Consider the following 461373-nt stretch of genomic DNA (forward strand, 5'->3'; position numbering starts at 1 on the left):
TATGGTCATACCCGCAAAACTAATCTTGGCAAGCTTATAGAATCCATCTACATCTGTAAAAAAGAAGTACGCAAAAACTACAGCTATAAAAACAAACCATAGTAAATAAGGTACAATGAAATATTCAATAAATGGTATCTTATCATCAATTGGTGAATATATAATATGATATCCGCTTGTCACATGTGTCTCTAAATAATAGAACCATGGTCCATAAAGCAGTGCATAGCTAAAAACCCAAGCATGTTTATATTTCTTGAAAAAATCCCCTATTTTTCTTTTTATGTTCATAACGAACGCCCCTTTTTTAATACACAAATGGATTAATCTGCTCTTTTACTGCTAAAGATTATAGCATGATTTTTGCCCAACAACAAGGCGATTCATAAAAGCTTAACAATTCTTTTATACTCTACTTATCATCTGGAATTATAATTTTTACCTGTTTGTCAAGCAGCCCCGCTTTCAACTCACTTCCAATTGCAATCGGCTCTCCGTCTGCATGTATCGGAAATTCTGCTCCCATGCTGATTTCAACATTTTTACAACGGAATATATCAATTCCTTTTATTCCTACATGCTTCCCTTTAAATGCCAGTGGAAGTAAGAAAACAACTTTCCATCTCGGTAGTCCTGATACAACAATAACATCTAAATATCCATCGTCAACCTTTGCTTCCGGACAAAAGAAAAATCCTCCGCCTTCATATGGATGATTCATAGCTGCTACAAAGTATGTATTTTCAAAACTCTTCGTTTCTCCTCCATCCAGACACACACAAGCTCTCGTATGTGCATCTCTGAACAATCTGCGAAGTGCTACTGCCAGATAACTCAACTGTCCCAGCTTTACTTTATTCAACATCACTTTCAATTTAGAGACTGCTACCTGATGACATACCGCTGCATCAAATCCAATTCCGCTGCTGACCGCAAACCGATGCGTCATCTCCTTACAAGACATTACACCAACATCCATCAACACTCTTTTTTTCGAATTCAAAATGTTATTCAATGCCTCCTTCGGATCCGTAGGCAGTTTCAACGCTCTCGTAAAATCATTTCCCGATCCGGTTGGGATATATCCAAGCGTAACCTTTGAACAATCTCGAATTCCATTGATTACTTCATCCATCGTCCCATCCCCGCCAAGGACTATAATCGTATATTCTTTCTCATCTTTCGTCAATTCCGAAGTAATCTTCGTTGCCTCTTTTTCATACTTTGTAAATCTCACCTGATACTGTATTCTTCGTTTTTTCAGTTCCGGCTCTACCTGATTCCAAATCAAACCCCCACGTCCTGATTTTGATTTTGGATTTACAATAAATGTATATTCCACCCTTTCACCTCCAGAGCTTATTTCATCGTACTATCCAGATATTTTCCAAGAGATCTTCTCATATTCCCCGCAAAATCTGCTTCTCCCTTTCGTAAACACCATTCAAATACATTTCCTATTACAATCATTCGAATATCTGTCGTAAACTCTTCCAGCTCTACATTTAAATGAACAATACCTGCTACAATTGCTTTCTCTATATAATTCCGTACCGTAACAATCGGATAAGGTCTTTCTGTACGGCTCACCGGATTCAATGCCTGGTTCTTCGGATCATAATATCCGCTCATAAATTCCACGCCCAGCTCCTCACAATACTCTACATAGTTCAGATAAACTCTGATAACCGCAATTTTCGCCTCTTCCACACTGTTTGGCATATCCAGTAAATCCGGATTGATACTTGGCTGTTCTTCTATGTAATAAGATAACAGATCATCTTTTGTTTTGAAATGATGATAAAAACTTCCATTCGATACACCTGCTTCTTCGCAAATGTTCTTAATCGATAATTCTTCGTATCCTTTTTTCTGTAATATATGCTTTGCCGCCCGAAAAATCCTCTCTTTTGTCTCTTTCGATTTCTGCTGTTGTTTTCCGAGTTCTATCTTTTCATCCATGTCTATAATTCCCTTCTGACGACCACTGCTTATTTCTTTATTATAGTAACACAAGCTGCACTTTTATTCAAGAAAACAGAGTGTACTCTACAACTTTCATTTCACCTAAAATGCCTGTTCATAAAGTCTTGACAATCGTCTTAGTTTTCCATGATTGAAAGTGCATATTGTGTGTATGCCGAAAATGCTGTCGGAATAGGATATTTCCCCATAACTTCTTTTTTATCAGCAAATATCATATTCGTACGACATGTTTTTTCCAATTCATCAACAATGATCTCATATCCTGTCATATGCCATTCTACATGGCTGAAAATGTGTTTTGCATTTTCCAGCTTTTTGATGCGGACCGGCATCATACCAATGGATTTTGCATATTCGATAAGCTGCTTTCTTGTCAAATGTCCCTCCAGATTTGGAAATTCATACAAACCTGCAAGAAGTCCTTTTTCCGGTCGTTTTTGAATCGCGATCTTTTCTTCGTCTTTAATGATCAATATCGTTCTCTTCTCAATCCTTCTGTCTTTTGCTTTCTTCTTCACCGGAAGCTCCATCTGTACTGACTTTTGATTTGCTTTACAAAGTTTTGCTATCGGACAGATATCACATTTTGGTTCTCCGTTTGGTACGCAGACGATAGCCCCAAGTTCAATCAGGCCTTGATTAAAATCACTGGCTGCATTTTCCGGGATAATGCCCTCTATCTCTTCTTCAATGTGTTTTCTTGTAGATGTTTTCATGATGTCTTCATAACTTGCATGAAATCTTGAAATAACACGCAAGACATTTCCATCTACTGCCGGTTTGGGAATCCCGAATGCAAATGAACTGATGGCTCCTGCCGTATAATTTCCAATCCCGGACAATCCTTTTATCTGTTCATAATCCTGTGGCATCTGTCCATTATACAGCTCAACGATCTGTACAGCTGCTTTTTGCATATTTCTTACTCTGTTATAATATCCAAGCCCCTCCCACAGTTTTAACAGACGTTCTTCCGGTGCGTTTGCCAGTTCTTCTATCGTTGGAAATGCTTTGAGAAATGCTTCGTAGTAAGACTTCACAGCTTCTACCCGTGTCTGCTGCAGCATAATCTCCGATACCCATATATGATAGGCGTTTGCCCCGTTTCTCCAAGGTAAATCTCTTTTATTATTCTGATACCATTCTACGATAAGCGGTACGGCTTTTTCTAAATTATTACTTTGAGAAAACTCTGCTTCTTTCACTTGATTTCGTTTCATTTTATTCTATGTCTCTTTCTATTTCGTTTATCTCCACATGCACACTGCAGTGAAACAAGAATGCCAAATGTTTGACTTTAATGCATCTTAACACAGTTCCCGGTAAAATAGCAACAAGACAGTTCCTTTACCAGAAACTGCCTTGCAATATTTTTAAAAATATTTTATTTGATTTATAAAATTTTGGATAAGAATTCTTTTAATCTCTCATCTTTCGGATTTCCAAAAAACTCTTCCGGTGTTCCCTGCTCTTTTATCTGTCCTGCATCCATAAATATGACACGAGTTGCAACTTCCTTCGCGAATCCCATCTCATGTGTAACAACAGCCATCGTCATCCCTTCATGTGCCAAAGCCTTCATCAATTCCAGAACTTCTCCAACCATCTCCGGGTCAAGTGCTGATGTAGGTTCATCAAACAGCATTACATCCGGCTTCATTGCCAATGCTCTTACGATGGCAATACGCTGCTTCTGTCCACCGGATAAATGTGATGGATATGCGTTTGCTTTCTGTTCCAATCCAACCCTTTTGAGCAGATCCATTGCCTCTTTTTCAGCTTCTTCCTTGCTCTTCTTTAATAATTTAATAGGAGCAAGTGTGATATTTTCAAGAATCGTTTTATGCGGAAACAAGTTAAAATGCTGGAATACCATTCCCATCTTCTGACGATGTTTATTAATATCTGTCGCTTTGCTTGTAATGTCTACTCCTTCAAAATAAATATGTCCGCTTGTCGGAACCTCAAGCAAGTTTAAAGAACGCAGAAAAGTAGATTTTCCCGAACCGGATGGTCCGACAATAACAACCACTTCCCCCTTGCTGATCGTCTCTGACACACCGTTCAAAGCATGAAGATTATTTGCATACACTTTATGCACATTATCAACTTTAATTAATACTTCCCCTTTAGTGGTCACTGTTTCTCAGTCTCCTTTCCAGCAAATTCACACATTTTGTAAATACCATTACCATAACAAGATAAATTAATGCTACAGCAATCAATGGCATAAATGCATCATAAGTACGGCTTCGAATGATATCGCCACCCTTTGTCAGATCCTGTAATGCAATATATCCTGACACTGAAGTTTCTTTTAATAATACAATGAACTCATTTCCCAATGCCGGCAAAACATTCTTAAATGCCTGTGGCATAATAATGTAAAACATGGTCTGTGCATAGTTGAAACCAAGACTGCGTCCTGCTTCCATCTGTCCATCGTCAATTGACATTATACCAGAACGGAAAATCTCAGCTACATAAGCTGCTGAGTTGATTCCGAATGCCATAATAGCAACCAGCACTTTACTAATCTGTGTACTTCCAAAAATTACAAAATAAATGATCAATAACTGTACAACAACCGGAGTTCCTCGAATCACTGTCAGATAAATCTTACATACTAAATTTAAAATTTTTAATTTACCTGTTTTATCATAAGTAGCTCTGACCATTGCAATTAAGAATCCAAATACAATTCCTATCAGCACCGCAAAAAAGGTAACTTTTAAAGTAACTACAAGACCATCTGCCAAGTATTTCCAACGGTCATCTGTTATAAAATTCATTATGAATCTTGTTTTCAAATCTGCCATAAGCCCCAACCTTCTCTTTTATCGCTGATTATTCAGCATCTGCGTTGATATATTTTTCAACGATTTTATCAAATGTTCCATCTTTCTTCAACTCTGCAATTGCATCATTTACTTTGTCTGTAAGGTCACTTCCCTTTTTGAAACAGAATGCATAAGCTTCCTCTACATACTCAGTATCCAGAATTTTAAGTCCTTCATTCTCTTTTACAAATGTCTGTGCCGGCTGATCATCGATGATAACTGCATCAATCTTACCCTGCTGAAGTGCCTGTACAGCCTCAACACCTTTGTTATAACGCTCTACATTTTCATCGCCATAATCATCTGATGAATAAAGATCTCCTGTTGTTCCAAGCTGAACACCAATCTTCTTTCCTTCTAAATCTTCAGGCTTTGTAATATCGTTATTATCTGCTGAAACAATGATCACCTGACGTCCTGTGTAATAGCTGTCTGAAAAATCAACCTGTGTTTTTCTCTCATCTGTAACTGTGATACCTGCTGCTGCAAAATCTGCTTTTCCACTTTGAACAGCTGGGATAATAGAATCAAATGCCATGTCTTCAATAGATAATTCTGCGCCAAGTTTATCTGCGATTGCTTTCGCAAATTCAGCGTCAATACCTACGATTTCGTCTCCTTCATAGTACTCATATGGTGGGAACTCTGCATTTGTTGCCATTACAAGTTTGTCCTTGCCTTCTCCCTCACTGCTGTCTGAACTTTTATTGCTTGAGCCACACGCTGCCATAGAAACCACACACATTGCTGCTAATACAACACTTAATACTTTTTTCTTCATTTTTAACTTCCTCCTAAAATCTATTTCTTTTGCATAACCATACATAATTTCTTACATATTCTATCATATTTATACAGAATTTCAAGTATATATGCAAAATTATTCTAATTTTTTTGCATAATCTCGAAAAAAACAAGAGACTATTGAAATTTTATATCCCAATAGCCCCTTATAAGTCATGTATTCACTTTTATGCAAGTAACCCTGAAACCGTAAAATATAAGAATACAATTACTCCAAGTACGATTCTATAATATCCAAATACTTTGAAATCATGTTTTTTAATATACTGCATCAAGAATTTAATTACAAAGATAGATACGACAAAAGAAACCACGCATCCTAACAATAGTAAAAGGAACTCCTGTCCTGTAAATGCAAAGCCAAACTTGAGCATCTTCAGAAGGCTCCATCCAAACATAACCGGAATCGCAAGGAAAAATGTAAATTCTGCTGCCACACTTCTGGATGCTCCAATAATCAATCCACCCAAAATTGTTGCACCGGATCTTGATGTTCCCGGAATCATCGCCAATACCTGAAACCCTCCGATTGCCAGAGCCATCGGAATCGTAAGCTGTGAAAGCTTTGTTGCCTGTGGTGTAACACCTTCATGCTTCTTCTCAATTATAATAAATAAAATACCATAAATGATCAGCATCGCTGCAACAACATACGCATTCATAAAATGCTTATCCACAAAATCATCAAACAACAATCCGATGACCATAGCCGGAAGCGTTGCAATAATTACCTTGATCCACAACTGAATTGTCATCATCTTCTGTTTTTCTGATTTCTTAGCCGAAAATGGATTCAATTTATTAAAATAAATCAATATAACTGCCAAAATCGCTCCAAACTGGATCACTACATTGAACATCTCAACAAATTCATGCCGTAAACTCAGCTTCACAAATTCTTCTACCAGAATCAAATGTCCCGTACTACTAATCGGAAGCCATTCTGTAATTCCCTCAACAATACCTAAAAATATAACCTTTAATGCTTCTAACATGCTTCTCCTCCCCCGAGAACATATTTCACAATCGCTCTGGCTGCACCATCTTCATCATTCGTTCCCGTCACATAATCTGCATTACACTTCACTGCTTCTTCCGCATTGCCCATCGCAACACCAACTCCAGCTTCTGTGATCATCTCTATATCATTATCGCCATCACCAATTGCCATAATCTCTTCCCGTTCGATTCCAAGCATCTTACCTAATGCAATCAAACCTTTTCCCTTATTTACACCGGCTGCGTTAATTTCTATATTGTATTTTAATGAACTGACGAGGTTCAAATCTTTACACTCGCTTAGTTCTTCCCAGGCCGCTTTCCTCTCTTCCATATCCGCAAACAATGCCTGTACTTTATCGAGATTCTCTTCTCTGGAATAAAATAATTCCCAAATATCAGGAACTGCAATTCTGGATGCACGTACATACTCCCACATGTTGCAATCTTTGTGATATCTTTCTACATGAGCCAGTTTTTCATCCTTCGCATATCCCTGTCCATCAAAATAGATCTCTTGTAGCGTATCATATTTCTCAGTGATTTCCAATGCTTTTTTTGCACTTTCTTTCGATAATAAATGTTCGATCAGTATTTCACCTGTCGCTGTATCCAGAATCCTTGCCCCATTCGCTGTAAGTGCATATCGCATCCCCGGAAATTCTCTCAATTCCAATGGTACACCTGTAAATGGCCGTCCTGTCGCTACCAGCACATGAACACCTTTGTTTATCGCCTTTGCGATTACTTCTTTTGTAAACGGAGTCAGTTCTTTTTTGGAATTTAATAATGTTCCGTCCAGATCCAGCCCCACCATCTTAATTTGCATCGTTCTATTTCCTTCCTTGTTCACTGCCCCTATTGTATCAAAATTTGCTTAATTCTGCAATTTATAGTATACTATACAGATGAAACTTTTTTGAACAAATTTTCATTGAACTTAGAAACAAAAACCAGAAAGGATTTTATTTATGAATTTGCATACAAAACGCAGGCTCAAGGCCGGTGTAGCTTTGCTTTGTTCCGCCACAATGACCTTCGCACTTGCAACTCCATATAGCTTTGCCGATGAGAAAGAAACTTTGGAAAATAAAACCTCTGATCTGCAATCACAGCTGGCAGGGATCAATCAAGACCTTCTCAAGATCAGCGATGAGATTTCTGATACCCAGATGCGCGTGACTATTGTAAACAGTGAAATTCTTCGAAGTGAAGATGAACTTACTATTTCTCAGCAGAACGAAGATCAGCAATATGAAAATATGAAATCACGTATAAAATATATGTATGAGAACGGGAACTCAAACATGCTAGAATTATTATTTTCTGCTGAAAGCATGAGTGACTTTCTGAACAAAGCTGATTTTATTCAAAATATCAGTCAGTATGATCGTGATATGTTAAGTGAACTTCAGAATATTCATGCAGACATTGAAAACCAGAAAATGGCTCTGCAGAACCAACAGGCTTCTTTAAATAACTTAGAAAATGAATTACAACAACAGCAGGCTGCGCTACAGCAAAAGGCTGATGAGACTTCTACCGACCTTGCGCAATTTCAGGCACAGCTCCAACAGATTCGTGAGCAGGAGGCTGCAAAAGCCGCTGCTGAAGCCGCAGCAAAAGCTCAGCAGGAAGCTGCTACAAAAGCTCAACAACAAGCACAGGCATCTGCTAATGCTTCATCATCCGGCAATACTACTTCCTCAAATACTACGAATAACAGTGGCAGTGCTAATTCCGGAAACTCTAACTCAGGAAGTTCTAACTCCGGTAACAATGCTTCCGGCGGCTCAACAAACAATAGTGGAAGCAGTGCCAATAAATCGGATCTGGATTTATTAGCTGCTATTATTCAGTGTGAAGCATACCAGAACTATGACTCACTTTTAGCAGTTGCTACAGTGATTATGAATCGTGTATACGATTCACGATTCCCTAACAGTATCAGCGGTGTTGTTTATGCTGCAGGACAATTTGAACCTGCATTCTCCGGCCGTCTTGAATACGTTTTAAATGCCGGTCCGACATCCCTTTCATATCAGGTTGCGCAGGATGCAATAAATGGTGCAAGGCTTGCAGAAGTTGCAGACTGCTATTACTTCTTATATGCCGGCACCGGTCATTCTGGAATTAATATCGGTGGAAATGTATTTTTCCCTAGCTGGTAATTTATACATAATCACAATTTAAATTAAATCTATTACTGACAAAAAAGGTTCCGCAGTTCATGTGAATTGCGGAACCTTTTTTAATCTCTATTCCTACTGATAATCTACAACATCAATCCATTTCATAAGGAATTCTTTTTCTAATTCATTCTCCTTCGCAAGCTGAGCTGCTGCAACGATTGGAAGCCACTGTTCTACATACTGTCTTGCAGTATCACTCTTCTTACAATAAATCTTCATATACAGATCAGCTTTTTTCTGGTCTTTCAATGCAAATAATAAATATGTCATAGCGGCATCTGCACCTGCGTTACCCTGTGTTGCGTGTGCCCAGTCAACAATTGTCATCTTACCATTCTTTCCATAAATCACGTTCGATGGATTGAAATCCCCATGACAAAGCTTATCATGTTTCGGCATACTTTCCAGTCTGGTCATCAGTTCGTATCTTGTCGTTGCATCCAAATCTTTCAGTCCATTGATCTGGCTTGCCAGCTTATCTTTTAATTTATTTAATCGAGGCGACTTTTTGCTATGAACTTCCAACTGCAGATTTACAAAATCTTCCATATATTTCTGCAAATTCTCTTTATCAGATTCCATCATCTCTTCAAGAGTTGTTCCATTCTTGTATTCAATAAGCAGAGCCCACTTTCCATCCACTTCAGATACTTCTTTAATCTTTGGGATATCAAGTCCTGTTGCTTCTACTCGCGCTGTATTCAAAGCCTCATTAAACACATCTGCTTTCGGATGATCCTTCTCAAATATCTTAACAATTCCTTCATCACATTTATAAACCTCTTTGTAGGAACGTTTTACGATTAATTTTTTGTTTTCAAGTTTCATAAGCCATGCCTCCTATTTATAAATTGATTTTCCATAACTGTTCTGTATCTTTGCAGTTATATTTTGTTTTTTCTTAACTTGGTTTTATTATACTACAACTTTTCTGAAAATAAAAGACTTTTTAAATATTTTTTAACAATCTTTTTTATCATTAAATAATTGTCTAATAATTAACAATATTTATGTTTTTGCTTTATTTTTAATTGAAACAAAGAATGTGCCTTAGCACATTCCTGCGCCTGCGGCGGTCGCTTGCGACACCTACATTGTACGCCACAGTGCGTATCCTAAGCGGAGCTTTTTTTTGTATATTAGGAAAATACTTTCCCAATATACAAAAAAGAAGTACAGCACTTATTGTGCTGTACTTCTCTTCGGAATATATAATCTGTCTAGGCAAAGATATTATTTACCATAATAGCATTTCAGATAGATTTCTTTCATCTCTTTCATCAATGGATATCTTGGGTTAGCTCCTGTACACTGGTCATTAAATGCCTGCTCTACCATGTCATCCAATGTATCAAGGAAGTATTTCTCATCAATACCATAATCTTTGATTGTTTTCTTAATACCAATCTTATCTTTGAGTGCTTCAAGTTTAGCAATGAAGTTTTCAAATACTTCTGCATCTGTATTTCCTGTACATCCTGCAAAACGTCCTAATTCAGCATATCTTGCAAGTGCGTGTGGATACTGATACTGTGAAAATGTTCCCATCTTAGTTGGTACTTCTGCTGCGTTGTATCTCATAACTTCTGTCAGGATTACAGCGTTAGCAACACCATGTGGTAAGTGGTGGAATGCTCCAAGTTTGTGAGCCATTGAGTGGTTCAGTCCAAGGAATGCATTTGCAAATGCCATACCTGCCATGCAAGAAGCGTTTGCCATTTCTTCACGAGCCTTAGGATCATTTGCTCCGTTATCGTATGCTGATGGGAGGTTTTCAAATACCATCTTAACAGCTTTCATAGCAAGACCATCTGTGTAATCTGTAGCCATGATAGAAACATAAGCCTCGATAGCATGTGTCATTACGTCGATACCTGATGCGCTTGTCAATCCCTTAGGCTGTGTCATCATATTATCAACATCTACGATTGCCATGTTAGGAAGCAATGCATAGTCTGCGATTGGCCATTTTACACCTGTTTCTGCATCTGTGATGATTGCAAATGGTGTAACCTCTGAACCTGTTCCTGAAGATGTAGGAATTGCTACAAAGTAAGCTTTCTCTCCCATCTTAGGGAATGTAAATACTCTCTTACGGATATCCATAAAGTCCATAGCCATATCTTCAAAGTTTGCTTCTGGATGCTCATACATTACCCACATAATTTTAGCTGCATCCATTGCTGATCCACCACCAAGAGCGATGATTGTGTCAGGCTCGAATGCTCTCATCTGGTCTACACCTTTCTGAGCACACTGTAATGTTGGGTCTGGAGCAACTTCAAAGAAGCATGTATGCTGAATTCCCATTTCGTCTAATTTTTCTTCGATTGGAGCTACATAACCATTTTTGTATAAGAATGAGTCTGTTACGATGAATGCTTTCTTCTTGTTCATTACTGTTCCAAGTTCATCAAGTGCCACTGGCATACATCCTTTCTTGAAGTATACCTTTTCAGGTGTTCTGAACCAAAGCATATTTTCTCTCCTCTCAGCAACTGTCTTGATATTGATCAAATGTTTTACTCCAACGTTCTCAGATACAGAGTTTCCTCCCCAAGAACCACATCCCAGTGTAAGTGATGGTGTCAGTTTGAAGTTATAAAGATCTCCAATTCCTCCCTGTGAAGAAGGTGTGTTGATCAATACACGACATGTCTTCATTGCAGCTGCATGTTTTGCAATTTTTTCTTTCTCTGCCGGATGAACATACAGTGATGATGTATGACCATATCCACCATCAGCTACAAGCTGTTCTGCCTTAGCAAGTGCTTCATCAAATGTTTTTGCTTTATACATAGCAAGTACTGGAGATAATTTTTCATGAGCGAACTCTTCTGAAATATCTACTGATTCAACTTCACCGATAAGGATCTTTGTACTTTCAGGAACTTTCACACCTGCAAGTTTTGCGATCTCGTATGCTGATTTTCCAGGAATCTTGCTGTTCAATGCTCCGTTAATAATGATTGTCTTACGAACTTTATCGAGTTCCTCACCTTTTTTAAGGAAGTAGCATCCACGATATTCAAATTCTTTCTTAGCTTCTTCGTAAACACTTTCAAGTACTGTTACTGACTGCTCTGAAGCACAGATCATACCATTATCAAATGTTTTTGAATGAATAATTGAGTTAACAGCCATTCTTACATCTGCTGTATCATCAATGATTACTGGTGTGTTACCAGCTCCAACACCAAGTGCAGGTTTTCCTGATGAATAAGCTGCTTTAACCATTCCAGGACCACCTGTTGCAAGGATGATATCTGCATCTTTCATAACTGTGTTTGTCAGTTCAAGTGATGGTGTATCGATCCATCCGATAATTCCTTCTGGAGCTCCAGCTTTTACAGCTGCCTCAAGAACAACTTTTGCTGCTGCAATTGTACATGCTTTTGCTGCTGGATGTGGGCTGATGATGATTGCGTTTCTTGTCTTCAAACAGATCAAAGTTTTGAAAATTGCTGTTGAAGTTGGGTTTGTTGTAGGAATTACTGCTGCTACCAATCCGATTGGTTCTGCAACTTTTTTAATTCCGAATGCTGGATCTTCTTCGATTACTCCGCATGTCTTTGTATTTTTATAAGCATTGTAAATATACTCTGCTGCATAATGATTCTTAATTACTTTATCTTCAACGATACCTCTCTGAGTCTCTTCTACTGCCATCTTAGCGAGTGGTATACGCTGTTTATTTGCTGCCATAGCAGCTTCATAAAAGATTTTATCTACCTGCTCCTGACTATAAGTTGCGAATACTTTCTGTGCTTCGCGCATTGCTTTCATTTTTGCTTCAAGTGTTTCTACACTATCTACGATCTCAGGTACTACAACTTCTTTTTTCTTTGCCATTTTGATTATTCCTCCGTAATTGAACGTCTCTTTCTTAATTACAAATACAGTATAACTTCTTGTTAAATATTTGTCAATGTATATTGTGTTAAATATTTAACGTTAATTTCTTAACTCTTTTTGTGCTAATTTCACAAATTTTCAAATTTAGAATAAAAAAGAGGATAGAGATTATCATCTCTATCCTCTGAAAAAATATTCTAATTAAACTAACTCAATTAAAACTTCCATAGCTGCATCACCTTTACGCTGGCCAATCTTAACGATTCTTGTATAACCACCGTTACGGTCTGCATACTTAGGAGCGATCTCTGTAAACAATTTGTCTACAACATCAACCTTCTTAGTATTTTTCTTCTTTCCTGCAGCTGCTGTAGGAACTTCTGTTACAGAATACAGAACTTTAGCCATCTGTCTTCTTGCATGAAGTCTGCTAGGCATATCTTTTTTGATTGTCTTTTCAACTTCATCATAAACAGTAACTTTCTTTCCGTCTACAACTTCTTTTACTCTCTTGCCATTCTCGTCTTTACGAGCAACTTTAGCTGTTACTGTAACTTCTTCGAAGTTATCTTTCTCTTTTACAGCCAGAGCGATCAGCTTCTCAGCTTCTTTACGAATCTCTTTAGCTTTTGCTTCTGTTGTAATGATTTTACCATTGTTTAACAATGCTGTTACCTGGTTTCTGATTAAGGCTTTTCTCTGAGCAGAAGTTCTGCCGAGTTTTCTATATTTTGCCATTGTACTTATCCTCCATAATTTACATTTGGTTATGCGTCTTCGGGCTTATTAATCAAATGCTCTGTCCGCACACATCGGTCTTACCGGACAGAAATTTAAATATTAAGCAAATCTAATTATTCCTCACCGGAATTAAGCTCAAGTCCAAGTTCCTTAAGCTTAGCAAGTACTTCTTCCAAAGACTTACGTCCAAGGTTACGTACTTTCATCATATCTTCTGATGTTTTATTTGTAAGTTCTTCAACTGTATTGATTCCTGCTCTCTTCAGACAGTTGTAGGAACGTACTGACAATTCAAGTTCGTCGATGCTCATCTCAAGAACTTTTTCTTTCTCATCATCCTCTTTTTCGATCATAACTTCTGCAGCCTGAGCTACTTCTGAAAGATCAATGAAGAGTTTCAAATGTTCGCTGAGTACTTTCGCAGCAAGGCTGACAGCCTCGTCTGGAAGCAATGTACCTTTTGTCCATACATCCAATGTCAGTTTATCATAATCTGTAACCTGACCTACACGTGTATTCTGAACAGTCATATTGACACGTTCAACCGGAGTATAAACAGAATCAATCGGAATTACACCAATTGGTAAATCATCGCTCTTGTTCTTGTCTGCGCTCACGTATCCTCTGCCTTTTGTAATGGTCATTTCCATATACAATTTGCTGTCTTTACCACCACTTAATGTAGCAATGACCTGCTCAGGATTCATAATCTCAATATCAGAGTCTGCCTGGATATCAGCACCTGTTACAACGCCTTCTCCTTCAAATTCGATATAAGCAGTTTTCACTTCATCAGATTCAGATGAATTTTTGATTGCAAGAGATTTCAAGTTCATGATAATCTCTGCTACATCTTCCTTTACACCTGGAATGGAACTGAATTCATGTAAAACACCATCAATCTTTACAGAACTGATAGCAGCTCCCGGAAGAGAAGAAAGCATAATTCTTCTCATGGAGTTACCTAATGTGATTCCATAACCTCTTTCAAGTGGTTCTACAACGAATCTTCCATATTTCTTATCTTCTGAAATATCAGTAATTTCAATATTCGGTTTATTAAAATCAAACACTACACAGACCCTCCTTATGGGTTTAAAAATGTTGAGGGATACGATATTAATTCCAATTATTATTTAGAATATAACTCGACGATCAACATCTCATCAACAGGAACATCGATTGCTTCTCTCTTAGGAAGTTCTTTTACTTCACCTTTGAGGTTTTCAGCATCAACTTCCAACCAATCAGGAACCATGTTTCCAGCTGTTACTTCAAGAATGTCTTTGTATCTCTGAGAACCTTTGTTTTTCTCTTTGATTTCGATAACATCTCCAGCTTTTACAAGGTAAGAAGGAATGTTCACCTGTTTACCATTAACAAGTACATGTTTGTGGTCAACAATCTGTCTAGCTTCTTTTCTTGTTCTAGCAAATCCCATACGGAACATTACGTTGTCCAGTCTGGATTCAAGAAGAACCATAAGGTTATCACCTGTCATTCCTTCCTGCTGTTTTGCTTTTGCATAGTAGTTTCTGAAAGGTTTTTCCAGAACACCATAGATAAATTTAGCTTTCTGTTTTTCACGTAACTGAAGACCATACTCGCTCATTTTTCTATTAGATCTTTTTAACTGTCTGTTAGATTTTTTATTAATTCCTAAATAGATTGGGTCCATACCTAATGAACGGCATCTTTTAAGAACTGGAACTCTATTTACTGCCATTTTCGCTTCCTCCTAATTAATCGCGTTTAATCACTAGACTCTTCTACGTTTCGGTGGACGGCATCCGTTATGTGGTACCGGAGTAACGTCTTTGATACTTACAACATCGATTCCGCAAGCCTGCAATGCACGGATTGCTGCTTCTCTACCTGATCCTGGTCCTTTAACGAAAACGTCTACTGTCTTCAATCCATGGATCAATGCTGCTTTAGCTGCTGTCTCAGCTGCCATCTGTGCTGCATATGGAGTAGATTTTCTTGAACCTTTAAATCCCAGACCGCCTGCACTTGCCCATGAAAGAGCATTTCCCTGTGCATCTGTTAATGTAACGATTGTATTGTTAAAAGATGCCTGAATATGAGCCTGTCCTCGTTCAACGTTTTTCTTGACACGTTTCTTTGTCACTTTTTTTGTAACTTTTTTAGCCATTATAAACTAACCTACTTTCTTCGAATCTTTAATTAATTATTTTTTCTTGTTTGCTACAGTTCTCTTAGGACCTTTACATGTTCTTGCATTAGTCTTAGTTTTCTGTCCACGTACTGGAAGTCCTTTTCTGTGACGGATTCCACGATAGCATCCGATTTCTTTTAATCTCTTGATGTTCAGCTGGATCTCTCTTCTAAGATCTCCTTCTACAACCTGAGTTGCATCGATTACTTCACTGATTTTCTTTACATCTTCACTTGTTAAATCTCTTACACGAGTGCTTGGATCAATTCCTGCCTCTGCTAAGATACGGTTTGAACTTGTTCTTCCAATTCCATAGATATAAGTTAAACCGATTTCTACACGTTTGTCTCTTGGTAAGTCTACACCTGCAATACGAGCCATGTGTCTTTCCTCCATTTTGAATCATTTTTAATATTGTCTTTAACTGGAACAATAATCCTGTCGGACTATCATTCAGGCCGATGATATTCATCTGCCCTTTCCCGGTACGTCAATCCTTACGCAATAGTCCGGGTATTAGAAGCAATATACAATCGCACTCTGACAGTTCTGTGATCGAACCGGACTTCCTGCTGTGAACGACATTCCATCCCTCGGCCAGATGCTTCGAACACCGCTCTATCGGTACCTGTATGATAGAGGACCGGTGTATCCTTACTGTATATTAAACAAGTTCACACACATCCTGGTGTGTCCCTCGTCAGCCGCCTAATTAATAAAACACTATTGAGAATTGGTATGAATTAACCCTGTCTCTGTTTGTGTTTCGGATTTTCGCAGATTACTCTGATATTCCCTTTTCTCTTAATAATCTTGCATTTTTCACAAATTGGTTTTACTGATGATCTAACCTTCATGTTAAATCCTCCTTCCATCCTTTGCTAAAACTTTGGTTACTTCATTTTTGGACATACATATCCAAAAACGACCATTTCATAGTATAGCACCAAGTCATCCTAAAAGTCAACACTTTTTTTATTTATCTCTCCAAACAATTCTTCCTTTGCTCAGATCATATGGTGACATCTCTAATGTAACCTTGTCACCCGGTAAAATCTTAATGAAATTCATACGAAGTTTTCCACTGATATGTGCAAGTACAATATGTCCATTTTCAAGCTCTACCTTAAACATTGCGTTTGGCAATTTTTCAACTACGACTCCTTCGATCTCGATTACGTCAGTTTTTGACATATTAAATCCTCCCGTGCTCATGCACTTTACAATTCCTGTTATATTTATTTCAATTATTCCTTACATTATATATACGTCAGCATCCGTATGCTTTTTGTATATAGCTTTGTATCGTTTCTCGGATTGCTGCATCATCTGTGCAGTCTTCACATTGCATCTTATATATAATCTGCACATGTCGTCTGTTTTTTTTCTTTAAATTACTGACAGAGCGTTTCACCCCGTCAGCCAGATATACATATTCATCATTGACAGAAATTATGACATATATACAATCTTTATCCCGCCCTGCCTTAGATCTGGCAAGCATTCCAGGTTCCATGAACATAAATTACTCTCCCAGAATCTTAACGATCGCAGCAAATACATCATTGATATCGATTGTTCCGTCTACTTCTTTCAAAGTTCCGGATTTTGTATAATAATCAATCAATGGCTGTGTCTGCTCATGATAAACACCAAGACGTTTTGTAACTGTCTCCGGCTTATCATCATCACGCAGAATTAATGTGCCGCCACATTTATCACAAATATTTTCTACCTTTGTAGGAGCATATACGATATGATATGTTGCTCCACAATCTACACACGCACGTCTTCCTGACATACGATTTACAATATTTTCATCCGGAACTTCCACATTGATAGCATAATCAACTTTCTGCCCCAGCTTAGCAAGAGCTGCATCTAAAGCTTCTGCCTGTGGAATTGTTCTCGGGAAACCATCAAGAACATAACCGTTTGCACAGTCATCCTGATTTACTCGGTCTACAACAAGATCTACAACCAATTCATCTGGTACAAGAAGTCCCTGGTCCATGTAAGTTTTTGCTTTTTTTCCAAGCTCTGTTCCATTTTTGATGTTTGCTCTGAAAATATCTCCTGTAGAAATGTGTGGAATCTGATATTTTTCAGAAATCTTCTTTGCCTGAGTTCCTTTTCCTGCACCCGGTGCACCTAACATAATAATTTTCATAATATGCCTCCTTTGTTTTTACCGAAAATTTTATAATTCTCTGAATAGCACATTAACCCGCCGCACTCCACCCTCTAAGGATAAAGTACAACGAGCTAAATATTATCATTAATATCCAAGAAAACTATTCTTCATAGAACCGCCCTTGGTATTCAAAAATCCTGTGTAGTTACGTACTAACATCTGGGATTCAATCTGCTTTAATGTCTCAAGAACAACACCAACAATAATGATGATTGATGTTCCACCAAAAGAAACATTTGCTCCAAATACACCATTAAAGAAGTACGGAATCACCTGAATGATCACAAGACCACATGCTCCAACAAAGATAATATAATTTAAAATCTTTGTCAAGTATTCTACGGTTGGCTTACCAGGACGGATTCCCGGGATAAAGCCTCCGCTCTTCTTCATATTATTTGCAATCTCTAATGGATTAAAAGTAATCGATGTATAGAAATATGCAAAGAAAATTGTAAGTACGATATAAACAACCAGACCGATTGAATATATTAAATTATCTGGATCACACCAGTTATTTGAGTTCATACACTTCAGAATCTGACTTCCGATTCCAGTGCCATTTCCTTTTCCAAGGAACTGAGCAATAACAATCGGGAACTGCATCAGTGATGATGCAAAAATTACCGGTATAACGCCTGCTGTATTTACCTTTAACGGAATATGTGAAGACTGACCACCATAAGTCTTTCTTCCCTGAACTTTCTGTGAATACTGTACTGCAATTCTTCTTTCTCCGTCCTGCAAAATCACTACAAGAAGGATAACAACGAGTATTACTGCGAGAATGATCACTGCTGAGAGTAAACCTTTTGCAAGAGTCTTGCCTTTGATAAACTGCTCAAACAGAGTCACAAAATCACTTGGTACACGTGAAATAATATTGATCAACAGCACAATGGAAATACCATTTCCAACACCTTTTTCCGTAATACGCTCACCAATCCACATTAAGAATGCAGAACCGGCAGTTAATGTACATACAACAATTGCAGCATTTACAAAATTATATTCAACAAGCAGTCCCTGACGACCGAATCCGACAGACATAGCTGTAGACTGGATCAATGCAAGTGCTACGGTTACATAACGTGTAATTGCTGCGAGCTTCTTTCTACCATCCGGACCATCTTTCTGCATTTCCTCCAGTTTTGGAATTGCAATTGTCAACAGCTGTATGATGATAGAAGATGTGATGTACGGTGTTATGCTCAATGCAAACACCGACATCTGTGTAAAGGAGCCTCCGGTAAATGCATCAAAGAAATTGAATGCATCTCCGGTCTGACTCGCGAAAAAATTCTGAATATAAGTTGGATCCACACCCGGTGTAGGCAGTTCGGAACCAAGTCTAACAACGATAAGCATCATAAATGTATAGAAAAGTCTCTTGCGTACATCTTCTATTTTAAATGCTCTTCGCACTGTATCTAGCATTAGATCACCTCTGCTTTTCCACCAAGGGACTCAATCTTCTCAGCTGCTTTTGCACTGAATGCATTAGCCTGAACTGTGAGTTTCTTAGTAAACTCTCCATTTCCAAGAATTTTTACACCATCTTTTGGATTTTTAACGATTCCGTTTTCGATTAATGTCTCAACGGATACTGTAGCGCCATCTTCAAAAATTTCTAATGCGCTCAGGTTGATGCCAACGATCTCTTTAGAGTTTCTGCATTTGAAACCTCTCTTTGGCAATCTTCTGTATAAAGGCATCTGACCACCTTCAAAACCTGGTCTTGTAGCTCCTGAACGAGCTTTCTGACCTTTGTGACCCTTACCAGCTGTCTTACCATTTCCAGAACCGTGTCCACGGCCTCTTCTGAAATTATCACTATGTTTAGAACCGTCTGCCGGTCTCAAGTTTGATAAGTCCATGATATTACCTCCTTATCGATTTATACTTTACGCTTCTTCTTCAACTTTCACTAAGTGTCTTACCTGCTGTACCATACCTCTTGTTGCTGCATTATCTGGTAATACAACTGTTTTGTTCAGCTTTTTCAGTCCCAAAGCTTCTACAGTTTTTCTATGCTTTGGTATAGCACCGATAGTAGACTTAACCAGTGTAACTTTTAAATTTGCCATTTAACCTTACCTCCTATTATGTGACAGAGCACAAGCCCTATCTCTTAGCCTACGATCTCTTCTACTGATTTACCACGAAGTCTAGCAACAGTCTCTGGAGTTTTAACTCCTCTAAGACCTTCGATAGTAGCAAGTACTACGTTCTGTTTATTGTTAGAACCTAATGATTTTGTACGGATATTTTTGATTCCTGCTAACTCGATAACCGCACGCGCTGGACCACCAGCGATTACTCCAGTACCTTCTGGAGCTTTCTTTAACAATACAGAAGCGCTTCCAAATTTTCCGATAACATCATGCTGTACACTGTCGTTCTCATCAAGTGAAACCTCAATCAGTTTCTTTGTTGCATCTTCTTTACCTTTACGGATAGCTTCCGGGATTTCAGTAGCTTTTCCTAAACCTGCACCAACATGGCCTTTTCCGTCGCCTACAACTACTAAAGCTGTGAATCTCATGTTACGACCACCTTTTACGACCTTGGTAACACGTTTAATTGATACCACTTTTTCTTCTAACTCTAACTGACTAGCATCAATACGTTCCTGTCTCATATGTGTTCTCCCTTCCTAGAAATTCAGTCCAGCTTCTCTAGCTGCGTCTGCTAATGCTTTAATTTTTCCCTGGTAGATAAAGCCGCCTCTATCAAAGACAACTTCTGTAATACCTTTTGCCATTGCTTTTTCAGCAATTACTTTTCCAAGATATGCTGCTGCATCAACGTTGTTAGTTTTCTCAAGTTCAGCTTTCACGTCTTTCTGAAGAGTGGAAGCGGATACCAGAGTATTTCCAACTGTATCGTCAATAATCTGTGCATACATGTGATTATTACTTCTAAACACTGCCAAACGTGGTCTCTCAGCTGTTCCGCTGAAACGGTTACGCAATTTCATGTGTTTTTTTCTACGAACTTCAACTCTTGATTTCTTACTAACCATTATTCACACCCTCCTTAATTATTTCTTACCAGTCTTACCAACTTTACGTCTGATAACTTCATCAGCATATTTAATACCTTTACCTTTGTAAGGTTCTGGTCTTCTCTTATCTCTGATTTCAGCTGCGTACTGGCCAACTTTTTCTTTGCTGATACCTTTTACAGTAATCTTATTCTGACCTTCCAGAACTGTTTCAATACCTTCTGGATCTGTCATTTCTACTGGATGTGAATATCCAAGATTCAATGTAAGTTTATTCCCAGACTTAGAAGCTCTGTATCCAACACCGTTTACTTCCAGAACCTTTTCGTATCCGTCAGTTACACCGATTACCATGTTGTTGATCAGTGTTCTTGTAAGACCGTGAAGGGATTTCATTCTCTTCAGATCGTTTGGTCTTGTAACGATTACTTCTTCGCCTTCCTGTTTGATTTCCATTTCTACTGGAAGCTCTTTTGTAAGAGTTCCTTTAGGACCTGTTACAGTCACTACATTATTCTCAGCAATTTCAACTTTTACTCCAGCTGGAATTGTGATTGGCAGTCTTCCTATACGTGACATACCTTTATCCTCCTATAACTTAAATTTTCGGAGCGGAGCCTTTGTCCGCTCTGTTTTCAGTTGCACCACGCACTTGGCGAGGTTTCCCTTGCCCGATGCGTTTTTTTACAAAGAAGTTCTTTTCGCTAAGCTCGATAAAACCTCGCTAAGCTCAAAGAACGCCTTCGCACTAAGTTCAGATTTCGTCTGCGACTCGTCTTCACTAAGTGCTTTCAGGCTACCAAACGAAGCAGAGTACTTCTCCACCAACGCCTAATTTTCTAGCTTCTTTATCTGTGATAACACCTTTGTTTGTAGAAACGATAGCTGTTCCAAGTCCGCCAAGTACTTTTGGCATCTCTTCGCTGTTAGCATACACACGAAGTCCTGGTTTAGAAATTCTCTTCAGACCAGAAATAACTTTTTCATTCTTGTCTGCGCCATATTTCAATGTGATATGCATTGTCTTGAAGTTTCCATCTTCTACGATATCATATTTTGCAATGTATCCTTCATCCAAAAGAATATCAGCAATCGCGATTTTCATCTTTGATGCAGGTACATCAACTGTATCATGTTTAGCAGTATTTGCATTACGGATTCTTGTAAGCATATCTGCGATTGGATCACTCATAGTCATGGTGTAAAATCCTCCTTCTTACCAACTTGCTTTCTTAACTCCCGGAATCTCACCTTTATATGCCAGTTCACGGAAGCAGATACGGCAGATACCATATTTTCTTAAATATGCATGTGGACGACCACAAATTCTGCAACGGCTATATTCTCTTGTCGAGAATTTTGGTTTGCGCTGCTGTTTAATTTTCATAGATGTCTTAGCCATGAAATTCTCCTCCTTATTTAGTAAATGGCATATTGAACTGAGTCAATAATTCACGTGCTTCTTCGTCAGTTTTAGCAGTTGTAACGAAAATTACATCCATACCTCTGACTTTATCAATTTTATCATACTCGATCTCTGGGAAAATTAACTGCTCTTTAATTCCAAGTGCATAGTTTCCTCTTCCATCAAATGCGTTAGGATTTACACCTCTGAAGTCACGTACACGAGGAAGTGCAAGGTTGATCAGACGATCAACGAACTCATACATCTTTTCTCCTCTTAATGTAACTTTACATCCGATTGGCATACCTTCTCTGATTTTGAAGTTAGCTACAGAATTTTTTGCTCTTGTCAGAACTGCTTTCTGTCCAGTGATTTTTTCCATATCAGCTACAGCAGATTCTAAAACTTTTGCATTGTCTTTTGCCTCGCCTACACCCATGTTAATAACAACTTTGTCAAGCTTAGGCACTTCCATAATATTTTTATATCCGAATTTTTTGATCATTGCATCAACGATCTCATTCTGATACTGATCTTTCAGTCTACTCAACGTTTAAGTCCTCCTTCCTTGAATTAGTCAATTACTTCGCCTGTTGATTTAGCAACACGAACTTTTTTGTCGCCATCCATTTTGAAACCAACTCTTGTAGCTTTTCCTTTGTGAACATACATCACGTTAGAAATGTCGATTGGTCCTTCCTGGTGGATGATTCCGCCATTCTGATTAGCAACGCTTGGTTTTGTGTGCTTTGTCAGCATGTTGACACCTTCAACCAGAACTTTTCCGTCTTTCTGATTAACGGCAATAACTTTGCCTTCTTTGTCTTTATCTTTACCAGCGATAACTTTAACTGTATCACCTTTTTTAATTTTCATAGTTGACATTCTCGGCACCTCCCTACAGTACTTCCGGAGCCAGAGAAACAATCTTCATGAAATGTTTCTCTCTAAGCTCTCTGGCTACTGGTCCAAAAATACGTGTTCCACGTGGGTTCATATCGTCTTTTATAATTACAGCAGCATTTTCATCGAATCTGATATAAGATCCGTCTTTACGACGAGCACCTTTTACAGTACGAACAACTACAGCTTTCACAACGTCACCTTTTTTAACAACGCCGCCTGGTGTTGCATCTTTAACAGTCGCAACGATAACATCTCCGATATTGGCATATCTTCTTGTAGAACCGCCAAGTACACGGATACACAGTAATTCTTTAGCACCTGTGTTGTCTGCTACTTTAAGTCTACTTTCCTGTTGTATCATGCAGGTAAACCTCCTTCAATATACATTCGTTGAACTTCTAGTTCAATTATACTCTTGTAATATGCGAAACCAATATTATTTTGCTTTCTCCATAATCTCAACAAGTCTCCATCTTTTGTTTTTAGACAGTGGTCTTGTTTCCATAACTTTTACTGTATCTCCAATGTTGCATTCGTTGTTCTCATCGTGAGCCTGCAGTTTATAAGTTCTCTTAACGATTTTCTTATAAAGTGGGTGTTTCACGTGGTCCTCAACTGCTACAACGATAGTTTTATCCATTTTGTCGCTGACAACTTTGCCAACACGAACTTTTCTCAAATTTCTCTCTTCCACAGTTGCTACTCCTTTCCTATCGGCCTGCCTCTGTAATCAGAGTCTGAATACGTGCGATATTCTTTCTTACTTCTTTGATTCTGCTTGTATTGTCAAGCTGATTTGTTGCGTTCTGGAATCTTAAGTTAAAAAGCTCTTTCTTAGCAGCTACTAATTCTTCATTCAATTCCTCTACGGATTTTCCTCTTAATTCGTTTACAAATGTATTAATTTTCACTGTTGTCACCGCCTTCTAATTCTGCGCGAGAAACGATTTTGCATTTGCAAGGTAATTTGTGCATTGCAAGACGAAGTGCCTCTCTTGCGATTTCTTCTGAAACACCTGCGATCTCGAACATTACACGACCTGGTTTAACTACTGCTACCCAGTACTCTAATGCACCTTTACCACTACCCATACGAGTTTCTGCTGGTTTTGCTGTTACCGGTTTATCTGGGAATATTTTGATCCAAACTTTACCACCACGTTTGATGTAACGAGTCATAGCGACACGGGCTGCTTCGATCTGGTTAGAACGAATCCAGCATGGTTCTGTTGCGACAATACCATATTCACCATATGAAATCGTGTTACCTCTGAGGGCTTTACCCTTCATAGTTCCACGGAACTGTTTACGACGTTTTACTCTTTTTGGCATTAACATTATTTATCGCTCCCTTCCTTTTCAGCCTTAGTTGGAAGAACTTCGCCTTTGTAAATCCAAACCTTTACACCGACTTTTCCGTAAGTTGTATCAGCTTCTGCGAATCCATAATCAATGTCAGCTCTTAATGTCTGAAGTGGAATAGTTCCTTCGCTGTAGAACTCTGTACGAGCCATATCAGCTCCACCAAGACGTCCTGATACAGATGTCTTAACACCAAGTGCTCCTGATTTCATTGTTCTTGACATGCAAGATTTCATAGCACGTCTGAATGAAATACGGTTCTCAAGCTGCTGTGCAATATTTTCAGCTACAAGCTGTGCGTCTTTATCTGGTCTCTTAACTTCTTTGATATCAACGATAAGCTTTTTGTCTGTGAACTGTGCAAGCTCTGCTTTCACTTTCTCAATTTCTGCTCCACCTTTACCGATTACTACACCAGGTTTTGCTGTATATACGATGATCTTAACACGATCAGATGCTCTTTCAATTTCAATTTTTGAAATTCCAGCGCTGTATAATCTCTTCTTTAAGAATGTTCTGATTTCATGGTCTTCTACCAGATTATCAGCGAAATCCTTTTCAGCATACCACTTGGAATCCCAGTCTTTAATAACTCCGACTCTTAAGCCATGAGGATTAACTTTCTGTCCCATTGTGTTCCTCCTTATCTTTCATTCAGCACGATAGTGATGTGGCTCATTCTCTTTTCGATTCTGTAAGCTCTACCCTGTGCTCTTGGTCTGATTCTCTTCATTGTTGGTCCTTTATTTGCGTAACACTCTTCAATATAAAGGTTCTCAACACTCATACCGTTGTTGTTCTCAGCATTAGCAATTGCTGATTTTAATAATTTTTCTATAACACTTGAAGCATATCTTGGATTGTAAGCTAAAATACCAAGTGCTGTCTGTACATCCTTACCTCTGATGGCATCTAATACGAAACATGCTTTCTGAACAGATACTCTAGCGTAAGAAATCTTAGCTGATGGTCTTGTATCTTTCTGTGCATTTCTTTCTCTCTTGATTTGGGATCTATGTCCTTTAGCCATGGATGAACCCTCCTTTCGAAATATGTTGATCTATTATCTAACTCTTGACTTCTTCTCGTCTTTTCCATGTCCTCTGTATGTTCTTGTTGCAACGAACTCTCCGAGTTTGTGTCCAACCATATCTTCTGTAACATATACAGGCACATGTTTTCTTCCATCATGTACGGCAAATGTATGCCCTACGAATGATGGGAAGATTGTAGAACGACGTGACCATGTCTTAATAACTGATTTATCACCTGCAGCGTTCATAGCGTCTACTTTTTTAAGTAAGCTTTCGTCTGCAAATGGTCCTTTTTTAAGTGAGCGAGCCATAGGTTCTAACCTCCTTGTAAACTAATTATTTGATACCTTTACCGTCTCTTCTTCTTACGATTAACTTGTTAGAAGATTTGTTTTTCTTACGTGTCTTAAGACCAAGTGCCGGTTTACCCCATGGAGTACATGGACCTGGACGACCGATGCTTGTCTTACCTTCACCACCACCGTGTGGATGGTCATTCGGGTTCATAACAGAACCACGAACTGTAGGTCTGATACCCATGTGACGTTTACGTCCTGCTTTACCGATGTTGATCAGGTTGTGCTCTCCATTTCCAACAACACCAACAGATGCTCTACAAATGATTGGCACCATTCTCATCTCTCCTGATGGAAGTCTGAGTGTAGCATATTTCCCTTCTTTAGCCATCAACTGAGCGCTGTTTCCTGCTGAACGAACAAGCTGTCCGCCTTTTCCTGGATAAAGCTCGATGTTGTGGATTTGTGTACCAACTGGGATGTTAGCAAGTGGTAAGCAGTTTCCTACTCTAACCTCTGCGTTCTCACCATTCATAACTGTCATTCCATCTTTTAATCCTTCTGGAGCAAGGATGTAAGCTTTCTCACCATCTGCGTAGCAGATTAAAGCGATATTAGCTGTTCTGTTTGGATCGTATTCGATACCAACAACTTTTGCTGGAATTCCGTCTTTATTTCTCTTAAAGTCGATAATTCTATATTTCTTTTTAGCTCCGCCTCCGCGGTGTCTTACTGTAATTTTACCCTGACTGTTACGACCAGCTGTTCTCTTCTTAGAATCTAATAAAGATTTTTCAGGAGTTGTTTTTGTGATTTCAGAGAAATCAGAGCCAGTCATCTGTCTTCTGGAAGGTGTATATGGGTTATATGTTTTGATTCCCATTACTTTTTCTCCTTTCGCAATACCTAATTATTCGTTTCACGGATTTGCACCGTCTATGCTGTTCACACTTGACGAGGTCTTCTCGAGTTTAGTGTGAACGTACACCTTGGCACTTGACGAGGTTTTCTCGAGCCTAGTGACAATGGTGATTCATCAGCGCGATTTACAGACCTTCGAAAATCTCAATATCTGCGCTTTCTTCTGTAAGCTGTACGATAGCTTTCTTTGTCTTAGCAGTTTTTCCGATTGTCATTCCACGTCTCTTGTTTTTTCCATCAAGATTCATTGTGTTAACGCTTTTAACTTTTGTTCCAGCGAACATTTTCTCAACTGCTTCTTTGATCTGAGATTTTGTAGCCTCTGTGTGTACAAGGAATGTATATTTCTTGTCAGCCATAAGCTCCATGCTCTTCTCTGTGATTACTGGTTTAAGGATTACATCATAATACTGAATGTTTGCCATTATGCGTACACCTCCTCAATAGTTGCAACAGCAGCTTTTGTAGCGATTACTGTGTTGTATTTTAAGATGTCGTATACATTGATTGTATTTGTTTTTGCTGTTTTTACTCCAGCAATGTTTCTAGCTGAAATCTCAACGTTTGTATTTCCATCTTCAAGAACTACCAATGCTTTGTTTACATTCAGGTTGTTCAGAACTTCCTGGAATTTCTTTGTTTTGATTTCATCAAAGTTTAACTCATCAACAACGATGAATTTGTTTTCTTCTACTCTTGAAGTAAGTGCTGACTGAAGTGCAGCTCTCTTCTCTTTCTTATTCATCTTAAATGAATAATCTCTCGGAACTGGTGCGAATACAACTCCGCCGCCTGTCCACTGTGGAGCTCTTGTAGAACCCTGTCTTGCATGACCTGTTCCTTTTTGTCTCCATGGTTTTCTTCCGCCTCCAGAAACTTCTGAGCGAGTTTTCGCTTTCTGTGTTCCCTGACGATTATTTGCAAGCTGGCTTACAACTGCCATGTGTACAAGATGTTCGTTAACCTCAACACCAAATACAGCATCGTTCAAATCGATTGTACCAACTTCTTTACCTTCGATATTATAAACAGATACGTTTGCCATCTGTGTGTTCCTCCTTTCCTGTTGTCAGACTAGTTTGCCTTTACTGTTTCTTTGATTGTTACCAGACTCTTCTTTGGTCCCGGTACAGAGCCTTTAACTAACAACAGGTTGTTATCAGCGTCAACTCTTACGATCTCAAGATTCTGAACAGTAATCTGTTTGTTACCCATCTGACCTGGCATCTTCTTTCCTTTGAATACTTTACTAGGATCGGATGCAGAACCATTAGAACCTGCGTGACGGTGGAATTTAGAACCATGAGTCATAGGTCCTCTGCTCTGTCCGTGACGCTTGATTGCTCCCTGGAAACCTTTACCTTTTGAAATTGCAGTAGCATCAATTTTGTCTCCTGCTTCAAAGATATCAGCTTTAATTTCCTGAGCTAATGTATATTCTTCAGCATTTTCAAATCTGAATTCTTTTACATATCTCTTACCAGAAACGCCGGCTTTATCGAAATGTCCTTTCTCAGCTCTTGTGATACCGTTTCTGTGTGCGATTTCTTTTTTGCCGTTTCCATCTTTTGTGACAATCTTTTCTTTCTTGTCTACAAAACCAACCTGGACTGCGCTGTAACCGTCGTTCTCAACTGTTTTAACCTGTGTTACTACACAAGGACCAGCCTGAAGTACAGTTACCGGAATCAATGTTCCATCTTCGTTGAAGATTTGAGTCATTCCGACTTTAGTAGCTAAAATAGCTTTCTTCATTATAATTACCTCCTGTGATTTACAGCGGAACACCACTTGGGTGCTCATCCTAAATTATAGGAATTACTGTTTCTTAATTCTTTGTGCTGTCAGCTTATTTGTTTTTCATCTTGATATCGATGAATACACCAGCTGGCATTTCCAATCTTGACAGTGCATCAACTGTTTTCTGTGTTGGTGCAGCAATGTCGATGAGTCTCTTATGAGTTCTCTGCTCGAACTGCTCTCTAGAGTCTTTATATTTGTGTACGGCTCTCAGAATTGTAACTACTTCCTTCTTGGTTGGAAGCGGTACCGGTCCGCTCACCTGTGCTCCGTTTTTCTTAACAGTTTCGATGATTTTTTTAGCAGATGCATCAACTAACTGATGATCATACGCTTTCAATGTGATTCTCATTACTTGACTTGCCATAAAAAAAGTCGCCTCCTTTTCGTACTTTTAAACCCAGTACGACAAGCGGTGACTGTACACTCTCCCGTGTGTGTCATGCAGACTTACACGTTGTTTCATACTTTTACCTTTAGTGGTAAGTTGTAATCAGTTATGATTCGTACAGTGACTTGTCGCCAGTTTCCTAACTTGACATTCGCTCCACGGAAAACCTGCCATCATGTATTTACATGTCAGCAGCAACCTCTCGCTTCACAGCTATCATGCCACAGCTCTCTTAGTATAACCAATCAGCGTCCATATTGCAAGTACTTTTTTATATTTTTTTGTATTTTTTTCTTTTTTATGATTTTTGTTATTTATCTCAATTTCCAACCAATTCTTCTGTGCTATTTGCACAACACCTGTCTATCATATACACTCAACATATTTTTATCTCAGTCGGAGATTGGACTCCCACCTCTTTCAGGTGGTGAGTAACAGCAAATTTGTCTCCGTGGGAGTCCAATCTCCGACTGAGATAAACGCTCCGCGAGGATGCGCAGTGATTCTGTAAAGAATGTGTCAGCTTACGCTGACCAGAATCACGCGCCAAGTCTCGCGGCTGCTCAACTTGAATATATAATAGGAAGAAACTCTTTTTTTCAAGCACATTAAATAATTCTTTTTTCACCTCTTGACATTACCGCACTAAAGTAGTATATTAGAAAAGACTTATAGATAAATGAAACCAAGGGCGGTTTTCCAAGAGGGGGAGACTGTCTTTTTTGTATTTGAGGCTCATCATTTATCGCAGAATTATTAAAAATACATTTTTCGTTGTTTATAAGTCAAGTCCTATCAACATAGGACCCCCAACCATTTTTGTTGCTCTTGCAGTTACATTGACGCCGTTCATTTCCCCCAAAGATGATCCTGCGCCGATGAACTCCAATTAATATATACGCCCTGTTTATCAGGGTTTTCCCCAGATTTGTATACATTATTGACTGCGGAGCAGCGAGAAGTTAACCTCTCAATGACATACCAAAAAAAGACAAAGGACACAGCGAAAACTGTGTCCTTTGTTTTTGCATTAAACCATAACCTGATGCAATGCTTCTTCTTCAATTCCAACTTTTTTCATTTCTTCTCTTATTGCGTCTTCTTCCCCCGGCAACGCACACCAGGAAAGTCCGCACCCTGCGGATATAGACCGTGGAACCGGTATCAGTCTTCCCGGTATCTGATCTGCTTTACAGGCTTTTTCCATCGCCATAGCATCTGCCGTTGTATGAAATGTTACAACGAGCTTTAATTCTTTCTTTCTCATAATCCAAATTCTTCTCTTTATCCGATCCGCTCAGTTGAATTTACTCAATTGTCACTTCAAATCCATCATCAGTCTGTACTGATGTTGCTTTCTTTCCATGATTCTGAGCATATTTTTCTACATTTGTCTTTTGATGTGGCTCTGTCACCAGCACCTTTACTGCTCCATCCATATTTTTCATAGCTTCGGCAGTTAACATTAATGGTTCCGGACAAGATAAACCTCTCGCATCTACTGTTTTCATATGAATCCCTCTTTTCTATTTTAAGCTGTTTTACGACGATTTGTAAATGCAATTACAAAACAAGCAACAATACATATAATAACTGCGATTTTACCATTTGCTGTCACTGCACCTGCAACCACTTCTTTTGTTTCTGGATTCAAAGCTGTTCCGCTTGATGCGAGTCCAAGATTATGGCTCAATGCTGCTCCAACAAACATTCCTACAACTGTAACGGCTGAATCAGATGATCCCTGTCCTGCAAGAACAAGCTGACGCAGCGGGCATCCTCCTGCAAGAACTGCTGCGAAACCAACCGCATACATACCAAGGATATTCCACAAATGTTCTGAATGTGCAATTACACCAGGTGTATTAAAGCTAAGTGCAAAGTTTCCTGTTACCAGATTGTAAATGAGCATAACTACAAAGAATCCACCGATCACTGATACTAACTCAAAATTTCTCATTAAAATAATATCACGGACACTTCCTGCGAAGCACATTCTTGATTTCTGTGCAAATGCTCCGAACAAAAGCCCTCCAATCAGAGAAATTGCAACGGGTGCATGCATACTTCCAGGACCTGCTTCACTGAATTTTAATAATGTTGTGAATAAAGCTAATAATAAAATTCCTACTGCAATCACAGAAATGATCATTCCTGAAGATTTCTTTGCCGGATAAGCTCTTCCAAGCGAATATCCCTGTTTTAAAACAATTACACCTGTTCCTACTCCAAGAACAAATCCAATCAGTGCAACCCATGCATTCAAGTCACCTGCTGACATACGAATTACCATACGCAGTGGGCATCCTAAAAATACAAGTGCTCCGATTGTAAGAATCATACCTAATATAAAACGTGTCATTGTAGCTGAACCGGCTGTCGCACAATATTCCTTTGTAGCCAGTGAAATTATCAATGATCCAAGTATAATTCCAACTATCTCCGGTCTCGCATACTGCACAACTGCTGCCTGATGCATTCCAAGCGCACCTGCTGTATCACGGATGAAACATGCAACACAGATTGCCATGTTTGCCGGATTTCCAAAATATGCCAGACATGCTGCAACTAATCCACAAAGCACTCCGGCTAATGCCATTTTCTTCTTTGAACCTGCAAAATTCATACTGAACCTCCCATTTCTCACTCCTCGGACAATTCACGTACTGCCCGAATCGCAATTTCTACTTCTTCCTTTGTGTTGAAATGAGAAAAACTAAAGCGAACCGCCCCCTGCTCTGCATTTTGTAGGGATTCATGCATCAGTGGAGCGCAGTGTCCTCCCGCTCTTGTAGAAATACCATACGACATCAAAAGTTCATCACTAACCTCTGCCGAATCATAATCATACAAATTAAATGAGACAATCGGACATCTCTCTCTTTTAGAAAAATCTCCATATATGGTCACTCCCGGGATTTCCTTGATACCATCATAAAACTGCCAGGCTCTCTGCAATGCAATCTCTCTAATTGCATCAATCCCTTTTTCTTCCACATACTTTAACGCTGCATTGAGTCCTGCGATCCCATGGCCATTTAAAGTTCCTGCCTCCAGTGCTGTCGGCATCTGTTCCGGATGATTGTGATTGTAAGTATCAATCCCGCTCCCACCTCGTTTCAGCGGTCTGATCTTTATGCCATCCCTCACATAGATTCCGCCCGTTCCTTGCGGACCATACAAACTCTTATGCCCGGTAAAACAAAGCACATCAATTCCCATCTTCTGTACATCTATCGGAAATACACCTGCTGTTTGAGATGCATCTACAATAAATAACAGCTTATGTGCTTTCGCAATCTTCCCGATTCGTTCAATATCATTGAGATTTCCCGTAAGATTCGAACCATGCGTGCAAATAATTGCTTTTGTCTCTTGTCTCACCGCCGCTTCCAGCATATCATATGAAATATTACCATCCTCGTCAGCCGGCAAAATCGTCAATGTTGCTCCCGCCTGCTGCCGCTCATATAATGGTCTGAGAACCGAATTATGTTCCATCACCGTTGTGATCACATGATCTCCGGGATTGATCAGCCCTTGGATCGCAATGTTCAGACTTTCCGTTGCATTGCTTGTAAAGGCAATCTGCTTTGGATTCTCTGCATGAAACATTCTTCCAAGGCGTTCCCTCGTATCATAAATAACTCTCGCTGCATCCAACGACGCCTCCGTACTTCCTCTTCCTGCATTACCAAGATGATTTATTGCCTGTACGATCGCTTCTGCCACTTCCGGTGGCTTAGGCAGTGTGGTTGCTGCATTGTCCATATAAATCGTATGTTTTTCCATTGTTTATCCTCTTGTTTTTCTCTAAAAAATATTATACTACCTAAAATTTTTTCAGTCTAATTGAAACCTATAATAAATGAAAGAACTTATAGATTTTTTCTATAAGTTCTTTCGCATTTTTCGATACTATTTTTTTAGATATATCCACTTTTCGTCTGCTTCCCTCACCGTACCGATTCGCGAAGCTCTCGTTTCCAGACCATGTGCTTCAAATGCATTCATAATATCATCTGCATACTCCGGTGCCACACTAATCAGCAGACCACCTGAAGTCTGCGGGTCATAGAGAAGATCAATATCTGTCTCCGTTGCATCACCTGTCTCTATCATATGGCCGGAATATTCCCTATTCTTATAGGAACCTGCCGGCACAAGTCCCATCTGTGCAAGCTCCACGGCTCCGTCAATATATGCTACATCATCCACATAAATGTCAAAGCTCACCTTACTTGCCGATGCCATCTCCGCACAATGTCCCAGTAAACCAAAACCGGTTATATCCGTACAAGCTGATATTGGATATTTTTCAATCACTTCTTTTGCCTTTTTATTTAAAGAAGACATCACTTTAATTGCTTCCTGCATCGAATTTTCCGAAGCCATCTCTGCTTTCACTGCTGTATTTACTACTCCGCTTCCGATTGGCTTGGTCAAAATCAATGCATCCCCCGGTCTGCAGCCATAATTTTTAAATATTTTTTTCGGATGCACAAAACCGGAAACACACAATCCATACTTCGGTTCATTATCCTGAACAGAATGTCCCCCTACAAGAACAGCTCCCGCTTCTTTTACCTTGTCTGCACCACCTCTTAATATATCTGCAAGGATAGACGGATCAAGGCAATTTGGAAATCCAACGACATTCAAAGCAATCTTTGGCTCTCCGCCCATTGCGTAGACATCACTAAGTGAGTTTGCTGCTGCGATCTGGCCAAACGTATACGGATCATCTACTACCGGTGTAAAAAAATCCACCGTCTGTATCATTGCGATTTCATCTGTAATTTTATAAATTGCGGCATCATCCGATGTCTCAATTCCTACCAGGAGATTCTCATCCTGGAATTTTGGCAGCTTACCCAGAACCTGGGCAAGGGTCTCAGGACCGATTTTAGCCGCTCATCCGGCGGTATTCGTCATCTGAGTGAGTCTGATCTCATCTCTCGTTTTCATTCCATTTCCTCCCCTCTGCTTATGGACGAAGAATTTTGTCTGCATTATTCATAGTTTCTACAATACTATACATATTTGTCACAGTTCCAACCTGGAGTTTTTCTTTCAGTCCATAGTAGTCAAGGCAAGTTCCACATGTCATAATCTCAACGCCCTGTGCTTCCAAGGTTTTCAAATCTTCCAACGATTCAGAACCCTCTGTTGTGATTTTTGCACCACCATTATAAAATAAAATTGTCTTTGGAAGTTCTTCTAGCTGTGTCAGTGCAAAAATAAATCCTTTAATTAAAACTTTGCCAAGATCTTCTTTCCCTTCACCCATATGATCTGCTGCAATCACAACAACTGTATTTCTTCTGCTGTCAGGTATGCATGTAACCGGTGCAGCTTCTGTATCCTTCGCAACTGCGCCGCTAAGCTGAATCGTAACCTTAAATTCTTTTTCAGCTAATTTTTCCGATGTTACTGTTCCCCCTGAACTCTGTGCCATCTTTGTCACATTCTGAACCGCAATCTCATTATCAACCAATACTTCAATTGTCTCTGCACCGGTTACTTTCTGTATTGCTTTTTTTGTTTTTATAACTGGAATCGGGCATGCATCGCCCATTGCATTTACTGTAATCATATCATTTTCTCCCTTCTTTTGGCGGATACGTGTGGGAATCGAACCCACCCAAGACGTTCCACACGCCTCACACTGGTTTTGAAGACCAGGGGACACACCAGCTGCCCAGCCGCACCCAGATTAAAGCAATTCGTTCAACTTGAATATATCGAATGCACTATCTCTTAGTATATACTGTTTTCTGTGAAAATTCTAGTTACTGTTCACAGTAAGTGTGACCATCAACACATTCTATTGAATGTTTCCGCTATTTTCATCATCTTTTTCACAGCCTTTGTGCGAGGATATTCTTTATTATATACGACATACAATTTTCGAACCCTCTTTTTTTCTCCCAGCGGATATGCCAGAACATTCTCCCATTTCAAATCCTCCGCTGCTGCAAGCTTTGAAATGATTGTTACACCAATTCCTTTTTTTACAGATTGTTTTATCACCTCCGTATTTTCCATATTTGCAACCACGTTTAGTTTTCGAATATCAATCCCTTCCCGCTTTAATTGCTTTTCTGCCTCTTTTCTTGTTCCGGAACCTTGCTCCCTCATTATAATTGGAACTCGTTCCAGCCACTCTATCCCGGTTTCTGTCTCCTTTATCTGACGATATTTCTCGTTGTTTGGCATGACAATAATCAATTCATCATCAAAAAACGGAACATATTCACAAGATTTCTTATCTAATATCGTTCCCGTAAATCCAATATCTACCGTACGCTCCGAAACAGCCCTTATCACCCCGGCACTATCCGACTCAACCAATTCAAACTGTTCCTTCGGATACATACTACTATAACGACTTAATATGTCCGGCAAGAGATACTGTGCCGGAATCGTGGAAGCAGCAATCTTAATACAAGAATTAGAAGCTACATCACTGTCAAAAGCCTCATATATCAATTGTTCCAGATTCAACATCTGTCTTGCATATTGATATAACTTTTCGCCTTCATCTGTAAGGCCTACTTCTCTTGTATTTCGCAAAAACAATTTGATATTCAATTCTTTCTCCAGTGCGGAAACATGTGCACTGACCGTTGGCTGTGTCAGATACAGCTCTCGCGCTGCTTTTGAGAAGCTGCGCTTTTCTGCCACATTCACAAACGCCTCTAACTGTTTTAAATTCATTTCTGCTTCTTATCCTTTTCCTTTATCTTTTTTCTGTCATTGATTCAAATCCTGCAACTGTTCAGCATATCTTGTATACTGCCTACAATATAAGGAATCTGTTCTTCCTCTATCGTCCGCATATCCATAGCCCAGATACCGTTTATCATTCTCCCGATAATCGGTGTCGGCAAAGCTCGCATTCTCTTTTCCATCTCTGATGCCGAACATATTTCCGAACGTATTGCAACTGCTGTACTGGAAATCTTTTCAAGTGGAAGCGCCCCTCCGCCAATCTGTGACTCACAAGCTTCTAACACGATCTGAGCAGGAAGTTTCTGCTGTTCTAACTGGGATTTCAACTTTTGTGCACGCTGCTTCACAGTATCCGGCATCTCAGATATCATCTTTAAGACAGGTATCCTCTGCATCGCTCTCTCTTCCGATAAATATTCCTCGAGTGTCATCTCCAATGCAGCTGTAGTAAATTTATCCACGCGCAATGCACGTGTCAGTGGAGCCTTCTTCATCTTATTGATATAACATTTTCTGCCGACTATGATTCCTGCCTGCGGACCACCCAACAACTTATCACCACTAAAACAGACAACATCTGCACCTCCGCAGATTGCCTCCTGTACCATCGGCTCATGAGAAATACCATACTTACTTAAATCAACCAATGCTCCACTTCCCAAATCTTCGATTATCGGAATCTCATGCTCTTTCGCAATTGCTTTCAGCTCTGGTACCGCAACAGATTCTGTAAAGCCGACAATCTGATAGTTGCTTGTATGGACCTTTAGAATAGCCTTTGTCTCTTCTGTGATCGCTTCCTCATAATCTGACAGATGTGTTTTATTCGTCGTCCCGACCTCAACTAAAACTGCACCGCTTTGCTCCATCACATCCGGTATGCGGAACTTTCCGCCAATCTCCACCAGTTCTCCTCGCGACACGATCACCTCGCCTGATTTTGCAAGCGTACTCAGGCACAAAAGAACTGCCGCCGCATTATTATTTACAACAAGGGCCGCCTCTGCACCTGTCAGACGGCAAAGCAAGGATTCAAAATGTGCATTCCTCTCTCCTCTCTCTCCTCGTTGCAGATCATACTCCAGATTGGAATATTCCGCTGCGATCACAGCCAGTCTTTCTGCATGTTCTCGATTAAGTGGCGCTCGCCCCAGGTTCGTGTGTAAAATAGTACCTGTTCCATTAATAACACTTCGTATATTCGGTGTATACAGCAGTTCCAGGCTTTTACTGATACTATCCGGCAACTGCTCAACCGCCTTTAACACGTCTGTCTCATCCACAGATTCTCCAATCAGGATACGAACTCGTTCCAGTTCATCCTGTACAACACGCTTGACACAGGATCTGCCATATCGTTCTTCTAATTTTCGAATCCCGTCCTCTTCTAACAAAACATCTACCTTCGGGATTCTGCGATACAGCTGATTCTTATCCATAATTCTCGAATATCCTCCTTGTGTCTTTTTATTTACCTTATATAGTATCAACTTTTCACATAAAAAGAAAGGACATATGGGAACATCTTACAGAAAATTTCCAAGGTTTCAATATGAACTAGTTCTTTTCTCTCGGTCATGCTATAATAAGTCCACGATAATATTTTAGATTTTATTTCAATAAATTCAGAAAGGATTATATTTATGTGGATTGCAGATAATTGGAAAGATTATGAAGTAATAGATTGTTCAAAAGGTGAAAAACTAGAGAGATGGGGCGACTATATTTTGGTTCGTCCAGACCCGCAGGTCATCTGGGACACTCCGAAAAATGATTACGGATGGAAGCACCGCAACGGACATTATCACCGCAGTAAAAAAGGTGGCGGAGAGTGGGAATTCTTTGATCTTCCACAGCAATGGCAGATTCATTACGGTTCTCTGACATTTAACCTGAAGCCATTCAACTTTAAACATACAGGACTTTTCCCTGAACAGGCAGCAAACTGGGACTGGTTCTCTGATATCATAAAAAAAGCAAACCGTCCTGTAAAGGTATTGAACCTTTTTGCATACACAGGAGGAGCTACACTTGCCGCTGCCGCTGCAGGAGCTCAGGTTACTCATGTTGACGCTTCAAAAGGTATGGTCGGATGGGCTAAAGAGAATGCTGTATCTTCAGGACTTGGCGATGCTCCTATCCGTTGGCTTGTAGACGACTGTGTCAAATTTGTAGAACGTGAGATCCGCCGTGGCAATACTTACGATGCCATCATTATGGACCCGCCTTCTTATGGACGTGGCCCAAAAGGCGAGATTTGGAAGATTGAAGACATGATTCATCCATTGATCAAGCTTTGTACTAAAATCTTATCAAAGGATGCCATTTTCTTCCTTGTGAATTCATATACAACCGGTCTTGCTCCTGCCGTATTAACTTACATGATCGCAACAGAACTCAAGGCATGGAACGGACACGTAGAATCTCAGGAAATCGGACTCCCGGTTAAAAACACCGGTCTGGTACTTCCTTGCGGAGCATCCGGACGCTGGCAGAGAGATTAAATACTATTTATTCAGGAGATTTACTCATGAGCAAACACTTAGTAATTGCAGAAAAACCTTCAGTAGCGCGGGATATTGCCCGCGTTCTTCACTGTAATAAGAAAACCAATAATTATATTGAAGGAAATGATTATGTTGTAACCTGGGCACTTGGCCATCTTGTCACATTGGCAGACCCGGAAGAATATGGAAAAGAATATCAAACATGGAGTATGGATACTTTACCGATGCTCCCAAAGCACTGGAAACTGGTAGTCATCAAGCAGACCGGAAAACAGTATCATGCAATCAAGGATCTCATTTACCGAAAAGATATCAGCGACATCATTATCGCTACAGATGCCGGACGTGAAGGCGAACTTGTTGCCCGCTGGATTCTTGAGAAAGCAAACAATAAAAAACCACTAAAGAGACTCTGGATTTCTTCCGTTACAGATAAGGCCATTCTGGATGGATTTGCCCACCTTAAACCAGGAAAAAGCTACGAGCCGCTTTATCACGCAGCTGTCGCACGTGCTGAATCCGACTGGATCGTTGGCATCAATGCCACACGTGCACTGACATGTAAATATAATGCCCAGCTCTCCTGCGGCCGCGTCCAGACACCTACACTTGCCATGATTGCTGCCAGAGAACAGGAAATCCACTCTTTCAAGCCAAAATCCTACTACGGATTAAAAGCCATTGCAGACGGAATCACATTTACATGGACGGATAAAAAGTCGCATTCTCCTCGCACTTTTGACAAGGAAAGATTACAGAAACTCCAATCTTCCGGGAAAAATGATTTCGTGATTACAGATATTCAGAAAAAGGAAAAACATTCTTTCTCACCGGCACTTTATGACCTGACTGCATTACAGCAAGAAGCGAATCAGCGCTATGGTTATTCCGCAAAGCAAACGCTAAATATCATGCAGCGGCTCTACGAGAATCACAAGGTTCTTACTTATCCAAGAACAGATTCCCGTTACCTGACCGAAGATATGGTTGGCACATTAAAAGAGCGTCTTCAGTCCTGTGCTGTCGGACCTTACAAACGCGTTGCTTTAAAGCTCGCAAACAAACCGATCAAGGCAAATAAATCTTTTGTAAATAATAAAAAAGTAAGTGACCATCATGCGATCATTCCAACTGAACAATTTGTACAGCTGGAAAATATGAGCAACGAAGAGCGTAAAATTTATGATATGGTCGTGCGTCGTTTCCTTGCCGTTCTTTGCCCGGCTTCCGAATACGAAGACACCACCGTCACCGCTTCATACAATAATGAAACATTTCTCGCAAAAGGAACTATTTACAAGACTCCTGGCTGGCGCGAGGTTTATGAAGACAGCAATTATTCTGATGTCGACTGTGACGAAGAAGAACTTCCTATGCAGGCTGCCTCAGATTCCTTAATGAAATTAAAATCCGGCATGCAGCTTTGTGTAAAAACATTTGCCATTACAGAAGGAAAAACAAAGCCACCTGCATATTTTACAGAAGGTACTTTAATTGCCGCAATGGAAAATCCGGTGAAATATCTCGCAAACCGAGATAAAACAATCGTAAAAACGCTCGGTGAGACCGGTGGACTTGGAACAGTTGCAACCAGAGCCGATATCATCGAAAAGCTATTTAACAGTTTTCTCATGGAGAAAAAGGGAAATGAAATCCACATCACTTCTAAAGGGAAACAGCTTTTGGAACTTGTACCTGAAGATTTGAAGAAACCTGAACTTACAGCATCCTGGGAATTACGCCTTCAGGCTATAGCCAAAGGAACTCAGTCTGACAAACAATTTATGGATGAAATACAGAATTATACAAAACAGTTGATTTCTGAGATCAAATCTGCCAACGGAACCTTCCGCCACGATAATATGACTCGTACAAAATGTCCTGAATGCGGAAAATTTATGCTGGAGGTAAATGGAAAACATGGTAAGATGCTCGTGTGTCAGGATCGTGAATGTGGCCACCGCGAAACCATTTCCCAGCATACAAACGCCCGATGTCCTGTATGCCATAAGAAAATGGATTTAATCGGAAAAGGAGATGGACAGCGATTTGTCTGTGTATGCGGTCACAAAGAAAAGCTAAGTGCCTTTGAAGAACGCAAAAAGAAAGAGGGAAAAGGTGCCAACAAACGAGATGTAAATCAGTATTTAAAAAAGCAGGCAAAAGAAGCAAAAGAGCCAATCAATAACGCATTTGCGGAAGCATTTGCAAAATTGAAGCTGTGATATTGACTACATTTTATCAATTGTTGACTTTGCCAAATTCAGTCCATATAATCAAATTTAAGAGACATTTTTACAATAACGTCGCGACTACTAAGGGGGCTATACTATGTATGACGTAAATTCAAAACATGCTGATGACTTTATCAATCACGAGGAGATTTTAGACACACTTGCCTATGCAGACGAGAACAAGCACAACGAGGCTCTGATTAACTCTTTGATTGAGAAGGCAAAGCTTAGAAAAGGACTGTCACACCGAGAAGCGTCTGTTCTTCTTGCTTGTGATATTGAAGAAAAAAATCAGGAGATTTATAAACTGGCTGAACAGATCAAGAAAGATTTTTATGGAAATCGTATCGTTATGTTTGCGCCGCTTTATTTATCAAATTATTGTGTCAATGGCTGCACCTACTGTCCGTATCATATGAAGAACAAGCATATTGCAAGAAAGAAGCTTACTCAGGATGAGATCCGCAAGGAAGTGATTGCTCTGCAGGATATGGGACACAAGCGTCTGGCTTTAGAAGCCGGAGAAGATCCGGTACATAACACAATGGATTATTATCTGGAATGTATTAAGACTATCTATAGCATTAAGCATAAGAATGGTGCTATCCGTCGTGTCAATATCAATATTGCGGCAACAACTGTTGACAATTACCGCTTGTTGAAAGAAGCCGGCATCGGAACTTATATCTTATTCCAGGAAACTTATCATAAAGAGAGCTATCTGGAATTGCATCCGACAGGACCAAAACATGATTATGACTACCACACAGAGGCTATGGATCGTGCTATGGAAGGTGGCATTGACGATGTCGGAATCGGTGTACTCTTTGGCCTGGACAAATATCGTTACGAATTTGCAGGTCTTTTAATGCATGCTGAACACCTTGAAGCAGCATTTGGGGTTGGACCTCATACGATCAGTGTTCCTCGACTCCGTCATGCAGATGATATTGATGCAGATTCTTTTGATAACGGAATTGATGACGATACATTTGCCAAGATCGTTGCCTGCATCCGAATTGCCGTACCTTACACAGGTATGATTATTTCTACAAGAGAAAGTCAGAAGACAAGAGAACGTGTTCTTCATCTCGGTGTCTCTCAGATCAGTGGCGGTTCTAAGACAAGTGTCGGCGGCTATGCTGAGCCGGAACCGGACGATGCCAAATCAGAACAGTTTGACGTCAGCGATACACGTACATTGGACGAAGTTGTCAAATGGCTGATGGAACTTGGCTATATTCCAAGCTTCTGTACTGCATGTTATCGCGAAGGACGTACCGGTGACCGTTTTATGTCACTGTGCAAGAGTGGACAGATTCAGAACTGCTGCCATCCGAATGCATTGATGACATTGAAAGAATATTTAATGGATTATGCAAGTCCTGCCACCAAAGCAATCGGTGATAAACTTATTGAAAGAGAAGTGTTCAATGTACCAAACGAAAAAGCTCGTGCAGTTGTGCGTGAAAATCTCCGATTGATTGAAGAAAATAATCGCCGCGATTTCCGTTTTTAGGAGAATTATTATGAGTTTAAATGCAACACCTTCTTCCAACCGTATCCATATTGGAATTTTTGGCAGACGCAACGCCGGAAAATCCAGCATTATCAATGCAATCACAGGACAGAATCTGGCCATCGTATCAGATGTAAAAGGTACTACTACAGATCCTGTCCTCAAGGCTATGGAACTGTTACCTCTCGGTCCTGTGGTTATTATCGATACTCCCGGACTTGATGATATCGGGGAACTCGGAGAACTTCGAATCCAAAAAGCATATCAGATGCTAAACAAAACCGATATCGCTGTTCTTGTTATCGACAGCACTCTCGGTGCCACGGTTGAAGATTTAAATATTCTTACTCGAATTATAGATAAACACATACCCTATATTGTTGTATGGAATAAGTGTGATATATCCAAAACTGATGTGCCATCCTCACTGCCAGATACCGTTTCTCCGAAACAATGTATCTCTGTCAGTGCGAAAACAAATACGAATATCCACGAACTAAAAGAATTAATTGCCGCACAGCTTCCTCAAACTATAAATGAGAAACACATCGTTGGTGATTTAATAAAACCTCTGGATACTGTGGTTCTGGTTATCCCGATTGATTCCTCTGCTCCTAAGGGAAGATTAATTCTCCCACAGCAGCAAACCATTCGCGATCTGCTAGAATCCAATGCAATTTCTATCGTAGTAAAAGAAACTGAATTAGAGGACACACTCAAAAAGTTGCCAGCTCCTCCACAGCTTGTCATCACAGATAGTCAGGCATTCAAAAAAGTAGCTGCAATCGTACCAAAAGATGTACCTCTCACTTCATTTTCAATTTTGTTTGCACGATATAAAGGCAATTTGAAAACAGTCGTAAACGGAGCACACACATTAGATTCTCTGCTAGATGAAGACATCCTTCTCATATCAGAAGGATGCACACATCACAGACAATGCGAAGATATCGGTACGGTCAAACTGCCAAACTGGATTCGAAGCTATACCGGCAAAGATATTCAATTTGAATTCACAAGTGGAACGGAATTTCCAACAGATTTAAGTAAATATCGTATGATCATTCATTGTGGTGGATGTACACTAAATGAAAGAGAAATGAAATACCGGCTGCAATGTGCCGAAGATCAGAATATTCCTATTACCAATTACGGAACAGCGATTGCACATATGAATGGGATATTAGAGCGAAGTATTGAATTTTTTTGAGGTCAGGGGTGCCGGTTGGGGACGGGGGTTAATGGCTCTTTTTGGCAAGCCAAAAAGAGCCATTAACCCCCGTCCCAATAACATTTAGTTAAGCTTTTTTCATCATAGTATGAACCTATTGAAGTTCTCTTCCCTAAGCTTTTAAAAAGTATTATTATCATAAAAGTAGATGATTTTTATAAGAAAATATTTTTTTGCACCATAATCAGGCAGAGCCTTGCTTCTGCCTGATTAATACAATATAATATATCTTGTGTTAAGCTCTATTGTTTAACGGCTTTACAGTTTGTGATCTGACCTGTCGAGCGGTCTGTTGTTTCACCCTAATAGCTGTTTGATGTCGTAGCATTAGAGCTTTTACTATATCATTCGTCATTCGATGTTTTATGAATCTTCGTGCAATAGGAAGAACATCTTCAAAGGATATTTTGTATTCATATTTCCTTTTTTTCTTTCCTTGCTCTTTCTTTTTTTCTTCTGTAGCAAAGGTGTGAAGAAGTGAGGCAAAGTTATACATAATAAGTTTTGCATATACTTCTTGAATAATCAGTTCCCGATTAACCGAATGTAAATACACTAGTGAAAGCGCATATTTTAAGCGTCGGAAAGAAGTTTCAATAGACCATCTTTTCCAGTAAAGTTCTCGTAGATCCAGTGCAGAAAAATTTTTTAATGGTAAATTAGAAATCAAATATTCGTAGTTTCCATTTTCAAGTTGTATACAGGTGCATCGAATTTTCATGGTATATACACTTTTCTTATCATCAATCGGAATCGGCTCGAAGGTTCTTTTATTTTTTACTATTTTCATTTTATCCCCATGACAAAGATGCTTGTTTTTTTTCGATCTTGTTACGTCCAAAACAATCTCTCTATCTGATTCTGTTTCAGCTGGCAAAATATCTTTCAGAAAAGCAGATGGTGCAGACGGAGATTTCCAGCGAATGAGAAAAAATTTCTTTTTTTCAATTAAATGAGCCATTGTGTTTAGCGAGGCATATCCTCTATCTGCGATAAGTATCGTATTTTCTGGCAGATTACAGTGATCGACCATATGACAGAAAGCCTGTGTTTCATTCATTTTAGGGCGTGGTTGGGTAACAGCAGTAATATACCTGTTTTCACAGATATCAAACAAAGTGTTCAAATGCATCTGAAAAAACACATTGTCACTTCGAGCCTGTTTTATACGATATTCAAAATCATTTTTATTAGTAGGAAGATTAATATCAGAACCATCTACTGCAACAAGATGAAACCCTTTATACGTTTTGGTAAAAGGAATTTTTTCATTAAAAGATTTTAAAAGATACGGGAAAAAATCAGCAATTAGTTTTTTTCGCTGTTGTGTGAAAGCTGATTTAGATGGAACTTTCTTGTTTTGGGACATAAAAAAGTTAAATAATTCTGTATTTGTCCTATTCATGGTGAGGCAGAGAGTAGATTTTACCGTGTCAGAAAAAGGACAGAGTCTGTGTCTGGTCATATCTGAACCTGGAGTATTAACATACAAATGAATATTTTTCTCTGCTGTTTCAAGAACAGAGAAGAAACGTTTTCGAATAGTTGCTGGTGTCATGTACATGTGTGGTACCTCCTTGAAGTAAAAATATATCTAACTTCAAAGGGCACCTTACTGATTATAATAATCAGTAAGGTGCCGCACATTTTTACGATTTTGTCAACTATTAATTGAAAAAAGCTTAACTAAATGTTATTGACCCCGTCCCCAATGGTCTCTAAACTCCGTCCCTATTTGGTCTCAGTAATCAATATATCCATCAATTGGTCTTGTATACATGCTATCATCTGTCACAAGCTTGAATCTGTCATCTGCATATTTATCACTCCACCCATTTGTAGCTTTATATATTTTATCTTTCTCCGTATCATAAATTCTCTCAAAACCAAGCGTTGCATCGCTCTGCTTCTGACGAATAATATCATCGCTTGTATTTCTTGTTTCCCAGGAAGACATAATCATATCAGATGTATCACTCAATGTCTGACTTAGCTGTCTGGAATTCGCCACTGTCTCATTGCTCTGTGCAATCGCATTACTGACAAAAGCATCTGTAAAGTCGATACTAGCAAGGCACTGACACAAAATACTTTCCCAGTCAATAAAACTGTTTTCTTCTGCAGTGACTGCCATGATATTGTACGCCATATAATAACCTGTATCAAATCCAAACATCCACGATGCATCCTGCAGATTTCCTGAAAAATCTACAACATCCGCCGTAAACATTCCTTCTCCTCTTCTTCCGCTTTCATCCGTGAAACTTGCACGTAGCAATGCAGGATTAATTGCAATAGATTTCATATCCGAATTACTTTCAAACGCCTCCATCACAGTAAAATCATGGAACCTTGGAAATGTATATCCATAATAAGATGGTTCATCTTTCTCCGCAAACGATGCATAGCTTGAGAAAATCTGATAGAAATTTTCTGTGGACGGATTCTCCAACGCCGGTGCGTCTGCCATAATATAATAGTTTCCGCCATACATTTGCTGGGATTGTTCATAATAACTTCTGCTATTCGGATCATGCATCAGTGGCATTGCTTTTAAAAGTACAAATACTTGATTGACCGGGTTCTGTGGATCGTATGCACAAAGACTAAAGGCCATCCCATCACCTCCGGAATTTACCACCCAGCCTGTTGGAAGTTTCATACTGAATTCTGAAGTCTGATGATCTTCCAATACGACCTGTTCTGCCGCTGTAGGAATAACTTTAATTTTCTCTTGCTGCGATTCTTCTTTCTTCTGATAATCTTCCATCTGACCTTTTACCTCTCCTTGTGCGTTCTCACTTGACGAGATTTCTTTTGCAATTTTCCATAGTTCCTCATCGCCTTGAACATAATAAGCATCATTTCCAATTACCAGATGGTGCTGATTGAACGCAAATGTAAATGCCTGCGCTGTTCGCAGAGTAAAAATAAAAATATCATCATAATCAGATGCTCTCTCTTCTGTCTTTTCCAATACTTCCACTTTACAAAGTGCCTGAAATAGTTTGTTGATCTGCTTTTTGTCTTCCAGAATAAATTTTTCCGACACCTCATGGTTCTTCTGATAAATCATTGTTACAATTTCTGATGCATCAAAGGACTCTGCAAAGTTCTGGACTTCCAGATCATAGCATGAAAAAATCTCTTTTCCCGCTGATTTTGTTTTTTCACTTCCACAAGCACATACAGAAACTACCATAATTGCTGCTAAACTCAATGCAATAAACTTTTTCATTTTGCTCGTCCTCCCTCTTTCATGATTGGGCCAATAACGTATTTCTTACACGGTCTTATCTCAACCTCTTTACCTTATAAATATCTACAATCATTAATTAAATATATATAAGGGAAGTCCGCCAAAATAAAAAAGAAACAAATTTCTTTCCTTCGAAGTTAAATAGGGACGGAGTTTTCTGGCTTTTTTGCTCGAAGGCCAGTTGGGGACGGGGTTTAATGGCTCTTTTGGGCAAGCCTAAAAGAGCCATTAAACCCCGTCCCCAACTGGCACTATGGTACTAAATATTTACACATACCTCAATTTCATCGTCCGTCCACAACCGAAGGACTGCAGGTTCTTTCGAATTTAAATCTTTCCATCTAACCACAGCTAATGCACTTCCTTCAAAAGTTGTTACTGTATCTGAAAAATAATCTTCTTCGCTTGAAGGATTGGCTGTACCAAATCCCTCTAGCACACCATTTCCCGTAACCTTAGCATGAATTATTCTCCTCTGTGTTTCTTGTGGATTACAAATACCATGTTCATCTTCTAACCACACTTTTACGTATGCTACATCACGTTCATTCTCGGTAACACGACAAGCCTTTAGCCTTTTTACCGAATCAGCAGTGACAAGTTCATACTTCCCTATCTCTTTCCCTGACTCATATGCTATTGCCTTTAAAGTTCCTGACTCATATGTCACTTCATATGTTGCTGTGTAATGAAATTTTTTTCCAGCTGGCTTTCTACCAAGAGATTTACCATTTAAAAACAATTCTACTTCATCTCCTGATGAATATACATCAACACTGGCCTTTTCTCCTTCATACCCTTTCCAAGTCCAGCTACTGATATTGTCTTTAAACATCCATGCAGTTTTGCTTGCTGTCTGTCCCCTATGCTCCATACGTTCTACCGCAATGTATGGCTGATTTGTCAATCCATATACAATCTCCCTGAAATAACTGATTGGTCTGCGATTTCCAATTAAATCTATATCTCCGATATAACCCAGTCTTTCCGGATAGATACTTGTAAAATTCTCTTTTCCATCATAATGGAAAATTCCTACTCCTGCTTCGCCGATATAGTCATAACCTGTCCAGGTAAAATCGCCAATAACATGTGGATATTTTGTAACTTTCTCCCACAGATTTTCAATATCCGCTGGATATGTTTCTGTCCCAAGTACCGTTTTTCCCGGATGCAGCTCATGCTCAAGTTCATATCTTCCACTCAAATAATTAAGTCCGGTGATATCACAACTCTGCGCACATTCTTCCAGGGCTTCTGTAACAAGTGGATGCTTTGCAAAAAACTCGCCCTTTTCTCCAGACATAAGACTCATAAAACTATTGAGAGCATTACTTCCCCCACCACTTCCGTTGCCTTGTGTATCCATTCCAAACTTTTCAATAACTTCCTTCATAATAACTTTGAGTCGTTTTCCAGCACAATTCAATCCATTTAAAGCATTTGTAGTAAATCTTGTGGCATCTAGTTCATGAAATCTATTGCACAAAGAACGATTAATCCATGATCCCTGTTTTGTTCCTGCTTCTTGTATCTCATTTCCTACAGAATAGATAACTACCGATGGATGATTATAATCCTTGTCTACCATGTGGTGAATCCATTTTGATGCTTCCTCTTTAAAAATATCCGAAAAATCATAGGTGTTTTTACCTCGATTCCACATATCGGTCAACTCATCCATCACAAGCATTCCTAAATGATCGCAAGCATCGAGCATTGCTCTGCTCATAGGATGATGCGAACTTCTTATCGCATTGAACCCTGCCTCTTTTAGTCTTTTACACCGGTACCATTCCGCTTCTGGGAATGTCTCTGCTCCTATCACCCCATTATCATGATGAATGCAGGTTCCTCTTAAATTCACTGTTTCCCCATTAATCTGAAACCCATTTACCGGATCAAGTGCAAGCGTCCTAATGCCGAAATCCACTGTATATTCATCACACATTTCGTCTCCTATATATGTTTTGACACAGCACTGATATAAATTCGGATGATCTGTACTCCATTTTTTCGGACATTTTACAGGAAGCTGTACTCTTATAGTTTCTGTTCTTTCAGAATAAAATACAATATTCTGTTTTTCTGTTACAACTGTTTTTCCTGCAAATATCAGTTCAAATTGACATTTTGCTTCCATGCCACATTCTTTCGTATTCTTTAATTTGGCACAAACTTCCACAACTGCTACATCATCATTTACAGATAACGTAGTTATTTTCATCTCATCATGTGGAATATAGACACCTTTCCCTGTCCATAAATTCACATCACGATAAATTCCAGAACCCGTATACCATCTGCTATTTGGCTGGTTACTGTTATCTACATCAATTTTTATCAAATTTTCCTGTCCATAACAAATCCATGGCTTTAAGTCTACAGAAAAACCCATATATCCATTTCTGTTTACAGATGCAAGAGCCCCATTTATCCAGACTCTTGCTGTTCCGTAAATTCCTTCAAACTCTAACACTACATCCTGGTTTTTCCATTCTTCTGGTGCTAAAAATGATTTTTCATAAGTATAAACTCCCCCAGGATAAAAGCCGCTCTGGGCACCTGCCGGACACTCTTTATCCCTTTTTTCCCGAATCATAGCATCATATGGGAGTGTAACAATTATTTTATTGTCATCACCATAAAAAGCCTTTAATCTATCATCCTGACCTACTTTTTCAAATGTCCAGCAATCATTAAATTTCTGACACTGCATACTTTGTTCCTCTTTCTATTTTAATTATTCGCTTCTCTTTTCATATCGATTCTCTTATTTTCTTTTTCTACTGTCATAAGTCCTAAAAGAACAGTGATTACAACTCCAAGGATTACAGGAATTGTAATATACATGCTAAATATCATATTAATTGCCCCACTCGTCTGAGTTGCTGCTGTTCCAACATAGCCGGAAGCATTTAACAGCCAGCCCACTGCTGCTGTTCCGATACCACCACCTACTTTTACTCCAAGTGATGAGCAGCTAAACATCATACCATCAATATGTACACCTTTTGTACGATATGTGTATCCACTGATTTCTGCAATCAATGCATTTAATGTACCTGACATTGTTCCTGCAAAAGTTCCTTTTAAGAACATAAACAGAAGCATCATTGGCAAATTCTTCTGCATTGCAAAAAAGATTAAGAAAATACCTAAAATATCACTAATGACATATCCCCAGAAGTTAACTTTCTGCATACTTCCGGTCTTCTTTACTAATATCGGTGTAAAAATCAATGCAATAATAACTGGGAACATCTTCATCATTGAGAATAAACCAAGTAATGAGCCATCACCAAGTACTTGTTTCATAAAGTAAACAGCTGAACCCGTTGTCAGGTTACTCATAAAATAATATACAATATAAATGGCTACTATTAAAATATAATATTTATTGCTAAAAAGAAGTTTTAAAGATTCTCCAAAACTAATCTTATCATCTTGTGTCTTTGACTCTGCTTCAACTACAATATTTTCATCCTCTGGTAATTCTTTTACACAAAGACAACTAATGGTATTTACTACAAGACCGATTGTTCCACAAATAATCGCAACCATTCTCCATCCGGCAGCTCCACCACCAAATGCCTCTACTCCATTTGTTACTGCAAATCCCATTACAATATTTGTTGCAACAGCAAACATAAAACGAATGGACCCGAGCTGAACACGCTCATTCTTATTTCTAGTGATGAGTGCTGATAATGCTGAATATGCAATTCCATTTGCTGTATAGAATATAGCATTCAATGCTGTATAAAAAGCAAAGAAATAGGCATATTGTGCTGTTGTTCCAAGCCCACCCGGAATAGAGAACAGCAATACCAGACATAATGATACACCGATTTGAGCGTATAACATCCACGGTCTTGCTTTTCCTAGTTTCGATTTCGTACGGTCGATTAAATTACCAAATATAACATCTGAAATTCCATCTAAGAATTTAGACACTAACATCAATGTTCCGATGATTCCTGTATTTAATCCCATTGTATCTGACAGATACAAAAGCACAAAACTGGATACTAATCCATAACTTGTGTTCGAAGCTAAATCGCCTGCTCCATAGGCTATTTTCTGATACCATTTCAAGTATTTCTTTTCTGTTTCACGCATTACTTTGTAACCTCCTTATTCCTCGGCACAATTATTTTTTATTTCATAAACGCTTATGTTTTTTATAATATTACTTTAATAAATTATGTCTTATAATACTACAACATATATGATAGAATATATTTAAATTCTTATCATATTCGTGAATGAAACGGAGGACTTGTTGAAATGGCTTCATCCTATACAGTTAATAATATTATCGAACAGGATAATTTAAATAGTGGTATTAACTCCTATATCAAGATACTGACACCTATTCAGTTCACTCTCGAAACATGCTGTCAGTCAGATGATAATGCTTATCTCAATTTCTTGATGACATCACCACGTGAAAATACTTTTTATCATTTTCAAACAAAAAAAGAAATACACCAATTTAATATCCGAGCTCCACATATCCACGACTTCTATGAATTATTAATTGTTTTAGACGGAGAAATCCACCAGCAGATAGAACAATCTGATCTTGTGTTTCATAGTGGGAATTGTTGCTTAATGAACCATAATATCGTCCATAAGGAGGTCTTTTCTTCAGACGCAACACTCTTATTTATAGGTATGTCAAAAGAACTTGTAAAACAACTGTCTGATGATGAACAAAAAGTATATTTTCCAGATATCGAAAAACCAGGGATAAATCCTATATTAAAGTTTCTTACAGACAATCTAGATAATCCTGACACAAAAGAATATTTAGATTTTCTTCCCGCACTTAATAATAAAGACTGGTACCACACTCTTCACGCAATTACCGACAATATTTTACGTGCAATTATGTTTCCAAAACTTGGTTCCACTTATATTATAAAGGGTATGCTTTTAGAATTGTTTGACTATCTGGCAGATTCTACACATTTTCACTTTACACCGGTTCACGTAGAAGCTGACAATGATTTTATATTATTTTCTCATATTTGCCATTTATTAGAAGATACAGATGGAAGAATCTCTCGCTCCGAATTGGAACAGATATTAAACTATAGTGGCAATTATCTGAACACGATTGTAAAAAAATATACCCACAAATGTCTGTTTGATTATGGTCAAACTTTCTGTATGAAAAAAGCTGCTACATTACTAAAAGAAACATCTTTCTCTATTTCAGAAATTATGGAAGAATTGCATTTTACTAATACAACTCATTTTTATAAATGCTTCAAAGAACACTATCATATGACTCCAAATCAATTTAGGGTTGCTAACAGAACCAAATAGGGACGTGGGAGGCCGGTTGGGGACGGAGTTAATGGCTCTTTGGGAGGCCGGTTGGGGACGGAGTTTAATGGCTCTTTTGGGCAAGCCCCAAAGAGCCATTAAACTCCGTCCCCAACCGGCCTCCCAAAGAGCCATTAACCCCGTCCCCAACCGGCCTCATTATGCTTTCATCCGTCCCACAAAATCCTCAATCGACTCATTCTGTCTTCCGTCCAGCCAGAATAATCCAACCGGTACTGCATCCAAAAACTCAAGTGGAATCATTTCTACCGAATCTTCTCTGCTCAACACATGTTGTTCATTTACCAATGCCGAACCGATTCCTGTCTGTACCATCGGTACGATCGAATCTACATTTTCCTCCATCACACCATTCCAAAAGTGAGACATTCTTTCCGCTACTGCTCCCAATTGACTCCTTGGAAATGAACTCGTCTTTGGAATCATAACAGGTCTTAATTTTGAAAATGGTTCTAATGATTCTCGCGTAAGTATTTCCGGAATCTGCGGTGCATAATCTCTATTCACCGCAAGACATAATGCCTCTTTGCGAATTTCCACACACGCACATCCTTGAAATGCGGTTGGGACCCATTTTATGGAAACAGCTACGTCTATATCCTGATTTCGCACTGCCCCCTCTAATGTTTCAAAGTCATATTCCTGTATTGTTACATAATAATTTTCATCGCGCATGCTTCTGAGTACATCGATCAATTTCGCACCCAATATTTGATTTCGCAATACCCCTAATTTTAATTTTCGTTTTTTTCCGATTCCCAATAAATGTACAGAAAAAAATAGTGCATCCAGTTCTTCTAATTTACCCGGAAGTTCCTCATATAATTGCATTCCTGCTGCCGTCAGCGTCAATGTATTATGCTCTCTTATAAAAAGTTTTGCCCCAATCTCCTCTTCAAGATTTGCAATCTGTCTGCTGACTGCAGGCTGGCTGATCATTAGCTCCGCTGCCGATGCCGTAAAACTTAATGTTCGCGCAACAGAACAAAATGTTTTCAATTGAAAAGAATTCATCTCTTCTGCACCTTCTTTCCACTTATCCAAAGTCTCCTTATTGCTATCTTTATTTTACAAATTCAGAATTTTCACGTCAAGCAATCAATAACAAAATCGAATTAGATTCTTTTGTTTTCCATGCGTTTTTGTTATAGGCATATACATTCTTTACGTTTGAATATACGATTACCAAATGGTACGCTTTTATTAACAAAAGTCACACAAAGTGTTCGTATTACATGGTCGAAATTCAAACTTACTATATATTCGAACGCCTATAGAAAGGAGTTTTATACATATGTCAAATACATCTGACTACAAACATTTATTAAGCCCAATCACAATCCGCGGAAAAGTCTATCGTAATCGTATGCTTGCCGCACCGACCGGTTATTTCAGTTTTGCGAAAAAAATCGGTGACCCTTATTATGCCATGTTGGAAGAACGCGCCGCCGGCGGTTTTGCCTCTGTCTGTTCCGGTGAAATCACTGTAAACAGTACAGATGCCGCACGTGGTTTTGAAGATGTTGATATTCCGGATGAATCCGGCGAATTTTTCCCACTTGCCCACAAGGCTGCCGCTCTTATCCAAAAACACGGGGCAATTGCTATGATGGAATTTTCTCACCTTGGTTCCATCGGTGATCCACATCCTAAGAATGCACATCCCTGGGGTCCTGTCAGCTTCACAAAAAAAGATGGGACAGAAGTCATTGGATATACAAAAGAAATGATGAAAAAAACAATTCATGATTTTGCCGACTGTGCACGTTATGCTAAAGATGCCGGTTTTGACGGAATATTGATCCACGGCGGACATGGCTGGTTGTTTAGCCAGTTCCTTTCCCCTCTGGAAAATACTCGTACGGATGAATATGGCGGATCACTGGAAAATCGCATGCGCTTCCCACTAGAAGTACTTCGTGCAGTCCGGGAATCTGTTGGTGATGATTTCATTATCGAACTTCGTGTATCCGGTTCTGACCGCTGGCCGGGTGGAACAACCGCAGAAGATATGGCAGAATTTTCTACACATCTATCAGGGCTTATCGATATTCTCCATGTATCTTCCGGTCATTACTATCGTTCCTATCGAACATTGGAATTTTCAAGCTTGTATACACGACACAACTGCAATGTAGATTCTGCTGAGATTATTCGTAAGAAATGTCCACGTGATGTAAAAATGGGTGTGATTGGCGGAATCAATTCTCCTGAAGATGCCGAACAACTAATTGCAAATGATATCGTAGACTTTATTATCGTTGGACGTCAGGCTTTTGCAGACCCGGACTTCATGAATAAGGTTGCCTCTGGTCATGCAGAAGACATCAATCGTTGCCTTCGTTGTATGCGCTGCTATTCCGGTTCTCATGAACACGAAAAAGAACTGGCTTACCTTGAAAAATATCATATTACAAAAGAAATGGAAGAAGCACGTGATGCCGAAAAAGCTTCTTGTCATAACTATCATGTTTATTGTACAGTCAATCCAAAGACATGGGGTATGGGATTCTGTGCACGACCTGAATTCCCTGTATTTGAAAGTAAAAAGAAGGTTCTTGTTGTCGGTGGTGGTATCGGAGGTCTTTCCGCTGCAAGATATGCCTGTGATAAAGGACATGATGTAACACTTGTTGAAAAAACAGATCGTTTAGGCGGAATCCTGTATTTCCTTGATCATGATAAAGCCAAATATGATCTCCGACATTTCCGTGATTTAATGATTAAACGTGTAGAAGAACGTCCAATCCGGATTCTTCTTAACACAAACGTAGATGAGGCATTTATCAAGAATTCTGATGCTGATGTCATTATGCTTGCAATCGGAAGCGAACCAAACCTGCCTCCAATTCCAGGAATCGAAAAGACACTGCCTGCTCAGGATGCTTATGGAAAAGGAAGCGAACTTGGTAAAAATGTTGTTGTTCTCGGTGGTGGAATGGTCGGCGCTGAAACTGCCATTGAACTCGCCGAAGAAGGCTGTAACGTTACAATCGTTGAAATGACAGAACGATTAATTCTTGAAGCAAGAAACATGGCGTTCACCTGCGTCATGGATAAACTCGATGAATTAGGTGTAGAATCTTATGTAAACACAAAATGTCTGTCAGTAACAGATAACGGAGTGGAAGTCCAGGATGCGAATCAGAACACATTTACACTTCCAGCAGATGGAGTTGTCTGTGCGCTTGGATTGAAGAGTCTTAGAAATGAAGTTGAAGCACTTAAAAGTGCTGCTAAAGAAGGAACTAAAGTTGTTGAAATCGGTGACTGTCATGTGATCGACCGCGTGGGTGATGCCAATCTGGACGGATATATTGAAGGAAATATGCTCTCGTAATCGGACTTGCTTTCGATAAGGTGCCGGTTGGGGACGGGGTTGAGGCCATTGGGGACGGGGTCAATAACATTTAGTTAAGCTTTTTTCAAATTAATAGTTGACAAAATCGTAAAAATGTGCGGCACCTTACTGATTATTATAATCAGTAAGGTGCCCTTTGAAGTTAGATATATTTTTACTTCAAGGAGGTACCACACATGTACATGACACCAGCAACTATTCGAAAACGTTTCTTCTCTGTTCTTGAAACAGCAGAGAAAAATATTCATTTGTATGTTAATACTCCAGGTTCAGATATGACCAGACACAGACTCTGTCCTTTTTCTGACACGGTAAAATCTACTCTCTGCCTCACCATGAATAGGACAAATACAGAATTATTTAACTTTTTTATGTCCCAAAACAAGAAAGTTCCATCTAAATCAGCTTTCACACAACAGCGAAAAAAACTAATTGCTGATTTTTTCCCGTATCTTTTAAAATCTTTTAATGAAAAAATTCCTTTTACCAAAACGTATAAAGGGTTTCATCTTGTTGCAGTAGATGGTTCTGATATTAATCTTCCTACTAATAAAAATGATTTTGAATATCGTATAAAACAGGCTCGAAGTGACAATGTGTTTTTTCAGATGCATTTGAACACTTTGTTTGATATCTGTGAAAACAGGTATATTACTGCTGTTACCCAACCACGCCCTAAAATGAATGAAACACAGGCTTTCTGTCATATGGTCGATCACTGTAATCTGCCAGAAAATACGATACTTATCGCAGATAGAGGATATGCCTCGCTAAACACAATGGCTCATTTAATTGAAAAAAAGAAATTTTTTCTCATTCGCTGGAAATCTCCGTCTGCACCATCTGCTTTTCTGAAAGATATTTTGCCAGCTGAAACAGAATCAGATAGAGAGATTGTTTTGGACGTAACAAGATCGAAAAAAAACAAGCATCTTTGTCATGGGGATAAAATGAAAATAGTAAAAAATAAAAGAACCTTCGAGCCGATTCCGATTGATGATAAGAAAAGTGTATATACCATGAAAATTCGATGCACCTGTATACAACTTGAAAATGGAAACTACGAATATTTGATTTCTAATTTACCATTAAAAAATTTTTCTGCACTGGATCTACGAGAACTTTACTGGAAAAGATGGTCTATTGAAACTTCTTTCCGACGCTTAAAATATGCGCTTTCACTAGTGTATTTACATTCGGTTAATCGGGAACTGATTATTCAAGAAGTATATGCAAAACTTATTATGTATAACTTTGCCTCACTTCTTCACACCTTTGCTACAGAAGAAAAAAAGAAAGAGCAAGGAAAGAAAAAAAGGAAATATGAATACAAAATATCCTTTGAAGATGTTCTTCCTATTGCACGAAGATTCATAAAACATCGAATGACGAATGATATAGTAAAAGCTCTAATGCTACGACATCAAACAGCTATTAGGGTGAAACAACAGACCGCTCGACAGGTCAGATCACAAACTGTAAAGCCGTTAAACAATAGAGCTTAACACAAGATATATTATATTGTATTAATCAGGCAGAAGCAAGGCTCTGCCTGATTATGGTGCAAAAAAATATTTTCTTATAAAAATCATCTACTTTTATGATAATAATACTTTTTAAAAGCTTAGGGAAGAGAACTTCAATAGGTTCATACTATGATGAAAAAAGCTTAACTAAATGTTATTGGGACGGGGTTATCCGGCTTTTTTGCAAGCAAAAAGCCGGATAACCCCGTCCCCAATGGCCTCAACCCCGTCCCCAACTGGCACCCCAACCGGCACTACCCGTGATATTCTCCGTTATATTGAATCAATGTAACGTCTTGCACGTTTTCAATATTTCGAATCTTTTCTGTAAAGTCGAGATCATTCTGGCGGCAGAATACTTCTACTGCCAATTCTGTTTTTTCTCCACGCATCGTTTTAGACTTGATGAAATATTTCATCTTTCCGAAACTGCGGATAATTTCATCTCCTGCATCATCCCCAAGATAATGGATCACAATAATATAGATTTTTCCTTTCTGCTGTTTATGATAAAACAGATAAATCATTATAATCATAACAACAGCTGCAATCAGTGCAAGTAAATACATTCCTGCACCGGTTGTGATACCTGTCGTAATCGCCCAGAAAAGATAGAGCAGATCCATTGGATCTTTTACCGCTGTACGGAAACGGACAATAGACAACGCACCGACCATACCGAGAGAAATAACAATATTCGTGCTGATTGCCAGTGTAACCATGCAAGTAAGAAGTGTCATACCGACCAATGTAACAGCAAAGCTTCTTGAAAAGATCACTCCGACATAAAATTTACTGTAAATCATATAGATAACTGCACCGAGAAGCAATGCTACAACCAATGAAATTGTCATCTGCGGTACATTAAAACTATCAAATACGCCAGACTCTAACACTGACTTTTTAATCATATCTTGTACACTCATAATATTTTCCTCTCTTGTGTTTCATTCCAATATTCAAACCCGTGTAAATATCGTGATTTTTCATAACAAAGTACATACTTTGACACTGCCGTAAATTCCTGTGCATTTGGCAAAAGCAAATTCCTCACTATCTGCGGAAGCATTTCTGTAAATTTCACTTCCATGACTGTCTTCCCCTGTTCAAGTACCGGTAATGTTGGAAGAGTACTATCAAAGATATCATATCCTCCAACTGCCGCTCTTACATCACTGTCAAATGTAATCCGGACCGTTCCTTCATCCATTATCCATGGAACTCTTTCGTAATCAACGATTGTTCTCGGGCGCATAACATTGCCAATGCATTCTACATAAAATTCTCTGCACAGAGGATATTTGCTAGTCAATAAGAATTCATACTCGCCATTTAAAATTTTATAAAATTCTTCCTTTGTAAGCGGTGCACTTTCTTTGTAAATATAGCTTCCAAACTTCTTTTTTCGCTCTAATTTGATAGAACGGTCACTATAATTGTAAATACGTATTCTGTATTTTTTACGCATCAGAATACCTGCTTCTTTCTCCTCATACGCACTGTTGAAATAATCCTCAAAATACAGGCTTCGAATTGTATAACCATTTTCTCCGGCATGCGGATCTTTTTTTAATATATGACGCATCCTCATTTCCAGTAATTCTTTCTCACTGGTACTGATTAGATATTTCCACTCATTACGAAAACGTTCCTTTGACTTTTTATTCCACATATATATCTTCCTCAATATTTGTTCCACCCGTAATGTAGAAGCATTTCATGCCATAATTTTTTCCATCATCCGTCACGTAATAATCAAATGCATCCTGCGTCTTTCCAGATGCATTTGTCGCACGGACACGCAGGAAATATTGCCCGTCTGCCGGCACTGTAGTCTGTGCTTCCGGAATCAACAGCTTATCTTGACGATAAATGATTTCTTTAAACTGATAATCCTTCGCCAGCTCAACAGTGTATGTAATATCTTCCGCATTAAAATCATATGATGCATCCCAGTTAAACTTCAAAGTGTTTCCTTCAATAGTCGGTACTCCGATATAAAATGGCATCGGCTTTTTCAGACTTTCCTTATACATTTCATAATTTTTCTCTACTTCAGACGGAATCGCCGATGCAACCATTTCATACTTCACATCCGTCAACGGTGCATACATCTGATCCGGCATTTTTTTCAAATATGTCTGAGTAACTGTGCGATACGCCTGTATCATACTGCTTATCCGCTCCTCACTCAGATATGACTTTACATCCAAAACTGCCGCATCCAATTCCTCACGAAAATCATCCGACTGCAGACATCTCTGGAAAAGAACATTTCCCCAGTAATTACTGACACCACATTCCCAACTTCCCTGATCCAAGCGATTTTGAATTGCATATTCTGTCCGCATAAAAGAACTATCATTATCCCATGGAATCAGATACCAGGTATTCGAATTCTGAGGACTATACAGATATGTGTTACGATTCTGCGTATCTACATTTCCGGTCAATATCTGATACGCCATCCAATATGTCAGATTTTCACTGTCAAAATATTTCTTCAAAATGCTATCAATCGGCTGTGAATTATCATTGAGTGCCGTCAACATATTAATCAGTTTCGTATGGTCCGAGTCGCCTTTAATCTCAAGCATTTTTTCAAATGCTTTCTGATCATAAGTCGGATCATCGGCTTTCTTTATCACATCTTCATGCCGGTAAAACTCAAACGAATTAATCTTATACAACTGTCCATTTGAATCCATTCCATGATTCTTCATTCCTGTTTTATTGAGCTGCTCTACCTGCGTATATAATCCATAATCCTGAAATTCTGCATTGTCCCCTTTGCTAAGATCCCTTACATACAAATGTACAAACTGTGTACGCAGAGACATCAGCTGCGGGATGCCCTTCAAAAGATCATACGAGAGTTTATTGCGGAAACGCATCCCCTCCGTCTGATGTTTATTCAGATTAATCGTGCGTTGTCCCCGCCAGGTCCCTTTATTTTTCTTCAACTCAATCTTATAGTTCTTCTGTGCATTGCGGCTTGAAGTCTGCCCTCTGATCTGCACGGTAGCATTCGGGACATCTTCTCCGTACCCCACTTCTCCGCTTTTTGGACCCGACTCGTCACCAACCTGAAGAAGCGCCGCACTTTGATAACGCGCAACGCCCATTTTGTCATAATCATACGCCGAATATGTGTTTATCTCCTCCCACGTATGGTTTGTACCTTCCGAAGAATTTCCCTTAGAAACCGTAAGGTACATCGTCACAACGCTTGTCTCGTCATCATTTGCATAAAGACTGTCCTTATCCCTCAAATGTACTTCATTAATATCCTGCACTTCTTCTTTTTTCACAGACTCTTCCGTCTGCTTCTTTTCACCCGATGCAGCCTTATCTTGTCCGGAAAATGTACATCCTGTAAGACAAGACGACACCGCAAAAAGCACAGCACAGCATATCGCAATTGATTTATAAAACTTCAATATTATCTCCCCTTTCTAACTTCTCTTCAAGGAAATGTCCCATTCGTGTGAAAAATCCGGTTTTATCTTCCGCAACAACCGGTTGCACACTCAAAATATAGTACGGAAGTTTTTTTATAAAATATCCAAGTCGAAGGGCACTGATCAAAAAGAACACTGCACTTCCCAAAAGAAATCCAAAACCATAATATACTTGTGGAAAGAATAATGATACACAGGTAAATGTGCATGTACATGCCGCAAACATCCCTGTCGCAAACAACGCACCTTTATAATCCGTAAAATACAAAAGTATCAGCATCATCGTATTTGCAACCGCATAAAGTCCATATCCGACACAAAGTGTTCTGAAATACCCTTCCATAAGGTCATTGAATCCAAGCGGAAGAAGCTCCAGAAGCGGCTGCCCTAATGAGATGACAAGTGCCGTTGTAAGGAGCTGCTTTAATGCCGTATATTTCAACTCCATATTTAATACCTTTCTCATCTCCTGTCCGGCCTGCAGAATATCCTTAATTTCTCCTTTGTCATTAAACAGACTATAATAATTTCGGTATTTCGGATAAAAATTCACTTCCACCGATACAACAAAATTCACTGTTGTAATGAGAATTGTCAAATATGCGATCATCGCCGGGACATCATGGTATGGCGCTCCATAAAACAATCCCTGCACATGTACATGAATCGGACTAAACCACATAATCACCAAATGTGTAAACAACCCGATATTTGTAAATAATCCGGTAAATGCAAGCGGCAGAAATTCATCTACCCAGCGCAGAAATGAAAATGCACTCATTTCACTCTGTGGAAAATACCGGTACAACAATGTCACATCCCACAGAAGCATAATTCCATATCCGATTGTTACTGCTATCATCATTGCCTCTACATGAGGAATCCCGATTATGATAAGTAAAAATCCAACAATGAGTGATACGAAAACTGCTGTCACAAACGATATTAAGATTCCTTTATAATCCTTGATCGCCGTCAGGTAACTCATCGCATTCCATGTGACGATCAACTCTCCGAAAAATTCCAGACATAAAAACTGATCGAGCAGATTTATACCTGAAAACATAAGAAAAATCCCATACATAATCCCGCCGACAACAAGCAATATCCCCGTCGAGCCCCAAAAGGAAGACAAAATTGCTTCATGCCGTTCTTCATAAAGCATATCCGCAATATATCTCGTCACTACCATGGAAAAGAAACTAGTTACAGTCAGTGACGCCAAAAGTGTATAAGTAATCATACAGATTAATAATTCTCTATTATGTCTTGTCGCACCGGTCTGATCACACAAAAATGAAACTCCGACCAACAGCACAATACCAAGAAGCATCGGTCCGGTACAGATTACTCCGGCATATCCGTATGCCCTTACAGTTGCTGCAAGTCCACGTTTCTGAAATAATTTCTTTAACTCAAATCCGATTCCAGCCATCTGCCTCTTCCACCTCCTGATAGAGTTTCCGGTATTTTTCACCCATCCCTTCCTTCCGGTAATATGCCTCTACACGTTTCTGTGCATTTTCGCCCATACGAAGCCTGCGAGTTCTCGACTCACACATCCGATCCATAGCCTGTGCAAGACCTTCTCTGTACATCGGCGGAACACAATACCCCGCAATTCCAAAAGAGTCTTCCTCATTTCCCGCCAAAAGCTCCCGGCAGCATCCTACATCTGTCGTAACACAAGGACGTCTTGCAGCAAATGATTCCAGTACGGACAGCGGCTGCCCCTCCGATATACTTGTCAAAATTGTAAAATCCAGTTTTTCCATATAAGAAACAATATCCACACGCCCGGTAAAAATCACATTTTCCAAATGAAGCTGCTCAACCAAATCATAACATTCCTTTGCATACTCCTCGTCATCAACGCCACCCATAATATGTAGCCGCACATTTTCCCTTCTTGTAGACAACTCATAAAACGCATAGATCATCGTCTTAATGTCTTTGATCGGTGCCATTCTAACAATTGCCCCGATATCAACCCAGCCATCATCCTCTTTCAGCGGAATAGAGGACAGTCTGTCATAATTAATTCCATTTTCAATCACACGGCACTTATCTTTATCGCAGCCCATCTGCACCTGCGTATGCATAGCATTCGTAAACAGACACGAAACCAGAAAAGCCCGCTTGTAAATAATATCCGACAACATATAGAAAAATGCAATCCACTGTTTCTTAAACGCCGGCTGTACCCATTTCGCACGTATAATTTCTTCCTCACGTTCTCTCGTATAAATTCCATGCTCCGTCAATAGCACTCTCTTCTTATAAACATAACCGCCCAGACACGCAAGCAGACCGCCATATCCTGTGCAAATTGCATGGTAGACATCTGCTTTTGGCACCTCGCTGCCCATCAGATACAATACCGGAAGCAGCATGGAACGCATCGTGTGAAATGCATCCGCAAACGGGGTATAAGGATACTCTGTCAGACAGCACTTCGTCAATATATTTAAAAATTCTTCACTTTTTAGAAATGACATCGGATTGATTTTCTGCTCATGATAAAGACGGAACAAAATTTCCCAATCCGGACGTTTACACAACATCAGCTCTTTTAGGCTTTCCACCTCTTCTTCAGTAAATACGTGATGCATTTTTCCCGACTCTTTTACACGCAGGGCATCATCCAAAAAAACCTCATGAACTTCCGTAACATTTGGCGGAAGCTCATAGACAAATTTTCCCTTATCCTTTGCGTTCGCACCGATTACCCAAAGAACAAACTCATGCTCCTTCATTTCATTTATATACTGATGCATCCACGTAGATACACCACCAAATATATAGGGATAGCATCCCTCTAATATGAGACAAATCCTCACCTTTTACTCCTTTTCTAATTGCCGCTCAATCGTTACTGTCGCTTCGTCAGCCTCAAGCAGATAAAGATTTCCTGTAAGGTGCGTAAGCGTTCCACCCGAAACATTACCCGGTGTACCTTCATTGATACGCACCATAAAATATGCTTTATCATAAAAATTTTCAAGCGTCAGCCGAATTTCTTCTTCTGTTACTTCCTTTGTAAATGTCACTGCTCCGTAACGCTGGATTGCCCCGGACAGCTCACTTCCCGTCATCTTTCTCAAAGATGGTGCCGACTCATCCAGCCATTCCATATTGTTATTCAGATTTGCTTTGAGCTTCTCCCATCCAAGCTTTGCACCGCGATCCTCATCCAGAAGGTCATCCGGGTGTAGGAAATGTGTATTCACAAAATGCATATTCAGCTCAGACAACGCCGCCATCTTCATATAATCATCTACAATCGCACCGGAAGTAATACGTGGCTGTTCCACAATTCCATCCTCTGCAACCTCAAATTCCTGCACATAGGCAAAATCGCCTTGAAAATAATTACTTGCAATCGTTTTAATCTCCGGAAAATCCTTTGCAAGCATCTTTCTTCCTTCTTCCGATAACACGTTGGAAGGAGGCACATAAACTGACATTGTAACCCCCGGAAACATCTCGTTTCCAAATCGGAGCAGCTCATTCACCGCATTCTTCATAGCATCTTCACTTTTCCATGTATTATATGGGAGTACATCACCATAATCCGTATTTGAAAGACTCAGCGGCTGATGATTGTATCCATGATATCCCAGTTCTCCTCCCTGATGAAGAAGCATGTTTCCAAAATACTGGAAACGAGAAGTATCTGTCTGTTTCTTTATCTTTCCATTCGTCTCATCCTCATAGTTCTCGATGATCACTCCGGTATAATGAATATTATGATCCGACGCAATTTCCAGCATATCCGGCCACCATACATTTGCATAAAAATCTTTGATACTCATATCGTAATCACGTTTTACATAAGTATCATCTCCACTTGGAACCGGTGACGGAAAATCATCCAGATAAAATACAAAACCATTAATCACAGGATAAACCCCAGCATCCGTAAGCAGACTGTATGATGCCGCATAGAATCCCCGTACTGCCTTCTCATATAAACCAAAATTATCTACTACAAATTTACCTTTTCCATAACTGTTTTCCCATATTAATGGTTGTCCATTTTTATTTTTTATTCTCGCATAGACCTTTGCCTTCTCACTCACCTGAACCGACCATGCTGACTCAAAAGCATCCGTAATCGCATAAGACTCTCCCCCGCCAAGCATAAAATCAGAATCAAAATAAATACTGTCCACAACAGAATTATCATACCCGGAAGAAATAATTCCGATTTTCTGCTCTATCATCGATGTATATGCCGTCTTTTGAAGTGTCATGGCAAAAAGAACATTTCCACCATCCGAAACCCATTCGCACAAATTCACCAGATTCTCTTTTAGCGGACTAATATCACTTAGCAAAACAACAACTGTTTCATAATTATGATAATCAGGAATACCAGAAGCCGTCTGCACATCAACCACATCGGTTCCGATTTTCATATCATTAAATATCTGCTGAAATTGTTCCCATGCCTGATTGCTTGATACATCCCCACTGTTTCGAAGCACCAGGCACGTTTTCTTCAATGTTTTTACAGCTGTTTTTTCTGTAACAACCTCATCCTTATCCAGATAATTAATCTGTCTGTTTTTTTCTGTATAGTGAATTCCACTCCGCTCTGCAAAAAGGACAACTGCGATCATCATAAAAACACTTAAGATCACAAGCATACTTTTAAATGGAAATGTTTTCAGTGAATGTATCAATCTAGCCAAAAAGCCAATGCCTCCTTACTCTTCGATGACAGATAAATGTGTTCTTCCTTCATCTGTCTTAAACTCTCATGCAGTTCGTTTCCTCTTTTCTGCTCTGCCAGATATTGTATCTTCAACAGCCAGAACTCCTCCCTTCGGTGCCATTTCTCATCTATCATATTCAGAACTTCTTCCGCCTGAACATAATCTCCATTTATCATCAGATTCTTAAACAGACAAATACACGTATGAAGCTCCGGCTTTAACGATAGTTTCTGTCTGAGCATACGGATATAACGCTCGCGCTGCATTTTCTCCATCTGTGCTTCCAGAATCCCCTGGTTCAAATATTCTTCCATAAAATCACAGTACTGCTTTAATATCTCCGGATCATTCGGAGACGCCGCATATAATTTTTCCAATTTCTGCATACGGAAATCATACTCTTTCGAAAGCTCAACCATCGCTGTAATTGCATAATGTACTACTTCTACATCTTCATTCATGCGGGCCTGCTTCAAAAGATCCATATATTCCTCCGGATTGTCATTTAACACATCCATGATTAATTCCCGCCGAAGCTCAGGCTCATTGATCAAAAGTGCCTCTTCCAGCGGAACGACTTTCTTATCCGTATCAGATGCTGCACGGATATTATTTTTATAAATTTCCTCATTTACACGGAGCTTCTCCACTCCGGCTTCAACCACATTGTCTGTTTTCGTCAAAACCTGCAAATGTAAAATAAGCACACAGAGTATCCCCCAGAAAGGAACAAATATCACAAGTGCTATCAAATATTTTTTTACTTTCAGTGCATGTTTTTTTATTCCAAACCAGACCAGTATGCAACAAATTATATGTAATAGGATTAAAAGTATGCCAAACACTGTCCGAATCATCGTGTTTCTCCTGTAAATCTCTTATTTTCCACCAGCCGGAGCGTCCATTTCATGACAGATAAATCCGTCGTTTTCCAGTCTTTCCAATACAATTGGCAATGCCGTTTGTTCTGTCTGTGAAAGGATAATGAACAGCTCTTCATTTTCCGAAATGCCCCAGACATCATTTTCACGTACTGAATTCTGCAGGACTTCATCTGCCTGTGCAAGCGACATATTCGGATACTCCAATTTGAGAAGAACATATGACCCTCGTCTTTCCTCTCTCATAGAATGGAACGAATCCAAACGTTCTTTAAAATATTCCGGCTTCAATATACGTGTACCCGCAACATATTTTTTATTCTCAATTGCCTCCTGATAATCCAGTGCCCGTAAAAGAGAAGTCTCAACCAGACCACACAGAATTTTAAATAAATTCAGATAATAGAGAGAAAGCTGTTCCCCATCTGCTTCCTTCACAACAATCAGCATCACAAGCTGTCCTTCTCTTCGAATTCCGTTTATATACATTGGATATCCATTTATCAAATCGCGGTTTGCCCATACTTCTCCGGCTTTTATCTTTTCCATTATCTCCGGATAATCACTTAACCTGACAGATTTTGGGAATACATCATTCATTCCGCTCGATGCAATCTCCAAACGTCCAAAATACTGATTCTTTCCGACAGAATAGAAAGCAAACGTATTATTTTCAAGGACATCTTCCATCACATGCATCGTTTCAAGAAACAATTCCTGTGGCATGATAACATCCAGCTTTCTTGTGATATCAAAAATCTTACCAAAGCTGTCCCGGCTTCCAAGAATCTGTTTCTTGTACTGGCGTTTGTCACGAAGTGCCTCCTGATACATTTCACGCATAAATAAAAATTTATCCAGAACCAGTTTATTTTCATCCTTCATAAATTTGATATTATCACTGTTCTTCATTCTGATATATCCGCAGATTGCACCGACCGCAAAATAAAAAATAAACGGAATCCAGTTCGAGGGTTCATAAAAAAGCGTTGTCCAGCTGACATTCTCTTTTACATATGCAGCCAAAAGCGACAAGGTTTCCAGCCCCGCCGCCGCAATTCCGTAATTAATCCCATACAAACTTCCGAATAAAACAATATAAACAAGACGCAAGTCAATCATTTTAAATTGGACCTGATTTCCTGCCGCCCGATTCAATAATTCAAAAAGCAAAAATGTAATTAAAAGCTCCGCTACTTTCAAAAGTGTTTTATGTTGATTTAAAAAGTCCTGCAATACATCTATTTTCCGTGCCTTATGATTTGTTTCCTCACAGTAAGCTTTATATACCTCCGGCAAATCCTCCAACAGAGAAATCTTTGGAAACCATCCGTACTCATTTCGCAAAACACGGTCGTTCGCCGCCACATTCTGAATCGCAGCATTCGCCAGATATTTCATATGTACTGCTGGTAACAATTCATTTAGCTTCTGTCCAAGCTGCTCGAAAGTAAAATGAAACACCTTCGGGACCTGAAGTGCTCCCTCCTGATCATTCCAGTTGTCAAAAATCTTATATAACAGATTGGATAAATCTGACAATGCAAGGAAATGTGCTTCCTGTGCCGGGGCTTCTTCAAACACAATCTCCTTTTTCTCAAACGCCTTTGAAAAGAGCTTGAAAAAGTAATCATTTTCATAAATTCCTGAATAAAGATATGGAGTACGAAGAATCTTAACAGAAAGCCCGTGCAGTTCACCATACTGTCTGCAAAACTCCTCTGCCGAACGAACCAACAAAGTCTTCCCTGTCGTTATATCATATGAACTCTCAGAATTGGTAACATATAAGAATCGGGAATTCGAATTTCCCTTATAATAATGTAATAAATGGCGCAAAGTCTCCATCTCACCTTCCTTGGTTCCATGGAAGCTAAGATAGTTAGAAAAATATATAACACCTTCAAAATCATACGTTTTGAAAATATCCCTAAACTCACTTTCCTGTTTCGGCATCGGATGCACCGATAATCCCTTCCTGCGATTTGACTTTAATTTCGTTTCCCCAAGCAGAAGAATCTGACACTCCGGGAACGCCTCCTCTATAAATTCCGCCGTAATATATCCAATATTTCCGGTTAATAACAATTTCATAAACGACCTGCCTTACATTCGTATATTTTCATTAGTATAACATCTGTTGGAAATGTAGACAAGGGGTGCCAGTGGGGACGCAGGGTTGTTTCATGAACTATCCATGGGCAGATCTAACTTATTGCATCCTTGCTATCACATCTCTCATATTGTTTCTGATTCATTGGTCATGTAAAAAAGCGCAAATTAACTCTATATCCCTTTACAGGACCTTTTTTCAGAGGTATTCTTTTTATATAGTCAATAGAGACTGGCTATGCCTTGAAACACATACCGTTCCCGCAAAGCGGCATTGTCACAAAAGCAGTCCATCATTTCTGTCATTATATTTGCCAGACCCGTCTCGTACATTGCCAGACGCAGGATGTTGTATGCGTATTTTCTGATGAGCGACAGGTTGTTCCGGGACTTTTTGGCTGGCGAGCGGTCTTCCCTAAATGTATCGTCCAGCACATGATGGAGCCGGTTCTCTATTGACCAGTGCATTCTTTTTATGCTTCCCAGCTCCTCTGCTGTAAGGATCAGGTCTGATATCAGTGCCGTACACTGGACATCTTTCCCGGCTCCCTCTCCAGCAGAAGGAGCTGGGATTCTTCTGGAGCCTTTTTCCAAAAACTCTTCCTTCGACGGCGTCACATCATTCCCCTGGCTGTCTTTTTCCTTGGGTATCCTCACCTGCTTGATCCGCCCAATACTTTGAACGTGCGGCCATTCTTTTTGGCTTTTGGTCAGATTTGAAGCGTCTTTACATATCTGGCAAGTCCTATACTCATTTCTGTCCCGGTTTTTTTCCATCTGGCTGATTTCTTCGTATTTCTCAAGGAACTCCTTCATCCCAGGATCCATAGCTTCGCCTTTTTTTCTTTTGAGATCTTCCGCCCCCAGTTTATCCATGAACGTATGAATCTCCTCATAGGCCTCCGGCTGATTTTTCTTTACTGTTAACACAAAATGTCCTCCCTGTTCATGAATCTGTTCCATGATTGCAGTCTGTGTCCCAACAGCATCAATCGTTACAATGCTCCCGCTGATATCCAGAAGCTTTAATAATTCAGGAATCGCCGTAATCTCATTCGTCTTTGAATCTACCGGAAGCTGTGCAAGTATCAATCCCCGGACCGTTTCCACTACATTCAGCAGCATCGGGGTTGTCTCACCTTTCGTTTTTTCCGTTGCACCGCACAATGCTTTCCCATCAATAGCTAGATGGGTATTTCTGGATTCCACGATCTCGCCAATCCACTCCATAAAAGCATACAAAGCTAATTCCTCATCAATGCCATTCAACATCCGGGTAATAGTGGAAGGCGAGGCGATCCCGTATTTTAAGTTCATATGCTTCCGCAGCTCTTCCAAGTGGGTTTTGCACCATTTCAGGCTCCTGCGGATCGTTGTCCGGCCACAAAGGAATCCGAGGGTGACGCATACCAGCATTTCTCCAAGATCGTGTCTTTTCTCTCTGCCGCACCGATAATCCGGAATCTGCCTGAAATAATGGATCAATTTTTCTGTCAGAACAGTCTTTTCAGCACATTTCCAATGCCACCTGTATTTTCTCCAGGAGTCTCCGTTGCCCCTCATTCACTTTCGAAATGATTTCCGTTTTATCCAGGCATACTAAATAGATGGTCTCTAACTGATGTAATTCTTCCAGGCCAATGCCCTGTTTTTTATAAATTCTGCGGGACAGGGACGCTGTCTGGGCTGCAAACTGATATCGGAAATCCGATTCTTTTTTCATCACTCGTGTTTTCTGGATATAAGAGGTTGGAGACTGTTTTAGAAGAATAATGGAAAGTACATCCTGCCAGTCATCCCCCAACGGTTTTTTCCAATCATCCGGACACAACTCCCAGACGGCTTTTGAAAATCCGTATTCCCATACTTCTGCATCTGTCAAAGATACTTTTCTTTTATTGCTTTGTATTACTCCTTCCGGAGTAATCACGCCGATATAGGTATCGACTGGCTGCGGATACTTTTTCCCTTTCACGCGCCGGGATGTTCTTTTATAGAGATAATACGAATCTCCTTTTTTCTTCACGGTAGTTCCTTTGATCCGATACTTCTGAACCCAATCCGGGTACTTTTTCTCAGTTACTGGCATAATATCCTCCTTTCTGTATAGGTGCAATACACCTATACCATATAGATATTATACCTCTACAGGCACAAAAAATCAAGAGTTACACATGTTTTGTATAACATGCATAACCCCCGATAAAATCTGATCTTTTTATGTTTTTAAAAATCCTTCATGAAACAACCCTGGTGGGGACGCAAGGGGTGCCAGTGGGGACGGGGTTAGTGGCTCTTTTTGGCTTGCCCAAAAGAGCCACTAACCCCGTCCCCAACTGGCATCTCGTGTCAAATCTGATTTTCCAAAAGCCAATCTATTACATTAATTACTTTTATACCATCATAATTTCCAAGCGAAAAATGATCCAGTGTTAAAACAATTTTTTCATAATTGTCTTTAATTTCCTTTAATGGTCTCATTTCTCTTTCAAAAGTTTCTTCTGCTGTCATATCTGCCGTCACCTGATAATAAACGATTACCCCTTGTTTTTGAGCAACAAAATCTACTTCTGTAGAGCCATATTTACCTATATTCACCTTATTCCCACGGCGCAATAATTCAAAAAACACAATATTTTCAATGGAAAATCCAAGATCATAACGCTTTCTTGGCAAAATGTGATTGCGAAGCCCCAAATCAACCATATACAACTTCTTATTAACTTTTAACAACTGTTTTCCTACTATATCAAATCTATCTACTGAATAAAATATAAATGATTCTGTCAACGCATCTACATAATCACTCACCGTATTCGCAGATACTTTTCTACCTGATGAAATCAAATAATTTGTAATACTTTTTATAGAGATTGGGCTTCCGATCACACTTGCCAGATATCGCGCAATTGTCTTCAACAATGTAATGTCTGTGATTTTTCGCTTGCCGCAATTCATCTCTTTTCTTGCCTGACGATCTTCAATATCTCTTACAATCACCGTATTATAAATACCTTCCAAATAGATCTCCACTTTTTCATCTGTTCTGTCCATCACTGCAATGTAGGGAAATCCACCTGTTTTCATATATTCTGAAAATGCCTGTTCTTTTGGAATTCCTGTAATTTCAACATATTCTTTAAAGGAGAGCGGTAACATAGAAATTTCAACATACCTTCCTGTTAATAGTGTAGCCAAATCCCCTGAAAGCATATATGCATTAGAACCTGTAATATAAATATCAATATTTTCTTTTACATGAAGACTATCTACCACTTTTTCAAAGGAAGTTACCTTCTGAATCTCATCTAGAAAAATATAAGTCATCTTGTCTTCGCAAAGTCGTTCTTTAATATATTGATATAATGACTTGTAGTCCAACAATGGCTCATTTTCTAATTCTTCAAAATTAATTGATATAATTTGTTCTTCTGTAACCCCGACTGATTTTAGTTTATTCTGATATTGTTTTAATAATGTTGATTTTCCACAGCGCCTGATTCCAGTTACAACCTTAATCACCTGTTCGTCTTTCCATGACCATAACTTTTGTAAATATTCCTTACGTTCGACCATACAGCATCCCTCCTTTTTTTCCAAGTATAGCATACTATATGCTCTTTTTTCAAAAAATATTCTTATTCTGGAGTTTATTTTTTATTTTCAAAAAAAGATTCCCGTTTGGGAATCTTTTTTCAGACCAGTTGGGGACGGGGATTAATGGGTGCCACTGGCACCAAAACATTTTTCAACACTTTCATTATCATCTCATATGAAATATCCTCCGCATAGGTAAATTTTTTTCGATATTTGTTCCACATACTCTTTAACTCATTACTTTGCGAAATCATTGTCAGAATACCTGCAGTATCCTCAATTTTTTCAGCTGTTCCTCTATGAATAGCAGTCGCATTTAATGCCTCTTTAAAAAGCACTTTATCATATTTCTGCGTAGTTACCAGAACATATACATCGTAATAATCTCTAGGCCTTGTAGTAAACACACCGCGACTAAGAATCGTTTCAACCTTTTCTGCTATTACCGTTTCAATATTATACCCCCATAATGTAATCTTCAATTCGTCATCAAATATGCCACTAAAGTCATATTTTACCGGTGAAGGTGTAATAACATCACCTGTAGATACATCAATAGAGAGTGGCGTGACAATCGTATCATAAACTGCATCAATTCTTACACAGTAGCCCCCATATACATCATCTTTTCTTATAGGGTTTACTGATTGTATCTCAAAAATAACATCGTCTTCTATATTGATGTCACATATTGTTCTAATCGCATTATATATCTGTTCTTCTGTAAGTGGCATATTTCGCAATGTAGTATCCAGATCCATTGTAGACCTGGTATCAAGTCCTACAATAGCAGCAATTAGCATTCCACCTTTTACAACAAACTTTTCTCTGTATTCTGACAAAGATAATCTTTCAAGGAAGCGCTCAAACATATAATTCTGCAAAATAACTTGTGCAGCTATGTTATTATTTTTTGCGTAATTTTTTATCTTCCCTTTCAAGCTCATTGCCTTAGAACTCATAAAAGTACCTCCATATATCTTTTTACTATCTTACTGACTCCCAATTGTGAAGCGTACTCTGATAATAAATTTAAATTTTTATCCGTAGATTCCGCATATCTTTTTACTGCCCCTATGACAGTTTCTTCGTCAAGTCTGCTACGAGAACGTAATAAATCGCAGATCGTTCTCTCTGCATTATACGTCCGGACAACATTTCCGAATGTTGTTTTTAAATTGATCTCACCTAATTTATACAATTCGGGTTTAATATAATAACATATACACTCCTCTTGCAGTTGTTGGGAAAGCTTTGTATTACTAGGAATAGTAACAGAATGTTCAAATGGGGTTCTATCTGACAGCTGATTTAAAAATAATGCTGTATCATGTGAAAAAATAATCTTTGCCGAACACAACATTAATGTATACATATCATCAGGTACTGCATCTGGTAACAAGTAAATTCCATGCCTTTCCCGTTCTAGGAGACCTTCTTTTTCATAAACAGATAAAAGTGAACGGGTAAAACCCAGTTTTTCCATTTGTGATGTGGTTATCATATTGTTATTTTTTTTAATAAATGTAAGCACCTTCGGATTAATATTCATATATTTCTTTCCTTTTTAGTTTGATTTTTTACTTTTATACCGATATTATATTCTATTTCGTGATTAAAGTCAAATAAAAGGTGCCGGTTGGGGGTGCCGGTTGGGGACGGAGTTAGTGGCTCTTTTGGCAAGCCAAAAGAGCCACTAAACTCCGTCCCCAACCGGCACCCCCAACCGGCACCTTTATTTTACATCAGTCTTAAACACGCCGATTCTTATTCCACTTATATACTACTATTATAAGCAGTGCACTCAAAATCAATACAATCAACGAAATAAAGGACTGATCGTCTCCTGATTTTGGGACACTTGCTGTATTTTTCACTGGTGTCTCATCTTCCGCCTTATGTTGGATTGTAAAACTTAATGTCGGCGATTTATTCCCATCTTTTCTTTTAATTGCAGTCTTAACTAAAAAATCTTCTGAGCCATTCTGCATTACATAATTCTCTATGGTATAAACCTGCCCATCATAATCCTTATCATCTTTCTCAACAACCTGTTTCAGCTGATATCGATAAGTAGCTGCCTCCTCATAAGAAAAAACCAATTCCTTACTTTCATTACCTTTAAGGCTAAATTTCAACCTGTCTCCATTGCTTCCTTCCGGCATTGGATTGCCAGAATCTAAACTTGTCAACTCATATTGAAACTCATCTGTAGTCCCGTTTGTTTTCCCTTTTACAGTCTGTTCCACCGTCAGAGCAGCTTCTTTATTTTTCCCCGCTGCATATACCTGATTTGGAATGACCACACATACCATCATCAAAAAAGCAAGGCATACCAGCTTTATTCTCTGTTTATATCTTTCACTTTTCACATACATACCTCTGTCAGTTTTCCAGTTTTCTACTGTTATTTTTCGTTTTCTTTCTCTTTCCGCTCCTCTCCACTGCCATCAGTAACAAAATACTGAACAACAGCAGAATCAGAACACCTAATCGCTTCATACTAGTTTTCCAGAAAATCCCCCAGTCGATTCGGTCAATCTGACTGTTCCTTTTCAAAGTTTTCTTATACGTATCTTTATACGTTTGTTTTGAAAGCTTTCCTATCAGAATATGCCTTCCGTTCGTGATATTTTCCGTACACGTAGACATCACTACCAGCCGGTCCTCTGTGGAAAGACTGATTTGACGATACCACAAAGCAGTATCTTCTATCTCTTGCAAATACTGTTCTTTCCGGGAAACTTCCTGCACCGGTGTTACATAAAGACCTGTATTATAAGCATCCAACTCCAAGAATGCAAATAACTCCAGTCCATAATCTTTTCCATTGGCAAAAACATTTCCATACAAATGACTGTCCGCAAAAGACGGATCCAGATATCGGTCAAAATCCCCGAACATCGCTCCGCCATCCATATGGTGACCATAAATAATGGTATTAAAATCTGAAAAATCCTTCTGATTCATATAATCCATGAAGATTGAGCCAGACAAGCTATATTCTCCACGCGGATTTCTCATTAAATATGTGCTGTTATCCTCCGACTGTACTACCGGATAATCCACATGTGTTCCATAAATCGTAATCCAGCCACATACATCACTGTTCTGCGCCTTCAATTCATCAAAATCCCCATAGTCTTCTTCCGTTGGACGATAGATTTCATATTGTTCCGGCATGGCATTTTCTTCCAACATGTAGCTGTCTCCAATGCCATAGGTTCCATAACAAAAAAGAACAACTAAAATAATCATCAAAATCCAATTCAATAACTCGTTACAAATATCCAGTATACGAAACGCCTTGTCAGTTTCTGCGTTCTGTCTCTTCATTTTGATGTTATTTCCGTCCTTTCCTTCTTCGTCTGCAAATCCACTGATCTGCGAAACAGATTAATATCAATAGGAGCAGTAATAAGAACAACGCAGCCTTCCATCCAGGCATAAAATCTCTCCATCCGCCTCGTCGGTCTACCGCTTCATGCCCGGCATGATCTTGATCTTTGGCACTGTATGTATCTTTGTATGTCTGTTCTGTAACTCTCGCTACAAGAATATCTCTTCCGTTAGTTGACTCTGATGAGCAAGTAGATAATAAAAGAATTCTATCATCTGCTTCTAACGTAATGTCATTCATATAAACTGCATGATTTCGAATCACTTCCATATAAGGGATACTGTCATTTCTTGTTACATTTATATTGAAAACAGAACTGTCATAAGCATCCGCTTCTATTAATGCAATGATTTCCAATCCAAAATTACGATTCTGAACAAATAGATTACCATACGGGTGTGCTTCGTAAAAGGCTTGTTCTTTAAATTCCTTGATACTTCCGAACATGACATTTGGAACCATGTTATGTCCATAGAGAATAGTATTAAAATCTCGAAAATCCGGATTATTTTCGGAATCCATAAAAATTGCACCGGTCAGGGAATATTCACCTTCTGCATTCTTGTTAACATATTCCCAATTATCTTTTCCCTGTACAACCGGATAATCAATCGGGGTATCATACACTGTGATCCAGGCAATCACATCTGAATTCATCGACTGTAATTCCTGGAATCCCAGCGTATCTTCTTGAGGTTTATAAATCGCATATTGTTCTGACGTTGCTTCCTCTGCCAGATTCTGCGAATCCCATAATGCATAGCATCCATATACCAGACCCAGAAGCAAAAGCAGAAGTAAACCATAATCCAGTATTCCATTCATTCCTCTTATTACTCTGCAAATACCTCTGTGTCTGCACATGCTAAATCATTCCTCTGTCTATATTCATTACCCTTATCTTCTGTTCATTCTCTTCTTGCTGTTCATTGCTACGATACCTGCAAATGCAACAACTGCGATAGCAATCATGATAATGAATGGGAAGTTATTTACGATGATACCTGTTACTGTGACATCTTTGTAAGTGTTTGTGTAATCAACCTTGTTTTCGTTCTGTCCAAGAGTTTTTCCTTCAACCTTAAGATTCTTACCTACTGCTGCTGTTAATGTACTAGAATCTTCTTTTCCATTGAACACTGTCTTTGCTGTTGCTGTCCAGTTTGCTACACCTTGCTGATCAACTGTTACTTTAGATCCAGCATAGCAGCTCTGAATCATCATGTTCTTACCTGCTGGCAGTGTAAATGTTACAACATCTCCATAATTTCCAGATTTCTTTTCTCCATTTACAAAATAAACATATGAACTATCAGCTGTTGTAATTCCTGCTGGCTTTGTTACTGTCATAGTATACTTAAAGTCTCCAACTTGATCTTTTGGGTTTACAACATTATTCGTTACTTTGAAGGCATAAGTTGATGGATCTTCCGGATCTGGTTTAGTCGGATCTGTTGGCTCTACTACGTTACCAGCTTTTGCAACATATTCGTTCACGAATTTCAGACCACTAAAGTTACTTTCTATACCATCTTCTTTTGATCCTGGCTTACCATCTACTTTTGCATTGTTACCAGTATCTGTTCCTGCATCATTCTTTGTATTAACAATTGAAAGACCTTTAATGTATAATTTACCATTTGGATCCTGTGCTACGAAAATATCAAGCTTATATTCAGCGCTTGATGCTGTAAATACATCTTTTTCTTTTGTCTTTGTTACATTACTAGTTGACTTTACTGTATACTCATATGTACCAGTTGTCATATTTGTACTAGAATTATCCATTGCTGTTTTGAAACTTGCAAGAAAGTTATCGCTCTGTTTTCTTAACACTTTAATGTCTGAAACAGTAGTATCTTTAATCTCATCTTTTCCTGCATCAAATTTAACATTTGTAACTGAAATAGCCGGCATATCGTCCTTAGTCATTCCTTCAGGTGCACTAATTTTATCAAAGATAAAGCTGACATCATTCTCAGGAGTCACTACATCATTTCCCATCTTGTACTCTACAGTAATTGCTGCACTTGGAGTATCTGTTGGTTTCCATGTAGCAGGAGTATCTGCTGCGTTTACATTTGCTACATTTCCGAGACACATTGTTCCGACTAATACTGCGGATGCAAAGAGTCTGCTCATTTTTTGTAAGGATTTTTTCTTCATCTTTCTTTCTCCTTTTCCTTAGTATATCTTTTTATTTAACACCCTCCGCCATTATGCGGAGAAATATTAACAAGTTCTTGCGGCTTATCAAAAGCCTCTTCTTCGTACTATCGTCATAACTTTTCCCTTCGTGTCTTTCACATCTACTGCTCCGTACACTCGACTGTCTGACGCATTCTCACGGCTGTCTCCCAGGACGAAAATCTGCCCTTCCTGTAGTTTGATTGGGAAGTCCACTCCCGTATCATACCGCTGTGTCTTTTCATAAATCTGATGTTCTTGTTGCGGTGCTCCGTTAATTGTAAGACCATCCTCTGTAATATCCACCACATCTCCTGCAGTAGCAATCACTCTCCGGACCTGTTCTTTTCCTTGATAGTTCAAAACAACCAGGTCCGAAGCTACATAACTCTTCCTTAACCGATAATAAAAGACCAAATCACCATCTTTCACTGCCGGAAGCATGGCATTGTCCGCATAACGGAACACTCCGAAGATAAATGTGAAGATAACCACAATTGCAGTTGCAATTGCTACAATCTTCAACAGAAGGTACAAAATCTCACGGAAAATCCCTCCTGCCACTGATTCCTCAGAAATTACTTTTTCCTCTGCAGTGTCCATCTAGGATCTCCTCCTCCCTCTCACTCGTAAGACAGAAACTCCTGTGATTAGAAGAACTCCCATCAGACCTACAAGTAACAGACTGTTATCTGTATTTCCTCCATCAACACCTGTAACTACGATATTCTTCGTATTGGTAAAAACAAAATTGGTACTGATCTCATCTACAGCTACATTCGCTACACTTGAAATAACTTTCGCATCTTTTTGAATCTCGCAATTTGTTCCGTTGCTTTCTTGAATGATGCTCTTAATCGTATATTTGTTATCCCCAGGTATCAGTTCTAAACTCTGTCCTGCTTTCAGCTTAAATGTAATCTCCTGATTCGCATCTACTGTCAGCGATGTAATATTTGGTGCATTTACTGCCGGTGATACATAACTTCCTTTACACGGAATCACTTTTCCTCTTGGATAACTTGTCTTAACCGTATAAGTAAATTCTTGATTATTCCAGATACCATCTCCCTTTATCATCTGTTTAATTATTACACCTGGTTTCTCATAATCTGCATTTAAGATTACCGATTTTGTCATCCGTGCTGTTTTCAGATCTACTTTTTTCTTGTTCGGATCTGTGCTATCTGACCACTGCGTAAATTTCTGGCTTGTATTATCATTATGGAAGCCTGGATTAGATGGAATCTGACTTGGCGAAAGTTTCTGTCCCTTTGCAACCAATTCTCTCTTTAGTCTTATGTTATTTTCAAAACTTGCTTTCTTGTACTGTGCATTTCCTGATGCATCAAATCCAACCAGTACATACTGCTGTGCTGTCGTATTACCATAATAGTCCTGAGCATATACATAGAGCATCTCTCCATTATTCATTGACTCCACAGCCGTATAAGTTCCATCTTCTTTTGTAGGAGTTTTGTAAGTATCTGAAAATTTTCCAGTTTTGTTGTTACGTACAAGTGAAACCTCCGTTCCCTTATATTTTGTTGCATTTGCAACATATGTAAAGTTCTCCTGCGACTCGTTTGTCAAATCGGACGTACCATTTGCTGCATCAATCATTTCATCCTTGACTTGAATCTTTGAAATTGTAAACTCCGTGTCATTATCTTTATCTTTTGATTTCGTGATAGTTCCTGTATTCTCTATTCTAGGACCCTTAGTATCTAGCAGATATTTTGTCCACTTTCCTGTAAGATCGCGCACATAAATGAAATAATTCTTATTCTGGTCGAACTTATAAGTATTAAGCATCTTAAATGTCCATACCGGTTTTTCTGAAGTTGCCGTCACTGTTTTACCTTCAATATCTGTAACACTTCCACTGGTAAGTTTCCTGCAACTGCACAAACTTTCCAATCTCTCAGATTCCGATGCATTATAACGGAATTTGAATCCTCTGTCTGCCTTTGGTGCATCATAGGTGCTGAGATATACCTGTGCATATGTACATCCTGGGAATTCTGCTCTCTCCGATGTTGAGAATGAACTTCCCTGTGTGTCAATTCCATCTCCATAAAGATCTCTGATATAAACTGTCAGTTTTCTTCCATAGTTATCTCCCTGGTCTTTTGTCCATTCACCTTCCATCTTTTGCTGATAGATTACCGGCTGACTGGAATCATTGCTATTAACAAATGCAAGTGAGCGATTCGTTGCATTCACACTGATTTCCCCTGTGTAATTTTGGTTATATTGTTTATTCTCCTCTGTTGTGTACACTGTCCAGTAAGGGGATTCCTTGTTCTGTCTTACAGATACGTAATCATAATAACCTGGCAGCTGAATCGTAACACTCTGTCCATGGGAAAGCTCAATTGTAAATTCTCCATTATAATCTCCCGTTTTCGTTCCATTAGCCGGTGCCGTAACCCCTGATATTCCTGCTATCGTTCCACCTGTATATGGAAAGTCCTGCCCATTATATCGATTACCTGGATCTGGTTGCGCATAAATGGTATAAGTAAATTTTTTGTTCTTATCTGCAACACTTCCTGTAACCTGGTTACTAATTGTTAAGGTCGGATACGTCCACTGCGGATAATAAGTAGTTGCACCACTTACCGTCACACTTGTTAGAAAAACTTGAGCTTTTCCACTGTTCGTAGAATTATACCAGTAGCGGAATGTCTGATTTCCAAGTACCGGACTTGATGGCACCTGTGCACTCTTCAAAGTACTTCCCACCAGTCCCAGTGTAGATGAAGTGGTAGACCCATCTCTGAACTTTCCAGTTGATGTAGCTCCACCGCTCTGTGCATCAAAAACAATTGGTACATAAGTAAATCTTGAGATATTTCCATAGCCATCCTTTACAAACACATATAATTTTTCCGTTACTGAAACAGATACATTACTGAGTGTACACGTCCCAGTACTTGTATTGAGACTTGCCGTACTATAACTAACTCCGGATTCCCATGGATTCTTTCCTGTTTTGTTATATCGTACTGTAGCATCTAGCTTCTTATCGTTATAACTATACTGTGTTGCATTCGCTTTGTAACTTACATCTGCAATATCTGATGTTCCATATGTTGCAGTTTGTATTGGATCTGTAAATTTTAGCCCCGTAAATGTATAACTGTAAGTTCCATCTGATACTTTCGTTGATGTAATATTTGTGTAAGTACTTGTCGGACCTTTCGTATCCAGAAGGAATTTACTCCAGTTTCCGGCAATATCTCTTGCGTAGATATAGTAATTTGTGTTTGTCTGATAAGTACGTGACTCTAATTTCAAATTCAATACTGGTGATTCTGTTGTAGCTGTCCTTGGCGTTCCATTGATATCTCTAAACGCCCCATTGCGCATCCAACTATAAGAATATACATTTGCTGGCTTCAACTGAAGATCTGTACTGGAATTATATGTATATCCATAAACTCCATCCTTTAACTGAACATCCTGCGTACTTAAATACACCTGAAAACCAGTTGGATACGCACCATCCGATGCATCATTAATGCTAATGCCACTCGTGTCAATTCCGTCACGATATAAATCCCTCAGATAAATCTCCAGTTGTCCACTCTGACTTCCATTCGAATTGAGAGACATATTCGTTGTCTTCGCCTGATATACCAGCGGCGCATATGTATCTGCACGAAGTACGATCTGGTTACTGTTTCTAGAACCTATTGCCAAATAATATTGTTTGTCTGCAATCCAGTTATACTGCTCCAGCTTCGCATCATTCGAATAATCGAACTGAATCAACGGATATTCCACCGCTCCCTTATGTGTTGGAGCAAACGTTGTTGATATGCGAAGCTCACGATTTGTTGGTACTCGCAACGTATTCTTAATAATTAATGGTCTTCCACTTGGAGAAGTCTCACCTTTATAGTCATATGTAACCGATACTTCTGTATTTGTACCATCTGTCGTAAGACTGTCAATTGTTCGAGGTATCCTTTCGGAAGGCAAATAATCTAACATCAGTTTTCCTGAATTCTTGAGTGAGATATCCGGCCTTTTTCCACCGTTTCCAAATCCACCTGTCACTGAATTGGACGCATCTCCAAGATGAAGTTCTCCTCCATCAATCTCTATCTGGTCAAAGTAGTCCAAATTTACACTTGTAGCATCTTTTGGTCTCACTTTCGCAATTACATACAGTCTAGACGATCCATCTGGTGCATTGAATGCTCCTTCGCAATCCCCTAATAAAACAACTTCATGATTTGAAGAATCCTTATTAAGGTAAACCTTTGCTGTATGCCCACTTGAAACAGTTGGGCTAGTGAACATCAGCTGTGTGTTCTCTGCTACCAGAATATAATCTTCCTTAACTTTTACGGTTTTATAAGTCGGATCAACTTTTGCAGCACAATCCTTCAAAAAAATGTACAGATTTTTAACACTATAGTATGCCGGATCAATTATTATAGTATCAGTGTGGCCTGTACAGGACTCCACATTAATCGTTGTATTTCCTAATCCATCTTGTTGCTTTGAAGCATAGATTTTATTTACATTCACGCAATTTTTTAATGTGAGCGTAGAGCCTGATGTTCCCTGCGTACTGTTTCCTCCTGCGTTTATTGTTACATCACCTGCGAATGTACAGTTTTCAAATGTCAGATTGTGCCCATTTCCATGCATCACATACGGATACTTATGAGTTAAGAGGAAATCTGAGCGAAATTTTGCATTTTTCCATGTCAGTGACTTAAATTGTGGATAAACAGTACCCCACAGGTTCACTCCTGTATTTGGAGAACCCTGCTCATGTGATCCCGACAATGCAGCATCAGCTATTATTGTCACGTTCTTATTTGTAAATCCTTCTGGATCATTAAATGCAGTAACATCCTCCTGAACCAGGCTATATCCCTTTGTAAACCATAACGTATAATAGGTTCCTGTCTGGCTTCGTAGATAGTCTAGCACCACTTTAAATGAATTTGCCGAATATATTGCATTTCCTGTATTGGACCTTCCACTGTATAGATAGATTATATTTTCTGCATTTGCTGTAGCATACAGCTTAATCAATCTATTCGTTGGATCTTGTGCCATTGTACAAGATACATTCGCATGTGTTTTTAATGTCCCTATCGCACTTACTGACGTTGGAAAATTATAATTTCCCCTTGTACGAATCATGGAAGTTGCATCACTTGCGGTTGCATTCGCCTTTGTTGCCATCAGTTCAATAGTAGCTTTATAAGAAGCTGAAATTCTATCCAGATAATACACATCTACAACATTTGTACTATTTCCCCCCATGGCATTGTATATCTGAAATGTGTTATAATTATCTTCTAATACAATTCTTCCAAAACGCTGGCGATTCCATGCTTCATAGCAATCTCCACCAGAACAAATGGTTGAACTTTTTGTTGCTACATATCCAATACAAGTCGGCAAGTCCGGTTTATAGTTCTTTGGAACATAGCGATCTCCACCTTTGGCATCCTGCTTTTTCTGTTCTGTCCAATAATGATAGAAACTGGAATCATACTGCATATGTCCGAAATTGTTCACAACCCCATCACATGTAGCAGAATTATTCAACCTCAGATATCCCCAGCCAAATACGTTAGCAACCTGCGTGTTATTGACTTCAATATAACCTTTCGATGTGCTTGCTTGATCATATCCAGCATGTTCATATGCTCCTACAAATCTCAGACTTTCCTTAATATCATTGAATATATACGATATAGATCCTGCTGTGCAGCCCTCCTTCGCTGTAAACCAGGTTCCACAGTCCGCCGAATAACTTCCAGATGCTCTTAGATAGAGGTCTCCACTTACAGTTCCATACAATCCCCAGAAAGATCCACCTACGTTATGGATTTCATCCGGTTTCAACATTGGATCTACTACAGTTGTGTTGAATTTGCGAATGGCTGTATCTTGCAGTGTTGCATAGACATTTCCTGTATGAATATAGGTGGTAGAAGTGCCAATTGGTCCACTTGATGCATATACATTTCCATAGATTGTACAATTTGTCATTGTTAGATTAATAGTTCCTGTTGAATTATCCTGTCCGCCTCCAAAGATCTGCTTTACAGGAGCATCCTTTGTCATCTCTACATCTTTAAATTTCAAATTATAGGATACATTGGTACTATTACTATAATATCTTCCACCATAAATTGCTATTACTGCTCCGCCTACAAATTTTACATCATCAAAAGTGGTATCGTTCTGATTACCATAGACTGTTGAACCACTCCAGTCCAGATTAACGTGTGTAAAATAAGCATTGAATCCATCAAAATAGATTTTTTGTTTTTGGGAAGTAAATGTTGTCCAACTGCTATAAGAAGTACCTGTGCTATAATTGGTTGCTCCTGTGAATACAATTGTTGGTTTATTCGTTGTTCTTTTCCCTAGTACTCCACTCGTACCGTATTTACTTCCCATCGCACTTAAATCAGCTGAGCTTGCCGTGTAATTATCTAGGAATGTAATTTTAAAACTGTTGGATGTTGTATCAGTATTGATTGCAGTCAACGCACTTTCCAGTGTTCCATACGCATGTCTTACAGTACCTGCTGAAGGCGTCTGGTTGGTTCCTCCCTGCACCAGAACCGACCACTTTCCATTCGTTCCTGCATCACCTACACGCTGTACTACTGTCATATCCTGTGTCAGGGCAATCAAGCTTGCTATCGACATATTCGCCTGTGTACTCAACAATGAAATTCCATCATCGGCTGCTGTCATCTGTACTTCGCTAATCTTATCGGCTGGAATGACATCTCCCATCTTAATCTCAGTCCCATCTGGATAGGACAACATAATACCTGCCGTCTTTGCTACTTGCCAGCCAATCAGTGGATTTGTGTTCTCCGCATCTGCATCCTCTTCCAACTGTACATCATCTGAAAGTGAAACCTCCGGTGCCTGAAGCCCTTCTCCTGTCACAGCCATCTGTGTGTAGCTGTCATATTCTTCTTCCGATACAGCAGATGCTGTCAGCTCCTGCGTATTACTTTCTATCCCTTTCTCTTTCTGCTGTTCAATCAGCTTTTGTGTTGTCTCATCTCCAAGTGCCTGTTCAATTACTGCACTTTTTGCTTCTTCCTGTGCTTCTCCTTCGGTATAGCTTTCCGGTGCATCTACCTGTAAATTCTGTGATTTCGGAAGATAATAGTTGACTGTTACGGGTACAACAGCATCTGCGATATTTACCGTCTCTTCCGCAGCCTCACCTGTTGTCTCTACTTCTGGTGACTGTTCTGCGTCGGCTGTATCTTCTGTCTGTTGTTCTCCCGACTGTATCGGTTCCGATGATTCGACGGTTGCATCTTCTGATACCTTATCTTCTGTCTGTTGTTCTTCCGATTGTATCGGTTCCGACGGTTCGGAGATTGCATCTTCCGACATTGGCAGTACTGTCTCTGCTCCATCCACCACAGTTTTCTCTTCTGTATTACTTTTCTGACTGTAATTCGTATCTGCGGCGAATACAGCCGGCATGATTTGGGAATGAATGAGCACAATTGCTAACAATAATGCTAAAACTCTTCGTAAGATAACACTCCTTCTTTTCTTCTGTCCTTTCTTCATAAGCTCTGCCCCTCACTTTTTCTCATGTTTCTTTAATATTCTGAATTCAAATAAAAAAAACCAAATTTTACAAACAACTGTCTCTTCAATGATGTTCATAAAATCCGGTTTTGCCTACTGAAAGTAACAATCCTACTTATATTAATTTATTAATTTGTTTTTCCATGTTATAATTTCTTGTCAATTTTTTATAACAACATCATACCCCCCCCCGTATTTTTTGTCAATACCTTATAAATAAGTTTTTTCACAACCCCTCATGTGGAAAAAATAAGCCAAACAGCCAAACAGGGACGGAGTTTTCCGGCTTTTTTCTACAAAAAAAGCCGGAAAACTCCGTCCCTGTTTGGCTGTTTGGCTCAGGATGATAGTTGTCTTTCCGATTTGTCTTGCTCCAATAATACAAAGTGCTTTCTTTTCCTCCTGTTTTTTCCACGAAATTAATTTATCTGAGATTTTCCTTTGTAACATTTTTCCGTGGTTATTCAATGTATTTTGTAACATTTTTCCGGGAAGAGGGGAAAGTTAGGGCAGGGGTTGCCAGTTGGGGACGGAGTTTGTGGCTTTTTCGCCTTGCGAAAAAGCCACAAACTCCGTCCCCAACTGGCAACCCCTGCCCTAACTGGCACCCCAACTGGTTCACTTCAACACTTCGGTTATTATTTTTTTCATTTTTTCTGCATCTATCGGCTTTGTGATATGCTCATTCATACCGATAACAATCGCTTTTCTTCTATCTTCTTCAAAGGCATTCGCTGTCATAGCTATGATTGGAATCTCTGCCTTTTCTTTATCTGACATCTTCCGGATGATCTCGGTTGCTTTATATCCATCCATATTAGGCATCTGAATATCCATCAGGATCAGGTCATAGGTTCCTGCCGGCATCTGTTTCACCTTGCTGACACACTGGACTCCGTCATTGACCCAGTCAATCTGCAGTCCCATTTCTTCAAGAATCGTGCTTGCAATTTCAGCATTTAGCTCATTATCTTCTGCCATCAGAATATGTTTGCCCTGCAATATATTTTCTGTTTCGTCGGATTCTACTCCTTCATCTGTTTGTCGGTAATATTGCTCGTCTGCTTTTCTGTGCATAAGATGAACGATAAATGTTGTTCCTTTCGCTAATTCGCTCTGCACTTCAATCGTACCGTCCATTAAATCGACAAAATCTTTGACGATTACCATGCCAAGGCCGGTTCCGGCTACCTTGCTTGTAGTCGTATTGCGTTCTCGTGAAAAGGAATCAAACAAAGTTGGAAGAAAGTCTTTACTCATTCCGATACCGTTATCACGGATTTCTGTCCGAAACGCTACAAAACCTTCCCTTTCACACGGAATCTCTTGAAGTTTTATCTCGATGCTCCCACCGGATGGTGTATATTTGACTGCATTGCTGATAAGATTCACAAAAATCTGTTTTATTTTTGTAATATCACACATAACGTGTGAATGTTGAACACAAACCTCAGATTTGAGATTGATCTTCTTCTCCTTTGTCTGTGGCTCAAATACACCCACTACTTCTTCGAACAGTTGGTCAACCTGGGCGTAGGACTCATTTAAGTACATCTTCCCGCTCTCTATTCTCGCAAGGTCGAGTACATTATTGATAATGTCCAGAAGCAGTTTTCCGGCCCGCTCAATCTTTTGCTGATAATCCAGTAATTTAGGATCTGTCAGCTGTTTCTTCATCAAATGATTATATCCAAGCAGTGCATTCATCGGGGTACGAATATCGTGTGACATATTATATAGAAATGTTGATTTCGCACTGTTTGCCTGCTCTGCCTGCTGCTGTGCATTCTTCGCTTTTTCTTCTGCGATCCTCGCTTTTCTCAACAGTCCCAGAATAATCACCAGCACTACTATAAATACTGTTAAAATGACAAGGCTGAATATCAGGAAATTATCCTTTATAAATTCTTTTGCTGTAACCTTCCGCAAAGAATCTTCATATGCTGATTCTGCACTGCTCAGCTTCGAAGTCTCCATTGTTTTTAATGTCTTATTCAAAATAGATAACAGCGTTATATTTCCTTTGCTTACTGCAAATGATGAGTTCATAGCTCTTGTCAAAAATACTCCATGAATATTCTTGTCATCTACATACTGCATCAACACTCCTATTCTGATTGGAAAACAGTCTGCTTCTCCATTTCTCACTTTACTTTCAGCATCCTCTGCAGAATTACATTCTACAATCTTCCAATCCGGATAGTTATAAGAAATATACCATTTATACTGAAGATCTTCTTTGGAAATTGCGACACGATTTTCTGCATTTTCATCAAAATGGCTCTGCTTAGTAAGTACCGCCAATGGTGTTGATAATACGGTGTCAGACAGCGATATTCCGTTTTGCTCGGCCATATACGGATTCTGACCTGCATGAAAAATCATATCTATCTTGCCTTCCTGCAATGCCTCTATCTGATTTTCTTCCAGGTCAAATCCTATCAAACGAAATTTTATCTTATCTCCACCAAAACAATCACTTGCATCCTGAACGTAATCATTGATCACCCCTAGCAATTCGCCATTCTCTCTGTCGTATGTACTAAATCCGGTATCATCCTTCAAAAATCCAAGTCGAATCTCTCCATGTTCTTTCAGCCACTCTTTTTCTTTTTCCGTAAGAAATACAACTGTTTCTGTTGCAATATATTGTTTGTAAAGCTCGTCATTGTAAAATGGTTTGTCATATTCCATGGAACGCATGGCAGCATCCAGTGCTTCTTTTAAATCGGGACGCGCCTTACTGATTCCGAAATAAATGTCTGAACTGCCTGTTATAACAACTGGCGATAATCCTCGTTCGATCCAGATGGAATTTTCTGTAGATATAATTCCATCGATTTCATCATTGTCAAACAACTCTTTTGTCTCTTCAACAGTATCAACCAATACATGCTCTGTCGTTATATTGTGCTCTTTTTCCCACTCGCAAAACTGCTCCGTCTGCACGCTGTTTTCTATCATAGCAATGCGTTTCCCATTCAAGTTCGACAAATTTGTCAGAGAGATATCTGCATTTGTAATATCGACATATAAATAATACTTTTCCTCTCCCATAGGACGATCTGAGAAAAGAATCGTTTCCGCACGTTCATCTGTGTAGGACACATTTGCCATTATATCTATGTCACCTCTCTGCAACATATCCATCAATTCTGTCCAATCACCGGTTACATACTCGTAATTCCAACCTGTATACGTCGAAACAGTCTGTTCATATTCATAAGCATATCCGCTTCGTTCCCCATTCGCTCTTGTAATCTGATAAGCACACTCGTACCATCCTACCCGGATTGCTTCTTTTTCTGATTGTTCTGCTGCTTTTGCAGGAATCGGAAATAGCGCAGCAAATAATATCAAACAGACTATAAAACAGACTGTTCTTCTTAAAGCTGTTGCAATGCTATGTATATTACTGCTCACGGAATACAACGTTTCCAGTCTCTGCATCCATGCTCTCTACAATTGCCAGAGACTCCAACTGGAATCCAAGATTACGGATGATTCTTCCACCTGACTGGAAGCCTTTCTCAATTGCGATTCCGATTCCTTCTACTGTTGCTCCTGCAGACTGTACGATCTGGATCAATCCCTGCAATGCACATCCGTTAGCCAGGAAATCATCGATAATCAGCACATGGTCTTCCGGATTTAAGAACTTCTGTGCTACGATCACATTATTCTGACATTTGTGTGTAAATGATTCTACCTGCGCAACATACATCTCGCCTTCTAAATTGATGCTTTTTGATTTCTTCGCAAATACAACCGGCACATGGAAATGCTGGGCTACAACACAGGCGATACCGATTCCTGATGCCTCGATCGTAAGAATTTTATTGATTGGTTTTCCCTCAAAACGTTTCTTAAATTCTGCCCCCATTTGATCGAACAGTTCGATGTCCATCTGATGATTCAAAAAGCTGTCAACTTTGAGTACATTCCCTTCTTTTACAATTCCATCTTTTAAAATTCTTTCTTCTAAAAAATTCATCTTGTGCTTCCTCTCATATCGTTAATCTTTTTTGCATGACTCTGAGTATCGACATATTCCCCCACTCTTAGTCATAAATTCTTGTTCTCAAGTATAGCACAACTTTCCCTTTAACAAAAGTGGAAATTATACAAAAAAAGAACCCTTGAAGGTTCTGAACATACATTTATAAAATTGCAATAAAAAAAGCGGGTGATGGGAATCGAACCCACGTATCCAGCTTGGAAGGCTGGTGTTCTACCATTGAACTACACCCGCGTATCATATGAAGTTGAAGCGGGTGATGGGAATCGAACCCACGTATCCAGCTTGGAAGGCTGGTGTTCTACCATTGAACTACACCCGCGTCATCTCTGACACGAATAGTATCTTATCATATGTTTTTTAATAATGCAAGCACTTTTTACATTTTTTTTGCAATATCTGTACAAGCCTTCATTGCTTCAATCACAGCAGAACGTAATCCTTTTTCTTCCAGTACGCGTACAGCCTCGATTGTTGTTCCGCCCGGTGAGCATACCATGTCTTTTAATTCTCCCGGATGTTTTCCTGTCTCAAGCACCATCTTTGCACTTCCAAGCACCGCCTGTGCCGCAAATTGATATGCCTGTGCTCTCGGCATACCGTCTGCAACTGCTGCGTCAGCCATCGCTTCGATAAACATAAATACATATGCCGGTGAGCTTCCACTTACGGACACAACTACATCCATCAAATGTTCACTGACCACTTCTACTTTACCAAATGCGGATAAAATCTTTTTTGCGCCTTCGAGTTCTTCATCTGTGACAAATTCGTTTCGGCAGGCAGCTGTCATTCCTTCGCCTACCATAGCCGGTGTATTTGGCATTGTACGGACAAGCTTTACATCCTTGCCAAACTGTTTTGCCAGCCATTCAAGAGTTTTTCCCGGTGCGATCGTAATGACAATCTGCTCCGGTTTTACAACATCTTTAATCTCTGCGATCACAGACTCATAAAATTGAGGTTTTACGGACAAGATGATTGTCTCTGCCTTCTCTACAACCTCTTTGTTGTCTGCTGTCACATGAATACCATACAATGTTTTAACTTTTTCACGCCCTGCTTCCAACAAATCCGCTCCTATAATCTCTTCCGGTTTAAATAACCCGCTCTTAATCACGCCACCCATAATGGCTCCTGCCATATTTCCTGTTCCAATAAATCCTAATTTCATGATGCTGCCTCCTTGTCTTGTGATTTATTTTTTCACTATTATAATACCTTTTTCACTTTCTGCCAACATTCTAATAACCTTTCCAGTGAATACGCTGCATTTGCAGGACTTGTAGAAGGCAGACCAATAATCTCCCGTCCTGTTTTTTTCTGACTGTATTTTTCATACAGTTTCTTTGCCGTCCCGCCATTTGCATAAATGTTTTGGATTTTAGAATTTGCGACCACTCTTTCAATGTCAGCCGGAACAACATTTTTTATACTGCTGTCACTTGAACCAATAATATCACAGCTCTCAATGACATCCCATATCGCGATGCCGTGCTCCAGCAATAATTTTTTCTTTTCTTCAATGGTCTGTGGCACTTCGCTTTCTGTCAGTCCTGCGATTACTTTCCAGAAACGGTTCTGCGGATGCCCGTAATAGAACCGATTTTCTCTCGATTTGACCGACGGAAATGTTCCTAATATCAGTACTTTTGAGTTTTCATCAAAAACCGGTTCGAAATCGTGTGATACGTGTGTATATGTCTGCTCTTTCTTCATTTTCTTTGCACTTCACTTCCTTATATTAATGGTTTTATTCTTTTAAGCCAAATGCTACGCGTTCTGTCTCATTTCCACAACGCATTGTAATCTTGATTTTATCTAAATATTCTATCCATATTTTAGCGGTTTTTCTTGATATTTCCAAGTTATCACGCATTTCTGAATAGGTGAGTATTTTGTGTTCTCTGAAATGTTGTTCCACCTTTTCGATTACGACTTGCAGCTTTCCTTCTGTAACGTAATAAGAATCTGCTATTTCAATCAGCTTTCCTTCTTTTTTTAATACTTTGAAAATGTCTTCGAAACATTCTTCATCGACTTTCGGCGGGCATAGTTCTTTATATAGAAGTAATTGATATCCTGCTTCCTCCAGAGTTTTTAATATATGAGCTTCGATTTGTTGAAATTTTTTATCGTGTTGGATTTCAAAATTGCACAGACAAATGATGTCTTCGTTTCTTTTAATCCTTGAATCTGTTTGTTTGTCTGATTCTGATGTAAGGTCTGTCTGGGATTGCCCGAAGGATTCTAAATAAGATAAATAAGCTTCGAACGTTTTGTTCTCCCATCCTGAAAATAATTCTTTCTGCAGCTCTTTTTTTGTGGCTCCATATCTGTATGGATGTCTCTGATGGTATCTTTGAAGCCATTCTTTCATTTGCTCCCACATATTATTTTCAGATTCTTGCGACCAATAGTATGTGCATTTCTTATAAATAAATGACACGATTTGTTGCTTTTTCATATATCTATACAGCATATTGCTTATTTCTTCTTCATTTATTTCAACCAACGGCTTTATTTGCTCTATTGTAACCGGTTTTTTCTTCTGGCTTCGTAGCCATTTGAGCAAAATATTGCTTTCTTTGTTTTCTTCTTTTTGTTTTAATTCTTCAACTACCGCCGGATTTGTTCTTTTATGTTTTTTTGCTGCTGCATCAAGAACGATTCCTCCACCAATTGTTTCTAGCGGAGAATAGAATCGAAGTACAAATGAATCTCGTTTTTTCACTGCGATTTTTTCTTCCAGTACAAGTTGAGCGTATCCGCTTTCCCCCGGAGTCAATTCATTTTTCCCAAATAAAATGACACGGCACAGAACTTGTCCTGCCCCGATGTGCAAATGTAATCTGCTCTGATGTTTTAGTATTCTTCCGGTATGAGCTGACATTGTAATTTTCACATCCAGCCTCTCTGACGGATTCAGAGAATGAATGGCTGCCGCTACATTTCCTCGTTTGAGTTCTTCTTTTTTGATTCCCGGTAACAGAAGGGCTGCGCGTTGTCCTGCCGTTGCTTTCTCTACATTTTGCCCGTGAACCTGTATGCTTCTGATACGTGTTTCTGTTTTCTTCGGATATAGCATGATTTTATCGTCCGGTTGCACCTCGCCTTCCAAAATGGTTCCGGCAATCACTGTTCCTCGTCCGGACAGGGACAATATTCTGTCAATCGGCATACGAAATGCTCCTGATGTATCTCGTAAATTATGGGTATGCAATACATTTTCGACAATTATTGTCTTCAGGTTTTCAATGCCTTCTCCTGTCTTGGAGGATACACACACTTCCGGCCACGCTGCGAATCTGTCATCTCCCAGCATTTTGATTTCTTCCCTGATTTCTTCAATCATCAGCTCTTTCCATTCCTCATCCACCAAATCCGATTTTGTAAAAACAAGGATGCCATTTTCTATATGTAGCTGTGACAAGATTTCCATATGCTCAATCGTCTGTGGTTTGATTCCTTCATCCAAAGCAATGACCAATAAAACTAAATCCATGCCGTAAACTCCCGATAACATATTCGGAAGGAATTTTTCATGTCCGGGTACGTCTACAATTCCGGCGCGGTCACCATTTGGCAGATCAAACCATGTAAATCCAAGATCGATCGTGATACCACGCTCCTTTTCTTCCTTATTCGTATCCGTATCTCTTCCGGTCAGTGCACGAATCAACGCAGTCTTGCCATGATCTATATGCCCGGCTGTACCAATGATAATATGCTCCATTTCTTCCCTCCTTCTTGTTCATTATAGCATAGCAAGAGCCAATGGGGACGGGGTTTAGTGGCTTTTTCGCTTTGCGAAAAAAGCCACTAAACCCCGTCCCCATTGGTCAGCTCATTTTATTTATTTGCTAAATACTGCCTCATTCCACATCAATTCATTTTTGAACTGGCGGATGTTTGTATCTTTATCAATGTATACAGCTTCGATTCCCATTTCTGCTGCCCAGTCACCCATCTGTTCTGCTGTTAAGTCGTATGTAAATGCTGTATGATGAGCACCGCCTGCAAGGATCCATGCTTCTGCTCCTGTACGAAGATCTGGCTGTGGTGTCCAGAATGCTGTTGCTACCGGAAGTTTTGGCATTGGTTTTTCTGTCTTCTTACAATCTACGTTGTTGATGATCAGACGGAATCTGTCTCCAAGGTCAATCAGTGATGTTGCGATTGCCGGTCCTTCTTTTGCTGTAAATACAAGACGAGTTGGATCTTCACGATTTCCCATAGACAATGGCTGACACTTGATACTGATCGGACCATCTGCGATTGTCGGGCAAACCTCAAGCATATGTGCCTGAAGGATTCCTTCTTTTCCAGGAACGAGATTGTATGTGTAATCTTCCATAAATGAAGTTCCTTTTGCATCTTTCATTCCCTGTGTCATAATCTTCATAACACGGACCATAGCTGCTGTTTTCCAGTCGCCTTCTCCACCGAATCCGTATCCTTTTTCCATCAATCTCTGGATAGCAAGTCCCGGCAGCTGCTGTAATGAACCAAGATCACCGAAATGTGTTACAATTGCCTGATAGTTCTGTTCTTCTAAGAATTTTTCAAATCCAAGCTCAATCTGTGCCTGAACTGCTACATGTTTACGGAATTCTGCTTCATCTCTTCCTTCCAGAAGAATCTGATATTTGCTGTAATATTCTTCTACAAGTGCTTCTACATCACCTGGTTTTACATCCTGTACAACAGCTGCGATCTCATTTACCGGATAAGCATCTACTTCCCATCCAAATTTAATCTGTGCCTCTACTTTATCGCCCTCTGTTACAGCAACATTTCTCATATTGTCGGCAATACGCATAACACGGACATGGCTACTTTCAATCACGCCGACTGCTGTACGCATCCAAGAACCGATTCTTTCCTGTGTATCCTTATCCTGCCAATATCCCATTACAACCTTGCGGCTCTTGTTCAGACGTGTGAAAATGTGTCCGAACTCACGGTCTCCGTGTGCTGCCTGATTTTCATTCATGAAATCCATATCGATTGTATCGTATGGAATCTCGCGATTAAACTGTGTATGGAAATGAAGCAGTGGTTTTCTCAGTTCTTTCAATCCAAGAATCCATGATTTTGCCGGTGAAAATGTATGACACCATACGATAACACCTGCACAGTTTTCATCTGTATTTGCTTCACTAAATGTCTTTCTGATCACTTCATTTGTAATCAGTGTTGGTTTCCATACAACTTCATACGGAAGTAATCCTGATTCATTTAACGCATTTACGATAATCTGTGAATGCTCTGCTACATGTGCCAGACATTCATCTCCATATAAATCCTGTGAGCCTGTGCAAAACCAAAATTTGTAATCTTTACATCCTAACATAATTTGTTCTCTCCTTTTCAAATCTTATTTTTCGCTCATTTTTTGCAAACTAACACTTTTCTTGCAATTCATTAGTCTGCTTCTTTAACTCTAATTTTAGTATAGCTTTTCAGATGCGAAATAGAAAGAAAAATCTTATCTAATTATGGACATTTATTACTCTATTTTGTAAAATATAAGAAAATGCTTTTCTTTGAAATTCAAATTGAACGCACGTGGAAAAAATTTGTAATTAGCTTGCCATTTATAGAAGTGAATTTTTTCTCAGCGGAAATAAATTTGTATAGAAAGGATGGTTTCCATGCTTGCTAATTTTGAAAAACGAAACTATAACGGAAAAGAGCGTGTCTGGACAGGCCGCTATCGCAACCTGCAGAATCTGCCGCACTGGCATCTTGAAAGTGAACTGATCTATGTAGAATCCGGTGAGATTATTGTCTCTGACAATCATGAAAAATATCCCCTTGCCACAGGAGATGCAATTTTTCTTCAAGGCGGAGATATCCACTACATCAAAAGTTCTCCCGACAGTATTGTCGCAATCATACTTTTTGATTCCTCTCTCTTAAGTGGAATCTTAAAAGAACACCGTCTTGCAGGAGCAAAGTTAGAACACTCCTATCCAATTAAAGAATATTTCGAAAAAATGCAGATAGAATTAAAATCGCAGAAAATGTTCTACGATTTAAAGCTCCGCTCATTGATTACAGATCTTATGATTGAAATATTCCGCAAAGAAGAACTTGCTGCTCAGATTCAGCCTGAGAAACATTCTTCCATTGACAATTATAAAAATCTTCTTTCCGAGATTGAAACCAAATATGATTACATCACATTTTCTGACGCCGCAGATTTTATGAAATTATCAGAACCATATTTTTCAAAATTTTTCCGCAAAGTATCCGGGATGACATTTTCACAATATCTCAACGCCGTCCGGCTGGAACATGCCATAGAGTTATTGAAAAATAATACCGAACATCTAGCAATTACTGAAATTGCTGCCAAGTGCGGTTTCGATACCATCCGGCACTTCAATCGTGTGTTTAAAGATATCACAGGTATGTCGCCCAGACAAATGCCGTCGGATTATGTGTTAGATGTACGGCCAATCCGCACTATCTCCGATGCATTCAATCCGACATTACAGAATTCAGAATTGCTGTGATGAGACCAGGGGAGGCCAATGGGGACGGGGATTGTGACCATTGGGGACGGAGTTTTCCGGCTTTTTTGTTAGCAAAAAAGCCGGAAAACTCCGTCCCCGAATGGTCTAATCCCCGTCCCCGTTCCATTGGTCTATTTCACAAGATATACATCTGCATTTGTCACTCCAAGTGCCAATGCATCTGCATGGTTATTCACATAAACATCAATACGGTTTTCTTTGATGGCTCCACCGCAGTCTTCTGCTGTGAATACATGTCCACCGATGATAACTTTTGTTCCATACGGAATTACATTTGGATCTACTGCAATTGTCTGACCTTCTACAACCGGAGTTCCTGTGGCTGTAATTCCTGTCTCTACGTCACAACAAATCTCACATGCACAATAATATGTGATCTTGAAATTACCAAGACACTGTCCATACATATCCTCTGTTGCATTGACTTCGCCGATTCCGGCACCTGCTACCGAATACTGATCATTTAAGATTCGTGTTGCCCACACTGCCTCTGTTGTATCTACATTTCCATAAATGATACCGTCATTTTCATTTGCAGCTTCAATTGTCTTTCCATTTCCCGCATACATTACAACATGGTGAATGTCTCCGTCTTTCGCATAGAAAATCAAGTCGCCCGGCTGTGCATCTTCTACTGCAATCTTTGTACCATACTGTGCCTGGTCTGCTGCTACTCGTGGAAGATCATAACCATACTGTTTATAAATCTGCTGTACAAATCCTGAGCAGTCCGCTCCATCTGTCAGGCTTGTGCCTCCCCATACGTATGGATTACCGACAAACTGTGAAGCAAATTCCAACATGGACTGTCTGATTTCTCCACTCGGAGTCCCTGCTTTTGTCGATGTGAGCGTATAATATAATGCATCATTTTCTTCCGGTTTCAGCTCCTCTTTTGCTGTTGTAAATTTCTCTTCTCCGGTTTCATTTACCTGTTTTGTAACTTCATCACCTGTGCTCAGATATTCACGCTTTACAAATCCTCGCACATCACCGGATTCGATATATGTCCACTCTGAATCCTGGTCTGCAAGAATATAGCAGAGGTTTCCTTGTGTCAGCGTTCCAACGAGCAGGGAATCCTCACTCTTCTCCTCGCGGATATTTAGCTTGTCTACATTTACCAATGCATATTCTTTCTTTACTACTGTCTGATTCACTGTAGCTCTCAAATATGTAAATGCCTGATTTTCGGAAGGGTCAACTAAAGCAGTCGCTGTCTTTGCAGTTCCCTCAATTCCTTTATATTCTGTCTTCTGTGCCTCTGCTTTTTTCTTCGCTTGTTTCTGATAAACAGATAACAATTTCTGTGCTGCATCTCCTGTATATACTTCCGATGCTCTGACAAAACCACGCACATTACCAGACTCTACATACAGCCATCCATTCTCTTCCTCTTTGAGAACATACAACAGACCATCCTGTGTAATCTGTCCTACAGCTCGGACACCTTCTGTCAACTGCTGCTGTGCAACCTGTTTGTCAAATGTCTTTTCTGTCTTTGCTGTTGCTTTTTTTTCTGCTGTTTTGCTTAATATCTTTGAACGCTTCGCTACATTTTTTAAATCTGCTGCTTTCTCTTCCTTTGATACTTCACTTGCTTTGATATCTTTTTCTGAACTTGGAATAGACTCTCGAACATACAAATCTGTCTTTGCAAATGCATACTTTCTTGCAACTGTCCAGAAACGGAAATCTTCCACTACCTGTGGCAGCTTCACAATCTTCTGACTGGCAATCAAAGCTTGGTTGCTTCCTGCAGAGGTTGTCTCTGTACCCGGGTTCTCTGCTTCCTTTGTTTCAGTCGGAGCTGCTGCCGGCTGTTCTTCTTTCTTATCTGTCTCTGCTGTTTGGTCATCCTTGGAATCTTCCGTCTTATTCGCACTATCCGGATTCTCTGGTTTTGCTGGATTCTCCGGTGTTCCTGGATTCTCCGGTGTTCCTGGATTTTCCGGTGTACTTGGGTTCTCCGGTGTTCCTGGATTTTCCGGTGTACTTGGGTTCTCCGGTGTTTCTGGGTTCTCTGGTGTTCCTGGATTCTCCGGTGTTGCCGGATTTTCCGGAGTCACTGTCGTCTCTGCTACACGCTCACCAGTCTCTGGATTAACCTTCTGTCCTGTTGCTGCATCAAGCAGATACTGGCTTGCCTCATCCAGATAAACTTCTCCATTCTGAACCATCTGAAGAACACTGTCCGATACATTAACAAGATTCTCAGATCCATCCACCGCTTTTGCCTGCATTCCCGCTGCTGTCTGTGTTACTGCTACATTGCCATCCTCTGCAAATGCAGCTACTGGGGCACTCATAGCCAAACCTACTGACAAAAGTCCTGCAAGTGTTTTAGTTCCTATGATTTTTGCTACTTTTATATTTCTAAACTTCAAATTTGACTCCTTTCCTACAGTTTCTTGCTTCGTCCTTATGGTTTCTTTCTTATATTATGAAGAAACTATAGCATAATAATTATACTCCTTTTTCTTTCGATTTTCAATTTTCTCCTGAGTATCCTTGTCTTAAAATTTTATTAATTTTCGCAGCAGAAGGTCAAAAGGGGACGGAGTTTTCTGGCTTTTTTCTACGAAAAAAAGCCAGAAAACTCCGTCCCCAATGATTTAATCGCCTCGATATATGCCTTCGCATAACGACTCAATAACATATTTTTTCGTCTCACCATCCCAATTCGCATCTTGCAATTCATCTCAAGCGGTCTGGCAATGATATTTTCTCCATTTAATTTTTGATCAAGCACACCGGAACTTACCGTAAATCCATTCAATCCGATAGCAAGATTAAACAGTGTTGCCCTGTCTCGCACTTGAATATTCTTCGGAAAATCTAAAACACTTAAAAACTCTTCCGAAAAATAAAATGAATTGCGCTCACCTTGTTCAAAAACAAGATATGGATATGGCCTCAAATCTTCTATTGTTAAGCTCTCCTTTTTTGCCAACGGATGCTCTTTACTTATGAAAACATGCGGATTGGCAACGAATAATTCTTCAAAGATCAATTCATTTTTCTTTAAAAGTTTTAAAAGCACATCTTCATTATGTTCTGATAAATACAGAATCCCCAGTTCGCTTTTTCCTTGTGCAACATCGTCTATAATCTCACCCGTCTGAGTCTCCCGCAAGATAAAGCTGTATTTTTCAACATTATACTGATTGATCACATCTACAAATGCATTTACCGCAAATGAATAGTGCTGGCAGGATACAGAAAATTTCGGCACTCTTTTTTCTTCATTTCCAAAATGTTCTTTCATGATGTCTGCCTGTTCCAAAAGCATGCGGGCATAGGATAATAATTCTTCCCCTTCGCGTGTCACAACCACACCCTTATTGGAGCGTACAAATGCTGTCACACCCATTTCCTTTTCCAGATTATGAATAGCATTGCTTAAACTCGGCTGTGAAATAAATAATTGTTCTGCTGCTTCTGTGATATTTCCACATTCAGCGACTGTCACAAGATATGTTAATTGTTGTAAAGTCATGCGTCACTTCCTCTTTTCTTTCCTGACAGATAAAATAAATGTTATACAGAGTATATCTCCCATACAGCTTTGCTGTCAATTCTAGACTAATGGGGACGGGGTTTTAGTCTTCTACGCCAGATTTCCCGGACCAAATCCTTGTGGCATCAACTCACGCAAGGTATAAACATCATAATGTTCTTTGTCCAATGCAAGTATCACCTGAAATGTATCCGGATTACAGAATTCCATCATGACTTGTCTGCATACTCCGCAGGGAGCTGCATATTCTGTCAGAATTCCTTCCTTTCCACCAACAATACAGATTGCATCAAATTCGTGCACCCCCTCACTGACTGCCTTGAAAAATGCGGTGCGTTCCGCACAGTTCGTTGGTGTGAATGCTGCGTTTTCAATATTGCATCCAGTATACACCGTTCCATTTTTTGCCAACAATGCTGCCCCAACTTTAAAATTGGAATACGGCGCATAAGAAAATTTTAGTTGCTCGATTGCAGTGTCGATTAACTTCTCAATAACTTGTTTCTCCATTTGTTTTTCCTCCAGATAAAATAATGCTATACAAAGTATATCTCGAAGGCCAATAGGGACGGAGTTAGTGGCTTTTTGTCTGTGCAAAAAAGCCACTAACTCCGTCCCTAAATGGCTCCCCGTCCCTAAATGGCTCCCGCCAACTGCCAAAACGCTACCGCACTCGCCGCTGCCACATTCAACGAATCGACTCCATGCGTCATCGGAATCTTCACGGTATAATCACAATCGGCAATGGTCTCGGTTGCCAGACCGTCGCCTTCCGTTCCGAGTATGATTGCCAGCTTTTCTTCCTGCATCAGTTTCTCATCATCGATTCGGACAGAATTATCACTAAGTGCAAGAGCGGCTGTCTTGAATCCCATCTTGTGGAGAATATCAATTCCTTCTTCCGGCCAGGAACAAGAGTTATTCACAAATGTCCATGGAATTTGAAAAGTTGTCCCCATACTAACACGAATTGCCCTCCTGTAAAGTGGATTACTGCATCCGGACGTAAGCAAGATTGCATCAATATTCATCGCCGCCGCAGAACGGAAGATTGCACCGACATTCGTCGGGTTCATCACATTTTCTAAAATAGCAATCCGTCGTGCATTCTTACAGATGTCTTCTACTTTCGGCAAATCTCTGCGATGCATTGCGCACAACATTCCTCTTGTAAGCTGAAATCCTGTAAGCTGCGTTAACACTTCAGATTCTGCTGTATAAATCAGAATTTCATTCAACTGTTCTTCACTCAGTCTTTCTATGATACATTTCGCTTCCCCTGCAATCTGTTTTTTCTCAACCAACGCAGAAATCGGAACATACCCTGCGTCCAGTGCCCGTTCAATTACCTTTGGACTTTCTGCAATAAAAATTCCTTCTTCTGGTTTATCACGATTCAAAAGCTGTGCCTCTGTCTTTCTTGCATAAATATCTAACTCCGGTGCTTCAAACTCTGTAATCTCAATAATATTTACCATCTAATTTTCTCCCCGATGATTCAAGTGTAATACTTTTCTGACCTGATATTTCATCTCTGCCAGATATTCCCGAAACATATTGTTCGGCATGTAAAATGCAGACGAATCTGCCGCTATTCCATATATATTTTCTATTTTTTGATTTTTTGCAATTTGCAATGCCCGATATACATGAAAATTATTTGTCACAAGTCCGATTGTCGCCTTCTTTTTAATATATTTCATGCTGTTGGCAATGTTTTGCTCTGTAGTCTTCGACTTATCTTCCTTGATAATCCTATCTGATGACATGCCCTGCTCGATCAGATACTTTGCCATACCTTCTGCTTCTGAGTACGGCTCATTATATCCTTGTCCACCGGATACAATACAAATCGTCTTCGGATTTTCATTCATATATTCCAAAGCCTTGTCCAAACGGTATTTGAGCACAATGCTTGGACCACTTTCTTTTACCTGTGCACCAAGTACAATAATATAATCCAGGTTTTCTTTTTCTTCTGTCGCTAAGCTACTGATAATACATCCTTCTACAATAATAAATGATGTCATCCCCAGTGCAAAAATAAGCAGTATCCCCCCACGTGCAACCATTGGAATCTTGTCCCATATTCCACAGTAAATTCCGATTCCCATCATAAGAAAAACGAGCGCCATCCCAAACCAGACAAGGAAAAATTTTGTTCCGGACCGGGTTGCCTGTATCATAATTCCATACAGAAAGCACAGTATTCCAAATACTCCTAATATTCCTGCTATTATACTTTTTATCATGTTTTTTCCCTTTATTTTAAGCTTTTGCCCCAAGTATCACCTGAATCAGGTTTTTATCCAGCATTATCGTCCGATTCCATGGATTTAAAATAATACCTTGGATTTTCTCTACTTGAAGCACTGTTTCAAACAATTTGTCTATATCTGTTAAAAATGTAGACTTCACACTGTCTCCACCTTTTAATTCTTCTTCAAAACTTGTAAATGCCGTCCACCAGCTCTGTCCGTCCGATGTCTGAACCGCCTGGATTTGAATTTGTTCCAGCCCCTTCGGTGGCTCTACCGCCAGAATCACCTGTCCTTTTTCTTTCATTCGTCTGCGGATTACGGTCAATGTATGTGCCAGCATTTCCTGCGTACTTTCTTTTTGCAATCCTAAAATTGCTTCCTCAATTTTCTCATTTCCCTGTAATCCCTCATCTACCTTTGAATTATCCTGCTTTGTCATATTACTTCCTTTCTCTTTCTATTTCTATTCATTGTGCTTAACAAAAAGCTTATCGTATTCTCTATCATTTTGTATTTTATATCATTTTGCCTGTGCTTCCCGCATCATTCTCTCTCGTCCTTTTGCATGTACCTGTTTTCGTACAAAATAAAAGCATATTACCTGCATTACGATTGTAAGTAACCAGGATGCCGGATAAGAAATAAATAAAAATTCCAGTGATCTATGTTGTGGGAACAGCATAAATATCCACACAATTCTCGTTCCGACTGTACCGATAATAGATAGGATCATCGGCACACCTGAACGCCCCATTCCTCGCAGCGCTCCCGGAAACAAATCCATAATTCCACACAAAAAGTAAGTAACTGTTGTCATTGATAAAATTTCCAGACCACACTGGATTACTTTCGGATCTTCCGTATAAACCTTCAATATTTCTGTTCCAAATGCATAAGAACCACAACCGAGGATTCCTGATATAACAACTGATAAAATCAAACAATTTATCAGCACCCGATCCATACGTTTATATTTTCCAACACCATAGTTCTGGCTTGTAAAGCTCATACATGCCTGTGTCACAGCATTAACGGAGACATATAAAAATCCCAGAATATTATTTGCCGCTGTATAACCGGCCATCGCTGTCGAGCCGAAGGAATTGACGGATGACTGTAACAATGCATTTGAAAAATTGATAACTGTACTCTGGATTCCGGCCGGAATTCCAACTTGAAAAATCTGTCTTAAATATACTTTCTGAATTCTTAATTTAGAAAATCTTAATTGATAGCAGCCTTCAGATTTATACAGACACCGAAGTACTAAAATACAGGATATTAACTGCGAAATGACTGTTCCGATTCCAACTCCGGCAACACCCATGTGGAAAATAATTACAAGGATCATATTTAATCCTGCATTTGCCACACCTGAAATAATCAAAAATATAAGCGGACGTTTTGTGTCTCCGACAGCTCTTAAAATGGCCGCACCATAGTTATATAACATAAAAAATGGCATTCCGCAAAAATAAATCCTCATATAAAGAGTAGATAACTCTATTACATCAGAAGGCGTTCCCATCAACTCCAATGCCAATTTTGCCAACACCAGTCCCACTACTGCCATTATAATTCCACTGATCAGTGCCAGTGTGATTGCTGTATGTACCGTTTCCGACATTTCTTTTTCCTTGCCGGAAGCATAAAATCTTGCTGCCAGTACATTTGCCCCAAGAGAGATTCCAATAAATAAATTGGTAAATATATTAATCAACGCTGTCGTTGAACCGACCGCAGCCAACGCCTGACTTCCACTAAATCGTCCGACAACAACAATATCTACCGCATTAAACATCAACTGCAAAATACCAGAAAGCATAAGTGGAAGTGAAAATGATATCAGCTTATCCATAATAGAACCATTACACATATCTATCTCGTATTTATTTTTCTTCACAGTTCTCTACCCCTTTTCTTTAAATTAAATTCCGTATTATATTATGGTACAAAAAAACAGTTAAAGCAAGTATGTGTGAAACATTGAATAAATTTGTAAAAAGAGATATTGCATCGCCTCTTGCTCTGCAATATCTCCTTTTTCTCACCCGATTCCACCAAGCAATGCTCCGGCTACCAACGCCAGAAATGCTAATGGAACCAGCACATATTTTCCGACCGGAACAAACCATCTTCCAATCTTCTTATCTCTGCCTTTGTTTACTGCCTGCAAAGCAAACTCTTCTCCTGCAATCCAGAAGAACATGATTGCTGACAGCATTGCACCAAGTGGACAAATATAAATTGAAACTGCATCCATCCACCCTGAAACGATTCCCTGAATAAGCAGTGCAACAGCGCATCCGATCACTGCGATCACACCAACTGCCGAGAATCTTTTTAATCCGAATTTTTCCTGCAATGTTGCTACCGGAGCTTCATACAGATTAACCAGCGAACTCATTCCGGCAAATAATACACAAAGATAGAAAATGATTCCTACAAGCTTACCGCCCGGCATTCCGTTAAATACGTTGATCAAATAGATAAACATAAGTCCCGGACCGCCTGAAGATAATTCAGCTCCGCCGACTGCCATCCCCGGAATAATCACAAATGCTGCGAGCAATGCTGCCATTGTGTCAAAAATCGCTACATTTCTTGCAGAACTCACCAAATCCTCTTCCTCACTTAAATAAGAACCATATATCACCGTTCCGTTTCCTGCGATTGAAAGCGAGAAGAATGCCTGTCCGAATGCATATATCCATAACTTAATATCTAACAGGCCTTTTGGCTCGATTGTAAATATATAACGATAACCGGCCTCTGCTCCCGGCAATGTGAAAATATAAATTCCAAGCCCTAAAAACATGATAAACAAAAATGGCATCATGACTTTATTCGCCCGCTCAATTCCTCCTGCGATTCCAAATGCCATGATAACGGCTGTCACGATCACTGCAATCACCAGCCACAAATTGTTGCCAAAGACTTTTGCTGTACTTCCGAACATTCCACCGATTATGTCCATGTCCTGTCCCATTGCTGCAACTTTACCGGTCAATGCCAGAAATGCATATTTAAAGATCCAGCCAACTACAACCGTATATCCAATCGCCAGTGCAAACGACCCAAGGACCGGCAAAACACCGATTATTTCTCCCGGCTTTCGCTTTCCTGTCCGCATCTGCGTACACGTTCCAAATGCTTTGATCGGTCCGCCTTTGGCTGCACGTCCCAATGCCATCTCTTCGATCACACCGGAAGAACTAATCAAAATTACAAATAAAATATATGGAATTAAAAATGTCATACCGCCCCAGTCAGATACCATATATGGAAATCTCCATATATTCCCCATACCGACTGCTGAACCAATACATGCTAAAACAAATCCTGTCTTACTTTTAAAACCATCCCTCTCATGACTTTTATGTTTCATCCTCTGTATCCCTTCTCACCTGATTTGTAAGCACATGTCTTATTTTTCAATATCAATTTTCTGATCAAATCCTGTAAGACTGAACACATCAAAGACTTCGTCAGACACATTTATAATTTTAAATCCGTCCTTATTCTGCATCTTTTTGTATGCGGCAATTACTTGCCGCAGACCTGCTGATGAAATGTATTCAAGCTTTGCGAAATCAAATACAAGACTTGTGATCTCGTCTGTAAGCTTTGAAAGTTCTTCTTCTAACTGTGGGGCTGTCTGTGTATCCAGCCATCCTACAATCTCCATTGTTGTTTTCGTCCCATCTGTTTTACTAATAATTTCCATGAATTTTTCTCCTTAAATTAATCAAAAAATGTAAGTCTGTCCAGTGCCTCAATCGCACTTTCAAGATATCTGTCATCTGTAATAGGCCATTTGTAACCTAATCTGTAAAGAATCTGTGATGTAAATCTATTGCCGTAATCCAGCGTATAGATTTCATTTTCATTGTGTGACGTGTATGCGATAAGACCTGAAACAGCATCAGAATCCTGTCCTGTTTTTGCAAATTCTTTTACTGCAGTCTCAAACTCCTCGTCTTTTACAATATCGATCTTAAATCCATGTTCACGCATTGCATAGATCAAATCTGACATAAAGATATGATGGCTGTTGCATGCATGGAATACGGTAAATCTTCTGTCCGTCTGTACCAGATTCAAAACTGCAAGTGCTGTAGAGTCGATCGGTGAAAATTCTGTCACTTCATGCATACTTCCTACCGGGAATTTTCCAACTGCTTTATAACCTCTCAGGCTTCGCAGGAAACCGTTTGTAATAAAGTTAATCTGGAATTCACCATCGGAATCTCTGCTCATAAGATTACCTACACGGATGATCTTTCCGTCAAGACCATCTGCAACCGCTTCAAGTACAGCTCTTTCTGCAATAAATTTTGTACGGATATATTCGTTTGTAATGTTCTGTCCGATGTATAAATCATTTTCACAGAAAACTCTCGACATCGGCGGTACGCCGTCTGATCCTTCACCACTGACTGAGACTGTTGATATCTGAATCAGTCTACGTGCATTATTTTTACATAAATCAATCAGATTTTCTACTCCTATTACATTTATTTTTTCAAGAACATCGCCTGCCGCAAAATGTTTTACACACGCTGCACAGTTAATTAATGTCTGGAATTTGTATTCTGCTAATCTGTCGACATCTTCTTTTGATGTAATATCTCCGTCCACACATACGATGCGCTTTTCAAACATTTCTTTGTACGGATTATCAAAATAATACATCAACATATTCATCATTCGTTTTTCCGGTGATTCATATGAGCCTTTGCGTACAAGACAATAAACCTTTCCGTCATAATGATCCAGATATGCCTTCAAAATATGTATTCCAAGGAATCCGGTCGCTCCTGTGATCATGATATCTCCGATTTTTTCTTTTGTCACAAGGTCAACATTTTCTTCGATATTTCCACTTATCACACTTTGTATTTTATTATAGCTGTAATTTGAAAATTCATTGCCTCCTGTAGTATCTTCCACTGCTTCATCATTTCCAAGCATTGCAGAAAGCTCATGCACTGTAGGATATTTGAAAATATCTGCATATACAATACCGATATTCTTTGACAGACACATGATTGCCACCTTTGATGCAGTAAGAGAAGAACCACCCAGATCAAAGAAATTATCCTCGATTCCTACTTTATCAATACCAAGTGCTTTCTCAAAAATACCGCAAAGCTCTGTCTGAACAGCTGTAACCGGTTCGACATAGCTATTTCTTTCTACACTCATCTCTGGTTCAGGAAGTGCCTTTTTGTCAATCTTGCCCCCCGGTGTTACAGGCATCTTATCAAGATGAACAAAGAAGGACGGCATCATATAATCCGGGATAAGCGGCTCTAAGAAGTTTTTCATTTCTTCATCGGAAATGCTTACGCCCATATAGTAAGCAACAATATATTTATTACCGCCTTTTTCAATTACTTTGGCAGCCGCATTTTGAACAGAATCATATTTCACTATCGCTCCCTCAATCTCGCCAAGCTCGATTCGATATCCTCTGATTTTTACCTGTGAATCGATTCGACCGATGTATTCTATGTTTCCGTCTCCTTTCATGCGGACCATATCTCCGGTTCTGTAAAGACGTTTATCTTCCTCGCAAATTGAGAATGGATTTTCAACAAACGCTGCGGCTGTTTTTTCTGGAAGATTATGGTAGCCTCTTGCAATCTGTCTTCCTGCATGACACAGCTCACCCGATGCGCCTACCGGAAGTCTGGTCAAATCTTTATCTACGATATAGCTTCGGATATTTGTCTGCGATTTTCCAATCGGTATATTTTCATACTGCTTATCAACGAAAAATTCTGTTGATGAAACCGTATTTTCTGTTGGTCCATATCCATTGACCATCTGATAAGTACGATTTCTATAATGTTTGAATTTCTCACCGCCAAGTGTTGCAAAGCGAAGTGCCGGAGCTTCTTCCAGTAATTCTGTCACCAGTTCTCCAATCTGCGTCGGAATCGTAAGGGTCGTAATATTTTCTTCTCTTACAAACTTCGCAACTGCAACCGCATCTTTTCTGATACCTTCCGGTAAAATGTACAGCATTGCCCCAACGGTAAGTGGAGCGAACAAATCCACAACCGATGCATCAAAGCAAAAGCTTGCAAACTCTGCAACTATAAAATCAGGTGTCATTTTCCTTGATGAAACAAGATATTCTATCAGATTTAATAAATTTCTATGCTCGATCATAACACCCTTTGGCTTTCCGGTTGAACCTGAGGTATAAATCATATACGCCAGATTTTCCGGCTTCGGAGGAGTAAGTTCTACTGAAAGCTCAAACTCTTTTGCCTCTTCTGCCACTTCATCAAGACTGATGATATTTTTATCATAAAATGCAACCAGATCACGATACTTGTTTACTACAAGCAAATTCTCTGCTCCTGAATCTGTCAGCATATATTCGATCCTGCTCTGCGGATACTCCGGATCCAGCGGAACATATGCACCACCGGCTTTCATAACCCCTAGATAAGCAACTGTAAATTCTTTTGTTCTTCCACACAAAATACCTGCAACTTTTTCTCTTCCAACTCCATTTTCTGTAAGCTTTTGTGCAACATAATCGGACATTCTATCGAGTTCTTTGTAAGTGAGCTCTCCAAATTCATCCTTCACCGCTGCCTTATCCGGATATTTTGTAACAGTCTCTTTAAACAGTTCAACAAATGTTTTTCCTGCATGCTCCAGAACATCCACCATCTTAGTCTCTTCTTCAAATAACAATCTGATATCGGATGCTTTCTCTTCCTTCGTCAGCCCGTCAATTGCAAGCTCAAGGTTATCTGCGAGATATTTCATCGTCTCTTCACGATACATGTCTCCACGGTATTCAATTTCAAAGACAAATTTATTTCTTACAATAGAAATACTTACGGAAACAGGTGCTTTCGCAGCATTTAAATGTACCGGTTCTTCAGAAGCGAATTCACCTCCTATTGTATCAAATTCAAAGTTATCACCCTGATAAATCACCATGGCATCTGCTTTGATATTAAACTCACGGCTAATCTGTGAAAATGGATAAATGTCATTGTTCATAGAATCCATAAGCTGTTGCCGGACATCTGCCAGATATTCTTGCGTCTGTCCTGAAAAATCACAGTAAACCGGGAGCGTTTTTACAAGCATACCGACTGTATCAGAAAGTCTCGAATCATTTCTTCCATGGTAAATTGTTGTGAAAACAGCATTCTCTTTGAAATTATATTTTCCAAGTGTAAGTCCAAATGCTGCAATGAAAAATACATTTTCTGTGATTCCGTTCTTCTTGCAAAAATCTTTTACGCTCTGGACTGAAATCTCTGAAACTTCTCTGTGATACATTTCTGCTGTAGGAACAGCACCCGATTTATCCGGATAAAATGCTATACTTCCGCCGGCTTTTTCAAATACTGATCTATAATAATCTTCTGCATTTTTATATGTATCGCTATTCAAAGCATCACGGTTATCCAGTGCAAGCTCATACGATGTATATTCTTCTTTTTTCAGAGTTTCTCCACTGTACGCCTTGTTAATATCATTGATGATAATTTCAAGAGAGGTACCATCTGCAATAATGTGATGCAAATCCAGGAACAAATAATTTCCGGCTGTTGTTCTGTGAATCTCAAATCTGAAAAGCTGTTCGTTAAATAGCATATATGGACGAACAAGCGTCTCTTTATCCATTCCGTCAATAATCTGTGTTTTGTACTCTAAATCGTCATCACGTTTCTGAAGAACATCTCCATTCTCATCCATAAAGAGATTTGTCTTGAGATAAGGATGTGCTTCAACCGTACTGTCTATTGCTTTCGCCAGCTTATCCAAATCTACTTTTCTATCCAGTTTAAACAGATATGGGATATTATAAATTGTTGTACCCATATTAGCAGTACATTCGATAAATATTCCTTCCTGCGTATTTGTAAGCGGATAAATCTCTTGAATTTCTCTCTTTGATGTCTTTCCTGCTTTTTGTACAAATCCTTCCAGCTTCTCAATTGTCGGATTATCTTTGATATCTGATGTTTTGATAACAATATCAAACTCCTTTGAAATCAGCATATTTAATTTAATCGCACTGATAGATGTAAGTCCGACACTAAAAATATCTGTTGTAATTCCAAATTCTGTGTATCCTAATACTTCTGCAACACAATCAAAGATTTTCTGCTGGATATCATTCTGTGGCTTGATGATTTCTTCTACTTTCTTTTCCGGTTTTGGAAGTTCCTTTTTATTTACTTTCTGATTCTGGTTCAACGGAATCTTATCAATCTGCATTGTAACAGCCGGAACCATATATGGTGGTTTTGTTTCTTTGATAAAATCATTTAATGCATTGATATCTACTATGCTGTCTGATACAACATAAGCTGCAATATATTTTCCACTGAACGGATCATCAAATGCAACTACCGTCGCATCTTTTATACCTTCGTATCTTCGGATTACTTCCTCAACCTCTGAAAGTTCAATTCTGAATCCACGAATCTTAACCTGTGAATCTTTTCTTCCGATAATCTGGATATTTCCATCTGGCAGATATCTTGCAACGTCTCCGGAATGATACAAAACCTCGTATCCTTCCTCATCGTCATAAATATTTTTTGTATATACTTCTGCCGTTTTCTCAGGTTTGTTGAGGTATCCCCTGGAAACCTGCCAGCCGGCTATCATCAGCTCACCACATGCACCATATGGCAGCAGATGTCCAAATTTATCTGTTATATAAAGCTTATTATTATCAAGTGCTTTACCTATCGGTACATTATTGTAATATTTATCTACTTCAAATATAGTTGTGAAAATCGTGTTTTCTGTAGGTCCATAACCGTTAAAAAACTTGAAATTCTTTGGCGGTTCACAAGGAACAAGCTTCTCGCCTCCTACAGATAAATATTTCAGGCTCTTGCAATCCATCTCCATTGCAAACTGTCTTCCGACCTGAGTTGTCATAAAGGAATGTGTAATACCATTTGTCTCAAAATAATCATTTAATGCAATAAAATCAAGGCGGATTTCTTCCGGAATAATATGAAGCTCGGCTCCATTTGCAATTGTTCCGTAAATATCCATCATACATGCATCAAATCCAAATGATGCATAAGCTGCAACCTTTGAATCAAAATCAAGTTCATAATATTTTTTGTACCAATGACTAAATGCAGTAATATTACCGTACTCAAGCATACATCCCTTCGGAACACCAGTTGAACCGGATGTATAGAGTAAGATGAACAGATCATGCAGCTCTGGTTCTTTCAGCTTTATATCACGATCTTCTATCTGCAGAATTTCATCCATGTACAATACGTTTCCTTCATAACCATCAACCAGCGGAAGTAATTCTCTGTCGACGATCAGAAGCTTCGCTTGTGCATCTTCAAGCATATACATTAATCTGTCTTTTGGATAAGTCGGATCAAGTGGCTGATATGCGGCACCTGCTTTTATCACTCCAAGCGGTGCGATTGCCATATATTCACAACGTGGAATGAGGATTGACACTACATCCTCCCTGCCGATTCCAAGTGATGCAATATATTTTCCAAGCCTGTCACTGATCTCATCCAGTTCCTTGTATGTATATCTCTTATCTTTAAATACTACCGCTGTACGCTCCGGTATCTCCCGGACCATTTCAGAAAACATGTCGAAAATAGTTTTGCTTCTGCCGTAATCATTTTCTGTACTGTTAAATGTTGCAATTTGATTTGCTGCATTTTGTGAAATCACAGAAATCTCTGAAATATATTTTGACTTAAGCATCGAATCCATTGCTGCTTCATAGGCTTCAAGCATTCCATCAACAAACGCTTTGCTGTACATGTCACTTCTATATTCTGCAGTAAGTACATATTCGTGATCATACTCTCTTACCTGAATAAGCAGTGGCATCTTCGCCATATCAAGCGACAGATCCTGTCCTCTCGCAATCGTATCTCCGATTGGATAATCATCACTTAACTCTGCCTGATATGCAAAAACCAAATCTGAATTTATACCATATTTTGCACAGATATCATAGAATGGGAAGATATCATTTGCCATCGATGACATAAGCTGTTCTGAAAGCTCTGCCATATATGTCTGTATTGTCGTTTTCTCCTCAAAGGCACAGTATACAGGAAGTGTTTTTACAAGCATGCAGACTGTGTTTTCAAGTCGGGAGTCATTTCGTCCGTTGTAAATCGTTGCAAAAAGGCTTTCCTCGGAATTTGAATATTTTGTTGCAAGAATACCAAATAATCCTGTAAATAATGTGTTTGGCGTAACCCCTGTTTTTTCACAGTAAGCACGAATTTTCTCTTCCGGAATGTTTACTTCTCTTGACGTAATTCCCTTTTCAGGAGTTTTTCCCGAAACGTCCGGAAGCGGAAGCGACTCTGTTTCAACACCTTCGAAAATGCTGTCGTAATATTTCTCGGCCTTTTTATATTTGCCTTCTTTCATCTGCTGTTCTTCATCAAGAGCTGCATCAAATCCTGTGTAGGTTTCGCTCTCAAGTTTTTCACCACAATACGCCTTATTGATATCTTCAAAAATAATATCGTAAGAATTACCATCTGCAATGATATGATGAAAATCTGTAAACAAATATTTTTTATCTTCCGTAAGATAAATTTCCGCACGGAATAAACGCCCCTTCTCAAGCTTGAACGGACGTACCAGATTTTCTTTTAATGCTTCAAACTCACTGTTTGTAGTCTTGATAATCTTTGGTATAAACGTATCTTCTCCCGGTCTTTGCACCATCTCTCCGTCACTGTTGAGATATACTTTTGTAAGCAGATAGGAATGTGCATTTACCATTTTTGTAAGTGCATCAGCCAACTTCTGCTCATCAATCGCATTTTCCAGTTCAAAAAGGAATGGTATATTATAAACTGTGCTGTCTGGGTTTTTGCTACACTCAGCAAAAATACCTTTTTGAGATCCTGTAAGCGGATAAACCTCACGTTTTTCATAGGTTCCAAGCTTCGGTGCAAGCATGATGTATTTTTCAAGTTTTTCAATCGTATTATTGTCATGGATATCGCCTGTTTTCACAGTAACTTTGAACTCATCTGAAAGTAAAATACACAGCTTCATTGCACTGATGGAAGAAAGCCCTGCTTTGTAAAGGCTGGTATCAATTCCAAAGAAATCATTTCCTACAATTTCAGAAACAATTTCAAAAATCTTTTTCTGTATCGGAGTTTCTGCTGCTTTTAAATTTGTCGGTGCTGAAACCGGCTTTGGCAATGCTTTCTTATCGACTTTTCCATTCTGTGTCATTGGCATCTTTTCAAGCTGTATAAATACCTCCGGCACCATATAATGTGCGAGTGATTTTGAAGCATATTCCATAAGCTTTTCTGTATCAACATCATGGTCTGCAATAAAATAGCAGCATAAATATTGATTATCTACCGGGATTGTAATACTTGTAAGAATGCCCTCAAAGCTATTTATCACTTCTTCTATCTCACCAAGCTCGATTCTAAGTCCTCGCAGCTTGATCTGATTGTCCATTCTTCCGAAAAACTCTATTTCATTATCGGAATTGATTTTCGCAAGATCTCCTGTTTTATATGCACGTTCTCCATTCAATTCGATAAATGCAGCCGCCGTTTTCTCCGGAAGATTCACATATCCTCTGCCGACTCCAAGACCTGCTATAACAAGCTCACCGGTTTCTCCGTCCGGCAGGATATGATTCTCTTTATCGACAATAAATACCTTCACATTTCCATTTGGAGCGCCGATTGTAATTTTTTGACTGTCTGTTATTACCTTCATGGTACAGCTTATCGTTGTCTCTGTCGGACCATACCCGTTCATAATATAAGCATTCTGATTTACCAGACGGATCTTTTCATAAAGTGCCGGTGGAAATGCTTCTGCTCCGATATCAAAAACCTTAATCTGGGACATTGCCTCTGTAAGTTGTGGCAGGTCAATGATGTTTGACAAATATGTAGGCGTTGTCGTCATAATATCGACTTTATTTTTTACAATTAAATCTCCGAGAATAATTGGATTATTAATTTCGTCTTCACTTGCGATAACCGCTGTAAGACCATTTGTAAGTGGAACAAATTCTTCAAGAATCGATACATCAAATGTCATTGCTGCCATAGAAAGAGAAACCGAGCCTTTGTCTACATATCCAAAGGTTTCCGCATTTTTCGGATCTGGGTTCACAAAGTTCGCCAGATTCACATGTTCAATCATAACTCCTTTTGGCTTTCCTGTTGAACCGGAAGTATAGATACAGTAGCAAAGATCATTCTCTTTTATTTCAACATCCGGATTTTCTGCATTTTCATTTTCAAGAAGCTCTTCAAGAAACAGCACCTTGCAGTCGAGCTTTGTAAATAAATCCTGTCTCTCCTTTTCAATCTCCTTTGTCGTAATTACAAAAGGAATTCCGGCATCCTCAAAAATGTACTGGATTCTATCATCCGGATAATCCGGCGCCGCAACCGTAAATGCTCCTCCTGCTTTTAAAATTGCCTGTCGTACTGCATAGAAATCACAACATCTCTCAAGAATAACTCCTACGATCGTCTCGGCCTGCACACCCTTTTCGATGAGTGCATTTGCAATTCTATTCGCTCTTTCATTTAATTTCGAATATGAAAAGCTTTCCTTACTTGTCACAACTGCAAGCTTGTCCGGATGAAGAGCCACCTGCTCTTCAAATAATTTTGTCACCGGGCGAAACTTAAATTCAACATTACTTTCATTGATTGCCGTCATCTTTCGCACCTCCTAAAAAGATATTATTGTATTATTCATATCGATTGCACGAATATAATTCATCGATTTTGAAATCTTCTTTACAAGTTCTATTCCATGAATATCAAATTCTTCGCTGTCATTTTTATATTCCAAAGGATTAAAATTCACTCCGTTATCTCTGATTCTCAAGTTTAAAATATCCTCTTCCAGACAGAGATTAATATCAATCCAGTTCGAAGATTTCCATCCGAATTTAATAATATTTACCGTCATTTCTTCTGCACACACAGCAGCAAGATTTGCCCTGCTTCCCGATACATTATTTTCTATACAGAATTCCTTGATTTTTCTATGAACATCCTTCGATTCTTCCAATCTGCTTTTAATCGAAAAGTCCAGGTTGATTCCCGGATTCTGCTCTGGAATAATATAAAATGTAGATTCTTTATATTTGATTTTTCTGTATATATTTGCTGCGATCACAGTTAAGAACTCCGTAATAACAAATGAGATTGCAATACCATTGATTCCGATTCCGTCAATCTGTTTCCATACAAAGATTCCGACAAATGTTACCGGAAGTAATACAACTGCATTTTCAAGAAGTGTAACAAAACTTGCGATGGATGTCTCTTCGATTGATTCGTAATAGCTTACCATAAATTTATTCCACAAATACGGTGCTGCACAAAATGCGAACAGACGAAGCGCACTCACCATCTGTGCTCCCAGCTCTCCGCCTCCACTTCCAAATAAAATCGTAATCTGCTCAGTAAATGCCATGATACAGACAAATACCAAAGCCAGAACAATATAGCTGTATTTCAGCATCTTTTTGCAAAGAACATGGATTCCGACAAAATCTTTTTCTCCGTAAAGGATTCCGGCAACATTTGGAATCACACCAATGATTCCTCCTGTTAACATTTCCACGATCATAAGAACATTATCACAAACTGTGAATACTGCCATTCCAACTTCTCCGATCAGGCGCATAATAATCAAGTTCAGCCCGAGTGCTTTCACGAAATTGGTCGCCATGAAAACAAGCATTGGAATTCCCGTTACGATTGCTTCTTTTAGTATTACAAAATCTTTGGCTTTGAGAATTACAAAACTTAAGTTTCGTTTATCTGAACGAATGTAAAGAATGAAAATCACCATTGCTAAAAGGAAGCCGAGTACCGTAGATAATGCTGCCCCTTTAATTCCCATCGGAGTGTATTTAAGGAAAATATAATCGAGCACAAGGTTGATTACATTTGCAGCAATCAGATATGCCGATGCAAGCTCCGGATGATTTTCCGCTCCAAGATAATTCACCATCAACAATCCTACCCCGATTACCGGTGCACCCAGCATGCTTACCAAAATATAATCTCTTGTGTAATGCATTAAAACACCGCCATCTGATACCAGTGCTTTTGCAATTGGATCAGCTGTAAAAAATGCAGCGGCAGAAAAAATAATCCCCACAATAAGAGTCACTGTAAGGGTTGCTGAAAACAGTTTTGAAGCGGTCTCCTTATCACGTCTTCCCAGCATGATACCTGCTGCAATGGAGCCTCCGACTCCAAGACAATAACCAACAAGCTGGATAACTGTTTCAACCGGCAGGCTCATCGTAACCGCTGCCATCGCATCCACACCTATTAAATTACTGACAAAAATGGTATCGACTATATTTCCCAATTGAAGCGCCAGTGACATCATTATTCCGGGAATTATGTATTTATTTAACTTTGTATTTAATAATCTGTTATTCCTCTTTTGCGTCATACTCTCTCCTTTTTCAGTATAATTTTTCCGTTCTATTTATTTTAATAAATTTGTTAAATTATATCACGAATTTTCTGAACATCCAAATTTTATACCGTTCCATTCTTGTTAATTTTCTGACAATAAGAAAGAATGTGCTTTGCACATTCTTGCGCCTGCGGCGGTCGCTTGCGACACCTACATTGTACGCCGCAGTGCGCATCCTTAGCGGAGCGATTTTTATATATTAGGAAAGCACTTTCCTAATATATAAAAACCACCTGAATGGTCAAAAATAATTTCTTCTCCATCCAGGTGCTTTCCTTAAAAACAAATCATTTATTTCCGAAAATAACTGCTATCTTAATTTCTTTTTCTGTATCACTAAGATCAAATTCTCCTCCATCTTCTACCATAACATGCACTTCATATAATGTATCCTCTGTAAGTTTATCCGGCACTGTTTTGTCTTCTTCCTGAATATGCCATAACTCTGCAGGAACTTCTTTTAATTTATTCTCTTTATCATATGCATATAATGTAAATGTATCTGCTTCTCCTGCAATTCCTTTCATTCGTATCGCCACAGTAGTATTTGGATGTACATTTTCTACTGTAATCGTATTCAGCCAGCCTGCAACATTTCCTTTCCCGCCGGCTTCTGTAAATTCTTCTTGTGTTAGTACATTTCTCTTTGCCTTGTCTAAATCTACTTTTCGATAAGGCATCTCCGGCAGATAAACAAATCTGTCCTGCAATCTTAAGAGCTCCAGATATCCAGTCGGGCAATATAATGTATTTCCGCTATTTCCTGCATACATGCCGATTGCCATGTTGTTGTATCCCGGTTTATCTGACACATCCATTGTAAATGCTGTTTCTCCTGTTTCAAAATCTAACATGATGAATTGCCACATGCCACTTTCCATGTCCTGAACATAACCATAGATATAACCTGTCGCTGTAGAAAGCTTCATCATAGATGTATCACGTATATCGTCTCTGCACCAGATACTCTTCATTTCATATCCGTCTTTTGTCTTGATGGTATCAACACGCTCTACTCCCGGCATGACCATCTTATTTCCCTGCTTCAACCAGTTTACATCGTAAATATTTTCATAGGTCTGTATAGAAGAATCGTTGTCTGCGTCCGCAAGTTTTGCACTTCCGGCTCCAAACCAGTTACATACGATTGTGCTGACTGTACCTTCTCCGTTATCATATACCATTGCTGAATTTTCTACCGACACCTGCATATTTTCCGGAAGCTCATCGATTACCGGCATGCTCGCCACTATTTCCCCGGTCTTCATATCTAATGCCAACAGATTTACCGGATCCTGATTATCTGTAAACATAACTAATTTGCTTGTCAGAGATGGGGAACATCCACCTCCCCAGGCAAGACCTCCGCCTGTAGTTTCATCTCCTTCTTTGCTGTCTTTCGCTCCCACACTTTCATATGGGGTGCACCACTGTACCTGTACACCATCTTTTGCATTTAATAAATAACATTTTTGATTCGTTAATATAACTGCACCTTCCTTTGACGATGCAATTCCATTCTCTGCACCTTCGCCAGGCTCTAATTCATATACAAATGTAGATTCTTTCAGATCAACATGTTCTCCCTTTAAGATGGCATCAATTGCTTCCCTTGAAATATATCCCATTGCACCTTGCTGTTTACGTTCCGGATAAATACGGAAACCACCTGTGGCAAACCATAAATTTCCTTCATAGTCAAAAACTACAGATAATAAGTTCTGATCCAATGTTTTCCCTGTAATTTCTTCTGCCGCTGCTTTAATATCAATATCCAGCACTTTTTCAAATTCCGGAAGGACATTTCCCGCATCATCTGTTGCTTTCAACATAAGCACATGGTTGTTGCTTGTCGGACATACCAGGCGATTGCTCTCATCTACAAATGAATATGAGCTTTGTATCACATATCCTCCGCCATCATGCTTTGCCGGTGAAAAATAACCTTCTGTCTGTGCTTCATCCGCATTAATATCACGGATAGCCAGTCCCCCCTGCAATGGAACAACAGCGTGTCCATATGTATCAAAAAACACCGCCGGAGATGCATTTTTATTTACCGTTTCATAAGAAACATTTATCTCCGGATAAATGTCAACCGGTAATACTTCATCTGTCGTATCTGAATTATAACAGTCATGATGAATATTGGCATCGCTCTTTGCCATATATGGATTATCGTCAATTGCTTTTTCAGTAAGTGGTTTAATTGGAACAACTGCATTTTCTTCTGTTGTCTTCTGCTCTGATTTTGCCTCCTCTGTCTTTGGTGTACCATTTGCACATCCCGATGTGATCGTAGCTGCAGATATAATAAACGCTAATAGTATTTTTCTTCCTTTCATTTATACTTTCCTCCTTTTTCCAGCCTTTGTCATCTACTGCTTTTATTATAAAAAAACACTTCTCGTTTTCAATCGCTCTGTCACGAATAGTCAAAAAATAGCACGAATTGTAAATCCGCCCCGTAGTTTGTCTATCTGTTTTATGTTAAAATAAACGCATGAGAGAAAGCTTTTATATATTTCTTATTTTGAAAGGGGGCATACATAATGAACAACATTCTTCGCCCGACACTTGAACTTACTGTAATTATCCCTGGAATGATTCTTGCCTATCTTCCTGTAAAATCAACACTAAAAATATCTCTTACAAAACTAATTGCCTGGCTTTTTCCTCTTCTAATTGCACTCTGCATTTTGGGAGGTATATTATGCTCGGCTTTACAGATTAAGACAGCTCCCATTCTCTTTTTCCTATTATTGTTCCTCATGATGATCTATCATAAAACTCTTGCGATTTCTATTTGGAAATCTTTTAGCATTTTTCTTGCGATTTGTGCTGTTTTTTCTTGCGTGAATAGTTTTTCCCGCGCAATAAATGCAATTATAGATTTGCATATACCTGCCTCAAAAAATATACTCTGGTTTCAGATTGGCACAGGAATCATCTATAACATTATCTGTATTTTATTCCTTTTAGCCGTCTGGTATCCTGCCACTCATACTGTCCGAATCATGATCGATGATGATAATTTTGCTCAGACCTGGTATGTATTCTGGATCTTACCGCTTATATTTATCGGACTGAATCTGTTCATGGTCCCAAAATACGATGGCACCTTATATACCGGACGGATTTTACAGATATATATTGTTGTCAGCCTTGTTCTGTTAATCATTCTTGCATTATTTTATGCTCTGTTTTTATTAATGGCAAACAGTCTAAACCAAAATGCACGGCTTCAACAAGAAAACTATCTTCTTTCAATCCAACAGGAAAGATATACTAACCTCTGCAATGCAATCGAAGAAACACGTCAGGCACGACATGATATGCGCCATCATTTTCTTCAGCTATCCTCAATGGCTGAAGCCGGAGATTTAGAAAAAATAAAAGAGTATCTATATAATGTAATCCAGAAAATCCCGACTATGCATATGCATTTTTGTAAAAATCAGGTCATCGACAGTGTGATCAGCTATTATTGTGCACTGGCTGAACGTAACACAATTCCTTTCCACGTGCAGATTGATCTTCCGGCACAAATTTCAGTCGATGAAACAGACTTTTGTCTTGTTCTTTCTAACCTGTTAGAAAATGCATTGGAAGCCAGCTTGAAGACCGCAAAATTCAGACAACGGATCGATATCAAAATCTATCGACATGCTTCTAATCTTGTTTTAATTCAAATTGAAAATGCGTTTGATGGTAAAATCCAGCAAAAGCATGGCATTTTTCTTTCTTCTAAAAGAAATGAAAATGGTATCGGAATTCAATCTGTCCGCCACATTGTTGAAAAGACTGGCGGTGGATGTAATTTCACGTATGATAATGGAATATTTACAGCTAAAATTATGCTTCGTCCTTGTATCAATTCATAAAATTTATAAAAAGAAATGGCCGGAACTTCAAAATTCCAACCATTTCTTTTTTATCTTATTCTTCTTTCTTCTTGTTATCTCTTAAACTAATGACAAGCTCATAAACATCCGGACGGCGTTCTTTCAAATGTTCATCCAGACGATGTCTGCGTTCCTTAAATCGTTGAGCAAGCTCTGGATGTTCCTGTGCAATACGGTCATGTACTTCTTGTCTGTGCTCTTCCAAACGCGCTGCAAGTGTTCTTTCATCTTTTCCGGAAATATTTACAATTTCTTTCAAATGTTCCTCAAGATGCTCCAGCCACTCATCTTCATCAAATGCATCCATGTGTGACCAGCTTCCATGCAGCAGTTTCTCCATATCTCCACTTTTTTTCAACTGCTCGATCTGTCGTGCAATCTGCTTTTCAATCTCATCTTCTGAATTCGAGCCAAATGCCCAAACAAATTCCTGTACACGATTGTCTACACGCTTTCTTGAAGCGCTGCGCTCTTCATTATCCACCCCATCCTCTAAAGGATATGGCCTGTTAATTCCCATATCTTTTAATGCGATATGTGTTGTTCTTCGCACACAACCTTCTCTGATAAGATATCCTAACCCCAGTTTTCTCATCTGCTCATTCAATCCCGCAATGTGCTCCGTTATATAAAAACGAACCCCCTGTGCTTTCAGAGATGCGTAAAGATTTCCAAGCCTTTCCGCTGCTGTGATATCCATACTTCCGATACCGCTTGCATCTAAAATTACTGCCTTCGTATCTTTCTTTTGTTCCAGTGCATCCTCTATATCCTGCTGTAATACCTGCACGTTTGCGAAAAAAAGATTGCTGCTAAAACGATAGATTAAAACATCTTTTATTGCATGAATCTGACTACTTTCATTTAAATCCCGGAAATGTCTGTGCCCCGGCTGAATCCCGAGAAATCCTCTCGCCGGCTTAGATGATCGGATTATCATTTCTGAAAATGATAAAATAATTCCTATCAATACACCATTGATCGTCCCAAGAAAAAGTACTCCTACAAATGCACCTGCGAAAATAAAAAATTCTGTCCGGCTGACTTTCCACAGCTTCGCCGCAAGATGAAATTCTGTCGCACCTAGCAGTGCTGAAATCACGATGGCTGTAAGCACCGGAATCGGAAGATACCCTATAAATCCAGTTCCACAAAGCAGCAAAATCAACATAGACAAACCTGCAACAATACTCATTACCTGCGTTTTCCCCTGGTATTGTTCCCCCATCGCAGTTCTTGAAACAGAACCATTGATTGGACAACATCCGGTAAAGGCTGCCGCCATATTGCCCGCTGCGAATGCTAAAATCTCCTGATTGTCATTAATCCGATATCGGTTTTTCTGTGCGAAATTATTTTCTGCAAGCAATGTTTCTGCCATAATGACAACCGCAACCGATAAACTAATCGTAATTACTTCACGGATCGGAACAACTGTAAAGTCCGGAATATTCCACTTTGGCAGTCCCGGTTCAACCGCATCCAAGGTTTTAATTCCCCACGCTGTCATTGGAAGCATGTTTGTAAGAACTGCACCTAATACCATTAACACTACCGCCATCGGGAACTTCGGTACAAGCTTTTTCGCTACAAGTAAAATCACAAGAGAGACACTCCCAAGTACAAGTGACGGCATATTGAATTGTCGGACAGCTTTGATAATATGTTCCGCCAGTTCCAAGAATTCGCCGGTTCCTGCACTTCCGCCCATAAGCTTTGGCACCTGCATCAAAATAATCGTTGTACAAATACCGGTAATAAATCCACCCATCACCGGCTCTGATATATAATTGACAAGCTTTCCTGCATGCATTAAATAAAATGCAAAAAGCCACACAGCCACAAAAAATGTCAGCACCGGAACAACTGCGAGAGCTTCTTTTGAACCGCCTTCTATGTTCATTCCTAATAAAGCTGAACCAACTAAAGCTGCCGGTGCTGCATCCACACCAAATACAAATTGTGGTGATGTCGAAAATAATGCAAATAAAAGGATTGGAAATACTGAACCATATAATCCATATACTGCCGGAAGACCTGCTATTTGTGCATATCCCATAGAAATCGGGATTGACACTGCCATAATGATCAACCCAGTAATTACATCATGTACTAAATTTTCCTTATTATATTTTCGAATCGTGGGTGCCAAGGTAATATTTGCAAGCTTCATTCTATGTCATTCCCTTCTTAGCTTTTTATTACATACTTTGGATAAATAAAACGCCTAATGTTCCCGGACCACAATGGCTGGAAATGACGCCGCCAGCCCTTGTTTCTAATATTTCAGAGAAAACACCCAAATTTTCCAAATAAGAATGTACTTCCTCTACTATTGTGCGATCACAACCAGAATGCGTAATAAAAACTCTGTTCGGTCTTGCCGCTTTCAAATCATCCTCCATATCCTTGACATACGTCATAATTGCAGAATTGATTTTTCCACGATATTTTTTTGAAGCATTCATTGCACCATTCTCTACTACGATTTTAGGATGCAGTTTTAAAACGCCCCCTGCCATAGCTGAAACCGCATTGCAGCGACCGCCACGATATAAATAAGTGAGCGTATCTACAACAAAGCTTGCTCTGACATTCGGTTTTAACGCTTCTATTGCTGAAACAATTTCTTCTACTGTGTGATTATTCTGTGCCATAATAGCTGCCTCTATTACAAGAAGTCCAATCCCTGTAGAAAGATTTGCCGAATCAATTACTGTAATACGATCTTCCGCCTCCAGTTCCTCGGCAGCAATACGCATAACATTCCCTGATGTAGACATACTGCTTGAAATAGAAAAACATACAATTTCGCGCCCTTCATCTATATATGGTTTAAAAAGCTCAATTGCATCTGTCAATGCCGGAGCTGAAGTTTTTGGTGTTGTTTTATTTTCATCAGACCAGCTATAAATCTGTTCCGGTGTAATATTCTTTCCATCTTCATATTCATCTTCCCCGAGAAGAATATGAAGTGGCAAAATGTCAATATCATATTTTGCAATCAACTCTGGAGAGAGGTCGCATGTGCTGTCAGAAATAATTTTTACCATGTTAAGAATCTCCTTTTTTATAATTTGTTTTTTACATTCTCATTTTTCACATTCAAGTCGAACGTCCGTGAGACTTGGCGCGTGATTCAAGTATAATACTATTATTGTAACTCACTCTCTCCATTAAGCAAACAGATTTTTTTATTATATTTGGTATCTCGACAAAGCAAAAATTACAACTCTCTACATCTTCACTACCGCATCAAGGCAGAGTGTAAGTGCATATTCATATGCGTTTCCACCAAAATTTCGCTCGTCATATTTATTAATATTTTCAAGGCTATCTGCCGTATAAAGTATCATTCCCCAATTTACACCACGAAAAGCCGAACAAGCTGCAAGTGCTGAACATTCCATTTCTACAACAGAACACCCTTCGCTTTTGCGGTATATTACTTTTTCTTTGGTTTCACGATAGAACCCATCCGTTGACCAAGTAATAACTTCTTGATATTTCATACCATGTTCTAGTATAGTTTCTTCAATAGCTTTTCTTGCTCTTTCATTAATTGCCATAAAACGTGAAGGTGGAGCATAGTGATAAGATGTTCCTTCATCACGCAGAGCCTTGTATGGTACAAGAAATGTTCCTTCAGGAAATGTTTCAAGACATCCGCAAGATCCGGCAGAAATTATTTCTCGCACACCATACCCAATCAGCCAATCCAAAATTTGTGTCGCAGAAGCGGCACCTACAGGTGCTTGACAAAGTGTGACCTCTTTTCCCTTATATTTAGCTATGTAAACCGGATAATACTTCGTTGCACTAATAAAATGTGCTACATGTCTTACATCATTCTTACTGGCATATTCTTCAATATACTCTCCTAGAAAGGCAAAAACACATTTTGGTGGAAGTTTAATATCTAAATTTTCATGTGTGGGGTCGATAACCGCATTTTGTTCCGCATCAAACTCCAATATCGGAATTTCATTTTTAAGGATACTCATTTTTCCATCTCCTAGTATTTTGTATTTATCATCTTACTCTAAATCAATCCAATATCTTTGTTCTACTTTACCGTCCTCTTTTTGTTCATTTTCCAATATTCCACCGTTTTTTATAATAGATTTTGCAGAACCAATATTATCTTTATCACACACCATCAAAACTTTTTTGATTCCAATCCTTTTGCATTCTTCTAAGGCAAGCCCAACCATTTGAGTAGCATATCCTTTTCTTCGTTCAGATGGTCTGATTCCGTCGCCAATATGACCTCCATGTGCCAAAAGATATTCATTTAAGTAATGCCTAATATTTACCGCACCAACAATTATGTTTCGTTCCTCATCTAAACAGAAAAATGTCGAGTCAGGAACCAATCCACTTTTAGGCTCGCTGGTTTCCAAATTCCTCAAATAATAATCAAAATCATCGTAGTTGTTTTTGAAGATAGCCCCTGGTGAACAATTCACTTCATGAGTATCGTTATATTCTTTCCATTCTTTGAGCATCTCAATAATTTGCTCCTTATATTCGTAACTTCCTTTTATCAGTTTAATCTGCAACAGAATCACCTCTCCAATTCACATTTACTCAATAGAAAAATTATGTTATTTCACTTTATCCATAATTATACACAAACCAACGTCATTGTAAAGCAAAAAGTCCTTAGCCATGAGTTTCATACCCACAGCTAAGGACTTTCGGCATTTTGTAGTTGTTATATATTATTCAAACTCTTTTTTGCCAAGTTGTTTTATGATGTTTTTCATTGGTTTGGATGGTGAAAATCAGGAAGTTTTGTCTGATTTCTACCTATTGTGTGGATTTTCGAGAGATTATATTGTCATTTTGTTGTCACTGACGATATCAATAAAAGCCTTTATGGCTATTCTGAAAATCAGTTCCCATAATTCTCTCAATCGAATGGTGATTCCCAAACTTCTTTAAACATCATGTCAGGTAAGTCAGGGAAAAATTTGTTATCATTAAATGCATTAACTATGTCTATGTGTCCTGTAAATTCCGGTTTTGTGATAACATCTGTGATATATTTAAAAATTTTATCCCGATAACCTTCTTCTATAGAATTTACATATGCTATCTTGCCTAAAATTTGACTATTATTCTGATAATCTTTTAACTTTATTGAACGATAAATCTGCGCTCTCAGATCCTTCTTAAATTTTTTATCCACATGAATACTATCATCATTTACAGTAATACCCGTAACTGTTTTTTTTACATCATTTGAGAGATATCTTGTCTTTTTATCATTAATTTTAAATCCTTCATCAGCAACAATATACTTAATAAACTTCTCAACCTTATTCAAAAGTGTTCTATTGTTCGACGAAAAAGTTAAATCATCTGCATAACGAGTATATACTATATCTTTTCTACTACAGTAACCATTAATTCTTGCATCCATATGATAACAGACTAAATTTGCAATATACGGAGATGTAACTGCACCTTGCGGTAAATAACCATCATATGTACATAAGTTGGCTAAAACGCCTGCGACTTTACTATTATAACCTATATTACAAAACAATCTGTACACCTGTTGTTCTGTTATTGTTCCAAAGAAATTTGTAATATCCATTTCTAAGAGAAAAATATTCTTTTTATGTCTCTCTGCATTTTCTCTCAAACCGTTTTTATGTGGAATAAATGCCATCGCTTGCTCTGATACATAAATTTTCTCCAGAATTTCTTTCAAAATCCATCTTTGCACTACTTTCAAAGATAAGCTAGGAACATTCAAAGTTCTTTCCGTTTTATCTTTTTTGGGTATCTTCTTCTCGAAATAACAATACTTCTTTTTATAGGTCAAAAAATATAGTAACTGTTCCGTTACCGATAATTGTTCACACAAATGTTCAAATGAATTTATTACTGGAACACCTAAAGTATTTAATACCACACTATTTCCAATATTCAAATAAATCACCTCATTCTTACTCAATATATTTTCGGGTAAAACAACGGGGGAGTTCCACTATTGTGGAAGTTCACCGTTGTTTTAGCTGAGTTCATGTAATTATTATTCTCACGAGGTCGAAACAACCCCTAGTTGCTATGTATGCATATTAACAACAATTCTAAGAATGAGGCGATTTATAGAATTCATTGTGCATCAACTCAACTCTTATTCTATCACACAATCCAGCTCTTGTACATTCAGTTATCATTAATTTCATCGTTTCAAACCCAATATTAGTTAATTTATATGACGAATACTGTTCTCCTGTAATTTTTACTATTTTCTTATCTTGAAACAGCAATTTTAAAGCCGCATTAAATAGTATTTTAAAATCATCATATACTACTTTTTCTTTATCCGAAATATAACCAATTATTTCCACAAGTTCTTGTGAATTTAAGGTTTTAAAAAAATAGAGTAACAATTGTATAAAATAGTGCATTCCAACAATAGTTGTTAACTCAATCATACTGTTCTTATTGCTACTCAATTTATTTTTCTCCCTTATATCTCTGGAGAGTCTCTTTGTAAAGTCCAACTCATCCTGCCCATATTCAATAACATTAAGCTTATTTCTTTTCTTCAAATATTTTATTGGTCCAAGCATAATAAAACTCTTATGTTTCGCTAAATTTTTATCCACTGCTGCAATTACTTTATCTACAGTATATTCATTGTTAGTAAATGCCCCCAGTTCAACCAAAGAGCCTGCACTTTCACAAATAATAACAATCACATGAGAATTACTCGCTAAAAACTGCTCGTAGCTTAATAAATCAGCATCCTTTGTTTTATTCAGAATCTCTATCAATAAATCTTCCGGATAAAATATTTTAAGTGGCTTATACCATAATGTCTTTTTTTCATTCTCAAGCAGTGTTCTCACTTTATCTCTTAAAGACTTATAATCCCTATTACTTGCACCTCCACATAGAAATACAACTATGTATTGCTCTCTAAATTTGCAATATATCTGCCGATAAATCTCTTCGACTATTTTACATATATCTTTATTATATTTTGTATTCTGTTCTTTCATAAAATATATAACCTCATCTTGTACTAAACTGCATCTTAAGGTTCAATATTATCTTTAAATATGTGTTTCTACAACTCCCAATACTTATTGATCACTGGTAACTCTCGTTTAAATAGCTGTGTAAATGTAATTATCTTGGTTCCTATCTGATTCAATAATATTCCACAAATATCCTTTTTTCCCAAAAAGCCTTTCCCTATATCCGTACCTTTTTCTAGCAACTCGATATTCTTATATAAAAGTTCTTTTATCCTCTCTTGAACTTCTGGAAATACCACCAATGTCATTTTATCTTCATATACTATTTCAGAAACTTTTTGTACGGTTATATCTTTGTTATCTTTCTTAGTGAAAATCCCTACGCCTGTAGGCGTTGCCAAAAAGCAATTCATATCCGTTGTTATGGTTTTACCTGATGATAATCTAAATCGGTCTTTAAGTGTAGTCTGACATTCTATGCTTGCTGAATGAGCTGGATTCCTTTGTGCTTCTTCAATTGATGGAATCACAAAATCAATAATCGTTTTACCTTCCCTTTCTTGTTGCTGTGATTTATTCCGTATTCCACATATATCCAGCAACTTTTGTAAATGATTCTCGAAAGCAGCACCAGCTCTTGATTTTGAACTTTGATAAATCGAAAACGAAATTAAATGTGTAATAGGATTCATCCTTGAAGAAACCTTTTCAAGAAAAACTTCTTGAGTTATTTTTTCATCCTTAACTTCATAGTATATTTCATCTAGTTCATTAATCAATTTTCTGGTATTTGGATAACTATCATCCAATGTTCCATATATATTCTTTCTATAGTAAGGTAAGGCATTCGTTAATAGCTTATCTGTGCATTCTTTATAATAATCAAGCTCAAGGAACAACAATTCTTTTAAAATTGTATCTGCATCATTTTCGATATCAGAAGGTTCCAACTCATGTCCTATATTAACAACATACCTCCTATATGCCTCTGCTGACATTTGTTTTTCACTTAACAAAAATTGTCCACGAACAACATTAATCAGTCCTTGTGTTCCCTGCAATTCTTTCTCTACACCACCTTCTATATCTTTCTTTTTAAACGCATTATCAGGATCCTTCTCGTATAAGTTCACCCATTTTTTTATAGTTCCAATAGATGCTCCACACTCTAATGACGCTTTTTCTACAGAAATTTCTTTTTCAACAATTCTTTTACAAATTTGATATTTTATTTCTTTTGCATACACCATAAGTTATTTGTCTCCTTTAAATTAACTCATAAGTCTTCGGCTCTGGAAACAGCAAGTCCAAATCCTTCGGAAATATCTTAAACGGAAAACCATGATCTCTTACCGTACCATTTTCTTTCCTATGCATTATGTAATCTACTGTAATTATTCCTTCATCTATTAACTGCGGAAATAAACTTGCATTTGGATTCTTGGTATGAACAATTTTGTCATATCTAAAAAATTCCTGTCCGTTTTCTATCTTGCTCGTAGCTTTTACCCAAAATGTTTCCTTATGCTTTTCCAATAGTCTCTGCTTCAATAACAAGAAGCTCCATTGTGCCACATAACGCCTTACCACATCATCTTTAGTGTAATAATTTATCAGCAAATCATTATCTACGTCCACTTCCAAATACAACCCCTGAGGATTCGGCACATTGGCTCGCAAAGTACAATTCAAATCAAATCTTTGAGAACCATCTTTTTGTTCTGCCCAATAACCATATGTATCAAGCAGTTTTACTCTATCCATACCTCTACTATTTGCCCAGTCAGGTACCTGCGTAAACAAATTTACTCTGTTGCTTGTCTTTGGCTTGTTATATGTTGATGTCCTACTTGCCTTTAATTCTATTCCCTTATAATCCGGTAATTTCGAAGGATTTCTTGATATTCCCAAAGCATTCTCAAGAGTATCTCCCACACCAGGAGCTCCTACTGTAATACTAGGCAAAAATCCTCGATTATGAATTTCCTGAATCTTCGCTAATAACTCTTTCGCAATAGCATTATCATCATCAACAAACTGCTGAATAACTTCTCTAATAAAACCCGAATTCATTGATTCAACAATTTCTTCATTAGATAAATTCAGCACATACATATTTCCTTTGTTAGCCAATACAGCTAACAAGTTACATGGTACGCAATACTGTTTCAGATTATAAAACCATATTCTAGGATCCCCCTGCTTCGTTATTGGTCTATATAAAGAAGCCTCTGTTTCTATCATCCTATCTGGTGTTAAATAATAAGTTTTTACCAACGCTTTAAATTTAGGACCTTGTTTTTGTTCTGCATAATTATGAATACCCGCTTCCCTTAACATTTCCCTTAATGGTAACGTCGCATCCATAATAGATTTTTGGTATCCTGTCGGTGTTGGTACCAAAAATGCCACTTGTAAACCTACATTAGCAAAGAATGGTAAAAAGCCTCTAATAGGCGTATCTGACATTTTCAACATATTGCTCACTCTTCTTTCTCTTAAAATAGCGCAAGGCAACCCGAAACATTCGGATTGCCTTGTAATTGCTATACCTCTAAAACTCTCATTATTTCAGTTGCTATCGCCCTCGCTAATAATGGCGGTACAGCATTTCCAACTTGTGAATACTGAGGAACTTCTACACGTCTTCGCAATCCGCCGGTTGTCCTTTTCCCCAAAAACTCAAAACTATCATCAAACGACTGCATCCGTGCCAACTCTCTTACTGTAAATGTTCTCGGTTCAAATGGCGAAATATAGTCATCCGCAATAGTCATAACTGTAGCTGACGGTCTAGTTCTATCCAATCTAGTGCGAATATTCTTTTTGGTTAGCAGAATATCTGTATTTTCTCTACTAACATTGCCTGCTCTAAATAGTTCAACAACTGCTTCAGCATCAATCCCCATCTTCTCTACACAATGCGCTATCAATGCAGGAGAATTTGCAATATCTATTCCTTCAGACATAACACGATTTTTTAATGCCGCTCCATCTTCTCCTTCTCTGAAAAGTGCAAATCGTTCAGAAATGATTTGCTGATGTGTAGATACTTCATTATTGTGTATAATTCCATTACTGCTAATTGTATTTCCATTAATGTCTGGTGTACGTCCTTCTCTTGACCTCACTTGAAATTCGTTATCATTTATATGTACCTGATTACGAACATTGTCATCCCGAATCAAGTCACTTATAGCATCTGTAATAGTTAAAGCCGTTTCATCAGTATGTGTTGCTTCTGGATATGCAGGAGCAACCATATCATTCCTGTACGCCATAACAATTATTCGATTTCTCCTCTGCGGCACACCATAATGAGCCGCATTTAAAATTCTCGGTTCTAATGTATGATATCCTATCAAATCAAGTTCATTTCGGAGTATATCTGGCACTAATTCCCCATCCTCATATTGATGTCCTGTCGCACCGACAAAGCCATAAAATCTTGTGTCTGTGAATCCTGTTACATTCTCTAAAACAACATACTTTGGACGCACTTCACTAATTACTCTAACATATTCTCTAAACAACATATTTCTTGGATCATTAGGATCTCTTCTCCCAGCCCTACTAAATCCTTGGCAAGGTGGACCTCCAAATATTGCATCTATCTCTGGAATATCCTGTCCTCTAAATATCTCCAAATTCTGAATGGATTCTCTAATCATATCTCCATTCAGTTCCCTTATATCTCCTCTATGGAAATAAGTATTTACACCTTGATGTAATCCTAACTGTTCGTGTCTATTCATGTATGTTCGCTGAACATCAGAATTAATGTCACTAGAGAAAAGAATATGAAATCCTGCTTGAATAAGACCTTCACTCATTCCACCAGCACCACAAAACAAATCTATTGCATAAGCCATTATCGTTTCCTCCTTATCCATAATTCTATCATCTGCATCACAAAATGTCCAGGACTTTATGTTCTTATATTCTAGAACATATGTTCTATTTTGTCAATCTGAGTTTTAACTATTTTGATAATACATTCCTTACATTTGCTTGCAAACATACAGAATATATTATAACAGAATTTTATTCTGTTTTCCACAAAATTTTCCTATCAGTTACTGTTAAGTATTTTCTATCACCTTCCTCTCCCAACATCCTTGACCTTTTCCCCAAGCCATTCCATAAACTTCTCGAGCAGATTAATCCCGCCAATCACAAACTGTTTCATAAACTCATATGCCTTTTCCAGCTTGTCCTTTAGGCTATGATTTTCCTCCCGCAATATCTGATTCTGATACCTCAGTTCTATTACATGCTCCTTCAGATAATCATCTCCATCGACCGAACCCAGCAGTTCCTTTTTAAGTCTTTCCGCCTCCTCAAGCTCAAATTCAGCCCGTTCAGTCTGTAATTTTGCAGTATCCGATATCATCATCCATTTGTCTGCCTCTTTTTTCGCCACCTCAATTTTCTTCTGTTTATCCGTGAGCTTATCAACATTCTCATAATATTCCAGCCGTAATTCAGAATTCTTTAAGCGTAAATTCGTTGTTTCCGACTGCAATTTCTGGTTTTCAGATATGGTATCGTCAAGCTTCTTTTGAGCCTCAGACTGTTCTTTTCTGAAATCATCTCGCTTACTTTCAATTTCTTTTTCCAGAGACTCAATCCGTTCCTCTTTTAATTCCAGAACAACCTGTGCACCCTCTATCTCTTCCTCAAGTGCAGCCACTTCTTTTGCCCGCTCCTGCTTCTTATAATTCAGTACGGATAAATGCTTATTGTGTGTATCTTTCTTTTTCCAGTCAATTCCGTACCGGCTCATAATCAGAGCAAGATCATCTTTCTCTGCCTCCGTCCACTGCTTCCATTCGGTGTTCCCTTTGCCTTCGCTTACAAATCCTCTGGTAGCAAGTGCCGCCTTAAGACTTGTCTTTGTCTCCAAGCCTCTCTTGCAGCCGGATACCCAAGGGATAAAATTCAGATGCAAATGTGGCGTTTCTTCATCCAGATGAATATAGGCACCAATCACATAAAGCTGTGGATTGCGAAATTGAAACTTTTTCACATAATCCTTCATCACCCATGTTGCAACCTCTGCAGAATAACTACCTACTCCTGTATCATCCCTATTGCCTATCTGAACGATAACCTCATAAAATAATTTTTCCTGCTTGCTTCGGGAAATCTTATCATAATAACTTTTAATTTGCCTGTCCTTGCGTTTCTGTTTTGCATTGTATTCCTTAAGCGCCTTGTCAAACAATTTATGATAAGCCTGCTTAATATCCTCATGGATAAGCGTGATATTATTCTTGATACGGCTGGCATCTACATTGTCAGCTATAAATCTTCTTGTGTTGTGCCCGATGGAACCTTCCCCATTCATAAAACTGATAGTTCTTTCCATTGTCAAAATTCTCCTCTTTTGGTATGTATATAGGCACCTTCTTCTTATCCGTAATGAGTGCCGGATACGGCACGAAACAGCAGATTTTCCTAGGAAAGTTTTGTTACTTTTGTCAAAAGTAACGCAAAAGCACTTTTGACAGCTTCGCCATCAAAAATGCAGACCCGCAAGCGGGTTTTGCGCTCCTCGCCGGAGTGGCTGTACGGCTCTTCGAGCCGGGTAAAACTCCCTTACGGGAGTTTGTGAGCCACGGATACGCGGCATATCATTTACCATTCACAACTCCGATAAATCCTATGCTAGCTCCCCTAATGAAAACAGTTCACCACATCATGCAGAACTACTTCCTCTGCTATCATTCTTGCCTGAGTTCGTAGCCGATACATTTCCACAAAAGAATTCGACTGCTTTGGTTTATGTTTATGTAACCACTCATTTTCAATATCTTCCAGCAATTCATAAGCTACTTCATTTACTTCGGTTGCTTTGTCATGTAATTCTCCAAATCGTACCAGACTTCTGTATCGCTGCGGATATTCCTTCTGTATGTAATCCATCCACATACGACCATATTTACCAACATCTTTACTGTTCTCCTCTCCACCTAATGTAATCAACGGATAAAATATGCCGTCTTTTTCTATGTATTTCACACCTAATTTTTCAAATAATGTTTCTTCGCTCATAGCAGTCACTTCCTTTATACAAAAATATCTGTTATTCCTCATTTGGTACTGTAAGCTGTTTCATATCTGTCAATGTTCCCAGCTGTTCCTTGAAACCATCCAATATTTCCAGCATGGAACGGATGGGAGTAAGTAACTCCCCATCCATATCCGATGCCTTTTCTATCCTCTCAAGCTCGCGCCCAATTCTTTGCAGATTCTGCCGGAATTGCACTAACATCAGCGGATTACCAGTGGCAACCACCTTTTGATGAAGGACACTCTGGATTATATAATCCTGCTTGGTACGAAATCCGCTGAGTTTCACTCTGTTATTCAGTTCTTCATTTTCCTCTGGTGACATGCGGAACGCTATTGTAACATTCCGCCATCTGTTTTTATCATCTCTATTCTTTTCTGACATTAATTAGTGCCTCCCTTTCCGTTTCCAGTTGTGCTGCCATATCCGTCTGCACCGTTGGAAATAAATGTGCATAATGATATGTGATATCAACCGCCTCATGCCCGACTCTTTCACCTATTGCCAATGCAGAAAATCCTAAATTGATTAGCAATGAAATGTGCGAGTGTCGTAATCCATGAATTCGTATTCTCTTCACTCCTGCAAGCTTTGCACCTCTGTCCATCTCGTGATGCAGATAACTTTTTGAAATAGTGAAAATTCTGTCACCATCCTTTATTCCATAAAATCTGCTGATAAAATTCTCCATCTCTACAGCAAGAAAATCCGGCATGACAATGGTTCTGTTACTCTTTGGTGTTTTCGGGTCTGTAATCACATCTTTGCCTTCCAGCCTCTGATATGACTTATTTATCCGAAGAGTTTTCTTATCAAAATTGAAATCAGCCGGTGTTAGAGCCAGCAGCTCACCTTCGCGAATGCCTGTCCAATAAAGCATTTCAAATGCATAATACGAAATTGGCTTATCTGCCACACACTCTAAAAATGCTTGGAATTCATCCTGCGTCCAAAACTCCATTTCCTTATTTTCTTCTTTACCCATGGTTCCGGCTTTTCGTGCCACATTATCTTTCAGACCATACATATTTACTGCATGATTTAATATGGCACTGAACTGATTATGAATGGTTTTCAGATAGGTAGGGGAGAATAACTCCCCATTATCCTTTTTCAGCTTCATAATCTTATTTTGCCACTGGATGACATCCGAGGTTCGAATATCATCCAGTTTTCGTTTCCCGAAATAAGGCAGTATCCTTGTCTCAATAATGTGCTTCTTTGTCAGAAAAGTATTGCGTTTTATTCTTGGTTCTAAATCCATCAGATAAATATCCACAAAACTTTTGAAGCTCATACTGATACTCTGATCCTCTTTCAACTTGAAATTACGTTCCCATTCAAGGGCTTCGCTCTTCTTGGCAAATCCCCTCTTGGTTTTCTGTTTCCTTGCTCCGGTCAAATCCTTATAATAGGTTCTCACCTCCCACATTCCAGTCTTTTTATTCTTGATAACCGCCATCTATCCCACCTCCTTATCCGTAGATAGCCCGTAGATTCGCTTCATAAAATACTGTGTACTGACACGTCCTTTTATTATCACGAATCCATCAGCCTCAAGTTCTGCATTTAGCCGTCGTATCAGTTTATAGGAATACGATAGTGAAACTCCCAGCATTTCCATGACATCCTGTGCTGTCAAAAACCTCTTGTTCTCCATAAGCTAATGCCTCCTCTCTTTCGTTTTATTATTCAGTTCATTTCTGAACGGCTGTGTTGTGTATTATATTAACAGTTCATTTTTGTACTGTCAATATTTTTTATAGAAAACATTTCACTTTTGCACTGTTGATGATATAATATATGCAGATGCATGTTTTTTACCTCGTATCTTCATGCATGGTACAACACTCATTACACGAATAAGGAGCAGTAAAATGGGCGAGAAATTCACCAGCCGTGTAGGCTATTTGATTCGAAATTTCAGAATTGCATCCGAACTGACGCAAAAGGAATTAGCAGATAAATGTGGATTAAACGAATCCACCATTCGAAACTATGAACTTGGAAACAGATATCCGGATGAAGCAACTTTATTAAATATTGCAAGAAATCTAGGGGTCAGCTTTTATGCATTAGCTGACCCTGATGTAGCAAATATATTCAGTGCACTTCATGTGCTGTTTGATATTGAATGGGCATATGGATTACGGCCCACTATAAAAGACGGAGAAGTTTGCTTTAAATTTGAAGAGCGGCTTCCAAGTGCCGGTCCCCGCCCACAGAAGGATCTTGATAACTTCAAGAAGATGGTTGAGTATTGGGCACGCCTACGAGACAAGCTGGAAGATGACGAAATAACCGAAACGGAATATTATCTCAAAGAGATAAAATTTCCGATGAATCCGATAGATTCGGATAAGGAATATACTGTTTCATTAAATCTTGACGATGACGACCAGCTATTGGTTCAGAATATGAATGAGGATGAAAAGGCTGGAGAAACTGCTGAGTTGTTAAAAGACTTGTTCCCAGATTTCTCTTATGTGAAGAGAAAGAGGAAACCGAAGAAGGAATAAACCGAAAGGACATAATTATGGATAAATTACAATATGATAGTTTTTACAAATTTCTCGTTTCACTAGGCATGCTACTGATTACATTACCTGTTTTGGCATTCCTTTATGTACTTAATATGGACTGTAAACTCATAAGCCAAAGTGATTACGATAATCTGTCCCCAATTTCAATTCAAAGAATACAAAATAATGAGAATTTACTTGATTTTACAACTACAATTATGCCTGCAGCTTCTATTGTGCTTATCGTAACAGGTCTAACCTTAATAATTATTGGATGTTGTAAATGGTATAGTATTCAAAAAGAACTTGACGAACAAATAAAATCCGATACAATTACTAAAAAGATTAATGCTACACAATTAAGTTCTTCAGAATCTGTTGAGAAAGCAGCTAATGAAATATCTGCCGAGCAAAATGCTTCAACAAATGTTTCATCTGATAGAGTTGTAAAATACATGCAAATAGAGGATAAATGTTATAACTATTTTTCCAATAAGTTTTCTCACAGATATCTTCTCAAACAGAACTTACGCATAGGCAGATTCGAATACGATATTATTGCTCTCTCAAAGCGTACTAAGAATGACTTAATTTTTGAAATCAAATATTGGACCGTTAATACCATTACAAATAATAGACTTGAACATTTGATAAGTAATGTTAAATCTATGTGTGATAACTATAAATCTATCACAAGCCACAACTGCGAGTCTGTGATAGTAATCGTCGCACCAAAAGAAAAAATAGAGAAAGTTAAAAGTGCTTGTCTCAACTACTTTAATAATTACAAAAATTCTGTTTTAGAAAATATAAATTTCGAATTCTTTGCTGAAGAAGATCTATAAAAGATTTCTAATCCCTTTAAGGATTATTTTCTCAATGATAAAGACAAGCTATAGGAATAAAAAAGATTGGACTAATTCTTGTAAACCATCTCCAAAATCTAATTTTTCAATATTATTGTCATTTGATTGTCACGCAACAAAAAACGAGCCAAGAAGCGCCGTAAATTCGGCATTTCTTGGCTCGTGTACATTACTCGAATTCGACAGTTCCAGTCGGCTTTGGTGTGAAATCATAAAGCACACGATTGATATCAGGAACTTCATGTGTAATACGATCTGTGATATGAACCATCAACTCATGTGGAATCTCAGCAACTGTTGCTGTCATAACGTCGATTGAGCATACCGCACGAACAATACATGACCACTCAAAAGAACGTTTTCCATCTTTGATTCCAGTAGATCTGAATTCTGGAACAACAGATGAATCCATATTTTCTATCTATAAAAATATGTCTGTTATCTGCACTTCAGGCTGACATCACCACTATATGTCTGAATTACCAGCTTGCCGCCTTTTCCTTTCTGTGTATAAGAAAGATTGTAGTCATCCTCATCTTCCATCATCTTTCCGTTAAGTACATCATCCACTTTGACATTTCCCATATCCGTATCCACTTGAATGTTCCATGTACGCATCACATCTTCTTTTCCCATGAAATAAAGATCACCCATATCTGTATCCACTTTCAGATTTTCAAAATCACAATTCTTAAAGAACATATCTCCTGAATCTGTCTGAATGGTTCCGTTTTCGATTTCACAATCATTCAGCAGTATATTTCCCATATCCATCTTAATAGCAGCCGTCTTCCACTTCTGACCTTCCGGTACGTAAAGTGTTACCACATTTTCATCTGTAGTAAGTGCCTCTCTATTGAAAAATTCCGACAAAAATCCAATATCAACATGATAATATGACTTACCAGCATTTCTATTTTCCTGAATCGTCAATTTATTATCCTCTACCTGATAACTGATTGGTTCTTTCTTCTGATTAGATGCCTGATAAGAAATATAACAAGACTGATCATCTGAACAGACCACCTGCAGATTCATATCTGTCATAGAAATGTCTACCGAATCAAAGTTATCAATCTTTGTCTTTGAAAGAAGAGCCTCGTTGTCTTCTTTTTTTGCAGCTCCATCCATCTTATTCAAATCAGCTGCTTTTACATATTTGTTTCCACCGCTTGCAACTCCGATTCCGGTCAAAACCACACCACATACAAGACATCCTACTCCTGCCCCAAGCCATGCTTTTACCCAACTTTTCATCACTCTAACCTCTCTTTCTGTTTGTAATTTTGCACACCAGTTTTGCAATCAGCATACTGCTCCATTTACACAGATATATACATAATAAGACCCCTAGAATACCTGCTCCCATAGCCAGCAGTCCACTTCCTGTAAGCATTGCAAAACCGCTCATAGAAATTGGAACTGCCAGTATACCACGGACAATAATCTTACCTCCAATAATTATCAGACACGCTGCAAACAAAACTACACATAATAATATGGCAAGCATGCACACAACTAATGATAATACAACTGCAGCAAGTGCTACCAGAAGCGGAGCTCCCACCGGTGCCGCAAATAACACCAGCAATGCGATCCATATCACATGCTTTCCGGAACCTTTCTTTTCTGCTCTAGTCTGTCCGTCTGTCTCATAATTTTGATGTTCTTCAATCTTTTTGTCCAAAAGATTTGCCATCAGTTCTCGGGCAGCCTCCTTCGGCGTCCCCAGCTCCTTCATCAATTCTGCTGCGCCTTCCTCATCTGTTTCCTGAAAATACTCTGCAAAATATTCCATCGCATCTTCATAATCCTGTCTCGGAAGTTTCCGAAGATATTTATGTAATTGATTCAAATATTCTTCCCTACTCAACCTCTTATCCTCCCTTCAATAATTCCATCTACTGTATCTTTATAGACTTTCCATTCATTGCTCAGATATGTAATCTGCGCCTTTCCTTCCTCTGTAATCGAATAGTATTTTCTCTTTCTTCCCTGATACTCCTGCGAATAAGTTGTCAGATATCCTGCTTTCTGAAGTTTCTTCAATATTGGATACAGTGTGGATTCTTTAATGTCAGCTGCTTTCTTTACTGTCTGACTAATCTCATATCCATAAGAATCCTTGCTTTCTACCACTGTCAGGATTATGTATTCAATCAGTAATGCTGATACTGGAAAATACATCGAATCACCTCCTACTTATATGTAAAATATTTATATATATAAATTTTATATATAATATAGCTCAAAAGGTTTTGCATGTCAATGGATATGTAAAAATTTTATATATTCTTTTTTCAAAGCTTCGCTTTGATTTAAATCGAACGCACGTGAGACTTGGTGGATGATTCTGGTCGGCTTAAGCTGACATATTCCCCTTAGAAGCGTTGCACATCCTTGAGATATATTTCTTATCACTCACCACTTATAGAAGTTGGAGCCTTCTCGACTCAGATAAAAAAGATGCCAGAATTTCTCCTGACATTGAATCACTATGACTTATTGTTATTGCCCCTCACATCCTCACAAGGAGGATGACATAGGTTTGAATGAAATTGTTGCCGTGCCAGTTATTTCAACTCACATCCCCACGAGGAGGATGACACTCTGCTGACTTGCCAAATACCACACACGGAATATTTCAACTCACATCCTCACAAGGAGGATGACAGCATATGGTCATGGCAAGAAGAAGGAGGGAAATATTTCAACTCACATCCTCACAAGGAGGATGACAGTGTGTGAGACAGTATCAAACCTTGCTGAGATATTTCAACTCACATCCTCACAAGGAGGATGACAGTGCAGCTGCGGATATATGATTCAGCTGTTCCAGAATTTCAACTCACCTCCTCACAAGGAGGATGACCGGCGGACTGGATAGCATGAAAGCCGCATACACATTTCAACTCACATCCTCACGAGGAGGATGACGGAAAGAGTGTGAAACATTTGTGTTCCTCGCATCATTTCAACTCACATCCTCACGAGGAGGATGACAGTTAATGTTTTTCATTGTCTTTTCCTCCTGTTATATTTCAACTCACATCCTCACGAGGAGGATGACCGGCTAATACCGGCAATCTTGTTATGTTGCTTTTTATTTCAACTCACATCCTCACGAGGAGGATGACCAGCCTGTTTCTTAGCTTTCTGAACACTCTTTTCCATTTCAACTCACATCCTCACGAGGAGGATGACCACGGTAGAGTCGAAGCGGGACGGAACACCATGTATTTCAACTCACATCCTCACGAGGAGGATGACCTCCGCCTTCTTCCCGAAGGCAACGCACGGAATATTTCAACTCACATCCTCACGAGGAGGATGACAGTTCACATTCAATGAAAGCAACAGTTGCTTTAATATTTCAACTCACATCCTCACGAGGAGGATGACGGTGGCAAGGACGATTCTACTCACGGAGTGGAATTTCAACTCACATCCTCACGAGGAGGATGACACGCCCGTTTCGTTGCATCTTTAATCACGGTATATATTTCAACTCACATCCTCACGAGGAGGATGACGAGGACGGGCAGAAGGGTTTCGGGGTATTCGACACATTTCAACTCACATCCTCACGAGGAGGATGACGGAAAGCAGCGTCGACCGATTCTGGTTAGGAGTATTTCAACTCACATCCTCACGAGGAGGATGACAGTGACAGGCCAATGTCTCCGCCTGTCTGCTTCATATTTCAACTCACATCCTCACGAGGAGGATGACGATACAGACGTATCATCCTCTGTTGATAACGTGCAAATTTCAACTCACATCCTCACGAGGAGGATGACTGGCGGAAAAAGCAGATATACGAAACAAGAGCTATTTCAACTCACATCCTCACGAGGAGGATGACTTCTCCATTCGGTTTTTCGGCATAAAGAATTGTGTATTTCAACTCACATCCTCACGAGGAGGATGACGACATATTGATTTAGGAGGTGATTAATTATGGCATTTCAACTCACATCCTCACGAGGAGGATGACTGGGAGAGACAAGAGATTGTAGAGAAGATCTGCTATTTCAACTCACATCCTCACGAGGAGGATGACAATGATTCCGGAGGAGTGTCAGGGAAATATAGTATTTCAACTCACATCCTCACGAGGAGGATGACCAACCGAAGCAGCAAAGAGGGCAGGATATAGTGATTTCAACTCACATCCTCACGAGGAGGATGACGAGGTTCGACAACTCCTCAATATCCTGTCTGGAATATTTCAACTCACATCCTCACGAGGAGGATGACAGCAATTTTAAACAAAAATAATCCATTTAAAATCACATATTATATCAACAATAAACATTTTATATCTATTGTTGACATCTTTTTTCATTTTCATATATATTTCCAAGCCTAATTTTCCCCTTTTTCTGGTGCGAATGTCCCAGGAAATTTATGTGCACTTATCATTCGCACTAGAATATCAACGTATCCTTAACATCAAAACCAGGCTTAGCACCAATATGTTCTACTTTATTTTTATATTTTTCACCCAGATAATAAAATCTCAGACTATCTACCTCTTTGTCTATAATGTTCTCCAATATATTTTTTACTTGTCTGCATTTGGTTGCGTCCATTTGACATTCAAATACAGAATTCTGTACTCTCTGTCCGTAATTAGTGCATTCTTTTGCAACCTTTCTCAACCGTTTCCTTCCTGCTGCAGTTTGAGTATTTACATCATATGTAATCAAAACTAACATCTGCTCACCTACTTCCAGAAAAATGGTGGGTACTCATCTAAATCTCCTCTCAAATATCTGGCTAATAGCATACTTTGAACATAAGGAGCCATTCCCCACTCTATTTTTTCATCTATAAAAGGATGTTTTATAGTTTCCTGTTTTTTAGATTGCCACGCTGATAAGAAAACTTTTCTCCCTTCATCTGTCATAATAACTGCATCATTTTCTTTTCTTATGAAATATTTTTCTTTCATAATTTTTTTATTAATCAGTGTCAATACAAATCTATCCACCATAATACCTCTAAATTCTTCCATAAGATCTAATGCTAATGACATTCGACCGGGACGGTCTGTATGGAAAAATCCTACATATGGGTCCAATCCTACTGCTTCCAATGCACCTCCGCACATTCCAGCCAATAGAGAATATCCGAATGACAGCATCGCATTTACATTATCCAATGGCGGTCTTTTATTTCTCCCATTGAAATAGAAATCGTCTTTTTGCTGCAAAATCAAATCGTCAAATACCGAAAAATATACCGCAGCTGCTTCTCCTTCCAGTCCAAGTAATTCCTCTGCATTTTCACATTCTCTTATTTTTCCCATACTCTGAGCTAAAAACGCTGACTTTTTCTTTATCGTTTCCACATCTAAACGCAGCGCATAATCTCTTGCTGATCTCTCCAAAATCCACCTTGAATTATATACTTTTCCCAAAATAAAATTTCGTGCTATATGTACACTTTCATCCCGATTATCACTAATTCTATATTGTTGTTTTCTTAATGTAACATTTCCTTTTACTTCACCTGTAACTCGAGCTAGAAATCTTCCATTTCCAGACATAAAAGACAAATCAATATTCCGCTGTACACATACTCCCATAAGCGCCGGACTCGCTCCTGTATAACCAAATGTAATTATCGCTTGTAAATTATGTAATGGAATTCTTCCGATTTCTTTTTGTTCTTCCAATACAACAACATTTTCTCCATCTAAGGACAAATATTTATTTCCAGATGTCACATATAACGTATTTAAAAGTCTTTTCATCCTTTTTCCTCTTCTGAAATAATTTTATCAATATATCCTGAAACTGACTTTTTCTTATTTAAAACAGGTAGACAAATATCTTTTAATGAGCATGCATTGCATTTTTTACTTATTTTGACTTTTGGAGTATAACGTTGCTCGTAATACTTATGCATTTCCGCAAATATTTTTCTGACTTTTTCTCGTATTTCATCTGTAAATTCTACTTTTGTACGATGCTTCGTCTCTCCATAATAAATATAGCCATACGGTATTGTGCAACACAACATTTCTTCTAAACATAATGCCTGTGCCGTTACTTGAAGAATATCAAAATCATCCGTTTTTGGTTTTCCTCTTTTATATTCTATCGGAACTACTTTATAAAATCCTTCTTTTCCGGACAAACTGATTCCATCCTTTGCTTTATGAAATTCTACTACATCACATTCACCGCTCACTCCCATTTCCCGGGAGTGAATCGGCATTGCTCTCACAACTATCAAATCTCCTCTTTTTTCTTTAATACTTGCATCGTGAGCATTTTCATGAAGAATCTTACCTTCCACTGTTCTGACATTTTCTTGCCACTGTAGTTCTATATACGCTAGTGCCCATTGTCTCCTGCAAAATTCAAAATGCTGAATTCCTGATAATTGAAGAAAGTCTTCTTCCTTATACAAATTAAAATTCCTCCGGTTGTTTGCATCCTTCTACATCCCATGAGATGTCGTAATCCTCGAATTTTCTTGGATGTTCTTTATTAGCTTTAATAGTGAATCCTCTTTGTATTTTACCACTGGAAACTGCCGGTGTTTTTTCATCATGCTGCCACCAGTACATTTTACAAACTTCCATACTTCCTTCCGGTCTTGCAGAAGACGCATCATTTTCAAATAATGTCTTTAATGCTTCTTTTAATACTTCCGCATCTTCCTGACTAAAACCTGTTTTTTCAGCAAGTTGTACATTTACACTTCCCATTACCTTATATACAGCAAATCCAACTCTGTGTTTTGTTCCCATCGTATCAGAAGCTTTACTTTCTTTTCCGGATTCACTATTCACACTTTTTGTAATCTGCATACTGATAATATCGATTGGTGATAAACTTACTGCCTGATGAATAGAAACAGGTCCCCGTACCCCGAAAGACACCGGAATTCCTTTAAATGCAAAAACTTGTCCAAAAGCTCTTACATCTAACCATTCTTTGCATGCAATTGCTGCACAAGCATCACGATTTGCATTTTTCTTATTTCCCATCTCTGCTTTTAATTCCGCACAGCTATCTGCTCGGTCTTTTAAACTGGTATAAGCATCATCTGTTCTGTCATCTGACTGAACAAAAATCTTCTGTCCCAGATCCTGAAAACGATTTCTAATTTTTCTTTTAATACATACATCTGAAATTTCTCCAAAACCATCCATATTAATTCGCGGACGATTTCCATTTAATGGATCTCCGTTTGGGTTGGCATTGTTTGCACTGATAAATAATGTAAAATCAATTTTTCCTTTTAATTCGCTCATGATCTACTCCTCCTCTTTTTACTCTTCTGACCTTTCTTCTTTTTCTTCGGACTTCTCTTTCTTTAATTTCAAATCATAGGCCTGACTGTGAAAACCAAGCAAAAATAACCCATTTAATTTGCTATTATCTTCAAATTTTTCTATATTAAATTTATGATAAATTTCATGTAATAAATTCTCATAAAATATTCTTTCTGCAATTTTCAATTTAGGCATATATGACTGGATATTTTTTTCTATCACTTCCCATGTTTCAAATGGTCTCTGTGCAAATGCACTCATATACCTTTTTGCATTTGTAATCCTTCCACTATCTTTTTCATCGTATGTCGAATATTCCACCTTATCTGCCACCGCCAATAATCTTCCATATAAATAATTTCTGTCTTTTGATGTTTTATCTAATGCCACGTTCCATTCCTCCTTATATCTATCCTTTTTATCCTTTTTTACAAACGAACATGCTAATGTCAAAACTCTTTCCCAATTTCTTCGTTCCTTATATGCTAATGGATTGGATGCCTTTGATACTGCAAGCATCACATAATCATACGGAACCCTAGTGCCATTCCATATACATGGAAGCAATCTTTGTGCTACTTGTGCATAGAGTTTTTTACCATTAGCATCCACTATAGACACTGTTCCCTTATTCTCAATACCATATAAAATATCTGCAATATCTTTGACCCCAACCATTCCCGCAAATTGTATTCTTTCTCCATCTTTCCATTTTGTATGAATCCAATTGCAATCGTTATGCCATTTTTCTATATTTTTCAGATATCTGGCAGAATTCAGTTCTTTATTTTCAATCAATGCTATCCGACCGGGCGTTGCCGCATCAAAAGCAAGTAAAATCATGTTCGAAGTATTATCTATCTTTTTCCCATAGCCTCTTAGTGCCTTATAAAACTTATCAGCGGTGATTGGATTTCCATCGGATACAATCTCATCTGTAGACCAGTCATCTTCCCAATCATCCTCAGCATTTTCAACACCTTCCCTTTCATACTCAGATACAATTGCTTCAGTATCTCTCTCCCATTTTGGCATGTTTAATTGGTTTGACTCCCATGTCACAATTGTCATAGTATCGAAAAAAGTGCCTTGTTTTCGAATAATCCACTTCAAAGCATTGTGTGCTTTTTGCGAGGTCTCATTTCCTACTGCAAATGCCTCTTCTTTACTTGTAAAACGTCCTCGATAGGTGAAATTTTGACTGTCATTTGCAGAAATCAGCTTCGCTCCATCACCTTCATTTCTGATTTTCTTTGAATGAAGATAAGAAATAGATTCCATATTTCCTGTCAAATAACATATACCTTTTTCTTTTTCCTGTGACCTAACATATTCTATATAACATTCCTGCAAGGTTCTGTCTTTCCAACATTCATCCGGAGTTTCCTGATATATTTTCTCATCAAATGACCGTATAATAAATCGTACAAAAGCTTTTGGCTGTGGAATCCCTTGAATATTTTCTTTCTCATCTATTTGATTTTCTTCATTAAGCTTTATAATTTTATGTGCAACTAAGTCTTGAATTAATGTCGATTTTTTTAAATACTCATAAACTGCTCTGACCTTTTCATGACAATAATCTGATTCTACCCATTCTTCAAGCTGTGAAATATATAGCTCGCTACATACTCCATCGTCTTTATAATATTTTTTATAGTCACCGGCAAGATACCTCAAATTATCACATAATGGATGTGGCTCTTTTCCGGCTGTACGACTTCCCGATTTTTCTGTAACTGGTATAATCGTCAATTTGTCGTTCTGATCCACCTGTTCTGCACGAACAAAATTACCATCTTGGTCTATCGTTACCGTTATCTGTGCTGTTACAGTTGTATGAAATGGTGGAAGAAGTACATAAGGGATATCTCTTCGATATTCGATAACTCCAATCTTATCGCTATTTTTCTCATACAACTCAATCAGTTCGTTTATCCAACTCAATCTTCCACCTCCTCATCTGTAAACTCTTCTAATCCCACAAAATTATTCTCTTCTTTTCCAAATACTTTTCTTTCCATTGGACGGATATGTCTTTTCTCCGTACAATCCTCCGGTCTGGTAAATTCTATAATTCCACCCTTTTTCATTACCGGTCTCCAGAAACGCACTGTCATTTGGTCTTTATCTTCATCCAGAATTGCCTCTTCCGCATAAGTAATCCCATGATACATAAATCCATAACCCACTTCTCCCGGCATTGTATCGTAATAACTCTCGCCTTCGCCAAATACACATGGTTCCACAAACGCCTGACATTCCCTTGTTCCCAAGAAAATATCTCTGCGACCACCTCGTTTTACCATCCTTTTCGCAATATTATGATGCTTGTTTTCATTTCTATCCTGCTCCAGCTCCGGATGATTGAGATTCATCTCAAAATGTGCCCGCACCTGATATCTCACATCTTTTAAATAAGTATAATATGCCAGTTCATTTCCACCATTGTATGCAATCGGTCGAATTCCTTTAGTCTCAGTCTGAATTGGATTCATTACTCTTACCGCGTCAATGCACCAAATAATCGTAGGCTTCCAGTAAATACTTTCCGTAATTCCTTTTAATGCTTCATAAGTCGGAATATGATAGCTTGTCTTTTCTCCTCCCACTCTCATAACCGGTTCTGAAAAAAGCGCATATGTTCCATACACTTCAAACTCTATTGTATTTCTGTATTTTTTCAAAAATCTCACCTCCCTCTATAACATTTGCAATTCCATATTAGGTTCATCCACAACACCTACTTCCTTGTTATAATATCCGTCACACAATACCAATATCTCTCCATTGCAAATTTCATATATAGCATTTCCGAGTTTTTCTTTTCTTTTTTCAGAAATTCCAACTGTATATCTCTGCAATTTTCTTAAAATCTTTCTCTGCTCTTCTATCTCGAGATAATCCTGCGATAATTTATCCAATAATTCTCTCTCTTCATCATTATATGGAACTACAACACAAACTTTATAATCATTAGAAATAACTTCAAATGCCTGTCCTGCAGTCAAAAAAGCCTGCGGTAATTTCGTCTTAACTTTTTCTCTATTTCTTCTGATATATTGTAATTGTCCTACTTTATTTTCTCCCAATAACTCTATAATCGTGGTTGTTTGTTTGTCTATCGGAAATTTCGTTTCATTTGTTCTAAGTTGGGAATAGTAATTTAAATAATATGATTTTATTGCCTCTTCTGAATCCAATGTATCTCTGAATTTTAAAGAATTATTTTTATAATCTTCCAATACTTTTTGTAATGCTGCCTGCGCATTTCTAATTTCCTGCAAATGACTTAATTTCTCTGCTTTTTCGGACATCTGTACAATGAAAACAGTTCCCATTCTTCCTAATTCCTTATGTCTATTACACCGTCCTGCTGCCTGAATTACATTATCCAAACCTGCTTTAGACCTCACAACACACCCGAATGAAAAATTCACGCCTGCTTCAACAACCTGTGTACTTACGCATATGATCTTTTTTGATTGTTCTTTTAAAATATGTTTTATAGATTTTAATGTATCTAATTTATGTTGTGGACACATATTATTACTCAAATGAAAAAGTGCATATTCTTGTGGACATATCGCTTTTAATTGTTGAAATGTATTCATTGCACAAGCCGTAGTATTCAAAATAACCAATGTACTTTGATATTGTTCTGTTTTTTCCCGCACAAATTCACTTAAATCTTCTATATCCATACCGCCAGGATATAATTCTGTTGCATCTTTAATATCTGTCCTTTTAAAAGCATCTGCATATTTTTCCGGTCTTCCCGCCATTTCTATACATTCACAAATGTTATTCTCTTTTATTGGTGCCAATGTTGGCTGCGTTGCTGAACACAACACAACTGTCGTACCACAAAATTGAGTAAGAAAATTCACAGCTAAATTGAAAAGTTCCATACATTTTACAGGAATTGCCTGCACCTCATCAAATATAATAATACTGTTACATAATGTGTGCATTCTACGAATACAGCTTTTCTGAGCTGAAAACAATGTATTCAATATCTGTACTGCCGTAGTCACTATAATCGGTGAATCCCAAGTTTCAGTGAGTTTGCGATACCGGTCTTCTTCTCCTTCTTCGCAAACCACATTACAATGATGCTCTAACACAACATCCGCTTTGCCTATTGCTTTTCGAATCTCCTCGGCATTCTGAATCAATATAGAATTGAATGGTGCTATATAAATAATGTGTTTTTTTTTCATCTTTTTCGCATGATACAGAGCAAAGCGCAAACTGCTAAGTGTTTTTCCTGCTCCTGTCGGTACAGTAAGTCGATAAAGATTTTCTTCTTTGTCTGCAGCTTGTCTACACAAATCCGAAATTTCTTGGCGAAAAGTATTTAACACATTTCCATTCGACGGATTATTTTGAATTTCCTTCGACATATATTTTTCAAAATTCTCTATACATTCATTCCAAATCTTCTGCATCTCTTCCAATGAAATTCTTTTTGATAACGGAACATCTTGAAAAAAACAAGCCGTATCCGTCCAGTCACCATCAATGAGTAAAGATAAAACCAATCTCAGATACATTCCCATAAAGAAATATCTGTTCCCACATTTTCTTTTTGATATTTCTGACTCTTTATGAAAAATATTGATTTTTCCTTCTATGTTCTTATATGTTTGAATCGCTTTTTCACAATATTCTTCCAATATCTCTTTATCATAAATCTGAAAGAATTCTTTCTTTATCCAGTCATAATCTACTTGTTTTTCATCCCGTTGTTGCTGTAAACTTTGTCCATTATCTAGATTGATGCAATCTCCCATTTCATGATGAAAATATATAACCGTACTGATAAATTCTGAAACACTTTTTTCCTTCAGTAACTCCCTGATTAATCTTCCGCCAGCAGTAGAATGATCCAAACCATGTTTATGAGTATCATCTCCATATTGTAGAATCCTCTCAAAATCTTCTTGATTTTCTCTTCCCAGCTTTCCTGCATCATGGAACAGCCCTATCAAAGTAACCAGTATCTTCAATTCTGAAAGAGAACAAGTCTCCGCCGCATAGTTCGCAACATTTTCTGAATGCTCTTTCATCGTCTGATATCTTCCTGATTCATAGTCTACATGCACCAAATCTCTTTTTATTTCGATTTTATTTTCCATCTAGCCCTCTTGTGTTATCTGTGTATATTTTTCTTTATTCAGTTTTCTATTTTGTATATTTTTACTATATTTTATCAAATTAAAGAATGCCATACAAGGCAGAATCCAAGAAAGCATTCGCTTTATAAAATATCAAAGGATTCTGCCTTACTCATGTTTTATTTTCCGTATCCCCTCGGTAACTTTAATAAATTATCCGTTACTGTATCATTCGCCTCTGAACGAACATATTTTTCTCCCAATATACTCATTACCGGAACTAAATACGGATAAGGAAATATATTTACTTGTATTGATTTTGGAAATTGTTTTAGATAATCATAGACTTCTGCTTTTTTCCAATATGTACCTGTTTGATCAATATAGATAGAATCTATATCCTGTACATTTCTTGAATTACCACAGTTACTTTTCATCTGAATTTTCATTGCTTTCATTGTCATCTTTGCATTCTCCTTCTTGAATATATAATTTTGTAACGAAAATATATAAAATGACTTTACAAAAGCAAACTAATTATTTAGAATAGATTTTGCTAAGTGTATTCTATTAATTAGATGCATTTGAATACCGTTTGATATTACCAGTATCAAGCGGTTTTTTTATTATATTTTTCATTACATTTTTACTATACTCCTATAAGTTCTAATTTGTCAATATTTATTTTTCTACCTTCCCTTAAGGTAAAACAATATTTGTATTCATTTTTATAGTCAAATCCTCTTGATTTGACTATAATATGGTATTGCTACCATCCCTATAGGTTTTTCAACTCACAGATATTTACTATATCTGACATTTCATAAGAGATAGAATCTTATAAATATATTTTACATCTCTTATGTCTTTGTCCAGTTCGATCCATTTGTGCCTAAGCAACTTCTAATCTCTGAAAAAACTGTACAATCGTTATTATACGAATATCTTTAATATTTTTCAAGCTGTAATCTCTTGTGATAAACAACAATAACATCCTTGGAAAAACCATTTTAACTCACATCCTCGTAAGACGGATGACTGAGTACCATCATTGCGAGAATTACGGAAGCGATATTTCAACTCTCATCCTCATGAAGAGGATGACTCAGAGAGCTTACGCTGTTCCCAAACATTTGGCACTTATTTCATTAATATCTTATGCCCACACTGATAATCTTTAAAAATTTCATATTTCTGCCTGAATAATATGTCCAAAATTCATTTCATCTTTGAATAAATCGTACACATATTCCGGACTTTCCAAATATAATCCTGTCTCTTTATCTATAAGTTTTTCAAAAACTTCTGAATTGTAAAATTTATTCATAGCTTCGTCATATTCTATACTCTGATCGGTACTAATCATATCTATAATATCTTGTATCGAATATTCCAATAACTGATCTTTTTTACACATTTCTACTCATCACCTTTCTCAAAAGTTTCACACTCTTTTCTGTATGAAAAGAATATTGCGAAGAAGTCTTTTTATAAATCATTCCCTTTAACAACGTTTCGAAATCTATGATTTCATTTTCATACTGTCGAAACAACAAAGCCATATTATCATCTGCAACAGGACCTATAACGATATCATATTTGTTATCTTTATTACACAAAACATCCTGTACATCCATAAATGCCCTGCTTCTATTATTCATTACAAATTTTGCCCATTCTTCCGTTGTCCATATCCCGAAATTCTTAATTCTGAGATTATTTAAATCTTTAAAATTATCATCAATCTCATAAACATTCAAAATCGGTGATTGTCCATAAATTTTTGCTACTCTTATCGCCATTTTTTCGGCTTGTTCTTCAATATCCGTCAGATAAAATCCCTGACCAAAATCCTTGTATGGTCTGCACATTGCCAGATTTATATTATCAATTGCTATATTACTCCCATGATATAATCTCATAATGTACCTCCATTTTTTTTACATAAAATTTCCAAATCATCTAATATAGTATCAAAGTCCAACGTATGTTCCACATCATAATTTTCTTTAATAAAAGCTATTCCTTTAAATTGAAAAAGATACCGAAAGGCCTCTTTACTGCTCAGCTTATGCCTATTGGCAAATTCATTTACACACGCAACAGTAAAACCGATTTTTCTTTTCTGTTCACTCATTAAAAAACTTCCTTCCTGCATTTAAACATGCCTAACTATTGCCTATAGTTTAATCGTATCATAAGTTCTCTTATTTTTTACAAAAAACACTCTGCTTGCCAAATTTATCTGTTTTTGTTCTAATCATAATATGAAAATTGAATTTTTTCTATTTCAAGTTGAACGTCCGTGAGACTTGGCGCGTGATTCTGGTCAGCGAAGCTGGCATATTCCTATTAGAATCACTGCGCATCCTCGCGGAGCGTTTATCTCAGTCGGAGATTGGACTCTCACTGGGACAAATTTTCTATTACTCACCACCTGAAGAGGTGGGAGTCTTCTCGACTGAGATAAACATATTTTGTAACATAAATTTCTTAATATTTCGCAATTCATCACACTTCTGCTGGTGAAGAGTGATGAGGTTATCGAGGTTAGAAAAATATAAACCAATTTTTTCTTGCTCTGATTTATTCGGAATCTTCAAGCAAAGATTTTCCAACACTGTTTGACTGATATTTTTATTTGCACTATTAGTAGCTTGTGCCATAATTTGATTTCGTACGGATTCTATTCCAAATAAAAACCTTTTAAAATTATTATCCAATCCATATTCATCTCGAAATCTTATAATAAATCCAGAATATGTTGTATTTTCAAGATTTTGTAGTACTAAGGCAGCTTCTCCTACACCTTCCAATTTTACCGAAGAGCGTACAAACAATACATCTCCCTTCTGCAAATTATAATCTTTCAGCTGTGAATCAGATGCCATTGCCTTCCCTAAATTTGTACCATCAATCACATTATTTCCGAATATATTTTGAAGATTTACAAATGGAAATCCTATTCCCATGGCTTCTTTGGAAAAGTTCATTCCATTCTTCAATGAACCAAGTTCTCCCAACTTACGCTGTTCCCAAGCATCAGTAATTTCAACTCACATCCTCACGAAGAGGATGACGCTTGATCGTAAACAATATCGTTGAGGCTATGACATTTCAACTCACATTCTCGCGAAGAGGATGACCCCTTCAGGATTCCGACACGCTGCTTTTTGTCATTATTTCAACTCACATCCTCGTGAAGAGGATGACTATGTTCGTGTGTCTACCGGGCATCAGGTCGATATTTCAACTCACATCCTCACGAGGAGGATGACCGCTGATTGCCTGCACTTTTGACATTTGCTGTTCTTTTCAACTCACATCCTCACGAGGAGGATGACTGCAACAGGTGGAAAGACATTGATGAGAATATTCGATTTTCAACTCACATCCTCACGAGGAGGATGACTGCTTCTTCTGCCGCCATGAACCGCGCGGCATTCATTTTTCAACTCACATCCTCACGAGGAGGATGACGCAGTTATCAATCTCTTTATGCTTTTGTCTAGTTTTTCAACTCACATCCTCACGAGGAGGATGACGAATCGTATTTCTACGTCTTGTTCGTAGTTAGTTTTTCAACTCACATCCTCACGAGGAGGATGACCATATCGGTCAATCGTACCTTGTGAACAGTTCTCCTTTTCAACTCACATCCTCACGAGGAGGATGACAGATTCCATGCTGACTTTTTCTGAGGGAAATATTTTTTCAACTCACATCCTCACGAGGAGGATGACACAACGACTATATGAAAGTGATTTGACGAATGAGCTTTTCAACTCACATCCTCACGAGGAGGATGACGAGGATCGGGAGCAATAGCAGATTGATAATTTCTTTTTTCAACTCACATCCTCACGAGGAGGATGACAGAAGATCCGCCGCAGACGGGAACGCTAATTCCTTTTCAACTCACATCCTCACGAGGAGGATGACCGCATGCACTGATCTTCGCTTTTCCATGATCGCTTTTCAACTCACATCCTCACGAGGAGGATGACGGAAGCGGAAGTGCAGCAGGGTACAGGCTACAACTTTTCAACTCACATCCTCACGAGGAGGACGACCAAGATCGTTGTGAGAGGAAAGGCAACGAACACTTTTCAACTCACATCCTCACGAGGAGGATGACTATCTGCAGCATGATCTGGATGCTATGAAAGAAGGATTTTCAACTCACATCCTCACGAGGAGGATGACAGTAAAGGCAAGAAATATAAAAGCAGGTTCAATTTTTCAACTCACATCCTCACGAGGAGGATGACATTGGCTTTTGCTACCTTCATGCTTGCTGGTGTTTTCAACTCACATCCTCACGAGGAGGATGACAGTTAATGCCTTTTTGATCTCATCTTTCATTCCTTTTCAACTCACATCCTCACGAGGAGGATGACGGACAGATGCAGTTATCAGATTTTATGGAGATGAATTTTCAACTCACATCCTCACGAGGAGGATGACTGTTGGAAACATTTCCACTGGTGCCTGCCCATTTTTTCAACTCACATCCTCACGAGGAGGATGACAGCAATTTTAAACAAAATCTTTTCATTTAAAATCAAACTTTATATACACTATAACATATTATTCGCTATTTTTTATATCTATAACTCTATATTATATCCTTTTTCTTCCCAAAAATATTCATATTCTGGTGCGAATGATTCAGCAAATTCCTGTTCACTTGCCTTTCGCACTCCACGTTTCCCTGTTCCATCACTACAAATCCATTTTCCCTAGTGCAATGCCTTTGTTGGGCAATCTTTTGTGCATTCATAGCAAAGAATGCATTCAGTTCCATTTTTTCGCTTTCGGGATTCCTTATTAACTTCCACGTTCATCGGACAGACGCGCAAGCATTTGTCACAATGAATACATTTACTCTCGTCACAATGGACACGTAAAAACGAAAAATAACTCATCGGCTTGAGGAATACCGTAACAGGGCACAGATATTTGCAAAATGCACGATTATCCTTGAGTACAAATGCCAGTCCGATACCTAAGATATAATAAAGCACATTTCCTACGATGAATAGCCAAAACATAATTTGTTCCAGGTTTGCAATTTTTATCAGCATCAAACCGGATACCAACGCTAATGACAGTATAAACATCACATAACGAAGAAAACAAAGCTTCTCTTTTCGTGGATTTTGTGGCTGTTTGTAAGGTAGAAAATCCAGCACCATGACTGTCCAACAGGCATAACCACACCAACCGCGCCCAAAAAACAGTGGACCAAATATTTTCGCCACAGCATAATGAATAGTTGCCGCTTCAAAAACGCCTAAGAACAGATAGTACCAGAATCCCTCAATCTGCATATTTTCATGGGAAATTACACCGAGATACAACAACATATAGCTTCCCACCGCCAATTGTATGAAATGCCTGGCATACCGTTTTCCGGCGGTAAATAGTGCTGTTCCCAGCCCAAGGCAGCCTCCTATGTAGCTAAAATTTAATAAATAAAATAGATTTTTCTTAACAAGCCACAGTGTAACTGCCACTATCTCAAATAGCAGAAATAGCAAAATTGATGGCACATATTTGCGAAACTTGTTTCTTTTAATTGGTTCTTTTTGTGCGGGTTTGCTCTGAACTCTTTTATCTTTATTCATAGAGGCCTCCTTATCATTTAGCTTTTATTCTTAATTATACGTTCCGTCCCGTGATTTCAGCAAGTGAGAAAATAGAAAAGTAACACAAAAGGATGTGCTATGGCAACTCCTCCATTACCTTAACACATCCTTTTATATTATTATTTTCTATTCCTCTTAATGACAGCTGTGACTTCCACATCCATGCTCACCACATGCATGTCCTTCCTCGTGGTTGTGCTCATGATGAGAACACTTTACCTCTGGGTTGTAATCAAGTGTTTCATTGATAAGTGCATTTACCGCCTCATCTGCATCCCCTGAAACACCTCCAAAAAGCTTAATTCCTGCTGCTGCCAACGCTGTCTGTGCGCCGCCGCCGATTCCTCCACAGATTAAAATATCGACATTCAGTGCGTTGAGAACTCCTGCTAATGCACCATGTCCACTTCCATTCGTGTCTACTACTTCTGAATGTACTATTTTTCCTTCTTCTACATCATAAATCTTAAATGCTTCTGTGTGTCCGAAATGCTGAAAAATCTGTCCATTCTCATATGTTACTGCTATTCTCATCATACCTTCTCCTTTTTCTAATGCATATTTTTGATAGAGCTCCTGTTTGTAGCATCCGCCAAGTCCACAGTTACTATTCTGACCATCACAAATTTTAAAATCCCCGCCTTCGATTCTAAGTGGATATCCGCCAATAAGTGCATCTGCAATTTTCTTTCTGGCACTCTCGTAAATTCGCTGAACTGTTGTTCTTGCAATCTGCATAAATACTGCACACTGTTCCTGGCTATAACCTTCTTTGTCCAAAAGACGGATTGTTTCGTACTCATCTATTGTCAAAATAATGGGTGGAGTTTTTTTATTATCATCTATCGGAAGAAATTCTAAAACATCCGGAAAATGGCAGACTTTTCTGCATTTTACTGGTCTTGGCATAAGCTATTCCTTTCTTGCTTTTCTTATATATTAACTCCATTAAGAGCATATGTCAATAATGTTTTTGACATATGTCAATTATCCATACCACATGCATATGCCCTTTCAATCAGTGCACGGTCATTAACCACTGCATCATAGAAGCGAAATCCGCCGGAAAAGTTGTATGTTTCATATCCATTTCCCTCCAGAATACGGCTCGCAATATAACTTCGCAGCCCACTCTGGCATATCAGATATACAGGCTTTTCTTTCTCAACTTCATTGATACGTTCCCTCAGTTCATCTACAGGAATATTTTTAAATCCATTAATATGGCCCCTGCTAAATTCATCTACTGTTCTCACATCCAGCAACACAGCATTTTTATCTTTAGAAATCTTATCCATATTTTCCAAATGCCATTGTTTTAAGGTCCCTTTTGCTATATTGTCTATCATGAATCCGGCCATATTTACAGGATCCTTGGCAGAGGAATAAGGAGGTGCATATGCGAGATCCAAATCTTTCAGCTGGGTTGCCTTCAGCCCTGCATGGATTGCTGTTGCCAGCACATCGATACGTTTATCAACTCCTTCATATCCAATAATCTGGGCACCAAGCAAACGATAAGTCTCTTTTTCAAAAACTACTTTCATGGTCATCACTTTTCCACCAGGATAATAACCGGCATGACTCATAGGAGAAAGAATTACTGTATCTACCTCTAATCCTGACTTTTTAGCATTGGTTTCATTTATACCTGTAGTGGCTGCTGTCATATCAAACACTTTGATAACGGAGCTTCCCTGACTGCCTAAATAATGGCTATCACCACCACAAATATTATCCGCAATAATCCTTCCCTGTTTATTGGCAGGTCCTGCTAAAGAGATTAACGCATCATTGCCAGTAACATAATGTTTTACCTGAACTGCATCACCTGCAGCATAAATGTCTGGTACAGAAGTTTCCATTCTGTCATTCACTACAATACTTTCCTTGATGCCAAGTTCCAGACCAGCTTCTTTTGCTAATGTTGTATCTGGTGTAACGCCGATTGCCAGTACTACCATATCAGCATGAAGGGATGGATTATCTTTCAATAGGACCTCCACTCCATTGTTTTTTTCTTTAAATCCTTCCACTGTATAGCCCAGTACCAGTTTTATCCCATGCTTTCTCATTTCATTATGAATCATGGATGCCATATCTGGATCAAAAGGATTCATCAGCTGCTTAGGTCGTTGAACAATTGTAACATCCATGCCAAGCTCCCTTAAATTTTCTGCCAGTTCCAGACCAATAAAGCCACCACCTGCCAATACAACTGATTTTGGATGATTCTTATTTATATATTTCTTTATCCGAAAAGTATCTTCTACTGTACGAAGTGTAAAAAGTTTATCAATGCCTACTCCAGGGAGTCTCGGCTGTGTTGGTTTTGCACCTGGAGAAAGGATAAGTTTATCGTAATTTTCTTCAAATATTTCACCGTTTTCTAAATTCTTCACTGAAACAGTTTTACGTTCCGGATGTATGGAGATAACTTCATGATGAATTTTCATATTAATACGGAAGCGTTTTAAAAAACTCTCGGGTGTCTGTAGTGTAAGTTCTTCCGGATCTGTGATCACATCTCCAATATAATATGGAAGTCCACAATTCGCATAGGATATATATCCAGATTTTTCAAATACCGTTATTTCTGCATATTCATCCAGTCTGCGTATTCTTGCTGCAGCTGTAGCTCCTCCGGCTACACCACCTACGATTATTACCTTCATCTTTTTTCCACCTTTCCTCATTAAAGCATTTCTAAAATTGCATTCTTAGGTCTTACCCCGGAAACCTGCTGAATAATCTTCCCATTTTTTATGACAACTAAAGTCGGAATACTCATAATACCGAACTTATTTGCTAGTTCAGACTGCTCATCTATATTGATTTTTCCAACTTTGATATCTGCACGTTCACTCGCAATCTCCTCTACGACAGGAGCCAACATACGGCAAGGTGCACACCAAGGAGCCCAAAAATCCAAAAGAACAGGTTTCTCGGAATTCATTATTTCATTCTGAAAATTATTTTTATTGATATTAATAGCAGACATTTTACAGTCCTCCTTGTTTTTTTCTTTTATGGCTTTATTATAATCTGAACTTCATTTATTTTCTGTGATATCATCACATTATTATGATGATTAATTTTTTTAAATTTATTATTAAACAAAATAGATGAATGATGTATCTTATAAAGAATGGCTGTCTTTTCTCCAATGAGAAGACAGCCATTTCTCATATATTCTTTAATACAAATCTCCTGTCCATCCTTCAAAATTTCCACTGCTGTTCCGGTTTTGAGTAAATGTAATAGAACCCTTGAAAAAGACTTTGAATTCCATAGGCTTCCTCAAAATCATGGAAGTTTTTTTGAAATACGGTGTTATGATGATAGTGGTTATAACCTGCCGCACTGGACAACCCGGATCCTGCTCCTACAAGCACCGCATCCACGTTCCGAATCAATTCTGCTGTGGAAACCCGCAAGTCAGAATCAATGACGTCATTCAGCTTATAGGACATGATTTTAGAAATTTTTTTAAATTATTTTTTGAAGTGTAAAAAGACATAAAAAAGATGCCAGGATTTCTCCTGACACCATAGTGACTGTGCCAACTTCGTGCCCAGTGGGCACAAGGTTGGTTCATTATTCATTTTCTGCATTCGCCAATTTTTTCTTGGTTTTCTTTTTCCCAGAAAGCATTTTATGTCCTGAATAAATAGCCATAACCATGCAAATCAAAGAACTAACCGCAAAATATTTATGACTTGATTTTGCTCCTTTGTGGCCGGTATAAAAAGTGCCAAACATTGTGAGTAATGCTCCAAGTGACCAATATTTATGTGCTTTCATTCTACCACCTCTCCCTTTGTGTTAATTTTAATATGTAACTTTTGATGAAATATACTTTACAAAGCTTTTATTTATTTCGTTTTTAAGTTCGTCTTTATTCTCGTATGTTCTCAATATTCTATATCGTCCTTCAACTTCCCAAGATCAAATTGTTCTATAAGAAACGCCCACCATAGCACCCAGCTTTTGTTGAGTCATTTTTCTCTTTTCGCAACTCTCTAATTTTATCCCCAAATGTTGTCATAAGTATACATCTTTCTCCTATGAGTTTTGTACGTGCTTTTCCATCTAATCTGTTTTATTACTCTACCCTATCACACTTGCACCAAATGGCATGAAAGAAAGTCTTGCCATTTAAAAAAACTGCTTCCTGTACCATCATGAGCATTTTTTCAAAAGACTGTGCAAACCTTACATCATCTTCTTCTGTTCGTTTTTTCGGTCCCTTGATATGATTCTTATGGGAACTTCTTCTGGCTTTTTTATTCAAATGACGTTCCATGAGCATCTGATCAATATTGTTATTCGTGTACCATTTACCCGATTGATGAATGGCATCTGCTCCTGCCCCTACTACAATCACTTCGCTATAATTAGAATACAAAATATGATTCGTATCACACAGCAATGTAGTTGGAATATTATATTTCTCTGCTATTGTCTCGATAATACCTACTACCGGACATGCATCTGCATCTACAAATATCTGCACTAGTGCCTCTCCATTTCTTTTTGAATCCATGTCATAATTACATCTACAAGATATTCCTGCTACACTTGGCTTAGTTCTTTTCCCGGTTGCATTTTATGCCACTTCCGAATGCACTCTCTGCAACATGTTGCAGTTGCATGCTGGGCAATAAATACCGGATGCCCACGCATTGGAGTCTGCTTGCCATCATTTGCTATATACGCCGGAGCTTCTCTTTTTGAGATAAAATCCTCTACATGTTGTCTGATTCTCTCCATGTCTCGCCTCTCGGCTCGGTCGTTGCTCCTGCTACGCAGGGTCGTCCACTGGACGACCGCAACCTTTTTCGTTTATGTAATCAATATCTTTCTGCTTTAGATGGAAACTGCTTCGGAACTTGGAATTATCTAGTCGTTCAAATAATTGCTTATACCTTTCATCCTTCGTCATATCATCACCATAAATCGTATTGTTTCATAGTCTCTGCATTTCGATATTCATGTTTCTCATAATATCCTATCAACTTCCCATCATCTCTGAGTGCCACCATATAAACATCTTTATTCTGTTTCTCATTGTGAAAAGTAAAAACGATATTATGACTTTCATCTACTGCAAACCAGTCCACTACCTGCTGTATTTTATCTCTTGATTCCGGATTATGACAATCTAACAGACTTCTTCCAACAAGTTTATCGCCACCTCGCTTCGCATAACTGATAACAGCTGCCGGATTCATGTAAATAATCTCATGTTTAAGATTGCATATAACAACAGATGCCCTGTCCTGATCAACAATACTTTTATAAAAGTTGACATAAGATTTAAACTTAATCACCTTTTCATTATCCAGCCTCTTTTGAAGATGTGGTTTCTTTCTTCGATAATAATCGTATATTTCTCCATCTGGTATCCAGATTTGTGCCTCATTTATCTTATCAAGTACAGCTTCAACAATCTGTTCATCTGCCAGCGAATCAGGTGCTTTATCATGTTCTGTTACATACTTTTTGTATTCTTCATACACCCAGCCTGTAATCTTATCCTTCTGTTTCATCTTGAGATTACTAAACTTCTTGTTCATCTGTAAAAGCTGACCATCTATCTTTTTATGTATTTTTTTCTTCTTACTTTTCGCCATTTTATGTTATCCTTAGAACTTCACTACTTCCGGTTCATGTGTAAATGATGAAAATGTAGCTGTCGCATTCTTAAAATAGAACACCTCTGTATTTCCATCATCTGCTGAGTACATATTCTGTAAAGATGGATAAGCATCAAGCATAGACTGTCTTGCTTCTCTTCTATCATCTTCTACAAGTTCTCCTGCTACACGAAGCCACTCTCCATTCTTAAATGTACAGATTTCTACCTTTGGATTTGCATGAATCTGTTTTGAAACATCTTTCACCTTTCCGGTCTGAATATACAGTTTTCCATCAAAAATATGTGCTGTTCCAAAAGGTCTTACCCTTGGCTGGTCTCCTTCCACTGTTGCCAAATAATATGTTTCTGCTTCTTTCAAAAAATTTACTACTCGTTCCATGGTATAATCCTCCTGCCTTAACTGTTTATCTGATACTTATAATGAATTACAACTATTTTCAGTATAGCATATATTGCTTTATTAAGTATCAATAATTTGCCTTATGAGAAGGTTGGAAAGAGCGAGCCGGTATGTATTGCAGATGATATGCCGTTTGAAATTCCGGAGAGTTGGGAATGCGCATGACTACCAAGTCTTTTTCTGGCTTGTTCAAGCATATCCATGCTGTAATCAATACAAGTAATATGTGCATTTTTCAGAGAACTCCTTACCCTCCAAATTTAATTTTAATTCTAAAAGCTTAAAACTATCGTTCTCTAATCTTCCTGACATTACGATTCATGAGGTGTCTTCCAATATGTCTATAAGCAAATGCTTTAAAGGCTGAAATTTCTTGATGATGTTCCTTCAACAGTTCATCTGGACAATCATAAACACCAAAATCCTGATTGATTCCCTCGCTCTGAATATAAGTATTGTTTCTATCAAACTCAATAATGAGATTTCTGAAATCCTTGACTGCTACTCCATAACCGCAAAATGCACCTGTACATTCCGAATTTTGTTCCTGTAACTTCTTTATGTAGGTTTTATCCAAAATGAATGCTTCCAGTTCGTACCACTGATTTTCGAAATTAATTTCTACCCAGCTATGGAAAATACTTTTTGGAGCATTACGGTAAACAAACCCGGTCATAGCCCCTTTCTGCAATCTTTTATCAATCGTAAAACCATGTACTCTGCATGGAATATTGCAGGCACGTAAAAGTGCCATAAATAAAGTTCCTTTTGTATTACATTGTCCATAACCATCTGCAAGTACTTTTGAAGCTGAAATTCCGTCATCAATATTATATCCAAATAAAACATCATCTCTTACATAGTTGTAGATTGCCTTAATCCTTTCAAATTCACCCATTTCCTTCCATTTCATATTTTGAATAAGTTTTTGAATTGCCGGATTAGAAAAATCAACCATTCGTGTTTCCCTAAGATACTTATCTTTCATTTCTTATCGCCTTTCCCATAGGTTTTCTCACAACACAATGCATTCGCATACCTTTACGAATTTCAAATTTTTCTACTTTTAATCCTGCTTTTTTGCAACATTTTATGACCACATCTCTTGTTGGCACTTGGACATCTCCATGTCCGCATATATTTGCCAACGGCATTTCCAATGTATTCATTAGCCATACCAATACTTTATTGTCACTCGTCACATCTCTCAGTATCAATCTTCCATTTGGGCGAAGACATCTTTTCACACTATCAAAAAATGCCTGTGGATCCGGATAATGATGGAAGCTCATAGAACAAATAATTGCATCAAATGAATCGTTTTCAAAAGGAAAGTTCTCACAATCTCCTACAACAAATGTTGCATTTGGAATATTTTTCTTTTTTGCCTGTTCAATCATGGCAGAAGTCAGATCCAGTCCTGTATAATGCCGGTCTGGATATTTTTCTGCTAATAAAGAAATCATCGGAGCAGGCCCGCAGCCTGCATCTAATAAATCTCTAAATGGCTCCTTATCTAATTCTTCCAGAATATCCGGATAATCCTTCTTGCACATTTCGTAAACGCCAGCATGGTTACTTTCATATCTTCCTGCTGCTTTTGTAAACTCTTTAATTGACAATTTTTTATATTCTTCATTTTTCATGCTTTTTTCCCCAATCACTGTACCTTTTTCGTCTTGCATCCGCATTTCTTCATTCTTTTCATATAAGCGTAAAACTGCTTAGTTCTTTCGGATTTATTTCCTGATATTTCTGCAAATGTTGTCGGCTGAATCAACCTTGGAGTAAGTGCTGCATCGAGGATACCATCATCATTTATACTTCCGCCTGCTCCTGGAAAAGCCGGTAATATTCTTCCTTTTCCGACAATGTCTTCCCATTTATTGTAACTGTCCAGTGAATTTATCATTGTAACAATCATATTACTTTTATTATTTTTCAATTCAGTAAGTGCTTCATACAGCTGGTTTTCCCGGACAGTAAGCAAGACAAAATCACAAATATCATCGTTTGATAGTTCTCCAAGAATCCTAATCTCTGCCTTTATTACTTCCTGATTTTTCTTATATTGCAATCCATTATTTCTTAAAGCCTCAAGTCTTTTACCTCTGGCATAAATATTTGTATCATAACCGGCTTCTGCAAATAAAGCCGCATACAAGGATCCAATCACACCAGCACCATAAACCATAAATCAATATTCTTATCAACAACTGCCGGAATAAACGATAAAGTTCCCATATTCTCAGATTGTTTAATTGCCGGAATCAGGAGACTCCAGATTGAAGCAGCAACCATTATACCTGCTGCAAACCCTGCAAGTGCACGTTGCAGTAACTTGCTAAGTGTTTTTCTCATAAAAAACACGCATGCTGCACCTAGCGTTGTTCCAACAAATGGAATCAATATACCTTCAAAAACATTCATTAGCATTATGTATTCCTTTCTGTATAGTCAAAAGTACTTTCACATCGTTCTGTTGTTAGTTTTAACTAACTGCCATATGTAAAAGAAACCGTGCAAAAAGCAAACTGTAATTTCACACGGTTTTCCTTATGTTTAAGTATATCACTTACGAAATCATATAACAATATAATTCTTTTAACAATTTACAAAACCTGATATGTAATGACTTTTGTCAAGAGGTAAATTGAGAAAAATCACCACAAATTTATTAAATTTTACCTGGAGAACCCATGAAAGGGCTTCAGACGTATCAGTCCCCGGCTTTGACCACTATGATATACGTGGATTCGGATTGTTCCTTACCGACAGGTCAATGGTCCGCCGTGAGCTCTACCGTCTAACAGCGTGGATCACAGGCGAACCTGTGCCAACATAGGTTTATCGTAGATAGCTCGAACCTTGAAAGATGCTAAAACCCTTTCAGGGATTCTCCAGTTAATTGTTGTCTGCTTCGCTGTAAGCAGCACACAGATGCTTACAGCATATAATTGCCCGTCATAACAGCGGAGCGGAACTGTCAAGGCTTCTCCTAACCCCTGTAGCATTTGCCCAGAAGAACCATCATATATATGTACCATCGGATTGCACTTCACTAAAACCAACACTAATTAGAATTCTTTTTACCAATATTTCAAATGCTATACCTGCTTTCATATGTTTTACTCCTGTATTTACGAATTAATTGTACTTTATTCAAATTGGGCTTTTTATTTTTTAATTATGTAAGAATCCAAATGACCACCAAAAGAATATATTTTCCATTCAGACATGCCACAATCCTTAACTAATGCAATTTCATAAATATCTTTTATAATATGTGGTGTACTAACCACAAACGGATTATCCACTTGAGGATGAATTCTAACATATGCCATTGTATGTTGTTCATTGTAACGTACCTTGGAACTAATTCCAGGATTCTTTATTCCCAAAAAGAATTCTCTTGCTTCCGAATAATCTTTCCAATCCTTTTTCGTAGATGGAAAAATTAATTTGTCCAATAAACCTACAGAAATAACTTCTTTTTTTAATTCTTCCAAAAAAATATTGCATCGACTTAAAATTTCAATATCCTCGAGTACTAATTGTCCATATATCTGTTTTAATTCTTCGTCATCAGCATCGTGTCCATACATATTTGACCAAAATGGCGAATTAACAACATTCTGACTTTCGCTCTGATTTCCAAACGCAATTATGCTAGCATGTTCTTTATGTATTTCTTCTACATCCATCCCACATTCCCTGAGACATTTGATTATTTTAAATAACACTTTTTCAAAGTCTTCAACATACTTCCTTATACAGGCAAAACGTAACTGTTCATCTGTTTGCACTAATCTTTGAATTCTATTCGCGTCCGCATGCAAATATAATCCATACATAACATCCTCTATTGTTTGATATAGATTAAGTTTTGTTCCGTCTGCCAATATCTGTTCAATTTGCATATTAATGATTTCATGATATTCGTCTAAAATCTTGCTTGCCTCTTCGCTTTTATGCGGATATGTTTTCTTCATTTCATCCAGGATTTCTTCAATAAATACAGGTTCTCCTTTACTTCCATACTTGCGTAGTAAAATCAATTTGGTATTAATCTGCACATATGATTCAGCATCATAATCAGCTGTTAATTCATGACTACAGAGTTCCCCGGAAAATCTTTGATACTCTTTCATTGTATACAAAAACAAATATAATTTACTATTCGTGAGTTTATCAGTCATAATATCACCAACTTTCGTAATGTTATACTTCCGTACTTCCCCATCTAAATTTTTGAAAGATTGTTTGCATTAATATTACTTAGCACATCTATTATGTAAGGAACAATTCCAATAACACACAAAATGCTCATAACTAAAAATAATATGCCTATCGACACATGAATTTTCCAATCTTTTCCTCTTTTATATGTCAATTTAAATAAACTGTTCCAAAACCATTTTCCTTTTTTACCAATTACAATATTAGTTATTGCGATAATATAAAAGTCCGAACAAACTATATGGAGTATGAAAAATGCCAGCAATATCATTCCCACCATTTGAAAAAAGACATAATATGCATATTCAGAATTTAAAAATGCCTTAATTATTCCATCCATATCAACGATTTTCTTAAAGGCATCTAAATCTATTTTTGATGTATATAAAGGCATATTGATAATTCCTATCAAAAGCGGAATACATATTATTCCTACCATATTGAAATATAACATTTCTTTTATATTCTTTCCATATATCACCTGTGCTTTCCTGCTATTATAATATGCCCCAACAGTAGCAACTTCTATAATTATCGACGCAAGCACCAAACATAATTGTACTTTAATGCGATAATCCAAATAAAACACTGTAAGAACTAATATCCCTATTAATCCTAACCAAAACGATTGATCTCCTGATCCACCAGATGAAGCCTCTCTACTATTCTTGTTTCCTTCAACCACTATGGTTTTAGGAATATTATCAATATCTTTTTCATAGTTCTTAGCGTCTATTCGTCCATTATCTGTGACAACATTTATCTGATCACCATTAAAATTTATCGTAATCCAATTTTCATTTATCTTCTGTTTACTAAAATAGGTTATTCCATCCAAGATTAGATATATCTGTATTGTTTCTCCTATAATTTCACTTTTCTTAGATATACATTTAAGTGTTTTTAATTCATTGATAATTTCATCGATTTCAACTTCTATGTTAGGAATCTCTCCAAAATAGGTAATATTTAGTTCAAATGCATCTTCTCCAATTTCTGTCTTGTATTGTAAACATTTTCTCAAAAATATTTCACTGTCTTTTCTCATAGAGTACCCCTATCTATTTCTACAAATTCATTATGCACTGAATAATAATATCATGTAGCTTTTGCAAATTAGTAGCCAATACCGGAATACCATTTGCAATAGTAATCATCGGCGCAATAAGTTTTAAACAATTCTGCAAACGACTTTTCTTCGGTTTTTCTTTATCTATTTCCTCTTTTACCTGTTCCAATACATCTAATATTTCATCGCCATCCTCTTTCTTTAAACCTGACAAATTATCTTTAATTGCTTGAATAATAGTTTCAAACTCATTTCCATCCAGCCCATTATTTTGTATAGCATTTATCGTTGCATTATCTTTTGCAATATTAACTTGTCCGCCACTTATATTTACTGTCATATTTCTTTTATTCATATCCCATTTTTCCCTTTCCATTTGCATATTGTATTCTTCTTGTATGTCCATTGGCATTAACTCAATATATTGTTCAATATCAATATGTAGAAATTCCTCTAATATCTTCGGATTCTTTTTGTATAATGAATACATTTCCTCTAGATGTAAAAAATCCAAATCTTGAAACATAAAATCGAAATAACTATTTACATTATTCAGATAATCATACATATCCATTCCTTGTTTATTGATACACAAATTTCTTGGTAGTTCATCTAATGGAATATCGTTTGCTACGTCAATCCACCAAGAAATCGTGTGATATAATGTAAGCTCAAAAAAAGAGGGAAGTTCATCTCTATCATAATTATCTTGAACCATGTTGTGAAGAGCTTTTACTGTCATCACGCACTTTTCAAAATTTGTTTCTATAATATATTGTGGGAAAATATCACTCAATATTTCCTCATAACTTAATGCAGCACAATTTGATTCTAACAATTCAAACATATACCAAATATTTTTATTAATTATCTTTTTTGCTTCATCTACAATATCTAAGTATATCGGTAACATATAATTCCGCCTTTGTCATATTAATAATATTTCTCCTATAATTTAACAAAATATAGTCCTTAACATCGAACGTACACTTCTTAATATTCACTCATAATACTCCCCAGTCTCAACTCAGTCTCAAAATCTCATCCACAAAAATGAGACTACGTGAGACTAACTTGAGACTGTATGAGACTAAGTCCAGCTTATCAATCCAAAGTCCATGTCGATGTCTTTTTATCATACATTGCACCCGTTACTTTTTTGATTTTAGCATAGTCTCTGAATACCGTTGTTCTTGATATATCAAATTCTGCCATTACCTGTTCAACCGATAAGTGCAGGTTTTCACAAATCATATTATAAATTTTTTGTTCTCTTTCAGATAAAGTTTTCTGTTCTCTTCCCTCGTCGGTAGCCACCTTGTCCAAAGGAATGGTTATTCTAAACACATCATCTTCAATCAATTCCGGCTTACCACCATCAGAATATATTGGTGTATATTTGTATAAATTTCATACACCGGAACCAATTGTATCAGTTCTACCAATATTTGCAAAAAATTGCTGTATCAACGGATTCTTAGGATATGGTGTAAACTCGTCACTCATAATATTTCCATGACGTCTTGGTATACACCAGTTTTCTGTTTTTAGCCAATCCTTTTCGATAATTACCTTTGCCGGAAATGCACTGGAATAATCTCTATGCACAAGAATATTTGCAATTACTTCTCTGGAAATGATGCCTCTAATGCTTGTATTCACATTGTCAATCAGACAGAACTTATCATAAGTATGCTTTGCCACAAAATCCATCAGAAGCTCATATGCCTCTATCAGATTTGTTGTTACTTGCAATCTATCATCATATCTATCCAAATTTTCAACCCTGTAAATTGCATCTGTAATATATCCCGGACACAGGAACGTATCACTTCATCCTTGCCAAACAGAAGTACTCCGGCAAGATTATATCCCTGGATGCCTGATGAAAAATCTTTTTCCCACAAGCCTGCACTCTTCAATATTTCCTCATCAGACATTTTCAGCCAAGGATGATCCGGATTTTTGCTCTTTGCAAGATTTCTTACTTTATCCATCAAATCTATTCGTAGGTCTTCCGTTGTAACATATGGGAATATCTTATGCTCCGCATATGTATTGCTCTTTCTGTTATACATATTTTGCAACTGAATCGGCGAATCTGTAATATCCATGTCACCATCTTCATTCCTGTCATAAATCCTATTCGCACATTTTTCGACTGTAGATGTCGGTGGCACATATACCCACAGAAGCAGCACCCCTTCATATTCCAATTTCTCTAATGAAAGATATAGTGTTGGGGACATCTTATCCGGATTATTTAGCTGATTCACAAAGTTTTTCTTCATGTCCTTGACCATATTCCGGTTAATACATACCTATTGGCGTCCCGTCATCTTCCACACCCATAATGATATATCCACCATATCTGTTAGAAAAAGAGCATACTGTTTCATACACATCTTCCTGAACACCATGCTGGCAGGTTTTGTATTCTACTGTTATTTTTTCATCTTTTGAAAGCAAGTCTCTCATAAATTCAATTGTCATTCTATCGCCTCCAATTTTCATCAATTAACTATTATAATACTCTGCTTAGAACTGCATTCCATGTTCTTCATTTTCCTGAATATATCGCAGCAATTTTCTTTTGTATAAAAAGGAAATTATTTATCCTCTTTCATTTCCTTGTAAATTTCATGAAAATGTTGACTTTCATAAAATTGAGAATAGTTCTTGCCATCCTTTAAATATATAACAAGCAATGGTAACCACCATTTTGAAAACATAATGCTTCGCATCCAATAAGAATTCTCTCCTTCTTTATATACAATTGAAGAATAAGTCTTTTTTATATAATCAAACAATTCTTTATTAGCTGCATATTTTTCTTTTACAAATCCGGCTAAGATAATTGGATTTATTTCATCATTTCCAAAACTATCTAGCAACTCTATAATATTCGCTTTAGCGTCATACTTACTCAAAACATAGTAATGCCATATCTGCAAAAGAGAATCATGATATGTTGCATTTATAAAAGCATTTTTTAATTTCAATAATTTTACGATTTCATCCTTTTTATTCTCTTCATCAATCAAATCTAATATAGAAATGATAACCCTATAGCAACGCGATGCAAATATTGGTTCCAAACAAGCCAACTGTAACATATATGCTACAGTATATTTTTTTAAATCAATTTTCTCATCTATATCAAAGCAAAGTTTTTTTAAACTAATAGCTCTTCTAAACATTGATAAGAAAGCTTTTATTTCAGATTTTAAATTATTGTCATATGCTCTAGCCACATATCCTTTAATATTGTAAAAAACCTCTTTATCGTATTTTATAATATCGGCAGAATCAAAATCAAAAAAATCAAATCTCTTCTTCAACTCATACATATCAACATATGACATATTATATATGCTCTTTTGTGTCTCTGTTTTATTGTTATTTATTCTAAGCCTATATTTATTCAAAACCCTTTGTACTAATGGCAATTTGGAATATATTTCCTCTAAAGAATCTGAAAAAAAAGTCAAGTCATCAACATATCGAATATACGACACCTCATCACCTATAACATTATTAATCTCGTAATCGACACATAACATAAGCAATTCCGCTGATATTGTCGAAGAGTAAACTCCTGTTACAATTCCCTTTGTCTGATTATTATTTATCTTCATATTGTAATAATCCAAAAAGTCAAAATAAGTGTCACAACAAATATTATCTTTATATGGCTCAGCATCTTTAATTTTACTAAGATAATGCGTATACACATTGGGATAAAATGACTCAATATCAACTTTAACTGAATGTAATTTAGCACCTTGCTTTTTTAAGTATCTTACATTATTTTCTTCATGTGCAAGTTGCCCTGTAGTTTTATTATTCTTTACAGCAAATATTCCACTCTCAATAATTTCCTCACTTCCATCATACAATTTATAAATATGAAACAGTTCATTAAATAATATATAGGAGTTTGAATTACAAACATATTTATCAAATTCCGGCTCACTATACAGTTTACTAAACAGTTCATCATAGACAGCAATTGTGTTATAAACAAATGTACAATAATATTTCAAATTGGGAATCTGCATCTCTCTCAACGCACCATTCTTCTTAAATTCAAAAAAAGTTATAGGTTCTATCCCGTCATTAAATATATATGATGGTGCCTGAGTATTTTTATATTCAGTTATTAAACCATCCGTTTTAAAAAAGTCATCATATACATCATTATCAATCTTTTCAATAATTTCCTTTATCATTCCTTTTATGTTTGCTATATCTATAACTGGTGGTAAATCCTCATACCAATATCCTGCTATTAATAAATCAATATTCCTTTGCTGTATATCATCATTTTTATCTATCATCTGATTCCTCCTGAGTAAATAATACATTTCCTTAAAAATCCACTTCCGTAAAAAAGTACTCCAATGTATTCACAAACATATTTGCATCAAATAATTCTTTTATCTGTTCCCTATTCATCCAAGCAACCTGTGCCACTTCATCCGTTGTGGCATTGCCCAAATCAACCTCTCCGTCATATTCAAACAGCCAAACGTCAACAATTTTATTAACCACTTTTCCAAACTCTATTTTTTTAATGTCCGATAAAATAACTTGACCTTTTCTGGTAATAAATCTACTCCAACTTCTTCTTTTGCTTCTCTAAGCGCTCCTTGCAGACTGGCCTCTCCTTTAACTACTGAACCATCCACACACTCCCATACCAAAGGAAATGCTGTTCTATTTGCTGAGCGCCGTGCAATCAGATACGCTCCCTTAGAATTACGAATCCAGGCATGCACCACCAGATGGTATCCGTCTATCGGTAACTGTTCTCCTCTGATATGGTCTTTCCCAAGAAGTTCTCTATTCTCGTTATACAAATCCCATATTTCTGCGTCTGGTACATACTCCACAATATCCCCAAAATCTGCATGTAAAGTTTTACAGATTTTGCTAAGAATTGTTAGGCTCACCTCTTCATCACGGCAAAGCTTTGTCATTGTGTTAGGGGCAATTTCTGCCTTTTTACGCAAATCCGATTTACTCATTTTTTTATCTACTAATAATTTCCATAATTTGTTATATGATACAGCCATAATAGCATCTCCCATTTTATTTCCCATTTCAGTTACCCAACCGACTTATCCAGCATCTCTATAATCTTTTCTTTCTCGCCACTACCATTAGTCATAAATCTCAGTAATGGAATTTCATACAACTCCATAATATGATTTTTCAATAAATCTCTTGAAGCCTGAACGGTATCCTCTTTATGGTGTTCATATCCGTCAACCTCAATCGTCAACACAGGCTTTTTACCAATTCTGTTATAAATCAGAAAATCTAAATGTGTTGCTGGATTCATTGCATACTGACATTCCTGCTCATTTAATAGTTCTGGATTCTTAATCAACATATTCAACGGAAAATGACAAACAACATCCAAGCTTGAATACTTCTTAGCGGAGATAATGTCCTCTATCAATGAATACATCAGATTTTCCGAATCATATTCTGATACTTTTTTGTGCTTCTGCAAGTATACCCTTCTTTCCTCAGTATACTGCTTGTAAAGGTAATCAAAAATCGAATAAATCTTGCTTTCAGTAACCTCAAAATTATTATACTGAATATAATCAATCAAATCTGTTATATTGTGCTCTTTTGATTGCTCATTTCCAGTTACAACCAACATCAATTTCTTTTTGGCTCTTGATACAGCAACATTGATTAAATATGGATCATCTGCAAAATCAGATATTTCATCATCCACGGTAGATATAATAATATTCTCTTTCTCCTTGCCCTGGAACTTATGCACTGTAGCAGCATCAATATCTGTAATCTCCTTGCTTAAAGCTTCTACCTGATTTTTGTACGGTGCAATAATTCCGGTTTCTTCCGGATTTGAAACATATTTTGGTATAATCTCATTTTTAATAACATCTATCTGGCGCTGGCTATAATGATTACGCTCATGATTTCCCGCTACCGTTTTTACTACCGATAAAACATCCTCTTCACCCTTATCCGTTGTCATAATAATCAATTCACCACGATAGAATTTCTGGTTACAGAAATTGATTATTTTTGGGTGACACCTATAATGTTCCCGCAACAATGTTTGTGTTACATTTGGTATAACATCCAAAATGGATTGTAGAAAACTGTTTGTATACTGATATCCTTCACCCACATTAAAGCTGTCAAATATAGCTTTTGCTTTGGCTTTTATATCATCTGTAACAACATTGGGAAGTTGCTTGGTATCCCCCACAATAACAACATTCCTTGCACAGGACAATGCCAACGCACCGGTTGCAATATCTACCTGTGATGCCTCATCCATGATAAGGTAATCGTACACCACATCTGAATTCAGGCTGTTTCTTGATGAAAATGTTGTACTTAATATAACCGGATACTCAGCCAGTACATCGTATGATTCCTTCCATAAATTATCTTCACTAAAAGTTTTCCTACTACTGTTACCTTCATATTTCCTTGCCAGTTTGTCTTTTAGGACAACCATTGACTGATCGCATAAATCCTCAAGCAAATTCTTATTAACACTATTTAAATACTTTTCAATATCTGCAATTTCCGCAGACAACTCCTCCTGCTTCGCACGATAATACATTGCTTGAAAGGTTGTAATTATCTTTGAAATATCCTGCTTATAAATGCTCCAATCGGCTACTCCATATTTAAATAAGGCTTTTATCTTAAACCAAAATCCTATTGCCGTTTTCTCTTCTGAAATCAACTGGCACTCCTGCCACAATACCATCCATTGCTTTGAAGATAGTTTTTTCTTGAACTTAATACTATCTGTATGAACATCTGATTCTTTAACATATTGATTGAAATATTCCTGTTCAGTAACTAACTGTGAAAATTCCTGCCTTAAACACGCCAGTTTTTCCTGCTTATCAAAAACACTTTTTAACTGACTGGATTGCTCTGCTATTTCCTTCTGCAAAACACTTGGATCTTCTCCCGTTTTCCACGACGAAAAATCGGGATAAGCGGCGTCCTGATGCTCAACAAATAATTTCTTATTTTTAGAACTTCCTAATGTCGCAACAACAAAACCCAAATTGTACTTGGGTGATGATAATTTTTCATATACATTTTCTGTTGCCGAATTATTGTTGGATACTATCTGTACCGTTTTTCCTTGCATCAATATATTGGCAATTATATTTAATATCGTCTGCGTCTTACCTGTTCCGGGAGGTCCCTGTATAACACTAATCTGATTCTCCATGGCATTTTTCACAGCCTTGTACTGACTGTTATTGCATCCAAATGGGAAAATCGGAATGTATTCCCGTCCTATTCTTTTCTCTTGCAATAATGATGGATTCAAATACTTTGCTAAAGCTACATCACTACCCACAAAAGAAATCTTGTCAAACCTCTTAGACAATAATTTTTCACCAGTCTCTTCATTCTTAAGATTACTCAAACCTGCAATTTGCTTTATATATTCAAATACATTTGATGACTGACTCTGAGTAAGACATGACTCTATAATATGCAAGTCGCTCCGACGATAATCTCTTTCACTACCATCGCCAAAACGAATATGCCAATAAGACTCATATGTACTTCTAAATACATATATTGCTTTAATATCAAAGAACTCCCGTCCATCTCTGCTAATGCGATACATATTAGGATTTAAAACATCTGGTTCAGTTAATTTTTCCACATTCAAATATGCATAAGAGTATGTTTTTCCAGTATTGAATTTTACATCCCATTTTTGGGTATTTCTATTGTACACACATGACATTATTTCGGATGTCTTTATTTCACCTTTAATAATGACCATATAATATCTTGTATTCATCTATACCTCTCTACTTCTTATCCTCACGCTGCTTGCCCTTAAATTCTTTCTCCACATGACAATGTTCCTGTTTGCCAACCAACTTATCACCTTCAAAATCCAATTCAATAATATATGGCATCCAATCGATAATTCTTAGAAAATCTTCACATCCAAAACTGTTATCATAAAAATTCAATATAGTACTAAGGGCAGTACCATGGGTTCCTAAAACAATATCTTTATCCGTATTATCTGATAAAATCTCGTTTAGCGCCTCTATGTTACGATTTTGAAGCATAGCAATGGATTCTCCACCTCTTCATGATAATCATAGTCAGCCCAACGTTTCTGGAACATTCCGTGGTTGTTGCCATCAGGACCTTTTTCACGCTCCCTTAATCTCTCATCTGTTATAATTTCTTTTCCGAAAAAAGCTGCCGCATCTGCAATGGTATCCATGCTGCGTTTGTATGGACTACAATAAAACGCATCTATTTTCTTGTCCTTCAAAAATTCTAGTACAATTGCAGAATCTTTCTTGCCTTCTTCCGTCAAAGGTCTTGTTCTGTCTTCTTTCCAATCATGTTCCGGCTGTGCGTGACGCACGAAATACACTCTTGTCATACCGTGTCTCCTATCTCTTCTCTTGGGCGGAGAGATTTATCTGGCTGTTTCTAGGTGCACATTTGTGCATCTTATTCTTCATATTCATCTTATTTCGCATTTTTGTGTACCTCGTCTAAAATTTTTAGAGCCAAAATGGAGCCAAATATACTCTTAAAAATATACGTTATAATAATGAACTCACATATCAAAAATACTTAGCTGTGTTTCTTTTAATGACTCAACTTTTCTAATCGTTATTTTGTCATCTTCTTGAACTTGCCCACATAGAAGAGGTGACGAAGGATCATATTTGGTAGCGTTTGTTTCTACACTTTTTGAACTATAATTTGCATAGCAATATGCACATCCATTTTTGCATGTATTATAAGTACCTATTTCAACGCTTTCAACGCATCCACATTCTTTACGCTGATTTTTGTCTTTGCCAACATTAAGTTTACATCCGATAATTTTTTCAATTAATTCTCTATCTATGCAACAATTATGAATTATACCACATTCATCCAAATCTATTTTTTCTGCACAACTTCCAATCTTAATATTATTATCCGCAGCTATCTTACTTAATTTCTCAGCAAATTCCCGCAGCTCATCATCATTTAATTCATAACTTGACAATCCATCCATATTTTTTTTATTTTTAGGATATATATCAACAAAACTAATCACGCATTTTTCCGTGTATCCACTTAAAGCCTCAGCAATACTTTTAAATGCCTTCAAATGATATTCTTTCGTATATCTATCAGAAAAGAATATAGGATCATATCTCCAAATCACTTTTTGCTTGCCAATTTTTTCAGATAGTTCTTGAAATACTGGAATCATTTTTGTTTTTTTATTTGGCAAATTAACCTCAACATCATTTCCATATCCCGTTAATGTGAATTGAAAATAATAATTATAATCTTTTATCTCGTCTAACCTCTTTATCATTGGCAAAGGGTTCTTGGTCCAAAACACTATGCAATCTACAACATCTGGAGTGATTTTTATTTCACTTATCTGATGAGCATTCATAGGGTTGCGAACATATAAAAATCCCTCTTTTATTCTATTATAGAACCATTCCGAAAAATAATTAGGAATATCCGTTCTTCTACTTACACTTAATATCATTTCATCACTTCTTTCATTCCTTTTTTATGAGCATCTGTGCGCTAGCACAACTTTCAAATGGATTATACGCATTTCTAATTTCATCTGAAATCATATTAAAGACGAGCTCACTACTATCATACTGCCCGCCATATTCGTAATGTCTTTCTTTATTTACATTATTAAAATGCATTCTTCTCACTATTTTCGGTGTTTGAATTTTTGACTCTAATAAATCAAAGAATTCTCTTCCTCCGCACATAGATTTGCTGAGATTAATGTCATTACACAAAATATATATAGGCTCTTGATTATATGAATTCAAAAAAGATGCCAACTTATCAATAAACTGAACTATTTGCTTTTCGTCTGAATGTTTATACATATCCGAAAATACATATTGAAAAATAAGCACATCTGGCACCCACTTTTTTTGAACAATAATATCCACTAATTGTAATATATCATTTGGATAAAATCTTATTCCGTCGCCAAAATAATCTATAATATCATTCCAAATAGGTTGCCATACCTCTCCTAATGGATCAATTCCCCTATAGTCCAATTGGTCATAATTAAGCACCCCCTCATTTCTAAGATAATCAACTGCTGCCAGTTCTGTACATGGTCCGCATCCAACTGACATAATCTTCAATTTCTTCTTATCTCGAATTTCAGCAAAGCAGCTTAATCCATACACCATTTCAGATGCATATTTATATGCATATTTACAATAATAGCAATCTGCCATATGTATACAGTCATATTTTCTTGGAGCCGGAGCATTTTGAGGAAAATGTACATACTGTAAACAACTTTGACAATCTCGTGGACAACAGTCCCCATATGAGCAATCCTCGCATTGTTCATGTTCCTTCTGATATTCATCTCTGCAAGAACATTTCTCAATCAAATCATATAAAAGCATATCATTCCCTCCAACACATATTTTTATTAATTATACTACATTTTTTCACATTCTTATAGTTATTTTATTTACATCTATCTCAACTCTCATAACTAAAGAACTCCCTAGCCATCATCTCCGCCGTAGCCCGGTTATACCCCTTTTTCAGATACCCCTGCACAATCGTCCCAAACATTCCCTTAACCATATCATCCTCAATATCACAATATGCCTGCATTTCCACGGACAAAGCCATTGCCACATATTCTATTGGCTTGTTATCCAACAACCTATGCAGCTTCGCCAGTGACTGCTCCGTTGTCCTCAGAGCAGCGTCCACTTCTTCACACTTTATCCACAACATATTTCCATCTGTAAACCACACCTCAACATAGCCGTTATCCATTTTATAAGCACATTCCACGATATTATCCATTCGATTATCTTTCATCTCATCAATCCATCCTTCCAATTATCTTGTCCCATAAGACCTGTCATACCGCCTTATCTGCTGCTCTGTACGCTCCTGTTCCTTTACCTTACGAATAATCGTATCAATCTGCTCTGCACCGGCATATCTCTTCACACGCTCCAGATCATCAGCCTTTTCCTGCAACAGCTCTGTCCTATCACTCATATCCTTAATCTTGCCCTTGTAAAACTCCACATCATCTGACAATCTCTTCTTTTCCTTTCGAAGCTGTATTACTTCCTCTTTTAGCCTTACACACTGGATTGTCAGATTCTTTATCAGTGTTTTAAGCTTATTCACAAATGGCATGACTACCTTATCCCGAAATGACTTAGCACTTGCAAATGCTCCCGGTTCCGGCAACTACCATTCCGGTGCTTCATCATACTTCCTTACATCTCGCTGTAATAACTGCTCCGACTGCACCATCTGCTCTATATGCCTCTTAAGCTCATTCTGTTGCTTTTCAAGTTGAACATTATTCTGTTGCAAATCATTGTATTTCTGTCTTAATGTCTGGTTATCAGATTTCAATGAATCATTCCTTTGCTCCAGAGTGTGATTATCAGCAGATAACTGATCATTCACATTCTCCAATTTACTATTCATATATTGTAAATCTTCATGCCTTTGTTCCAGTTCTTCATTATCTGTCTGCAACTGTAGCTGTTTCTGCTTTAAATCATGATTTTCCATGCGAAGTCTGTCCTTGCGGCTTTCAAGCCTTGAGTTTTCCATTCTCAAATCCTGATTATCTGCAAGCAATAAGCGTGTTATATGCAGTTGCGTATACTTTGAAAATGAGCTACAAAACAGATTACAAAATTGAAGGCTTTTTTGAATATGTAGTTCCTCCACTTGAAGGTTTTTGGTGGCAGGAAAATACAGCTGGTGTGGATTATACGGATAAGGGATTATTTAACTGGATTTCTGTTATCAGATTACCTGACTTTATAACAAAAGAAGATTTTAAATGGGCTGTTGAAACTGCAACAAAAAAGAAGAAATTGGATTGTTCATTGGCAGAGTTTATGACTATTGATGAAGGTCTGTGTATTCAGATTATGCATTTAGGAGCATTTGATGATGAACCCGCAACTGTTGCACTTATGGATACATATTTAGAACAGAATGGATATGTTAATGACATGAACAAAGTAAGATTACACCACGAAATTTATTTGTCTGATCCCAGAAAAGTTGCACCAGAAAAATGTAAAACGGTTATTAGACATCCTATAAAGAAAGTATAATCTGCTAGTCGTATAGATTCATAGCTTTAGGTGCATATAAAATTGTAAAAAAGTATTGACTCCGACGTTACGTAATAGTTTATGCTTAGAACACCAAGTTAAAAATAGGAGGAAATATTAATGATGACAGTGCATGAAGTGAGCAAGCTTGCCGGAGTGAGTATACGCACTCTACAATATTATGACAAGATTGGTCTTTTACATCCGACGGGATACACCGATGCAGGCTACAGACTGTATGACGATGCAGATTTGGAACGCCTTCAACACATACTACTGTTTCGTGAATTAGAGTTTCCACTTAAGGACATCAAGGCAATTATAAATAGTCCGGATTTTGATAGAAGCAAAGCTTTGGAGCAACAGATAGAGCTGCTTAGGCTTAAAAAGGAACATATTGAGAACTTGATGAACTTTGCACTTGGAATAAAATTATTAGGAGTGAAACATATGGACTTTAAGGCTTTTGACAGAAGTAAGTTAGATGAATATTCAAGACATGCAAAGGAATTATACGGTGGCACACCGGAATATAAAGAAATGGAAGAAAAGCAAAAGAATCGTACTGAGGAAGATGAGAAAATCTTAGCAGATAGATTCATGCTTTTATTTAAGGAGGCTGGAAAAATAAAGAATAGTGACCCGGCATCCGATGACGCACAGAATCTTGTAAAAAGAATACAGGATTATATTACGGAAAACTTATATACTTGCTCAAATAAGATTCTGCGTGGACTAGGAAAAATATATTCAGGTGGCGGAGACTTTACAACAAATATTGATGTTTATGGTGGAAAGGGTACAGCAAATTTTGTATCAGATGCAATAGAGATATATTGTGATAATGCAGAGAAAATGGAGGCTTTATCTATGTAAAGTTCACGACAATTACGAGGCACTGACCGCCTTACTGTAAAAAATTATCCAAATTAGTAAAACCTCCTGAATTATCAAACATAAGATGATAATATCTAATTAAACAGAAAGCACCCACTCCAAAGGTGTATGCTCCGAGCTTAGGTTAATGAATGTTCTTAAGGACACCGCCTATCCTGTTAGCAGACAGGATAGGCATTTTTATTTTCGTCTGCTCTTCCTCGAAGAGCTTTTCTCTTTATCGAGAAAGGCAAGCAACGCTACAATCAAGCTACCAAAGGACATCAACAATGCTAATATCTCAATGAAAATCGAAATGATCTCATAAGCCGTCATCGACGCCACCTCTACACTCTGTTTCGGTCGGTGCTAAACAATCGTCCCCCCGAACGCTTAACGCCTTGTCATGGGTACTTTCCTTAGATAGTATCCTAAAATAAGAGCTAATGCTTCTGCAAGGATAAATAAAAATTATTGATTATCCCTCTACGTCGCAAAATACTATTTAGCATCGGTTACAATCGGAAATCTCATTTCAACAATAAACTCTTCTTTCTCTATCTTTGCTTCAATCTCTCCATTCATCCGACTTACCAACTCCCTTGCAATAGATAGTCCCAATCCAGTAGATGTTTTACTTCTGGCAACATCTGCTTTATAAAATCGCTCAAATACCTGATCTATATTAATCTGTTCTGGATGTGTAACCTGATTGCTGATTCTAAGCACCGCCTGATTTTGATCACGTTCCAACACAATGCTAATCTTCTTTTCTCCATGATCCAGCCCATTTTTTATCACATTCTGGATAACACGACGGAGTCCCTGCCTGTTTCCATTTATATACAACTGTTCTTCCGTAATCTGAATATCCGGCTGAATTTCCATTCTTACCCATTCATCATAGTATGAAAAAACTGTTTCTTTCAAAATCCGGTTAATACAGCAAGGCGTCAATTCCAAATTATAAGATTCGTTTTTTAACTTTGTAAATGTAAAAAGTTCTTCCAGCATTTCATTCAGACTATGAATTCTTTCGTGGATAATGCCTAGATAACGTTTCTGATCCTCCACATTTTCACATTCTTCATAAGCTGGAAATATCCATCCAGAGATGTCAATGGGGTTCGAATATCATGAGAAAGATTTGTATAAGTATCCGCAATCAGAGTTTCTTTCTCTTGATACTGCTGCTTCTCTTTTCTCCGCAGTTCCAGAAGTTCATTCAACCTGTCTGAAAGCGTTCCTATTCCTCCCATATCAAATTCACGATTAATCAACATGTTACTGTCATGTTTCATCAAAAACGCCAATTGGCGGCAGATGTCTTTCACCTGCCGCTGGTATTTCCACATAATAATAAATTGTAAAATAATAATTCCTGCTAATATCCCAATTACGATATACATCCGTTAAATATCCCTCTTTTGAAAAACAACGCTACTAACAGATATCATTATAACAATGAACACCATTGCTACACCGAATGCTGCCAAGCACTCATTTCCACTTGGATTCATAGGAAGCAGTGATAATTTTCCAGTTATCGTATACTTATAAATCTGGAAATTCTGGATTCCCATTTTCTGAACAGCGCTGTTTATCAATCCGTATATGATACTCATTATATTCATTGTAAGGCAAATTGCTATGACCATGCTGATCACATTATTTTTCAGAATGATTGCAACCGCCATACAGATCAACACAAGTGCATAATGAAGTGCCAACTCCGTCAGAAAATAAGACAGATCAGCTTTTGAACTGCCCCACGTCAGCTCTCTGAATACAATATAATTCGCCACTGCCTGGAACAAGAATGCACCTGCCATTGTCAGCACCGTAAAGACCGCCAACGCAATAGATCTGGAAAAAATCAGTGCTCCTCTTTTTTTAACCTGACCGCCAATATTTTTAATATAACCGCTTCCGATATCTGCTGTTGAAAACATCACAGCAAAAATCACAAGAAACAATGCATAAAATTTTCCCTGAGAATTTGCAAAGAAAATGTCATACACCGTGACTTTTTCTCCTGGTTCTGTAGGCAGTGTCACCATCATCCCCACATTAATATTCTCCGCAGTCGGTTCAGCAAACTGCTCCTGCTGCACGGTATCTTCTTTACTTAATGAATCATAATCCGTTTTACACAGAAATGTTGTAAACAGTAATGATACAGCCAGGATGATCCATACTACATACATACTTTTGGTTCTAAACATCCGGTATAAATCCATTTTTATCATATTAAGCATGGTCTGTACCTCCCGTCAGATTCAGAAAATAAGTCTCCAGTTCTTCACTGGTAATGGATATCCCTTTTACTGGAATTCCCGCTTTTGCAAGTTCCATATTCAAAACTGCACTTTCATTCAATCGTTCAAAAATATGAATATGTTCTTTATCTGTTATTTGAAAGTTGGTAAATCCCATAGAATCCAGCACAGGAATCGCCAGTTTCGGATGATCCAATGTCAACTCCATACGTTCACTGCATCTCCTCATTAATTCTTCTCTTGTAATTTCCTGTAGGAGACTTCCATTATGAATAATTCCATAATCTGTAGCAATCTTAGATAATTCCTCCAGAATATGACTGGAAATACATATTGTCATATTCCGTTCTTTCCGAAGTCTCTGAATCGTATCACGGATTTCTGCAATCCCCTGTGGATCCAAGCCATTAATCGGTTCGTCAAGGACTAACAAATCTGGTTCTCCAACCAATGCAAGACCTATTCCCAACCTCTGCTTCATTCCAAGGGAAAAATGCTTTGTTTGTTTCTTTCCCACATCCTCCAGACCTACTATTCTCAATATTTCTTCAATATAACCTGTCTTCTTTATTCCAAACAACTTACATTTAATATTCAAATTTTCATATGCGGTCATATTTCCATAAAGCCCCGGTGCCTCAATCAGACATCCTACCCGAGATCGAACATTTTGCAGATCCTTTCCTTTGTATCCGAACATCTCGATTTCTCCACAAGTCGGCTTTGAAAGTCCACTGATCATCTTTAGGCAAGTTGTCTTCCCAGCCCCATTCCGACCGATAAAGCCATAAATAGCACCTTTTTTAATATGCATATCGACACTGTCCACAGCTTTATGGTGTCCATATTGCTTAGTCAAATTTCTTGTTTCCAATAACATTTCGCTCAAGTTTTTCATCTCCTTTTTCTTATCTGCATTTATCATAAAGGAATACTCCTAATCAAACGCAAATAAATAGTAAAAAAAGAGTAAAGATTATAGATGAAGACGATAACCGATTCCCCAGACGGTTTCAATATATTCCTCAGATGTAACTGTTTTTATCTTTTTACGAATATTGCTTATATGTACATCCAGAGTTTTTGTTTCACCCATATATGGTTCGTCCCACGCATATTCAAAAATGTCCTCTTTACTGAAAACCTGCTTCGGATTTCTGAGCAGTAATTCTAAAATCGCAAACTCCTGTCTTGTTATCTTAGGAAGTATTTTTCCACCAATGCTGACCTGAAAAGTAGCTTTGTTCAATACCATCTCTCTGAACGAAAGATTAGATTCTTTTATTTCCTTTTCTTCTGTATGACGAAGCTGTACCTGAATTCTTGCCAGTACCTCTCTGATTTCAAAAGGTTTCGTTATATAATCATCAGCCCCACTAGTTAAAACCTTTACCTTTTCATCCAAGCTATCTTTCGCAGTCAAAACAATAACCGGAAGATTTCCCTTTTTCCGTATTTCCTCCAGAACTGCTTCTCCTGTAATTCCCGGCAACATCAAATCCAGCAATACCAGTGCATAGCTATGCTCCTGCATATTCAAAAGCAGCTTTGCCTCAGTTCCGGAAAACGCCTGCTCACAGGAATAGCCTGCTTTGGATAATGCTTCCTGAAGCAGATTATTGATATTTGTATCATCTTCTACAATCAGTATTTTCTGCATGATAGTTCTCTCCTCTATTTTACACTGTGAAAACATTATTTTCTTGCATTATACGCTTTTCCCTTTTTTCCCGCAATTACTCCCCACAGATCCCCGAAATTCTCCAGTACATTTGATAAAACAAATGCCGGAAACCCGCATACAGGCTTTCGGCATTTTAGTCCGTTATTCAAACTCGCAAATAAAATCTTATCACTATACACTTTTGTATAGGGATTATGGTTCTATCTGGTTTTATATGTGTTCCACTGTCCAAAGTCCACAGGCTGTACTGAACAGTGTTCTCAATTTGTTATCACATCTCTGTTATCAATCAAAGATTCTCGTGATATCCTGATATCGGTTAACTACACGATAAATCTCTACATATTCGTTACCGACCTTGTAGATAATAACATAATCTTCCCATATCGCATATTTATAATCTGTCCGAAAGCTGACCCGTTTGGATAAATCCGACCCCATTCCCGGAAACATCTGAAGATTTTCAAATTTACCATAAATCTCTTTTATCGTCTTTGCAGCATATTCTTCATTATCCTCAGCAATATAATCTCGGATGTTTTTCAAATCCTTTGCAACAATCGGATTGATCCGCAATTTTAACATCTTATTCCCCCACAAGTGCTTTCAGTTCGTCCAGATCCAGCCAACCTTCGCCATCTTTCACTGCTTCTTCAGCTTCCTGCAGCTTCATCAGAAGCTTTTTCTCTGCTCGGTCACGCTCATAATCTTCAATATCCATGACAACGAAACGTCCTCTGCCATTCTTGGTCAGATATACTGGTTCTCCTTTATGACAGTTTTTCAGGACTTCATTATAATTTCTCAAATCAGATACTGGTAAAATATTTGCCATATTCTTTCAGCTCCTTCCTTTGATTTAAATTGTTTCTGCTACTTCTATTATACACAAAAAGCTGTAAAATTCAACGTAGATTTTTACAGCTTTTATTTTATCATTTCTATATATTTTTATCGCAATCTATTTCAAATATTGAGAAAAAATCGCCTCCAATTCTTTATTTCCTTTCAAAAATTCATACTCTTCTTTATTTTCAATTTCTGTAGCTAATGCACGAACAAAATTATTTCCAACGCCTGAAAAAGATTTTCCCTGTACTGTATCCGCATATCTGTAATATAAAGGTGATTCCACCATCTTCCATGGCTTCTGTGACTCCATCAGCACTTCTTTTATCAACTGAATACATTTTTCTACATCCTTTCGATACACGGCAATCAATAGATGTGGTACTACTTTACCGTAATCCCACAGACCAAATAACGATACCATATGTTCTGTGATTTCGGCAATCTCCTCTGCTTTACAATGATTTCCGGTTTCTTCTTCCATTTCTATCAACTTATACAGATAGTTTTGTATATTCGTAACTGTCTGCATCAGTTTTCCCTCTAAAAAGAACGCTGCAATATCTGTCCCTTCCTGGTGTGCTAGTACATTCGTTTTCATAATTGTGGCATCTATCGCAGTATCTGGAATTTTATCCAAAAAGATATTTGCTTCTTTATATTTTTCCATTTGTATATATTTCGCTGCAAGCATAAAAATACTGGAAATCCTTACCTTTTCATTCGGACTTTCAGCAGTTCGTTCCAGCCATTCAACAATCACATTATTGCATTCCAACTTTTTCTCATCATCGACATCGGATAAAGTTAACGCCGCATTTAAAACAGTAGCAATTGAATAAATCAACGAATCACAATGAGGATATTCCTTTATTTTATTTTTTCCCATCTCAAAAGCTTTTATAAAGCTATCCAATGAAACTTCCGAAAGCCCATTCACAAATTGTCCAATCTCTTTTTCTGTCAATTCTTCACGAAATGAAAATAGTTCATTCATATCAATTTTTAATAATCGAGCAATTGCCGGAAGTAATGATATATCTGGATATGTGTTTCCTTTTTCCCATTTATTTACCGCAGGAGTAGAAACGTCCAAATAATCCGCCACCTGTTCTTGTGTTAATCCCGCAGTTTTCCGATAGTTTTTTATCTTCTCACCAATTTGCATTGTTCCTACCTCCTGTTTATATTCTCATTATAGTATTTCTAATATGTGTTTACAATTGAGCCTTCGTTTAATTATGGCTTCGATTTCTTAACTACCGGTTAAAATCCGCGAGAAAAATGCTCTATTTTATAGTTCTACAAATCAAAATATCCTTAAATTTAATTAATTCAAGAATAAGTGCATCAGTACTCCAATTAAGAAGCAAATCATCGCTGTAACACCCGCACTGATAATAACTTTTAATATATTTTGATAAGGACGTTTTCCCACTTCAACTGCCTTATGAAGTTCATCCAATTTTTTTCCCTCCGTAAATGCAACAATTTCCTTATAGGTTTGTATATCATTTTTCTTTTTTAGTTTTTCAACCTTTAACGCCCAGTACTGTGTAATAATAAATAAAATCCCAAACGGAATATACGCATACCTTCCGAGCCACATAAGCAAAGGTACTGCCGATATAATCAACACAGCCAAATGAACTGTATAGATGGAACCATAATAATTAAACTTTTTAACTTCTTGCTCGCTAATAATTTCTTTCATTTTCTCTATATCTCCTTTAATTAATTGATCGAGAGATACATTAAACAATGAACTAAGAAGTAACAAGCTATGAATATCAGGATAACTCTTTTCGTTTTCCCAATTAGAAATTGTCTGTCTTGTTACATATACCTTTTCTGCCAATTCCTCCTGTGATAGATGAAGCTCTGTTCGGTATTTTTTTATCTGTATACTCAGCTCCATATAATTTCCTCCCTTCGCAAGTAATTTGTTCTCTTGATTTGAGCCAAGAATAATCATTTTTTCATTATCTGTCTATCAAAGATATTTTACTTAACGGAAAACACAATGTCAAAAGAGTTTTACACTACAAAACTCATACCTTTTCAGCAATTTTTATTTTCATATTTGTAAAGAGCAGCCTTTCGATCACCCTTTCTACTCACATATATACCCTCTCTTTCAACACAATTTCTTCCGCACTAACTTTGATATTATTCATCAATCTAACCCACTTCATCTGATCCTGCCTCTTTAAGTTTTCGTTCACGCCCTGTTTTTCTGCCATCTGTTTCATTAACACTTCGACCTGCTCTGTTACTTCCTGGTCAATCTGATTCAGATGTGCTGTCAGCTTGCCAGATAATAACAAGTTTTGATACCGTATTGGTCTATACTCTTTCAAAAACTGTTTCCGTAACATTCCATATTTTCCATATGTCGGTTCTTCTTCATTCAATACCAGATCCGGCAAATAATAATCTCCACACAGAGTATAGCTTAATCCGTTCTTTTCATCATAAACGTGTTTTTCCATGATTTTATCTCTCCATTTCTCTATTTTTTGATTTATTTTTCTTACGCTGCTGATTCTCCATCTCACTCTTTTTTATTCCCCAGACTAATCTTTCATGAATACTTCCCTTCGGCATTTGTTCCATCCGCTGCTTTTCTTCCAGAGCTTTCTCGTTACGAATATCCTGCTGTACTGCCGCATCTACCGTCTCTATTCCCAGAACTCGTACAACACGGTCATACCTATCAGAAACACCTTGCATTATATTCTTTTCTTCTGATAATTTATGATTTTCTTTACGCATATCATCCAACTCCTTCTGAATACCGTTATATTTTTGTTTCAGCTTTTGATATTTACTCTTCCAATTTTCCACCTCTTTTGTAAGTTCTTTAACCTGCGCAGCCATTGCCGCAACCTTATTTTTTATCTGAAGAAACAGCGGTTTGATTTTTTTGTCCCGGTAGGTTGCTGCCCGTTCCAACGTTCCTGCTTCCGGTAACAACATTTTAACTATTCCATATTCTTTTATTTCCTTACTCACATTATCCATAATCGACTGTAACTGTTCCCTGCGTTCTTCCAAGCTTTTTAATTGTTTTTCTACTGTTTCTGCACGCTTTTCTGCTGCTTTTTTATCTCTGACCGCCTGTTCTTTACTTTCCTTCAAAAGCTGTACGTCTTCTCTGGATTCTGCGATTTGTAAGGCCAATCCTTCGTTCTCTGCTGAGGTGCCCGCAGTCCAAAAGAAAACTATCTGAATGCACTGGTTGATATTTTTGATGTCTCTCCGCATGCACTGGCTGTCCCGGATATTGACAGCTATGTAGGACTTATGCATACCTTATTTACATTAGAAGACCTTTACGGACTTCATATTGGTGAGATTGACGGAGAACTCTGTCTCCGGCTGGACAAATCCAAGGGAACCACCTACCTTTCTATGTTTGATATGTTCCATGCATGGCAGGAACAAGCTGAAAAGCTGAAATCCGGAGAAATCACTCAGGAAGAATATGACCAGTGGCGGTATAATTATCCCAAAAACGACAAATAAAAAACCAACGAAAAAGGCCTTACCAAATTGATTTCACTCAATTCAGTAAGACCTTTTTGTTGGTTTCACACATATTACCTGATAACCACAAGATTCCGGATAAATAATGCCAAAATCTCTCGTGTTATCATTTTGTTATCAAATAGAACTTTATCTGCCCTGAAATGCCCTGTTTATAAGGGATTCCAGAAAATTTTTATTACTCAAACTCGACAAATTCAAAGATATTCTCAAACATATTTGTTTAAGTTTTGTATCTTTTTTGCCGTTATTTTATTTCAGTTGTATATATTATTTTGGCTCACTGATTTTCTGTTGCCAATTTGTTGCCATATTCTCTTTGTTATAAACGTTGTTTTAACACATCATAAAAATGTTCTGTTTTTCGCTGTTGGCTCACAGATTCATAAATAAAGCGATATTCTCTATCCACGTCATTTCTCGCTAACACGTATTTTTTTATATCCGTATATCTCTTTAATCGAGGCCAATATTGCAAAAAGTCTGGCAAAGAAACATCTTCCTTTAAAAAAGTCGCTGTCGGCATATCTTTTTGTGCTGCCATACCTACTTCAAATGGAACCCACTGTGAAAATCTTGTTATACTCGACATAACAACAATTATGTCTGTGCAATCATTCAAGTTTGCACGTATGTGATCAGTTAAAGCTTTACCGTTTTCTGTTATGGAATTGTCAAGCAAGTCAAGATAACATTCCACTTTAATTTCTCGCAATTCTTTTGCTATCAAATTTGCCGTAGCTGCATCTTCTAATTTATGAGATATAAATATCCGCATTTCTTACCACCTTATCTTTAATACACATTCCGGCAAATCCAATCCTCCAATGAATCTTTTCGTTTAGCTATTACCGGAATATTTAAATTTGTAATATTAGAACTTGTACTTTCAGTAATCTTAACAGCAACAACCGGCTTACCAATAGAAATAGCAAATCGTATCTCATCCATCGACATTCCGTAATTATTTGCTGGACGATTTGAACAAACAACAACATTTGCATATTTAATCTGTCTTTGAATTTGCGGATCTACATTATATCGCCTATCAATACTGTCAAACGGTGAGCTACTTGGGACAGAATAATCTCTTACATTGTATTTTGTTCTATCCAATAATGCAGTAATCGTTTCATAGTCATCATTGTTCCAACGATGTGGTATAAATACATTTATCATTTAAATCTTCTCCTTCTACATTGCTTTCACTTAGATGGTATTCTTATTTACCAGTTGCCAATAATGTTGTCCCTGTGCCGTTAACTTACAAGATTTATGATGAATTGCAGCATAATACATATGTTCTTCTCCCACCGGAATTACCAAATTCAATTTTACAAATCTTTGCAAAGTTGCGAATATAGCTTCATGCTCTTTGTTTACATCTTTAACATCTGCTTCATGTTTATCAGGTTCATAAGTTGGATCTAATGGATATTCATCATATTGTGAAGTAAATATTTCCGTTATTTGTCGTAATTCTGCAATCGGAATCGGCGGTGCATTTTTTCTTAATGAAACAAAGCTACTAATGTTGGCCTTAAATAACGGTCTTTGCTCATCCCACGCTCCCAATGAACGATCAATATAAGAATAGATGCTACCTGGTGACACTTCACCTAATAAATTCATAGCACCACCATACAATGCTTCAACTAAAAGAGAAGTAAAAATGCCATGTCCATTTTCTTCTGAAGCATATTCTGATGGTCCACAAGCCGCAAGTATTGTTGTTCCATTATGTAACACAGAATAATTCTGCATTTCTACAGGATTAGAAATTGCTCCACTAAAACAACTATCCAATATAATAATCTTATTTCTTGCTTTCGATTGTGCCACAAATCCCATCACTTCATTTAATGACACACCTTCATCAGGACGTTGTATTTCACTCGTACATAAATATCCTCCTAATGCATCGAATGAACCATGACCTGAATAATATAAAACTGCTATTTCCGAATCAGTTTTAAATAAATTTTCTATAGCATCCCTTAAATCATTTCTGTTTATATATGATGCCTCACTGGTAGCACACATGAGTTTTACTTCAAAATTTAAAGTTCCATCCCCATTTCGCTCTAAAGCTGCTTTTACTGAATTAGCATCATTTACACAACCATGCAAATCATCCACATGCTCATAACAATCAATTCCTACACACAATGCTTTTCTCATTTTCATCCCCCTTTCTTATCTCTAAGTATACACCTACATTACTACGCCACACAACCGATTGTCTTTTATTTCTTTTTGGGCGGTTTTACCGGTGGCATTGGTGGTTTCGAAGTTGTCGGAGGAAGTGAAAACCCCCTTTTCCCTCCTTTTTTTTCTCCAGTTGGTTTATTTTGTTTATTATTTTCGTCCATACTTACACCTCTTAAAAATTATTTGCAAAATATGCATCATTTTTCCTATCGGCAATTTCTCTAAAATTATCTTTTTCTAATAATGTTTCTTCTTTTAAGTTTTTATTTTCTATATTTGCAAACTCATCCTTAAAAGAATATAATAATTCATTTATCTCGTCCTCTGACAAATCTCCCGACGCTACTTTAAACCAATTATATTCTATTTTGTTGTATAGAAATTTTAAATCTTCCATAAATGGAACTAACATCTTTAATCGCTTACTATACGGCAAAAAACCTTTAATCGTTGTTAACACCTGCGAAATTGCTATTATAATAGACCAGACAAACGAATATTTTTGCCATATAGCCCATGCTGCAATACTTGTTGAAGACGCAATTGCCACAACAATATTAATGATCCTATCCCATCTGTAAGAATCTTCCGTATACACATCTAAATAGAATATCCACGCTTTAATTTGAACCATATATTTCCAGTACTTCTCTTGCATATTATTTTCTCCAACTCTAATAAAAACTGGATACCCTTACCCTCATATCTTTAGTAAATCCGTGTAAATCTTTCTCCGAGCAGTATTTGATTTATTAGTAAATTCAACACCATTATACCAATTTATCAAATTCTCCCTTTGCTTTTCTGAAATATCTTCTCTGTGAAACACAAAATATCCAACGAGATAATTCACATAATCAGAACGATTAAATTTTTCCAAATCATTATTTTCTATAAACTTCAAAGCCCTTTCCAATGCTTCTAATGTCATTTCAAAACATTCTTTTAATTTATCTGGTTCTAAGTTGCAAAGCTGATTTTCTTTTGTATCAGATGAAATAGGTGCAAAATTATTCGAATGTTTACCGGAAATAAGCACTTCATACGCTGGATTTAATGCTGCGATTGAATATGAAACATTTGTCTTCTGCGGTGTAAAAAAATCATATCCATATTCCTGTACCTTATTACGATATACATGCGTATACTGTGTATATACATCAATACCATGTGCTTTCAATTTAGAAAATCTCATTTGGATAATACTTACACGACTTCCTGCATTATTCAAGACCTCAAACCAATTAATTTGCTCATCTTCAGTAAGATCTGTTGCAAAATTAATTGTATATTGGTAAGTCTTTATTTTATTTCTAATCTGTAGTAACGCATTTACTACCATTGGTGATGCCAAAGCTTTATTTTTTTCTGTGTAAGCAATTAGTTTGTTATCATCTTTATTCAAGAGCACACCAACTGGCACCTGATTTTTCCGATATGCTTCCGCATTTATAACAAATTCTCCTTTTCCTAAATCTAACACTACGCTTTTTAAATCTGGATGATTGCAATATGCCTTATAATTTGTTGTTAGCCTCTGCTGCCCATCCACAACAGACATTTGTCCTCTTACAGTTTCAGAAAGCAATTCCCTTTCTATAAATGAGACTTGTGGTACTGCAAACTCCTTTTCTGTATTATTTATTATATTGATAGAAATTGCAGATATAGGCGATTTACTTAAAAGCTGATAATTTAACAATTCAACACATTTAGCCAATGTCCAGCTAACATCCCTTTGATATAATGGCAATGTTAATTCATTTTTTTCTATATACTCACATAAGGTAAAAATATATTCTTGTCTACTGTTCTTGGTCGGATTAAGATTGGCAGCTTCCAATAGTAATTTGTTAATATTCATTTCAGCTCCTTTCTAGCTGCTATTTTTAGCAGCTACTTTATTTTTTTTAATTTTATCAATTTATTCTTTATATGTCAAGTGCTGCTACATTTATTTGAGATAATTGTATATATTATCAAAATATTGCATATGATCAAATTAAAATTATATGTACTTTCTTTTATTCAGTTCATTATGATATACTAAAATCAATAAATTATCGAAAGGAGCCTCAAAAATGAATACCCGTGATATTCTAAATGCAGCAAAAGAAGAATTAACTTCTTTGGACAGCCATTTAATTGATGTGCTAGATATTAAACGCCCTACATCACTAGCCTACGCAAAACAACTCGCTAAAGTTATTTCAAAACTCTCCCCTCTCCTTGGAAATATGATTGAATTTTCCACCGTGGACTTATTAAACAAGCATGATTGGTGCAACATGGGAGAATGGATAAGACAAGATCCTGGTTTTCCAGATGCACTTTTTAAAAGCAGCACTATCTCCCCAAATCCTGGCATTGAAATCAAAGCCTGGTTCCCATTTGCGACAGAAATTACTGCACGTTTTAAAGATAGTATAACTATTTTCTCACAGGACAATATAGATATGGCATTAATCGCATGGCTACCTGAAAATGTTATTTGGGGCAAGCCCAAAATCATTGATGTCCTAGTAGTTAGCGGAAAAAGTGTTGCAGAAGCACGAGATGCTCACTATCATAGACCACCTGACTATCTTGTTTTTGAACCCGAAGATACATCCAATCGTACTTCTAATTTACAACAAACCAATACCAATGGTTATAAGTTACAAGCCGATAAATGTGATGTTAAATCAGCCATCGCATTTGTCGAAAAATGGGGAGAAAATGCATTAGAATACAGTCCAACACCTGAATATCAGCAACGTTTAAGATCTCTATACGGACAATTTGTATATAGACTTGATACTAATTACGCTAAAATTGACCGTATAGAGCATAAAGAAATAGAACAATTCAAAACTCATGTATTAAATACAGAGTTTCATGGTATGACAATTAAACAATGGAGCAATATATTATCATCAAAAGATGAAGCAAAATTAGAATATGCACTAAAAACACTACTATAAACTACTTTTAATTCGTTTTATACCAATACTATATACATCTGGATTTATTTCAGCACCAAAACAGGTTCGTCCTAATTCAGCTGAGGCAACTGCTGTTGTACATAAACCAGCAAATGGATCCCAAATCACATCATTGACATCAGAAACCATTTCTATTGTACGTTTAATCAATTCTAATGGTTTCTGATTCAAATGTATGGCTTTTTGATTAATTTTCAAACGTTCGCTTCCTCTCAGTTGTGGAACTTGCCATACATTTGTTACTCCAATAGGACAATAAAACTTTGATCTCATTTGTGCCCACTCATTTTTAGTTATAGGGGTTTTTCCATTTATAGAAAAATAGGGTTTTTCTTTTTCATCACCAAATTCATTCGCGTACGATGCAATTTTTTCAAATGCTTCTGCCGGTGGCATGTACCACAAATGACATTTTGTAAAATATTTCCTTGTTGCAGCGTTTTTTACTCCACAAGCTTCATTAGTTCTTGATAATGGTAATCCTGTACGTAACCATTCATAACGCAGCCACTCTTTCATACTCATTTTCTTTTCATCTACTGTAAAAATTGGACGTTTTACATATTGAACACAAACTTCTGTCACAACTGGTAAATGCCTAATAGTTTTTGTATTTGTATTTCCTGCGACATGACTCATTCCTTTATCCCATACACAACACGAAACATATTCCCATCCGTATTTTTCCAATACCGGATGAACAGTTGCCCAACCCACTTCCGTACACCAAAACCATAATGTAGTAAGTGGTGTTGAAAATTCACTCCACTTTTTTATGTGTGGTTCATACCATTCAGCTAAACCATTATATGAAACTAAATCTCCTGGAAATCCATTCACGCCATAGGGGCCATCACAAATTATAGCCACTGGGCTTTTCCATTTATCATATACTTCCATTGCATCGCTACAATATAAATGAATATTATTAATATCTGTTTGTTCCACTTATCTATCCTCCTTATCGTAACAATGCTGAATAACATTCTCAACTTTACATTCAAAATAATTACAAAGCCGATCTATGATTTCCATTGACACTTGTTCTCCTCTTCCCATTTTATCCATAGTAGATTTTGATATATCAGTTGCTTTCATTAAATCTTTTTTGCTCATATCATAATCAATTAACAATTTCCACAAAGGCTTATATGAAAAAGACATTACTTCCCTCCTCTCTAAATCTCTCTAAATTTTAATATAAAAGTATTGTATTTGCAATACTTTTATATTGATTTTAGAGATATTTTATCACATATGAATACCATTGTATATTGGACAATCTCCTCCGCACATGCCCGGATATTATTCATTCCCCCAACCCATGCCATCTGATCCTGCATCTTCAATTCTTCCGTCACGCCTTGCTTTTCTTTCATCTGCTCCACTAATCTGTCCATCATCTGATTACATTCCTTGTCAATCTGATGCAGATGCTCATTTAACTTCCCGGCAAGTACCAACTCCAGATATAATCCTTTCCGATGCTCCTGCAAATATATCTTTCTCAACATTCCATACTTTCCAATCGGATACTCTGTTTCTTCCGGGAGGTACAGGTCTGGATAATACAGACCGTCCTCTCCTAAAGTATAACTGATTCCATTTTCTCCCATAATGTGTTTCTCCATGATTGTCCTCCTATCTTGCTCCCCGGTCTTTATTCTGACTATGGGTATGCTGTTTATTTTTCTGTTCATTCTGTATTTCTTGTTTCTTTTCTGCCAGCTTCGCCCTAATACCATGCGCTACTGGCTCTTTTCCTGTTTCTTTCTTCCATTTTTCTATTGCAGTTCGATACTGACTATACTCAGTTTGAGAAGCCTTAAAATCCTTTAAAAATTCCTGTACACTTCTATATCCGATTTTCTGCACAATCCTTGGAAGATAATCTTTCATATCTCTAATCTGGCTTTTCAGTTCATCAATTTCTTTCTGCAATTCTTTTTTCTTTCTTCCTTTAAACCATCCCGTGACTTCTGACAGTTCTTTCTTCTTTGCAGAAAGCTGTTTTTGTTTCTGTTGAATTGCACCGTTTTGATCTTCCAGTTCTTTATTCACTTTAAATAGTTTCGGATACTTTGATGCAAGCCTCGTCATTTTAGGTTGTTCCGGTTCTGCCTTTTCTTCTTTTGTTGTCTTGACTGCTGCCGTGCTATTTTCAGCAACATGCTCTGGGTGTTCTGCTTCCGTTTGCTCTGTCTGTTTTGGCACTTCCCTGGTTTTCTTAAAAAGCACACTTGCTATCAAAAACTCCAATACCTCAACAGCCACTGTTACAACTCTGGAAAATAATCGTGGTCTGTTTCCACGCCGGGCAATTGATTCCCTGATTGGCTCCGTGATTTCTTTCCGCTTCACTTCCATTATCTTCGGTTCCGGCACTCCACTAATCAATGCCATATCAACAGCTCTGTTCCATTCCCGGCGTTTTTGATTATCCGCTTCTATTTCCTGTGCCTTCGGATTATTTTTTCCGATTTTCTTTGTTGCAAGATAAACACTGCCACGCTCAAATACCTGTAGTTTCTGTTTCTCGTCCTGCACATAAATATTGATTAAATCTGTATAAGAATGCTTTACCTCATCCAGAAATGAATTGCACTTAAAGCGTTCATCTTTCGCAGTAAACAGCTTCTTCTCATAGACTTCTCCTTTCTTCACAATACTGCTGCCTTCTCGGATCTCGCCATCTTCTCCTAATATCTCTTTCTTGGTTCGGACATGTTTTCCATTTTCATCATAAAACATATTTCTGCTGGCAATCTTAATGATTGGTTCATCCAGTAGTTTCCGTTCTGCAAATATCAAATGTATGTGATAATTGGTCTTTCTTTTATTGTGGTGCAAAGCAGCAATACACTCTGTTCCATAATTCTGTTTAAAATGATTTGTAAAAAGCTGTAGCAATCTATCCGGCTGATATTCTGTAAAACTCTCTGGCAAAGCAATAATCAGTTCTCTTGCCTCAATACATTTTCCTTCTGTTCCACTTTTTGCAAATTCTTCCTGATTACATTTTGCAAGTTCCCGCCAGAATTTCCGTTCTGTGGTTTCATAAACTGCATAGAGGTTTTCCTGTTTTGCATGACTGGATATATAAGTGATTCTGCCTTTTACATTGCTTAGTTTTGTCATTTGAATAAATGAATTTCTTCCGATAGGCACTCCCTCCTTGTCTTCGGCAAAATAAATTCTGCCATATCATTTGTGAGTGGATGCATCGGCATCCGTTTACGAACTATCCGCCTGTCGGCGGAACAGCTCCCGGCAGGGCGAAATATCCTGAGTACAAATCTTTAATTTGTGCGATGGGTGTATTTCGCTCTCAAACGCCGAGGGCTTTGTGAGATGCTTCTTACATCTACCACAACTTGGCTTTCGCTTTTCATTTTGGGCGTATCCGCCCTCTTTTTCTGCCCGTATCCGGGCTTATTTTTTCACTAACAACAAACCGACTATTACTCTTCCTGTCTGCTTTATTCCGGTATCCTTGCCCGTACATACTCCAGATCTCCACAATATGGTGTTCCAACCAAATACCATTCTCTCGCCAGATTCATTTCTATTCGTGTCTTTACCCACTGATCATCAACTAGAACTTCCAGACATTCTCCGCAATGAAATCCCGTATCAATCCATAAGTCTGATGATAATAAGCCATATCTCTTGTTATAACTGTTGTAACCTAATCTTCCTTCTCTCATTTGATTATTCTCCCTTCATTTATCGTTCCTGCAAGGACGCCCTGAATCAGGGCTCCCTTTTGAAAATCTCCTTACTTCGCCAGCCAACTCCCGACTGCCCCTTACCGGCTTTCTCCTTGTTTGCTATCTACAGGTGCGTGCCACGCTCCTGTTATTAGGTAATCAGGCAAAATCTTTACCAACGAAAGTTCTCATGCATTCCACACTTATCCAAATACTCTTATCTTGCCTTTTCCCGTTCTTCCTCGGTTGATGCTGTTTTGAATGTTGTATATAACTGACGTTTTACCATACTGTCTAATTTTTCCATCAATGCTTTTTCTATCTCCGGCAAATATTCCTCATTCCTGGCAAGATGATACTGGAACAATGCCAGTAATAAATCTTTTGGTATCTGCACCTGTGATTTTCTTTCAATGTTTCTCCTTTCCGTGACGGTCGTGACGATAGTGACGATATTTTCACAACCGTCACATATCGTCACGCTTGTTTTCCGACAAAGGTTAATCTAATTTTTCTTCCGTCGTGTCCCCGCTCTGTTTTATACTGGATTCCATATTCCAGAATCAATCGTTCCAGGCTGACATTTAATTTTCGTGATAATGCGTTCGGCTGCATTTCCACCTGCAATACTTCCACAAGCTCTGTTGCTGTTCCTGCCCACTCTGGCGTAGTTTCTGTTACAAGTTCTTTGATTTTTTCCAACACTGGATCTTCTGGTTCTTTCCAAAGTTCTGTTTCTGTCTTGGTAAGTTCCCAGACACATCTCTCCCGATTAAAGTTCAACCACAGTTTCTGATCCTGCTGGTCACGCCCTGCCACTTCCAGAACTGCCTTATTATCTGTCCGTTTTTCTTTCTGCATGACGAATGCTCCATCCGCAGCTCCAAGCAATCCATTCGTGCCAGAAATCATATCAAAACTATCTGAAGATTCCATTTTCCTTGTATGATGCACAACCAGAAAACAGATACCATATTTATCACTGAATGCTTTCAGCTTCGTTACAATCTCGTAATCGCTGGCATAACTGAATTTATCTCCACCGACCTCTCGAACCTTCTGAAGAGTATCAATGATAATCAATCTTGCGTCTTTATGCTCTGTTACAAACGTTACAAGCTGTTTTTCCAGTCCGTCATTGAGCGATTTAGATTTTGTAGCGAAATAGAAATTCTCACTGCCTTCCATTCCAAACATCTGTGATAACCGCTTTTGCAACCTTGCATAATCATCTTCTAATGCCAGATACAGAACCGTTCCCTGTCTGACTGAAAAGCCCCACAATGGAAGTCCCTCACTGATGTGATAGCCGATCTGTGCCATAAAGAATGATTTTCCAATTTTCGGCGGACCGACAAACAGGTAAGTTCCGTTATACAGAAGTCCATCTACAATTGGCAGTTTTGGTGGATATGCGGTATCGTATAATTCCATCATAGAAACTGTTTCCAGATCATCTGGATTCTTTTTACTTGCTGATTTTTCTGTATTTTCCGCATTATTTGTGGCTTGCAGATTGCCCTTACCGGGCAAATCTGCTATACTTTGGTTGGTTAATTTATTACTTGATGGCTGTTCCACATCTGCGCCAACAGATGCAATCGGAGCAGTCATTTTTTCTTTTGCTGTCATTCATTTTCCCCTTTCAATCCATACAATGTCTCTGCGACCAATCTCAGGGTACTCAGCAACTCTTCGTTTTCCTCACTGCATTTTTCCAGATGTTTCAATTCTTCATAAATCTCTGCCATCTGATTTCGCAATGCTTTATACACTCTTGGATTTCCCTGTACCACAATTTCCCGATCAGTTAATCGTTTTATGATATAGTCCTGCTTGCTAAGTCCTGACAATCGGACACATGCATCAATTTGCTCTGCTTCTTCCGTGGATACCCGGAATGCTACGATTTTGTTTCTCCATCTTCCTTTACTGTCCAGATTTTTCTCCATTTAATTTTTCCATCCTTTCAATATCCAACTGTTCTGCCATCTGTGTCTGCTCACTTGGAAACAGATGTGCATATCGGTAAGTGATATCAATGCTCTCATGTCCCATTCGGTCTGCGATTGCTAATACCGTAAATCCCATATTGATCAACAACGATACATGGGAATGTCTCAAATCATGCACACGGATTCGCTTCACCCCAGACACTTTTGATCCTCTGTTCATTTCATGATGCAGATAAGATTTGGAAATTGTGAAAATCCGTTCGTCCTCTTTCGGCTCATACAGCATTTTCAGATAATCCTGCATCTCATCACACAAAAACTGTGGCATCTTAATGGTTCGATTACTTTTTAACGTCTTTGGTGGTGTAATCACATCTTCTCGGTGCAGTCTCTGATAGGACTTGTTAATCCGTAGTGTATGCGTTTCAAAATTGAAATCTGTCGGTGTAAGTGCTAATAATTCGCCCATACGAAGCCCACACCAGTAAAGTATTTCAAATGCATAATAGGAAACAGGCTTGTCCATCATGACATCTGCAAATTTCAGATATTCTTCCTTTGTCCAGAACAACATTTCCCGATGCTCCTCTTTTCCCATATTTCCTGCTTTCTGCGCTGGATTAGATGGAAGATGGTAAAAATTAACTGCATGGTTGAAAATAGCACTTAACTGACTGTGAATTTTCTGCAGATAAGAGGCGGAATACGGTTTTCCATTTGGTTGCCGGATCGCAAACAGTTCATTCTGCCATGCAATAATGTCCCTTGGCTCAATTTCTCCTATCTTACGCTTTCCGAAATAAGGAAGAATTTTAGTTCTGGCAATATTCGTCTTCGTTCCCCAGGTATTATCACGAATTCGATTTTGCATATCCTCCACATAAATCTCATAAAAGCTTTCGAAAGTCATGTCCAGTTTGGCTTCTTTCTTCAGCAATAGCTCTCGTTCCCACATCTGCGCTTCTCGTTTTGTAGGAAATCCTCTTTTGGATGACTGGTGCGTTTCTCCTGTCCAATCGGTATAACGATAGACTACTCGCCACTTTCCAGTGGCATTATCTTTATGAATACTCATACAAATTCTCCTCTCTTTCTCTTACATTTCGCTGTAACATACTTTTTTGCGGAAATAATTGGTGTTTACTCTGCCAGCTACCGTAAGATAACCCAGCTTCTTTAATTCTTCATTTAGCTGTTTGACAATCTTATAAGCATAAGACTTAGAAACACCCAGTTCCGCTGCTACTTCTTCTACTGTCATAAAAGTTCTGTTCGTCACATTGCATCTCTCCTTTCTTATTAACGCAATTTGTTTAAGTTGTTACATTTGCATGATACTAAACATTTTAATTTAAGTCGAGCAGTTTTATAAGAATATTAAATTTTTTTGTTTAAGTTCTTCTTGCTATCTAAAATTGCTCATGCTATACTGAACCTAAACAGAATTGTTTTATTTTCTTCACAATTAATTATGGCAACACGAATGACCACTATAAGGAGGCAAACAAAAATGGCAATCGGACAACGTATCAAATTTTTTCGCAACCGCAAAGGCATTACACAAAAGCAACTCGGAGAGCAACTGGGATTCAAAGGAAAAACCTCAGATGTCCGCATGGCTCAGTATGAATCTGAAGCCAGAGTTCCTAAAATCGATCTTGTAAAACAAATGTCTCAGATCTTCGATGTCAATACTCATGCCTTAACAGTTCCAGATATTGATACTCACATAGGTCTGATGCATACACTATTTGCACTGGAAGATATGTATGGTCTAAAGGTAAAAAATGTAGATGGACAACCTCATCTCTGCCTTGACTCTTCCATATCTGCTCCCGGCTCATCTGTCGATGAAATATTTCGTGCATGGATGGAACAAGCTGACAAACTGGAAAACGGTGAAATCAGCAAGGAAGAATATGATGAATGGAGATATAAGTACCCGGAACTGGATACTTACCAGAAACGTGCCAAGGTACCATCTCAGGAGCTGAGTGATTACCTCGTAAAAGAATTGACTAAAAAAGAAAAATAAAAGAAGAGACTAGAAAAACCTTACCGATATTCAGTTTTTTACTTCTGAAAATCAGTAAGGTTTCTTTATATACGTTATGAAATAAAATTTATATCTTTTGAATAATCACAAAATGTTGCCATTTTGTTGCCAATCACTAAGCAAATTTGCTTGCAGCCCGCATAAATACTGGATTCTTATGATTGTGTGGATTATTCAAACTCTTGGGCGGAGAGATTTATTTGGTTATTTCTCGGTACACATTTGTGCGTTTCATTCTTCATATTCATCATATTTTGCATTTTTGTGTACCTCGCCCCAAATTTTTAGAGCCAAAATGGAGCCAATTAAATTGCTGAATCACTCATCACTTTTTCTCCCGTTCTTCCTGAAGCGCTTGAATGACTTGGGTAAATCCTTTCATCTCCCGTTTTGAATTTATAGCAAATGCTTGTGCTAAAAGAACCGCTTGTGTCACCTCATCTTTTCCGGATAATTCCTTTAAAATCAATGAAGATGTCTCTGTCCTTTGCTCAAGGGGAATCGAAAGAATATAGGATATTCTTTCCGATGATTTTTTATTTTCCTCAATAATCCTCTTATATTCGTCATTTTCCATAGACAATGGTGTCCCTAACTCATAATACGGTATCCCATTATCCGCTACAATCCATAATAATCCAAACACTCTCTCTTTCTCAAGAGTCAATAATGAATCACTAAACACTGTATTCCAAAGAAGCGCATAAAATTCATGAACTGATAATTTCTGGCTAACCACTTTTCTTCTAACAGAATTTATTGCTTCATCAACGTATTTTCCATAAAGCTCTTTTAGACTATCCACTTCCCCCTCAGCAAAGTATCTTTCCACTTTTACACTTTCGTCAGAATCAACTTCCCCAATTTTTTCACAGATAAACTGAAAACACTGAATTCTTTTTTCTGCATTTTCTTTCATAAGCATACTATATAATTCATAACATAAATCCTCTAGTTCTCCGCTCCATGTCTCCAATATTTTAATGTAATTATCCATCTTGTCCTCCATTTCAATTATCAATATATTTAGTCACCCAACTACAATACAAGTCGCTAGGCAAACTGATTAGTAAAGCTAATATAGTTAAGATATCATTTCCTTTACTTCCTAAAACAATAAAATTCCAAAACATTCCAGCCAATATAATCATAAAAAGGAATACTATTACCACTGCCAAACCTGATATAATCCTAAATTTATCTTTCTCATGATTTACTTTATATAAATTACCATATAGATCTGCCAAAGCAATTATAACACCCAACAAACCAATAATTTGTATTCCCTTGCTTTGTTCATCTTTCAGTAATAGTCGAATAATCAAAACTATTAACAAAAACACAAACACTGCCCATTTATCTAACTGTTTATCTTTCATGACAACTTTATTAACCTTGCTCTTTTTAATTCAAATACATCTGCATATTTTTCTTGTATCCCTATATAATCATCTTTAAATATACAATCTAAATATTTCTGTATTTCCTCAATAGTTTCATTTTTAGAATTCGCTATTTCTATTTGTATATGTCTCTTTCTCAAAAATATATAGTATTTTTTTTCATAACCTTCAACAACATCAGGCAAGCCTTTTAACTTATAATACTTCTTTGTCCTTAACAAGATTTGAATAAGTGAAATATATTTAGGAGTAGTAATGTTAATCACCATTTTCATTACCTCCTACAATATTCGTTATGCCGCCCAAAAAATACAATGGATTTTTTCTGTATGGAGCCTGTTTTTCTATGTAAAAATTTAAATTTTCAAATTCATCAATTATTTCATTTGTTATATTATCCTGATTCCAATCTTTCGTTTTTTTTCTAAGTTCTTCAATTAATTCATGCGAAAACCCTAATTCTTCTGCCTCTGAAAGCAATCTTTCTCTTTTTTCCTCTCTCATATACATCCGAAGACCAACATCTTTTCTATCTTCTAATGTATTCTTTTCAAGATTTTCCAATTCTTCCATACGTTGTTTTAATTGTAATTTTTCTTGTTGTATTTTCCCCAATTGGTTATCATATTCTTCCAATGGGTTTTTCTTCCATATTCCCACAAGGATACTCTCCATATCTTTTAGTATAGCATTTTTAGTATATCACACTAGAGTTTCAAACGCAATTTTAAAATACACTATCGTTGTTGACGCAAAATAAAATCTAAATTTCGCTTATCAGCGGGGCAAGTGGAATTTACTTTTTATGTAAATCCTCATTATTTCTCAACTCTCATACCTAAAAAATTCCCTCGCCATCATCTCCGCCGTAGCCCGATTATACCCTTTCTTCAAATACCCATGCACAATCGTTCCAAACATACTTTTAACCATATCATCCTCAACATCACAATATGCCTGCATTTCCCCGGATAAAGCCATTGCCACATACTCTATCGGCTTATTGTCCAATAGCTTATGAAGCTTTGCTAGCGACTGCTCTGTTGTCCGCAGAGCAGCCTCAACCTCCTCGCACTTTATTCGAAGCATATTCCCGTCAACATACCACACCTCAACATATCCATTATCCATGTTATAGGCACATTTTACAATGTTATCCAATCTATTCTCATCCATCATATCAATCCATCCTTTCGTTTATCTCGCTCCATAAGACCTGTGATACTGTATTGCCTGACGCTCCATGCGTTCCTGCTCCTTTACCTTACCGATAATAGTATCAATTTGCTCCGCACCGGCATATCGTTTCACACGCTCCAGATCATCAGCTTTTTCCTGCAATAATTCTGTTTTTGCAGACATATCTCTAATTTTTCCTTTGTAAAATTCTACATCACTTGTGAGATCCTTAACTTTATCTCGCAGTTGAAGCACTTCCTCTTTTAATCTAACGCATTGGATTGTCAAGCTTTTTACCAGTTCCTTCAATTTGTTCACAAGAGGCAACGCTACTTTATCCCGAAATAACTTTGCACTTGCAAATGCTCCCGGCTCTGGAAGTTGCCATTCAGGTTCTTCATCATATTTTCGAACATCACGTTGCAACAGCTTCTCTGATTGCACCATCTGATCAATTCTGCTTCTCAATTTCTTCTGTTGTATTTCAAGTTTGGCATTATCTTTCTGTAGCTTATCCTGCATTTGTTTTAATGCCTGATTATCCGATTGTAACGAAGTTTGCTTCTGCTCCAGCTTTTCATTATCCTCTTGCAATTTATTCTGTTCTTGTTCCAATCGTTGGTTCTCGGACTGTAAAACACTCTGTTTCATCTCCAACTCGCTATTATCTGTCCGCAATTGCCATTGTTGCTGTTCCAAGTGTCGATTATCCATTCGTAGTTCCACCTTTTTTATTTCAAGGCTTGTATTCTCCACTCGCAATTGTTGATTGCTTGCACTTAATGTTTCATTATCTCTCTGAACAGCAATACCTTTCTCTCTTGCTTTTTCAACAGCCTCCTCAGCCCTTACCTGCTTAATTGTAGTGTTCATTAGTTCCTGTTTCATAGAGGATACTGCCTGATTCAATTTAGCAACCTCTGAGGTCTTTTCCTGCTTTTGACTGTCTAATTCTGCTACTTCTTTAGCTCTCTCCTGCTTTTCAAATTCAAGCACCGACAAATGTTTCTCATGTGTACCCTTTTGCAGCCATTCCACACCATATCGCTCCATGACTGTCGCAAGTTCCTGCTTTTCTGATGCAATCCACTGATTTAATTCGGTAGCACCTCTAGTGCCACCGGTGAAGCCTTCTGCCGCTAGTGCAGATTTTAATGATACCCTTGTATCAAGTCCTCGCTTACTTCCTGTAATATATGGTACAAAATCAATGTGCAGATGCGGTGTTTCTTCATCCATATGCAAATATGCCGAGAATACATACAAGTTCGGATTTCTAGCTTGGAACTCATCCATAAATTCCGTTAAAATCCTTTTTGCCAACAATCCATCTTCATTTTTGGCATTCATATCATCTTTATTTCCAATCTGAAATATCACTTCATGAAATAACTTTTCCTGCTTACCCCTCCTGATTTTTTCATAGTAATTATCAATCATGCGATCTTTCCGTTTCTGTTTTGCATTATATCGTTCCCGTGCTTCATCAAACAATTTATGATAAACCTGCTTAATATCTTCCTGGCAAAATTCCACTTTATCAGCACTTCTGTTTTTATCTACATTCTTAGCTGTAAATGCTCTGGTATTATGGTTCACAGAACCTTTTCCGATCATTGCACTTATCGTTCTCTCCATAGGCAATCTTCCCCTTTCTTTTATCTGTCATATTAGCGCCGAATACGACGCAGGCTTTGTTACTTTCGTCGAAAGTAACGCAAAAGCACTTTTGACAGCTATCGCCATCAAAAATGCAACCTGACAAGTCAGGTTTTGCGCCCTGCCGGGAGCTTTTCTGCCTGCGGCAGTCAGTGTACACAAGCCTCCACTATGTCAAACACACCACATTTTCCTTATCGATTCTAACGGAAGCGTGACACGCAGCCGTTATATATGTTTAAGAAAAACTACCACCGAAAACTCTCCGGCACACCTCGTCTATCCAAATATTCCTTTCGAGCCTTTTCCTTTTCTTCTTCCATTGGTGCAGTCTTATATTTTGTATATAATTCTCTCATTACCATTGCATCCAGTTTCTTCTCCAGCCCCTGTTTTATCTGAGGCAACAGTTCCTCCTGTTCCAACATAAAATATCTCATTATCGCAACGAAAAGTTCTTCTGAAATCTGTACATTTTTCATATCGATGCACCATTCCTTTCCTAACTCGTTCAAGGCCGCAACACTGCAAAGTCTATATGCTTTGCAACCTTGCAAATTTTATCTCCGCAATTTCTATATAGCCTGCAATGTTGCGTTCTTGTCCTATCTCTGTTTTACTGCATCCAATTCCCAATACCACGAGTTATTGATTTTCTTTGCCTGGATGCCCAATTCTTTCTTTGCATTTTCCAATGTTCTCTTTGAAATGCCCTGTTTATCAGCCATTTCAAATATTTCATTACTCTGCACCATATTAGTTGTTTCTGCCAATTCACGAAGCATTTGCTTTGCTTGTTCCAGCTTATTTGCCTTTGGTGCAATACCGCCAAGTACTTCATCTGCTGTAATCTCATAATCTCCCAACCAACGAAAGCCCGTTTCTGATAACATAAATGCCTTCGGATGTCCAAATGCCGCAAGATTATTCTTTATCTGAACAACTGCTCTTGTATTAGGTTCTCCCTCTATTCTGCCGACCAGAAGCACGCTCCTGGCTACTGCGAAGAAATCAATAGACCCCATACCTCTATATGCGGCTTTATTTCCTGATGCCTTATTCATATGACCGATAAGAAGAATTGCACATTGGTATTTCTCTGCTAATGCTCCAAGTTTCTTTGTCATATCTCTTGCCTCATTTGCCCGGTTCATATCCATTCCACCACCGAGATAAGCCTGTATCGGATCAAGTATCAATACTTTTGCCCCAGTCTTAACAAGTGCCTCTTCAAGCCTTTCATCTGCCATAGACAGGGATTTATCACTTTCATCAATAACAAGTATCTTTTCACAATCCGCTCCGGCAAGCTCAAGTCTTGGCTTTACTGTATCTGCCAGTCCATCCTCTGCCGTCTGATAAATCACATTTACAGGCTCCTGTACATTCATATCGTTGTCAAGATGCTCTCCCTTAGATAACTTGGCTGCTATGTTTAAAACTAATGTGGTTTTTCCATCTCCCGGGTCACCCTGAATGATTGTCAGCTTTCCATATGGTATAAATGGATACCACAGCCACTTCACTTCCTGCGATCGTACCTCTGACATCCGTATCATCTTTAATTCTGTTTTCTGTTCTTCCATAAATGTCCTCCAAATTCTATAATGTTTTGTTTGCTCCTTGGAAGAACCTCTGTTATACTTTAGTTGTATTTATATTGATAACAGAGGTTTTCCCGTTATCACAAGTCCTGACAGTTGCCGCTGTTGGGACTTTTTTCTTTTTCTTCCTTTGTTCCCTGCCAGAGATACTTTGCACCATCAAGCATTGAAATAATCGCCTGTAACATATCCATACAGTCATTCCGCATATCTTCCAATCCTTCGTCTGTAAGCGTTACATCCTGCTGCTCCAGCTGCCTTACCAGTTCGGATATATTGGTCTGCATATTCTGCAATTCCTCTACAAGCTGGTAAATGACCTCTTTCTTACCTACAACGCATATTCTGTTATAAATGCAAGAACGTACAAAATAATCTTTCTTCTGCATACCGCTTGCAAGTATCTTGGCTTCAATCATTTCCCGCTCTCTGTCCGATACACGAAAGCTGATTGTTGGATGTTTGTGTACTCCGCTCATAGATTGCCCTCTTCGTTCTCCAGTTCTAGCCTGTCTGCCAGTTCTGCCTGCTTATTCGGATATAAATGTGAATAAGTATTTAATGTGGTTTCTATCTTTTCATGTCCCAGCCGCTCTGCTATTGCCAATGGCTGAAATCCAAGTTCCACCAGAAGTGATGCGTGGCTGTGCCGCAGGTCATGCAGACGGATTCTCTTTACACCTGTTTCCTTTATGCCTCGTACAATCTCATGTTCCATATAAGACTTTGTAAACCGAAACATTCTTTCATTTGGCATAATTCCATATAAATGACTGCAATATTCCTTTAGTTCCTCTGCCAGAAATGGTGGAATCGTAATCTTACGATTGCTCTTTGGTGTTTTAGGCGGTGTAATCACATCCTTTCCATCTAATCTCTGATATGATTTTGAAATGCTTATAATACGCTTTTCTAAATCAATATCTTCATAGGTAAGTGCCAGTAATTCACCTATACGCATTCCTGTCCAGTAAAGAAGCATAAATGCCATCTTCGCCTCCGGTTTCTTCTCCATAGACGGAAGAAACTGCTTAAATTCCTGCTTTGTCCAAAACTCCATATCGTCAGCTTTGCTTTTTCCGATACTTCCTGCTTTTCTGCAAGGATTATCTTTCAGGTCATAATATCTGACTGCATAATTGAAAAGTGCTGCCAACTGGTTATTGATACTTTTAAGATAAGTTGGTGCATACCCCTGCTTAATCAGTTCATTCTGCCATGCCCGAATATCCGCTGTCTTAATCTCATACATCTTTTTCTTCTTAAAATACGGCGTAACCTTTAGGTCAAACACATATCGTTTATTCTTAATCGTACTTTTTCTAAGTCTGTTCTCCATATCGGTAAAATAGATTTCAACGAAGTTCTCAAAGTTGATATCCAGATTCTTTCTCTGCTGTTGCCGGAAGTTACGCTCCCATTCCTCTGCTTCTGCCTTTGTCTTAAAGCCTCTTTTGTTCTTTTTATGGCGTACACCCTGCCAGTCCTCATAATAGAACTGGCAGCGCCATGTTTTACCATCTCGTGTAGCTGGCATATCATCATCTCCTCTCCATTAACCAACTGCCATACCATAAAACTTTTCTTCAAAATACTTTGTAGGTACCTTGCCTGAAATCACTCGATAGCCTTTTTCTTTCAATTCATTATTAAGACCACGAATGATTTTGTAAGCATATCCTCTTGATACTCCAAGAATCTGTGCAGCTTCATCTGCTGTTACATACATCTTCATCGTATTCTCCATATTGTGTTCTCCTTCCTGTTTTTATTTTAGTACACTTTTGTGACCTTGTTTATCCGTATTATATAGTACACATTTGTGTCTGTCAAGCAATTTAACCAATTTTTTATACACAAATGTGTCCCATTGTGATAGAATAGGGGTAACAAATCATAAAGGAGCATTTTTTATGACTACTGGAGAAAAGATTAAATACTTTCGCAATATGCGTGGAATATCACAGGAAACGCTTGGTCAGTTGTCCGGCATAAACTCTGCAACAATAAAGAAATATGAATACGGAATCCGTAATCCAAAGCCTGACCAGCTTTTAAAAATTGCCAATGCACTAGGCATCAGCATTAATATTTTCATGGATTTTGGTATAGAAACAGTTTCTGATGTATTATCATTACTGTTTAAACTGGATGACCAGATTGATATGAAATTTGAGGCAGATAAGGACGATGAGGGCAATTTCAAACCTGCTACTGTTAAGCTGTCCTTTAAGAACAACCTCATCAATAAAAAACTTTGTACCTATATGAAAGCTCTGGAAATTCGTGAAAATATGCTAAAAGCTAAAGATGATTATTCAGAAGAAGAGTATGCTGACAGTTTGCAGCATATCAATGAAAATATCGAAGAAATCAAGCAACACCTGCTTGATGACAATATGGTTGTCAAAAAAGGCACTGACCGCCTTACTGTAAAAAATTATCCAAATTAGTGAAACCTCTTGAATTATCGGTCATAGGATGATAATATCTAATTAAACAGAAAGCACCCACTCCAAAGGTGGATGCTCCGAGTTTAAGTTAATGAATGTCCTTAAGGACACCGCCTATCCTGTGGATCAGACAGGATAGGCATTTTTATTTTCGCTTGTTTCTCTTATCGAGAAAGGCAAGCAACGCTACAATCAAGCTACCAAAGGACATCAACAATGCTAATATCCCAATGAAAATCGAAATGATCTCATAAACTGTCATCGGCGCCACCTCCCTTCCTATGTATTCCGGTTGCCCGGTATCATAAAACTCGGGAGGCTACCTCTACGCTCCGCTCGGCGCTAAACAAGCGTCCCCCGGACGCTTAACGCCCTGTCATGGGTACTTTCCTTAGATAGTATCCTAACATAAGAACTGACATTTATGCAAGGAAAATAAAACCTTCCTCGTATATTCCTAAAATGATATTAAAATTCGCACATACAAACATTTTTCTCATACACTGATATTTACTTTTTCAAGTTAACACAAAGGCAGCTAAATATTATTTCTATTGACACCAATATAATTATTGGCATCAAATTACTCTGTACTAGCATTAATACTGCGAAAGAATCTATTAACATATGTGCTACAACACATGGCAAAACACCTTTGGATTTTTCTTTTATTACACCAAACATAAAAGTATTACCTAATATCATTAAGTAAAAAATCAAATAATTTGATGAACCTGCTGTTATCCAAGATAATCGATATACAGGTATATGCCACAAAAACCATATTATAGATATTACAAACATTTTAACTGCAAAGTTATTTATTTCTAACTTTGTTTGTAGATACCACCGCCAGCCACATTCCTCAAGACCACCTTGTAATATCGTCCAAGGAATATAAGCTAATAAAGCCAATAGTGTTCCACCTGTAAATTCTACATTTCTTAATATTATGGAAACGGTATAGTATAAAATAACACTACCCATTGCCAAAAGATATGGTGTCAATTTTTCACGCTGTAAAAACATGTCCTTTAATACATTTTTTCTTTTCTCATATTTAGAAAAAAATATAGCAACAATCATTGGAATCAGATTCATCAAAATAAACAATACTGATGAGCCAGTTGTATTACCATCAGGATATAAAATTAATAATATTTGCCCTAAGATAAAAGTTGTAAATAAAGTAATCACAGAATATAATATTGCAATTTTATTACTTTTCCACATTTTTTCTCCTTCCATTACTCCGCCAACAAATAGAGCCAAACTAGAGCCATTTGATAAAACAAATGCCGGAAACCCGCATAAATACAGGCTTTCGGCATTTTAGTCCGTTATTCAAACTCGACAATCACTAATCAATTTTGTTTAGAGATTATTTGTTGCCGTGTTCGCTTTTCTTTTAATTATTTGATTTATCCATATTATCCTGCCTATACAGGCTAATGTTATCATTTTGTTATCGGCATTGATAACACACGCCCTGTAACTGTGGATAATAGCAATATGTACCGACTCAAATTATAAGCGGTTTTGCTTAGAAAATCAATAATCTTATTGTTAAAAAAACATCTGCCATACTCTCATAGATAACAATGACAAAATATAAAACGGAAGTATATATAGTAACCTTTGCAGTCGGTTCTTTGCTGTATATATTATAATACTCTGAATCGGTATCCATATCCAAAGGATAATACTAAATAATTCAATTTTATACGCTATCCAATAACAGAGCATTGGAAGTAACAACAAGAACATTCCAATAACTGACTTACATTGTAATTTTTCTTTTAAAGAATATCTGAGCGGAAATCCTTTTCTAACTAAACGTAATTCATTTTGCACATTATAGCTGACAACATTCTGTCCTAATATCAATATAGAAAACAATAATACATACTCAATATATTTTCCGTCTATCTGCGATAATAACATTGTGATTAAAACAATCGCAAAATACTGATACATAATCTGTTTCTTTCTTCTGACAATACTAACCACCTCATAAACCATCAAAAAACGATAGCGGCTGCCATAATATTTCTTCATCAGTCCTTTCATTTCTTTCTGATTATTTTGGAAGAACACTTCATCCTGCGTTTGCAAAACTGTATCATATTCTCTATTCAAAAATCCATATAACATCTGATTATATTGTTGAAAGAACGGGATAATTGCTTGATAGCTAAAATAAGGATATAAAATAAAATATAATCCGTAAATGATCAATAATATACTGGTAACAAATACACTTCCATAAAAAAAACAAATCATTACTACTGCCAACATACATATATTCATAATATCCCGATATTTATATTGTGTTGATAAAACCGTATGCATATTGACAATTGGGTTACAAAGCATAGCCACAATAAACTGTCTTAAGACCATTCCCTCCATTGGAAAAGCCCAAAATAAAATCAACGCAACACTCAACGTCAGTACCATGCTTTTTCCTATCTTCTTCACTCTCCAAATATATGTTTTTTCTATTTTCCAAATATAAGTTTCAGGAGAAATACGCATTCTTGGTATTGTTCCAAACAAATTCATAAACAAGAAACAGAGAATACCATATGGTATAAAAACAGCAATATCCATTCCATAGTTTTTCTGAATCATAGATTGCAATATAAGAATACATGGCACAATAGCAATCAGTATAAGATAAGCACCTATATTTCGTTTGACCATTCTAACTGCAAATTTGAATCTCTGTTTCAAAAGCAACTGATACATACTTACTCCCCTTCAGATAAAATTTTTGCTATTTCCTCTCTGTCAACTTCCTCCATATTGATTTCTCTAATTTGTCCGTTATGTAACAAAAGACACTTGTCACAAACATTTTGTAAACACTCTATATCATGGCTTGAAATAATGTAAATTCCTTTTTCTTTCTTGTGAAACTCCACTATTACATTTTCTAAAAGTTTCATTTGGACAGGATCAAGTCCTGAAAATGGTTCATCAAAAATAGTAATTTTTTCTTCTTGTATCATTGCACAAGCATTATTTAACCGTTGCATTGTACCTTTTGAAAGTTCTAACGGAGAATAGTTCTCATACTTTTTTAATCCCAACCCATCTAAAATCCTCTCGATTTTATCAAATGCCTCTTGTTTTTTTATCTTTCTGCTTGAAGCAATCAAAAGAAGATTTTCATATATCGTCAGCTCATTAAAAAAACTTGGTTGATCCATTGCATAGGCGACCGGCATATCAAGATAATCAACCTTATTCATCTTTTTTCTGTCGATAGAGATTACTCCTGTATAATTTTTGTCATAATTCGAAAGTATATTTAAAAGAGTAGTCTTTCCAGCTCCATTTCTTCCAACAAGTCCATAAATACAAGCATTTTCAAATGTATAGTTTAAGTCCGAAAAAACAACCGTTTCACCATATTTTTTACTTAAATTTGAAATCTGAATCATAAAATTTCTTTTCCTCTCAAATCCATTTTCGTCAGCCCAACGACTAACAATCCAATAAAAACTACTGTGTCCACAAATAACAGTACAACAATATTTTTTACCACTCCGAAAGTAAAAAGTATGGAGAAAATTTCTACCGACAACACAATAAAACACATATAATTTGTCAAATACTCTGTTATAATATCTCCATAATAATTGTTCATCTGTAATTTGGCATAAATAAAAGGTTTTAATAAATAACGGATTATAATACAGATAACGGGACAAATAAAAATCCAGTTTTTATTCACCAAAGATGTTGCCACACCTTTACTCCATTGTACCGGAATCTTTACTGGCAGCTTAGAATAAGACAACGCCCCAATAATCAAGCATAATACGGTAATCGTTATCCAAGTAAGCATACTTCCCCATATATACAAAAAGCTGACTGAATCCAATTTGAAAACAGTTTGATTATCTTTCCAATAATCCTGCAACTCTGTTACATATTGTTCTACCTGTAATTTTTCATAACTAATACTTTCTTCATCCAGCATTTTTTCGCACATGAGTTTCGCCTTATTCAAATCAGTAATCTGACTTTTTAATACTTCATTCTGCTTCTCAAGCGTTTCCTGCAAAGTTACTTTCCCAGATATAATACTTCGTATATCCTCAATAGAAATTCCCAATGTACGCAGATATGCTATCTTCTTTATATTTTCCACATCATTTTCAGAATAATCTCTATAACCATTACTTTCATTTCTTGAAGGCTCAACGAGTTTTTCCTTTTCATAAAAACGGACATTAGAACGGGATAAACCTGTTCGTTCTTCTACATCTTTTATTGTCATGTTATGCACTCCTTTCAAGCAACTCTATTTTATCTTAAGAATAAGCTATAAACAAGGTTTACAGTCAAGCATTTATCCAAAATCTCTTTTCTTTTAGTTATAAATCAATTCGGCGTTCACAACCTCTCTTGCACACGCCTGTATATTGTTCATTCTCGATACCCATTCCATCTGATTTTCTGCCTTTAACTGTTCTGTAATGCCCTGCTCCTGTTTCATCTGCTCTATAATCCTTTCAAAGCGTTCTTGTGCCTGTTCTTCTATATCTGCAAGATAACTATTCAGCCTGCCACTTGTAAGTAAATTCAAATATACACTTCTACGATATTCTTTCAGATAGCGTAAATGTCTTTGTCCCCATACGCCGATAAATCTCTGTTCTTCCTCCGTCAAGGTAAGACAGGGGATAAAATAATCCCCGTGTCTGATATAAGTGCCGCCCATTTCTTCAAAAATTGTTTTCTTCATAATCATTTCCACCTTTCTTATCGTTCTCTATCCATAGATTTCTTTTTAACTGACCGTTTCGGCTGCTGTCTGCTTTCCTGCTGATAGCGGTGCAATTTTTCCCGTATGCTTGCCTTTTTCGGCGGTTCTGATGACGGCTCTTTCTTCTGCTCTGTCTGATTTTCCCATGCTCGCAGCTCCTCATTATATTCCCTGACCAGTTTTTCCGATTTCTGATACGTCTTTGCAAAGGACTGAACATCTGGATATCCTGCCTGTGTTACCATCTGTTCCATATCTGTATGAATACGTTTTTCCTGTTTCTCTGCCTGTTCAATTTTGCCCTCTAAGGATTTCCGTACTTTTCCTTTGAAAAATCCTGTTGTCTCGGAAAGCTGTTTCTTCAACAAGGAAAGCTCCTGTTGCGTGGACTTCATCGCCTGTGACTGCTTCTGAAGTTTCTCCATCAGCTTCCGCATATCATTCCATTCCTGTAAATCAATCTTCGGTACTGGCTTTGGCGGCAGCTTAAATTTGAAAATCATTTCCTGTAAGAAGTCTTTCGCACCACGGATAATCTGCTGAAACATATCCGGCAGCCAACCATGTGTCCTTATTGATTGCAGCGTTTTGTCAGTGATTTTTTCCCGCTTGACCGTTAAAATATCTTCTTCGGGAACGCCCTCGACTAATGCCACATCAACCGTCCGATTCCATTCCTGCCTTGCCGCATTATCTGCCCGTATTTCTGCTTCTTTCGGATTATTCTTCCCGATTTTCTTCGTTGCCAGATACACACCGCCCTGCTGAAATACAGACAGCTTTTCGGATTCTTCTTTCACATGACTGTTGATGATTTCCGTAAACATTTCCTTCACTTCTCTGGTAAAAGCATCGTTCTTAAACCATTCATCTTTCTTCGTAAAAATATGGCTCTCATAAACTTCCCCTTTGGGAATAATGCTGCATCCTACCCGAAGATTTCCCTGCTCATCTAAAATCTCTTTCTTCGTGCGTCTGTGCTTTCCCTGCTCATCATAAAACATATTTCTGATAGCAATTTTCACTTCGGGATGTTCCAGCATTTTCCGTTCGCTGAATACAAGATGGATATGGTAATTGGTCATTCTTTTGTTATGGTGAAGTGCCGCACTACATTCTACACCATACCTTTTATGAAAGCTGTCCGTGAAAAGCCTTACTACATCATCTGCCTTGTACTCAACAAAACTTTCTGGAAGTGCAATGATAAACTCTCGTCCTTCAATACATTTCCCTGCTGTTCCGCTTGCCTTAAAATCCAACTGATTCTCTCTGGCAAGATTTTTCCAGAACTCTGATGTTGCTCCTTCCGTCTGATAGGTAGCATAGAGATGTTCCTGTCTTTTCGGATTGGAAATATAGTCAATTCTTCCTGCCACATCAGACAGCTTGTTTTGTCTGATAAATGAATGTCTGCCTATAAGCATTCTCCTTTCCGGCTCTCGCCTACTTTGCTGTGAGTAGGTGCATAGGCACCTGTTTACGAACTATCCGCCTGTCGGCGGTTGCCCCCTGCAAGGGCGAAATACACAGAGCATAAACGAAGTTTGTGCGATGGGTGTATTTCGCTCTCAAACGCCGAGGGCTTTATAAGGTGCTATCTTCCTCTGTCATGTTCCGGCTTGGACTTTTTATTTTGGGCGTATCCGCCCTTTTTATTTGCCCGTATCCGGGCTTATTTTTTATCCCTGACACCAAACCGATTCTTTACTTTTCTGTCTGATTTATTCCGGTATCCTTGCCCGTACATACTCCAGATCACCGCAATAGGGCGTTCCCACCAGATACCATTCCCTCGCCAGATTCATTTCCATCCTGGTCTTTACCCACTGATCATCTACCAGAACTTCCATACACTCTCCGCAGTGAAATCCCGTATCAATCCATAAGTCCATTGACAGCAATCCATATCTTCCATTTTCACAGTTATAACCTAATCTTCCTTCTCTCATTGCATGATTCTCCTTTCCAGATTTCTCCTTGTCTATGCTTAACAGGGGCGTGCCACGCTCCTGTTCTTATCACCAAGGAAGAATTACCATCGGAAACTCTCCGGCACTCCACGTCTGTCCAGATACTCTTTTCTCGCCCGTTCCCGTTCTTCCTCTGTCGGAGCAGTTTTAAATTTTCCATACAGGTCACGCATGACCATTCTGTCCAGTTTTTTCTCCAATCCCTGCTTGATTTCTTTCTCACAGCTCCCATCTTCAACCAAGTGAAAGCGGAGCAACTGCATAAATAATTCCTGTGATATTTGCACATTTCCCATCTTATCCATCCTTTCCGTGACGGTATGTGACAGTCGTGACGGTTATTTTGATACCGCCCCGCTGTCAAAAATACCGTCACAACCGTCACGTACTGTCACGCATTCTCTGTATTGTCTTTCCAGAGCCTTAGTTTCCGTCCCTCATGGACACGCTCACTCCGAAAGAGAATCCCATGCTCTGCATACAACCTTCCTGCAAGAACATTCAGCTTTCTTGTAATAACATGAGGTTGAATGTCCACATTTATCAGTGCAACAAGTGCCGTTGGAGAACCCTCCCAATAAGGATTGTCTTTCATAACAAGCTCCGCAATCTCATCCAGTAACGGCTCTGGCGGTTCTTTCCATAATTCCGTTTCTGCCTTTTGCAAATCCCACAACAATGTTTCTGTATTGCGGATAAGATACAGCTTCTGGTCTTGCTGATCTCTGCCCGATACTTCCAGTGTTGCGGCATTGCCTGTCCGTTTTTCTTTCTGAAGAAGAAACGCTCCGTCTGCCGCCCCAAGCAGTCCGCTTGTCCCGGAAATCATGTCAAACTTATCATCCGCATTCTGCTTTCTCGTGTGGTGTACGAGCAGTAAGCAAAGTCCGTGAGCATCCGCAAAACTTTTCAGTCTTGCCATAATCTGATAATCATTTGCATAACTGTAATTATCGCCGCCAACCTCACGCACTTTCTGAAGCGTATCAATGATAATCAGCTTCGTGTCCTTATGCTCTGCCACAAATCTTGCAAGCTGTTCATCCAGTCCATTTCCAAGCTGGCTGGCAGAAACAGAGAAGTAAAGATTATCGGTACTTTCTGTCCCGAACATCCGGTACAGACGCTCCTGCAAGCGGCGGTAATCGTCCTCAAGTGCCAGATACAGCACCGTTCCTTTTCGGGTGGTATAATTCCAAAGCGGTGTACCTGTGCTGACATGGTAGGCAAGCTGTGCCATCAGAAAGCTCTTCCCCAGTTTGGGCGAACCTGCAAAGATATAAGTGCCGGGGTAGAGCAGACCGTCAATCAACGGCTGCTTACTCCGATACTGTGTGTCAAACAGTTCATTCATGGAGATTGTCTGGAGATAGGACGGGTCTGATCGCAACTGCATTTCTCTCTGCAATTCCTCAAAACTCTTGATATTTCCACCATTCTCGGATATACTACTTGTAGTGTTTTTACGAATTGGCTGCTCCGTATCTGCGCCAACAGATACATCCGGGGCAGTCTTTTCTTTTTTATTTTCCATCCTCGTCCTCTCCTTTCAGACCGCCCATAATAACAGCGATCAGTTCAATGACATTCAGCAGTTCTTCATCCACACCGTTTCCTGCTTCAATCCGCTTTAATTCTGTGAGCACAGTGGCAAGTTCCGTTTTAAGTGCCTTGAATATTCTGGGATTGCCCTGTACCACTACATCCTGATTCAGACAGCGGCGGTAACAGTATTCCTGCTTTGGCAGTCCCGATAAGGCAACTGCCTTGTTAATGAGTTCATTTTCTTCGGGCGATACCCGAAACCCTACTGTGATGTTTCTCCAACGGTTTTTGTTATCTCTGTTCTTAGCTGACATTTTCAATCTCTCCTTTCCCTAAATCGTCTAATCTATCTGCCATTTCCGTTTGCTTTGACGGGAACAGATGAGCGTACTGGTAAGTGATGTCAATGCTTTCATGCCCTACACGGTCTGCAATCGCCACCGCTGAAAATCCCATATCAATCAACAGGCTGATGTGGCTGTGCCGTAAATCATGGATACGGATTCGTTTTACGCCTGCGGCTTTCGCACCTCTGTCCATCTCGTGATGAAGATAACTTTTTGTGACTGTAAAGATTCGGTCTTTCTTCTTCAATCCGTAAAGCATCTGCAAATATTCCTGCATTTCTTCACATAGGAACTTCGGCATTTTGATGATGCGGTTACTTTTCTTTGTTTTCGGTGTGGTAATCACATCTTCGCCGTGTAATCGCTGATAGGACTTATTGATTCTGACCGTTTCTTTCTCAAAATCGAAATCAGCGGCGGTCAGTGCCAGCAGTTCTCCTTCACGGATGCCGCACCAGTAGAGCATTTCAAAAGCGTAAAAGGAAACAGGCTTGTCCATCATCTCAAATGAGAATTTCTTGTATTCTTCTTTCGTCCAGAACAGCATTTCCTTGTGTTCCTCACTTCCCATATTTCCCGCTTTAGCGGCTGGATTGGAACGCAGCTCATAATACCGCACCGCATGATTGAAGATAGCGGACAACTGATTGTGCAGCGTTTTCAGATAGGTCTGTGAGTATGGCTTTTTCTTTTCGTCCCGATAGGCAAGCATCTCATTCTGCCATGCGATAACCTCTTTTGTAGAAATCTCGCTGATTTTCAACTTGCCGAAATAAGGTAAAATCTTTGTGCGGATGATATGCTCCTTTGTCAGCCATGTATTCTCCTTCAGACGGCTTTTCATATCCCGGATATACAGTTCGGTAAAAGCTTCAAAACTCATATCCATATCAGAGGAGTTCTGCAACTGAAACATTCGCTCCCATTCCTGTGCTTCTTTCTTGGTAGAAAATCCACGCTTGCATTTCTGCTTACGCTCGCCTTTCCAGTTGACATATCTCGCCATCACATACCATGTTCCATTGCTCTCGTTCTTGAATACCGGCATTATTCATCCTCCTTTCCTTATTCCTGTCCTGCCTTGTAGGACATAGTGGTATCCCCTTGGGGATTTCCTGTTCCGTAGAGCCTTTCATAGAAATACTGGCGGTTTACCCGTCCTGAAATAGTAATAAAGCCTTTTTCTTTCAGTTCCTCATTCAACTGACGGATTAGCTTGTAAGCATACGGCTTTGATACGCTTAGTTCCTGTGCCACTTCTTCGGCACAAATAAATCTGTTTTTCATATAATCAGTCCTTTCTTTCGTTTTTGATTGCCGTTCTATCCGAATGAAGTTCCAGCAGGTATTCCCTGTTCGGCACTGTGCTGTCCCGATATACCGTAATAGATCAGGCGCTCGCTTGCCGTCTGGCAAGGTCTTGGCGGTTTATACTGTTCGGACGGTCATTTTGTTTTTATTAAACTTATTTGCTTAATTCGAACTTATTATACTAAGCATATTTGCTTGTGTCAAGTGGCTTTTCGGAAAATATTAAACTTTTTTGTTTTGTATTATCTTGACTTCTCCTAAACATATCTGCTATACTCATTGTAAAATACATACAAGGAGTGGACACGTTATGGCGATTGGAGAGAGAATCCATTTTTTCCGCATTCTGCGTGGGATGACACAAAAATATCTTGGTACGATTGTCGGCTTTCCTGAGCGAAGTGCCGATGTACGTTTAGCACAATACGAAACAGGAACAAGAAAACCGAAGGCGGAACTTACTGCTGCACTGGCACAGGCTCTGGATGTTTCCCCTCATGCCCTCGATGTGCCTGACATTGACAGCTATATCGGACTGATGCACACTTTATTTACCCTTGAAGATTTGTACGGTCTGACTGTCAGTGAATCAGACGGAGAAATCTGTCTGAAAGTCGATACTTCCAAAGGCAAAGATGCTCACGAACTCCAGAAAATGCTGTATGCCTGGAAAGAACAGGCTGACAAGCTATCTTCTGAGGAAATCAGTAAAGACAAATACAATGAGTGGCGTTACCACTACCCAGAATTTGATACTACGCAAACATGGGCAAAAGTCCCATCACAGGCACTTAGCGACGCTCTAATAAATTCTTTAAAGGAGGAACATCTATGAAGCATCTGTTTAAGGCAACAAAAATGGGTTGGGCTAAAGAAAAAGAAGGTATCTATTTCGATTCAAGCACTTTCACCGCCGAAGAAGCCAAACAAGAGTTCAAAGAATATCACGGAACAACAGATAGGGGGTATCCTTACACTGGTTACGAATATGATGGTCAAAAATATCATGATGTAACTTATTTAGGTGAATTTGAAGATGATGAATTACCCCATAATGATATCGAGTTGATGGATATTCTTATAAAGCGTCAGCAAAAAAATAAATAAGCATGACAAAAAGCCCTTAGCCATGAGTTTTTACCCACAGCTAAGGGCTTTCTAAATAATATGGATTTCTTTGTTGCACAACCACCTGTCAATCATTCTCTAACCCGAAAACCACTGGATTACAAGAATATTGGCTCTTATGCAACCGTTATCAAATTGTTATCAAAAGACTTTTAAAAGTACCGCAAACCCGCATAAACGCTGGATTTACTAAGCATTTTTGTTTATTCAAACTCCAGACAGACAGTACGGAGTATTAACGCATATAGACGATTTTAAAGGCTTTTTAACCAGTTAAGAGCAACATAGCCACATAATCTAAATTTTAAAAATGCAATAAAAATGCAATGAGTGAAACGACTACTTGCTATACTTCCATCGGCTTCTTCTTGATACCAACACTATGAAAAGTCCGATTACAATTAAATATACTTTGAAAGGAAGATCACCATGAATTACAAATTAGAACTCAAACAAATCGTGGATTTTCCACGCTGTCGCATTTACCGTGACTTCATACAAACTTTAATCACTACCAAGAGCATCCGAACTACCGGGGGCTCTTTTCTTTTTTATTATCTGGTATTATGCTCCTATGCAAATTACCGCACATCCTACCGCAGGATGGAACACATTACCTATACCATTGGTCCGGGAGAGTGGATCTGCACAGTCACAGATCTTCAGGAATGGTTTCGCTGCCGTTTCCAACATCAAGTGTTGTCCATCCTTCGATTTTTTGAAGAGCAGAATTACATTACCTACTCTCTTCTCGGCAAAAACCGCCTGGTCAAATTCAAAATATCAGACTGGCCCAAAGACAATACTGTATTGGAATACAACTATCCCTGTAAAAAAGATACAGGGTTTTTCTTTTTCCCGATTGCCAAAGTTCACGAACTAATTGGCATTGGAAAATGCTCGGAAATGGATGTTCTTCTGGATCTGTGGATTCATGGAGTTTACAACGATTCCTCTGTCCAGGGATCTGATTCCGGTCCCATTGTCTATTACCGGGATAATACCGGAAATCCCCTTACCAGCTTTAATGAACTGGGTGAAAGGTGGAGTCTGTCAAAGGCATCGGCATCACGACTCTTGAAGAAACTGGAGGAAAAAGAATACATTACACTTATCTCATTTACAGGAAAACACGGAAGCGTAATTTATCTCAACAATTACCTGTCCGTGATGTTTAATATCAGCGACGTTATGATTGACAAGGAGGAGATCGCTATGAAGATGCAATTACCAATCCATGTACCTGAAGAAATCACTATTGAGGATTCTGCTTCTGTTAGCGTTTCAGAAACTGTCACAGACTCACAAATCACCGTTACAAAAAATGATTCCTGCGTTCCAGATTCACACATGAAATTTATCGTGCAAAAAGTCGCAGAACTATTGGATTCACAAGGGATTCCATGTTGCCACTGCTCCAAAACCCGCTATATATTATCTCCATTATCAGCCTGCAAAGATATATTTAATACATTTACTCTAAATATTATCTGTCCCTACGGAAATGCCGCTTATCGGTTTGAGTTGTCCGTAAGTCCGGGGGATGAGTCTGCCCAAAAGATGCCTGCCGTGGCAGAGCCTTCTGCACTGAAAGGGGGGGAATAGACATGGCAAACCGCAATACACAGGGATTTCCTTCACCCGAAGAAGATCCACGTTTTCACGACACCTATCAGTTTTTACGCAGATACCGGGATGCAACCTACAGCCTGAAGGTAGTCGTACACCAGATGGAGCACCAGTTTAAGCTCCAATACGACAATGACATCGACAAATTTCTGGACTCCATCTATGCTGCCGGGGCTGATCTTACCGGAAGCGACATCGAACAACGGGCAAAAAGTATTGCCAGAAGCAACCAGATGCTGAAGCTTTTGGAATCATCCATCGATCTCCTCCGGAACAATCACAAGCATGGGGAACAGTATTACTGGATTCTTTACTACGCTTTTCTCTCTCCACAGGAAATGAAAAATACAGATGAGATATTGGATAAGCTGGCTCACCACATCACCAATATTTCCTACCGCACCTATTACCGGAAACGCAGGGCTGCGATTGAAGCACTCAGTACCATCCTTTGGGGATTTACTGCAAAAGAGACATTGGATACGCTCAACAAGTTCTTTCCAGAGTAATACATATCGCCTATCTTCTCGGCTTTTCGTAATATCATAAAAATGTTATACTAAAAAATGCAAAATATATATTGACTCTCACGGAACGTCATAGCGTACAGTTATCTTATCAGGAACAGGAGGTCAGCAACTATGAGGACAGTCAAAGAAATATCAGGACTTACAGGTATCAGCGTTCGCACGCTTCACTATTACGATGAAATCGGGCTTTTAAAACCAACACAAAAAAGTGATGCGGGATACCGGCTTTATGACGATAGGGCATTGGAAATATTACAGCAGATTCTGTTTTTCCGTGAGTTTGACATTCCTTTGAAAGAAATCAAAGCTGTTCTGGAGAATCCTGCTCTTGAAAGGAACCAGATCTTGCAAATGCAGAGAAAAATGTTGGTAGCAAAGAAAGAACGTATGGAACATCTGATTGCCAGCATTGATGATATCCTGAAAGGAGAGAATAAAATGGATTTTGCGATTTTTAGTAAAACGGAAGTTGAAGAAATGTTCCAAACTATGTTTGAACATATGCCTGACAATATGAAAGAACTTGCTGTAAAAGAGTTTGGAAGCATTGAAGAATGGAAAAAGCATTATATTAAGACCGTTTCATCAGAAGAAATGCAGAAAGGCTATGCTAAAGTTGTTGAGTGGTATGGAGGAAAAGAGCAATTCCTGTCTGTTGCCAACAATCCTATTAGCAAAGAGGCTGCAGAAAGTTACAACCAACAATTTGACAATCTTTTATACAAATTAGCAGCTAAAAAAGTATGTTCACCAGATTCTTCTGAAGTAAGAGAACTTGTTTCCGAATACGGTTTTCTTATGAAACAACTTTCACAGATAAAGAAAGAACACGGTCTGATGGTTGCACAGGCTCAATATTACCGTAATGAAAAAATCAAACCTATGATAGATGAAAAATACGGCAATGGTACAGCCGAATTCTTCGCACAAGCTTTCGAAGCATTTTATAAAGACAAGTAATCATTAGAACTACACAAAAGCACAACAATACACCATGCAGGGAATCAAAATGGTTTCCTGCTTTTTTTATGCCAACCAGTGAAAATGGCACAGAAATGACCTGCTTCTGCGATTGAAGCGTAAAATTACCCATGCTACAATAGGTATTGCTTATAGTTTTCCTTATTTCCAGCACCCATAGATGGTGCTTTTTTGTACCTGTAAATTCAATCGCTGACAGCAGGTTCTATGTACTTTGTACGTACACTATACTTACAATACCAAACGTATTCTGTACGTACAGCCATATGTATAAAGTTTCCTATTATATATAGAAGGGAGTCAATCATGAAAACAAGGAACGAAATCTATCAAGGAGAGGGAGCCAAGCTCTTACGGTTCATTACCACTTACCATACTCTGAGGTATGACCAGGTTTTACAACTTTTCTCCCGACATGAGCAGTCTATCAAGTCATTGATTACCAGCCTCATCAAACAAGGGCGCATCATTTACGATAAAGAGCATGACCTTCTTTGTGACAGCCAGCAGTCTGCTGAGAATCCTGACTATGCTATAATTACATGCTTCTGGGTACTGCTGGATTTTAAGAAAGGTGTTGTATACCACACCAGTGGCGAATTTCCAATCAAGCTCAATTTCTTTTCGCAAGATGAACAATACGAAATCATCTATATCGGTGAAGAACAGGAGGCTCTGATCAATCATGTGATGGAAAGTATCCCATCACATGGTTCCAAACGCCTGATTGTCTTAGAATCCGAAAGCCAGGCTGCCAAAATCACCATTGATGATGTAGCCGCTTACTGCCTTGTAAATGAATCCGGTGCTGTCAGTTACTACATGAGAAAGTAGGTTATTATGACGCAAAATACACCAACCATTTACCAGCGGCTTGAAAAACTGGAAGGGGAGCTGCAAAAACTGACGAATACCGTTTACGCTCTGAAGGTCACTGATATCCAGAATTATGATAAAAATTTTGAGGAACTGAGCGTCAGTGCTGCTCTTCGGGCGGAGCGGATTGCCTGCCAGATGCGTAACCTTGTCTGTCCGGCTCTCTCCCCAAATCAAGCAGCTTATCTTCCCAAAGCGGCAGATGCACAGGGAATGCGGATTGCAGAACAGCAGGGGATTCTCACCATTACGCTTCCCGGACTGCTTCCGAAACGAAGAGTCCACACAAACACTGCATTTCTCCATGAACCGCTTAATTATATGCTTCGGGAGTATGTAAAACAAAATGCCCTGCCCCTCTATCGTGACTGCGTGATATGTTTCAGTCAAATATATGACAGGGAACTTCCTCAAAGACGTATCCGGGATTATGACAATCTGGAGTTTAAACAGATTCTGGATACACTTTGTACTTATGTTCTGACAGATGACAGCGGCTTTTTCTGTGATTCCTACTACACGACACAGCTTGGCTTAAAGGACTGTACACTGGTATCGGTTATGGAAAAAGCTGACTTTCCGAAATGGCTGCAGAACCAGAAAAATCATCACGAAAGCATGTCGGAAAATCTCCTGACTTCTCAGGCAGAAATCCGACATCGGTAAGAACCACCGCAGGGAACTTTGTTTTCTTGCTTTTTTTATCTCCAAACCACCGGAGATTTACCCAAGTATAGGCTTGCATGGGTAAGAACTGAATTGAGGTGATGCTTATTTGATAAGACCTGACACTACGAAATACCGCTTACTGGAAATGATAGGGATGTGCGGGGAATTTCCCGCAGACCAGCTAAACAGACTCATCCCAAGTGCCTCCTATGCGGAAAAACTCATTACGGATTTGAAGGCGGAACACCTCATCCGTACCCACTACCGGGATGCTCTCAGAGGCTACCGTCTTACAAAAGCTGCGAAAGAGATGCTGTTATCTGTCTCGCCACTACGCTTCCAGTGCTATCTGACCGGCAATACCGAGACGAACCTCATCCGAAGTGAAGTATCCCGACGTATCCGCTTACATCAGAAAGCCGAAACGTATCTGACACTCCTTCATGCCGGGATTCCCTTTTATCCGGATGTAAAACCTGACATCTTCTGTAATCACCGCGAAGCTGGTTCCATCGGTATGCGAAGCCTTCCTCTTTTTTACGCTTCCAGAGAAATTAAGGAATTGGGCCCGGAGACCACGAAGATTAGGAACTCCCGCAGCATGGGCATCCTGATGGCACCGCAATGTGTCTATGTCCTTTATAACACGAGAAACGGAGTCCTGAAATGGGAATATCGAACGGAAGTCCGCTTAAACGCCTTCCTGCAGCATTACCTGCAAGGCTACCCTTACAACGGACATCCACAGATCCGGGCAATCATGACCGGAACCGACATGGAAATGGCTTTCCGGCTGTTTACCAGTACCGGGGGCTACAAAAAGAGCCTGTTTATGCTGGACACCTCCTTCGAGCATTTCCATTACCTTCCCAATACTCCGGAAGGGGAAGTGCTTTTAAAACTGCTGGTTCACCCTGAGATCATGGAAAAGCTGGACAACCTCCTGCTGTCCGATCTGGGCTGCCGCAGCGATTCAATTCCACTGGAACATGATGCCACGGATGCTTCCGGGAACCCCACCCTTCTTGCTTATGATTTTGACATGCAGCGAATCAACCGGTTCAATACCGGCTTAAATGTATACGGCAGATCCGGGAACCTGATCTGTTTCGATTTTCAGATTCCGGTCCTGAAAAAATACTTAACTGCCACAATCCATTTCTCCAGTATTGACCTTTGCAAATTCAAAAGGGGGTTTTTACATGAACCGTAAATGGTGGAAGCTCATTTATATGCTTCCGATTACCTTCTGCACCCTCTATGCAGGAGGCTATGTTGCTCAATTTATCCGCAACTATCAGACCTGGGAATCTGCCGGCAATTTTGCCGGAAACGGAACTGCCCCGCAGATCCCCTCCCCGCACCCGCTCGCCTGTCTGGATGCCCTGACTGCTTTCCCGTACAATCTGTATGGGATTTTTCTATGTCTGGCAGCTTTTGGACTCCTGACCTTCCTTCTCATGCGTATGGGATTTGACCGAAACGGGGAAATAACAGACCGGGGCCGGAACCTGAATTATTCCACAAAGGGAACCTATGGGACTTCCGGTTTTATGACTTTGGAGGAAATGCATCAGGTACTGGAGCTTACGAATGATGTCAAGAAACACAAGGGAACCATTCTTGGAAAACTGAACGGAAAAGCCGTTTGTCTCCCGAAGGATACCCGCATGAACCGGAATATTGCCGTTTATGGTGCCAGCGGTTCCATGAAAAGCCGGGCCTTTGCACGCAACATGATCTTCCAGTGTGTTGCCCGCGGGGAAAGCCTCATCATCACCGATCCAAAATCGGAATTGTACGAAAGTACAGCCACTTACCTTGAGAATGCCGGATATATCGTGAAATCCTTTAATCTTGTAAACCCGGAAAACTCGGATAGTTGGAATTGTCTGGGTGAAATTGGCGGACAGGAAACCATGGCACAGGTATTTGCTGATGTCATCATCCAGAATACCGGTTCTGCCAAAGGCGATCACTTCTGGGACAATGCCGAGATGAACTTATTAAAAGCTCTGATTCTCTATGTGGATCAGGGATTCCCACCGGAGGCAAAGAATATCGGACAGGTATACAAACTCCTGACCATGAGTTCGGAAAAAGAACTGAACAGCCTCTTTGACCTGCTTCCGGTCTCCCATCCGGCAAAAGTCCCCTACTGCATCTATAAGCAGGCAAGTGACACGGTACGTTCCGGCGTCATCATCGGACTCGGTTCCAGACTTCAGGTATTCCAGAACAAGCTGATCCGCCAGATCACTTCCTATGATGAGATCAACCTGACGCTGCCGGGAAAAGAAAAATGTGCATACTTCTGCATCACTTCGGATCAAGACAGCACTTTTGATTTTCTTTCTTCCCTGTTTATGACCTTCGTATTTATCAAACTGGTCCGTTATGCAGACACCTATGGGGAAGATGGAAAACTGCCGGTTCCGGTACATATCCTGGCTGATGAGCTGGCGAATACGGGAGCAATCCTATCGCTCAACAAAAAGATTTCCGTGATCCGAAGTCGAAACCTCAGTATTTCCTGCATTTTCCAGAACCTGCCTCAGATGCAGAACCGGTATCCCTTAAACCAATGGCAGGAAATCATCGGGAACTGCGACACTCAGCTATTTTTAGGCTGTACGGATGAGGTAACTGCTACATTTATCTCTAACCGCTCCGGTGATGTGACCGTTGGTGTCAGCAGCGAAGCCAAACAATTAAATAGCTGGAGAGTATCCGATTATACACCGGAATACCGCCAGACCAGATCCATCGGGAAACGAAAGCTCTTAACTCCGGATGAGATCCTGCGCCTGCCTCTGGATACCGCACTGATTATCCTGCGTGGCCAGAAAGTACTGCAGGTAGAAAAATACGATTACACCCTGCACCCGGATGCCAAAAAACTCATTCCCCGGAAGGCTTCCGAGCATATTCCGGAATGGAGAAAAGGAGCATGTAGTGAAGAATATACGTACACTCCGACTATTCCTGCTTCCCGCCCGAAGAAAACTGCTTCTTATGGAAAGCAGAAAAAGAAAAAAACTGAACCGATTTTTGACCAGCAAAGCGTTTATCAGGAACCTGACTATCACGATTTCCCGGATGACTTCTCAGCAGATGACTATCCGGATCACACAGACATGGTTCCTTTAGATAAAGATTCTATCATGTCATAATTTGAAAGGAGACACTATGATGCCAAACGAAACAACCAACACACCTATTTTAACTCTGGATTCCGATGCAAAGCTGGAAACAGCCCAGTCCATTTCAGACCTTACCTGGCATGAGATCCAGAATGCCTACCGTACCCGCCGGATCTTAACCGGAATGCTTGGCGGTATCGAGAAAACAGAAAACGGCAGCCTCATTGCCGTGGTTTACTACAAGGATTTCCGTACTGTCATCCCGGTAACTGAGATGATGATCCATCTCATGCAGGATGAAGCACACGATTATGGGGAGCTTGCCCTGCGGCAGAACAAAATCCTCAACAATATGCTTGGATGTGAGATTGATTTTCTGATCAAGGGATTAGATCCGAAGACACGCAGCATTGTCGCCAGCCGGAAAGAAGCGATGCTGAAGAAACGCCAGATCTTCTATCTGGATAAAGATGCTTCCGGAATGCCGAAAGTTTATGAAGACCGTATCGTGCAGGCAAGAGTCATTGCCGTTGCGGAAAAGGTAGTCCGGGCGGAAATTTTCGGTGTGGAAACCTCCATTCTTGCCAGAGACCTGTCCTTCGACTGGATGGGTGATGCCAGAGAACGCTTCCAGGTAGGCAATCACATCCTGGTACGCATCCTGGATGTGCGGGCAGACTCACCGGAGCAGGTCATTGTCCACGCAGATGTCAAAAGTGTGGAAGGCAACACCAGCAAGGAAAACATGAAAAAATGTAAGATTCAGGGAAAATACGCCGGAACTGTGGAAGACATCCATAAAGGCACCGTCTTTGTCCGGCTCTCCATCGGTGTCAATGCCATTGCCCACTCCTGCTATGACAGCCGGACAGTCGGGAAAAAGGATCAGGTATCCTTTGTGGTGACGCATATTGATGAGGAACGGAACGTTGCCCTCGGCATCATCACCCGCATCATCAAGCAGACCATTTAAAATTATAGGTTGTTCCATAAAAAGGAACGTGGTATACTGATTCGGTATTATTGAACTGGAAAGACGGATGCATTTCGATCTTGCCCTCTAGTAACAAAGGAGGGTGATGCCCATGAATACAATGGAAGTATTGACTTTACTATTGGTAATTTTTGCGGCTTTGACTTATATAGATCGACATAATAAGAAATAGCATCCACGACCCTAGGAAAGTTTTGGATGCTATGTCTTATACATAGAATATAAAATTTAACTGAGGGCATCAGATTTTGCATCTGAATACCTTTCTTGAGTTCATTATACACTGGGGGCTTTGAGAAATCAAGTCCCCCTTTTTATTACGACATTGATTAGTACCTGCATTAAACATCAGAAATTTATATTCTTACTCACTGAAACGAATTCTCTCTATCAATGAATCTTTCCTTACTGACTTTGCAATGAATATTGCCAATAACATCTGTATCACAAACAATGTTAAAATTATAATAATAGCTGCTGTTACCGGATAATGGTATGTGCTGATATCAAACATTCCTGTACGCTTTGCATATAAAAACAACGGATATCCTGCAAGACTTCCCACTCCGATACTGATAATAAGAGTGCCTACTGTATAGAATATACCTTCCAACTGGAGCATCTTCATCAACTGACGGTCCGACATTCCGATTGCCTGCATCATGCCAAGCTCCTTTTTTCGCACATGGACACTATTGATCATTGTGTTAATCAAGTTCATAATGCTGATTGCTGCCAGAATGATGATAAATGCATAACATGCACCTCTAGTCATCTGTATGGCATTTTCCCATGTATCGTACTCATTCTTCCAGGTACGCATCTGCAGTCTGCCTGATCCATCCACAATAGCCTGTAGAGATGCTTCCAGTGCCTCATCATAATCCTTATCTGCAATCACCTGAAAATAGCTGGAAGAATTATTTATGGTAAGTTTCTCTGCCCCTTCTTTTGCCATGATAAGACAGTTATAGTTTGTCAGACCTCTTCCATATTCACCAATTGCTGCCACTTCAATCTCTTTTTGAAAGGTATTATCTCCATCATGAATATTGAGTTTCAGCTTATCTCCCACTTTAATATCTGGATACCAGTGAAGTAGCGCACGGTCCAGAATCACTTTATCCCCGGATTTCAATTCCTCGTATGTGACATTGCCTTCAGTGATTCCTTTTTTCAGCTCTTCTGCGTATTCTTCCGGCACTCCATTGATAAATTCGGTTCCAATTTCTTCTTCAAAAGGTCCTCCTGATACCTTCAACGCGGTAAACACATCTACCCGCTCAACACCGTCAAGCTCCTCTATCTGCTGCTTTAGTCCTTCATTTAATGGATTATTCTTTTGAACCTCCGCCCATTCATATTCAGGATGCTCTTTATTCCCGGATTCCACAATTGGAGAAATCTCATATTGCCCCACAATCGAACTCTTTGCACTTTCCATCGGATTTGCACAAGACAGCACCGTTGCTACCATCATGACAAATATTCCGGTAACGGCCATAGATACAATCGTGATAGTACTCTTCTTTTTATTCTCCGCAAGATTTCTCTTGGTCAGTCGTCCGATATTCAGAAATTGATATCCCTTCCTGCTGCTTTTCTGTCGCTTACTGCCTCCCTGGTAACGCATAGCTTCTATTTCTGATACCTTCGCCGCCATACGCATAGGCTTCATCAGTGACAGATACACTGTACACAGAGTCACTGCAATTGCCAACAGATAAATCCACCAATAATAAAGTTGGACTTCTCCTTTAGCTACAACCTTGTATGCCTCTGTCACAAGTACGTTTGAATCCTTTGCATGTTCTACAAACTGGAGAAGTACAACTTTCACAGCAACTGTTCCGATCAAAAGTCCTATCGGAATGGCAAACAACGCCACTCCCATTCCCTCTCTTAGTACGATTTGTCTAAGTTGCCGTTTCGTAGCCCCGATTGCCTTTAACTTTCCAAATTCCCGAACCCTCTGGTTCATAGATACATAATAAACACTATAAATTGTGATAATGCCCGCCAATACAACAATAAGCATGATTCCTACAATCACCGGAATTGTAGCCGGATCCACATAATTTGCTGCAAGATACTCTTTATTAATATTCATGTCATCCTCGGAAATCCCGAACTGTCTGGCAATATTCTGTATCGTCTCTGTATAATCTGCAGTCGTATTTCCTTTCTGTCCATTCACCTGAAGTAAAAACCGATATTTCACCTGTTCTACCGGTATCTCCGCTTTCAGAAAGGCCTCTGAAACCAATGATGTATATTGTTTTTGTTCTTTGCTGCTCTCATTATCTGCTAAAAAACCACAGATTCGAAAGTCTTTCTCCTTCGTATAATCCAGTCCGTCATCTTTCAGAATCTGATAAGGTACTGTGATAGTGTCACCGATTTTCCCATTCTGTCCTAATGCTTCCAGTATTCCTTTTGAAACCACAATATCATTTTCTTTCTGCGGAAGTTGCCCCTCTTTCAGCTTCACTTTATAAAGTTCCATCCCTGTTCTGTCCATATACATCATGGAAACCGTCGCATCTTCCAGATTCATGTACCCCGCATCGCTGCGGAGTCCGTAAGTTTTCACATCATGATGTGCCGCCAGTTTCATAACTGTACTCTCGTCCACGTTCCGATAAAGGGCATGCCATGTTGGATAAATCTTATTGATTACCGCAAAGTTCACTTCCACCATATCTTTTCCGATTGATGGGATTACGAACAGCAGTAATGTTGTCAGGATAATGGCAATTCCAATCAGTATGTTTTTGCTCTTATAATGCCGCATATTGCAATATGCAACTCTGGTCGTCATCTTCATTATCTTCTCACCGCCTTGCCATCTTCAATGATAATCATTTCATCCGCCATCTGGGCAATCGTTTCATCATGGGTAATCATGATAAGCGTCTGCCCGAAATCCGACACGCAGCTTTTCAATAGGCTCATAACCTCTAGCTCAGTCTGGGAATCAAGGTTTCCAGTCGGCTCATCCGCCAAAATTATCGCCGGTCTTGTCACCAATGCCCTGGCTATCGCAGTTCTCTGTTTCTGTCCACCAGACAAAGCAGACGGCATCGCATCTTTCTTATCCTGCAGTCCGATTTTTTTGAGAATATCTTCCACTTCCCGCGGCTTTACCTTGCGATTATCAAGTCCCAGCGGAAGAACGATATTCTCCCACACATTCAGCGATGGAATCAGATTAAAATCCTGAAAGATAAATCCTATCTTCTTTCTTCGAAACTGTGCCAGTTTATCATCTTTTCGAGAATAGATATCGGTTCCATCAATCCATACTTTGCCGGAATCCGGTCTGTCAAGCCCTCCAATCAGATGCAGAAGTGTAGATTTTCCGGAGCCGGAACGTCCTACGATAGCTGTAAACTTGCCTCTCTCTATCTGTAAACTTGTATGATCCACGGCTCTCACCTGATTCTCGCCTTCTCCATAATACTTTACTAGATCTTCTACTTTTAAAATACTACTCATATCTTCAAGTCCCCTTTCCATTTCATACCCCTACTATAACATTCCTGCATTACAAAACCCTTACAACAACCATAACAGTTTTGTAAGGGTTCCGACTATTCTCCTATTATGAGCGGCAGTGTCACTTTAAATATCATACCTTTCTCAGCCTTTCTTTTGGCTGCTATTGTCCCCCCCTGTTCTTCTATGATCTTTCTGGCAAGATACAGACCGACACCCGCTCCGTCTTTTACCTGTTCCTTTGCTTTCCTTCCCCGGTAAAATCTCTGATAGATCTTATGCAGTTCCTCCGCAGGAATGCCCATTCCTTCATCTTCTACTTCAATAAGCACATTGCTTGCTAGCTCCTGCGTCCTCACTGTAATCGTTGTATGTTCCGGTGAATATTTGACTGCATTCTCAAGGATATTCGTTAATGCTTCTACCGTCCATTTTGAATCATGGTTCACAACTATATCATCATCCATCTCCACCTGAATGGAAATATCTTTTCCTCTTGCCTTCATATAAATCTGACTGACAGCCTCTGTTAGCGTTTTCTTCAGGCTTTCATGAAGCGAATGTATCTGGATCATATGTGTTTCCAGCCTTGAAAGATTTACCAGTTCATTCAAGAGCTGTTCCAGTTTGGTAAGTTCCTGTGATTCCTGCTCCAGAAACTCCCTCTGTTCTTCTCCTGTAACCCGATTTTCTGCCACCAGCTCATGACTCATCCGGAGTGATGCAAGCGGAGTCTTCAACTGATGGGAAATATCTGTAATCAGACTCTTCGTACCATTTTCTTCCTGCTCCAGACGTTCCTTCAAATCTTCGAAATATTGCCCCAGCTCCTTTACAGATTCCCACACCTTTAACCATTGTTCCGATTCTGATGTTTCTTCAGGATATGTTTGGAATTTTCCTTTTCTGAATTCCTGCAGACATTCATATAATTGCTGTAATTGTTCCTCATCACCGTATCTGCTCCAGTTTTTTCTTCGGTCCAGGTACAAGAACAGGCTACATACTATGACTCCCACTAGTAATCCAATTCCCCAGATAATCCTTATAACCACATCTGAAGATCCACTCCCTGAGTGATAACCATAAGTTTCTTCCAGCATCTGTACGACTCTTTCTATCTTCTGATCGTCCCGGTCTCTTATAAAATCTACTGTTCCTGACTTTTCCCAGATTGCAACTATTTCCCCTTCCAGTTCAGGATGTTCTGCAAGGAGCAGTGCTATCTGCGTTGCTTTCGCATTTTCCTCATACTTTGTTATCAGATACATTCCTACTGTAAAAAATACTGCAAAGATTACATATACGATAAAATACCGTTTTAATTTTTGTTTACCTTTCCGGTCCATATATATCCCAGTCCTCTCACATTCGCTATCTCTTCTGTTCCAAGTTTATTCTTCAGTCTGCTTATATTGACAGTAACCGTATTATCATCGACAAATTGACCGTCTATATCCCATACATGCTCCAGGATACTTTCTTTTGAAACAATCTGTCCTGCATTCTCCCAGAGATACAGCAACAGAGAGAATTCTTTCTTACTTAAAGTAACTGGTTCATCCCCTTTATACACCTGCATCGTTTTCATATGCACCGTAATCTCTCCGGAAGACATAATCTGTGCCTGTACCTTAGAAAGCCGTCTCATCAATGCGTTCACCTTCGACACCAAAGCCATCAGTGAAAATGGTTTGGTAATATAATCATCTGCCCCTGTATCATAACCATTTACAATATCTATTTCCTGATCCAAAGCCGTAAGATAGATAAGATATGTATCTCCACCTGCACGTACCATCCTTCCAAAATCCAGTCCTGTACCATCCGGCAATGTAATATCGCTGATAACAAGAGCATAATCTCCTTTTTGAAATGCTTCTTTTGCTTCCTTTATTGTATAAACCTGACGAACCTCATACCCTTCCCGTGAAAGTAACAGGGCAATTCCCCGATTTAGATTCAAGTCATCCTCCAGTAATAATATTTTCTGCATCAAATACTCCACCTCTATTTGTAATAACCTGTTCTTTTATCATATCAGTCCTATCTTTTGTCTACAATAAAAATAAAATTAACATACATACTTTTCCTTCATATGTTCAAGGATTTCACCGGATACTGCTTCAGAAATCGATCAATCCATTTCTGATTGCTTCTCTGTAACATCCGAAGTCTGGATAAAAGCTGTAGACAACTGCAGCTCTATGTTACTAAAGTCCTATCCATCAATACAGGAGTTATAGAATGCCGTGAAGATACCGTCAAATTCCATTTCAATAATATGTAGGCTGTCCATTGTGTGCTCCAGATAAGTCAGTGTTCCTCTATCCAAATCTATACTCGGCTTTCCTAGTGAGTTTGCTATTACATCTGGATTTGTAATTCCAAACATCTCCTTTATATCCGGCATAAGATAATCCACGATATCCGGCAGCCTTTTCTCATACGCCTGTGCCAGTTCAACTGCATGCTTCTCATAATCGGAATGTATACTGTCACAGACAAATTCAATCCCGTTTATTTCCATCTTATAGTAATCATTATTCTCATCATAGACAAACGCTGTACCCTTACTTTTTTTATTTTTTTCCAAAATCCCCATGATATATCTACACTTTCCCGGTTCTTCCGCCATACACAGTCTAAAAAACTGTAACTTAATGCTTACGTTTGTAAAAAATAACTCCTGCCAAAATCAATAAAATAATTCCAACTACAATCATAAAAATAAAATTATCACCATTTAACTTCCCTGCTATGAAAATAGAAGTCGGGCCATCCGCACCACCAATAACAGAAACGGCTGTGTTTTCTTTCTGCTTCAGTACAATGCCAATGACTGCCAATACAATTCCTAAAATTCCGGCTATGATTCCCAATCGCTTTTTCATTGCTACCACCTCAAATCATTTTTATCTGCTCAATCAAATGTAAATTGTTATGCAAGTATTTCTATGCAAATGAAGCATAGATAACCCATATTTCTGCAAACATTACCAATAAAAGCACACCATCTATCATCCAATTAAACTGAATGTCCGTTAAGAAAGTTTTTGAATGTGTCAGGCAATATTTTACTTTTTCTCGTCCAGTCAAAAAAGTGATAAGCACTTGTAATATAGGAAATAAAAATATTTGTATTTTTCTTCCATAATCATCCGCAATCCCATTTGCAAAATGTACTGGAATAATACTCGGTAAGAAAAATATACTTACAAGAGCAAGCAAAAATCCTATTATACAAATTATCCATGTGAATTTTCTAGTTTTGATAAATTTCATAACAATCCTTCTTTCTGTTAAATTCATATTTTTCTAATACATAACACGTACTTACATTATATTCCTCACCAATGCAAACCTCAAATCATTCTCCATCCTTTTTCCCGTTATTAAGTTTCGGGCAGTAAAATGCCTTTACTTCCACTCTGTCTTCCTCCGACTCAATCTCCACATAATAATCCCGGATAAAGTATCCCGCATTATGCTCCTGAAGGGCGTACAGCTCCAATGTCTGAAAATCCACCAGTACCAGATCACGTGGCTTTGGCTTTTGTGTTTCCTCACAGAATACTTCCATGCTTTCCACCAGCTTATCCAGACATTCCTGACACAGATGGTTCTGTACTTTTTTCACATCGAAGATACTATCTTCCCCGTAATCCACCGATACTTCGGAAATCCCGTAATCTGACATCTGCTCCGTATGAAAAAAGCAGCCGCCTTCTCCTGTCCCGGTATAACCGATATGCCCGTTTCCCTGCGGGCCGGTAAGATTCCCGTCTTCATCGTGATTCCGTATATGCATATCCATCACATACCATTGATTGGTACAAATGACTCCAAGATCGTCAAACTTCCGAAAATATCCCATCATGCTCCGTTCATGACTCCCACACAGCCAGCACTGTTTTGGATCTTTCAGCTTGCTTTCTACTAATTCAGGCACCTTTCTTTCTACCGGGTGATATTCCTGCTCCTGTGTTTTTTCAAGATAACCTGTCAGATCCAGCCGGCTGATTCCCAGTCCGATCAGAATTCCTGCCGCACATGCCAATAATCCCACATATCCCTTTTTCATATCATAGTCATCCTTTAAGAATTAGTTTTATAATGCTTTTAGGATTACTATATCAAATCTTGCAATCACTTTCATCATAAATCGCATATTTTTATGTGTTTTATTGCATATACAACTTTCAAAAAAACTGCCTGCGGCAATTTCGCAGACAGCTTCTATGTCATCATCTCTTCAATTATCACATCCAGCATCCGAAGCACGCTTTCCTGCTTCTTCGGTGTGAGCCTTTCCAGCTTTCCTTCCACTACAGAAGTATGTTCCATTCTGGTAAGAGGAATCACTTCCTTCAGCACTTCATTCGGTTCCGCACCTAATACATTCAACAGCTTTACAAATGTTTCCATCGTAGGTGTTTTCACTTCCCGCTCAATCGCACCCAGATGGTTGGTACTGATATCCACCAGTTCAGCCAGTCTCTCCTGCGTAATTCCTGCCTCTTCCCTGTACCTGCGGATTGCCTTTCCCATTCCTTTCACACGCACACCTCCTCCTTCCAGTATTCACTAACGCTTAAAGCATTAGTCATGTAAATCCAGTATAATTGGTTGCAAATCACGCTTACAGTATCCATAAGGATTGCATTTGTAACGCTTTTAGCGTTGGTCACATTTTTGGCACTCCATCGTCTGTAACTGGCACATTCCTGCGATTGTAGCGGTAATTTACCCATGTTAAAATTGATATTGTCAAAATTATATGCAGAAGGAAACGCAGCACTGCCTTATGGGAAGCCTCTCCTGCGGCAAATAAGCTGCGTTTTTTCTGTAAGATAGGAGGATCTTTACAATTTCATACTTTGATTTAGGACGCAGCCTGCATTGACCGGGCTGCGTCTTTTCTTGAGGCAGGAAAACCATAAGCAAAGGCAGGGGAGATACTTCTCCTGCCGCTCTTATAAAAAGGAGGTACCTTTACGTGAAACACAAACTGAAAAACGCTCCGCCGGACACAAAACGGCATGTCAATTATGGCAAATGCCTGTATGCTGCATTTCTGGCTGTCACAGTCCTCTGCGGATACACGCAGCCGGTTTTTGCCGCTACCATCTGGACCAAAGCCAATGAGATCATGAAGGATGTCTATAACCAGATTATCCTCATTTCCACCATTGCTGCAGTCGTAACGGCATCGGTTGCCCTTCTGATGATGAATTTTTCCAAAAGCGGAAAAACCGTGGACGAATCACGTGCATGGCTCAAGCGTATCGTCATTACCTGGGCGATCTTAAACGGGCTTGGCTTTATCATGGCTTACATCACCCCGTTCTTTGCAGGCGGAAAATGGAACGGATAGACGAAAGGAGATGCCACTATGGGAATACTTGACGGAATCGTGGAATGGATTGCCGAACAGGTCATGAACATTCTGGATCTGATCACCACTTCAGTCCTCGGTGCTCTGGGCTGTTCCATGGATACGTTTCTTCGCTACTTTCCTGCAGCTGAGGCCATGTATCAGGTCTTTCTGGCACTGGGCATCGGGCTGATCCTCTTAAACTGGGTATGGCAGCTCTTTAAAAATTACTTTATGGGAGCCGGTATCGAAGCGGAAGATCCCATTAAGCTGTCCATCCGTTCCTTCCTCTTTATCTTTCTCACCTTCTATGCGAAAGATATTGTGGATCTGCTCCTGAAGATTTCAGGAACACCGTACAACTGGATTCTGACGGAAGACCTGCCGCCTTTAAAATTTGCGGATTTTAACTCCGTAGTCACAGTCATCCTGGGAGTCTGTGCAAATGGGGCGGTAGCCATCATTGCACTGATTCTGGTACTGATTCTGGCGTGGAACTACATCAAACTGCTCTTTGAAGCGGCAGAACGCTATATTCTTCTGGGGGTACTGGTCTACACAGCCCCGGCAGCTTTTTCCATGGGTGCCAGCCAGTCAACCGGAAATATCTTCAAAAGCTGGTGCCGGATGCTTGGCGGCCAGTTCTTTTTGCTTCTGATGAATGCGTGGTGCCTGCGGCTGTTTACTTCTATGGTCGGCACCTTCCTTGCCAATCCGTTATCCCTATAAGAAAGGAGGACCAAAATGAAACTTAGAAAGAAACTCATACCATTCCTGGTACTAACTGCCTGTCTGGTACTGTTTTGCTCCATGCCGGTCTTTGCAGCGGAGCTTACGGAAGCAGACGTGGAAGCGGCAGTTGCCAGTCAGGGAAAGGAAGCGGTAACCGGAAATGTCTTCGTCTGGTTCCTGTGTGCCATTGCCTTTTTAAAGGTATCCCAGAAAATTGATTCTTTTCTGGCATCGCTTGGCATCAATGTCGGCAATACCGGAGGAAACATGATGGCTGAACTTCTGATTGCAGGACGGAGCCTGACCGGTTCCATGCGTTCCCATGGTGGTGGCGGCTACCACAAAGCCTCTTCTCCCGGAAGTGCGGCTGTCGCAGGAAGCTTCCTATCCGGCGGGCTTGCCGGGGCAGTGGGAAGACAGGTACAAAGAGAAGCGGTCAATTCCGCAACCGGTTATACCGAACACAGCAGTATCGGAAACATGCTCTACCAGTCATCCCTGAACAAAGGCGGAGACTTTGCCAATCAGGTCATCAGCAACATTGCACAGGGAAATTATGGACAGGTCGGTTCCATTACCGGCGCAGACGCTGCCAAAGCATTTACATCCTATATGGGAATCAAACCTGATTCTGGTCCTGCCCCTTCCTACGACAATATAGAAATCGGTGGTGGGCGCATTACAGGAACAGAAACCGGATCTTCCGGAAGCCAGGATTTTGCCATGTACAATGCCGATCAATATACAGCACCTACACATGGAAGCTTTTCTACGGTGCAGTCCGTGGACGGTTCTACTTGGTACAAACAATATGCACAGGATACGGTGGAAAAAACACCATATACTGCAAGCAATGGAAAAGTCGCCTACAACGAATCCATTGTACAAAAAGTCCCACCGGCTCCTCAAAGAAAGGAGCGTATGTAACATGCCGGAACATACATCTGGTCTTGAGGAAGCAATCAATGTAGGCGCAACCGCAGCTTCCCAAATATCCCGGCTCAAATCCGTGGCAAATATTGCAAAAGCAGCTGCGGCAGGAGGTCCCATCGGAGCCGCTATCGGTGCTGCGCTTCAGAACCGCCACACACTCATGAAAGCAGGTGCTGCTGCATTCAGTGTTCTGATGCTCCCAATTCTGTTTCTTGTTATGCTTCCGGGACTCGTCTTTGGAGACCTCTCCGACAATACCGGAGCACTGACCAGCAATACCGTAATCAACGAAAATATCCGGGCATCCAATCAGGCAATCGTGGAGGTGCTTCAGGAAAGCCATGATGCACTGCTTGCTAAGATCAATGCGGAAATTGCCAGACTCCCGGAAGGAGATACTGCCTCTATCAGCGATCCTTACGCTTCCAGTATCATCGTAAATGCGAACCAGCTCATCGCACAGTTTTGTGCCAGCCAGGATGACTATAAAAATATAAATATCAGCAAACTCAAAAGCCTGATCCGGGAAAACGAGGACGGGCTTTTTTCTTATGACGTTACTTCAGAAACGGTCACGGTGGAAGTTCCGGCGGAAGAGGAAAATGCACCACCCAGAAAGGTTACTTTTACCCGCCATACCTACACGGTCAGCTATGCTGGAGATGCCTACTTTGCAGATCACGTCTTTCATCTGACCGATAAGCAGAAAAAAACGGCAGACAGTTATGTGGAAAACCTGACCATGTTCTTTGGCGGCTCCGCTTCCGGTCTTGCCATGGCGGTAGGTGTCAGCGATGAGGTGCTGGCTTACCGGGCTACCATCCAGCAGGTCGCACAGAAATACGGCATGGAAGCTTATGTGGAACTCCTCATGGCAGTCATGATGCAGGAAAGCGGCGGGCGTGGAAGCGATCCCATGCAGGCTGCAGAAGGCGGATTTAATACGAAATATCCACATGTCCCAAACGGAATTACCGATCCTGCGTACTCGATTGAATGTGGGATTCAGGAATTAAAATATGTGCTGGATAAAGCAGGCTGTACCGGTCCCACCGATCTGGACCGCATCAAGCTGGCTCTTCAGGGCTATAATTTCGGTTCTGGCTACATTGACTGGGCGATGGAACGGGATGGCGGCTATACCAAAGAAAATGCCAGTGCCTATTCCGATATGATGTGTGCGCGCCCCAATTGGCATTACAGCATTTATGGGGACAAGGAATATGTAGATCATGTACTGCGGTATTACCAGATTACCAATACCGGCGGCACCTACCCTGCAAACGGTATGCAGATTCCACACTATCTCCAGACCGACTACGGAAATATTCCTTATGGCGGCGACTCGATTGCCTCTTCCGGATGCGGACCTACCAGCTTTGCCATGATTGCCAGTTACTTGACGGGGAACACCATTACTCCCCCGGATGCAGTCGCATGGTGTGGAAATTCCTACTATATGCCGGGAGTTGGAACCTACTGGAGTTATTTTCAGGCGGCAGCCAGTCATTTTGGCTGTGGCAGTGTCACACAGACCAGTGATGCCAATGCAGTTCTTCAGGCATTATCTGAAGGGCATCCAGTCATCTCATCCCAGCGGGCAGGACTTTTTACCAGCGGCGGACATTTTATCGTACTTCGGGGCATTACTGCAAACGGCAAGGTACTGGTCAATGATCCCAATGACAGTGACGCAAAGAACTATATTAACCGTGAATTTGATATGATGTCGGAAATCCACGTAACAGCAAATGCCTACTGGATCTTCGATAAAAAATAAAGGAGACATTATGAACAGAAAAAAAGTGATTCTATCTATCTTTCTGATGCTGTTTCTGCTGCTTGCCGGACTGGTTCTCCCCAGTTTCTGGAAAAGCCAGAAAAAAGAAGCTTCCGGAAACAAAGGCAGGGAACCGGCAAAGGAAACAGCAGAAACAAATTCCGATACCCCAATGCCGGAATATGTGGATTTTGATGCTTTAAAAGCATTTTTCTCCGACAGCCAGATTGCTTCTCTCAAAGAGCAGTTTCCTGTCTACCTAAAAGAATATGTCAAAAAAGAACAGACAAGCATCACCTTCCTGCCGGGAAAAACCAGCTACCCTACCGAAACAACCGTCTGCCTGATGTTTTCACTTTCCGATCAGGATACGCTTCCGGTTACCTACCACACCCCGACGGGTGTGTTTTTATTTGGAGAAGACGGGGTACAGGTCTCTGCAGATACGACTGTTTACGAAAAGCAGACCGATGATTTCCTGCCGTCCCTGACTTCGCAGGACATCGAACACCTGCAGGAAGGCGGGTATCCGGATACTTCTGACAGCCCGGAAGCTCCGGACACAGAATCCGGCAGTGCCTCCACACCTTCGGAAGATGCGAAAGATACGAAAAAGGAGGTGCAGCCATGACACAGCCAGAAGAAACACCGGTTTCCTTTATCCCACCCAACTTCATTGAGAAAGGCAAGATCCTAAACGGAACTTTTGACATCCGCAATGCCATAGAAAGCATTGTTCTTTCCCTGGCAATCGGTATCCCTGTTTTCCACCTGCCGCTGTCCCTGACTGCCCGCATCATCATTCTCTGCATGACCGCACTTCCGGCGGCAATGGTAGCCCTGATTGGAATCGGCGGAGAGAGCATCACTGCTTTTCTGATGAATGCCCTGCGTTTTGTAGTGAACCGCAGGGTAATCTGGAGGTCCGACAGTCTTCCGGAAGGAAAGCCACGCAGGAAACCACGTTCCAAAGAGCCAAAGACAAAGAAACACCGGAAAGCAGAAAAAATGGCAGAGCCTTCCAAAGTAATGGCATCGGCTCCCCCGCAGTCTGAACCGGACGCACCAGCCCCGCCAAAAAGTAAAAAAAAGAACACCGGCAGTTTGATACCTCCACCAAGCGGGGCATCAAAAAACAGGCAAAGGAAGATATCCGTTATCTGAAGTGGGAGCAGAAAGAAGCCAGCCGACAGAAAAAAGAGGCGGCGAAACAGATAAAAATCCAGGAAAAAACGGAAGCCCAGAGACGAAAGGAGGAAGAAAAACGGGCAGTTTCCGAAAAGCGGGCGGCAAAAAAAGAGCAGAAAAAGAAGGTGGTTTCCAAGAAGGACGCCTCATCTGCCACGGCAAACCCCGTTTCCCGGAAAAAGCGAAAGAAAGACCAGACCTTGGAGGATTATCTTCCGGTGGAAAAAATCGCAAACGGGATCGTCTATACCACAGACGGACGGTACGTGAAAATCCTGGAGATTGAACCAATCAACTTCCTGCTTCGAAGTGCCAGAGAACAGCAGGGCATCATTTACAGCTTTATCAGCTACTTAAAGATCAGCCCGGTCAAACTCCAGATCAAGATGATCTCCAAAAAAGCAGACATCAATAAGCATCTGGAGCAGTCCCGGCTGGAGCTGGAGCGGGAAACCGATCCCCACTGTCAGGAACTGCAGCGAGATTACATCCGTTTCGTGCGGAATTTAAGTTCCAGAGAAGCCGTTTCCAGACGGTTCTTCCTGATTTTTGAGTATGAACCCTTCAACGCCAACCGGAAGGAGGAGGAACGGGAAATCCTTGCCGCCCTTGAGACGGCATCCCAGACTGCCAAAACCTTTCTGTACCAGTGCGGGAATGAAGTGGTCACCCATGACAATGAGGATGAATTTACCACAGATGTCCTGTACACACTGTTAAACCGTACCCTTTGTACGGAGGTTCCGCTTCCGGACCGGATCAGCACTGTACTGTCCGCCTATACAAAGGAAAACCGCATGGAGGAACCGGATCACATCCGGATCAACGAGTTTCTCGCACCGGAAAGTGTGGATTTCAAGCACTCCCATTATGTGCAGATCAATGGGCTTTACCATTCCTACCTGCTTGTGCCGTCTGACGGCTACAAAAACCGGGTAACTCCCGGATGGCTGTCACTCCTTGTCAATGCCGGGGAAGGGATTGATATTGATTTCTTTCTCCAGAAACAGCCAAAGGACAAGATTCAGCAGCGTCTCGGTCAGCAGATCCGTATCAACCGTTCCAAATTAAAGGATGCGTCCGATACCAACACTGATTATGACGATCTGGACTCTGCCATCCGCTCCGGATATTTTCTGAAGCAGGGACTTGCCAACAACGAAGATTTCTATTACATGAATCTTCTCATCACCATTACCGCTTCCACGCTGGAAGAACTGCAGTGGCGGATTCAGGAAATGAAAAAGCTCCTGATCTCGCAGGATATGAACTTACACTCCTGCTACTTTTTACAGGAGCAGGGATTTTTATCCTCTCTGCCGCTGGCGAATCTGGATAAGAAACTATTTAAGCTGTCCAAACGGAATGTACTGACCTCCGGAGCGGCAAGCTGTTATCCTTTCGTCAGCTACAGCATCTGCGATGACAACGGTATCCTCTTCGGAGTAAACAAACACAACAATTCCCTCGTCATTGCTGATATTTTTGATTCCAAACAATACAAGAACAGTAATATCTGTATCTTAGGCTGTTCTGGTGCCGGAAAAACCTTCACCATGCAGACTATGGCACTTCGCATGCGCCGAAAAGGAATTCAGGTATTTATCATCGCTCCCCTGAAGGGACATGAATTCTATCGTGCAGCAAGAAATGTTGGCGGAGAATTTATCCAGATTTCCCCTGCCAGCAAAAACTGTATCAACATCATGGAAATCCGAAAGGTGGATAATTCTGTAAATGAACTTTTAGACGGACCGACCCTCGATGCCTCCGCACTGGCTGGCAAGATTCAGCGGCTTCATATCTTTTTCAGCCTGCTGATCCCGGATATGTCCCATGAGGAGAAACAGCTTCTGGATGAGGCACTGATTAAAACTTATGCCCAAAAAGGGATTACACACAAAAATGAATCCCTGTTTGATCTGCAGCATCCAAATCAGTATAAGAAAATGCCGATTTTAGAGGATGTCTATAATGTCCTGCTGGAAGGCGAAGATACGAAGCGTCTGGCGCACATCTTAAACCGGCTGGTTCATGGTTCTGCTTCTTCCTTTAACCAGCAGACCAATGTAGACCTGACCAATAAATATACGGTACTGGATATCTCCGAACTGACCGGTTCCAGCGATCTTTTAACGGTCGGCATGTTCGTTGCCCTGGATTATGTCTGGGATAAAGCGAAGGAAAACCGTACCGAAGAGAAAGCCATCTTTGTCGATGAGGTCTGGCAGCTCATCGGTGCATCCAGCAACCGGCTTGCAGCGGAATTCGTACTGGAGATTGCCAAGATCATCCGGGCTTACTCCGGAGCCGGCATCTTTGCCACACAGGATCTGAACGACTTCTTTGCTCTGGATGACGGGAAGTACGGCAAGGGTATCATCAATAACTGCAAGACCAAGATCATCCTGAACATGGAGGATGAAGAGGCACAGCGGGTGAAGACTATCCTGCATCTATCGGAAACAGAAGTGATGAACATTACCCATTTCCAGCGGGGCAACGGTCTGATCTCAACCAACAACAATAACATCACTGTGGAATTTAAGGCTTCCAATCTGGAAAAGGAGCTGATTACCACAGATCGGCAGGAGCTTCTGGAAATCCTTGCGAAACAGAAGAAACAGGCCGTGTAACTTTGGGCAGCACTGACGCTGCCCTTTTCATTTGAACTTCAAGAAGGAGGAGACTTATGTTACAGACATACAAATCCTATACCAGACGAACGCTGGCTATGCTGCTGGCAGTCCTTGTCGCAGTCGGCGCATTGTTTTCCGGCAGTTTTCCGGTTCATGCAGCCGACGGCACCATCAGCTATAAGGCAGGTGCCAATATCCCTTACGGCAGCTATTTTACCTCCCGCATGAGCTTTGACGGGAGCAATACTGCCTACTGCGTGGAACCACTGAAGAAAACACCTTCCTCCGGTTCCTATTCCTATGACCTTTTAAGCCAGAACTCCCCGCTCAGAAAAGCGCTCTACTACTTAAACGGCGGCTACGGCTACGATAAAGTCGTCAAGGATAAATATTTCAGCGGCTGGAGTGATGATAACAGCTATGTCATCGGACATCTGGTTGTCGCTTACATCTATGCCGGTAATTCCGCTGACACCGGAGCTTTCCATGGCGCCCCACAGTCCTATATTGATAAAGCACTGGAAGTAGCCAGTGCCATTCAGGGACTTCCGAACCCGCCGGAAGGCTTCCGGGCATTCATCGTTCCGGGACAGGGCAGCCAGACCATTGCCGGAAGCTGGTATCAGGTTCCAAACGGCTGGATCGAACTGAAAAAATCTTCTGCCAACGGAAGCGTATCGGACGGGAATCCGAATTACAGCTTAAAGGGTGCTGTGTATGGGATCTATCAGGGTGAGAAGCTCATCCAGAAACTGACCACCGATGAAAACGGGTATGCTAGATCCGGCGAACTGGAGGAAGGCGACTACACTGTAAAAGAACTCTCTGCTTCCAAAGGCTATATTGTGGATACTTCCTCTCATAAAGTTACGGTAAAAGCAGAACAGACTTCTGCTGCAAAGGTAACTGAGATCCCGCAGAATAATCCCATGGATCTGGTGCTTGAAAAGCTGGATGCCGAAACAAAGAAAGCCTCCCCACAGGGAGCAGCTTCCCTTGCAGACGCAGAATTTACAGTCAAGTTCTATACCGAGCAGTCTGACAGTGATCCTGCGGAAGCTGGAAAGAAACCGGCACGTACCTGGGTATTAAAAACAGATGTTTCCGGAAAGATGCATTTTACCAAAGATTCCTTTGTAAGCGGCGATGCCTTTTACTATACCAGTGATGGCAAGACCGTCTGTCTTCCGCTCGGTACCATAACTGTACAGGAAAGCAAAGCCCCTGCCGGATACCAGCTCAATCCAACTGTCTTCGTACAGAAAATTACAGGTGACAGTAAGCAGGAAACGGTTTCGGTATACCAGTCTTCTACCGTAGAAGAATCTGTCATCCGTGGCGGAGTGAAGATCCAGAAACGTGACAGCGAGACCGGAGAAGCAAAACCGCAGGGTTCTGCCACATTGGAAGGTACTGTCTTTGCGATCACTACGTTAAATGAAAATCCGGTATTAGTAGACGGAACATCCTACACGAAAGATCAGGTTGTCCTTACACTTACTGCCGATAAATCCGGTTCTGCTGCAACTGCAAAAGATGCTCTCCCATTCGGACATTACCGTGTGGATGAAACAACTGCACCTTCTGGTTATCTGAACAGCGGAAAGATCTCTGTAGAATTTGACATCACAGAACAGGGAAAAATCGTGGAACTGACTGCAAAAGACAATTCCATCTCCAATCAGGTCATCCGCGGGGATCTGGAATTTGTCAAGATTGCTGACGGCAGCCAGAACCGTCTGGCAAATGTGCCATTTAAGATCACTTCCAAAACAACAGGCGAAAGCCATGTGATTGTGACAGATGCCAACGGTTATGCCAGCACTTCCTCCAAATGGAACAAACATACCGCAAATACCAACCGGGGTGAGTCTTCGGAAGACGGCATCTGGTTCGGCACCTCCAAACCGGATGATTCCAAAGGTGCTCTCATTTACGATACTTACACTCTGGCGGAACAGCGTTGTGATTCCAACAAAGGCATGGATCTTTTAACCTTTGAAGTCAAGGTTTATAAGGATTCTGTTATGATACAGGTTGGAACTCTGACCGATGATGCCATTGAGATCGGCACGACTGCTCTGGATGCCGAGACCGGTACACACATGAGCCAGCCGGCAAAAGAAGTGACCATTGAAGATGTTGTGGAATACGAAGGACTGAAAAAGGGCCAGAAATACAAACTGACCGGAACCTTAATGGATAAAGAAACCGGGGAACCAATCCTTGTGGATGAAAAACCGGTGATTTCTGAAACTGAATTTACTGCAAAGAAATCCTCCGGCTCCGTCAAAGTAATCTTTACCTTTGATGCAACTTCCTTAAAGGGCAAAACAACCGTTGTCTTCGAGGAATTATATCAGGATGAGATGCAGCTTGCAGTCCATACCGACATCAACGATGAAGACCAGACCATCTATTTCCCGGAAATCAAGACTACTGCGAAAGATGCGGACACGAACTCCAATATTTCCTGTGCAAAGAAAGAAATCACGCTGGTGGATACGGTTTCCTTTAAGGGGCTGGTTCCTAACCAGAAATATGAAGTGACCGGAACTCTGATGGATAAAGAAACAAAGAAACCAGTCGAAGCAGACGGAAAACCGGTGACAGCAAAAGCATCCTTCAAGCCAAAAGAATCCGCTGGTACGGTAGAGGTTACCTTTACCTTTGATGCTAGCTCCTTAAAAGGGAAAACGGTAGTTGTCTTTGAATCCCTGGCTTACAAAGACAAGGAAGTTGCCGTACACGCAGACATTGCGGATGAAGGACAGACTATTTACTTCCCGGAAATCAAAACCACTGCAACAGATGCTGCTTCCGGCACACACTATACAAAACCGGAAAAGGAACTGACGCTTACGGATCTGGTGGAATACGAAAACCTGATCCCAGGCAAAGAGTACAAACTGACAGGCACACTCATGGATGCGGAAACCGAAAAACCGTTCGAGGTGGGCGTAAAGGCTGTGACAGCGGAAACAAGCTTCACGCCGGAAGAACTAGGTGGAAGTGTCGAGCTTTCCTTTACCTTTGATGCCTCTGCTCTCTCCGGCAAAACACTCGTTGCCTTTGAAACACTTAGCTATGAAGAACACGAAGTAGCGGTACATGCGGACATCAAGGATGCCAACCAGACCATCTACTTCCCGGAAATCAAAACCACAGCCAAAGACGGCAGTGACGGGGATCAGGATGTCTCTGCTTCCAAGGAAGCGACTATCGTAGATACGGTCACTTATCATGGTCTGATGCCTGGATCTGAGTACAAAGTCATCGGAACCCTGATGAATAAGGAAACCGGAGAGGCTTTGTTAAAAGACGGAAAACCAGTTACCGCTCAGGCAGAATTTAAAGCAGAAAAAGCCAACGGCTCTGTGGAAGTTACCTTTACCTTCGACGCTTCTGCTCTTGCAGGACAGGATGTGGTTGTCTTTGAAAAGCTCTACTATACAGACGGAAAAACCGAGCATGAGATTGCTTCCCATGAGGATCTGAAGGATGAAGGTCAGACCGTACACATGACAGAGCTTCCGAAAGAACCGGAGACGCCTCCGGTAGCTCCGCCTGTAAAGACCGGCGATGAGACGCCGCTTCTCCTGTATGCCGGAATCGCCATAGCTGCACTTGCAGGTGCAAGTGTCCTGGGCATCGTTTACTTCAAACGCAAAAAGAAACATCAGTAACTCATAACGAAGACTCCTGCAGGTAGCTCCCACATGGAACTGCCTGCTTCTTTTGTAGGTGATGAATATGAAACACCCCCACTGCAAGACAGATGCCAAGCACATCCGTCATTTCCTGAACCTCTGTGAAGGGAACTGGCACTCCTGTATCTACGTCTGGTGCCGCACTTGTAACGCACAAGAAAGCTGTGAGAACTCCGGCTTTTTATTCCATCCGGATGAAACGGGAAGCCCCTGCATCCTCCCTCTTTCAGATGCAGCGCTTTTGTTTCCCCGGATACCGGAGCCAACCGAATGTACCGGAAGCATGAGCATTGCTGCTTTTACAGAGCTTTATCTGCCCTATCTGGTCGCTCAAAAGCTGCCATTAAAGCCATGCCCCGTTCCGGCACTGCTCCGGCTTCAGGAGAACCAGCAATATGACTGGTAACAAAAAGTTGCACTTTCAGGCTCTTATACGTACAGGATATGTAAAGAAAGGAGGCACTGCCTATGTTAAACGTAATTTCAATCATCCAATGTATCGATCAGGTCTTTACGAACCTGATATTTATTCCCATGATTTTTGTCCTGTATGTTAAATTCCGTCCGAAAAAGCCATGGACCAGAAGGAGCAGAAACACTTATCTGCTCTGTCTGGTACTGATCGGCTTATTCCTGCTGCGGATTTTCTGTGAGAAGTTCATCTTTACACCGGTTAATTACCCACGTTTCACAGACAGCGGCTTATTCCCGCTCATCCGGGCAATTTTCTATCCCGGCATCTGAAAAATGGGGATTCGTTCCATTTAGTTCGAATCTGGGACCAGTATCCGCTTGCGTCCTATGGGAATTCATCACCTGCTTACTTACAATATAAGTATACAGTACGTACCTCTTATCTACGTACACATTAAGTATTCTTTATGTACATGCGAGGTGAAAATAGATGAAAAAGATGAAAAATATCCGCTGCCCTTACTGCGGCGGAACAGCCATATTAAGAGATGCATCCTTTGTCTACGGAGAGCAGTCTCACGGAGGACAGGTTTACGTCTGCTCCCACTATCCATCCTGCAATTCCTATGTAGGGGTACATCCGGGAACCAAGATACCAAAAGGAACGCTCGCCAACCGGGAGCTTCGTCAAAAGCGGATTCAGGCACATCGAATTTTCGATCAGATCTGGCAACAGGGCATCCTCTCCAAACCGGAAGCATATCGCTGGGTGGCAGATAAGTTCTGTCTGACAGATAAGCAGGCTCACATCGGACAGTTCAGCAACTATATGTGCGACCAGCTCATTCGGGAATCCGCAGATGTTTTAAAGAACAACCATATTCCCTTCTGCCTCCGGGCAGCCAGCTGAAAGGCGGTGATTGATGATGACCTTACCGCTAAATAAAAAGCAAAAACAACTGGTGGAAAAATCCATGGATCTGGTTCCAATCATGATTCATTCCATGACTCGCACCGCTACCTATGTAACTGAGGAAGAACAACAGGAATTATGTCAGATTGGATATCTTGCTTTGTGCCGGGCGGCTGTCGGATTTGAGGAAGGAAGATCATTCCAGCCTTATGCCAAAACTATCATCCGTCATGCCATCTTTGATTACTGGCGGAAAATTGCCCGTGACCGCTCCATGCTCTGTTCTCTGGACGAAGCATCATCTGAAGATGAACATCTCCATTATCGTGATTTGTTTTCCTACGAGGATACACAAACAACTCACCCGGAAAAGGACACAAATCAGACATTGCTTCTTGAGCATTTAACCCAGCTTGGCACCGGACAGTCCCCAACTATTCAGAAGGGAATTGTAGCCCTCTATCTGCAACATCAGGGATATACCAGCTTTGAACTGGCAAAACACTACCAAGTACCAGCCAATCGTGTACGGGCATGGCAGAGCAAAGCACGGAAACTATTACAGCAGGATGATGCACTCTATGCACTTCTGACTTAACTTTGAAGGAGGGAACTTTTATGCTGACACTTTATACTGCTGTCGGAACCTTAAAATTTCAAAAAACGACAGGCGGAAAAACCATTCCTCTTGTAATCAACAATAGACAAGAATATGGTCTATCGGATGACGAACTACTACTTTGGAGCTGTCTTGCTTTTCAGATTCTGACGCTCCATGAACTCCAGGATGCCTATACCCTGCGCCAGATTCAGAAAGAAGGTCCGAAGAACTTATCCTTCCAACACTATCTGAACCGACTTTCCTTACATGGTCTGGTTGTAAGCGGAATTGGATTGACAGGGGTGGATGCCCTATATCGCCTTCTCGGCAGTCTGACCATTATTCCCTTGGAGGATACCTTTCCCATCCGGCTCTTTGGCTGCATTCAGCTTTATCTGGAAGGAAGTATTGGTGCAAAAGAGTTTGGCAGATATTTAAAGAAGAAACCCTCTTCACCGATGGAAGATACCATTCTGAAGCTGGCTGAAAAGGTTTCCCTCACGACCGCTGAGCTTATCACAAGCATGGATCAGAAAAAAGTAATCCACAACGAATCGGATATTATGGATGAGTTATACACAGAACCGGAGACAACTTACCAAACACTTGTGGATGATGTCCAGATTCACCATACCCAGTATCCGGTGCTGCAGGCTATTGCTAATTTGTACCTGAATAAACAAATCACATTTCATACATGTTAAAGGAAGGAACCTTATGCCAAAACCATTTTTCACAAAGCTGGTTGCCATCAGTGCAATCGGCTTTTTCTGTGTACTTTTTGGGTGCATCTTCGGAATCGCCACCCATGACCGGCTCTTTATCCTAATGAGCCTCCTCATCGGAATCTGCAGCATCCTGCGTGCACTCAGTTTCTACCACCTGATCCATACACATGCTTATCTGTCACTGGACGTAAGCTGCACGAAACGGGAACAGACACTCTTCGGGAAAAACCAGCAATATTGGTTTGCCAGTGATAACGGAAAGGAATACGCCTTCTCACTGGAAAAGAATATCAAACTCCTAGAGGGACATCGGTATCGGCTGTACTTCCGGAAACCACAGCAGGGGACAGGGCAATCGATGCCATGTGCCGGAGATTTTCTCGGATATGAAGAACTCACCGATCAACTGCCGGAACTTCCGGATACATCCGTTTAGATAGAAAATGAGCCGCCTGTACTGCATCACCCCTACAGTTCTGGCGGCTCATTTTATTATAAATAACCTCTCTTATTTCTATCAAACAATAGTGTTTGTATCCGCTTCAATGCCATGAGCATTTACTTGTGTGTGATAAAGAAGCAATAGAAGTGTAAAAAATTTTGCCGTTCCTATCCGGCACTTAGCTCTTGTGTCGGATAGGTCGGGCGGTTATTCGGGCAAGTCCACCTTGCCAACAAAAGAATAATAAATCTCAATGTCCTGTCTGCGGGTCTTGTTCTCGTCATAGCTGCACTCATGCACAACGATTTTTTCTACAAACTCCCGCAGCAGAGTAGGGGTAAGTTCTTCAAAGCTGGTATGCCGCCGGACAACATTCATAAACTTTTCTGCGTTCACGGTGGCTTCCTGTGCTTTGAAAAGCTCCGCTTGGATAGCGGCGGCTTTTTCTTTCAGTTCCCGTTGCTCTGCTTCATAGTCTGCCAACAGCTCTGTGAAACGCTCGTCTGATATGCGCCCGGTCACGCTGTCCTCATACAGCCGCTTGAAGATAGCGGATAACTCGGCTATGCGTTTCTCGGCGGCTTCCAGTTCCTTTTTCTTGGCGGCGTTCCTGCGTTTGCCCCCGTCCTCGTTCTGCTCAATCAAGAGCTTCATAAACCGGGCTTCATGCTTTGCCGCATAGCTTGTCACTTTCCGCAGATTGGAGAGTACACCAGCGGTCAAGAGGTCGGTGCGGATAAAGTGCGTCGTACAGTCATGGGTGCGTTTCTTGTAGTTGCCGCAGATATAACAGTCCTGCTTGCGCTTGTCCGTCTGGTATCGCTGCTGGTACATGACGCTGCCGCAGTCCGCACAGAACAGTATGCCGGAGAACAAGCCCACTTCATCATAGCGGTTGGGGCGTTTGCGCTGCTTGCGAAGTTCCTGCACCCGTTCCCATGTCTGGGTGTCTATGATAGGCTCGTGGTGGTTCTCGAAAATCACTTGCTTCTCCGGGGGATTTTCTACGCTGTGCTTGACTTTGTAAGAGGGCTTTTCTGTCTTGAAATTTACCAGACAGCCTGTGTATTCCCGGTTTTCAAGGATATGCACAACGGTATTGGTCGCCCACTTGCATTCATAGCCGGGGTGGTAGCGGCGGGTGCTGCCCGTCCTGCGGTATTCCAGCGTCCCCGGCGTGGGGATCTGCTGCTCTGTGAGCATACGGGCTATCTTGGTCGGACCATTCCCGGCAAGGCAGAGGTTGTATATCTGCTTGACTACGGGTGCAGCTTCCTCGTCAATAATGAAATTTTCGTCCTCGTCCATGAGGTAACCATACACAGGCTTGCTTGTGATGGGCTTGCCACTCATGCCTTTTGAGCGTTTTACTGCTTTGATTTTCTTGCTCGTATCTCTCACCAGCCATTCGTTAAAGATATTCCGCAGCGGGGCAAAATCATTGTCGCCCTGTGCGCTGTCCACTCCGTCATTGATAGCGATGAAGCGGACACCTTTCTGTGGGAAAATCATTTCCGTATACATTCCCACTTGCAGGTAGTTTCGCCCTAACCTCGACATATCCTTTACGATAACTGTCCCGACTTTTCCGGCTTCAATGTCCGCAAGCATGGCTTGGAAACCGGGTCTTTGAAAGTTCGCACCAGAATAACCGTCGTCCGTGTACCAGCGCAGATTGGAAAAGCCGTTCTGCTTTGCATAGGTTTCAAGGATACGCTTCTGATTGGAAATGGAATTGCTCTCGCCTTGCAGCTCGTCCTCATGGGAAAGTCTTGGGTAAAGGGCGGTAATTGGTTGTTGGTTGGTCTGTCTTAACATAAAATCCTCCGTTTCCGACAGCCAGCCCCACTATTCCGTACCTTGATTGTACCACATGGGGTGGCTGTCTGTATAGCGGCAAAAGCGTCAAATCTGCTTCTTTATGGTCGGTCAAATCGCCGTTTTTTGTGTAGCAGATGATTGGGATTGCATAGTAGAAAAACTCTTGTTCTTATGGTAAAATGGAGCTAATCAATACAAGGGGGTGTGACAATGAAAGGGTTTGTCCGTAACAATCAGTACCTTTCTCTTTGTGGTCTAAATTGTAAATTATGTCCTATGAATTTGACAGGGCATTGTTCCGGTTGCGGCGTTGATAATCAAAGTTGTAAAATCGCAAAGTGTAGTATTGAACATGGGAAAATCGAATATTGCTTTCAGTGTACCAGCTTCCCTTGTGACAAATACGCTCATATAGATGATTTTGATTCTTTTATAACTCATCATAATCAAATGAATGACATGGAAAAAGCCAGCCAGATAGGGATTCCCGCCTATAATGCTGAACAGGAAGAAAAGCGCAAATTATTGGATTTCCTCTTGTCACACTATAATGACGGGCGCAGAAAAAATCTATTCTGTGTTGCAGTCAATCTCTTAACGATTAAAGAAATTGAAAATATCTTGCAAACAGTTAAATCCGATAAGGATTTTCAAAGTATGGGGAAGAAAGAACAGGCTTCTGTTATCGCAAAACTGTTGCAGGATATAGCTGTTCCAAAAGGCATTGAGTTGAAACTTCGGAAAAAATAAAGTTGTTATTGATATTCCAGCGGTCATGCTCCCCGGCGTGACCGCTTTTCCATGTCATCACTTATGCGCTGAACGGTGGCGTATGTCCGGCAGCAGTTTCCGCTTCCAGCACTTTCATCATCTTGTCGGCTGCGGTGTCGGTTGCGCCCTGCTTGAAGAAGCCGGAAACGGTAAGGACGGAGTTGCCCATGCGGATTTCCGTCACACAGTCCGGGCGGCGGTCTGTTTTGGTGGTGCTTGTCTGTTTCGTTTCTGTCATAGGCTCTCCTTTCGCTGCTTCATCAGTTGCTTTAAGCGTTCCAGCTTTTCCTGTGCGGTTTCCTTTCGGAAGTTGCTGCCCGTGAAGCGGACGGGGGCGCACATGGAAGTCAGCCTGTCATAGATACGGGCGTGGGGCGTGTCCTGCGGGTGCTGCAATTCCTCCAGCGTGAGGTTGGTCGTGGCGATCAGCGGCTTGCCGCTTCGGTAACGGCTGTCAATCACGCTGTAAACCTGTTCCAGCCCGTATTCTGTCCCTCGCTCCATACCGAAATCATCAAGTATCAGCAGGGGGTAGCTGCAAATGCGGGAAATATATTCGTTCCTGCTCTCAAAGCTGGCGGCAAGGTCACCCAGTATCGTTGCAAAGTTTGTCATGCGAACGGCAACCTCTTTTTCCATAAGGGCGTTGGCGATACAGGCGGCAAGGTAGCTTTTTCCCGTCCCCACGCCTCCCCAAAACAGGTAGCCGATATTTTCAGCCTGCATGGTTTCCCAGCTATCCACATAAAAGCGGGCGGTTTCGGTCTGCGGGTTTCTGCCGTTGTCATGCTCAAATGTCCAGTTCCGCATAGCAGGGTCGGTAAAGCCCCGGCGTTTCAAGTCCTCCACTTTTTCAAGGTGCTTCTGTCTGCTTTCAGCGGCTTCCCGTTTTTCACGGGCTGCCCGCTGGCAGTCGCACTCTGCCGGGTGTCGGTCATGCCCTAACCATTGGGCGGTTTCTTTTGAAAAGTAGGCTTCTTTTGGCGTATGGCACTTGCCGCAGTATAAAAGCCCGTCCTCGCCTGTGTAGTCCTCCGCTTCGGCGGTAGTGGTTGTAATGTCCGTAATCATAGCTTCAATCTCGTTTTTCATAAGCTCTCGCCCTCCTTGCATGAATAATCGGGTATGCCCTGTTTCGGGGCAGCCTTGCCTTTTGCAGCGTCCTCCTGCGCCCACTTGTAAATGGTGGCTGCATGGCTGTGGTACTGCTTCCCGGTGGAAGCGATATGGCAGGAAAGCCGGTCAATATAATACTCCCACTTGTCGGGCAGCTCTGTTTTCAGCCCGGAAAGCTCTGTATCGGTCAGTATCACATTGTTGTATCTGCCATAAGCGGCGGGGACGGGGTGTCCCGTTTCTCCCTCTCTCTCTTTTTCTATCTCTATCTCTTTCTCTAACTCTATCTCTGGTGGACGAATGTCGGACAAATGTCCGCCTTTTGTCCGGGGCGGTAAAAGTGCCTTGTTTTCCAGCCTTGCAGCCCGTTTCCTCTCGGCTTCGGTAGAGGACTGTCCTATCATCAGCTCAATGTCGGTCATATAAAAAGCCCCACTGTCAAGCTGCTCCACAAGCCCCAACTGCCGGAAAATCTCTAAAGCCCTCTCAACCGTCCCTATCTGGTGGCGGGTCAGTGTCGCTATCATCTGCGCTGTGTAGGGGATATGCTCGTCAAGCTGCAACTTCCCGCCGTTTTTCAGCGATTTTAAGTACAGCTTCAAGAGGATATTGGAATATAAAATCCCGTCTTTCATATCTTCCAACAGCACAATGGAGTCGCTGTCAAAAAAGTTCTCTTTCAGCTTGAGGTAGTAATATTTGCGGTTATCTGCCATTGTCCCTGTTCTCCTTTTTCCGGCGTTTGGAGTAGTAGCGGGGGCAGAGTATGATAACCGCCCGGAAGCTCTGCTTGCAGCTATGTGTACAGCCCCGGCAGAGGTCGTTGTATGTGATACGGTCGCAGGTGGTATTCCCGACTTTCACTTGCCGCAGGAAAAAAGACCATTCCAGCCGCCGTTTCTTGCTCATTCTTGGCATGGGTGCGCTCCTTTCTGCCGTTTCCGCTGGTGTGACGGTATCGGCGGTAATTCTGTATCATCTCGGTATCATTTTCGGGGTTTTTCTGCCCCGTAAGCCCGTTAAAAAATCCTTTGGTATTGCGGGTAGGGTACGGGGCAGCCCCCTTGTTCTGTATGGGTTCGGGTACATTTGGGGGCGGTTTTTATCGCTCCTGTTCCTGCCTTTTCACAGGCTTGCGTTCCCGGCGTAAAATCTGGTCGATATTGCCCTTGACAGTCTGTAAGCGGCGGTATTCCTCCCGTTTTGCCCGGTAATCGTTGTAGCCGCTGTTTTTCTCTTTGATAAGGCTTTCAATCTCTGCTTGCAGGGCTTTATAGCTCGGCAGCTTGGAAATGCCGTTCTCCCTGAAATAACGGGCGGCTGCGTCTGCTATGATAAAGTCGCTTTCGTGCTTCTGTCGGTAGGCTGCTTTTGCTTTGGCGTTTTTCTGCTGTTTCAGCCCGTCCCGGACAGGGCGGGTCTTGGAATAGGCAAGCACCTGCCGTTGCAGCTCCTTTTTCCCGTTCAGCGTCTTTTCCACCTGCTTCAGTTCTGTAAGGCTTTCCTGCATGGCGGCATAGGCGGCAGAACAGGCTTCGTCCAGTTCCTCCGGGGAAGAAAAGCCGTACTGCTGGTAGGCGGTAACAGTAGCCGCCATCTGCTTTAGATTGTGCTTTGCCGCCCAGCGGTCATAGCCCACGCCCTTGCCCTCGGCTCGCTTGGCTTCCCGGTCAACCATGCGCTGCAAGGTGTTGTCTGCCGGGGTGGTTTTTGCGGCTTTTTCCTCCTGCAAGCGTCCCTTTTGGGTGTGGGGGTATTCGGGTATGGCTTTGGTCTGTTCGGCGGCTCTGTGGGCGTTCTGTGTGAGCAGGGCAAGGACAGCAGCCTTGTCAAAATCGTCCCCCAGCTTCCGGGCTGTGATAGGCTTTGTCCTGTCCGGCGTGAGGTAGGAAAGTCGCCCCCGGCTCTCCTTGACGGTTACGCCCTCCCGCAGCAAAAGGGAAGAAAACTCGTCAAAGCTGCCAGCTTGGGAAAGTGCCTGCCGTATCGTCCGGCGCAGCTTCGCCTTGTCCGTTTCAAACTTGGTGGGCTTGGTCGGCTGTCCTGCGGCTTCTCTGACAGCGTTCTCTTTATCAAGGGCAAGCTGCCCTTTCTTTGCCGCCCAGTATTCCCGTTCGGTTATCCGTTCCTTGTTGCCGTTTAGGAGGTCGATTTGGTAAAGCCCCTCCCGGTGGCACATCTCCATGACTTCACTCTTGAAATATTCCATAGCGGCATTGGTGCAGCGGTGCTTGCAGCCCTCCCGTGTATCGGCTGGTCTGTCCATGTAGGGCAGAAGCGGGACTTCGTAAATCCGCAGGGAGTTGATGACGATATGCACATGGATATTGCCGCTGTGGTTATGTCCGTCCGGGTGGGTGCAGATTAGGGCTTGGTGTCCGGGGAAATGCTCTTTGCAGAACTGCTCGCCCAACTCCTGCGCCCGGTCTACGGTCAAGCCGTTGTCTGTCCCGTCCCGTGGGTCAAAGCTGATGATATAGTGGTGGCTTTTCACATCTTCCCGTTTTTGGTTTTTCTCATAGCGGAGATTGGCTCGCATACAGGCAACGGCGAAATCCTCGCCCCCGCAGTTAAGGGAAGAAATGCGGTAATCCTCCCTCGGTATCAGCCGCCCGTTTTCATCAAGGGTGGGCTTCATGGTAAACTCGTCATGCTCAAATGTGAGGTAGGCTTCCGCTGCGCCATAGTCGGCATTTTTAGAGCTGATATGTTTGAATGTTGCCAACAGCGTCACCCACTTTCTGCAAGACTTCAAACTTTAGGGCAGCAAGGTCGGAAACCGCCGCCCGTATTTCCCCGGCAAACTGCGGATAGGGACTGTGCCACTCGTTCAGCGTCCGGGCTATCTGGTTTAAGTTGCCGCCGATCCTGCCGTATTCGGCGGTCAGCTTCCCGACAGCGGCAAGCAGCTCGTCATTGACGGGGGAAACAGTTATGATGGGGCGTATGGCTGCCCCGGTTATGGCTTGCCGGATAAACTCGGCTTGGCTCATGTGGTAAGCAGAAAGCCTTTCCGCAAACTCGGCGTATTCTTCCTCGGTCATGCGTGTTTTGACTACCCGGCTGCGGTGCGGTGTGTTATATCGTTTTCGCATGGTAAAAACCTCATTTCTGTGCGTGGTGTCCTCTCACTAATAGGAGAAAAACAGGGTGTGAAGCGGAACTGTTTTTGAAAAATCCAAAAAAATATTTTGAGGGATTTTTAAGCGGCGCAATCCGCATAAGCAGGGTTTGGGGAAGGCACTCCCCAACAAGATTCCCGCAGGGGCAAAATGAGCGAAAAGCGAATTTTGGTACTGCGGTAGAATCTTGCTCTAAAAAACTGCCGGACTGCCGTTCACTTCCTACTGCCACTTTTTCAGAAAATCTATAACCAGCTTTTTCATAAAAGGCTGCGGGCTGGCGTTCTTCCCCTTACTCCCTACAACACCGCAAAAAGCAAAAATGACGGACTTTCCGGCAAGAACTTTTCCGGCGGCTCGGTCTTTCCCGACAATAAGGCGTTTCGGAAGCTGCGTTTTGCCCGCTGTCTAAAAAAATGGCAGCCTTTTTAGCTTCAATGTCTAATACGGAACTTTTGGAAATTTGCCAAAAATGGGCGCAAAAAAAGCAGCAAATCTTTTTCGGATTTACTGCTTCATGTGCTGCTGCGGGGCGGCGGGATATTCAGTTTTTATGTTATCGGTCAAGCCGGAACTTGAACAGGCTTTCAATCAGCTTTGTTCTGATGTAGTCCTCCATATCAGAATTATAATAGCCGTTCATTTTGGAGAAATAGCGGATATACCCGGCATATCGGTCAAGGACAGCTTGTATCGCTATGGGGTCGCCCTCATGTGCTTTTATTATCGTGTCATAGGGGAGAAGTAGGCTACTCATGGGACAGCACCTCCATTTCTTCTTTCAGCCGCTTCAAGGCAAGCTGGATATGCCGCCCGATTGTGCTGCGTGTCCAGCCGCTTTGTTCTCCGATTTCTTTCTGCTTCAAATGCTGGAAGTAATACAAAAAGATTTCCTCCTGCGACTGTTCCGGCAGTTCGGCAAGAGCCGCCGCAAGGGAACAGCTATCTAAAAATATCGTCTTCCCCCGGACGGAGAATGGATAAGTTTCGCCATAGTCTGGCACTTGAAAATACTCATCTATGGTGCTTAGTGGAACAAACTTTTCTTCGGTCAAGTATTCAAGGGAGATTTCCCGTTTCCACCGCGCTGCCAGCATACGGGCAGCGTCAAAGGACGCATGGCGAATAACAATCCGGCAATAGGTATCATGGGTATAGCGGATATGTTCTTGATAGGCTTCGTATTCAGTCATGGAAAATCCCCCTTTCTTCGATTATGGGAAAGGGCGGCAGCACTTTTTGCTGTCGCCCCTTGATTACCCACCAGCAAGGACAGTCGGGGCTGTCAACGGTGGGCGTAGCCCATTTACTTGCCGTTGACTGGCTCGGCTGGGTTTGCTATAAATTGCACTCACTATGGATTAACAGAACGCCTAAAAATAATCCATGTACTTATGAAGTAACAAATCAATAAAATTGCCAAAATCCCCATTGTTGCCCCTATTTGTAACATCAATGTACTAAACCCAATATAGGCTGAAATTTCTGCTGATATGGTTTGGATAAAGTAAGCTATTACAACAGCAGCTACAATGATTGCTGTGATAATTGGAAGCCCAAACCAAACACTTAATTGTTGCAAGATAAGTTTTCCGATATGCTTTTCTTCCACCCCCAATTTTCGGAGTACAGAGAAACGATACTTATATTGTCCTGCGTCTAAAAGCTGTTGCAGGGAAAGTACCGTAAGACATATAACCATCAGTACGACAGCACCATAAATCATTGCAGTCTGTAAAATAAAGTTATTTGCTATGGAACTATTGATTTGCAGTGTGCTAAAACGCACGCCATAAATAGCCCCGGTTTCTGCCTGCTCGGGATATTTCTCTGTAAAAAGTTTTTCCAGTTTCCTTGCATTTTCATAGGAGATATTTTCCGTTGTTGTAATATATCGGTTTTTTATTACTGGCAACAGCTTTTCACAAATATTGTCTGGAAGTACATACAATACATTTGTATAGGAATTGTACGCTGTTTCTCCAATCGGATCCTCATAATAGGACTGCCCGGAAAGAGTCAATTCTCCTGCGTCTGTCATAATGCTGGTGTGTTCTTTCAAAAAGCTATCCCGTTCTTCCTCGGTGGCGATTGCTTTCCATTGTGTTGTAAATTCATCTTCCTCCAGAGAAATCTGTTCGTAACCCAGCATTTCCCGTATAGTGTTATAATCACTCAAAGAAATTGCTACAATCGGAAAATCATATTTCTGTCTGTTGTGAAAATCATCTTTCTCTGGCAGATATAGATTGAACGCGCAATCATAAACTGTATCTATTTTGTGTTCTGTCAGAAACTCAGTAATAATTTCATAACTGTCTTGCGGCAGATTTTCTTCTTCATATACGTCATTATATCTTGAATATACCTGCACATCATACATAGAGCGCATATCCAAATAACCTGAAGCCCAGCCCGTCAAAATAGGGGCGGCAATAAACATGAAGATTGCAAGGACAAGGGTTATACAAATCAGCGTCATTGTTTTGCTGGTTGTATTTAGTTTTGATATAATTTGCCCGAAAAAGAACAGGTTTTCTCCTTTGTATCTATGTTCCGGCGATTTTACTTTCCATGCTACAATCAAACCACTGGTAAGATAAATGAAGGCACAAATGAAGAAAAGTAAGTCAATCACAACAAAAAGCAGATATTGATTGAGCGTTCCACCACCTAAAGACAGATAATATTTATTTGTTAATGCTGCAACGCTGGCTGCTGTAAAAGCATTCAATACAGAACACATCAGCAAACCAGCAATGAAACATTCTCTTTTTTTCTTTCTAATTATGCAAAATATCGACCACAGCAAAGTAAGCAGCGGAAAAAGAATATTTCCCCAAAACATAAGCTGCACCGGAAACGCAAAGCGGGTGTCATAATAAAACCAGACCTTTTGTATTCCTGTAATCAATCCCCATACGGTAAATACTTCAAAGAGGACTACTACAACAGAAATGAAGCGGCTCTTTTTTAGCTCTGGTTCGTTCTCTTTCTCTGCGGAAAGCATATCAATAATTTTTGTTTTCTGAATGGTACGGGTATTGAAAATTCCTACCACAAAAAAACTTGCCACAAAAAATACCACTGTCAACAAAACGGTATCCGGGAATAATGTCCATGAGATTTCATAAGGCTTTCCATAAGCAGTAAGGAGCATTGCGGTAATGAATTGAGAGCAAAATACACCGCAAAAAATACCAATCAAAATGGAAAACATACCCATAATCAGTGTTTCTGCAAAGAAAATCCTGCCAATGGTTTTTTGTTCCATTCCCATAATGGACTGGACAGCAAACTCTTTTTGCTTCCGTCTTAACATATAATGATTGACGAACCGTATCAAAAATAACAACAGCAATGTTATCATGCAGATTGCAATTTTCATTCCGTCACTTAACAGCGTAAAATCATACTCGCTGCCTATATCCGGGCTATAATAACTACTGGAAATAGACAAGAACGCATAAAACAAGGTAACACAGATTGTCATTGTGACAATGTAGACCAGATAGTCTTTTACAGACCGTTTTGCATTTCTGAAAACAAGTTTAGCATACATGGCTCTGTCCCCCTCCGATCATGGTAAGGACATTCAGAATTTTATCAAAAAAATCACTTCTGCTGTCGTTGCCCTTGCGCAGTTCCATAAAGATTTCCCCGTCTTTCAAAAAAAGAATACGGCTGGCATAGCTGGCGGTAAAAGCGTCATGGGTTACCATAAGAATTGTCGCCCTAAGCTGTTCATTGATACTTTGAATGGTAGACAGCAGCATTTGTGAGGAATGGCTGTCTAATGCTCCTGTTGGCTCATCTGCCAATAAGAGTTTCGGATTGTTGATAATTGCTCTTGCACAGGCACAACGCTGTTTTTGACCGCCCGATACCTGATAAGGATATTTGTTTAGAATATCGCTGATATTCAGCTTTCCGGCTATATCCAAAATGCAGGGTTCTACACTCCCGGCAGGGACTTTATTGATTGCTAATGCCAGTGCAATGTTTTCTGAAATTGTCAATGTATCCAGCAAATTGAAGTCTTGAAATACAAAACCTAAATTCTCTCTGCGAAAGCGGGCAATGGATTTTGGGTTGATTTCCGTTATATCTGTTCCCTCTAAAAAAATATGCCCTGCACTTACGGTATCAATCGTAGAAATACAGTTTAGCAGCGTTGTCTTTCCAGAACCGGACGCACCCATAATTCCGAAAAATTCTCCGGCTTCCACAGAAAAACTAATATCTTTAATGGCTTTGGTAATATTCCCCTCATTGCCATAATATTTCTGGATATGCTCCAGCTTCAAAATTGTATTCATCGGATAAACCTCCTTAACTGTTCCATACCCATATTGTAAATGGAGTATATCATTTTTTGTATCAAGTTTTCTTACACAGTTCTTACAAAAATGTAAGAAGTGCAGAACCTATCAGCCCTGCACTCCGATAATAAAATCATTCATTTGAAAGATAAGTGAAATCGTTGTTCCTCTGTTTTCGGAATAAGCAGTAAGTCCTATTCCCAGTTTATCACATAGACGCTTGCAAAGATATAAGCCAATTCCAGTAGAATTTTTCCCGGTTCGCCCATTCTGACCTGTAAATCCTTTTTCAAAAATACGGGGTAAATCACTTTTAGGAATACCTATCCCATTATCGCTGATAGATAGCACAATCTTGTCATTCGTTTTTGTCGCCCCAAAGTGCAAAATAGGCTGCTCTGCATGGTATTTGATTGCATTACCGATAATCTGATTTAAGATGAACCGCACCCATTTTTCATCGGTGTAAACTTTTGTTTCTATATCGTCTATCTGAATTGATATATTGCTTTGACGCAAAAGATACTTATTATCTGCGATTGCACTATGCACAACATCGCATAAATTGACTTCACGGACAGAATAGTCTTTTTCAGTGTGTTCACTTCTGGCATAGTAAAGCGCCTGTTCTGTATATTGATTGATATTCTCTAACTCTGCCAATACCTCTCTGGAAAAGGGAGAACGGTTATTCTCACACAGCAGCTTCATGGCTGTAATTGGTGTTTTTACTTCGTGTATCCATTGTTCAATGTATTCTTTATATTCCCTGCGTTCCCTCTGTACTTCGCCAATCCGTTCCAACATAGATTTTTCAGCCATTTTCATAATCTGGTAAAAAACCTGTTCATCAGCCCTTTCCGGCACTTGCATGATTTCCGGCAATAAATATCGTTCTTCTAATTGCTCCGTCATATTGAGCAATTTATTCAGATATTTTTTTCGTGAGAAATAAAATGCCAGCAAAGATAAAACAAGGACAATCGACCAGACTGCAAGAATAAACAGGACTGTTTGGATAGGATTATCGCTTGCAATCAGGAACAAAGCAAGGGCAAGCATACCCAGCAAATTGATTAAAATAACGGGGAGTTGATTTTTCAAATATTGTTTTCCACTCATAATGTATATCCTTGCCTGTGTTTTGTTTTAATGAAATCTACAAGTCCGATTGCTGCCAGTTTGTCGCGAATACGGGTAATATTGACACTTAGGGCGTTATCATCAACATAAAGCTGATTGTCCCAAAGAAAATCCACAATATCATTTCTGGAACAGATTTTTCCGGCGTTCTTAAAAAGGTAGTAGAGGATTTTCAATTCATTCTTTGTCAATTCTGCTTTCTGTCCTTTGTACTCTATCATGCTACTCTCCAAATGCAGGGTAGCTTCTCTCCACATATAAATTTCTGTTTGAGGGGAACGGTAGGCTTTCTTTAACAATGCAGCAATTTTAGCAAGAAGAATAGCGGGATTATAAGGCTTTGTGATAAACGCATCTCCACCCAGCATAATGCTGTTCAGTTCGTCCATATCTGTATTACTGCTTGTTACAAATACAATCGGAATATCTGAAAAGGTGCGAATCCCCGAGCATATTTCAAAACCGTTATTCCCCGGAAGTTTTATATCCAGAATAACCAGATGTGGCGCAGCTTCTTTTAACTGCTCTATTGTTTGGGAAAAATCCGTAACTGCAAATACTTCATATCCATTCCCAGACAAAAGAGTTTTAAGCTGTGTTTGTATCGTAAAATCATCTTCAATGATTAGTATTTTTTCCTTCATAGAGATACCTCCCTGACACTTTATTATACTGTATCAGAGAGGTTTTCTCAATCCATATTGAAGAATAGTAACGGAATAATGGGCGGTTGTCTATCAAATTTTTGTGTGTTACTTTACCGCACATGAGCATTTGCTCCGGAAATGTCTTAGTTAAACTTGAAAGAATTAGATTTTCATTCTCATTACACAAATATTATTAGATAACCAATTCAGAAATATCAATGCTCGTTTTATAGTTTTGTTTTACTCCGCCAGGAGAAGTAATAAAAATCGTAGCGTATTCCCCATTTTCATAAAGGGTAATTTCTTTTATATCTTTTTCTTCATCTTGGTTCGTAGTATCGCAATAAAATTTTATGGTATATTTAGGGTTCATACCTATGCTTTTTTCTGTCTCTTTCCATGATTTTATATTTAAAGCAGAAATAACCTTATCTATATTATGCTTATCATCATACTTTACCAGCAATTCCTTATTTGCGGCATCATATATCTCTATAACTTTTACACCTTTTACATAATTGTCCATATAATCTTTTGCAGTGTCATTCATGCTTTCATTATTGAATTGAATAAAAGCAAATAAACCAACAACCATAAAAACCAAAACCACTATTACACCTTTATACAGAGAATGCTTTTTTATCTTCTTATCAATATCTTTTACCATAGTAGTATCTCCTTTCAATAAAACATCGAGAGATAAATTAAACTCATCGCTGATTTTTATTAACGTATGCAAATCTGGATAGCTCTTCTCATTCTCCCAATTTGAAACTGTCTGTCTTGTTACATCAAACTTTTTAGCAAAAGTTTCCTGTGTCATCCCTTGTTCCTTTCTGATTTTTGCAATCATCTGACCTAATTGCATAGCTTACTCCTCCTTGCAATTTCATTTTATCTAAATTTACTACTATGACAAGCAATTGACTTTTTACATTGATATTTTCGCTTCGCAAATATTCTTTGCTTGCTGATTTTAGGCTGGTTTCGAGCTAAATTCTAAAAAAATAATTCATAGTTTCGTATCCACACCCTATTTCAATTCCATACTTACTATTTCGATTTCATCAATATTTTCAATTCTAAGTAATTTCGTAATCTGATTATTCTTCTTATCAGTAAACCGGACTTTCATCCACTCATCATCCGTATCCAACACCAGACATTTCATTTCTGTACTTCCCACCAACTGTAAAGCATCATCTGATTTTATTTTACACTCCGTATTGACCAATTCATTTATCAATTTTGACATATTATTTTCACCTCGTTGTTTTCTTTCCAATCTTTTCACCGCTACTTCAAGCCTTTTTACCTTCCCAGGATATGAGGAATAACAAAGCAAGACAGCTAATGCAATGAATCCTATCCATTCCATAATCTTACAACCTCCTTCTCTGGTCGATTCTGTCTAATGCACACATTATACTCCATACACATCAAAACAACAATTTATTCTCTGTCTTTTTTCCACTCGTCCAGATATCTGTGCCGGTATTTCAGCTCTGCATACTCTGTGATCCTTTTCATATAGACTGCATCATAAGCTCCGCCTACAGCACCAACCACTGGAATCCCCTGTAAGAACTTTATATAGAGAAGCTCTTTTGACAAAGATCCCGCTGTTTGTTCGATCTGCTCCTTATCCTGATATTCTTCCGGCAGCATTCCGTTTCTGATAAATTCATTTACTTTCCCGTCAATCTCACAAAGTGTATCCCCATAGGATACTGCTCCCCGGATCAATAATAAGATAAAATATTTTTCTTCCCTGCTTTCATAGCTGTATCCATACTGCAGGGCAGTCTCGTAAATATTCTTTAAAATCATTCCTGTAAATACCGGAATATCCGGCAGACCGATTCCCAATACGCCCATCCCGATTCCAGACACACCGGATAGCAGTAAATTCTTTGTTCCTGTATCTCTCGCTTTTTTAGAAAAGGCTCGCAGGGATTTGGAATTCTGCTTTACATCCGCCGTATACTGTCGTACCTGATAGTCCTGCTCCAGTTTTGCCCGCTGATACGTCTTTTCAATAACCCTGGTTCCTTTCTCGAAAATCAGAGCAAATGCCTTCGCAAAAGCAGTATCCAATGTTTCCTGAAGTTTCGGCGGTATCTTTTCCTCCAGTTTTTGATTCAGAATGTTCTCCCTTTTCTCTGAACGCTTCTGAAGGAATCTCTGCTCCTGTACTTCCAGCTTTTCCCACTCTTTCTGAAGCGGCGTCCTTTTATCAAATAATCGCATCTTAATACACCTCCGCACCAAACGGCATCAATGCCAGTTTCGCCAGCTTAAACTGCTGCAAACCAAACGGGATACCGATAATCGTTACACACATAGCTACACCGATTGCCAGATGTTCCAGTGCAAGAGGCAGACCAGATACGATCAGCCAGATGATATTCAAAAGGAACGAACCAGCTCCGCCACCATACTGCACCTCTTTTCCAAAGGGGAAAAAACTAAGCGCCGCAAATTTAAAGCACTGCATCCCTACCGGAATCCCCACAACGGTAATACACCAGAGGCAGCCTGCCAGACACCAGCTTAGCCCGCTAACTGCGCCGCCAAACACGAACCACAACACATTTCCCAGGCATCCCATATGCTACACCTCCACATTCATTCGATTTTTCACATCAGCAAGTATTGTTTCTATCCGGTTGATGGCATCATCCACCTGTTCTCTTGCATCTGCAATCTTACTCTGCACCATGTAATCTGCCACCAGCCCGTCCAAAAAGAAATCCGCAAAGGAAAGGAAACTGCCGATTTCCATGCGCAGATCCAAGGAAACCTGCACATCTCTTAATTCTCTCTGAAAACGCTGAATATCGCTTTTCGCCTGTTCCATCAACGCAGATGCGTCATTCATTTTAGAATGCTTCACAAGGTCACTGATAAAGCCTCCTCCAAGCATATCAAAAATGCCCCAGTTTCTCGCACTTCCCAACTTATCCCTTGCTGCGTAAAGGCTCTGAAGTGCCCGCTCCCCTGCCTGTACTGCTTCCTGCATTTCCCGTTTCATCATTTCGTTACTCATCGTTTATCCTCTCTTTCTTTTTAGCAGCCTATTGCGGCAGATTTTCTATATTTCATAATAAAAAAAGACTCCTATCATGACCTCTGCCACAATAAAAGTCTTGCTATCTTATTTGCTACGGGTATCTCTCGATACCGGTTGTCGGTTACAAAACCACCTCTTTCGAGGCGTTCAGCTACTCCCTTTTTTGCTTGAGATGAATATAACATATTGGAAATAATTTGTCAAATAATAGATTCTTCTTGTCCAAGAAGATTCCTTCTATTCTGGAAACACAATCTCCACACAGAAATCATTCCCTTCTATCCGGGCACTGATTTTTCCTTCCATACGGAGTACCAACTCTTTTGCGATTGATAAGCCGAGGCCACTGGAAGTCTTACTGCGTGCTTCATCCGCTTTATAAAACCGTTCAAACACCTGATCTACATTTATTTTTTCCACATGACATACCTGATTTTTTATCTGTATCCGAATGCTGTTTTCAACTTCTTCCAGTGAAATACTGATTTTCTTCTCCCCATGATCCAGTCCGTTTTTTATGATATTCTGAAGGATTCTCCGGATTCCCTGTTCGTTTCCGTTCATAAACAGCAATTTCTCTGTAATCTGTATCTCCGGTTCAATTCCTCTACCCGTCCACTCATCATAATAGGAAAATATGGTATCTTTCAAAATCTTGTTAATACAGCAAGATGACATTTCCAGATGGAAGGAATCGTTTTTTAGCTTTGTAAAAGTAAATAATTCTTCCAGCATTTCTTTCAGGCTGCCGATTCTCTCCTGTATGATCTTCATATACCGTCTCTGCTCTTCCTGGTCTTCACAGGTTTCCATTAACTGAAAATATCCGTCAAGGGACGTCAAAGGAGTACGGATATCATGTGAGAGATTTGTATATGTATCCGAAATCATCTCCTCTTTCTTCAAGTATTCCTTCTTTTCCCTTCGCTTCAGTTCCAGCCATTCGTTTAAAACATCTGCCAGCTCACCAATGCCTCCCAAATCCATTTCTCTGGTAATCAGCATGTTGCTGTCGTGCTTCATCAGAAACGACAACTGGCGGCAGATGTCTTTCACCTGCCGCTGGTATTTCCAAAATAACATTCCCTGTACCAGTATCACTGCTATCAATAGCACGAACCCTAGTTTTATCATTTAGATATCTCTCTTTCTGAATACCCATCCTGTCAGTAATGTAACCACGATTCCGAACGCCGCCGCAATCACAACTGCCGTCAGGCATTCCTTATTGGTCGGTGACATGGATAAAAGTGCAATCTTTCCTGTCACTGTATATTTCAAAATCTGGAAATTCTCCACGCCTGCCTTCTGGATCAAATGATTGATCACTCCGTATAAAACAATCATGGTATTCATACACAGGCAGATAACAATCGTCATGCTGAACACGTTGCTGTTCAAAACCACCGCAATCGCCATACTGATTAGTACCAGTGCATAATGAAGCAAAATCTGAATACCAAAGTATCTCAGCAGCTCGCTTCCATTCCCCCACTCCAGATATCCGAAATACATCTGCTGTGCAATAATCTGAAGGATAAAATAAATCAGCATGGTAACAGTCGTATACACAAACAACACTGTAGCTTTGGAAAAGATCAGGTTTCTCCGGCTCCTTACCTGTCCGCCGATATTTTTAATATAACCGCTTCCTATATCTGCACTGGAAAACAGCACTGTAAAAATCACCAGAAACAACGCCACAAACTTCGCCTGCAGGTTTGCATATACCTGATCAAAGACCGTTACTTTTTCTCCCGGCTGTGTCGGCAGGAATACGGACATTCCCATATTGATGGTTTCTGGTTTCACTGTTTCTGCAATGCTTTCTGTCTGCTGTTGTTCCGCTTCCTTGTTCATCGTATCAATATCCAGTTTCGACATGGATGTGGAGAAGAATATAGCTGCCGCCATCACAATCCATACCACATACATACTTTTTGTCCGGACCATCCGGTACAGATCCATTTTTATCATATTAAGCATTTTGATTCCCTCCTGTCAGATTCAAGAAATAGGTTTCCAGTTCTTCACTGGTAATGGAAATTCCATTGACCAAAATTCCTGCTTTTGCCAGTTCCATATTGACATTGGCGCTTTCATTCAATCGTTCAAATATATGGATATGGCTCTTATCTGTAACCTGATAGTTGGTAAATCCCATTCTGTCCAGAATCGGGACTGCCTGCTCCGGATGGATTAACTCTATTTCAATCCGTTCACTGCAGCGTTTCATCAGTTCTTCGCTTGTCAGCTCCTGCAGAAGACTTCCATTATGGATAATTCCATAATCCGTTGCAATCTTAGATAATTCCTCTAAAATATGACTGGATATCAAAATCGTCATATTCCGTTCATCTCGCAGTCTCTGTATGGTATCACGCACCTCTGCAATTCCCTGGGGATCAAGCCCATTGATCGGTTCATCAAGGACCAGGAGATCCGGCTCCCCGACCAGTGCCAGCCCGATTCCGAGACGCTGCTTCATTCCAAGGGAAAAATGTTTCGTTTTTTTCTTTCCGACACCTTCCAGTCCGACCGTCTCTAAGATATCTTCGATGTATCCCTTTTTCCGAATACCAAACAATTCACATTTTATTTTCAGGTTTGTATATGCATTCATGTTGCCATACAGCCCCGGTGCTTCAATCAGACACCCCACACGAGAACGAATCCTCTCCAGTTCTTTTCCTTTACACCCGAACATCTCAATCTCTCCGGCTGTCGGTCTTGCAAGTCCACTGATCATCTTCAGGCAAGTCGTCTTTCCCGCACCGTTCCGTCCGATAAATCCATAGATAGCACCCTTTTTTATGTGAAGGTTTACTTTATCCACTGCCTTATGATGACCATACTGCTTCGTCAATCCATTTGTACTTAATAACAATTCACTCAATGCTTTCATCTCCTTTTCTTATCTGCTGTTATCATATCGGATAAATCCTAATCAAACGCAAATAAATAGTAAAAAAAGAGTAAAGATTAAGAATGCAGACGGTAGCCGATTCCCCATACGGTATCAATATATTCCTCCTGCGTTACTGCTTTTATCTTTTTCCGGATATTGCTGATATGTACATCCAGTGTCTTTGTCTCTCCCATATAGTGTTCATCCCACGCATATTCAAAAATCTCTTCTTTGCTGAAGACCTGTTTCGGATGCTCCAGTAAAAGCTCCAGAATTGCAAATTCCTGCTTTGTAATTTTGGGAAGCAGCACTCCGGCAATCCGGACTTCAAAGCGCTCACGGTCCAGTTCCAGGTTTTTATATGACACGCTTTTATGTTCCGGCTCCTGCTGCATATGGCGGAGCTGAATCTGAATCCGGGCAAGCACCTCCTGTATCTCAAACGGTTTTGTAATGTAATCATCTGCCCCACTGGTAAGAAGCCCGATTTTTTCATCCAATCCGTCTTTGGCTGTCAGGACAATAACCGGCGTATTGCCCTGTTTCCGAATCTGGGCAAGCACCTCTTCTCCTGAAATTCCCGGAAGCATCAGATCCAATAGAATCAAAGAAAAGCCCGCCTTATCCATCTGGAACAGCATCCTCGCTTCCGTCCCGGAAAAAGCCTGTACCGTCTCATACCCTGCTTTCTGTAATGCCGTATATAAAAGATTATTGATATCCGTATCGTCTTCTACAATCAGAATTCTGTTTTTCTGCTCCATTTTTCTCATCCTTCCATTTTCCGATTTAAACAATATTATATTGCACTTTTATAACTATGTCCAAAATTCTTTTGATATTATCCTTCCACCTCGTCTACATATGCTATATATAGTTCTAATTCTTTTGACATATGCTATATCTTGTGTTAATATAATCTTGTATTTAAGTTTTTGTGCTGTCCCGTCATGGGAGTCTGGACCATTCATCCAGAAGCATATGCAGTTTAAGTTTGGAAAATCGTGTCATTATACTGCCGTTTTATACGGTGCTATAATGGCACTTTTTTTATTTTAATCTATTTTAACGCCCAAAGAGGCAGAAAGGAGAATTTTTATGTCAGCAATTTTAACAATTTTAGGGAGGGCCACAAGAGATCCTGAGATGCAGCAAGGAAAAAATTCCGGTACGGAATATGTTTCTCTGGACATTGCAGTTTCACAGCGAGGCCAGGATGGAAAGGAAGAAACCATTTACTATCAGTGCTATTTTAACAAGTTCCTTGCAGAACGCTTAGCAAAAGCAGGCGTAAAGAAAGGAACCGGGCTGATGATCTATGGTGATCTGGAGCTTCATCCGTTCATTTATCAGAAAGGAAAGAATGCGGGGCAGGCAAATGCCGGTCCGAGGATCAATGTCAAGGACTGGCACTTTGTACCATCCAACCGTTCTGACAGCAATACCGGACATCCGGGTGCAAACCAGAACAGCCAGCCGAATGGTGGTGCGGCAACGCCCGGTGCAGCCGGCAATGGCAGCTACCCAATGCAGGGAAATCCCAATGGCAGCTACCAGAATCAGGCAATGCCTGGCGGCTATCCACAGCAGGGAATGGCTCCTGCTAACGGTGCCTACACGCCTCCTGCAAATGGCGGACAGTATCAGGCTCCGCCAAACGGAACCGGTCAGCCACAGAGCAGCTACCCGCCGCAGGGCAGTTATACCGGAATGCCAAATTACGGAGGTATGCCGGGCAGTCAGCCAACTGACGGCTTTCAAAATGTGCCGGAACAGATGGCATCCCAGTTGCCCTATTAACTCTCAAGGAACCCTATGTTGAGGAATTGCATTTATCATCTTTGTGATGATGCAGTTCCTCTTTTTCATGTCCGGAAGCGGCGATTTCCCATCCAGCTTCCGGGCTTGTCTAAGAATCATGAATCAGAAAGGAATCAGCTCATGAAAAAATCAAATCGAAAAAAATTCTTACAGTTTGTCGTGCTTGTACTGTTTCTTGCAGCACTTTTCGTACCACAGGATGCCAACCGGCTTCTGATTGCAGGCATTGCCCTGATCGGTATCGGAGTCACGCTGTTCAGTTATCTTCTCCCGCTTTTCACGGAACGCCTGAAAAACAGGGAGCATAAGCTACGAAAACGCCCAGAAAGAACTCGTCATCTGGAAGGAACACCTGATCTGGAAACCATTCTCTGGAGACAGATCAAATTCCAGATTACCGGAAAGCTCAAGGAAGCCTTCCCGGATGCCACATGGGATTTTGTGAAAGAACCACCGCTCTCCCAGATACTGGATGGGGAACCATTACGGATTCGCACACGGAATACCGGAAGTTATAATTTTGCGGAAATTCTCATGGATGCCCGTGGCAGTCTGACGCTTCAGATGATGACCATTGAATCCTTACATAAAAAGGAACCGTCAGAAGGAAATCCGGATTCCAGACCAGCCGTTAATCCCAAATCATGGTATTCCCTGATTGGGAAACCGCTACTGATGGAATTGGTCGGTGACTTACAGGCAAGGGGCTATGAAAAGCTGTTTATCAACGAGCAGGGAGATGTCTATATTCTGAACGGCACTGAACCGGAAGTCCGGGGAAAGCTGGAACATTTCCCGCCCAAAGATTACTGGGGCGAATTGACGGAGATTTTTACTGAAGATGAATTGACCACAGAAGAGACCGAGCAGGCACTGGAACTGTCCTGGATCTCATAAGAAGGAGGAACGAATCATGGCAAATAACATCGTAGCAACCTGGGGGTTCAAACGCAAACTCCCGGAACCATTTGAGGATTATACGGACCATGCAATCTTTGATGACATTGCATCCAAATACTGTACTCAGCCACGGAAAAAATCCACGCTTCATGCAGCTACCCTGCGGGCAGTCCTTGCTTATCTGGAGCTGGAAAACCCGGTTGGCAGTACCCCGCCGGAAAAGCTTGGGGCGGTCGGTACCCAATCCAACAATTTTGTTGTGGCGGAATATCCGAGCAAAACCGGTGATCTTCAGGTGGTTGTCTACAACCAGCTAAACGGAAAGTTTTACGGAGGCTGCTATACTCCTCCGCCGGATGTGGAAAGCACACCGGAAAAATACGAATTTAAAGACTCCAAACAGTCCGGTGCGGCTCTGCTGTTCGCACTGATGCCGGTTTTTCTGGCAGATGAAGAGTGTAATGAAAAGTATCAGGAATTAAAAGCGCACCGGGACAACGGTTATCCCGATCTGGACGCCGCTGCGGAAACAGCAGCCGTTCTCTGCGACAACATTTACCGGAGAACCCGCTATGCATCAGGTCTCCCGACCGGTGGTGTTAAGATTGACCTTCCGGCAAACGGCGTATTGTCGCTGATCAAACCGTTAAATATCCAGAAGGGGGTCTATGCACCAACCGAAGTGCTCCATGGAGACTTTCAGGTGTTACGTCCAGGAAGTGGATTTAAGAAAGCACAGGCAGCCATTTCCAGAGATGATTTTGTTGGGAAATTTATCCTGACCGCATCCCGAAGGCTGTCTCCGGAAGAGGAGGTATCTGTTCCGACATTGGCAGAGTGGTACATCATCCCTCCGGAAATCAAACGGATCTGCGAACACGCAAAACTGACAACGGATACCACACAGCCGATGCGGAATTTTCTTTTACGTGGACCGGCAGGTACCGGAAAGACCGAAGGAGCCAAAGCCATTGCTTCCGCACTTCACCTTCCTTACCGCTGCATTACCTGTTCCGCAAATACAGAGGTATTCGACCTTTTAGGTCAGATTCTTCCGGATGTGGACGGAAAACGCACCCGGCTTCAGCGGCAGTACCCGTCTTTTCAGGAAATCCAGTTAGATCCCTCCGGTGCCTATCAGAAGCTGACCGGAAACTATGATGAAGAAATTTCTGCCGAGGACACCTACCAGAAGCTGATCGATACGATTTTTGATGAAATGCACAGCTATTATAAGGAACACACCTCCGGACAGAACTTCCAGTATGTGGATACGCCTCTAGTCGAAGCCATCCGCTATGGGTATATTCTTGAGATACAGGAGCCTACGGTCATTGCTAATCCCGGTGTACTGGTTGGACTTAACTCCCTTTTAGACCGCTGTAACAGCGTATATCTTCCAAACGGAGAAACCATCCACCGTCATCCGGATACGACCATCGTAATCACCACAAACAATGACTATGCAGGCTGTAAACAGATGAACCAGTCTGTCATTTCCCGAATGAACCTTGTGATTGATCTGGATGAACCGGATGAGGATACACAGGTAGAACGTGCCATGGCTGTTACCGGATGCAAGGATGCAAAAACGGTACGTCTGATGACACGCATTGTCAAATCCATGGCTGTCTACTGCCGGGAAAATCTCATTACAGATGGCTGCTGTGGCATGAGGGAGCTGATTTCCTGGGTGCAGTCCTACATGGTCTGCGGGGATATCCGGGAAGCGGCCCGTTACACGGTGCTTGCCTCTGCCTCTGCCGATGCTGAGAACCGTACGGAAGTGGAAGAAAGCTGTCTGGATACTGTGCTTGCTGCGTAGGACACGCCTATGAGAAAAGCAGCACTCACAGAAGCCCAGATCCGAAAGCATCTGGCAGATAATCTGTCTTATCTCCGGCAAGCCAAAACACCGAAGTTATCACAAAAGGCAGTTGCCAGAATCTTAAATCTTCCCCCGAAAACCATTATGAATTATGAAAATGCAAACTCCTCCCCGATGGCTTATGCCGTCCTTCGCCTTGCTGTGTATTACGGCTGCACGATGGAGGAACTGCTGACAAAAAATCTAAGAAAAGAAAGGAAGAATATCACGTGAATCACAGCCAAAGAAATTTAAAGAAACTAATCCGGGCAAAAGAGGATTCCATTGCGGATGAGGAGTTATTCCTCTCCGCTGCCTATCAGAAGTACCAGACCTCCCTTGCCAGAGCCGTTACCGGACGTTACCGGTATGGACTGCAGGTACTGCTGGACTGGGACATTTCCGAACAGGCAGGCGTTGCATATACCGACAATTATAAGGTACATCTCAACGCAGCGAACCCGATCACCCAGTCTTTCCCCACCCGTTTCTTACGTTCCCAGAGCCTGACAGGGCTCACCGGGCATGAAGTGGGGCACTTACTCTATTCTGATTTCACAGCCCACGCTGTTCATCTGAGGAGTCTGGAAAACGGTTCCTTCTATCCGAAGGAGCCGGAGCTATCCCTTCCAGCTTATCAGACAGCACTGGAGGAGATCAAAGAAGTGTTAGAAGAAAAGGACAAAGCCGGATGCCTGACACTGGCACGATGCGCCGCAACTTTTCAAAACATTCTGGAAGACATCCATATTGAAGACCGTATGTGTGAGGAATTCCACGGCACCTTCCGACAGGGGATTGAACTCAATAACCTGCGTATGTCCGAACAGATTCCTTCCATACAGGAACAAATTGACAAAGAATACCAGCCATTTTCCATCATTGCCAACCTGATCCTTTCCTATTGCCGGACCGGAAACATCAACAATCCCACCGGCTATCAGGGGGATTATCTGGATACCATTTCCGATTGTACCGATCTTCTGGATACGGCAATGGAATCGGAAAAAGGCACTGACCGGATGCTGGTTTCCAATGCGCTCTTAGCCCTGACCTGGAACTATATCCAGCCGCTCATCGAAAAAACACGGGAGGAATTGGAAATGCATGGCGAGGATTCCGCTGCCGATGCTCTGGAAGATCTTCTAGGGGATGAAGTCAGCAGCGGCGCTCCTCTTCCGACCGGAAAAAGCGGTGCCATTCCAAAGAATATCAAACCAGCTTCCCCAAAAGGAAGCGGGAATGATGAGGGCAATGCTCCTTCCGGTCCACGTACCAAAGAGGATGCTATAGAGGAAGCCAAACAGGTGCTTTCGGAAGAAGGCGGGCGCATCGCTCTTACAAAGACCAATACCATTCTGGATGAAAACAACCCCGGCGTCACTTATGTCAGTCAGTATCAGGGCAGCGGCTATGAGCATGCTGCAGAGGATCTGTTCCGGATCTTGAACGATGTGGCTGCAGAAAAGGTGCAGGAAGACTGTCAGACGGAACTGACCGAGGAACTGCAGAAAACAGCCAATGATATTCATTACGGCAATGCCCATGCAGGCATCCATGTTACCATCCATCGCCTGACCAGTGTTTCCGATTACCTGAAGAATGAATACCAGACAGTTGCTCCCCCGCTCCTGCGGGCTTCCAAAAAGCTGCAAAGCACCATCCTGCCGCTTTTGAAAGAAGAACAGCAAGGCGGAAAGCAGAAGAATCTCCTGTTTGGAAAACGTCTGGACTCCCATGCTCTCTATAAGACAGACGGAACCATCTTTACCAGAACCAGACTTCCAGGAGAGGAAAAACGTCTGGCTGTTGCCCTCCTGATTGACGAGAGTGGTTCGATGGGTTGGGGTGACCGGATGACACATGCAAGAAAGACTGCCATTGTCCTTTATGATTTCTGTAAAAGCCTCGGTATCCCTATCACCATTTACGGGCATTCCACGGATGCAGGCGGCGTTGCTCTTTACTCCTATGCAGAATTTGATTCTGTGGACAATGAGGACTGTTACCGGCTGATGGATATGTGCGACCGCAACGGGAACCGGGACGGCGCAGCTCTCCGCTTCGTAGCAGAGCATTTGTGCACACGCCCGGAGCTTCAGAAGCTGCTGATCCTGATTTCTGACGGTCAGCCAGCCGATTACGGCTACAGCGGAACGGAAGCAGAGGCAGATCTGCGGGGCATCAAGAAAGAATACGAAAAACGGGATGTCATCCTGTTTGCGGCTGCCATTGGTGACGATAAGGAAAATATCCGCAGGATTTACAAGGACGGATTCCTGGATATCACGAAACTGGAAGAGCTTCCAAAGAATATGGCACAGCTTGTCAAACAGCATCTCAAATAAAGGAAGGTGAATACTCATGAATGAAACTTATCAAAACCGGATTACCGACCAGATCTGCAAGATCCAGAATGACCGGGCACTCATTGCCTTTTATGACCGGCTCCGCTACGCACCACTCGGCAACTATGCACAGCTACATGCCAAAGGGGAATATCAGGAAAACGGGCATAAAGTACATTCTTTAATCTGCATCACCATTCAGGATTATTCCAACGGTACCGGAGACCGGAATATCATCACCCGTTTCAACCTGGCACCGGAACAGATCCAGTTCCTCTTAACCCGGATCACTTCCGGTTTTCAGGAATTTGAATGGAGCCAGAGCAAGATCTACGGCAATCCCGATCAGAACGGTTATTCCACAGCCCAGATGTTTTATATCTCCAGACATCCCTATGATTCCAAAGGGCAGCCTATGAAAAGCCCATGGAAAATCCAGATTGTAAATGGGAAAGGCATCAAAGCACAGAATAAGAACGGTGGTTCCTACATGCAGCCACGCAGCTTCCAGTCCGAAAAGACGACAGCCATCCAGCTTACCGACATGGATCTGTTCACGCTTCTGAAGCGGACGGATTCCTATATTTCCAACTGGGAAACGGTGATTGCTGCATCACTGATCAATAACGGAAAACGGATGCTGGCAGACCAGCAGAACAGTCAAATGCAACAGACAGCACAGGCTCCGCCTTACGCTGCCTAAATTTTCAGAAGAGAAGCGGTACTTTACTGCTTCTCCTCTTTTTAAGAAAGGAGACTTTAGTTATGAATATTGCACTCATCCGGACCATGGACTCTCAGGGGCGTATCGTCATCCCTGCAGAAATCCGGAAACAAATGAAGCTCTCAGACGGAGATGCACTGGAACTGGAAAATGTGGGAATGGAGCTGCTTTTACGCAAATGCCCTACCCACTTAAACGGAAAAGAGGAAATGGCTTCCTATCTTTCCGTCCTCTACAGTGTCATCCACTGTGGTATCGCAATTTGCAGTGAGGCTCACATACTCGTATCTGCGGGCATCTATCTTCCGGAAGGCACTCCCGTTACAGAAGAACTCGCCGAATTGGTTGCGGACGGCCAGGAACTGATCTCTGCTGAGAACTGCCCTGTCTACCCGGTATCCAACACCCGTCAACCGGTTTGTGCTTTTTTCCCGATTTTAAGGGAAGACAGAGAGCCGCTGGCACTTCTTCTCTGTTCCAGAACCGGACAGCATTTATCCGAGATGGAATTGGGATGCGCTAAACTGGTCGCTGCCGTAATTGCAAACAAAATTAAGTAAGGAAAGGAGCGTGAAATCAATGAAGAATACAAATATAACCTTACACACCACCCAAAAGAAAGAATATGTCCTCACCGGAATCCTGTCCCTGCCCCTCCATCTGGGAGAACGGGCGTGGATCTATAGTTATAACCAGACCTTTGCTACCAGTCCGGTGCAGAGTATTCTGGAAGTATCCGAAAACGGTGTGGTATTTGAGACCTGCAACAGTATTTACCGTCTCAGCTACACCCGTGTTCCGATGGAGCTGGAGGCGATGTGTGCTTGACAAGAATGGAAGAACTGGAGAGCTGCCTTTCGGGGCTCCTCTCCACCTTAAAGAAGAACCGGGAACATGTGCCTCTGGAAGTGCTGAAGACACAGTATAAGCAGCCGTATGAAGAACTGGTCAGAAACATCAACCTGACCGCTTCTGCCTATGCAAAATCTGTGCTGCTCCACCGGCTGGTCCTGAATCCGGATGCAGATGTGGAGGAACAATGTACCGTCATCAACCAGATGATACAAACTTCCGGGATGCTGAAGAAAATCAGCTCCTGCATGTCCAAAACCTATGATGTAGGACAGATATATCCTCTGATACTGGAACTACGCCATATGGTCGAACAGGCACTCTGGCCCTATGTGAATCAGGCAACTTGTCTGGTCGCAGATCTGGATGATATAGAAAAAGAACCGACAATTTACAATTTTTTGACACATGAAGTTTATGAAAATGATACCTGGATTCACCGAGAAATCGACCTGCGCTGGAAACTACTGGTACATCTTACTCCCGAACAAAGAGAATCCGTACCACCAGCCAATCATAGTATGAATGGAGGAATTTACCATGAAAGAACAACCATCTAATCCTTGCGAGAAAGTCTCATTTATTTTGACCTATGACCAGCTTGAAGCTGCTTATAACATCTACCGGGAACAATTTATTTCCTGCGACTTCATCCGCCGCTCCATGGAACGTCTGGAGGAAAGAATCGGACTCTGCAACCTTCCATATGAAACGCTGCGTGATGATCCAAGCCTTCTTCATGAAGCATACCTGCAGTTTCTCCGACTGGAAGACTGCAATGTGGCTTATAACGACACGCTGGAGCAGGTAATTGATGCAATCGAACAATGGCTTGCCTCTGGCACCTTATCCCCTGTAAACCTTACGGTTTCCAACCAGAATATGGGTGAAACTTTTGGAACGGAGGTGGATGTGTAATGGCAAATATCTGCTGTGATGATGTGATCTTTTATACAGAAGGAAATCCGGAAGGACTATATGACTTGTGGGAGGACCTGGAAACCTACATCATTCTGAACCAGAATCCTGATTTATGCTGGATTGGCAATTTATTTTCCCACAAGAAAATAGATTCCACCGGAATATCTCTTCGTGGAAATGTCAGCTACATGGAATGGAATGATACGTATATTCTACTTTCTTTAGAGACAGCATGGACTCCACTTTATGAAGCATATCAGGCGATAGCCGCTGCATATCATGTTCCCTTTGTGATGCAAAGCATAGAACCTGGAGAACGAATTTATTATAACACGGATGAAGCACACCTATTTTTCCCTGACCGATATTGTGTCCGCTTATATGAAGAAAGCCTATTGACTCCATGTGGCTTAATAATCGGAGAAAAGCTGGAAGACGGTGAACCATTTGAAACGGAAACAGACGTATTAGAACGATTCAGAGATTGCGGATATCCAGCAGCTACACTAAAAGAGTTGGAGCTCATGTTCGATGCGGATGAACTTATTATTTTTGAATTTACAAATCCATATTTGGATCTGGAGCAGAAAAATGCTTGTGCATGAAACTTCTCCCCTCCACACCAAAGACGATTATCATCAGATTTAAAGGAGGAACACCATGACTGATTTGGAACTGGATGTCTGGGATGCATGGCTCAGGGAACGTCAGGAACATCTGGAAGAAACCCTGTCCAATATCTCACCATCGGAAGAACCCTGCAGATATTACCTGCTAACCGGATATATTCAGGGAATGCTAGAAGCTCTTACCATGCTTACGACTGTTGAGGATGGGAAACGCTTCAAGATCAAACTGGAGCAATTTCGCCAGAATCTGCTCCTCTCTGGAGATTACGATGCTACCGGTAACTATAAACAGGCAGTGAAGAAAACTGCTGTTTAAATACTTCGAGCCGCCCAATCGGACGGCTCTTTTTATGCCCGAAAACGGTAGCCTACACCACGTATCGTTTCTATGTAGTGCGGTTCTTCCGGATTTTCTTCTATTTTCTTTCTCAGATTCTTGACTAACCCATAGACACGGTTATCCACTTCTGACTCCACATCCTCATAAATATGCTGGTAAATCTGTTCTTTTGTAAATACCCGATTGGGGGATAAGGCCAGATAAAAAAGCAGGTCATATTCATGTCTGGTAAGTTCCACAACCTTACCATCTTTGATTACGCTCCGCTGAAGCTGGTCTATTTCCAAACCTTGGAATGTCAACTTTTCAGAATTTGTAATCTCCATAACTTCTAACGTACTTTCGCAGGCTAGAACTGATTTAATTTTATTCAGGATTCCCTCTTCGGAATCAGAAATGGTAAGAATCATCACTTTCCCATAACATCACCTGCTTTTCTTAGCATTTAGCTTTCACTCCTCATTAACAATGTTTATCGATTGGTTACATAGATATATGCATCTTCCAAAGTTACGTCACAAGCTATACATCCACTTTCTGACGGCATATTCTCCCCTAACAGTCTTAATCTAATTCCTTCCTCCGTATACTGCTTACTGGAAATATGATATTTTCTTTCTAATTCTCTTGCAAGGCTTTCGTCCTCTGTACAGCATTCCCATACATGCCCTCTTGCCTTATTCAATAATTCCCTCATTGTTCCTGTATAAAGGAATCTACCTTTTTTCATAACCGCAAGCTGATTACAGGTTGCCATCAGATCCTCCACCACATGCGTTGAAAATAATACGGTGCGTTCTTCTGCAAAATCTACCAGTAAATTACGGATACGGATGCGTTCCTCCGGATCGAGCCCTGTTGTTGGTTCATCCACAATTAAAAAATCCGGCTCATGGAGTAATGCCTGCACTAATCCAACTCTTCGCTTCATTCCACCTGAAAGCTGCCGCATTTTCTTTTTCTGATGGTCTGCAAGACTGGTCTTCTCCAGATAGTAATCAATCCTTTTCTTGCTTTCTCTTTTCTCAATTCCAGCCAGATCTCCCATATACTCCAGACATTCTCGAACAGTCAAAGACGGATACAGATCAATTTCCTGTGGCAGATACCCAATCTTTTTCTGTATCTTTTCGTAATTTGCTTCGCAATATAGCGTACCATCTAACAGAACTTTTCCACTTGTGGGTGCAAGCACCGTTGTAAGCACCCGCATCAACGTTGTTTTTCCTGCACCATTTTCACCTAACAGACCAAATATCCCATGTGGGATTTCCAGATCCACATGATCTACCGCTGTCACTCCATTTTTAAATGTTACTGTTAAATCGTCTATTCTTATACTCATAATCTTACCCTCTCTTCTTTAATATCTTAGGAACAAATGCAAGCATCATCCCCGCAAATACCACGCACAGCACCTTCCCGCCAAGCCATCTCCACTCTGTCAGCTTACCGAAATCACAAGTTCCGTAGGAAAATGGTCCCCAGTTTTTCAAAAACTGAGTTGCCTTTCCGGAAATAGAGAAAAACCAGAAAAGCAGCACGACACCCATACCAATCCATCTGTTTCGAACCAGATTGCTGACAGTTACGGAAAGCACACTCCAAAACAAAACAGTTCCGGGAATCGCAATACAATAAATTCCAAACAAGGCACCGCCATCTAATTCTTCTGTCAGATTCACCGGTTTCTGCCAATAAAAGAGTCCATATGCCAACAAACTGATTCCAATCAGATAAGCTACCTGCACAAATAGTCTTTTATAAACTACCCCTGCCTGCTTTTTTAGATTATAAAGGCAGAATACTTCCGAGCGTTTGCTCTGCACTTCCACCAGATAAGTATCTGCACAGAAAACGACTGCCAGAAGCGAAACAGCTCTTTCTACTGCCTGCCCGATTTCATTCGCATATACAACAGGCTGGATTGCACTCAATATCACAACAAAAGCGATTGAATATGCAATTTTATAATATGGCATACATATTTTTACTTCTTTCTTCAATATACTCTCCTCCTTTTCCACATCCACACCGCTATAAACATGAGCAGTATGGATGCTGCCACAAGAAGCAGTTGATTGAGATATACCTGATGTGGCAATTCCGTTTCAAAAAAATTCCCCGGAAATCGAACCATAATAGAGAATGGTCTTGCATGACACTGTCCTTTGCTATCCCATGTCAGCATATTAGAATAAATGATATAAAGAACCAGCGCCGGAACCGCTGGAAGCGGATTCTTAAACAGCAGCGCTGTAACCGCATACACACAGCAGATCATCAGGATGTTCGGCAGGACATACAGGATCGAATTCTGAACAAAATCCAGTATGTTCATAGCAAATCCTGATTTTACTGCCGTGGCGTAACACAAAATGATAAATACGATATTCATAATGACCAGTGCCGCCGTCATAATGAGAAATCCACTGCTTATTTTCCCGGCAATATATTGAAAAGCCGTCATCGGTTTGGTGTGCAGCAATTCATAAGTATTTTTCCTCATATCCTGAAAAAATAAAAACGCCAGCAGAACCGTTGCAAAGAATGCCATATGCAGGCTTGCAAAATCTGTAAATTTTCTTCCGAAATAATAGGAGAATGGATGTTTCTCAAGATTTTCTCTGATATACCGGTTGACTTCCTCCGGGCTTCCCTGATACCATGAAACGTCCTCATACACATAATTGGCACCATTAAAGTGGTATTCCGTTTTCAGATACTGACACGCCTCCGTAATCTTCATCTGTTTCATCTCAGATATCACTGCCTCCGCCTCTACTTCCGACATGCCAAACCCATTCTCTGTGTCCTGAAGTATCTTTACAATCTCTTTCTCCCACAGTTCTCTCTCCTTATCCGGTGTTGCCGGAATACATCCCTCCATAACATCCCCATCGGAGGCCATTTTTACCTTCCTGAAGGTTTCATCCGACTTCACGTAATGAATGGACAGATAGGGTGCAAGTGTCTGGTACATACTGATTAAAACAACAATCAAACCGATCCAGAATATCGGATTTTTAAGATAATTTTTCAGATTCCTTTTTATGATTGCTTTCATAAGTCATCCCGCCTTTCTTTTTTCTACAAACAGCATAGCCTACAAATCACAACAAAAAAACAACAGCCATTTATTTCTGCTGTTGTTCTTCTAATACATAATTTTTAAACACTGCCTCAACTTCCGCACCGCCATCTGCTACATTTTTTATCAGCAGTTTCCCACCATGCCGTTCGCAGTAGATACGGCTGATATACATACCCATTCCAAAATGCTTTAAGTCATCCTGTGGATTCTCATGATAAAACGCCTGTGTCACCCTGTCGATATTTTCCTGAAATCCAATTCCGTCATCCCTGATACTCATTTTCAGATATTGGGGTGTCACTGTCAGCTTCAGCCTAACTTCCTGATTGGCATAGCGGAATGCGTTAGCCAACAGATTATCCGCTACTTCCATGATGATTTCCTCATCCGCAGTCAGTATTTCAGATTCTCTCACTGTCGTCACTGTAAAATTCTTTTCTGATTTTTCCACCACGACTTCTGCCAGAGCTTCTATCTGGTTTATCAACTGCCGGATATCTACCACGGAACAGTTTAATTCCCGTTCTTCCAATTTCGTCATCTTCCTCATACTATCAATAAAATGGTTCATCCGTTCAATCTGAAGCATACCGCCCCTTAACATCTCCATCATTTTCTCTTGATCAAGCATATCTTCCGGAACAAATTCCAAAAGCATTTCCTGATATCCCCGCATGATTGCAAGCGGCGAGCGGATATCATGGGCAATCGCTGCACGCAGTACCCGCTCATCTTCGATCATCTGCCAAAGTCTACGGTTATTTTCTTCCAACTGCCCACGCATCCTTTCAAATTCCCTGCACAGCATCCCCATCTCGTCCTCGTTCTCATAAGCCATATGAAAATCCAGATCTTCCTCCGCAATCATCTGTGATGCCATCTTCAGTTCCTGAATCGGTCTCTTTAATTTATTTTTGTAAAACAGGCTGACCGCAATTCCACATCCGGCAAAAGAAAAAAGCAATACTCCGTACGTCTGAAGGAAATCACAGGTTTCTGAAATATGCCAGTCCATTCTGCTCATTTTACTCTGATTCGGTCTCGGTACCACTACCTCAAAATTTTCATTGCGGTCATTCATTGCCTGATAATACTCGTCCTGATCCACGTACTTCCACCAGACCTCCTCCTGTATCTGCCCGGCAATCTCAATAATTGACACAGAAAGAAAAAAAGTGACAATCAAGCTGAGTATCGTATATAAAACCATTGTCTTTTTCAAGGATAAATTTCTTATCTTTTCCATCGATACCCCATCCCCCATACTGTCTCAATGTATTCTGTCTGCGTATATTCCGCCAGTTTCTTTCTCACTCTCCGGATCAGTTCCGTAACAACACGGCTGTCACCTTCCGCATCATAACCACACACCTTTTCGTATATCCGCTCCCTGTCAAAAACCTGTCCTGGATTCATGGACAAAAACTCAATGATTGCATATTCCAGCTTCGTAAGCTCCAAATCATTTTCACCGATCTGAACCCTCTTTGCTCCATAATCAATACTGAGGTCTCCGTGGAATCTGTATTCAGACTTCCCTTTATGACGCTCCTCACGCTTCAAATGTGCAATAATACGAGCATCCAGTTCTTTCAGACTAAACGGCTTCAGTATATAGTCATCCCCACCGGATAAAAGCCCGTTTACCCTGTCCTGCTCCTCCACTTTTGCCGTCAGGAAGATAATGGGACAAGTTACTTTGCCCCGGATACGTCTGCATACTTCTAATCCGTCTATTTTAGGCATATTGATGTCCAGCAAGATAATATCCGGTTTCTTATGGATTTTTTCCAAAGCATCTGTGCCATCTTCTGCCATCATTACATCATATCGTTTGATTTCAAAATAGTTCTTTAACATCTTTAATAATTCGATGTCATCATCCACGATCAAAATTCTATATGCCACTTTTATCACCTCGTTTTATCAGTATACAACGAAAAAAACAATAAATAAACAACAAGAGAAACACTTCGAGCCGCCCATTGCCGGACGGCTCCTTTTATGCCCGAAAGCGATAACCAACACCACGTATCGTTTCTATGTAGTGCGGTGTTTCCGGATTTTCTTCTATTTTCTTTCTCAAGTTCTTAATCAGACCGTAAATTCGGTTATTCACTTCTGACTCCGCTTCCTCATAGATATGCTGATAGATCTGTTCTTTCGTGAATACCCGATTAGGAGATAAAGCAACCACAGCGATTTGCTTCAAAAGTCTCTTTCGCCTGGTATACCGTTTATAACTTCTCATGTTTATCACCTTCAATCTGCTTTCAAATTTAATAATCTATATTTTATGACAATTCAGCATATAGAAAAGTTAGTTATTCGTGAAAATTATTTTTAAATTTAGAACTTGCATAACCACTACGATGTAAAAACAGTTTAGAGGCATTTATGACAGAGATTGATTTTATCTGGTTTTCGACTTTCTCCACGAAAGTGGCAAAAAATACCTGGCTACGAATTCCTTCGCTTAGGGCAAATCTGAAATCCTGAACGCTTTTATTCCTGTAGCCGACAAATTTGTCATCAACATAAGGCAAAAGCTTCATTGAGGAATCTATTTCATTTGACATATACTACATCTAGTGTTATACTGTTCTTATATCAATTATTTGTGTCAATCCGGAAAGGATTTATCACACGCAGTTTAGGTTTGAAACGTAGTCAGGAGTTTTCCTATGCCCAACAAGCAGCAGGGACTTCTGGCTTTTTTTATTTTGCAGGAAACTGCATCTATTTTGAGAATGAACATAAGCGTCATTCTCTTTTTTTATGCCTGAACGCAGGGAAAGGAGGATTACGGAAACAAATGATTCCGGAACTGGCACGCCACAAAAGAAAGGAGACTCTATGTCAGTCAAAAGAATTAAGAATCTTGTAAAACAACTCAATGAATACCGTCATGCCTACTACAATCAGGATGCCCCTCTGGTATCTGATGCCGAGTATGACCGACTCTTTGACGAACTGAAGGAACTGGAGGAACAGACTGGTTTCATCCTGTCAAATTCTCCGACACAGACGGTTGGATATTATCCGGTCAGTGAACTTGCCAAAGTCACCCATCCGATTCCACTGCTCTCGCTTGAGAAAACAAAACTGATTTCAGAGCTTTTAGATTTCATGAAAGGACAGGAAGTTCTCTTTATGCTGAAACTGGACGGTTTGACTACCAAACTCATTTACGAAGATGGCAGACTGATTCAGGCTTCTACCCGTGGAGATGGTGAAGTGGGGGAAGATATTACACACAATATCCCGGCATTTTTAAATGTACCGCTTACCATTCCACACAAAGAACGTCTGGTCATTACCGGTGAGTCTTTTATACCAACCAATGATTTTGAACGTCTGAAAGATACTCTGCGTGATGGAAATGGAAAACCTTATAAAAACGGACGTAATTTTGCTTCCGGATCAGTACGAAGTCTTGATCCGAAGAACTGTATCGGACGTTGTGTTCGCTTTCTTCCGTTCAATGTATTAGAAGGAATGGAGGATGTTCCCTTCCCGGACAGCAGAGCCTGCAAATTAGAAGGTTTAACACACCTGGGCTTTGGTTACTGCCCGTTTTTCTCAATTTCAGGAACCGGACTTTCAAAAGAATATGCGGAGAAATTCATTCAGGAATTGGTATCCACAGCAGCAAATTTACATCTTCCTATCGATGGCATTGTCATGATTTTTGACAGTCTCAGCTACTCCAAAAGCTGCGGAAAAACCGGACACCACTATAAGGACGGCCTCGCCTATAAGTTTGAGGATGATACCTACGAAACTTTCTTGCGTGAAATTGAATGGACACCGACCAGATTCGGAGAGATTGCTCCGGTCGGCATCTTCGATACCGTGGAGATTGACGGCTGTGATGTTTCCAGAGCTTCCCTTCATAATCTGACCTTTATCAAAAATCTGGAGCTTGTACCCGGATGCCGGATTCTTGTTTCCAAACGAAACATGATCATCCCACATATAGAGGATAATCTGGATCGTGGAAGGTATACCGACATCACGCCTCCGGTCTGCCCTTGCTGTGGTTCCAAAACCAGAACCTACAGCCGTAAGACCAGCGACGGTCGCACCGTAGAAACTCTGCATTGTGATAATCCGCAGTGCGACAGCCAGATCACAAGAAGGTTTGTCCATTTTGCCAGCAAGAAGGCAATGAACATCGAAGGACTGTCAGAAGCCACTTTAGAAAAATTCCTGAATCTGGGCTATCTGCACTCTTTTCAGGACATCTATCATCTGGAGGAACACCGGGAAGATATTGTGGCACTGGACGGATATGGTGAGAAATCTTTCGACCGCTTGTGGGAATCCATCAACGCCAGCCGGAGGACCAGCTTTGTCCGCTATCTGGTTTCCATGGATATTCCTATGATCGGCAGAACCAAAAGCCGGATTCTGGACACCGTATTTTCCGGAAATTTAACTGCATTTGAACAGGCGGCTGTCGGAGATTACGACTTCACTCAGTTAGAGGATTTTGGCGAAATCTTAAATCACAACATCCATTCCTGGTTTGCAGATGAAGCAAATCTTGATTTATGGAAAAACTTACAGAACGAATTCACATTTGAACAAAGAAAGGAAGAGACCATTATGACAAAAGAAAACAAATTTACAGGATGTACCATCGTAGCAACAGGGAAACTGGAGCATTTTACCAGAGACGGTATCAACGATAAGATTCTGGAGCTTGGTGCCAAACCTGGCAGCTCTGTAACAAAGAAAACCGATTACCTGATCTGCGGGGAAAAAGCCGGCAGCAAACTGGCAAAAGCCCAGAGCCTTGGTATTCCAATTCTTACAGAAGCTGAATTTTTGGAGATGATTGCATAACCATCTCTGCAATAGATGAGAATTATTTTGAGGTGTGGCTGAAAGGCCGCACCTCTTTTACAAAGGAGGAATTTATAATGAATCAAACAAATACAAGCAAGCGCATACCTACACAGATCAATGAATTTCGGGGAGATTATGCTTTTCTAAGCAATTTCTATCCGGCACCGGTCTCTTACATGGGACAAACCTATGCAAATAATGAAGCTGCTTTTCAAGCGCAGAAAACACTCTCTGCGAGAGAGCAACGCAAATTCTGTATTTTTCGGATGCATAATCCTTCTGATGCAAAGAAACTCGGCAGAGATCTTACATTACGCCCGGACTGGGAAAAAGTGAAAGTCCGGCTCATGTATGAAATCTGCATGTGCAAATTCATGCAGAACCCGGAACTCCGGGATAAACTTCTTGCAACCGGAGAGTCCACACTTATTGAAGGAAACAACTGGGGTGACTATTTCTGGGGCAAAGTCAATAACTGCGGAGAAAACCAGTTAGGAATCATCCTGATGGATGTACGTGCGAAGCTGCAGTGGAATGCAGAAACAGCGCCCAATAATATACCTCAATGTCTGCAATAAAGGAAAGGATGGTCTAATAGAATGAATGAAAATGCAAAAACAAAATTAGTGCTTGAGTATACTGGCATGGATGATTTTTCCTGTCCGGTATATAAGGACCAATTCGGAAAGTTGTGGAAGGATATTGACCTTGGCAAAGAGCCTGAACCGAATCTTTATTCTTTATCTTTTAACCATATTGATGGAGAACCTTCCCATCCCATACAGCAGGAGTACACATTTCATCCGGCTCCGTATCAAAGAAGTTCCTATGAATTCGAGTACCGGATGTTAAGTAAATTACAGTCTGACTGTGAATACTATCTGGGCTACGGAAATCGCAGTCCGTCTATCCTATGCAATCATAGCGTTCAAAACCATATTGCCCGTATGAAAGAATTATGGAATGGTTTTCCCACAGATCAGAAACCGGAATGGCTGACCTGGGAACAGCTTCTTCAGTACGAAAAAGTAATGACAGAAACCGGAATACCCGTGAAGAACTGCTCAGACTAGACAATTCATCATTTATCAGAAATTACCCTCTATATTATCCATTCATATTTTGATATAATAGGAACAGTTGAAAGAAAGGAGCATTTCCCATGTATCTGAAAAGAAAAGTTTACGATCAGCTTCTGGATTGGAAAAACGATACCGTCCACAGCACCTTGGAAGTGAATGGTGCCAGACAGGTCGGAAAAACATATATTATCAATAAATTTGCGGATGAGAACTTCAGGCACAAGATCTACATTAACCTGTTTGATTTGTCCGGCAAACAATTTATGGAATGTTACAAAAAAGCCACAGACTGGACTCCCGGTACAAAACGACCGGAGCAGCCGCTTCACGATGCTTTTAAACTCTTCGATCCGGATTTTGAAGATACCAACGATACAGTCATCATTATTGATGAAATTCAGGAATCCTCAGAGATATTCAACCGTATCCGAGAATTTACCCGCTATTTTCAAGCGCATTTCATTGTAACTGGAAGTTATCTGGGACGTGTACTGGAACCGGAATTCAAATTCTCCAGTGGAGATATTACCAGTATCCGTATTTATACCCTTTCCTTTAAAGAGTTTTTGGAAGCATTGGATGACCAGCTTTTTCAGAAGTATCTATCACTTCCACTGGATCATGCAGATGACACCGTACCGGAACTATATGACGAATTAAAGAATGTTTACGACATCTATAGACAGATTGGCGGCTATCCAAAGGTTGTGGAAACATACCTTAACACAAAAGACGTGGAAGCAGCTCAAAAAGAGCTTGTTAGAATCATCCGCATTTTCTTAAACGAATCTATGCGGTACTTTGATGACATCACAGATATTAGTGTTTTTACCAACATCTTTTTAAGCATCTGCCGTATTCTGCTTCGTGAAAAGAAAGGATTAGATGAGGACAGTATAAGTGAAGAACTGCAAAAGCTCGTTACAAAGAATTACTCCAGTAATCTTTCTAAAGCAACCTGCTATCGTGCTATCAACTGGCTTTACCATTCTGGAATCATCGGTTTCTGTGGCAAAATCACAGAACTGGACATCTTGAATTTCAAACCGGGAAGCCGCTGCTTCTTCATGGATCTTGGAGTTGCATATTATTATCTCTCCAGAACTGGTGCTACTGTATCAACTATGGATGGCTCATTGAACGAAAACTATGTTTACATTAACTTGTCCAAACGCCAGGAATTCCCGGAAGAAATTATCTTTGAGACACCGGCTTTTGCTACTTATAAAGGTGGTGAAATTGATTTTGTAGCTCAGACATTGAAAACTCACATCCGCTATCTGATTGAAGTTAAAGCCGGTAAGGGAACTGCATCTACTGCCTTGAAGGCATTGGAACAGGGGAAGGCCAATAAACTACTATATCTGAAAGGTGATACCAAAGGCGGAACCGTTGGAAACGTACAAACACTTCCTATCTATCTGCTAGAACAATATCATTTTTAATCAAAGAAAGAATACTTCGAGCCGCCCATCCGGACGGCTCTTTTCATCTATATTCTTGTATATTTATTTTACTAACAGCGCATCATTCTTTGAAAGAAGATATATACAGTATTGATTCATACTGATGCCTTCTTTTTTTGAGTGTTCCGCCAGATCCCGGTGTAAGCTGCGTGGCATCCTTATTTTAAACTGTCCCGAATACTCTTCCAGGCTTCCCGGTTCGTGAATCTCAATCCCTTCTTCCAGTGCAGCTTCTAACCATGCTTTTTTTGCATCCGCTGCATTTTCAACTGCCCTTTCTATCGTCTCTCCACAGGTGATGCATCCCGGCAGTTCCGGATAAGAAACCACAAATCCACCTTCATCCTTATCTTCCACAATTTCCATGCGATAGGACATTGCCAAATAATCATTCAGTGTCTTCATCGTTTTTCGCCTCACTTTCTACAATCTGCTTTACCATTTCAACATAAATTTTCTTGATTGGTTCGTGTTTCGGTATTGTTATCGGCTGGCATCCCGCTTTACGGAATGTATAATGGCTGCTCCCACTTCTCGGAGCATTTATCTCATATCCATAACTTTCTAATACTTTTCTTAGTTCATCAAAACGAAGGTCTTTCGATAATGAGCAAATTCTTGTCAATAGTTTATCCCATTTCGACATCTTTAATGCCTCCTATCTATAGTATATGTGGTGTCATATGTGGTGTCAATCTGTTTTTCATCTTTCTTGGTCAAATAAGGCTGCAGCTCTTTCTTAGCAGCCGTCACAAATTCTTCTTTTCTCGAACTTACCATATAAATCTTCCAGAGCATCAGATTCAGCTTTTCCGCATCCACTGCTTTGCATTTCTTTTTAATCATGCGGATAAACGGATAGATTACCGTATCCGATAACTTGTTCCCAGCAATCAACATCGTTCCATCCGTTCCATATACCTCATACAGACATTCCAAAATACTCCCCAAATCTGTCACCAATCGGAATGCCGGCTTTTCATATTTCTTTTTAGCTTCCATCATATGCTCCTCCTACATTCGAACCGTCAGTCCACTGAGACTCGTCTTAGGAAGCCCTACCAGATACCAGTCTTCATCCATTTCAATCCGAACCGGAATCCATGCATCCTTTACCTTCACATCAAAACATTCTCCGCAATGAAGACCTCCATAATAAGATTCAATCCCAAACCGGATATCAAATCTTCCCATTGATGGATCATAAATTAAAGTACCTATTCTCTTTTCACTCATATTTCTTTCCTCCTGAAATTCTTTGGTCTATATAAGTAATAGGACTTTAATTTGCAGAATTTGAAAGTTCCGGGTATTTTTCATAAAAAGTTTTTCGATAGCGATAAAAAGTTGAGTGCGTCATTCCCAAATTTTTACGAAGCTGTGTAGGTGTCGTTTCTCCAGAAACTACGCTTTGAAAGTTCTCATCAAAAGTTTCCTGCTTCATCACACTTGGTCTTCCATAATCATCCCATTCGCCCCGCAATTTCTTCGCTTCTATCCCTTCCCGCTGTCGCTTCTCCTTTTTCTCCAGCTCTGCCTGCGCCATAGAAGCATAAAGCTCCAGCATCATGTTATTGATTGTTTCCAGCATCATCCTTGCCATCGCATTATCCATCACAGATAAATCCATAAGCGTAGTCGGCAGTTCCAGAACCATAAGCCGCACTCCCATGTTCTTAATCCGCTGGATCTGTTGCATGGTGTCATACTTGTTTCTTCCCAGTCTGTCCAATTCTGTAACAATCAAAATATCTCCCGGCCGCAGGACATCCTCCACTAAAACGGTATATCTCGGACGATTAAAATTCTTCCCTGTCTCCTGATCCGTAAAAATATTCGTAAGTGCCATCTCATGCTCGTTACAGTACCGCTCAATTTCCTGTATGCCACGGTCAAGATGCTGCTCCTTTGTACTGGTACGGTGATATCCATATATCTGCATCCACATTTCTCCTTTCCATGTCCCAAAATATCCACACTTTTATTGGTATATTTCAAAACTGTGTGTGTAACCTTTTTGAAATATAATCCCTCTTTCCGGAACGTACTTCTAAAATGTATACATTTTGGGATATGTTTCTTTTCTATTTCTGTACGTACCAGAGCCGAAAAGTGCAACAAATATGACAAAAAACTCCCAGAGGATGTTACTCCCCTGAGAGTGGTTGAAACTTATAGCCCACACCTCGGACGGTGCGGATGTAATTCCAGTTCCGTGAATCTACTTTTAACTTTTTACAAAGCTGGCTAATGCAGCACATAACCGCATTAGCACAGTCAATCGGTTCTTCCTTCCAGACATTACGATAAATCTCCTCGTGAGAGAATACCCAGCCAGGATGTTCTGTTAGATATTTTAGTACCGTAAATTCTTTCAGACTCAATTCAATCTTTTGATCATTCATAAAAACAGTATGACAGCGAATATCTATCTGTAGGTTTTTGTCTTTGTAATGCAATTTACTTTCCTCCTAATCTGTTTCACCTTATCACAGCTAATCTAAAATGCTATTATTAGACTGCCAAAACTCAAATTCAAAACCAGAGCAATGCTTTACCTGCAAATAGTCTGGTAATAGACCAGTAGAATCGCAATAGCTGCAAGAGCCAGAAACGGCAAACACATAATTACCGGGGCAGAGTGAAGTGATAAATAAGAACCACTGATTTTTTAGCATTTCAGCCGGATATACAAGCCATCCCCATAGATTGGTGACCGTTACTGTTAAAATTACAGCACTGCCTATATATGTGGCAGCTCCTTTCCGGGTAAAGTTAAAGTCGCAGACCTTTACGACCTACGGCTTAATAGTACGAAAAGACATTAACTTTTCTGTAAAAGAATTTGATGTACTTTATATGCTATATTCTAATCCAGGGATGGCTTTTACTAAACAACAGATTTATGAAGCAGTTTGGCATGAAAAAGCAAATGGTTATTTCCACGCCGTGGAAAACACTATTTTTCAAATACGCAAGAAGATAAAAAAGTATTCCAGCGACAAGAATTACATAAAAACAGTAGTTGGATATGGGTATAAATTTGAAGTTTAATCTGCAGGATATAAGGAGCACCGGGTTTGAGGGAGATTCCCCACTAAGAAAATTTCTATGTTCTGGCTACAAAGCCGGAACATAGGTCGGCATCCATCCCTGTTTCTTCCCAATCCTGCAGACCTAATAAGAAATCAGCTAGTGACTTCTTCATCAAAAGTCTTTTTTTAGAGAAATAATCCATTTTTCAATAGCATCCGCCAAAACTATCTGCTGTTGCAATACTGCCATACCAGTCTTAGGGATTTCCGGATCATTCTCTTTCTCTCGAAGATTTTCCTCCAGATAAGTTTTTAATATTTCAATATTTTCCTCAATACTGGCAATACATGATTGTTGACTTTCAGGCGGTAACTTATCCAAATTTACAATTACTGCATTAAAATCTAAAAAAAAGTGAATGGGTTTAGAGGCTGTTTCCATCATAAGCTTTACAAATTCTTTTTCGCCTTCATCTGTTAATGAATAAACTGCTTTTTCAGGCATCTTACCTTCTTTCACAATTTCTCCTTTAATGAAGCCTTTTTCCTCCAACTGAATTGCTTTTTTGTAAATGGATGGTGTACTGATTTTTACCCATTTTGATATATTACGATATTCCACTAATTTTTGAATATCATAGGCTCCCATCGGTTCCTTTTTCAATATTCCTAACACAATTAAATCTATTGTAGCCATAGTTCACCCACTTTCTATATCCACGAAAGCTATAAAATACTTACGGTTATATATACTGTAATTTATAGTATTTGATTTTATACCTCTTGTCAAGGAAATTGCAGGATACACGCTTGACAACTACTATAAATTATAGTAGTATTCTCTCACGTAGTATACTATAATTTATACTACTATAATTTATATTCTTAATTGAAAGGAGTATTTGAAATGAACAAGAATAACAACAAAATGGATTTATTAGGAAATGCACCTGTTCCCCAAGCACTAATGGCTCTTGGTATACCGATAATGATTGGTATGCTTATTAACGCTCTCTACAATTTGGTGGATGCTTATTTCATAGGAGGACTTGGCGAGAGTCAAATGGGTGCAATTTCCATTGCGTTTCCTTTAGGACAAGTAGTTGTTGGTTTAGGTCTGATGTTTGGCAATGGTGCCGCCTCCTACTTATCAAGACTTTTAGGGCGAGGAGATAGGGAAGCTGCAAGTAAAGTCGCCAGTACTGCATTATACAGCAGTGTTTGTATTGGCGCAGTTATTATTATCGGAACTGCAATTTTTTTGAAACCTATTTTAACCATGTTAGGTGCAACAGACACGATTATGCCATACGCCCTTTCTTATGGAAGAATCTATGTTATTTCATGTATTTTCAATGTATTTAATGTAACGATGAACAATATCGTTGCAAGTGAAGGCGCCGCAAAAACAACTATGTGTGCATTATTATTAGGAGCTGTATTGAATATTGGTTTAGATCCTATTTTCATCTATACTCTCGACATGGGGGTTGCTGGTGCGGCAATCGCTACAGCAATTTCTCAAATGGCTTCTACTCTTGTATATTTAATTTATGCATTACAGAAAAAAAGCGCTTTTACATTTTCCATTAAGGAATTTTGTCCTTCTAAGCAGATCATAACTGAAATTCTGAAAATCGGTATACCCACATTGACTTTCCAGCTTCTTACAAGCCTTTCTATCGCATTCATAAACCGGGAAGCTAATATCTATGGAGATGCTGTTATCGCCGGAATGGGCGCTGTTACAAGAATCACTTCAATGGGAACTCTGGTTGTGTTCGGCTTCTTAAAAGGTTTCCAACCAATTGCCGGCTTTAGCTATGGTGCCAAAAAGTTTGATCGGCTCAGGGAAGCAATTAAAACTTCTATCTTATGGTCAACAATATTTTGTGTAGTTGTGGGATTGACAATAGCCCTATTTTCCACACAGATTATTTCGCAATTTACAGAAGGCAATACAGAGATGATTTCTGTAGGTCAAAAATCGCTAATGGCAAATGGATTTTCCTTCTTCGTATTTGGATTTTACACAGTGTATTCTTCTCTGTTTCTTGCACTTGGAAAAGGCACCGCCGGATTCGTTCTTGGGGCTTGCCGACAAGGTATTTGCTTTGTTCCGATCATTCTGTTGCTCCCATCATTCTGGGGCATAAATGGAATACTATATGCACAACCGATTGCCGATGTAATTTCTGCTATTGTTACTGTGTTTATGGCTCTACATCTTCATAAAGAACTGGCAACAACAAAAGAGCATTAAAGCATCAGGCAACATAATAGATCAACACCGTCTGCCGCTTCGAACTGAGGCAATATCACCCTTCAAAAAACAATCACTCCCAGAGGATGTTACTCCCCTGAGAGTGATTGCAGCCTTTGTTTAAGATAACTTACTCAATTATCTGGAATCTCTGGATACACTGAAGCAATGTACTTACCAGTTCCTGATACAGATCTTCATCAAATCTGCCATTCACAATCGCATTCTTAATTAAAAGCGGCTTATATATCTCTAAAATCTTCAGTACCGCATCTGTATTTCCTTCTTTTGCCTTTAAAAGTAATCGTTCAAAATTCATTAGTTTTCACCTCCCATCACCTTGCGGATCTTCCGGATTGCATAATAATAAATACCCTTGCATCGCTCCTCTGATAACCCGTTTAGCCTGCTCATTTCCTCAAAAGTACGTTCTTCAAACACATGCTGGTAAATCAGCTTCCGTTCTTCATCCCGCAGCGTATGAAGCGCTTTCATCAGTCTTTCATCTGACATCTTATTCCATTCTGGATATTTCCCCTGTGCCTCCTGCAATAAAAGCTGCTCCCTCGTTTGGTTCTCCAGCAATTCTTCGATTACAATTCTTGCCTCCATCTGTCCAATATCCTCCAACAGTTCTTCTGCATCAGCCATCTGGATTTTCTTCTCCAGATAATCATGTCGTTTTCCACGGACAAACTGTATCAGATATGCTGTAAAGTGATTTTGTATCTTTGATCCTGTATATGTTTTTTTGTTCATTTGTTTTATCCTCCGAAATTTTTTATCACGTTCCAAAAAATTCCGAGGATGGCGGTGAGCGGCAACAAAACGTGACACTGCCTTCATTTTTTCGAAAAAAAGAAAGGCTGGACCACTCTATTCGTAGTCCAGCCGATACTTCTCTTTCTATGTAATTGTGTAGGATATGCGATGATAGTATCTCATATACTGCATATTCTAACTTCTCTCCGACACATTGTATGGATAAGATTTTTTTAACAGATTCAGTTCCTCTTTGGCTTTTATCTTATGCTGTCCATTCATGTCTGTCGTACTTACTTCCATGTTTCTCTATTTGTGCATGTGTTATCCTGCTTATCATAACGCACTTTAACGCATTTCGTATAGTGTTAATCTACGATAAAATATATGCATTAAGTGAGGTGATATAGATGGTGAAAAAATTATTGGGAGATGCAGTCAGGGAAGAACGTCTCCGCCGCAATCTTTCGCAAAACAGCCTTGCGGAACAGGCAAAGATTTCTTTACGGACTGTCTCTGATATTGAAAACTATATTGGCAATCCACAGTTGGAAACACTTTATGCCTTGGCAACTTACTTACATATTTCCATAGATGCTATATTTTCTAACCAGAAAACGAACCCGGATTCTACCATGCAGCAAATCATGGCAGAACTAAATTCCTGCCCGGAGGAGCAGAAACAGCTTGCCCTTTCTACACTGCGTGGACTTCTGGATGGATTCAAGAACCTAAGTTAAGGCTCTCCCGTATCCTTCATCATCTACACATTATACAAAGACAATCTGTGAGTAATCTGTGAATAGTCTGTGAGTTTTCTGTCTATTCCCATTCTGATACAAAGAACAGGAGAGTACACTGCCATAAGCATGTGTATCTCTCCTGCTTTTTTATGCCCTGCGAAATGCACTGATAGCATCCACTACATTCTGTCTCATAGTCTGATCCATCCGCAGCGGTTCTTCTTCCATCAAATCAACTTCTGTGGGCATTTCTCTATTTATCTTAGAAACGTCCTGCCCTTCCAATACCTTTCTTACTTCTTCCCGGATGATTTGCTGCATCATTGGCCGGAGCATATCCGGTTCCATGCTTATACTGCCATTACCTGTCTCATCCGTTCTTCCCGTATATGCCAGAATTGCCGCAACGATCAGTTTTGCTTTTTTCTCTGTCGTATTCAGAAGTTCTGTCACATACACGTGATCTGGATCCGACTTATCAAAACCAATAGTGAATACAAACGGATTTTTCTTTCCCATAAAATCACACTCCAGCCTGTGTCATGCGATACAAAAGATCATATCCATCGGCATTTGCTTTCATATCCCGGATAAAGGTATGTTTTCCCAACCGGTCTGCCTGCTCCAGAAATCGTTCCAGAAGCACTGCTCCGCCGCCGATAAACACCGTATAAGTAGATTTTGTATCAATGCCCCGCTCTCGGATGCTGTTCAGAAGATCGGTAACAAAATTCTGAACCATGGTTTCTACTGCCTGTACAACAGCTTCCTCATAATACTGCGTTTTTCCCTTGATGATACTGTCGATATCTGCCTCCTCCAGAAGCATGTCATATTCACTGTTAATACTGGAAATGATATCGTTATACATGGTAATCACACCTTTTTCCAGAGAATCACAATAATCCATATCCGGTCTGCCACTTCTCATCAGAAGATAATCAGAAGTAAATCCGCCAATATCAATCCCTACGACTTTCGGAATCTCACGGATTTCCATCATCCTCGTCATCATGGCTGCATAATCCTGCGGAAACGCCATTACATTCTGTATACAGAGGTGATAGACTTTATCGTTGAAGCACAGTTCCTGCACCTTCCCGTCCCCTTTGAAATAGCGTTCATATCTCTCACAAAGCTCTGCAAAATGCTTCGGCGGAAGCCCAATCGGAAGTTCCACCTGAATGACATCCTCCGGCTGGATCTGGCTTTTCTGCTCCAGCTCCATTGCAATGGCAAATAAGGTCAGAATCCAGAATCGGTTCCGGCTGTCCTGCGTCTTGTCCCTCTGGTACGGAATCCGCTTCTCACTAAGGGTATAATACTTTCCCTGATATTTCAGATACTTCTCTCCCCTGGCAGGCTTTTTATCCTGTTCCGTCAGTCCTGTGGTAAAGATAAAATGACAGGTTTTCATGTTCCGGTTCCCGTGATCCACGGCTACTCTTAATTTTTTAATCATAATGATTTCACTCCTTTGTATTTGATACTTATTCTGTACGTAGGAGGTACCTAGAGTGCAACTCTTTATAATCCATTTTCTTATTTTACCAATCAAAAAATTCAAAAAACAAAAATTAAAAATTATCTTTTTTAATTTTTTAAATAAATGCAACCGTTACAATATTTACTGTGTATCTTATTACAAAGGGAACCTTGGAAAGGAGTCGTGTACATATATGAAGGCTTATAAAAAAATAATCAGTTTTATCCTAACACTCGTTATGATGCTGTCGCTAAGTGTTAATGTTTTTGCAGCAGAGCCACTTACAGATGACCCTAATATGATTGAATGGAAGTACACTGTGTTTGCTGACGAAAGCCTGCAGAAAGTTGTTGAAGAAGGTGTTATTCCAAATGCATATGCCCGATATACTTGGCGCGGAATCACATTGAAAAATGGCGAAGTCGCCATATTAACACCATCAAATAACAGTATGGGACTTTATTGTAATAGCGGCAGATACATAACTATAAATTACACTTTGAGCCGTTCTGCTTTTCATCGTTCAAGAGTACGCGCATACGTAGCTGGACCTTCATCAGAATTTGTGCGTGAGATTACAGCAAGTGGTTTGCGTTCAGGATTTACGACACAGGCAACAGATTACTATTACGGCATGGTAACTAATCTGTCCTCTGATGCCTTTACAATCAAATCATTTTCTATTACATTTTAATAGTGGAAAATATTTCAAGTGCTGGTGAGTACTTATCCTGATTTTAATTGAAGCTTTTTAACTTGGTTTCTCGGTTCCCTTTTTTGAAAATACACATTCCCATTATTAAACCACTGCTATAGTATTCACTGAATTTATGAGGTAGAAGCATGTTATTTAACATAGATGAGAAACAACTGATGCTCGAACTAAAAAATAAAGATGAGCGCGCTTTAAAAATATGTATGAACAAATACTACAGATATGTTGTATACATAGTCGAGAATATTATTGGAAGTGCTTTGCCATATGAAGACAAGGAGGAGGTCGTGTCTAATGTTTTTGTAGCTCTATGGAATTACAGTGCAGATTTAGATACAGATAACTACAGCACATTCAAACCCTATTTAGGAACAATCGCAAGAAACATGGCAAAAAACGCATTACGAAAAACCTCTAAGATGCATTTTGAAAATTACGAAGATGCGTTTCAGGTTGGAACGAACGAACATATTGAATACGGGCCGTTAAAAGAAGAAGTAATCAAATGCTTAAAAGAAAGCATATATGAACTATCAGTTGACGAAAGAAAATGTTTTATCTCGTACTACTATTACACTAAGACAATCGCTGTAATAGCAGAAGAAACCGGATTAAAAGAATCTACAGTAAAATCCAAACTGTTACGCGGACGTAAAAAATTAAAACTAAAAATGGAAAAGAAGGGATTTAGATATGAAGACTGTAAAATTTTCTTTGAATGAGTTAATGAGTGAAATTGATGAATCTTTTATTGAGGAAGTGTATTTTCATGATTGCAATAAAATACTGAAAAAATATTCCAAACAAAAGATACGTCAAAATGTATTTTGTAAAACAGCTTCAAAACATAAGCCTTTAAAGTTCACTTATAGAACTGCAATTATTGTAACTGTGGTTTCAGTGTTTTTGTGTATGCCTGTATATGCTGCAATCAGTCATCTGTTAACATCGGCTTTAATTGATGACAGCAATCGACATTTAATCGGGACAGAAACCAATGATAGAAGCTACATCATATTAAAAGACGGTGTATATACCAATGAAAATGGGAAAGTTGTTGATATTGAGGAATTAGCCAAATCTTCATCAGAATTTCCTGAAAGCAGAATTGTTAAAAGCAGTCTGATGCCTAATTTCATACCATCATCAATAGTAGAGATTCCTACTGATAAATCAGATGAAATGTATATCATTCCAGAAATAATTCTAATCAACAATTCACTTTGTGTACTTACACAAGACAATGGAAAGGGATGGGAACTAACTGATAAAGATAATATAGTCATTTCGTTTGATAAATATAAATCAGACATTACAGTATCCCAAGATTTGATTATCGGTTATGTAAAAGACGGGATAATGTATGAAGGAGAAGTGTTCGATGAACTGAGTGGAAAATATAGTTTCTCACCAGATGAAAAAGGGGAATATTTTTTCTATCTGCTTAGCGGAAGTTCCGATTATCTATCTCTTAAAAGCGGTAATCTGGAGGTAAATTAAATGTTGCTTTTGCGGGACTTCAGCATACCAATTAACTTTAGTATAAGGACGGGAAGACCTCTTCCGTACAGGAATAGGTCTTCTTGCTGTCTCCGTGCATGCTTTAAAGTATAAATAGGCTTTAATCTGGATACAATTTCAACTGCATCGTTGATACACGCTGTGTTTATCTCGTTTACTGTATCATTCATAAGAATTTAATTGGTTATGTTTATTGTGATGATAGAGTAGCCTTTGTTTTGAACATCTTCCTTGAAAGATTTGTAAACGATACTGTAGATTATCATATTCATTATGTCGGCGTAGATTCTTTAGATGAAGAATGTATTGAATGCAGAAAATACTCTGATTATTGTGAACATATTTTACCTGCTTTCTGGATAGATGACGATTTTTGTGAATAATGAAACACTGGTGTTTGGTTATTCAAAATTTAAGCTGATAGATACTGGTGTTAAGTATATTAATCCGAAGCATTTTTCCGTAAAAAACTTTGTAAAGTATTGCAGATTCAATAAAGAGTGAAATTACAGTAAAATAAAAGATAGTTTTTTCGTTCCTTTGTTATGCCATTGTTCTACGCCGGAATCTTTTCTGCCATCTCCGGCAGGCACTTCTCAAATAATTCCCGATATCTTCGATACCCTTCATCCCGGAGTGGACCTTGCAGTGATGTCAGAGACCAAAGGAGAAGCTCTTCCTCTTCCACAGCATACGGAGAGGTATAGACAAATTTTTTCCCGTCAAAATGCGGTTTTGATAACTTCAGTATTTCCGTAATCTCTCCTTTTGTTTCCGCCTGCATAATCATTTCCACTTTCTTCCGATGGAACTCGCAGACGATGCTCTCCAGAAATCCCTGCTTCAGATAAAATTCCGCCCTTCTATAAAGTTTTACAAGAGCCTCCACTCTTTCATCAAATAACTTGTCCTTTTCACTGACTATCATCTGTGCCAGTGCGTTTGCATGTTCCATAACCAATGCTGTTCCCATTACATTTCCTCCCATAATAAAAGCTGGCATAAGAAATTTCTTCTCACACCAGCACGATTCTTTTATTCCTCTGTGATGATCTCACTGCTTAATTTTCCATGTACCAGATAGCGATAATTCCGTCTGGAATTGACACAGGTAGACAGCGTAACTATCCGATCCGTTGCCGACAGCTCGGTGCCGGTATCATAATCCCTATAAGAAGACACCGTATCCAGAAACGTCTGAAAATCTTCCGCTTCCGGGAAATGATACCTATATCCCTCACTTCCGGTTCTTCCCGCATAGCAGGAAAAGATACGATACTTGAGGATCTTGTCCGGCAAATAGAGATAAAACTCCGGATGTTGTTCAAATAGCTCTTTGTCTTGGTACTTATCCAGAGTTCCGAACATGCTCCCGTTTTTCATATTATGCCCGTACACGATCGTATTCTGATCCGTAAAGTCCGGCTGATTATGGCAGTCCACAAAGATGCTCCCGTTGATATTGGATTCTCCCGAAAAAAGGTGATGAAGATAATATGCATTATCTTTCCCCTGTACCACCGGATAACTAATATCCAGTGCCGGAATCTGAATCCACGCTATGACATCCGGATTAACCGCTTTTAAACCTGCAAAATCAATTTCTAGATACCTATTCTTAGGTTCCTCCTTTTCTTTCTCAGACTCCGGTGATTCTTCTTCCTCTGGTTCCTGAACATATTCCTGCAGTTTCTCGTAACTTACGTCCCCTTTCTGATACTTCAGATAAGCACCAAAGAGTTTTCCTGCCGCTGCGAGAAAAACAAGCAACAGGCAGATAATGAGTCCTGCAAGAACCGTATTTCCTTTTTTTCTCATGATTGTTCTCCTTTCGGAAGAGCCGAAGTCTGTGCCCCGGTTCCTTCCTTCTGTTTGATGGCGGCTAAATAGTCATCAATCCCCTTGTGTTTCCCGTTCCACTCCCCGCTCTCGTCCATATCCCAGACCATCCGGTTCATCGGCAGGGAAAGCTCCCGGCAGATTTCATAGACCTTATTGCAGCCGTTCTGGATAATCCTCCGTTTCTCCGCCTTATGCTGGCAGATAACAGGGGAACGCTCAAAACAGACCGCACACTTACTGTCATGCTTATTGCAGGCTACTTTCATCTTCTTATCCATGTCATACGCCTCCAAAAGCTGTTTCATCCCATATCCTTTCATCCGCTCCAGCACCGGTTTCAGATTCCGGTACTGGTTCACTCCGGCAACGCACACAAAGGTAGCGCCGGACAGATAATGGGCTATGGTCCCTTTTAAGGCTCCTTCGGTCAGATAGACACGTTCTGCGGCAAGATCACCGATCACATGTACCGGACTTCCGGAGGAAACTCCCTGGTCATAATTGACACTGGACAGCCAGATATATTTTTTCGTGTCAGTCACATGATCTACCCGGATCTGAAAACCCTGGATGAACCCGTCCAAAGAAACTATGGGAATCAGGATTCCTGAGTTTTCTGCTTTGAAGTTAATCGTCCAGTTTCCGTCTGTATCCCGGTAGAATCCCGGCACGCCTTTCACCATATATCCTTCTTCTGCCAGCCTTTTGACCAGCTTCTTCATTCCAAACAGCGGGACACTCCGGTAACGCTGTGCTTCGATCTGTTCCGGTTTTAATCCTCGTCTTTGCAGATCCTCCTGATGCTTCCTGTTAAGCGTGAGCATGGACAGCATTCTCTGATACGTCCGGTGGATTTCCTCTATGGGTGCAAGCTCTGCCGTTGCCTTTTCTTCCTGTACCGGCGTTGCTTTGATATAATCCGTCCGGTATTCTCCTTTTCCTAATGCTTCCCGGATCTGCTGATTTGCTTCGGAGAGTGTAACATTGTGCAAATCCGCATAAAGCTTCAGCATCCCCCCGGACGCATCACAGCGGTTGCACCGGAATACATTCTTTTCCACATTGATATTCAGTTTTCCATGCGTCTCTCCACAAAACGGGCAGTCATAATAGTTTCCCCGCCGCTTTCTGAGATGCAGCACCTGCACCACATCCAGTATTCCATAATCAAACCCAGACATATCATAATACATCCCGGTCTCTTCCTCCTTTCCCCCGCAGAAAAAAGCTCTCTGCGGGGTTCTTCCTTAACCAGCCATCGGCATTGCTTTTTGTAAAATTACCTTTGCTGCCGCCGGAACCAGATTGTTCGGTCCGGAATATTGCTCGGCAAACCACTGGATCGTTGACGGGCTTTCAACTGCCACCTGTCCCATGGTCTTTCCGCCGTATTTTCCCTTTCCCGGAATCACAGTCCCGACTGCCATTTCATAGTTCATGTGTTTCATCAGTTCTTCTACCGGAAGGGACGTATCCAGATTCTGTAATGCTCCCTGCAGCATCTGTCCGGTCTTTGGCGGCGTAGAGGCAGCCGGAGCGGAACCGTAGCCAGGCATTTGTCCACTGCCATGGTAAATGGTGCTTCCCGCCGCCTGTGCCTGCTGATAGAACTGATTCATCATCTGCTGGCCTGCATATTCCGGCTGACCTGGCATCTCTCCATAAGTTGGCATAGGGGCATTTGGCATGACACCCGAATCCGGCATGGCTGCATTTTCCATGGCACCTGAATCCGGCATCTGTGGATTCTGATATGGAATTCCGGCATCTACCTGTGCAGGATCATTTTCCTCTCCCACATCCGCAAACTGCACACCATATCCGGCATCCGATAATGCCCTTCCTACGGCTGCTGTTTCTGCCATTTCCAGAAATTTGTCTCCAAACTTCGGGTCATCGCTCCGGAATTTCTGCGAAAAGGAATTGGCTACATAATTGTCTTCCTGATCACATTTATCCAGATAGATACGTGCTTCCACAACTGCCATGTTCTCTGTGAAAGTGATAATCCGGCTGATGATCTTTCCTGCCGGATTGACCAGACGAAACCATAGCTTCCGGTATTTCACATCCAGATAAAGCTGCTCCTCCTGCCCTTCTTCTCCAATCTTTCTTGCCAGTTCCATCGGATGGAAGCCATCCACACGGTTCAAAGCGGCAACTGCCTCTGATTTCTTATACAATAATTCTTTCATTCTCTGCTCCTTTCATTTAGAAAAGCAGACGTTCCCCTATATAAGAGTAATAGTCCGCTTATTTCAAAAATTGAAAAATATTTTTAAACAACAAGTTTTAACTGCTCCATTTCCGGTTTCTGTTCACTCTGATACTGATCGTAATACTGTACGATCCGCTCACTCAGAATGGTGTTCCTTGTCCCGCTGTCATCCGTATGGATTGCCTGACAGACTGCAGCCCATTCCCCTACCAGATAAACCTTGCTTTTCGCTCTGGTCACTCCGGTATAGAGAATATTGCGCTTCAGCATCATATAAAAGGCTTTTACCCAAGGGATGATGACAACCGGACATTCGGAACCCTGTGCCTTATGGATGGTTGTTGCGTTAGCATGTTCGATCATTTCCATCTGGTCAGCTTCATATTGCACCTGCCGCCCATCCGGGAATCCGATCACTGCCCTGGCATTTCCATCCTCATCCGTGATACAGTCCAGTATCCTGCCCAGATCGCCGTTACTCGCCATCTCGGTATTTTTATTCTGTAAAATCTTATCGCCAACCCGGAACACCTGACTGCCGATATGCAGTTCCTTCTTCCCTGCGATTGGCGGATTTACAAAATCCTCCAGAGATTTGTTCAATTCATCCACTCCGGCAGCACTGCGTTTCCGATACGGAGTCAGGATCTGTACCTGATCCATGCCGTTTTTTGCAATCTCGTCCAGATAAATCCTCCGGACAATCTCTGCCGCTTCATCTGCTCCTTTACAGGCAATGAACTGAAAATCCTCCCCAAAGCTCAGATTAGTCTTATTCTCCTGCATCAGTTTTGCATTATAAGGTATGCTGCTCAAAGCGCCCTGCCGGTAAACCAGATCCAGTACCGTGACCGGAATCAGCCCGCAGGCAATCAGTTGCCGGAACACATCCCCGGCTCCTACGGATGGAAGCTGGTTCTTATCCCCGACTAAAAGGACTCTGGCATGTCTGCTAACCCGCCGGAAAAATTCATAGGCAAGATGCATGTCCACCATGGACACCTCATCTACATTTAGAAATCCGGCAGACAGGTACTCAAAATCCGGTTCAAAATCCGTATCATCTCCCAAAAGCCCCAGGGCCAGATGCATCGTGGATGCATTTTCACAGCCGGTACTCTCCACCATACGTCTTGCCGCACGTCCGGTCGGAGCCATAAGCTGTACCTCTGACCTGCATAACGCCTGATGGATATAGAGAATCACCTTGAGAACCGTTGTCTTTCCGGTTCCGGGACCTCCGGTAATAATACTGATGGGATGTGCAAACACCATCCGCACTGCCTGTTTCTGTGTTTCTGACAGCGTGATCCCCAGTGTCTTCTGTGCCTTTTCCAGCTCCGGTTCAATGGACAGCAAAACCGGCTTCTCCAAAAGCCGTCTGGCTATCATGGAAGCGGTCTGTGTTTCTTCTTCATACTGCCGGATAGAATAGATCCGTTCTTCCTCCACAACAATGCTTTTTTGCAGCACCAGCCGGTAAAGCACCTGACTGACATCCTGCTCCGATACTGCCATGACCTGCAGATCCCGGTTCAGTATTTCCAGTGCTTCCCTGATAACCTCCTGACGCTGCTTAAACAGATGTCCTTCTTTCATTGCCTGATTCATGATATGTCCGATGCACCCGGATATCCGCATGGGATCATTGAGTGCACAGCAGCACTGTCTTCCGATCGCATCCACAGTCAGAAACCCGAAGCCTTTGACTGCACTCAGCATGTAAGGGCGGTGCCGGATAATATCCACCGATTCATTTCCGAATTTCTTCAGAATCATATTCACTTTTTTGGGTGTTACCTTAAAAGGCGCCAGAAACGTCATCAGTTCCCGGAACACCTGGTTTTTTCCATAGGACTCCACAATAGCAGCCAGCTTCTTCTCGGAAATTCCACGGATCTTCAAGAGTTCCTGCGGGTTGTTTTCCATGATTTCCAGTGTCTGAAGCCCAAACTTCCGGAAAATAGTATCTGCCATCTTGGGACCGATACCTTTGATTGCACCGGAAGAAAGGTATCCTAAGATACCCTCCTTTGTCCGTGGTACAACCTCCATGAAATTTTCCACCTGATACTGAGTTCCATGCTCTCCGCTCTCCCATCTGCCTTCCATCTCAAGCTCAATCTCGTCTGTAAGCGGAAGACCGAATCCAATCGCTGAGAAGCCGATGATATTCCGGGATGCCAGATATTTGTCTCTGGCTGACAGGGGGACAGACGTATCCTGTGTGGTGAATATGGCAATCGTATACCCATTCTCCTCATTCTGGAAAATCTTATGTTTAAATCTGCACCTCATTGTTTATATCCCTCCAGCTTTTTATCCGCATCCGTTCATTTGGTTTTCTCATTACGCCGCCTCCTTCTTAATTCGGAAAGTACGGCTCTCCGTTGTTTTTGTATATTCCTCATAGATATCCGGATGCTGGTTTTTCAGCTTCTCCATCTGGTCTTTCCCAACCGAAGTACGTCTGGTCGGATTATAGGTAATACGGTAACGGTTCGTACCGTCCTCCAGCACTGCCTTGCAGCCCTGCCCCAGCTGTTCCACAAAAGGAACACTGATTGCCCGCTGTTCTGCTTCGATTTCCTTTTTCCGTTTTTCCAACTGTGACTTTTCCTCCGAAAGGGTAAGATACTTCTCAAGATTTTTTGATTCCAGACCGGAAAGCACAATTTCCGGAATAGATTTGTCTGCAAAACCACCATAATTACGGATATTTGCCAGAACCAGATCGGAATTCCCGTTATGCGGCGGTACTACATTTTTCAATACATGTTCCTGCCAGAAATACGTTTCCTGATCAATGATGTCTTCTTCCTCAATCAGATCACGCTCAATGGTGCGATACACAAACTCATTCTCGTTATTTCCATACAGGCATGCGATAAAGGCTTTCTGCATATTCATCACAGACAGATAATGCCTTACCTGCAGCACATAATGAGCTGGAATACCCTCATCAGCCCACTTATCTTTCGCATTATAATTGCAGGTTTTACATTCCAGAATCGCAAATGTCCCATCCGGCATACGAACAAAAAAATCCACATCTGCAAGCATGAACGGATATAATGGATGCCGGAACATGACACGTACCGGAAATACTTCCAGTCCGGTCTTTTTGGAAAAGATTTCTGCCACCAGATCTTCCAACCGGTGTCCGACTTCCTTGGCAACCCAGTTGCTTTCCTCTTCCTCCTGAATGACCGGCTGCACACCTGTTTTGTTGTAAAACAGATCCCGGATAGTGGCAAATGGAGAGATCCCCATGATTGCCGCTACATCACTGCCGCCGATTCCTTTTTTGCGGTATTCCAACCAGTCTTCTCTTGACAGGTTACTGATATCCACAACCTTTTCCGGTGTATACTCTGCTTTGTTATTCATTCCAATTCCTCCTAACATTTGACTGCTCCATAAACGTCATATTTTTTCCAGTCTTTTATAAGCGCCTTCGTAATATCCTCCTCCAGCTTCAGGATGCCCTGTCCGGACATTCCTTCACAGGCTGCAAAAAAGGAGGCTTCATTCATGGCATAATAAAGATCATGTGCCGTACAGGCACCTTCCCCGTTCTGGGATACAAATAGCTCCACCACCTCATTCCGGATCTTCTGTTTAATGCCAAGTTCCTTCATCAGCAGCTTCAGGCAGTTCACCGGATTACGGATCTCAATGTCCATAAGCTGAGTAAGATTCTTCATCGCATCCACATAGCGGGCGCATACCTGCTCCAGATTTTTCCGGAAGTCCAGAATCGTTGCCCCTTTATCGTGAGCCAGCTTGATTGGACTTCCCAGACTGATAACGCCGTTTGGTCCGTCTGTCAAAAGCATCGGATACAGATTTGCACCGCTCGCTGCCACGTCAGATGTGGTAAAACGAAGTGCCGGTGACAGGATCTTCTCATCCATTCCGTGTGCATCCAGTGCTTTTCGGTAAGTATCCAGAAGTTCCTGACTTCCTCCGAGCTTCCACATGGCAGATACAATGGAATGGTCATAGATACCAGAGCCCTCCATGTAAACACTGCCTTTGAAATTCAGATTCAGATATTCGCAGGTTGTCTCAAACATGGCTTTCATATCAAGGATGCAATAATCATGTTTATCCCCGCCATGTACTGCGGAAACCTTTCCGTCCGCAATCTTAATCAGGGCATCCCCTTTTGCAACCCGCAGGCAGTAATTGACTACCTTCGCATATGTTGCCTTATCCAGCTTGCGAAGCCCGTCTCCATTGACACCTGCGCGGCTTAAAATGGTGCGGATGGCACAGTCACGTACCGGATAGGATTCTCCTCTCATTTTCAGTACAAGCTGCGTATTCTTCTCTGTATCCTCCAAAATTTCTTCCATGGATGCATCTGCCGCATCCAGATTTTGAGCCTCCTTTTCCAGTGGTGCCAGCCGTAACGTATTCGTTGGCTTTCTGATCCATTTGGCATTTCTTCCTCTCTCTGCCAGAAACTCCAGCAGATCTTTTACTTCTGCAAAGGATCTCTCAAATCCATCTGCATACACTCTTGCTTCATTCATGTTCTTATTCCACCTTTCTTAAAATAATATTTATCCATCAACAGCCGAAGCTGGTTGTGGCATGCAACTATGCCGAAACCTAAATGTAAGCACAAAAAAAGAATGAAAAGAGAGTCTTTTCTCTGTTCATTCTTAAAAGTCTGGTTTCTTCCTGAAAAAACAAAAGTGCCACGCAGCCAAAAAAGGCATACCGTGACACTCACTACAAACATAAACTACTTATGCCAGGAATCGGCTCCTGCTGTTTCCTGTAAGTTTGGAGATTCTTATGAATCCCGAAACTCCCCAAAAAGGGTGTGCATAAAATAAACTATATCAGTATACTAGCACAAGATATTCCTCATGTCAATTCAGGCTTATACTATATATGGTGTTTATATTTGTTCAAAATACTACATCTATTTTTCTACTACGAATTCAATCTTCTCTTTCAGATACTCCCGGCAGCCAAACCGAACCGTTCCACACTGCTTTGACTCCTCTTTCGCCTTTTCATTACAGCAGTCCAAGTAGGGACAATCGTTACATTGATTCCGCAGTGCTTCCTTCGCCCATTCAATTTCCTGCTCATTTCCTATAATCCGCACAGACATCCACTTCCTTTGCTATCATCATACCCCAAAATCCATTTTCTATCATCCATAATTTCTTTTTTTGTATCATTTTAGTAAATTACGGTTATATTACGGAATAATCACTATATTTCAAATATATCTCTATTTTATTCCGTAATTTGCTGTAAGTAAATAGTTTAAAATGTGGAAGAGAGGTGTAAATGTATGGATAAAAACTTTATTGGAGAACGCATCAGCGAACTGCGTTTAAAGAAAAATGTATCTGAATATCAGATGAGTCTGGATCTTGGCAAAAATAAAAGCTACATCCAGTCCCTCACTTCCGGACGTTCTCTGCCTACCATGCAGAGCTTTCTGGATATCTGTGACTATCTGGAAGTCACTCCTCAACAGTTCTTCGATTCAGAGCTGCACAATCTTCCTCTGATTGACAAAGCAACTGATCTGATGAAACAACTCGATGACGAGGATATGCTTGCGCTCATTTCCATGCTGAATCGTCTGGCTCTAAAACGCAAATAGATTTCCGTGGCTGCCAAATCAAGGCAGCTTTTATTTTTATCATTTTTTCTTAAAATTTTTCAATCTTAAAGAAAAGCCCCCTATTCCTTAATTGAATGGGTAATATATCCATTCGCCGTACCTTGAAAACAAAAGAAATCTTTCGGGAGATTGATATAGGTGACTGCAGATAGTTTGCATCTTCGCACGCCTGCAGCTTAATAGTTACAAAGTAACACCGTTTTACGTGGCCGGAACGGGCATAGGAACTGGCTTCTGAAAGAATAACATAGACTTTTGGGATTTTAGCTTATAGCGCTTTTATTAGAGAACTTTTACTCAAAATTTGATATAATAATAGACAGGTATCAAGTTGATTCCCTGTCTGTGGAAAGGAGATTCATGATAACTGTAACAAAAAGGGATTTGATTGAATTAGGCTACGGTCCTTCCTTTGCTGCTGATATTATCAAAAAAGCAAAGGAACTTATGGTAGAAAAGGGGCATACCTATTATCAATCCAGAAAATTAGACAGGGTTCCAAAAGAAGCCGTTGAAGAATTATTAGGGATTACTTTGCCCGATAAGCAAGAATGATCGTGCTTTTTGCATTTTAGTAAGGAGTGAAATCATGGCAAAAGATCCAATTAAAAAAGCAGAAAACGGCACTTATTATTTTCGAGCCAACCTCGGATATCATCCTGTAACCGGAAAACAGATTCAAAAATACCGCAGCGGATTCTCAACAAAAAAAGAAGCCCGTGCCGAGTATTCCAAATTGATTCTTGCATCAACGGAAGAATTAGCTGATAAGAAGGAAGACATTACCTTCAAAAAGTTTATTGAAGAAATCTATCTTCCGTGGTACAAAACTCAGGTGAAAGAAAGTACCTACAAGAATCGTTACTCGACCATTCAAAAACACTTTGCCTATTTCTACAAGAAGAAAGTGTCCGAAATAGAAGCGATAAATGTACAGACCTGGCAGCTCAAGTTGGCAAAACAATTCAGTCCAAACTATGTACGCATTGTTCAGGGAATGTTATGTTTAGCTTTTGACCGGGCGATTATCCTCGGACTTGCAAAGAAGAATCCTGCCCGCATGATCGGCAATATCAAATCTAAAAAAGTAAAGATCGACTTCTGGACTTTGGAGGAGTTTCAGAAGGTAATATCCCTGCTGTACAAAGGTGACTACTACGAGCACTATCTCTTCATCTCGTTCTGGCTTTTATTTATGACTGGAATGCGTATTGGAGAGGCTGCCGCCTTACAGTGGGATGATATTGATTTTGAAACAGGTATGCTGATTATTAGTAAAACACTGTACTATAAAACAATGAATGACTACAAATTCGTTGAACCTAAGACGCAGGCAAGCAACCGTACCATTTATATTGATGCTGATACCATCAAGGAATTACAAGAATGGAAGGCGGTCCAGGCAAAGGTTTTACCAAATTGTGGATTCGTACTGAGTTATAACAGTACACCCACCAGCAAAACAACGCTTCCAAGAGCATTAGAGAAATTGGCAAATTTAGCTGGTGTCCACAGAATCAAAATTCATGCCCTGAGACATTCGCATGCTTCCCTGCTTATCAGCATGGGCGAAAATCCACTGCTGATTAAAGAGCGTCTTGGACATGAAAAAATACAGACGACACTAGGAACTTATGGTCATCTGTATCCAAACACCAATATTGAGATTGCAAAGAAGCTGACCGGGGTTCTCAGCTACCAGTCAGCTTCTCAAAGTATTGCTAATTATACCAGTAATCAGCATACTGCAATGTATCACAAAGAAATATAAAAATGCAATGATAATGCAATTTCAAACACCCAAAGCCGCAAAGCCCCGTGGTTACGGGCTTTGTAGCCCAGCGTCAACTATTCAAACTCTACAAAGACTAACGCTTTTTGTTTAGGAATTATTCTCTGTAATGTTTCTCGTTCTTTTGATTATTTGATATATCCATATTATCCTGCCTATACGAGCTAATGTTATCATTTTGTTATCGGCATTGATAACACCTACTCGATAACTGTGGATAATAACTATATGTAGCATGTCAAATTATAAGCTATTTTGCTTAGAGATTCAACACAAAACTGAAATTTTACTTTTCCTTATATTCATCTGGTATTGCTATTTGAAATGTTTCACACAACAGCATCACATCATGCACATCATTTTTATCGTGTTCATATCCCAAATGAAGCATTACCTGACTCAATGGTTCAATACAAGAAACAGTTATATCTCCAACTTTTCCAATACCGGAAAAAGTTTTTGATGGAAATATATCTCCCTCATAAACAATTCCGTCATCTGTAAATTCAAAACAATGTAAATCAATGATTCTTTGTTTATCATCTTTCCAGACAGTATGACCATCCGTTGTATAATCAGTATTTACTTCCTCAAATCCATGCTGCTTAATCACATAAATATAATCATGATAATGTTTCAGTTCAACAAACAAATCAATATCATTGTGTATTCTTGATTCTCTTTTAAGAAGTGCATCAACACCCCATCCGCCATCTAAATATACTTTAATTTCGTTTTGCAAAGCATATTTTATAATTTCACATGCATCTTCTGTACGTACCATAATCTATCCTCCAAATTCAAATCTTTGTATGCTTTCCAACTCACTAAAAGCCTGAAATTTGTCAGTCTTTCATCCTTTTTGTTATCAATCACCAATTAGCTGTAATCCATTAGGATTTAGCTGATATATTTTATCGCACACCTCTTCAATATACTTTCTATCGTGAGAAATGCTAATGACAGCCCCCGGAAATTCTCGGAGCATTTTTCTTATTACCGGACCGGACAATGGTGAAAAATTTCTTGTCGGTTCATCCAGAATAAGAACATTTGCACCACTTAAGCTCATCCTCAAGAGAAGCACTTTCGCCTTTTGTCCGCCTGATAACTCCCGAATCGGATGCTCCATTTCATCTGGTGTGTATTTAAGTGAACCAAGGTATGTTCTAATTCTTGTACGCTCTTCTTTATCTCCTGTTTTATCAAGGTAATCAACCGGTGTAACATCCAAATCCAGCAGGTCTTCATAAGTTTGAGGCATATATTCTGCTTTAATGTCATTCCGATTTAGGAGTTCTTCCGCTATCTTTTTTAGAAGAGTCGTTTTTCCTGCCCCGTTGGCTCCTATCATACAGATTTTTTCTGAACCTTTTATTTTTAAATGAATTCCTTCTGCTAAAATTCTTTTGCCATCCGGAGTCACAAGCTTTGAAAGTTCATATTCTATGACCGTTTTTCCTGCGGGAATGTGTGAGTTTTCATCCCCTAATTTGACAAAGATTGCTTCTTCCTGTTCCGGCATCTGAGTCATATTTTCATCTTCTTTTTCAAATCTTCGTTCCATTGCCTTAACCGTATGCATTTTGTCCTTTAAGTTTTTGGCAACAGACGGTGCTTGTCTGGTACAACTTCTTAATGCACCTTGTACACTCTGCATAACTCTTTGATATTTTTCATCGCGAATCTTTTTCTCCCTACGGTCACTCAGTGCCCGCTGTTTTTGGATTTCAAATTTATGAAGCCGTTCTTCCACATAGCGTCTATAGGGAAGCTTTGCCACGGTATATCTCGCCTTTGTTTTTCGTATAATCTGCTCGATATGTATCACCATGTTGGCAGTACGCTCTATCAGCGTTTCATCGTGTGAAATAAAAAGCACAATGTGCTTCCAGTCATTTATGATTTTTTCCAGTAATGTAAGCGTCGCAATGTCGATGTCATTGGAAGGTTCGTCCAACAACAGCACAGAAACATCGCGAATGAAAAGCCTCATAAGTTGTGTCTTGACTTTTTCGCCTCCTGAAAGACTACCCATTGTCTGGTTACTGTAGAAAAAATCATTTTTCATTCCAAATTTTCCCGCAATAACAGACAATTCTTTAGGCGTTTTCTCCCAGAATATTTCCTCTTCAGAAAAATATTCGTATATTGTTTTTTCCTTATCTTCATCGAGCATCTCCTGCGGAAGATAACCAAGACGTTCGTGTCCCATTATCCTTTCCCCATCTGCTTCTATATAGTTTTCTACAAGCGACGGATTGTATATCCACTTCATTAATGTCGATTTCCCATTTCCCTCTTCTCCAATAATAACTGCCTTATCTCCATCATTTAGCACAAGGTTGAAATCATTAAGAATTATTCTCAGGTCTTTTTTATGTGTTAAATTTAATTTTTTTATCTGCAACATTAAAGTTTCTCCTTTTCGAAGTCTGAGCCAATTATTATTTTGAACACACAAAAACGAGTCTTTTTTGCATACGCAAAAATAGACTCGCTAAATAGCCCCTTATTTCTTTTCCAAAAGGAAAACAAAGGAAATGCCTCTTGCGATAATCCAACTTAAGCGTACACAAAACAAACCTATTCTCTACAGGCTCAATAACTATATGTGTCTTACTTAAATCAAATTATCTATTAATCATTTCCTCACCTTACACAAAATGTGCCTTTCTTTCTTCTAATGGCAATACTATCATACTGTATTTTTTGTGTCAATACATTTCACCTTATGGAAGTGCAAATTAAAATTTTCACTTCCTAATTATACATCCAACCATTACGAAATTCAATCTTTCACAACCTCTTTACAACCACAACCACAGCACTCCAGCAAACGCAGGAGCACCATACCGTAAAACGCTTATGTGTAAATCAACTCCGTTCCTACAACTTCCCTCACACAAGCCTGAATATTATTCATTCTTCCAATCCATTCGTAGGGATTATCTTTCTTTAATTGTTCCGTCACATCTTGTCTGTCGGCATATTCCTTTACCAGTCGAAGAAACATATCCTCTGCTTGCTTATCGACTTCTGCAAGATAACTATGCAGCTTTCCGCTTGTCAGCAGGTTCATATATAACACTTTATAGTGTTCCTTTAAATGCCTTGCATGTCGTTTCCCCCATAAACCAATCGGCTCTATTTCTTCTTCGGCTGGTACTGTGATGTTCGGCAATAAATAATCACCCACCTGTCTATAAGTTCCGCCCATTTCTTCAAAAATTGTCTTTGTCATTTTCCTTTTCCTCCTGTGATTTTTGTCTATCGTGATCGTGTATTATCACGCTTGCGACCTTTAACTGTTCTTGCCTGCTCCAACAAATCATCTATCTGTTTGCGACCAAAAACCTTACGGAGCAGGCTGTAATCTTTATTTTCTGCTTTTAGGATTTTGTTTTCTTCGGTCAATCTTTCATTGACTTTCTCCAAACGCTGATTGGTGCGGTATAACTGTGCATTCGCTGTATTCAGCCTATGATAGTTGTCCCACCCCTCAAAGCAGCGGGCAAGCACCGTTTTGACAAGTTGCTTCAATTTCCTTACAACCGGCTCTGCCATTTTGGTTTTATATGCCTTTGCAGTCATAAATTTCTCTGGTTCTGGCAACTGATATTTCGGTGCAGTATCAAGCTCTATTTCAAGATTTGACAGCTCGTCTTTTGCCTTATCATAGTTCAATACTCGTTCCGACAACACATCAAATTCAATCTGTTTCTGCTCGATTTTCGCACCTAATGCCGCCACTTCTTTTTCTCTTTCCTGCTTTTTATAATCCAAAACAGAAAGATGTTTTTCGTGTGTGCCTAAATGTTCCCACTCAATCCCATAACGTTCCATCACCGCCGCAAGCTGTTCTTTTTCGGACTGTATCCATTGCGACCACTCCGTATCGCCACGACTGCCGCCCTTAAAACCTTGCGTTGCAAGAGCCTGCTTTAGTGACACTCTTGTATCAAGTCCACGCTTGCTGCCTGTGGTAAAAGGTACAAAATCTATGTGCAGATGTGGTGTAGCTTCATCCATATGCAGATGAGCCGAGAACACCCGAAGCTGTGGATTTCGCTCCTGAAAACCCTGATAGTATTCATCTAAAATCTGCTTTGCCAGTTCTCCGTTTTCCGTATCGGCGTTCATATTTCCCTTACCGCCCACCTGTAAAATGATTTCGTGGAACGGTTTTTCCTGCTTGGAACTTCGGATTTTTTCATAATAATCTTTTATCTTTCGGTCTGACCTTATCTGCTTGGCATTGTATCTTTCCAATGCTTCATCAAACAATTCGTGATAAACTGTCTTTATATTTTCATTGCAGTAGTCGATATTGAGATGAGTACGAGTTCCGTCTACATTTTCTGCTCGGAACTTTCGGCTATTGTGATTGACCGAGCCTTTACCGACCATTGCACTTATCGTTCTCTGCATTTTTTCATCTCCCATCTGTAAATTTCAACATTCTCAGGTTTTGTTACTTTTGTCAAAAGTAACGCAAAAGCACTTTTGACGGGTACACCCATCAAAAATGCGACCTGTAAACAGGTTTTGCGTTCTCCGAAGGCTCTCCGAGGGGTGAGCGTGTGCCGGTGGCACACACGCCTGCGAACCGACCGAGCCAGCAGGCGAGACCAAAGAGCCGCCTTTGAAAAGGCACTCTCTGCACACTCCCCTAAACTTTATCCGGTGTCAAAGTGTGACGATGGTGACAATGTTTTTCACAGCGTGCTGCTCTCAAAAACATTGACACCTTTGACACCGTTTGTCACGCCGTCTGCTCGGTTTCTTTCCAAAGTGAAACCTTTCTTCCGTCGTGTGTGCGGCTGTTCTGATAACGGATACCGTAATCACGAAACAGCCTGCTTGCGTTGATACTGAGCCTTAAAGAAAGTACATTCGGCTTTATATCCACCGCAAGCCTTTCGCAAAGTTCCGAAGCAGTTCCTTCCCATCTGTCACTTTCCGAAAAGAGCGTATCCGCTATCTTCTCAAGCAGAGGTTCGGGCGGTTCTTTCCACATCTCCGTTTCCGATTTTGCAAAGTTCCACACCAATCGCTCGCTGTCCCTTACAAGATGGATTTTCATATCCTGCTGGTCTCTGCCAGCAACATCAAGTGTGGCATTGTTGGAAGTACGCTTGTCCTTACTGAGAACAAATGCACCGTCTGCCGCACCCATCAGACCATTCGTGCCTGAAATCATATCGAATATATCTTCCGATTTTTGTTTGCGTGTATGATGAACAATAAGCATTGAAACCTTGTAACTGTCTGCCAACGCTTTCAGCCTTGCCACAACATCATAATCACTTGCGTAGCTGTAATCTGCTCCGCCTGCTTCACGCACACGCTTTAAGGTGTCTATGATAATCAAGCCTGTGTCTGGGTGTTCCCTCATAAACCCTCTTATCTGTTCTTCCAGTCCGCCATTGACCGTTTTACATTCCGTTGCGAAATACAGATTGCCTGTCTCCTTTGCACCGAACATCTGAAACAATCGCTTCTGCAAACGTGGGTAATCATCTTCAAGGGCAAAATAAAGCACCGTTGCCTTACGCACCTTATACTCCCAAAGCGGTGTGCCTGTGCTGATATGATAGGCAAGCTGTGCCATCATAAAGCTCTTTCCCACTTTCGGGGAACCTACGAAAAGGTAAGTTCCCCTTTGGAGCAGACCGTCGATAAGTGGTGTCTGAACCTCAAACACCGTATCATACAGCGTTGTCATTGATACTGTTTTCAGATAGGAAGGGTCTAACTGTCTGAGTATTTCCCTTTGCATTTCTTCAAAAGATTGCTCGTACCCCTTGAAATCCGTATCCTGATTGACTATACTATTGTCAGTACATTTGGAAAGTGACTGTTCCGCATCTGTTGCCGCAGATACATTTGGAATAGTCATTTCTTTTTTATTCTCCATTCGCATCCTCTCCTTTCAAACCGCCGAGAATAATGGAAATCAGTTCTATTACACTCAGCAGTTCATCATCCACACCTTTTCCTGCTTCAATCCTTTTCAGTTCCGCAAGGACTGTGGCAAATTCCGTTTTCAACGCCTTATACACTCTCGGATTGCCCTGTACCACCACATCCTGATTTAAGCAACGGCGGTAACAATACTCCTGTTTTGGCAATCCTGATAGAGCTACAGCTCTGTTAATGAGTTCGTTTTCTTCGGGCGATACTCGAAACCCTACTGTGATATTCCTCCAACGATTTTTGTTATCTCTGTTCTTAGCTGACATTTTCAAAATCTCCTTTCCCTAAATCATCTAATTTTTCTGCCATCTCAATCTGCTTTGACGGAAAGAGGTGTGCGTACTGATAAGTAATATCAATACTTTCGTGACCAACTCGGTCAGCAATCGCCACCGCAGAAAAGCCCATATCAATCAAGAGTGAAATGTGGCTGTGACGGAGATCGTGAATGCGGATACGCTTCACGCCTGCCGCCTTTGCCCCTCTGTCCATCTCGTGATGAAGATAGCTTTTCGTCACCGTAAAGATACGGTCTTTCTTCTTCAATCCGTAAAGCATACCGAGATATTCTTTCATTTCCTCACACAGAAACTTCGGCATTTTAATCGTGCGGTTGCTCTTTTTCGTTTTCGGAGAAGTAATCACATCCTGCCCTTTCAAACGCTGATAGGATTTATTGATTGTGACTGTTTCCTTATCAAAGTTGAAATCTGCCGGAGTCAAAGCTAACAGCTCGCCCTCTCGGATACCGCACCAGTAAAGCATTTCAAACGCATAAAAGGAAACAGGCTTGTCCATCATCTCAAAAGAGAATTTCTTGTATTCTTCCTTTGTCCAGAACAGCATTTCCTTGTGTTCCTCACGTCCCATATTTCCCACCTTTGCCGCAGGATTGGAACGCAGTTCATAGTAGCGGACAGCGTGATTGAAAATGGCGGACAACTGATTGTGCAGCGTTTTCAGATACGTCTGTGAATAAGGCTTTTTCTTCTCATCACGATAGGCAAGCATTTCATTCTGCCAAGTAATAATCTCCTTTGTGGAAATCTCGCTGATTTTCAGTTTCCCGAAATACGGAAGTATCTTTGTGCGTATGATATGCTCTTTGGTAAGCCACGTGTTTTCCTTCAAACGGTTCTTCACATCATTGATATAAAGCTCCGTAAAGGCTTCAAAACTCATATCAAGGTCTGAAGAAGTCTGCAATTTGAACATTCTTTCCCATTCCTGTGCTTCTCGTTTGGTAGCAAAGCCACGCTTGCATTTCTGCTTGCGTTCCCCTTTCCAGTTCACATACCTTGCCATCACATACCAAGTACCGTTATCTTCATTCTTAAATACCGGCATTTACATTTCCCCCTTTCCTGCTCCGTAGAGCCTTTCGTAAAAATACTGGCGATTTACACGCCCTGCAATCGTAATAAAGCCCTTTGCTTTCAATTCCTCATTTAATTGTCTGATGAGTTTATATGCATAAGGTTTTGATACGTTTAGTTCCTGAGCCACATCTTCGGCTCGGATAAATCTGTTTTCCATATCCTTTTTCTTCCTTTCTTAAAATAATTTTTTGCTTGCCGCTTTCTCCGTGTTAAAGTTCCAACAGGCACTCCTGCTTGTCGGCAGGCGCTGTGCTGTCCCAATGCACCGCAGTACATCAGGCGCTCGCTCGTATAGGGGTTCCCGAAAAGTCGGAGACTTTTGGGGAAGAGGAGGAGCAGTGCAGCGAATGAGCTTTTGTGCTTGCACACAAGCGAACGATACGGAACTTGCTCCGACGAGGTCTTGGCGGTTTGGCTTTTCGGACGGTCATTCAGTTGTCGCATTAAGCATATTTGTTTAATTCGTAATTTATTTTACTAAACATATTTGCTATTGTCAAGTGGTTGCAAAGAAAATATTAAACATTTTTGTTTCGGTTTTTCTTGACTTCCACTAAACATTTCTGCTATACTTATTTCACTAAATATAAAAGGAGCGTATCATTATGGCTATCAGCGAAAGAATACATTTTTTCAGACTAATGCGTGGTATGACACAAAAGTATCTCGGTACAGCAATCGGTTTTCCAGAAAAGAGTGCTGATGTGCGTTTGGCACAGTACGAAACTGGTACACGCAAACCGAAAGCAGACCTTACAAATGCATTGGCACAGGTGCTTGATGTTTCTCCACAGGCTCTTGATGTTCCTGACATAGACAGCTATATCGGTCTTATGCACACTCTGTTTACCCTTGAAGATATTTACGGTCTTACTGTCAGTGAAGCAGACGGAGAGGTATGCTTAAAGGTCAACAAGGACAAAGGCAGAGAAGCATATGAACTCCTCAAAATGCTGTATGCTTGGAAAGAACAGGCAGACAAGCTATCTTCCGAAGAAATCAACAGAGAAGAATACGATAACTGGCGTTACCATTATCCAGAGTTCGACACCACACAGCGTTGGGCAAAAGTTCCATCACAGGAATTAAGTGACGCTCTCGTGGAAGCATTCAAAGACCACTTGAAAGATAAATAAGCACCTACAGGACCTGCCACTGGCAGCTCCCTACAGATGCTTTGGCAACGACAAAAAAGCCCTTAACTATGGTTATTAACCACAGCTAAGGGCTTAGTTTATAATATGGAATTTGTTCAGAGCCAAGCTCCGAACTTTAGTCTGCAAGCCACCTGTTAATTGTTCCGTTACCCATAAACCACTGGATAACAAGAATAATGGCACTTGCTATGACTGTTATCAATTTGTTATCAAAAGACTAATCGAAATCGCTGAAACCCGCATAAACACTGGCTTTTTTAAGCAACTCGATTTATTCAAACTCAATCGTTCCAGGTGGCTTACTCGTCAGATCATAAAATACTCTATTAACCCCACGAACCTCATTTATAATTCTACTCATTACTTTATTCAAAACTTCATACGGAATCTCCGCTGCCTCAGCAGTCATGAAATCCACTGTATTAACCGCTCTAAGCGCAACAGCATAATCATAAGTTCTCTCATCACCCATAACTCCAACACTTCGCATGTTTGTCAACGCTGCAAAATACTGTCCGATACTGCGATCCAATCCGGCATTTGCAATTTCTTCTCGATAAATCGCATCTGCATCCTGAACAATTCGTACTTTATCTGCTGTCACTTCTCCGATGATACGGATTCCAAGTCCCGGTCCTGGGAACGGCTGACGGAATACCAGTTTTTCCGGAATTCCAAGCTCTAATCCAGCTTTTCGAACTTCATCCTTGAACAGATCGCGCAATGGTTCAATAATTTCTTTAAAATCAACATAATCAGGAAGTCCTCCTACATTATGGTGAGATTTGATCACTGCAGATTCTCCGCCAAGACCACTTTCTACCACATCCGGGTAAATAGTTCCCTGAGCGAGGAAATCAACTGCTCCAATTTTCTTTGCTTCTTCTTCAAAGATTCGGATAAATTCCTCTCCAATAATCTTACGTTTTTCTTCTGGTTCTGTAACCCCGGCAAGTTTATTATAATATCTCTCCTGTGCATTCACACGGATAAAGTTCAGATCAAACTGGCCATTTGGTCCAAACACACCTTCCACTTCGTCTCCTTCATCTTTACGGAGCAGACCATGATCTACGAATACACATGTCAGCTGTTTTCCGATAGCTCTTGACAAAAGTCCTGCTGCCACAGAAGAATCAACTCCTCCCGACAAGGCAAGTAATACTTTTCCGCCGCCAACTTTCTCTCTGATTGATTGGATTGTTTCTTCTACAAATGCATCCATCTTCCAATCACCTGCACACTCACATACATTTTTCACAAAGTTGTTGATCATCTTTGTGCCTTCTTCTGTATGAAGCACTTCTGGATGGAACTGAATCGCATATAATTTTTTCTCTGCATTCTCAGCTGCTGCAACCGGACAGTCTGCTGTGTGGGCACTAATCTCAAATCCCGGAGCGACCTGTGCAATATAGTCAAAATGACTCATCCAACAAATTGTTGGTGTGCTGACTCCTGCAAACACTTTTGACTCAGGCTTATCAATGATAACTTCTGTTTTACCATACTCACGAACATCTGCAAGCTTTACTTCTCCGCCTAATACATGTGACATCAACTGTGCCCCATAGCACAGACCAAGAACCGGAATTCCTAATTCAAACAATTCTTTTGTATAAGTTGGTGAATCTGCTTCGTAACAGCTGTTTGGGCCACCTGTGAGGATGATTCCTTTTGGATTCATCGCTTTGATCTTTTCTATATCTGTTTTATAGGAATAAATTTCACAATATACATTACATTCTCTGACACGTCTGGCTACCAGCTGGTTATACTGTCCGCCGAAATCGAGAACTATCACTAATTCGTTCTTCAAAATGTTCCTCCTTTCGGATGATATCTCTACCATTCCCTCCAATTAATTCTGCATATTTCAGACTAACTTCAATTATAAAATACTGTAGTTTCATTTACAAGAAAAAATTTTGACTTTTGTCCCATTTTTCTTTTATTTTAAAAAGGACACCGAAAGAAAATAATTTCATTTTCTCACAGTGTCTACTTTATTCATATACTTTAATCTTTTCTTATGCAACTGCATACTGAGCAATTTCTTTTTTTAATTCTTCGCAATCTTCATCATATATTTTCAGATTGATGATATTGTTCAGCCCAAGATTCATAATTCCGAGAATGGATTTACCATCAACTACATAAATCCCTCTGTTCATATCCATTGCACAATCATATTTTTCTACTTTGTTTACAAAATCTAATATTTCTTCTGGTTTTTTAAATGTTATCTTCATTTCGTTCATAATTTTTTACCTTCTTTTCTATATATTCTTTACAGCTTTCTTAATTACTGTGTCTTTTTAATCTGTTCTTCACATTAATTATATTAGCACTGTTTTTCGACAAAAAAAGACGAAATATTTTAAAAAGGTAGAATATTTTAAACAACTTTATTATAAAAATGTTGATTTTAAATGATAACATTCCCTTAGCTAATGCAATGATTTTCGATACTCGCTCGGCAGCATTCCTACTTCTTCTTTAAATACCTTGCTCATATACTTTGAATCGCTGTACCCTGCTAATTCTGCAATTTGATTTAATTTAAAAGGAGTCTCCAGCAATAGTTTTTTTACTTTTTCTATACGATATTTTCTTACAGTCTCTGAAAATGTCATTCCGGTTTCTTTCTTAAACTGCGTACTTAAATATTCTTCTGACACAACTAACTTTCCTGCAATTTCTTCCAATGTGATTCCTTGATCATAATATTGCAGGATTAGTTGTTGTGCCTTTTGTACCATGGCACTGGTATGTTCTTCCGGAGTTTTCTCCTCCTCCAAGTTCTGAACAATTTGTATTGTCTGCTCCACAATTTTCTGAATCTGGAACCAACACACTGCACCTGATATCTGATTCAATTTTTCCTGAATATCTGGTTCTTTTCCGTCTATCTTTAATCCACCTACTTTGGCAAGTGACCAGAAAAACCGAATAATATCTTTCTTTATCGTCATTGGAAATTGCGGATTATCCTGATAATATTGTGGCAATTGATGATAACAATATTTTAATTGTTCTTTATCTTTTATTAACATTGACTTCTTAGCCTGTTCTTCCAACTCCATCGGATATTTCTCGATTCCATTTTGAATTGACTCTTGTTTTGATTCAATTTCACTTACTCTGATTAATTTACCTTCTTCATATAATAATGCCCATTCAAGATGTGTATACATTTCTTTTAAATCTGAAGAAACCGAACATATTTCTTCAGATTCTTTCCACATACTAACCATTGGTATCTTCATTCGTTTATACACCGTTGGCAACACTTGTTCTGAAAGATATGTATACAATGATGTATCTTTCGAATTTTTGTAAAATATGATAACCAATGACTGCCATATTTCCATTTCCTGCATATACATACTATAGCTTACTCTTTGACCAACTCCCTGCTCGATCATAAGCTTTAATCTCTCAATTTGCATTTCATATGTTTCTCCAAGCCATATCAACATTATTTCAGCAGAATCTCTCACTGTAAATCCATATTTTTCTTGCGTCATTTTATGAAATGCGTCATCTGGCTGAAGTTGCCCGTTGATACAACTATTGAAAATGTATTCAAGCGAGAAAGCCCTGTCTTGATTCTGCGCTTTTGCCAACTCAGCCTCTACCTGCTGTAATGCATTTTTTAATTCTACTATATTGATTGGTTTAAGCAAATAATTTTCAATACCTAATTCAATTGCCTGTTTTGCATAATCAAAATCTGAATATGCCGATAACACAATTACCTTGCACTTATTTTGCTCTTGTCGCAATTGTAAAAGCATTTCTAATCCCGTCATGCGAGGCATACGGATATCCATAATAACAAGATCCGGCCGTTCCTTCCGTATCAATTCCAGCCCCTTTTCTCCGTCTACGGCGGTCCCGACTACCTTATAATCTGTATTTATTTTACTAAGAATCTTTGCCATGCCTTCTCGGATTGGTGCTTCATCTTCAACAACTACAATTCTCATCTTCCCCTCCGTTTCTATTTTTTCTTCCCCTACTGTTACGCTTTTTGATATTCATCCGTCATTGGTATAAACAAATGTACTCTCGTATATAAGTGTTCTTCGCTTTCAAAATATACCATTGCTTCTTCACCATAATATAATTTCAACCGCTTTCTCACATTTGTTATACCCAGATGACCTGTCATATCTCTTTGCTCATCATTTAATTCATCAATCTTGCCTTGTGTTATTCCATTACCATTATCCTCGATTTGTATATGAATCTGATGCTCCATTTTTCTCGCTGATATTTTTAACACACATTCTTCTTCCTTGCCATAAAATCCATATTTTACTGAATTTTCCACGAATGGCTGCAACAATAGCTTGTGAATTTGAAATCCGAATAGTTCTTCTGGTATATCTGTCTCAATAACAGGAATTTTTCCCAGCCTTGTCCCCTGCAATAACATATATTGTTTCAGCCATCCAAGTTCCTGTGCCAATGTTGATGTTCCGCCTGCATTGTCCACCGTATATCGTAAAATATTCGCCAAAGCAACCAACATACTGCTGATATCATACTGTTCATTTTCAATTGCTTTCCAATTAATGCTGTCCAATGTATTATATAAGAAATGTGGGTCAATCTGAGCTTCCAATGCAGATAATTCTGCATTCTTCTGCTCTAATAACGCCTGCTTCACCTGATTAATCAAATTATCCAGATTTTCCACCATCTCATTAAATCCGAATTCTATATCTTTTATTTCTTCCGGTGCACGCTTCCAAAATTCCAGACGTGTTTCAAAATTTCCCGTTTCAACTTCATGAAATCCCTGTCCTACACTCTGGATAACATGAATATATGGACGAGTAAAAATATAACTTAAAAAAATCATAACAAGAAACGCAATAAACGCAACACCTAGTAGCAGACCAACTTGTTCATTCATTGTTTTTCTGTATGTCGATATATCTCTTTCTATGCAAATAGTAAACTGACTCATCTGATTCACTTTAGAAATATATAAATTTTTTCTCGTATTCTTTACTGAATCTAAAGTCCGCCCAATTTTGGCTACCGATGGTGCACTTATAACATAATTTCCTTCCAGCAAATAAGTATTCGCATTTGCTCCGACCTGCAATATATTCGAAATCAACTGTTCGTCTATACTGAATACAACGGTTCCAAGCTTTTCATGAATATCTCGATAATCGATTAGATTTCTAGCAATTTGCAGTAAATATGTGTGTTTGTCATTTACAACTATCGGTTGTATCTGTCCTTGATAAACCTGCTCTTTCTTTACCTCTGGGCAATGTACTTTTCCTGCCCAGTCACTGGATGTAGATGATGAATTTTGTTTATCGTAAAATATGACTTCACCATTTGCAAGAAATATTGTAATACCTTCTATTCCTTGATTTCGATTACAAACATGACTCAGTTCATGACGTAATTTACTGGTATTAACTTCCATCGCATCATCATTATTATTAATATTTTCAACAGCCTCAACTACTACATCATCCGTACACAAATCAAACAGAATCGCATTATACTTATCTAACTGAATATCAAAGCATCGATCTGCATTCTCAAGATTTGCCTGCATCCGTTCCTGTAAATCATTCTTCTGCCAGACACGCAGACTTCCCTGCGATATAATAGCAAAAATTAAAATTGGAAACATTGCCACGATCATTATATCCACAAATATTCTGCCTCTGAGGCTTTTGATTTTTTTCATCATTTTGCCTCCCTGTTTTTCCTTAATTTTTCTGCTAGATTTGATATAATCACCGATTGTGGTATCTCTCCTACGATCTCTTCTTCCATTGCATCTGTCAACGCAACAGATACATATGGCCAATCCACTGAAAATTCTCTCAGCCGGGCTTGTTGCATAATTTGCCAGGTATTCTTTAAATCTTCATTTTCTGCTATCTGCTCCTGCAAAATATCTTCGCGTGGAGCCAGATATCCTATCTGCTCTAATAATTTTTCCATCTGACATTTTTCAGAAACAAATTTAACAAATTTCAGCGCTTCATCCTGCTTTTCCCCAGGCGTTACTACAAGAACTTCTCCGCCGATTGCGGTTACACATTCTTTATTTTCATTACCGGACGGCGGAAGTGTCATTACATATTTCATGTTTGGCTTTTCTTTCTGGATTGTTTGCTGAAAAGCAGATGTAACCAGAACCATAACCACATTTCCTTCCATAAACTGTCTTACAATATCGCCAGTAATCAGATTATTTACCTGTGGGCTCATTGCTCCTGATTCCGACAGTTCTCTTAATTTTAGAAATGCAGCCTGACTTTCCTCTGATTCTATTTCTGCTATTTCCCCTCCATACCCCCAAAGTAATGGCAAAAACGAGAAAACACTTTCTTCGCTTCGAAGTGCCGGCATAGCAAAACCGTAACGATTATCTTTTGTTAATTTTAAGGCTGTTTCCTGTAATTCATCCCATGTTTTTGGAACTTGTAAACCGGCCTCCTCCAATATCTCTGTATTACAAAATAAAGCAGCACAATTCATCCCAAGCGGCATCCCTTTCATCTGTCCATCCACCTTACAGGATGCTATTGCCTCCGGTAAATAATCATCCAGATTTTCAATCTGCTCTGTCACATTTACAAACGACTGCATCGCATTGAAATAATTCAAATCAGAAGAATCCACCAGTGCAAGCTCCGGCATATCTCCATCTGCCATACTAAGTGCCAGATGTTTCTTAAAATCTTCATCCGGTACATACTGTATCTCTACCTGAATATTTTCCTGCGAATGATTAAATGTATCTGTAATCTCTAATAATGCCTGCTTACTCGCAGAAGAATCCAAATAATGCCAAAGCGTCAAAGTTTGTACTGGCTTAACCGACGTTTCTTTCTCTTTTTGACATCCGGTCAATAGTCCAACTACAAGACAGATTCCAATTAAAAAAATGTACCATTTTCTCCAAAGATTTCTTTTGTTCATGCTGCTCCCTTCGTATTCTGTATTAGTCCTGCTCCCATAACTTTCCTTCTTTATAGTGTTTTCTGCAAAGTGCTACATAACTTTCATTGGAACCCAGCATAATCTGTGCACCCGCTCGCACAATTTTCCTATTTGCATATCTGGTATTACACTGTGCACGTTTTCCACACCAGCAAATTGTCGGAACCTCTTCAATTATATCCGCAATCTCCATAAGCCGCTTCGAACCTGGAAACAAATGATTTAAAAAATCTGTTCTAAGTCCATAACAGAGAACCGGAATATTATAAAAATCCACAATATCTGATAATATATCCACATCATTTTCGGAAAGGAATTGTGCTTCATCTACCAGCACTGCATCCACTATCTTTCCATGATACAAATATTTCTCATTATCTGCACTCCATGCTCCTGAAATTTCTTTCAAAAATTCATCGACATATTCTGCCGGGGCGGACAATCCTATACGTGAATGGATTTCCTCCTCTGCATCGCGGTTATCAGTTCTCGGTTTTAATAATACGGCATATTGACCTCGCTCTTCATAGTTATAGCGAACCATCAAAATATTTGCAGATTTTGAACTTCCCATCGCTCCATATCGGAAATATAATTTTGCCATTTCGTAACCTCTCTATCTCTTTCTGTATTGATTATACCTTACTATTAAAGATAGTAGCAATAAAATTAAGTATTCTATACATGTAAATGTAAATATTTTTCTCGGGTAGCAAGTCCACCACGAATGTGGCGCTCTGATTTGTTTGTATCGAGGACCTTACGTGCCTCATGTGCAAGTGATGGGTTGATTTGGAACAGACGCTCGGTAACATCCTTATGTACAGTCGATTTTGACACTCCGAATTTTTTTGCTGTCTGCCGGATTGTTGCCTTCTCCTGTATAATGTAATTTGCAATCTCGATTGCCCGCTCTTCAATATAATCTCTCATAGAAAAGCCCCTGCATAGTTTGTTTTTTACAATCTATGCAAGGGTCTGTTATTGTATGTCTGATTCGAATTTCTTACTTGCCATTGATGATTTTTCCAGTATATATTTCATAAAAAACTGAGGTTCAATTTTCAATGATTTCAGCTTATGGACATTCTGTAAAAGATCCACCGTGTTTCTGGCAAAACGAGAGATGTCTTTTACAACGACCATATCAAACAATCCATGCTCTGCATCAGCCATCATGCGAAGAAATTCTTTACGATTTTTTATTTTTGTTCCGGAAATACCTTCATCTGCATATAATCTAACTAAAGTGTCCCCTGTGCGCTTGGTGTATCCTGAGAAAAATTCTTTTTGAGCTTCCAGACTGTTGAACTGATCAGCTTTGTCGGTGGAGACACGGCAATAGGCTGCTATGTTCATAGTGTTACATCTCTGTTATAGTTATATCGTTCTGTTACATCTTTTATTATATCATAAGCATGATGGGTGTAAACACCAAAAGAGGATTATTGAACTTCACTTCAACAATCCCCTATAAACTAATTGCAATCGCCTCATCAGTAACAAACAAAATTTACGCTTAATCAATGCAATGTTTTCTTTAACCGATATGTGTTATACATATCATGTATATATGTCGTTCCAATAATTTCTTGATTTTCATGACCTTGTATCAATTTACTGAAAAGGTATTCAAAAAAATTCTGGTAAATTCTCCCTTCAAATATTTGACTCATAATATCTACAATATACTGTACCTCTTCATTTCTAGTTAAATCATATTGTTTTAAGGCACAATCAACATACGTTTTATAATCCCACTCTCCTTCTTTATCATATTTATCCATACTTTGTTGGAAGTAGAAAACATGAAGCATATTATAGTTTGTTTCGTCTACCAGTTCTTGAAAACTTATTGATATTTTTTCTTCAGTCTCATAATATTGATATTTTTTCCACTCTTCAACAATACTATCACTTTCATCAGGTCTAGATAGATTAAAAATCCAATATCCAGAAACTTTAATATCTATCCACTTTACATCGTCAATCCTTTGTTGTGTTCGTATTAAGGTTGGAGAACCACCGTAAAATAATTTCATGAGAAATTCTATATTCGCACCAGACGGAAAAATACTCAACTTATCAAACGCTTTATCATAAAAAGCTATATGTGCAATCATAACGCTATTAAACAACGAGTTCATAAACTCTTTCGTAAGATCTTTTTTATCAAATAAATCCGCAGTTATAATAAAAGCCTCCAGTAAATTGCCATAAAGACGCAAATTGCTAAATTGTCCTTCAAACAATATATTGTCTATATTATATTTAATATTTTCATTCAAGAAACCTTTTATTATTTTCTGTTTTTCATCATCTAATAATACTTTATTCTTAATACACTTATCTATTACAGATATTCTGACTTCCGGTAAAACAATTTTTCTATACTCAATACAATTCAATTTACTTCTCAAGATATCATAAATAAATTTCTCTCCCAAGACTTCCGAATTGCATATAATAACTACTTTCATTTCATATTTCTCTATAATATCATTAATGAGACCTATCGCGATATTATATTTGTCAATATCTGTTCTCTCCAAATTGTAGCTAAAGAAGTTTTCAATTTTTTGAAAGGACTCTCCCACATGCTCAAATTCTTTTACAATTTCTTTAAATTCCGATATAGAATTTTTTCCACGTGTAGCATTCGAAAGCAAAAAAGATGTTTTTTTATATAAATGCGGAGATTTTTCTTTCACTATTGCCCTAGATGTAATTCTTTCAAAATCATCAAAAATAAAAATCGAACCACTTTTTATCGAATCATATCCATATGCTTTCTTAAAAAATTTAAAAATTGCCCCTCCGATAATAGGTACAAATTGCATTGCTTTTATCAACAGCGCATAAAAAGACTTATCATTTTGTTCGATAGTATTACTGATTTCTTTTACTAATTCCTTCCGCGAATCAAGTCCAAAGCAAGAAATTCTATATACTTTGGTTTTTGAATAACGAAAATACTTATCAAAAAACTTATCTACCTCGTATGTTTTTCCCGTCCCCCATTCACCCGTAACTAAAAAACAACGTGGGATACTTGAATCCTGCAAATACCTAAGAAGACTTGTTTCAAAACGATTAGTACCTTTCTGTTTTTTCAACCATCGCTCCCATACTAATTCTAGTAACCAATTTAGAAATTGAATCACTAAAAATGTAGCAATAATTATTCTAAATAGTTTTTCTACACACAAATATATATTTTTAATAGTTACCAAATCAATGTCTACATACCATGTAATAAAATATATACAAATATTTTTGCACACTTTACGTAAAATATCTATCCGATAAATTAAAATACCAAAAATACTAATAATTGCCAAAAAATCTATATTCATCTTTAATTTTAAAAATATTTTCTCTATCGTCTTTTGCATTTTCTTCTCTCTTGTCCCCATAAATCATTTGAAAATATTCACTCTTACAAAAATGTCTTTTGCATTTTTTCCGGCAAATACTTCGCCAGTTCCTCCACCAGCTCATAAACCTTCGTTCCCGGTGCTATCTCTGCCGGTGTCTTTCCCTCTCCATTTTGTATAATTCGCTTCGCATATCGAATTGCCAGTTTGGGACTTCCGCCATTCATCAATGTTTCAAATATGTCATCCATATTCTTCTCATACTTCCCAATTCCCAGCTCTTGAAATTTCTCATTCAAAAACTTCTTATACTCGGATCTATGATTATTTGATGTGTAATATGCAAAATGTAACATGAACCAGAATTCGATACACTCGTTACTCCACGCCGCATGATACTGAATATCCGGATTCTTTTGATTTAATACTTCTGCCCGCTGGACTACTCCATTGACATCACTGGATGGAAAGCTGTCTTTATCATAGACACACCATATCTGCCCTTTTGTGATCTTATTCTCACGCACATACTCTTCAGCCTTTCCGATTACCCGCATCGTCTCAGCCTGGCAGCCTTCAATTTCAATCAACACCATATCCCGATAAATGGGATTATCTTCAATATACCGTTTGAATCCTTGAAAATATTTAGGTTCCGTTGCTTGTCCTTCGCAGAAAATATAGTAGCGGAATTCTTTCTTTTCCAGATATTCCTGCCGACGTTTCTTCTTCCAGTTATCTTTCTCTTTTCTGCCTCTTTTAGCCATTCACCGTCCCCCAATCTATAATCTTTCTGAGGTATGGATCTGCACCATATTTTCCTTCCAGATACTGTTTATCGAACTTCGCATCCTTGCGTACAGACTCACCTTTCTTATTTTTAAATTCTACAAGAGAATATAATTTTGAGTTCTGACGGTTTCCTTTAGCTACAAACCATATTTCATCTCTTCTGAATACTTCACTGTTCATAGTAGACAGATCATGTGATGTAAAAATCAACTGAGCACCTTTTTTATTCTTTTCCATATTGCTAAACGTCATAATAAGATATTTAAGCAATACCGGATGGATTTTCGCATCCAGTTCATCAATTACAAGAGTTGTTCCCCTCAATAAACTTTTTGCAATAAATGGGAGCAGGCCAAATAATTTCTTTGTTCCACTGGATTCATCAAATAAATTCAATTCTGCTTCATATTCATCTACTACGTGTTTTGTAAACACTTCGATCCGGTCATTCTCCTTTTCTTCTACACGAAAATCTACAATATCCAAATCCATTTCCTGAATCATCTGAAGCATCAGTTTTTTTACATCCTCTGACTTGGAAATAGCCATTCGTAATTCCTGCATGGGATTTCCATAATTCAGGAAATCAATTTCTTCATCAAACCAGTCAAGCACATCCTGTACCACTTCGTTTTTGCTGTAAGTAATTCCAAGATACGATAACAATGGCAATGTATCAGATAATTCATCACTGGTTTTCAATCTTGCAAATGCACCTTTCAAAGTAATTTCATCTTCATCTCGTTCAAAAAGTGCTGATTTTCGTCCTGTCTCCAATTTTATGCGGTCCAGTCTTTCATATTCGATTACTTCTTTTTTTACGGTTAATTCATAGCGATACTCTGCCATTGCCGTTCTAAAAAACAGTTCAAATTCTGTTGGCTCATTTCTTGTTTCTTCATCAAAAGCAAACGGCTCTATCACAAGCTTTTTCATTTTTATTGCAATCTCTTCGTTATTACTTGTAGCATATAATGGTCTCAACACCTTCGTAACCAGACTGTGTAACGCTTCAAGAACATTAGATTTGCCTCCACCATTTGGTCCGTATACAGCAGATACCGGTAAATATAATTCCTCATCTTTATCTTTTATAATTCTGTCTTCATGCTCAGAAATGGCGGCAGCCTGCATATCAAATGTTACCTCATCCCGTATACTCTTAAAATTTTTCACTGTAAATTGGCATAACATCTTATTTACCTCCATTAGTCCAAACTTCTTGCCTATATCCTTATTATATTCCCTTTTTTTATTTTTGCAACAGTTTTATGAGATAGAATCTCATATTTTATGTTGTAATTTATATTCCAGCAATTTTCGACAAAATTATACACCTTATACTTCCTATTAGTGCTTTTAAATCCGTTCCTCATCTATTCATTCAGAGGTTTCTGACCATTTACATAATATTTCCTTTCAAGGTTTTCAAAAAGCGCCCTCGTTTCCTAATGCTCTGTAAAAAATATTCAATTTTTACCTGCTTACAGTTTTAATGTAGCCAATATGATATTCCTAATTTCTAAATATTATTTTTGATTATTACAATACAATATTACCCAAGTAGCTCTTGCTCTTCTCTTTTAACTCCAAATACATTCCCTACTTTTCGATAATCTATGACAGTGCTACAATTAAATGATATACTGAATCTAGTTTATAAATTTGGAAGCAGATTATATCAAGCATTCAGATAACAGAAAATTGATTAGGAATACATTCTCCCAAATGATTTTACAGCGAATCTCAGGCTTCAGAATGGATTTCATTTGCTCAAAAGACTGATGAACTCCGAGAAAACTTTATAAATCTTTTTGGCACAGAACAATTAAAATCACTTTCCAGAAGAGACTTGAACCTATAACTCACCGTTAAAACTTGTACATCAACTTACCTTATTAAACTATAGACAAAAAAGGATGGTATACTTATGTTTGATTCAAATAAAACATGGTTTTGTAAACAACTTAGAACTGAAGATGCAAAACAAATAGGCGAACAATTAAATATTGCTATAAGCGAAGCTGATCACTCAGAAGCCACAAAACTTTTTCAAAAAGTCAAAAAATATATGAAAATACGTATTAATGAAAATTATTTTTTACCACTTAAAAATATTCATACATGCTTGGCAAAACTCGACATCCCAGAAAATACTGCTTTTATCACTATGGGAATTAATTGCATTCTTATTGAATTATTCTATGAAATGAAAAATGGATATGATGAGTCCCGCGAAGGCGGTACAGTAGGAAACGCATATAAAGAAATTTTACCATTGTTAGATCCAACTATATCAGAAGATCTTGCAATACTATTTTATAAAGGAATTAGATGTGGTATATTACATCAAGGTCAAACCAAGAACAATACTGCATTAACATATCAACTAGATACAATCATTCAACCAAACGGTCCTTACTATTTATGCAATCCGCAAACATTATTTGAAAAACTAAAAAACTTGTATAGCTTATATTGGAAAGACATTTCTGAAAAGAATTATTCTGATGAACTGGCAATAAACTTAATTCAAAAATATAATCACATACTTACTCATATATCATAATTTAATAATTACTCCCGCTGGATTTAAATTTTAACAAAAAGGAGCGGATTAATTTCCGCGTTCTCCGCTCCTTTCATCATTCTATTGCTTTCTTTGTATTATTTATATTTATTTTATTCTCCATATATATCGTTCTATTTTGTTACTACCATATGCACAGTTGATTTTGACACTCCGAATTTTTTTGCTGTCTGCCGGATTGTTGCCTTCTCTTGTATAATGTAATTTGCAATCTCGATTGCCCGCTCTTCAATATAATCTCTCATAGAAAAGCCCCTGCATAGTTTGTTTTTTACAATCTATGCAAGGGTCTGTTATTGTATGTCTGATTCAAATTTCTGGAAGTCTTTCAGAAAAAAATTCCACATTTTTTTATTTATTCAATACCAATTCATTTCCCATATTCATCATTTTAAGCATTCCGCCAATCCATCCAGGAAATACTCCTGCATATCCGATGAATACGAAAAGCCATGTCATATTATCTAAAGCAACTCTGCTTACTACAAGCCAAAGTACTGCTCCGATTCCACACCAGCAAATGATATTCAAAAATAAAAATAATCTAATTTTGCTCTCTCTTCCTAAATTTTTATCTTTACAGAAATCCCATATTTTTTTCATCATATCATCTTCCTTCCCTTTCTACTTTGAAAGTTTAGCAAGCTGACGTTAAATCAGATGTCTGTAAATGTTAAATCCATGTAATAGAATGTTAAATCTATTATTTGTAAAAAGAGCCACAAACTCCGTCCCTACCGGTTTCAAAAGAGCCACAAACTCCGTCCCTACCGGTTTATCCCTACCGGTTTATCAAGTTCAGTAATCGTGTTGGCTTCTCCGGTTCTTTCGACTCTTGTTCCGACTGTATAAGCATGTCTTTTACTTTCTGCATACGCTCATCCAGTGATGCACTGATTTCTGCACACTGACTCATCTCTTCTGCCAGAAATGCACTTTGTTCTTCGGAAATGTTTTTCTTATAACGGAGCTTATGCTCCAGACTTGCCCAGAAGTCCATAGCAATCGTTCGAAGCTGCACTTCTACTGTCACCATCCTTTTTCCTTCTTGAAGGAAAATCGGTGTTTGTATGATCAGGTGCAGGCTTCTATATCCGCTTGGTTTTGGATTTTTTATATAGTCTTTCTTCTCTAACAAAATAATATCATCTTGACTCAGCAAACAATCTGCAAGCCTGTAAATATCATCTGGAAAAGAACAAATTACGCGAACCCCTGCGATATCCTGAATATTTTCCTCAATCGATGTCATTGTAAGCGGAATATTTTTTCTGCGGATTTTCTTTAGTAAACTGTCAAACGATTTTACTCTGGACTTAATATTTTCAATCGGATTTCGATCATACTCCAGTGAATATTCTTCGCTCAAAACCTTAAATTTTGTCTCAACCTCCATGATTGCACATTGATAATAAGACATTAATGTATCAAATGGTTTTTTATTTTTCTGAACAAACTCAATAAATTCGTCTGACAACAAATTGTTTCGTACAAAGTCTTCTTTTCTTTTTTCCAATTTGCTTTCGAGATTCCGTCTGTTTTCTGTTTTATTTTCAAAATTAAGTCTACCCATCAGACTCACCTTTTCCTTTTATTTCAGATACTGATCTAGGATTTTTCTCAACCCTTCCGGTGTATCTTTAACCCAAGTATCGAATGTCTTGCCCGTTCCTCGGATTGTTGTTCCTAATTCTATAAAAAATGTCGGAATGTCTGATTCTTTCATCACTCCCTGTGAATCACCGAACATGTTCTCTCCCGGCTGCTCACATCCATTTACATGGATTGTAAACACCGGTTCTACATTATTATCATTCTTTCTTGATTCCTCCGAACAATCTACTATCCCGAGCTGATATGTTCCGCAAGATGGAGTATCATCGTAAATAAGAATTCCCGGTAACACACCGTCTGCAAAGTTGTATGGTTTTACTGCCTCGTCAATCTCTGAAAGTACTTTCTGAAAACCACTTTTTTCTATCTCTTTCCCCATTTTTTCCTCCCGCTGCCTCTTCCTGTTTCTTAATTACTGCACAGAAACCATTACTATTCACTCCCGTGTCAATCACTACGCTGATTGACACGGAGGATGCACGTTTTATCTTGAACGGCATCTCGCCCATCGCCAAAGGCGATTTAAAATGGCGAGATGCGTTGCTGGTCACAGGTACTGTGAACAGTAACCAGAAATTAACTCTATCTTCCCCTATTCACTCCTGGCAGTTTGACTTACAAGAATTATGCAACTACGATTGTATAATCTTTTATAAATTTTTCTCCTGCTTCCACTTTATTTACATTTGGTTTCTCGGATAACTCTGCATTAAATCCAACATTATCGCATCGTCCCATCCAAGGTTCCAAACATACAAATGGAGCTCCTTCTACTGACCAAATACCATAGTTCGGAAAGCCTGCGCTTCGAACTCCAACATATGGTGTTCCGTCCTTGTGGCACAGCCATGCTTCTTCAATCTGTCCATTGTCCACTACAAGTGCATCCTTTGCAAACAGCTTATCACTTAACGGATATGTTTCTTCACTCAACTGCAACGTATGAACCTCATCTACATTTGCACATCCACAGCTTATATCGATTAAAACATACTCCAGCTTCTCTTTTCCCGGAACCTTTAATACATAGTCTGCTTTTGTTTCTTCTGGCTTTGCAAATCGAAATGCCGGATGTCCGCCAATTGTAAAATACATTGTTTCATCCCCGCAATTCTTAACCTGCCACTCTACTGTAAGTTCTTTCTTGTTCAGTTTGTAGTTAATATGCAATTCAAAATCAAACGGATAAACTTCTTTTGTCTCTTCTGAAGAACGTAACATAAAAGAAGCCTTTTCATTTGCAGCTTCAATACATGTAAATACATTGTCTCTTGCAAATCCATGCTGGGAAGTTGGATACTGAGTTCCGTTAATCAGTACTCTATTTTTATATGTCTTACCTACATTTGGAAATAAAACCGGTGAATGACGTTTCCAATAAACCGGATTCCCTTCCCACAAAATCTCATTGTCTTCTGTCTTGTCGTAAATTCGTGTTACTTCTGCCCCCATCTCTGCAATCTCTACACATAGAAATTCATTTTCCAACTTAACCGCCATTCGTAATTCCTCCTAACTCTTTACCCTATCTACATTTTTATTTTTCCGATAAACTACTTATCACTTGAAGAGCCATCTGTTGAATTATCTGTACTTGCTGCCTCTACCTGCACACTGCTTTCCAACAAATAATTCGCTACAGCCTCCTGAAGGATTGTTGCACGGATTGTATCTTCATCATATGCTTTTCTAAATGCATCTACATCTTCATATCCGGCTTTTTCTGCATATTCTTCTACTTTCTTTTCATATTCTTTATCAGAAGGCTCCAGTTTCTTTTTCTTTGCAAGTAATTCACATGCCAGTTTTTTCTTTACTGACTCCTCTGCAACTTCTTTTGCTTTCTTTTTAAAATCATCCTCTGTCATATTCATATACGTCTCAAGGAAATCCGCAAGCTCCATACCATACTGCTGTGCATATGCCGTATAATAGTCTTCCACTGCCTGATATTCTTTGTCTATATCTCCATCTGGATATTTCTTCACCTCAACCTGTTCGCTCAATGCTTCTAAAACCTCTGACTGAAGCTGACTCTGTCTCGTAGACTCATTGTTCTCTTTCATCTTCGTACGGATTTCTTCTTTGAATTCTTCTACAGTCTCTGCTGTATCACTATTCTGTTTTACCCACTCGTCTGTAATCTCTGTATCATCACTTACTTCATAAATTCCATTTAACGTAATACTAAATGTCGCAACCTTACCTGCCAGAGTACTTTCAGAATAATCATCCGGGAACTTCACTTCGATATCAAACTTGTCCCCTTTCTTATGACCGATGATCTGCTCTTCAAATCCTTTGTAATCTCCATTTGCCCCAATGTATGTTCCAGATCCGATTTTTAAAGATGCACCGGATGCTGTTCCTCCGTCAAATGCTTTTCCATCAACTTTACCAACAAAATCAATGTCTACTGTATCCCCATCCTGTGCGGCACGATCTGTTATCTCTGTTTTTAACGGTGCTGCAGTAAGATAGCTCTTTACTGTATTCTCTACAGTTTCATCTGTCACCTCTGTTTTCTCAACCTCTGTTATCTCCAACCCTTTATATTTATTAATCGTAACGTACTCATCGGACATTGTATTTCCACATCCAGCCATAGATATTGTCATCACTGCCGCTAAAGTAAGTGCTACTAATTTTTTCTTCATTTTAAATTCACCTCATGATTTATTTATATGACCCATACAAGCCAAAACATATGCTTACATTGTACCATACTTTATTTTAGAATAAAAGTTGGAACACTGTTTAAACACACCTTTTTCCTTTATCTTTTACCCGATTTCTGCACTTGTTTTACTTGCGCTTCACTCTAAACAATGATACAATACTAAATGCATAATTGCGGATTTCTTGATATCCGCTCTACATTTAATTTAATAGGAGGGTTTGTCGTGAGTACAGGAATGATTGTAATGCTGGTAATTCTTGCCGTACTGATCATTGCATTAGTTGCACTGTATTTTTTTGGAAAGAAAGCTGAGAAAAAACAGGCTGAACAGAAAGCACAGATGGATGCGATGGCTCAGACCATGAATATGTTGATTATCGATAAGGGAAAGATGAAATTAAAAGATGCAGGTTTTCCTTCTGTCGTTATTGAAAATACACCAAAGTATCTTCGTCGTTCAAAGGTGCCTGTTGTAAAAGCAAAGGTTGGACCTAAGATTATGACTTTCATGTGCGATGCACAGGTATTTCCACTGGTTCCAGTAAAGAAAGAAGTCAAAGCTGTTGTCAGCGGAATCTACATTACAAGCGTAAGAGGTGTTCGTGGTCCTTTGGAAACACCACCTAAAAAGAAGAAATTCATGGATCGCTTTAAGAAAGACAATAAGACTAACACAAAAAGTAAAAACAAAAAATAAAACACTGGACAAGGATGATTCACATTTCACCCTTGTCCATTTTTATTACTTTAACATATGCATTTCTTATATTTCTGTCGCTCCTGCGATGTTTGCCCTATAATCTGACTTAGAAATAATATTCATTTTAATTCTGCTGTCTGCTACGGCCTCATGATTCACATGAAGTTCATAATCAATCAGAATATCTATTCTGTTCTCTTTTATATCAACCTTCATCTCTTTTGTATTCACTCCGACAAGCATCTGTCCATATGGAGTAGAATAATAGGTCTGGTTCTTTTTATTTTTTTCAAAGATCATGTGTGCATTGGAAACACCAGATTTCATAATTTCCACAACTTGATCTTCTGTAATTTTTAATTTATTTTTTATGGTGCCTGACACTCCTTCTACCGGCTCATCATATACTATATAATGTTTTCCGTTACGGAAATAATAGTTGGCAGGATTCACCACTTCAATGGCTTCGTTTTCCTCTTCTGCCTCCTGCATAACATCGGTATGAAGTCCTGAAATGCTCACCAATACATCTTTTGTCATCTTTTAATACTCCTCTATATTGACTACATTAGTCTCTGGCACATCAAATGGCATCACCGTATTTGCAAATTGTCTAAACTTCTCTGCCGTATCACTTACGTAAAATTCGTAATGACTATGCATCTTTGAACGATCATTTGCCATATTTCCTTCTTTTAACAATTGTTTCAGATCCATCGCAGTCTCGTATGCCGGATTTACAATCTGAATACGCTCTCCCATATAACTGCGTATCTTTGAACGAAGTAATGGATAATGTGTACACCCTAGAATCATCGCATCAATATCTGATTCTTTCATGGATTGTAAATAATACTCGATAATTTCTTCTGTCACGACATGTTCTTTAAATCCTTCTTCTACAAGTGGCACAAATAATGGACATGCCTTTTCAATCACTTGAATATCAGGGTTCATTCCTTGTATGATTTTTGTGTACATACCGCTCTGAACTGTAGCGTCAGTCCCGATAACTCCTACTTTGTTATCTTGTGTCGCCTCCACCGCTGCTCTTGCTCCCGGAATTACCACTCCGATAATCGGCACATCAAACTCATGTCTTACTGCATCTAATGCAAGTGCACTTGCTGTATTACAGGCAATCACAATCGCCTTAACATCTTTTGTTTTTAAAAAGCGAATAATCTGCTCTGAAAATCGAATGATCGTATTTTTCGACTTGCTTCCGTATGGTACACGAGCCGTATCCCCAAAATATACGATATTTTCATCCGGCAATTGTCTGACGATCTCTCTTACTACTGTAAGCCCGCCAACCCCGGAATCAAACACTCCAATCGGTGCTGAATTTTTACACTTATCATTCACTATATCTATCTCCCACTCTAATCGTTTTATGGTTTACTATATTCGTTCTGCTATATTCGTGTAATCTGAAACAGAACTGTTCTTATATATTATACCATTCATCACATCTCCGCAAGTATTGTAATGAAAAAGAGGATGACAAGCCTCTCAATGCTTCATCATCCTCTTTTTTATCATGTTCACTTTTCTTACAGTGCAAGAGTTTTAGAAATCTCATACTGATGTGCCGGGATTTCTTTTTTCATAGACAATGCTTCATTGATATCAAAATCAATAAACTCACCATGTCTGTATCCAACAACACGATTTGACTTACCTTCCATAAGAAGCTCTACTGCCTTTGCTCCCATTACAGATGCATATACACGGTCTTTACATGTCGGGCTTCCACCACGCTGCATGTGTCCAAGAATTGTTGCTCTTGTCTCAATTCCTGTTGCCTCTTCAATTCTCTTAGCCATATTGATAGAATCTCCAACACCTTCTGCATTGATAATGATGTAGTTCTTCTTACCGCGTTTCTTACATTCCATAATATCATCGATCATAGACTGCTCATCATAATCATGTTCTTCTGGAAGTAAAATTTTCTCTGCACCGTTGGCAATACCACACCACAATGCAAGGTAACCTGCACCACGACCCATAACCTCAATGATACTGCAACGCTCATGAGATGTGGATGTATCACGTACTTTATCAATTGCTTCCATAGCTGTGTTAACAGCTGTATCAAATCCGATTGTATAATCTGTACATGCAATATCCAAATCAATTGTTCCCGGAAGACCGATTGTTCTAACACCTAAGTTAGCCAGCTTCTGTGCTCCTGCAAATGATCCGTCTCCACCGATTACAACAAGACCATCAATACCATATTTTTTACAGATTGCTGCTGCTTTCTGCTGTCCTTCTTCTGTACGCATTGTCTGACAACGAGCTGTCTGAAGAATTGTACCACCACGCTGAATTGTATCAGCTACATCACGTGCTGTTAATTCAATGATCTCTTCTTTTAATAATCCATGATATCCTCTGCGGATTCCACATACTCGGATTCCATTTGCTATAGCTGTTCTTACTACAGCACGAATTGCTGCATTCATTCCCGGTGCATCTCCGCCACTTGTCAGTACACCAATTGTACGCACGCGGTCTTCAATCTGTTCTAATTCTTCTTTTCTGTTTTTTTCTGCCATTTTGATTGTCCACCTTTCAAAATAATAATCCCTTAAAGTTTGCTTATTTTTTAACACTCTAGAGTTATTCTAAACTATTTATATCTTGTTTTCAATAGTCTTTTCGACCACTTTTACACGTTTTTCGCCATAATGATTCATCAATTTGCTAAGTACCTGCGGTGCAATCTGTATATTCCTATTCTTTGGAAGGCGTTTTACAGCCCGTTCTGCCTGACAATAAATAATAACTTCGTCTTCCCCTTCGGAATCTGCAAGATATCCATATACGATCTGTTCGTTTTTTAAATAATCCGCTTTATCCGGAAATTGAATCCATAACTCCCTCTTTATCTGATTGAAAGGAACTACTTTCTCACATATCAATTTACTTGGTTTATCATCTTCTTCTGACACGCGCCCTTTGATAAACACTTTCCTGTCTACTTCTAAGAGATTCCTGTTTTTTTCGTAATCGCGCGGAAACACAACAACCTCAACCGTTCCAAGCAAATCCTCCAATGTTACGAATGCCATCATCTGATTTGTCTTTGTAGCCTTCATCGTTTTTTCTGTAATGAAACCACCAATGATTTCTCTTGCTCCATCGTGTACTTTAGAATGATTGCTTTCTTCGTCTAACTGGAAATCCAATGTCGTTGCTGAGATAGCCTTCTGCCACTGCTCTTCATATTCTTCCAACGGATGTCCGCTAATATACACACCTAAGACTTCTTTTTCAAAGGCAAGCTTTGTTTCTTTCGCATATTCTCCCACTTTCGGAAGCTGGATCTGAAAATCACTCTTTTCTTCTTCACTGACCAGATCAAATAAACTCATCTGCCCTGTCATAGAGTATTTCTTTTCCTGATTGACATGATCTACTATCTGAATGTAAATGCTCATGAACTGTTTTCTCGTTCCGCCAAGACAATCCAGTGCACCTGCCTTGATAAAATTCTCAATCGCACGTTTATTTAATGCTTCTCTGGTCGACATACGACTGATAAAATCTTCCAGATTCTTAAACTCACCATATTCTTTACGTTCTTCTACAATTGTCTGAATAATCGGTTTTCCAATACTTTTAATTGCAGCCAGACCATAACGGATATTTCCTTCATCAACTGAGAAGTCCGCATACCCACGATTTATATCCGGTGGCAGAATCTTAATATTCATTTGACGGCATGCATAGATATAAGCTGCAACCTTGGAAGGATTTTCAATCACAGATGTCATAAGTGCAGCCATATATTCTACCGGATAATAGTATTTTAAAAATGCTGTCTGATATGAGACAACCGCATAAGCTGCCGCATGGGATTTGTTAAATGCGTATTTTGCAAAATCAATCATTTCATCATAGATTTTATTTGCTGTTTTCTCGTCAATTCCATTCTTGATACATCCAGGTACACCTGTTTCTTCATCTCCATACACAAAGATCTGTCGTTCTTTCTGCATGACATCGCCTTTTTTCTTTGACATTGCCCTTCGCAGTAAATCACTTCGCCCCAGTGTATATCCTGCCAGTGCCTGTACAATCTGCATAACCTGTTCCTGATATACGATACAACCATATGTCGGTGCAAGGATTGGTTCCAGTTGTGGACAATCATAAGTGATGGAAGATGCATCATTTTTACCCTTGATATACTGTGGAATGAAATCCATCGGACCCGGACGATATAGTGAGATTCCTGCAATGATATCTTCCAGGCTATGTGGTTTCAATTCCTTCATAAATCCCTTCATCCCGGCACTTTCTAACTGGAATATACCATCTGTCTTACCTGTTCCGATATAATCTAAAACCGCCTGATCATTGTAATCTATCTTATCAATCTGAAAATCCGGATTCTTTTGCTTTGCCAGATTCACCGCATTCTGAATTACCGTTAATGTACGAAGTCCCAGGAAATCCATTTTCAAAAGCCCAAGTTCTTCCAGTGTTGTCATTGTAAACTGTGTCACGATCGTTCCATCTGATGCTCTTGACAATGGTACATATTCATCCACCGACTTCTGACTGATCACAACACCTGCCGCATGCATTGAACTGTGTCTCGGCAAGCCCTCCAGTCTCTTACACATATCTATCAGATATTTTACCTGTTCATCTGATTCATATGTACTTCTAAGCTCCGAATTCATTTTTAAAGCCTTATCAATCGTAATATTTAACTCCTGCGGTATCATCTTTGCAATATTGTCAACAAATGCGTATGGAAGATCCATAACACGACCCACATCACGAATTACTCCTCTTGCTGCCAGTGTACCAAATGTAACGATTTGTACCACACGGTCTTTTCCATATTTACGCATAACATAATCAATTACCTCCGGACGACGTTCAAAACAAAAGTCCACGTCAATATCGGGCATGGATACACGCTCTGGGTTTAGGAATCGCTCAAACAGAAGTTGATAGCGCATCGGATCAATATTCGTAATTTCAAGACAGTATGACACAATACTTCCGGCTGCTGACCCACGTCCCGGTCCTACCGCAATATCATGTCTTTTCGCATAATTAATGAAATCCCACACAATCAGGAAATAGTCCACATATCCCATATGCTGAATCGTATCCAGCTCATATTTCAATCGCTCCCTCAATTCTTCCGGTGGGTTCTCATATCGTCTCTCCAGACCTTCATAACACAGCTTATTGAGATATTCCCACGATGTCATGCCATCCGGCACATCGTATTTCGGCAGTTTTGTCACACCAAATTCAATCTCTACATCACAGCGGTCTGCTATTTTCTGAGTATTCTCCAGTGCCTGCAATGCATATGGGAACAGATTTGCCATCTCTTCCGGTGATTTCACATAATACTGCCCGCCTTCGTAACGCATACGATTTTCATCCTGTAATTTCTTGCCGGTCTGTATACATAACAAAATATCGTGTGGTTTCTCATCTTCCGCATAAGTGTAATGCACATCATTCGTCGCCACAAGCTCAATGCCAAGCTCTTCTGACATCTGTAACAATCTCTGGTTTACAATTCCCTGCTCCGGAATCCCATGGTCCTGTAATTCCAAAAAGAAGTTATCCTTGCCAAATATCTCCTGATACTCTAATGCCGCTTTTTTTGCATTGTCATATAGTCCTTTTGAAATATAACGCGGAACTTCCCCTGCCAGACATGCACTCAATGCAATGATACCTTCATGATATTCTCTCAACAACGATTTATCTACTCGAGGTTTATAATAATACCCATCCACGAATCCTTTTGAAACAATCTTCATCAAATTTGAATATCCTGTATTATTCTCTGCCAAAAGTACAAGATGATAATACCTGTCCTCACCACCTGTAATCTCCCGGTCGAAACGGGAATTGGGTGCAACATAAACCTCACAGCCAAGAATCGGCTTGATTCCGTTCTTTTTTGCTTCCCGATAAAAATCAATCACACCATACATAACTCCATGATCTGTGATTGCGGCACTGTTCATCCCAAGTTCTTTGACCCGGGCTACATATTCTTTTATTTTATTAGAACCATCCAGCAGACTATACTCCGTATGGACATGTAAATGTGAAAAATTCATATTCTACCTCTTTTATGATTCAAAAAGGGTGGTTCCCATATGGAAACTACCCTTTTCATCACTTCTCAATATCAACATTCTTAATTCAGAAAAATCTTATTCTCCATCAAGCATGAATTTAATCAGTCTATCTGTATCTTCTTTTTCGTAAGCAATAATCTCTAACTCTGGAATCTCTCCATTTGAGAAAATGTTTGCCATAGATACATACTGAGAAAGTTTTGATTTCAGGTTCAGTCTGTCTCCTTCACCTGTTACTAACTCAACCTTTCCAACACAATCGTCTACTACTTTAAAAAATGCATCAACATTTGTAATATTCTGTACTTTCATCTCTATGTTCTCCTTTCGCTTCTCTACCTTTATGATTCCTTTATGTCTTCTTTTTTATTATAATCAATTTTATTTGGATTGCAATAGTTTTAACGCATCCGAATTCCATTTTCAAGAATTTCTATCTTCTTTTGTTTTAAAAGACGTCCTACTGCACGCTTAAATGCAGCTTTGCTCATACCAAACTCTTCCTTGATAACTTCTGGATCTGCCTTATCCGTAAACGGAAGCTTGCCGCCATGATTTTTGATTTCCTGCAAAATCTGCTCTGCATCTTTATCCATCTGCTCCGGAATTTTATCTCTGACACTTAAATCCAGTTTTCCATCTTCTTTTACCGCTGTAACTCGTGCATCAATCATATCTCCGACACGGAGTCTTCCATTGCATTCTTTCTTTGGAATTCTTGCGGAAAACTGATTGTCAACTGCTACAAACATACCAAATTCATCGCTTCTGTCATAAATGATTCCACTTACCTTATCATCTTTTTTATATGGAGAATCTGTACGCAGCTGATGATATACTTTCATTGTTGCACACAAACGATCACTCTTATCAATATACAATGTTACAAGACAATGATCGCCTTTTTCTACCTTTGCAGTCTGCTGCTTAAATGGAAGAAAAAGATCTTTTTCCAATCCCCAGTTCAAAAAGGCACCCATACGGCTTGTATCTGCAACCTCTAAAACTGCAAGCTGACCAATCGTAAGTTTTGGTTCGTTTGTTGTTGCAATCAGACGATCTGAAGAATCCTTATATAAGAATACTTCAATCGGATCCCCCACTTCAATTCCAGAAGGAACCTGTTTTTTCGGAAGTAATACTCGTTCCTCATCACTTCCAAGATATACTCCAAAGTCCACTATCTTCACAACAGTTAGAACCTGCTTTTCTCCTAATTTCATATTTATCTCCTATTATTTCTCTTCGTTTTTTCTATTAACCTGCAGCTGCAGATTAATACTGTAAGGATTTACTACAACACCTGTTGTCTCTTTTGCCAGAATCTTTGAAAGATCTTTTGCTTCGATAACAGCTGTCTTAAATTTCACATCTTTCTGCGAATTTTGGAACTTCAAATATTCCTGGATATCTGTAAATAATGGCTGTAATACCTTTCCATCCTTCTGTCTTAAAATTGCAACACCTTGCTCTTCCTGATATGCAACAATATATGTACCTTTTACATAATGTGCCAACATTTCTTCCTGTATCTCTTTAAGCTCCTCTGTCATTTGAAGATCTTCTGTCTTACGAAGCTGTTGCATAAAATATAATGCTGTAAGCTGAAGTTCCGGATTCTCTACAATCGGTCTTCCCTGAGCATCTTCGCTGCCATTCTTTCTTGTGATCAAAGAGGACAACTGAATAATCATCTCCTGCTCTGTCCCTTTTTCTACTACAATTGCATTAATTCCCATCGGCAACAGACTGGAATAAAAGGAAAGCAAAAATTTATGATCTAATTTAATAATATGAAGAGGATTTTTCTGCTCCATCAATTTTTTACATTCTTCCTTTGCATGTTCCTCATCAAAGAAAACTAAAATTTCATCATCAAATGTTTCCTCATCACATAGTACAAATGGCATCTTTGTACATTCTGACATCGGCACATAAATTGCTTCTGAATTTCTTAATTTTCCTAACACTTCTTTTTCGTTGTCCATCTTCGTTATTTCCTTCCCGTCTTACATATTTTCAGTTATATGTCTTGCTACATAAACACCACTTGCAGATGCATGAGAAAGAGAGTGTGTTACTCCACTTCCGTCTCCGATTACATATAAGCCTTTATACAATGTTTCAAGATTCTCATCGATCTCTACTTCCATGTTATAGAATTTTACTTCTACGCCATAGAGCAGTGTATCATCATTTGCTGTTCCCGGTGCGATTTTATCCAACGCATAGATCATCTCAATAATTCCATCTAAAATTCGTTTTGGAAGTACAAGACTCAAATCTCCCGGTGTCGCAGCCAATGTCGGACGAACAAGTCCTTCTTCGATACGTTTCTCATTGCTTCGTCTTCCACGGATCAAATCACCAAACCGCTGTACAATAACTCCTCCGCCAAGCATATTAGATAAACGTGCGATACTTTCACCATATCCATTACTGTCCTTGAATGGCTCTGAAAAATGCTTTGATACAAGAAGTGCAAAGTTTGTATTCTCTGTCTGTTTATCTTTGTCTTCGTAACTGTGTCCGTTTACTGTCACGATACCCTTTGTATTTTCATTTACAACAATTCCATTCGGATTCATACAGAATGTACGCACATTATCTTCGAACTTCTCTGTACGATATACAATCTTACTTTCATATAATTCATCTGTCAGATGTGAGAAAATCTGTGACGGAATTTCCACACGCACTCCAAGGTCTACTCTGTTAGACATTGTCGGAATCTTCATATCTTCACATACTTTTGACATCCACTTACTTCCGCTTCGTCCTACAGATACGATACATTTCTCACAATCATCAAAATCATCCCCACAGAATACTCGATATCCACCTTCGATTGCTTCCAGATGATCTACCGGATACTCAAAACGGAATTCCACTTTATCTTTCAATTCTGCATAAATATTTTCCAATACAACGTAGTTGATATCTGTTCCAAGATGTCTTACTGATGCATCTAACAGCTGAAGCTTATTCTGCATACATAATTTTTTGAATTTTGTTCCGGCTGTAGAGTACATTTTAGTTCCCTCTCCACCATACTCCACATTGATATCATCTACATACTTCATCAAATCAATGGCTGTATCTCTTCCGATATGCTCGTACAATGTTCCACCAAATGCATTTGTAATATTGTATTTTCCATCTGAAAATGCTCCGGCCCCACCGAATCCACTCATAATCGCACACGTTTTACATTTGATACAGCTCTTTACTTTTTTACCATCGATCGGACAACGACGTTTCTCCAATGGATTCCCCAACTCAAAGACTGCTATTTTTAATTCTGGCTTTCTTTTTACTAATTCATATGCTGAAAAAATACCTCCCGGTCCGGCTCCTATAATAATTACATCATATTTCATACTTTTCCTCCTGATTTGTTAACTTCATCTCTTACTATACACTATTTTTTTGAAAATATATATACCTATTTCACTTCAACAGTCGCATAAGATACCCCATTTTCATCGCATAACTCAATTACTGTACGATCCGTTTCTTTTGCATACTTTGGGTAAATAACATCACCTAAAACTGCTGACTTCTTATAACCTACACGAACCTGATGTATGACCTGATCTTTGGGAAGCAATTCCATTGCGAATTGTACATACTGACAATTATTTACATGTTCATTCGTATCAATATGATATTTTCTTACCGGAAAAGCTTCTCTGTCCTCATATTCTGCTGCCGGTCTGATTTTTCTGCCTTCATAATCCATATCCAGTTTCGGTTCTGTTCCATACGCTTCGATTTCTTCTTTGTCCGGCAAAATCGGGCGTCCTTTCTCCATATCCATATAAACCCAGAGTGAATTGGCACATGAAAGTCTGTTGTTCTCTTTATCCAGCATCACAAAATTACGTTCTCCAAACAAGCCCTTAAAATCACTGGCAAATGTTCCCACTGTGATTTCTTCTCCTAACTCTGGATATCGTTCTACAACAACCTGCCAGTAAGAAAGAATCCATGCTTTTTTCTTCTCTTTTGCAGCCTTCACTCCAAAGCCTAAAGACTCTGATTGAAATGTACTGCAATCCTGAAAATAATTGATTAACGCCGGTAATGTCATTGTTCCTCGATGATCGATTTCACTGTATCTTACTTTACTATCGAATGTATACATCTGTATTTCCTTTCTAAAATGTCTGTCGTAATTATTATATTTTATCTTTTTTATTTATTCAAGCTTGGCAACAGCTTCCATCTGATATGAAATTCTGTTGTTGACGTAATCTGTTCATATTCTTCTTCCGTCAAAACAGACTTTAACTTTTGCTTTCCCTCCTCCGGAACAACAGCATTTGTTGTATTCAAAAAACAAAGTCCCGGGTATAAAACACACCACCAGTTATGCCCCTTTGCCTCTCCTATCTCAATTCTCAAAGCTTCATAGTTTCCGGCTGGAAATCTTACATCACCATATGTCTTTTCTGGAAAATAACAGGTTGTAACTGCTGCACTTATTGGATAATCATACCCGTTTTTAAGCACAACCTGCTGTGCACAGTCTCTCAGTTTATCCGTATTTCTTCTCATCCAGTCTGCTGTCTCAGTCACATTCATCCCTTCTGGGATTTCCTCTTCCAGCAATTCAATAACCTTTTCTTTCACCTGCATTTTCAATGCCTGGTCTTCTTCGCTATCGCTGTTTGCCAGCACATGAAAGCGCAATACCTCTTGTGCAAGATGTTGCTGCATGCGCGCCTCTGATATCATCATACTTTGCCATCCGACAACAATTATGACCAGTACCACCAGCAAAGCTGCGCACAACAACAGACCAATCCTTGTCCACCTGAGTTCCCGCCTCGCAAATTTATTTTCACATTGTAATTCATCTTCGTATCGATAAGCAGATGTCCTTATCAGTTTTTGCTTCTTCCCGGATAACATATTTAACTCCCTCCATCTTTTCTGATGCAGGGAGTATTGCCATTTCTGATTCTACTTATTCGAAATCAAATTTATCCGCCATCCAGCTTCTTGTTATTGTTCTATCTACCCATAAAAAACAGCTTACTCAATATGTTTCAATGTATCACTTACAGTTTGTACCTGGTTATCAATATGTGTGCAAGTTACTTTTGTTGCCCGCTCCTTCTCACCCTTTTCAATTGACTCGACAATATCATTATGTTCCTGTATGATCTGTGGATGCCGCTCTTTTAATTTCAGATATTCCACACGATATCGATACATCTGTTCTCTAAAATTATTCAACAAGGAAATCAATTTTTGATTGTCCGTTGCAAGATAAATTAAATCATGAAATGCTACATCAGCTTCTGCAACTGCTGTGATATCGCTTGCACTTCCAAGCAGTGCTTCGAATTCTTTTGCCGCCTGCTTTAACTCCTGCATTCCTTCTTTTGTCATTCTGTCACATGCAAGCTGCACTGCAAGTTCCTCGAGTGCTCTTCGCACTTCAAGAACATCTCTCAAACTCTTTTCTGTAATCTGGGCAACCTCCGCACCTTTTCTTGGAATCATCAAAACAAGACCTTCCAACTCCAACTTGCGGATTGCCTCTCTTATCGGAGTTCTGCTGACACCTAATTTATTTGCCAGTTGAATCTCCATCAGTCTCTCCCCCGGTTTCAATTCTCCTCTCAAAATTGCCTGTCGTAATGTATTGAACACAACATCACGGAGTGGCAGATATTCATTCATATTCACTTCAAAGTTCATCTCCATCTGTCAGTTCCTCCCTGCACCATGTACATTTGTTACGTAAACTTGTTTTGCCAGTGCCCTTCTCCTAATTCTGTCCTGTGCTTTTCTTGCTGCTGCCTTTGTCTCAAATAACCCAAACACCGTAGGTCCGCTTCCACTCATCATCGCATTTAATGCACCCGCATTTTTCATCTCCTGTTTTATCTCCTCGATGACCGGATGCATTGGAATCGTTACATCTTCGAGAACATTTCCCATACATGAAGCGATTGTTTTAAGATCTCGTTTCTCTAATCCTTCAATTAGCCCATCAATATCCGGATGCTCTACAAGTTCTTTTGAATCCAACGCTTCATAGACAACTTTCGTAGACACACTGATTGGTGGTTTTGCGATCAACACAAAACATTTCGGCATAGGAGTGAGTGTGGTCAATTCTTCTCCAATACCCTCTGCCAAAACTGTCCCTCGCATAATACAGTACGGAACATCTGCACCAAGCTTTACTCCTCGCTCCATCAGTTCTGTCTGTGTCAGCTTCAGATCAAACATCTTATTCATACCATACAGAACTGCCGCTGCATTCGAACTTCCTCCTGCCATCCCGGCTGCAACCGGAATGTGTTTGTTCAATGTAATATGAACACCTTCCTCAATATGGAATTCTTCTATTAACATCTCTGCCGCTTTGTATGCAATATTCTCTTTTCCTGTTGGTAGAAAATACAAATTTGTCTTTATTTCAATCCCCGGATTTTTCGTTCGCTTAATCTTTACTTCATCATACAGATAAATGGACTGCATAATCATCCGCACGTCATGATATCCATTCTCTCTTCTTCCAAGAACGTCCAATCCTAGATTGATTTTTGCCAGTGACTTTAGCTCAATCTGCTTCATCGGTGTGTCCTCCATGTTCTCGTTTGTATCTTGTATACAATATAGTTATAGTATACTCAAATTTTCCTTGAAAATCAAGATTTTATCCCCTTCTTTTATTGTAGTTTGTTCTAAATTATTGACTTCCATAATTCCCTCTTCCGTCGTCATAAATTTCTTCGCTAAATCCCATAATTTATCCTCTTTTTTCACTACATACCCTACAATTCCCGGTCGCTTTTCTATTTCTTCTACCGACAATGGGGCAAATGCTACTGATGTGATTACCTGTGCAGTCACCGATTTTCGTATAAATGTATCGAATGATAAGACTGCCTTGATTTCTACTTCCTCATTTCCGGCAAGATTTACAGATAGCTGTTCCACATGCTCTGCTATATTATATTTCACATTCTCCGGCATATTATTGCACTCCAGAAGCCAGGTAAATGGTATCATTCCCTGCCAGTTTCCAAAAGGCTGTTCATCATTCGCCCGCAAATACAAAAAGGATAAATGCAGAATTCCATCAAGCTGAAGTCCTTGTTTGGACGGTTCCACATGTTCTAACTGAATTTCACCATCACTATGACATATCTGCAAAACGTCTTCCTTCAATTCCGGAAGATTTAAATGTTCTGATATTTTGCATTTTGAATGATTTTGAATCATCAATTCCTCATAATCTGCTTCTCTCACCTCAAATTCACATTTTTTCTGAAGCGAATACATATCCGCCAGCACATCTATACTTTCTTCTTTGTAAATGTTCATCCGCAAATGTATCGTTCCTTCAATTCCAATCACACGCATTTCTCCATCTTCGTCAAGCCGAACATCTGCAAGTGTATCTTCCAATGCGTAGCTTATATAGTCATACATTCCCTCTTCAATCCCGCTGCACTCTAATTTCCCTTCAAACAGAACTGTCTGTTCCAGCCAATCCATCTTCTGTTCTTCTGACAAGTAAATTATAAAAACCAGAAATTCGCCTTGTAACCGAAGTTCATCCTGCATTAAACGTATTTCCAGCTTACGCAGGCTGATATCACTAAGTAATAATTGACCTATACTTTCTTTTGTTCCCGGAAGTGTGATTTCCTCTTTAACACGATATGTATCGTTTTTATTCATCTGGATTTCAAGCAGGTTGATTCTGTTCACTTTCTTATAGACCGGCACATCACTTTCCATATCTATTGTTGTTTCTTCCTCCTGCATTTGTTCTCTTCCGATTTCAAGTTCAATCATTGCATGCAAACCGATTTTACGTGAATGAATCAAAGTTGTCTGAAACTCCGTTCTCACATGTTTGATAAAAAACTCATCCTTTCCCATATCTGTAACATAAACCATCTCCTCAAACGGAATTTTTCCTTCTAGTGAAGCCAGTCTGTTTTCTTCTGAATCCACAATATATAAAATTTGAAAGCAAAGCTTTCCTGATACTCTCAGATAATTTTCTACTAAATTTATATCTTCGATTTTTACTGTTTCTTTACTTCTTACAATCTGCTTTACATCATCTTTTGTATCCGGAACATTATAATCCTCATCCATTTGAAATTGATCTGTTATAGATGGTTTTTCCTGCATATAACGCACTTGTTTTTGTACTAATTCCATAAGCCCCTCCTTGCATGTAAACGCTATTTCCGACTTTGCGTCAATTATGAAACTGAACCGGTTTCCCGATTTCTTTCGTTTTAACTGCTATATATGGATATGTTACAATTTCTTTTGTTTTTTCATCTCTGGGCGGTCCATCTAATTCTGTATGGATATAAATCGCTTCTGCAGTTTCATAAAATTCCGTCACTTTTACACTATACCCGCTCTGTGGTTTTTCTCCATATCCTTCCACAATATACAATTCTCCTTGATCCGAATATGTCAAATGAAATGCCTTTTCTTTATTTTTTGATATTTTTTCTTTCAGTTCATTCGGCAGCTCTGCTTTTTCAAGAACAGTAAACTTTAGATCCCGTATTTTTTCTGTTACCTCTACCTTGGTTATACATCCGACAGCTGTTATTACCACGCTCAAAATCACGACGACGCCTGTACTCAAGCGTTTTATTTTTTTCAAAACCATGTCCAACATGCACTTCACATATCCATTTCTCTAGTATCTTATTACTTGAAATGTTGATTTATGCGTTGTGTTTTTAACACAAGTTTAGTATACTTTGAATAGTAGTTTTGAACGTAACAGTTCAATTACAAGTCATAAACAAAAGAGAGGTTTATATCTATGATACGTTTAATCATTGTCGCAGTATTTCTTATACTGTTTTTGATTTTGTCAATTCCGATTTTTTTCGTTGAATGGCTGATTGGCAAGGTAAACAAAGATGCAAAAGATATCAGTTCTCTTCGCATTGTCCAGTGGGCGTTTAAAGTCATCACCAGATTATCCGGTGTGTCTGTCACTGTGATCGGAGAAGAGAATATTCCGGATGAGGCTGTTTTATTTATCGGTAATCACCGCAGTTATTTCGATATTGTCCTGACATATTCACGCTGCAAACGTCTCACCGGTTATATAGCTAAAAAAGAGGTTCAGAAAGTTCCTTTTCTCTCTGTCTGGATGCAATATCTCTACTGTCTTTTCTTAGATCGTGAGAATGCAAAAGAAGGATTAAAGACAATTTTAAAAGCCATTGAATATGTTAAGAATGGTATTTCTATCTTTATCTTTCCGGAGGGTACAAGAAATAAAGGAGAAGAATTAAGTTTACTTCCTTTTAAAGATGGTGCATTTAGGATTGCCACAAAAACAGGATGTCCTATTGTCCCGGTCTCTCTGAATAATACTGCTGATATTTTAGAAAATCATTTTCCGCATATTAAAAAGACACATGTTGTCATCGAATATGGCAAACCAATTTATCCAAATGAACTGGATGCTGAGACAAAAAAACATATCGGTGCTTATGTACAGAATATTGTTCAGGAAACAATTAATAAGAATGCGGAAATTTAACGTAACACAAGGAGACTAAAATGAATACACGAAATCTTACGTTACTAACTGATTTATATGAATTGACTATGATGCAGGGCTATTTCGAAACACAAGAAAATGAAACCGTTATTTTCGATGTGTTTTTCCGTAACAATCCTAACAATGGCGGTTATTCTATTATGGCTGGTCTGGATCAAGTCATTGATTATATAAAAAATCTGAATTTTTCTTATGAAGATGTAGATTATCTTCGAGGTCTTGGCATCTTCAGCGAAGATTTTCTTCACTACTTAAGCGGTTTCCACTTCAGCGGTGATATTTACGCAATTCCTGAAGGAAGTGTAATCTTCCCAAAAGAGCCATTATTAAAGATCGTTGCTCCTATTATGGAAGCCCAGCTTGTAGAAACAGCTATTTTGAACATCATCAACCATCAATGCCTGATTGCAACAAAAGCATCACGTGTAGTTTATGCAGCTCAGGGAGATGGAATCATGGAATTCGGTCTGCGCCGTGCGCAGGGGCCTGATGCCGGTCTGTATGGTGCCAGAGCTGCTATGATCGGTGGCTGTGTAGGAACATCCAATGTTCTCGCCGGTCAGATGTTTGATGTTCCGGTTATGGGTACTCATGCACACAGCTGGATCATGAGTTTCAAAGATGAGTATACTGCATTTAAAGAATATGCACGTTTATACCCGAATGCCTGCACTTTACTTGTCGACACATACGACACATTAAAGTCCGGTGTTCCAAATGCAATCCGCGTCTTCACAGAGATGCGAGATGCAGGAATCCATCCAAAATCTTACGGAATCCGTCTGGACAGCGGAGACCTCGCATATCTTTCTAAAAAAGCAAGAAAGATGCTGGATGAAGCAGGTTTCACGGATGCTGTTATTGCTGCATCCAATGATTTGGATGAATTCTTGATCAATGACCTGAAAATTCAAGGTGCTAAGATTGGTTCCTGGGGTGTCGGAACAAACCTGATTACCTCTAAGGATTGTCCTTCTTTTGGAGGTGTTTATAAACTTTCTGCCATTCAGAACAGTGACGGAGAATTTATTCCTAAGATTAAAATTTCAGAAAATGTTGAAAAAATCACAAATCCCGGAGATAAAACTATTTATCGTGTTTACGACAAAGAAACAGGTAAGATTCGGGCCGACCTCATTTGCTTTGCTGACGAAACCTGGAACGAAGAAGATGAACTACTTCTCTTCGATCCAAATGCCACATGGAAGAAAACACGTCTTCCGGGTGGAAGCTACACTATGAAAGAAATCCTGCTTCCAATCTTCAAGCATGGCGAATGTATCTATGAATCACCTTCTGTTATGGAGATTGCACAGTTCTGCAAGAAAGAAAAAGAAACTCTCTGGGATGAAACAAAACGACTTTTCAATCCACATGGAGTATATGTTGATCTTTCCAGAAGTTTGTATGATACAAAGACCAGACTGCTGGATGAAATGAGCAAATAAGATAAAAGGAGTATAAATCATGAAAATTATCGTATTAGCCGGAGGCTTAAGTACAGAACGTGACGTATCACTTTCTTCTGCTGCCGGTATCTGCCGCACATTAATTGAGAAAGGACATGATGCATTTCTTCTGGATGTATTTATGGGTCTTCCTTATGACTCTGACAAACTAGAGGAAGTATTTACACTTCCTGGACATGGTCTTGAGATTGCTAAGAACATTGCTACTGAAGAACCTGACCTCGCAGCTATCAAGGCGTCCCGTCCTGATCAGTCTGACTGCTTCTTAGGACCAAATGTAATCGAACTTTGCCGCATGGCTGATATTACATTCATCGGTCTTCATGGCGGTGAAGGCGAAAACGGAAAATTACAGGCTACATTTGATCTGTTGGGAATTAAATATACAGGACCAAATTCACTTGGATGTGCAGCTGCAATGCATAAAGGAATTGCAAAACAGATTTTCTTAGAATCCGGCATTCCTACACCAAATGGTGTCTGCATCCACAAAAATAAAAATAAAAAAGATTTGGCAAGCCTTGGGCTCTCTCTTCCAGTCGTTGTAAAACCTTGCTCCGGCGGTTCAAGCATCGGTGTTTACATTGTAAATACTGAGGAAGAATATAATGAAGCTCTTGAAAAATCTTTCCGCTATGAAGATGAGCTTGTTATTGAAGAATATGTAAAAGGCCGCGAATTTGCATGTGGTATTATCGATGATAAAGCATTACCACCTATCGAAATCATTCCAAAAACAGGATTTTTTGATTATGCAAACAAATATCAGGCTGGTGCCACTGAAGAAGTCTGCCCGGCAAATATCAGCGAAGAAATTTCTGCAAAAATGCAGGATTACACAGTCCGTGCATTCCATGCCCTGAAGCTGGATGTATACAGCCGCGCTGATTTCCTGTTAGATGCAGATAATAATCTGTACTGCCTGGAAATGAACACACTTCCTGGTATGACAGCTGCAAGCCTCCTTCCAAAAGAAGCTGCTGTTACAGGAATTGAATATGGTGATCTTTGTGAACTGATCATCAAAAAATCTTTAGAAGCACGATATAACTAAGAAAGATGAGGGTTCTGTTGCTATGAAGCATATGACATTAAAAGAAATCTCCAAAGCATGTCAGGGTACATATTTTGGACCCGAAGAAAATCTGGAAAAATCTGTTTCCAGTGTTGTAATTGACAGTCGTAAAGTTCAAAAAGACAGCTTGTTTATCGCAATTCGTGGTGCTCGCGTAGACGGACATACATTTATCACAAAAACGATAGAAGCCGGTGCTTTATGTGCCCTCTCAGAAGAAAATTTAGGAGATGTTGACTTTTCCTATATCCTTGTGGATTCCTGCGAACAGGCAATGAAAGCAATTGCTGAACACTATCGCCGTTCCCTGGATATCAAAGTTGTTGGTATTTCCGGCAGCGTTGGTAAAACCAGCACGAAAGAAATGATTGCTTCTGTTTTAAGCCAGAAGTTCAATGTACTGAAAACAGAAGGAAACTTTAATAACGAGATTGGACTTCCATTGACAATCTTCAACATTCGCGAAGAACATGAAGTAGCTGTTCTTGAAATGGGAATCAGTCATTTTGGTGAGATGACTCGACTTGCAAAAATGGCTCGTCCGGATATCTGTGTACTCACTAACATCGGATGTGCTCATCTTGAACATTTACAGTCTCGCGATGGTATTTTAAAAGCGAAAACAGAGATGTTCCAGTATATGAATCCAAACGGAACAATCATTTTCAACGGAGACGATGATAAACTCATCTCTTTCGTTCCGGAAAACAAAATCAAACCAATTTATTTCGGCTTCGATGACAGTTTAAATTATCATGCTGATGATATTGAAGATATGGGAATGCACGGAACAACCGCCAAATTTATCACCCCATCTTCAGAATTCACAGCACACATTACAATTCCAGGCGAACATATGGTATACAATGCGCTTGCCGGAATTGCAGTTGGATATGCTCTCGGTATGACAGATGATGAAATCAAGAAGGGAATTGAGTCATTAGTTCCTCTTGCAGGACGCAATCATCTGATTGAAACAGCGAATCTGACAATCATTGATGACTGCTACAATGCAAATCCTGCTTCTATGAAAGCTTCGCTGGATGTTCTCGCTAAAGCAGATACAAGAACTGTTGCTATTCTCGGAGATATGTTTGAGCTTGGTGATGATGCTGATGCGATGCATTATGAAGTTGGTGCTCACGCTGCACAGATTGGCATTAATGTCGTAATTTCCATCGGAGAATACACACGCTTTCTCTCTTCAGGAGCAAAAAACCAGAATAAGGGGACAGAAGTGCATCACTATGCAACAAAAGCAGATTTCTTTAAAGAAATGAAAAACGTGATCAAACCTCACGATACAATTCTTATCAAAGCTTCTCACGGAATGGAATTTCCTGAGATTGTAGAAAAATGTGAAGCGTTTTAGATTTAATAACTTCCAAACATATATTTTTAAAATAACAAAAAACTGGCAAACAGAAAGGTTCTGTTATGTCAGTTTTTTGTTATTCTTACTTGCCCTAAAGAACAAATCAGATACTGTTTTCGTCACACCCAATGAAAACTCACCAATAAGTCAGCATAAATTAGCAACTCAACATATTATTGTTTCTCTGTCCGCATTGTCATTTTGACAGTTCAGATCAGATGCAGCACCTCACGGCAAACCGTGAATTTCACGAATTGTCTTGAATCCTGCTACCAGATATGTTATATTTAAGACACAAAAAGAGAACAACCGCCCACAAGGTGGGTTGACCTCAATGTATGATTCTGAAAAATCCACTCCATCGCTCGCCAAAGTTCCGGGGTGGTTTTTCTATGCCTTAAAACATTATCTGATAAACGTAAAAACGAATGTCAGCAATGCAAGAATGAACATGCCAAAAGCCATAAGGTCTTTAAAATCAAAATGATTATTGTTCATCAGCATCACCCCCATTCTATGTAAGAATAGAGGTCTGCCACCCTGTAACACGATTGTTCCACCCAAAGTATAACATGGCAATAATTGACATGCAATCATTTTCCCATTTGGTACTTTTTTGATACTTTTCTTGCTTTTCTTGTCTTTTCATGCTATACTATCACCCGTTACAAAACCCGAAAAAACAAGGTCTTACAAGGGTTTCGCCGATTTCCGGCGTAAAATGAATCGTGTGTTCGTGACCTTCCACACGTAAAACAAAACTAAAGGAGAACAGAATAATGAAAAACTCAAACTCAAAAGTGCTTTATTTGGCACAGGCAGCTATGATTGCTGCGATTTATGTTGTATTGACAGTACTTGGTGCATCTCTTGCATTTGGAGAAGTGCAGATTCGCTTTGCCGAAGCTCTCACTATTCTTCCTGCATTTACACCAGCTGCAATCCCAGGACTTTTTATCGGATGTCTGCTCGGCAACATCCTTGGCGGTGCAATCGTTCCGGATATCATATTCGGAAGCCTTGCTACATTGATCGGAGCTTTCTTTACCTGGCAGCTCAGAAACAAGAGTAAATATCTTGCTCCAGTTCCACCGATCGTAGCAAACATTATCGTTGTACCATTCGTATTAAAATACGGATATCAAGTACCTCTTCCGATACCATTTATGATGTTAACAGTCGGTGTCGGCGAAGTTATTTCCGCCGGTGTACTCGGTCTTATCGTATATGGAGCACTTAACAAATATAAGGGTATTATCTTTAAGAAAGCTTTATAGATTAGGAAAACACTTTCCTAATCTATAAAAATAACGGATTGGATATGTGAAACGAAATGCTTCACGTATCCAATCCGTTTTATCTTTTATGCTGAAAATTTTCAGTTATTAAAAACTTCCGCCACATCCACCATGACTTGATCCAGACGAACTTGTATGTGTAGAACTTCCTGAAGAGCTGCTAGAATCCTCTTTTGGAAGAGCACGCTGAGTTACATATGTTCTTACCATCTGATCATGACTGTTATATACATTCAAGCTTCCTGCCACTGCATAGTCGGATGCTGTCTGACTTTCACGAACTGTAATAAGTTTTCCTTTTTCAATACTACCCCATATAAATGCTAGTAAAAATGCCGCTGCAACTGCTCCTATATACCATAGGATTGATAATGGTTCTTTTGGAAGATTTCCAGTATCATATGGCTCTCCAATTTCAGCCTGAGCCATAAAATCATCACACAAATCTGCAAATGTATTGAAAGCCTCTGCATAGTCGCCTTCGCTCAATGACGGCTTGAACTGTTCTTGCATGTAATTAAGACCTGCATCTGTGAATATGCTTATACATTCTCCACCGGTTGACATATGCCATTTACGGTCATCCATTGCAACCAACAGAAGAATTCCGCCATTCCTTCCACTTACTCCATATCCGTTCATGTCATAATAATCATCGGCGTATGCTTCTGCTGTTTTTCCCTCCAGTGAATTAACGGTGAGTACAACAACATCTTCACCCCAATAATCACTTATCGTACTTAATTTTGTTTCCAGTTCTTTCTGCTCTTCTTCACTCATCAAGTTTGCTTCGTCTTTTACATAATACATGTCATCTGTCGATTCTGCCTTTACTGCAATCGGCATCAGAAGCAGGAGCAGAGACAGAAATGACAGTAATATTCTTTTTGTTCTTATTTTCATCATTCATCTCTCCCCTTCCCTTAGAATAAAAGCCATAAAATTGCAAGGAAAACTACTGAAAAAATTCCGCCTCGCATCAACAATGTCAGTCGAAACGCTTTTTTATCTAACGGAAGATTTCCTGTCAGCTTACCCGTCTGTCCATTCATAGCAAATACAAATTTTTCATTATGCCAAGTTGTATTCAATATCCAAACCGGATACAATGCATACTGATAACTTGCTTCCGGAAATTGGAAATTCCCGCCCAACTGCTTCACACTTGCGTATCCTGTCACTGTTTTTCGTAAATTGTTTGATATTGCCTGTTTCATACGTTCTTCTGCACGCTGCATACGTTCTTCTTTATCTACGTCATAACGATCTGCAACATATCCTGCCAGATAAGCTGACTGAAATGGCACAGCATCTTGATAGTTAAATGGCTCTATAGATTCCATCAAGACGTCATCCATCTTTTTGGACGCATCTGCGGGAACATGGCTAAATGTCTCTGTTCCTCCACGTACAGCATTATATATTTCATGTTCCGTATATTCAGTATCACCATCATCCCAGATTTTGATATTCTCTGCTTCATATGTGATATCCGCCTGTACAGATGCATCAAAGAGCCAGAATGGAACATAAACACCTTTAATTTCGTCGATATGATTTTCGTCCTTAAATACTTTAGGCAAATATTTTTTACCTTTCAGATGTTTTATGTATGCTTCCTTTGCCGCCTTCTTATCTAATTTGAACGGGATTACGCAATCTGGTTTCAAATCCCCTGCGAAATTTCCTTTCATGACAATTTTATTATCACAGAATGGGCAAGTTGTTGCTCCTGTTGTTTTATCAGCAATTATCTCACCACCACAAGACTCACATACATAGACTGCCATGTTATCTGTCTCTCCATCCTGCCACTGATTATTTCCTCCCGATGACCACTGTGCATTTTCACTCTGCTCTACATTGTCAGTATTATCTTCATCCTTTTTCTGCATTGCTTCAAACTCTTCCACCGTCATTGTCGTATCACAATACGGACAATTCATTTTTTGAAGGGTACTGTCAAATTCCATTGCGCCTCCACATGCCGGACATTTATATTCTACAATACCTGACATCTAACCTCATCTCCTCTCTTATTTCTTTATCTTTTAAAATGTTTTTCTTCACTGCTATCCTGCTTTACTTCCTTCTCCTTCCCTTTTGTTATAGCATCTCTGTTATAATTATTATCACACCAACAAAGTTTTCTGACACTAGCACTTATGATAGGTATTTTCCAAAAAAAATAAAGCAATGCAGAAAATCTGCAATGCTCTCATTATTTCAAAGTTGTAACTAGCAATTTACTTTCCAATGCCGCTGCAATCAAATCTTCTTTACAGGAATATCCTGCTTTTGAGATCATTTCCTGAAAGTTCCATCTTACCCCTGCCGTAGAACACCCCATCTTTTTCGCAATTTCCGAATATGACATACCTTTTATGTACAAACGCAGCATCTCTAACTGTCTTGGACTGATTTCATCACTCTGGATGCAATTTAACTGCACATCCGGAGAGATATCCGGAAACACTCTTTGTCCTTCTAATGTTCGTCGGATAACATCAAGAATTTCCTCGTCCCCATGATCTTTATACCAGAGACTGTCTGCACTCCCCGACTTTGCTCTTGCCAAAACTTCTGGGTCAATAAGTGAGGTAACGATCAATACTTTGATTTTCGGATGTGCTTCTTTAATTTCTTTACCGGCTTTAAGTCCATCATGGTTATGAAATGTCTGTACATCCATCAACACAAGATCTACTCTTGTTTTACTGCATATTTTTATTGCCTCATATGCATCTGCAATCGTCTGTACATGCTGAAATTCTTCTTTATTGTTCTCTATAAGATATTCAAAATATTTCTGCATGATTTTCTGATCTTCTACTATTAATACACGTATCATCTTTGCTTACCTCCTCTTCCCAGTCTATGTCTTATTCTTCTGTTTCCGAAAACGGTAGTTTTAAAACCAACAAAAACTCCGGCTCAAATTTTGTTGTCATTTCTCCTCCGTCTCTCTCAACAACTTCTCGCAAAGCAGAAAGACCACCGCCTTCTCTGCTTCCTTCTTTCGGTCTTTCTCCGTCATTTGTAATGCAAACCTTCCACCCTTCATGGGTTTTATGACTTTGTACATACACTCTTCTTCCATGTGCATGCCGTATACAATTTGTAACACATTCACGAATTGCTTTATCCGTTATCAATGCGACTTGATGTTCATCGCAAAGCTCACCTTCAATCTCCACAGAAACCCCTAGTTTTTCCGCATGTTTTATTGATTCCTCATACTGTTTCTCTGTATCATCCTGCGTAATCCCGGACAATATATATACTGATTGTTTTAAGATTTCCAACTGATTTTTCATATAATCAGGTTCTTTATTACCTTCCAGCATACGTCGAATTGTAAGAAGACAACACCCCAAACTGTCATGCACCTGCATTTTCATTTTAAGAGTCTCCTGTTCACGAATACTTTCATCAATTTGCTCATACATTTTTTTCAATTTTTGATTTAATAATTCCAGCTTTTCATTCTTCATCCGAATTTTTTCACTGTTAAAATATATTTCGGTAATATCAAATGCCACTGTCTGAAGATACCCCTCAACTTCTTCCGCTAACATGTAGTTTTGAAACATCCACACTGTGCCATTTGGTAAATAAAGCACACCTTTTTCCGGACTGAGTCTGGTCACTCCTTGAACTGATTTATTTCCATCTAATACCTGCTTCAAATCTTCATAGTTCTGCAGTGGTGCCCCAGTCAGCATCCTGCTTAATTCTCTCATTTTTTTATTAGATAATACGACATGTCCACAGGAATCTGAAACACAGACCCCGCATGGAACATCATCCATTGTCTCTTTAACCGACCAGGCTGAAATATTTTTCCGACATGCGAGTATTTCATTTCTGACCAGCAGACACAGGTAGATAATCAACAAAGACATTCCTGTTAAAAATATCCATATTGGGATTTTCAACAAAAACGAAGGATGATTATTTTCACCAAGCTGATATCTATGGTCATTTAAGAAAAAACACATCAGCACAAAGGACATCAAAAACAGAATTCCTATTCTCATTATTTTTTTTAATCCAGCCGAACGTGTTAATCTTGAGAAAAAAATCCACAGCTCCAAAACCAGACCTATTTCCATCAAAACCATCAATATATTATGTAGTTTTACACTATATGTCACATAACTATACATCCTGTTTTCTCCTATTATTTGCTCAGACTTTCACTGCTGCAAACCATTCATTCTCTGCTTCCTGCTCAATATAAAGCCCTGGATTCTTTTTCAACAATACTGATAAATCGCTCGGTCCTTTCACTGTCACCGCGATTTTAAGCTGTCCGTCAATCTCCGCAATACGTAGAAAAACGGATTGAAGTTCATCTATTAATTCTTCTATCACCCATTCAAAAAAATCATAACATTTTAAAATACTGTCATCCCCAAGCGATTTTATCGTTGGATCAATATAAAAGGTTCCTTTGATATCGCAAAGCTTTAAACTATCACACGACTCTGTCAGACTTCTTTTTAAATCTTCCGCCGTTAACTTTGCCTGTTTTTCTTTCTGCGACAAAATCAAATTCTTTCGACGCTTCATATATGTTCCGACTACCACAATTTTTCTGAGAAGCTTATCATAAATCTCTTCTGAATCTGTCTTCTGAAGCTCATCCAGATAATAATCTAATAAATAAATCTGATGCTTTGTCTGATTCTGTATTAAATTAAATAAACGATTCTTCTCTTCAATTGCTTTTTTCTTCGCTTTCTTTTCATATGCAATCTGTAATAACCGGTTTCTTTCAGTCAATTCCACTTGGAGCTCTTCTAATTCTTTATACTGATCCAATACCGGTGATATATCTTCCGCCCAAAATGCATGACCTCCCCGCAAAGAAATATGCTTAATCTGAATGCCGTGTTCCAGCATCAATGGTGCATATTTTGCGTCATGTCTCATCTGATCTGTAATATTAGGAAATTCTCCTGAACGATACCATACCTTCCATCTGTCATCTGTAATCTCTGCTGAAATTCCTCCTGCCGCCTGAAATAATTCCGTATACCTGATATTTGTCTCAATTAATCCGCAGTAAATACAGCTTTGATAAATTGCTGACATCAACAGGCAGCAAACCACTGTCATGTCACCGAAATAATTCCTTATAACAGATATTCCAATAACATTACCAAAACTCCAGATAAGAAGCAAAGCTTCTGGAAAAAACGGAAGCCAGATTCTTCTTTTATTTGGAATTTTACTTTTTTTAATCAAAATCACTTCCATTGCAATCAGACAGGAAATTACCCAAATTTGGACAGCAAAGAAAACCGGGCCCTGCTGATACTTTGCATCTGAGAATGGCTTTTCGCCTGCAAAAGAAAATACAAGCTGATGAAAATCATTTGTAATAACTAAAAGAGCTAATAAAATTGCTGTAAGCACAAGAGCTAATGTGCGCACCCTTGTATTCTTCTCCTCCTCTTCTCCCATCAATATTGCTGCATTGAGTCCTAGCGTCGGAATCATCGTACATGGAATATAATACAAATACCAACACATTCTCCTACTAAATACTTCCATTAAAATATGATATTTTATACTTCGCAAAAAAATCCAAAAAACCATCAGGCAGGCAATCTCAACAAGACATCTTCTGATTTTGTAATTTACTACCCTCTTTTGCAAATAAATCCCCCATGCTATATATATACCCAGATACAGACAGGTACAGCTCTGATCTAATATTATATTTTCGATATCCGATGTCTTTTTCACATAGCGGCAAAACAATGCTGCCACCACACATACGAAAACCGCTATGTAGGATACTCTTCTCTTTTTTGAATATGACATTCTATCACTTTCCCCAAATATATCACATTTCCAACTAATTTTTATAATGAACCTTATTTTTTCAGTTTTTTACTTTTTTCATAATCTTTTAGTTCATCTATCGCTTCATCTGCCAGTAAATATAAGAATACTACATTGAATATTGTCATTAACCCAATTCCGACATCCCCAAGATCCCATACAAATGTATATGCTGCAATACCTCCGATGAACAACATGATAAGTGCGAGTACTTTATAGGCTGTCTGCCAGCACCATTTGTCTCCAAATAAATAGGCGACATTACTGCGGGCATAAAATAAAATTCCAAGAAATGTTGAAAAGCTAAATAAAAATAATGTAACTGCGATAAATATAACACCGAATCTTCCCAGGTGATATCCCATTGCTGTCTGTAGCAATTCCATACCGGTCAAGCCTTCTGTCAATTCCTGTGGAGCCAGAAGCATAATCATTGCTGTACATGTACAAATGATAATGGTATCCACAAATACACCAAGTGCCTGAACTAATCCTGCCTGTGCCGGTCTGTGACAATCTGCTGCTGCAGCTGCACATGGAGCTGAACCGGAACCGGCTTCATTTGAGAACAATCCTCTTTTCACACCGTTCATAATAACTGCACCGAGCCCTCCTGCTGCTGCCTGACGAAGTCCAAATGCTTCTTCAAATATTCTTGCAAATACTGCCGGAACATGTCCTATATTTGTTATGATAATAAATAATGTGATTGCAAAATAGCATACCGCCATAACCGGGACCATAAAATCCAATACCTTAACCGTAGCATTTTTTCGTAATACAATTACTGCTGCTACCGCAACAAGAATAATTGTTGTATATAACGGCGGAATATCAAATGCATTCTGGAACGAAGAAGCTACTGAATTACTGATTACCTGACTGATTCCACACCAGCAGACCAGACCTGAAATAGCAAACAATACTGCCCAGATTACTTTTTTATGTTTCTTCCCTGTTTTTGCTTCTACACAATCATGGATATAATATGCCGGTCCTCCACGAAATCCGCCATACAATGGATCTTTCTGCTTATGAAGCTGTGCCAGCGTTGCCTCTGCAAATGCTGTACACGAACCGATCAAAGCCATAAGCCACATCCAGAAGACGGATCCGGCTCCTCCGACCGATATTGCCGCTACAACACCGACAAGATTTCCCATTCCTACTCTGGTTGCTGTAGATACCAGCAATGTCTGAAATGTCGATAAACTTGATTTTTCTTCTTTTTTCTCTACAAGAGCTCTCACCATATCCGGCATCAGTCGGATTGATAAAAATTTTGTGCGGATTGTAAAGTAAATTCCTGTTGGAATCAACAATATAATAAGTAATGAAATTCCAATACTGCTTCCTCCGGGCAATGGAATGTGAAGCAAATCTCCCCACAAAAAACTATAGATTTTTTCAATTAAAGCAACTATCATTTTATTCTCCTCTGCTATGTTTTGCCAATTATTTTGACATTCATACCTTTCTTCACCGTTTCCCCTACGGATTCTTATTCATTATACCAACTTAACACATTAAACCGGTAAAATCAATCCATCCTTTTATTGATTTTTCTTATATTTTCTGATATTATATTTTTTGTATGTTTCGCTGGTGAATTTTTACAAATCACAGCGATTTTTTATTTTTTTAACTTTGCTTAGCAGAATTTTGTTTCTATTTAGGAAGAGAGGATTTTTTATGTTACATACTATTGAAACTGTCAACTCTGCCGTAAACAACTTTATCTGGGGTGTTCCGGCTATGATCTGCATTATCGGTGTGGGTCTTTATCTAAGTATCCGAACCCGCTTTTTGCAGATTCGCAAATTTCCATATGCCATTAAAACAACAATTGGTCGTATTTTCCGGAAAAGAGATGCCAGTGATGGTGCGATCACGCCATTCCAGGCTGTCTGTACCGCACTTGCCGCCACTGTCGGAACCGGTAATATTGCCGGTGTCGCAGGAGCTATTGCAATCGGAGGTCCCGGAGCAGTCTTCTGGATGTGGATTTCTGCGATTCTCGGAATGTGTACAAAATTCACCGAAGTAACACTGGCGGTCCATTTCCGCGAAACAAATGAAAACGGAGAACTTGTCGGCGGTCCTATGTACTATATCAAAAATGGTCTTGGCAAAAACTGGCAGTGGCTTGCCGTTTTGTTTTCAGCATTTGGAGTCCTTACCGTATTTGGAACCGGTAATGCGACGCAGGTCAACACAATTACGACTGCCATCGATTCTGCTCTGCTGAATTATCACATCATTTCACAGGATATGATTTCACAGGCAAACCTCATTCAGGGTATCATTCTTACACTTTTAGTCGGAATGGTTCTTCTCGGCGGTGTAAAACGAATTGGAAAAGTAACCGAAAAACTTGTGCCATTTATGGCATTATTCTATATTCTCCTCGCCCTCGGCGTTATTTTCCTGAATATAGAAAATGTCCCTGCTGTATTTGCTTCCATCTTTGAGGGGGCATTTAACCCACGCTCCGTAACAGGAGGAATCGTTGGAAGTGCATTTATGACATTGAAAAAAGGGGTTTCCCGCGGAATCTTCTCAAACGAAGCCGGACTTGGTACAGGTTCCATCGCACACGCTTGTGCAGACACTCAGAAACCTGTCAAACAAGGTTTCTTCGGAGTATTTGAAGTATTTACCGACACCATTGTCATTTGCACACTGACAGCACTTGTAATCCTTTGCAGCGGCGTACCGATTGCATATGGCGAGGCTGCCGGAGCAGAGCTTACAATCCTTGGTTTCACGTCCACATACGGAAACTGGGTATCTATATTTACGGCTGTTTCCATGTGCTGTTTTGCATTTTCTACAATTATCGGATGGGGATTATATGGAGCTCGCTGCATTGAATTTATTTTCTCTGCAAAGGTCATCAAACCTTTTATGATCGTATATTCTCTTGTTGCAATGATTGGTGCTACTATGGATCTTGGACTTGTATGGAATATCGCAGATACCTTCAATGGTCTGATGGCAATTCCAAACTTAATCGCACTGTTCTTGTTATCCGGAACGGTCTTCAAGCTTGTAAATGAATATAAAGAATTTGACTAAACATCACGAAAAGCCCTGTTAACATCCGTTAACGAGGGCTTTTCTCTTGTATTTTTTTACTTTTTCGAATCACATTTACAATCGTTCCAACTAAAAAGATTGCCAGGGCGATCATCCCTGCAATTTCCAATGTCTGCGCAAAGTAAAATGCACATTTTGCCTGATTTCCTGCCACCAGATAATAAACGATCCGATACATTCCCGCTCCCGGTACTGTCGGAAGTATTCCCGGAATAAGAAATATTGTAACCGGTGCGCGAAATCCTTTCGCAAAAATATGTGACAATATTGTAATTGCTAATGCGGAAAAAAATGCTGCAAGTACTGCATCTGTCTTGACAATATTAAGACAGAACAAATAAACAGTTCCTCCCACCGCTCCGATCACACCGGCTAAAGGAAGATATTTTTTCGGACATTCAATAATGATTGCGAAGCATACAATTGCAATAAATGATCCAATTGCACCACCTAAAAGTCTCATCACAGAACAACACCTCCTGTCCCCATAATTCCGGTTGCCGCCATTGCCAGTGCAACTCCTAATGCCACAGATACCGCACACAGAAATGCTTCCAGAATCCTTGCACAACCTGACAAATAGTCCCCCTGAAGGGTGTCACGTATTGCAGTTGTGATCGCAACTCCCGGAACAAGTGGCATAATACCACTGATGATTACCGTATCCATATTCATAGCCGGAAACTGCCTCTTCAAAAAAATAGCCATCAGTGCCAATCCAAAAGATGACAAAACATCTTGTATAAACCCTTGTATCTTTAATTTCTTTCCTATTGTCACAATTAGTGCAAGCACTGCCCCTGCCGCGGACGCACCGGCCACCTCCAGCCATCCTCCGTTAAATAATGGAGCAAATCCTCCGCAGATACAGACTGTCGCAATATTATATATAGCTCTTCGATACTGTTTTGTTTCAATCTGTTGCAATTCCTTGTAAGCTTCTTCCAGTGAGATTTTTCCCTCACAAAATCGTCTGGAAATATCATTTGCGATAGCGATCCGATTCAAATTATTTCCTCTGGATTCCACTCTCCGAATTACTGTGATCGTTTCCATATCCGGATTATCTATCGTTGCCACAATTCCAGTCATCAACACGATCGTATCTACATTTTCCACATGAGCCATATTCAGGATATGGCGGATCGTATCCTCTACACGATACGCTTCCGCTCCACTTTTCAACATAATCTCCCCTGCAAGAATTGCTGTATTCATCAACAACTTATAATCCATTTTCGTTCCTCATCTTATATTTTACGGAGTGAATGTCCCACACTCACTCCGTCTTTTACTTTCTTATTCTGTTCTGTCCTTCTCCACAGACGTTGCACAGTATATTACCCATGCAAGAAATACAATTGCAAATATCATCCAGCCAACAAAAATTCCTGTTCCCATATCTTTAAATTTATCATAATACCCCTTCAGATAAATAACAATGATAATTGCCGGAATTCCGTAGTTTACATAACCACGAAGTGTTTTTGGAAACTTCATACCACTTCCTGTATTAACCTCTTTAATAAATGCATCCCATCCCCAGCCGTTCTTTCTTGTACAGAATAATACATAGCCAAGACTTCCCAGTGGAAGCAGATTATTAGATACAATAAAATCTTCCAGGTCCATGATTGTGCTTCCCTCACCAAGAAGCTGCACACCTGACCAGACATTAAATCCAAGCACACATGGAATACTTAAAATGATAATCAACGCTGCACATACAAGCACGCTCTTCTTTCTTCTCCAGCCAAGCAGTTCCATATTGAACATAACCAGATTTTCAAACACAGCAATGATTGTTGACAATGCTGCAAATGTCAGGAATAAGAAGAATAAGAATGCCCAGATTCTTCCGCCACTCATCTGTGCAAAAATATTTGGCAATGTTATAAAGATAAGACTCGGACCTGCTCCCGGCTCGATTCCGTATGCAAAACATGCCGGAATGATAATAAATCCTGCTGTCAGGGCAACAAATGTATCAAGAAACATAATATTTACTGCCTCGCCGGTCAGACTTCTGGACTGATCTAGATAGCTTCCAAAAATCAACATCGCACCAATACCGATCGACAATGTGAAAAACGCCTGGCTCAATGCTGCAAATACCACATTACCGATTCCACTTTCCACCATCTTATGGAAATCAGGGATTAAATAAAAACGGATTCCCTCTCCGGCACCTGCCATTGTCACAGAACGAATGGCAAGAACTACCATAATCAGAATCAACGCCGTCATCATCACTTTTGTAACACGCTCAATACCATTATTTAACCCAAACATACATACTGCAAAGCCAATCACACAAATCAGAATTGTCCAAAACAACATCGTCGGTACATCTGTAAGCATCTGAGAAAATTGTGTTGAAATATTATCAGAAGATGCATTCACAAAACTGCCTCGAATCCCCTTGTAACAATAATACATCAACCATCCACCAACAGTTGTATAGAACATCATCAACATATAACATCCGATGATTCCAATAAATTTTAATGGGGTCCATTTCCCATTTTTCGACTGTAGTTCATCAAAACTAAGTGCAACACTCTTTCGACTGCCTCTTCCGACCGCAAATTCACATACCAGTACCGGAATTCCCAAAATAATTAAAAACAACAAATATATTAAAATAAATGCCGCCCCTCCATATGCACCGCAAATGTAAGGGAATTTCCAGACATTACCGATTCCGATAGCACATCCGGCAGACACCAGAATAAATCCCAATCGGGAACCAAATGACTCTCTTTTCATATATACCTCCAAAAACTCTCAAATGTTTTCATGCTTTACCAGTTTAACACAAAAACAGCAGAAATTTCAATGCTATGCTGTTTTTATACCGCATATCTTTGAAATCTCTGCTGTTTTTTAATTCAATTCTTGAAACAAACCTTTTAATGTCGGGTAAATCTGTCTGAATTTCTGATAACGCTCTTCATATTTTGCTACCAGTTCTGCATCCGGTTCCACCGTATCTACAATTTTCACAAGCTTCTCTGTTGCTTCTTCAACGCTTGCAAATTCTTTGCAGCCTACCGCTGCCAAAATCGCTCCGCCATATCCAGGACCTTCTTCGCTTTCAATGACATCCACCTTCAAATTCATTACATTTGCAACAATCTTTTTCCAAAGCGGACTCTTTGCTCCGCCTCCGCAAATTTTTGTACGCTCAATCTGGATTCCAAGACTTCTCGCCACTTCCAAAGAATCACGTAACCCAAATGCAACACCTTCCAGAACTGCCTGTGTCATATCCTCTCTTGTTGTATCCATTGTCATTCCGATAAATGTTGCTCTTGCCTTTGGATCATTGTGCGGTGAACGCTCTCCCATCAAATATGGAAGATAAAACACCTTGTTTTCTCCAAGTTTACGAATCTGTTCCTGCTCTTTTGCATATTCTTTTGTCTTCAGAATCTCATCCATCCACCATTTATTACAAGATGCCGCACTTAGCATACATCCCATCAAATGATAGTAACCATCTGCATGGTCGAATGAATGTAAGGCGTTATGTTCATCTACCCCGAATTTCTTGCTGGAAATAAAAATGGTTCCTGATGTTCCAAGAGAAATATTACATCTTCCTTCTCCAACCGTTCCTGTTCCAACCGCCGCTGCTGCATTATCTCCTGCTCCTGCAATCACTTTCACACTCGACGGGATTCCAAGCTCTTCTGCAATCTCTGGTTTCACATTTCCGACCACTTCATAACTCTCATATAGTGTCGGAAGCTGTTCCTCTTTTACATTACAGATTTCCAACATCTCTTTTGACCAGCATTTGTGCTCTACATCAAGTAACAACATACCGGATGCATCTGAATAGTCTGTGCAGTGAACACCGCTTAACACATATGCAAGATAATCTTTTGGTAACATAATCTTGTTGATCTTTGCAAAATTCTCCGGTTCCTGTTCTTTCAGCCAAAGAATCTTCGGTGCTGTAAATCCTGCAAATGCAATGTTTGCCGTATATTTTGAAAGCTTATCCTTTCCGATCACTTCGTTCAGATAATCTGTCTCTTTTGTTGTTCTTCCATCATTCCATAAAATTGCCGGACGGATCACTTCATCATTCTCATCTAACACAACCAGTCCGTGCATCTGTCCGCCAAAGCTGATTCCTGCAATCTGGCTCTTGTCCGCGTCTGCGATCAATTCTTTGATCCCTGCCAGTGACTGCTCTTTCCAGTCCTGCGGATTCTGTTCCGACCAGCCCGGATGTGGAAAACTAAGCGGATATTCTTTTGAAACAATATTATGAATTTTTCCCTTTTCATCCATCAACAATAACTTTACTGCCGATGTTCCAAGATCTACTCCTATATATAACATAATCTAAAAATCCTTTCTTTACCTAAACGCTTAGCAAGGTCTTTTCGAGCTTAGCGTTTAGGTATACCTCGGCATCAGACGAGGGCTTTTCGAGTCGATGTCCAAGCGTGTTTCCGCACCATTTATATCCTATGCCCAAGGATTCTCTGTTGGGTAGCGTACTCCTGCCGGCTGATTATATCCGATTTCTTCTACCGGCACACCAATATATTTGAATACTTCAAATAATGCTTTTCCGTAGTTACCGAATGCAACTGCTCCGTGATGTGGGAAATTCTTCTCAATCAGTACATGACGATAAAATCTTCCCATTTCCGGAATCGCAAATACACCGATTGCTCCAAATGAACGGCTTGCTACAGGAAGTACTTCACCCTGAGCTATGTATGCACGAAGTTTGTTATCTGATGTACTCTGCAGGCGATAGAATGTAATATTTCCAGGCACAATATCTCCTTCCAATGTTCCCTGTGTCACTTCTTCCGGCAATGCTCTCGCCATAATAAGCTGATATCTCATTTCACAGAACGATAATTTACTTGATGCTGTGTTTCCACAATGGAATCCCATAAATGTATCTTTGTGCGTGTAAGGGAATTTTCCTTCAATATCTTCTTTGTACATATCTGCAGGCACGTTGTTGTTAATATCAAGCAATGTAACTGTGTCCTGACTTACAACGGTTCCTATGAATTCACTCAATGCTCCGTAAATATCAACCTCGCAGGATACAGGGATTCCCTGTGCTGTCAGACGGCTGTTTACATAACATGGTACAAAACCAAACTGTGTCTGGAATGCAGGCCAGCATTTTCCTGCAATCGCAACATATTTACGATATCCTCTGTGTTCCTTAATCCAGTCTTTTAATGTCAATTCATACTGTGCAAGCTTTGGAAGAACTTCCGGTTTTTTATTACCTTCTCCAAGCTCTTCTTCCATCTCTTTTACGATTGCAGGGATTCTCTCGTCTCCTTCATGTTTGTTGAATGCCTCAAACAAATCAAGTTCTGAATTTTCTTCAATCTCAACACCAAGATTATATAACTGCTGGATTGGAGCATTACATGCAAGGAAATTCAGCGGACGTGGTCCAAAGCTGATAATCTTCAAATCATTTAATCCGATGATCGCACGTGCGATTGGACGGAACTCAGCAATCATGTCAGCACACTCTTCTGCTGTTCCGATTGGATACTCCGGAATATATGCTTTGATATTTCTCAATTTCAAATTATAACTTGCATTGAGCATTCCACAGTAAGCATCTCCTCTTCCCTGAATCAGATTGTCTCCTGTCTCCTCTGCTGCTGCAACAAACATCTTTGGTCCTTCAAAATGTTTTGCAAGTAATGTCTCTGCAATCTCCGGTCCAAAGTTTCCAAGATATACAACCAACGCATTACATCCTTGGGCTTTAATATCTTCCAATGCCTGTACCATATGGATTTCACTCTCTACGATGCAGATTGGACATTCGTAAATGTCAGCCTCTCCATATTTTGCTTTATACGCATTCATAAGTGCTGCTCTTCTATTTACAGATAAGCTCTCCGGGAAACAATCTCTACTTACTGCTACAACTCCGATTTTCAATTCTGGCATATTACTCATCTTTTATACCAACCTTTCTTTTTGTTTTATATCTGTTATATTTTCTCATTATTTTCGTTCCTGGTTTCATTCGCCATACAAATAGCCGGCGGTTTTCCACACACTCCGTGAATCTCAAACAAGTTATTCACTTACAATGTGATATTTTCACCTTGTAATCCACAAAATGCACCTTCGATTCCTGCTTCTTCATGTGCGATCAGCCATTTATTCTTTGCTGTAATCAGCTTATCTTCCCCATTCTCTCCAATAGGAAATGTAAGCTCTGTATTCGTTCCAGCTGGAAGAACTACAACACAACGGAATCCGCCTTCTACTGCCGTACATGGTGCATAATGCAATGTTGTTGCATACATTTCCACTACTGTCCCAGCCGGAACATAAAATGCTTCTACAAGAGAAGTATCATATGTAAAATCCTCTTTTACATCCTGCTGTGAACCAAGCAATAAAATCATATCTGTAACTGCAATATTAATCTCTGATGAGCGGTGATACTCCAATGCATTTAACTTGTTATTATCGCCGTTGCAATACCCTATCTGAATCGGCAATCCACCATAAGCACGATTCTGGAATGCTTCTGCTTCCGGAAGTGCTTCCATCTCTTCTACAGATGGCACATATATGACCTCTTTCGGAAGTGGGGTATGCTCCATTTCTTTTAAGATTCTGTCGATTGAATACCCTTCCAGAACCCGTCCATATTTTCCAAATGACGCATCTGTAATTTTCTGTATCTCCATGATTTTGGTTCCTCCTTACCTAAACGCTTTGCGAGGTCTTTTCGAGCTTAGCGTTTAGGTACACTTCGGCATCAGACGAGGTCTTTTCGAGTCGATGTCCGAATGTGTTTCCTTACCTAAACGCTTCGCGAAGTCTTTTTGAGCTTAGCGTTTAGGTACACTTCGGCATCAGACGAGGTCTTTTCGAGTCGATGTCCGAATGTGTTTCCTTACCTAAACGCTTCGCGAAGTCTTTTTGAGCTTAGCGTTTAGGTACACTTCGGCATCAGACGAGGTCTTTTCGAGTCGATGTCCGAAAGTGTTTCCTTACCTAAACGCTTTGCGATCTCCTGTACTTTCAATATAACAAGATTTTGCAGCTTCTTCGACCAAATACTTATCCAATGTATGGCACTTTTTTGTCTTTTTTGTGTTTTAGTCACGATATTGTCCATGCGTAAAATTGTTATTTAGTTCACGACAATTCCAAGCAAGAAAAAGACTATGCACTCCTGCTCAGCTTCGTCGGGCAAGCCCGACTCCAATTCGCTAGATTGCATAGTCTTTTTCTTACTTTGTGTCGTATCGTAATTAAGGATTTACTTTTCTGGGATCTGATGCATCTATATCCTGGGTTTATTTGCTGTTGCAGATGCTTTTTTGACAACTGATGTATCTGCAAGACCTGATATTCACTGTTGCAGATGCTTTTTTTGAGATTGATGTATCTGCAACTTGCTTTTCTTCGAACTTGCAGATACTTTTAAGCCTGCCTATCATGTACAATTGTATCTACATCTTGCCTTTTCTGGGATTTAAAGATACTCCCTTCGCAAATTTTGCATCTACATCCCACGTTTTTGATAACGTGCAGATGCTCTCCATCAAAATTTTGCATCTTCAATGCTCTAAAATCCACTATCGCAGATATTGTCGCTCAATATCCTTTGTTGCTATTTACTTCACAACTTGAGTCAATACATTACTTGCAAAAAATTGATATAAGAAATTCGAGCGAATATGAAATGGGCGCTGGTGACACTTAGAGCGTAAATTTTTGCGTTAATGAATTTGAACGAACGTGTTTGAAGCTGCGTAGCAGCAAATTTGAGTTCAAATTCATTTGCTTTTAGCAAAAATTTACGCTCTTATGTGTCTCCCGCTCATAGAATCTGAGCAAGAATTCTTATATCAATTTTTTGTAAGGAACGTATTGCCACTTAGTGAACTAAATAGCAATTTCACACAAGGCCCCTATATCCTCATCACTCACGAATCCTCTCGAAATCCTGCCCTGCGATACTCACTCGGCAGCACTCCATACTTCTTCCGAAACGCCTTCGCCAGTGCTTTACTGTTCGGAAACCCATTGTTCAACGCAATCTCACTAATCGTATGCTCCGTGTTCGTCAGCTCCTGATATGCATACTGCACCCGGATACTCTGCAGATAACTCTTATAATTGATTCCTGCATATTTCTGGAACATTCTTGACAAATAAGTCGGCGAATAACCAAAGATTTCGGCCAGTGTTTCCAATGAAAGTTCTTCTGTATAATGATCTTTTATGTATGCAGTGATGGTTGATAATCGTGTCAGTTTCTTGTTTCGCTTTAACATGTCCTGGTCGACATCCAGCTCACGATATTTTGTAACTAACAAATAGAGAAGCATGTAATAATAGCTTTTCACCTTCATCTCATATCCACTTTGTTTGCCAAGATATGCGTCGTACATTTTCCAGATCAACTCCATGACCTTCTCATCTTGCACGGTAGAATCATGTGTAAAGCGAATGAACTGCTCGCCTGTAAAATAATCTTCAAAAGTTTTTAATGGCATTTGAAGAACAACTGTCTGATTCTTCTCTTGCGCATCAATAGAATGTATCTCATTAGAATTGACAAGCATGAATTCTCCAGCCTCAAGCGGATGTTTCTCTTCATTGATATAAAAAGTTAATCCACCCTCATATACTGCAAATATCTCAATCGAGCGATGCCAATGTTTATCTCTGAAATAATTTCCCTGACTTCCTTCAAACAAAAACATTTTAAATGGTAAATCTTCATTTGGTACAATCAATTCATGGCTATACTTTTCCGTATTATTCAACCTTATCTACCTTCTTTTTCTGCCATATCATTTCCTGTGTTTCTAATTTAAGAAGTTCTGTATAATAACATTTTCAGCCTCTTCTTCTGTCAGACCAAGTGTACGCAATTTTAACAGCTGCTCATCGTTAATTCGACCGATTGCCGCTTCATGGATAATCGCTGCATTCAAATTACGTGCTCTGATTTCTGGAATTGAGCCGACTTCTGCATCATCCATAATAATAGAATCGCACTGAATATGTGCCTGACATTTATTATTTCCAACAGCCTTTGGATGAAATGTCTGGACAGATCTGCCTTTTCCAACTGAACGGGAAATAATCTGTGCGGAACTGTCTTCTCCGTTTAATCTCACTTCTATATTCGATTCTGCTGTCTGCTCTCCTTCTGTCATAAGACGTTCTGTCACATACAACTTTGCGTCTTTTTCCATTTCCACCATTGTCTCGCGGACTGTCGAATCAACGCCTTTTATCTGGGCTGTATCCAATGTAAATACAGAATTTTCTCCTATATAAATATTAGTAACAGGATTTAAAACTTTTCCTCCCGTACCATTTCCCTCACCATAATGCTTTTCCTCATATCGTACATTTGCATTCTTTCCAACATGGAATGTATGGATTCCGTCATGGCGGCTCTCATTACATCCGCTATTGTGGATTCCGCATCCTGCTACGATCGACACATCTGCACCGTCTTCGATATAAAAATCATTATAAACAAGATCTGTCATTCCAGATACACTGACAACAACAGGAATATAAACTACCTCGCCTTTTGTTTCTCCATCGATATAAATGTTTATTCCCGGTTTATCCTCTTTCTTTTTTATCTTAATATGTTCGCTGTCTCCATGACATATTGATGTTCCGTTTTGACGCAGATTGAAAGCTCCGCTTTGACTAAACTTGTTATCGTTAATAACATTCAATACTTCTTCTGTAACCTGATCTAACTTTACCATCCGTCTATGCTCTCCTTTCTCTGTTTTCTGCGCAGTTATGACACTTTTGAACTCCGTTTAGATACGGAAGAACATCTTCTCTTTTGCCTATTTTTTTAATCTCTCCATCGTCGATGATCATAATACGGTCTGCCATATCAATGATTTTTTCCTGATGTGAGATTACGATCAGACTCTGCTTCTTTTCTTTATGCATCTCTTCGAATTTCTGTATTAACATTGAAAAGCTCCACAAATCTATTCCTGCTTCCGGCTCATCGAAAATACATAATTCATGGTCTTTTGCCAGCACCGATGCAATCTCGATTCGCTTCATCTCTCCACCAGAAAGAGTCCCGTCTATCTGACGCTCTACATACTCTTCTGCGCATAATCCTACTGCAGTAAGCAAATCACAGCATTCATCAATTGACAGACTTCTTCCTGCTGCCAATGTAAGAAGCTTGGAAACAGGCATTCCTTTGAATCTTGGTGGCTGCTGGAATGCATATCCGATTCCTGCATTTGCCCGATGATTAATATCATAATCTGTAATATCCTGCTCATTCAGCATGATTTTTCCACTATCTGCCTTTTCAATTCCTATCAATGTTTTCGCCAACGTAGATTTTCCACCACCATTTGGTCCGGTAATCACTAACATCTCCCCATCATCTACATGAAATGAAATATCATTGAGAAGACATTTTCGACTCCCATTATCATTTACATATAATGTTAAATTTTCTGCTTTTAACACTTTCCTCACCTCGTATAATTTTATTTAGGAAAACACTTTCCTGATATATAAAAAAAGCCTGAGAAACTTAGCATTTCCAGGCTTTATAGATAAAAGGCACAGATCGGATTTGAACCGATGAATCAGGGTGTTGCAGACCCACGCCTTACCACTTGGCTACTGCGCCTCACTATATAGATATGGTATCCATAACTGTTTTATATTATACCAAGTATTTTTAGTGGAGTCAAATAAATTTTTGTTTTATTTTGCAGGAGATTTTCTCTTTTGCACAAAATCTTCTCAGAAAGAAGAAAAAATGCCGCTCTTTTTACAGAACAGCATCTCCTCTTTCATTTACCAGTTGATAACCTACAGATTCTATCCTCTTATCCAGACACTCTCTGCATTCTGCTGCCTCTTCTCCGGTGCAGATCTTGTTATCATATAAATCATATTGTTTTCTTGTCTTTAGGGGCGACAAATTTGGCATTACAACATTTGCTCCTGCCAAGAGTCCCTTTTCTCTTCCTTGCGGATCCATTGTTCCAAGAGCTGTCGTTGCCGGAAGCAATACTGTCGGCAGTAAAATACGAATTACAGACAGTAAAAATAATGTTTTCTCCACACTTCCCGCTGATTTTTCAGCAAAACAGGTGTCATGATGCGGAATAAACGGACCGATGCCTACCATCTGTGGCTGTAACTCCTGCAAAAATAATAAATCTTCTGCCAAAGTTTCCACGCTCTGTCCCGGAGAGCCTACCATAAATCCTGCTCCCACCTGGTATCCTAATTTCTTCAAATCATACAAACATTGTTTTCTATTTGCAAGACTCATCTCTGCCGGATGCAATACTCCATAATGTTGTTCATCCGCAGTCTCATGACGAAGCAGGTAGCGGTCCGCCCCTGCTTCTTTATAAGCTTTATAACTTTCATAAGATTTTTCTCCTACTGAAAGTGTTACTGCACATTCCGGATATAAGGTCTTGATTCTGCGAATAATCTCCACCAGTTTTGCATCCGTGTACCAGACATCTTCCCCGCCTTGCAGAACAAATGTCCGAAAGCCTAATTCATAACCATTCTCACAGCATGCCAGGATATCCTCCTGCGATAAACGAAATCGTTTTGCATTTTTATTACTTCTTCGAATCCCACAATAGTAACAATCGTTTTTACAATGGTTTGTAAATTCAATCAGCCCTCTTGTAAATACCTTCGTTCCATAATAGTGTTTTCTTAACCTGATGGCCTCTTCTTTTAGAAGCTCTCGGATATCCGGATCATCCTGCTGTTTTAAAATTTCTATAAACTCTTCTTTTGTTAATTTTTGACGCTGGATTAATTTATCTACCGCCTTCATATTTCCCCCAAATTTTTATCTATTCTTATTGAACTGCTTTAAATGCCTCATCCAAATCCTGAAGAATATCATCAATATTTTCTGTACCGATTGAAAGACGAATTGTGTTTGGTTTGATTCCCTGATCAAGCAGTTCTTCTTCTGTGCACTGGCTGTGTGTTGTTGTTGCAGGATGAATAACAAGTGATTTCACATCTGCCACATTTGCCAGCAATGAGAACAATTCCAGATTATCAATAAATTCCTGAGCTTTTGCTGCATCTCCTTTAATTTCAAATGTGAAGATAGAACCTCCTCCATTTGGGAAATATTTCTTATAAAGCTCCTGCTGTTTTGGATCTGAATCTACAGATGGATGATGTACTTTCTCTACCTGTGGATGGTTATTCAGATACTCTACAACTTTCAGTGCATTTTCTACGTGACGTTCAACACGAAGTGAAAGTGTCTCAAGTCCCTGCAGGAAAATAAATGAACTGATTGGAGAAATTGTAGCTCCTGTATCTCTTAAAAGGATTGCTCTGATCTTTGTTACAAATGCTGCAGCTCCACAAGCTTTTGTGAAACTGATACCATGATAGCTTGGATTTGGATCTGTCAGTGAAGGGAATTTTCCTGAAGCCTCCCAGTCAAATTTACCACCTTCAATGATAACTCCACCGATTGTTGTTCCATGTCCACCGATAAATTTTGTTGCTGAATGAACTACGATATCTGCGCCGTACTCAATTGGTCTTACAAGGTAAGGTGTTGCAAAAGTATTGTCTACAACAAGTGGAATTTTATGTTTATGTGCAATATTTGCAACTGCTTCAATATCAACTACATCTGAATTTGGATTTCCAAGAGTCTCAATGTAAATTGCTTTTGTATTCTCCTGAATCGCATTTTCAACCTCTTCCAAGTTGAAAATGTCAACGAATGTTGTCGTAATTCCATAATTTGGAAGTGTATGCTCAAGAAGGTTAAATGAACCTCCGTAGATATTTTTAGCAGATACGATATGATCTCCCTGCTGAGCAAGATTTTCAATTGTATATGTAATCGCTGCTGCTCCTGATGCTACTGCAAGGGCTGCTGTACCACCTTCCAATGCTGCAATTCTCTTCTCAAATACATCTTCTGTAGGATTTGTCAGACGTCCGTAAATATTTCCGGCATCTTTTAACCCAAAACGATCTGCTGCATGCTGGCTGTTACGAAATACATATGATGATGTCTGATAAATCGGTACTGCTCTTGCATCTGTAACCGGATCTGGAGTTTCCTGTCCTACGTGTAACTGTAATGTTTCGAATTTAAAATTTCTCTGATCTCTTGTAATTTTTGCCATGGTTCCATATCTCCTTTGCCTGTGCTGTTTTTTGGGTTCAAGTTTTTATTAGTCTATAAATAACGGAGTTGAATAATATCTGTCTCCACTATCCGGCAACAATGCTACGATTGTTTTCCCTTTATTTTCCGGACGTTTTGCAAGTTCAATCGCTCCTTTAAGAGCTGCTCCCGAAGAAATACCTACCAGAATTCCCTCTAATTTTCCAAACTGTTTTGATGTTGCAAATGCATCATCATTTTCAATTGTGATAATCTCATCATACACTTTTGTATTTAACACATCCGGTACAAATCCTGCTCCGATTCCCTGAATCTTATGAGCTCCTGCTTTTCCTTCTGAAAGAACCGGTGATGTTGCCGGCTCAATTGCTACAACTTTCACATCTGCTTTCTGAGACTTCAAATATTCACCAACACCTGTCAGTGTTCCGCCTGTACCAACACCTGCCACAAAAATGTCTACTTCACCGTCTGTGTCGTTCCAAATCTCTGGTCCTGTAGTAGCTCTATGTGCTGCCGGATTGGCTGCATTTACAAACTGTCCCGGAATAAAGCTGTTCGGAATTTCTTTTGCAAGCTCATTTGCTTTCGCGATTGCACCTTTCATTCCCTGTGAGCCTTCTGTCAGAACCACCTCTGCTCCATATGCTTTCAAAATATTGCGTCGTTCCACACTCATTGTCTCTGGCATAGTAAGAATCATTCGATATCCTTTTACTGCTGCGATAGATGCAAGTCCGATTCCTGTGTTTCCTGAAGTTGGCTCAATAATAACAGAACCTTCTTTTAAAATTCCTTTTTTCTCTGCATCCTCGATCATCGCTTTCGCAATTCTGTCCTTTACACTTCCTGCCGGGTTCAGGTATTCAAGCTTTACAAGAACTCTTGCTTCCAACCCTAACTCTTTTTCAATATTCGTTACCTCTACAAGAGGTGTATTTCCTATCAATTCCAATGTATTTTTATAAATATTTGCCATTTTACGATTCCTACCTTTCCTATACAATTAGTATGTTTAACGCGTTAAAGTTATTATATTCCTGTTTTACCTATTTGTCAAGTAGGTTTTTATGTTTTTTGTTTTTGCTAAGGGAGCCAATTAGGGAGGGGAGTTAGTGCCATTCGGGGACGGAGTTTAGTGGCTTTTTTACGAGTAAAAAAGCCACTAAACTCCGTCCCCGAATGGCACTGGTCCCCGCTTTCCCTATTTCGAGAACAATACTCCTAGCAGGCTTCTCTTCTTAATCGCCTGTATCTCACTGGAACTGCGAATCACCTGTGCAGACATCCCCATATTACGTAATTCCTGTTTCAATGCAACAGCCTGCTTCTCCGACAATCCATCTTTCACAAAAAATGGAGTTTTCCTTAAATTCCCATTGATCTTAAAATCATATTTTCTTGCTATATTAGCATAATCTGTTCCCTGTCCGATATAATCTACCATCAATCCAAGGGCAATTACTTGTTTCGAAGGATATTCCGGTATATCATACCATTCGTCTACCGGCTCCATCTTATATTTAATTCCATAAAAATCAAATGCTTCTTCTATATAAGAACATACTTCGCCATCCAGACTTTCAAAAAGAATAATTGGCAGGTTCGATACAATTTTTCGGGCTTCATGTTCTTCCATCCCGGTTATTATATGTAGATATCTTGCTATCTCCAACTCTTTACCTTTACAATTATTCAGTATCACCCGGTAATTTTGTTCTTGCTGTATCATACTGCCTCTCCTATTTATTCAAATCAGACAGCACAAGCTGTCCTTTTTCTTTGCTTTTCTTCATATCTATAATTCTCTGGTTTCTGGAGCCTCTGAACTTAAGTGAAATATCTTTCAAGTCTTCCTCAAATTTACCATCCACAAGAATGTCAATATTTCCAAGTATTTCATCTGTTACTTCTGTATATTTTCTTCCGCCCGGAATTAAATCCTCATTCACAATGAATCCCGAATACACCCAAATATCCTTGTCCGGACATTCTTTTCTCATTCTCCGGATTAGTTTTACAAGTTCCCTTTGATTCTCCGGCTCCATCGGTTCGCCTCCGAGTATTGTCAACCCTTGATAATATGGTTTAGATACTTCACTGATAATAAAATCTTCTGTTTCCTGTGTATATTCCATTCCATAATTAAAATCCCATGTCTGAGGCTGAAAACAACCCTTGCAATGATTTGTACAACCGGATACAAATAAACTCACCCTGATTCCAACTCCGTTTGCACAATCTGCGATTAATATTTCACCATAATGCATTGTTAGTCCTCCATCTGCTTTCTCTATTCTCAAAGCTTTATTATTCCTCTGCTTTCACAGCCCAACGCATCTTCGTCGATCTTGCCCTTCCATTCTGTGCACATTCCTGTGCCGACGGACGAATCACATCCTTAGCATAATCCGAATAAATACCGGCCCTATACCCATCCTTCAGCGCACGTTTCACAAGCCTGTCCTCTCCCGAATGAAATGTTAAAATTGCCACTCGGCCACCCGGACGAAGTGCCAACGGCAGCTTTTCCATAAACTCATACAACACTTCAAATTCTCGATTCACATCTATACGCAACGCCTGAAATGTTCTCTGGCACGTTTTTTTAACTGCATCTTTCTTCTCTTTTTCCGGAAGAAAATCCAATGTCTTTTCAATTACTTGTCGGAGTTTTGTAGTAGTATCGATTCGATTGCCCTTTCGAACTTCATCTGTAATTGCTTTTGCAAGTTCCTCACAATATGGCTCGTCCGAATTTTCATATAACATTCCTGCAAGCTCTTCTCTTGAAATTGTATCGAGACGCTCTGCTGCACTGATTCCTTTCTCCTGATTCAAACGCAAATCTAATGGCCCGTCTACCTTAAACGAAAATCCTCTCTTTGGATTATCAATCTGCATTGATGATACTCCCAGATCTGCCAAAATAAAATCAAATCCGCCTACTTCTTTGGCTATCTCATCTATTGTACAGAAATTTTGCAAACGAATTGTCAAAATGTCTTCGCCAAATCCCTGATCTGCCAGACGTTTTCTTGTTTTTGCTGATTCCTCCGGATCCACGTCTGTCGCATAAATGTGTCCCTTCCCATCCAGGCACTGAAGCATCGCTTTCGTGTGTCCGCCATACCCCAGCGTCGCATCAAATCCAATCTCTCCCGGCTGAATCTTCAAGAACTCCAGAATCTCCTGCACCATAATGGAAATATGCATCCCTGCCGGAGTGTTTCCCTTCTGGATAACATGCTGAATTGTATCCTGATATTTTTCCGGTTGTAACTCTTTATACTTTTCCTCAAACTTCTTTGGGTATTTTCCTTTGTAGCGCACACGTCTCTTGTGCGGTGTCTGTGTTTCCTTTTCCATATTGATTTCCTTTCCTCTACAAACTATAAGTAATAGTATATCTCAATCTCTTTCTGCAAGATAGCGTTTCAGCAAAAATGTACAAAAATATGGAAATGTACAAATATTATTTTCAATTCCCAAATTACTATCTGCCAGTTTAATTCCCCAATGAATATCACTGTAATTTTTGTTTTCAATTAATTGCCTCAAAGATTTTGATCGATTTCGATTTGCTTTTACTTCAACTGGAACAAGTTCTGTTTTTGTACGCACAAAAAAATCTTCTTCTAATGTAGAATTTTCTTTTTTATAATAATACAGCCCAAGCCCCTGTTTTAAAAATGCTTCTGCTACAAAATTCTCATATAAAGCCCCTTTATATACTCCAAGATTTCTATTCGCACGTAAATCTTCCTGTGCTTCCTCATCTAACGTAGAAATCAGCAGTCCTGTATCTGGATAATATAATTTAAATTTTGTGTCATCATAATTGCCTTTTAAAGGTAGTTCCGGAAAATACAGGCAATTACACACAGAAACTACACCTGCATCTCTTAACCAGTCAATGCACCCGGTATACTCACGACTTCTGGAGTTTTTCGTCACTTTACTTAACTGAAACTTTTTATTCTCCTTCGCCAACTGTACCGGTACACTCCTATATACACTTGCAATCTTTGCCTGATCCAGTCCCTCTGCATATTTACGTATATCTTCCTCGTAATCCATCCGTATCTGATTCTGAATTTCCAAAGTATCTGTAAATGTATTCGTCTCTATATACTGTTTTACTACTGCCGGCATTCCACCTAATACACAGTACTCAAGAAATAATTTTTTATATACATTCAACTCCGTTTCATTAAATGCAGTTCCTGTTCTCATATGTTCTAATATTTCCAGAATATGAACCTTTGAATAACCTTTTGCCCACAAGAACTCTTCAAAATCCATAGAAAACATTTCATAATCTGTTTTATATCCCACACTGTTGCTATGAATCTTTTTGTAATTAACACCTAGTAGAGAGCCACTGCAAATAATATCAAATCTTCCATCTACCTTAAATGCTTTTAAAGATGTCGCTATATCCGGAAATTCCTGCAATTCATCAAAAACAATCAATGTTTTTCCCGGTTCAAACCGCTTTGTCGGATCTAATAGAGAAATATTTTTTATAATATTTTCCACTTCATATCCATCACTTAAAATCGTCTTATACTTTTGCTCAAAAACAAAGTTGATATACACAATATTATCATAATTGATTTCCGCAAAATGATTTATTGATTCCGTCTTTCCTATTTGCCTTGCACCTTTTATAATTAACGGATTTTTATCTGGTTTCTGTTTCCACTCCAACAAATACTCATCGATTTTTCTTTTCAAATACATATCAATGCCTCCATGTTGTATCTTACCTACTTTATAATATATTCATATTATCACATTTTATGAAGATATTCCAATCATATTTCACATTTCATGAGCGTATTTTTCACTTTTTATCACATTTCATGAGCGTATTTTTCGCTTTTTATCACATTTTATGAGTGTATTTTTCTATTTTTATCACATTTCATGAGCGTAATTTCTCAGTCCAGTAATAAATAAAGGGTGGCTTTTCATTCGCCACCCTTTTAAAAAACTAGATTTTATTTGTACTCCGGATTTGTATGATTAGATAAATGCAATACTCTGTCTTTAATCTCCTGTGTACGCCCCTGATTCCAGAACTGTGTTCCGATATATCCACATGTTCTGCGGGCTACCGACATCTTTGACTGGTCACGATTTCCACAGTTTGGGCATTCCCACACCAGTTTACCGGAATCTTCCTCTATAATCTTAATCTCTCCGTCATATCCGCAACATTCACAATAATCACTCTTTGTATTCAACTCTGCATACATGATGTTTTCATAAATAAACTTCATAACAGCTAATACTGCCGGAATGTTGTTCTGCATATTCGGAACTTCCACATAGCTGATTGCACCACCCGGTGAAAGCTTCTGGAATTCAGCTTCAAATTTCAATTTACTAAATGCATCAATCTCTTCTGAAACATGCACATGATAGCTATTTGTAATATAATTCTTATCTGTAACTCCCGGAATAATTCCAAAACGCTTCTGCAAGCATTTTGAGAATTTATAAGTTGTAGACTCCATCGGAGTTCCGTAAATAGAATAACTAATATGCTCAGCCGCTTTCCATTCATTACATTTATCATTCAAATGCTGCATAACTTTAAGTGCAAATGGTTTTGCTTCCGGATCTGTATGTGATTTACCATACATTCTCATACACATCTCATAAAGTCCTGCGTATCCAAGAGAAATCGTTGAATATCCATCATATAATAATTTATCGATTGTCTCTCCTTTTTTCAATCGTGCGAGTGCACCATTCTGCCACAAGATCGGAGCGACATCAGAAATTGTTCCCTTCAAACGCTCATGTCTGCAGCGAAGTGCTCTATGACATAATTCAAGACGTTCGTCCAGAATCTTCCAGAATTCATCCATATCTCCGTTTGAAGAACATGCTACATCTACAAGGTTGATGGTAACAACTCCCTGATTAAATCGTCCATAAAACTTATGCGAACCGTCTGCATTGAGCTGGTTATCTTCAACCGTAAGGAATGAACGGCATCCCATACATGGATAAACTTCACCTTTTTTCAGTTCCTTCATAATCTTTGCGGAAATATAATCCGGAACCATTCTCTTTGCTGTACACTGTGCAGCTAACTCCGTTAAGTGCCAGTATTTTGAATCTTCTGTAATATTATCTTCATCCAGCACGTAAATCAGTTTTGGGAACGCCGGTGTAATCCATACACCTTTCTCGTTCTTTACGCCTTGCATTCTCTGGATCAATACCTCTTCAATAATAGTAGCCAGATCATCTCTTGTCTTACCTTCCGGTACTTCATCCAGATACATAAACATCGTTACAAATGGTGCCTGGCCATTACATGTCATCAATGTAATAAGCTGATACTGGATTGTCTGAATACCGCTTCTTACTTCATCACGAAGTCGGCGCTCTGTCACTTTATCAATAATTGTCTCATCTAATACTTCGCCACATTCTTTACGCTCTGCAATAACATTTGCACGTATTTTCTTTCGGCTAATGTCAACAAACGGTGCCAAATGTGCCAGTGTGAATGACTGTCCGCCATACTGGTTACTTGCAACCTGTGCAACAATCTGTGTTGTCACGTTACAAGCTGTAAAAAAGCTGTGTGGTTTCTCAATCATAGTTTCACTGATCACTGTACCATTCTGAAGCATATCTTCCAGGTTAATCAAATCGCAGTTGTGTTCTCTCTGCGCAAAATAATCTGTATCATGGAAATGGATAATCCCCTGCTCATGTGCCTGCACGATTTCTTCCGGCAGTAATACACGTCTTGAAAGATCCTTGCTGACCTCTCCTGCCATATAATCTCTCTGTGTTGAGTTGATTACCGGATTCTTGTTAGAATTTTCCTGTTTAACTTCTTCGTTGATATGATCCAACAATGCAAGAATGCCGTTATCTGTTGTGTTGGACTTTCTCTTCATCTCACGTTTATAACGATAGCGCACATACTTCTGTGCCACTTCATATCCTCGCATCTCCATGATGCCGGTCTCAACGAGATCTTGAATATCCTCTACATTCACTGCATGTGTAGATTCTTCTACTTCTTTTGCAATCTTATCTGCAATTGCTGAAATCTGGAAGATGTTAATCTGATGGAGATTATCAACTTCTTCATTCGCCTTTTCAATTGCATGTGTAATCTTGGAAATGTCGAAAGATACCTCTTTTCCATTCCTTTTTATTACTTTTGTCTTTACTTCCGGGCTCATCACAATCTCCTCCTGTTACTATATATTCCGTTCTATACTTTTTCATACACTATATCTTGTGTGAAGTGTCTGAATCTATCATACATCATCTTGCACAGAAAAGGAAGTACAAATTTAAGCCTTTTCTTCTCTTGTTTTCAGACAATTTCATTTTTTGGCTCAACCAGTAGGGTTTGAGCTACTTTATTTTTACCAGATATCAATTGTATTTTTTTTATACGTGATAATTGCTTGACAGCATATTCTCGTCGCATCGCTTCTTCTTTTGTAGCAAAAGTCTCATAATATACCAGCTCTACAGGGCATCTGCTTTTTGTATACTTTGCCCCTTTTCCCGCATTATGATCCTTTATCCTTTTTTCCAGATTATTCGTCCATCCGGTATAAAAACTGCCGTCTTTACATTTCAAAATATAAGTATAGTTCATATTTCTTTTTTCCCTTTAAATGCCGGGAACAGTTTCTGCTCCCGGCATTCTTTCTTTGCGCACTAAATAGTATTCTACACCATGCATTGTTTATAATGCAAGCCCAAGTCTGCGTTTTATTAAATCTGCACAAAAAGACGCAGACATTACTGTCTGCGTCTCATCTCAACTCCCCGAGTTGGGTTCGAACCAACGACCCTTCGGTTAACAGCCGAATGCTCTGCCGCTGAGCTATCGAGGAATACCTATATTCAATTTATCCCAGTATCAATTGATACTGGGATAAGTGGAGAATACGAGATTCGAACTCGTGACCTCCTGCTTGCAAGGCAGGCGCTCTCCCAACTGAGCTAATCCCCCATAACATTGTTTTGTCTTACAACTTTTATAGGATAACATAATCCCATAAAAGTTGTCAAGACAATTTTTTTAAAATGACAGCAATTTTGTCAACAGCGGATTCATTTGATACAATCCCGTGAGAACCGGGCTTTTCTCTATCAGTTCAAAACATTGTTTACCCACATCTGTTGAATAGATTAGTGTCAGCACAAGAAACAGAAGCCAGACAATCACCAGAGCGACACCCAGTCCCAGCACTCCGCCTCCGCAATGATTCAGAAAGCCCAGCATCGGCAGCTCGCCTATAATGTCCACCGCCACCATCAGTGCCCGCACGATCACAAATGTCAATACAAATGTAACCAAGAATGATAGTATCTTTATCACCATTCTTGAGATATACTCTGCAACATAATTTGGGAATTTAGACACGCCCAGTTCATCATAAATTTCCGAATTATTATTTTCCAGCAAAGCAGTTTTTAAGAACGATGGCAAATTTGATTTTTCAATCAGACTGATCTGCTGATCCTTCGGAATTTCTCCAATAACATTCAAAATATCATCTGTTGTGATCCCGATTCTCTTCCAGTCCTCATTTGCAATATTTTGCAATGTATCATCATCAATATTTGCAAATGGTGTCCCTGTCAAATCCTTTCCCTCGAAAATAGAACCCGACACCTCCGGCATAAACGATTCTACACACTTCTTTTCTATCATTTCATCTATCGGAGTATATTTTGCCAATGCATCTGCCACATATGGAGATAAATACATCATAATCACAATTGTCAGAACCGATGACAATAATGATAATCCAATTTTAAAAAATCCTCTTATATATCCCACTGCAATGCACAGTAAAAATATTACTCCTACAATAATCAACAACCAGTTATCCATATTTTTCTCCTATCGTACCAGATAAATCACACGCAATTCATTTGTCCCCATCACCCAGTATTTATTAATTCCATTTGCCGGAATGACTGATAAAATATTCATTCCCAAATCCTTATTAACCCTCTCTACACCTGTCTTTGTGATAACACAGTATCTACTGCCTTCATACATAATAATCTCGCTTCCGGTCATGCTGACATTACTATATTCACCTTTTATGTCTTTACACATGATCTGCTTTCCTGCCTTGTTATACAAACACACTTCATAACCGGTTTTATCTTCTTTCAACAAAATGAAACCGATATATTTTGATGTGTGAAAGGTACCCTGGATTTCTTGCTTCAACGTAACTTCTTTCTTTTTCTTCGGAACATCCTTACCCGAATAGATTATAAAAGAATGATCGGAAACAACTACAAGATTGGATTTATCCATAAAATAAATTTCCGGCATAATCTCTTCATCATATTCTTTCTGACTGACGATGTGATTTGTTTTATTCTTACCTTTTTCTCCGAAATTGTAACAAATCACTTTTGATTTGAGGCTTCCGTTTCCTGTATCCAGATAAGTCACTGCCAGCACTGTACCGTCTTCGGACATATCCAACGCTGTCGGATATCCGAGACTGCTTACCGAAACTTCATTTTCCACCAGAATATTGCCCGAAGAATCATAAGTCACTATATAAGGTGTATTCCCGTTCTTCAAAATTATGCTTATAACACCTTGATTTGAAATAGAAATCTTTTCAACCGGCAATGTCGTCTCAAATTCCCCTTTTAACCCTTTACGGTCAAAAATCTGAACGGAGTTTCCTCCACAATCAGCAATTGCAAACACGTTTTTATTTACATCAATGATTGGATTTTTAAATTGTCCTGACTGAATCCACAACTCTTTATTCTTATGATTTAGATATGTCACACCATTTCTGCTATAACGAACAATTCCATTATGAAATGCAACATATTGATTGTTATCTGACGATGTCTTCGTGTAAGATGCGGCTTTATAAACCTTTGAATATGCGTGTTCTGTTATAAGCATATAAGTTCCGGCCACTACCATAATAAGAAAAAAGAGAATTGTTGCATTTCTCTTGGCCCGGGCAGTCCGGTATTTTCTTGTCAAATAGTTTATTTCTTCCATTGACAATGTCCCCGACGCCTTCAGTGTAGATTTTCTCTTTCGTACCATATTATACTTACCTCTTAATATGTTTTTCCAACGCTTACTAACGCTCATTATAGCATGAAGTTATGGCAATAGCAATTTTTGTCCGATATAAATCAGGTTACCATCCTCAAGCCCATTCATTCTACAAATAGCATCTACATGTCCTACGTCCCCATACATTTTCCGACTGATAATTGCCAGTGTATCGCCCTGCTCTACCACATAAATTCCATCTGAACCATTTACCTGTGTATCGCCTGACACCGTTTCTGTACTTTCTTCCCATGCAGTTTTTACTTCATTATTTTGATTTGGATTTTCTTTTGTTTCTTCTTTCTCTGTATCTTCAATATTTCCTGCTTGTCCCTGCTCACTATTATTCTGTTTTGTATCTGTCTTTTTCGCTTCTTCCTTCGCAGCTTCTCCTGTTACCGCAGTTACATTTCCGCTTGTTTCTGCCACCTCTTCACCAGCAGAATCTTCTATTCCTGCTCTTTCTCCAAGTGTAACCTGTGCTGCCTTCATTTTACCGAAGTTATTGATCATGACCGCCCCCATCACAACAACAAGAAGAATAAGACACGCACTTACTCCTTGCATGATACGATTTGTGTAAACTTTCTTTTTTCGTTCCCCCGTTTTGGTGTGCACAATATTTCGAAAATCCTTCGCTGCCTGATCTTCCACAGTTTCCGTGGGAGACATCCCATTTTTCTTTCTATTTGCAATCATATAATCCTGCATACAAGGATTTTTTTCATAATAGGTATAATGTCCTGCAATCTCCATAAGATCATTGAATTTATGCACATAATACGCTTCCTCTTTTTCTGCCGCATCTTTCATGATAAATACTGTATTCTTTTTCGGAAATGATTTTTTATGTAAACGCAAAGTATTGTTTGATACTGTTAATTCTATATTGGCCTGCGTCACAAACCATCCCAGCAATTCTCCGTTTTCAAAAAATTCTTTACAATCTTCATAGGCTTGTTTCCAGGTTTCTTCATCTATCACAAACCCGGATTCATCTGTTTTAAGATCATGCATCTGAATTGCCCCATATATATAGACATATTCTTCTTCCTTTGTCTTTTGCATGTCTCCGACAAGAAATGCACCGATTGGTGTTTCTCCTGCTTTCTCGCATAGTTGGGTAAAAAAAGTATCTACATAATCTTCCACATATATTTTAGGTGTATCACTTACATTTCCGATCTGACGTACGTTTTTTGGTATCTGTCTTTCCATTTCTACTCACCTCTGCTATATTTTTTGCAGGTATACCAGCGCGCACTGTAATTTGGCATCCCGCAGATTGTCTAAAGAACAGGAATCCGTTCCACATTGAACACTCAAAAGAATAGCACCTTGGAAATGTATGATTTTATCATTTTCTGTCAGGAGAATTCGACAAATAAATAATGGGGTTACTTTATCTTGTCAGAAGTGCTATGATAATTTCAGAATTTGGAAATCTGGTGATTAAAATGAAATTAAAGAATAAATTATTAGATCAGCTTCGCAAAGAAGCATTGTACGATCCTGTTGACTTAAAAAAGGAATGGGGTGAAGATTTTTACGAATGTATCAGAGATATTGCAGAACATCCTGTTGTCCTTCGCATGAAATTATACCCTCATCACGGACACACTAACTGTTATGAGCATTGCCTGCATGTAGCCTATTATAATTATGTAGTGTGCCGTTATTTTCATCTGGATGCCCGCTCTGCTGCCCGCGGCGGTATGCTCCACGATTTATTTTTGTATGACTGGCATACTCATGCCCAGAAGACCGGTGAACGTTTTCACGGAATCCACCATCCCAAACATGCCTATCGACATGCAAAAAAATTCTTCAACCTGAATCCGATTGAAGAAGATATCATTCTTGCCCACATGTGGCCGGTAACAGTTTTAAAAGTACCAAGAACAAAAGAAGGCTGGATCACCACTTTGACCGATAAATATTGCGGGGCTCTGGAGACCGGGCAGGGACGGAGTTAGGCGGCTTTTTTCATACGAAAAAGCCGCCTAACTCCGTCCCTGTTTGGTTACTCGTAGTATATCTGCTGATTTCCTTCTATACAATTCTTCATAGAAGACTCAACCCATTTAATTACACCTTCAGTATCTCTATTCGCTATATATGTCCACATTTTATAATTATTTTCATAAAGTGCCTCTAATCCATATAAAGCACAATATCTCTCCCACATCGCAAAAATCGGACTTTTAAAAGACTGTATTATCAATGGAATCAATGCATTATTTGACATTAAGGCGAATTCATGTTGAAATTCAAAAGCTGCCTGAACTGCCTCCGACATCTTCTGTGCGTCTTTCATCTCACATACTTTCTCGTATAAGATGTCTATCTGTTCATCACTAAGCGAATCTACACACAGCCTTGCCGCCAAAGTATCCAATGCAATCCTCACTTCAAATATAGAACGGATTTCTTCATTCCGAAGGCTTCCTCCATTATATTTCATGATAGCCAACAGAGTTTCAATTGTTCCTTTTCTTCTGTAATCTGCCACATAAGTTCCGCTTCTCGCTTTAACATGAACAAATCCCATTTTTTCAAGATCGGATATTCCTCCATTCACAACCGCTCTGCTGACCTGCATCATCTCTGCAAGCTGTCTTTCGGATGGAAGTTTTTCTCCAATCTTTAGTTTTCCTGATAAAATCATATGCTGTAGTTGTTCTACAAAAAGCTCACGTAATGACGGAGAACTAATTTTTTGAAACTCCATTGACTCTCTCCTCTTCTTTTATATTATAAAAGTTTTATTTCTACTCAGCTCTTGACATTGCAATCTGGAAATCCTTCTGGTCTGTAAATATTTCATTCTTATATGGATTTTTCTTCTGTTCCTTTGCTCGTTTTATGATAAATGCAAGACAAAGTACATTTGCTGCCAACGCTATAATTGCTATAACACCCTGCATAGTCGGGTTTACTGCTGTTGGGCGAATCGCACTGTCCATAAATCCATCTGCATATAAAACCGGAATCACTGAAAATCTGCTTGCATCCTGGAATAATGGGAATACCTGTGCAAACATACACCATAATGCCAATGTATTCGCACGGTTCTGAATCCAGCCACCTTTGTTCCACAATGCATTTGCAAATGTCGGTGCTAAGAGCAATGCAAGTCCACAATACCATGTATGTGTCGGCAGGTTATTGTATGTATATTCAAAATTCCAAAGATCATATGCTATGATAAAGCACCATGTCATATCAGGCCAAAGCATATCTTTTTTGTCTTTTGAAGAATAAATCCCCCACCAGCCTGTCATACAAAGAATATTTAAAATTCCTGCAATACCATTTACCCAGTTCCACCAGCCTCCATACAGCCATACATTTTCTGAAGACAGCCACCAGCGGTCTCCATATTCTGCCAGTGCCATAGCACCACGAATTCCAGATTCGAAATCACTTACAACAGCAATCAAAATATTAACTGCAACAATCACAAACGGAAATACTTTAAACCATTCTGTTTTTCCGATTCCCCATTTGTATTTTAACATCATAAACCCAATACATCCAGCCGTAGCTGCATATAATTTCGCATAATGGAACCAGCTTGTCATATGCACATAAGTATCATTGTTCAATGCCCAGTCCATTCCCAAAGCCGCACAAACATAAATTGCAATAAAATATACTGTCAACAATACCGGAATCACTCCAAAGCAGATAATACCGCCCATTTTACTTCTTCTTGCAAATTCATTTGCAAGCACAAGACAGGTAAATACAAGCAGCCATCCTAATAATTGCCAGCCGGCTCCCTCTCCATAAATTTGAAATAACATGTTACATTCCTCCTCTTTTTGCATGCCATTTTTTCATCATCAACATGCTTCAATTTCTTTAATATTAAATTCATTCCCTGTTAATAAATATGTTTTTTCTCCGGAACAATACGGACACGTCCGTCCATACTCAACTGTTCCGTAAGATTTTTGGCAATCCTCACAAAAACTGACTGCCGGAATTTCTTCCGTGATCAATTCTGCACCTTTTATAAATTCATGCTTATTTACTGCCCATTTCCAGCAGTCCTTCAAATAAGAATCAACAACTCCGGATACTTCCCCGATTTCTAGGGTCACACTTGCAACTTCGCTGAGCTTATTTTCTACTGCTATCTTTTCAAGGCTGTCTATAATATGAAACACGATACCTAGTTCATGCATAATCCTACTTCTCTTTCTTACCAAACTTAATCTTAATTCCGCGCTTCAAGGCATATGGCAGGATTGCTTTCATCTTATCTTCTGACTTCACCATTTTACTGCAATCTGGGTTTTCTCTAAATAAATGAATCGCATCAAACTCACATTTTGTTGTGCAGACACCACATCCAATACATTTGTTCTCATCTACAATAGATGCTCCGCATCCCAGGCATCTTGCTGTCTCTGCTTTAACCTGCTCTTCTGTAAATGTTAAATGTGCATCCCGGAAAGATTTCTTGGCATCAATCTGCTTATCCATGCCCGGAATTTGTCTTGAGCCATTATCATATTCACTAACCTTCAAATTTTCTTTATCAAGTTCAATAAATTCTCTTCGGTTTCTTCCTATTGTAAGACTGCTATTCGGCTGCACAAAGCGATGGATTGATACTGCGCCTTCTTTTCCTGCTGCAATTGCATCGATCGCAAACTTTGGACCTGTATAAACATCTCCGCCGACAAACACATCAGGCTCTGCCGTCTGATATGTAAGTGAATCTGCAACAGCTCCATTACCGCGTCCTAATTCAACCTTACTGTTTTCCAAAAGATTTCCCCATTCAATACTCTGACCGACACTGAAATATACATGTTCACACGCTACTGTGATTACGTCATCCTCATCATATTTCGGAGCAAATCTGCCTTCTTCATCAAATACAGATACACATTTTTTCAAAACAATTCCTGTCACTTTTCCGTCTTTTACAAGAACTTCTTTCGGTCCCCAACCACAGTTAATCTGGATTTCCTCTTCTTCTGCTTCTTGAATTTCTTCTAAAGAAGCCGGCATTGTTTCTCTGCTTTCCAGACAATACATTTGAACAGAGCCTGCACCACATCGCTGACTTGTTCTCGCCACATCAATTGCTACATTACCACCTCCGATAACTACCACATTGCCAGTTATCGGATATTTTTCATCTTCTCCAACTGTTCGAAGTAACTCGACCGCAGTCATAACTCCATCTGCATCTTCTCCCGGAATTCCAGGCAATCTTCCACCCTGGCATCCAATTGCAATGTAAAATGCTTTATAGCCTTGATTTCGTAATTCATCTAACGTGATATCTTTTCCAATCTCAACACCACAACGAATTTCTACACCCATCTCACGAATCACTTCGATTTCTGCATCAATTACATCTTTCTCTAATTTAAAGGATGGGATTCCATATCGAAGCATTCCGCCCGGTTTTTCATTTTTTTCAAATACCACCGGACAATATCCTTTTTCTGCAAGATAAAATGCACAGCTTAATCCTGCCGGACCAGCTCCAATGATTGCTACTTTCTCATCGAAAAGACGTCCTGTTGTAGGCGGAATAATTGGTGGAATATATCTTGTTTCCGCATGCAAATCCTGTTCAGCAATAAATTTCTTCACTTCGTCTATCGCTACTGCCTGGTCGATAGTTCCCCTCGTGCATGCATCTTCACATCGCCTGTTGCATACTCTTCCACACACCGCCGGGAATGGATTTTCTTTTTTTATTAATGCAAGTGCATCCTGATATTTACCCTGAGCTGCCTTTTTCAAATATCCCTGAACTGCAATGTGGGCAGGACAGGCCGTTTTACATGGAGCAGTTCCTGTATCATAACAATTGATACGATTCTTGTCTCTATAATCTTCTGTCCACTTTTCCGGTCCCCATTTTGCTGCATCCGGGAGTTCCTGCTTCGGGTATTCAATCATACCCTCATTCGTACAAAGCTTCTGCCCAAGCTTTACTGCTCCAGCCGGACAAAATTCTACGCAGCGTCCACATGCCACACAGTCTTCGGTTGACACTCTCGCCACGTATGCAGAACGAGACATGTTCGGAGTATTAAATAACTGTGATGTACGTAACGCATAACAAACATTAACATTACAGTTACAGATTGCAAAAATCTTATTTTCGCCGTCTATATTTGTAATCTGATGAACAAATCCATTATCTTCTGCACGTTTTAAAATATCTATCACTTCATCATAAGTAATATATCTGCCACCTTTATTTGTCTCAACAACATAGTCTGCCATATCACCTACCGCAATACACCAGTCTGCCGGATCATCTGCACAGCCTTCCCCATATGTTTTTCTGGACAATCGACAAGAACATGGACTGGCTGCGTATTTTCCATCATATTTTTTTAGCCAATGCGAAATATGTTCAATATCTACTGACTGATTCTCCATCTCGATTGCTTTTTCCACCGGTATTACATGCATTCCGATTCCAGCTCCTCCAGGCGGTACCATTGGAGTTACCTTCTCAAGCGGAAGCCTTGACATACGTTCAAAAAAATGAGCCAGTTCCGGATGTTCTTTTAATCGTTCTTCATTCATGTTGAAGAACTCTGCGCTTCCCGGAACAAACATTGGAAGTACATATTGTTTTTCTTTTTTCGGATTCTCCCAGTTGTATTCCAGAAGCCCAATCTCACTCATGTCATCCAACAATTTCTGCAGTTCTTTTTCTTCTTTTCCTGTGGCTTTTAAAAGCTGTGAAAATGTCATCGGTTTTCGGACTTTCATCTTCAATGCTACCTCAGCCATCTCATCTGTTACAACTCCGGCCAGTCCCCAATATTCCGGATCATCTACTGTAACTTTGTGACCAATCCTATCTGTGACTTTCTGTCCCAGTTTCAAAATCAGTTCTCTCTCTTCAGCCATAATTTTGCCCCTCCTTTCATTTTAATTTTTATTCTTGCCAAATCTTTACTTCATTCAGAAGCCAGTCTGCCCACTTATCTATCCCTTCTCCTGTTTTCGCACAAATCGGAATAATCTTTGCATTCGGATTACGCATTAAAATATTTTTTTTGCAAGCTTCCATATCGAAATCAAAATACGGCATAACATCTATCTTATTAATCAATACAACATCGCAAATTGAAAACATCAATGGATATTTTAATGGTTTGTCATCCCCTTCCGGTACACTTAAGATCATTGCATTTTTTACTGCTCCTGTATCAAATTCAGCAGGACAGACAAGATTCCCCACATTTTCCAGAATTGCCAGATCTATATCCCCCGTCTCCAATCCTTCTAATCCTTGTGCTGTCATATCTGCATCCAGATGACACATTCCACCTGTATGTAACTGGATCGCTTTCACACCTAATTCTGAAATAGTCTTAGCATCCACATCAGAATCAATATCCGCTTCCATCACTCCGATTCGAATCTGATTCTTTAATGCTTCTATCGTTCTTGTTAATGTCGTTGTCTTCCCAGAACCAGGTGATGACATTAAATTTAAAAGATAGACCTTTTTTTCTTTCAATTCTTTTCTCACTTCATCCGCTCGTTTATCATTATCCGCAAAGACACTCTGCTTAATTTCCAGCGTTCTGAATTTCCCCATTACATTTCCTCCTTCTGTTTATTAATAATTGGCTATACCAATTATTGTCATTTTTCTATCATTATATTATTTTGCACGATTTTTGTCAATTTATCTTGATTTTTTCGTGTATTTCACACTAATATTTTCTCATTTTCTTTTATTTAATTCGTTTTTTCTCGTTTTGGTATCTGGTATAACCAGAACATTCTTTTTTATTCCAGCCTTACTTGACACTCACTATTTAATATGATACTTTGTAACTATTCGAAAGGTAATTTTCAATATTACACTATTTTATTTAAAGGGGGTTTTTACATGGCATGCTTTTTAGCACCGGCTACCGAAGCAATCGTTGTATCTGCAGCCGCACATCACAATCGCAAGGTAAGCAAGGACAATTCTTCTGAATCTAAACAGCAGGAATCTGTCACATTTTCATCTTACCTTGTTCAGAAACTGCAATGGTTAAGCACACTCTTATGGGGAGGAAGTTTTCTGCTTCTTATCGAACACATCTGGCACGGCGAGATTGTTCCCTGGTTTCCTTTCCTTACTGCGCTAAACAATCCAAATGACATTAGTCCTATGTTGACCGAAATTGCAACCGTAGGTACTGCTATGGCTCTTACAGTTACATTTACATGGTTTATTGCAGTTGCTGTTTGTTATATGGCACTAAAAAAACAGTCCGACAAATCTATAATTACTGATTAGTAGGAGGAATTGTTTATGTGTTTGATATTAACTTTTCTTGCAGCGGTCTTCACAAGCATAATTTGTTTCTCACACCCACAGTTTATCCAACAATTCCAGTTGCATAAACTTGCATTAATGTATTGGGGTGCAACACTGATGTGGTCAATTGATGGTGTTTTTCAATTACGGGAGGGAGAAGCATTTTTCGATTTGAGCCTTAATGATACTTTTCTTGGAATTGTAGTTATCATTTGTGGAGTTGTATTATGGGGATTAACCACTTTTGCTCATAGAAGAAAAACAGTATAAGAACCGAATAGGGATGAAATTAGGCGGCTTTTTTCATACGAAAAAGCCGCCTAACTCCGTCCCTATTCGGTTCTTATCTTAGCAGAAAGCTTTCACTTTCTCATAAATTCCATCTGTATCCAAACCATATTTCTTAAGCAGTTCTAATGCCGGTCCGGATTCTCCAAACACATCATTCACACCAATCTTCAGAACTTTTGTTGGAGCTTTCTCTGAAAGCACATCACATACTGCACTTCCAAGTCCGCCGATCACAGAATGTTCTTCAACTGTAACTACTTTACCTGTCTCTTTTGCTGCTGCAACGATTAGATCTTCGTCCAGAGGTTTGATTGTATGGATATTGATCACTTTCGCTTCAATTCCTTCTGCAGATAATCTTTCTGCCACTTCCAGACAATTTGCAACCGGAAGTCCGCTGGCTACGATTGTAAGGTCTTTTCCTTCACGAAGAACAACACCTTTACCCATCTCAAATTTGTAATCTTCTCTATCATTGATAACCGGCACTGCCAGACGGCCAAATCTCAAATAAACCGGTCCTTCATACTCATAAGCAGCTTTTACAGCAGCTCTTGCTTCTACATCATCGGATGGATTGAGAACAACCATTCCCGGAATTGAACGCATCAGTGCGATATCTTCGTTACACTGGTGAGTTGCTCCGTCCTCTCCTACAGAAATACCTGCATGAGTTGCTCCGATCTTTACATTTAAATGTGGATATGCAACAGAGTTACGAATCTGCTCAAATGCACGTCCGGCTGCAAACATTGCAAAAGAACTTGCAAATGGAACCTTTCCTGCTGCTGCCAGTCCTGCTGCTACACCTACCATATTACCTTCTGCGATACCACAGTCAATATGTCTCTCCGGAAATTCTTTTTTGAACACACCCGTCTTTGTTGCTGCTGCCAGGTCGGCATCCAGAACAACTAAATTGTCATGTTCTTTACCAAGCTCAACTAAAGCATTACCATAACTATCTCTCGTTGCGATCTTCTTTACTTCTGACATAATGCTTCACCTGCTTTCTCTAAATCTTCCATTGCGATCTTATATTCTTCATCGTTTGGAGCTTTTCCATGCCAGCCTACTGCATTCTCCATGAAGGAAACACCTTTTCCTTTTGTTGTCTTTGCAATAATTGCTGTCGGCATTCCCTTTGTCTCTCTTGCTTCTTTCAAAGCTGCTGCAATCTCATCCATATCATTACCATTAATTGTAATTACATGGAAATTGAATGCTTCGAATTTCTTATCAATTGGATATGGAGAGTTTACCTCTTCAATTGTTCCGTCAATCTGTAAATTATTATTATCTACAATCACAACCAGGTTGTCCAGTTTACGGGAACCTGCGAGCATAGATGCCTCCCATACCTGTCCTTCCTGAATTTCACCATCTCCAAGAAGTGTATATACACGATAATCTTCATTAGACAATTTTGCAGCAAGTGCCATACCTACTGCGGCTGAAATTCCCTGTCCAAGTGAACCAGATGACATATCTACACCCGGGATATGTTTCATATCCGGATGTCCCTGCAGATAAGAACCTGTATGACGAAGTGTTTTCAAATCTTCTACAGGGAAATATCCTCTGTGTGCCAATGCAGAATACAATCCCGGTGCTGTGTGTCCTTTTGAAAGAACAAAACGGTCACGGTCTGCTTTCTTAGGTTCTTTTGGGTCAATGTTCATTTCTTCAAAATACAGATATGTAAAGATATCTGCTGCAGATAAAGATCCGCCCGGATGTCCGGCTTTTGCGCTATGTACAGCAGTCACGATTCCTTTACGGACTTCGTTGGCTGTTTTCATTAATTCTAATTTGTCCATGAGACTCCTCCTGTTTTTTATGTTCATACGTAACTGTATTATAATACAGCACAACTACAAACCGCAAGCCTCTTTATGAGACTTGTTCGACCTACTCACCAAATACTGCAATATAGTCTTTTTTGAATTTTTCAATTCCTGCATCTGTCAATGGATGATGTGTCATCTGCTCAATTACTGCATATGGTACTGTTGCAATATCAGCTCCTGCAAGAGCACAATCTGTTACATGGATTGGATTTCTTACACTTGCTGCAATGATCTCTGTCTCAATTCCTGCAACTGCAAACATCTCTGCGATCTCTGCAATCAAATCTGTTCCTCTTGTAGAAATATCATCCAGTCTTCCAAGGAATGGTGATACATATGTAGCACCAGCTCTTGCTGCAAGAAGTGCCTGGTTTGCAGAGAAGATCAATGTCACATTTGTCTTGATTCCCTCAGCTGTAAGAACTTTAACTGCTTTGAGTCCTTCTACTGTCATTGGAATCTTAACAACCATGTTTGGATGAATCTTTGCAATCTCACGTCCTTCTGCAATCATGCCCTCTGCATCTGTTGTAGTAGCCTTTACCTCTCCACTGATCGGTCCGTCTACGATAGAAGCAATCTCAGCGATAACTTCTTCAAATACACGGCCTTCTTTAGCAATCAAAGATGGATTTGTTGTAACTCCACAGATTACTCCCATATCATTTGCTTTTTTAATATCCTCTACTTTTGCTGTGTCAATAAAAAATTTCATGTCTTGTTCCTCCTTAAAATACGACCTGTTCACGAGATAATTTTTGCAAATTTTTTATTTGCTCTCTTTACTTTCGATTATAGTCACGAAAAACAAAACGGTCAATAGGCCGGAAAATTATTAATAATTTCCTTCTGTTTATAAATTGATTTTATTAACAAAACTCAATTTATTTCATTGTTTATCTGCTCGTCATTTTTCAACTTAGCAGTTTTATCCCCATAATTAAACTATATAGGAATTTTATTTTTATATCAATACGTTCTATTTGTATTAATATTTATTAATATTTTTCTTTTTTGCATTAATTTTTGTTTTTTTACCCGGTGGATATGATGTCGTCCCCCTCGCCACAAGCTGAGGCTCATATTCCACATGATAAATACTGATTGGCTGGATTTCTCCGTATTTCTGATCAGCACTTTTTATCTTCTTCATTATAATATCACAGGCATCTCTGCCTTTATAAATGACAAAATGCTCTATCGTAGTTAAAGATAGTTTTCTCATTTTAGAAAATAAGGTATTGTCACACCCCATAACCGACATGTCATTTGGCACCTTGTACTTTTCGTCATAAAGTGCATCCAAAATTCCAAATGCAATCATATCATTCAGCCCTACGATTGCAGTCACATCTCCATGCTCCTCCAGTACTTCTTTTGTTAAATCATATCCAATCCGATATTCCGAATCAATACCCGGTACATCCTGATCAATGGATTCATTTGCAGACTTGATAACAACGCCATTTGCCAAACCGGCTTCACTGAACTCTTTTAAAAATCCTTCCACCCGCTTTGAACGTTGTTTTTGCCGCACTGTGAGCGGCGGTGCGATGTATGCCACTTTCTTATGTCCCAAATCTAACAAATGTCTCGCCATGATCCTGCCCAGTTTTGAATTATCAAGCTCCACTGCATCAACTTCTAGTTTTTCATTCTGATTATTAATAATTGCAAATGGAATGGTTTTTGATAATTCTTCTATCATTTCCAGATAACACCGGCTCGGATTACAAGTATAAATCACACCTCGTGGATTCAGAGACGATAACATTTTCAAATACTGTTCCTCCAGCACAAGACTTCTCTGTGTATTACAGACAAACAATCCATATCCTTGTTCCGTTGCGCGTGATTCAATTCCCTGCAACAACATCACATAATATGGATTGGTCAGATTTGGGCAAAATACTACCAGCAGTTTTTCTCTTCTGCTCTCCCTTTTTTGCTTTCGTTTTGGAAGCTCATACCCAAGTTCTTCTGCTGAGTGCTCTACTCTCTCTATTACTTCTCGAGAAAATGAGACATTATATTTCTTATTTAATACCATAGATACCGTTGCCTGCGATACTCCTGCATGTTTTGCCACATCTGAAGATGTTACTTTTTTTCCCAATTGCTCTACCTCACAGCTCTGTTCTGCCATCCAGTGCTCTCAAAAGTGTCACTTCATCGATATATTCCAGATCACCGCCGACCGGAACACCGCTGGCAATCCGGCTGACTTTGATTCCAACCGGCTTAATCAATTTACTAATGTACATTGCTGTTGTTTCACCTTCTAAACTTGAGTTTGTCGCAATGATCACCTCATCAACATCCCCTTGAAGGCGAGCCATCAATTCTTTTAATTTAATATCGCCAGGTCCGATTCCGAGCATCGGTGAAATAGCTCCATGAAGCACGTGATACACACCATTATATTTTCCGGTTTTCTCATATGCTGCCAAATCTCTCGGACTTTCAACTACCATGATTGTCTTATGGTCTCGGTCTGGATTACTGCAAATTGGACATATCTCCCGATCCGTAAGAGTACAGCACTGTGCACAGTAGCGCACGTTGTTACGTGCATCTACCATGGTTTTCGCAAGATTCTCTACCTGCTCTTTCGGCATATTAATAATATGAAATGCCAATCTCTGTGCTGACTTTGCACCGATTCCCGGAAGTCTTGAAAACTCTTCTATCAACCGGCTGATCTGATTACTATAATATTCCATTAAAATAACCCCGGCATTCCGCCGCCAAGTCCACCTGTCAGTTTAGACATTGCAGCACCTGATTCTTCATCAACTTTACGAAGTGCTTCATTCGTTGCTGCAACGATCAAATCTTCTAACATCTCAATGTCATCCGGATCCACTACTTCTTCAGACAGTTTCACTCTGACTACTTCTCTCTTACCAGACATTGTCACTTCTACAGCTGAGCCTCCAGCTGTTGCTGTAAATTCTTTTGTCTCCATTTCCTTTGCCTGCTCTTCCATCTGACGCTGCATCTTCTGAGCCTGCTTCATTAAATTTGCCATATTCCCCGGCATTCCGCCACCTGGGAAACCACCACGTTTTGCCATGATCAATCCTCCACTGTTATTTCCATGTTAATTACTTTTTCCATGTGTTTTTCTAAATCTACAAATGTATCTTCAAATCTTCGCCCGTCATCTAGCTGACGCACCTCAACTTCAACCTTCTTGCCGATTCTCTGCTCAATCACCGACTCGATTTCTTGCTTATGATCTTCCCTCTTCACACTTTCCGCTGCAATACTATCAGACAGAACAATCAATAACCGATTATCTCCTCCCAGACTTAATCTTGCCTGTTTCAGATAAATACTAGTCGGTGCAGATACCTCATCTGCGATAGAGCGGAAATTTTGCACCACCTTCTGTATTTCCTCCGGTACTGCATCCGGCAGCTCTGGTTTCGGCTGGCTTTTTCTTGAAGAAGAATTCGTATTCCCTGCTATACTATTGACCTCAGACGCATTGACGTACACTACCTTCTCCTGTACCGCTTCCAGTTCACGATCTAATCGGTCTTCCACCGCACGGATCCGATCCAGCAAACTATCCGTATTCACTTCCATCGCCGGTGTACATAACTTGATCAACGCCACTTCCAAGAGCACTCTCTTCTGTGTCGCATATTTCATCTGGCCGGATAATTCCGAAAAAATACGGATATAGCGAAGCAGTGTATCCACTTCTATCATCTGTGCTTCTTCTTTTAACTGCTGAAGATTTTCTGAAGACACATCCAGAACATCTTCCATATTATCAGAAGTCTTAACGAGAAGCAAGTTACGAAGATACCAAGTGAAATCCGCCGTCAATTGCGAAAGCTCTCGCCCCTGCATTACCAGTTCTTCCACCGTATCCAAAACCTTAGGAACATCTCTCGCTATAATGTTACGAAGCAAACGGCTGAAGACATCGGTATCCACTGCACCAAGCACTTCCAAAACATTATCATACGTCAGCTTCTGCCCCAGATAAAATGCAATACACTGATCCAGAAGACTCAACGCATCACGCATCGAGCCGTCTGCAGCCTTTGCAATATATCGTATTGCTCTCTGCTCAACATCCACCTGTTCAATTTCCATCAGATCATTCATTCGGCCTGCAATCGTATCAATCGTAATTCGATGAAAATCATAATGCTGACATCGAGATAAAATTGTGATTGGAATCTTATGAACCTCCGTTGTTGCCAAAATAAATATCACATACTCCGGCGGTTCCTCCAATGTCTTTAAAAGTGCATTAAATGCTCCGATAGACAACATATGCACCTCATCAATAATGTAAACCTTAAAGCGTCCTTCCGTCGGACGATACGCCACTTCCTCCCGGATCTCTCGAATATTATCCACACCATTGTTAGATGCCGCATCAATCTCAATCACATTCATCGACGTGCCGGCTGCAATCGCTTTGCACATCGCACACTCTCCACATGGACTTCCATCCACCGGATGTTCACAATTCACTGCCTTGGCAAATATTTTTGCCACAGTCGTCTTTCCTGTTCCACGAGTTCCGCAAAATAGATACGCATGTCCGATACGGTCTGCCTTAATCTGATTCTGTAATGTCTTTATAATATGATCCTGACCCTTTACATCCTCAAATGTAGTCGGACGGAACTTTCTGTATAATGCCGTATATGACATGAATCACACCTCTTTGTTTCTAGTTATTTTTTTGAAAATATCCTGTCACGGACTATCTCATTATTCATCTCCGAAGCTAATTCCTATCATTTTCGCTTCCTGAATAAAACTGCATTTTGGATCGACATATTTCAGCTTTCCGGCAACCTCTTCCAGCGGAACCTTTGTAATCTCTCCGTCACGCATTGCTACCATGTATCCATATTCCTGATTTAAAATCAACTCTGCTGCCTTAGCTCCGACTCTTGTTGCAAATACACGATCATATGCACATGGAGAACCGCCGCGCTGTGTATGTCCCGGAACTGTAATTCGAACCTCCTTATCTGTTGTCTTCTCAATCTGTTCAGCCAACTCGTATGCAATAGAAGGATATTTTCTCTTTGCAAGCTTTTCTTTATACTCTTTCTTCTTCAGCTTCGCATCTTCTTTTGAAATCGCACCTTCCGCTACCGCAAGAATCGTAAATTTCTTACCCGCCTTTGTGCGTTTCTGAATCACATCAGAAATCGCCTTAATATCATATGGAATTTCCGGAAGAAGAATGATATCAGCTCCGCCTGCAATTCCTGCATGCAATGTAACGTGACCTACTTTATGTCCCATTATCTCAATAATAAATACTCTGCTGTGTGATGTTGCAGTTGTGTGAATGCGGTCAATTGTATCTGTCGCAATATCTACTGCACTCTGGAATCCAAACGTCATATCTGTTCCCCAGAGATCGTTATCAATTGTTTTTGGTAAAGTTACTACATTCAGCCCTTCCTCGCGAAGCAGGTTTGCTGTCTTATGTGTTCCATTACCACCAAGAATCACAAGACAATTCAAATTCAGCTTATAATATGTGTGCTTCATAGCTTCAACCTTATCAAGACCATCGGCATCCGGCACACGCATCAATTTAAACGGCTGTCTTGATGTTCCAAGAATCGTACCTCCACGTGTCAGAATTCCCGAAAAATCTTTCGGAGTCAACATGCTAAAGTTACCATATATTAATCCTTTATATCCATCTTGAAAACCATAAATCTCTACATCATCACGCTTTGTGCAGATTCCTTTCACAACTCCTCGCATTGCTGCGTTCAGCGCCTGACAATCTCCACCACTTGTCAACATTCCAATTCTAAGCATAGTATTTATCCTCCTTGCTGAAAAACTTTTGCATACTGTATTTATTTTAGCATAAATAAATGAGACTATAAAGAAAAATCTCATCGATCACATTTCCCCATAGTCTCATTATTTTATTCTATCACTTTTTTAACTTTTTATTTCATGATTGGTTTTAAAGCCTCAGACAACTTATCTTTCTCTGCCTGTGCTTCCTCAAGATTTTTACCGAGTGTTGTGTAGTAAATCTTAATCTTAGGTTCTGTTCCTGAAGGACGAACAATAACTGTCTCATTATTTTCCAATTTGTAAATAAGAACATTTGCAGCCGGAAGCCCTGTCTCTTCTGGTTTCTTGTAGTCTGTAACATTCACAACCTTATATCCTGCAATCTCCTCAAGCGGTTTTTCTCTTAAGCCCTGCATGATTCCAGCCATCTGATCCATACCACTAAGTCCCGGGAACTCAAAACTATCAATCTGGTTCAGGTAACGGCCATATTCAGAATAAATTTCTTCCATTCTCTGTTTCAGAGAACTTCCAATACTTCTGTAATATGCTGCCATCTCACAAATCAGCATAGATCCGATGATTGCATCCTTATCACGAACATATGGACCAGCCAGATATCCATAACTCTCCTCAAATCCGAAGATAAAGCGTTCAACTTCTCCTGCTGCTTCAAGTCCTGCAATCTGATCTCCAATCCACTTAAATCCTGTCAAAACACTTCTAAGCTCAACACCATAATGCTCTGCAACAGCATCAGCAAGAGGTGTAGATACGATAGATTTTACCGCTACCGGATTCTTAGGCATTGTACCTTTTTCAATACGGCCTGCACAAATATAATCAAGAAGAAGAACTCCAACTTCATTACCAGTAACCAATTCATACGAACCATCCGGACACTTCATAGCAATACCGACACGGTCTGCATCCGGATCAGTTGCAAGCATCAAATCTGCACCTGTCTCTTTCGCAAGACTCAGACCCTTCTCAAGAGCTTCGAAAATCTCTGGGTTCGGATAGCTACATGTTGTAAAATATCCATTTGGATATTCCTGCTCAGGAACGATTGTAACATCTGTAATTCCGATATCTTTTAAAATCTGTGTAACCGGAACTAATCCAGAACCATTAAGTGGACTATATACTAACTTCAATCCTGCTGTCTTGCAAAGGTCCGGACGAACCTGTCTCTCTTCGATTGCATCATACAGTGCTCTCTTGCAATCATCACCAACAAAACGAATCAGACCTTCTTCAACACCCTGTGCAAATGGCATATACTTCGCACCTATTAATACATCTGTCTTCTGAATCTCATCGTATACGATAGCTGCAGCATCATCTGTCATCTGGCAACCATCCGGACCGTACGCTTTATATCCGTTATATTTTGCCGGGTTATGAGAAGCTGTCACCATGACACCTGCATTACAGTTATAATAACGAATTGCAAAAGAAAGTGCCGGAACAGGCATTAACGCATCATAAATGCGAACCTTGATTCCGTTTGCCGCCAATACACTTGCTGCATTCTTCGCAAACACATCACTTTTGATACGGCTGTCATAACTAATTGCAACAGTCTGAGTTCCACCCTGAGTTTTTACCCAATTAGCAAGTCCCTGTGTTGCCTGACGTACAACATAGATATTCATTCTGTTTGTACCTGCTCCAAGAACCCCGCGAAGTCCTGCAGTTCCAAACTTAAGAGCAACTGCAAAACGCTCCTTAATCTCGTCATCATTTCCTTCAATTTTTGTCAGCTCAGGCTTCAGATCTGCGTCCTCCAGATCAGCCTCCATCCAACGTTTGTATTCATCCTGATACATTTTCTATCACTCCTGACTCTTCTTCATTTTTTATTTTTCCCTTATGTAAAAAACTAATTTAAATATACCATATCTGAGGTAATACAGCAATTGCGAAAGGAAAGTTTTTCAAAAAATATACAATATTATCACAATTTTCAAACTATATTATATTTTTTTGAAAATTTTGATTCTTATGGTTTCTATCGTTACTTTAGACCTTTTGTCCTTTCAAGTTCTTCTTGCAGTTCCTTTATCTTCTGCTGCATTTCTTGTAATTCACTATCTTTTTGCTGTATCACTTCTTTATTCTGTTGCAATGCTTCATCTTTTTCCTGTATTGTCTCTTTCTGCTGCTTTATCTCATCCTGCATCTCATCAATCATCAGCTCCACAGTATTCCTGTCCATCTCCAACAGCTCTTTCGAAAACATTCCCATGACCTCCTCGATGTTTCGACAGATATCATAGACCTGCTGGTACATCTCCTTGAAATCCGGATATCGCTCGATGATATCAATAATGATTTCCGGGTCATCCGAGCCTAAAAATGCAAGCCATGCATCCAGTCGATTCTGTATTTTGATATCTTTATATTGCAAAGAATCCAAGAAGATGTCAAGCGGAACAAACAAATATTTCTGTAATAAATTCAGTTTTAATCCTGTATTGGAACATTGATGGAATTGATGTAGATAATCGTCTGGAAATTCATGAAAAGCTCCAGGACTTTGTTCAAACAGAACAATCGTATAAACGTCTTTTATATCATTATAATTAAACTTTTTCTTGCGTTTACTGCGTACTTTTTTATATTGGCGCATTAATAAATCTGCTGAATAGCAGGCACTTCTTGCTCCTGGAAATTTGTATCCGATTTTTTGTACTTCCAGGTTCACGATACTTTTATCCTGCAATTCCACCACGATATCCATGATGACAAGTGCTGATTCATCCGCGATTCTCGTTCCATCGTTTGGAAGCACGTCTTTTACATGTACTTCTTGACCAAGTAGAAGTGATAATAGCTCGTCCACACGTTCCGGTACAACCTCCGGATTTAAGATTTCCTTGCTGATAAAATCGTACATCATCTTAACGCCTTTGGCTCCTGTACAAAAATCAATAAATTCCTTTCGTGCCTCCGGTTTCCAACTGTAAAACTCTCTGCTCAGAACAGAACTCTTTTTAATCTCGGACGTCAGTTCTTCCTTCGTCCGAATCATTGGGAAATACTGTTGTAACATGTTCTTCATAGGCATAGCCCTCCTTAGTGTGAAATATTTCGTTTTTTCATATCGGATATTGTTTCAGAATGTGAAACCCGAGATGAGTGCCTTGTGGCTTTAGATAAATGTGGAGAAAAGAATTTCTCCTTAGATGTTTATTTAACATAGCATAGTTTAAAAATGCTGTAAAGAAGTAATTATGCACAAAAAAACGAATTGCAAACAAAAGATAGAGAAATGCATCTATCCCTTTAAGATAAAACACACTTCTCTATCTTCGATTACTTTCTCAATCTATAAATCTATAACTTCATTACCGTATAACTTACATTATTAGACAATCCTGTAATTGGACTAATTCGATTTCCACCATTCGGTGCAGAATGCCAGAATAAATCTTGGTTCGATGTATCACCCCAGAAAAATCCTATATGATGAGTATCACTAGTCCCATATTTCCCACCTTCATTTTCATTCCAAATCCAAATTATATCTCCCTTTTCTAAGACTCCAGGTCTTAACATTTCCGATTTCGTTTTGAAATCGTACATTGGAACCCAGCCAGCCCTTTTTCTCTGCATTAATTATAATAATAAGAACTTGGCAAATTCTCTGTGCGGATCACTGAACCATTTTTATAGTATTTTCTCTGTGCCCATGCTGAATGTCCTGATGACCAAGATACCGGCTCAATAAAATCAAACCATCCTGGATCCTGACCATAAAATTCTACATATAATGTATTTCCTACTGTATATGTTTTAATTGTTACCGGAAATCCTAAATCATTGCGGAATTTCAAGTCTGAATCTCCATACGAAACCATCGCGTCTAATCCTCTTTGCACATATGTCGAAGCAATCGTATGATTATTTCGTTCAATAATTGTCATTCCTGCTCGGATTGCACCTCCATACAATGTTGTTGAAGCCTGGCAGATACCTCCACCATATCCAATACCACCGACAACGCCACCTGGACGATAACCTTGTGCCTGTCCGCAAGGTCCTGCAACGCCAAAGAATGATAATGTCTGTCCTGGATTAACTACTACACCGTTAAATGAGCTTAATGCTCTTGACATATTATAAAATCCGTTTGCATCATTTGTACTTACTGTTGAAAATCTTGCTAACATTCTTATATATTTGGTATCTTTATAATAATTTGAATTACTTCCCGGAGCAGCGGTACCCTTAGGTACGATTTTTATCTGAATTGCTTGTAATTTATAACTACATTTCGTTGTACCTGCTGCCTGACCATTTTTCGCCCAACCTAACCAGCCATAATTAGAAACATGTGTGCGATAATAAATATCCGCATATTTTTCAAGTTCTCCCGTTAAACGAATCTGAACAGCTTCTGCCTGATTTATTCCATCGCCGGACACTTCTCCATTTGTCTTCCAGCCTTGCCAGCCTACATTGCTTAAATGTAAACGATATTCGACATTTCCTGTATATCCTCCTGCCATTGAAGGTGCTATATTCATCGAAAGTTGTCTGATGGCTTTATTTACTCCTGTCGTTCCTGTTATCTCTCCATTTCCTTTTGCATCTTGCCAATCTAAACCTTCCACTTTTGTTTGAAATGTCAATTTCCCAATTTGATCTGCTGACAAATAGCTTCTTCCACTGCATGCTGGAGCACTTACATCTCCTTTTCCATACAGTTTGATTTCGATTGCTTCTACACCTGCATTATATCCAACAGTTCCTGCAACCTCTCCATTTTTAGTCCAATCCAGCCAACCAAATCTTGCACTATGCACTCGATAATAAATGTCATATTGAGCTTCTAATTGTTCTGACAAACGGATTTTAATCGCTTCAATTTTTTTATTTTTTCCGGTGGTTCCAGCTGTCTGTCCATCTGCAACTTCTCCCTGCCAGCCGATATCTTGTACATGGGCCTCGTAAAGAATAGAACCTGTAAGATTACTTTGTTTTCCTAATTCTGTAACCTTTATTTGGATTGCTTCAATACTATAATTTTTTCCGGTGGTTCCAGCTGTTTGTCCATCATAAAAATTATTGCTTTGCCAACCAATATTTTGTACGTGCGTTTTATAAAGAACTGACCCTAAATTTTCTGTTGATACACAACTTTTTTCTGTCTGAGCAGGTGCTTCCGTAGAACCTTTTTCATATAACTTCACTTCTATTGCCTGTGCACCTAAATTAAGCCCTTTTGTTCCGGCCTCTTCTCCATTTTTTGCCCAGCCAAGCCAGCCATAATTTGCTGAATGAACTCGATAATAGACATCATATGTTGCTGCCAACTGTTCAGTTAAGTTGATTTTAACAGCCTCAATTTTTTTGTTTTTTCCGGTTGTTCCTGCAGTATTCCAATCTGCAACTGGCGATTGCCAACCAATATCCTGTACATGTGCCTCACATGTAATAGAACCTGTCAAACCTGCTCTTCCTGCTTCTGTAACTTTTAATTTTAATGCTTCAAGATTTAAATTTCTTCCTACTGTTCCTGCAGTTGTTCCATCGTAAACTTTGTTTTGCCAGCCAATGTTCTGTACATGGGTCTGGTACATAATTTTTCCAAGTGTTTCTTCCGATACAAAACCTTTTCCTTCAGTAATTGGTGCATCTGTGCTATTCTTTTTACAAACTTTAATTTCTACCGCCTGAACAGAATATGCATACCCCACTGTTCCGGCTTTTTCATCATTTTTCACCCAACTAAGCCAGCCTACATTCGTTGCATGAACTCGATAATAAATATCGTACTGTTCTGCCAACTCACCTGTAAGTTTCATTCGGATTGCTTCGATTTGTAATCCAGTTTTCGTTGTTCCTGCTAGTTCATTTTCTTCCACATAATTCTGCCAACCAATATTCGATACATGGGCACAGTATTGAACTGTTCCTGCTATACCTGTATTATTTTCCAGCTGAACTTTGAGCGCTTTCATAGCATGGTCCTGTCCGACAGTTCCAGCTGTCTCCCCATTACTTTTTTCTTCCTGCCAATTTGTTCCTTGAAGATATGCACTATATTTAATATTTAATACATCTGCCGCTTCCTCAGTCAGCATAACAGACTCATCTGTGTTTTCTGTTTCATTCTCAATGCTACTATTCAAATCAGATTCTGTTGTTTCCGCCTCGGACCTCTGCATTACATCCTGTTCTCCCTCATTCTGAGCAGTTCCACTCTCACCCTGATTGTTATTACTCTCGTCCTGATTAATATCTTCTTGAGTGGTTTCTTGTACTTGTTGTACATCATCAGTCTGTACAATATCTTCTGCAAATACCGATATTGGCGTCGTTGTTATCATAGCCAAACATAAAACAATCACGCCCAATAACTTCATAAACTTTTTCTCTCTCATATATGCCCCTTTCGTTTATTAAGTATTTTCTTTCTTTTATTTTATTTGATTTAGATTTAAAACACAAGATTTTCCTATATTTAAAAAAAGAGTTATTGCTGATATCAAGAAATCACCTCAACTCAACAATAACTCTTTTTCTAATTATTCTTTAAAAATGCTTTTTCCGTACTTCCCGGTGCTGAATCACCTTTTTTTACCAGACAAATTTCAATTGCTTCTGCTTTCTTTGCATAACCTTGTGTTCCGGCATCTTCCCCGTTCTTTGCCCAACCAAGCCATCCAAAATCACTTGAATGTACTCGATAGTAGATATCATATTGTTCTTCCGCTTTTCCTGTAAGTCGGATAGATACCGCTTCTATTGGTTTCGCCTGCCCCGTTGTTCCTGCCTGCTGCCCATTTGATACATAATCCTGCCAGCCTATATCTCGTACATGGGCGCGATATTCTATTCGGCCATTTCTAGCATTAGATAATTGCAACTTTAATGCTTCTATCCCTTTATTCTGGCCTGTTGTTCCTGCCAATGCCCCATTTGTTACGATATTCTGCCAGCCTATATCTGACACGTGCGCCTGATACTGAACTTCTGTCTCTTTCATCTTAAAAGCATTCGAAGTCTCTCCTGGTGCTTCTCCACCTTTTTCAACCAATTGAACCTGTATTGCCTCTACTTTCTTTGCATAGCCTTGTGTTCCTGCATCTTCCCCATTCTTTGCCCAACCAAGCCATCCAAAATCACTTGAATGTACTCGATAGTAGATATCATATTGTTCTTCCGCTTTTCCTGTAAGTCGGATAGATACCGCCTCTATTGGTTTTGCCTGACCTGTTGTTCCTGCCTGCTGCCCATTTGATACATAATCCTGCCAACCAATATCTCGTACATGCGCTCTATATTCTATTCCACCATCCACATCGTTTAACTGCATTTTCAAGGCTTCTATTCCTTTATTTTGGCCTGTTGTTCCTGCTATTTCTCCGTTCTGGACAAAAGTTTGCCACCCAATATCTGATACGTGAGCTTCATACGAAACCCCACTTTGCAGTTCTTTAACTCCATGATCCGCTGGTGTTCCAATAAGATAGTTCATATCAACGAGTCCATCTATTCCATCAACTAATTCTTTTGACGAATATTGCCACATTGCATATGTACCTGGGTAATCACACTGTATATTATACTGAGCGACCCAACGATGCCATTGTTCAAATTTTATATCTGTCAAATATTTATTCCACCAATTTAAATTTGCATATACACCAACTGCATATCCTGCGTTTTGAACTGTACTACAAAATGTCTGTGCAATTGCAGCAAAGTCACTTCCTAATGTACTATTATCCTCCATATCAAAATAAACCGGGTAACTCAACTTGTGCCCGCTTATTAATCTTAATACATGCTGTGCTTCACTTGTAGCCATATCTGTATTTTGAGCATATGAATAAATATAAACCCCATACGGAATTCCTAAACGTTCACATTCACTTACATTTCTCAGCCACTGTTTGTCATCTTGATTATAATAATCATCCCCATAGCCACATCGAATAATAGCATAATCTATTCCTTCAGCTTTAACCTTTTCCCAATCAATATTACGATTATGCTCACTTACATCAATACCTTTTTTTGTTGCATTTGGAGCATATACATCACTAATTACAGAAACTTCATCTTCAGCACTCCTAATCAATTCTCCGTCTTGATAACGCCAACTGTTTTCTTTCAAATCTCCCTGTTCCTGAGATTCTTCTGCTACAGACTCTGTATCTATATCCACCTCTTCATTCAATGTCTGTTCCCCATTCTCTTGTTGAAGATCTGATTCTGCACTATTCTCTTCACTCTGAAAAATATCTTGATTTTCTTCCTGTGCATATACACTGTATGTCGGATAATTTATTCCTGTGATCATAATTGACAATGCAACAATAACACCTATTTTTTTCTTCATTTATTTTCCTTTCTTTTATATTTTCATAAACAATTAAGTTTCCTTATTTCTTGAACTTTATCAGTATACTTCCTCTTTTTTTTCATGTCAAATTTTTCTCTGTTTTTGTTCGTCATTTCTAACTTTGCTTTTTTCTATCATATATGTTAAACTGTAGAAATATAAATAGTAGATATTTAACTATATACATATGACAACATGAATATTTTAAATTTTTCAGAAAAGAGGATTGTAAAATGGAAAGAAATGACCCTTGCTGGTGTGGAAGTGGGAAAAAATATAAAAAATGCCACATGCCAATCGAAGAAAAGATGCAGCTTCATGCTGATCGCGGAGAGATTGTCCCAAGCCGCAAATTACTAAAAACCCCATTTCAAATTGAAAAAATCAAAGCAAGTGCTGAACTCAATACAAAAGTTCTTGATGCTGTTGCTGAACAGATTCATGCCGGAATGAGTACAGAAGATATTGACAAAATCGTATATGATGTAACAACAAAAAATGGTGGGATTCCAGCCCCATTAAATTATGAAGGATTTCCAAAGAGTGTATGTACTTCTATTAACAACGAAATTTGCCATGGTATCCCTGATAAAAACATCATTTTGCAGGAAGGTGACATCATCAATGTTGACGTATCCACCATTCTCAATGGATATTTTTCTGATGCGTCTCGAATGTTCAAAATCGGACAGGTATCCGAACGTGCTGAACGTCTCGTAAAAGTCACAGAAGAATGCCTTGAACTTGGTCTTGCTGCTGCAAAACCATGGGGACATCTTGGAGATATTGCTGATGCAATCAATACGCATGCTCAGGAAAATGGATATTCTGTTGTAGAAGAAATCGGCGGACATGGAATCGGACTCGAATTCCACGAAGATCCATTTGTCAGCTTTGTTACTCCAAAAGGATCTGAGATGCTATTGGTTCCGGGTATGATGTTCACGATTGAACCTATGATTAATGAAGGTAGCCCTGACTTCTTCGTTGATGAAGATAACGGCTGGACTGTTTATACCATTGATGACGGACTTTCTGCCCAGATTGAATATATGGTGCTTGTAACTGAAAATGGTGTTGAGGTATTAACAAAATAAACTATTTAAATTATAGGAGTGTCGCTTTAACGTTGAACTACGAATATCACGTTGAACGCGGCTTCCTTTTTATAACTCCTTTTTGTCGTTCTACATCTAACGTTTCATTAATCAAACTATTTTCATTACATATTCACATCTGATTTGTTATTTACAGTAAAATTTACATTTTAAACTATTTGCTCTCGTAACTAACTATAAAGAAAGCATCTCTGTCTCTTTTAGCTAACTTGATTTCTACAAAGATAACTGAAGAAAAAATGACATATCAGACACTTACTGCTGCGACAAGACTCTATCGTGTATTTATTCTCTTCCGCCTTTTCCACTGCTGGAAGCATTATACGAAACTCTTGGATTTGAGCCGAATGAAATTTTTGTAGATAACACGAATAATAATCTTACCTCACTGGCATCATTTGTAAGTTGGTAATACGGATGATTACCTACTTACGATTCAAATCTAGCACAAGCCTAAGAGATGGACTTCGCAAATTTGCTGAATGGTATAAAGACTTTTATCTAAACTAATTCGCTGGTTATAATTACCTGAAACTCTTATATAATTATGGAGGATTTATTATGTCACAAGTTGCAAAACGAGATTTACGCATTGATTTGCTACGCATATTTTCTATGCTTTTTATTATCATGCACCATTGTATTATCAATGATTTCGGATTACAAACCATGCTAAAAGAAAATACTTTAACCCGTTTTGGTAACCTTTTAATTATTATGAATTCTATTGTTATTGTCGGAGTCAACTTATTCTTTTTGATGTCCGGCTATTGTAAAATTCATTTAAAGCCTCAAACAGTATTATTGCTCATAATAAAAGTGTACCTGATTTCCACCTTGATACAGCTAACTGGTCTTCTGTCAGGCCATATTCCTTTTGATTCTGATTGGATAAAAAACACTCTTAATCCATTCGATTATTACTGGTTTCTTGGAGCATACATTTTATTAATGTTTACTTCTCCACTTTTAAACTTGATAATTAATAATATCTCATTATCTATGTTTAAATCTTATGTTAGTGGTTTTTTCTTAATTATCTGTATTTATGGATTTACAATTGATGGAAGCCTCCATCTTTCCTACGGCTACTCTTACCTTATGGCAGTTGCCCTATATATTTTAGGTAACGGTATTAGAAAATTTCAAAATGAGTGGCGATTGCTTTTATACAACAGAAAATTTTACATTCTTACTTGGTTTACTGTTATACTCTTAAACAGCCTGCTTATAAAGCTACTTTACAAATCCGGCAATGGTTTAAGAGCATGGACTTTTTATGCATATAATAATCCATGCGTAGCAATAGCCTCTATTACTTTATTACTATTTGCTATACGTTCCAATAATAATATAAAAACAAACTGGTTTTTACGCAATCTTCCTCAGAGTACAATTATTACATATTTAATTCACTCTACTTGTTGGTTAACAATTTTCAGGCAATCTTTCATCATGTGGCAAATAAACCATTATGGAATACTTTTTACTCTTTGTATGCTTCCGCTCTTTGCTTTCTGTATTTATTTACTTGCTACTTTTATAAATATTATATATGAAAAAATACTCGGGAATTTTTTTAGAAGAATATTAAGAAATTAAATGGAGACAAAATTATGAGCAAACAATATGACAGCATTGATTTAATGAAATTTATTTTTTGCCTTTGTATTATCGGAATACATACCAATATTTCCAACATCTTTCCAAAAGCGTTACAATTACTAATCGGAAGAGGTTTTTTCCGATTAGCTGTACCATTTTTCTTTGTATGTTCCGGATTTTGGATTGGAAAAAAATATTTGAAGCAACCAGCCGAGCTAGATATCATTATCCAAAAATATATCTTTCGTTTGCTCATTCCTCTTATTATATTCGAAAATATAAATAATTTATTGGAAATCATCAAACAACTTTTAAGACAAACCCCCAAACTTACTATTTGTCATGATATACTTAAACATATATTATTTTATCCTTATGGAGCGCTCTGGTATGTACAAGCAAGCATTATTGCAATTATTATTATCTATCCATTTCTTAAAAAAGGACGAATTCAAATTATACTGATAATTAGTATTTTCTTATATGCCTTCGCCCTATTATGTAATAATTATTACTTTTTAATCGAAAATTCCTACTTGCAGATAATTGTTGACTCTTACATGCAATTATTCATTTCTGCACGAAATGGAATTTTTGTTGGAACCTGTTTCTTAATACTTGGAATTTATGTCGGAGTTCATATCGAATCCCCGAAACTTTATCAATATACAAAACCTTTGCTTTTTATTTCAACCATACTTTATTTTTTCGAATTACTACTAGTAAATCAACATGTTCCGCTAGATGATGGTGCATTATTTATATCGCATTTATTTATCGCCCCACTCCTCTTAATAATACTTACAAAGAGTTCATTACATTTAAAGCACGCAAAATACTTAAGAAATTTAAGTACCGGAATGTATTTTTTACATCGGATTTTAATTGCTGTAATTGATATATTATCTTTTGTAACCAGAAAGATATTACCTGTTACTGCTTTATTTTTTATAGTAATTCTTATGTCGATTTTAATCTGTACTTACTCTTACACTTTGAAAAATCGATTTTTTAATCAACTTCTTCGTTAATACATAAGTTTTACCTTCTAATTGACGAATTTAAACTCAACAAGTTAACTACTGTAACCATATTGATTTTCATAAACATTTTTCCATCGCTGCATCATAATTGTTATATTCTTTGCTTCGATACGTTCTTTATCATAGGAAGCATTATACCGCATCACAACTGTCGGAACGTACAAAACTCGATACTGTTTTTCTTTCACTCGCAGGCAAAAATCTATAGCAGCAAATTCGTCTCCCAATTTATCATCGAATCCATCAATTTGTTCTAACAAACTTTTCCTTAACATCATACATTCCATACTAACGGCACTCAGTTCCTGTTGCAGTGCCTCTCTATGCATATAGCCCTTACACATATTTGGCAATCCTTCAAATAATCTGTATGAGAATTTTTCTCCTCCAATTCCAATACCTGCATGTCGAATTGTATGATTTCTATAATAACTTCTTGCACCAACGACACCAATTTTTTCACGTTGGCAATTTGCAAGTAACTGTTCCAAGTCCTTTTTTCCTTGAAACTCAATATATTGCGAAAGCAAAAGAATATATTCTCCTTTTATTTGCTTCTTGATAATATTAATAGTCGCAGGAAATGAATCTTTTTGACCTTTAACAACCTGTATTCCTTGTCCTTCCAAGAATTGATAATATTTTTCTACCTTACTGCTCTGATTTCCCATATCCACCACTATTATCTGCAAATTTTCATAATCCATTTCTTTTAACGAATTAATACATTTCTTTAGATAATTGATTTCCCCATCACTTTTAATCACGGTGGTAACCAAATCCTTATTATCCTTAGATTCATAAATAATTTTATAAAAGCCCAAATCGTCTAATTTTTCTATACGACCGACTTCCCCACATCTTTTTAGATGTGCCTGTAATGCCCGTTCACCCGCATCATACGCATATAATTTACTAGCCGGATTATCTGCTGTTGATTGTCTATGCATACGCCAGTGGTACAAAATCTTTGATATATGAGCAATATTCTCTGCCTGTTCCGTACATCTTAGTATTAAATCATAATCTTGTGCCCCATTATATTCCTCTCGAAATGGTTCTGATTCTTTTATCAAACTTCTCTTAAATACAAAAAGGTGACATATATAATTATTAGCTCTTAATAAATCTAAATTGAACTCTGGTTTAAAATTAGGCTGAAAATGTTCATTTGAGTTTTCTGATATTTTGTCCTCATCTGTATAAATCACTTCCGATTTATTCTTCTCATTTATGGTCCGAACAACTTCATATAAGGCGTTCGTTGCTAACATATCATCATGGTCCAACAGGGCAATATATTGTCCTGTTGAAATTTCATAAGCCTTGTTTGTATTTTGAGCAATACCTAAATTTTCCGGAACATCTACCACCTTAATTCTTGAATCTTTCTTTTTATATTCATCTAAAATGATTTGAACTTCTAAATTTTCCGGATTCGCATTCGCAATACAAAGTTCCCATTTATCATATGTCTGTTCACATACCGATTCTATCATCTGCTGTAAATATTTCTGTGGAGTATTATATACTGGAACCAAAATACTAATAACAGGTTCATATACAAATCGTTGCTGTTTTTGTATCTTTATTTCCTCTTGTGTAACCTTATTCTGTTCGAACCAAGTTGAATACCATTGTTCATTCACTTGATATTTATCAAAATTACGATGAATCATATTTTTAATTCCATAAAATTTTGTATAGACCATCGTCTTTTTAACTTTTTTATATAATTCTCTATGTTTCATAATACCCCTTTGTATACATTCCATTTTGACCTTCCTAATTGAGTTTTACACATTTCATAATTAGTTTCTTCAAAATTTTAGATTTTATATCTTGTTGACCACATAGTTTTTTTGCTCGTCTAATTAGTGAATTTTCTTGTTCTTTATGCAAGTATATTATCTGTCCTTCCAATTCAGTACAGCGTTTATTCAACCCATTAATCATATTATCTCGAATTATCTTATCATAATAGTATTCACTTACAATTCCTTCCAACACTTCTTGTATCTTAGTCTCCCCAAACTTCCGTATATCAAATGATACCTCGAATTTTTGATTTTTTTGAAATTTTCCTTCAAAATAAAGAACCATATCATCATAATCAAAAACTGTATAACCTGAATGTGAAATCCCAGGAAATGCTGATATCCTTTTTACTGGAATGGATGTTTTCAATGAAGTAATTACTTTACCAAAATGTTGCCCAATATTGATTGATATCTTCGAGTAGTCTCTAGGAAATACAAATTTAATCTTGCAGATATTTCCATCCAACTCCATTTTCTTCTCTACATATACATCTGTATACACGTCTTGATAATTTCCGAAAAATATCCTTGCAGTTTTCTTCTCTGTCTTCTGTTTATGTGCATACCAGAAAAACCACGGATTATCAAATACGTTTAAATCAATCCAACAAATCTTTAATCCTGTTTTCCATATACTGTACGGAAATGATAACTGGTCTCTTTTCACATATTTACAAAGTAAATCATACCAAAGATGCATCGTATCTTTTACATCTTGTTGATTTTCTCTTCGTATCAAAACCGTACATTCCGCTAATCCATAATCCTCCGGAAACTGCTCTTTTTTTATAAAGTCCAAATATTGAATAATCTCTTCCCTATTTGCTTTTCTATGAATAACGCATGCCGTTGCTTCTTGATAAACACAATTACGTAATCTATGACGAAAACATGCCATTGAGTAATTTTCCAAATCACAAAATGTCGTAAGTAGTTTACGTATATCTTTCTTTACCTGGAGAGCTCCATCTACCCATATACTTATATCGTATTTTTCCAAAAGCGGATGGCCCAATATTTTAATTTTTCTTGATAATAACATATCACCTATATTCTCTTCATCTTGAATATAGACAAACTGCCAGCAATCTGACTTTAACGTATGGTTATTTGTAAAACATATATAATCAATATCTTCATCTTTTTCCACATCATGAAGATTGTCATAATCTCCAGTTATACAAGTGTATATACATATTTTTTCGGTTTTCATCTCTTTCCTCTCACTTTTCTAACACCAGAATCGCAATAATATAGCAACGACAGATGCGCAAAGGATTATACTGCTTGGCAATATAAAATTATCTACTATGGTTTTCATAATTTTGTTTAATTTTTCTACTTTTTGCAATTTTGTATTCGCAAATATTAAAAATATTAATGGTATTACTGGTATGAAATATCGTCCTTGCACTCCCGTAATAGCCCCTGCTCCCACTCCATAATTATCCAATATGGATGTCCAGTATATATACATTGCCAGAAAACATCCAAAAATTGCGGCTGAGACACTTATAAACACTATAATCCTATCTATAACCTTTACTTTTATATTATCTAAACTTGTTTCTGCAATTCCAATAATTGGCATGATAAATAAATATGCCCCCAAAAATACACAATACAAATTTGTATCAATTAATCCAAAGGTACCAATTGTTGTTGAAACAAAAAATAGTTTCATACTTGATAATGTATTAAAATATATTTGCAGATACTTTACTGGATTATGAATTACAAACTGCATCTGCTGTGATGCCAATTTGGCATCTTCTGTAATAACACTTGTGTCTCCACTTGGCATAATCAGCTTTGTAATAAAATACAAAGCTATCACAATAATTCCCATACTTATCAATTTCTTAGCATAGATCTTTTTATTTTTGAGTTCAAATTTTGGCAAAAATAACATCAACAAAAATATTGGTACATATACAATTTTTATAACAACAAACACATACGCTATCACACTTAAAATAACTATGTATGCAGTAGTCAGCTCTTTTTGATTTTCGCCAAAAGAAATTCTGAATATCATTGCACATGCTAGAAACGCAAGTGAAATTAATATTGGATCATACGATACTGTAGCTGCCAAAAATAACGACATCGGCATAATTCCAATCATTGCCATCGTTCTTTTTAATATTGGTGTAATAGAGATACTAATTGCCACTATTGTTACGTAAAATAACAAATTGAAAAATCTTGCAAAATATAAAAAATATAATACTGAAGGATTATCAATATCTAATATTTTCGCCACTACATTGCCAAAAACAATTCCTGTTGCTTGTACAATATGCCCTACCGGATTTGTTTTTGCTGTCGAGAATCCATCAAACTTTTGTTCTCCATATTCTCCTGGTAATCGTTCTGTCAAATACATGTCTTTATAGTTAAATTTTTCATCGAGATTACCACCTTTATTATTTTGCATAGTGATATAATCTAACATTCCCTTTGGCAGCATATATCCCACTTTCCCATCCTGCACATCTGGAAATAAATTTCCTTTTGATAATACATAGGCCTTCTTAAAGTGGCTATCTTCGTCTGGCGCCTGAAAAGGCGGTGTTAAAACCATAAATAATATACCAAATATGAGTGAAAGATAAACAAATTTTTTTGCAATACTATTAGTATTCATCGGCATTCTCCTTCAAGTCTCGATACATTGTAACTATTTGCTCTTCAATCTTACTCCATTCACGTTTTTTGGCAGTCTCTAATCCTCCTGCAATCAATCTTTCTCTTAATAAAGCATCCTCAGCAAGTCTGTCAATTTGTTCAACTGCCTTATCTATGTCACCAAGTTTATACATTAGACAATTTTCTTCGTCACGTAAATACTCAATATTTCCTCCATTTGGTGCTACAACAGCCAGCCCACCAGTTGCCATCATTTCTAATGGTGGATACGAAAAGCTTTCCAAAATACTTGTTTTTAACAAAATATCGCACGACTGATAAATTTTTCCAACTTCGTCATGTGGAACTCTTTGTAAGAATTTGTCTACACGATACCATGATTTTGCTCCTCCTTGATATGACAAATAATAAATCTCATATTTATCTTTATCTAATTTTTCAGCAATTTTAAAACTTTCATCTACATTTTTATAGTGATCATCACTATTTCCTTCAATAAGAATTTTAATTTTTCCTTCGAAATTTCTTTCCTTATAAGAAAAAACTCCCAAATCAATTCCATTCGGTACATAAATGCTGTCTTTTCCAAATTTTTCTTTTAACCAATCCTGACACCATTTTGATATTGTAAGATAATGAATTGGAATAAGAGAATTATATGTTGCATTTGCCATTGTTTTCTCAAAATATCCGTCCGGACTAAAATTGGTTTCAAAATTCTGAACCAAATATGCTCTATGCAAAACATTCGGATATACTTTCACAAATGTAAGTGTACTCCATAAACTTGCAACTAAAGTATCCACATATGCCTCAAAACGTGTGTCATAACTTTGTACAACCGGAATACGTCCATCTTTATTTATAATATCATCGGATTTTCTGTCTTCGTTTACTATAAACACATCATACCCATGGTCTCTAAGCATATTACAATGCTTTATAATTACATTTACTCCACCACTAATATTAGTAGTTGGCAAAACAAATCCGAAATTTTTTGGCATCTTTGAAATCACATACTCGGCTATACCTCGACCTGTATAAGTTGTAATTTTCTTTCTTGTAATTGCATATGCATTACTTCCAATTTCTTCTCTGTACGTTTTATCATCTATAAGAAGCTGTAATTTTTCTTGCCACTCATGTATATTCGCACATAAAATACCATCTTGTCCATCCTGAATCATTTCTTCAAAGGCTCCGACCTTACTTGCAATTGTCGGCACATGAACAAGTCCTGCCTCGAGCCATTTATTTTCTGATTTCGCAGCATTGAAAATAGACTCTTCTAATGGTGCCAGATTAATATCTACAGAAGCTATTAACTCCGGTAGTTTTTTCCACTCTACAAATGGTTCCGCAATCACTCGCTCTCGAACACTGTCCAACTCTTTTGGTAAGTCTAATTCACCAACTATCTTAAGATAAACCTGCTCATTCTTTTCCATAATTTCCTTGATTACAGGCATAATCAATTCAAAATCCGCATTATGAGTAATACTTCCACTAAAATATCCCATAATAATTTTATTTTCGTCTTTTACAACATTACTATATGCTCTTTTAGAATATTTCAGCATTTTTTCTGATGCAACATTTCTATTTATATAAACATCATCAACATAATTACGCAATTCATTAGCCAAGACACTTGTTGTTGTGATTGCACAATCGCATTTCAGTAATGTCTGTTTTGTTCTTTCAACACCATCATCATAAACTTTTTTGTCATTTTCAGACATTGTTTTCAAATACGGAATCATATCTGTATACTTTTTGTCAATCACTAAATCATCAATATCAAATATAACCGGTTTATTATAATATTTGGCTCTATCAATAAATTCCTCTATTTCTGTCGTAATCGGACATCTAAAAAATACGAATGCACGATAATATTTCAATATCTCCAAATTGACACGTTCATAAAACATGCTATCTACTGTCAAACCAAAAGCTTGTAACTGCTCTACCTGATGATCCACTCGATATCTTGACGGATGCGGCAAATAACATCCATTTATAAACAATACATCTTTATAACAATGACGAATAGGGTCTCCTGATACACGCAATTTTATATAATTTTTTCCCTTTCTATATGCAGTCTTAACCCCCTCTTCTCTGACTATTCTAACTAATTTTTGTTGTAAATTTTCCGTTTTACTCATCTTATGATTCCTCCATATACAGACTTTCTATCGCAGACTCTATGTTGTTCCAATCTCGTTCTTTTGCAGTCTTTAATCCTTCTATATATAATTTGTGTCTTAATTCTTTCTCTGTGCATAATTGATTGATTTTAGAAACAGCCTGCTCTATATCACCCTGTTCATATAATAAACAGTTTTTTCCGTCTTCTAAATATTCCACATTGCCACCATTTGGCACAGCCAACACAAGACCTCCTGTCGCCATCATCTCTAATGGTGGATACGAAAAACTTTCCAAAACACTCGTCTTAATTAAAATATCGCACTCTCTATATATTTGTGCTACTTTCGCATACGGAACTTTATGAAAAAATTTGTCTACCCGATACCATTCTTTCGGTTGTGCATTATAAGACATGTACCATATCTCAAACTTTTCTTTTTCTAACTTGTTTACAATTTCAAAACTTTCATCAACATTTTTATAGTAAGATGCACAATCGCCTTCTATTAGTATTCGAATTTTTCCAGATAATGTTCTCTCTTCCGCAGTATCATGAAATCTGTCAAACTCAATTCCGTTCGGTGCGTATTTACATGTTTTACCAAATTCCGTCTTTAACCACGATTCACACCATTTAGATATTGTAAGATATTTTATATTTTCATTTTCAGAATACGTTCTATTTGCTTGAATTCTCAATGGGTCACCCGACTGATAAAAATTGGTCTCATAATTTTGTACTAAATAATATTTATTCTTTATTTTCGAATTTCTATTTAGTATTTGTACTGTCGTCCACATTGTAGCTACCGCAGCATCTATACTTCCTTCTAGCACACCTTCATTTGCATGTAACACCGGTATTTTCTGTGCTTTTACAGTACACCAATTTTCTTTTGCATTCAAATATGCCACTGACACATCGTATCCACGTTTTTGCATTATAGCAGCATGATTCAATGTAACCATTACCCCGCCACTAATCTCAAGTGATGGTAACACAAAAATAATATTCTTATGGAATTTTTTCTTTAGGAACTCTGCTAACTTATATCCTGTCTTATAGGCAAGCCAGCGTTCTCTACACACATACCAAGCGTTCCTTGCAATACGATTTCGCTTATCTGGATTTTCTATCAAATCAACAAGTGCTTCTTTCCAGTCTTCTACTGAAGAACATAAAATTCCAGTTTCACCAGATTCTATACATTCTTCAAATGCTCCAAGATTACTAGCAATTGTCGGAACCTGAACCAATGCAGCTTCCATCCATTTGTTTTCTGATTTTGCAGCATTAAATAATGTGTCTGTTAATGGTGCTAGATTTATATCCACCTGTGCTATTAATTCAGGTAATTTTCTCCAATCAACAAACGGATGCTGTATTATCTGTTCTTTGTATTCATTTAGTTCTCCCGGCAGCTCTAATTCTCCGACTATATGCAGCTTCAAATGATGATATGTCTTCATAAGTTCTATTATCACTGGCATAATCATATTAAAATCATCATTATGCGTAATACTGCCGCTAAAATAACCGATGTGAATATGATCTAACTCTTTTTTGCTTTGTAAAGCCTTATCAGAAAGCTTTTCCATCTCTTCCGATGCAGTATTACGATTTATCAAAACCTCCGGAACGTAATGTAGCATTTCTTGTTGTAAATGTGTCGTCGTTGTAATTCCAGCATCACACAATCTGAGTAAATGTCCCATCTCCATTACATTCTGATTATAAGCTTTCCTATCTTCTGATTTCATTGTATCCAAATATGGAATCATATCCGTATACTTTGTATCAATTACTAAATCATCAATATCATATAAAACAACTTTGTTCAATTTCTTTGCAAGTTTTATAAATTCTCCTATTTGTTCATTATACGGACACCGAAAAAAAATGAAGCCTCTATATAACCTTACCATATCCATTGATAAATGTTGATAGAAGACTTCATTACTCGAAATATTATAATAAGTCAACTGTTCTCTCTGATGTGATACCCTATAACGAGCAGGGTGTGGCACTTCTGGTCCACACCCATTTATAAACAACACATCCTGGAATACTTGACTTGTTTTCAATTTCTTTTCAATATTTTTTGTTTTTATATAAGAACGTGCCTTTTTTCCAACTGATGCAATTCCCTCATCTTTTAGTGTCTTTGTAACTTTCCTTAATATTTCCTGCATATTAGATATCCCTCATTATTTAAATAATCTATACAATAATTTCATGAATGCAACGATATAAATCACAAATATCATTACTACAAAGAAAGTTTCCAAATCGAATCTATCCGTCAGCGTTTTTAAAATCATCGTTCCGTCTATTTTTTCCCCATCAACATAAAAAGCTGTATTAGATTCTTCTTGTTTCTCAAACGAGAACTGCACTGCGCTTTCATTATCTTCTGCATTCTGTGTCAAGGATAAGCGATATTGCTTTCCATTACAATTCTCAATCGTATCAAAAGGTAATTCATAAAATCGACTTTTTAACGCCTTTTTAGCATTTATCTCACCTTCAGCCACAACTTCATTTGTATCTACTTCTTCTAATGTATAATTAAGAGACACTTTACTAATATCTCCACTTTCTGCACCCTTTACACGGATTCCATCTAAAGTATCCTCATTTACTTCAAATTCCTGTTCTAATATAGCATTCTTACTTTCCGTAACTGTTCCATATGCACTTGGGTCTATTGTTTTATCATAAATCGCATGAGGCTTTGCTATGTGCGCATATAAAAACACCAGTGCAATCACTACTATACTTTCTAATACTCTTATAACTTTTTTCTTCATCTTTTTACCTCTGATTAAGAATTTCTATATTCCTCTGCAATTTCTTTGGCATCACCAAATGCTTTGACAACCCCTTTTTCTAACCACACAATTTTATTACATAACTTTTCTACCTGATTAATATTATGCGAAACAAAAAGAATTGTCGTTTCTCCATTCATCATCTTCTGTATACGTTGTTCGCATTTCTCTTGGAATCGAAAGTCCCCAACAGAAAGCACTTCGTCTACAATAAGAATATCCGGCGTTCCGATTGTTGCAATCGCAAATGCCAATCTTGAAACCATACCAGAAGAGAAATTCTTTACTGGTACATCCATAAAATCTTTTAACTCCGAAAATTCTACTATATCATCATAATATTCCTGCATCTGTTTACGTGAATATCCTAAAAGTGCTCCATTAAGAAATACATTTTCACGTGCTGTCAAATCCATATCGAATCCAGCTCCCAATTCAATCAACGGAGCAATTGAGCCATTTACAGTGACACTTCCTTTCGTCGGTTTTAACACTCCGGCAATCGTTTTCAACATTGTACTTTTTCCACTACCGTTTAAACCGATTAATCCCAATGCATCCCCTTTTCTTAACTCAAACGATACATCTTTTAATGCCCAGAATTCATCATATGACACCTGTTTTTTAATACTTTTTATCACGTACTCTTTAAAACTATCAAACTTCTCAGATGACAAACTGAATTTCATATACACATGATCTGCTTGAATCATTATTGGTTTTTCCATATTTTTCTCCTAATATTATATATTTAAAATAAATTGATCCTGATTTTTATAGAATACATATAATCCAATTCCCAATGCCAGCACAGTTTCAATCAGAGCTATAATAATCCCAGAAATACTTGGCAAATTTCCGTTTAGCATAACATCACGGAACATAATCAATATATTTGTAACTGGATTAGCTCTAACAATCGGCGATAACCATTTTGGAAGGATTGACATTGGATAAATAACTGGTGTCAAATACATCAACGCTGTTGTAAATACAGAATACAAATGCATGATATCTCTAAATCTTACAGTTATTGCTGCTAATATCAAGCCTATTCCTAATGAAAATGCAACTAAAAACAGCAATGGAATTGGTGATAAAATAACTGTCCAATGCATCTCAACACGCATAGCCAGCATTACGAGCATTAATGCAGTAAATGAAGCCATCAAATTAATAAAACTTGAAAAGACTCTTGACAAAACAAAAAGATATTTTGGTACATATATCTTCTTTATCAGTGAAGAGTTACTTATAATTGCTCCCATTGATGTTGTTGTCGTATCATTAAAAAAATTAAAAATCACCTGTCCACTTAGCAAGTACAACGGAAAATTTTCAATATCAAACTTAAAAAGATTTGAAAAAACTACCGATAATACAATCATCATAAACAATGGGTTTAATAGTGTCCACAGAACTCCTAATGCAGAACGTCTGTATTTAATCTTAATATCTCGTGCAACCAACTCTCGTAATAGTGGCTGGAATTTTACAAAATTTTGTATATATTGAGTCACGCTCATACCTCCATCATCCATTATTTTTCTATACATTTTTATACAAGAAAAAGGCGTTATATCACATACATAACAACCATTTGTAGTATAACACCTTTTTCTATATTTGACAAGTTACCCATCATTGTCTTTCATTGTCTTTCATTCTCTTCTCATACAACGCCATCTCCTGAGTTAAATTTTTAATTCGGATTGACATTCTTGAAACTGCTATTGTCAATACGAAAATAATGATCAACGCAAAGCAAAATCCTAAGAAGAACAACATATTACTCGGAACTTCTATTCCCATAAATTTGGCAAGTCCCATCATTACATCTGGGAACAAATCTAAGATCAACGTACCAAATCCTACCAAAAGCCATGCAAGTGCATATCTTAACTCAAGTGCTTTTTTTCTGATCATATTTATAATCACACACAATGCCAGCACAATCACGATTGCTACAATTACCTGAATTCGAATATTCATCATCTCACCTCTTACTTTCTAATTCGCTCAATTAAAATTGCTAAGGTTACCTTTATCATATAATAAACTGACTTTTTCGGCGATATGGAAGAAACTCCACCTTCACGAGCTTTCATAATAACAGGAATTTCTTCAACATTCTTTTTCTGTCTCAAAATTGCAACCACACTTTCAGGTTCCGGATAATCTTTCGGGTAATCATATGCAAATATTTTCATAACGTCACGATTAACCATTCTCAATCCTGATGTTGGATCTGTAATTTTCTTTCCGGTCAGCAACTGAATAAGCACTGTAAAATATTTGATACCCATTCTTCTTGCTCCGGATGACTGAAAGCCTTCTTTATTAATAAAACGAGAACCAATTACCATATCCAGTCCATGTTCTTCAAGATAATCTGCCATTGTTGCCAAAAACTTTGGATCATGCTGACCATCTCCGTCCACCTGCACAGCCATATCATAGCCTTCTTCATAACCATATCGATAGCCTGTTTGCACGGCCCCGCCAATTCCCAGATTAATTGGTAAGTCTATATAATTATAACCATTCTTTTCACAAATTTTTTTCGTATCATCCGTAGAACAATCATTTATAATTACATAATCAAATTCCGGAGCATTTTCCTGAATCATTTTAATTGTTTTTTCAATATTTGCACTTTCATTATATGCCGGTATAATAATTAGCTTTTTCATACATACTCCTTAGTCTATATTATTTGATTGCTGGCTTTTTGAATATAATTTTATCAATATCTTTGCAATCCATTTTGGCCAAAATCTACAATACATCTCATAATCTTCCGTGCTTCTTGCATTATCTCCTATGATAATTGATGTTTCTGACTCTTCATGAATACGATGCCCCATTTGAATTGTTGCGTCATAAGCAAACGTACCTTTTAATCTTGAGAGTCTTTCCCAGGCTTCCCAATCTTCGCAAGAACGGAAATGTACTGTGAAAACAGGATTAGGAAGATTCTCCACTGCAAATGTAACAGATGGACAACAAATTCCACATCCAAATGCCAAACTACGTCTTCTGATAAAGCGGCTAGTTTGAAATTTCTTTACTTTTAAAGGTGACAATAACATCCTCTTTACTTTTAACAATTGATTATTTTCAACCTTTTCCCCATTTCTAATTTCACAGTAATCCGAAAAATAAATCAATGGTTTTTTTGCAGATTCTAACATATTCACAGCATGCTCTGCATACTCTGGAAAATACACATCATCTTGATGAGCGATTGTTATATATGGTGTTCTACATTGTGCATATCCAAAATTCCAGTCTTGAACGATTCCTCCCTCTCCTTCATTCACATTCAATGGTATCTCATATTTTTCTGCGAGTTCTCGAATATAATTATTCGGTGTAGATGTTATCATAATAATATTTGATTTTACAGTTTGTTGCTTTAATGAAAGAATGCATTCTTCCAAATAAGCACTTTCTTTATATGCACATATTACAAATGTATGCTTCGCACTCATATCTCCCATTTTTCGATTCCTCTTCTAATTATTCTTTATCTATAGTAGTATACTTCGTCTTACTTTTTCTGTCAATTATAGCCATTTTTCTATTAATACTATTTTCTTTCAGAATGTTAAAGCGGCATGGCAAAATCTATACCACACCGCTTTTGTAAAACTTATGTCCTTATTTCTGAAGTTTATTAATCAATGCCATAATTGCCTCTGGCGAATCAAAATTTTCAGGAACAACCTCGCCTACTGGGATTGTCACATCAAATTCATCTGAGATATCCGAAATCAGATTTAAAATTTTAAGTGAATCCAAATCTCCACTCTCCACCAAATCTGTTCTTCCTTCAAACTGTACTCCCGGTACTAAATCGCTTAAAATTTCCAATAATGTTTCCATAAAATATTTCTTCTCCTCTTTTTTAATCTTTTTATTTTACAGGTTTCTCTCTAATTTAATGCTTCGTCACCAAATACAATATCACCAAACACTTTTGAAAATGCTTTGGCGCTATCACCATTCATATGCCCATCATAATCTACATAATTTGCCAGCTCATGATTATAACTTTTATAATATTCTCTGTTGAAGTTATAATATTCTACACCCTTTTCACGAAAATACTCTGAAAAATAATCCCATGCATCACGATAACTTTCCTCTTCTTGAACTAACATTGTTGCTGCTAAAGGCATTGTCGTCGCAATAAACTCAATATCATTCTCTTTACATAATCGAATCAACTTATCCAAATATTCCATATTAGTTGCTTTCACTTCATCCTTTGAAAACAAGGTTGGTGAATATGATGGGAAATTCTCTATCGCCACCGGATATTTCTCAATAAATCCATTTTCATGATATTCCTGTGCTTGTCCTTTCAAATATGATACATCATAATTATTTGTCATTTTCTGATAAACTGTATCCTTTATTTTAGAAAGCTCATATTGCAATGAATACTCATGAAATGCAAATAAAGGTGAACGGAAATCACAATCTAACATTGTATTTGCATAATATTCTGCTTTTGTAATAGACATTGGAAATTCATGATAAAATAATAAATAATTATTTCCTTTTTCTTTTTCCGTTGTAAAATATCCCGGAGACAATTCAAATATAATTGTTTTAGGGTGTTGTTTTTCAATAACAAGCTTTGTCAAATAATATGCATCAACTGGATATTCTCCTCCAACACACAAATTATGTCCTGTCCTTTTTGTTCCTTCCAGCATACTATCCGGATCTAAATCTGACATTCCATTCGATGTTCCTAGTATAACAACATCTTTCTGCTCATTTGTAACTGTATGAATATCATTTCTTACAAATGTACATGGATACAATAAAATATCCATTGCTTTGATCACTAATGCACAAATCAACAGACATATAACTAGTTTAATTCCTTTTTTAAAACTGTGCATAGATGAACCCCCTAGCTACTGACATTGGACTAAACAGCGGAATACTGATAAGCAAAAGAATACATATTAGAAATTCCAAAGCTATTGGCGTTTTCGCTGCTGCTTCTTCCATATTTATGCCTTTTTCTTTTAATACACTCACAATAAACCAAATAACACATCCTATAAATAATGTTAATAATGCATACGGTGTATATTCTACTCCGAGTTTTCCGGATGATATCATTAAAAATTGTGATGGTTGAAAACTCGTAACAGAATATTTCATCATTTTCAACGCTTCTCCAACTGAGCTAACACAATCGAAATATTGTCCAAGATTAAACAGTATAAACGTCCTGAGTATCATAAACAGATGATATCCTTTGCTTTGATCTTTAATGTGTAGTTTCGTTTTCCATACTTTATATGTGTCTGCCATGAATCCACTTGTTGCAATAATTACTCCGTTATAAAAACCCCATCCTATATTATTCCAGCTAGGACCATGCCATAAACCAACAAGTACAAATACTATCAAATCTGAAACAGCAATCGTCACGAATCTTCCTTTTTTTCGTCCCCATTTGACTTTCGCCTTTTTTTGAAGTTTGCACATTGCTTTTGACAAAGTTAGTGGATAAAACACATAATCTTTCATCCATGTTCCAAGTGATATATGCCATCTTCTCCAAAAGTCACTAATCGAAACAGAAAACAATGGCTGACGAAAGTTTTCATCTAGTCGAATTCCAAACATTGCAGCTACGCCTAATACAATATCTATACCTCCTGCGAAATCACCATACAGCTCTATTGTGTATAGCAACACACCAAATACCGCAATTCCTGAATATTGCTCTGGATTAGAAAAAATTGCAATTCGATATACCGAAGCCCATTCTGCTACAATCATCTTTTTGAACAATCCCCATACAATTCTTTCAACACCATACTTTATCTGATGTAACTCAAATTTATGTGAGCTTGTCAATTGGTCCGCAAGCCTTCCATATCTTCCTATTGGTCCTTGTACAAGTTGTGGGAAGAATGAAACAAATAATGCATATTTACCCAAATTTGTTTCTGCTTCTGCTCTCCCCCAATATACATCTAACAAATATCCCAGCGTTTGGAATGTGTAATAAGAAATTCCAAGTGGTAAAATCATATGAAACAGATTGATATGACTATTTGTTATTGCATTAATATTTAGAATCAAAAAATTGGAATATTTCAAAAATGCTAACATTCCTAAGTCCAATACTATTCCAAATATAACAATTCTTTTTTTCTTTTTTACATCTACTTTTTCTTCTACTTGAATATTATCAATATGTTTTATCCATAAAGCACAACCATATGTCACAAGAGTTGAAAATAGTAGAAAAAATACTGCCGGTATGCTAATTATCATATAATAACAATAACTGCATATTAATAAAACAACCCATTGTAAACGCTTTGGGACTATATAATAAATACATAGTCCCATTGCGGTAAACAGGAAAAACAAATTCGATGTTAACGACATTTTTCCATTCCCCTCTTATTTAATATGTCAATCCATCTCCAATGCAGCCGTCATCAGAAGATGATGTGTCTGCTGATGGTGTTGGTGCTGGTGCTGGTGTCGGTTCTGTATATGTTTGTGAACCCCAATCTGATGATTCTGTATATGTTGATTGATTCGTTTGCTCCTGAGCTGCAGCAGCCTCTGCCTGTGCTGCGGCTTCTGCTTGAGCCTGTGCTGCGGCCTCTGCCTGTGCCTGTGCTGCGGCTTCTGCTTCCGCTTTTGCTTTTTCATCTTGCTCTTTTTGAGCTTTTGTAGCCAATTCGGCATCTAATGTACTAACCTCTGCTCCATCTTTCTCATATGTCAGATAAGCCACACCATCCTGAATTTTAATTTCTCCTTTTTCCATATCATCAAATGGAAATGCATGCAATTCAACAATTGTCTTATCTGCCAATGTTAATTGTATAGTATATTCTACCGGCAATACTTTTCCACTTTCTGTCGCGGTTTCCTTAGCAGCATCTTCTGATGGCTTATAATACAAAACTCTTGTCTCATCTTTCTTGTAAGTATCTGCCTCTTTCAAAAAACTATCTGGATAATTTTCCTCTGAAGAAGATTTTACACTAACAGAAACAATATCCTGACCTGTTTCATTTTTAAGAGTTACTTTATAAGCATCTTTATCCTCTTCTCCTATTGTTTTGTATTCTTCTTTTTCTGTTTTTGTTGTAGCAGTTGTCTCTTTTTTTGTATCTGTTGTATTTTTATTTCCACATCCTGTAACTGCTGTAATTGCTAACATTCCTACTAAAAATATTGTTAATACTTTACGTTTCATTTGTATCTTTTCCTCTGTTTTCTTCTATTTTTTAACTTTCATAGTGATAATTTGTGTATACCCATGTACCGGAAGTCCTGTATCTGAACTGATATCCATTACGCCCCGTCTCATATTGAAAATCTGTATCATATACATAGGTTACTCCATTGATATCAATTTCTACCCATGCATGATCAACCATTCCACCTCCAGCTCTTGGAACATAACCATATACATATCTTGCATTATAGCCCAGTCCCTTTGCTAACTGATAAAAAGTTGCTGCATAAGTACGACAATCTCCTATTTGCTGCTCTAATCCGTACAGTGCAAACCACTGTGGATTTGTATAACCAGTTCCTGGATTATTTCCAAGCGTACGGTATTTGATATTATTAACGCACCACATAAAACAACTATACAAATTCCGTCCTACCTGATTATATACATTTTGGATTCCATTATTAATACGCATCTGTTGTGGTGTCATCGTTATATAATAATTACTATTACTTCCTGGTACCATTGCTCCCTTCGGAACAATTTTCACTTGAATAGCCTGCAATTTGTTTCCAAGTTTTGTAGTTCCGGCTTCCTGACCATTCTTTGCCCAGCCAAGCCATCCATAATTTGACACATGAGTGCGGTAATAGATATCTGCATATTGTGCCAACTCACCCGTCAAACGAATTTGAACCGCTTCTGCCTGATTTTTTCCGTCTCCAGCTATTTCTCCATTATTTTTCCAGTCCATCCAGCCAACATTACTTACATGCAAACGATATTCAATTGTTCCATTAAATACATTTTTTCCCGTAGAATCAGATGTACTCATAGTCAGCTGCTGAATTGCTTTATTTTCTCCTGTTGTTCCTGCAGTCTGCCCATTTGTTTTTGTAGTCTGCCAACCAGATTTTTCAACATTTGCCGCAAAATTAATTTCACCTATATTTTCTGTTGCCAGATAGCTCCTTGCTGTTGTATCTGGTACGTTTGTATCATTTTTTTCATAAAGTTTGATTTCAATAGCCTCTACTCCCGCATTGTAGCCGACAGTTCCAGCTGTCTCTCCATTTTTCGTCCAGCCAAGCCAGCCAAATCTTGCACTATGAACGCGATAATAGATATCATATTTTTCTTCCAGTTCACCTGACAAACGAACTTTTATGGCCTCGACTTTTTTGTTTTTCCCTGTTGTTCCGGATGTCTCTCCATCCGCAACTTCATCCTGCCAGCCAATATCCTGTACATGGGTCTGATAAATAACAGACCCATTCAGCCCATTTTGTCTTCCCCAGTCAGTAACTTTAATGTTTAGAGCTTCTACACTCAAATTTCTTCCTGTCGTTCCGGCTGTTTTTCCATCATACACATTTGATTGCCAACCAATATTTTGTACATGGGCTTTATAAATAATTGCGCCTAAATTATCTTGCGAAATATAACTTCTGCTGCTTTGTTCTGGTTTATCTGTTGCATCTTTTGCATATAATTTTACTTCAATTGCCTGTGCTCCCAAGTTAAGTCCTATAGTACCTGCCTGTTCACCATTTTTTGCCCAGCCTAACCAACCATACTCTGCTGAATGAACACGATAATAGATATCATATGCTTGTGCCAACTCTCCTGTCAGGCTTATTTTTAACGCTTCTATTTTCTTATTTCTTCCTGTTGTTCCGGCTGTACCCCAATCAGAAACTGCATTCTGCCAACCAATATCCTGTACATGGGCTTCGTAACTAATAGAGCCTGACATATTTTTTCTTCCGGCATTTGTCACTTTTAACTGAAGTGCTTCCAAATTCAGGTTTCTCCCAGTTGTCCCGGCTGTTGCTCCATCATAAACTTTATCTTGCCAACCAATGTTTTGTACATGAGTCTTATACATTAACAAACCACGTGTCTCTTCTGACAAAAAGCTGCATTCTGTCTGCGCCGGCTTGTCCTCTGCAGTTTTATTATATAATTTAATTTCAATTGCCTGTACAGCATATGCATATCCAGCAGTTCCGGCGTCTTCACCATTCTTCGCCCAGCCAAGCCAACCAACATTTGTAGCATGAACACGATAATATATGTCATACTGTTCTTTTAAATCTCCTGTAAGATTCATTCTAATTGCTTCTATCGGAAGATTCTTTTCTTCAATACCCGCTGTTTCTCCATCTTTTACAGCGTCCTGCCAGCCAATATTTTGCACATGTGCACTGTACTCAACCCCACCTGTCACATTTGTTTGATTATCTATTTTTATCTGCAGTGCTCTCATTGCACGATTCTGCCCTGTCGTTCCGGCCATTTCTCCATTTTGTTTTTCTTCCTGCCAGAATCCACCATGTAAATATGCACGATATTTTAATTGAATCTGCTCGCCATTTTCTGCAACAGCCTCTGGTTCTTTCTGTATATCCTGAACAGTTGTTGGTGCTACGTTTTCTTGTACATCCTCCTGCTCTAATATTTCCTGTTGTTTTTCCTCTTTAATTGTACTGTCTTCACTACTATTTTCAGAAGCTTGTGACTCACTTTCTCCATTATTTTCAGTCTGATCAATAGAACCATTTTCTTGTGTTTGTACAATTTCGTTTTCCTCTGCAAGCACTGTTAATGGGCTTGACATCAACATAATAGAACTGAGTAGAAGTACTCCCACACTTTTTATATTTTTCTTCATGTATTTTCCTCTTTCCTCTTAGACACCATTCGCTTTATGCTATACTAATTCTTTCAGTTTTGCCCTGTCTATTTTTCCATTCGCATTATGTGGCATTACTTTCATATATACAACTTTTCCAGGAATCATATAATGAGGAACTCTGGTTGCCAATGTGTCTGTAATTTTTTTTGTTTCCATTTCTATCCCATCATAAAAGAATACTATTTTTTTTCTTTTCGTATTATACATACATGCACAATCACGAATTCCTTCTATTGCATTCCCGGCAGATTCAATCTCACCTAACTCAATGCGGTATCCCATATGTTTAATTTGAAAGTCTTTTCTGGAAATATAAATCAGGTTACCAGTTTCATCATATCGGACTAAATCTCCAGTATGATATATGCGTTCTGGATAACGTTGATGTAACGGATTCTGCACAAATGCCAACTTTGTTCTTTCTGGATTATTATAGTATCCTAATGCCAGACAAGAGCCTCTCATGCATAATTCTCCAACTTCACCATACTCAACTTCTTTACCTTCTTCGCTCAAAAGAAGTGCCTGCGAATTAGCTATTGGAACACCTATTGGTAATGGCTGTCCCTCTGGCTCATTCCCTTTTCTTATATATGCCGTACACACAAACGTTTCTGTTGGTCCATACAGGTTTGCATACACAGCGTCTGGTAAATATTTGACCCAGTAATCTAATTGTTTTCTTTGTAATACCTCTCCTGCAAACATAATTTGTTTTAAATATTGAGGAACTACTACATCAAATGTCTGAAGATTTGCAACAATCGCCATTGCGGATGGAACCCATAAAAATGTAGATATCCTTTTTTCATTCATATATTCAATTAATCGGACGGGAAATCCAAAAAAACTTTGTGGTATAATAACCATTTTAGCGCCAAAATAAATTGCTCCATAAATATCATGTATTGATACATCAAAATAAAATGGTGCTTGATTTCCAAAAACTGATGTACTATCAATTTCAAAGTTCTGCTCTAACCATTGCATATAATTTATTACAACTCTATGATTAAGTAAAACCCCCTTTGGCACACCTGTCGAACCACTTGTAAATAACACATATAACGGATCTAGTTCTGTCATATCCATCCTTATATTTCCAAGCATATCTTTATCGATTTCCTGTTCTGATATATCTTCCCAAAGAACAATCTGACTATTTTTAGCAAAGCTTTCTGCAAGTTCTTTATGTTCTTTATCCGTAACAATAATTTTCGGCAAAAGTACATCCATGATAATTTGTATGCGTTCAATTGGCATTTTCACATCCAACGGACAGTAAAAATTACCACTATATAAAACACCAAAAAAAGACACGATAGCTTTTACTGACTTATCCATAAATACAGCAATAGGCTCTCTATGTCTTCCAAGTTTCATTGCCAGCGACGTACCAATTCTTTGTGCTGTTTCTTCTACCTGCTTAAATGTCATACTGACATTTTTATCTTCATACACTTCCTTATCTGGAAAATATATTGCAGAATTTTCTAAATACTCTAATACGTTACTTGCATTTTTCTTATTTTCAAATCCAACTACTTCCACTGAAGTTTTTCCTCCCTCTTGTAATTTCTTGTATATAAATACAAATATACACATATCATTATACCCCCCCCCGGCATTTTTTTGTCAATCCCTTCTACATTAGAATTTACACCAGAAAATTTTCCTTCTGAAAACAAAATTTAGAATTTTATTGTAAGTTCATTAAAATCTAAGTAGGTTTACTAAATAAATTATTATGTACCTGCTATTTCATGTTATAATAAGATTCACTTATTTAATAAAGAACAGGGGTAAATTATGTTTAAGAAATTTTGGTTGATAAAAGAAGATGACATTGGAAAACAAAGTGTATTTTGGAACATGATGTCCAGCGGTTTGAACTCTATTGTATCAATGCTATTGCTCTGGGTCGTAACTTTGCTGAATGGTGTATCCGATGCCGGGATATTTTCTTTGGGATTTTCTACTTCACAGATGATGTTGACAATTGGTAATTATGGAATGCGAAACTATCAGGCAACTGATGTGACAAATAAATATTCCATAAAAGTTTATGAAGCTTCCCGAATCGTAACAAATATCATTATGATGGTATCTGTATTAGGCTTTGTATGGTTTGAGGGTTATTACTTCGAAAAGGCACTAATTACTATTCTGCTGTGTTTACTCAAAGTTACAGATGCATTTGATGATGTTTATGGTGGATATTATCAGGTGAAAGGCCGACTGGATATTGCCGGAAAAATCATGAGCATTCGCATTGGCGCATATGTTCTTGGTTTTATACTTACACTTATTTTTACACACAACCTGATTCTAAGTTGTTTGATTTCCATTATAATTTCAAGTATCATATTAATTGTACTTATTCATTCAACGAAAATTATTATTCCTTTAGAAAATCCTTCTTTTCAATGGAATAAAATTTGGAATCTGTTAACAGAATGTTTCCCATTGTGTATTAGTGCTTTTTTACTTATCTACATGGGTAATGCACCAAAATATGCAATTGATGCTTACCTTACTGCAAAAGATCAGGCTTACTACACTTATCTATTCATGCCTTGCTTTGTGACCAATTTATTTGTAGGTTTTGCTTTGCAGCCTTTATTAGTTCGTTTATCTAAATCCTGGGTCCATAAAGAATATCGCAAATTCATAAAATTATGCGGTTTAATTTTTGCCGGAGCACTGTTCATCTCTGCATTGATTATCATCGCCGGAGCAATCCTTGGATGTCCAATATTATCCATTGTATTTGGTGTCTCCTTATCATCCTATACGCAAGTATTGGTGGTATTATTGATTGGCGGTGCTTTCTTTGCTTTTGCAGTTATTGAACAAGTTATATTGACTGTAATGCGCAGACAAGTATATTTATTAGTCGGATTCGGAATTGCCAGTGCTATCGCAATGCTTATCTCCGGAATCCTCGTTAAGAAGTTCGCTTTATTAGGTGCTGCTTATGCATATACTATTTCTGCCGGAACATTATTTCTTGTATTAGCATTTATGATTTTTATATTTTTATATCTAAAAAAAAAGAAAAACAAATAAAAAATATAGCATATGTTCGATAAAGGAACATATGCTATATTTTTTTATTTTTTATAAAATGCTTTTCCGATATCTTCTGGCGCTTTTCCACCTTTTTCTACTAATTGAATACGAATTGCCTCTACCTGACGTGCATATCCTTCACTTCCTGCTTTTTCTCCATTCTTTGCCCAACCAAGCCAGCCAAATTCACTGGAATGTACTTGATAATATACATCGTATTTTTCAGCCATTTCACCTGTAAGCTCAATACATATTGCTTCCATTTCTTTGTTTCTGCCTACAGTTCCACTTATAGCACCATTTGACACGTAATTTTGCCAGCCGATATCTTGAATATGACTTTTATACTTAATTTCGCCTGAATATTCTGGATATTGCAAATTTATCCTGATTGCTTCTACCTGCTTATTTTGCCCTGTTGTTCCTGCCAATTCTCCATTTTGTACTGCATCTTGCCATCCAATATCTTGCACATGCGTGCTATATTCTATATTTGTACTTTTCTTTTTAAACGAACTCTGTTCATTTTCTATTGTTGGCGTTCCTTTTGGCACAATTAACATCTGAATTGCTTCCACTTTAAGAGCATAGTTCATTGTTCCGGCTGTCTCTCCATTTTTTGCCCAACCGAGCCACCCCAAATCTTGTACATGCACCCGATAATATATATCATAATTATCTTTCTGATTTCCTGTAAGCTCTATTTCAATTGCTTCCATTCGACGGTTCTGCCCTGTTGTTCCCGCAATTTCACCGTCCTTATGATAATTTTGCCAGCCAGTATCCTGCAAATATGAACGATATTTCACTCCTAACAAATTAGATTTTACATTCAAAATCATTGCTTCTATTTTTTTATTCTGACCAGTTGTTCCTGCTATCTTGCTTCCCAGCACTTCGTTTTGCCATCCAACATCCTGTACATGTGCAGAATATCCAATTTTGACTGTATTAATCTGATATGGTGTCTCTGTTCCACCTGGTGCTGCTGATCCTTTTGGCAATAATGCAATCTGAACCGCCTGTAATGCGTAATTATATCCTTGCGTTCCGGCTAATTCTCCATTTTTTGCCCAATCCATCCAGCCAATATTCGTCACATGCACCCTATAGTAAAGATCATAATTTGATGCAGCATCGCCTGTCAGTTTTAATTTAATTGCCTCTAGATTTTTTGCTTGTCCAACAGTTCCTCCTACCTCTCCATTAGACACGCTATCCATCCAACCAATATCCTGTGCATGCACCTGGTATTCAACCCCTAAATTTGCAACACCCGAAATATTTATTTTCATTGCCTCCATTGGAAGATTTTTCCCTGTGGTTCCCATCATCTGTCCATTTTTAGCGCAATCCATCCAACCAATCTCACGTACATGTGCACTGTATTCTATTGCTCCTGCCAGTTCCGTTGGTACCGCTATTGCTCCACTACCTAATGAATTATCTGGTTTATTTTCATTTCCACCTGATTCTCCTGAGCCACCTGAATTTCCGGAACCTGTTAAGACATTCTTCACGTACCCCGAACTAACATATGCATACATACTAGAAAAATCATAATTTCCTGCATCCGAAACAGTGGTACGATTTGTTGTTAACGCAGCATCACTTTGTACTTTATAAAAATTGCCTTGGCTTGAATCTAAAATAATAAATGCCTGATTTGAATAATTTTTTGTTGTGTGAATTACAGTAGATGAGCCATTCGCCTCTGTCCGAACATTTAAATCTGTATGTTCATTTCCTATCACGTCTTTTATCCCTATGGTATAACGATTACTGTCTTTATTCCCATATATTTTATCAATCATCCAGGCAACATTGGCATTCTTTTCTCCCCAGTATGGATCTGACGCATATCTTACATTCATCCCGCTTCCTTTATTACCGAGATATCCCCCTGAATATACCCAGTTTTTAGGGTTTAGATATCTTTTTGACATATATGTCTCTGTAAATGTTTTAATACATGCATCAATACTTTCATATGCGTTTGCACTCTGTCCCGGAGCTGCATCCACAGCATTTAAGCCAAACAGATTGTTTTTCTCCTGTGCAATGCTACTTTTTCCCCACGCACTTTCATTTGCTGCAATTCCAACTGCAATTAATGCATTTACTCCGTATGTGTTTTGATAATTTTTAAACATATCCCCTGTATTACTCATTTTATATCCAGCTGCTTTACTATTTATAATTTCATTTAATTGAGCTGCTGAATATACTGTTTTGCTTCGTAAAGGAAGATATTGATAATAATTATAATATGGTGAAGAACTGTTAATCGAATTTGTTCTTACTCCTGCCTTATAATCATCCAGCATATTTGAAAATCTGTCTCTTGTATAGAAATAATGTCCGTCATAACTATAATATTGTACACCTTCTGACAAATACGATGGTGCCGGTCCGTTATCCAATGATGTGATATAATTTCCTTGTGTAATATTTGTCGTAATATTATGTATTAACCGACCTGCACTGACAGCATAATAACTGACAGATGATGCACTGTTCACACTTACAACCTGTACATCATTTGCATCAACTAGCCCTGTAACTCCTGATAACAAAAATTTCACTTTTCCATTTTCTGTCCCAAGATATGCTGCATCAGCACCATATGCCCCACAAGTATACCCGGCGTTACCGGTTCCAACTTCGGTGTATGTTGTTACCACTGCTCCTTTTGTATTAAAGTTAACTATCTTTCCATCATTACTCAATAAATCAATCTCAAGCAGTCCCGACTCATCCGGTGCTTCCGAAACATTACCTTCTTCATCCATACTCGTTATCGTTTCGTCTTCTCGTACTTCAAACTCTGCTGTGTTGGGTTCTCCTGAATTTGTAAATTCACCAGTAATATCTTCTGTTTCTTTTGTTGCCTCGTTTTCCGTCTTTTCCAAGCTACTATCCTCAGTTGCTTGGATTGATTCTTGATCAAAGTCAACCGCACCAACATCTATTCCACTGGCCATAACAGTTAGTATCAACATACATATGCTCAACATCCAACTTATTCTTCTTTTGTGTTTCATCAACTTCCTCCTCCCACTTTCCTACAATATTTATTCTAATTCCCATCTTAACATAATTCAACTTTTTCGTCATCTGTAAAGATAGCAAAAAGAACAGTTTCATCATCGAAACTGTTCTTTTAAATGCTAATTAATAGTTTTTGTCTGCCCAGTAACTATGGTTGGGGTTCCCAACTCATCTATTACATATATATGAACATTATAATCTCCTGGATTTTCTCCATAATCTGCCACATACAAATCCGTATAATAACTTCCATCATCTAGTTGATATAATTCTACCCACTGTAAGTCACTCTGATCTGCTTCTTTCCATACTGCTGCCATAACAGACTGAATATTCCCTGGTACATTACTTATATTTGTTACTGATATCGGTAAACTACTATAATTGTAATCATAATCCCCTATCGACAACTCTGCTGACGGAATATTTTCTTCCTGTACTGTCTGCGTTCCTATATCAGTCTCTACTTCTCGTATATCCCCCAGCTTCTCCATCATTTTTGATTTTTTCTTTAACTCTGACTCCATCTTATCGATTCCAAAACGTTCTGTTAATGTCTGAGTTGATGAAAATAAATTTGTACCCAGGCCGAGACGATTTCCATCAATTTTAACTCCCAATGCAGCCAACGTTGTCGGGAAATTATCAAATGTTGTATAACTTCTCTTCTCTGTTGTTTCAAGTTCCGCTGCCGGATTAATATATGTAGTATAAACTTTTCTTGTATAATCGTCATCTACATCTTCACAAAAATCCTTATCCATTGTTGGATGATCTCCAGCAATAACAATCGTTGTGTTTTCATAAAAATCTTGTTGTTGAATCCAGTCAACCAATTCTTTCACCTGTCTGCTCGAACATGCCATAACATTTGCATACTGATTGTCTCCAAATTCATCTGTACACAATTCACATGGGTATCCATCTTCAAAATGTGTATCTACCGTCAACATTGTAAAATTAAATGGGGTGCTTTGCTGTGATAGTTCTGTTAATTTATCTTTTGCGAAGCTAAATAACTTCTCATCTTCATATCCCCACCATACACGATAATCCGGTGGAATCAGACCATTTTCACTTGCATAGTTATAATCATAAATATTATAATTTCCATGCTCTGTAAAATATAATCTTCTTCCTCCAAAGGTTGCATCTGAACCAATCATAAGATTCTGGCAATACCCTGCGCTCTCCAGAATATCACCTAAAGTAACTGCTCCTGCAAAAAAATGTTCCTGTGTATTCATATCATTTCCATCAATGGAAATACTCAATGGTATACCTGACGTATGTGCAAACATAGCACCCATTGTCCAGGTTGCGCCTGTCATTGCATAACCACCATTCAGTTCTTTATCTTCCCCGGAAAAATCTTCGTTTTCCTGTGCTAACTCTGTAAGTTCCGGAATTACGTTCTTATCAAATGCACCACCATTTTCTTTGTCTGCATATGTCATTTCCATTGATTCTAAGAAGATATAAATTAAATTTCTCTTTTGCTCTGGAAATGTCAATGCTACATCGGCCGGGTCAACATAATTATCATCAATAAACGATGAATATGTGCTTTGTCCATCCACAAAACTTCCAACATCTAATTCATTCCATGCTCCATGCACTGAAACTCCACTTACAATTATCGGAACAATGATAGATGCCCCCATAACAACATACCAACGTTTTTTTGTTCTCCATGCAATAAATAAAATTACGACTAATAACAACATCAAAATAGCCGGTACTGCACATACATCCAGATATTCCTGAATCATTCCATCATTTGTTCCCTCTAATGGGGCTGTCATATGGTATACTAATTCATCCATTGTTAGATTTGTCCATGTTTTAAACATCCATTTAATACTAAAATATAACAATGTTCCTATAGTCGATAGTAATGCCCCTAAAACAGCTCCGATTATTAATAATATTTTCTTTACCTTTTCTCGAATCTCCACTTTCATCTTCTGAATTCTTCCCTATCTTTTCCTTTCTCACCCAATCTTTATACTAGGGATATTATCCCCCTCCGGAAACATAGACAACTGCGGACTCACCTTCGCAAATGTAGTCTCTCTGCTTTCCAATGCAGCCTCCTCTGTTCCGAACAGCTCATGATCTTTAAATCTTAACGCCCCACAGGCACCTATCCGCTGAACAATACATTCATCCCCATGACGGCCCATCACTTTGACTTTTGTTGCATATTTATTATCTTCTAATATGTAGCAAATATCTCCTGATACGTACTTCATTATTTCATCCTCTTTCTTGTACTCACATCAAAATTCAGTTGTATGATACAAATTTACCTATTGTAAATTTATTCTTCAACCAAATAACTTTACACATTCTTAAATACAATATCACATTTTCTTTAAAAAAGCAAAAACAGATGTGCTTTTTCACACATCTGTTTTTGCTTTTTAATTAGCAGTAACTAAAAAACCTTTTTCCTGTAATGCTTCTTCAATCATATCTAATGTTTCTTCACTGTCTGCCACAACTTTATGATAATGATAATTCGAGGTAATATTTTTCAATGGACTTGACTTACCGCTTTTTATATCATCAATAAAGTCTTTTGCCTTTTTTCTGGAATTAATATTCAGTTCAGCTTCCATTTGTCCATATATTTTATGATTCACCATCACATTTGCCACAGTCCCACCAAGATCTACAATGGAATACAATTCTTCTTCTGTCTGTTCATCTGTATGCTGCACCTTAAATACTCTGTTTACACTGATCGGCTCATTTAAAAGATATCCTCTATGGGTTGATATAATATCGTATCCCGCTGCCCGAATAAGTGCGATATCCTGTACAATGACCTGTCTGCTTACTTCAAATTCTTTTGCAAGCATAGTTCCCGATACCGGTACAGCATTCTTCCTGATCCGTTCAACAATTTGATTTCTACGCTCTGTTCCGGTCATAACACCCTCCAAGACACTTTCTACTTATTTACAGCATGGAGGTTCTTCAGCGAAATATCCATAATTGGTGCTGAGTGTGTCAGTGCACCGCTGGAAATATAATCTACTCCAAGTGCTGTCAAACGACCAATGTTTTCTTTTGTCACGTTTCCAGAACACTCTGTCTCCGCTCTTCCGTCAATGATCTTGATTGCTTCCTGCATTTCTTCTGTTGACATGTTGTCTAACATAATGATATCTGCACCGGCTTCGACAGCCTCTTTTACCATATCAAGATTCTCTACTTCTATTTCAATCTTACGTACAAATGGTGCGTATTCTTTAGCCATCTCTACTGCTTTTGTAACACTTCCGGCCGCCCCGATATGATTATCTTTTAAAAGTACGCCGTCAGACAAATTGTAACGGTGATTGTATCCGCCACCTACACGAACTGCATATTTTTCAAAAATACGCATATTCGGTGTTGTTTTTCTTGTATCCAGCAATTTTGTTTTGCTTCCTTTGAGCAAGTCTGCTACAGAATGGGTATACGTTGCAATTCCGCTCATTCTCTGCAGATAATTCAATGCAACACGTTCACCTGACAGAAGCACACGAATATCTCCATATACTTTTCCCATCAGCTGTTTGTTTTTCACTTCGTCTCCATCTTTGCAATAGAATTCAACTCTCACTTTATCATCGAGAAGCTCAAATACTCGTTTAAAAACATCTAATCCTGCAATCACGCCGTCCTGCTTGCAGATTAAATCCACTTCTCCGTCTACAGCCTCTCTCATAACAGCATTTGTTGTCACATCCTCGCTTGATATATCCTCACGTAATGCCTCCAGAATTAACTGATCTACCTGTAATGTTGTTGTAATCTTATTCATGTCGTTTCTCCATTCTATACATAATTTTTCTTTGATTTTACAATCTAAAACTTCATCAACTTTTATGCTCTGATTTTTTCGTCCTCGGATTCTTCTGCTTCCACGTATGGTGTAAATGGATTTTCTCCACCGCAAATCTTCGTTGCTGCTCTCTGCGCAAATACAAGGCTTTCTAACAAAGAATTGCTTGCGAGACGATTCGCCCCATGAACTCCATTACAGCTTGTCTCTCCAACTGCATACAAATGCGGCATGGATGTTCTGCTGTCTGAATCAACCCATACACCGCCCATAAAGTAATGCTGTGCCGGAACAACAGGGATACATTCTTTTGTAACATCGTATCCTTCTTCCAGACAATGCTGATAAATATTTGGAAAATGATTCAGAATTGTCTCTTTATCGATGTGCTCCATTGATAACCAGACATAATCTGTTCCATCTTTCTGCATTTGTTCATGAATTGCCTTTGTCACTACATCTCGAGGAAGCAATTCATTTACAAACCGCTCCATATTCTTATTATATAATACAGCACCTTCACCTCGTACAGATTCGGAAATCAAAAATCTTCTTCCTGGCTTTTTGGAATATAATGTAGTCGGATGAATCTGTACATAATCCAAATGATCCAGACGGATTCCATGCTTTTTGGATATTTCCAGTGCATCTCCTGTAAGATGTGGGAAATTTGTAGAATGTTTATATAATCCGCCAATTCCGCCACTGGCCCAGATTGTATCCGGTGCATAGATTTCAATTAAATCTCCGGCTTTTTCTGCTATGATTCCTTTGCACTCACCATCTTCTACCAATATGTCTGTCATCGTCGTATATTCATATATTGTTACATTATCCAGCTTTTTCACCTGTGCAAGTAATTTACTCGTAATCTCTTTTCCTGTCACATCCTCATGAAACAGAATACGCGGCTTGGAATGTGCTCCTTCTCTTGTGTATGCAAACTCTCCACCTTCCAGACGTTCAAAGTCTACACCATATTGTACCAGTTCTTCAATGATTTGGCGAGAGCTTCGAATCATAATATCAACAGACTCTTTACGATTCTCATAATGTCCTGCCTTCATTGTATCTTCAAAGTAACTGTCATAGTCATCCTTATCATGAAGTACACAAATTCCTCCCTGTGCTAAAAAAGAATCACTACTCTCCAGATCTGCCTTTGTGATCATAACTATTTTTTTATCTCTTGGCAGATTCAACGCACTGAACAATCCTGCAACTCCTGTTCCTACGATTACAACATCTGCATCTATTCTCATTACGAAACCTCTTTCTAATATGCTGAATTTATTGTACAAATTTCCATCTTGGTTTGATTCATTTCTCTGCACATTTATTGCTGCTTACCTTATCTCTGCTAAGCAGTCACGCATATTGTTGTCATTATAGCATCCACCTTTACATCTGACAAGACAGATGTTGTACAAATCTTTACAGGTATTTTACACATTCATATTTCATTTTATACAAAATAATCTTTCTATTTTTTAAACTGCGAAACATATACCAAACTCTTATAAATTGAAAAATGAGAATACAGTTTCCTGCATTCTCATTTTATATCTTATTTTTTTATTCTACTTTATTTCTCTTGCCGTCGTATTTATTGTCTTTCGATAGTTTTCAGCTATTTGCAATCCTTCTACAAATCTGCATGCCTGTTCATAATAGTAATTAATTGCCGTACGAAATACATTTTGTCGCTTACCCTCCAGAAGATCTTTCCCAAATACAATCTCCCGCTGATATGGAACTTTTCTGGAATCATACTTCACATAATTTTGCTGATTATCCAAATTCACAATTAACTGTATATCTTTTCCTATTGTAAGGATATTTCCATCTCTTGTAACCTGTGCCTCCTGCATATAATCACCCTACCAGTATTTTTCCTTTTTCCAGATTTTCTTTCCCTGCTGAAACAATTTCAGATATTCTATTTTCTGCACAACTGTTTGTTTGATCTCTGCTGCTCTTTTTTCCGGCATATCCGTATATGTCAGTAACAAACTCTGTACTTTATCTGGAAAACCATCTAATTTATCTAAATTCAGGCATTTATTATTTTTCACATATCGAAGCATATCTGCTTCCCTCTTGCAAAACGAATTCACACGAATATCTAACAAATTTTCTTTTTGAGGAATGATATCTGTAGCATAAAATAATGAATTTCCTGTATCAAAAATCGGAGCCATTGCAACCAGCTTACCAACTTCTGAATCATATAAAAATCCAAAATTATTAAAATGTCGGTCTACATTTGTCAAAATGAAGTCTGTCATAATTGTATATTCCAATTGATTCCGCACTTCATTTTCGTTCATTCCTAATTTTACTGCCTGTTCAATAATCGCCTCATACGAAGACAGTTCATTCGGTATTTTATAGTTTTTTATCAATTGATATGCTGATACAAACTCATATCTGGTTGAAGTAAACAACGGATTTAACGAACAAGGGATTTCTTTACCTTCTATTTTTGTTGTCTCAACTTCATACGTAACATAATTCTTCCACCCTGACTGTTTATGTAGAGTAGTCGCAATTACTTCGTTTACCGCCTGTTGTGCATAATCATTTGCACTTAATTTCATCAGGTATCGGATATCATTTTTTATAATCCACTTTTTTTTCATTTCTCCCGTAACCGAAGAGGATGGGGAGAATTTTGAAATGTTGGCATTTATATCTATTTTCTCCGAATCAGTCAAAAGCAATCCCAATTCGTCTGAGAATGTATTTTCATAAAAATTCAAATTTTTCCAATATAGTTCTTTCCCTAATGGCTGCATCCAATAATGGTCTGTAAGGCTTAATCCATACCCCGATAACATCAAGGACAGATTGGACTCCTCATGCAGAAAATTTAACGCCTGCTGTATTCCTCTTCTCGAATCCGGGATTGCTCTTGATTCCCACCAGGATAATATGCTATTTGGACTATCTTCACTACAGCCAACTGGTAATTCTTTTGGCAAATACGTAGCCAACACGTGTTCTATCTTTCCGGAGGTCAAATCAATTGCAACCATAGCCACATCCAGGTCTTTATGTTTTAACACAAAGAGATTATTCGGAACATTGGATTCTATTGTACTCATGATTTCCACCTCCGTCATTTTTAACTACCTAGCAGATTTCTGCTCCTGCCGGCATCTCTTTCTCCGGTACCATAAGTGCCAGATTGCCTTCTGCGTCTTCTGCACACAGAAGCATTCCTTCTGACAGTACTCCTGCCAGTTTTGCAGGTTTCAGATTTACAAGAACCATAACTTTCTTGCCAACCATTTCTTCTGCTGAATAATGTCCTTTAATTCCTGAAACGATCTGTTTTACTTCGCTTCCGATCTTAACTTGTGAACAAAGCAGTTTTCTTGATTTTTTCACCTCTTCACACGCGATGATCTCGCCAACCTGAAACTGCATTGCTCCGAAATCATCAAATGTAATCTCTGGTTTTGCTTCGATATCAATAACTGCCTCTTCTTCTTTTTCTTCTTCAACCGGTGGGTGAAGTTCTGCAACTTTCTTCATAACCTCTTCTAAATCCAGTCTCTGGAATAAAATCTCCGGCTTGTCTGTTACATTACCATTTCCAAGCTGCTCTAAAATCTTCTTGCTTGTAGAAGGCATGAAAGACTCCAGAAGTTCTGCTCCTGCTGAAATTCCCTGAATCAGATTCCACAGAACTGTTTCAAGACGATCTTTCTGTGCTTCATCTTTTGCAAGTACCCAAGGCATTGTTTCATCAATATATTTATTACAACGTTTAAACAGATTGAAGATTTCTGTAATTGCATCTGCTACGCGAAGCTCATTCATTTTTGCTTCTACGGCTTTAGGTGTTGCTTCCATAACTGCTTTCAGATCTGCATCTACATCGCCAGATACTCCCTTATCTGTTACAGAACCTCCGAAGTATTTGTTTGTCATAGATACTGTACGGTTTACCAGATTTCCAAGTGTATTTGCCAAATCTGAATTCATACGCTCTACCATCAGCTCCCATGAAATAACTCCGTCATTCTCAAATGGCATCTCATGAAGTACAAAGTAACGAACTGCATCTACGCCAAAGAAATCTACCAGTTCATCAGCGTAAAGTACATTTCCTTTCGATTTACTCATCTTGCCATCTCCCTGAAGCAGCCATGGGTGACCAAATACCTGTTTTGGAAGTGGAAGATCAAGTGCCATCAAGAAGATTGGCCAGTAAATTGTATGGAAACGGATAATATCTTTACCGATCAAATGCAAGTCTGCCGGCCAGTCTTTTTTAAACTGTTCTGTGTTTTCTCCATCACAGTCATATCCGATTCCTGTGATATAGTTTGTCAAAGCATCCAGCCATACATATACAACATGTTTTGGATCAAAATCAACCGGGATTCCCCATTTAAAGGAAGTTCTTGACACACACAAATCTTGAAGTCCCGGAAGAAGGAAGTTATTCATCATCTCATTTTTACGAGATACCGGCTGAATAAATTCTGGGTGTGTATTAATGTGCTCGATCAGTCTGTCTGCATATTTGCTCATTTTAAAGAAATATGCTTCTTCTTTTGCAGGCTGAACCGGACGTCCGCAATCTGGACATTTTCCATCTACAAGCTGTGACTCTGTAAAGAATGACTCACATGGTGTACAGTACATACCTTCATAATGTCCTTTGTAGATATCTCCCTGATCATACAGTTTTTTGAAGATTTTCTGTACCTGCTTCTCATGGTCTTCATCTGTTGTACGGATAAATTTATCATAAGATGTATCCATCAGATCCCAGATTCTCTTAATCTCACCGGATACGTTATCTACAAATTCCTTTGGTGAAATTCCGGCCTCTTCTGCCTTCAGTTCAATCTTCTGTCCATGTTCATCAGTTCCTGTCTGGAAAAACACATCGTATCCCTGACTTCTTTTATATCTTGCAATTGCATCTGCAAGTACGATCTCATATGTGTTTCCAATATGCGGTTTGCCAGATGTATAGGCAATCGCTGTTGTGATATAATATTTCTGTTTATCTGCCATCGTGCTCTCTCCTTTATTCTTTCAATGTTTTTAAAATCAGTACGGAATGTCGTCCCATGTTTACAACAACTTCTCCGTCCTGCACAATATATTCATCATACTCTGTTGTAAATCCTTCTTCATATGTATACATCAAACGATACATACGGGTATTTTGTGGTACTTCTGCAAGCCACACCGGGACTGTTATTTCTTTTAGTTCTTTGCTGTTGTTCAAGATTACAACAATCTGTTCATCATCCTGAAAACGTCCATATGCCAACACGTTATTTGCCCAGGTAAGCATCTTGATCGAACCTGTTCTAAGGATTTCCTGTTCTTTGTGAATGCGGATCATCTCTTTATGAAAATTCAATAATCGTTGATTTTCATTTCCCCATGGGAATGTACGGCGATTATCCGGATCTGTAAATCCGACAACTCCAACCTCATCTCCATAATATACAGTCGGTGCTCCAACCCAGGTCATCTGTACTGCGACTGCCTCACAGAATACAGCCTCGTTAATTCCTTCTTCTGCTGCCTTATATCCAAGCTGTTCTACTCGACCGGCAATATGATTTGTTCTTGTGAGGAATCTGGAATGGTCATGGTTGGATAATTCGTTCATTGCAACCTGCAAAGATGGTGTCAGCATGCATGCCATAAAATGCTTCATTGAATTCACAAATATCTCTGCATTACCCCACAGATCAATACGGCGCTCATTACTGTGCTTCTCCATACCTGTCAAAAACCAGGTCAGTGGCTCCATAAATGCATCGTAGTTCATGACACTGTCCCACTGATCCCCCTGAAGCCATTCTCCCGGATCTCCATAATGCTCTGCAAGAATCAATACATCCGGATTCACACTCTTCACCTGTTTACGGAATTCTTTCCAGAACATATGATTATATTCATTGGAATATCCAAGGTCTGCCGCAACATCCAGACGCCATCCGTCAATATTATACGGCGGAGATACCCATTTTTTACCGATATCCATAATATATTGCACCAGTTTTGGTGAATCTTCGTAATTTAATTTTGGAAGTGTGTCATGCCCCCACCAGCCATCATAATTATAATTATACGGCCATGCGCTTTCCTCTTCCTTGAAGAAATGGAAGAAGCTGCGGTACGGACTCTGTGAACTTACAAAAGCCCCCTGTTTATCCTGATAAGCCGGTTGCTGCTCATAAATTCTCTCTCGGTCCATCCATTTATTGAAAGAACCACAATGATTGAACACACCGTCCAGTATCACTCGCATGCCTCGCTTATGCATCTCATCTACCAATTTTGCAAACAGTGCATTGCTGGCTTCCAGATTTTCTTTATCGCCTGTGCGGATCTGATATTTCGTAGCATGGGTATTGTCCATATCCCCTTCTGCCAGAACCTCTCCGCCATCTTTAACAATCTTTCCGTAATGTGGATCAATGTAATCATAATCTTGAATATCATATTTATGGTTTGATGGGGATACAAACAATGGATTGAAATAGATTACTTCGATTCCCAAATCCTGAAGATAATCTAATTTATCCATAACTCCCTGCAGGTCTCCGCCGTAGAACCGGCGGATATCCGGTGTTGCCGGCACAGAGCCCCAATCCTTGACCTGCTCACATGGTGCTCCGATATAAATATATTCCCTGTCTTCCACATCATTTTGTGGATCACCATTATAAAAACGATCCACAAAAATCTGGTACATTACTGCACCTTTTGCCCAATCTGGTGTGGAAAATCCAGGTACGATCTTAAAATCATAGTAATCGACAATACGATCTGATACCCCGCAGCGATTATAATAACAGATTTCTCCGCCACGCTGGATTTCAAAACAGTAAACCAATGGATCCTCATCCAGTGTCCACTGTATTTCCCAAAAATCAAAATTTTCTATACTATCTGCCTTCTGCATCGTATATCTGGCTTTTTCTTCACCAACGAGCAGAATCACATCTGCGACATCATTTTCTGCTGTTCGAAACCGTAGTGTAACAGTTTCTCCTGCCTTTGGTTCGGCAGGCATCACATAAGACGAAGTCCCATCACAGAACAAAGCGTCTCTTTTCATAACTCTAACTCCTCTCAACTACCGTACACATTATTTTTCAAAAAGTGCTTCAAACTCACTTCTTGTAAGCTTTTCTTTTTCTAACAGTAACTGAGCACAGGACTCCAATACTGGATGGTATTCGTCTAACAGAGCTTTCGCTTTTTCATAACAGTCATCTATAATGCGTTTTACTTCTTCATCAATTGTTGCTGCAACCTTCTCACCATATCCCCTTGATGAAGCATGACCGAAATCTCTTCCGATAAATACTTCGTCACTGTCATTATCATAATTAATCAGACCAAGCTTTTCTGACATACCGAATTTCGTGATCATTGATTTTGCAATTGCAGTCGCCTGTTTAATATCCTGGGATGCACCTGTTGTGATATCATCAAATATCTGTTCTTCTGCTACACGACCACCCAGTGATACGATAATTTCCTGTAACATATGTCCTTTTGTATTGAACATATCATCTTTTTCCGGAAGTGGCATTGTGTAACCACCTGCACCACCTGTCGGTACGATAGATACGCTGTATACAGGTCCTACATCCGGCAGCACATGGAAGAGAATTGCATGACCTGCTTCATGGTACGCCGTAATCCTGCGTTCCTTCTCAGATACAATACGACTCTTCTTCTCAGGTCCGATACCGACTTTTACAAACGCATGACGAATATCAGCCTGTTGAATATACATACGGTTTTGCTTTGCTGCGAGAATTGCAGCTTCATTTAACAGATTTTCCAGGTCTGCTCCGGTAAATCCTGCTGTTGTCTGGGCAATCTGTTTCAAATCCACGTCATCTCCAAGTGGCTTATTTCTTGCATGAACTTTAAGAATCTCTTCACGGCCCCCGACATCCGGACGGCCAACAATAACATCTCTGTCAAATCTTCCCGGACGAAGGATTGCAGGGTCCAGAATATCTTTTCTGTTCGTTGCAGCCATTACGATGATTCCTTCATTAACTCCGAAACCATCCATCTCTACAAGCATCTGGTTCAGTGTCTGTTCTCTCTCATCGTGACCGCCACCGAGACCACTTCCACGTCGTCTTGCCACTGCATCTATCTCATCGATGAAAATGATACATGGTGCATTTTTCTTTGCATCCTGAAACAAATCTCGCACACGTGATGCACCGACACCGACAAACATCTCCACAAAATCAGAACCTGAAATTGTAAAGAATGGTACTCCGGCTTCTCCCGCAACAGCTTTTGCCAACAATGTCTTACCTGTTCCCGGAGGTCCCTCAAGCAATACACCTTTCGGAATTCTTGCTCCGACTTGAACATATTTTTTTGGATCTTTCAGGAAATCTACGATTTCTTCAAGTTCTTCTTTTTCCTCTTTTAATCCGGCAACATCTTCAAATGTTACCTTCTTTTCACCAGGAGCACTCATCTTCGCACGACTCTTCCCGAAATTCATGGCTTTTGCGTTCGAACCGCCTCCTGCCTGTCTGTTCATTAACATAAACAAGAACATCACAACTAATGCCGTCAACATAACCGGCAATACTGTTGTCTCAAAAATTCCTGCTTCCGCTACATCCGGCATCTTATAATCTATATCATATTTACTGAGAAGCTCCTGCACCTTATTCACATCTGATACATTCACTTTCCCTGCTGAGCCACTATTCTTTAACACAAATGACACTGAGCCGGTTGGTACAGTCCGGTTCTGGTTAATTGTTACGTCACTGATGTTGCTATCCTGGACTTCCTGTACAAATCTTGTGTAAGTCACTTCCTGCCCCTGAGCCTGGATCCGGCTTGCAAACCAAAGTGCAAAAAGCACTGCTATGATGACTACAAAGAATGTTACGCCAGTGCCTTTATACTTCTTGCTGTCATTATTCAATTTAATATGCTCCTCTCTACTCCAGACCTTCCACTACTCCGATGAAAGGCAGGTTTCTATATTTCTGTGCGTAGTCCAGACCATATCCTACTACGAACTCATCTGGAATATTAAATCCAACATAATCTACTTTCACGTCTTTCACGCGACGTTCCGGTTTGTCTAATAATGTACACAAATGAACGCTTTTTGGATTTCTCTTCTTCAAAATATCAATCAGATAGTACAATGTACGTCCGGAATCAATGATATCCTCTACGATCAACACATCTTTTCCTTCAATTGCTTCATCCAGATCTTTCACGATTTTTACAACTCCGCTGGATTTTGTATCATCACCATAACTGCTGACACTCATAAAGTCCATTGATACAGGCACAGAAATTCTCTTTGCCAATTCACACATGAAGAAGACTCCGCCTTTCAGTACGCAGATTAAATGTACCTGCTTTCCTTCATAATCTTTACTAATCTGTTTTCCCAGCTCTACGATTCTCTCGTCTACAGCTTTTTCAGATACTAACTCTCGAATTGTTTCTGCCATTTTCTTTTCCTCCATCACTTTTGTATGTTTCTACTTCAATTTGTAGAATCCACTTAGTTGACTGCTTCACTTGATAAGCCTGGCTCATCCGGTGTCCCAAAACCCATAAAATATCATTGTTCTCTGCGAGCAACAATTGACTGTCTCTTACCTCTTTCGGGATTTTTTCATCTACAAACCAACTCTTTAGTTTTTTTTGATGACCTTTTTCATCAATTACAATATTATCGCCTGCCTGTCTTGTTCTAATATACAGACTGCTCTTTATTATATCATAATCAAACCATTTCGTGTATATTTTTTGTGGTATATCCTTTATTGAAAGATTTTTAGGCTTTTCCAGTATTTTACATCGAACTTTAAGATTCCTGTCTGCAAGTATGATTTCCCCCGGAATGTTCAATTCACTCATGCATTCCTGCATGATTTCTGCTTTCTTTTCTTCCCCGGACGAATATGTTCTTCTTTTCTCTAACCGGATTCCTTCATAATTTCGTTTTGCATGCATTTCATAAGGAAGATCCAGTGTCCGTCCTACTTGCTTATTCATTAACTCCATCATCACATCGACATGTTTGTGGCTCAAATCTCTTTTTTTGCCCCCCACTTGTTCCATGCCTTTTCGGATCACCATTTTCTTTATCAATTCCGGAAATGTTTCAAAGGAATTTTGCTGAATTTGAATCCAACATGCTTTTTCAGAATGTTCCTGTACACATTCTTGATATGCAGCCTCCACTTGTTCCTGCATATATTCCTGGAGCTCCCATATCTGCTCCATTGTTTCATTCATATGCCGGACTGCAGCCGAATTGACCTGTTCTTCTAAAATCGGGAGTACCAGATGCCGCAATTTATTTCTTGTATAATCTGTCCCTGCATTCGTTTCATCAATACAATAGGATTGCTTTCTCTTGGAAAGATATTCTTCAATCTCTTTTCTGTTCATACATAGCAGCGGACGGATAAATTTTCCATTAACCGGACGGATTCCTCCTAGTCCGTCT

Annotated in this window: 458 protein-coding genes, 6 tRNA genes, 3 pseudogenes and 2 CRISPR repeat arrays (2 of these 469 running past the window's edge); of the genes and pseudogenes, 83 read left to right on the forward strand and 384 right to left on the reverse strand. The window is 39.1% G+C overall.

Annotation, left to right across the window (positions count from 1 at the left end):
* The 9 genes from H8S40_RS12120 to H8S40_RS12160 form a co-directional block, all read right to left on the reverse strand.
* A protein-coding gene (locus H8S40_RS12120; protein ID WP_118725073.1) for a phosphatase PAP2 family protein crosses the window boundary here: on the reverse strand, positions 1–291 show its 5' portion. Its footprint begins 387 nt before the window's first position; the window shows 291 of its 678 coding nt (coding positions 1–291); it begins with the start codon at positions 289–291; its stop codon lies off the left edge, out of view.
* A 121-nt stretch (positions 292–412) separates the two neighbouring features.
* Positions 413–1342, reverse strand: a complete 930-nt coding sequence (locus H8S40_RS12125) for a diacylglycerol/lipid kinase family protein (protein WP_186865307.1) — start codon at positions 1340–1342, stop codon at positions 413–415.
* 17 nt (positions 1343–1359) lie between these two features.
* Complete coding sequence (locus H8S40_RS12130; protein ID WP_186865308.1) at positions 1360–1962, reverse strand: TetR/AcrR family transcriptional regulator; 603 nt, start codon at positions 1960–1962, stop codon at positions 1360–1362.
* A 140-nt stretch (positions 1963–2102) separates the two neighbouring features.
* The gene (gene mutY, locus H8S40_RS12135; RefSeq protein ID WP_186865309.1) at positions 2103–3206 is read right to left on the reverse strand and encodes an A/G-specific adenine glycosylase; all 1104 of its coding nucleotides are present in this window, start codon (positions 3204–3206) and stop codon (positions 2103–2105) included.
* 173 nt (positions 3207–3379) lie between these two features.
* Positions 3380–4126, reverse strand: a complete 747-nt coding sequence (locus H8S40_RS12140; protein WP_186865310.1) for an amino acid ABC transporter ATP-binding protein — start codon at positions 4124–4126, stop codon at positions 3380–3382.
* Complete coding sequence (locus H8S40_RS12145) at positions 4116–4805, reverse strand: amino acid ABC transporter permease (protein WP_118688243.1); 690 nt, start codon at positions 4803–4805, stop codon at positions 4116–4118. Before H8S40_RS12145 ends, H8S40_RS12140 begins: the two co-directional genes overlap by 11 nt.
* Positions 4806–4833: 28 nt before the next feature.
* The gene (locus H8S40_RS12150) at positions 4834–5607 is read right to left on the reverse strand and encodes a basic amino acid ABC transporter substrate-binding protein (protein WP_118725078.1); all 774 of its coding nucleotides are present in this window, start codon (positions 5605–5607) and stop codon (positions 4834–4836) included.
* Positions 5608–5797: 190 nt separating this feature from the next.
* The gene (locus H8S40_RS12155; protein WP_186865311.1) at positions 5798–6625 is read right to left on the reverse strand and encodes an undecaprenyl-diphosphate phosphatase; all 828 of its coding nucleotides are present in this window, start codon (positions 6623–6625) and stop codon (positions 5798–5800) included.
* Positions 6619–7458 carry a Cof-type HAD-IIB family hydrolase gene (locus tag H8S40_RS12160; RefSeq protein WP_022074475.1) on the reverse strand — a complete coding sequence of 280 codons (840 nt, stop codon included), beginning with the start codon at positions 7456–7458 and terminating at the stop codon, positions 6619–6621. The genes H8S40_RS12155 and H8S40_RS12160 overlap by 7 nt, the downstream gene beginning before the upstream one ends.
* 142 nt (positions 7459–7600) lie before the next feature.
* Here H8S40_RS12160 and H8S40_RS12165 point away from each other — a divergent pair, with 142 nt between their 5' ends.
* Complete coding sequence (locus H8S40_RS12165) at positions 7601–8800, forward strand: cell wall hydrolase (protein WP_186865312.1); 1200 nt, start codon at positions 7601–7603, stop codon at positions 8798–8800.
* 93 nt (positions 8801–8893) lie between these two features.
* Here H8S40_RS12165 and H8S40_RS12170 read toward each other — a convergent pair whose 3' ends face one another.
* The 42 genes from H8S40_RS12170 to selA form a co-directional block, all read right to left on the reverse strand.
* On the reverse strand, positions 8894–9649 hold the full coding sequence (locus tag H8S40_RS12170; protein WP_118725081.1) for an aminoglycoside phosphotransferase family protein: 756 nt from the start codon (positions 9647–9649) through the stop codon (positions 8894–8896).
* A gap of 405 nt (positions 9650–10054) precedes the next feature.
* On the reverse strand, positions 10055–12673 hold the full coding sequence (gene adhE, locus H8S40_RS12175; RefSeq protein ID WP_022074472.1) for a bifunctional acetaldehyde-CoA/alcohol dehydrogenase: 2619 nt from the start codon (positions 12671–12673) through the stop codon (positions 10055–10057).
* Between the two features lie 204 nt (positions 12674–12877).
* On the reverse strand, positions 12878–13414 hold the full coding sequence (locus tag H8S40_RS12180; protein WP_022074471.1) for a bL17 family ribosomal protein: 537 nt from the start codon (positions 13412–13414) through the stop codon (positions 12878–12880).
* A gap of 116 nt (positions 13415–13530) precedes the next feature.
* The gene (locus H8S40_RS12185; RefSeq protein WP_022074470.1) at positions 13531–14490 is read right to left on the reverse strand and encodes a DNA-directed RNA polymerase subunit alpha; all 960 of its coding nucleotides are present in this window, start codon (positions 14488–14490) and stop codon (positions 13531–13533) included.
* 59 nt (positions 14491–14549) lie between these two features.
* A complete protein-coding gene (gene rpsD / locus H8S40_RS12190) occupies positions 14550–15143 on the reverse strand; it encodes a 30S ribosomal protein S4 (RefSeq protein WP_022074469.1) in 594 nt (197 codons plus the stop codon).
* Between the two features lie 33 nt (positions 15144–15176).
* Positions 15177–15572, reverse strand: a complete 396-nt coding sequence (gene rpsK / locus H8S40_RS12195; protein WP_022074468.1) for a 30S ribosomal protein S11 — start codon at positions 15570–15572, stop codon at positions 15177–15179.
* 36 nt (positions 15573–15608) lie between these two features.
* Positions 15609–15977 (reverse strand): 30S ribosomal protein S13, encoded by a 369-nt coding sequence (gene rpsM, locus H8S40_RS12200; RefSeq protein WP_022074467.1) that lies wholly within the window; start codon positions 15975–15977, stop codon positions 15609–15611.
* A gap of 362 nt (positions 15978–16339) precedes the next feature.
* Positions 16340–16453 (reverse strand): 50S ribosomal protein L36, encoded by a 114-nt coding sequence (gene rpmJ / locus H8S40_RS12205; protein ID WP_186865313.1) that lies wholly within the window; start codon positions 16451–16453, stop codon positions 16340–16342.
* A gap of 118 nt (positions 16454–16571) precedes the next feature.
* On the reverse strand, positions 16572–16790 hold the full coding sequence (gene infA, locus H8S40_RS12210; protein ID WP_005613024.1) for a translation initiation factor IF-1: 219 nt from the start codon (positions 16788–16790) through the stop codon (positions 16572–16574).
* 76 nt (positions 16791–16866) lie between these two features.
* Positions 16867–17118 (reverse strand): KOW domain-containing RNA-binding protein, encoded by a 252-nt coding sequence (locus tag H8S40_RS12215; RefSeq protein WP_022074466.1) that lies wholly within the window; start codon positions 17116–17118, stop codon positions 16867–16869.
* A gap of 3 nt (positions 17119–17121) precedes the next feature.
* A complete protein-coding gene (locus tag H8S40_RS12220; protein WP_118737267.1) occupies positions 17122–17766 on the reverse strand; it encodes an adenylate kinase in 645 nt (214 codons plus the stop codon).
* A gap of 108 nt (positions 17767–17874) precedes the next feature.
* The gene (gene secY, locus H8S40_RS12225) at positions 17875–19227 is read right to left on the reverse strand and encodes a preprotein translocase subunit SecY (RefSeq protein WP_118725085.1); all 1353 of its coding nucleotides are present in this window, start codon (positions 19225–19227) and stop codon (positions 17875–17877) included.
* Complete coding sequence (gene rplO, locus H8S40_RS12230) at positions 19227–19667, reverse strand: 50S ribosomal protein L15 (RefSeq protein ID WP_022074463.1); 441 nt, start codon at positions 19665–19667, stop codon at positions 19227–19229. The genes secY and rplO overlap by 1 nt, the downstream gene beginning before the upstream one ends.
* Before the next feature lie 27 nt (positions 19668–19694).
* On the reverse strand, positions 19695–19877 hold the full coding sequence (rpmD, locus tag H8S40_RS12235) for a 50S ribosomal protein L30 (protein WP_022074462.1): 183 nt from the start codon (positions 19875–19877) through the stop codon (positions 19695–19697).
* 44 nt (positions 19878–19921) lie between these two features.
* Positions 19922–20431, reverse strand: coding sequence for a 30S ribosomal protein S5 (gene rpsE / locus H8S40_RS12240; RefSeq protein WP_022074461.1), 510 nt, complete (start codon positions 20429–20431; stop codon positions 19922–19924).
* A 15-nt stretch (positions 20432–20446) separates the two neighbouring features.
* Positions 20447–20815, reverse strand: coding sequence for a 50S ribosomal protein L18 (gene rplR / locus H8S40_RS12245; RefSeq protein ID WP_022074460.1), 369 nt, complete (start codon positions 20813–20815; stop codon positions 20447–20449).
* An 18-nt stretch (positions 20816–20833) separates the two neighbouring features.
* Complete coding sequence (gene rplF / locus H8S40_RS12250; RefSeq protein ID WP_117990126.1) at positions 20834–21376, reverse strand: 50S ribosomal protein L6; 543 nt, start codon at positions 21374–21376, stop codon at positions 20834–20836.
* A 217-nt stretch (positions 21377–21593) separates the two neighbouring features.
* Positions 21594–21995, reverse strand: a complete 402-nt coding sequence (gene rpsH / locus H8S40_RS12255) for a 30S ribosomal protein S8 (protein ID WP_022074458.1) — start codon at positions 21993–21995, stop codon at positions 21594–21596.
* Between the two features lie 18 nt (positions 21996–22013).
* Positions 22014–22199, reverse strand: coding sequence for a type Z 30S ribosomal protein S14 (locus H8S40_RS12260; protein WP_004074866.1), 186 nt, complete (start codon positions 22197–22199; stop codon positions 22014–22016).
* Positions 22200–22212: 13 nt separating this feature from the next.
* The gene (rplE, locus tag H8S40_RS12265) at positions 22213–22752 is read right to left on the reverse strand and encodes a 50S ribosomal protein L5 (protein WP_022074457.1); all 540 of its coding nucleotides are present in this window, start codon (positions 22750–22752) and stop codon (positions 22213–22215) included.
* A 23-nt stretch (positions 22753–22775) separates the two neighbouring features.
* Positions 22776–23087 carry a 50S ribosomal protein L24 gene (gene rplX / locus H8S40_RS12270; RefSeq protein WP_022074456.1) on the reverse strand — a complete coding sequence of 104 codons (312 nt, stop codon included), beginning with the start codon at positions 23085–23087 and terminating at the stop codon, positions 22776–22778.
* Between the two features lie 13 nt (positions 23088–23100).
* Positions 23101–23469, reverse strand: coding sequence for a 50S ribosomal protein L14 (gene rplN, locus H8S40_RS12275; RefSeq protein WP_118725086.1), 369 nt, complete (start codon positions 23467–23469; stop codon positions 23101–23103).
* Positions 23470–23544: 75 nt separating this feature from the next.
* Entirely contained in the window at positions 23545–23802 is a 258-nt protein-coding gene (rpsQ, locus tag H8S40_RS12280) for a 30S ribosomal protein S17 (protein WP_022076247.1), read from the reverse strand.
* 16 nt (positions 23803–23818) lie between these two features.
* Positions 23819–24019 (reverse strand): 50S ribosomal protein L29, encoded by a 201-nt coding sequence (rpmC, locus tag H8S40_RS12285; RefSeq protein ID WP_022076246.1) that lies wholly within the window; start codon positions 24017–24019, stop codon positions 23819–23821.
* On the reverse strand, positions 24009–24446 hold the full coding sequence (gene rplP, locus H8S40_RS12290; protein ID WP_117990124.1) for a 50S ribosomal protein L16: 438 nt from the start codon (positions 24444–24446) through the stop codon (positions 24009–24011). Before rplP ends, rpmC begins: the two co-directional genes overlap by 11 nt.
* A complete protein-coding gene (gene rpsC / locus H8S40_RS12295; RefSeq protein WP_117990123.1) occupies positions 24446–25102 on the reverse strand; it encodes a 30S ribosomal protein S3 in 657 nt (218 codons plus the stop codon). The genes rplP and rpsC overlap by 1 nt, the downstream gene beginning before the upstream one ends.
* Positions 25103–25113: 11 nt before the next feature.
* Complete coding sequence (gene rplV / locus H8S40_RS12300; RefSeq protein ID WP_005612994.1) at positions 25114–25500, reverse strand: 50S ribosomal protein L22; 387 nt, start codon at positions 25498–25500, stop codon at positions 25114–25116.
* 33 nt (positions 25501–25533) lie between these two features.
* A complete protein-coding gene (gene rpsS / locus H8S40_RS12305; protein ID WP_009267280.1) occupies positions 25534–25815 on the reverse strand; it encodes a 30S ribosomal protein S19 in 282 nt (93 codons plus the stop codon).
* Positions 25816–25840: 25 nt separating this feature from the next.
* Complete coding sequence (rplB, locus tag H8S40_RS12310) at positions 25841–26683, reverse strand: 50S ribosomal protein L2 (protein ID WP_117990122.1); 843 nt, start codon at positions 26681–26683, stop codon at positions 25841–25843.
* 163 nt (positions 26684–26846) lie between these two features.
* Positions 26847–27146, reverse strand: a complete 300-nt coding sequence (gene rplW / locus H8S40_RS12315; RefSeq protein ID WP_022075339.1) for a 50S ribosomal protein L23 — start codon at positions 27144–27146, stop codon at positions 26847–26849.
* Positions 27146–27766, reverse strand: a complete 621-nt coding sequence (rplD, locus tag H8S40_RS12320; protein WP_022075338.1) for a 50S ribosomal protein L4 — start codon at positions 27764–27766, stop codon at positions 27146–27148. The genes rplW and rplD overlap by 1 nt, the downstream gene beginning before the upstream one ends.
* A gap of 29 nt (positions 27767–27795) precedes the next feature.
* Entirely contained in the window at positions 27796–28476 is a 681-nt protein-coding gene (gene rplC, locus H8S40_RS12325) for a 50S ribosomal protein L3 (protein WP_117990121.1), read from the reverse strand.
* Between the two features lie 94 nt (positions 28477–28570).
* Complete coding sequence (gene rpsJ, locus H8S40_RS12330) at positions 28571–28888, reverse strand: 30S ribosomal protein S10 (RefSeq protein ID WP_022075336.1); 318 nt, start codon at positions 28886–28888, stop codon at positions 28571–28573.
* Between the two features lie 1054 nt (positions 28889–29942).
* Positions 29943–30179, reverse strand: coding sequence for a putative Se/S carrier protein (locus H8S40_RS12335; protein ID WP_022075334.1), 237 nt, complete (start codon positions 30177–30179; stop codon positions 29943–29945).
* Between the two features lie 40 nt (positions 30180–30219).
* Positions 30220–30423, reverse strand: a complete 204-nt coding sequence (locus H8S40_RS12340; RefSeq protein WP_022075333.1) for a sulfurtransferase TusA family protein — start codon at positions 30421–30423, stop codon at positions 30220–30222.
* Between the two features lie 20 nt (positions 30424–30443).
* Entirely contained in the window at positions 30444–31538 is a 1095-nt protein-coding gene (gene yedE / locus H8S40_RS12345) for a YedE family putative selenium transporter (protein ID WP_186865314.1), read from the reverse strand.
* A gap of 17 nt (positions 31539–31555) precedes the next feature.
* Entirely contained in the window at positions 31556–32704 is a 1149-nt protein-coding gene (locus tag H8S40_RS12350; protein WP_243238239.1) for an aminotransferase class V-fold PLP-dependent enzyme, read from the reverse strand.
* A 126-nt stretch (positions 32705–32830) separates the two neighbouring features.
* A complete protein-coding gene (selD, locus tag H8S40_RS12355) occupies positions 32831–33880 on the reverse strand; it encodes a selenide, water dikinase SelD (protein WP_186865315.1) in 1050 nt (349 codons plus the stop codon).
* A 19-nt stretch (positions 33881–33899) separates the two neighbouring features.
* On the reverse strand, positions 33900–34508 hold the full coding sequence (gene yedF / locus H8S40_RS12360) for a sulfurtransferase-like selenium metabolism protein YedF (RefSeq protein WP_118737271.1): 609 nt from the start codon (positions 34506–34508) through the stop codon (positions 33900–33902).
* A 19-nt stretch (positions 34509–34527) separates the two neighbouring features.
* Positions 34528–34625 (reverse strand) — tRNA-Sec (locus tag H8S40_RS12365).
* A 104-nt stretch (positions 34626–34729) separates the two neighbouring features.
* Positions 34730–35632: a selenium metabolism-associated LysR family transcriptional regulator gene (locus H8S40_RS12370; RefSeq protein WP_118725090.1), complete on the reverse strand. Its 903-nt coding sequence runs from the start codon at positions 35630–35632 to the stop codon at positions 34730–34732.
* A gap of 44 nt (positions 35633–35676) precedes the next feature.
* Complete coding sequence (gene selA, locus H8S40_RS12375) at positions 35677–37086, reverse strand: L-seryl-tRNA(Sec) selenium transferase (RefSeq protein ID WP_186865316.1); 1410 nt, start codon at positions 37084–37086, stop codon at positions 35677–35679.
* A 204-nt stretch (positions 37087–37290) separates the two neighbouring features.
* Between selA and H8S40_RS12380 the strand changes: the two genes are divergently transcribed.
* The 4 genes from H8S40_RS12380 to hydF all read left to right on the forward strand — a co-directional run bounded on the left by H8S40_RS12380 (position 37291) and on the right by hydF (position 43117).
* Complete coding sequence (locus tag H8S40_RS12380) at positions 37291–38151, forward strand: class I SAM-dependent methyltransferase (RefSeq protein ID WP_118725092.1); 861 nt, start codon at positions 37291–37293, stop codon at positions 38149–38151.
* A 26-nt stretch (positions 38152–38177) separates the two neighbouring features.
* The gene (locus H8S40_RS12385) at positions 38178–40379 is read left to right on the forward strand and encodes a DNA topoisomerase III (protein ID WP_186865317.1); all 2202 of its coding nucleotides are present in this window, start codon (positions 38178–38180) and stop codon (positions 40377–40379) included.
* Positions 40380–40485: 106 nt separating this feature from the next.
* Complete coding sequence (hydG, locus tag H8S40_RS12390) at positions 40486–41907, forward strand: [FeFe] hydrogenase H-cluster radical SAM maturase HydG (protein ID WP_118688231.1); 1422 nt, start codon at positions 40486–40488, stop codon at positions 41905–41907.
* A gap of 10 nt (positions 41908–41917) precedes the next feature.
* Entirely contained in the window at positions 41918–43117 is a 1200-nt protein-coding gene (gene hydF, locus H8S40_RS12395; protein WP_186865318.1) for a [FeFe] hydrogenase H-cluster maturation GTPase HydF, read from the forward strand.
* A 256-nt stretch (positions 43118–43373) separates the two neighbouring features.
* Here the strand turns inward: hydF and H8S40_RS12400 are convergent, their stop codons facing one another.
* The 4 genes from H8S40_RS12400 to H8S40_RS12415 all read right to left on the reverse strand — a co-directional run bounded on the left by H8S40_RS12400 (position 43374) and on the right by H8S40_RS12415 (position 50519).
* A complete protein-coding gene (locus H8S40_RS12400) occupies positions 43374–44702 on the reverse strand; it encodes an IS4 family transposase (protein ID WP_186864359.1) in 1329 nt (442 codons plus the stop codon).
* Positions 44703–44879: 177 nt separating this feature from the next.
* Positions 44880–46376, reverse strand: a complete 1497-nt coding sequence (locus tag H8S40_RS12405; RefSeq protein WP_186865319.1) for a hypothetical protein — start codon at positions 46374–46376, stop codon at positions 44880–44882.
* Between the two features lie 280 nt (positions 46377–46656).
* Positions 46657–49116 carry a glycoside hydrolase family 2 protein gene (locus H8S40_RS12410; protein ID WP_186865320.1) on the reverse strand — a complete coding sequence of 820 codons (2460 nt, stop codon included), beginning with the start codon at positions 49114–49116 and terminating at the stop codon, positions 46657–46659.
* A 20-nt stretch (positions 49117–49136) separates the two neighbouring features.
* Positions 49137–50519 (reverse strand): MFS transporter, encoded by a 1383-nt coding sequence (locus tag H8S40_RS12415; RefSeq protein ID WP_117990109.1) that lies wholly within the window; start codon positions 50517–50519, stop codon positions 49137–49139.
* A 168-nt stretch (positions 50520–50687) separates the two neighbouring features.
* On the opposite strand from H8S40_RS12415, the gene H8S40_RS12420 reads away from it, so the two are divergent.
* Positions 50688–51734, forward strand: a complete 1047-nt coding sequence (locus H8S40_RS12420; protein WP_118688227.1) for a helix-turn-helix domain-containing protein — start codon at positions 50688–50690, stop codon at positions 51732–51734.
* A 159-nt stretch (positions 51735–51893) separates the two neighbouring features.
* Here H8S40_RS12420 and H8S40_RS12425 read toward each other — a convergent pair whose 3' ends face one another.
* Entirely contained in the window at positions 51894–52799 is a 906-nt protein-coding gene (locus H8S40_RS12425; RefSeq protein WP_186865321.1) for a LysR family transcriptional regulator, read from the reverse strand.
* Between the two features lie 250 nt (positions 52800–53049).
* On the opposite strand from H8S40_RS12425, the gene H8S40_RS12430 reads away from it, so the two are divergent.
* Complete coding sequence (locus H8S40_RS12430; protein ID WP_186865322.1) at positions 53050–55095, forward strand: FAD-dependent oxidoreductase; 2046 nt, start codon at positions 53050–53052, stop codon at positions 55093–55095.
* A 197-nt stretch (positions 55096–55292) separates the two neighbouring features.
* The gene (locus H8S40_RS12435) at positions 55293–56621 is read left to right on the forward strand and encodes an IS4 family transposase (RefSeq protein WP_186864359.1); all 1329 of its coding nucleotides are present in this window, start codon (positions 55293–55295) and stop codon (positions 56619–56621) included.
* A gap of 275 nt (positions 56622–56896) precedes the next feature.
* On the opposite strand, the gene H8S40_RS12440 is transcribed toward H8S40_RS12435, so the two are convergent.
* The 27 genes from H8S40_RS12440 to araA form a co-directional block, all read right to left on the reverse strand.
* The gene (locus H8S40_RS12440; RefSeq protein ID WP_118725371.1) at positions 56897–57568 is read right to left on the reverse strand and encodes a DUF4956 domain-containing protein; all 672 of its coding nucleotides are present in this window, start codon (positions 57566–57568) and stop codon (positions 56897–56899) included.
* Entirely contained in the window at positions 57565–58314 is a 750-nt protein-coding gene (locus tag H8S40_RS12445; RefSeq protein WP_186865323.1) for a polyphosphate polymerase domain-containing protein, read from the reverse strand. Before H8S40_RS12445 ends, H8S40_RS12440 begins: the two co-directional genes overlap by 4 nt.
* Positions 58304–60082 (reverse strand): CotH kinase family protein, encoded by a 1779-nt coding sequence (locus H8S40_RS12450; RefSeq protein WP_207723267.1) that lies wholly within the window; start codon positions 60080–60082, stop codon positions 58304–58306. Before H8S40_RS12450 ends, H8S40_RS12445 begins: the two co-directional genes overlap by 11 nt.
* Positions 60069–61538: an exopolysaccharide Pel transporter PelG gene (pelG, locus tag H8S40_RS12455; protein WP_186865324.1), complete on the reverse strand. Its 1470-nt coding sequence runs from the start codon at positions 61536–61538 to the stop codon at positions 60069–60071. Before pelG ends, H8S40_RS12450 begins: the two co-directional genes overlap by 14 nt.
* Positions 61519–62943 carry a GT4 family glycosyltransferase PelF gene (pelF, locus tag H8S40_RS12460; RefSeq protein WP_186865325.1) on the reverse strand — a complete coding sequence of 475 codons (1425 nt, stop codon included), beginning with the start codon at positions 62941–62943 and terminating at the stop codon, positions 61519–61521. Before pelF ends, pelG begins: the two co-directional genes overlap by 20 nt.
* Before the next feature lie 3 nt (positions 62944–62946).
* Entirely contained in the window at positions 62947–64800 is a 1854-nt protein-coding gene (locus H8S40_RS12465) for a DUF2194 domain-containing protein (protein ID WP_243238240.1), read from the reverse strand.
* Positions 64788–65681 (reverse strand): hypothetical protein, encoded by an 894-nt coding sequence (locus H8S40_RS12470; RefSeq protein ID WP_186865326.1) that lies wholly within the window; start codon positions 65679–65681, stop codon positions 64788–64790. Before H8S40_RS12470 ends, H8S40_RS12465 begins: the two co-directional genes overlap by 13 nt.
* Positions 65682–65702: 21 nt before the next feature.
* Positions 65703–67799: an NAD-dependent epimerase/dehydratase family protein gene (locus H8S40_RS12475; RefSeq protein ID WP_186865327.1), complete on the reverse strand. Its 2097-nt coding sequence runs from the start codon at positions 67797–67799 to the stop codon at positions 65703–65705.
* Between the two features lie 240 nt (positions 67800–68039).
* Positions 68040–69380, reverse strand: coding sequence for an ISAs1 family transposase (locus H8S40_RS12480; RefSeq protein ID WP_227156865.1), 1341 nt, complete (start codon positions 69378–69380; stop codon positions 68040–68042).
* Positions 69325–69906 (reverse strand): hypothetical protein, encoded by a 582-nt coding sequence (locus H8S40_RS12485; RefSeq protein ID WP_055148571.1) that lies wholly within the window; start codon positions 69904–69906, stop codon positions 69325–69327. Before H8S40_RS12485 ends, H8S40_RS12480 begins: the two co-directional genes overlap by 56 nt.
* A gap of 260 nt (positions 69907–70166) precedes the next feature.
* Positions 70167–71393: an ATP-binding protein gene (locus H8S40_RS12490; protein WP_186865328.1), complete on the reverse strand. Its 1227-nt coding sequence runs from the start codon at positions 71391–71393 to the stop codon at positions 70167–70169.
* 119 nt (positions 71394–71512) lie between these two features.
* Positions 71513–72376, reverse strand: a complete 864-nt coding sequence (locus tag H8S40_RS12495; RefSeq protein WP_186865329.1) for a nucleotidyl transferase AbiEii/AbiGii toxin family protein — start codon at positions 72374–72376, stop codon at positions 71513–71515.
* Positions 72373–72966, reverse strand: coding sequence for a type IV toxin-antitoxin system AbiEi family antitoxin domain-containing protein (locus H8S40_RS12500; RefSeq protein WP_186865330.1), 594 nt, complete (start codon positions 72964–72966; stop codon positions 72373–72375). Before H8S40_RS12500 ends, H8S40_RS12495 begins: the two co-directional genes overlap by 4 nt.
* A 199-nt stretch (positions 72967–73165) precedes the next feature.
* On the reverse strand, positions 73166–73786 hold the full coding sequence (locus H8S40_RS12505; RefSeq protein ID WP_186865331.1) for a hypothetical protein: 621 nt from the start codon (positions 73784–73786) through the stop codon (positions 73166–73168).
* A 13-nt stretch (positions 73787–73799) separates the two neighbouring features.
* Entirely contained in the window at positions 73800–74750 is a 951-nt protein-coding gene (srtB, locus tag H8S40_RS12510; RefSeq protein ID WP_186865332.1) for a class B sortase, read from the reverse strand.
* 7 nt (positions 74751–74757) lie between these two features.
* Positions 74758–75678: a class B sortase gene (srtB, locus tag H8S40_RS12515; RefSeq protein WP_186865333.1), complete on the reverse strand. Its 921-nt coding sequence runs from the start codon at positions 75676–75678 to the stop codon at positions 74758–74760.
* 33 nt (positions 75679–75711) lie between these two features.
* Entirely contained in the window at positions 75712–76980 is a 1269-nt protein-coding gene (locus H8S40_RS12520) for a hypothetical protein (RefSeq protein WP_186865334.1), read from the reverse strand.
* Positions 76981–77067: 87 nt separating this feature from the next.
* Positions 77068–77604 carry a signal peptidase I gene (lepB, locus tag H8S40_RS12525; protein WP_117990099.1) on the reverse strand — a complete coding sequence of 179 codons (537 nt, stop codon included), beginning with the start codon at positions 77602–77604 and terminating at the stop codon, positions 77068–77070.
* Positions 77605–84594: a DUF7601 domain-containing protein gene (locus tag H8S40_RS12530; protein WP_186865335.1), complete on the reverse strand. Its 6990-nt coding sequence runs from the start codon at positions 84592–84594 to the stop codon at positions 77605–77607.
* A gap of 639 nt (positions 84595–85233) precedes the next feature.
* A complete protein-coding gene (locus tag H8S40_RS12535; RefSeq protein ID WP_186865336.1) occupies positions 85234–88065 on the reverse strand; it encodes an ATP-binding protein in 2832 nt (943 codons plus the stop codon).
* Complete coding sequence (locus tag H8S40_RS12540) at positions 88028–88609, reverse strand: xanthine phosphoribosyltransferase (RefSeq protein WP_022074874.1); 582 nt, start codon at positions 88607–88609, stop codon at positions 88028–88030. The genes H8S40_RS12535 and H8S40_RS12540 overlap by 38 nt, the downstream gene beginning before the upstream one ends.
* Positions 88610–88796: 187 nt before the next feature.
* Positions 88797–88867: transfer RNA gene (locus H8S40_RS12545), tRNA-Gly, on the reverse strand.
* Positions 88868–88884: 17 nt separating this feature from the next.
* Positions 88885–88955 (reverse strand) — tRNA-Gly (locus tag H8S40_RS12550).
* A gap of 57 nt (positions 88956–89012) precedes the next feature.
* Positions 89013–89807, reverse strand: a complete 795-nt coding sequence (gene proC, locus H8S40_RS12555; RefSeq protein ID WP_186865337.1) for a pyrroline-5-carboxylate reductase — start codon at positions 89805–89807, stop codon at positions 89013–89015.
* A 38-nt stretch (positions 89808–89845) separates the two neighbouring features.
* Positions 89846–90352, reverse strand: a complete 507-nt coding sequence (locus tag H8S40_RS12560; RefSeq protein ID WP_186865338.1) for a DNA-deoxyinosine glycosylase — start codon at positions 90350–90352, stop codon at positions 89846–89848.
* 34 nt (positions 90353–90386) lie between these two features.
* On the reverse strand, positions 90387–92369 hold the full coding sequence (selB, locus tag H8S40_RS12565) for a selenocysteine-specific translation elongation factor (RefSeq protein WP_186865339.1): 1983 nt from the start codon (positions 92367–92369) through the stop codon (positions 90387–90389).
* Between the two features lie 120 nt (positions 92370–92489).
* Entirely contained in the window at positions 92490–93989 is a 1500-nt protein-coding gene (gene araA, locus H8S40_RS12570; RefSeq protein ID WP_186865340.1) for an L-arabinose isomerase, read from the reverse strand.
* A 301-nt stretch (positions 93990–94290) separates the two neighbouring features.
* On the opposite strand from araA, the gene H8S40_RS12575 reads away from it, so the two are divergent.
* Entirely contained in the window at positions 94291–95157 is an 867-nt protein-coding gene (locus H8S40_RS12575) for a helix-turn-helix transcriptional regulator (RefSeq protein WP_117990091.1), read from the forward strand.
* Between the two features lie 131 nt (positions 95158–95288).
* Here the strand turns inward: H8S40_RS12575 and H8S40_RS12580 are convergent, their stop codons facing one another.
* The 12 genes from H8S40_RS12580 to H8S40_RS12635 form a co-directional block, all read right to left on the reverse strand.
* Positions 95289–97565: an NlpC/P60 family protein gene (locus H8S40_RS12580; protein WP_366482530.1), complete on the reverse strand. Its 2277-nt coding sequence runs from the start codon at positions 97563–97565 to the stop codon at positions 95289–95291.
* Between the two features lie 191 nt (positions 97566–97756).
* Positions 97757–98677, reverse strand: coding sequence for a LysR family transcriptional regulator (locus tag H8S40_RS12585; RefSeq protein ID WP_186865341.1), 921 nt, complete (start codon positions 98675–98677; stop codon positions 97757–97759).
* A 111-nt stretch (positions 98678–98788) separates the two neighbouring features.
* Positions 98789–99208, reverse strand: a complete 420-nt coding sequence (locus H8S40_RS12590) for a cytidine deaminase (RefSeq protein WP_022075047.1) — start codon at positions 99206–99208, stop codon at positions 98789–98791.
* 125 nt (positions 99209–99333) lie between these two features.
* Entirely contained in the window at positions 99334–100176 is an 843-nt protein-coding gene (locus H8S40_RS12595; RefSeq protein WP_118688212.1) for a TrmH family RNA methyltransferase, read from the reverse strand.
* The gene (locus tag H8S40_RS12600; RefSeq protein WP_186865342.1) at positions 100177–100950 is read right to left on the reverse strand and encodes a YdcF family protein; all 774 of its coding nucleotides are present in this window, start codon (positions 100948–100950) and stop codon (positions 100177–100179) included.
* A 16-nt stretch (positions 100951–100966) separates the two neighbouring features.
* Positions 100967–101398: an SseB family protein gene (locus H8S40_RS12605; RefSeq protein WP_186865343.1), complete on the reverse strand. Its 432-nt coding sequence runs from the start codon at positions 101396–101398 to the stop codon at positions 100967–100969.
* A gap of 81 nt (positions 101399–101479) precedes the next feature.
* A complete protein-coding gene (locus H8S40_RS12610; RefSeq protein WP_366482533.1) occupies positions 101480–102862 on the reverse strand; it encodes an MATE family efflux transporter in 1383 nt (460 codons plus the stop codon).
* Positions 102863–103006: 144 nt separating this feature from the next.
* Complete coding sequence (locus H8S40_RS12615; protein ID WP_186865344.1) at positions 103007–104347, reverse strand: sodium-dependent transporter; 1341 nt, start codon at positions 104345–104347, stop codon at positions 103007–103009.
* Positions 104348–104386: 39 nt separating this feature from the next.
* Positions 104387–104686, reverse strand: coding sequence for an STAS domain-containing protein (locus tag H8S40_RS12620; protein WP_022074721.1), 300 nt, complete (start codon positions 104684–104686; stop codon positions 104387–104389).
* Between the two features lie 17 nt (positions 104687–104703).
* The gene (locus H8S40_RS12625) at positions 104704–113685 is read right to left on the reverse strand and encodes a non-ribosomal peptide synthetase (protein WP_186865345.1); all 8982 of its coding nucleotides are present in this window, start codon (positions 113683–113685) and stop codon (positions 104704–104706) included.
* A 12-nt stretch (positions 113686–113697) separates the two neighbouring features.
* Positions 113698–115446, reverse strand: a complete 1749-nt coding sequence (locus H8S40_RS12630) for an MATE family efflux transporter (RefSeq protein ID WP_186865346.1) — start codon at positions 115444–115446, stop codon at positions 113698–113700.
* Positions 115447–115760: 314 nt separating this feature from the next.
* Positions 115761–117818, reverse strand: a complete 2058-nt coding sequence (locus H8S40_RS12635; RefSeq protein ID WP_186865347.1) for a hypothetical protein — start codon at positions 117816–117818, stop codon at positions 115761–115763.
* 207 nt (positions 117819–118025) lie between these two features.
* Here H8S40_RS12635 and H8S40_RS12640 point away from each other — a divergent pair, with 207 nt between their 5' ends.
* Complete coding sequence (locus H8S40_RS12640) at positions 118026–119357, forward strand: sensor histidine kinase (RefSeq protein ID WP_186865348.1); 1332 nt, start codon at positions 118026–118028, stop codon at positions 119355–119357.
* Positions 119358–119412: 55 nt separating this feature from the next.
* Here the strand turns inward: H8S40_RS12640 and H8S40_RS12645 are convergent, their stop codons facing one another.
* The 14 genes from H8S40_RS12645 to H8S40_RS12710 form a co-directional block, all read right to left on the reverse strand.
* Positions 119413–121551 (reverse strand): SulP family inorganic anion transporter, encoded by a 2139-nt coding sequence (locus tag H8S40_RS12645; protein ID WP_186865349.1) that lies wholly within the window; start codon positions 121549–121551, stop codon positions 119413–119415.
* Between the two features lie 28 nt (positions 121552–121579).
* Positions 121580–122431 (reverse strand): DegV family protein, encoded by an 852-nt coding sequence (locus H8S40_RS12650; protein ID WP_186865350.1) that lies wholly within the window; start codon positions 122429–122431, stop codon positions 121580–121582.
* 183 nt (positions 122432–122614) lie between these two features.
* Positions 122615–123382 carry a nucleoside phosphorylase gene (locus H8S40_RS12655; RefSeq protein ID WP_186865351.1) on the reverse strand — a complete coding sequence of 256 codons (768 nt, stop codon included), beginning with the start codon at positions 123380–123382 and terminating at the stop codon, positions 122615–122617.
* Positions 123383–123415: 33 nt separating this feature from the next.
* Positions 123416–123940 carry a GNAT family N-acetyltransferase gene (locus H8S40_RS12660; RefSeq protein WP_186865352.1) on the reverse strand — a complete coding sequence of 175 codons (525 nt, stop codon included), beginning with the start codon at positions 123938–123940 and terminating at the stop codon, positions 123416–123418.
* 353 nt (positions 123941–124293) lie between these two features.
* Positions 124294–125322, reverse strand: a complete 1029-nt coding sequence (locus tag H8S40_RS12665; protein WP_186865353.1) for a retron St85 family RNA-directed DNA polymerase — start codon at positions 125320–125322, stop codon at positions 124294–124296.
* Positions 125323–125482: 160 nt separating this feature from the next.
* Positions 125483–126403, reverse strand: a complete 921-nt coding sequence (locus H8S40_RS12670; protein ID WP_186865354.1) for a retron St85 family effector protein — start codon at positions 126401–126403, stop codon at positions 125483–125485.
* Between the two features lie 68 nt (positions 126404–126471).
* Positions 126472–127632: a type II restriction endonuclease gene (locus H8S40_RS12675; protein ID WP_186865355.1), complete on the reverse strand. Its 1161-nt coding sequence runs from the start codon at positions 127630–127632 to the stop codon at positions 126472–126474.
* Positions 127633–127648: 16 nt separating this feature from the next.
* Positions 127649–128860, reverse strand: coding sequence for an MvaI/BcnI family restriction endonuclease (locus H8S40_RS12680; protein WP_243238341.1), 1212 nt, complete (start codon positions 128858–128860; stop codon positions 127649–127651).
* Positions 128861–128928: 68 nt separating this feature from the next.
* Positions 128929–130254 carry a DNA cytosine methyltransferase gene (locus H8S40_RS12685; protein ID WP_186865357.1) on the reverse strand — a complete coding sequence of 442 codons (1326 nt, stop codon included), beginning with the start codon at positions 130252–130254 and terminating at the stop codon, positions 128929–128931.
* Positions 130255–130478: 224 nt separating this feature from the next.
* Positions 130479–131753, reverse strand: a complete 1275-nt coding sequence (locus tag H8S40_RS12690; RefSeq protein ID WP_186865358.1) for a plasmid recombination protein — start codon at positions 131751–131753, stop codon at positions 130479–130481.
* Between the two features lie 308 nt (positions 131754–132061).
* Positions 132062–132439 (reverse strand): TnpV protein, encoded by a 378-nt coding sequence (locus tag H8S40_RS12695; RefSeq protein ID WP_186865359.1) that lies wholly within the window; start codon positions 132437–132439, stop codon positions 132062–132064.
* 31 nt (positions 132440–132470) lie between these two features.
* Positions 132471–132842, reverse strand: a complete 372-nt coding sequence (locus H8S40_RS12700) for a plasmid mobilization protein (RefSeq protein WP_186865360.1) — start codon at positions 132840–132842, stop codon at positions 132471–132473.
* Positions 132826–133920 (reverse strand): site-specific integrase, encoded by a 1095-nt coding sequence (locus H8S40_RS12705; RefSeq protein ID WP_186865361.1) that lies wholly within the window; start codon positions 133918–133920, stop codon positions 132826–132828. Before H8S40_RS12705 ends, H8S40_RS12700 begins: the two co-directional genes overlap by 17 nt.
* Positions 133921–134118 (reverse strand): DNA-binding protein, encoded by a 198-nt coding sequence (locus tag H8S40_RS12710; protein WP_186865362.1) that lies wholly within the window; start codon positions 134116–134118, stop codon positions 133921–133923.
* A gap of 217 nt (positions 134119–134335) precedes the next feature.
* Between H8S40_RS12710 and H8S40_RS12715 the strand changes: the two genes are divergently transcribed.
* Positions 134336–134977: a helix-turn-helix domain-containing protein gene (locus H8S40_RS12715; protein ID WP_186865363.1), complete on the forward strand. Its 642-nt coding sequence runs from the start codon at positions 134336–134338 to the stop codon at positions 134975–134977.
* Between the two features lie 17 nt (positions 134978–134994).
* Positions 134995–135825, forward strand: a complete 831-nt coding sequence (locus H8S40_RS12720) for a hypothetical protein (RefSeq protein ID WP_186865364.1) — start codon at positions 134995–134997, stop codon at positions 135823–135825.
* A gap of 190 nt (positions 135826–136015) precedes the next feature.
* Here H8S40_RS12720 and H8S40_RS12725 read toward each other — a convergent pair whose 3' ends face one another.
* From H8S40_RS12725 to H8S40_RS12940, 50 genes and pseudogenes are all read right to left on the reverse strand, one after another.
* Positions 136016–136258 carry a GMP synthase (glutamine-hydrolyzing) gene (locus H8S40_RS12725; protein ID WP_243238242.1) on the reverse strand — a complete coding sequence of 81 codons (243 nt, stop codon included), beginning with the start codon at positions 136256–136258 and terminating at the stop codon, positions 136016–136018.
* 26 nt (positions 136259–136284) lie between these two features.
* On the reverse strand, positions 136285–137103 hold the full coding sequence (locus H8S40_RS12730; RefSeq protein ID WP_186865365.1) for a DUF4097 family beta strand repeat-containing protein: 819 nt from the start codon (positions 137101–137103) through the stop codon (positions 136285–136287).
* Positions 137104–137107: 4 nt separating this feature from the next.
* A complete protein-coding gene (locus H8S40_RS12735) occupies positions 137108–137719 on the reverse strand; it encodes a DUF1700 domain-containing protein (protein WP_186865366.1) in 612 nt (203 codons plus the stop codon).
* Entirely contained in the window at positions 137716–138033 is a 318-nt protein-coding gene (locus H8S40_RS12740) for a PadR family transcriptional regulator (protein ID WP_022074730.1), read from the reverse strand. The genes H8S40_RS12735 and H8S40_RS12740 overlap by 4 nt, the downstream gene beginning before the upstream one ends.
* Positions 138034–138356: 323 nt before the next feature.
* Positions 138357–140106: a CRISPR direct-repeat array (repeat unit 32 nt; unit sequence ATTTCAACTCACATCCTCACGAGGAGGATGAC).
* Positions 140107–140276: 170 nt separating this feature from the next.
* Positions 140277–140567, reverse strand: a complete 291-nt coding sequence (cas2, locus tag H8S40_RS12745) for a CRISPR-associated endonuclease Cas2 (protein ID WP_055161640.1) — start codon at positions 140565–140567, stop codon at positions 140277–140279.
* Between the two features lie 8 nt (positions 140568–140575).
* Positions 140576–141607 (reverse strand): type I-C CRISPR-associated endonuclease Cas1c, encoded by a 1032-nt coding sequence (cas1c, locus tag H8S40_RS12750; protein ID WP_186865367.1) that lies wholly within the window; start codon positions 141605–141607, stop codon positions 140576–140578.
* Positions 141604–142269: a CRISPR-associated protein Cas4 gene (gene cas4, locus H8S40_RS12755; protein ID WP_186865368.1), complete on the reverse strand. Its 666-nt coding sequence runs from the start codon at positions 142267–142269 to the stop codon at positions 141604–141606. Before cas4 ends, cas1c begins: the two co-directional genes overlap by 4 nt.
* Position 142270: 1 nt before the next feature.
* Positions 142271–143119, reverse strand: coding sequence for a type I-C CRISPR-associated protein Cas7/Csd2 (gene cas7c / locus H8S40_RS12760; RefSeq protein WP_186865369.1), 849 nt, complete (start codon positions 143117–143119; stop codon positions 142271–142273).
* A gap of 18 nt (positions 143120–143137) precedes the next feature.
* Positions 143138–145087, reverse strand: a complete 1950-nt coding sequence (gene cas8c / locus H8S40_RS12765; protein ID WP_186865370.1) for a type I-C CRISPR-associated protein Cas8c/Csd1 — start codon at positions 145085–145087, stop codon at positions 143138–143140.
* A complete protein-coding gene (gene cas5c / locus H8S40_RS12770) occupies positions 145084–145827 on the reverse strand; it encodes a type I-C CRISPR-associated protein Cas5c (protein WP_186865371.1) in 744 nt (247 codons plus the stop codon). The genes cas8c and cas5c overlap by 4 nt, the downstream gene beginning before the upstream one ends.
* Positions 145828–145842: 15 nt before the next feature.
* Positions 145843–148281 carry a CRISPR-associated helicase Cas3' gene (gene cas3, locus H8S40_RS12775; RefSeq protein ID WP_186865372.1) on the reverse strand — a complete coding sequence of 813 codons (2439 nt, stop codon included), beginning with the start codon at positions 148279–148281 and terminating at the stop codon, positions 145843–145845.
* Between the two features lie 158 nt (positions 148282–148439).
* Positions 148440–148724: a DUF3892 domain-containing protein gene (locus H8S40_RS12780; RefSeq protein WP_243238243.1), complete on the reverse strand. Its 285-nt coding sequence runs from the start codon at positions 148722–148724 to the stop codon at positions 148440–148442.
* 722 nt (positions 148725–149446) lie between these two features.
* Positions 149447–149677: a hypothetical protein gene (locus H8S40_RS12785; RefSeq protein ID WP_117990067.1), complete on the reverse strand. Its 231-nt coding sequence runs from the start codon at positions 149675–149677 to the stop codon at positions 149447–149449.
* Positions 149670–150182, reverse strand: a complete 513-nt coding sequence (locus tag H8S40_RS12790; protein WP_186865373.1) for a DUF3990 domain-containing protein — start codon at positions 150180–150182, stop codon at positions 149670–149672. Before H8S40_RS12790 ends, H8S40_RS12785 begins: the two co-directional genes overlap by 8 nt.
* Complete coding sequence (locus tag H8S40_RS12795; RefSeq protein ID WP_118689186.1) at positions 150179–150397, reverse strand: DUF3791 domain-containing protein; 219 nt, start codon at positions 150395–150397, stop codon at positions 150179–150181. The genes H8S40_RS12790 and H8S40_RS12795 overlap by 4 nt, the downstream gene beginning before the upstream one ends.
* Before the next feature lie 289 nt (positions 150398–150686).
* Positions 150687–151289: pseudogene (locus tag H8S40_RS12800) on the reverse strand (restriction endonuclease subunit S); the annotation flags it as partial.
* Positions 151290–151308: 19 nt separating this feature from the next.
* Positions 151309–152792: direct repeats of the CRISPR family, unit length 32 nt; unit sequence TTTTCAACTCACATCCTCACGAGGAGGATGAC.
* A gap of 210 nt (positions 152793–153002) precedes the next feature.
* A complete protein-coding gene (locus H8S40_RS12805) occupies positions 153003–153890 on the reverse strand; it encodes a 4Fe-4S binding protein (protein WP_186865374.1) in 888 nt (295 codons plus the stop codon).
* 156 nt (positions 153891–154046) lie between these two features.
* A complete protein-coding gene (locus H8S40_RS12810) occupies positions 154047–154820 on the reverse strand; it encodes a NifB/NifX family molybdenum-iron cluster-binding protein (protein WP_186865375.1) in 774 nt (257 codons plus the stop codon).
* A gap of 74 nt (positions 154821–154894) precedes the next feature.
* On the reverse strand, positions 154895–156586 hold the full coding sequence (locus H8S40_RS12815; protein WP_186865376.1) for an FAD-dependent oxidoreductase: 1692 nt from the start codon (positions 156584–156586) through the stop codon (positions 154895–154897).
* 20 nt (positions 156587–156606) lie between these two features.
* Positions 156607–156912: a thioredoxin gene (gene trxA / locus H8S40_RS12820; protein ID WP_186865377.1), complete on the reverse strand. Its 306-nt coding sequence runs from the start codon at positions 156910–156912 to the stop codon at positions 156607–156609.
* Positions 156913–157508: 596 nt separating this feature from the next.
* On the reverse strand, positions 157509–157715 hold the full coding sequence (locus H8S40_RS12825) for a DUF6219 family protein (RefSeq protein WP_186865378.1): 207 nt from the start codon (positions 157713–157715) through the stop codon (positions 157509–157511).
* A gap of 301 nt (positions 157716–158016) precedes the next feature.
* On the reverse strand, positions 158017–158427 hold the full coding sequence (locus H8S40_RS12830) for a DUF188 domain-containing protein (protein ID WP_366482541.1): 411 nt from the start codon (positions 158425–158427) through the stop codon (positions 158017–158019).
* Between the two features lie 59 nt (positions 158428–158486).
* A complete protein-coding gene (locus H8S40_RS16560; protein WP_436286251.1) occupies positions 158487–158684 on the reverse strand; it encodes a DUF4186 family protein in 198 nt (65 codons plus the stop codon).
* Positions 158685–158715: 31 nt separating this feature from the next.
* Entirely contained in the window at positions 158716–158856 is a 141-nt protein-coding gene (locus H8S40_RS16565) for a DUF4186 family protein (RefSeq protein ID WP_436286252.1), read from the reverse strand.
* Between the two features lie 4 nt (positions 158857–158860).
* Positions 158861–159547 carry a PAS domain-containing protein gene (locus H8S40_RS12845; RefSeq protein WP_186865379.1) on the reverse strand — a complete coding sequence of 229 codons (687 nt, stop codon included), beginning with the start codon at positions 159545–159547 and terminating at the stop codon, positions 158861–158863.
* 12 nt (positions 159548–159559) lie between these two features.
* Positions 159560–159952: a pyridoxamine 5'-phosphate oxidase family protein gene (locus H8S40_RS12850; RefSeq protein ID WP_186865380.1), complete on the reverse strand. Its 393-nt coding sequence runs from the start codon at positions 159950–159952 to the stop codon at positions 159560–159562.
* Positions 159953–160259: 307 nt separating this feature from the next.
* Positions 160260–160961, reverse strand: coding sequence for a transglutaminase-like domain-containing protein (locus H8S40_RS12855; RefSeq protein ID WP_015527132.1), 702 nt, complete (start codon positions 160959–160961; stop codon positions 160260–160262).
* A complete protein-coding gene (locus H8S40_RS12860) occupies positions 160951–161658 on the reverse strand; it encodes a class I SAM-dependent methyltransferase (protein WP_366482544.1) in 708 nt (235 codons plus the stop codon). The genes H8S40_RS12855 and H8S40_RS12860 overlap by 11 nt, the downstream gene beginning before the upstream one ends.
* A complete protein-coding gene (locus H8S40_RS12865) occupies positions 161634–162167 on the reverse strand; it encodes a ketopantoate reductase family protein (protein ID WP_366482545.1) in 534 nt (177 codons plus the stop codon). Before H8S40_RS12865 ends, H8S40_RS12860 begins: the two co-directional genes overlap by 25 nt.
* A complete protein-coding gene (locus tag H8S40_RS12870) occupies positions 162146–162403 on the reverse strand; it encodes a ZIP family metal transporter (protein WP_366482546.1) in 258 nt (85 codons plus the stop codon). Before H8S40_RS12870 ends, H8S40_RS12865 begins: the two co-directional genes overlap by 22 nt.
* A 389-nt stretch (positions 162404–162792) precedes the next feature.
* Positions 162793–163020 carry a hypothetical protein gene (locus tag H8S40_RS12875; protein ID WP_186865381.1) on the reverse strand — a complete coding sequence of 76 codons (228 nt, stop codon included), beginning with the start codon at positions 163018–163020 and terminating at the stop codon, positions 162793–162795.
* Between the two features lie 129 nt (positions 163021–163149).
* Positions 163150–164172, reverse strand: coding sequence for a hypothetical protein (locus tag H8S40_RS12880; protein WP_186865382.1), 1023 nt, complete (start codon positions 164170–164172; stop codon positions 163150–163152).
* Positions 164173–164216: 44 nt separating this feature from the next.
* Positions 164217–165260, reverse strand: a complete 1044-nt coding sequence (locus H8S40_RS12885; RefSeq protein WP_186865383.1) for a hypothetical protein — start codon at positions 165258–165260, stop codon at positions 164217–164219.
* 19 nt (positions 165261–165279) lie between these two features.
* Positions 165280–166194: a hypothetical protein gene (locus H8S40_RS12890; protein WP_186865384.1), complete on the reverse strand. Its 915-nt coding sequence runs from the start codon at positions 166192–166194 to the stop codon at positions 165280–165282.
* 191 nt (positions 166195–166385) lie between these two features.
* Entirely contained in the window at positions 166386–166643 is a 258-nt protein-coding gene (locus tag H8S40_RS16210) for a DeoR family transcriptional regulator (protein ID WP_243238247.1), read from the reverse strand.
* A gap of 48 nt (positions 166644–166691) precedes the next feature.
* Positions 166692–167036: a hypothetical protein gene (locus H8S40_RS16215; RefSeq protein WP_243238248.1), complete on the reverse strand. Its 345-nt coding sequence runs from the start codon at positions 167034–167036 to the stop codon at positions 166692–166694.
* On the reverse strand, positions 167027–167557 hold the full coding sequence (locus H8S40_RS16220; RefSeq protein WP_243238249.1) for a DUF8451 domain-containing protein: 531 nt from the start codon (positions 167555–167557) through the stop codon (positions 167027–167029). Before H8S40_RS16220 ends, H8S40_RS16215 begins: the two co-directional genes overlap by 10 nt.
* 34 nt (positions 167558–167591) lie before the next feature.
* Positions 167592–167774, reverse strand: coding sequence for an AlbA family DNA-binding domain-containing protein (locus H8S40_RS16225; protein ID WP_243238250.1), 183 nt, complete (start codon positions 167772–167774; stop codon positions 167592–167594).
* 116 nt (positions 167775–167890) lie between these two features.
* The gene (locus H8S40_RS12900) at positions 167891–169621 is read right to left on the reverse strand and encodes an RNA-directed DNA polymerase (RefSeq protein ID WP_186865385.1); all 1731 of its coding nucleotides are present in this window, start codon (positions 169619–169621) and stop codon (positions 167891–167893) included.
* 31 nt (positions 169622–169652) lie between these two features.
* The gene (locus H8S40_RS16230) at positions 169653–169835 is read right to left on the reverse strand and encodes an NUDIX hydrolase (RefSeq protein WP_243238251.1); all 183 of its coding nucleotides are present in this window, start codon (positions 169833–169835) and stop codon (positions 169653–169655) included.
* A gap of 11 nt (positions 169836–169846) precedes the next feature.
* Positions 169847–170176 carry an NUDIX domain-containing protein gene (locus tag H8S40_RS16570; protein ID WP_436286266.1) on the reverse strand — a complete coding sequence of 110 codons (330 nt, stop codon included), beginning with the start codon at positions 170174–170176 and terminating at the stop codon, positions 169847–169849.
* Positions 170159–170359 (reverse strand): annotated as a pseudogene (locus H8S40_RS16575) (helix-turn-helix domain-containing protein); the annotation flags it as partial. The gene H8S40_RS16570 and the pseudogene H8S40_RS16575, both read right to left, overlap by 18 nt.
* Positions 170360–170391: 32 nt before the next feature.
* Positions 170392–173121 (reverse strand): AAA domain-containing protein, encoded by a 2730-nt coding sequence (locus tag H8S40_RS12910; protein WP_186865386.1) that lies wholly within the window; start codon positions 173119–173121, stop codon positions 170392–170394.
* Between the two features lie 10 nt (positions 173122–173131).
* Positions 173132–173401, reverse strand: a complete 270-nt coding sequence (locus H8S40_RS16465) for a hypothetical protein (RefSeq protein WP_366482551.1) — start codon at positions 173399–173401, stop codon at positions 173132–173134.
* Complete coding sequence (locus tag H8S40_RS16470; RefSeq protein WP_366482552.1) at positions 173380–173727, reverse strand: histidine phosphatase family protein; 348 nt, start codon at positions 173725–173727, stop codon at positions 173380–173382. Before H8S40_RS16470 ends, H8S40_RS16465 begins: the two co-directional genes overlap by 22 nt.
* A gap of 180 nt (positions 173728–173907) precedes the next feature.
* Positions 173908–174849 carry a DUF1848 domain-containing protein gene (locus H8S40_RS12920; protein ID WP_186865387.1) on the reverse strand — a complete coding sequence of 314 codons (942 nt, stop codon included), beginning with the start codon at positions 174847–174849 and terminating at the stop codon, positions 173908–173910.
* 13 nt (positions 174850–174862) lie between these two features.
* Complete coding sequence (locus tag H8S40_RS12925; RefSeq protein WP_186865388.1) at positions 174863–175756, reverse strand: hypothetical protein; 894 nt, start codon at positions 175754–175756, stop codon at positions 174863–174865.
* Between the two features lie 79 nt (positions 175757–175835).
* Entirely contained in the window at positions 175836–176186 is a 351-nt protein-coding gene (locus H8S40_RS12930) for a DUF6061 family protein (RefSeq protein ID WP_186865389.1), read from the reverse strand.
* A gap of 21 nt (positions 176187–176207) precedes the next feature.
* Positions 176208–176570 (reverse strand): hypothetical protein, encoded by a 363-nt coding sequence (locus H8S40_RS12935; protein ID WP_186865390.1) that lies wholly within the window; start codon positions 176568–176570, stop codon positions 176208–176210.
* Positions 176571–176945 (reverse strand): hypothetical protein, encoded by a 375-nt coding sequence (locus H8S40_RS12940; RefSeq protein ID WP_186865705.1) that lies wholly within the window; start codon positions 176943–176945, stop codon positions 176571–176573.
* A 32-nt stretch (positions 176946–176977) separates the two neighbouring features.
* Between H8S40_RS12940 and H8S40_RS12945 the strand changes: the two genes are divergently transcribed.
* Positions 176978–177460, forward strand: a complete 483-nt coding sequence (locus tag H8S40_RS12945) for a GyrI-like domain-containing protein (RefSeq protein ID WP_494545938.1) — start codon at positions 176978–176980, stop codon at positions 177458–177460.
* A 120-nt stretch (positions 177461–177580) separates the two neighbouring features.
* A complete protein-coding gene (locus H8S40_RS12950; protein WP_186865391.1) occupies positions 177581–178336 on the forward strand; it encodes a MerR family transcriptional regulator in 756 nt (251 codons plus the stop codon).
* 501 nt (positions 178337–178837) lie between these two features.
* Here the strand turns inward: H8S40_RS12950 and H8S40_RS16475 are convergent.
* The 11 genes from H8S40_RS16475 to H8S40_RS13000 all read right to left on the reverse strand — a co-directional run bounded on the left by H8S40_RS16475 (position 178838) and on the right by H8S40_RS13000 (position 186331).
* Positions 178838–179410, reverse strand: coding sequence for a sensor histidine kinase (locus H8S40_RS16475; RefSeq protein ID WP_366482555.1), 573 nt, complete (start codon positions 179408–179410; stop codon positions 178838–178840).
* A complete protein-coding gene (locus H8S40_RS16480; protein WP_366482557.1) occupies positions 179386–179745 on the reverse strand; it encodes a hypothetical protein in 360 nt (119 codons plus the stop codon). Before H8S40_RS16480 ends, H8S40_RS16475 begins: the two co-directional genes overlap by 25 nt.
* A gap of 3 nt (positions 179746–179748) precedes the next feature.
* Positions 179749–180594 (reverse strand): DUF2705 family protein, encoded by an 846-nt coding sequence (locus H8S40_RS12960; RefSeq protein ID WP_186865392.1) that lies wholly within the window; start codon positions 180592–180594, stop codon positions 179749–179751.
* Entirely contained in the window at positions 180587–181540 is a 954-nt protein-coding gene (locus tag H8S40_RS12965) for an ABC transporter ATP-binding protein (protein ID WP_186865393.1), read from the reverse strand. Before H8S40_RS12965 ends, H8S40_RS12960 begins: the two co-directional genes overlap by 8 nt.
* A 51-nt stretch (positions 181541–181591) precedes the next feature.
* A complete protein-coding gene (locus H8S40_RS12970) occupies positions 181592–182311 on the reverse strand; it encodes a response regulator transcription factor (RefSeq protein ID WP_008399859.1) in 720 nt (239 codons plus the stop codon).
* Positions 182312–182584: 273 nt separating this feature from the next.
* Positions 182585–182884 (reverse strand): type II toxin-antitoxin system RelE/ParE family toxin, encoded by a 300-nt coding sequence (locus H8S40_RS12975; RefSeq protein WP_019163197.1) that lies wholly within the window; start codon positions 182882–182884, stop codon positions 182585–182587.
* Position 182885: 1 nt separating this feature from the next.
* Positions 182886–183134 (reverse strand): type II toxin-antitoxin system prevent-host-death family antitoxin, encoded by a 249-nt coding sequence (locus H8S40_RS12980; protein WP_005333597.1) that lies wholly within the window; start codon positions 183132–183134, stop codon positions 182886–182888.
* Positions 183135–183260: 126 nt separating this feature from the next.
* Positions 183261–184316, reverse strand: a complete 1056-nt coding sequence (locus tag H8S40_RS12985; RefSeq protein WP_186865394.1) for a helix-turn-helix domain-containing protein — start codon at positions 184314–184316, stop codon at positions 183261–183263.
* A gap of 162 nt (positions 184317–184478) precedes the next feature.
* Positions 184479–185066, reverse strand: a complete 588-nt coding sequence (locus tag H8S40_RS12990) for a helix-turn-helix transcriptional regulator (protein WP_243238253.1) — start codon at positions 185064–185066, stop codon at positions 184479–184481.
* A 199-nt stretch (positions 185067–185265) separates the two neighbouring features.
* A complete protein-coding gene (locus tag H8S40_RS12995) occupies positions 185266–185640 on the reverse strand; it encodes a TnpV protein (protein WP_186865396.1) in 375 nt (124 codons plus the stop codon).
* Between the two features lie 4 nt (positions 185641–185644).
* Positions 185645–186331 carry a hypothetical protein gene (locus H8S40_RS13000; RefSeq protein WP_243238255.1) on the reverse strand — a complete coding sequence of 229 codons (687 nt, stop codon included), beginning with the start codon at positions 186329–186331 and terminating at the stop codon, positions 185645–185647.
* A 123-nt stretch (positions 186332–186454) separates the two neighbouring features.
* On the opposite strand from H8S40_RS13000, the gene H8S40_RS13005 reads away from it, so the two are divergent.
* On the forward strand, positions 186455–186676 hold the full coding sequence (locus H8S40_RS13005) for a hypothetical protein (protein ID WP_366482560.1): 222 nt from the start codon (positions 186455–186457) through the stop codon (positions 186674–186676).
* 343 nt (positions 186677–187019) lie between these two features.
* Here the strand turns inward: H8S40_RS13005 and H8S40_RS13010 are convergent, their stop codons facing one another.
* From H8S40_RS13010 to H8S40_RS13030, 6 genes are all read right to left on the reverse strand, one after another.
* A complete protein-coding gene (locus H8S40_RS13010) occupies positions 187020–187475 on the reverse strand; it encodes a toll/interleukin-1 receptor domain-containing protein (RefSeq protein ID WP_186865397.1) in 456 nt (151 codons plus the stop codon).
* Positions 187476–187492: 17 nt separating this feature from the next.
* Entirely contained in the window at positions 187493–187876 is a 384-nt protein-coding gene (locus H8S40_RS13015) for a hypothetical protein (protein ID WP_186865398.1), read from the reverse strand.
* A gap of 30 nt (positions 187877–187906) precedes the next feature.
* The gene (locus tag H8S40_RS13020; RefSeq protein ID WP_022425277.1) at positions 187907–188878 is read right to left on the reverse strand and encodes a caspase family protein; all 972 of its coding nucleotides are present in this window, start codon (positions 188876–188878) and stop codon (positions 187907–187909) included.
* Positions 188879–188943: 65 nt separating this feature from the next.
* Entirely contained in the window at positions 188944–189069 is a 126-nt protein-coding gene (locus tag H8S40_RS16340; RefSeq protein WP_022425278.1) for a hypothetical protein, read from the reverse strand.
* A gap of 11 nt (positions 189070–189080) precedes the next feature.
* Positions 189081–189566 carry a hypothetical protein gene (locus H8S40_RS13025; RefSeq protein WP_147577625.1) on the reverse strand — a complete coding sequence of 162 codons (486 nt, stop codon included), beginning with the start codon at positions 189564–189566 and terminating at the stop codon, positions 189081–189083.
* 42 nt (positions 189567–189608) lie between these two features.
* The gene (locus H8S40_RS13030; RefSeq protein ID WP_147577624.1) at positions 189609–190772 is read right to left on the reverse strand and encodes a DUF262 domain-containing protein; all 1164 of its coding nucleotides are present in this window, start codon (positions 190770–190772) and stop codon (positions 189609–189611) included.
* 217 nt (positions 190773–190989) lie between these two features.
* On the opposite strand from H8S40_RS13030, the gene H8S40_RS13035 reads away from it, so the two are divergent.
* A complete protein-coding gene (locus H8S40_RS13035; protein WP_147577623.1) occupies positions 190990–191871 on the forward strand; it encodes a hypothetical protein in 882 nt (293 codons plus the stop codon).
* On the opposite strand, the gene H8S40_RS13040 is transcribed toward H8S40_RS13035, so the two are convergent.
* The 10 genes from H8S40_RS13040 to H8S40_RS13085 all read right to left on the reverse strand — a co-directional run bounded on the left by H8S40_RS13040 (position 191866) and on the right by H8S40_RS13085 (position 198836).
* Positions 191866–192840, reverse strand: coding sequence for a DNA methyltransferase (locus H8S40_RS13040; RefSeq protein WP_147577622.1), 975 nt, complete (start codon positions 192838–192840; stop codon positions 191866–191868). The two genes, H8S40_RS13035 and H8S40_RS13040, sit on opposite strands and share 6 nt — an antisense overlap.
* A complete protein-coding gene (locus tag H8S40_RS13045) occupies positions 192841–193056 on the reverse strand; it encodes a helix-turn-helix domain-containing protein (protein ID WP_147577621.1) in 216 nt (71 codons plus the stop codon).
* A 62-nt stretch (positions 193057–193118) separates the two neighbouring features.
* A complete protein-coding gene (locus tag H8S40_RS13050; RefSeq protein ID WP_186865399.1) occupies positions 193119–193523 on the reverse strand; it encodes a TnpV protein in 405 nt (134 codons plus the stop codon).
* Positions 193524–193533: 10 nt separating this feature from the next.
* Positions 193534–195060, reverse strand: coding sequence for a coiled-coil domain-containing protein (locus tag H8S40_RS13055; protein ID WP_366482561.1), 1527 nt, complete (start codon positions 195058–195060; stop codon positions 193534–193536).
* A 311-nt stretch (positions 195061–195371) separates the two neighbouring features.
* Entirely contained in the window at positions 195372–195599 is a 228-nt protein-coding gene (locus H8S40_RS13060) for a DUF5348 domain-containing protein (RefSeq protein ID WP_015561026.1), read from the reverse strand.
* 220 nt (positions 195600–195819) lie between these two features.
* Positions 195820–195999 carry a complexin-2 gene (locus H8S40_RS13065; RefSeq protein WP_207723333.1) on the reverse strand — a complete coding sequence of 60 codons (180 nt, stop codon included), beginning with the start codon at positions 195997–195999 and terminating at the stop codon, positions 195820–195822.
* Positions 196000–196079: 80 nt separating this feature from the next.
* Complete coding sequence (locus H8S40_RS13070) at positions 196080–197234, reverse strand: AAA family ATPase (RefSeq protein ID WP_186865400.1); 1155 nt, start codon at positions 197232–197234, stop codon at positions 196080–196082.
* On the reverse strand, positions 197231–197554 hold the full coding sequence (locus tag H8S40_RS13075) for a plasmid mobilization protein (protein ID WP_015561024.1): 324 nt from the start codon (positions 197552–197554) through the stop codon (positions 197231–197233). Before H8S40_RS13075 ends, H8S40_RS13070 begins: the two co-directional genes overlap by 4 nt.
* On the reverse strand, positions 197532–198632 hold the full coding sequence (locus H8S40_RS13080; protein ID WP_186865401.1) for a site-specific integrase: 1101 nt from the start codon (positions 198630–198632) through the stop codon (positions 197532–197534). Before H8S40_RS13080 ends, H8S40_RS13075 begins: the two co-directional genes overlap by 23 nt.
* Positions 198633–198653: 21 nt before the next feature.
* On the reverse strand, positions 198654–198836 hold the full coding sequence (locus tag H8S40_RS13085) for a helix-turn-helix domain-containing protein (RefSeq protein ID WP_120041435.1): 183 nt from the start codon (positions 198834–198836) through the stop codon (positions 198654–198656).
* 231 nt (positions 198837–199067) lie between these two features.
* Between H8S40_RS13085 and H8S40_RS13090 the strand changes: the two genes are divergently transcribed.
* Positions 199068–199592: a helix-turn-helix domain-containing protein gene (locus H8S40_RS13090; RefSeq protein ID WP_186865402.1), complete on the forward strand. Its 525-nt coding sequence runs from the start codon at positions 199068–199070 to the stop codon at positions 199590–199592.
* Positions 199593–199938: 346 nt separating this feature from the next.
* On the opposite strand, the gene H8S40_RS13095 is transcribed toward H8S40_RS13090, so the two are convergent.
* The 11 genes from H8S40_RS13095 to H8S40_RS13145 all read right to left on the reverse strand — a co-directional run bounded on the left by H8S40_RS13095 (position 199939) and on the right by H8S40_RS13145 (position 207205).
* Entirely contained in the window at positions 199939–200610 is a 672-nt protein-coding gene (locus tag H8S40_RS13095) for a hypothetical protein (RefSeq protein ID WP_186865403.1), read from the reverse strand.
* Between the two features lie 13 nt (positions 200611–200623).
* Positions 200624–200992, reverse strand: a complete 369-nt coding sequence (locus H8S40_RS13100) for a hypothetical protein (RefSeq protein WP_117807092.1) — start codon at positions 200990–200992, stop codon at positions 200624–200626.
* The gene (locus H8S40_RS13105) at positions 200989–201285 is read right to left on the reverse strand and encodes a hypothetical protein (RefSeq protein WP_117807091.1); all 297 of its coding nucleotides are present in this window, start codon (positions 201283–201285) and stop codon (positions 200989–200991) included. The genes H8S40_RS13100 and H8S40_RS13105 overlap by 4 nt, the downstream gene beginning before the upstream one ends.
* Positions 201275–201676 carry a hypothetical protein gene (locus H8S40_RS13110; protein ID WP_117807090.1) on the reverse strand — a complete coding sequence of 134 codons (402 nt, stop codon included), beginning with the start codon at positions 201674–201676 and terminating at the stop codon, positions 201275–201277. The genes H8S40_RS13105 and H8S40_RS13110 overlap by 11 nt, the downstream gene beginning before the upstream one ends.
* Before the next feature lie 165 nt (positions 201677–201841).
* Complete coding sequence (locus H8S40_RS13115) at positions 201842–202195, reverse strand: DUF6061 family protein (RefSeq protein ID WP_243238257.1); 354 nt, start codon at positions 202193–202195, stop codon at positions 201842–201844.
* Positions 202196–202213: 18 nt separating this feature from the next.
* The gene (locus H8S40_RS13120; protein WP_186865404.1) at positions 202214–203833 is read right to left on the reverse strand and encodes a plasmid recombination protein; all 1620 of its coding nucleotides are present in this window, start codon (positions 203831–203833) and stop codon (positions 202214–202216) included.
* A gap of 269 nt (positions 203834–204102) precedes the next feature.
* The gene (locus H8S40_RS13125; RefSeq protein WP_186865405.1) at positions 204103–204336 is read right to left on the reverse strand and encodes a complexin-2; all 234 of its coding nucleotides are present in this window, start codon (positions 204334–204336) and stop codon (positions 204103–204105) included.
* Between the two features lie 123 nt (positions 204337–204459).
* On the reverse strand, positions 204460–205440 hold the full coding sequence (locus H8S40_RS13130; protein WP_186865406.1) for an AAA family ATPase: 981 nt from the start codon (positions 205438–205440) through the stop codon (positions 204460–204462).
* A gap of 98 nt (positions 205441–205538) precedes the next feature.
* Positions 205539–205937 carry a plasmid mobilization protein gene (locus H8S40_RS13135; RefSeq protein WP_186865407.1) on the reverse strand — a complete coding sequence of 133 codons (399 nt, stop codon included), beginning with the start codon at positions 205935–205937 and terminating at the stop codon, positions 205539–205541.
* On the reverse strand, positions 205934–206995 hold the full coding sequence (locus tag H8S40_RS13140; RefSeq protein WP_186865408.1) for a site-specific integrase: 1062 nt from the start codon (positions 206993–206995) through the stop codon (positions 205934–205936). Before H8S40_RS13140 ends, H8S40_RS13135 begins: the two co-directional genes overlap by 4 nt.
* A gap of 18 nt (positions 206996–207013) precedes the next feature.
* Positions 207014–207205 (reverse strand): ICEBs1 excisionase, encoded by a 192-nt coding sequence (locus H8S40_RS13145; RefSeq protein WP_116444116.1) that lies wholly within the window; start codon positions 207203–207205, stop codon positions 207014–207016.
* Between the two features lie 166 nt (positions 207206–207371).
* On the opposite strand from H8S40_RS13145, the gene H8S40_RS13150 reads away from it, so the two are divergent.
* Positions 207372–207911 (forward strand): helix-turn-helix domain-containing protein, encoded by a 540-nt coding sequence (locus tag H8S40_RS13150; protein WP_186865409.1) that lies wholly within the window; start codon positions 207372–207374, stop codon positions 207909–207911.
* 145 nt (positions 207912–208056) lie between these two features.
* Here the strand turns inward: H8S40_RS13150 and H8S40_RS16580 are convergent, their stop codons facing one another.
* The 13 genes from H8S40_RS16580 to H8S40_RS13210 all read right to left on the reverse strand — a co-directional run bounded on the left by H8S40_RS16580 (position 208057) and on the right by H8S40_RS13210 (position 217843).
* Positions 208057–208173, reverse strand: coding sequence for a putative holin-like toxin (locus tag H8S40_RS16580; protein WP_436286253.1), 117 nt, complete (start codon positions 208171–208173; stop codon positions 208057–208059).
* Positions 208174–208421: 248 nt separating this feature from the next.
* A complete protein-coding gene (locus tag H8S40_RS13155; protein WP_207723268.1) occupies positions 208422–209159 on the reverse strand; it encodes a CPBP family intramembrane glutamic endopeptidase in 738 nt (245 codons plus the stop codon).
* Between the two features lie 318 nt (positions 209160–209477).
* Complete coding sequence (locus H8S40_RS16235) at positions 209478–210662, reverse strand: hypothetical protein (protein ID WP_015540723.1); 1185 nt, start codon at positions 210660–210662, stop codon at positions 209478–209480.
* Between the two features lie 2 nt (positions 210663–210664).
* Entirely contained in the window at positions 210665–211360 is a 696-nt protein-coding gene (locus H8S40_RS13165) for an ATP-binding cassette domain-containing protein (protein ID WP_015540722.1), read from the reverse strand.
* Positions 211357–212202 carry a MerR family transcriptional regulator gene (locus tag H8S40_RS13170; RefSeq protein WP_015540721.1) on the reverse strand — a complete coding sequence of 282 codons (846 nt, stop codon included), beginning with the start codon at positions 212200–212202 and terminating at the stop codon, positions 211357–211359. The genes H8S40_RS13165 and H8S40_RS13170 overlap by 4 nt, the downstream gene beginning before the upstream one ends.
* Positions 212203–212295: 93 nt before the next feature.
* Positions 212296–212670, reverse strand: coding sequence for a TnpV protein (locus H8S40_RS13175; protein ID WP_015540720.1), 375 nt, complete (start codon positions 212668–212670; stop codon positions 212296–212298).
* Positions 212671–212687: 17 nt separating this feature from the next.
* Positions 212688–214118 (reverse strand): MobA/MobL family protein, encoded by a 1431-nt coding sequence (locus H8S40_RS13180; RefSeq protein WP_015540719.1) that lies wholly within the window; start codon positions 214116–214118, stop codon positions 212688–212690.
* A 297-nt stretch (positions 214119–214415) separates the two neighbouring features.
* Positions 214416–214643, reverse strand: coding sequence for a DUF5348 domain-containing protein (locus H8S40_RS13185; RefSeq protein WP_015540718.1), 228 nt, complete (start codon positions 214641–214643; stop codon positions 214416–214418).
* A gap of 83 nt (positions 214644–214726) precedes the next feature.
* Positions 214727–214960, reverse strand: a complete 234-nt coding sequence (locus tag H8S40_RS13190) for a hypothetical protein (RefSeq protein WP_015540717.1) — start codon at positions 214958–214960, stop codon at positions 214727–214729.
* A 95-nt stretch (positions 214961–215055) separates the two neighbouring features.
* Positions 215056–216198: a helicase RepA family protein gene (locus tag H8S40_RS13195; RefSeq protein WP_117845757.1), complete on the reverse strand. Its 1143-nt coding sequence runs from the start codon at positions 216196–216198 to the stop codon at positions 215056–215058.
* On the reverse strand, positions 216188–216523 hold the full coding sequence (locus H8S40_RS13200; RefSeq protein WP_015540715.1) for a plasmid mobilization protein: 336 nt from the start codon (positions 216521–216523) through the stop codon (positions 216188–216190). The genes H8S40_RS13195 and H8S40_RS13200 overlap by 11 nt, the downstream gene beginning before the upstream one ends.
* Positions 216513–217604, reverse strand: coding sequence for a site-specific integrase (locus H8S40_RS13205; protein ID WP_117739262.1), 1092 nt, complete (start codon positions 217602–217604; stop codon positions 216513–216515). The genes H8S40_RS13200 and H8S40_RS13205 overlap by 11 nt, the downstream gene beginning before the upstream one ends.
* Before the next feature lie 17 nt (positions 217605–217621).
* Positions 217622–217843, reverse strand: coding sequence for a helix-turn-helix domain-containing protein (locus H8S40_RS13210; protein ID WP_117942771.1), 222 nt, complete (start codon positions 217841–217843; stop codon positions 217622–217624).
* 334 nt (positions 217844–218177) lie between these two features.
* Between H8S40_RS13210 and H8S40_RS13215 the strand changes: the two genes are divergently transcribed.
* The 10 genes from H8S40_RS13215 (at position 218178) to H8S40_RS13260 (ending at position 227796) form a co-directional block, all read left to right on the forward strand.
* Positions 218178–218702, forward strand: a complete 525-nt coding sequence (locus H8S40_RS13215) for a helix-turn-helix domain-containing protein (protein WP_117942770.1) — start codon at positions 218178–218180, stop codon at positions 218700–218702.
* Complete coding sequence (locus tag H8S40_RS13220) at positions 218699–218974, forward strand: hypothetical protein (RefSeq protein ID WP_117942769.1); 276 nt, start codon at positions 218699–218701, stop codon at positions 218972–218974. Before H8S40_RS13215 ends, H8S40_RS13220 begins: the two co-directional genes overlap by 4 nt.
* A gap of 450 nt (positions 218975–219424) precedes the next feature.
* The gene (locus tag H8S40_RS13225) at positions 219425–220600 is read left to right on the forward strand and encodes a MarR family transcriptional regulator (protein WP_243238259.1); all 1176 of its coding nucleotides are present in this window, start codon (positions 219425–219427) and stop codon (positions 220598–220600) included.
* 2 nt (positions 220601–220602) lie between these two features.
* Complete coding sequence (locus H8S40_RS13230; RefSeq protein WP_005333547.1) at positions 220603–221133, forward strand: hypothetical protein; 531 nt, start codon at positions 220603–220605, stop codon at positions 221131–221133.
* A gap of 132 nt (positions 221134–221265) precedes the next feature.
* A complete protein-coding gene (locus tag H8S40_RS13235) occupies positions 221266–222114 on the forward strand; it encodes a MerR family transcriptional regulator (protein ID WP_117470887.1) in 849 nt (282 codons plus the stop codon).
* A gap of 327 nt (positions 222115–222441) precedes the next feature.
* Positions 222442–222969 carry a DUF5697 family protein gene (locus H8S40_RS13240; protein WP_005333543.1) on the forward strand — a complete coding sequence of 176 codons (528 nt, stop codon included), beginning with the start codon at positions 222442–222444 and terminating at the stop codon, positions 222967–222969.
* Positions 222970–222975: 6 nt separating this feature from the next.
* A complete protein-coding gene (locus tag H8S40_RS13245) occupies positions 222976–223677 on the forward strand; it encodes a DUF6100 family protein (protein ID WP_005333541.1) in 702 nt (233 codons plus the stop codon).
* Between the two features lie 109 nt (positions 223678–223786).
* A complete protein-coding gene (locus tag H8S40_RS13250) occupies positions 223787–224893 on the forward strand; it encodes a hypothetical protein (protein ID WP_243002251.1) in 1107 nt (368 codons plus the stop codon).
* Positions 224883–226853: a VirD4-like conjugal transfer protein, CD1115 family gene (locus tag H8S40_RS13255; protein WP_186865410.1), complete on the forward strand. Its 1971-nt coding sequence runs from the start codon at positions 224883–224885 to the stop codon at positions 226851–226853. The genes H8S40_RS13250 and H8S40_RS13255 overlap by 11 nt, the downstream gene beginning before the upstream one ends.
* A gap of 16 nt (positions 226854–226869) precedes the next feature.
* Complete coding sequence (locus tag H8S40_RS13260; RefSeq protein ID WP_117718923.1) at positions 226870–227796, forward strand: RNA-binding protein; 927 nt, start codon at positions 226870–226872, stop codon at positions 227794–227796.
* A 385-nt stretch (positions 227797–228181) separates the two neighbouring features.
* Here H8S40_RS13260 and H8S40_RS13265 read toward each other — a convergent pair whose 3' ends face one another.
* The 9 genes from H8S40_RS13265 to H8S40_RS13305 form a co-directional block, all read right to left on the reverse strand.
* Entirely contained in the window at positions 228182–230644 is a 2463-nt protein-coding gene (locus H8S40_RS13265; RefSeq protein WP_186865411.1) for an ABC transporter permease, read from the reverse strand.
* Positions 230644–231315 carry an ABC transporter ATP-binding protein gene (locus tag H8S40_RS13270; protein WP_172676439.1) on the reverse strand — a complete coding sequence of 224 codons (672 nt, stop codon included), beginning with the start codon at positions 231313–231315 and terminating at the stop codon, positions 230644–230646. Before H8S40_RS13270 ends, H8S40_RS13265 begins: the two co-directional genes overlap by 1 nt.
* Before the next feature lie 95 nt (positions 231316–231410).
* Positions 231411–232664 carry a sensor histidine kinase gene (locus H8S40_RS13275; RefSeq protein WP_005333534.1) on the reverse strand — a complete coding sequence of 418 codons (1254 nt, stop codon included), beginning with the start codon at positions 232662–232664 and terminating at the stop codon, positions 231411–231413.
* Positions 232637–233311, reverse strand: a complete 675-nt coding sequence (locus H8S40_RS13280; protein ID WP_005333533.1) for a response regulator transcription factor — start codon at positions 233309–233311, stop codon at positions 232637–232639. The genes H8S40_RS13275 and H8S40_RS13280 overlap by 28 nt, the downstream gene beginning before the upstream one ends.
* A gap of 225 nt (positions 233312–233536) precedes the next feature.
* On the reverse strand, positions 233537–233920 hold the full coding sequence (locus tag H8S40_RS13285) for a hypothetical protein (RefSeq protein ID WP_226850873.1): 384 nt from the start codon (positions 233918–233920) through the stop codon (positions 233537–233539).
* 55 nt (positions 233921–233975) lie between these two features.
* On the reverse strand, positions 233976–234209 hold the full coding sequence (locus tag H8S40_RS13290) for an LPXTG cell wall anchor domain-containing protein (protein ID WP_005333531.1): 234 nt from the start codon (positions 234207–234209) through the stop codon (positions 233976–233978).
* Positions 234210–234270: 61 nt separating this feature from the next.
* Positions 234271–234600: a DUF1648 domain-containing protein gene (locus H8S40_RS13295; protein WP_117887990.1), complete on the reverse strand. Its 330-nt coding sequence runs from the start codon at positions 234598–234600 to the stop codon at positions 234271–234273.
* A gap of 85 nt (positions 234601–234685) precedes the next feature.
* Positions 234686–235399: a hypothetical protein gene (locus H8S40_RS13300; protein ID WP_186865412.1), complete on the reverse strand. Its 714-nt coding sequence runs from the start codon at positions 235397–235399 to the stop codon at positions 234686–234688.
* A gap of 155 nt (positions 235400–235554) precedes the next feature.
* The gene (locus H8S40_RS13305) at positions 235555–235866 is read right to left on the reverse strand and encodes a helix-turn-helix domain-containing protein (protein WP_207723325.1); all 312 of its coding nucleotides are present in this window, start codon (positions 235864–235866) and stop codon (positions 235555–235557) included.
* 448 nt (positions 235867–236314) lie between these two features.
* Here H8S40_RS13305 and H8S40_RS13310 point away from each other — a divergent pair, with 448 nt between their 5' ends.
* From H8S40_RS13310 to H8S40_RS13365, 13 genes are all read left to right on the forward strand, one after another.
* Positions 236315–236692: a fimbrial protein gene (locus H8S40_RS13310; RefSeq protein WP_182396778.1), complete on the forward strand. Its 378-nt coding sequence runs from the start codon at positions 236315–236317 to the stop codon at positions 236690–236692.
* 18 nt (positions 236693–236710) lie between these two features.
* Positions 236711–237421 (forward strand): hypothetical protein, encoded by a 711-nt coding sequence (locus H8S40_RS13315; RefSeq protein ID WP_117980463.1) that lies wholly within the window; start codon positions 236711–236713, stop codon positions 237419–237421.
* A gap of 15 nt (positions 237422–237436) precedes the next feature.
* Positions 237437–238351, forward strand: a complete 915-nt coding sequence (locus tag H8S40_RS13320; protein WP_186865413.1) for a hypothetical protein — start codon at positions 237437–237439, stop codon at positions 238349–238351.
* Between the two features lies 1 nt (position 238352).
* On the forward strand, positions 238353–240137 hold the full coding sequence (locus H8S40_RS13325; protein WP_186865414.1) for a lysozyme family protein: 1785 nt from the start codon (positions 238353–238355) through the stop codon (positions 240135–240137).
* 10 nt (positions 240138–240147) lie between these two features.
* Entirely contained in the window at positions 240148–240768 is a 621-nt protein-coding gene (locus H8S40_RS13330; protein WP_186865415.1) for a DUF5038 domain-containing protein, read from the forward strand.
* A complete protein-coding gene (locus H8S40_RS16240) occupies positions 240765–241301 on the forward strand; it encodes a hypothetical protein (protein WP_243238261.1) in 537 nt (178 codons plus the stop codon). Before H8S40_RS13330 ends, H8S40_RS16240 begins: the two co-directional genes overlap by 4 nt.
* 242 nt (positions 241302–241543) lie before the next feature.
* Positions 241544–243961: a VirB4 family type IV secretion system protein gene (locus H8S40_RS13335; protein ID WP_366482564.1), complete on the forward strand. Its 2418-nt coding sequence runs from the start codon at positions 241544–241546 to the stop codon at positions 243959–243961.
* A 56-nt stretch (positions 243962–244017) separates the two neighbouring features.
* On the forward strand, positions 244018–247650 hold the full coding sequence (locus H8S40_RS13340) for a VaFE repeat-containing surface-anchored protein (RefSeq protein ID WP_243238262.1): 3633 nt from the start codon (positions 244018–244020) through the stop codon (positions 247648–247650).
* 492 nt (positions 247651–248142) lie between these two features.
* Positions 248143–248418, forward strand: coding sequence for a hypothetical protein (locus tag H8S40_RS13345; RefSeq protein ID WP_173867492.1), 276 nt, complete (start codon positions 248143–248145; stop codon positions 248416–248418).
* A 160-nt stretch (positions 248419–248578) separates the two neighbouring features.
* Positions 248579–248998 carry a DUF3268 family zinc-finger domain-containing protein gene (locus H8S40_RS13350; RefSeq protein WP_173867491.1) on the forward strand — a complete coding sequence of 140 codons (420 nt, stop codon included), beginning with the start codon at positions 248579–248581 and terminating at the stop codon, positions 248996–248998.
* Between the two features lie 13 nt (positions 248999–249011).
* Positions 249012–249599 (forward strand): sigma-70 family RNA polymerase sigma factor, encoded by a 588-nt coding sequence (locus tag H8S40_RS13355; RefSeq protein ID WP_173867490.1) that lies wholly within the window; start codon positions 249012–249014, stop codon positions 249597–249599.
* 20 nt (positions 249600–249619) lie between these two features.
* Complete coding sequence (locus tag H8S40_RS13360; protein ID WP_186865416.1) at positions 249620–250306, forward strand: cell division protein; 687 nt, start codon at positions 249620–249622, stop codon at positions 250304–250306.
* Between the two features lie 13 nt (positions 250307–250319).
* Positions 250320–250766, forward strand: a complete 447-nt coding sequence (locus tag H8S40_RS13365) for a hypothetical protein (RefSeq protein WP_117827098.1) — start codon at positions 250320–250322, stop codon at positions 250764–250766.
* Positions 250767–250979: 213 nt separating this feature from the next.
* Here H8S40_RS13365 and H8S40_RS13370 read toward each other — a convergent pair whose 3' ends face one another.
* The gene (locus H8S40_RS13370) at positions 250980–252590 is read right to left on the reverse strand and encodes a recombinase family protein (protein WP_186865417.1); all 1611 of its coding nucleotides are present in this window, start codon (positions 252588–252590) and stop codon (positions 250980–250982) included.
* Between the two features lie 213 nt (positions 252591–252803).
* Between H8S40_RS13370 and H8S40_RS13375 the strand changes: the two genes are divergently transcribed.
* Positions 252804–253343 carry a DUF3795 domain-containing protein gene (locus H8S40_RS13375; RefSeq protein ID WP_186865418.1) on the forward strand — a complete coding sequence of 180 codons (540 nt, stop codon included), beginning with the start codon at positions 252804–252806 and terminating at the stop codon, positions 253341–253343.
* A 61-nt stretch (positions 253344–253404) separates the two neighbouring features.
* Here the strand turns inward: H8S40_RS13375 and H8S40_RS13380 are convergent, their stop codons facing one another.
* From H8S40_RS13380 to H8S40_RS13480, 21 genes are all read right to left on the reverse strand, one after another.
* Positions 253405–253602, reverse strand: coding sequence for a transposon-encoded TnpW family protein (locus tag H8S40_RS13380; protein ID WP_025486305.1), 198 nt, complete (start codon positions 253600–253602; stop codon positions 253405–253407).
* A complete protein-coding gene (locus H8S40_RS13385; RefSeq protein ID WP_186865419.1) occupies positions 253599–254456 on the reverse strand; it encodes an ATP-binding protein in 858 nt (285 codons plus the stop codon). The genes H8S40_RS13380 and H8S40_RS13385 overlap by 4 nt, the downstream gene beginning before the upstream one ends.
* Entirely contained in the window at positions 254453–255196 is a 744-nt protein-coding gene (locus tag H8S40_RS13390; protein WP_118743013.1) for a phage replisome organizer N-terminal domain-containing protein, read from the reverse strand. Before H8S40_RS13390 ends, H8S40_RS13385 begins: the two co-directional genes overlap by 4 nt.
* Positions 255186–255398, reverse strand: a complete 213-nt coding sequence (locus H8S40_RS15955; RefSeq protein ID WP_207723269.1) for a hypothetical protein — start codon at positions 255396–255398, stop codon at positions 255186–255188. Before H8S40_RS15955 ends, H8S40_RS13390 begins: the two co-directional genes overlap by 11 nt.
* A 184-nt stretch (positions 255399–255582) precedes the next feature.
* Positions 255583–257205, reverse strand: coding sequence for a relaxase/mobilization nuclease domain-containing protein (locus H8S40_RS13395; RefSeq protein ID WP_186865420.1), 1623 nt, complete (start codon positions 257203–257205; stop codon positions 255583–255585).
* On the reverse strand, positions 257177–257575 hold the full coding sequence (locus tag H8S40_RS13400) for a plasmid mobilization protein (protein WP_118736948.1): 399 nt from the start codon (positions 257573–257575) through the stop codon (positions 257177–257179). The genes H8S40_RS13395 and H8S40_RS13400 overlap by 29 nt, the downstream gene beginning before the upstream one ends.
* Positions 257576–258158: 583 nt before the next feature.
* Entirely contained in the window at positions 258159–258359 is a 201-nt protein-coding gene (locus H8S40_RS13405) for a helix-turn-helix domain-containing protein (protein WP_015536790.1), read from the reverse strand.
* A complete protein-coding gene (locus tag H8S40_RS13410) occupies positions 258352–258795 on the reverse strand; it encodes a sigma-70 family RNA polymerase sigma factor (protein ID WP_055194514.1) in 444 nt (147 codons plus the stop codon). The genes H8S40_RS13405 and H8S40_RS13410 overlap by 8 nt, the downstream gene beginning before the upstream one ends.
* 161 nt (positions 258796–258956) lie before the next feature.
* The gene (locus H8S40_RS13415) at positions 258957–261164 is read right to left on the reverse strand and encodes an FtsX-like permease family protein (protein ID WP_186865421.1); all 2208 of its coding nucleotides are present in this window, start codon (positions 261162–261164) and stop codon (positions 258957–258959) included.
* The gene (locus tag H8S40_RS13420) at positions 261154–261921 is read right to left on the reverse strand and encodes an ABC transporter ATP-binding protein (protein WP_186865422.1); all 768 of its coding nucleotides are present in this window, start codon (positions 261919–261921) and stop codon (positions 261154–261156) included. Before H8S40_RS13420 ends, H8S40_RS13415 begins: the two co-directional genes overlap by 11 nt.
* A 111-nt stretch (positions 261922–262032) precedes the next feature.
* Positions 262033–263046: a sensor histidine kinase gene (locus H8S40_RS13425; RefSeq protein WP_055194510.1), complete on the reverse strand. Its 1014-nt coding sequence runs from the start codon at positions 263044–263046 to the stop codon at positions 262033–262035.
* Positions 263043–263711, reverse strand: a complete 669-nt coding sequence (locus tag H8S40_RS13430) for a response regulator transcription factor (RefSeq protein WP_055194508.1) — start codon at positions 263709–263711, stop codon at positions 263043–263045. The genes H8S40_RS13425 and H8S40_RS13430 overlap by 4 nt, the downstream gene beginning before the upstream one ends.
* Positions 263712–263907: 196 nt before the next feature.
* Positions 263908–264582 (reverse strand): helix-turn-helix domain-containing protein, encoded by a 675-nt coding sequence (locus H8S40_RS16245; protein WP_242992886.1) that lies wholly within the window; start codon positions 264580–264582, stop codon positions 263908–263910.
* Positions 264583–264747: 165 nt separating this feature from the next.
* The gene (locus H8S40_RS13445) at positions 264748–265092 is read right to left on the reverse strand and encodes a hypothetical protein (protein WP_109215035.1); all 345 of its coding nucleotides are present in this window, start codon (positions 265090–265092) and stop codon (positions 264748–264750) included.
* A 74-nt stretch (positions 265093–265166) separates the two neighbouring features.
* Positions 265167–265964, reverse strand: coding sequence for an EcsC family protein (locus H8S40_RS13450; RefSeq protein ID WP_173785603.1), 798 nt, complete (start codon positions 265962–265964; stop codon positions 265167–265169).
* Between the two features lies 1 nt (position 265965).
* The gene (locus tag H8S40_RS13455; RefSeq protein WP_173785604.1) at positions 265966–266325 is read right to left on the reverse strand and encodes a YccF domain-containing protein; all 360 of its coding nucleotides are present in this window, start codon (positions 266323–266325) and stop codon (positions 265966–265968) included.
* Positions 266326–266328: 3 nt separating this feature from the next.
* Positions 266329–266763, reverse strand: coding sequence for a hypothetical protein (locus H8S40_RS13460; protein WP_173785605.1), 435 nt, complete (start codon positions 266761–266763; stop codon positions 266329–266331).
* A gap of 261 nt (positions 266764–267024) precedes the next feature.
* A complete protein-coding gene (locus tag H8S40_RS13465; RefSeq protein WP_173785606.1) occupies positions 267025–267921 on the reverse strand; it encodes a sensor histidine kinase in 897 nt (298 codons plus the stop codon).
* Positions 267922–268773 carry a DUF2705 family protein gene (locus H8S40_RS13470; protein WP_186865423.1) on the reverse strand — a complete coding sequence of 284 codons (852 nt, stop codon included), beginning with the start codon at positions 268771–268773 and terminating at the stop codon, positions 267922–267924.
* The gene (locus tag H8S40_RS13475) at positions 268766–269683 is read right to left on the reverse strand and encodes an ABC transporter ATP-binding protein (RefSeq protein ID WP_022415109.1); all 918 of its coding nucleotides are present in this window, start codon (positions 269681–269683) and stop codon (positions 268766–268768) included. The genes H8S40_RS13470 and H8S40_RS13475 overlap by 8 nt, the downstream gene beginning before the upstream one ends.
* Before the next feature lie 86 nt (positions 269684–269769).
* Positions 269770–270459 (reverse strand): response regulator transcription factor, encoded by a 690-nt coding sequence (locus H8S40_RS13480; protein WP_366482568.1) that lies wholly within the window; start codon positions 270457–270459, stop codon positions 269770–269772.
* A gap of 334 nt (positions 270460–270793) precedes the next feature.
* On the opposite strand from H8S40_RS13480, the gene H8S40_RS13485 reads away from it, so the two are divergent.
* The 12 genes from H8S40_RS13485 to H8S40_RS13540 all read left to right on the forward strand — a co-directional run bounded on the left by H8S40_RS13485 (position 270794) and on the right by H8S40_RS13540 (position 280073).
* Positions 270794–271495 (forward strand): single-stranded DNA-binding protein, encoded by a 702-nt coding sequence (locus H8S40_RS13485; RefSeq protein ID WP_005333477.1) that lies wholly within the window; start codon positions 270794–270796, stop codon positions 271493–271495.
* 141 nt (positions 271496–271636) lie between these two features.
* The gene (locus H8S40_RS13490; protein WP_022415111.1) at positions 271637–272413 is read left to right on the forward strand and encodes a hypothetical protein; all 777 of its coding nucleotides are present in this window, start codon (positions 271637–271639) and stop codon (positions 272411–272413) included.
* Between the two features lie 16 nt (positions 272414–272429).
* On the forward strand, positions 272430–274241 hold the full coding sequence (locus H8S40_RS13495) for an AAA family ATPase (protein ID WP_005333473.1): 1812 nt from the start codon (positions 272430–272432) through the stop codon (positions 274239–274241).
* 9 nt (positions 274242–274250) lie between these two features.
* Positions 274251–274517 (forward strand): helix-turn-helix domain-containing protein, encoded by a 267-nt coding sequence (locus tag H8S40_RS13500; protein WP_005333471.1) that lies wholly within the window; start codon positions 274251–274253, stop codon positions 274515–274517.
* On the forward strand, positions 274514–276631 hold the full coding sequence (locus H8S40_RS13505) for a vWA domain-containing protein (RefSeq protein WP_005333469.1): 2118 nt from the start codon (positions 274514–274516) through the stop codon (positions 276629–276631). Before H8S40_RS13500 ends, H8S40_RS13505 begins: the two co-directional genes overlap by 4 nt.
* A gap of 16 nt (positions 276632–276647) precedes the next feature.
* Positions 276648–277334, forward strand: a complete 687-nt coding sequence (locus H8S40_RS13510; RefSeq protein ID WP_005333468.1) for a hypothetical protein — start codon at positions 276648–276650, stop codon at positions 277332–277334.
* Between the two features lie 62 nt (positions 277335–277396).
* Entirely contained in the window at positions 277397–277915 is a 519-nt protein-coding gene (locus tag H8S40_RS13515; RefSeq protein WP_005333466.1) for an AbrB/MazE/SpoVT family DNA-binding domain-containing protein, read from the forward strand.
* A 19-nt stretch (positions 277916–277934) separates the two neighbouring features.
* On the forward strand, positions 277935–278183 hold the full coding sequence (locus tag H8S40_RS13520) for a hypothetical protein (RefSeq protein ID WP_005333464.1): 249 nt from the start codon (positions 277935–277937) through the stop codon (positions 278181–278183).
* Complete coding sequence (locus H8S40_RS13525; protein ID WP_022415112.1) at positions 278180–278767, forward strand: hypothetical protein; 588 nt, start codon at positions 278180–278182, stop codon at positions 278765–278767. Before H8S40_RS13520 ends, H8S40_RS13525 begins: the two co-directional genes overlap by 4 nt.
* Positions 278748–279125, forward strand: coding sequence for a hypothetical protein (locus tag H8S40_RS13530; RefSeq protein ID WP_005333460.1), 378 nt, complete (start codon positions 278748–278750; stop codon positions 279123–279125). Before H8S40_RS13525 ends, H8S40_RS13530 begins: the two co-directional genes overlap by 20 nt.
* Entirely contained in the window at positions 279125–279733 is a 609-nt protein-coding gene (locus tag H8S40_RS13535) for a hypothetical protein (RefSeq protein ID WP_005333458.1), read from the forward strand. Before H8S40_RS13530 ends, H8S40_RS13535 begins: the two co-directional genes overlap by 1 nt.
* A gap of 55 nt (positions 279734–279788) precedes the next feature.
* Positions 279789–280073 (forward strand): hypothetical protein, encoded by a 285-nt coding sequence (locus tag H8S40_RS13540; RefSeq protein WP_005333456.1) that lies wholly within the window; start codon positions 279789–279791, stop codon positions 280071–280073.
* A 32-nt stretch (positions 280074–280105) separates the two neighbouring features.
* On the opposite strand, the gene H8S40_RS13545 is transcribed toward H8S40_RS13540, so the two are convergent.
* From H8S40_RS13545 to H8S40_RS13580, 8 genes are all read right to left on the reverse strand, one after another.
* Complete coding sequence (locus H8S40_RS13545; protein WP_005333454.1) at positions 280106–280507, reverse strand: winged helix-turn-helix domain-containing protein; 402 nt, start codon at positions 280505–280507, stop codon at positions 280106–280108.
* A 62-nt stretch (positions 280508–280569) separates the two neighbouring features.
* Positions 280570–281442 carry an ABC transporter ATP-binding protein gene (locus H8S40_RS13550; RefSeq protein ID WP_005333452.1) on the reverse strand — a complete coding sequence of 291 codons (873 nt, stop codon included), beginning with the start codon at positions 281440–281442 and terminating at the stop codon, positions 280570–280572.
* Between the two features lie 4 nt (positions 281443–281446).
* Complete coding sequence (locus H8S40_RS13555; protein WP_022415113.1) at positions 281447–282103, reverse strand: hypothetical protein; 657 nt, start codon at positions 282101–282103, stop codon at positions 281447–281449.
* Positions 282100–283164 carry an ABC transporter permease gene (locus H8S40_RS13560; protein ID WP_005333443.1) on the reverse strand — a complete coding sequence of 355 codons (1065 nt, stop codon included), beginning with the start codon at positions 283162–283164 and terminating at the stop codon, positions 282100–282102. The genes H8S40_RS13555 and H8S40_RS13560 overlap by 4 nt, the downstream gene beginning before the upstream one ends.
* A gap of 70 nt (positions 283165–283234) precedes the next feature.
* Positions 283235–284437: a HAMP domain-containing sensor histidine kinase gene (locus H8S40_RS13565; protein ID WP_055155762.1), complete on the reverse strand. Its 1203-nt coding sequence runs from the start codon at positions 284435–284437 to the stop codon at positions 283235–283237.
* Positions 284425–285099, reverse strand: coding sequence for a response regulator transcription factor (locus tag H8S40_RS13570; protein ID WP_023921570.1), 675 nt, complete (start codon positions 285097–285099; stop codon positions 284425–284427). Before H8S40_RS13570 ends, H8S40_RS13565 begins: the two co-directional genes overlap by 13 nt.
* A gap of 94 nt (positions 285100–285193) precedes the next feature.
* On the reverse strand, positions 285194–285442 hold the full coding sequence (locus tag H8S40_RS13575; RefSeq protein WP_005333437.1) for a winged helix-turn-helix domain-containing protein: 249 nt from the start codon (positions 285440–285442) through the stop codon (positions 285194–285196).
* 73 nt (positions 285443–285515) lie between these two features.
* Positions 285516–285770, reverse strand: a complete 255-nt coding sequence (locus tag H8S40_RS13580; RefSeq protein WP_005333435.1) for a hypothetical protein — start codon at positions 285768–285770, stop codon at positions 285516–285518.
* Positions 285771–286047: 277 nt separating this feature from the next.
* Between H8S40_RS13580 and ligA the strand changes: the two genes are divergently transcribed.
* From ligA to H8S40_RS13600, 4 genes are all read left to right on the forward strand, one after another.
* Positions 286048–288042 carry an NAD-dependent DNA ligase LigA gene (ligA, locus tag H8S40_RS13585; protein WP_040015507.1) on the forward strand — a complete coding sequence of 665 codons (1995 nt, stop codon included), beginning with the start codon at positions 286048–286050 and terminating at the stop codon, positions 288040–288042.
* 77 nt (positions 288043–288119) lie between these two features.
* Positions 288120–288623 carry a riboflavin biosynthesis intermediates N-glycosidase gene (ybiA, locus tag H8S40_RS13590; RefSeq protein ID WP_023921566.1) on the forward strand — a complete coding sequence of 168 codons (504 nt, stop codon included), beginning with the start codon at positions 288120–288122 and terminating at the stop codon, positions 288621–288623.
* A 21-nt stretch (positions 288624–288644) separates the two neighbouring features.
* A complete protein-coding gene (locus tag H8S40_RS13595; RefSeq protein WP_005333427.1) occupies positions 288645–289118 on the forward strand; it encodes an LPD11 domain-containing protein in 474 nt (157 codons plus the stop codon).
* 89 nt (positions 289119–289207) lie between these two features.
* The gene (locus H8S40_RS13600; RefSeq protein WP_005333425.1) at positions 289208–290572 is read left to right on the forward strand and encodes an ATP-binding protein; all 1365 of its coding nucleotides are present in this window, start codon (positions 289208–289210) and stop codon (positions 290570–290572) included.
* A 63-nt stretch (positions 290573–290635) separates the two neighbouring features.
* Here the strand turns inward: H8S40_RS13600 and H8S40_RS13605 are convergent, their stop codons facing one another.
* The 6 genes from H8S40_RS13605 to H8S40_RS13630 all read right to left on the reverse strand — a co-directional run bounded on the left by H8S40_RS13605 (position 290636) and on the right by H8S40_RS13630 (position 293052).
* Positions 290636–290998 carry a type II toxin-antitoxin system HicB family antitoxin gene (locus H8S40_RS13605; protein WP_005333424.1) on the reverse strand — a complete coding sequence of 121 codons (363 nt, stop codon included), beginning with the start codon at positions 290996–290998 and terminating at the stop codon, positions 290636–290638.
* A complete protein-coding gene (locus H8S40_RS13610; RefSeq protein WP_005333422.1) occupies positions 290982–291239 on the reverse strand; it encodes a type II toxin-antitoxin system HicA family toxin in 258 nt (85 codons plus the stop codon). The genes H8S40_RS13605 and H8S40_RS13610 overlap by 17 nt, the downstream gene beginning before the upstream one ends.
* Positions 291240–291241: 2 nt before the next feature.
* Positions 291242–291598 (reverse strand): hypothetical protein, encoded by a 357-nt coding sequence (locus tag H8S40_RS13615; protein ID WP_005333420.1) that lies wholly within the window; start codon positions 291596–291598, stop codon positions 291242–291244.
* A gap of 9 nt (positions 291599–291607) precedes the next feature.
* Positions 291608–291829 carry a DUF5348 domain-containing protein gene (locus H8S40_RS13620; RefSeq protein WP_005333419.1) on the reverse strand — a complete coding sequence of 74 codons (222 nt, stop codon included), beginning with the start codon at positions 291827–291829 and terminating at the stop codon, positions 291608–291610.
* Between the two features lie 46 nt (positions 291830–291875).
* Positions 291876–292535, reverse strand: coding sequence for a recombinase family protein (locus H8S40_RS13625; protein ID WP_040015506.1), 660 nt, complete (start codon positions 292533–292535; stop codon positions 291876–291878).
* 205 nt (positions 292536–292740) lie between these two features.
* Positions 292741–293052 carry a winged helix-turn-helix domain-containing protein gene (locus tag H8S40_RS13630; RefSeq protein WP_243238263.1) on the reverse strand — a complete coding sequence of 104 codons (312 nt, stop codon included), beginning with the start codon at positions 293050–293052 and terminating at the stop codon, positions 292741–292743.
* Between the two features lie 292 nt (positions 293053–293344).
* On the opposite strand from H8S40_RS13630, the gene H8S40_RS16345 reads away from it, so the two are divergent.
* Positions 293345–293647, forward strand: coding sequence for a winged helix-turn-helix domain-containing protein (locus H8S40_RS16345; RefSeq protein WP_226861513.1), 303 nt, complete (start codon positions 293345–293347; stop codon positions 293645–293647).
* 153 nt (positions 293648–293800) lie between these two features.
* Here the strand turns inward: H8S40_RS16345 and H8S40_RS13640 are convergent, their stop codons facing one another.
* Positions 293801–294325: a PadR family transcriptional regulator gene (locus tag H8S40_RS13640; protein ID WP_005333410.1), complete on the reverse strand. Its 525-nt coding sequence runs from the start codon at positions 294323–294325 to the stop codon at positions 293801–293803.
* A gap of 210 nt (positions 294326–294535) precedes the next feature.
* Here H8S40_RS13640 and H8S40_RS13645 point away from each other — a divergent pair, with 210 nt between their 5' ends.
* Complete coding sequence (locus tag H8S40_RS13645) at positions 294536–295891, forward strand: MATE family efflux transporter (protein WP_005333407.1); 1356 nt, start codon at positions 294536–294538, stop codon at positions 295889–295891.
* A 130-nt stretch (positions 295892–296021) separates the two neighbouring features.
* On the opposite strand, the gene H8S40_RS13650 is transcribed toward H8S40_RS13645, so the two are convergent.
* Both H8S40_RS13650 and H8S40_RS13655 read right to left on the reverse strand, forming a co-directional pair.
* On the reverse strand, positions 296022–296210 hold the full coding sequence (locus H8S40_RS13650; RefSeq protein ID WP_186865425.1) for a helix-turn-helix domain-containing protein: 189 nt from the start codon (positions 296208–296210) through the stop codon (positions 296022–296024).
* Entirely contained in the window at positions 296210–296650 is a 441-nt protein-coding gene (locus tag H8S40_RS13655; RefSeq protein ID WP_023921559.1) for a sigma factor-like helix-turn-helix DNA-binding protein, read from the reverse strand. Before H8S40_RS13655 ends, H8S40_RS13650 begins: the two co-directional genes overlap by 1 nt.
* Positions 296651–297063: 413 nt before the next feature.
* On the opposite strand from H8S40_RS13655, the gene H8S40_RS13660 reads away from it, so the two are divergent.
* A complete protein-coding gene (locus H8S40_RS13660; protein ID WP_005333402.1) occupies positions 297064–297393 on the forward strand; it encodes a helix-turn-helix transcriptional regulator in 330 nt (109 codons plus the stop codon).
* 150 nt (positions 297394–297543) lie between these two features.
* Here the strand turns inward: H8S40_RS13660 and H8S40_RS13665 are convergent, their stop codons facing one another.
* Together H8S40_RS13665 and H8S40_RS13670 are read right to left on the reverse strand one after the other, a co-directional pair.
* Entirely contained in the window at positions 297544–297915 is a 372-nt protein-coding gene (locus H8S40_RS13665) for a hypothetical protein (RefSeq protein ID WP_005333400.1), read from the reverse strand.
* Between the two features lie 4 nt (positions 297916–297919).
* The gene (locus H8S40_RS13670) at positions 297920–298858 is read right to left on the reverse strand and encodes a ParM/StbA family protein (RefSeq protein WP_020436706.1); all 939 of its coding nucleotides are present in this window, start codon (positions 298856–298858) and stop codon (positions 297920–297922) included.
* A gap of 217 nt (positions 298859–299075) precedes the next feature.
* On the opposite strand from H8S40_RS13670, the gene H8S40_RS13675 reads away from it, so the two are divergent.
* The 3 genes from H8S40_RS13675 (at position 299076) to H8S40_RS13685 (ending at position 301097) form a co-directional block, all read left to right on the forward strand.
* Positions 299076–299576 (forward strand): hypothetical protein, encoded by a 501-nt coding sequence (locus H8S40_RS13675; protein WP_020436705.1) that lies wholly within the window; start codon positions 299076–299078, stop codon positions 299574–299576.
* A 149-nt stretch (positions 299577–299725) separates the two neighbouring features.
* Positions 299726–300319, forward strand: a complete 594-nt coding sequence (locus tag H8S40_RS13680) for an RNA polymerase sigma factor (protein WP_020436704.1) — start codon at positions 299726–299728, stop codon at positions 300317–300319.
* A complete protein-coding gene (locus H8S40_RS13685; protein WP_109215051.1) occupies positions 300291–301097 on the forward strand; it encodes a hypothetical protein in 807 nt (268 codons plus the stop codon). The genes H8S40_RS13680 and H8S40_RS13685 overlap by 29 nt, the downstream gene beginning before the upstream one ends.
* A 577-nt stretch (positions 301098–301674) precedes the next feature.
* On the opposite strand, the gene H8S40_RS13690 is transcribed toward H8S40_RS13685, so the two are convergent.
* The 8 genes from H8S40_RS13690 to H8S40_RS13725 form a co-directional block, all read right to left on the reverse strand.
* On the reverse strand, positions 301675–302121 hold the full coding sequence (locus tag H8S40_RS13690; RefSeq protein ID WP_005333384.1) for a hypothetical protein: 447 nt from the start codon (positions 302119–302121) through the stop codon (positions 301675–301677).
* A gap of 32 nt (positions 302122–302153) precedes the next feature.
* The gene (srtB, locus tag H8S40_RS13695; RefSeq protein ID WP_005333383.1) at positions 302154–302936 is read right to left on the reverse strand and encodes a class B sortase; all 783 of its coding nucleotides are present in this window, start codon (positions 302934–302936) and stop codon (positions 302154–302156) included.
* Positions 302933–304153 (reverse strand): CHC2 zinc finger domain-containing protein, encoded by a 1221-nt coding sequence (locus tag H8S40_RS13700; RefSeq protein ID WP_005333381.1) that lies wholly within the window; start codon positions 304151–304153, stop codon positions 302933–302935. The genes srtB (H8S40_RS13695) and H8S40_RS13700 overlap by 4 nt, the downstream gene beginning before the upstream one ends.
* Positions 304154–304207: 54 nt before the next feature.
* Positions 304208–305155 (reverse strand): hypothetical protein, encoded by a 948-nt coding sequence (locus H8S40_RS13705; protein WP_005333375.1) that lies wholly within the window; start codon positions 305153–305155, stop codon positions 304208–304210.
* 83 nt (positions 305156–305238) lie between these two features.
* Positions 305239–307476 carry an SF1B family DNA helicase RecD2 gene (recD2, locus tag H8S40_RS13710; RefSeq protein ID WP_117613308.1) on the reverse strand — a complete coding sequence of 746 codons (2238 nt, stop codon included), beginning with the start codon at positions 307474–307476 and terminating at the stop codon, positions 305239–305241.
* 51 nt (positions 307477–307527) lie between these two features.
* Positions 307528–308568 carry a YqaJ viral recombinase family nuclease gene (locus tag H8S40_RS13715; protein ID WP_259320787.1) on the reverse strand — a complete coding sequence of 347 codons (1041 nt, stop codon included), beginning with the start codon at positions 308566–308568 and terminating at the stop codon, positions 307528–307530.
* A gap of 11 nt (positions 308569–308579) precedes the next feature.
* Positions 308580–309719: a hypothetical protein gene (locus tag H8S40_RS13720; RefSeq protein ID WP_005333353.1), complete on the reverse strand. Its 1140-nt coding sequence runs from the start codon at positions 309717–309719 to the stop codon at positions 308580–308582.
* Between the two features lie 398 nt (positions 309720–310117).
* The gene (locus tag H8S40_RS13725; RefSeq protein WP_425458801.1) at positions 310118–310306 is read right to left on the reverse strand and encodes a 2-ketoisovalerate ferredoxin oxidoreductase; all 189 of its coding nucleotides are present in this window, start codon (positions 310304–310306) and stop codon (positions 310118–310120) included.
* Between the two features lie 192 nt (positions 310307–310498).
* Between H8S40_RS13725 and H8S40_RS13730 the strand changes: the two genes are divergently transcribed.
* The 3 genes from H8S40_RS13730 (at position 310499) to H8S40_RS13740 (ending at position 312608) form a co-directional block, all read left to right on the forward strand.
* Positions 310499–310816, forward strand: coding sequence for a helix-turn-helix domain-containing protein (locus H8S40_RS13730; protein WP_005333350.1), 318 nt, complete (start codon positions 310499–310501; stop codon positions 310814–310816).
* Positions 310817–311197: 381 nt separating this feature from the next.
* Positions 311198–311392, forward strand: a complete 195-nt coding sequence (locus H8S40_RS13735; protein ID WP_005333349.1) for a DUF3173 domain-containing protein — start codon at positions 311198–311200, stop codon at positions 311390–311392.
* 34 nt (positions 311393–311426) lie between these two features.
* The gene (locus H8S40_RS13740; protein ID WP_005333347.1) at positions 311427–312608 is read left to right on the forward strand and encodes a site-specific integrase; all 1182 of its coding nucleotides are present in this window, start codon (positions 311427–311429) and stop codon (positions 312606–312608) included.
* Between the two features lie 307 nt (positions 312609–312915).
* Here H8S40_RS13740 and H8S40_RS13745 read toward each other — a convergent pair whose 3' ends face one another.
* The 8 genes from H8S40_RS13745 to H8S40_RS13780 all read right to left on the reverse strand — a co-directional run bounded on the left by H8S40_RS13745 (position 312916) and on the right by H8S40_RS13780 (position 320144).
* On the reverse strand, positions 312916–313413 hold the full coding sequence (locus H8S40_RS13745; protein WP_009247521.1) for a nucleotidyltransferase domain-containing protein: 498 nt from the start codon (positions 313411–313413) through the stop codon (positions 312916–312918).
* A gap of 84 nt (positions 313414–313497) precedes the next feature.
* Entirely contained in the window at positions 313498–315042 is a 1545-nt protein-coding gene (locus H8S40_RS13750; RefSeq protein ID WP_009247522.1) for an ATP-binding cassette domain-containing protein, read from the reverse strand.
* Positions 315043–315495: 453 nt separating this feature from the next.
* On the reverse strand, positions 315496–315873 hold the full coding sequence (locus tag H8S40_RS13755) for a TnpV protein (RefSeq protein WP_009247523.1): 378 nt from the start codon (positions 315871–315873) through the stop codon (positions 315496–315498).
* A 26-nt stretch (positions 315874–315899) separates the two neighbouring features.
* Positions 315900–317060 (reverse strand): plasmid recombination protein, encoded by a 1161-nt coding sequence (locus H8S40_RS13760; protein WP_009247524.1) that lies wholly within the window; start codon positions 317058–317060, stop codon positions 315900–315902.
* 334 nt (positions 317061–317394) lie between these two features.
* The gene (locus H8S40_RS13765) at positions 317395–318549 is read right to left on the reverse strand and encodes an AAA family ATPase (RefSeq protein WP_009247525.1); all 1155 of its coding nucleotides are present in this window, start codon (positions 318547–318549) and stop codon (positions 317395–317397) included.
* Entirely contained in the window at positions 318539–318874 is a 336-nt protein-coding gene (locus H8S40_RS13770) for a plasmid mobilization protein (protein ID WP_009247526.1), read from the reverse strand. The genes H8S40_RS13765 and H8S40_RS13770 overlap by 11 nt, the downstream gene beginning before the upstream one ends.
* On the reverse strand, positions 318864–319955 hold the full coding sequence (locus H8S40_RS13775) for a site-specific integrase (RefSeq protein WP_009247527.1): 1092 nt from the start codon (positions 319953–319955) through the stop codon (positions 318864–318866). Before H8S40_RS13775 ends, H8S40_RS13770 begins: the two co-directional genes overlap by 11 nt.
* Positions 319956–320144, reverse strand: a complete 189-nt coding sequence (locus H8S40_RS13780; protein WP_009247528.1) for a helix-turn-helix domain-containing protein — start codon at positions 320142–320144, stop codon at positions 319956–319958.
* Positions 320145–320592: 448 nt separating this feature from the next.
* On the opposite strand from H8S40_RS13780, the gene H8S40_RS13785 reads away from it, so the two are divergent.
* A complete protein-coding gene (locus tag H8S40_RS13785; RefSeq protein ID WP_009247529.1) occupies positions 320593–321123 on the forward strand; it encodes a helix-turn-helix domain-containing protein in 531 nt (176 codons plus the stop codon).
* A 292-nt stretch (positions 321124–321415) separates the two neighbouring features.
* Here the strand turns inward: H8S40_RS13785 and guaA are convergent, their stop codons facing one another.
* From guaA to H8S40_RS13840, 11 genes are all read right to left on the reverse strand, one after another.
* Positions 321416–322963: a glutamine-hydrolyzing GMP synthase gene (gene guaA, locus H8S40_RS13790; RefSeq protein ID WP_022075511.1), complete on the reverse strand. Its 1548-nt coding sequence runs from the start codon at positions 322961–322963 to the stop codon at positions 321416–321418.
* Positions 322964–323174: 211 nt separating this feature from the next.
* Positions 323175–323405 (reverse strand): HPr family phosphocarrier protein, encoded by a 231-nt coding sequence (locus H8S40_RS13795; protein WP_022075512.1) that lies wholly within the window; start codon positions 323403–323405, stop codon positions 323175–323177.
* A 189-nt stretch (positions 323406–323594) separates the two neighbouring features.
* Entirely contained in the window at positions 323595–325136 is a 1542-nt protein-coding gene (locus H8S40_RS13800; protein ID WP_186865426.1) for a response regulator transcription factor, read from the reverse strand.
* A gap of 35 nt (positions 325137–325171) precedes the next feature.
* Positions 325172–326872, reverse strand: a complete 1701-nt coding sequence (locus H8S40_RS13805; protein WP_186865427.1) for a sensor histidine kinase — start codon at positions 326870–326872, stop codon at positions 325172–325174.
* A complete protein-coding gene (locus H8S40_RS13810) occupies positions 326872–328116 on the reverse strand; it encodes an ABC transporter substrate-binding protein (RefSeq protein WP_186865428.1) in 1245 nt (414 codons plus the stop codon). The genes H8S40_RS13805 and H8S40_RS13810 overlap by 1 nt, the downstream gene beginning before the upstream one ends.
* Positions 328117–328138: 22 nt before the next feature.
* A complete protein-coding gene (locus tag H8S40_RS13815; RefSeq protein WP_186865429.1) occupies positions 328139–328741 on the reverse strand; it encodes a thymidine kinase in 603 nt (200 codons plus the stop codon).
* A gap of 74 nt (positions 328742–328815) precedes the next feature.
* Positions 328816–329070: a sporulation transcriptional regulator SpoIIID gene (gene spoIIID, locus H8S40_RS13820; RefSeq protein ID WP_022075516.1), complete on the reverse strand. Its 255-nt coding sequence runs from the start codon at positions 329068–329070 to the stop codon at positions 328816–328818.
* A 48-nt stretch (positions 329071–329118) separates the two neighbouring features.
* Entirely contained in the window at positions 329119–329496 is a 378-nt protein-coding gene (locus H8S40_RS13825; protein WP_366482582.1) for a recombinase family protein, read from the reverse strand.
* 164 nt (positions 329497–329660) lie between these two features.
* Positions 329661–331532 carry a P-loop NTPase fold protein gene (locus H8S40_RS13830; protein WP_186865430.1) on the reverse strand — a complete coding sequence of 624 codons (1872 nt, stop codon included), beginning with the start codon at positions 331530–331532 and terminating at the stop codon, positions 329661–329663.
* Positions 331533–331576: 44 nt separating this feature from the next.
* Positions 331577–332281 (reverse strand): RloB family protein, encoded by a 705-nt coding sequence (locus tag H8S40_RS13835; protein ID WP_186865431.1) that lies wholly within the window; start codon positions 332279–332281, stop codon positions 331577–331579.
* Entirely contained in the window at positions 332274–333500 is a 1227-nt protein-coding gene (locus tag H8S40_RS13840) for an AAA family ATPase (protein ID WP_186865432.1), read from the reverse strand. The genes H8S40_RS13835 and H8S40_RS13840 overlap by 8 nt, the downstream gene beginning before the upstream one ends.
* A gap of 736 nt (positions 333501–334236) precedes the next feature.
* Here H8S40_RS13840 and H8S40_RS13845 point away from each other — a divergent pair.
* Positions 334237–334875 carry a BAR domain-containing protein gene (locus H8S40_RS13845; RefSeq protein ID WP_186865433.1) on the forward strand — a complete coding sequence of 213 codons (639 nt, stop codon included), beginning with the start codon at positions 334237–334239 and terminating at the stop codon, positions 334873–334875.
* 137 nt (positions 334876–335012) lie between these two features.
* On the opposite strand, the pseudogene H8S40_RS13850 reads toward H8S40_RS13845, so the two are convergent.
* From H8S40_RS13850 to tig, 6 genes and pseudogenes are all read right to left on the reverse strand, one after another.
* Positions 335013–335141 (reverse strand): annotated as a pseudogene (locus H8S40_RS13850) (sporulation transcriptional regulator SpoIIID); the annotation flags it as partial.
* A 106-nt stretch (positions 335142–335247) separates the two neighbouring features.
* Positions 335248–335502 (reverse strand): hypothetical protein, encoded by a 255-nt coding sequence (locus H8S40_RS13855; protein ID WP_147365682.1) that lies wholly within the window; start codon positions 335500–335502, stop codon positions 335248–335250.
* Positions 335503–335677: 175 nt separating this feature from the next.
* Positions 335678–336469: a GTP pyrophosphokinase gene (locus H8S40_RS13860; protein WP_186865434.1), complete on the reverse strand. Its 792-nt coding sequence runs from the start codon at positions 336467–336469 to the stop codon at positions 335678–335680.
* An 18-nt stretch (positions 336470–336487) separates the two neighbouring features.
* Entirely contained in the window at positions 336488–336889 is a 402-nt protein-coding gene (locus H8S40_RS13865) for a hypothetical protein (RefSeq protein ID WP_186865435.1), read from the reverse strand.
* A 245-nt stretch (positions 336890–337134) separates the two neighbouring features.
* Positions 337135–338010, reverse strand: coding sequence for an aldose 1-epimerase family protein (locus tag H8S40_RS13870; protein ID WP_186865436.1), 876 nt, complete (start codon positions 338008–338010; stop codon positions 337135–337137).
* A gap of 53 nt (positions 338011–338063) precedes the next feature.
* Positions 338064–339167, reverse strand: a complete 1104-nt coding sequence (gene tig / locus H8S40_RS13875; RefSeq protein ID WP_186865437.1) for a trigger factor — start codon at positions 339165–339167, stop codon at positions 338064–338066.
* A gap of 246 nt (positions 339168–339413) precedes the next feature.
* On the opposite strand from tig, the gene H8S40_RS13880 reads away from it, so the two are divergent.
* Entirely contained in the window at positions 339414–339887 is a 474-nt protein-coding gene (locus tag H8S40_RS13880; protein ID WP_022076000.1) for a hypothetical protein, read from the forward strand.
* Positions 339888–339953: 66 nt separating this feature from the next.
* Here the strand turns inward: H8S40_RS13880 and H8S40_RS13885 are convergent, their stop codons facing one another.
* From H8S40_RS13885 to H8S40_RS13950, 14 genes are all read right to left on the reverse strand, one after another.
* Positions 339954–340430 (reverse strand): YwiB family protein, encoded by a 477-nt coding sequence (locus H8S40_RS13885; RefSeq protein WP_118737592.1) that lies wholly within the window; start codon positions 340428–340430, stop codon positions 339954–339956.
* 3 nt (positions 340431–340433) lie between these two features.
* On the reverse strand, positions 340434–341258 hold the full coding sequence (gene murI / locus H8S40_RS13890) for a glutamate racemase (protein WP_118737593.1): 825 nt from the start codon (positions 341256–341258) through the stop codon (positions 340434–340436).
* Between the two features lie 188 nt (positions 341259–341446).
* Complete coding sequence (gene pfkA, locus H8S40_RS13895) at positions 341447–342457, reverse strand: 6-phosphofructokinase (RefSeq protein ID WP_118737594.1); 1011 nt, start codon at positions 342455–342457, stop codon at positions 341447–341449.
* A gap of 78 nt (positions 342458–342535) precedes the next feature.
* Complete coding sequence (locus H8S40_RS13900; protein ID WP_022076004.1) at positions 342536–346009, reverse strand: DNA polymerase III subunit alpha; 3474 nt, start codon at positions 346007–346009, stop codon at positions 342536–342538.
* Between the two features lie 96 nt (positions 346010–346105).
* On the reverse strand, positions 346106–346342 hold the full coding sequence (locus H8S40_RS13905) for a hypothetical protein (protein ID WP_022076005.1): 237 nt from the start codon (positions 346340–346342) through the stop codon (positions 346106–346108).
* An 89-nt stretch (positions 346343–346431) separates the two neighbouring features.
* The gene (locus H8S40_RS13910; RefSeq protein ID WP_022076006.1) at positions 346432–347253 is read right to left on the reverse strand and encodes a CvfB family protein; all 822 of its coding nucleotides are present in this window, start codon (positions 347251–347253) and stop codon (positions 346432–346434) included.
* Positions 347254–347265: 12 nt separating this feature from the next.
* Positions 347266–348018 (reverse strand): SseB family protein, encoded by a 753-nt coding sequence (locus H8S40_RS13915; RefSeq protein WP_022076007.1) that lies wholly within the window; start codon positions 348016–348018, stop codon positions 347266–347268.
* A gap of 21 nt (positions 348019–348039) precedes the next feature.
* A complete protein-coding gene (locus tag H8S40_RS13920) occupies positions 348040–349410 on the reverse strand; it encodes an NAD(P)/FAD-dependent oxidoreductase (RefSeq protein WP_118737596.1) in 1371 nt (456 codons plus the stop codon).
* A gap of 65 nt (positions 349411–349475) precedes the next feature.
* Positions 349476–350177 carry an acyl-[acyl-carrier-protein] thioesterase gene (locus tag H8S40_RS13925; protein ID WP_022076009.1) on the reverse strand — a complete coding sequence of 234 codons (702 nt, stop codon included), beginning with the start codon at positions 350175–350177 and terminating at the stop codon, positions 349476–349478.
* 50 nt (positions 350178–350227) lie between these two features.
* Positions 350228–350947, reverse strand: coding sequence for a stage II sporulation protein R (spoIIR, locus tag H8S40_RS13930; protein ID WP_118737597.1), 720 nt, complete (start codon positions 350945–350947; stop codon positions 350228–350230).
* A gap of 123 nt (positions 350948–351070) precedes the next feature.
* On the reverse strand, positions 351071–351748 hold the full coding sequence (locus H8S40_RS13935) for a GntR family transcriptional regulator (RefSeq protein ID WP_022076011.1): 678 nt from the start codon (positions 351746–351748) through the stop codon (positions 351071–351073).
* Between the two features lie 3 nt (positions 351749–351751).
* Positions 351752–352627 (reverse strand): 4-(cytidine 5'-diphospho)-2-C-methyl-D-erythritol kinase, encoded by an 876-nt coding sequence (ispE, locus tag H8S40_RS13940; protein ID WP_118737598.1) that lies wholly within the window; start codon positions 352625–352627, stop codon positions 351752–351754.
* A 45-nt stretch (positions 352628–352672) separates the two neighbouring features.
* The gene (locus H8S40_RS13945; RefSeq protein ID WP_186865438.1) at positions 352673–354232 is read right to left on the reverse strand and encodes a DUF3794 and LysM peptidoglycan-binding domain-containing protein; all 1560 of its coding nucleotides are present in this window, start codon (positions 354230–354232) and stop codon (positions 352673–352675) included.
* A 40-nt stretch (positions 354233–354272) separates the two neighbouring features.
* Positions 354273–354710, reverse strand: coding sequence for a protease complex subunit PrcB family protein (locus H8S40_RS13950; protein ID WP_243118923.1), 438 nt, complete (start codon positions 354708–354710; stop codon positions 354273–354275).
* Between the two features lie 150 nt (positions 354711–354860).
* On the opposite strand from H8S40_RS13950, the gene H8S40_RS13955 reads away from it, so the two are divergent.
* The 5 genes from H8S40_RS13955 (at position 354861) to H8S40_RS13975 (ending at position 360809) form a co-directional block, all read left to right on the forward strand.
* The gene (locus H8S40_RS13955; RefSeq protein WP_022076015.1) at positions 354861–355592 is read left to right on the forward strand and encodes a lysophospholipid acyltransferase family protein; all 732 of its coding nucleotides are present in this window, start codon (positions 354861–354863) and stop codon (positions 355590–355592) included.
* 20 nt (positions 355593–355612) lie between these two features.
* The gene (locus H8S40_RS13960) at positions 355613–357061 is read left to right on the forward strand and encodes a nicotinate phosphoribosyltransferase (RefSeq protein WP_186865439.1); all 1449 of its coding nucleotides are present in this window, start codon (positions 355613–355615) and stop codon (positions 357059–357061) included.
* A 19-nt stretch (positions 357062–357080) separates the two neighbouring features.
* Entirely contained in the window at positions 357081–358136 is a 1056-nt protein-coding gene (locus H8S40_RS13965; RefSeq protein ID WP_022076017.1) for a D-alanine--D-alanine ligase family protein, read from the forward strand.
* Positions 358137–358158: 22 nt separating this feature from the next.
* Entirely contained in the window at positions 358159–359529 is a 1371-nt protein-coding gene (locus H8S40_RS13970; protein ID WP_186865440.1) for a UDP-N-acetylmuramoyl-tripeptide--D-alanyl-D-alanine ligase, read from the forward strand.
* Between the two features lie 782 nt (positions 359530–360311).
* Positions 360312–360809, forward strand: a complete 498-nt coding sequence (locus tag H8S40_RS13975; protein WP_022074958.1) for a QueT transporter family protein — start codon at positions 360312–360314, stop codon at positions 360807–360809.
* Between the two features lie 108 nt (positions 360810–360917).
* Here the strand turns inward: H8S40_RS13975 and H8S40_RS13980 are convergent, their stop codons facing one another.
* The 6 genes from H8S40_RS13980 to H8S40_RS14005 form a co-directional block, all read right to left on the reverse strand.
* A complete protein-coding gene (locus H8S40_RS13980) occupies positions 360918–361736 on the reverse strand; it encodes a TPM domain-containing protein (RefSeq protein WP_186865441.1) in 819 nt (272 codons plus the stop codon).
* Positions 361737–361753: 17 nt separating this feature from the next.
* Complete coding sequence (locus H8S40_RS13985; protein ID WP_186865442.1) at positions 361754–362848, reverse strand: TFIIB-type zinc ribbon-containing protein; 1095 nt, start codon at positions 362846–362848, stop codon at positions 361754–361756.
* A 203-nt stretch (positions 362849–363051) separates the two neighbouring features.
* Positions 363052–363681, reverse strand: coding sequence for a response regulator transcription factor (locus H8S40_RS13990; RefSeq protein ID WP_117990018.1), 630 nt, complete (start codon positions 363679–363681; stop codon positions 363052–363054).
* A 31-nt stretch (positions 363682–363712) separates the two neighbouring features.
* On the reverse strand, positions 363713–364999 hold the full coding sequence (locus tag H8S40_RS13995; RefSeq protein ID WP_186865443.1) for a sensor histidine kinase: 1287 nt from the start codon (positions 364997–364999) through the stop codon (positions 363713–363715).
* A gap of 22 nt (positions 365000–365021) precedes the next feature.
* On the reverse strand, positions 365022–366665 hold the full coding sequence (locus H8S40_RS14000) for a histidine kinase N-terminal 7TM domain-containing protein (protein WP_186865444.1): 1644 nt from the start codon (positions 366663–366665) through the stop codon (positions 365022–365024).
* Between the two features lie 53 nt (positions 366666–366718).
* Complete coding sequence (locus tag H8S40_RS14005) at positions 366719–368113, reverse strand: alanine/glycine:cation symporter family protein (protein ID WP_186865445.1); 1395 nt, start codon at positions 368111–368113, stop codon at positions 366719–366721.
* Between the two features lie 265 nt (positions 368114–368378).
* Here H8S40_RS14005 and H8S40_RS14010 point away from each other — a divergent pair, with 265 nt between their 5' ends.
* Positions 368379–369764 (forward strand): alanine/glycine:cation symporter family protein, encoded by a 1386-nt coding sequence (locus tag H8S40_RS14010; protein ID WP_186865446.1) that lies wholly within the window; start codon positions 368379–368381, stop codon positions 369762–369764.
* A gap of 28 nt (positions 369765–369792) precedes the next feature.
* Here the strand turns inward: H8S40_RS14010 and H8S40_RS14015 are convergent, their stop codons facing one another.
* The 24 genes from H8S40_RS14015 to H8S40_RS14130 form a co-directional block, all read right to left on the reverse strand.
* Positions 369793–370248, reverse strand: a complete 456-nt coding sequence (locus H8S40_RS14015; protein WP_022074948.1) for a threonine/serine exporter family protein — start codon at positions 370246–370248, stop codon at positions 369793–369795.
* The gene (locus H8S40_RS14020) at positions 370248–371021 is read right to left on the reverse strand and encodes a threonine/serine exporter family protein (protein WP_117990012.1); all 774 of its coding nucleotides are present in this window, start codon (positions 371019–371021) and stop codon (positions 370248–370250) included. Before H8S40_RS14020 ends, H8S40_RS14015 begins: the two co-directional genes overlap by 1 nt.
* A gap of 63 nt (positions 371022–371084) precedes the next feature.
* Positions 371085–372554 (reverse strand): sodium-dependent transporter, encoded by a 1470-nt coding sequence (locus H8S40_RS14025; RefSeq protein WP_186865447.1) that lies wholly within the window; start codon positions 372552–372554, stop codon positions 371085–371087.
* A 117-nt stretch (positions 372555–372671) separates the two neighbouring features.
* Positions 372672–374141: a xylulokinase gene (gene xylB / locus H8S40_RS14030; protein ID WP_118737614.1), complete on the reverse strand. Its 1470-nt coding sequence runs from the start codon at positions 374139–374141 to the stop codon at positions 372672–372674.
* Positions 374142–374270: 129 nt separating this feature from the next.
* On the reverse strand, positions 374271–375755 hold the full coding sequence (locus tag H8S40_RS14035) for an L-fucose/L-arabinose isomerase family protein (protein WP_117990009.1): 1485 nt from the start codon (positions 375753–375755) through the stop codon (positions 374271–374273).
* 131 nt (positions 375756–375886) lie between these two features.
* Positions 375887–376501: a DUF4867 family protein gene (locus H8S40_RS14040; RefSeq protein WP_186865448.1), complete on the reverse strand. Its 615-nt coding sequence runs from the start codon at positions 376499–376501 to the stop codon at positions 375887–375889.
* Positions 376502–377749: 1248 nt separating this feature from the next.
* Positions 377750–378595: an AraC family transcriptional regulator gene (locus H8S40_RS14045; RefSeq protein ID WP_366482589.1), complete on the reverse strand. Its 846-nt coding sequence runs from the start codon at positions 378593–378595 to the stop codon at positions 377750–377752.
* A 42-nt stretch (positions 378596–378637) separates the two neighbouring features.
* Positions 378638–379564: a SufB/SufD family protein gene (locus tag H8S40_RS14050; protein ID WP_118724093.1), complete on the reverse strand. Its 927-nt coding sequence runs from the start codon at positions 379562–379564 to the stop codon at positions 378638–378640.
* Between the two features lie 4 nt (positions 379565–379568).
* Entirely contained in the window at positions 379569–380303 is a 735-nt protein-coding gene (locus H8S40_RS14055; protein ID WP_022074940.1) for an ABC transporter ATP-binding protein, read from the reverse strand.
* 94 nt (positions 380304–380397) lie between these two features.
* Positions 380398–380469: transfer RNA gene (locus tag H8S40_RS14060), tRNA-Cys, on the reverse strand.
* A gap of 144 nt (positions 380470–380613) precedes the next feature.
* Positions 380614–381651: a [FeFe] hydrogenase H-cluster radical SAM maturase HydE gene (hydE, locus tag H8S40_RS14065; protein WP_186865449.1), complete on the reverse strand. Its 1038-nt coding sequence runs from the start codon at positions 381649–381651 to the stop codon at positions 380614–380616.
* Between the two features lie 25 nt (positions 381652–381676).
* Positions 381677–382984: an O-acetylhomoserine aminocarboxypropyltransferase/cysteine synthase family protein gene (locus tag H8S40_RS14070; protein WP_022074938.1), complete on the reverse strand. Its 1308-nt coding sequence runs from the start codon at positions 382982–382984 to the stop codon at positions 381677–381679.
* A gap of 48 nt (positions 382985–383032) precedes the next feature.
* Entirely contained in the window at positions 383033–383965 is a 933-nt protein-coding gene (cysK, locus tag H8S40_RS14075; RefSeq protein WP_118724091.1) for a cysteine synthase A, read from the reverse strand.
* Positions 383966–384190: 225 nt separating this feature from the next.
* Entirely contained in the window at positions 384191–384718 is a 528-nt protein-coding gene (locus tag H8S40_RS14080) for a hypothetical protein (protein WP_186865450.1), read from the reverse strand.
* A 10-nt stretch (positions 384719–384728) separates the two neighbouring features.
* A complete protein-coding gene (gene nrdG / locus H8S40_RS14085) occupies positions 384729–385289 on the reverse strand; it encodes an anaerobic ribonucleoside-triphosphate reductase activating protein (protein WP_366482592.1) in 561 nt (186 codons plus the stop codon).
* Between the two features lie 7 nt (positions 385290–385296).
* Positions 385297–386355: a 16S rRNA (cytosine(1402)-N(4))-methyltransferase RsmH gene (rsmH, locus tag H8S40_RS14090; RefSeq protein ID WP_186865452.1), complete on the reverse strand. Its 1059-nt coding sequence runs from the start codon at positions 386353–386355 to the stop codon at positions 385297–385299.
* 42 nt (positions 386356–386397) lie between these two features.
* On the reverse strand, positions 386398–387732 hold the full coding sequence (locus H8S40_RS14095) for an ATP-binding protein (RefSeq protein WP_186865453.1): 1335 nt from the start codon (positions 387730–387732) through the stop codon (positions 386398–386400).
* 260 nt (positions 387733–387992) lie between these two features.
* The gene (gene nrdD / locus H8S40_RS14100) at positions 387993–390209 is read right to left on the reverse strand and encodes an anaerobic ribonucleoside-triphosphate reductase (RefSeq protein ID WP_117989994.1); all 2217 of its coding nucleotides are present in this window, start codon (positions 390207–390209) and stop codon (positions 387993–387995) included.
* A 137-nt stretch (positions 390210–390346) separates the two neighbouring features.
* Positions 390347–390637, reverse strand: coding sequence for a GIY-YIG nuclease family protein (locus H8S40_RS14105; RefSeq protein ID WP_186865454.1), 291 nt, complete (start codon positions 390635–390637; stop codon positions 390347–390349).
* A gap of 169 nt (positions 390638–390806) precedes the next feature.
* A tRNA-Asn gene (locus tag H8S40_RS14110) sits at positions 390807–390878 on the reverse strand.
* 46 nt (positions 390879–390924) lie between these two features.
* Positions 390925–390997, reverse strand: a tRNA-Ala gene (locus H8S40_RS14115).
* Between the two features lie 69 nt (positions 390998–391066).
* Positions 391067–391885 carry a CvpA family protein gene (locus H8S40_RS14120; RefSeq protein ID WP_022075370.1) on the reverse strand — a complete coding sequence of 273 codons (819 nt, stop codon included), beginning with the start codon at positions 391883–391885 and terminating at the stop codon, positions 391067–391069.
* A gap of 9 nt (positions 391886–391894) precedes the next feature.
* Entirely contained in the window at positions 391895–393088 is a 1194-nt protein-coding gene (locus H8S40_RS14125) for a DUF5711 family protein (RefSeq protein WP_186865455.1), read from the reverse strand.
* A gap of 60 nt (positions 393089–393148) precedes the next feature.
* Complete coding sequence (locus H8S40_RS14130) at positions 393149–394318, reverse strand: LysM peptidoglycan-binding domain-containing protein (RefSeq protein ID WP_117989990.1); 1170 nt, start codon at positions 394316–394318, stop codon at positions 393149–393151.
* 203 nt (positions 394319–394521) lie between these two features.
* Between H8S40_RS14130 and H8S40_RS14135 the strand changes: the two genes are divergently transcribed.
* Positions 394522–395076 carry an HD domain-containing protein gene (locus H8S40_RS14135; protein WP_366482595.1) on the forward strand — a complete coding sequence of 185 codons (555 nt, stop codon included), beginning with the start codon at positions 394522–394524 and terminating at the stop codon, positions 395074–395076.
* Positions 395077–395123: 47 nt separating this feature from the next.
* On the opposite strand, the gene H8S40_RS14140 is transcribed toward H8S40_RS14135, so the two are convergent.
* From H8S40_RS14140 to hypB, 5 genes are read right to left on the reverse strand one after another with little or no spacing between them, the layout of a single operon-like run.
* Positions 395124–395831 carry a FadR/GntR family transcriptional regulator gene (locus tag H8S40_RS14140; RefSeq protein ID WP_118724081.1) on the reverse strand — a complete coding sequence of 236 codons (708 nt, stop codon included), beginning with the start codon at positions 395829–395831 and terminating at the stop codon, positions 395124–395126.
* Between the two features lie 40 nt (positions 395832–395871).
* On the reverse strand, positions 395872–396909 hold the full coding sequence (locus H8S40_RS14145) for a DUF5692 family protein (protein ID WP_186865456.1): 1038 nt from the start codon (positions 396907–396909) through the stop codon (positions 395872–395874).
* 39 nt (positions 396910–396948) lie between these two features.
* On the reverse strand, positions 396949–397293 hold the full coding sequence (locus H8S40_RS14150; RefSeq protein WP_118724079.1) for a hydrogenase maturation nickel metallochaperone HypA: 345 nt from the start codon (positions 397291–397293) through the stop codon (positions 396949–396951).
* Positions 397294–397297: 4 nt separating this feature from the next.
* Positions 397298–400003, reverse strand: coding sequence for an FAD-dependent oxidoreductase (locus H8S40_RS14155; RefSeq protein ID WP_186865457.1), 2706 nt, complete (start codon positions 400001–400003; stop codon positions 397298–397300).
* 28 nt (positions 400004–400031) lie between these two features.
* Complete coding sequence (gene hypB, locus H8S40_RS14160; protein ID WP_118724077.1) at positions 400032–400700, reverse strand: hydrogenase nickel incorporation protein HypB; 669 nt, start codon at positions 400698–400700, stop codon at positions 400032–400034.
* Positions 400701–400997: 297 nt separating this feature from the next.
* Here hypB and H8S40_RS14165 point away from each other — a divergent pair, with 297 nt between their 5' ends.
* Together H8S40_RS14165 and H8S40_RS14170 are read left to right on the forward strand one after the other, a co-directional pair.
* Positions 400998–401396 (forward strand): hypothetical protein, encoded by a 399-nt coding sequence (locus tag H8S40_RS14165; RefSeq protein WP_186865458.1) that lies wholly within the window; start codon positions 400998–401000, stop codon positions 401394–401396.
* Between the two features lie 15 nt (positions 401397–401411).
* Positions 401412–401687 (forward strand): hypothetical protein, encoded by a 276-nt coding sequence (locus H8S40_RS14170; protein ID WP_118724075.1) that lies wholly within the window; start codon positions 401412–401414, stop codon positions 401685–401687.
* Positions 401688–401765: 78 nt separating this feature from the next.
* On the opposite strand, the gene H8S40_RS14175 is transcribed toward H8S40_RS14170, so the two are convergent.
* The 12 genes from H8S40_RS14175 to H8S40_RS16255 all read right to left on the reverse strand — a co-directional run bounded on the left by H8S40_RS14175 (position 401766) and on the right by H8S40_RS16255 (position 417725).
* On the reverse strand, positions 401766–402704 hold the full coding sequence (locus H8S40_RS14175; RefSeq protein ID WP_022075417.1) for a transketolase family protein: 939 nt from the start codon (positions 402702–402704) through the stop codon (positions 401766–401768).
* On the reverse strand, positions 402692–403528 hold the full coding sequence (locus H8S40_RS14180; protein WP_117989989.1) for a transketolase: 837 nt from the start codon (positions 403526–403528) through the stop codon (positions 402692–402694). Before H8S40_RS14180 ends, H8S40_RS14175 begins: the two co-directional genes overlap by 13 nt.
* A 91-nt stretch (positions 403529–403619) precedes the next feature.
* Positions 403620–404273: a fructose-6-phosphate aldolase gene (gene fsa / locus H8S40_RS14185; protein WP_117989988.1), complete on the reverse strand. Its 654-nt coding sequence runs from the start codon at positions 404271–404273 to the stop codon at positions 403620–403622.
* A gap of 273 nt (positions 404274–404546) precedes the next feature.
* Positions 404547–405704 (reverse strand): LacI family DNA-binding transcriptional regulator, encoded by a 1158-nt coding sequence (locus H8S40_RS14190; RefSeq protein ID WP_186865459.1) that lies wholly within the window; start codon positions 405702–405704, stop codon positions 404547–404549.
* The gene (gene recR, locus H8S40_RS14195) at positions 405685–406281 is read right to left on the reverse strand and encodes a recombination mediator RecR (RefSeq protein WP_117989987.1); all 597 of its coding nucleotides are present in this window, start codon (positions 406279–406281) and stop codon (positions 405685–405687) included. Before recR ends, H8S40_RS14190 begins: the two co-directional genes overlap by 20 nt.
* Positions 406281–406634: a YbaB/EbfC family nucleoid-associated protein gene (locus tag H8S40_RS14200; protein ID WP_022075422.1), complete on the reverse strand. Its 354-nt coding sequence runs from the start codon at positions 406632–406634 to the stop codon at positions 406281–406283. The genes recR and H8S40_RS14200 overlap by 1 nt, the downstream gene beginning before the upstream one ends.
* 2 nt (positions 406635–406636) lie before the next feature.
* Positions 406637–408241 (reverse strand): DNA polymerase III subunit gamma/tau, encoded by a 1605-nt coding sequence (gene dnaX / locus H8S40_RS14205; protein WP_186865460.1) that lies wholly within the window; start codon positions 408239–408241, stop codon positions 406637–406639.
* 60 nt (positions 408242–408301) lie between these two features.
* Positions 408302–409378: a 6-phosphofructokinase gene (locus H8S40_RS14210; protein WP_186865461.1), complete on the reverse strand. Its 1077-nt coding sequence runs from the start codon at positions 409376–409378 to the stop codon at positions 408302–408304.
* Between the two features lie 137 nt (positions 409379–409515).
* Positions 409516–411198: a phospho-sugar mutase gene (locus H8S40_RS14215; RefSeq protein WP_186865462.1), complete on the reverse strand. Its 1683-nt coding sequence runs from the start codon at positions 411196–411198 to the stop codon at positions 409516–409518.
* A 188-nt stretch (positions 411199–411386) separates the two neighbouring features.
* Positions 411387–412433, reverse strand: coding sequence for a PD-(D/E)XK nuclease family transposase (locus H8S40_RS14220; RefSeq protein ID WP_186865463.1), 1047 nt, complete (start codon positions 412431–412433; stop codon positions 411387–411389).
* Positions 412434–412986: 553 nt separating this feature from the next.
* A complete protein-coding gene (locus H8S40_RS14225) occupies positions 412987–415761 on the reverse strand; it encodes a VanW family protein (RefSeq protein ID WP_186865464.1) in 2775 nt (924 codons plus the stop codon).
* 140 nt (positions 415762–415901) lie between these two features.
* On the reverse strand, positions 415902–417725 hold the full coding sequence (locus tag H8S40_RS16255; RefSeq protein ID WP_186865465.1) for a GH25 family lysozyme: 1824 nt from the start codon (positions 417723–417725) through the stop codon (positions 415902–415904).
* A gap of 236 nt (positions 417726–417961) precedes the next feature.
* Between H8S40_RS16255 and H8S40_RS14235 the strand changes: the two genes are divergently transcribed.
* The 3 genes from H8S40_RS14235 (at position 417962) to H8S40_RS14245 (ending at position 421482) form a co-directional block, all read left to right on the forward strand.
* Positions 417962–418825 carry a methionyl aminopeptidase gene (locus H8S40_RS14235; RefSeq protein WP_022075430.1) on the forward strand — a complete coding sequence of 288 codons (864 nt, stop codon included), beginning with the start codon at positions 417962–417964 and terminating at the stop codon, positions 418823–418825.
* A gap of 582 nt (positions 418826–419407) precedes the next feature.
* The gene (locus tag H8S40_RS14240; protein ID WP_186865466.1) at positions 419408–420448 is read left to right on the forward strand and encodes an acyltransferase family protein; all 1041 of its coding nucleotides are present in this window, start codon (positions 419408–419410) and stop codon (positions 420446–420448) included.
* Positions 420449–420462: 14 nt separating this feature from the next.
* Positions 420463–421482: an acyltransferase family protein gene (locus tag H8S40_RS14245; protein WP_186865467.1), complete on the forward strand. Its 1020-nt coding sequence runs from the start codon at positions 420463–420465 to the stop codon at positions 421480–421482.
* A 44-nt stretch (positions 421483–421526) separates the two neighbouring features.
* Here the strand turns inward: H8S40_RS14245 and H8S40_RS14250 are convergent, their stop codons facing one another.
* The 17 genes from H8S40_RS14250 to H8S40_RS14330 form a co-directional block, all read right to left on the reverse strand.
* Positions 421527–423245: a glycosyltransferase family 2 protein gene (locus H8S40_RS14250; protein WP_186865468.1), complete on the reverse strand. Its 1719-nt coding sequence runs from the start codon at positions 423243–423245 to the stop codon at positions 421527–421529.
* 34 nt (positions 423246–423279) lie between these two features.
* A complete protein-coding gene (locus tag H8S40_RS14255) occupies positions 423280–424527 on the reverse strand; it encodes a glycosyltransferase domain-containing protein (protein WP_118724065.1) in 1248 nt (415 codons plus the stop codon).
* Positions 424528–424545: 18 nt separating this feature from the next.
* Positions 424546–425964, reverse strand: coding sequence for a DUF2142 domain-containing protein (locus H8S40_RS14260; RefSeq protein WP_172696978.1), 1419 nt, complete (start codon positions 425962–425964; stop codon positions 424546–424548).
* A complete protein-coding gene (locus H8S40_RS14265) occupies positions 425954–428140 on the reverse strand; it encodes a glycosyltransferase (RefSeq protein ID WP_117989972.1) in 2187 nt (728 codons plus the stop codon). Before H8S40_RS14265 ends, H8S40_RS14260 begins: the two co-directional genes overlap by 11 nt.
* 1 nt (position 428141) lies before the next feature.
* Positions 428142–430319: a glycosyltransferase gene (locus tag H8S40_RS14270; RefSeq protein ID WP_186865469.1), complete on the reverse strand. Its 2178-nt coding sequence runs from the start codon at positions 430317–430319 to the stop codon at positions 428142–428144.
* 15 nt (positions 430320–430334) lie between these two features.
* Positions 430335–430937 (reverse strand): hypothetical protein, encoded by a 603-nt coding sequence (locus tag H8S40_RS14275; RefSeq protein WP_022075130.1) that lies wholly within the window; start codon positions 430935–430937, stop codon positions 430335–430337.
* A 14-nt stretch (positions 430938–430951) separates the two neighbouring features.
* Complete coding sequence (locus H8S40_RS14280) at positions 430952–431686, reverse strand: ABC transporter ATP-binding protein (RefSeq protein ID WP_022075131.1); 735 nt, start codon at positions 431684–431686, stop codon at positions 430952–430954.
* 15 nt (positions 431687–431701) lie between these two features.
* A complete protein-coding gene (locus tag H8S40_RS14285) occupies positions 431702–432484 on the reverse strand; it encodes an ABC transporter permease (RefSeq protein ID WP_207723271.1) in 783 nt (260 codons plus the stop codon).
* A 115-nt stretch (positions 432485–432599) separates the two neighbouring features.
* Positions 432600–432953, reverse strand: a complete 354-nt coding sequence (locus tag H8S40_RS14290) for a DUF2304 domain-containing protein (RefSeq protein WP_366482600.1) — start codon at positions 432951–432953, stop codon at positions 432600–432602.
* A gap of 8 nt (positions 432954–432961) precedes the next feature.
* On the reverse strand, positions 432962–433651 hold the full coding sequence (locus H8S40_RS14295; protein WP_117989969.1) for a glycosyltransferase family 2 protein: 690 nt from the start codon (positions 433649–433651) through the stop codon (positions 432962–432964).
* A gap of 9 nt (positions 433652–433660) precedes the next feature.
* Positions 433661–434461 carry a glycosyltransferase family 2 protein gene (locus tag H8S40_RS14300; protein WP_366482602.1) on the reverse strand — a complete coding sequence of 267 codons (801 nt, stop codon included), beginning with the start codon at positions 434459–434461 and terminating at the stop codon, positions 433661–433663.
* Positions 434462–434621: 160 nt separating this feature from the next.
* Positions 434622–434846 carry an acyl carrier protein gene (locus H8S40_RS14305; protein WP_118724059.1) on the reverse strand — a complete coding sequence of 75 codons (225 nt, stop codon included), beginning with the start codon at positions 434844–434846 and terminating at the stop codon, positions 434622–434624.
* Between the two features lie 50 nt (positions 434847–434896).
* Positions 434897–435877, reverse strand: coding sequence for a hypothetical protein (locus H8S40_RS14310; RefSeq protein ID WP_186865470.1), 981 nt, complete (start codon positions 435875–435877; stop codon positions 434897–434899).
* Entirely contained in the window at positions 435864–437273 is a 1410-nt protein-coding gene (locus H8S40_RS14315; RefSeq protein WP_243238265.1) for an MBOAT family O-acyltransferase, read from the reverse strand. Before H8S40_RS14315 ends, H8S40_RS14310 begins: the two co-directional genes overlap by 14 nt.
* A 136-nt stretch (positions 437274–437409) precedes the next feature.
* The gene (locus tag H8S40_RS14320) at positions 437410–438216 is read right to left on the reverse strand and encodes a hypothetical protein (protein ID WP_186865472.1); all 807 of its coding nucleotides are present in this window, start codon (positions 438214–438216) and stop codon (positions 437410–437412) included.
* A gap of 31 nt (positions 438217–438247) precedes the next feature.
* On the reverse strand, positions 438248–440872 hold the full coding sequence (locus tag H8S40_RS14325; RefSeq protein WP_186865473.1) for a transglutaminase domain-containing protein: 2625 nt from the start codon (positions 440870–440872) through the stop codon (positions 438248–438250).
* 39 nt (positions 440873–440911) lie between these two features.
* Positions 440912–442501 (reverse strand): amino acid adenylation domain-containing protein, encoded by a 1590-nt coding sequence (locus H8S40_RS14330; RefSeq protein WP_186865474.1) that lies wholly within the window; start codon positions 442499–442501, stop codon positions 440912–440914.
* A gap of 204 nt (positions 442502–442705) precedes the next feature.
* Here H8S40_RS14330 and H8S40_RS14335 point away from each other — a divergent pair, with 204 nt between their 5' ends.
* Positions 442706–443965, forward strand: coding sequence for a lipopolysaccharide biosynthesis protein (locus H8S40_RS14335; RefSeq protein ID WP_186865475.1), 1260 nt, complete (start codon positions 442706–442708; stop codon positions 443963–443965).
* A gap of 44 nt (positions 443966–444009) precedes the next feature.
* On the opposite strand, the gene H8S40_RS14340 is transcribed toward H8S40_RS14335, so the two are convergent.
* From H8S40_RS14340 to tilS, 13 genes are all read right to left on the reverse strand, one after another.
* Positions 444010–447012 carry a glucosaminidase domain-containing protein gene (locus H8S40_RS14340; RefSeq protein WP_186865476.1) on the reverse strand — a complete coding sequence of 1001 codons (3003 nt, stop codon included), beginning with the start codon at positions 447010–447012 and terminating at the stop codon, positions 444010–444012.
* Between the two features lie 126 nt (positions 447013–447138).
* The gene (locus H8S40_RS14345; RefSeq protein ID WP_186865477.1) at positions 447139–448983 is read right to left on the reverse strand and encodes a GBS Bsp-like repeat-containing protein; all 1845 of its coding nucleotides are present in this window, start codon (positions 448981–448983) and stop codon (positions 447139–447141) included.
* Between the two features lie 30 nt (positions 448984–449013).
* Positions 449014–449274 (reverse strand): hypothetical protein, encoded by a 261-nt coding sequence (locus tag H8S40_RS14350; protein WP_117989965.1) that lies wholly within the window; start codon positions 449272–449274, stop codon positions 449014–449016.
* A gap of 171 nt (positions 449275–449445) precedes the next feature.
* A complete protein-coding gene (locus H8S40_RS14355) occupies positions 449446–449958 on the reverse strand; it encodes a transcription repressor NadR (RefSeq protein WP_186865478.1) in 513 nt (170 codons plus the stop codon).
* 20 nt (positions 449959–449978) lie between these two features.
* The gene (nadC, locus tag H8S40_RS14360) at positions 449979–450836 is read right to left on the reverse strand and encodes a carboxylating nicotinate-nucleotide diphosphorylase (protein WP_022075451.1); all 858 of its coding nucleotides are present in this window, start codon (positions 450834–450836) and stop codon (positions 449979–449981) included.
* A 62-nt stretch (positions 450837–450898) separates the two neighbouring features.
* Positions 450899–452119 carry an L-aspartate oxidase gene (locus H8S40_RS14365; protein ID WP_118724049.1) on the reverse strand — a complete coding sequence of 407 codons (1221 nt, stop codon included), beginning with the start codon at positions 452117–452119 and terminating at the stop codon, positions 450899–450901.
* 318 nt (positions 452120–452437) lie between these two features.
* Positions 452438–452728, reverse strand: coding sequence for a hypothetical protein (locus tag H8S40_RS14370; RefSeq protein WP_118737669.1), 291 nt, complete (start codon positions 452726–452728; stop codon positions 452438–452440).
* Between the two features lie 9 nt (positions 452729–452737).
* Positions 452738–453964, reverse strand: coding sequence for a HipA domain-containing protein (locus H8S40_RS14375; protein ID WP_186865479.1), 1227 nt, complete (start codon positions 453962–453964; stop codon positions 452738–452740).
* A 28-nt stretch (positions 453965–453992) separates the two neighbouring features.
* On the reverse strand, positions 453993–455894 hold the full coding sequence (gene metG, locus H8S40_RS14380; RefSeq protein WP_186865480.1) for a methionine--tRNA ligase: 1902 nt from the start codon (positions 455892–455894) through the stop codon (positions 453993–453995).
* 13 nt (positions 455895–455907) lie between these two features.
* A complete protein-coding gene (locus tag H8S40_RS14385) occupies positions 455908–457962 on the reverse strand; it encodes a glycoside hydrolase family 13 protein (RefSeq protein ID WP_186865481.1) in 2055 nt (684 codons plus the stop codon).
* 30 nt (positions 457963–457992) lie between these two features.
* Positions 457993–459822: an ATP-dependent zinc metalloprotease FtsH gene (gene ftsH, locus H8S40_RS14390; RefSeq protein WP_117989958.1), complete on the reverse strand. Its 1830-nt coding sequence runs from the start codon at positions 459820–459822 to the stop codon at positions 457993–457995.
* Between the two features lie 16 nt (positions 459823–459838).
* Positions 459839–460366 carry a hypoxanthine phosphoribosyltransferase gene (gene hpt / locus H8S40_RS14395; RefSeq protein ID WP_022075456.1) on the reverse strand — a complete coding sequence of 176 codons (528 nt, stop codon included), beginning with the start codon at positions 460364–460366 and terminating at the stop codon, positions 459839–459841.
* Positions 460335–461373: the 3' portion of a tRNA lysidine(34) synthetase TilS gene (tilS, locus tag H8S40_RS14400; protein ID WP_117989957.1), read on the reverse strand. It continues 434 nt past the right edge of the window; only the last 1039 of its 1473 coding nucleotides appear in the window; the start codon falls outside the window, past its right edge — the gene reads right to left on this strand; its stop codon occupies positions 460335–460337. The genes hpt and tilS overlap by 32 nt, the downstream gene beginning before the upstream one ends.

The organism is Ruminococcus hominis, assembly GCF_014287355.1.
In the GTDB taxonomy this organism is placed as follows: domain Bacteria; phylum Bacillota; class Clostridia; order Lachnospirales; family Lachnospiraceae; genus Schaedlerella; species Schaedlerella hominis.

What these genes read in the sequence shown, in the direction of transcription:
- fsa (WP_117989988.1), bottom strand. Translation starts at nt 404,273, where the DNA reads ATGAAATTTTTTATTGACACAGCAAAAGTAGAGGATATTAAAAAAGCA.
- rpsJ (WP_022075336.1), bottom strand. Translation starts at nt 28,888, where the DNA reads ATGGCAAGTCAAGTAATGAGAATCACATTGAAAGCGTATGATCATCAG.
- H8S40_RS12630 (WP_186865346.1), bottom strand. Translation starts at nt 115,446, where the DNA reads ATGACGCAAAAGAGGAATAACAGATTATTAAATACAAAGTTAAATAAA.
- rplB (WP_117990122.1), bottom strand. Translation starts at nt 26,683, where the DNA reads ATGGGAATCAAAACATATAACCCATATACACCTTCCAGAAGACAGATG.
- H8S40_RS12725 (WP_243238242.1), bottom strand. Translation starts at nt 136,258, where the DNA reads ATGGATTCATCTGTTGTTCCAGAATTCAGATCTACTGGAATCAAAGAT.
- H8S40_RS13450 (WP_173785603.1), bottom strand. Translation starts at nt 265,964, where the DNA reads ATGCGATTATTTGATAAAAGGACGCCGCTTCAGAAAGAGTGGGAAAAG.
- H8S40_RS13465 (WP_173785606.1), bottom strand. Translation starts at nt 267,921, where the DNA reads ATGATAAAACTAGGGTTCGTGCTATTGATAGCAGTGATACTGGTACAG.
- rpsS (WP_009267280.1), bottom strand. Translation starts at nt 25,815, where the DNA reads ATGGCTCGCTCACTTAAAAAAGGACCATTTGCAGACGAAAGCTTACTT.
- H8S40_RS16245 (WP_242992886.1), bottom strand. Translation starts at nt 264,582, where the DNA reads ATGCAATTAGGTCAGATGATTGCAAAAATCAGAAAGGAACAAGGGATG.
- H8S40_RS12180 (WP_022074471.1), bottom strand. Translation starts at nt 13,414, where the DNA reads ATGGCAAAATATAGAAAACTCGGCAGAACTTCTGCTCAGAGAAAAGCC.
- H8S40_RS16235 (WP_015540723.1), bottom strand. Translation starts at nt 210,662, where the DNA reads ATGTATCAGTTGCTTTTGAAACAGAGATTCAAATTTGCAGTTAGAATG.
- xylB (WP_118737614.1), bottom strand. Translation starts at nt 374,141, where the DNA reads ATGTTATATATAGGAGTAGATCTTGGAACATCGGCAGTAAAGTTATTG.
- H8S40_RS13200 (WP_015540715.1), bottom strand. Translation starts at nt 216,523, where the DNA reads ATGTCAGCTAAGAACAGAGATAACAAAAACCGTTGGAGAAACATCACA.
- H8S40_RS12215 (WP_022074466.1), bottom strand. Translation starts at nt 17,118, where the DNA reads ATGTTCATGGAACCTGGAATGCTTGCCAGATCTAAGGCAGGGCGGGAT.
- H8S40_RS13365 (WP_117827098.1), top strand. Translation starts at nt 250,320, where the DNA reads ATGCCAAAACCATTTTTCACAAAGCTGGTTGCCATCAGTGCAATCGGC.
- rplW (WP_022075339.1), bottom strand. Translation starts at nt 27,146, where the DNA reads ATGGCAAACATTCAGTATTATGATGTAATCCTTAAACCAGTAATCACA.
- H8S40_RS13495 (WP_005333473.1), top strand. Translation starts at nt 272,430, where the DNA reads ATGGCAAATAACATCGTAGCAACCTGGGGGTTCAAACGCAAACTCCCG.
- hydF (WP_186865318.1), top strand. Translation starts at nt 41,918, where the DNA reads ATGAGTTTAAATGCAACACCTTCTTCCAACCGTATCCATATTGGAATT.
- ispE (WP_118737598.1), bottom strand. Translation starts at nt 352,627, where the DNA reads ATGAAGCAGATTGAGCTAAAGTCACTGGCAAAAATCAATCTAGGATTG.
- H8S40_RS12730 (WP_186865365.1), bottom strand. Translation starts at nt 137,103, where the DNA reads ATGAAAAGTTGGGTAAAAGCATGGCTTGGGGCAGGAGTAGGATGTCTT.
- H8S40_RS13075 (WP_015561024.1), bottom strand. Translation starts at nt 197,554, where the DNA reads ATGGAGAAAAATCTGGACAGTAAAGGAAGATGGAGAAACAAAATCGTA.
- H8S40_RS14215 (WP_186865462.1), bottom strand. Translation starts at nt 411,198, where the DNA reads ATGTATCAGGATGAATACAAACGTTGGATGGAGGCTGATCTGGAGGAC.
- H8S40_RS12825 (WP_186865378.1), bottom strand. Translation starts at nt 157,715, where the DNA reads ATGAAAGCACATAAATATTGGTCACTTGGAGCATTACTCACAATGTTT.
- H8S40_RS13740 (WP_005333347.1), top strand. Translation starts at nt 311,427, where the DNA reads ATGGCAAAAGATCCAATTAAAAAAGCAGAAAACGGCACTTATTATTTT.
- H8S40_RS12645 (WP_186865349.1), bottom strand. Translation starts at nt 121,551, where the DNA reads ATGAAGCTTGCAAATATTACCTTGGCACCCACGATTCGAAAATATAAT.
- rpmJ (WP_186865313.1), bottom strand. Translation starts at nt 16,453, where the DNA reads ATGAAGGTTAGATCATCAGTAAAACCAATTTGTGAAAAATGCAAGATT.
- H8S40_RS12920 (WP_186865387.1), bottom strand. Translation starts at nt 174,849, where the DNA reads ATGATATTAAGTGTAAGTAGAAGAACGGATATTCCTAATTATTTTTCG.
- H8S40_RS13965 (WP_022076017.1), top strand. Translation starts at nt 357,081, where the DNA reads ATGAAAATTATCGTATTAGCCGGAGGCTTAAGTACAGAACGTGACGTA.
- H8S40_RS12635 (WP_186865347.1), bottom strand. Translation starts at nt 117,818, where the DNA reads ATGAAAGGAAGAAAAATACTATTAGCGTTTATTATATCTGCAGCTACG.
- H8S40_RS14050 (WP_118724093.1), bottom strand. Translation starts at nt 379,564, where the DNA reads ATGGTAAAGTTAGATCAGGTTACAGAAGAAGTATTGAATGTTATTAAC.
- H8S40_RS13015 (WP_186865398.1), bottom strand. Translation starts at nt 187,876, where the DNA reads ATGATAAATGTATTTATACCACATCGTTGGAACAATGATGACTATGAA.
- H8S40_RS13510 (WP_005333468.1), top strand. Translation starts at nt 276,648, where the DNA reads ATGAATGAAACTTATCAAAACCGGATTACCGACCAGATCTGCAAGATC.
- H8S40_RS12145 (WP_118688243.1), bottom strand. Translation starts at nt 4,805, where the DNA reads ATGGCAGATTTGAAAACAAGATTCATAATGAATTTTATAACAGATGAC.
- cas3 (WP_186865372.1), bottom strand. Translation starts at nt 148,281, where the DNA reads ATGGAAAATAAAATCGAAATAAAAAGAGATTTGGTGCATGTAGACTAT.
- H8S40_RS13350 (WP_173867491.1), top strand. Translation starts at nt 248,579, where the DNA reads ATGAAAAAGATGAAAAATATCCGCTGCCCTTACTGCGGCGGAACAGCC.
- hydE (WP_186865449.1), bottom strand. Translation starts at nt 381,651, where the DNA reads ATGAAGGCGGTAGATAAATTAATCCAGCGTCAAAAATTAACAAAAGAA.
- H8S40_RS14170 (WP_118724075.1), top strand. Translation starts at nt 401,412, where the DNA reads ATGTGTTTGATATTAACTTTTCTTGCAGCGGTCTTCACAAGCATAATT.
- H8S40_RS12870 (WP_366482546.1), bottom strand. Translation starts at nt 162,403, where the DNA reads ATGAATGTTTTTGAAGGTATATTGATTCCATTTGTTGGAACAACGCTA.
- H8S40_RS12380 (WP_118725092.1), top strand. Translation starts at nt 37,291, where the DNA reads ATGTGGATTGCAGATAATTGGAAAGATTATGAAGTAATAGATTGTTCA.
- H8S40_RS14140 (WP_118724081.1), bottom strand. Translation starts at nt 395,831, where the DNA reads ATGGAGTTTCAAAAAATTAGTTCTCCGTCATTACGTGAGCTTTTTGTA.
- rpsM (WP_022074467.1), bottom strand. Translation starts at nt 15,977, where the DNA reads ATGGCTCGTATTGCAGGTGTAGACTTACCAAGAGACAAACGTGTAGAA.
- H8S40_RS12685 (WP_186865357.1), bottom strand. Translation starts at nt 130,254, where the DNA reads ATGGCTTATGCAATAGATTTGTTTTGTGGTGCTGGTGGAATGAGTGAA.
- H8S40_RS13130 (WP_186865406.1), bottom strand. Translation starts at nt 205,440, where the DNA reads ATGGAAGAACAGAAAACAGAATTAAAGATGATACGGATGTCAGAGGTA.
- yedF (WP_118737271.1), bottom strand. Translation starts at nt 34,508, where the DNA reads ATGATTACAGTAAATGCAATGGGCGATGCATGCCCGATTCCAGTTATA.
- H8S40_RS13760 (WP_009247524.1), bottom strand. Translation starts at nt 317,060, where the DNA reads ATGCAGAGAACGATAAGTGCAATGGTCGGTAAAGGCTCGGTCAATCAC.
- H8S40_RS12260 (WP_004074866.1), bottom strand. Translation starts at nt 22,199, where the DNA reads ATGGCTAAGACATCTATGAAAATTAAACAGCAGCGCAAACCAAAATTC.
- H8S40_RS13865 (WP_186865435.1), bottom strand. Translation starts at nt 336,889, where the DNA reads ATGGGGAAAGAGATAGAAAAAAGTGGTTTTCAGAAAGTACTTTCAGAG.
- H8S40_RS12845 (WP_186865379.1), bottom strand. Translation starts at nt 159,547, where the DNA reads ATGGCGAAAAGTAAGAAGAAAAAAATACATAAAAAGATAGATGGTCAG.
- H8S40_RS13430 (WP_055194508.1), bottom strand. Translation starts at nt 263,711, where the DNA reads ATGAAGGAAAAAATACTAATCATTGAAGATGATTTTACGATACAAACA.
- H8S40_RS12220 (WP_118737267.1), bottom strand. Translation starts at nt 17,766, where the DNA reads ATGAAAATTATTATGTTAGGTGCACCGGGTGCAGGAAAAGGAACTCAG.
- tig (WP_186865437.1), bottom strand. Translation starts at nt 339,167, where the DNA reads ATGAAGAAAAAATTAGTAGCACTTACTTTAGCGGCAGTGATGACAATA.
- H8S40_RS13260 (WP_117718923.1), top strand. Translation starts at nt 226,870, where the DNA reads ATGATGCCAAACGAAACAACCAACACACCTATTTTAACTCTGGATTCC.
- H8S40_RS12910 (WP_186865386.1), bottom strand. Translation starts at nt 173,121, where the DNA reads ATGAATACAAGATATTATATGGTCATTATTAAAGGTGAAATAAAGACA.
- araA (WP_186865340.1), bottom strand. Translation starts at nt 93,989, where the DNA reads ATGTTAGGATGTAAAGATTACAAATTTTGGTTTTGCACAGGCTCACAG.
- H8S40_RS14165 (WP_186865458.1), top strand. Translation starts at nt 400,998, where the DNA reads ATGGCATGCTTTTTAGCACCGGCTACCGAAGCAATCGTTGTATCTGCA.
- H8S40_RS12925 (WP_186865388.1), bottom strand. Translation starts at nt 175,756, where the DNA reads ATGCTTTTATATGATTTGATTGAGAAATGTTCTTGCAGAGATGAATAT.
- H8S40_RS12435 (WP_186864359.1), top strand. Translation starts at nt 55,293, where the DNA reads ATGTACATGACACCAGCAACTATTCGAAAACGTTTCTTCTCTGTTCTT.
- hpt (WP_022075456.1), bottom strand. Translation starts at nt 460,366, where the DNA reads ATGGCAGAAACAATTCGAGAGTTAGTATCTGAAAAAGCTGTAGACGAG.
- H8S40_RS13165 (WP_015540722.1), bottom strand. Translation starts at nt 211,360, where the DNA reads ATGATTCAGATTTCAAATTTAAGTAAAAAATATGGTGAAACGGTTGTT.
- H8S40_RS13755 (WP_009247523.1), bottom strand. Translation starts at nt 315,873, where the DNA reads ATGACAAAGACAATTTTTGAAGAAATGGGCGGAACTTATAGACAGGTG.
- H8S40_RS12865 (WP_366482545.1), bottom strand. Translation starts at nt 162,167, where the DNA reads ATGGTTTATGGTGCTGGTGTGATTGGATCCTTGTATGCGGCTTTATTT.
- H8S40_RS13625 (WP_040015506.1), bottom strand. Translation starts at nt 292,535, where the DNA reads ATGCAGATATATGGATATCACCGTACCAGTACAAAGGAGCAGCATCTT.
- H8S40_RS16465 (WP_366482551.1), bottom strand. Translation starts at nt 173,401, where the DNA reads ATGCTTCAAAATCGTAACATAGAGGCGCTAAACGAGATTTTATCAGAT.
- H8S40_RS12535 (WP_186865336.1), bottom strand. Translation starts at nt 88,065, where the DNA reads ATGCAGAGACTGGAAACGTTGTATTCCGTGAGCAGTAATATACATAGC.
- H8S40_RS16225 (WP_243238250.1), bottom strand. Translation starts at nt 167,774, where the DNA reads ATGACAATTGAATTTATGAGAGACTTGCTTTCAAAAGATGAAAAAATA.
- H8S40_RS14180 (WP_117989989.1), bottom strand. Translation starts at nt 403,528, where the DNA reads ATGGACAAATTAGAATTAATGAAAACAGCCAACGAAGTCCGTAAAGGA.
- H8S40_RS12600 (WP_186865342.1), bottom strand. Translation starts at nt 100,950, where the DNA reads ATGATAAAAAGTATAATAGCAGGAATATTAGGAGTATTTGGAATACTG.
- H8S40_RS13955 (WP_022076015.1), top strand. Translation starts at nt 354,861, where the DNA reads ATGATACGTTTAATCATTGTCGCAGTATTTCTTATACTGTTTTTGATT.
- H8S40_RS12815 (WP_186865376.1), bottom strand. Translation starts at nt 156,586, where the DNA reads ATGAAGGTAATAATCGTAGGTGGTGTAGCCGGAGGAGCTACAGCTGCA.
- H8S40_RS14270 (WP_186865469.1), bottom strand. Translation starts at nt 430,319, where the DNA reads ATGCAGGAAATATTAAGGAAAGTTACAAAGACACTAAAAGATGAGGGA.
- H8S40_RS13730 (WP_005333350.1), top strand. Translation starts at nt 310,499, where the DNA reads ATGGATAAAAACTTTATTGGAGAACGCATCAGCGAACTGCGTTTAAAG.
- H8S40_RS12560 (WP_186865338.1), bottom strand. Translation starts at nt 90,352, where the DNA reads ATGAAGAAAGAGCAGACATATACACACGTATCACACGATTTCGAACCG.
- H8S40_RS12480 (WP_227156865.1), bottom strand. Translation starts at nt 69,380, where the DNA reads ATGAGGGGCAACGGAGACTCCTGGAGAAAATACAGGTGGCATTGGAAA.
- H8S40_RS12595 (WP_118688212.1), bottom strand. Translation starts at nt 100,176, where the DNA reads ATGGTAAATATTATTGAGATTACAGAGTTTGAAGCACCGGAGTTAGAT.
- H8S40_RS13090 (WP_186865402.1), top strand. Translation starts at nt 199,068, where the DNA reads ATGGCAATCGGACAACGTATCAAATTTTTTCGCAACCGCAAAGGCATT.
- H8S40_RS13320 (WP_186865413.1), top strand. Translation starts at nt 237,437, where the DNA reads ATGAAACTTAGAAAGAAACTCATACCATTCCTGGTACTAACTGCCTGT.
- H8S40_RS13765 (WP_009247525.1), bottom strand. Translation starts at nt 318,549, where the DNA reads ATGGAGAATAAAAAAGAAATGACTATTCCAAATGTATCTGCGGCAACA.
- H8S40_RS16470 (WP_366482552.1), bottom strand. Translation starts at nt 173,727, where the DNA reads ATGACAAGAGTGTATTTCGTGCGTCACGCACAGCCGGAACATGATTGG.
- H8S40_RS13580 (WP_005333435.1), bottom strand. Translation starts at nt 285,770, where the DNA reads ATGTCAAATGAAATAGATTCCTCAATGAAGCTTTTGCCTTATGTTGAT.
- H8S40_RS13805 (WP_186865427.1), bottom strand. Translation starts at nt 326,872, where the DNA reads ATGAAAAAAATCAAAAGCCTCAGAGGCAGAATATTTGTGGATATAATG.
- H8S40_RS16565 (WP_436286252.1), bottom strand. Translation starts at nt 158,856, where the DNA reads ATGACGAAGGATGAAAGGTATAAGCAATTATTTGAACGACTAGATAAT.
- H8S40_RS13225 (WP_243238259.1), top strand. Translation starts at nt 219,425, where the DNA reads ATGAATTACAAATTAGAACTCAAACAAATCGTGGATTTTCCACGCTGT.
- H8S40_RS12700 (WP_186865360.1), bottom strand. Translation starts at nt 132,842, where the DNA reads ATGTCAGAAAAGAATAGAGATGATAAAAACAGATGGCGGAATGTTACA.
- H8S40_RS12985 (WP_186865394.1), bottom strand. Translation starts at nt 184,316, where the DNA reads ATGCAAATTGGTGAGAAGATAAAAAACTATCGGAAAACTGCGGGATTA.
- H8S40_RS13155 (WP_207723268.1), bottom strand. Translation starts at nt 209,159, where the DNA reads ATGGAAGGAGAAAAAATGTGGAAAAGTAATAAAATTGCAATATTATAT.
- H8S40_RS13360 (WP_186865416.1), top strand. Translation starts at nt 249,620, where the DNA reads ATGCTGACACTTTATACTGCTGTCGGAACCTTAAAATTTCAAAAAACG.
- metG (WP_186865480.1), bottom strand. Translation starts at nt 455,894, where the DNA reads ATGGCAGATAAACAGAAATATTATATCACAACAGCGATTGCCTATACA.
- H8S40_RS13970 (WP_186865440.1), top strand. Translation starts at nt 358,159, where the DNA reads ATGAAGCATATGACATTAAAAGAAATCTCCAAAGCATGTCAGGGTACA.
- H8S40_RS13520 (WP_005333464.1), top strand. Translation starts at nt 277,935, where the DNA reads ATGAAGAATACAAATATAACCTTACACACCACCCAAAAGAAAGAATAT.
- H8S40_RS13560 (WP_005333443.1), bottom strand. Translation starts at nt 283,164, where the DNA reads ATGAAAGCAATCATAAAAAGGAATCTGAAAAATTATCTTAAAAATCCG.
- H8S40_RS13100 (WP_117807092.1), bottom strand. Translation starts at nt 200,992, where the DNA reads ATGAAAGATAAACAGTTAGATAAATGGGCAGTGTTTGTGTTTTTGTTA.
- srtB (WP_186865332.1), bottom strand. Translation starts at nt 74,750, where the DNA reads ATGAAGAGACAGAACGCAGAAACTGACAAGGCGTTTCGTATACTGGAT.
- H8S40_RS12795 (WP_118689186.1), bottom strand. Translation starts at nt 150,397, where the DNA reads ATGAGTGAACAGAAAAGAAAAATCGGTTTTACTGTTGCGTGTGTAAAT.
- H8S40_RS14040 (WP_186865448.1), bottom strand. Translation starts at nt 376,501, where the DNA reads ATGGAGATACAGAAAATTACAGATGCGTCATTTGGAAAATATGGACGG.
- H8S40_RS13845 (WP_186865433.1), top strand. Translation starts at nt 334,237, where the DNA reads ATGTTTGATTCAAATAAAACATGGTTTTGTAAACAACTTAGAACTGAA.
- rplR (WP_022074460.1), bottom strand. Translation starts at nt 20,815, where the DNA reads ATGGTTAGTAAGAAATCAAGAGTTGAAGTTCGTAGAAAAAAACACATG.
- H8S40_RS13035 (WP_147577623.1), top strand. Translation starts at nt 190,990, where the DNA reads ATGAATACCCGTGATATTCTAAATGCAGCAAAAGAAGAATTAACTTCT.
- H8S40_RS12430 (WP_186865322.1), top strand. Translation starts at nt 53,050, where the DNA reads ATGTCAAATACATCTGACTACAAACATTTATTAAGCCCAATCACAATC.
- H8S40_RS13150 (WP_186865409.1), top strand. Translation starts at nt 207,372, where the DNA reads ATGACTACTGGAGAAAAGATTAAATACTTTCGCAATATGCGTGGAATA.
- H8S40_RS14285 (WP_207723271.1), bottom strand. Translation starts at nt 432,484, where the DNA reads ATGAGCGTGACTCAATATATACAAAATTTTGTAAAATTCCAGCCACTA.
- H8S40_RS12615 (WP_186865344.1), bottom strand. Translation starts at nt 104,347, where the DNA reads ATGAAACATAAAAGTCATGAGAGGGATGGTTTTAAAAGTAAGACAGGA.
- adhE (WP_022074472.1), bottom strand. Translation starts at nt 12,673, where the DNA reads ATGGCAAAGAAAAAAGAAGTTGTAGTACCTGAGATCGTAGATAGTGTA.
- H8S40_RS14150 (WP_118724079.1), bottom strand. Translation starts at nt 397,293, where the DNA reads ATGCATGAACTAGGTATCGTGTTTCATATTATAGACAGCCTTGAAAAG.
- H8S40_RS14255 (WP_118724065.1), bottom strand. Translation starts at nt 424,527, where the DNA reads ATGAAAACCGAAAAAATATGTATATACACTTGTATAACTGGAGATTAT.
- H8S40_RS13345 (WP_173867492.1), top strand. Translation starts at nt 248,143, where the DNA reads ATGTTAAACGTAATTTCAATCATCCAATGTATCGATCAGGTCTTTACG.
- H8S40_RS12720 (WP_186865364.1), top strand. Translation starts at nt 134,995, where the DNA reads ATGGATAAATTACAATATGATAGTTTTTACAAATTTCTCGTTTCACTA.
- H8S40_RS12890 (WP_186865384.1), bottom strand. Translation starts at nt 166,194, where the DNA reads ATGTTACCGATATACTTAGATATTGTAGATGAAGCAAAAAAGATAATT.
- H8S40_RS16560 (WP_436286251.1), bottom strand. Translation starts at nt 158,684, where the DNA reads ATGGAGAGAATCAGACAACATGTAGAGGATTTTATCTCAAAAAGAGAA.
- H8S40_RS13650 (WP_186865425.1), bottom strand. Translation starts at nt 296,210, where the DNA reads ATGAATTTTGAACGATTACTTTTAAAGGCAAAAGAAGGAAATACAGAT.
- H8S40_RS13195 (WP_117845757.1), bottom strand. Translation starts at nt 216,198, where the DNA reads ATGGAAAATAAAAAAGAAAAGACTGCCCCGGATGTATCTGTTGGCGCA.
- H8S40_RS13670 (WP_020436706.1), bottom strand. Translation starts at nt 298,858, where the DNA reads ATGATTAAAAAATTAAGAGTAGCCGTGGATCACGGGAACCGGAACATG.
- rpsD (WP_022074469.1), bottom strand. Translation starts at nt 15,143, where the DNA reads ATGGCAGTAAATAGAGTTCCAGTTCTTAAAAGATGCCGTTCATTAGGT.
- H8S40_RS14220 (WP_186865463.1), bottom strand. Translation starts at nt 412,433, where the DNA reads ATGAAGAACATGTTACAACAGTATTTCCCAATGATTCGGACGAAGGAA.
- H8S40_RS13265 (WP_186865411.1), bottom strand. Translation starts at nt 230,644, where the DNA reads ATGAAGATGACGACCAGAGTTGCATATTGCAATATGCGGCATTATAAG.
- H8S40_RS12445 (WP_186865323.1), bottom strand. Translation starts at nt 58,314, where the DNA reads ATGTGGAATAAAAAGTCAAAGGAACGTTTTCGTAATGAGTGGAAATAT.
- H8S40_RS12340 (WP_022075333.1), bottom strand. Translation starts at nt 30,423, where the DNA reads ATGAAAACAGTAGATGCGAGAGGTTTATCTTGTCCGGAACCATTAATG.
- H8S40_RS13680 (WP_020436704.1), top strand. Translation starts at nt 299,726, where the DNA reads ATGTTATTTAACATAGATGAGAAACAACTGATGCTCGAACTAAAAAAT.
- H8S40_RS14130 (WP_117989990.1), bottom strand. Translation starts at nt 394,318, where the DNA reads ATGGAAAGACAGATACCAAAAAACGTACGTCAGATCGGAAATGTAAGT.
- H8S40_RS12585 (WP_186865341.1), bottom strand. Translation starts at nt 98,677, where the DNA reads ATGACTTTACAACAATTAACATATCTTGTGACAGTCGCTGAATGTGGA.
- H8S40_RS12900 (WP_186865385.1), bottom strand. Translation starts at nt 169,621, where the DNA reads ATGATAGATAAAAATGATGATATACAGCAAAGGAATATTGATTTATTA.
- rplF (WP_117990126.1), bottom strand. Translation starts at nt 21,376, where the DNA reads ATGTCACGTATAGGAAGACTGCCAATCACAATTCCAGCTGGAGTAAAA.
- rplV (WP_005612994.1), bottom strand. Translation starts at nt 25,500, where the DNA reads ATGGCTAAAGGACATAGATCCCAAATCAAGAGAGAAAGAAATGCACAG.
- H8S40_RS13960 (WP_186865439.1), top strand. Translation starts at nt 355,613, where the DNA reads ATGAATACACGAAATCTTACGTTACTAACTGATTTATATGAATTGACT.
- H8S40_RS14175 (WP_022075417.1), bottom strand. Translation starts at nt 402,704, where the DNA reads ATGTCAGAAGTAAAGAAGATCGCAACGAGAGATAGTTATGGTAATGCT.
- H8S40_RS14345 (WP_186865477.1), bottom strand. Translation starts at nt 448,983, where the DNA reads ATGAAAGTGGAGATTCGAGAAAAGGTAAAGAAAATATTATTAATAATC.
- H8S40_RS14355 (WP_186865478.1), bottom strand. Translation starts at nt 449,958, where the DNA reads ATGACCGGAACAGAGCGTAGAAATCAAATTGTTGAACGGATCAGGAAG.
- H8S40_RS14335 (WP_186865475.1), top strand. Translation starts at nt 442,706, where the DNA reads ATGTTTAAGAAATTTTGGTTGATAAAAGAAGATGACATTGGAAAACAA.
- H8S40_RS13515 (WP_005333466.1), top strand. Translation starts at nt 277,397, where the DNA reads ATGAATATTGCACTCATCCGGACCATGGACTCTCAGGGGCGTATCGTC.
- H8S40_RS13220 (WP_117942769.1), top strand. Translation starts at nt 218,699, where the DNA reads ATGAAGCATCTGTTTAAGGCAACAAAAATGGGTTGGGCTAAAGAAAAA.
- H8S40_RS13535 (WP_005333458.1), top strand. Translation starts at nt 279,125, where the DNA reads ATGGCAAATATCTGCTGTGATGATGTGATCTTTTATACAGAAGGAAAT.
- H8S40_RS13550 (WP_005333452.1), bottom strand. Translation starts at nt 281,442, where the DNA reads ATGAGTATAAGAATAGACGATTTAACAGTAACATTTAAAAATGGAGTG.
- H8S40_RS12485 (WP_055148571.1), bottom strand. Translation starts at nt 69,906, where the DNA reads ATGCCAGTAACTGAGAAAAAGTACCCGGATTGGGTTCAGAAGTATCGG.
- selA (WP_186865316.1), bottom strand. Translation starts at nt 37,086, where the DNA reads ATGGATAAGAATCAGCTGTATCGCAGAATCCCGAAGGTAGATGTTTTG.
- H8S40_RS14365 (WP_118724049.1), bottom strand. Translation starts at nt 452,119, where the DNA reads ATGAGAATAGATGCAGATGTTGTAATCGTAGGAACAGGAGTTGCAGGA.
- H8S40_RS13860 (WP_186865434.1), bottom strand. Translation starts at nt 336,469, where the DNA reads ATGGGTAGACTTAATTTTGAAAATAAAACAGAAAACAGACGGAATCTC.
- H8S40_RS13980 (WP_186865441.1), bottom strand. Translation starts at nt 361,736, where the DNA reads ATGATGAAAATAAGAACAAAAAGAATATTACTGTCATTTCTGTCTCTG.
- H8S40_RS14280 (WP_022075131.1), bottom strand. Translation starts at nt 431,686, where the DNA reads ATGGAAAAACCAATAATGATTCAAGCAGATCATGTGTATATGAAATTC.
- H8S40_RS13425 (WP_055194510.1), bottom strand. Translation starts at nt 263,046, where the DNA reads ATGAGTGGAAAACAATATTTGAAAAATCAACTCCCCGTTATTTTAATC.
- H8S40_RS13995 (WP_186865443.1), bottom strand. Translation starts at nt 364,999, where the DNA reads ATGTATAGTTATGTGACATATAGTGTAAAACTACATAATATATTGATG.
- H8S40_RS12405 (WP_186865319.1), bottom strand. Translation starts at nt 46,376, where the DNA reads ATGAAAAAGTTTATTGCATTGAGTTTAGCAGCAATTATGGTAGTTTCT.
- H8S40_RS13020 (WP_022425277.1), bottom strand. Translation starts at nt 188,878, where the DNA reads ATGAGAAAAGCATTGTGTGTAGGAATTGATTGTTATGAGCATGTGGAT.
- H8S40_RS12990 (WP_243238253.1), bottom strand. Translation starts at nt 185,066, where the DNA reads ATGGAGCTGAGTATACAGATAAAAAAATACCGAACAGAGCTTCATCTA.
- H8S40_RS13245 (WP_005333541.1), top strand. Translation starts at nt 222,976, where the DNA reads ATGACGCAAAATACACCAACCATTTACCAGCGGCTTGAAAAACTGGAA.
- H8S40_RS13215 (WP_117942770.1), top strand. Translation starts at nt 218,178, where the DNA reads ATGGCGATTGGAGAGAGAATCCATTTTTTCCGCATTCTGCGTGGGATG.
- H8S40_RS14005 (WP_186865445.1), bottom strand. Translation starts at nt 368,113, where the DNA reads ATGATAGTTGCTTTAATTGAAAAAATCTATAGTTTTTTGTGGGGAGAT.
- H8S40_RS14035 (WP_117990009.1), bottom strand. Translation starts at nt 375,755, where the DNA reads ATGAGTAATATGCCAGAATTGAAAATCGGAGTTGTAGCAGTAAGTAGA.
- ligA (WP_040015507.1), top strand. Translation starts at nt 286,048, where the DNA reads ATGTCAGTCAAAAGAATTAAGAATCTTGTAAAACAACTCAATGAATAC.
- H8S40_RS13770 (WP_009247526.1), bottom strand. Translation starts at nt 318,874, where the DNA reads ATGTCAGCTAAGAACAGAGATAACAAAAATCGTTGGAGGAATATCACA.
- H8S40_RS12675 (WP_186865355.1), bottom strand. Translation starts at nt 127,632, where the DNA reads ATGGTGTATGCAAAAGAAATAAAATATCAAATTTGTAAAAGAATTGTT.
- H8S40_RS12165 (WP_186865312.1), top strand. Translation starts at nt 7,601, where the DNA reads ATGAATTTGCATACAAAACGCAGGCTCAAGGCCGGTGTAGCTTTGCTT.
- H8S40_RS13340 (WP_243238262.1), top strand. Translation starts at nt 244,018, where the DNA reads ATGTTACAGACATACAAATCCTATACCAGACGAACGCTGGCTATGCTG.
- H8S40_RS12440 (WP_118725371.1), bottom strand. Translation starts at nt 57,568, where the DNA reads ATGAGTGTACAAGATATGATTAAAAAGTCAGTGTTAGAGTCTGGCGTA.
- H8S40_RS13485 (WP_005333477.1), top strand. Translation starts at nt 270,794, where the DNA reads ATGTCAGCAATTTTAACAATTTTAGGGAGGGCCACAAGAGATCCTGAG.
- H8S40_RS14080 (WP_186865450.1), bottom strand. Translation starts at nt 384,718, where the DNA reads ATGATACAGCAAGAACAAAATTACCGGGTGATACTGAATAATTGTAAA.
- H8S40_RS13990 (WP_117990018.1), bottom strand. Translation starts at nt 363,681, where the DNA reads ATGATACGTGTATTAATAGTAGAAGATCAGAAAATCATGCAGAAATAT.
- H8S40_RS13920 (WP_118737596.1), bottom strand. Translation starts at nt 349,410, where the DNA reads ATGAAATATGATGTAATTATTATAGGAGCCGGACCGGGAGGTATTTTT.
- srtB (WP_005333383.1), bottom strand. Translation starts at nt 302,936, where the DNA reads ATGAGAAAAAAAGGAAATACGGTTCTTGCAGGACTCATTATCTGCCTG.
- H8S40_RS12805 (WP_186865374.1), bottom strand. Translation starts at nt 153,890, where the DNA reads ATGAATAAAGATAAAAGAGTTCAGAGCAAACCCGCACAAAAAGAACCA.
- H8S40_RS13080 (WP_186865401.1), bottom strand. Translation starts at nt 198,632, where the DNA reads ATGAGTATTCATAAAGATAATGCCACTGGAAAGTGGCGAGTAGTCTAT.
- H8S40_RS12160 (WP_022074475.1), bottom strand. Translation starts at nt 7,458, where the DNA reads ATGCAAATTAAGATGGTGGGGCTGGATCTGGACGGAACATTATTAAAT.
- H8S40_RS13400 (WP_118736948.1), bottom strand. Translation starts at nt 257,575, where the DNA reads ATGCGAAAACGATATAACACACCGCACCGCAGCCGGGTAGTCAAAACA.
- H8S40_RS14010 (WP_186865446.1), top strand. Translation starts at nt 368,379, where the DNA reads ATGTTACATACTATTGAAACTGTCAACTCTGCCGTAAACAACTTTATC.
- H8S40_RS12785 (WP_117990067.1), bottom strand. Translation starts at nt 149,677, where the DNA reads ATGTGTAAAAAAGATCAGTTATTGGAATATTCGATACAAGATATTATA.
- cas7c (WP_186865369.1), bottom strand. Translation starts at nt 143,119, where the DNA reads ATGAGCGAATTAAAAGGAAAAATTGATTTTACATTATTTATCAGTGCA.
- rpsE (WP_022074461.1), bottom strand. Translation starts at nt 20,431, where the DNA reads ATGAGACAGGAACGTATTGATGCTAGTCAGTTAGAGTTAGAAGAAAAA.
- secY (WP_118725085.1), bottom strand. Translation starts at nt 19,227, where the DNA reads ATGCTAGATACAGTGCGAAGAGCATTTAAAATAGAAGATGTACGCAAG.
- H8S40_RS14155 (WP_186865457.1), bottom strand. Translation starts at nt 400,003, where the DNA reads ATGGCTGAAGAGAGAGAACTGATTTTGAAACTGGGACAGAAAGTCACA.
- H8S40_RS12495 (WP_186865329.1), bottom strand. Translation starts at nt 72,376, where the DNA reads ATGAGTTCTAAGGCAATGAGCTTGAAAGGGAAGATAAAAAATTACGCA.
- H8S40_RS12410 (WP_186865320.1), bottom strand. Translation starts at nt 49,116, where the DNA reads ATGCAGTGTCAGAAATTTAATGATTGCTGGACATTTGAAAAAGTAGGT.
- H8S40_RS12850 (WP_186865380.1), bottom strand. Translation starts at nt 159,952, where the DNA reads ATGGAACGAGTAGTAAATTTTTTGAAAGAAGCAGAAACATATTATTTG.
- H8S40_RS13280 (WP_005333533.1), bottom strand. Translation starts at nt 233,311, where the DNA reads ATGCAGAAAATATTATTACTGGAGGATGACTTGAATCTAAATCGGGGA.
- H8S40_RS13500 (WP_005333471.1), top strand. Translation starts at nt 274,251, where the DNA reads ATGAGAAAAGCAGCACTCACAGAAGCCCAGATCCGAAAGCATCTGGCA.
- H8S40_RS13115 (WP_243238257.1), bottom strand. Translation starts at nt 202,195, where the DNA reads ATGATGGATGAGAATAGATTGGATAACATTGTAAAATGTGCCTATAAC.
- rsmH (WP_186865452.1), bottom strand. Translation starts at nt 386,355, where the DNA reads ATGGAAAAGGAAACACAGACACCGCACAAGAGACGTGTGCGCTACAAA.
- mutY (WP_186865309.1), bottom strand. Translation starts at nt 3,206, where the DNA reads ATGAAACGAAATCAAGTGAAAGAAGCAGAGTTTTCTCAAAGTAATAAT.
- H8S40_RS13825 (WP_366482582.1), bottom strand. Translation starts at nt 329,496, where the DNA reads ATGAACATAGCAGCCTATTGCCGTGTCTCCACCGACAAAGCTGATCAG.
- H8S40_RS13135 (WP_186865407.1), bottom strand. Translation starts at nt 205,937, where the DNA reads ATGAGCGGAGTACACAAACATCCAACAATCAGCTTTCGTGTATCGGAC.
- hydG (WP_118688231.1), top strand. Translation starts at nt 40,486, where the DNA reads ATGTATGACGTAAATTCAAAACATGCTGATGACTTTATCAATCACGAG.
- H8S40_RS13170 (WP_015540721.1), bottom strand. Translation starts at nt 212,202, where the DNA reads ATGACAATAAAAGATGTAGAAGAACGAACAGGTTTATCCCGTTCTAAT.
- H8S40_RS13180 (WP_015540719.1), bottom strand. Translation starts at nt 214,118, where the DNA reads ATGCTTATAGGCAGACATTCATTTATCAGACAAAACAAGCTGTCTGAT.
- H8S40_RS13375 (WP_186865418.1), top strand. Translation starts at nt 252,804, where the DNA reads ATGAAAGGGTTTGTCCGTAACAATCAGTACCTTTCTCTTTGTGGTCTA.
- H8S40_RS13315 (WP_117980463.1), top strand. Translation starts at nt 236,711, where the DNA reads ATGGGAATACTTGACGGAATCGTGGAATGGATTGCCGAACAGGTCATG.
- rpsC (WP_117990123.1), bottom strand. Translation starts at nt 25,102, where the DNA reads ATGGGACAGAAAGTTAATCCTCATGGCTTAAGAGTCGGAGTTATTAAA.
- H8S40_RS13270 (WP_172676439.1), bottom strand. Translation starts at nt 231,315, where the DNA reads ATGAGTAGTATTTTAAAAGTAGAAGATCTAGTAAAGTATTATGGAGAA.
- H8S40_RS13835 (WP_186865431.1), bottom strand. Translation starts at nt 332,281, where the DNA reads ATGGCTAAAAGAGGCAGAAAAGAGAAAGATAACTGGAAGAAGAAACGT.
- spoIIR (WP_118737597.1), bottom strand. Translation starts at nt 350,947, where the DNA reads ATGTTATCCGGGAAGAAGCAAAAACTGATAAGGACATCTGCTTATCGA.
- H8S40_RS16580 (WP_436286253.1), bottom strand. Translation starts at nt 208,173, where the DNA reads ATGACAGTTTATGAGATCATTTCGATTTTCATTGGGATATTAGCATTG.
- H8S40_RS13950 (WP_243118923.1), bottom strand. Translation starts at nt 354,710, where the DNA reads ATGTTGGACATGGTTTTGAAAAAAATAAAACGCTTGAGTACAGGCGTC.
- H8S40_RS13190 (WP_015540717.1), bottom strand. Translation starts at nt 214,960, where the DNA reads ATGGGAAATGTGCAAATATCACAGGAATTATTTATGCAGTTGCTCCGC.
- H8S40_RS12150 (WP_118725078.1), bottom strand. Translation starts at nt 5,607, where the DNA reads ATGAAGAAAAAAGTATTAAGTGTTGTATTAGCAGCAATGTGTGTGGTT.
- H8S40_RS13255 (WP_186865410.1), top strand. Translation starts at nt 224,883, where the DNA reads ATGAACCGTAAATGGTGGAAGCTCATTTATATGCTTCCGATTACCTTC.
- H8S40_RS13840 (WP_186865432.1), bottom strand. Translation starts at nt 333,500, where the DNA reads ATGTTATGCCAATTTACAGTGAAAAATTTTAAGAGTATACGGGATGAG.
- H8S40_RS13925 (WP_022076009.1), bottom strand. Translation starts at nt 350,177, where the DNA reads ATGTATACATTCGATAGTAAAGTAAGATACAGTGAAATCGATCATCGA.
- H8S40_RS13420 (WP_186865422.1), bottom strand. Translation starts at nt 261,921, where the DNA reads ATGAATACAATTTTGAAGCTGGAGCATATCCAGAAATATTATGGCAAT.
- H8S40_RS13025 (WP_147577625.1), bottom strand. Translation starts at nt 189,566, where the DNA reads ATGCAAGAGAAGTACTGGAAATATATGGTTCAAATTAAAGCGTGGATA.
- H8S40_RS13855 (WP_147365682.1), bottom strand. Translation starts at nt 335,502, where the DNA reads ATGATGAAAAAAATATGGGATTTCTGTAAAGATAAAAATTTAGGAAGA.
- H8S40_RS13540 (WP_005333456.1), top strand. Translation starts at nt 279,789, where the DNA reads ATGACTGATTTGGAACTGGATGTCTGGGATGCATGGCTCAGGGAACGT.
- H8S40_RS13975 (WP_022074958.1), top strand. Translation starts at nt 360,312, where the DNA reads ATGAAAAACTCAAACTCAAAAGTGCTTTATTTGGCACAGGCAGCTATG.
- H8S40_RS13175 (WP_015540720.1), bottom strand. Translation starts at nt 212,670, where the DNA reads ATGAAGAAAACAATTTTTGAAGAAATGGGCGGCACTTATATCAGACAC.
- H8S40_RS13370 (WP_186865417.1), bottom strand. Translation starts at nt 252,590, where the DNA reads ATGTTAAGACAGACCAACCAACAACCAATTACCGCCCTTTACCCAAGA.
- H8S40_RS13045 (WP_147577621.1), bottom strand. Translation starts at nt 193,056, where the DNA reads ATGTCTTTTTCATATAAGCCTTTGTGGAAATTGTTAATTGATTATGAT.
- H8S40_RS12690 (WP_186865358.1), bottom strand. Translation starts at nt 131,753, where the DNA reads ATGGAAAGAACTATCAGTTTTATGAATGGGGAAGGTTCCATCGGGCAC.
- H8S40_RS13605 (WP_005333424.1), bottom strand. Translation starts at nt 290,998, where the DNA reads ATGAAGACACTGAATGATTATTTGGCAATGTCCTATCGCATGGAAATT.
- H8S40_RS13105 (WP_117807091.1), bottom strand. Translation starts at nt 201,285, where the DNA reads ATGGTGATTAACATTACTACTCCTAAATATATTTCACTTATTCAAATC.
- H8S40_RS12400 (WP_186864359.1), bottom strand. Translation starts at nt 44,702, where the DNA reads ATGTACATGACACCAGCAACTATTCGAAAACGTTTCTTCTCTGTTCTT.
- H8S40_RS13145 (WP_116444116.1), bottom strand. Translation starts at nt 207,205, where the DNA reads ATGGAGAATACGATGAAGATGTATGTAACAGCAGATGAAGCTGCACAG.
- recD2 (WP_117613308.1), bottom strand. Translation starts at nt 307,476, where the DNA reads ATGAGGTGCAGATTTAAACATAAGATTTTCCAGAATGAGGAGAATGGG.
- H8S40_RS13030 (WP_147577624.1), bottom strand. Translation starts at nt 190,772, where the DNA reads ATGAATATTAACAAATTACTATTGGAAGCTGCCAATCTTAATCCGACC.
- H8S40_RS12490 (WP_186865328.1), bottom strand. Translation starts at nt 71,393, where the DNA reads ATGGTCGAACGTAAGGAATATTTACAAAAGTTATGGTCATGGAAAGAC.
- H8S40_RS12370 (WP_118725090.1), bottom strand. Translation starts at nt 35,632, where the DNA reads ATGAATTTAAAACAGTTAGAGGCGTTTGTGAATGTGGCAGAAAAGCGC.
- cas1c (WP_186865367.1), bottom strand. Translation starts at nt 141,607, where the DNA reads ATGAAAAGACTTTTAAATACGTTATATGTGACATCTGGAAATAAATAT.
- H8S40_RS12965 (WP_186865393.1), bottom strand. Translation starts at nt 181,540, where the DNA reads ATGATAAATGCAGATAAGAAAAAGGAGATGAAAAACTTGAGCGAAATG.
- H8S40_RS12885 (WP_186865383.1), bottom strand. Translation starts at nt 165,260, where the DNA reads ATGAGAAAAGACAGTGAAATATTTTTGAGAAAATGTTTACAATACAAG.
- H8S40_RS12930 (WP_186865389.1), bottom strand. Translation starts at nt 176,186, where the DNA reads ATGAAAGATAATCGAATGGATAATATCGTGGAATGTGCTTATAAAATG.
- H8S40_RS13775 (WP_009247527.1), bottom strand. Translation starts at nt 319,955, where the DNA reads ATGCCGGTATTTAAGAATGAAGATAACGGTACTTGGTATGTGATGGCA.
- H8S40_RS13640 (WP_005333410.1), bottom strand. Translation starts at nt 294,325, where the DNA reads ATGGCTACAATAGATTTAATTGTGTTAGGAATATTGAAAAAGGAACCG.
- H8S40_RS14120 (WP_022075370.1), bottom strand. Translation starts at nt 391,885, where the DNA reads ATGGATAACTGGTTGTTGATTATTGTAGGAGTAATATTTTTACTGTGC.
- H8S40_RS13415 (WP_186865421.1), bottom strand. Translation starts at nt 261,164, where the DNA reads ATGTATGCTAAACTTGTTTTCAGAAATGCAAAACGGTCTGTAAAAGAC.
- H8S40_RS12860 (WP_366482544.1), bottom strand. Translation starts at nt 161,658, where the DNA reads ATGCAAGACGAAAAAGGTACAGTGATTGGGGAAAAAAGCATGAAAAAT.
- rplN (WP_118725086.1), bottom strand. Translation starts at nt 23,469, where the DNA reads ATGATACAACAGGAAAGTAGACTTAAAGTAGCAGACAACACAGGTGCT.
- H8S40_RS13735 (WP_005333349.1), top strand. Translation starts at nt 311,198, where the DNA reads ATGATAACTGTAACAAAAAGGGATTTGATTGAATTAGGCTACGGTCCT.
- H8S40_RS13325 (WP_186865414.1), top strand. Translation starts at nt 238,353, where the DNA reads ATGCCGGAACATACATCTGGTCTTGAGGAAGCAATCAATGTAGGCGCA.
- H8S40_RS13005 (WP_366482560.1), top strand. Translation starts at nt 186,455, where the DNA reads ATGCATACCTTATTTACATTAGAAGACCTTTACGGACTTCATATTGGT.
- H8S40_RS15955 (WP_207723269.1), bottom strand. Translation starts at nt 255,398, where the DNA reads ATGCCAAGAATGAGCAAGAAACGGCGGCTGGAATGGTCTTTTTTCCTG.
- H8S40_RS13615 (WP_005333420.1), bottom strand. Translation starts at nt 291,598, where the DNA reads ATGATGGAAGCTAAAAAGAAATATGAAAAGCCGGCATTCCGATTGGTG.
- H8S40_RS13290 (WP_005333531.1), bottom strand. Translation starts at nt 234,209, where the DNA reads ATGAAAAAGCGATTGGGAATCATAGCCGGAATTTTAGGAATTGTATTG.
- H8S40_RS16240 (WP_243238261.1), top strand. Translation starts at nt 240,765, where the DNA reads ATGACACAGCCAGAAGAAACACCGGTTTCCTTTATCCCACCCAACTTC.
- H8S40_RS13545 (WP_005333454.1), bottom strand. Translation starts at nt 280,507, where the DNA reads ATGATTCTTACCATTTCTGATTCCGAAGAGGGAATCCTGAATAAAATT.
- H8S40_RS13460 (WP_173785605.1), bottom strand. Translation starts at nt 266,763, where the DNA reads ATGAGTAACGAAATGATGAAACGGGAAATGCAGGAAGCAGTACAGGCA.
- H8S40_RS12335 (WP_022075334.1), bottom strand. Translation starts at nt 30,179, where the DNA reads ATGAGAAAGAAAGAATTAAAGCTCGTTGTAACATTTCATACAACGGCA.
- H8S40_RS12420 (WP_118688227.1), top strand. Translation starts at nt 50,688, where the DNA reads ATGGCTTCATCCTATACAGTTAATAATATTATCGAACAGGATAATTTA.
- H8S40_RS14125 (WP_186865455.1), bottom strand. Translation starts at nt 393,088, where the DNA reads ATGGTACGAAAGAGAAAATCTACACTGAAGGCGTCGGGGACATTGTCA.
- H8S40_RS14375 (WP_186865479.1), bottom strand. Translation starts at nt 453,964, where the DNA reads ATGAGTACAATAGAATCCAATGTTCCGAATAATCTCTTTGTGTTAAAA.
- H8S40_RS13410 (WP_055194514.1), bottom strand. Translation starts at nt 258,795, where the DNA reads ATGACTGAATACGAAGCCTATCAAGAACATATCCGCTATACCCATGAT.
- cysK (WP_118724091.1), bottom strand. Translation starts at nt 383,965, where the DNA reads ATGGCAAATATTTATAAAAATACATTGGAATTGATAGGAAATACACCT.
- H8S40_RS14385 (WP_186865481.1), bottom strand. Translation starts at nt 457,962, where the DNA reads ATGAAAAGAGACGCTTTGTTCTGTGATGGGACTTCGTCTTATGTGATG.
- H8S40_RS13785 (WP_009247529.1), top strand. Translation starts at nt 320,593, where the DNA reads ATGGCTATCAGCGAAAGAATACATTTTTTCAGACTAATGCGTGGTATG.
- H8S40_RS12875 (WP_186865381.1), bottom strand. Translation starts at nt 163,020, where the DNA reads ATGGTACATATATATGATGGTTCTTCTGGGCAAATGCTACAGGGGTTA.
- H8S40_RS13600 (WP_005333425.1), top strand. Translation starts at nt 289,208, where the DNA reads ATGTATCTGAAAAGAAAAGTTTACGATCAGCTTCTGGATTGGAAAAAC.
- H8S40_RS12540 (WP_022074874.1), bottom strand. Translation starts at nt 88,609, where the DNA reads ATGAATTTTTTAGAAGAAAGAATTTTAAAAGATGGAATTGTAAAAGAA.
- H8S40_RS12880 (WP_186865382.1), bottom strand. Translation starts at nt 164,172, where the DNA reads ATGACTGATAAACTCACGAATAGTAAATTATATTTGTTTTTGTATACA.
- H8S40_RS13575 (WP_005333437.1), bottom strand. Translation starts at nt 285,442, where the DNA reads ATGAGAAGTTATAAACGGTATACCAGGCGAAAGAGACTTTTGAAGCAA.
- H8S40_RS12695 (WP_186865359.1), bottom strand. Translation starts at nt 132,439, where the DNA reads ATGAGCGAAGAAACATTATTTGAAAAATTAGGTGTGAAATACATAGAA.
- H8S40_RS13795 (WP_022075512.1), bottom strand. Translation starts at nt 323,405, where the DNA reads ATGAACGAAATGAAGATAACATTTAAAAAACCAGAAGAAATATTAGAT.
- H8S40_RS12350 (WP_243238239.1), bottom strand. Translation starts at nt 32,704, where the DNA reads ATGGAAAAACATACGATTTATATGGACAATGCAGCAACCACACTGCCT.
- H8S40_RS12995 (WP_186865396.1), bottom strand. Translation starts at nt 185,640, where the DNA reads ATGGAAAAACACGTTTATGATGAAAAGAACGGATTAAGCTATACTCTG.
- H8S40_RS14020 (WP_117990012.1), bottom strand. Translation starts at nt 371,021, where the DNA reads ATGGATTATAAGTTGTTGATGAATACAGCAATTCTTGCAGGGGAGATT.
- H8S40_RS13705 (WP_005333375.1), bottom strand. Translation starts at nt 305,155, where the DNA reads ATGAAAGAATTATTGTATAAGAAATCAGAGGCAGTTGCCGCTTTGAAC.
- rplO (WP_022074463.1), bottom strand. Translation starts at nt 19,667, where the DNA reads ATGGACTTATCAAACTTGAGACCGGCAGACGGTTCTAAACATAGTGAT.
- H8S40_RS13905 (WP_022076005.1), bottom strand. Translation starts at nt 346,342, where the DNA reads ATGAAAGTACAGAATATTACAAATGTTGATGCATTTTTTAAAGTAGTA.
- H8S40_RS14320 (WP_186865472.1), bottom strand. Translation starts at nt 438,216, where the DNA reads ATGAAACGTAAAGTATTAACAATATTTTTAGTAGGAATGTTAGCAATT.
- H8S40_RS13900 (WP_022076004.1), bottom strand. Translation starts at nt 346,009, where the DNA reads ATGAATTTTTCACATTTACATGTCCATACGGAGTATAGTCTGCTGGAT.
- H8S40_RS13300 (WP_186865412.1), bottom strand. Translation starts at nt 235,399, where the DNA reads ATGAAAAAGGGATATGTGGGATTATTGGCATGTGCGGCAGGAATTCTG.
- H8S40_RS14235 (WP_022075430.1), top strand. Translation starts at nt 417,962, where the DNA reads ATGGAAAGAAATGACCCTTGCTGGTGTGGAAGTGGGAAAAAATATAAA.
- H8S40_RS13745 (WP_009247521.1), bottom strand. Translation starts at nt 313,413, where the DNA reads ATGGTACGTACAGAAGATGCATGTGAAATTATAAAATATGCTTTGCAA.
- dnaX (WP_186865460.1), bottom strand. Translation starts at nt 408,241, where the DNA reads ATGTCATATACGGCATTATACAGAAAGTTCCGTCCGACTACATTTGAG.
- H8S40_RS14200 (WP_022075422.1), bottom strand. Translation starts at nt 406,634, where the DNA reads ATGGCAAAACGTGGTGGTTTCCCAGGTGGCGGAATGCCGGGGAATATG.
- H8S40_RS12710 (WP_186865362.1), bottom strand. Translation starts at nt 134,118, where the DNA reads ATGGAGAACAAGAGGTTTTTGACAGCACAGGATGTCATGGAAATGCTG.
- H8S40_RS12475 (WP_186865327.1), bottom strand. Translation starts at nt 67,799, where the DNA reads ATGAAATTGTTATTAACCGGAAATATTGGATATATTACGGCGGAATTT.
- H8S40_RS14105 (WP_186865454.1), bottom strand. Translation starts at nt 390,637, where the DNA reads ATGAACTATACTTATATTTTGAAATGTAAAGACGGCAGTTTTTATACC.
- H8S40_RS14260 (WP_172696978.1), bottom strand. Translation starts at nt 425,964, where the DNA reads ATGAATACTAATAGTATTGCAAAAAAATTTGTTTATCTTTCACTCATA.
- H8S40_RS12790 (WP_186865373.1), bottom strand. Translation starts at nt 150,182, where the DNA reads ATGAGATTATATCATGGGAGTAATATAGCAATTGATAATATAAATCTG.
- H8S40_RS14240 (WP_186865466.1), top strand. Translation starts at nt 419,408, where the DNA reads ATGTCACAAGTTGCAAAACGAGATTTACGCATTGATTTGCTACGCATA.
- H8S40_RS13870 (WP_186865436.1), bottom strand. Translation starts at nt 338,010, where the DNA reads ATGGCGGTTAAGTTGGAAAATGAATTTCTATGTGTAGAGATTGCAGAG.
- H8S40_RS12620 (WP_022074721.1), bottom strand. Translation starts at nt 104,686, where the DNA reads ATGGAAATTATTAGTAAAACAGATGGGACGAAAACAACAATGGAGATT.
- H8S40_RS14350 (WP_117989965.1), bottom strand. Translation starts at nt 449,274, where the DNA reads ATGAAGTACGTATCAGGAGATATTTGCTACATATTAGAAGATAATAAA.
- pelG (WP_186865324.1), bottom strand. Translation starts at nt 61,538, where the DNA reads ATGGCTGGAATCGGATTTGAGTTAAAGAAATTATTTCAGAAACGTGGA.
- H8S40_RS14025 (WP_186865447.1), bottom strand. Translation starts at nt 372,554, where the DNA reads ATGAAAAGAGAGTCATTTGGTTCCCGATTGGGATTTATTCTGGTGTCT.
- H8S40_RS14275 (WP_022075130.1), bottom strand. Translation starts at nt 430,937, where the DNA reads ATGAAGAAAAAAGTTATAAGAGTATTAGAAAGTATAGTAGTGATTGCA.
- H8S40_RS12980 (WP_005333597.1), bottom strand. Translation starts at nt 183,134, where the DNA reads ATGGCAAATATTTTACCAGTATCTGATTTGAGAAATTATAATGAAGTC.
- H8S40_RS14315 (WP_243238265.1), bottom strand. Translation starts at nt 437,273, where the DNA reads ATGATAATTAGCATACCGGCAGTATTTTTTCTACTATTTTCAACTCTT.
- H8S40_RS12950 (WP_186865391.1), top strand. Translation starts at nt 177,581, where the DNA reads ATGATGACAGTGCATGAAGTGAGCAAGCTTGCCGGAGTGAGTATACGC.
- H8S40_RS12780 (WP_243238243.1), bottom strand. Translation starts at nt 148,724, where the DNA reads ATGACAATGAAAGCAATGAAAATTCAGATGAAAAGTAACTGTGGTAAT.
- nrdD (WP_117989994.1), bottom strand. Translation starts at nt 390,209, where the DNA reads ATGAGCCCGGAAGTAAAGACAAAAGTAATAAAAAGGAATGGAAAAGAG.
- H8S40_RS12415 (WP_117990109.1), bottom strand. Translation starts at nt 50,519, where the DNA reads ATGCGTGAAACAGAAAAGAAATACTTGAAATGGTATCAGAAAATAGCC.
- H8S40_RS12970 (WP_008399859.1), bottom strand. Translation starts at nt 182,311, where the DNA reads ATGTTTTCACAGTGTAAAATAGAGGAGAGAACTATCATGCAGAAAATA.
- H8S40_RS13815 (WP_186865429.1), bottom strand. Translation starts at nt 328,741, where the DNA reads ATGGCAAAATTATATTTCCGATATGGAGCGATGGGAAGTTCAAAATCT.
- H8S40_RS13295 (WP_117887990.1), bottom strand. Translation starts at nt 234,600, where the DNA reads ATGAAATTTATCAAAACTAGAAAATTCACATGGATAATTTGTATAATA.
- H8S40_RS12960 (WP_186865392.1), bottom strand. Translation starts at nt 180,594, where the DNA reads ATGCTTAATATGATAAAAATGGATTTATACCGGATGTTTAGAACCAAA.
- cas2 (WP_055161640.1), bottom strand. Translation starts at nt 140,567, where the DNA reads ATGTTAGTTTTGATTACATATGATGTAAATACTCAAACTGCAGCAGGA.
- H8S40_RS12670 (WP_186865354.1), bottom strand. Translation starts at nt 126,403, where the DNA reads ATGAAAGAACAGAATACAAAATATAATAAAGATATATGTAAAATAGTC.
- H8S40_RS13120 (WP_186865404.1), bottom strand. Translation starts at nt 203,833, where the DNA reads ATGGAGAGAACGATAAGTGCAATGATCGGAAAAGGTTCTGTGAACCAT.
- H8S40_RS12590 (WP_022075047.1), bottom strand. Translation starts at nt 99,208, where the DNA reads ATGGAGAAACAAGTTATTGAGAAGTTAATCGACACTGCAATCGAGCAA.
- H8S40_RS13050 (WP_186865399.1), bottom strand. Translation starts at nt 193,523, where the DNA reads ATGGAGAAACACATTATGGGAGAAAATGGAATCAGTTATACTTTAGGA.
- H8S40_RS12640 (WP_186865348.1), top strand. Translation starts at nt 118,026, where the DNA reads ATGAACAACATTCTTCGCCCGACACTTGAACTTACTGTAATTATCCCT.
- H8S40_RS13355 (WP_173867490.1), top strand. Translation starts at nt 249,012, where the DNA reads ATGATGACCTTACCGCTAAATAAAAAGCAAAAACAACTGGTGGAAAAA.
- H8S40_RS14330 (WP_186865474.1), bottom strand. Translation starts at nt 442,501, where the DNA reads ATGTGTATATTTGTATTTATATACAAGAAATTACAAGAGGGAGGAAAA.
- srtB (WP_186865333.1), bottom strand. Translation starts at nt 75,678, where the DNA reads ATGTGCAGACACAGAGGTATTTGCAGAGTAATAAGAGGAATGAATGGA.
- H8S40_RS13780 (WP_009247528.1), bottom strand. Translation starts at nt 320,144, where the DNA reads ATGGAAAACAGATTTATCCGAGCCGAAGATGTGGCTCAGGAACTAAAC.
- H8S40_RS13305 (WP_207723325.1), bottom strand. Translation starts at nt 235,866, where the DNA reads ATGGGAAAGGCAATCCGCAGGTACAGGGAAGAGGCAGGAATTACGCAG.
- H8S40_RS13935 (WP_022076011.1), bottom strand. Translation starts at nt 351,748, where the DNA reads ATGGAGATGAACTTTGAAGTGAATATGAATGAATATCTGCCACTCCGT.
- H8S40_RS12130 (WP_186865308.1), bottom strand. Translation starts at nt 1,962, where the DNA reads ATGGATGAAAAGATAGAACTCGGAAAACAACAGCAGAAATCGAAAGAG.
- H8S40_RS14290 (WP_366482600.1), bottom strand. Translation starts at nt 432,953, where the DNA reads ATGATGAATATTCGAATTCAGGTAATTGTAGCAATCGTGATTGTGCTG.
- H8S40_RS12470 (WP_186865326.1), bottom strand. Translation starts at nt 65,681, where the DNA reads ATGATTCGGACAGTGTTTGGCATACTTTTAATCCTATTACATATAATT.
- H8S40_RS14145 (WP_186865456.1), bottom strand. Translation starts at nt 396,909, where the DNA reads ATGTTATTTCAAATTTATGGAGAGGGAGCCGGCTGGCAATTATTAGGA.
- H8S40_RS14305 (WP_118724059.1), bottom strand. Translation starts at nt 434,846, where the DNA reads ATGGAAACATTATTGGAAATTTTAAGCGATTTAGTACCGGGAGTACAG.
- spoIIID (WP_022075516.1), bottom strand. Translation starts at nt 329,070, where the DNA reads ATGAGAGATTATATTGAAGAGCGGGCAATCGAGATTGCAAATTACATT.
- H8S40_RS13490 (WP_022415111.1), top strand. Translation starts at nt 271,637, where the DNA reads ATGAAAAAATCAAATCGAAAAAAATTCTTACAGTTTGTCGTGCTTGTA.
- H8S40_RS13380 (WP_025486305.1), bottom strand. Translation starts at nt 253,602, where the DNA reads ATGACAGAAACGAAACAGACAAGCACCACCAAAACAGACCGCCGCCCG.
- rpmD (WP_022074462.1), bottom strand. Translation starts at nt 19,877, where the DNA reads ATGGCAAATTTAAAAGTTACACTGGTTAAGTCTACTATCGGTGCTATA.
- H8S40_RS14000 (WP_186865444.1), bottom strand. Translation starts at nt 366,665, where the DNA reads ATGTCATATTCAAAAAAGAGAAGAGTATCCTACATAGCGGTTTTCGTA.
- H8S40_RS13285 (WP_226850873.1), bottom strand. Translation starts at nt 233,920, where the DNA reads ATGGGGATTTTGGAAAAAAATAAAAAAAGTAAGGGTACAGCGTTTGTC.
- H8S40_RS14340 (WP_186865476.1), bottom strand. Translation starts at nt 447,012, where the DNA reads ATGAAACACAAAAGAAGAATAAGTTGGATGTTGAGCATATGTATGTTG.
- H8S40_RS12155 (WP_186865311.1), bottom strand. Translation starts at nt 6,625, where the DNA reads ATGTTAGAAGCATTAAAGGTTATATTTTTAGGTATTGTTGAGGGAATT.
- H8S40_RS13185 (WP_015540718.1), bottom strand. Translation starts at nt 214,643, where the DNA reads ATGAGAGAAGGAAGATTAGGTTATAACTGTGAAAATGGAAGATATGGA.
- H8S40_RS14225 (WP_186865464.1), bottom strand. Translation starts at nt 415,761, where the DNA reads ATGAGAGAGAAAAAGTTTATGAAGTTATTGGGCGTGATTGTTTTATGT.
- H8S40_RS13700 (WP_005333381.1), bottom strand. Translation starts at nt 304,153, where the DNA reads ATGTATTATGATATGTCTGGGTTTGATTATGGAATACTGGATGTGGTG.
- H8S40_RS13800 (WP_186865426.1), bottom strand. Translation starts at nt 325,136, where the DNA reads ATGAGAATTGTAGTTGTTGAAGATGAAGCACCAATCCGAGAAGGCATG.
- H8S40_RS14190 (WP_186865459.1), bottom strand. Translation starts at nt 405,704, where the DNA reads ATGGCAGAACAGAGCTGTGAGGTAGAGCAATTGGGAAAAAAAGTAACA.
- H8S40_RS13565 (WP_055155762.1), bottom strand. Translation starts at nt 284,437, where the DNA reads ATGGAAAAGATAAGAAATTTATCCTTGAAAAAGACAATGGTTTTATAT.
- H8S40_RS13685 (WP_109215051.1), top strand. Translation starts at nt 300,291, where the DNA reads ATGAAGACTGTAAAATTTTCTTTGAATGAGTTAATGAGTGAAATTGAT.
- H8S40_RS13645 (WP_005333407.1), top strand. Translation starts at nt 294,536, where the DNA reads ATGAACAAGAATAACAACAAAATGGATTTATTAGGAAATGCACCTGTT.
- H8S40_RS13210 (WP_117942771.1), bottom strand. Translation starts at nt 217,843, where the DNA reads ATGAAAAACAGATTTATTTGTGCCGAAGAAGTGGCACAGGAACTAAGC.
- H8S40_RS13230 (WP_005333547.1), top strand. Translation starts at nt 220,603, where the DNA reads ATGGCAAACCGCAATACACAGGGATTTCCTTCACCCGAAGAAGATCCA.
- rpsK (WP_022074468.1), bottom strand. Translation starts at nt 15,572, where the DNA reads ATGGCTAAAAAAGTTACAAAAAAAGTGACAAAGAAACGTGTCAAGAAA.
- H8S40_RS12575 (WP_117990091.1), top strand. Translation starts at nt 94,291, where the DNA reads ATGCTTGCTAATTTTGAAAAACGAAACTATAACGGAAAAGAGCGTGTC.
- H8S40_RS16480 (WP_366482557.1), bottom strand. Translation starts at nt 179,745, where the DNA reads ATGTATATCGTAATTGGGATATTAGCAGGAATTATTATTTTACAATTT.
- H8S40_RS14295 (WP_117989969.1), bottom strand. Translation starts at nt 433,651, where the DNA reads ATGAAAAAGCTAATTATTATACCGGCATATAATGAAAGTGCAAATATT.
- H8S40_RS12650 (WP_186865350.1), bottom strand. Translation starts at nt 122,431, where the DNA reads ATGGTAAAAATTATTTCTGACAGCACATGCGACCTCTCTCCAGAGTTG.
- H8S40_RS12605 (WP_186865343.1), bottom strand. Translation starts at nt 101,398, where the DNA reads ATGACAAAGCAGGATAATTCAAAGGTAGATGAGGGATTACAGGGAAAT.
- H8S40_RS12705 (WP_186865361.1), bottom strand. Translation starts at nt 133,920, where the DNA reads ATGGCGGTTATCAAGAATAAAAAGACTGGAATGTGGGAGGTGAGAACC.
- H8S40_RS13240 (WP_005333543.1), top strand. Translation starts at nt 222,442, where the DNA reads ATGAAAACAAGGAACGAAATCTATCAAGGAGAGGGAGCCAAGCTCTTA.
- H8S40_RS13620 (WP_005333419.1), bottom strand. Translation starts at nt 291,829, where the DNA reads ATGAGTGAAAAGAGAATAGGTACTTTAATTTATGATCCATCAATGGGA.
- H8S40_RS13665 (WP_005333400.1), bottom strand. Translation starts at nt 297,915, where the DNA reads ATGGGAAAGAAAAATCCGTTTGTATTCACTATTGGTTTTGATAAGTCG.
- H8S40_RS13125 (WP_186865405.1), bottom strand. Translation starts at nt 204,336, where the DNA reads ATGAAAAATGTACAGATTTCAGAAGAACTTTTCGTTGCGATAATGAGA.
- H8S40_RS12530 (WP_186865335.1), bottom strand. Translation starts at nt 84,594, where the DNA reads ATGAAGAAAGGACAGAAGAAAAGAAGGAGTGTTATCTTACGAAGAGTT.
- H8S40_RS12855 (WP_015527132.1), bottom strand. Translation starts at nt 160,961, where the DNA reads ATGAAAGATAAGTATCTTAGGGAAACACGAATGGTTGATTTTTCTAAT.
- H8S40_RS12385 (WP_186865317.1), top strand. Translation starts at nt 38,178, where the DNA reads ATGAGCAAACACTTAGTAATTGCAGAAAAACCTTCAGTAGCGCGGGAT.
- H8S40_RS13070 (WP_186865400.1), bottom strand. Translation starts at nt 197,234, where the DNA reads ATGACAGCAAAAGAAAAAATGACTGCTCCGATTGCATCTGTTGGCGCA.
- H8S40_RS14245 (WP_186865467.1), top strand. Translation starts at nt 420,463, where the DNA reads ATGAGCAAACAATATGACAGCATTGATTTAATGAAATTTATTTTTTGC.
- rpsH (WP_022074458.1), bottom strand. Translation starts at nt 21,995, where the DNA reads ATGACTATGAGTGATCCAATCGCAGATATGCTTACAAGAATCCGTAAT.
- rplP (WP_117990124.1), bottom strand. Translation starts at nt 24,446, where the DNA reads ATGTTAATGCCAAAAAGAGTAAAACGTCGTAAACAGTTCCGTGGAACT.
- H8S40_RS14325 (WP_186865473.1), bottom strand. Translation starts at nt 440,872, where the DNA reads ATGAAGAAAAATATAAAAAGTGTGGGAGTACTTCTACTCAGTTCTATT.
- H8S40_RS14135 (WP_366482595.1), top strand. Translation starts at nt 394,522, where the DNA reads ATGATAATTTCAGAATTTGGAAATCTGGTGATTAAAATGAAATTAAAG.
- infA (WP_005613024.1), bottom strand. Translation starts at nt 16,790, where the DNA reads ATGTCAAAAACTGACGTAATCGAGATCGAAGGAGTCGTAGTTGAAAAA.
- H8S40_RS13330 (WP_186865415.1), top strand. Translation starts at nt 240,148, where the DNA reads ATGAACAGAAAAAAAGTGATTCTATCTATCTTTCTGATGCTGTTTCTG.
- H8S40_RS13655 (WP_023921559.1), bottom strand. Translation starts at nt 296,650, where the DNA reads ATGAACAAAAAAACATATACAGGATCAAAGATACAAAATCACTTTACA.
- H8S40_RS13095 (WP_186865403.1), bottom strand. Translation starts at nt 200,610, where the DNA reads ATGGATAATTACATTAAAATATTGGAGACATGGAGCGGAGAACTAGAG.
- H8S40_RS12520 (WP_186865334.1), bottom strand. Translation starts at nt 76,980, where the DNA reads ATGAAGAAAAAATCCTTACAAAAAATGAGCAGACTCTTTGCATCCGCA.
- H8S40_RS13910 (WP_022076006.1), bottom strand. Translation starts at nt 347,253, where the DNA reads ATGAAATTAGGAGAAAAGCAGGTTCTAACTGTTGTGAAGATAGTGGAC.
- H8S40_RS14070 (WP_022074938.1), bottom strand. Translation starts at nt 382,984, where the DNA reads ATGGCAAAAATTACAAGAGATCAGAGAAATTTTAAATTCGAAACATTA.
- H8S40_RS12740 (WP_022074730.1), bottom strand. Translation starts at nt 138,033, where the DNA reads ATGTATTTTCCAGTATCAGCATTACTGATTGAATACATAATCCTGACA.
- H8S40_RS12500 (WP_186865330.1), bottom strand. Translation starts at nt 72,966, where the DNA reads ATGAATATTAATCCGAAGGTGCTTACATTTATTAAAAAAAATAACAAT.
- pfkA (WP_118737594.1), bottom strand. Translation starts at nt 342,457, where the DNA reads ATGGCAGAAAAAAACAGAAAAGAAGAATTAGAACAGATTGAAGACCGC.
- H8S40_RS12170 (WP_118725081.1), bottom strand. Translation starts at nt 9,649, where the DNA reads ATGAAACTTGAAAACAAAAAATTAATCGTAAAACGTTCCTACAAAGAG.
- H8S40_RS12680 (WP_243238341.1), bottom strand. Translation starts at nt 128,860, where the DNA reads ATGTTGAAAATGTCAGATACGCCTATTAGAGGCTTTTTACCATTCTTT.
- H8S40_RS14250 (WP_186865468.1), bottom strand. Translation starts at nt 423,245, where the DNA reads ATGAAACATAGAGAATTATATAAAAAAGTTAAAAAGACGATGGTCTAT.
- nadC (WP_022075451.1), bottom strand. Translation starts at nt 450,836, where the DNA reads ATGAATAAGATTACAACAACATTACAGGTAGATCAGTTAATTCTGGAG.
- H8S40_RS13445 (WP_109215035.1), bottom strand. Translation starts at nt 265,092, where the DNA reads ATGGAATGGATAGGATTCATTGCATTAGCTGTCTTGCTTTGTTATTCC.
- H8S40_RS12810 (WP_186865375.1), bottom strand. Translation starts at nt 154,820, where the DNA reads ATGCCAAGACCAGTAAAATGCAGAAAAGTCTGCCATTTTCCGGATGTT.
- selB (WP_186865339.1), bottom strand. Translation starts at nt 92,369, where the DNA reads ATGGAGCATATTATCATTGGTACAGCCGGGCATATAGATCATGGCAAG.
- H8S40_RS13060 (WP_015561026.1), bottom strand. Translation starts at nt 195,599, where the DNA reads ATGAGAGAAGGAAGATTAGGTTACAACAGTTATAACAAGAGATATGGC.
- H8S40_RS13385 (WP_186865419.1), bottom strand. Translation starts at nt 254,456, where the DNA reads ATGAAAAACGAGATTGAAGCTATGATTACGGACATTACAACCACTACC.
- hypB (WP_118724077.1), bottom strand. Translation starts at nt 400,700, where the DNA reads ATGGGGAAATTCAGAACGCTGGAAATTAAGCAGAGTGTCTTTGCGGAT.
- H8S40_RS13885 (WP_118737592.1), bottom strand. Translation starts at nt 340,430, where the DNA reads ATGACAAAAGATGTATTGGTGAGCATTTCAGGACTTCATACCGATGTT.
- H8S40_RS14015 (WP_022074948.1), bottom strand. Translation starts at nt 370,248, where the DNA reads ATGAGACTTTTAGGTGGTGCAATTGGATCATTTATTGCAATTGTATGC.
- H8S40_RS13945 (WP_186865438.1), bottom strand. Translation starts at nt 354,232, where the DNA reads ATGGAATTAGTACAAAAACAAGTGCGTTATATGCAGGAAAAACCATCT.
- yedE (WP_186865314.1), bottom strand. Translation starts at nt 31,538, where the DNA reads ATGAATTTTGCAGGTTCAAAGAAGAAAATGGCATTAGCCGGAGTGCTT.
- ybiA (WP_023921566.1), top strand. Translation starts at nt 288,120, where the DNA reads ATGAATCAAACAAATACAAGCAAGCGCATACCTACACAGATCAATGAA.
- H8S40_RS13595 (WP_005333427.1), top strand. Translation starts at nt 288,645, where the DNA reads ATGAATGAAAATGCAAAAACAAAATTAGTGCTTGAGTATACTGGCATG.
- rplX (WP_022074456.1), bottom strand. Translation starts at nt 23,087, where the DNA reads ATGTCAACTATGAAAATTAAAAAAGGTGATACAGTTAAAGTTATCGCT.
- H8S40_RS13750 (WP_009247522.1), bottom strand. Translation starts at nt 315,042, where the DNA reads ATGTTGCAGATAAAAAAATTAAATTTAACACATAAAAAAGACCTGAGA.
- H8S40_RS13720 (WP_005333353.1), bottom strand. Translation starts at nt 309,719, where the DNA reads ATGAATGAAGCAAGAGTGTATGCAGATGGATTTGAGAGATCCTTTGCA.
- H8S40_RS13675 (WP_020436705.1), top strand. Translation starts at nt 299,076, where the DNA reads ATGAAGGCTTATAAAAAAATAATCAGTTTTATCCTAACACTCGTTATG.
- H8S40_RS12655 (WP_186865351.1), bottom strand. Translation starts at nt 123,382, where the DNA reads ATGAGTATCCTTAAAAATGAAATTCCGATATTGGAGTTTGATGCGGAA.
- H8S40_RS12715 (WP_186865363.1), top strand. Translation starts at nt 134,336, where the DNA reads ATGGGCGAGAAATTCACCAGCCGTGTAGGCTATTTGATTCGAAATTTC.
- H8S40_RS13530 (WP_005333460.1), top strand. Translation starts at nt 278,748, where the DNA reads ATGAAAGAACAACCATCTAATCCTTGCGAGAAAGTCTCATTTATTTTG.
- H8S40_RS14310 (WP_186865470.1), bottom strand. Translation starts at nt 435,877, where the DNA reads ATGCACAGTTTTAAAAAAGGAATTAAACTAGTTATATGTCTGTTGATT.
- H8S40_RS13660 (WP_005333402.1), top strand. Translation starts at nt 297,064, where the DNA reads ATGGTGAAAAAATTATTGGGAGATGCAGTCAGGGAAGAACGTCTCCGC.
- H8S40_RS12975 (WP_019163197.1), bottom strand. Translation starts at nt 182,884, where the DNA reads ATGTTAAAATTGCGGATCAATCCGATTGTTGCAAAGGATTTGAAAAAC.
- H8S40_RS12940 (WP_186865705.1), bottom strand. Translation starts at nt 176,945, where the DNA reads ATGGAAAACTCAAGGCTTGAAAGCCGCAAGGACAGACTTCGCATGGAA.
- H8S40_RS16255 (WP_186865465.1), bottom strand. Translation starts at nt 417,725, where the DNA reads ATGAAGAAAAAAATAGGTGTTATTGTTGCATTGTCAATTATGATCACA.
- H8S40_RS14095 (WP_186865453.1), bottom strand. Translation starts at nt 387,732, where the DNA reads ATGTATTTGAAAAGAAAAATCGATGAGTATTTGTTGGAGTGGAAACAG.
- H8S40_RS13810 (WP_186865428.1), bottom strand. Translation starts at nt 328,116, where the DNA reads ATGAACAAAAGAAATCTTTGGAGAAAATGGTACATTTTTTTAATTGGA.
- trxA (WP_186865377.1), bottom strand. Translation starts at nt 156,912, where the DNA reads ATGTCTGCTATTAATATCAATAAAAATAATTTTCAGAATGAAATAATG.
- H8S40_RS13480 (WP_366482568.1), bottom strand. Translation starts at nt 270,459, where the DNA reads ATGGAGCAGAAAAACAGAATTCTGATTGTAGAAGACGATACGGATATC.
- H8S40_RS13275 (WP_005333534.1), bottom strand. Translation starts at nt 232,664, where the DNA reads ATGGACCGGAAAGGTAAACAAAAATTAAAACGGTATTTTATCGTATAT.
- recR (WP_117989987.1), bottom strand. Translation starts at nt 406,281, where the DNA reads ATGGAATATTATAGTAATCAGATCAGCCGGTTGATAGAAGAGTTTTCA.
- H8S40_RS13140 (WP_186865408.1), bottom strand. Translation starts at nt 206,995, where the DNA reads ATGCCAGCTACACGAGATGGTAAAACATGGCGCTGCCAGTTCTATTAT.
- H8S40_RS13915 (WP_022076007.1), bottom strand. Translation starts at nt 348,018, where the DNA reads ATGGACAACGAAAAAGAAGTGTTAGGAAAATTAAGAAATTCAGAAGCA.
- proC (WP_186865337.1), bottom strand. Translation starts at nt 89,807, where the DNA reads ATGAAATTAGGATTTATTGGAACAGGAAATATGGCAGGAGCCATTATG.
- rplD (WP_022075338.1), bottom strand. Translation starts at nt 27,766, where the DNA reads ATGGCAAACGTATCTGTTTATAATATCGAAGGTAAAGAAGTTGGTACA.
- H8S40_RS14300 (WP_366482602.1), bottom strand. Translation starts at nt 434,461, where the DNA reads ATGGGAGATATGAGTGCGAAGCATACATTTGTAATATGTGCATATAAA.
- H8S40_RS14210 (WP_186865461.1), bottom strand. Translation starts at nt 409,378, where the DNA reads ATGCTTAGAATTGGAATGTTGACAAGTGGTGGAGATTGTCAGGCGCTG.
- H8S40_RS13610 (WP_005333422.1), bottom strand. Translation starts at nt 291,239, where the DNA reads ATGTCGAAATGGGATAAACTATTGACAAGAATTTGCTCATTATCGAAA.
- H8S40_RS13390 (WP_118743013.1), bottom strand. Translation starts at nt 255,196, where the DNA reads ATGGCAGATAACCGCAAATATTACTACCTCAAGCTGAAAGAGAACTTT.
- lepB (WP_117990099.1), bottom strand. Translation starts at nt 77,604, where the DNA reads ATGGACACTGCAGAGGAAAAAGTAATTTCTGAGGAATCAGTGGCAGGA.
- H8S40_RS13830 (WP_186865430.1), bottom strand. Translation starts at nt 331,532, where the DNA reads ATGCAAAAGACGATAGAGAAAATATTTTTAAAATTAAAGATGAATATA.
- H8S40_RS13405 (WP_015536790.1), bottom strand. Translation starts at nt 258,359, where the DNA reads ATGAGTAGCCTACTTCTCCCCTATGACACGATAATAAAAGCACATGAG.
- H8S40_RS13010 (WP_186865397.1), bottom strand. Translation starts at nt 187,475, where the DNA reads ATGCGGATATTTATATCTCATAAATTAGAAGATGCAGCTACGGCAAAT.
- H8S40_RS13715 (WP_259320787.1), bottom strand. Translation starts at nt 308,568, where the DNA reads ATGAATAACAAAGCAGAGTATACACCGGAAAAGGTTGTGGATATCAGT.
- H8S40_RS13235 (WP_117470887.1), top strand. Translation starts at nt 221,266, where the DNA reads ATGAGGACAGTCAAAGAAATATCAGGACTTACAGGTATCAGCGTTCGC.
- rplC (WP_117990121.1), bottom strand. Translation starts at nt 28,476, where the DNA reads ATGAAGAAAGCTATTTTAGCTACTAAAGTCGGAATGACTCAAATCTTC.
- H8S40_RS13205 (WP_117739262.1), bottom strand. Translation starts at nt 217,604, where the DNA reads ATGCCGGTATTCAAGAACGAGAGCAATGGAACATGGTATGTGATGGCG.
- H8S40_RS12625 (WP_186865345.1), bottom strand. Translation starts at nt 113,685, where the DNA reads ATGACGGCAATCAATGAAAGTAATGTTGAATTTAAGTTTCGCCCGGTG.
- H8S40_RS13470 (WP_186865423.1), bottom strand. Translation starts at nt 268,773, where the DNA reads ATGCTTAATATGATAAAAATGGATCTGTACCGGATGGTCCGGACAAAA.
- H8S40_RS14370 (WP_118737669.1), bottom strand. Translation starts at nt 452,728, where the DNA reads ATGCAGGAGGCACAGGTTACAAGAGATGGAAATATCCTTACAATAGGA.
- H8S40_RS16340 (WP_022425278.1), bottom strand. Translation starts at nt 189,069, where the DNA reads ATGGACGAAAATAATAAACAAAATAAACCAACTGGAGAAAAAAAAGGA.
- H8S40_RS13455 (WP_173785604.1), bottom strand. Translation starts at nt 266,325, where the DNA reads ATGGGATGCCTGGGAAATGTGTTGTGGTTCGTGTTTGGCGGCGCAGTT.
- H8S40_RS13985 (WP_186865442.1), bottom strand. Translation starts at nt 362,848, where the DNA reads ATGTCAGGTATTGTAGAATATAAATGTCCGGCATGTGGAGGCGCAATG.
- H8S40_RS14265 (WP_117989972.1), bottom strand. Translation starts at nt 428,140, where the DNA reads ATGAGTAAAACGGAAAATTTACAACAAAAATTAGTTAGAATAGTCAGA.
- H8S40_RS13690 (WP_005333384.1), bottom strand. Translation starts at nt 302,121, where the DNA reads ATGCCAGCTTTTATTATGGGAGGAAATGTAATGGGAACAGCATTGGTT.